Consider the following 458,310-nt stretch of genomic DNA (forward strand, 5'->3'; position numbering starts at 1 on the left):
ATCAATACCATGGTGGACCAGCTGCGAAGCTTCGCAGCCGAGGTGACGCGCGTGGCGCGAGAGGTGGGCACCGAAGGCAAGCTCGGCGGCCAGGCCGACGTGCAGGGCGTGGCCGGCACCTGGAAGGACCTGACCGAGTCGGTCAACTTCATGGCCGGTAACCTGACCTCGCAAGTGCGCAACATCGCCGAGGTGACGACCGCCGTGGCGGCGGGCGACCTGTCCAAGAAGATCACGGTGGACGTGAAGGGCGAAATCTCCGAGCTCAAGAACACCATCAACACCATGGTGGACCAGCTCTCTTCGTTCGCGGCCGAAGTGACCCGCGTGGCGCGAGAGGTGGGCACCGAGGGCAAGCTGGGTGGCCAGGCCGACGTGCAAGGCGTAGCCGGTACCTGGAAGGACCTGACCGAGTCGGTGAACTCAATGGCATCCAACCTCACCGGCCAGGTGCGCAACATCGCCGACGTGACGAAGGCCGTGGCGGCCGGTGACCTGTCCAAGAAGATCACGGTGGACGGCAAGGGCGAAATTCTTGAACTGAAGAGCACCGTCAACACGCTGGTGGACCAGCTGCGAAGCTTTGCTGCCGAAGTGACCCGCGTGGCCCGCGAAGTGGGCACCGAAGGCATCCTGGGTGGCCAGGCCGACGTGCAAGGCGTGGCCGGCACCTGGAAGGACCTGACCGAGTCGGTGAACTTCATGGCCGGCAATCTGACTTCTCAAGTGCGCAACATCGCCGACGTGACGAAGGCCGTGGCGGCAGGCGACCTGTCCAAGAAGATCACGGTCGACGGCAAGGGCGAAATTCTCGAACTGAAGAGCACCGTCAACACGCTGGTGGACCAGCTGCGAAGCTTCGCGGCCGAAGTGACCCGCGTGGCGCGAGAGGTGGGCACTGAAGGCAAGCTCGGCGGCCAGGCCGAAGTGCAAGGCGTGGCCGGCACCTGGAAGGATTTGACCGACTCGGTGAACCTGATGGCGTCGAACCTCACGAGCCAGGTGCGCAACATCGCCGACGTGACGAAGGCCGTGGCGGCGGGCGACCTGTCCAAGAAGATCACGGTGGACGTGAAGGGTGAGATTCTCGAACTCAAGGCCACGATCAACACCATGGTGGACCAGCTCTCGTCATTCGCCGCCGAAGTGACGCGCGTGGCGCGCGAGGTGGGCACCGAAGGGCGGCTGGGCGGCCAAGCGCAAGTGCGCGATGTGTCCGGCACCTGGAAGGATTTGACCGACAACGTGAACTTCATGGCCGGCAACCTGACCGGCCAGGTACGCGGCATTGCGAAGGTGGTGACGGCTGTGGCCAACGGTGACCTGCAGCAGAAGCTGACCGTGGAAGCCAAGGGCGAGATCGCGGCGCTGGCCGAGACCATCAACAGCATGACCGACACGCTCGCCACCTTTGCCGACCAGGTGACCACTGTGGCGCGCGAGGTGGGCGTGGAAGGCAAGCTCGGCGGCCAGGCCAAGGTGCCCGGCGCAGCCGGCACCTGGAAGGGCCTCACCGAGAACGTGAACCAGCTCGCGGCCAACCTCACGACGCAGGTGCGCGCCATTGCGGAGGTGGCCACTGCAGTGACCCAGGGCGACCTGACGCGGTCCATCACGGTGAAGGCGCAAGGCGAGGTGGCCGCGCTCAAAGACACCATCAACGAGATGATCCGCAACCTGAAGGACACCACGCAGAAGAACACCGAGCAGGACTGGCTGAAAACCAACCTTGCGAAGTTCAGCCGCATGCTGCAGGGCCAGAAAGACCTGCTCACCGTGGGCCAGCTGATCCTCTCCGAGCTGGCGCCGGTGGTGGGCGCGCAGCAGGCCGAGTTCTACGTGCTGAGCCATGGGGCCGGCGTGCCCAAGCTCAGGCTCTTCGGCAGCTACGCCTCGGGCGGGCAGGCCACGCACGGCAAGGAAGTCGAGCTGGGGCAGGGCCTGGTCGGCCAGTGCGCCATCGAGAAGCAGAAGATCCTGCTGACCAACGTGCCGACCAGTGCCTTCCGCGTGGCGACCGGCCTCTCTGAAGGTGCAGCGCTCGACATCCTGGTGCTGCCCATCGTGTTCGAAGGCGAGGTGCGCGGCGTGCTGGAGCTGGCCTCGCTCGAGCGCTTCAACCCGGCGCACCAGGCCTTCCTCGATCAGCTGACCGAGTCAATCGGCATCGTGATCAACACCATCAGCGCCAACATGCGCACTGAAGACCTGCTGACGCAGTCGCAGTCGCTGGCCGAGGAGCTGCAGAGCCGCCAGCAGGAACTGCAGCAGACCAACGAAGAGCTGCAGGAGAAGGCGCGCCTGCTGGTGCACCAGAACCAGGAGGTCGAACGCAAGAACCAGGAAGTGGAGCAGGCCCGCCAAGCGCTGGAAGAAAAGGCCGAGCAGCTGGCGCTGACCTCCAAGTACAAGTCGGAGTTCCTGGCCAACATGTCGCACGAGTTGCGCACGCCGCTCAACAGCCTGCTGATCCTGTCCGACCAGTTGTGCAAGAACAGCGAAGGCAACCTGACGCCCAAGCAAGTCGAGTTCGCGAAGACCATTCACCTGTCCGGCAACGACCTGCTGATGCTGATCAACGACATTCTCGACTTGTCGAAGATCGAGTCGGGCACGGTGGCCGTCGACGTCAGCGAGCTGCGGCTCGAAGACCTGCAGCGCTCGGTGGACCGCAGCTTCCGCCACGTGGCCGAATCCAAGCACGTGGACTTCGAGATCACCGCCAAGAACTCGCGTGTGGCGCCGCTGCCCAAGACCATCGTCACCGACGTCAAGCGCCTGCAGCAGATCATCAAGAACCTGCTCTCCAACGCCTTCAAGTTCACGCACCAGGGCTCGGTGTGCCTGGCGGTCGACGTGGTCGACGGCGGCTGGTCGCGTGACAACGAAGATCTCACCCGCGCCAGCCAGGTGATTGCGTTCTCGGTGTCCGACACCGGCATCGGCATCTCGCCCGACAAGCAGCAGATCATCTTCGAGGCCTTCCAGCAGGCCGACGGCTCGACCTCGCGCAAGTACGGCGGCACCGGCCTCGGCCTGGCCATCAGCCGCGAACTCGCGCGCCTGCTGGGCGGCGAAATCAAGCTGGTGAGCGCACCGGCGCGGGGGAGCACCTTCACGCTCTACCTGCCGCAAAGCTACAGCCCCATCCGCAGTGGCCGTCATGGCCGCGCCGCTGCTGCCACGGTGGACCTGGCGCCGCCGGCCGAGCGCTTGCGCATCGCGCCGCCCGAGCACGTGGAGCGGGTGCACATCGGCCCGCAGGAGGTGGCGTCCGACCTGCAGGAAATGGAAGGCCTGCTCGCTGCCAACGTGGCCGATGACGACCGGGGCGACATCCTGCTCGGCGACAAGGTGGTTCTGATCGTCGAGAACGACCTGGCCTTTGCCGGCGTGCTGCTGCAGGCGGCACGCCGTGTCGGCTTCAAGGGGCTGGTCAGCACGAGTGGCGCCGGCGCGTTGGCGATGACGCGCGACTTCCAGCCCGCGGTCATCACGCTCGACATCTTTTTGCCCGACATGGAAGGCTGGCGCATCCTCGATCGCCTCAAGTCCGACCTGGCGACGCGGCACATCCCGATCTGCGTGGTTTCGACCGACGACTCGCGCGAACGTGCCTTGCAGTCGGGCGCGGTGGGCTTCCTCACCAAACCGCTGCAGTCGGCCGACGTGGTCGAAGAGGCGCTGGGCCACCTGTATGAGTTCGCCGACCGCAGCAAGAAGCGGCTGCTGGTGATGATGTCGCCCACGCCGTTGCGAGACGGCCTGCTGGCCGCGTTCGACGCCAGTACCGAGATCGTGCTGGCTGAATCGGGCTCGGCCGCACGGGCGCAACTGAGCGGCGGCGGTGTCGACTGCCTGTTGACCGACGGCAGCGTGCCCGACTTCGGCCCCGAAGACGTGATCGAGGCGCTGGAATCGCGCCCGCTGGCGCGGCAGATGCCCATCGTGCTGGCTGCGGCAACCGCCAAGGCTGCCACGGCCTGGGAGCGTGGCCACAGCGCGTTTGCTCTGCGCCGGGCCGACACGCTGGAGCGCATGCTCGATGCCACCGCCTTCTTCCTGCACCGCGGTGAGGCGACGATGTCTGAGCAGGAACGCCGCTCGGCCATCGCGCTCTATGAAACCGACCGCTCGCTCGAAGGCAAGAAAGTGCTGATCGTCGACGACGACATGCGCAACATCTTCGCGCTGGCCACCGTGCTCGACGGCCATGGCATGGTGATCGTCTCGGCAGAGAACGGCCGCGATGCGATCCGCCTCGTCGAGACCGACCCTGCCATCGACATCGTGCTGATGGACATCATGATGCCGGAGATGGATGGCATGGAGACCATGCGGCAGATGCGCAAGCTGCCACGCGGCAAGGAGCTGCCGCTGATTGCGGTGACGGCCAAGGCCATGAAGGGTGACCGCGAGAAGTGCATCGACGCCGGGGCCTGGGACTATCTCTCCAAGCCCGTCGACACGGCATACCTGCTGGTGGTGATGCGCGGCTGGTTGTCCAAATGAACGACCTTTCGGGTCCAGGCTCGTTGGGGGACGCCCCCGCCAGACGGCTGGGCGACGCGTTGGCGCGCGACACCGAAGACCGCGTCAGCATCCTCATCGTCGACGACCTGCCGGAGAAGCTGCTCGTCTTCGGCACCGTGCTCGAAGAGCTGAACCAGGACCTGGTGTTTGTGCGGTCCGGCCGCGAGGCGCTGCGCGAGGTGCTGCACCGCGAGTTCGCGGTGATTCTGCTCGACGTCAACATGCCCGACATCGACGGCTTCGAGACGGCGGCAATGATCCGCCAGTACAAGCGGGCGGTCGACACGCCAATCATCTTCATCACCTCGTACGCCGACGAGATGCAGACCGAGCGCGGCTATGCGCTGGGCGCCGTCGACTACATCCAGTCGCCGGTGGTGCCGCACATCTTGCGCAGCAAGGTGCGGGTGTTCGTGCGGCTGTTTGCGCTGCAGCGCCAGATCAGGCGGCAGGCCGATGCCCGCGCCGCGATCGTCGCTGCCGAGGCGGCCCGCAAGGCGGCCGAAGACAGCGACCGCCGCTCCGCCTTTCTGGCCGGCGCGAGCCATGTGCTGAACAGCTCGCTGCAGGCCGGCGTGGCCATGCAGGAGCTTGCCAAGCTGTTGGTGCCCCAGCTGGCCTCTGTGGCGGTGGTGATGACCGACGAAGGCGCCTCGCGGGGCGACGTGCTGGTGGCCAGCTCAAACGGCTTGACGGGCATGCAGATCACGCGCTTGGGCGACGTGGTGCGCAACGCGCTGAGCAATGCATCCCTGGGCAGGGCGCGCGTCGACCTTGACGCGGCCACGCTGCCGGCGCTCGATGCCATGGCCTTCGGCTTGGCGCCCGAGCACTGGCCGAGCCCGATGCGCGCCGCGGCCGCCTTGCCACTGCTCAATGGCGACCGTCTGCTCGGTGCGATGTTCGTTGCCACCGACACGCTGAACCACCCGGTCGACTGGCGCGTGCTCGACGACCTGGCGGCTCGCGCCGCGTCGGCGCTCGAGAACGCGACGCTCTACGGCAGCTTGCAGAGCGAGATCGTCGAACGCCGCGCGGCCGAGACAGAGCTGCAGGAGGCCGGCCGCCGCAAGGACGAATTCCTCGCCATGCTCTCGCACGAGCTGCGCAACCCGCTCGCACCGATTCGCACCGCACTCGAAGTCATCCGCCGCATCGCGCCGCCCGACCCCAAGCTCGAGCGGGCGTCGGACATCATGGTGCGGCAGGTGCGGCAGATGACGCGGCTGATCGACGAGCTGCTCGACGTGGCGCGCATCAGCCAGGGCAAGATCGTGCTGGCGCGCGAAAAGGTCGACCTCAACGCGGTGATCAGCCAAAGCGTGGAAACGGCGCAGCCCCTCATGGACGCGCGCGACCAGACCTTGCGTGTGGTGCCGCTGTCGGAGCCGATGTACCTGCAAGGCGACTTCGCGCGGCTGGCACAGATCGTCTCCAACCTGCTGAACAACGCATCGAAGTACAGCGAGCGCGGCACCTCGATCGAGCTGCACGCAAGCTTCGACGGGCAGGGCGCGGTGATCCGCATACGCGACCACGGCATGGGCATCGATGCGCAACTGCTGCCGCGCATCTTCGACCTCTTCACCCAGGGCACGCGTGGGCTCGACCGCGCGCAAGGCGGCCTCGGTGTGGGCCTGACGCTCGCGCGTCGCCTGGCCGAGATGCACGGTGGCCGCCTCGAAGCCGCCAGCGAAGGCGTCGGCCGGGGCTCGGAGTTCACGCTGCGGCTGCCCTGCGTCGGCCTCGTGTCGAGCGGTGACTCGGCGCCGGCCGCACTCGATTCAGTGACGCTGCCGGCATGCCGCGTGCTGGTCGTCGACGACAACCGTGACGCGGCACAGAGCGTGGCGAGCTTTCTGGAGTTGGGCGGGCACGAGGTGCGCACTGCCGCCGATGGTGCCGAGGCGCTGGTGGCGTCGGAGCTGTTTGCGCCCCAGGTCTTCGTGCTCGACATCGGCCTGCCGGTGCTCGATGGCTACGAGGTGGCGCAGCGGCTTCGCCAGTCGCCGATCGGCCGCGATGCCTTGCTGGTCGCGCTGACGGGTTACGGCCAGCGGGAAGACCGGCTCAACGCCGAAGCGGCGGGCTTTGACCACCACTTCGTCAAACCGGCCGACCCCACGGCCTTGCTGTCGTGCATCGAGAAATGGTTGCGTGAGCGGCCTGTCGCAGCCGAGGCAAGAACCAGCGCCTGAGCGGCGCCGGGGCTGCGATCTTCGGATCAGTGCTGAAGCGCCGTGGCGCTTCGGCCACCGAGGTTCAGCGAGCGGGACAGCAGCGACGGCTGCGTGTTGCGCGGCGCCACATCGTTGATGAGCCCGCGCGACACATAGGCGTTGTAGTCGCGGATCGGAACGCCGGCGGACTGCCGCCCGGTTTCGCCGTTCCAGAACACCGTGACCCACGACATGCCTTCGAGGATCCAGCACGGACCCGCGGGAATCGTGGAATGAACGCCCTCGGGCGAGCGAGCGGCAAGGGGTTGGGCAAGGGTTGCTTGTTTGAGCATTGGAGGTCCTTTGCGATCGACAACCGATCACCATCTGGTGTCAAGTTTCCAGGGCACAGCATCGCTGGTCGAGGGGTCATCTGCGACCCCCGATGTAGGCGGAATAAGCGACCCTGCGTAGGACTTCGCTGACGTGTCAGGCCAATGCGATTTCGGCCAGTGAAACGCCTGCCAAAGGGGCGAGTTGTTCGATCACCATGAGGTGATCTTCACGCTGCGGCAGACCCGAGACCGTGACGGTGCCGAAGCGAGTGCCGTTCACGCGAAGCGGCACGCTGCCGCCGTGCGCCGCGTAGTCGCGTGTCGCCAGGCCCATCTTCTCCTCGAGGGTGCTGCCCTCGAGCGCGAGTTCTCGGCCGATGAGGTAGCTGCTCTGGTCGAGCAGCTCGCTGAGGTTGCGCTTGCGGCGAGCCCAGTCGGCGTTGGCCGGTGCGGTGCCGCGCATGGCGTGGAAGAAGACCGTCTCTGCACCGATGCGGATCTCGATCGTCACCGCGGCTTGGCGGGCCAGCGCCGCGTCGCGCAAGCGGCTGCCCAGCGCCCAGGCAATCTCGGCGTCGAGCATCGGCAGCTGCAATCGGCGGTCCTGTTCGATGAGCTTGGCGATGTCGGCCTGGAGTTTTGTGTGGTCGGTCATGGGCGTTCGGTTGCGGCAGTGTCGTAGTCGAGCACCAGCACATCGGCGAGATGAGGGTGGGCAAGGGCCGAGAAGGCCTGGTGGCGAGGATGCACGAGGTAGGTATCGCGTGCTGCCGCATCGGCAAAGCCCAGTGTGAAGCAATGGGTGAAGCCGTGGTCCAGGCCTTCGGGGCTCGAGTTGGTGCCCCATTCGAGGCTTTGCACTTCGGTGATCTGCGAGGCGAGGGCGGCGAAGGCGGATTCGACTTGCGCGATGTCGACCGCGCGCGCTTCGGGGCGGAATTTCAGCAAGACGATGTGGCGCATTGTCACGTGATGTCCTCAGTTTGTCGACGGGCCACCCCGAACGGGTCAGGCACCCAAGCCCCGCAGCACGTCGTAGCAAGCCCCCATGGTGTGGTAATCCGTCTTGCCCGCCGGGCTCTTCTCATCCGAGTACGCGCGGTTGTCGGGCGTGCGGATGCGGTACCAGGCGCCATGCTGGTGGTCGACCATGTGGGCCCAGCTGTAGGTCCACAGCTTGTCGTACCAGGTCCAATAGGCGTCGTCACCGGTGCGCAGCGCGAGCAGTGCGGCAGCGGCGAAGCTTTCGGCCTGGACCCAGAAGTACTTGTCGGCATCGCAGACCTGGCCGTCGGGCGCGAAGCCGTAGACCAGCCCGCCGTTCGCCGCATCCCAGCCAAAACGCATGGCGGTATCGAAGAAGCGCTGTGCCGTCGGCAGCAGCCACGCGGGCCGCTGGTCAGCCGGCAGATGCGCTTCGAGCTGCATCAGCAGCTTGGCCCATTCCGTCAGATGCCCGGTCTGGAAGCCCCACGGCCGAAAAATGTTCGTCTTGTCGTCGCGGTTGTAGTCCCAGTCCACCGACCAGTCGGCTCGGTAGTGTTCCCACACCAGGTCGCCGAGGTCGGTTCGGGCCAGTGCCGCCTGGCGCTGCGTGATGGATTCGGCGAGCGTCAAAGCGCGTTGCAGGTAGCGCGGCTCTTTGGTCGCGTCGAAGGCCGCGATCATGGCTTCGCAGCTGTGCATGTTGGCGTTCTGGCCGCGGTACGAGCCCACCTGCCAGTCGGGAGTGGCTTCGTCGGCATAGAGGCCGTGCGCGGGCTCCCAGAAGCGTTGCTCCATCAGCGCAAATGTCTCTGCAATTCCCGCTCTTGCTTCTTCAATACCGGCCATCAACGCGTGGGCATGCGCCAGCAGCACGAAGGCGAGGCCGTAGCAGTGGTTGGTACCGTCTTGCACAGCCGCGCGCTGGCCGTCCCAGGACACCTGCCACGCGTAGCCGCCTTGCGGTTGGGCGTGGGCTTGCTGAAGAAAGCGCAAGCCGTGGCGAGCACTCTCTTGATAGGCGGCGTCGCCAAAGCGCCGGTAGGCCATCGCATGGTTGAAGACGAAGCGGGTGCTGCTGACGAGGTGGCGTGTGCGCCTGTCGTAGACCGTGCCGCCGTCCTTGAAGAAATGGAAAAAGCCACCCGTCGGGTCGAGGCAACGCCCGTCATAGAAGGCCAGCGTGTGGCGTATGTGGCCGAGCAGAAACTCGGGGCTGCGGAAATCGGGCATGGTCGTTGGGGACGAGAAATGAATCAAGACCACGGGCGCAAGCCCATCTGCATCTGGCCGAGCGGCGTCAGGTCTTCGGGGTGGGCGCGGCCTTCGAATCCGACTTCGTAGTTTTCGGGGGCGAAGTCGGGGCTGCTGCGGCCATCCACGAAGGCTGCTGCCTGCTTCTCTGCGAAGGCGGCGTTCTTGTCGCACCACGGCGCGCCGCCGATGTAGATCACGTTGCTGTAGCCGCTGCCGCCGTGCTGGTCTTCCACCGCGTGGATCACGTCGGAGTGCCACCACACGGTGTCGCCCGGGCCAACCAGCGGAATGGGCACCAGGCCGGCCAGTAGCTCGGGGTGCCATTGCGGCGAGGCACCGAGTGCACGGCCCGGTTGCGCGCCGCAGAGGTCGCCCTCGGGCACGTCGGGTTGCAGTGCGCGCAGCAGCATCCACGGCGTGGTCTTCGCGATGGGAATGAGCCGGAGCGTGCCATCGCCCGGGCCTTGCTTGGTCAGGGCCGTCCAGCCCTGGAAGGTGCGGAAGGCCGAGCACACCGCCGGCGACGGGATCTCGCGCGTGGTGGTGCGGCCTTCGGCATCGAAGGGGTCGAAGGCCAGCGGGTCGCCCTTGAACACCTCGCGGTAAACGTGGCGGAAGGTCGGCTCGCACCAGCGCTCCACAGAGCCACCATCGGAGTGCGGTGAGAGCCCAAGCGTCGAATCGCCCGGCTGGCGGCGACGGATGCGGTCGGCGTAGTTGAACTGGCGGTCGGGGTCGAAGTAGCGCTTGCCGTTCTTCTCGAAGGTCCACAGGTGGTTGAGCCAGGCCCGCGTGGCGGCGAGGTTCGGGTGCTGCCGCGCCTCCATCTGCGCGCGCGACCAGTAGAGGCTGAAGATCTGCGGCTTGCTGGAGCCGAGTGCGCTGAAGTATTTGTCGAGCCCGGCTTTCTCGGGCATGCGCTCCAGGTAACGCACCTCGTCGATGTAGCGCACGATGGAGTCGTTCCATTCGTTCACCTGGGCCGGGTCGAACACGCCGCGGATCACCACGCAGCCGCGCCGCTTGATGCGGGCGCTCTGCGCGGGCGACACCATGCCGTTGATCACGTCGGCATAACGCAGCTCGGGCACCGCGCCGCCCTGCGCCTGCTCGGCGCGCACCGCGCTCACCTCGTCGTTCAGTGCTTCGCTGAGCAGCGCGTAGCGGCCGGCCAGGTCGGGCACCTCGGCCCTGAGTTGGCGTTGGGTGGCCCGCACGGCGGCGGGCACATCGTTCATCCAGGCTTCCATGGTTCTGTCCTCCAACATCGAGGTGGGTGGGTTGTCAGGTGATGGTTTCGCGGCACCCGCTGCGGGCACTGGCCAGGCCGGCCAATGCGGCGGCCATCGAACGTGCGCCGTCGGTGCCGGTGGCGAGCGGGGCGCCCTGGCCGGCACAGGCGCGGATGAAGGCGGCGAAGCCTTCGCCATACAGGTCGACGGTCTGCACCGGCAATTCGCGTTCGCCTTGCGCATCGCGAATCCATAGGCGGCCGGAGCCGGCCGAGGTCATCGAGGCTTCGGCGTACAGGTTGCCTTCGGTGCCCAGCACATGCAGCCTCGTGATGGCGTGCTTGGCGACGAAGGATTGGTGGGCTTGCGCGAGCAGGCCACCATCGAACTCGATCACGCTCATCGCGCTGTCTTCGACCTCGCCCTGGCCGAGGCCGATCTGCGACACGCTGGTGTGAATGCGACGCGGCTCGGCCTGCAGCAGGAAGCGCAGCACGTCGACGTCGTGCACCAGGATGTCGAGCACCACGCCGCCGCCGGCATCGGGTTTGTCGAGCCGCCAGCCTTGCAGGTGCGGCGGCAGGTAGACCGCGTGCGACACCTGCGCGCCGTGCACCCGGCCAATCGCACCATTGGCGATCAGCTCGCGCATCTGGCGGTGGCAGTCGGAGGCACGCAGGTGGTGGTTGGTGGCCAGCACGAGTTTGCGCGCGGCTGCTTCGGCCACCATGCGGTTCGCGTCGTCCACGCTCATCGCGAGCGGCTTTTCGCACATCACGTGGCAGCCGGCTTCGAGCGAGGCCAGTGTCTGCGCACAGTGCTGCTCATTGGTCGAGCTGATGTAGACGGCGTCGAAGCGGCCTTCACGTAAAAAGGTTGCGAGGTCGGTGTGCGCCTGCGCCAGGCCTTGCGCTGCCGCGAACTCCTTGGCGCGCTCGGCGCCGCGCGACACCACGCCGACCAGCTCCTGGCCCGGCAGCTTGCGCAGCGAGGCGATGACGCGCTCGGCGATGTTGCTGGCTCCGATGAATCCCCAACGCATGGCGGCTCCTTCAGTTCAGGCGCAGGCCGGTATCGGCCGCGAACACGTGGATGGAAGCCGGCGGCACGTGCACCCGCACGGCGGCGCCTAGCTCCACATTCGGCAGGCCGCTCATGCGCACCGTGATCTCGGTGTGGCCCAGGTCGATCAGCGCATAGGTTTCCGGCCCGGTGGGCTCGACGAGCGAGATGCGGCCCTGCAGCTGGCCGTCGTCGCGGATCGACAGGTCTTCAGGCCGCACGCCGACGGCCACCTTGCCCGTCGGCCCCTGCGCCAGCTCGCCGATCACCGCGCCATCGGGCAAGCGCATCGCACCGGAGGCGTCTCGCGTGGCCTCGAACATATTGATCGACGGCGAGCCGATGAATTCGGCCACGAAGCGGTTGGCCGGCCGGGTGTAGATCTCGAGCGGCGTGGCGAGCTGCTGGATGCGACCGCCGTTGAGCACGGCGATGCGCGAGCCGAGCGTCATGGCCTCGACCTGGTCGTGCGTCACGTAGATGGTCGTCACGCCGGTGCGCATGTGCAGGCGCTTGATCTCAGCGCGCATGTCGACGCGCAGCTTGGCGTCGAGGTTGGAAAGCGGCTCGTCGAACAGGAAGAGCTGCGGCTCGCGTGCCAGTGCGCGGCCGATTGCGACCCGCTGGCGCTGTCCACCTGAGAGCTGGCGCGGCCGGCGGTCGAGCAGGTGGCCGATCTGCAGCGTGGACGACACCGAGGCCACCGTCTTGTCGCGCTCGGCCTTGGGCACGCCGCGCATCTCGAGCGGGAAGGCGATGTTGGCCGCGACCGTCATGTTCGGGTAGAGCGCGTACGACTGGAACACCATCGAGATGTTGCGGTCGGCGGGGCCGACGTTGGTGATGTTCTTGCCACCGAGTTCGATGCTGCCGCCGCTGGGCTCTTCGAGCCCGGCGATCAAATTCATCAGCGTGCTCTTGCCGCAGCCGGACGGGCCAACCAGCACGAGGAACTCGCCGTCGGGCAGGTGAATGTCGATCTCGTGCAGCACGCGCACGGTGCCGAAGAGTTTGTGGATGCCGCGAAGGGCCAGGTCTGCCATGTTGTTTTAGCCTTTGACGGAGCCGGCCATGAGGCCACGAACGAAATATTTGCCGGAAAGGATGTAGACGGCCAACGTGGGCGCTCCGGCGATGAAGGCCGCTGCGAAGTGCACGTTGTATTCCTTGACCCCGGTGCTCGAATTCACGAGGTTGTTCAGCGCCACGGTGATCGGGAAGCTGCTGTAGTCGCTGAACGAAGCACCGAACAGGAAGTCGTTCCAGATGTTGGTGAACTGCCAGATGATCGACACGACGATGATCGGCCCGCTGTTGGGCAGCAGCAGCCGCCAGAACAGGCGCCAGAAGCCCGCACCGTCCATGCGTGCTGAGCGCACCAGCTCACCCGGGAAGGCGGCGTAGTAGTTGCGGAAGAAGAGGGTGGTGAAGCCGATGCCGTAGACCACGTGCACCAGGATCAGCCCGGGCACCGTGCCAGCCAGGTGCAGCATGCCGAGCGTGTGCGCCATCGGAATCAGCACGATCTGGAACGGAATGAACACCGAGAACATCAGCAGAGCAAACACCACGTGTGAACCGCGAAAGCGGAACTGCGTGAGCACGTAGCCGTTCAGCGCACCGATGGCGGTGGAGATGGCCACGCCCGGGATCGCCATCAGGAAGCTGTTGATGAAATATGGCTTGAGGCCGGTGGCCTGCACGCCTATCTGCGCCAAGCTCCAGGCGTCGTGCCAAGGCTGGAAGGTGAGTTCGTGCGGCCAGGCCATCATGTCGCCGGCACGAATCTCGTCGAGCGGCTTCACCGAGTTGACGAGCATCACGTACAGCGGCATCGCGAAGAGCAGTGCGAAGAAGACCAGCAGCGTGTAGAGCAGCACGCGTGGCCACACGGCGGAGAAGCTGCGTTCAGACATGGCGGCCCTCGCCGCGCGTTTCGCGCAGGATGTACGGGATCACGACGATCGCGATGGCGATCAGCATCAGCACGGCGCTGGCCGCACCGACTGCCATCTCGTTGCGGGTAAAGGTGTACTGGTACATGAAGAGAGACGGCAACCAGCTGGCCCGGCCCGGCCCACCGTTGGTGAGCGCGATGACGAGGTCGTAGGACTTGATCGACATGTGCGCCAGGATCACGAAGGCCGAGATGAAGCTCGCACCGAGCTGCGGAAAGATCACGCGCTGGTAGATGCGCCAGGGGCGTGCGCCATCGAGCCGCGCGGCGTTGACCACCTCGGCATCGACACCGCGCAGCCCGGCGAGAAAGAGCGCCATCACGAAGCCCGAGGTCTGCCACACCGCGGCGATCACCACGCAGTAGATGGCGAGGTCGCTGTCTTTCACCCAGCCGAAGGCGAAGCTGTCCCAGCCGATGGCATGCATGGAGCGCTCGAGGCCGATGCTTGGGTCCATCAGCCACTTCCAGGCGGTGCCGGTGACGATGAACGACAACGCCATCGGGTAGAGAAAGATCGAGCGGAAGCCGGACTCGGCGCGGATTTTCTGGTCGATCAGCACGGCGAGCAGCAGGCCAAGGATGCCGCAGCCCACGATGTAGAGCGTGGCGAAGATGCCGAGGTTCTTGACCGACAGGATCCAGTTGTTCAGCCCCATCAGGCGCACGTACGCTTCGGGGCCGGAATAGGTGAGCGTCGTCATCATGGTCGACGCGGTGAACGAGAGCCAGCCGGTAAAGGCGATGTAGCCGTAGACGCAGGCACCGATCAGCAGCACGCTGGGTGACAGCACGGCCTTGGCGATGAGGGGAGCTTTCATGCGGGAAGTTCAATCAGGACAGGCATGAGCCACGGGCCGTTCGGGCTGAGGAGTCGAAGCATTGGTGTGACGCATCAGGGCGAAGGAGCAGGGTGAACACGGGCTGGCCTTGTGAGCCGTCCCACGTCACCCCGCGCCCGATCCCGTTCGCACTGAGCTTGTCGAAGTGCCGGCACCGCAACATGCGCCGGCTTCGACGGGCTCAGCCCGAACGGAATCTGGGGGGGACGGTCTTTCAGTTGTCGACCGCAGCCACCATTTCCTTCACCGCCGCCTTGCTGTCGATCTGGCCATTGAAGTGGCGCGTGATCACGTCGTAGAAGGCGTTCTTGATGCCGGCTGGCACGGCATGGCCGTGGGCCATGGAGCCGACCAGGGTGCCCTTGCTGTTGGCTTCGGCGAGGTCCTTGATGCCCTTCTTGCCGCAGTCGTCGAAGGCGGTGTCGGGCACGTCGGTGCGTGCCGGCACGGAGCCCTTCACCACGTTGAAGGCCGACTGGAACGACGGGTCCATCACCGCGCTGGCCATCTTGACCTGGGCGGCCGACTTGTCGGCGCCGACCTTGAACATCGCGAACTGGTCGGAGTTGAAGCTGACCATGCCCTGCGTGCCGGGGAAGCGCATGCAGATGAAGTCCACACCCGGCTTCTTCTTGGCGTTGATGAACTCGCCCTTGGCCCAGTCGCCCATCATCTGGAAGCCCGCCTTGCCGCTGATGACCATCGCTGAGGCGAGGTTCCAGTCGCGGTTGGAGAAGTCCTTGTCGACCAGCTTGCGCAGCTGGCTCATGCGGTCGAACACCTTCAGCATGGTGGGCGAGCCCAGCGCCGCCTTGTCCTTCTGCACCATGGACTTCTTGTAGAAGTCGATGCCGCCGGTGGTGAGCACGATGCTGTCGAACAAGGTGGCGTCTTGCCACGGCTGGCCGCCGTGGGCCAGCGCGATGAAGCCGGCCTTCTGCACCTTCTCGGCCGCGGCGATGAACTCGTCGAAGCTGGTCGGCATGGTCGTCACGCCAGCCTTGGTCAGCACCTCTTTGTTGGCCCAGACCCAGTTGGTCGAGTGCACGTTCACCGGGGCGGCGATCCACTTGCCGTTGTACTTGGAGAAGGCCTGCAGGGCGGTCGGGACCGACTTGTCCCAGCCTTCCTTGGCGGCCACGGCGTTCAGGTCGGCCAGCACGCCTTGCTTGGCCCAGTCCTGGATGTCGAAGCCGAGCAGCTGCACGGCGGTGGGCGGGTTGCCCGAGGTCACACGCGCGCGCACCGCGGTCATCGCGGCTTCACCACCGCCACCGGCGACGGGCATGTCGTTCCAGGTCACGCCTTGCTTCTCGAGGTTGCCCTTCAGCACGTTCAGCGCAGCGGCTTCACCTCCCGATGTCCACCAGTGCAGCACCTCGACGCTCTGCTGTGCGGCGGCCATGCCGCTCAGGGCCAGTCCGCAGGCAGCGACGATCAGCGTTCTGCGCAACGGGCGGATGTACGAATGGGGGCTTGTCATTTGGTTTGTCTCCTACGGATTTGTTGGAGTGACGAACGGACGATCGTTGTCACAACGTTAAGAATAAATTCAGCCTCCGATAATCTTGACGGGACTATCCCGCTCTGGATCCATCGCAGTCAGCGAAACAAAACCACTGTTTAGTTCGCATTGCCGGCGCCGCCGGAGCTGTCTCGCACCACCAGTTCGACAGGCTGAACGATGTCCTGCGGCATGTCGTCGCCGTGCATCACCATCTCGACGCCGGTGCGGCCGAGCATCTCCTTGTCGACACGCAGGGTCGTCAGGCCCATGGAGCCATAGGCCGCGGCGGGGATGTCGTCGAAGCCGACGAAGGCGATGTCGTCGGGAACTCGCAGGCCGGCTGCCTCGCACACGCGCATGGCGACCAGCGCGGCCATGTCGTTGTAGGCGAACACGGCATCGGGCCGCGGGCGCAGCTTGAGCAGCGCGCGCATCGCGGCTTCGGCGCCGCTTTGCGTGTCCATGCCGGGCGGCGCGGTGACTTCGAGGTCGGGGTCGGCCAGCACGCCGGCTTCGAACAGCGCTCGGCGATAGCCCCGCTCGCGCTCGCGGATGCTGAAGTGCGCCAACGAGCCGGCCAGGAAGGCGACGCGCCGGTAGCCACGGTCGAGCAGGTGCTTGGTGGCGAGGTAGCCGCCTTGCAGGTTGTCGGGGTTCACGCTGCGGCAGCCGGGCATCCAGAAGTCGACCAGCGCGAGCGGCAGGTCCATGGCCCGCAGCAGGTCAATCACCTCGGTCTCGAAGAAGCCGGCGGCCATCAGCGCGTCAGGCTCGTGCATGCGCAGCAGGTTGCGTACCGGGTCGGCAGGGCCGGCGCTCAGCACGGTGGGCACCACGCCGAACTCGCGGCTGGCCTCTTCCACGCCGTGCATCACCTGCGAGAAGAACGGGTTGAGCGAAAAGCTGCTGTGGTGGCGGTGGATCATGAACACCAGCCGCCGCGCCTTGGCCGAGCGCAGCCGCGCGGGGTCGTAGCCGAGCTTGCGGGCCACTTCGCGCACCTCGCGGCGTGTTTCGTCGGAGAGACCGCGCTGGTTCTTCAGCGCGCGCGACACGGTGCCGATCGAGACGCCGGCCGCCTGGGCAATGTCGCGGATGGTCACGCCGCCGGGCAGGCGCAAGTCGTCGGGTTTGAGGCTCATGGCGATGCCTTCTCTGGCCGGGCCGACAGCCGCGACCGGATCACGCACGGTTTGCCGGGCGCGAGCTGCACGCCGACGCGCCCGGCGAGCGGGTTGTCGCTGGGCGGCTGCGCCACCCGGCCCAGGTCAAACGCGCCGTTCAGCGGCTCGATGCCGAGCGCACGGTGGCGTCCGTTCCACGGCGCATAAAGGCGCCCGCCATGGCTGACCCACAGCATCACGTCGGGCAGCAGTGAACGGTCCCAGTCGATCGTCAGTGACCAGCCGGCGTCGAGGTAGTGTGCGGTGACGGGGCCGCGGACGTTCATGAGCTGCATCAGGTCTTCGCTGTCGGCGGGCTGCGGGTAATGGCCGAAGTCACCCGTCGTTCCATCGGCGAGCGGAACGGCTTGGAGCGCGTCGAAGCGGACGTTCGGTTCGATGCGCGAGTGGCCGGGCTCGGCGGGCACCGGGTAGCTCAGCCCCGGGCCGTCGTGCGCCACGCTGAGCGTGACGCGACCCGCAGTCAGGCTCAGCGTGGGGTGCAGTGCAATCGGCAAGGTGCAATGACGCCCGGTGGTGATATGTAGCTCAATGTCCAACGAGGGCTCGTCATTCACGGCACGCACGATTCGCGTCAGCCGCTGCACAGGCTGCCCGGGCGGCATGTCGATCTGCATGCCGAGGGCGAGCGGGTCGGTCAAGTCGAGCCACTGCCAGCTGTGGTTTGATGAATAGCCGTGGCCCCAGGTGTCGCCCGGGTCCAGAGGCAGCCAGCCAGGGGCCAGATCGGCTGGCCGATCGCAACGGCCAAAGGGCACGCAAGGCCATTCGCCGCGCAGCCGCCCCAGCGCGCCGGGCCAGGCATCGGCGCCGGGTTCGTCGGCCCAGGGTGCGATTTGCAACGGTGAGAAGTCTGGCGAGCCCGGCGAGCGAAACACCACCGGCGCCAACATGCCGCCGAGCGCCTGCAACTCGGCCTCGCCATGCGGCCAGCGCAGGCGGCGAGAAAGGTTGGAAGAAGAGGGCGATGAAGTCACGGTGTCCACCCAGAGAGCGTGAAGAGAGTGCGGAGAACGCGAATGGCGCGGCGAGTGTAGGAAGCCGATCCTGTTTAGTAAACGCCAAAACTTCTACAGGGAAGAACCCGATGGGCCATGGCAGTCCGAACACCATTGCGCTGTGCAAGGTTCTCGAAAGCTCGAAGCCGTCTCGTCTGCATCTGGACGGGATACTCCGGCTTCTGGCAACACGCGGAGCTGCTCGACATGACATTCCGAAGGTGGCTTGATTGAATCCGCTTGGGCGCCTCCCATGCGACGCGGGCGTTGTCTTGCGCGGCAGCGAGGCGGCGGATTGCACGGCGTCCGCCAAGCGCTGGACGCTGGCGGCTGCGATCCTCGGCTCGAGCATGGCCTTCATCGACGGCTCGGTCGTCAACGTCGGCATCCCGGCCATCCAGCGTGACCTCGGTGCCAGCGCCTCCGAAGCGCAGTGGGTGATCGAGTCGTATGCGCTCTTCCTCGCGGCGTTGCTGCTGGTCGGTGGGGTGCTCGGCGATCGATTCGGTCGGCGACGGGTCTTCATGGTCGGCGCAGTGATCTTCTCGCTCACGTCGCTGGCGTGCGCCTTGTCACCCACGGCCACGAGCCTGATCGTGGCCCGCGCGGTGCAGGGCATCGGTGCGGCGCTGCTGGTGCCGGGCAGCCTCTCGCTGATCAGCGCCGTGTTCCCCGAAGGCGAACGCGGGCGCGCCATTGGCACCTGGTCGGCCTTCAGTGGCGTGACGGCCGCGCTCGGCCCGGTGATTGGCGGCTGGCTCATCGACCACTACTCGTGGGCCTGGGCCTTTCTGGTCAACCTGCCGTTCGGCGTGGCGCTGCTGGTGATGACCGCGCTCAAGGTGCCCGAGAGCCGCAGCCACCAGGCAGGCGGTGTGGACGTGCGCGGCGCGTCGCTCGTGACGGTGGGCCTGGCGGGCGTGGTCTATGCCTTCATCCAGGCACCGAACCTCGGCTGGTCGTCGATCGAGGTGCTGGGGGCGCTGCTGATCGGCGCGCTGGGTCTCGCGTTCTTCGTTCGCGAAGAAGCCCACGTGGCTGCACCGATGCTGCCGCTGGGCCTGTTTCGCAGCGCCGAATTTGCGGGGGCGAACCTGCTCACCTTGCTGCTGTACGCGGCGCTGGGCGGCGGGCTTTATTACCTGCCGCTCAACCTCATCCAGGTGCAGGGCTACGACGCGGCCGCGGCCGGCGCGGCCTTGCTGCCCTTCATCGCGATCATGTTCCTGCTCTCGCGCTGGTCGGGCAAGCTGGTCGACAAGGTGGGGCCGAAGCTGCCGCTCGTCGTGGGGCCGCTCATCGCCGCGCTGGGCTTTGCACTGTTCGCCTGGCCGTCGATCGGCGGCAGCTACTGGGTCACGTTCTTTCCCGCCGTCTTCGCACTCGGGCTCGGCATGGTCATCACGGTGACGCCGCTCACCACGACGGTGATGAATGCCGTCGCCACCGACCAGGCCGGCATCGCGTCGGGCATCAACAACGCCGCATCGCGCGTGGCTGGGCTGCTCGCGATTGCCGTGTTCGGCATCCTGATGGCGCATGCCTTCGACGAGACCCTGCGCTCGGGCCTGCGCGAGCTGCAGTTGCCGCCCAAGCTCTTCAACGCGATCGAGCAGCAGCGGCACCGGCTGGCCGCGATCGAGATTCCGCAGGGCGTCGACAAGGCGACCGCGGCGGCCATCAAGCACGCCATCGGCCTGGCCTTCGTCGATGGCTTTCGCTGGGTGATGGGGTGCTGCGCGGTGCTCGGCGTGCTGAGTGCCCTGAGTGCTGCCCTCATGATCGGTAGCAAGAAGAGCTGACCGCGCTACGGTCGCTGATGTACGAAGTAAGTTTCCGTGCGTTGGTACGACTCAGCCCCATGAAGTCCATCCTGATTCGCGTGCTGGCGTGCGCAGTTGTGACCTATTGGGCGTGGGTCACCCAGGGTCCGGAAGGGTTGGTCTACAGCTCGCTTGTTCTCTCGCTGGCTTTTGCGAGGCCGATCGTGGATCTGGCCATCGACGCATATCGCTCACTGCGAGCGCTTGCGTACCGCGACATCGAAGGGCGTCAGTTTTCTTACCGGGGAACGCTCATCGACGTCGCCGAGGACGATCATCGATACAGGTGGCTTCTTCTGCGCGATGTTCGCAAGGTCCTCCCCAGCCTTCCGCGGGACGACTCGATCCGCAGAATGCTCGCCCAGGACGTCAAAACCTTTGGCTCCGAAAGCTATCCGCGAATTCGTGAAGACGCATTGCTCGCCTATCTCGACAAGGCGACGAACCTGGAGTCGGTGAAGTTCAGGAGCTGGGTGGAGAAGAGCGTGGTCTTTCCCTCCCGCAGGGCAAGAGAGAGATCCATGCAGTGAGGCGCCAGCGCGAGCACGCGCTGAACATTCAGCCTTCGGCGATGATGGCGAACTCGTCCACTGCCACAGCCACCGAATGAGCTTCATTCCCGCCAGCCAGCCCGTGGAGCCGGGCTCGCCGCAGGCCTGGTGCTTTGCCTTCGTGCAGCGTGAGTTGCTGCTCCTGGACACCGAGGCGCCCACGCTCGCGCCGATGGACGCCACCGCGCTGATCGCGCAAGCCACAGTGCGCCATTACCTCGGCAGGTTGGCCGCGGTGGACTGCTGGGCGCTGACCTTGCCCGAGTCGCCACCCGGCTGGCGCCGCATGCCGCTGCGCGCCGCGATGATGTCGCTCGACCCGACGCTGGGCGCGTTGGCCGGGCGCGCAACACAGGTGCTCGAGTGGGACCGCACCCATCGGTACTGCGGCGTCTGCGCCACGCCCACCACGCTGCAACCCGGCGAGCGAGCGCGCATCTGCCCCGCCTGCGGCCACACCGCCTACCCACGCTTGAGCCCCGCGATGATGGCGCTGGTGTGGCGGCCCGGCGAGCTGCTGCTCGCACGTTCACCGCACTACACGGCGGGCATGTACAGCGCGTTGGCAGGCTTTGTCGAAGCCGGCGAGTCACTGGAAGAGTGCGTGCACCGCGAGGTCGCCGAAGAGGTGGCGGTGACCGTGGACGGCCTGCGCTACTACGGCAGCCAGAGCTGGCCCTTCCCGAACAGCCTGATGGTCGCTTTCACCGCACGCTGGACGGGCGGCGAGATCGTGCCGCAGCCCGGCGAGATCGAGCATGCGCAGTGGTTTACGCTGGATGCGCTGCCGAACATTCCGCCGCGCTTCTCGATCGCGGGGCATTTGATTCGCGACACTTTGGCGAGGATGCAGGCGGGGATTGGGGTTGAGGGCGGGTGATGTGGCTGGATGCTTCGTCTGTTTGACGTGCCGCACTGAGCCAGGAAATTTCACCTGAAAAGTGATTGCATCCGGGGGCATCTGCATCCATCCACAAAGGGGTGTATGCAGGCATTTGAAGCTCAACCTGGCGCGTAGTATCTATGCCTACGACACGTTAGGCATTACACAAGCAATTTGCACAAGAGGGAGGTTATCAATGGCTTCGCCACGAGTCTTTGTCAGTTCGACATGCTATGACCTAGCCGACGAACGGGATGGTTTACTCGGTTTTTGCAATGCGTTCGGCTTCGAGGTCGCCCTTAGCGAACGAGGAGATGTCTTCTACCACCCAGACCTCCACACACATGTCGCGTGCGTTCGCGAGACTTCGAGTTGCCAGCTTTTCGTCCTCGTCATCGGAGGAAGGTTCGGAGGCAAGTATGTGATAGACAAAACCAAGTCAATAACAAATGCCGAGTACATCTCAGCTAGAGAGCAAGGTCTCCCCATCTTCACTTTCGTAAAGCAGGATGTCCTAAACGACCATCACATCTGGCAACGAAACAAGGACAAGCCCTTTGCTAATGAAATCTTCTACCCCTCGATAGAAAAGCAGGAAAACGCGATCGACATCTTCAACTTCATCGACCACGTACGCCAAGCTCCGACGAACAATGGCTTCTTCGGGTTCAAGCTCACCAAGGAGATCTTCGAGTATCTGAAAAAGCAGTGGGCTGGGATGTTCTTCGAGTACCTTCAAAGTCGCACGCTGGCCCGGCAGCTAGCTACTACCAACGAAACGCTCGCAACGCTCACCGCCGCGTCCGAGAAGATTGAAGAGATCGTCCGAGGCATCTACAAGAATATCGATGCAGCTGGTGCCGGCTCTGCACTAGACACCATCGATCTGGAAGCACAGGCGCGAGAGCTCTTTGTCACCATGGCGGCAAGGACATCGGATCGCCTTTATCTGTATAGCCATACTCAGAAGCGCGCGCCTCAAAGCCCGCCACCCGACTGGTATGCATTCTTTGTCGACTACGGCTTTTTTGAGCTATCCGAGGGCAAAGAAGACGACGGCACACCGTCGTTGAGTCTCACGTATTCAGAACGAGTCGTCGCCAAGCTCACGGGTTCACTTACCAAGCTACAGCAAGTCGAGCTCGCATACTTTCAGCGACTCTATGAAGCGTATCTAAAACTCCCAGTGGATTCGAGAGCCAAGTTGGTCGAGAACCATCTCTTTGTTCCACCGCCGAAGCCTGCCGCCAAAGCTTCGTCCGCATAGGCGCGCGTAATGCCTAATCGGGTAGCCGGGGGTTTCTAGCCCCCAGCCCCACACCACCCACCATGCGGGTCCGCAGTGGGCGGTTCATCGCGGCAATACTCATGGCTGGTTACGCGCTCGCCGCTGGCAATACCTCACCCTGTCGGGTTCAACGGCATGCCAAGGTCCGCTTGGCTCCTCCATGTGGTTGCGATGTTCGGTCCTTCAGTCCTTGTGGACCTACTATGACCTCTGCTGACTTCTGCGTCGTCACGGCGCGCGTTACCGCGCGTCGCGCTGTGCTGTTGGGGATGGTTGCTGCCAGTTCATCGCATGCAGCGGGCAGCTCGCCGCAGCGCCTGGACCTTGACATCCCGGTGTGGTCCGTGCCGGGTCTGTCATCCGTCAACAAGCACCGCATGCCATGCAGATCTCCCCAGGTAAGAACGCGAACTGTCGGTGCACAAGCGCCGCATTTGCCGCAGGCTGCGTACCGGTGGGCTTCGCTGTCATGTGCCAGCTTGCCTGGCAGCCCTCGGCCTTGTCTATGCGGTTTCTGTCCGTCGCCTCGCACCTCTTGCGCTCCGGCTTCCTCCAGACAAGCCCTCGCGGCCTTGCCCTTGCCTTCGGCTCGTGGTTATCCTTGCTCATCATGATGAGCCCAAGTCGGTACTCCCACAGGGGACTTCCACTCCATAAGTTCGCGCCCATGCTGGGTGCACACCCTTCAATCGAGAGTATGTCGCCCGGCAAACCGGGTCACGCCTCTCATCTCGAACGTTGAGCCTCAAGCAGTTGCAGCGACCGGCCGCTGACCAGGCAATCGTCTTCAGGCTTTCATCTACCAAAATGGCACAGACGAGAACAATCCCAGGTCGTGGCTTCACTCGAGGCAATCAAGGGCGTCGCTGTGCTGCTCGCGGCCACGGGTTTGCTGTCTCTGATGCACAGAGATATCTGTGCCATCGCCACCATGCTTATCGAACATGCCCGCCTGAACCCGGCGTCACGCTACCCACAGATCTTTCTCGATGCGGCAAGCAACCTGGCGGACAGCAAGCTCCTGCTGCTGGCGCTCGGTGGCGCGGCGTATGCCTCGCTTCGCCTGGTCGAGGCTTACGGCTTGTTCTTCGAGCGGCCTTGGGCGAAGCTGCTTGCGGCCGCCAGCGGTGCCCTCTACGTTCCCATCGAGCTCATCGAACTGTTCCGCCGGCCCGGTTGGCAAGGGCTGGCCTTCCTTATGCTCAACCTCGTGATCGTGGCGATCATGGTGCGAGCCCTGTTCTCGAGGCGCCGAATGGCGGCAACCCTGCGGCGGCCTGAGCCTTCTCTCTTGCTCTTATCTTTTGCGTCTCGCTCAGCGCGTGCACAACGCTACATGGGCTCGACTGCAAAAGCGGCGAACAGCTCGCCATTCAAGACTCGCTGTACTTCGGAATGGGCAAACCGAATGGCGTCGTCACCACGGAGGAGTGGACGGACTTTCTCCGGACCGAGGTGACACCGCGTTTCCCGCACGGCTTGACCGTGCATGAAGCATCAGGCCAGTGGCTCGGCGCAGACGGCGTGATCGTTCGCGAGGCGACGCACGTGCTGCAGCTCGTGCATCCGGACGACGCACCCAGCGACAAGAAGGTGGCAGGGATCATCACCTCGTACAAGATGAAGTTTCAGCAGGAGGCCGTTCTTCGAGTGAGGACGGGTACCTGCGTGTCGTTCTGAAGCGAGGAAGAGCGCCGTTGATCTCGCTGTTCCTCAAATGCCTTCTCGGCGCTGCCGCCGTGCTGGTCATCGCGCTGCTGTCGCGCTCCAAGAGCTTCTTCATCGCCGGGTTGGTGCCGCTATTTCCGACCTTTGCGCTGATCGCGCACTACATCGTCGGTTCCGAGCGCTCGGCGGCCGATCTGCGGACCACGGCGTTGTTCGGTCTCTGGTCGCTGATCCCGTACGCGGTCTACCTGCTCGCGGTCTATTGGCTCAGCACGCGGTTCTCGCTGACGGGCACCTTGCTGGCGGCCACGGGAGCATGGATCGTTGCTGCAGCGGTGCTCCTGCTCGGGTGGTCGCACTTCTACCGATGAGGCGCGGTGCGGCGACCGCGCGTCGGCTCAATGCATCGCCTCGCCACGCAAGCGTCGCAGAACCACCTCGACTTGAAGCGCGAGTTGTTCGAGTGCAGCTTCGAGTTCTTCCGCCGTCGCGTTGAGTTGCTCGGCGCGTTCGCGAAGCGCCTGCACGGCCTCTGGCGAGCCGCCCTGGTTGTCTGCTGAACCGCCGCTGGAACCGAGATCGTCTGCCACGTCGTTCCCTTTCAGTTGCCTTCGCAGAAGTTTTGTCGAGACCGATGCTGCGGCCTATCGGCGTGGGTTACCCGTGGCTGTAGGAATAGTCCGTAGTAGCGGGGATCGTCGGCCAAAACTGAACCCTAGCTTGCATCCAGCGCGAGCCGATCGGCGCGGTGCGATGCGGCGTGCCAGGCCAGCGGCAGGGCCGCCAACGAGGCGATGAGCCCGAAGACCGCCGCTGCCGTCCAGCCACCGGCCTGCACGCAGGCGGCCATGATCGGCGGTCCGAGCAGGGAGCCCGAAGCGCCGCATTGCGCCAGCATGCCGTTGGCTCGCACCATCTGCCCCGGTTCGCTGGCCAGGCGAGGCAGCAGGGCGAAGGCGAGGCTGGCGAACACGCCACCCAGCATGTTGAGCAACACCGCCAGGCCGATGGCCACGTGGGCTTGCGGTGCCGTGGTGAAGACGCCGAACAGTAGCAGCGGCGGCAGCCCCAGCGATGCCATGACCGGCCAGCGCACGCCCGCACCATGGCGCAGCAGCCAGGCCGCCATGGCGCTGCCGGCGATGCCCGACACGGACGCGACCGCCGCCCACTGCCCAGCGGCTTTGGCGCTGAGGCCGACCTCGCGCACCAGCAGTGTCGGCAGCAGCGCGAGCGCGCCGATCTCGAACAGCGCGAAGGCACCGAAGCCGAGGGCCAGGCACCACATCGCCGGGGGGAGTTTGATGGTGGCACGCCGGGTGGCGACCGGCGCTTCCGCGTGGTCGGGCAGGTGCGCGCGCCACAACACGGCCCACAAGGCCACGACGACGATGCCGCCTGCCGTCATCGCGCCGCGCCAACCCCATGCGGCGGCCATGCGGGCGCTGGCCCAGGCGCCGAGTGCGAGGCCGGCCGGCACGAAGGTGCTCCACAAGGTCAAAGCCAGCCCTTGCACGCGCGCGCCGAAGGCCTCGGCATGGTGGGCGATCAACACGGGCGCGCTGACGATCACGCCGAGGTAGCCCGCAGCCTCCAGCAGCCGCCAGCCAAAGAGACCGGTGACACCTTGTGCCCAGGCGCCGCCGAGGCCCGCCAGCGCGAGGCAAGCCACGCCGCCGTACAAGGTGCGCCGCAGGCCGAGCCGGTGCGCCAACAGGCCGGCCACTGCACCGAGCGTGGCGCCGCCCACCTCGATCAGCGAGATCGCAATCGCCACCACCGGCAGGCTCAGGTCGAGCGAGCTTGCGATCAGCGGCGCCAACGCCGACAACTTGCCGAGCTGCGCCGCCGCCAGCAGGCCGCACAGGTACAGCAGCACGACCACCGGCCAGGGCGAGGGCGCTTTCGTCATGAGGCCGCCCGCGCGCGGCCGAGGGCCGGATTCACGGCGGTAACATCACCGCCAGCATGTCCACGCCTCTTCAGATCCGCAGTGGCGACGAACGTGCGTTGGGGCGCTCTCTGCGCACCTGGCGCACGTTGCGGCGCATCAAGCAGTTGCACGCGGCGCAGTTGCTGGGGGTGTCGCAGGCCACCGTCTCGCGCTGGGAAAACGGCCAGACTCCCCCGTCGCTCGAAGAAGCCGAGCGCCTGCGCTCCCTGATGGCCGCGCGTCTGGACAGTGACGCCGACCGCGTGCTGGCGAGGCTGGTGCAGCAATCTGCCGCACCGGTTCACCTGATCTGCGACCTGACGCACCGCCTGCTCGCGGCGTCGCGCGCGCGCGAGGCGCAGTTCAAGGTGCCGACGAGCCGGCTGATGGGCACCTCGCTGTGGCGCTACGCCAGCGAAGACATCGTCCGGGCCGAAGGCCAATTGGCCGACCACGGCTGGTTCGGCCCCACTCCGCCGGCGATCGAGTTCCACACCGGAGCCCGCGAGAGCGACGAGCTGGCGATCTTCGCCTGCGACATGCGCTGGGTGCGCTTTCAGCTGTCGGACGGGAGCTTCGTGCGGCTGGTGGAAAGCATCTCGAAGCAGGAGAGGCCGAACATCACTCACGCAGCGTCACCGGCCAGCCAGTCGGCCATCTCGGCCAGCGAGTCGCACTGGCGATAACGCGGGTGATCCGCCGGTGCCTGCGCCGCCTCGTGAGCCCAGACGAGCGGGTAGGGGATGAGCACCGCGGCGCAACCGGCGTCGAGGGCGGGCAGGATGTCGGAGCGCACCGAGTTGCCGGCCATCAACGCATCGTGCGGCGCCACTCCATGGCGTGAAAATGCTCGCCGGTAGGTGTCGGTGGTCTTTTCGCTCACCACTTCCACGCCAGAGAAAAAGGCGCCCAGGCCTGACGCGGCGAGCTTGCTTTCCTGGTGGAACATGTCGCCCTTGGTGATGAGCACCAGCGGTGCGACGGTGGCCAGCCTCTCCAGGGCCTCCGGCACGCCGGGCAACGGCTCGACCGGGTGGCGCATCAGCTCACGCCCCGAACTCAGGATTTCAGCCAGCACGGAGGCAGGCACCCGCGCATCGCTCAGCTCGAGCGCTGTCTCCAGCATCGACAGCGTGAAGCCCTTGGCACCGTAGCCGTAGGTGCCGAGGTTGCGCCGCTCGACAGCGGCCAGCGCGTCTTCCACCTGCGCCGCATCGGCCCAGGGCGCGAGCAGCGTGTTGAAGCGGTCGTGGGTGAGGCGAAACAGGGTTTCGTTGTGCCAGAGCGTGTCGTCCGCATCCAGCCCGATGATCTTGGGAGTGTTCATGTGGCGACAGCTTAAAGCGCCGCCGCCACCAAGGCGCTGAATGATTTATTCAGCGCTGGCAAGCAGGGCGTGCCTACCGGAGTGGCTCACCCGGCTCGCGCAGGTCGTACTCGCGAAGCATCACCGGCTCGATGGAGCCTTGCGCCACCCGGCGCGCCACCGCAGCGGCGATGTCGGCCGCGTTGGCGGTGTAAGTCTCGAGCGGGTCGTCGTCCTTGGCGGTCGGCCTGAAGCGGCGGTGCAGCGTCTCGCGGCTGATGCTCGCACCCATGATCTCGCCGTTGATCGGAATCCAGAATCGGACGGCGCCCGACTCGACGTGGAAAAACGGTTCTTGTGGCATTCGACTTCACCAGAGGGCGCAGAGCGCAATGGAGGATTGTGATCCCATTCCATCGATGCAGTGCCATGGTGGCGCGATGGCCTCTGGATTACAGCGTGCCGCCCTTGGCCTGGTCCTGCGCTTCGATGAAGGCCTTGCGGAACTCCATCGGCGACGAGATGCCGGTGATGGGCGCTTGTGGCTCGCCGGCACCGGCGATCACCAGCGTGCCGAAGTTGAACAGGCGGCCGAGGATCTCCTGGTCGACCTGGATGCTTTCGACCTTGTTGATGTTGATCTCGACCGTGCGCCGGCGAACGAAGCCGTGCTTGACGATGACGCGCCGCGTCGTGATAGCCAACTCGGTGGTCTTGTAGCGCACGTAGGCCATGATCAAGAAGATGAGCCCGAGGCCAAAGGCCGGTAGCAGCACGAGCCCCAACGCGATCAGGTGCCACAAGGACCAGAGGCTGATGTGCCCGAGGTGCACGATCTTCTCGTCCTTGACCAAGGCGCCTTCCACATAACTCGTCATGCGTTCTTCCGGTTGCTTGCGACGAGCGAGTGTAGTGGCGGGTGGCATTCCCCAACTCACTGGCGCGGCACGTAGCGCTCCATGTCCACCGCGGCGATGTGGTACCCGCTGACGCCCATGCGCGAATCCTGGCGCATCGTCTTCATGATGCCGCTGACCTGCGCCATGTCCATCGCTTCGAAGCCCTTCACGGCCTCGGGCAGGGTCACGTGCACGATCTGGTTGGCCGCAGGCGGTGGCGAATGGATGCAGGCGCCGAAGTACGGTACGAGCAGAAACTCGCGCAGTTCGGCAGTGGGCCCATCCAGCGGCACGATGTAGCCGACGAGCCGCACGGCCTCGCCGTTCAGTGCGCTGACGGTGGGTGCGTTGTCCCAGGTGGCGCGCATGTCCTGCAGAAAGCGCTGCGACCGTGGGTCGCCGTCTTTCATCGCGTTGAGGTCCAGCTCGCGCAAGCGCTTGGTCGGGTCCCACTCCTTGGGCGTCAGCTCCCACCAGCGGATGAGCCGGTAGCTGCGTGCTGCGTTGGCTTGCGCATGCCGATGCCGTAGATCACCGGGGAGCACGGCCAGCACCGCGAGCGCGGCCACTGCAGGCACCGCGCGCGTCAGCCAGAAGCGCCGGGTGGTGTTCATGCGCAATTCAGGGGCACCACGCCGGTCACCGGGTCAACGCTTGCCCTGGTAGAGCGACACGGCCTGCCCATCCATGCGGTAGCCCGAGGTGCCCATCGCCGTGTCGCTGATGCCGGTGTGCAGCTGGCCGCTGACCCAGATCGCGTCCATCATGCGAATGCCCTTGGCCGGCGTGGCCAAGGTCACGTGGATGACCTGGTTGGCGGGCGGCGGCGGGGTGTGGATGCAGGCGCCGAAATACGGCACAAGGAGAAACTCGTGGAGGGTCTCGCCTTCGGCGTCGAGCGGGACCACGAAGCCGGCGATGCGGATGCGCGTGTTGTCCATTGCCGGCTCGGTGGGCGCGGTGTCCCACGAGCGTTTCAGGCGTTCGAGTGCAGCAATGGCTTGCGGGTCGCCGTCCTGCATGCGGCCGAGGCTGAGCACGCTGACGCCTTTCATCGGGTCCCAGTCCTTGGGCATCAGCGAGTCCCATTCGGTGACCTTGAAGTCGCCCGCCTTGGCGTTGGCCTTGGCGGCCGGCGCGAGCTTGTCGCCGACGCGGTAGCCGGGTGACGAGGCCGCCTTGTCGGCCGCGAAGACCGGCGTCGGCAAAACGGTGTGAGCCGCGATCGCGGCGGCGAGCAGAAGGGTCCAGTGCTTCATCGTGCAACTCCTACAAGCGGGGAGACAGACCATCGGCGAGCGCCAACCGGCACGCACGCCACGCGGGGATCGCGCCGGCCAGCAGGCCGGCCAACAACACGCCGCCGAGCAGCGGCCATTCGCCGGACGATGCGACCCACGCGTGGATCGTCATGCCGAAATTCGACTCCAGCCAGGGGCCGGCAAACAGCGCGATCACGGCGAGCAGCGCCAGCCCGATCGCCGAGCCCGCCACGGTGGCGGCCACGCTCTCGGCCACCACCAGCGTGGCGATGTGCCGCGGCCCGGCACCCACCGAGCGAAGAATCGCCAGCTCGCGGCGGCGCTCGTTCAAGCTTGCGAGCACCACGGCCACCATGCCGGCCAACCCGATAACGACGATCATCGCGGACACCGCCAGCATCGTCCGCTCGGCCACGCCGACCACACGCCACAGCTGGTCGAGCGCCACACCGGGCAACACGGCCAGCAGCGGCTCGGCGGCAAACTGGTTGACGTCGCGCTGCACCTTGAACACGGCGCCGCGGCTCTTCAGGCCGACCAGCATCGCGGTGATGGTCTTGGGCTTGAGGTCGAACTTGCGCACGTACTCGGGCGGGATCACCAGGCCCGGGATCGGCGCACCGGCCTGCCAGTCGAGGTGGATCGCCTCGATCGCTTCGAGGCTGATGTGCACCGTGCGGTCCACCGGCGTGCCGGTGCGCGCAAGGATGCCGACCACCGTGAACGGCTTGTCTGCGTGCTCGGCCAAGCCTGGCCCGCCGGCGCCATGGCTGAGCGTGATGTGCTGGCCCAAGCCGTAGTGAAGCGAGTCGGCCACGTCGGCACCGATCACGGCTTCGAACACGCCGTCGAGCGTGCCGCTGAACGCGCGGCCGGCGCTCAGCGTCAGCGGCTTGCGGTAGCCGTATCGAAAGTGCTCGAAGTAGCCGGTGCTCGTGCCCAGCACGGCAAAGCCCTTGTGTGAATCGCCCAGCGACACCGGCACCGCCCAGGCCACGGCGGGGTTGGCGGCAATGGCTTCGAAGCTGCTCCAGCGCACGTTGTTCGTCGCCTCGCCGAGGCGGAACACGGCGTAGAGCATCAGCTGCACGGGGCTCGTGCGCGCGCCGATCACGAGGTCGGTGCCGGAGACGGACTGCTCGAAGCCTTCTCGCGCTGCAACGCGTGCGCGTTCCACGCCGAGCAGCATCGTCACCGACAGCGCGATCGCCATCACCGTGAGGCCGAGCGTGGCGCGGCGGTTCCAGGCACTGGCCAGCGCCAGCCGGAAGAGGTACCTCATGACGCCGCCTCCTCGACCACGCTGGCTGCGCGGTTGAGTTCATGCAGCGCCACCTCGCGCGTGAAGTGCGATGCCAGCCGCCGGTCGTGGCTGACGAAGAGCAGGCTGGCGTTGGAGGCCGCGCACTCCTGCAGCAGCAGGTCGAGAAACCGGTCTTGGCGCTGCGCGTCGAGCGCCGAGGTGGGCTCGTCGGCGATCACGATCTCGGGTCGGCCGATCAGCGCACGCGCCACGGCCACTCGCTGCTGCTGGCCGACGGACAGCTGCGTCACTGGCCGCTCCGTCAGCTCAGGCGCTAGGTCGAGCGCCCGCAGCAGGCGGCGTGCTTCGGCTTGCGGCGCTGGGCCGGCTTTCTGGTTGCGCCGTGCCGAGAACCGGCAGGGCAGCAACACGTTGTCGAGCACGCTGAGGTACGGGATCAGGTTGAACTGCTGGAAGACGAACCCAATGTGGTCGACGCGAAAGCGGTCTCGCGCGGCGCTGCCCAGGGCTTCGAGATCGGTGGGCTGGCCATCGATGGCGATGCTGACCTGGCCATGCTCTGCCACCAGCACGCCACCGAGCAGGCCCAGCAGCGTGCTCTTGCCGCTGCCGCTGGGCCCGTGCAGGAAGATGCGTTCGCCGGCGTGGACCTCGAAGTGCTCGATGTCCACGCACGGTGGCTGGTTGCGGTTCCAGCGGAACCGCAATTGGTCGACGCTCACCAGCGGCTGCGGCATCGCGGGGCCTACCACTTGACTGTGCGCTCGCTCGGCGACAGCACGGTGGACGACTGGCCTCTCGGCCCGACGACCTGCACGTTCAGCTTGCGAAAGCCCGGGAAGGCCTGCAGCAGGCGAACGTCCATGCCGGTCAGCTTCTCGGGGGCTGCGCAACGCCAACCGAAGCTGGCGTCGAGGTCGGCGTGGCCATCTTCATCCTTCCTGGCCTCGGGCTGAGCCGGCTTGGGTTCGCCGAGCAGCTCGGGCGCCAGCGCACCCGATTCGAGCTGGACCGACGACAAGCTGCACTGCGCTGCGGCCGTGGGCACGAAGAGGCTCTGCGCCTGGCGAAGCTTCGCGGCCATTGCCCGAACGGCGCCGCGTTCCTTGTCGGTTCGCGGCGCGTGTTCGAAGCCGAGCACGTTGTCGAGCGGGCTTTCCAGCGCGATGTCGAGCTGGTTGCCATCGACGGTGACACGCAGTTCGGCGGCGCCATGGACATGAGCGCCGGGCTCGGCGGCAGACGCCGCGAAGCACGCGGCGAGTGCCGCAGCCGCCCATGAGATTTGCAATGAACGATGCATGGCAATGGACTCCAGTCGATCGCGGGTCAGAACGAGAACGGTTTGCTCAGGGTGACGTACAGCGTGCGGCGCGGGCCGTACTGCGGTGCGCCAACGCCGATGCCGCTGCCGTCGCGCAGCTGGTAGCTGCGGTCGAACAGGTTGAGCACCGACACCCGCGTGTCGACCTTGCCGAACGAGCCGAGATCGAACGGCCGGGCCACCGAGGCGTTCACCTGCGTGTAGCTGGGCAGGTGCTCCGAGTTGGCGAAGCCGTTGCGCAGGCCGCTGCCGTAGAGCACGTCGCCGCCGACCACGGTGCTGTCGCCGAAGCGGTACGACACGCCGGTCGAGACGGCCACGGTCTGGTCGTGGTCGAGGTGGACCCAGTTGCTGGCGATGTAGTCGAGCTCGTCCTGTTCGAAGTTGAACTGACCCGTCTCGACGCCCTTGCCGAGCGCGCGCGAGACCGTGAGGTTGGCGTAGCCGGAAAGGCGTTCGTCCTTGTAGGAGGCCGACAACTCGACGCCGTAGACCTTGGCCTTCTCGAAGTTGAAGGCCGAGTAGATTAGGGCGTTGCCGAACTGGCCTTCGTCCTGCAGGTGGCGGACCTTGCGGTAATAGCCATCGAGACCCAGCGTCACGCGCGGCGTGAGCTGGTGCGAGATGCCGGCGTCCAGGTAGTCGGACCGTTCCGAGCGAACGGCAGTGTTCGCATCCGAGGGCAGGGCGTTGGTCGTGCCCTGGAATTTATCGATCGAGGTGATGTCGATCTTCTCGGTGGGCGGCGGCGTGAAGTAGCGGGCGTAGCCGGCGTGCACGCGGGTGTCGTCACCCAGCTGGTAGGTGAGGCCCATGCGCGGGCTGAGCTGTGATTCGTCGACCACGGTCGACACCTTGTCATAGCGCACGCCGTAGTTCACCGTGAGCGCCTTGCTCGGCTGCCATTCGTCTTGCAAGTAGATGCCGTAGAGGTTGCCGCTCAGCGAGCCGTTGTCGCTGATCGTGACCGGCGTGGTGCTGGTCTGGTTGCCGTCGGCATCGGCCGGGAACACCGTCGATTCGTTGGCGACCGTGCCGCGCTCGTGCTGCAGGAAGAGGCCCGCGCGCAGAGTGTGCTGCGCGTTGAGGCGGTCGCTCAAGTCGAACTGCATGCCGGTGGCGGTGTTCTTGCGAAGCACGTCGGCGGCCACGCCGTTGTAGGTGAGGTCGCCGACCGGGTCGGGCTGGTAGTGCACGTCGCTGTAGCGGCGGAACAGCGAGACCTGGTAGTCGACGTTCTTGTCGAAGCTGGACTGGAACGAAACCACCTGGAAGTCGTTGCGCTCACGCTGGTTGGCGTTCAGGTCTTCGGAGGCGACCGGTGCGGCCCCGGCCATCGTGAAGGTGGGCGACTCGCCGGTCACGTTCGGAATCTGGAACTTGCTCTGCGATTTGCCGAGCATGACGCTCACGCGGCTGTCGTTGTCGAGGAGGTAGCTCAGGTAGGCGAAGCCCTTGCCCTGCTTGGTTTCGTCGTGCAGTGCGTTTTTGGTCGACATCGGGTTCTCGATGCCGGTGTCGTTCTGCAGGTAGGAGCCGGTCACGAAGTACGACAGGTTGCCGCTCGTGCCACCCACGTTGGCGCTGGTTTCGCGGTGGCCACGGCTGCCGACGGTCACGTCGATGCTGCCGCCATTGGCCATGTCGGCACCCTTGCTGTGGATGTCGACGATGCCGGCCGTGCGGTAGCCGTATTGCGCGGGCAGGGCGCCGGTCAGCACGCTGATCTGGTTGGCGAAGCGCGTGTCGAGCACCTGGCCGAAGCCGCTGATCGACTCGGGGATCACGACGCCGTTCAGCCGGTACTGCAGGTTGGCGTGGTCGCCGCGCACATGCAGTTGACCGTACGAGTCGCCCACCACGCCGGGTGCGCGCAGGATCACCTGGTTCAGCGGCGTGGCGTTGCCGAGCGGCATGTTGGCGATGTCGGTGTCGCTGAAGCGGTAGATGGTGCTCCCCGTCTCGGGAGACAACGAGCTGCGCGCTGCATCGAGCTTCTGGCGGGTGCTGATCACTTCGACTCGGTCGAGTTGCTGGGCCGTGGCTGGGGTTGGGGCAGCAGCCGCGGCTGCATCGGCTGCGGGCGTTGCATCGTCGGCATACGCTCCGGTGGCGCCGAGCACGAGTGCGATGGCCGCAGCAATGGGCTGCAGCGCGTGGGGACGTGAGGGGAAGGTCATGTTGCGGGAATCTGTGAATGGCGGGCGGCCATGGCGCTGGGCGCCAAGCCTGGGGTCGAGCAACACATCGATGCAGCCGCCGTGAATGCGGACGGATTTGCGGCCTGGACGGCCGATGTGCTGTGCAGAGCCAGTCGGCGCTCAGGCCGGCGGGCGATGACTCAACCCAAGGTGGGCGGTGCGCGCGACAGATAGGCCACCGGGGAGGTGGCCAGGACAGGCTGCGTCAGCCGAATGACCGGCTGAACGTGCTCGAACCCGTCGAAAACAGTGAATGCGGGTGGCGGCGCTGGCAGTGCGGCACCAAAGGCCACCAGGCCATCGCAGGCTTCGCAATGTTCGGCGGCGGGCGCGCTCTGGTTCTTCGTGGCTTCGACGGCATGCGACAGCCAGTGCTGAACTGCGTGCTGCTGAGAGAACAGCAGCAGGAGGCCCAGCGCCACATGGGCGAGCAGCCTGCGCAGGTTCAGCGTGTTATTCATCAGGCGTGGCCGTGCGGCGCGCGTGCGCTGCGGGACCGCTTGGCCGGCTGCTGGCAGTCTGCGCAGCAGCCGTAGAGCGTGAGTTCGTGGCTTTCGACAGTGAAGCCCGCGGGTGCGAGCTTGGCCAGGTTGCCGGGGCACTGGTGCACGTCGAACACCCGGTCGCACACGCTGCACTGGAAGTGGTGGTGGTGCTCGTGCTGCGCCGATTCGTAGCGCGCGCTGTCGCCCGGCAGGTTCACCACCTGGATCTCGCCCGCTTCCAGCAGCAGCTTCAGGTTGCGGTAAACCGTGGCCTGCCCGAGCGCCGACACATCGGCCTGAGCAGCAGCCAGTACCTCTTGCGGTGACAAGGGTCGCTTCGCCGCGTCGATCACGGCGCGGATGGCTGCGCGTTGGCGGGTGGAGCGTTCCATGTCGGAGAGTGGAGGCGAGAAGGGCTTTGCGTCGCTGAAGTCGCGATCATCCCATGTTACGATAATGAGAAGCCGTTTTCATTAACGCCCTTTACATTTTTTAGCCGAACCGATGACGTCCGCCAACTTTCGCAGCCTGTTGATGTCGGGCGTCGTTCGCCGCCTGCTCGGGGCCGCCGTGCTGGTGGGCCTGCTCTGGCTGGCCGTGGTTTGGGCCATCGGTGAACCCACTTCGCTGATGTTGCAATGAGTGCCGCCATCCACATCGACGACCTCACATTGGCCTACGGCGGGCACCCGGCCGTGCACCATTTGTCGGGCACCTTCGAGGCCGGCTCGCTGACTGCCGTGGTCGGTCCGAACGGTGCCGGCAAGAGCAGCCTGCTGGCCGCGCTGATCGGGCGCCTCAAGTCGGCAGGCGGGCGCATCTCTCTGCCTGATGTCGCCGCCGGGCGCATCGCCTACCTGCCACAGCAAGCCGAGATCGATCGCGGCTTTCCGATCCGCGTGCTCGACGTCGTGATGCTCGGCCACTGGGGCCGGCTCGGCAGCTGGCGCGAAGCCACGCGCCAGCACCGGGCCGAGGCGCAGGCCGCGCTCGACGCGGTGGGCCTCGCTGGCTTCGAGCGGCGTTCGATCGGCGAGCTGTCGGTGGGCCAGTTTCAGCGGGTGTTGTTCGCGCGGGTGTTGTTGCAGGACGCCTCGGTGATCCTGCTCGATGAACCCTTCAACGCCATCGACGCCCGCACCACCGCAGACCTGCTGGGCGTGGTGCGGCGCTGGCACGGCGAAGCGCGCACCGTGGTGGCGGTGCTGCACGACCTCGAGCAGGTCCGGGCGCATTTCCCGCGCACCTTGCTGCTGGCGCGCGAGCCGGTGGCGTGGGGGCCGACTGCCGAGACGCTTTCGGCACAGAACCTGTTTCGCGCGCGGCAGATGGCCGAGGCCTGGAATGACGACGCCGCATGGTGCCGCGACACGCAAGACAAGGTTGCGGCATGACGCTCGCCGTGGAGCTTCACTCGGCGTTCATCCAGCCGTTCGCCGAGTTCGGCTTCATGCGCCGCGCGTTGGTGGCCTGCCTTGCTCTCGCGCTCAGCGGTGGCTCACTGGGCACCTTGCTGGTGGTGCGCCGCATGAGCCTGGTGGGTGATGCGATGGCGCATGCACTGCTGCCGGGCGCGGCGATCGGCTTCATCTTCGCGGGCCTGTCGTTGCCCGCGATGAGCCTGGGTGGCTTCATCGCCGCGCTGCTGGTGGCGGCGCTGGCCGCCGGCGTGACGCGCTGGACCTCGCAGAAGGAAGACGCGAGCTTCGCCGCCTTCTACCTGATCGCATTGGCCGCCGGCGTGATGCTGATCTCGCTGCGCGGCACCAGCGTCGACCTGATGCACGTGCTGTTCGGCAGCATCCTGGCGGTCGATGATGCATCTCTGTTCCTGATTGCCAGCGTTGCGAGCGTGTCGCTGCTGGCCCTGGCACTGGTGGCGCGGCCCTTGATCATCGAGTGCTTCGACCCGGGCTTTCTGCGCGCCGTCGGCGGGCGCGGTGGTTGGCATCACCAGATCTTTCTGGTGCTGCTGGTGGCCAACCTCGTCGGTGGTTTTCAGGCGCTGGGCACGCTGATGGCCGTCGGCCTCTTGATGCTGCCCGCCATTGCCGCGCGCTTCTGGGCGCATGACATCGGCAGGCTGTGCGCGATCGCAACCGCGTTCGCCATGGCCAGCAGCTACGCCGGCTTGCTGCTCTCGTACCACGCGCACCTGCCATCGGGCCCGGCCATCGTGTTGGTGGCTGGCGGCATCTACCTCGCGTCGCTGTGCCTGGGCTCGCGTGACAGCCTGCGCAGCCGCTGGTCCGGTGTGCGCAGGCATCGGGTGGCGTGATGAGTTCTCGTGTAATCACATCGCGTAGACGTTGGCTGCAGGGCGCTGCCGCTGTTGCCTCATCCGTTGCCTCTTTCCCGTGGCTCATGTCATCGGCGCACGCGCAAGCGCCGGCTCGCAAGCTCCGCGTGGTCGCCAGCTTCTCGATCCTCGCCGACATGGCACGCGAGGTCGGCGGTGACGCCGTCGACGTGACCGCGCTGGTGGGCCCGGACGGCGATGCCCATGTCTTCGAGCCGACCCCTGCCGACGTGAAGCGCCTGTCCAATGCCGATCTCGTGATCGTCAACGGACTGCGCTTCGAGGGCTGGATCGAACGGCTGATCCAAGTGTCGGGCTACCGCGGTCCGGTGGTCGTGGCGAGCAAGGGCATCACGACGCGCCTGCTCGGTCCCGCGCCCGATCCGCACGCTTGGCAGAGCCTCGCGAATGCACGGCGCTATGTCGACAACATTCGCGCGGCCTTCGTGGCGGCGCGGCCGTCTCACACGGCGCACATCGAACAGCGCAGTGCCAACTACCTCCGGCGTGTGGATGCGCTTGACGCGTCAGTGCGCAAGCGACTGGGCCAGGTCGCGCCTGCCGACCGGCGCGTGGTGACCTCGCACGATGCCTTCGGATACTTCGCCGAGGCGTACGGCGTGACCTTCATCTCGGCGGTTGGCTGGTCGACCGGCTCCGAGGCATCTGCCGCCGATGTGTCGCGCATCGTGCGGCAGCTCAGGGCGCAGAACGTGCGCGCGGTGTTCGTCGAGAACATCAGCGATCCGCGGCTGGTGCAGCGCATTGCCCACGAGGCCGGTGCGCGTGTCGGCGGCACGCTGTACTCGGATGCCTTGTCGCCACCCGGCACCGCCGGCGACACCTACCTGCGCATGTTCGATCACAACGCATCCACGCTGCTGGCCGCTTTGCAGGTGCGGGCGCCGTAGCCATGAAACGCCGCGTGGTCCTTGCGCTGCTTGCCGCGTCGTGCGTTGCAGCAGTGGCGCTCGGGGCCACGGTGGCGACTCACATGCTGAGGTCTCGGCAGCAAGCCGATTCAACACCGCGCGTCTATGCCGAGATTCGCTGGGAGGCCCTGATCCCGCCAGACTGGGACCCGATGAAGCGCTTTCTTGCCAGCAACAAAGGAGTGATGGACGACTCCGACGCCAACGGGCAACGCCTCATGCGCGCCATCTGGGACCACGCGCCCACGGTGGACGCGATGGACGAGCGCGACATTCGTCTCACCGGCTATGTCGTCCCGCTCGAAGAAAGCGAAGGCGAGCTGAAAGAGTTTCTGCTGGTGCCTTACTTCGGAGCCTGCATCCATTCGCCACCGCCGCCTGCAAACCAGATCGTCGAGGTCCGGGCTACGCGGTCACTGAGCGGCGTGCAGTCGATGGACATCGTCTCGGTCAGCGGCCGTTTGAGTGTGGCTAGAGGCGAATCGTCGATGGGCACGACGGGCTATCGCATCGATGCTTCGTTGGTCGAAGCGACTGCTGCGCATTGAGCAGCGCTCGGCACCGGTAAATCCTCTACATCGGTAAAGCAGTGAGCATGATCTCGTGTGAGATTTTCTCGATGACCATCAGCTCAGGTGCGGCACCCGAAGCGAACTGATGCGCGGAACCGGCAGGGAGCGCGAACCGTCGCGCTGCCCCACCTGAACCGTTTCAAGCGTCAGTTGCGGTCGGCGCGTGGAGCCAGAGCTGCCGCTGGTGCGGAATCACTGGAGGATGTACCGCTGCTCGTGCTGCTGTCATTGGCAGGGGCTGCAGTCGTGCTGCCGCTTGTGCTGCTGTCCATCGTTGCAGCAGGAGCCGCAGTAGTGCTGCTGTCAGGCGCTCCGCTGGTCGCAGGGGTGGTGCTCGTGCTTGAGCTGTCAGTGGTGCCGGGCGCGGTGGTCGCCGGTGCGGCCGCATCGCCCGAAGTGGTGCCACCCGACTGGGCATAGCTCAACCCGATGGCCACGGTGGCGGCCACGGCTCCTGCGGCCACGAGGGTCTGCTTGAGTAGCTTTTGCATGTGCGAATCTCCTTCAGTTTGATGTGAACAATTCGTCGCCCATCGATCAAGGTCTGATCGAGGCCGGCGCATCAAACTGGCAAGAGGTGTTCCGTTCGCGGGGGCAGAAGGGCGGGTTGCGTGATCGTCCTACACGATCGCGCGGTCAGCGGGAAGTGCAGGCCCCATACCGCGGCGAGGCCTGAAGCTGAGCTGAACGCGTGCTGCACCGCTCGCGGCGGCGATCGCACTTCAAGATATTGTCGCGAGGCGTTGCCGGCACACCTCGAGCACGACGCTGCGCAACCATCGGTGTGCTGAATCTCGATCCAGTCGCGGGTGCCACATCTGCGATATGGTGATGTGCTCCGTCGGTACCGGGAGCTCGAACGAGCGCATGGCGCTGCTTGCTCTCTGGTGTTCGAAGTACGACGCGGGTATCAGCGCCACCATGTCGGTGGCGGCCGCAGTCGACAGCGCGGTGCCGAAGCTGGGAACGACGACTGCGACATTGCGCGTCAATCCAGTGGCGGCGAGCGCGTCGTCCACCGGGCCTGTGATCCGTCCCCGGCGCGACGTGACCACATGGTCACAGGCGGCATATCGCTCGGGTGTTATCTCGCCGTCGGCCAGTAGCGGATGCCCCTGTCGCACGACGGCGATGAAGTGGTCCCGGTAGAGTGTTTGAACGCGCACCTCGGGGCCAGACTCGTCGAGAACGCCGACGTCGAGATCGATCAATCCCTCCCGCAGCGGGCGCACGTCCTTGTCGGGCTTGGGCGCGAATCGCAGGCGCACACCGGGCGCTTCGCGTGCGGTGCGTGCCGCGAGCAGATGCGCAAAGGCCTCGATGAAGCCGTCATTGGCCCGCACGGTGAACATGCGCTCGAGCGCGCTCAAGTTCAGGTTGGGGCCGGCGGGCCGAAGTACAGCACTTGCCTCCTCGACCAACTTCTTGACTCCCTCGCGCAGCGCCAGCGCACGCGGTGTGGGAACCATGGCCCGGCCTGCACGCACCAGGAGCTCGTCGCCCGTCGCTTCACGCAGTCTCGCCAGCGTGCGGCTTATGGCTGATTCGCTCAGACCCAAACGCTCGGCTGCTCTGGAGACGCTGCCCTCGGAGAGCAGGGCGTTCAACGCAATGAGAAGGTTGAGGTCTGCGTCAGTGGGCATGCGCTGAAGCTAGCACGGTTTGGTGAAGCAGGGCAGGCGTCGCATGCATGAACAAGATGCGCACCGCGCTCTGTCTGGGCCGATATCGTCGACCTATGCTGATGTGGCGCGATCGAGCGTGCCCTCTGGTCCACACCATGCTGTCACCTGTCCTCGAATCCAACTCTCCCATGGGCTCTCGCCGCACCGAGCCCGGCGCGGCGAACGAGCTTGATGGTCTGCCACTGCCGCGGCGCTACGCAGCCGTCGCCGCGATCCTCGGCGCGGGCGTGCTCGTGGTGCTCGACGGCGCCATCGCCAACGTCGCGCTGCCGAGCATTGCTCAGCAGTTGCAGGCCGCGCCGGCCGACGCTGTCTGGATCGTCACCGCTTATCAGCTTGCCGTCGTGATGTTCCTGCTGCCCGCGTCCGCTGTCGGCGAGAGATTGGGCTATCGCCGTGTGTTCGCCGGCGGCGTCGCACTGTTCACCGCGGCGTCGGTGCTGTGCGCGCTGGCGCCGTCGTTGCCTTGGCTGGTGGCGGCAAGATGCCTTCAGGGGCTGGGCGGCGCGGCGGTCATGCCGCTGGGTCTTGCGCTGTTGCGCTTCACCTATCCGCGTCGATTGCTGGGTCAGGCGATCGCATGGAACGCGCTGGCAGTCGCTGGCGCTACAGCGGCGGGGCCGGCCGTCGGCGCCGGCTTGCTGTCGGTCGCGAGCTGGCCGTGGCTCTTCGCGGTGAATCTGCCCGTCGGCGCTCTGGTACTGGCCGCCTGTGCCAGGTTGCCGAGCCCGCAAGGCACCGGGCTTCGCCTTGACCTCGGGAGCATCGCGCTCAACGCGATCATGTTCGCCGCCTTCGTGCTAGGCAGCGATTGGCTGCCGTCGTCACCGTGGTCCGGCGGTGTGTTGCTCGCCGTGTCGGCCGGCTCCATGGTTCTGCTGGTACGGCGCGAGAAACCGAAGGCGGCACCGCTGATCCCGCTGGATCTGCTGCGGGTGCGATCGTTTCGGTTGTCGATCGTCGCGTCGGTGTGCTGCTTCACCGGGCAGATGATCGGCTATTTGGCGCTGCCGTTCTACTTCCAGCACGAGCTGGGCCTGAGCACGATGGCCACCGGTGCCTTGATGACACCGTGGCCCCTGGCAGTGATGTTGGCTGCGCCGTTGTCGGCGCGCCTGGCCAAACGAGTGCCGACCGCGTGGCTTTGCGCCTTCGGAGGTGGGTGCCTCTCGATCGGCCTGGCGTTGTGCGCGGTCTGGCCTATCGAGGGGGACGCTCAGCTGCCGATGGCGATCTTCACAAGCCTGGCAGGTCTCGGCTTCGGATTCTTTCAGACACCGAACAACCAGAACATGCTGCTCGCCGCGCCGAAAGAACGCAGCGGAGCGGCCGGAGGTGCGCAGGGGACTGCGCGGCTGACCGGGTTGACGCTCGGCAGCCTGCTGATGGGACTTCTGTTCGCGCTGTGGGCACCACCGCACGCTGTGCACTGGGGTTTGGCGCTCGCGGCGTTGGCTGCATTGGCCGGCGGAGCCGTTAGCTTGCTAAGAAGCTCGGGTGGACGAACCGGGTGACGCGCCCCGAGCAGGGTTGACTGTGTGCGGCAGTGTCCGCTGCTCGGCTGCCTGACGAGGTACTCAGGCCGCGGCAACGAGTCGGCAGTTTCACGATAAGCCTAGCCATACAAAAATGCATGGACGCTCAGCACCTTTGAGCAATTCCATTGGAACTCAGCCACGCCCAGACTTCCTCCATCGCAACTTCTTTGGAGAGTCAACATGGGAAACAACAGCATGGTGGAAGGTTCGGGCCTCAATGGCTCGATGTGGGTCCGCTGGAGTCTGGCCGCACGCACCGCGGCCGGAGCTGTGCTCGCTGCGGCACTCAGCATATTTCTGCAGATCGGCGATGCGCGCGCGGCACAGGTCAGGGGGATCGACCCGGAGGCACCGGTCATCTCCCGTCAGGAGATCATGATCAATGCTCCGCTCGCGACGATCTGGAAGATTCAGACCGACATCTCGTCCTGGACCACGTGGCGGCCAACCGTCACGGCAGCTCGCTTCGACGGCGAACTGGCCGTCGGCTCGGCCTTCAAGTGGGAAGAAGGTGGCCTGCAGATCACCTCGACCGTGCAGGAACTCGCACCGCTGCGCCGCATCGTCTGGACAGGCCCCGCGCAAGGCATCGACGCCGTCCACGTCTGGCAGTTCACCGAGACTGCACAGGGCGTCAAGGTGAGCACCGAGGAATCATGGAGTGGCGAGGTCGTGCGGGCCAACGCGGCATCGCTCCAACCCCTCCTGGACGGTGCGCTTCAGGACTGGCTGACACGATTGAAGGCTACCAGCGAAGCCAGCGTGTCGAAAACAAGCCGTTAGACCCGCGTGAGCGGCGCCACCGTTCGTGGCGCCGTGACCCATTCGCTAGATTGGTGGAGCCCTTGATAATCAAGATCAGACCCCGCTTGTTCGAGATGCCTAACCTTTCATCATGGATAAATCATTGCTTCAGCAACAGGTGCTGGGACGGCTCGCCGAAGACCTGCTGCAAGCCGAACAGGCAGCCCGGGCGGCCCATGAAACGGCGACTCACGAAGAAAGCGTCGCCGAAAACAAATACGACACATTGGGTCTCGAAGCTGCCTACCTGGCCACCGGCCAAGCTCGTCGCGCCGACGCCATTCGCCAGGCGATGGCCAATTGGCGCCAATTCCGCCCGCGCCCCTACGACGCCAGCAAAGGTATACAGCTCGGCGCGCTGGTCTGCCTGGTCGATTCCGACGGCAAGCAGCAACAGCTCTTTCTCGGCCCGGATGGGGGCAGCATGAAGTTGATCAGCGGCGCCCAACTCGTTCAGGTCATCAGCAGCGAAGCCCCGTTGGGCAGGGCCATGCTGGGTAAATGCGAGGGTGATGAGGTGTCGATACAGGGCGCTCCAATCCGACAGCAGTTTGAGGTGCTGCGGGTTTATTAAGACGCCAGCAAGCTTGAGAGCGCGACCTCGAACGCGCAGTCCTGGCCACAACCGGTCGTTGGCGAATGACCGACTCTCGGGTTTCATTTGAGGCGATGAACTCGTCAAAAAATCGCGGGCTCTCCCGAAATCCAAGGGATGGAATGAGTGCGCAATCTCAAAACACGTCGAGCGCCGCATCGACCATTCCTTGCCGCACGACGGGAACTGACCATGCATCCCAAGGATCAGTCTCCCGCAGAACCTCATCGCAGCCAGACCAGACTCGTCATCGTTCTTGCCGAGTCGCTGCCAATGATTAACGCCCGGTCATCCCACAGCAAAACAAAGGCGGGCAGCCCGAACTGGTCGATATTGGTTAGGCCCCCACTCTCTGTGCTTAAGGACATTGCCGAAGTCGAAGCTGCGGCCATCGCAAAGGGACTACTGCCTGGCTGGACGAACGACGTGAGGATGAAGTCCCTGGTGAGGCCCGAATGCGGAGACGCTACCTGGTAGATGAAACTGCTCACAACGAGCCGGTCACCGATCGCCCGCGTCAGCACGGGCGTGTTGCTGCCGACCCAGGACGCAGGCAACAACTCGTTGTCGAGGCTGCCCGAGTTGCCACGCTGAGAATTCCATCCCGCGTCCAGCGTCACGCCTCGCGGCAGCGAATCCGGTAGCGGACCGTAGCCTGAGTACGTGAAGACGGGCCCGTTCCACCGCAGAGCGGCGACACCGCTGCCCAGCACGGGTTCGACGACCCGCGCAATCCCGGAGGCTGGCACTGTGCCCAACGTTCGCACGTCCGCTACCCCACCGCTTCCGAGCACGATCGCGTAGTGATAGCCGATCGTGTTGAACTCGACGTGGGTCCAACTTATCAGCAACCGACCTGCTGCCGCGCTCAGCCCTACGCCGCTGATCTGGCCGCCCATGCTCGGAGTATCCAGAACCTGCGCCGCGGCCAATGGCAGCCCGTCTGGATCAAAGGGTTGCAGCATCAGCTTGCCGTAGTCGCTGACTTGGCTACCCGCGCTGAGCCAGCTAAGCCAGAGCACCTGGCCATCCCAGGCCATCCCCACATTGACGTTGTTGGTGAGCAAGTTCACCGTGCTCGAGCTCCCCTGCAGAGTACCGCTGGCATCGACGCGTTGCAGTTTCAGTGCGCCCGGATTCGTGCTCACTGGCATCACAAGCAAGGCGGTGTTGCTGTCGACTCCGAACAAGTTCGGCGAGGCAAAGACAGAGCGCGAGTCGCCCAGGCCCGCCACCTGTCTAGTCGATTGCAGGATGCCGCGCTTGTCGAAGACGCCAAAGGTCAAAGCCCCTGGATCGCTGGCCTGCAGGCTCTCGGACAGCAGCAGCGCCCGATCACCCAGCGTCGTGGCCGCAAGGGGGCGTGGCAGTAGCAAGAGGGGCGAAGCGCCAGGCACTATCGCGGCCCTCGGCCCTATTGAGCCAATGCCCTGCGTGACACCGTCCCAACTGAAAAGCAGTTCGTCGTAAGCGACTGGACCGATGCCGCTGGTGGCGACAGCGCTCAGAGTGCGGCGAACGATGCCGACGCCGGCAACGTACCACTGAGTCTGCACCTGCGATATGACTGGCCTCGCCGCGCCGTTCGACGAGTTCTTCACACGCACAAGGAGGGTCGTTTCTACCTTCAACGCCGTCACCGTGCGGCCCAGCTCACTCAGGTCGACGCTTTCATCGCCCTGCACCCGAGAATAGATCGCCACATCTGCAACGTCAGCCCTGCCGTCACCATCGACATCGACGCCCGTCGGCAGATCGATGTGCTCGTACTGCGTGTATTGATCGTTGACCCGAACCGGCGAACGCAACTCCGTCATCGCCACGACATCGTCGCTGCCCACACCCAGTGGATCCCTGGCCCGGACGATGACGTTCCCCGCGCTCAGCGCAATTGCCGTCGTTTCGTCCCCATCTAGAAATACTTGGTTCTCGGCTTCTTGGACAGTGCCACTGGCCGAGTTCTGACTGACGGACGACGTGTAGCGAGTGAGCGTGCTGCCATCGACATCCTTCCGAACGCCACGGTACTGCCACCGGGCGCCGTCGATCAAAGGTCGCAGATCGGCTGCGTTAGCGTACAGCGTGACACCCGCCGCTGAGGCTATCGGTACGAGTCCAGTTGTGGCGCCATTGCCATTTCCATTCCCAACGTCAGCAGGTGCGCCGCCGCCCCCACCGCCGCAGGCCGTGAGTAGGCATGCCATAAGGGCTGCCACAAGTTTTGAATTCATGTTGTCCTCGATTGCCCCAGATGTGTCTCGGGAGTCCCTTGTCCTAGGAGATCATCTCATCGGAGTGATACGGACAGGCCCTGGCTAACCCCCCAATCCAGGTGGCAAGAGCCCGAGGCCGTTTCAGCTTTGCGACTAAGACGTCGTCCAACGACTGCTTGCCGACATTTTGCTGAAACAGGTGCCTGGCCGCTTAGGGTCCGAGAGCTCCAGTTGACTGCGAGGAACAGCAGTCATTCAAGAGGTAACCCGATCGACCTACTGGCGTTGAGGGTTCCAGAGACCGCTGTGCGTTCATTGCTGTCGCTCGGGCCAGCGAGGGAACGCAGGAGTGAAGGACAGCTTGTTGGCAGTCAGCGTGAGCTCGCCCGGCGCCGGCGACCGCCAGCATCCGATGTATGGCGGTAATACACCCGAGCGCATGGACGCCGCAGGGGACGAAGCGTCACTTGACTGCGGCAGAACGCAACCTCCCGCAGACGCTGCCATGAGACTCGACACGGCCGCACACAAACCCTTCAGCGCTGCACACCCCATCGCCGCACTGTCAGGCGCTCGAGTGTGTCGAAGCCCAGGCTCTCGACCAGCAGCCCGATCAGGATGACGCTGGCGAGGCCGGCGAACACCTTGTCGGTGTAGAGCTCGTTGCGGTTCTGGAAGATGTACCAGCCCAAACCACCCTTGCCGGACGATGCGCCGAAGAACAGCTCGGCCGCGATCAGCGTGCGCCAGGCGAATGCCCAGCCGATGCGCAGGCCAGACAGGATCGCCGGCAGCGCCGACGGCACGAGGATGGCGACCACGTAGCGCAACCCACGCAGGCCGTAGTTGCGCCCGGCCATGCGCAGCGTCTCCGGCACACCCTGGAAGCCGGCGTAGGTGGCCAGGGCGAGCGGCCACAGCACCGAATGCACGAGCACGAACAGCAGGCTCGCCTTGCCGAGGCCGAACCACAGCAGGGCCAGCGGCAGCAGAGCGATGGCCGGCAGCGGGTTGAACATGGATGTCAGCGTCGACAACAGGTCTCGCCCGATACGGGTGGATGCCGCCAGCGACGTCAATGCAAAGGCCGCCACGATGCCTAGCGCGTAACCCTGCAAAAGCATGGAGAGCGAGACAGCCGCCTTGTCGATCAGCTCGCCGCTCGCCACGCCCGCGATGAAGGCCTGTGCCGACTGGGTGAAGGTGGGCAACAGCAGTTCATTGTCTGCGAGACGCGCGGCCACTTCCCACAGCAGCGCGAGCAGCGCCACGATCACGGTCTTGCGCAAGGCGGCGTGTTGCCACAGGCGTTGCGGCCAAGGCAGCAGGCGTTCGGGCGGCGCGTCGGCCAGCGGTTCGAGCGTGCGCTCGTACTCGGGGCGAACGGGTGGGTTCGCGGCCGTCATGGCGCCGTCCCCTGCGCAGGCTCATCGAACAGCAGGCCGTGGATGCGCTGGGCTTGCGCCTGGAAGTCTGCACCGCCCAGGCTGTGCAGCCCGAAGTTGTGCGCGTTCAGTTCAGCCCGCACACGGCCAGGCCGCGGTGACAACACGAGGATGCGGTTGCCGACCACCAGCGCCTCTTCGATCGAGTGTGTGACGAAGAGCAGTGTGAAGCGCACGTCGTCCCACAGTGCGAGCAGCTCTTCCTGCATGCGCCGGCGCGTGAGCGCATCCAGCGCGGCAAACGGCTCGTCCATCAGCAGCACCTTGGGTTGCATGGCGAGTGCACGTGCGATGGCCACGCGCTGCTTCATGCCGCCCGACAATTCATGCGGATAAGCGTTCGCAAAGTCCGCCAGGCCGACCTTGGCAAGTGCATCGAAGGCCCGCTCGCGAGCCTCTTTCTTGCTGCAGCGGCGCGCGGCCAGCAGCGGGAAAGCCACGTTCGCGATCACCGTCTTCCATGGCGGCAATTGGTCGAACTCCTGGAACACGACGATGCGATCGGGCCCCGGTTCGCGCACGGCTTGGCCGTCGAGTCGGATCTCGCCTTCTCGCAGCGGCAGAAAGCCGGCGATGGCTTTCAGCAGAGACGACTTGCCGCAGCCCGAGGCGCCGAGCAGCACGAAGCGGTCGGCGCGGTGCACGTCGAAGCTCACGCGGTGCGTGGCGCGCACCACGCGGTCTTGCGTGGCGTACTCCAGCGTCACGCCGTCGACCTGCAGCAGCGCATGGCTGTGAAGTGCTGGTGCAATGGACGTGGCCGTGCCGCGCGGCGCGGGCGTGGCGCTGCCAGCGTCGGACTCGCGCAACAGAGCAGTGGCGGCGGCATTCATCTCAGTTGGCCGCGGTGTTCTGCGCGTCGTCGAAGAAGTAGTCGAGCGCACGTGTCGGCTTGTTCTTGATCGCGCCCACTCGGTGCATGAACTCGGCCAGTGCGAAGGTGTTCTGCGGTGCGAGCTTGAACTCGACCTCGGGGTTCTTGATGATCTTCAGCAGCAGCGCGCGGTCGATGCCCGACTTGTTGGTGCGGATGAAGATGTCGGCCGCCTTCTCGGGGTCGGCCTTCACAAGCTTCGCCGCTTCGGCCAGCGCATCGACGAAGGCCTTGTAGGTCTTCGGGTTGTCGCGGCGATACTTCTCGGTGGCGTAGAGCACGGTGGCCGAGGCCGGGCCGCCCAGCACCTGGTAGCTGCTGAGAACGATGTGCGCGTTGGGGTTGCCGGCGAGTCCTTGTTCCTGGAACGGCGGATTGCCGAAGTGCGCGGTGATCTCGGTGCCGCCCTTGACGATAGCCGCCGTGGCCTCGGGGTGCGGCACGGCCACCTGCAGCTTGTCGAGCTTGTTGTACTGCGCATCGCCCCACTGCCGCGCCGAGGCGAGCTGCAGGATGCGCGATTGCACCGACACACCTACCGCGGGCAGCGCAATGCGGTCCTTGTCGCTGAAGTCGGCAATCGTCTTGACGGCTGGGTTGATGCTGGTCAGGTAGTACGGGAAGTTGCCGAGCGACGCGATGCCGCGCACGTTCTGCTTGCCCACCGTGCGGTCCCACAGCGTGAGCAAGGGGCCGACGCCGGCGCCGCCCACGTCGATGGAACCCGACAGCAGCGCCTCGTTGACGGCAGCGCCGCCCGAGAGCTTGACGAACTCGACCTTGATGTCGATGCCCTGGGCCTTGCCCTGTTTCTCTATCAGGCCTTGGTCTTGTGCCACGTTGAGCAGCAGGTACACGATGCCGAACTGCTCGGCAATGCGCAGCTGGCCCTCGGCGCGGGCGGGCAGGGCCGTCAGGGAAATCAAGGCCATGCCCAGGGCAGCGAGGCCGCGGCACGGGCGGCCATTCAAACGGGGAAACATGCGGAACTCCGGGTTCAAGGATGAGGTGTCAGGGATCAGAAGGGCAGGTCGCCTTCGATCGTGGTGCGGTTCAGGCGGCGGCGCATGTGGTCGGGGCAGCCGGCGGCCAGGTGCATCAGCGAGCGGTTGTCCCAGAACACCATGTCGTGTGGTTGCCATTGGTGGCGGTACAGGTGCTCGGGTTTCACGCTGTGGGCAAACAGCTGGGCCAGCAGGTCGCGGCTTTCATCTTCGGGCAGGCCGACGATGCGGGTCGTGAAATGCTCGCTGACGAACAGGGCCTTGCGGCCGGTCTCGGGGTGCGTGCGCACGACCGGCTGCTCCACCGGCTTCACCTGCGCCACCTGTTCGTCGCTGAGCTTGGGCCGCCACGGGCTGCGCGCGCGCAGCTCTTCGTATTTGGCGAGGTACGAGTGCTCGGCGCGCAGGCCGCTCACCTGGCGCCTCAGCACGTCGGGCAGGGTGTCCCACGCGAGATGCATGTTGGCGAATAGGGTGTCGCCGCCCTCTTCAGGCAACTCTTGCGCGTGTAGCAGCGAACCGAGACTGGGCTTCTCCTTGTACGACAGGTCCGAGTGCCAGTAGTGGCCGGCATCGCCCAGGCCGATTGGCTTGCCGTTCTCGACGATGTTGGAGACGACCAGGATCTCCGGGTGACCCGCCAGCAAAAACTGGTGCAGCACGTGGATCTGCAGCGGCCCGAAGCGGCGGCTGAAGTCGATCTGCTGCTGCGGGGTGATGCGTTGGTCGCGGAACACCAGCACGTGGTGGTCGAGGTGGGCGCGGTGGATGCGCGAGAAATCGGCATCGGGCAGCGGCCGATGAAGGTCGAGGCCGATCACTTCGGCGCCGACGGGCGCGTCGAAGCGGCGGATTTCGATCGTCGACGCGGGCGCGGTGCGAGCCGCGGTGTCGTGCAGGGCAAGGCTCATGCTGTCATGCGAGGCAAAGCTGCAGTCTAGGCAGCCTGGCCACCGCATGGGAAGAACGAAAACCTGCTGTGCTTTCTCGCTCAGCGCCTATGGGCTTGTGTGTGGGCTTAAGCGCTGGGCCGATGGCGCCGTGCGCTCGCGAACACCAGGTGCCGCTGCAGGGGAATGGTGGCGCCCCGCCTCCGAAGTTCCAGCAGCTCGGCCAGCCGGTCGCGCACCCGCCCGCGTTGGTCGGGCTCGAAGTCGCTGAGCCAGTTGCCGAACGAGCTGCTGCGGCTCCAGGCAATCAGCTCGTCCACGTCTTGCAGCTGGTCGACGAAGGTGTGCGAGGCCACCTCGATGCCGCTGAAACCGGCCTGCGCCAGTAGCTCGGCCAGGCGGGCGGCATCCACGCGGTGATTGTGTGCGCCGGCTGGTTGGCCTACGCTGCGCAGGCCCACCTCGTCGAGTGCCTGGCGCAGCAGCACGTTCGAGTCGTGCGGCCGCAGCGCATCGGCGCTGTTGAGCGCAATGCGTCCACCGGGCCGCAACACGCGCAGCGCCTCGGCCAGTGCCTTGGGCTGGTCGGGCACCCAATGGAAGACGCTGTTGAGGTAAACCGCGTCGAAGCTCTCGTCGGCAAATTCGGACAGGTCTTCCGCGCGGCCGACCTTGGTGTGCAGGCGGGTGTGCTTGCGCGCGGCAATCACGACGCGCAGCGGCAGCGGGTCGATGCCGATCACCTCGCCGCGGTCGCCCACCTGATCGGCCACCCAGGCGCCGAGCAGGCCGGTTCCACAGCCGACGTCGAGCACACGGTCGCCTTTCTTCAGGTTGAGCAAGGCCACCAGCTGCTTGCCGTGCTCGAACTGTCGGAATCCAACGCGGTCGTAGGTGGCGGCCAGGGCGGCGGTGTCGTGGTCGAGCCGCACGTCGGGCGCGGCCACCGTGGCGAGGCCGGCTGTCATGCCGAGGTCCTAGGTTGGTCGACACGCACGCGGCTGCGCTGGCCGTCCACTGACACCGGCACGTCGCCAGCGACGGTGATGCGGCGCATCACGCGGTGCTCGTCGCCGTAGTCGTTGATGGCGTAGTGCTGCGTGGCGCGGTTGTCCCAGATCGCCACGTCGCCAGCGGCCCAGCGCCAGCGCACGGTGTTCTCGTGCCGCGTGATGTGGTTCTGGAAGATCGTCAGCAGGTGGTCGCTGTCTTGCGTGTTGTAGCCGATGAAGTTCTTGATGAAGTGGCCCGACACCAGCGTGCATTCACCGGTCTCGGGATGAACGCGCACCAGCGGGTGCTCGGCCTGGACGAGGCGCGAGGTGAAGACCTCCCGGTAGTGCTTGGCACCATGGTTGTCGGGCGTGACGCGGGTGGCGGCGTAGTCGTAGTCGTTACCGTGCACGGCCCACAGGTTCTCGGCCAAGGTCTTGAGTGCCGGCGTCAGCTCGTCGTAGGCGGCCGCGGTGTTGGCCCACACCGTGTCACCGCCGCGTGGTGGGATGGTCACCGCCCGCAAGATCGACACCTGCGGATAGTCGACCTCGAAGGTCACGTCGGTGTGCCACGAATTCGCTCGCCCGCCGTGGCGCGAATCGAGCTCGAGGATCTGCGTGCCGTCTTTCGATGGCACGGTCGGGTGCTCGACCAGCTCGCCCCAGAGTCGGCCGAAGGCCTGCTGCTCGGCATCGTCCAGGTGCTGCTGGCCGCGGAAGAAGAGCACCTTGTTCTGGTACAGCGCCTGCTTGATTGACGCGAAGGTCGACGCAGACAGCCGGCCCGAGAGGCGCAGGCCGTGCACCTCGGCGCCGATGCGGCCGGACAAGGGCACGAGATCAAGTTCGGCCGTGTCGGCCGGTTGGTTCAGGACAGCGCTCATCACAGACTCCTTCAAGGTGTTGATTGATGTTTGCGGCTTGCGCCGCCGCTCAGAACGGCCGGCTGCCAGACAGGCTGATGCGCTTGAGCACGCGCCGGTCTGCAGCATCGAACGCGCTGCGCGAATGCAGCGTGGCCTGGTTGTCCCAGTAAACGATGTCGCCCACCTGCCAGCGGTGCGTGTAGGCAAAGCGGGGTTGCAGCAGGTGCGCGCGCAGCCGCTCGACCAGGTCGGCGCCTTGCGATGGCGGCACGCCAACTACCTCGACTTCGGTGGACTCGTCGAGGTAGAGGATCTTGCGGCCCGAGTCGGGATGCGTGCGCACCAGCGGGTGCGCTTCGAACGGGGTCAGGGGCTCGATGTCAGGCGTGCGGTAGCGCGGGAAGACACCCGACGCCAGCGGCTTGAGCCGGCGCAGGAAGGGGTTGTAGGTGATGAGCTGAAGGCCGTCGATCAGAAGCTTGGTGGCGGCGTCGAGCGCGTTGTAGGCCGCGGCCAGGTTGATCCAGGTGGTGTCGCCCCCCGACTGCGGAACCTCCAATGCGTAAAGCAACGAGCCCGACGACGGCACCGGCGTCCAGTGGTGATCGGAATGTGCGCTCAGCTCGTGATTCCCCAGCACGCCGTTCTCGACGTTGGACACCTTCACGATGGCCGGTGTGTTGCCGCCGTACGGGTCGGAGGCCAGCACCGGCACATCTTGGGGCGGCTGGAACACATCGCCGAAGCTGCGGGCCAGGCGCAGGAACTGCGCGTCGTCGAGCTGCTGCCCGCGCAACAGCAGGATGTGGCGGTCGCGCAGCGCCTTCTTCAGCGCCAGGGCCTGGTCGGCGCGCAGCGGCTGGCGGGCGTCCAGGTCGGTGACCACGGCGCCGAGGGCTGCGTCGAGGTCGTGAACGGCCCAGTGCGGTGGCGATGTTCGGGCCGCTGGCGGTTCAGCAACCGTGCGGGTGGGTTCATCCAAGGTGGTGGTCATGGTGTTTCCCGTTGGGTGGTCAGGCGGCACGCGCGGCAGGCGCGCTTGCATAGCGGCTGGCGGGGCGCTCCAGGCCGAGGTTCTCGCGCAAGGTCTTGCCTTCGTAAGCAGTGCGGAACAGGCCGCGGCGTTGCAGCTCCGGCACCACCAGGTCGACGAACTCGTTGAGCGACTGCGGCAGCACCGGCGGCATCACGTTGAAGCCATCGGCCGCGCCGTTCTCGAACCACGACTGCATCTGGTCGGCGATGGTCTTCGGCGTGCCGATCACGACCCAGTGGCCGCGCGCACCGGCGAGGTACTCGTAGAGCTGGCGCACGGTGAGCTTCTCGCGGCGCGCGAGTTCGATCACCACATGGGCACGGCTGTTGATGCCTTTCGGCGGCTCGGGGTAGTAGGGCGGCGGCGCATCCAGGTCCCAGCGCCGCAGGTCGTCGTTCGGCCAGAACTGCGCGATGGTGTTGAGGCCCACCGAGGGGTGGATCAGCTTCTGCAACTCGGCCCACTTGGCCTTGGCCTCGGCCTCGGTGCGGCCGATCACCGGCGAGATGCCAGGCAGCACCAGCAGCTGCTCGGGGCGGCGGCCGTACTTCGCCATGCGGCCCTTCACGTCCGCGTAGAAGTTGCGGGCCTCGGCCTCGCTGGTCCAGGCGGTGAAGATGGCCTCGGCGGTGGCGGCAGCGAGCTCCTTGCCGTCTTCCGACGAGCCGGCCTGCACGATCACCGGGTGGCCTTGCGGCGAACGCTCGATGTTCAGCGGACCCTTCACCTTGAAGTGCTTGCCGACGTGGTTCAGCGCGTGCAGCTTCTTGGGGTCGAAGTAGACCCCCGAAGCGGCGTCGCGCGAGAACGCGTCGTCGTCATAGCTGTCCCACAGGCCCTTCACCACCTCCACGAATTCATGCGCGCGCTCGTAGCGCAGCGCGGGGTCAGGGTGGGCCTCCAGGCCGAAGTTGCCGAACACGTTCTCGGCGGCAGTCGTCACCACGTTCCACGCCGCACGGCCCTTGCTGAGGTGGTCGAGCGACGCGAACTTGCGCGCCAGCAGATACGGGTCTTCGTAAGTCGTCGACGCGGTGGCGACGAAGCCGATGTGCTTCGTCACCGCCGACAACGCGGCCCACAGCGTCACCGGCTCGAAATGCGAGACACGGCCTTGCCGGCTCAGCGACTCGTCGTCCCCGCGGTGCTGCACGCCCGGACTGTCGGCCACGAACACCTGGTCGAAGAGGCCGCGCTCGGCGGTTTGCGCCACCTCGATGTAGTGGTCGATGTTGACACCCGAGTCGACCTGCGAACCGGGGTGCCGCCAGGCGGCCACATGGTGGCCGGTGGCCATGATGAAGGCGCCGAGGCGCAGTTTCTTGTCGGACATGGTGGGCTCTTTCGTGGGGTGAGGTGCGTGTGTCAGGAGGGGCGTCAAAAAGGCGTCAAAGGGCGAAGCGCAGCCCGGCGGGCAAGGGGAACCGGATGCCCGCGCGTTCGTTGTCGAAATCGTCGCGGCTGGCGTGGCGGGCGTTCGCCGCGGCTTCGGCTTCACCGGCGAACTCGGCGAGCACGTCTTCCTTGATGCGCGAGAACGGCAGGCCGACGCGGTCGCGCGGGTGCGCCAGCTCCACCGGCACGATGCGGCGGATGCGGCCCGGCCTCGGCTCCATCACGACCACCTTGTCGCCGAGGTACACCGCTTCTTCGACGTCATGCGTCACGAGGATCATCGTGATGCCCTCGGCTTGCCAGATGCGGTGCAGCTCCTGCTGCAAGTGAGCGCGCGTCAGTGCGTCCAGCGCGCCGAAGGGTTCGTCGAGCAGTAGCACTTCAGGCCGGTTGACGAGCGCGCGGGCAATCGCCACGCGTTGCGACATGCCGCCCGAGAGCTGGTGCGGGTAGGCCGCTTCGAATCCACCCAGGCCGACCAGCTCGATGTGCTCGCGCACCGAGGCCGCCTTCTCGTCTTCGCCCAGCTTGGCATTCAGCAGGCCGAGTGCGATGTTCTGCGACACCGTGAGCCACGGGAAGAGCCGGTGCTCCTGGAACACGATGCCGCGGTTCAGGCTGGTGCCGACGATGCGCTGGCCATCGAGCCGCACCTCGCCCTGGTAGTTGTCTTCGAGCCCGACGATCAGGCGCAGCAGCGTCGACTTGCCGCAGCCGCTGCTGCCCACGATGCTGACGAACTCGCCCGGGTTGACGGTGAGCGTGATGTCGTTGAGCACGGGCAGGGCTTCGCCCTTCACCTCGTACTGCTTGCTCAGGTGGTCGATCTGCAATGTGCCGGCATGGGCCATGGGGTGTGTCCTCTTGATTCGCGTGAAAAGAGATTCAGAACTGCGCGACGGAGCGGCCGCGCCAGGCCAGCGCGCGCGCTTCGATGCGACTGGCGACCCAGTTGAGTGAAAAGCCGACGACGCCCACCACGATCACGCCGAACAGCACCAGGTCCATCAGGAAGTGCTCGCGGCCGTCGACCATGGTGTTGCCGATGCCTTCGCCCGAGACCAGCAGGTACTCCGCGCCCAGCGTGGCGAGCCACGCGTAGATGAGCCCGAGGTGAATGCCCGCGAAGATCGACGGCGAAGCGGCCGGCAGGATCACCTTGGCCCAGGTCTGCACGCGGTTGAACTTGAGCACACGTGCCACCTCGAGCAGGTCAGCCGGCACGCTGCGAATGCCTTCGAAGGTGTTGAGCACCACCGGGAAGAACGCAGCCAGCGACAGGAATGCCACCTTGGCTGCGTCGCCCAAGCCGAACCACACCGACAGCAGCGGAATCCACGCGAACAGCGAAATCTGCTTCAGCGTGTGAAAGCTCGGCCCGGCCAGCTTCTCGAACAGCCGGGAGGCACCGAGTGCGGCACCGAAGGCCAGCCCACCGAAGGCGCCGATCGCAAAGCCGATCAGGTCGCGCCGCAGGCTTGCTGCGAGCGCCCAGAACACATGGCCGCTCGTCACCTGCTCGACAGCCGTCAGCCAGACCTTGGCGGGCGCAACCAGCAGCGGTGAGCTCGACCAGCCGAAGCGCGCCGCCGCCCACCAGGTGACGACGATGAGCACCGGGATCACGAAGCCGCGCAGCGGCTTGGGTATGAATGTGCCGCGCAGCGGCTTGGGCACGAATGTGGTGGCCATCAGAAGGCCTCCTTGCGCCAGCCGAGCAGGCGCCGCTCGGCGAGTGCCAGCAGTTTGTCGAGCGCATAGCCGACGGCACCGACGACGACCACCGCGGCGAGCACCACGTCGAGCTGGAACAGCTGGCGGCCGTAGACGATCATGTAGCCCAGGCCCTCGCTGCTGGCGAGCAGCTCCACCACCACCAAGGCCAGCCATGCATGCGTGAGGCCATAGCGCACGCCGTTCCAGATGGGGGCCAGCGCGGCAGGGAACACCACCTTCGACAGCATCTGCCAGCGCGTGAACTCGAGCGCTCGCGCCACCTCGATGTAGCGCGTGGGCACGCCCTGGATGCCCTTGTAGGTGTTGAGCGTGATCGGCACCAGCGCGGCCTTGCTGATGAGGATGATCTTCAGCGCCTCGTCGATGCCCACCAGCAGCATCAGCAGCGGCAGCCAGCCGAGCACCGGCACCTGCGCGAAGGCCTTGAAGGTGGGGTAAACGTAGTCCTTGAACGTGGGCGACAAGCCCATCGCCACGCCCAGCGTGAGCCCGCCCACCAGGCCGACCGAGAAGCCGGCCAGCACGCGCAGCAGGCTGATCTGCAGGTTGGCCCAGAGCTCGCCGCTCAGCACTGAATCCTTGAAGGTGAGGGCGACCGCTTCAGGCGCGGGCAGCACCTGCGGTGCAACCCATTCGAAGTGCGCGGCCAGTGCCCACACGGCGAGTACCGTCAGCGGCAAGGGCCAGCCCAGCAGCCAGTCTCGGAGGTGTGGCCAAGGCGTCGCTTGAGTCGTGCGAAGAGTTGCCGCCTGGCTCGCTTGCGGGTGTGGCGCAAGCGAGGTTGTCCCAAGAGAAGGCGGTGCGATGCCGTCGGCAGTGATGAGCAGGTCTCGCTTCATCGTCAGGCTCCGAGGATCTTGCCGTTGGCCTGGTAGATCGGCCAGAAGTTCTCGAGCTTCTGCTCGCGCAAAGCGGCTTGCAGGTAGCGCGTATCGATCCAAGGCGTCGCGTCGAAGCGGGCGCGGCTGAGCTTGAAGCGCTGGGCCTGCTCGATCGCGTCCTTGTAGCGGCCGACGAGGAAGGGGTCGAAGTTCGGGTTAAGCCGCACGCGAAGCGGCTCGCCGGCGTAGTCTTCCTTCCAGTGCTCGAAGGGCGTGCCGGCACGCGCCCACAGGCGCAGCACCTCTTCGCGGTTGGCTTCGTCGGAGGCCCATTTCGCGGTGTGCACCGCCACGTTGACAACACGCTGCACCAGCTGCGGGTTGGCTTCGGCAAAGCGGTCGGTCACCAGAACGTGGCCTTGCCGCGTGAAGATCGGCGAGTCGTTCTTGCTCGAATACAGCACCCGCACCTGGCCCTTGTCGCGCAGCCGCAGGATGTCCATCGAGCCGATCGCAGCGTCGATGTCTTTGGTCGACAAGGCGGTGAGGTAGCCGGCGGTGTCGAGGTTGAGGATCTTGAGGTCCTTCTCGGTCAGGCCGTGTGCCTCCAGCAGGCGCAGCGCCGGCAGGTGCATGTTGGTGCCGCGGAACAGCGAGACGCGCTTGCCGCGCAGGTCGGCCACGGTCTTCAGCGGCGAATCGGGCGGCACGCCGATGTAGATGTTGGAGCGCACGCCGTTGGCCACCACCAGCCGCGTCTTCAGCCCGGCAGACCTGGCGATGATGGCTGGCAGGTCGCCCTGCACGGTGAAGTCGAGTTGGTTGTTGGTCAGCGCCTCGTTGACGGCAGGGCCGGCGCCCTTGAAGAAGAACCACTCGACCTGGATGCCGTCGGCCTTGAACTCCTCTTCGAACCAGCCCTTGGCGTGCGCGATGGCGATCGAGCTGCCGCCGAAGCCGGGTGGGCTGCCGATGGCCGGCTGCGCCACGCCGATGCGGATGGTGCGCGCGGCCGGGTCCGTCGCAGCGAACGCGGGCAGGCCCACGGCCGACCCGGTTGCGCCTGCGGCCACCAGCTGCAAGGCGCGGCGGCGGGTGAAGTGCCGTTCGCTCATCGTGCGGCCGCCACGTTGCTGCCGACCAGCTTGCCATCGGCCGCGTATTCGGGCCAGTAGCCTTCGAGCTTCTGCGACTTCAGCGCTGCGTTCACGAAGCGCGGGTCGAACCAGGTGTCGATCTCGGGCTTGCTGCGGATCAGCTTCAGGGTGAAGGCCTCGGCCGCCGCATCCTTGTAGCGTGCGACGAGGAAGGGGTCGAGCAGCGGCGACAGGCGCACGCGCAGCGGCTGGCCGACGAAGTCTTCACGCCAGAACCTCTCCGGATATTCGGCCTTGCCCCACTGCGCGAACAGCTCGCCGCGCTGTGACTCATCGGAATAGGCGCGCGCGGTCTTCACCACCGTGTCGACCACACGCTGCACGATCTGCGGCTGCCGCGTCGCGAACTCGTCGCTGACGAGCAGGGCCGTCTGGCGCGTGTAGCGGAACGAATCCTGAGCGGCCGACCAGCCGACCTTGGCCGACCCCTTCTCGCGCAGCATGAAGAGCTCGACGTAGCCGAAGGCCGCATCGATGTCCTTGGTGGTGAGCGCGGCCTGGGCCGCGGCGGTGTCGAGGTTGATCAGCTTGAGGTCGCTCTCCTTGATGCCTTTGTCGGCGAGTGCGCGCACCGCCGCGAGGTGCAGGTTGGTGCCCTTGAAGACCGCAACGCGCTTGCCTTTCAGGTCTTCGAGTTTCGTGATGGTGGAGTCGGGTGGCACGCCGAGGTACAGGCCATTGCGCACGCCGCTGCCGACGATGATGCGGGTCTTCACGCCACCGGCGCGGTGCACGATGGAGGGCAGGTCGCCTTGCCACGCGAAGTCGAGCTGCTTGTTGACGAGTGCTTCGTTGACGGCGGGGCCGGCGCCCTTGAAGTAGATCCACTCGACCTTGATGCCGTCCTTCGCGAACTCCTGCTCCAGCAAGCCCTGTGCATTGACGAGGCCGACGGTCGAGCTGCCGGTGCGAGGCGGTGTGCCGACACCGCCGGTGGCCACGCCGATGCGGATCGCCGCAGGTGTTTGTGCCAGCGCGAGCGTGGACGCGGTGAGCAGGGCGATGAGCGAGCCGAAGCGAAGCCAGTGTTTCAGGTTCATGGTGATCTCGACAAGAACTGCGCAAAAGTTGCGATGAGGTCGAGACCATAGAAGTGCGTGTCAACGCTGTGAACTGAGCATTTCGCGTTTGCTTATGTGATTGATCGCGAGCTTCACGACACGAGCGTCACGCGCACAAACCGGATATGCACATGCGATTCGGTTGCTTGGTTCGGCGACATCGGTGGGCTACGTTCGCGGTCCCGTTCCATGTCCATGAAAGCTTGTGATGTCTCGCGAAACGAATGAATCGCCTGTGGCCGAATCGCCCAACCCGCGCCGGCGCTTTCTGCGCTCGACGACTGCGCTGATCGGTGCGGCTGCAGGCAGCGCACCAGCACTCGCACAGACCGCGGTGCCGCAAGCCGAGAGCGCGCTGCCGGTGCCCGAGTCGATGAAGGCACCCGGTGCACCGGTGGGTGGCAAGCTGTATGGCGAGCCATCGCCGTTCGAGCGCAAGGCGATCCGCAACGTCAACCCGAACCTGCCGCAATACATCTCGGCGTCGAGCCGCACGCCACTGGGCGAGCTCGACGGCATCATCACGCCGAGCGGGCTGTTCTATGAGCGGCACCACGGTGGCGTGCCGGCCATCGACCCGGCGCAGCACCGGCTGATGCTGCACGGGCTGGTGAAGACACCGCTGCTCTTCACGGTGGACGAGTTGCGGCGCTTTCCATCGGAGTCGCGCATCCACTTTCTCGAATGCTCGGGCAACCCCAGCTACAAGAAGCCGTACGGCAAGACCGCCTCCGACCTGATGGGCTTGGTGAGCTGCGCCGAATGGACCGGCGTGGCGCTGAAAACGCTGCTCGATGAAGCCGGGCTGTTGCCCTCGGCGAAATGGGTGGTTGCCGAAGGTGCCGATGCGGCCGGCATGACGCGCAGCATCCCCATCGAGAAGTGCCTCGAGGATGCGCTAGTCGTCTACAGCCAGAACGGCGAGCGGCTGCGGCCCGAGCAAGGCTACCCGATCCGCCTGCTGCTGCCGGGTTATGAAGGCAACATGAGCGTGAAGTGGCTGCGCCGCCTGCATGTGCTCGACGCGCCAGTGCACTCGCGCGAAGAGACCTCGAAGTACACCGACCTCATGCCCGACGGTCGTGCGCGGCAGTTCACGTTCTACATGGAGGCCAAGTCGATCATCACCTCGCCTTCGGGCGGGCAACGCGTCCCGAGCCCCGGGTTCGTCGAAATCCGCGGGCTGGCCTGGAGCGGGCACGGCAAGATCGCGCGCGTCGATGTGTCGGTCGACGGCGGCAGGAACTGGGCGCCATCGAGCTTGCAAGAGCCGGTGCTGTCACGCGCGCTGACGCGCTTCCGGCACGCGTGGCGGTGGGATGGCCAGCCGGCCGTGATCCAGAGCCGCGCGGTCGACGAGACCGGTTATGTGCAGCCTGTGTTCAGCCAGCTGCTCGGCGAGCGAGGCGACAACTCGCTGTACCACAACAACTCGGTGCAGCCCTGGCGCATCGCGGCCGACGGCGAGGTGACCAATGGCAACGCGTGATCGCATGCAAGCCTGCTTGCGCGTGGGGAGCATCGCCTTCGCGCTGTCGATGGGCGCGCTCTGCGCACCTGCTTCGGCGCAGTCGCGTTACGGCATCGGCCATGGGGCCACGCCGGCGCAGGTGGCGGCGTGGAACCTCGATGTCTCGCCCGACGGACGCAACCTGCCCGCCGGTCAAGGCAGCGTGCTGCGTGGGCGCGAGGTCTTTGCCAACCAGTGCGCTGCCTGCCATGGCGCGCGCGGCGAAGGTGGCAGCCTGGGCGACAAGCTCGCAGGCGGGCAGGGCACGCTCGCCACGCCGACGCCGGTTCGCACCGTGGGCAGCTACTGGCCGTATGCGACGACGCTGTTCGACTATGTGCGGCGCGCCATGCCCTTGAACGCGCCACAGTCGCTGTCGAACGAAGACGTGTACGCGGTGTCGGGCTATGTGCTGCATCTCAACGGCCTGCTGCCCGAAGACGCGGTCGTCAGCGCGAAGACGCTCACCGAACTGAAGATGCCCAACCGCGATGGCTTTGTGTTCGACCCACGACCTGATGTGCGCAACACTGGTTGCTTGCGCGACTGCATCAAGTGAGGCTGTGGCGTTCGGCATTGCACCGCCCGTATCCATGACGGGACGAACTCCTACACACGCATCACCTGGGCGCTGACTCTTGCTTTGTGCACCGGCAGGGAAGAATCACGGCACGTCGCTTGCCGGTTCGAAATTCGCGCAAGGCATGCGGCAACTTCGAAACATATGGAGAGATGAGATGAAAAAACTGATTGCTGCTGTTGCCGCGCTGGTTCTTGCAAATGTTGCTTTTGCTCAGGCGGGCACCGCTGTCAAGGAGGCTGGCAAGGCTACGGCCGAGACGACCAAGCAGGGTGTGGAGAACACCAAGGCCATGGCGTCGTCCCAGCCAGAGAAGACGGTGCACAAGGCGAAGGCCAAGGTGCACAAGGCCAAGGCCAAGCACCATGGCGAGAACGCCAAGGAAGCCGCCAAGGAAACCGTCAAGTAAGCCTGTAGAGATATTGAACGCCGACCTGCGTGGTACGCGGGTCGGCGTGCTGGCCCGCCTGCATGGCCGGGCGCGAATCTGCCGATTCGCTTGAGCTCTGGGGTGTGATCCACGTCCCCCGTGTCACAAAACGAAGGCCTCAAACGTCTAGAGGGGTGAGGCGTCTCGCTCGCCTTTTTCGTCGTGTGGCGGCTCGTTGGGAGTTGCACTGAAGAAGAAGGTCGGGCGAGACGGTGCTTGCTGCACCATCGCAGACCTCATTCACTTTGCAGCCACCCGGCCAGCCACATGGACGATTCGACCCGCACCTTCAACCGCCTTCGCCCGCGCCTGCAGGGCATTGCCTATCGCATGCTCGCTTCGATGGCTGAAGCCGAAGAGCTGGTGCAAGACGTGTGGATGCGCTGGAACGAGGCTGCGAAGGACACGCTCGAGAGCGCCGAGGCCTGGCTCGTCACCACCACCACGCGCCTGTCGATCGACCGGCTTCGTGCGGCCAAGGTACAGCGCGAGCACTACGTCGGCATGTGGCTGCCCGAGCCCGTGCTGACGGACACACCAGCCTCGCCTGAACAGATGCTGGAGCGCGCCGACCAGCTGTCGCTCGCGTTCCTCTTGCTGCTGGAGCGACTGTCTCCGGAGGCGCGCGCGGCGTTCCTGCTGCGCGAGGTCTTCGACGCCGACTACGACGAGGTGGCGCGGACGATCGGCAAGAGCGAGGCGGCCTGCCGCCAGCTCGTGCATCGCGCCAAGGCTCAGTTGCGCGAAGAGCAGCCGCGCTACGTCGTGCCGCCCGAAACCCATCACCGCCTGCTGAGCAGCTTTGCGCAGGCCATGACGGGTGGTGACTTCGCTGCATTGAGATCGATGCTGGCCGACGGTGCGGAGCTGATCGGCGATGGCGGTGGCAAGGTCACGACCTTCCCGAAACCGCTGGTGGGCGGGCAGCGCATCGCGCAGCTGTTCTTCGCCGCGAACCGGCGCTACGGTGATGCAGTGCGCGTTCAGCTGGTCAACATCAACGGCCAGTGGGGTTTGCTGCGCTTCATCGAGGGTGCGCTGGAGTCGGCGCAATCGTTCGAGACGGACGGCGAGCGGATCGTGCGCATCCACGTGCAGCGCAACCCGGACAAGCTGGCTCGCCTGACGGAACTGTTCGGGAGCTGAAGTCAGTCAACGCTGTGCGGGCTCGGCTTTCTGCTCGCCGCGACGTCACAAACGAGTGTCGTCGAACGTCTTGTTTGCATGGGATCGGCTCGACAGTGTCATGAAGGCTACAGCGCAGCCACCTGCGCATGCCTAGGATGACCTGGCAGGTCCCGATTCGTTCCGACACGTCGATCGGCGTGTTCGTCAAAAACTCACGCAACAAGGAAACGCCATGACCCAGCGCCTCAACCCCCTGCAGCAATCACCGGTGCTGTTCAAGAAGTTCGTCGAGTTCAGCATGCTGTCGAAAGCCGGCTCGATCGAGGAGAAGACGCTCGACCTCGTCGACATCCGCGCCTCGCAGATCAACGGCTGCGGTTTCTGCCTCGACATGCACGTGAAGCAGGCCAAGATGCACGGCGAGCGGGAACTGCGCCTTCACCACGTGGCGGTGTGGCGCGAGTCGACCCTGTTCAGCCCGCGCGAGCGCGCTGCGCTGGCGTGGACCGAGGCGCTGACCAAGCTGCCGGAACACGGCGTGCCCGACGACGTCTACGACCGCGTGCGCACGCAGCTATCGGACAAAGAAATCTCGGACCTCACCTTCGCTGTGATGACGATCAACGCGTGGAACCGCCTCAACGTCGGCTTCAAGACCGTGCCGGGTTCCAGTGACGCTGCGTTCGGGCTCGACAAGGCCGGGCTGAGCTGATCCTTCTTGCGGGGGCTTCCTGGATACTGTATAAATGCACAGTATCCGATAAGGAAGCCCCATGAACAGCTACCGCCGCCAGAACTACCGTCCCGCCCCCCGTGTTCCCGCGTGGCTTGAGCGCGTGTGGCGGTGGCTCTGAGCAGGCGGCCTCATCGATGTGAGGCCGCCGCCCTGGTCGTCGTACGTCAGATCGTCGTGCCTCAGGCCTTGTGGATCCAGGTCGGCGCGATGGCCGTGCCCAGACCGGCACCGTAGCCGAAGTAGACGTTCAACCCACCCAGCGGCTCCAGGTAGCGCGCGTTCTTCAGGCCACCTGCATCGATGGTCTCGAAGCCCATGCTCGTGGCCAATGTGATGGCGGTTTGCTTGGCGTGTGCGCTGTCCGAAGCGACGAAGACGCTGACCTTGCGGCCGTTGCCGAAGTCGGCACCACCCGCCAGCACCTGTGCGAACACGGTGTTGAAGGCCTTCACCACCTCGGCACCCGGCACGGCCTTGGCCAGTTCTTCACTTGCCGACGTGCTGTGCCCGAGGGTCAGGCCCATGTAGTCGGCGGTGAGCGGGTTGGAGATATCGATCACCACCTTGCCGGTGAGCGCACCCACGGCCGTCAGTGCCGCAGCGGCATCCCCTGCCGCAGTCGCGACGACGATGGCCTCGGCGTCGTTCGCAGCGTTGGCGGCCGTGATGGCGCGCACGCCCTTGTATTGCTCGGCAAGTGCCGAAGCCTTGGCGCTGTCGCGCGCCGTGACGCTGACGTGGTGGCCGGCAGTGTGGAGTTGCTTGACGAATGCCGAGCCCATGTTGCCGGCGCCGATGACGAGAACCTTCATGTCGAATCCTTCTGGAGTGGGCCGCTGCGGAGTCGCTACGGCATGGAAGGAATTTAGAAGTTGTTCGCCACGAGATAAACATGCTTCAATGGGATCAACTGTTCCTTGAAGTGAAACAAATGGACAAGTTCCAGGAGATGCGGGTCTTCGCCGCGGTGGTCGACGCCGGCAGCTTCATCGGCGCGTCGAACGCGATCGAGATGTCCAAGGCGGCGGTGACGCGCTACGTGCAAGACCTCGAAGCGCGCCTCGGCGTGAGGCTGTTGCACCGCACGACGCGCAAGCTCTCGCTGACGGAGGAGGGCGCCACTTTTCATGCGCGCTGCAAGGAACTGCTCTCCAACGTCGACGAAGCCGAGGCCGAGATCACCTCACGCGCTGGCGAGGCCTCGGGGCTGCTGAAGGTCAGCGCTCCGCTGAGCTTTGGCATCCTGCACTTGGCGCCCCTGTGGGCCGAGTTCATGACGCGTCACCCGAAGGTGAGGCTCGAGGTCACGTTGTCTGACCGTGTTGTCGACCTGGTGGAAGAGGGCTTCGACATGGCGGTGCGCATCGCACGGCTGCCAAGTTCGTCGCTCATCAGCCGCAAGATCGCGCTGACACGCATCGTGGTGTGTGCGTCGCCGGCCTACCTCAAGAAGCACGGCACGCCGAAGCACCCGAGAGAGCTCGTCGACCACACCGTGCTGGGCTACACGCTCGCATCGTGGGGCGACACCTGGGAGTTCGACGGCCCGGAGGGCCCTGTCTCGGTCAAGGTCTCGCCCTCGCTTCACACGAACAGCGGCGACACCTGCCGAGCGGTGGCGCTGCAGCACCAGGGCATCATTCTTCAGCCCTCGTTCCTGGTCGGCGGCGATCTGAAATCAGGCGCGCTGGTGCAGGTGCTGCCGGAATACCTGTCGCTCGCACTGGGCATCTACGCCGTCTACCCGACGCGCAAACACCTGTCGCCGAAGGTGCGCCTGCTGATCGACTTTCTCATCGAGTCCGCACGCAAGCTGGACTGGCCGACCTGAGCAGACGGGCGAACCCGTCTGCTCACATCGCCGGTGGGATTACCGGTTGTGCGTGCTGCGCACCGGGTTCAGCCCGTCGGACAACACCAGCTCGAAGCTGCCGCCGGCCGGCAGGTCGGCCGTCGACAAGGTTGCGCTGCCGCCGCGCAGGTCTTGCGCCAGCGTGCGGCGCTGGCCGCTGCCGACCCAGGTGACCGTGAGGTAGGGGTGCCGCGTGGCATCCCAGCTCAAGCGCGCGCTGCCAGCAGCTTCTTGAATCTGCACCTGCGGCGTGGTGGCCGACTGCGCACGTTCGAGGCTTGCCGCCTTGGCCTGAGTGTTCAGCAAGGTCTTGCCGTTCTGCAGGATGGTGATGCTCTGGATCGCACCCGGGTTCGGGATCGTGAAGCCGAAGTGCTGCAGAGTGGCGTTGTGGTCCAGCACGCGTGGTGCGAATGGGTAGTCGATGGTGCTCGTTGCGGTCACGATGCGCAGCGTGTAGGCCCCGGCTTCCGGAATGTTGGCCGTGCCCAGAAGCGACTTCACCGGGTTCAGTTCGGCACTCGTCGCACCGATCTCGCCGCTGATCAGCAGCAGGTCTTGCGGCGTGGCCGGTGTTGCCGACGCGGCGCTCTCGGTCAGCACCAGCTTGTCGGCGGGCGTCAGGTAGATCTGCATCTGCCGGTAGTTGTAGTCGGAGAAGACCTGGCCGCCGCAGTAGCTCATGATGTCGTGGCGATCGGTCGGGCGCGGGTCGTAGAAGCTGTTCGAGTCCGCGAGGAACGGCCACACGTAGCGGCCCGGCTTACCGAGGTTGGCATCGGGGTACGGGTAGTTCGGGTCCGGGTTGCCTGCGCCACCGCAAGCCGCATGCGGCAGCGAGAAGTTGTGGCCCAGCTCATGCGCCACCACGTCGCGCACGGTGGTCGGCTGGTCGGGCATGTCGAAGCCGACGCCTGCGTTGCCGCGCAGGTAGGCCAGGCCGGCCAGCCCCCAGGTGCGCTTCGGGATGAAGCCGAAGTAGTGGTCGTGCTTGGCAGCGCCTTCCATCGTGTGCAGGTCGGCCAGCTCGCCCAGCACCTTGCCGAAGGCATCGCTCCACCCGGCATCGGTGGTGGGCAGTGTCGTGACGCGGCTCGACACGTAGGTGGCATGCGACTGCACGGCCACGCTCGAGACCGGGAACAGCGCCTGCACGTGGGCGCCTTGGCTCACGGGCAGCTTGCCTGCCACGCCGGCGATCTGGATCGAGATCGGAACCAGCTTCATCGGCACGCCGCCGCCCACGCGTGGGGTTATCGTCGTTGCTGGGTTGCTGCCGACCTGTGCGGTCAGGGTGAGCCCGGCCTTCACCAGTTCGGCCGGCACCATCACGGTGTACGAATCGGTGAAGCTCGGCACCTGGGGCACGGTGCTTGGCAGGCTGGCGGTCGGTGGTGTGAGCAACAGGTCGACCGTCGCGCCGCCGTTGCTGTTTGCAACGCGCAGCGTGGCGCTGGGCTTGGTGGCGCCTGCCGTCGAGCTGGTCACGTTGACTTTCACCAGCGCGGCCTTGCCGGCGACCAGCACCAGCGCGCTGTCGTCGCTGTTGAACAGCATCGACTGCGCCACCTGGATGCTGCCGATCGGCGATGTGCCGGCGGGCGGCGGTGGAGGCGGGGGCGCCACCGGCGCGGTGATCTTCAGCGATGAAGCAAAGTCATTGAAGCCCGACGGCACCAGGGTGGCCGTGTCGGCACTGAGGCTCAGCGAGCGGCCGCCGTAGTTGCTGTGCTGGAACAGCTGAACCTTGTAGCCGGTGGGCACCTTGACGGAGGAGACGCGGTCGTTCCACTGCGAGCCGATCCAGGCGGTGTCGGCGCTGGCGCAGAAGCTTTGCCCTTGGTAGTTGATGTGCTCGAAGAAGCACACGGTGGCGCCGGTTGTCGCCTGCGCTGTTTCGGCACCCGCCGCGCTGTCATCTCCCGCTTGCTGGCTGCCGCCGCATGCGGCCAGCGTTGTTGCAAGGCTGAGCGCCGCCACTCTGTTCATCGTCTGCTGCAAGTCCAGTTCCACCGTGGTCTCCCTTTGTTCGACATCGATTAATGGTTCATCGCAATGAACGGGCTGACGCGCAATCGGGGCTCATGACCGCCGAGCGCGACTTCTGGTTTTCAGAACCTGTTCAGAGCGGCGTCATCTTCGCGATGGAACGTGCCCGTCCGCGTAACCTTTCTGTGCAGATCGGTAAGGGAGTGCAGTGGATGTGTGTGTTCGACCGTGTGCGATCGTGATGCCACGCCCGTGGCACACCGCGTGGCTGCACGCCGGTGACGTGATTCAGCGCTCACGATGTGTTTCAGTTCCGCAGGCCAGCTCGCTGCGGCGCAATGCAGCCACTCCATCGGCATTCCCGATGCGTGTGGGGAGCGGGTCGCCGCAGGCGATCAGCGGCGGGGTTTGGGCGTGCTCGCTGCGCGCTTGCTCGGCGTGGCAGCCTCCGGCCTGATGCGTGTGAGGTGGCTGGTCAACATGCCCGCCACGGTTCGCGCCACGGCCTTCACGTCGAGCGGCTCGTCGAAGATCATCTCGACCGTCGCGTAGATCAGCTCCACCACGATGCGGCTCACGAGCTTCAGCTCGGCAGCGTTCGCCTCCGGCAGGGCCTTGGCCAGCAGCATGGCCTGCTCGTGCGTGACGGCCGCGTGCGAGGCCAGCCGCACCTGCTGCAGCGCGGGCACCGCACGCAGCGCACGCATGATCCACACGCCACCCACGGTGTCCACCGTGACCTTGTAGGTGTCGATGATCAACCCCTCGACCGCGCGCTCCACGCTCTCGACCCCGCCGCTGAAGACATCGAGCGTGATCCAGTGGTCCACACGTTCGTTCTGCCGCTGCATCAGGCGCTTGCCGAGCTCCGACAGCAACGCGTATTTGTTCGGGAAGTAGCGGTACAGCGCCGGTGGCGAGAGCCCCGCGCGTTCGCAGACCAAGTTGGTCGACAAGCGCTCGATACCGACGTCGGCCAGCGTCTGCGCCGTCACTTCGAGGATGCGCTCGAAAGTCTCGGTCGCGCGCTGCTGCGCGGGCTGCTTCTTGGTCGCCAGGGAAGGCTGGTGCTTGCGGGTCGAGGGCATCGGGGAAAGGGAGAGCGGCATTCGGGATTGTCCGGGGAAACTCGGCGTCGCAAGACGGTAGTCATGACTATATACTAGCCATGACTACTGAATCGATGACCCTTGTCACCGTCCTTGTCGCAACACAGAAAAGGCGCCGCACCATGAAGATTCAAACCGGCCTGATGTTGACTGCAGCCCTGTCTTGCGCCCCGGCCTTTGCCGCCGGGCCCGATGACGCCAAGGGCTTGTGGATGACCGCGCAGAGCGACGCGGTGATCGAGTTCAAGCCCTGCGGCGATGCACCGGGCGCGCTGTGCGGGCGCATCGTCTGGGACAAGGACGCCGGCACGCCGGCCGACACCTGCGGCGTGCAGATCGCCCGGCTCGAACGCTATGACAACGACGCGTGGCGCGACGGCTGGGCCTACGACCCGCGCGACAAGAAGAAATACAAGTCCGTCATCCGCGTGAAGTCGGGTGACCTGTACATCCGCGCCTTCGTTGGCGTGGAGGTGCTCGGCCAGACCGAACAACTCAAGCGTGTGGCTGCCGTTCCGGCGGCACCGGCCTGCAAACCCTGATCCCGTCCAACCACCCTTCACGGAGAGACTCATGCCTTTGCTACGCCCCATCTCGCTTGCCGTCTTCACGCTGCTGGCCGGCATCGCCGCACCGGCGCTCGCCGCCGAGACCGCGAGCTTCGCCATCGACACCGAAATCAAGGTCACGTCGGACCAGCGAACACGCGGCATCTCCGATTCGCTGAACAAGCCGGGCGTGAAGCTCAGCGTGCAGGCAGCGCACGAGACCGGCCTCATCGCGCTGGCCGAATTCGCGTCGGTGAGCAAGAAGCAGTTTCTCGATGGCGACGGGCTGGGCGTCTTGCTGGCGGGCGGCTACCGCTTCGGCGACCCGGAGGGCTGGCACTTCGGCGCGGGCATCGCGACCGAGTTGTTCCCGGGCGCCAAATTCGAAGCGCCGCACGGCTTCGACTTCAACACCTTCACGCCGACGGACTTCAAGACCACCAAGTACGACAGCACCTTCGCCGTGGCCGAGATCAGCTACGGCGCGCTCGAAGGCCGCATCCTCAACGTCATCTCCAAGACCTACCGCGGCGCAGACACTGGCGGCGTCTGCGGAACCATGCTGTTGCTGATGGCCGACCCGACGCAGGGGCTGGAGTGCTACTCACGCGGTGACCATGGCTCGCGCGGCAGCTGGCTCTTCGACCTCGACTACAAGTTCAACCTCACGCCGACGACCACACTGAACCTGCACGGCGGCTACCAGAAGATCGCGAACTTCCGCGAGGCGAACTTCTCCGACTTCCGCGTCGGCGTCACTCACAAGCGCTGGGGCTTCGACTGGAACGCCGACTGGGTGACCACGAACACGCGCGTCAAGGAGCTGTACATCGCACAGGACGGCGACAAGCAGCGCGCCACCGACGGCAACAAGTTCTTCGTATCGGTCTCGCGCCACTTCTGACCACTTCCGACATGACCGGTTCCTCTGCGAGCGCCACGCCTGCACGCGCGGCCGACGCGCGCCTGGTGCTCGCCGTCGACCTCGGCACCTCGGGCTGCAAGTGCGCCCTGGTGTCGCTCGACGGCACCGTGCACGCGTGGGCGTTCCGTGCGGTCAAGCTGCACGTGCAGGGCGCCATGGCCGAGCAGGACCCGCACGACTGGTGGACGGCCTTTCTCGCGAGCGCCAGCGAGATCCTGGCTGAAGACAGCGGGCTGCGCCAGCGCGTGGTCGCCGTGTGCTGCTCCACCCAAACCGAGGGCACGGTCTGCGTCGACGAGGGCGGCGAACCCATCGGCCGCGCGATGACCTGGCTCGACTCGCGCGGCGCAACCGCCATGGCGCGCCGCGTGCGTGGCCGCCTCTTCAACATCGAAGGCTACGGCCCGCTGAAGCTGTGGCGCTGGTTGCGCCTGACCGGTGGCGCACCTTCGCTGTCGGGGCGGGACTCGGCCGGGCACATGGCCTACATCCGCGACCAGGAACCCGAGCGCTACGAGCGCACCCACAAGTTCCTGAACGTGCTCGACTACCTGAACCTGCGCCTCGCCGGCCGCTTCTGCGCGACGCAGGATTCGATGCTCACCGCCTGGGTCACCAACAACCGCGACCTGCGGCAACTTCGCTACGACGCGGGCCTCATCCGCAGGCTCGGCATCGACGCAGCCAAGCTGCCGGAAATCGTGCGTTCCACCGAGACGCTCGGCCTTTTGCTGCCCGAGGTGGTGCAAGCCCTGGGGCTGAGTCCGAAGACGGTCGTCATCGCGGGCGCGGTCGACAACTCGGCCGTGGCGGTGGGCGCGGCCGTCGCCGATTTCGAGACGCATCTGTACCTCGGCACCTCGTCATGGCTCGGCGCGCACGTGCCGTTCATGAAGACCGACGTGCGCCACAAGATCGCCGCCGTGCCCTGTGCGGTGGACGAGCGCTACCTCGCGATGGCGCTGCAGTCGACGGCAGGCGCCAACCTCTCGTTCCTGCGTGACCGCATCCTCTACCACCCCGACGAGTTAGCCAGCGACGAAGAGCACCCCGCCGTCTACGAGATGCTGAACAAGATCGCAGCGCGCGTGCCGCCGGGTGCGCGCGGTCTCATCTACACGCCGTGGCTGCTCGGCGAGCGCACGCCGGTCGACGACCCGCGCCTGCGCGCCGGGCTGCTCAACATGTCGCTCGAGCATTCGCGCGAGGACATCTTCCGCGCCTTCCTCGAAGGCGTGGCGCTGAACACACGCTGGATGCTCGAACCCTTCGCACGTTTTCTGCGGCGCGACGTGGGCACCATCACCGCAGTCGGCGGCGGTGCGCAGTCGGATGTGTGGTGCCAGATCATGGCCGACATCACCGGCCAGCCGATCCGCCAGCTCGAGAACCCGATCCAGACCAACGCCGTCGGCGCGACTTTCATTGCGGCAGTGGGTGTCGGTGCGCTGAAGTTCAGCGACCTCGCCCAGCTGCGGCGTACACGCCAAACCTACGAGCCGTCGCGTGCTCTGCGCCGCCTGTACAGCGACAAGTTCGAGACCTTCAAGGAAGTGCGCACGCGGCTGGCGCCGCTGTACCACCGGATCAATGCGCCGCAGGGGGCTGCCGTATGAGCATGAACACCTTGGCCATCCGCCAGACCGTGGTCGACCTGTGCATCGAGCTGTCGACCCGTGGCCACTTCTCCGGCACCGGCGGCAACATCGCGCTGCGCGTGGATGCCACGCACATCGCCGTCACGCCCTCGGCGACCGACTACCTCACGATGACGGCGACCGACGTCTGCGTGCTGCGACTCTCCGACCTGGCACAGGTCGAAGGCGAGCGCGTGCCGTCGGTCGAAAGCGGCTTGCATGCGCGCGTGCTGCGCGCCCGGTCGGACGTGCAGGCGAGCATCCATACCCACCAGCCGGTCGCCAGCGCCTGCGCTTTGCTGGGTCGGGCGCTCGATGTTCCGGCCGGCCCGCTGCAGCAGTCGCTTGGCGTCCGCGTGCCGATGGTCGGCTACGCGCCTTCGGGCTCCAGCTGGCTCTCGTCCAAGCTGGCGCGCAAGTTGCGCAGCGACACCAACGCCTACCTGATGCTGAACCACGGGGCGCTGTGCTGCGGCACCAGCACCTCGGCCGCGTTGCAGGCAGTCGAGGACCTCGAAACCCTGGCACGCGCGCACCTGATGTGGTTGATCGCGGCTCGCGCCGAGAGAGAGCCTTTCATGCAAGCGGCCTTGCGACGCGTCACCGACGCGCTGGCCAGCTGATTCAAGCTTTGAACACACGCACCCCATGAGCAACCTCGCCCCCATCCACACCGCCGCGACGGCCCCGCAACCTGCCATCTCGGCCTGGCCCGACGTCGACAGCCTCTACCGCCGCTTCGACACATTGGTGAAGCAGCCGATGCGCCCGATCAAGCCCGAGAACATGGCGCGCGTGATGCGCTACTTCGACGAGCGCTGCAAAGGCTCCAAACAACTGGCCGAGCGCGCCAAGCAGGTGATTCCCGGCGGCGTGCAGCACAACCTCGCGTTCAACCACCCGTTCTCGCTGGCCATTGCCAAGGCCGAGGGCGCGTACCTGACCGACGTCGACGGCAACCGCTACACCGACTTCCTGCAAGCCGGTGGCCCGACGCTGCTCGGCTCCAGCCACCCGGCCGTGCGCCGCGCGGTCAACGAGGTGCTCGATGAATGCGGCCCCGTCACCGGGCTGCTGCACGAGTACGAGGTGAAGCTGGCGGAGCTGGTGTGCCAGTCCATGCCCTCGGTCGAGATGGTGCGGCTGCTCGGCTCGGGCAGCGAGGCGGTGATGGGCGCGGTGCGCCTGGCGCGGGCCTACACGAAGAAGCGCTGGATCATCAAGGTGGGTGGCGCGTACCACGGCTGGAGCGACCAGCTCGTCTACGGCATGCGCCTGCCCGGCACCGGCCGCATGGAGGCAGTGGGCATTCCGCGCGGGGCTACCGGCAACACGCAGGAGTGCAACCCGAACGACCTCGACGCATTGCGCCGCAAGCTGCAACTGAACCGCCTGCGCGGCGGCACGGCGGCGGTGCTGCTGGAGCCGCTCGGGCCCGAGAGCGGCACGCGGCCCGTGCATCCCGACTACAACCGGCAGGTGAGGGCGCTGTGCGACGAGTTCGGCGCGTTGATGATCTTCGACGAGGTGGTCACCGGGTTCCGCGTCGGCATGGGCGGCGCACAGGGTTACTTCGACGTGAAGCCCGATCTCACCGTGCTCGGCAAGTGCCTGACCGGCGGCTACCCGATGGCCGGTGCCATCGGCGGCCGCAGGGACGTGATGATGCTGCTCGTCGGCGGTATCGGCACCACCGCGCGGCGCGCCTTCGTCGGCGGCACGCTGTCGGCCAACCCGCTGTCGTGCGTGGCCGGCTACCACGCGCTGCTGGAAGCGCAGCGCACGGATGCGGCTGGCGTGGCAGGGCGCGCGGGAGACCGCTTGCGCAAGGGCCTCGAATCGATCATCGACCGGCTCGGCTTGCCCTACGTCACCTACAACATGGGCTCGATCGTGCACCTGCAGACCTCGGGCGTGCTGCTGCTCGACACGAGCAACATCTTCAAGCTGATCCGCGTGAAGAACGAAGCCAAGCAGCGCAAGCACATGATGGAGGAGATGGGTGCCGCCTACACCGCGCACGGCCTCATCACGCTGGCCGGCAGCCGCATCTACACGAGCCTGGCAGACACCGACGAGGTGATCGATGATGCGCTCAACCGATTCGAAGAAGTCTTCAAGCTGGTGTGACCCGATGACGACGGAAGAGACTCTGCGCGAGCAATGGCTGCAATTGCGCGAACGCCTGCAGGCCAAGCAGTTGCGGTCGGCCGATGGCGCGAGCCTGTCGCTGCGCATTCCGGGCAGCGAGGCGATGTGGTTCGGCCTCGCAACCGATGAGGTACCGCAACAGGTGCTGTTCGGCACGGCATCGGGCGACGGTGGGATCCATGCCACGGCCTACGCCGTACGCAGCGACGTGGGGGCCATCGCCGTCGGCGGCGCCGAGTTCGGCCGCTGCCTCGCGGAGTTCGGCGGCACGATGCCGCAGGCCTTCGACGAGCAGGCACGGCACCTCGGTGCCATGGGCCACGCCGCCGCGGAATTGCGCCAGCTGGCACCGTCATTGCATGAAGGCGGCAACGTGCTGCTGGTGCAAGGCCGCCCGGTGTGCCTGGGCATGACCGCGATGCGCCTGGCGCTGAATGCCGAGCTGTTCGAGAAATGCGCCAAGGCCTACGTGCTGGCCGTGGCCACCGGCGGCCGCGTGCGTGCCTTGCCGTGGATCGTGCGCCGCGTGGCCAACGGCAGGCTGCACAAGGACGAGCAGCGCGCCACCCAGCGCTTCGCACAAGGCCTGCTGCCCGAAGAAACCAAGGGCTACTGAACACCGACCCGCCTGCACAGGAGAGCATCACATGCCGACGAACCACGCTCCGGATACATCGCCTCGCCAGGTCGCCGCCGCGCTGGCCATCGGCAGCATCGCCGTGCTGATGGTCGGCGTGCAGCCCATCCTGCTCGGGGAGCTCGTCGAAGCGAAGCAGGTCGGCCTCGAAGGCGTGGGCATCGTCGCGATGGCCGAGATCGTGACCATCGGCCTCGGCGTGGTGCTCGGCGACACGCTGCTGCCCTTGTCGAAGCTGCGGCTGATCACCATCGCCGCGGCGCTGCTCGCAGCCTGCCTCGACATGCTCACGCTGACGGCCACTGGTGACGGCGCGATGACCGCCGTGCGCGCGGCCGCCGGCCTTGCCGAAGGGGTGCTGGTTTGGGGCACGACCGGCGTCGTCGTGCGCACCGCCAACCCGGCCCGTGTCGCCGGCATCTTCTTCGTCGTGCAGACGCTTGGGCAGGCGGCGTTCGGCGCGGTGCTCGCCAATGAGGTCATCCCGCAGTCGGGCTGGAAGGGCGGCTTTGCCGCGCTGAGCGCGCTCACGCTGCTGCCGTGCCTGCTGGCCTTCATGCAGCCGGGCAAGCTGACGCCCTTGGCGCCGCCAGCGGTGTCGGGCTTCCGCTGGTCGGCGGCCACGCTGCTGCCACTGGCAGTTGTGTTCCTGCAGCTGGCCACGCTCGGCTCGTTCTGGGCTTACCTCGAACCGCTGGGCAAGGCAGCCGGCTTCGATGCCCGTGCCGCGCAAACGCTAATCGCCGGCGTGCTGGCCATGCAGGTGGTGGGTGGCAGCGTGGCTTCGTTCGCGGTGCGGCGCCTCGCGGTCGTGCCCACGTTGGTGGCGTGCTCGGTGGCGCTCGCGGCTGTCACGACAACCGTGTACCAGCTGCCCTCTGGCAGCACGCTGAACTTCGCGCTCGGCTGTGCGCTGTTCGGCTTCGTGTGGCTGTTCATGCTGCCGTTCCACATCGGCCTCGCCTTCCGGGCCGACCCCAGCGGCCGCCTGGCCGGGTTGGTGCCGGCGGCTCAATTGCTGGGCAGCGCGTTCGGGCCGTTGACGGCCTCGTTCATCGTCGAGGGCGAGAACGCGGGCTCGGTGCCGCTGCTCAGCGCCGGCTTCGCGGTGGCCGCGGCGTTGTTGCTGCTGGCGACTCGCCGCCAGATGGGCGCTGCCCGTGCCATGACAAGCTGATCTGCGCAGGCATGCCACGCCTTCCGGCGCGGGGCTCATTCACGGGCTGAACAGGGACTGACATCGCAGGCCCTCATCCCACGGGTGTCCGTGGGATCATCGCGCCTCGCGCTCGGGCTCCTGCATGCAGAACAACAACGAATTCTTCCCTCGGCAAACGGTCGAGGCCGGTGTCAACCGGTGGGACTGGGCTTTGCTGCCCCTGGTGCTGGCTGCGCTCGTGCTGCTCGGGTTCGCTGCCTCGCAGATGGCCCGGCCCTTCCAGGTGGGCGATGCGCTGCCGCTGACGCTGGACCCCTGGCACCTGCCGTACTACCTGTTGCGCACGACGCTGCGCATGTTCATGGCGCTCGCCGCGTCGCTCGTCTTCAGCTGCGTGTTCGCGGTGCTGGCCGCCAAGTACCGTGCGGCCGAGCGCGTGCTGGTGCCGATGCTAGACATCCTCCAATCGATCCCCATCCTCGGCTTTCTGTCGATCACCGTCACCGGCTTCATCGCGCTATTCCCTGGCAACCTGATCGGCGTGGAGTGCGCGGCCATCTTCGCGATCTTCACCTCGCAGGCTTGGAACATGGCCTTCAGCCTCTACCAGTCGCTGCGCACGGTGCCGGCCGAGCTGCAGGAGGCAGCTCGCGTGTTCCAGCTCTCCGGCTGGCAGCGCTTCTGGCGCCTCGAGCTGCCGTTCGCCATGCCCGGGCTGCTGTGGAACATGATGATGTCGATGTCGGGCGGCTGGTTCTTCGTGGTCGCCTCCGAGGCCATCTCGGTGTCGAACCAGAGCATCAAGCTGCCGGGCGTGGGCTCGTACATCGCTGTCGCCATCGAGGCCAAGGACATGGGTGCCATCGGCTGGGCCATCGGCTGCATGCTGGTGGGCATCCTGCTGTACGACCAACTTCTGTTCCGGCCGCTGGTGGCCTGGGCCGACAAGTTCCGGTTCGAGGAAAGCGGCTCCGAGGCGGCGCCGCAATCGTGGCTGCTGTCATGGCTTCGCCGCACGCAGCGGGTGCAGAGCATGGGCCAGTGGGCGGTAGGGCAGCTCGAGCGCAGCCTGATCGTCTTTCGCCGCTCTTTCGATGGCACGTCGATCCGTGCGCGCCCGCGCGCGACGCCGCAATCGTTGCAGCGCGTCTGGGATGCAGTGCTGGCCGCTGCGGTGCTCTTCGCCATCTGGCGGCTGGTGAGCTTCGTGCACGCCGAGGTCGGTTGGCACGAGGCAGGGCACGTCTTCGTTCTCGGGCTCTACACGCTGGCCCGCGTGCTGGCGCTGATCGCACTGGCTGCGATCGTGTGGGTTCCCATCGGCGTGTGGATCGGCATGAACCCGCGCTGGGCCGGGCGGCTGCAAGCGGTGGCGCAGTTCGCGGCAGCATTCCCTGCGAACCTGCTGTTCCCGATCGTCGTGATCCTCATCGTGCACTGGCGCCTGAACCCAGACATCTGGCTGTCGCCGCTGATGGTGTTCGGCACACAGTGGTACATCCTCTTCAACGTGATCGCCGGTGCGTCGAGCGTGCCCACCGAGCTGCGCTATGCCGCGCAGAACCTGGGCCTCAGCGGCTGGCTGAAGTGGAAGCGCTACTTGCTGCCGGCCGTGTTCCCGAGTTTCGTGACGGGTGCCATCACTGCAAGCGGCGGCTCCTGGAACGCGAGCATCGTCGCCGAGTACGTGACCTGGGGCGACACGACCTTGCAGGCGCAGGGGCTCGGCAGCTACATCGCCCACATGACCGCCATCGGCGACTTCCCGCGCATCGCGCTGGGCATCGGCGTGATGTGCGTGTTCGTGATGGGACTCAACCACTTCGTCTGGCGCCGGCTGTACCGCCTGGCCGAAGACCGCATGCATTCCTGAAGGATCGATCGTGGGAACCGCCATCATCGAATTGCAAGAAGTCGGCAAGACCTTTCGGTCGGCCGACGGCCACGTCCGCCCGGTGCTCGACGCCGTCGACTTCACATTGCGCGAGGGCGAGATCGTCGCGCTGCTCGGGCAGTCGGGCTCGGGCAAGAGCACGCTGCTGCGCATCATGGCCGGGCTCATCAGTGCCGACAAAGGCCGGGTGCAGTACCGCGGCCAACCGCTGCACGGCCCGGCGCGGGCGATCAGCATGGTATTCCAGTCTTTCGCGCTCTTTCCGTGGCTCACGGTGCAGCAGAACGTCGAGCTGGGTCTCGAGGCGCGCGGCATGCCGGCGGTCGAGCGTGCTGCGAAAGCCGAATCGGCGATCGAGCTGATCGGCCTGGCCGGCTTCGAAGGCGCGCTGCCGCGCGAGCTGTCGGGCGGCATGCGGCAACGTGTGGGCATCGCGCGCGCGCTCGTCACCGAGCCCGAGGTGCTGTTGATGGACGAGGCCTTCTCGGCACTGGATGTGCTGACTGGCGAGCGTCTGCGCGAAGACATTCTCGACATGTGGGGCAGCGGCACGATGCCGACCAAGGCCATGCTCGTCGTGTCACACAACATCGAAGAAGCCGTGTTGATGGCCGACCGCGTGCTCGTCTTCGCCAGCGACCCGGGGCGCATCCGCTGCCAGCTGTCGGTGCAGCTGCCCAGGCCGCGCGATCCGGACAGCCCGGGCGTTCGCGCACTAATCGACGAGGTCTACGCCTTGATGACCGCAGGTGCCAGCCGGCGCGCCGGACCGCTGGCCGAGGAGCCGGTGCGGCCCTTGCTCGGCGAGCGCCTGCCCGAGGCCGACGTGGCCCGCATGGATGGTCTGCTGGAGCTGCTCACCAACGACCCGTTCAACGGCCGCGCCGACCTGCCGCAACTTGCAGAAGAAACCGAGCTCACCGACGCCGAGTTGCTGCCCGTGGCGCATGCCCTCGCGCTGCTGGGCCTGGCCCAGCTCGACAGCGGCGACCTGCAGCTCACGCCGCTCGGTCAGCGCTATGCAGACGGCGCGCGCAACCTGCGCCAGGAGATCTTCGGCCAGCAGCTGCTGGCGCACGTGCCCCTGGCCGCGCACATCCGCCACAGCCTCGAGCAGGAACCGACGGGTCAGCTGGCCGACAAGCCCTTCCTGCGCCTCTTGAACGAGCACCTCGAAAGCTCCGTCGCCGAGCGAGTGCTGGGCACCGTGATCGCCTGGGGCCGGCATGGCGAGGTCTTTGAATACGACTACACGACCGGTGTCATTCGCTTGCCAACCGGTGAAGATGATGGCGGTGATGCGACGGGGTGATGCTGTGCGCCATCGAACCTGTACGTGGGGTGATGCGCCCAGCGCCTGCGCCGCTTTGAGCTGATAGTGCGCCGCACGCATGGCTGATGCGGGTGAACTGAGCGGCCAACGTGATGGGACCAGCCCCCGGCAAGCCGGGTTACGCTTCTTTTATCAACGTCACGCGAACCGAAGAACTATTTTCGTCCCGCGTACTTTTGGTGCCCATGCGATGGAAACGCTAATGAACGCAGAACTCGGTACTGTCATCATCTACGCGAGAGACGTGAAGAAGACCGCTCTGTTCTACAGCAAGCACTTCGGGTTCAAAACTACAGGTGAGGTTGTGGATGGCTTGATCGAGTTGCTCGCTCCAGATGGCGGCGCTGGAATACTCATTCATCAGGCAGCAAAGTCGGTGAAGCTGGGCCAGGTCGGTGTGAAGCTGTCATTTCACGTTCAAGACGTGGAGACGTTCACCACTGAAGCACAAAGGAATGGGCTCAAGTTTGGCGTCGTTCATGAGGCCAACGGCTATCACTTCGCCAATGCAAAAGACCCAGACAAGAATTCCGTGAGCATTTCAAATCGGGCCTATCGGTTGAAACGCGGTCAGTGAGGCCTTCAATCAGTCGGGCAAGACGGTCATGCCGGCAATCTCAAAACGTAGATCTCACCATTCAGAACAAGGTCCACATATGCGTCCATCGAACTACTTCTTGGCTCTGCAAACGCTGGCTCTAGCAGGTTGCGCCACGACCAGCGTTCCCGCGAGCTACACGCCATCAGGAACTTCGGGGAAGGGCGTGGTTGTCACGTCTATTACCTATAGCGGAAGGTACGCGGGCTATAGCGTGATGTATGCAAGCAGCGACGGAAGGACAACTGGCAAGTTCATGGTTGGCAAAGGCATGGTTTTGATTCCGTACTTTCCCGACATGGATTTCGAGGAGAAGGAAATGAAAGGGGACGTAGTTGTCGCAGAGCTGCCGGCTGGGCAATACGAGATAAACGGCTGGCGTGTTTCGAGTGGCTACGCGAACATTGGTCCAGCGAGTCCCGTACAAGTCCGCTTCACAGTCGAGCCTGGCAAGAAGGTATATCTCGGAAGCTTCCACTTTGAACAAACACGCAGCATGGGACTCACTGTTACTGGAGTTAAGGTCAGCTTCACAGACCATGAAGTGAGAGACATGAACGTTGTTGCCAGAAAGTTTCCTGGCGTGGCGACTAGTCCGAGCGGCGGCGCGGCTCCTCACGGAATCACGATAGATGCCTTGGGCGGTGGTGGGAGCACGACGATGTCTGCGCCGTTCATCTCGCCAACGCCGGCAAGGTGAGGACTAACCCTTTTACCCCTCATATCAAACGCTAGACCGCACACCATGCGCTTCCGCGTAATTGCAATCCAGGATTCGGGCATTCCGCAAGGTTTTTCTGATGCGCAAGTGTGGCTGGAAGGCTGGTTGAATGGAGCAATCGGGGACGGCGACTTCGGGTGCACTAAGGGCTGCATCATGATTGTTGTGTTTGCGACCTCGTGCTTGCCACTGGCACCCGCTGTGAGCCGACTCGTCAGCAACGACCAAAGTGGTCCAACGCTCGCCTTGCATGTCGCGCTTGATCCTGGATCTCTTACAGAAGAAGCGTCGAACTATCTCGCGATTCTTTGTGAGGCCATCGTGCGAGAACTGCCAGAGAGACCACTGCGTAAACCGAAGGGACTTGACTATGGAAGTCTCCGGCATGCGCTTGTCGCTTGCATCGATCCGTATGCCACCGTGCCCCGGTCTCGCCCCATCGTCCCAGCGAGCTGACTTCCGCCCCGGCTGAACTGGAACAATCAAGTTCCTACACAGTCTCGTTAGAGCGCATGGCACTTCAGTCCAACAGTCGAGCCGCAGCCGCCATCAGAGCGAGTCTGCTTTTGCTCGGCGCATCGCTCATGTTTGTAGTGGCGCATTCCTTGTCGTGGCGGTTCGTACACGACGTAGTGCTCGCGCGGCAGAGTGCGCTGTGGCCGAGTGTTGCTGGATATGTCGGCACATCTCAGGCCACGCTTGGACCGCGGTCGCGAGGTACCGTTCCAAGGGTCGAGTACGTCTACGTCGTTGCGAATCACGCCTACAGCGGCAATAGAGTTCTCTTTGGCAATGTCAATGGATCAAGAGGGTGGGCTGAGGGCGTCGTAGCGCAGTTTCCAGTGGGTCCGGTCCGGGTTTTCTATTCACCGCAAGAGCCGAACGAATCTGTTCTTCTTCCAGAAGCCATTGGCTCTACCACGTACCTTGGCTTGCTGACCGGCCTCATCTTCTGCATGTTTGGTTCCTACCTTGTTTTTAGGGGTGTGCGTGCTGGCAGAAAAGCGCGCTCTAACTCGCTCTAGCTCTTCAAGCCGATAGGCGAGTTGTGCGAGGTTGACGCCGTGTGATCACGCGACGCCCATGTGTTCTCAGACTCGCTCCAGCATGTGTGGCCGGGCAACTTGAATGGTCCAGTTGACCACTGCTTCCACGCGCGGAGCGATGTGCCTGCGGTGAGGAAGGAGCAAGGAAAGCTGCAGCGGCGGTGGGCTGAAATCCGGCAGGAGCTCGATCAGCTCGCCGCTGTCGATCAGGCGCCGGCATACGGGGCGAGACATCTGCGCGATCCCCAGGCCTTGAAGACAGGCTGCCTGAAGGCAGGGGCCACTGTTGAGGGCGAGCGCACTCCGCATCGGAACCGACCGGACCTTGCCGTCGTCGGTAAAACGCAAGACGGCATCTTCGTTGCGCAGGCTGATCGTGTAGTGAACGAGGCGATGGCGGGCCAGGTCGTCGAGCAAAAGCGGCACGCCGTACTGCCGCAGATACGCCGGGCTGGCCAGGGTGCACATCTCCATCATTCCGATCGTTCGTGCCACCAGATCCGAGTCGGGCAGCGGGCCGATCCGGATGAGGAAGTCAACGCCCTCCCGCACCATGTCGACCCGGCGGTCGTTGATGCTGATGCCGAGGTCAAGCTGCGGATGAGCAGCGAGCAGTTCATGCAACTTGGGCAACACCAGTTCCTGCGCGAACAGGGCAGGCATGTCGATGCGCACACTGCCGACCAAGTCGCCGGTGATGGGCCGGAACATCCCCTGCAACTGGTCCGATTCAGCCAGCAAGCGCTTGCAGCGTTCGAGGAAGATTTCGCCGTCGGGCGTGAGCCGAACACTGCGCGTGGTGCGTTGCAGGAGCCGGGCACCCACTTCTGCTTCCAGCAACTGAACGATCGTCGATACCCGGCCTTTCGCCATGCTCAGCTGTTCAGCCGACTTGGTGAAGCTGGCCAGTTCGGCCACGCGGCAAAAGATTCTCAGATCGTTCAGTTCCATCGGTCTCTGTTCTTTTGGAAGGAACAGTCAGTTCGTCTGGGGCGACTTTATCTGCGATTTGCGGAACTATAAAGTTCTCGCATCCCATCACCGTTGGAAGAACTTCATGAACACGACCACAAGACCGAACCGCATCGCCCTTGTCACGGGAGGTAGCCGGGGGATCGGACGCAGTAGCGCCCTGAACCTTGCCGCGCATGGCGTTGACATCATCGTCACGTACCTGAGCAGTGCGGAGGAAGCGGCCACCGTTGTCACGCAGATCGAGGCCATGGGTCGCCGTGCCGTCGCACTGCGCCTCGATGTCGGCGCTGCCAACACGTTTGCCGACTTCGCCCGAGATCTCCGGACCACGCTGCAAAACACCTGGCAGCGCAGCCGCTTCGACTACCTCGTCAACAACGCCGGCACCGGTGTGTACGCGACCGTTGCCGACACGTCGGAGCAAGAGTTCGACCTGATGATCAACATCCATCTGAAGGGAACATTCTTCTTGACCCAGAAGATGCTGCCCTTCATCGAGGACGGCGGACGCATCCTCAACACCTCATCCGGCCTGACTCGATTCACCTCCAGCGGCTACGCCGCCTATGCCGCAGCCAAGGGTGGCGTCGAAGTGTTGACGCGCTACATGGCCGCGGAACTGGGTTCGCGCAACATCAGCGTCAACACGATTGCACCAGGCGCGACCGAAACCGACTTTGGCGGCGGTGCGCTGCGCGATGACCCCGGTATGAACGCCCAACTGGCCAGCATGACCGCGCTGCGTCGCAACGGACGCCCAGATGACATTGGTGGTGTCGTTGCCGCACTGCTTTCTGAAGGCGCCAGTTGGGTCAATGGCCAACGCATCGAAGCGTCTGGCGGTCTGCTGCTCTGACGCGCCGCACGGGCTCGTGATCAGCCCGACTGCGCTGCCTTGAGCCGATAGGCAAGCTGCGCGCGCGTGAGCCCGAGCAGGCGCGCTGCGGCGGCGAGGTTGCCGCCGGCGCGCGCCACCGCTTCATCCATCAGGCGATGTTCCAGTGCGGGCAGCGAGACGGTGCCCGACTCGGCCAGGCGGTCGAGCAGGCTCCCCGACGCGGCCGCCGTGCCTGCATGGTCGCCGGCCGGTTGCGCTGACTGTCCGGCCGGTTCGTGTTGCGTCGACAGCGTGCCGGCGGCATCGACGGAGTACATAGCCGCGTCGCGCAGCTGCTCGCGCCGCAGCATGTGTGGCACGTCGATCACGCCGCCTTCTTCGGCGCTGATCACGCCGCGCTCGACCAGGTTCTGCAGCTCGCGAATGTTGCCGGGGAAGTCGTAGTTGAGCAGTGCCTTCACCGCACGCGCGGTGTAGCCGTGCACCGTGCGGCCGTGCAGGCGCACGTAGCGGTGCAGGAAATAGTTCATCAGCAGCGGGATGTCTTCGCGCCGCTCGCGCAGCGGCGGCAGGTGGATCGGGAACACTTCGAGCCGGAAGTACAGGTCTTCTCGGAAGCGACCGGCGCGCACCTCGGCCTGCAGGTCGACGTTGGTGGCGGCAACCACGCGTACGTCGAGCTTGATGGTGCGCACGCCGCCCACGCGCTCGATCTCGCCTTCTTGCAGTGCGCGCAGCAGCTTGCCCTGGCCGACCAGGCTCAGGGTGCCGACCTCGTCGAGGAACAACGTGCCACCGTCAGCACGCTCGAAGCGGCCAGGTCGCGAGGTGCTCGCGCCGGTGTACGCGCCACGCTCCACACCGAACAGCTCCGACTCGATCAGGTTCTCGGGAATGGCGGCGCAGTTCAGCGCGATGAAGGGCTTGTCCTTGCGCGGGCTGATGCGGTGGAGCATGGCCGCGAAGAGCTCCTTGCCGACACCCGATTCGCCGGTGAAGAGCACCGTCGCACGCGTCGGCGCCACACGAGAGAGCATGTGGCAGGCCGACTTGAACGCCGACGACACACCGACCATCTCGCGCTCGCCCGTCGCATCGACCAGCGCACTGCCACCCAGCACCGGCCGCGGTGTGGTGGCCTGCGGCACGCCGAACGATTTGGCGCTGAGAAAGTCTTGCGCATTCAGGTAGCGCAGGTCGTCGCTGACGTCGCCCCATTGCTCGGCGGTCTTGCCGATCACGCGGCACACCGCGCTGCCCATCGAGCGGCACTCGACTTCTCTAAAGATCACCGGCCGGCCCAGCATGCCGGTCACGTAGCCCATCGCGTAGCCGAGCTGCGACCAGCACGCCGGCTCGGTGCCGATGCCGTAGGCGTCGATGTGCTCGTCGTCTTCGCTCGAGTGGTGCCACAGAAATTCGCCGCTGTAGGTCCCGCGTTCGAGGTCGAACTCGAACTCGATCGGCTCGACCTTGACCACGCCTTCGAGCGCATGCAGCCGTGTGCCGGCCATGAAGGTGGAGCGCAGCTCGCCGTCGGGCCAGCGCTGGCGCACCAGCTGCGCATCGCGCGCGCCTGACTCGTAGCCGGCGCGCGTGAGCAGGCCGCGTGCGCGCTCCAGCCCCAGGCTGTCGATCAGCTCGCGGCGCAGGTTGCCCAGCGATGAGCTGTGCAGCAACACCATGCGCTGGTCGTTGAGCCAGATGCGGCCATCGCCCGGCGAGAAGAACAGGCACTCGGCGATGTCTTCGAGCCGCGGCGAGTCGGCACCGTCGAGCGGCGATGGTTCGCCGCGGCGCATCAACGCGCCGGTGGTTCGCGAGGCTTCGGCCAGCGAGATGCGCGACGAGGGGGCGGTGGTCATGTGTCGATTTGATCAAGTGGCGAACCGCAGTGTGGTCAGCCAGTGATCATTTGAGCAAGCCCCTCCCCAGGTAAACACCGACGAAAGCTGTGCGCACAGCGAGCGTTCGGTACCCCGGGAAAGTCCCGAGATTTGCCTCGGTGGCAACGGCTCGTCGAGCTGTGCATCCGGCCGCCGCGAACTCGTTGCGGCACATGCGTTGCGATAACAGCCCCACAGCAAAAACGCTGAATGTTTTCGACACAGCCTTGAAGGAGACGGCATGGGTGCCCCCGAGACAACGAATCTGCTCAACCCCGCAGCCTGGGACGGCCGCATCCATGTGAACGGCCAGTGGCTGCAGCCGCAAGGCGGGTCGCGCGACGTGATGGAGCCGGCGACCGGCGAGCGCCTCACGACCACCGGCGTGGCCGATGCCGCCGACGTGACGGCCGCAATCGGCGGTGCGGTTGCGGCGCAGACCGCGTGGGCAGCGATGCCGCCGCGCGACCGCGCGGCCGTGTTCCACCGCGCCGCAGCCATCCTGCAGCAGCACTTCGACGAGCTGGCGATGGCGGTGACGCGCGAGACCGGCTCCATCCTGCCGAAGGGCCAGCACGAGATCCGCGAAGCCATCACGCTGTGCCAGATTGCCGCCGGCCTGCCGCTCGCGGCGCAAGGTCAGGTGCTGCCCAGCGTGCCGGGGCGGCTGAGCTTCGCGCGTCGTGTGCCGCACGGCGTGGTCGGCGTGATCTCGCCGTTCAACTTTCCGCTGATCCTCGGCTTGCGTTCGGTGGCACCGGCCCTGGCGCTCGGCAACGCCGTCGTGCTCAAGCCTGACACGCGCACGCCGGTCTCGGGCGGCTTCTTGATGACACGTGTGTTCGAAGCCGCGGGCCTGCCGGCGGGTCTGCTGCAAGTGCTGCCAGGTGATGCGCCAGCGGGTGAAGCGCTGGTGACCGACGTGCGCGTCCCGATGATCGCGTTCACTGGTTCGCCCGGCGTGGGCCGTCGCATCGGCGAGCTCGCGGGCCGGCATCTGAAGAAGGTTTCGCTGGAGCTCGGCGGCGCCAACTCGCTGATCATCCTGGACGACGCCGACCTCGACCTCGCGGCCAGCAACGCCGCCTGGGGCGCGTGGCTGCACCAGGGCCAGATCTGCATGGCCGCCAACCGCATCCTCGTGCACGAGGCGATCTACGGCGCGATCAAGGAGCGGCTGATCGGCAAAGCCACGCACATGCCGGTGGGCAACGGTGCGAGCGGCCAGGTGGCGCTCGGCCCGATGATCGATGCGAAGCAGCTGAACCATGTGCACGCGATGGTGCAGGACAGCGTGGCCGCGGGTGCCAAGCTCGAAGCCGGCGGCACGCACGAGGGCCTCTTCTACAAGCCGACCGTGCTGTCGAACGTGAAGCCCGGCATGCGCGTGTTCGACGAGGAGACCTTCGGCCCGGTCGCCAACCTGATCGTCTTCCGAACCGACGACGAGGCCGTGGCGCTGGCCAACAACAGCCAGGGTGGCCTTGCCGCCGCGGTGATCGGCAAGTCGGTCGGCCGTGCGATGGCGATCGGCCAGCGGCTCAAGGCCGGCATGGTCCACATCAACGACCAGACCGTCAACGACGAGTGCACCAACCCGTTTGGCGGCCCTGGCATCGGTGGCAACGGCGGCAGTGTCGGCGGCCCGGCCGACATGGACGAGTACACGCAGTGGCAGTGGATCACCGTGAAAGACACGCCGCCGCAATTCCCCTTCTGACACGGAGACATGCATGACTCTCTTGAATAAAACCATCGTCGTGACCGGCGCCTGTTCAGGCATCGGGGCCGACTTCGCCAAGCTCGCCCGCCTGCAAGGCGCCCGCGTGATCGGCGTCGACCGCAACGAGCCGACGCTGACGCTGGACGGCTTCGTGAAGGCAGACCTCGGCGACGTCGCGGCCATCGATGCCGCAGTCGCCCAACTGCCCGAGCGCATCGACGCGCTGGCTAACATCGCTGGCGTGCCGGGCACTTCGCCGGTCGACCTGGTGGCGCGCGTGAACTACCTCGGCCTGCGCCACTTCACCAGCCGCGTGCTCGATCGCATGCCGGCGGGCGGCAGCATCGTCAACATTTCGTCCATCCTCGGCGCCGAGTGGCCGCTGCGACTCGAACTGCACCGCGAACTCGCGGCGACGACGAGCTTCGCCGAAGGCGCGCAGTGGCTGCGCGACCACCCTGTGCCGCAAGAGACCTGCTACCAGTACTTCAAGGAAGCGCTGATCGCGTGGACGCTCACGCAGTCGCAGAAGATATTCCTCGAGCGTTCGGTGCGCATGAACTGCGTGGCGCCCGGCCCGGTGTTCACGCCCATCCTCGGCGACTTCGTGCAGATGCTCGGCGAGCAGCGCGTGCAGGCCGACGCGCACCGCATGAAGCGGCCCGCGTTCAGCGACGAAGTGGCACCGGTGATCGCCTTCCTGTGCAGCGATGCCTCGCGCTGGGTCAGCGGCGTCAACCTGCCGGTCGACGGAGGGCTCGCGTCCACCTACATCTGACCCAACTGACCAACTGACCCGTTCGACGCGCCCGCCAGAGGCGCTCCACAACCCGCCTCAATGAGGAGACAACCATGCAACACCACCGTACCTGGGTGGCGGTGGCGGCCGCGCTCGCGCTGCTGCCGGCTGCCCACGCCGTCGAAATCGACACGCCCAACCCCGACCTGAAAGTCCGGCTCGACCTGACGCCGAAGTACAGCCTCGGCTACCGATTGAAGAACCCGTCGGCCGCGCTGACGCAGTTCGACGTCGCCGCCGACCCCGGCACGCTCAACGAAGACGATGGCGACCACAACTTCAAGCGTGGGCTGATCTCCAACCGGCTCGACCTGCTGGCCGAATTCGACGTGTCGGCCAAGAACTTCGGCGCCCGCATCAGCGGCAACGGCTGGCACGACAGCGTCTACCTGCACAGCAACGACTACCAGGGCACCGAGATCCACGCAGGCGGTGTGCCCACCGGCACGGTGATCTCCACCGCCAACAACAACCCGGGGCAGGCCCCCAACGAGTTTCTGCCGTCGACCCGCCGCCAGCACGGCGAGGGCAGCGAACTGCTCGATGCCTTCGTCTACCTGAAAGGCGACGTGGGCGACATGAAGGGCACGCTGCGCCTGGGCAAGCACACGCTGCAATGGGGCGAGAGCCTGTTCTTCGGCCAGAACGGCATCGCCAATGCGCAAGGTCCGGTCGACGTGGCGAAGATCGTCTCGGTGCCGGGTTGGCAGTTCAAGGAAGTGCTGTTGCCGGTCGAGCAGGTCTCGGGTTCGCTGCAGGTGGCCGAAGGCGTGTCGCTCGGTGCGTACTACCAGCTCAAGTGGCGGCCGAGCAAGATCCCCGGCGTCGGCAGCTACTTCTCGAACCAGGACTACGTGGGCACCGGCATCGTCAACTTCGGCGCGGGCGGCAACCTCGCCTACGACGAGTCCAAGGACCTGAAGCCCAAGGACTCAGGGCAGGGCGGCGTGCAGCTGCGCTGGAGCCCCACCGGCAGCGACTTCGAGTTCGGCTTCTACGCCGCGCAGTACCACGACAAGACGCCGGAGGTGCCGGTGTTCGACTTCGTCAACGGCAACGTGCACCTGGCCTATGCGAGCAACATCCGCACCTTCGGCGCGAGCGTGACGTCGTCCGTCGGCCAGCTGAACTGGGCAATCGAAGGCTCGATGCGCACCAACGCACCGCTGACCAGCGACCCGGCCGTGCTCGGCCTCGGGCCGATCCTCACCTGCGGCAACTCCGACGACGACCCGTGTTATGCCGTGGGCCGCACCGCGCACCTGCAACTCTCCGGCATCTACGTGCTGCAGCCGAATGGCCTGTGGCAGGGCGGGGCGCTGGTGGGCGAGCTGGCCTACAACCGCACGCTCAAGGTGACGAAGGACATCTTCGCGCCCTACGCCGGATCGGGCCTCGGTGGCGCCGATCCGAACACGACGAAGGGCGCGTTCGCCTACCGCATGATCTTCGAGCCGCAGTACTTCCAGGTGCTGCCGGGTCTCGACCTGTCGGTGCCGGTGGGCGTGGGCTACAACTTCGGCGGCCGCTCCTCGGCGATCTTCAACTTTGCCGGTGGCGCCTCGAACGCCGGCGACTACAGCATCGGCCTGAAGGGCAAGTACCAGAACGCCTGGAACGTCGCGCTGACCTACACCGACTATTTCGGCAAAGAGAAGACCTTCACCGAAACGACGGTCGCAGGCGCCGGCACGCCGCGCCAGCTCACCTTTGCCCAATCGCTCAAGGACCGTGCGTACATGGCCTTCAGCGTTTCGCGCACCTTCTGAACCGGAGTCACACCATGCATCGCAAACACCTGCTCGCCGCGTTGATCGCCGGCCTGTTCACCGGCTTGTCCATGACCCCGCTGGCCCAGGCCGCGGTCTCGGCCGAAGAGGCCGCCAAGCTCAAGACCACGCTGACACCGCTGGGCGCCGAACGCGCCGGCAACAAGGACGCCAGCATCCCCGCCTGGGACGGCGGCATGACCAAGGCACCCGCCGGCTACAAGAACGGCGACCCGCGGCCCGACCCGTTCGCAAGCGAGAAGTCCGTGCTCTCGATCAACGCGAAGAACATGGACCAGCATGCCGCGCAATTGACCGACGGCGTCAAGGCGCTGATGAAGAAGTACCCCGACTTCCGCATCGACGTCTACCCGACTCACCGCACCGCCGCGGCGCCGCAATGGGTCTACGACAACACCTTCAAGAACGCGACGCGCGCCAAGCTCGTCGACAACGGGCAGGGCACCGAAGGCGCCTACGGCGGCACGCCGTTCCCGATCCCGAAGGACGGCTACGAGGTGTTCCAGAACCACCGCCTGGCCTGGACGGGCACGTACGTGCAGGCGCCGGTTCGCGTCTGGGTCGTCACGGCCGACGGCAAGCGCGCCATGGCCTCGGGCGGAACGCAGAGCTTCCGCAGGCAGTATTACGACCCCGAAGGCAGCCTCGAGAAGTTCGACGGCTACTACGCGCTCGGCAAGTTCGTGGTCAGCGAGCCGGGCTCGAAGGCGGGCGAGGCCATCCTCGCGCACGACAACATCAACGCGACCAACCCGCGCGGCCTGTGGCAGTACCTGGTGGGCCAGCGCCGCGTGCGCAAGGCGCCGTCGGTGGCCTATGACACGCCCGACTCGGTGACCTCCGGCATCGGCCTGTTCGACGAAGCCTTCAATCTGTTCGGCCCGATCGACAAGCACGAGCTCAAGCTGGTCGGCAAGAAGGAAATCTACATCCCGTACAACAACAACAAGGCCGCGAGCGCGAAGGTCGCCGACCTCGTGACACCGAACACGCTGAACCCGTCGCAGGTGCGCTGGGAGCTGCACCGCGTGTGGGAAGTCGAGGCCACGCTGGCGGCCGGCAAGCGCCACGTCGTGCCCAAGCGCAAGTACTACATCGACGAAGACAGCTGGCAGATCATCCTGTTCGACGGCTGGGACGCGAAGGGCGAACTCTGGCGCACCAACTACACGCTGACGCTGCTCGCACCCGACATCCCCGCGATCATCGGCAACATGGTGTGGGGCGGCTACGACCTGCAGACCGGCGCGTACTTCCTGAACATGGCGTCGAACGAACTGGCGACGCAGTACAAGCCGGTGCCGCCGATCCCTCGGTCGTTCTTCAGCCCTGAAGAGCTGGCCAACGAGGGCACGCGCTGATGAGCCAGACCGTCGTCCGGGCAGCGGCATGCGTGCTGCTCGCCGCTGCCGCGGCGGTGTCGGCACAGGGTGCGCCGGTGTTGCCGCCGGCGGCACTCGCCGAGCCGGCGCTGCACAGCCCGAAGGCGCTGAACGCGGCCATGCTCGCCATCACGCAGGCGGGGCCACGGCTGGTGGCGGTCGGCGAGCGCGGCACGGTGCTGCTGTCGGATGACGGCGCGAAGAGCTGGCGCCAGGCCAAGGTGCCGGTGCAGGTCACGCTGACTGCGGTGCGCTTCGTCGGTGATCGCACAGGCTGGGCTGTGGGCCACCTCGGCGTGATCCTGAAGAGCGACGACGGCGGCGAGAGCTGGGTCAAGCAGCTCGACGGCGTGCAAGCCGCGAAGCTCGTGGCCGCGGGCGGAGACGAACACGCGAAGCGCTTCGCGGAGGAGGGGCCGGACAAACCGTTCTTCGACCTCGACTTCATCGACGCACAGCGCGGCTTCGCCGTCGGCGCCTACAACCTCGCATTCGAGACCCGCGACGGCGGCCAGCACTGGACGCCGATGCTGAGCCGCTTGCCGAATCCAAAGAGCCTGCATCTGTACGGCGTGCGCGCGGCCGGCGGCCATGTCTACATCGCTGGCGAACAAGGGCTGCTGATGTCGTCGGCTGACGGCGGCACGAGTTTCAGCGCGCTGCCCGTCGCCTACAAAGGCAGCTACTTCGGATTGCTGGCGGCGCGCTCGGGTGCCTTGATCGCCTATGGCTTGCGCGGCAATGCCTGGCGCAGCGCCGACCAGGGCGCGAGCTGGACACGGCTCGACACCGGCCTGCAGACCTCCATCAGCGCCGCGCTCGAACTCGACGGCGGTGAATTTGCGCTGCTTGCCCAGACCGGCGAGCTGCTGCGCAGCCGTGACGACGGCCGCAGCTTCACGAAGACGCTGCCGACCGGCGGCCCACTACCGGCTGCAGGCCTTGCCTCAACCGATGGAGCCCTTGTGATCGCCAGCCTGCGCGGCATGCGCCGACTGGATGGAGCCCCTGGCCACGGGAATACCGCGGCCGCCCCCCAAGTGGGCGGGCCGGCCACTCCGGAGCGGCCGAGCGCTGGCCGACCCTCTGCTCCTTGAATTCTGGACTGCACAGCATGCACGCCGACACCTCCCTAGACGCCCAGCCGGTCGTCGCCCGCCTCGAAGACTTCGACACCGCCTCGGGCTCGAGCGTTGAGCGCGCCTTCTTCAACCACCGCGTGTGGGTGATGGTCGTCTGCCTGCTGCTTACGCTGCTGCTCGGCTGGCAGGCCACCAAGCTCAAGCTCAATGCGAGCTTCGAGAAGACCATTCCGACCGCGCACGCCTACATCGTCAACTACTTTGCCAACAAGCCGAACCTCGCGGGCCAGACGAACGCGATGCGCATCGCGGTCGAGACAACCGGGTCGTCGATCTTCGACAAGGCCTACCTCGAGACGCTGCAGAAGCTCAGCGACGAGATCTTCCTGTTGCCCGGTGTCGACCGGCCGTTCATGAAGTCGCTGTGGACCTCTAACACGCGCTGGGTCGCCGTCACCGAAGACGGCCTGGACGGCAACACCGTGATGGGCGACAGCTATGACGGCTCGCCCGCGGCGTTGGCCGAGGTGCGCACGAACGTCGAGCGCTCGGGCGAGATCGGCCAGCTGGTCGCGGGCGACTTCAAGTCCAGCATCATCTTCGTGCCGCTGCTCGACAAGAACCCCAAGACCGGAGAGGCGCTGGACTACGGCGAGCTCTCGCGCCAAGTCGAAGCGCTGCGCAACAAGTACCAGAACGACCACATCCGCATCCATGTCACCGGCTTCGCCAAAGTTGTCGGCGACCTCATCGAGGGCCTGCAACAGGTGCTGATGTTCTTCGGCCTGGCATTGGCCATCTGCGCCGCGGTGCTGTTCGGCTACACGCGCTGCTCGCGCAGCACCTCGCTGGTGGTGGCCTGCTCGGTGATCGCGGTGGTGTGGCAGTTCGGGCTGCTGGCGCTGCTGCACTACGAGCTCGACCCGTACTCGGTGCTGGTGCCGTTTCTCGTGTTCGCGATCGGCATGAGCCATGGCGCGCAGAAGATGAACGGCATCATGCAGGACATCGGCCGCGGCACGCACCGCGTGGTGGCCGCGCGCTACACCTTCCGGCGCCTGTTCGTCGCCGGCCTCACCGCGCTGCTGTGCGATGCGGTCGGCTTCGCGGTGCTGGCGCTGATCAAGATCCAGGTCATTCAAGACCTGGCCGCGGTGGCGAGCATCGGCGTTGCCGTGCTGATCTTCACGAACCTGGTGCTGCTGCCGATTCTGCTGTCGTACGTGGGCGTCAGCCCGGTGGCGGCGCAGCGCAGCTTGCGGCTGGAATCGGCCGACAACGGTGCGGCTCAGCGGCCCTGGTTGTGGACGCAGCTCGACCGCTTCACGCAACGCGGCCCGGCCATCACGGCGATCGCGGTGAGCGTTGTGCTGGCAGTGCTGGGCTATGCGATCAGCCTGCAGCTCAACATCGGCGACCTCGACCCTGGTGCACCCGAACTGCGCGCCGACTCGCGCTACAACCGCGACAACGACTTCATGGCGAGCCACTACGCAGCCAGCAGCGACATCCTGGTCGTGATGGTCGCGACGCCCGAAGACCAGTGCACCCGCTACGGCACGCTGGCCAAGGTCGACCAGCTGGCGTGGCGCCTGGAGCAATTGCCCGGCGTCGAGTCGACGAACTCGATGGCGGCGCTCTCGAAACTGGCGATGGTGGGCTACAACGAGGGCAACCTGAAGTGGTTCGAGCTGATCCCGAACGCCAGTGCGCTCGGCGGCGTGCAGACGCGCGCACCACGAGAGCTGTTCAACCAGGGCTGTTCGTTCCTGTCGCTCTACGTCTACCTGAAGGACCACAAGGCTGAGACGCTGACGCGGGTGATTGACACGGCCGAAGCCTTCATCAAGGCGAACAGCAACCCGGACGAGCGCTTCATGCTCGCCGCCGGCAGCGCCGGCATTGACGCGGCGACCAACATCGTCGTCAAGCAGGCGATGCGCGAGATGCTGCTGTGGGTCTACGGCGCGGTCGTGCTGCTGTGCTGGGTGACCTTCCGCTCATGGCGCGCCGTGGTCTGCGCGGTGCTGCCGCTGGTGCTGACATCCATCCTGTGCGAGGCGCTGATGGTCGGCCTGAACATGGGCGTGAAGGTCGCAACGCTGCCGGTGATCGCGCTCGGTGTCGGCATCGGCGTCGACTACGCGCTCTACGTGCTGAGCGTGATGCTGGCGCGCCTTCGTGCCGGTGACAGCCTCTCGGCCGCCTACCACCACGCGCTCCAGTTCACCGGCCGTGTCGTGATGCTGACCGGCATCACGCTCGCACTGGCCGTCGGCACCTGGGCCTTCTCGCCCATCAAGTTCCAGGCCGACATGGGCACCCTGCTCGCGTTCATGTTCGTCTGGAACATGGTCGGCGCACTGGTGTTGCTGCCCGCGCTCGCGCACTTCCTGCTGCGGCCTGCCGCGGCACAGACGGTGCCGAGCGTCCCGCGCGGGGTCACGGCATGAAACAGATGAAGCGCATTGAACAAGAAGAGGGAGAAGAGGTTTGACCGATTCATTCATTTCGGCAGATGGCGTCAAGGTGCGGTACCGCGATTCGGGCGGCACCGGCCCGGCGGTGCTGATGCTGCACGGCATCGGCGGCTCGCTGGAGCTCTGGTCGGCGCAGTTCGTTGCAGCCAACCACGGCATGCGTCTGATCGCGCTAGACCTTCCGGGGCACGGTCTGTCCGGCTTCGGCCAGCAGCCGTTCGAGCCGAAGACCTTTGCCGCCTTCGTGTGGAAGCTTGCTGACGCGCTCGGTCTGAACAAAGTTCATCTGGCCGGCAATTCGTTGGGCGGAGCCATTTGCGTGCAGATGCAGGCCCAGCAGCCGTCACGCGTGCAGAGCGTGCTGCTCGCGGCCGCGGCGACCCTCGGGCGCGACTGCCCCATGCCTTTCAGGCTGATGACGCTGCCTGTCCTGGGCACGCTGATGACGCGGGCCGGCCCGATGGCCGTTACGCAGCAGATCCAGGCGCTCTTCGGCTCATCGTTCGTCGTCACCGACGCGTTGCGCATGACGATCGAGCGCAACGTGATGCGACCCGGCGCCCAGGCCGCCTTCCTCGCCACCCTGCGGCTGATGACCGACCTGGGCGGGCAGCGCGCCGCGCTGGTGGCCGCATCGCATGCGGCACTCGCATCCGCCTCGGTGCCGGTGCTCATGTTGCACGGCCGACAAGACAGCGTGATCCCGTTCGTGCATTCGGAGCACGCACACAGGCTGGCCCCGGCGGGTCGGCTTCAGCTCGTCGATGACTGCGGCCACACGCCTCAGCTTGAGCAGCCCGCCGTCTTCAACGCCGCACTGCGGGCGCTGGTCGCCTCGGTTTGAACATCGCTCACCTCAAGGAGACCCTCCATGCTTGACCGGCAACTCGCCGCCATGATGAAACAGGCCCAGGCCGCCGGCATGCCGGACCTGGCCGACCTGCCGCCCGGCCCGTGCCGCGGGCTGTACCGAGAGATCCTTGCCGCGGCCGACATGCCATCGGCCGACGTGGCCGTGGAGAACCGCCGCATCGCCACGCCCGGCAGCAGCGCGACGATCGGCCTGCGCATCTACACGCCACGCACCGACGCGGGTGCGGGCCTGCGTGCGGTGGTCGTGTACTACCACGGCGGCGGCTTCGTGCTCGGCGACCTGGACGGCTACGACCGCGTCACGCGCCAGCTCTGTTTTGACAGCGATGCGATCGTCGTGTCGGTGGACTACCGGCTCGCACCCGAGCACCCGTTTCCGGCCGCCGTCGATGACGCGTGGACCGCGCTGCAATGGGTGGCCGAGCATGCGCGCGAGCTGGGCGCCGACCCGGCGCGGATGGGCGTTGCCGGCGACAGTGCTGGGGCCGTGCTCGCCACGGTGATGACCTTGATGGCGCGCGAGCAGGCGCGCCCGTACATCGGCTTCCAGGCCCTGGTGTACCCGGCCGCGGCGGGCGGGCACAACGGCGACTACCCATCACGCACCACCCACGCCGCCGGCCCGACGCTGACGCTGCGCTCGATGGATTACTTCGGCCGGCACTACTTCGGCGAAACGGGCAAGGCGGCCGACTACCGCGGCGCCCCCTTGCTCGCCACCAACCTGGCCGACTTGCCGCCGAGCCTGCTGATGCTGGCGCAACACGACCCGCTGCGCGACGAAGCCATGGCCTACGGCGAAGCACTGCTCGCCGCCGGCAATGCCGTGACCGTGGTGGAGTACCACGGCCTGGCGCACGGCTTCATCAGCATGGCCGGCGGCATCGGCGCTGCCCGGCTGGCGCAGCAGCAGTTCGCGCAGGCGCTGCGCAGCGGGCTTGCGGCGCGCTGAGCTTCCCCATCCGCGACCTCAAGGACAACGCATGAGATCCACACTTCGCGCTTCACTCGCTTTCGGGCTGCTGGCGCTCACGGGTGCCGCCTACGCCGACATCACCGTTGGCGTGAGCCTCTCGCTCACAGGCCCGCTCTCGTCGCTAGGGCTGCCGGTCAAGGCCTCGCTGCCGCTGTGGCCCGATCGCATCGGTGGCGAGAAGCTCAGGCTGATCGTGCTCGACGATGCCTCCGACCCCACCGGCGCGGTGAAGAACGCACGCCGCTTCGTCGCCGAGGACAAGGTCGACGTGATGCTCGGTTCGTCGGGCGTGCCGGCGGTGTTCGCGATGGCACCGGTGGCAGCCGAGACGAAGACCGTGCAGCTCGCGTTCGCGCCGGCGCCGCGGCCCGGTGGCGCGGACGACTGGACCTTCACGCTGCCGCAGCCAGTCTCGTTGATGTCCGACGTGGTGGCGCAGCGCATGGTCGCCAACAAGGTGAAGAAGGTGGCGTTCCTCGGCTGGAGCGAAGGCTACGGCGAGATGTGGCTCAAGGCCTTCGGTGTGTCGGCGAAGAAGGCGGGGCTCGAGATCGTCGCCACCGAGCGCTTTGCGCCGCCCGACACCGCCATCACGGCCCAGGCCCTGAAGGTGATCGCCGCCAAGCCCGATGCCGTGCTCATCGTTGCTGCGGGTTCGGCTGCGGCCATGCCGCAGATCAACCTGCGCGAACGCGGCTGGACCGGCCCGATCTACCAGACGCACGGTGCCGCGTCGCCTGACCTGATCCGCGTCGGCGGCAAGAGCATGGACGGCGCCATCCTGCCGGCCGGCCCGGTGCTGGTGGCTGAGCAACTGCCGGACGCAAGTCCGATCAAGGCTGTCGCACTCGACTACGTGATGGCCTTCGAGAAAGCCAACGGCCCGAACTCGCGTACCCAGTTCGGCGCTCACGGCCACGATGCCCTGAAGGTCTTGCAGCGCATCGTGCCGGTGGCCTTGAAGAAGGCCAAGCCCGGTACGCCCGAGTTCCGCCAGGCACTGCGCGATGCACTCGAGACCGAAAAGGAGATCGTTCTGTCGCACGGCATCGTCAACTTTACGCGCCAGGACCATGTCGGCTTCGATGAGCGCGGCGTGGTCATGCTGAAGATCGATGCGGGGCGCTTCCAGATGCTGGCTCCGCAGCCTTGATCTCGGCGTCGAGGCGGCCGAAGGGTAGGCCGGCACCTACGAAACAAGTTTCTGCCGTCTGACGAGCGTGTGCGCCGGTGGCCGATCTGAAGCTTTGCTGTTTCTGGTCAAGGTACGAGTTCGGAACACCCGCCAACCCACAGGAGACAGAGATGAAATTCCGTTCAACCGCTACCTTGTTTGCAGTGCCGGCGTTGCTGGCCGGGCTGGTCGCCTTGCCGATTGCTCATGCCCAGTCGATGTCGGCCTCGGCTGCTGCATCGAGCGCCAAGACCAACAACTCGAACAAGGCAGACAAGCCATCCGTGGACACCGCTGCGTCGCAGTCGAGCGTTGCCACCAAGAAGCCGGCCAAGGCGGGGGCCCAGTCTGGCCCGAAGCCGGCCTCAGCGCCCAAGCCCTGACCGCAGCGAGTTCAGGCCGTGGGCCGCAAGGGTCCACGGTCTTCTCTATCGAATCTGCGGCGAGCCACGCTCTCTGAGTTGCCACACCGCTTGCACGATGGCGGGAGGGTCCAGTGGCTTCGACAGGTGAACGGTGTAGCCGCTGGCCAAGGCCCGCTCGCGGTCTTCAACCCGCGCGAAGGCCGTGAGTGCAATGGCTGGCGTTGAGCCGCCCTGAGCCGGCGTGAGTTGACGGACGCTTCGCAGCAACGCGAATCCGTCCATGCCGGGCATGCCGATGTCGGACACGATGACGTCGAAGCGCCGCGTCTTCACCTGCTCCAGCGCCGAGTACGCGTTCTCGGCCGAAGAGACCTGCGCACCGGCTTCTTCGAGCACCCGTCGCAGTAACTCGCGAGAACTCAAGTCGTCATCCACCACCAGCACCGACGTTCCTGTGAGCCGCGAAGATGAATCGGCGAACCCCGGCATGCCTTCGTGCACCCCGGTGGCAAACCCCGCCAAATCGGGTGCCTCAGCCGAGGCGAGCGGAAGCGCAATGGAGAAGCTTGCTCCTCGGCCTTCACCTGCGCTGTCGGCCGTCACTTCGCCTCCATGTAGATCGACGACGCTTCGAACGATGGCGAGGCCCAGACCCAGCCCGCCGAAATGGCGGGTGGTGGAACTGTCGGCCTGACGAAACCGGTCGAACACGTGCGGCAAAAATTCGGGCTTGATGCCGACGCCGTCGTCCGAGACGCGGATGAGCGCGCGTGAATCCTCTTCATGCAGCTTCACCTGCACGGTTCCACCCTTGGCGGAGAACTTCACGCCGTTGCACAACAGGTTCCAGACGGCTTGCTGCAGCCGACTGGCGTCACCCAGAGCGGGCGCGGTGTCCTGCACATCCACGGCAAGCGTGACGCCCGCTGCCTCGGCCCTGGGACGCACCACGTCGACGGCTGCTTCGACAATCGCACGGGGCGACACGGGCTTCATTTCCATGGACAGCTTGCCCGAGGTGATGCGGCTCATGTCCAACAGGTCGTCGACAAGCTGCACCTGCATCTGTGCACTGCGGTGGATGACCTCGAGGCCTTTCAACACATCGGGGTGCGCGCCATCGAGCTTTCGCCTCAGGATGTGCACCCATCCCGTGATGGCACTCAGCGGGGTTCGCAGTTCATGCGAAAGCGTCGACAGGAATTCGTCCTTGATCACGCTCGAGCGTTCGGCTTCGTGCCGTGCCGCGCGTTCGCTCTCCAGCAGCAGGGCGCGTTCGTGGGCGGCCTGCTGGGCCTGCGTGTAGAGACGGGCGTTGTCGACTGCGATGGCAGCCTGGCTGGCGATCCCCAACGCCAGGCGTTCGCTCCGTTCGCTGAAGACACCGACCTCGGAATGGCCGAAAAACAGACCGCCGATCACTTCGCCGGTGCGCCCGACGACCGGCACCGCCAGGTAGCTGCGAACGGGCAGGTGCTTCAGCGGCATGCCGTGGTGAGGTGCCCATTGCCCATATCGCTCGTCGCTCAGCACGTCGTCCAGGCGAATCGGCGGTCCACCGCGAAAGGTGGGCCCGAACAGCGCGGTCGGGCGAGGGTGGCCGAGCGTCTCGAACAGGTGGCGAGGCGCGCCCGACAAGGTGTAGAGCATGTACGCCTCACCCGTGTCCGACACGCCGTTGTAGAAGAACGCGCCGTACTTTGCGCCCGTGAGTTCGGTGGCTGCATCGGTGACCCGCTGGAGAACAACGTCCAGGTTGAGTTCAGCCGCGAGCGACGTTCCCGTGCGGTTCAAGACCTCCAGCGATCGCGCCTCTTCTTGGAGTGCCGCTTGTGCACGCAGGCGGTCCAGTGCGTCCCAGCACCGGTCGACCACCGTTCTGACGAGCTCGATCTCATCGTCCTTCCAGCGGCGCGGTACCGATTGGTGCACCGCCATCGCGGCCACGAAGCGGCCCACCTTGTGCAGCGGTACGCAGATGACGGATTGGATCTGCGTGATGCGGTACGCAGCCAGGTCGGTCCCGGCCGTGACAGGGCTCGTGTCCACGTCGTGGTTGACGTAGGCCTCGTCTTCCAGCATCAGCCGCTGTACCTCGGCGCCGAAGTCGGTGAACTTGTAGCGGCCGACGATGCTGCTGACGCCCTGGTTGTAGTCGCCGATCAGATCGAAGGTGTCTTCATCGGCCAGCACGCGCGCGTACGCGCAGCGGTTCACGCCGAGGTGCTGCCCGAGCAGGGTGGCTGCGATGTTCATCACCTCGGACGGTTCGGACACGCCCCGCGTTGCCTGAGACAACTCGTCGAGGAAGCGCAGTCGGCGCTCGGCCAGCACGCGCTTGGTCGTCTCGGCGAAGGTGACGAGCACGCCCATCGCGCCACCTTGCTCGTTGCGAACAGCGCTGTACGAGAAATTGAAGTAGCAATCTTCGGCGTAGCCGAAGCGGTCGATGGTGAGCTTGAAGTCGTCGAACCCGACCGGCTTGCCAGCCAGCACCTCTTGCCACATCGGGCCGATCTTGGGCCAGATTTCCGACCAGGTGTCGCGAGCTGAGCCGCCCAACGCGCCGAGGTGCTTGTTGCCGAGGATGGGGCAGTAGGCGTCGTTGTAGATCTGCGTGAACTCATCGCCCCACGCGAGGTACATCGGGAGCTGGCACTCGAGCAACATCGAGACGGCCGTCGTCAGGCTTTGCGGCCAGGCCTCCATCGGCCCCAGCGGTGACGACTCCCAGGGATGGGCCCGCACCCGAGCCGCCATGTCGCCCGGAAACGCAGCGAGCTGATCCGCCAGGGAGTGCGGCGTTCTCATGCAGCGCAGAGATCACAGGCAGTGACGGTGTCCAGCAGTCTTGCCACGATGAGCCTCGTTTGTGAGTCGCGCCAATATAGCGAAGGACTCATCCAACCGAGAGAACCCACCAAGAAAACCTTGATCCGCATCGGCGGAGTGGGTCGCCGAACGGCATCAGCTCGGCTGGCCGGGAGGGAGGCCGCTTCGACGCCTGAGGCTCTTCAATTGCTCGACCACCTGAGCCGGCGAAGGCGGCCACCCGCCGTACGCTGCCGTGAAGCCTCCCTCCGGCACGTCGCGCCGATCACGTGGGGTTCCAACGGCTGCGAAGAATCTGGAGCGCTCAGTCGTGGTGACCTGAAGATCGAAGGCGACACAGTGCCCGTCTTCTCCAGCCTCGCGGGCAAGCCGGATGTTGTCGATGTGTGGCCATGGGACTTGCAGCCATTCCTCGGTCTCTCGTGGCTTGGACCAAACCATCAGCGGCGAGTGGGCAGGGAAATACATGCCGCCATCGTCGGCGATGAATTTCGTCACACGGCGCCATGGCCGCGGCCAGATTGACCACGCAACCGAGGCGGGTGCGAGAAACGCCACCAACAGGCGTGCCGCCCAAGGCATGCCGGGCCGGTGCAGGGAAGACAGGGCTGCGACAACGCAACCCATGACTGCCAGGACGCAGCGAAGCCCCATCACAAGCCAACTGGGAGCGCCGAAGACGACGGTGGTCGGCGAGAAATCCGGACGTTTCGACAGTGTGTGATTCATGCTGAGTTCATCGGTGGCCCGCCTAACTGGTGCGTGTCGCGGGCGGAAAGCTGATGCGTACGTGAAGGCCGCGGCCTTGCTCGCCACTAGCCAGCGTGGCGCTTGCGCCGTGCAGCTGGGCAATGTCCTTGACGATGGCCAGACCCAGCCCGCTGCCGGTTCCCCTGGCGCCGCGGGCGCGCCGGAAGCGTTGCCACACCGAGGCCTGCTCGTCTGCTGCGATGCCACAACCGTCGTCTTCGACGATCAGCTGGGCGTTGTCGTTCTGCATGCCCGTCCGGATGGTGATGCACGACTTGGCACCCGCATGCTCGATCGCGTTGTGGATCAGGTTGCCGAGCAGCTCTGCCAGCAACAGCGGGTTGCCCTCGACCCAGGCGGGCGCGAGCTCGAACCCGAGGTCTTGATCGGCTTGGATGGACGGCTGCAGCCAGCGGTCAGCGGCTTCCGTCACCAGCTGGCTCAAGTCGACCAACTGCTGTGGCTGTGTCGGGTCGATCGCCGTGGCTTCGGCGCGCGCCAGCAGCAGCAATTGCTGGGCGAGGCGGGCACCCCGTTCGGCGGCGGAATGCAGGCGCTCCAAGGTCGGCCGAAGCGCTGGTGGGTGGGGGGAGTCGAGTGCTTGTGCCGCCTCGACCCGCAGTACGGCAAGCGGTGTCCGCAGCTGGTGGGCGGCATCGGCGACGAAGGCTCTTTGCGCGGCAGCCACGTCGCGCAGCCGCCCGAACAGGTCGTTCAAGGCATCGACGAAGGTGACCACTTCGTGCGGTACGGCACGGGTGTCGATGGCTTCGAGCTGGCTCGGCGTGCGCAAGGCGAGCTCGGTGGCGGCGAGCCGAAGCGGCCGCATCCCACGGCTCACCGCGACCATCGCCATCAGGGCCATCGGCAGTGCCAGCGCCACCGCGCCGAGCAGTGAGGCAAGTAGCAAGGCACGTTGGGCGGCGTGGTGTTTGCCGAGCGTCTCTGCGACCAGGATGGAGCAGACCTGCGATGGAGCCGACCCGCAGCGGATGGCGTGCGCTGCCACGCGAACCGGCGTGCCGTCGAGCACCGAATCGAAGAATCGCCACTGCGCCGCCTGCAAAGAGGTGGACAAGGTGAGCAGTGCCGCGTTGCCGCCAAGCAGCCGGCCGCTGCCGTCGCCGACGGCGAAGAAGGTTTCATCGACGAGGTCGGCCTGCAGCGCACGTGCGGTCTGCTCGCTGAGCGGCAGCGTGGCCTGGCCGTCTTTCACGTCGACGATCTGGGCGAGGGCGACCGCCGTGTCGGTCAGCGCGCGGTCGAGGCCATCGAGGGCAGGGCGCAGGGCCAGACCATAGATGAGCGCCGCCGTGAGCGGCACCAGCAACAGCAAGGGCAGCAGGAGCCAGAGCAGCAGATCACGCCGCAGGCTGGGCCGCAGGCTGCGCCGTGTCAGCCAGCTCACGTGCGCACCCCGGCGAAGTGGCGTTTCATTCCGGAACGGCCGGTTCCAGCAGGTAGCCCAGGCCCCGCACGGTGCGCAGCCGCACGCCGCCGGGTTCGATCTTCGCGCGCAGGCGAGAGATCAGCAGCTCGAGTGCGTTCTCGGACGTCCCGGCCGCCCAGCCGGGCACGAGGCCCGCGAGCTGGTCGCGGGTCACGATGTGGCTGGTCTTCAGCATCAGGTACTGCAACACGATGCACTCGCGTGCCGAGAGCGTGATCGGCTGCTCGTTGACATGCGCACGCCGTGCAGCAGCATCGAAGCGCAGGGCCGAAAGAATCAGCGTCTCGCTGCGCCGTTGGTCCTGGCGGCGGACGAGCGCACTCAGGCGCGCGAGCAGTTCACGGATTGCGAAGGGCTTGACCAGGTAGTCGTCGGCACCGCACTCGAGGCCACGCACGCGGTCGTCGATCTCGTCGCGCGCGGTGAGCATCAGCACCGGCAGCAACGAGCCTTGCTCGCGTACGCGGCGCAGGGTTTCGAGACCATCGATGCCGGGCAGGCCGATGTCCAGCACCAGAGCGTCGTACGCGTCCTGCAGCAGCGAGGCCGGCACCGGCTCGCCACGATCGCTCACGTCTGCACGCCAGCCGCGCGCTTGCATGGCGGTGGCGAGCGACGCGGCCAGCGGTGAGTCGTCTTCGACGATGAGAACGTGCATGGATGGAGACGCGAGGGAGAGCGCACCAATGTTACGTCGCGGGTTGCGCGAGAGCGCCGGGGGTGCCGCGAAGCTGTCGTGTAGCTGTCGTACGTGGAAACCGACGGGGTGCTGAAAGACGGCGTTCCTAGACTGGTTTCACCACACCGCGGTGCCCGGCAAGACCTTCGATCGGGCACTCAGCGTGGTGGCGTCTCCACCCCTCCGAAGGCAACGCATGAACAACCGAAACCTGGTCAGAGGACTGTTCCTCTTGACGATCTCTCTGGCCTTCGGCCTGGCGGCGGTGCGCTATCCGCTGGGTGACATCAGTCGCCCCGGGCCCGGCTTTTTTCCGCTGACGGTGAGTTCGCTGCTCTTCCTGATCGGGCTGATCACGGTGGTGCGGTCGCGCTTTCTCGAGCCGGTGCACCTGGAGTTCAACGGCAAGAACATCGCCATCATCCTGGCGAGCCTCTGCGGCTTCGCATTGATTTCTCACTATCTCAACATGATCGTCGGCATCGTGTTCATGGTGTTCTGCGCCTCGTTTGCCGGTACATCGAAGTACTCGGTGGTGCGCAACCTCAAGATATCGGCCGGCCTGATCGCCGTGGCCTTCGCATTCCAGAAACTGCTCGGCTTCAACCTGCCGCTCTACTGAAATGATGGACGTCCTGCACAACCTCGCGTTCGGTTTTGAGCACGCACTGACCTGGCAGAACCTCTTGTTCTGCGCCATCGGTTGCACGGTGGGCACGCTGGTGGGCCTGTTGCCCGGGCTCGGCCCGCTGGCCACCATCAGCATCCTGCTGCCGCTGACTTATTCCATTCCCACCAATGGCGCGCTCATCATGCTGGCCGGCATCTACTACGGGGCGCAGTACGGCGACAGCGTGAGTGCCATCACGATGAAGATCCCGCATGCGAGCAGCATCGTGGCCTGCATCGACGGCTACCAGATGACGCTCAAGGGCCAGACCGGCCTGGCACTCTTCACCGCGGGCGTCTCGAGCTTCATCGGCGGCACCGTGGCCATCCTCGTGCTGTCGTTCCTGGCGCCGAGCCTTGGCGAGGTGGCGTTCCTGTTCGGGCCGGCCGATTACTGCGCGCTGATGCTGGTCGGCTTCGTCTGTGTGAGTTTTGTCACGACGGGCAGCCTGCTCAACGGCCTGGCGATGTGCCTCATCGGCGTGCTGCTCGGGCAGATCGGCACCGACGTCAACAGCGGCCTGCCGCGCTTCACGATGGACTTCTCGTTCCTCGCCGATGGCGTCGGTTTGGTGAGCATTGCGCTGGGGTGCTTCGGCATTGCCGAGATCACCAAGAACCTGGACAACCGCGACGAGCGGACTCCCTTCAACGGCAAGATCAATCTCATGCCGACGTGGCCGGAGTTCAAACGCATCATCCCGAGTRCCCTGCGTGGCAGCGTGATCGGTTCGTTCCTGGGGATCCTGCCGGGTGGCGGCCCGGTCATCGCCCAGTTCGCCGCCTACGCGATCGACAAGAAGGTCAGCAAGTACAAGCATGAGATCGGCAGCGGCGCCATCGAGGGCGTGGCCGGCCAGGCAGCGGCCGACGAAGCCGCGGCGCGCACCAGCTTCATCCCGCTGATGAGCATCGGCATCCCGGAGAACGCCGTCATGGCGCTGATGATGGCCGCCTTCATCATCAAGGGCATCCAGCCCGGGCCCAACATGATCGCCGGCCACCCCGACCTGTTCTGGGGCCTGGTCGCCAGCATGTGGGTGGGCAACTGTTTCCTGATCACCCTCAATGTGCCCCTGGTGCGCTATTGGCTGTCGGTGTTCAAGATTCCCTATGCGGTGCTGTTCCCGTCGATTCTTTTCTTCTGCTGCATCGGGACGTACAGCGTCAACAACAACCTGGACGACATCTTCATCACCGCGGCATTCGGCTTCCTCGGCTACATCTTCATGCGCCTGGAGTTCGACGCAGCGCCGCTGATGCTGGGCTTCATCCTCGGCCCGATGCTGGAAGAGAACCTGCGGCGTGCGCTGCTGCTGAGCCGCGGCAACTTCGGTTCGTTCTTCACCCGGCCCATCAGCGGCACGCTGCTGACGCTGATCGGTGTCTTCATCGTTTGGCAGGTCATTACGCCCTTGTTCAAGCCACGCAACGCCGTGTTGGACCCTGCCCGGACGTAAATCCTCCGAACGCACGGCGATCTCATCGCCGTGCGTTGTCTGTGTATCTGGTGCAGTGATTCCGACAGCCATCCTTTCGTCAGGTTGAAGAAAGGTCTGTTAGCGGGTTGGTGGGGCGGGGCAGGGCCTCGACTTGCGCAGCCCATCGGTACTGATGGGCCACCGCCGAGTCGCCCCAGGGCGCGAAATTGATCGTCGGCACCTATCAATTTAGATCTATAAGCCGCTCATGTTCTTCGTTAGCTTTGTCAACCGAGTGCCGGACTTTTTTGGCATTTCAGTGGCAATCTGTCGAGCTTGAGCCGCCGCTCAGCGCCGGAATTACTTGCAATCTGTTGCACCGTGTCGCAATGCACCCACGCAATGCGCCGGTCGTTTCTGCGTCAAGGTTCCGTCAAGTCTTTGTATGTCGCGGTCGACACAATTGCGACAAGCTCGAGTGCACCGCACATCGAACGTGAGCTATGCCAGCCGACCTGGTCGCAAGAGGCAAGACTCGAACTTCGACATTGACACCACAGGACTTCTCCATGAGCACGCAGCAGCAACCCAAATCACGCACCACGGCAGCGAGCGCGCTGCTTTGCTCGCTGATCATGTCCGCCTGTGGCGGCGGCGGTGACTCTGGCGCCACATCGACGCCGATCTCGTCAACGGGGTCGCCCGCGCCTACTCCTGCACCATCGCCGTCTCCCGCACCGGCGCCATCGCCGTCTCCTGCACCGGCGCCTTCGCCGTCACCTGCACCAGCGCCTTCGCCGTCACCTGCACCGGCTGGAGCGGACAACACGCGTGACGTGGCGCCGACGACCGGTTGGGCCAGCGAAGCGGGCGGCACCAGCGGCGGCACGACGGCTGCGGACTCTGCCGTCTACAAGGTGACGAATGCAACCGAACTGCTGGCGGCGTTGAAGGCCGGCGGCAGCGCGGCCACGATCGTCAAGGTGATCGGCACGATCGACATGGCCGCGGCCGACAACGGCGGTGCGTTCAAGAGCACAAGCGACCAGAAGGCCCGTGCCAGGCTGACGGTGAAGAGCAACACCACCCTCATCGGTGCCGGTAGCAACGCGGGCCTGGTCAACGCGTACATGCAGGTCAGCAGTGCGCAGAACGTCATCATCCGCAACCTGCACATCGTCAACCCATGCGACGTCGGCCCGGTGTGGGACCCGAACGACGGCGACTCCGGCAACTGGAACTCCGAGTACGACGGCATCACGGTCGACGGATCGAACCATGTCTGGATCGACCACAACACCTTCACCGACGCACCGCAGACCGACGACCTGTCACCGGTCGAGAACGGAAAGATCAAGCAGTGCCACGACGGCGCGCTCGACGTGAAGAATGGTTCCGACTACGTGACTGTGTCGAACAACGTGTTCGACCAGCACGACAAGAACAACCTGATCGGCTCGTCCGACAGCACGACCAGCGACGACACGCACCTGACGGTCACTTTCCACGGCAACTTGTTCAGCCAGGTGACCGAGCGTGCCCCGCGCGTGCGCTTCGGCAGCGTGCACGTCTACAACAACTACTACGAAGGCAGCAAGTCGCACCCGGTGTATGCGCACCAGTACAGCATCGGCGTGGCCTACAAGGCGAAGATCATCTCGGAGAACAACGCGTTCGACATCCAGGGCGCGAACAGCTGTACCAGCGTGCTGAAGAACCCGGGTTCGTCGAGCAAGACAGGCGCCATCAAGGAGAGCGGTTCGCTGATCAACGGCGCGGCGCTCGACATCAGCCAATGCAGCTTCAGTGCTGCCGTGGGCTGGACGGTGCCGTACGCCTACAGCTCGGCATTGCTGCCAGCGGCCAGCGTCAAGGCGGCGGTCAAGGCGTCTGCAGGGTCCGGCAAGCTGACGGTCTCTCAGTAGGTTTTTACTCCGGGCCGCTTGGACGCTTGCGTCCGCGTCGCCGCGCACACCGCCGTGCGGCGGCGTGCAAGCTGCCCGCACGACGAAACACACGACACGGGCGCAGCCGGTCGACATCCACCACAAGACGCAGAAGACACGATTCTCATGAACATGCACCATCGCCTTACCCGCACATCGCAAACGACGATGTCTCCGCAGTTGCGGCGGCAGTTTGCGTTGATCCTCACCTTGAGCAGTGCCGCCGTCCTGGCAGCCTGCGGCGGCGGCGGCAACGGATCGAGTGAAGGCGGTAGCCCTGTCGCTTCATCGCCAGCGCCAGCGCCAGCGCCAGCGCCAGCGCCAGCGCCAGCGCCAGCGCCAGCGCCAGCGCCAGCGCCAGCGCCAGCACCAGCACCAGCACCAGCACCAGCACCAGCACCAGCACCAGCACCAGCACCAGCACCAGCACCAGCGCCAGCACCAGCACCAGCGCCAGCGCCGTCTCCCTCGCCAGCACCAGCACCGTCTCCAGCACCAGCACCGTCTCCTGCACCTGCACCGTCTCCTTCGCCAGCACCTGCACCGGCGACCAGCGGCGGCTTCGCCGGATCGGTGACTGGAGGCGGCAGTGTCAAAGCCGTGACGGTCTCCAACGCGGCTGACATGCAGGCCGCCATCGATGCCTACACCGGCACCGGCGGCCTCGTGATCCGCTACACCGGCACCTTCGACTTCGCCGCGATCACCGATGCGTGCACGCAATGGCAAAAGCCCGCCGGCGCGATCGTCGAGATCAAGAACAAGAGCGACGTCACCATCGAAGGTGCCGACGGCTCAGGAGCGAACTTCGGCTTGGCCGTCAAGGGTGGTGCCACGAACATCATCATCCGCAACATGACGATCGGCCTGCTGCCGGGCTCGATCGACGCCATCGGCATCGAAGGCCAGGGCGGCAAGTTCCCCGGCTACGTGTGGGTCGACCACAACACACTGTTCAGCAGCCTGAAGGAGTGCTCAGGCGCCGGCGACCTGGAGTTCGACGGCCTGCTGGACAACAAGGCCGGCGCCCACAACCTGACCTACTCGTACAACTACATCCACGATCATCACAAGGTGGGTTTGATCGGATCGAGCGACAGCGACTCCAGCGACCGATTCATCACCTTCCACCACAACTTCTATCAGAACGTCGGCTCCCGCCTGCCGCTGCAGCGCGGTGGCTACACGCACCTCTACAACAACCTGTACAGCGCCATCATCACCTCGGGTGCCAACATCCGCATGGGCGGCTATTCGCTGATCGAAGCCAACTACTTCGAGAACGCGCAGAACCCGGTCACCTCGCGCGACAGCGACACCATCGGCTACTGGGAACTGCGCAACAACAACATCAAGGTCCCTGCCGACTTCAAGACCTATGGCATCAACTGGGTAGCCAGCCCGTCAACGCCATCGCGTGATGCCACCGACTGGGTCAGCACCGCCACGTTCCCCGTCCCCATCTCGTACACCTACACCCCGCAGGACCCGGCTTGCATCAAGCAGAAGCTGCCGGCCGTGGCAGGTGCAGGCAAAGCGCTGGCCCAGGTGAGCTGCAACTGATGAGCCAAGCACGCACGCCACATCAACAGGTTTTCCCGATGAAAAGACAAGGGCAACATGCAACGCGCGTTCCGGCCGTGAGCGCGCTGCTTTGCTCGCTGGTGATGTCGGCTTGCGGCGGCGGCAACGATTCGGGGGCCACCCCGGCGCCGGGGCCTTCCTCGACGGCACCGGCTCCCAGCCCTGCACCGGCGCCATCGCCGAGTCCTGCACCGGCACCATCGCCGAGTCCCGCACCGGCACCATCGCCGAGTCCCGCACCGGCACCATCGCCGAGCCCCGCACCGGCACCATCGCCGAGCCCCGCACCGGCACCATCGCCGAGCCCCGCACCGGCGCCATCGCCGAGTCCCGCACCGGCGCCATCGCCGAGTCCTACACCGGCGCCATCGCCGAGTCCGGCGCCATCGCCGAGCCCCGCACCGGCGCCATCCGCTGAGGTGTTGTCGCAGGCAGGCAACCCGATCTACCGCGAGGTGACGGGCTACACGGCCTGGTTGAGTGACGCCTCCACGGATGCAGCGAAACTGGCCGCCGACAAGGCGCGAGCCGACACGATGATCACGTGGCAGATGCCCCATGGCGGCTTCTACAAGAACGCCGTCAAGGTCTACGACACCGCCTGGGATGGCAAGGCCGAACGCTCCGGCTGGACCGGCGCCGACGGCGTGGAACTCGGCACCATCGACAACGACGCCACCGTGACCGAACTGCTTTTCCTGGCCGACGTGTACCGCCGCTCGGGTGGCGCCACCTACCGCGACGCAGCACGCAAGGCGCTCGATTTCCTGCTGACCATGCAGTACCCGTCGGGCGGCTGGCCGCAGGTCTACCCGGCCCGCACGGGCACGGTCTACTCGAACTACGTCACCTTCAACGATGACGCGATGGCCCGTGTGCTGGCGCTGCTCGACCATGCCGCCCAGCGCAAGGCGCCGCTGGACGGTGACGTCTTCACCACCGTGCAGCGCGACAATCTCGCCACCGCGATCGAAAAGGGCGTGGACTTCATCCTGAAGGCGCAGATCGTGCAAAACGGCGTCAAGACGGTGTGGTGTGCCCAGCACGATCCGGTCACCTATGTGCCGCGCGGCGCGCGTGCCTTCGAGTTGGCTTCCAAGAGCGGCAAGGAGTCCGTGCTCATCGTGACGTTCCTGATGACACGCCCGCAGACGCCAGCCATCAAGGCTGCCGTGAAGGCGGCCATCGCCTGGTACCGCAGCAGTGCAGTCAAGGTCGACAACACGGCCTATGTGAACCGCTCGTCGAGCAGCAGTGACGACACGTACAACCCGATCGTCGCCAAGTCGGGCAGCACGATGTGGTACCGCTTCTACGACCTCGATGCCGACACCGGCTTCTTCAGCGGCCGCCTGCCCACCGACAACCCACCGGGAATGGGCAAGCGCTACAACATCATGGAGATCGAGCCTGAGCGGCGCTATGGCTACCAGTGGGGAGGCGCCTATGGCACCCAGCTGTTCACCTACACGGACAGCGTCGGGTACTGACGCCGGCTGAACTGGGCGATGYGGGTTCGCTCCCTCTTCAGCCTCGTTGCTCAAAACTGCCATCCCGATCGGGATGGCAGTTTGCATTTCACCTGACCGCCATCCAGACTGTCTTGGATACTCGCTCGAGCGCAAAGAATCCTTCGGCACGACGTCGGTGCGTGTCATGCTCTGCGTGCCCGGCACGGGTGTTCAGAGCCGATCCGGGTTCCATAGAACGAGGAGCGAATCATGTCCATGGTGTCTCGTCTGTTCGCCTGCCTGCTGCTTGTCTGGCAGGTCGCGGCCACCGGTGCTGAAGTCGTCCGCTTCCCGAAGCCCGAGTTCGAGGGTGATCGCCGCTACGACTACGTCCTCCAGGTGCTGCAACTGGTGCTGTCGAAGACCGGTACCGATTACCGGATCGAACTGGCTGGGGCCCCGATGAACCAGGAGCGCCAGGTGCAGGAGCTCGAGGCCGGGCGCACGATCGACGTCGGCCCGATTCCCAGCTCCGCCGAACGCGAGGCGCGCCTGTTGCCCATTCGCATCCCGTTGAACAAGGGCCTGCTCGGTTGGCGGCTGGGCCTGATCCGCAAAGGCGACAAAGGCATGTTCGCGGGCGTCAACACTCTGGACGATCTCAAACGTGTACGCCTTGCGCAGGGACAGGAATGGCCGGACACGCAGATCCTCCAGGCCAACGGCATCCCTGTGATCACCGCGCCGAAGTACGAGGGCCTGTTCAAGATGCTCACCGGCAAGCGCTTCGATTATTTTCCGCGCAGCACCATGGAAATCTGGGACGAGCAAGAGAACAACGCCGATTCACTGGAGGTGGAACCTCACCTCGCGCTGCACTATTTCTACGACTCCTATTTCATGGTGAACCGCAACAACACGAAGCTGGCCAACGCCCTTCGTGACGGGTTTGAGAAGGCCATCGCCGACGGCTCGTTCGACAAGATATTCCAGCAGTACTTCGGTGAGCGGCTGCGCAAGGCGCGCCTGGAAACACGCACGGTGATCGAGTTGCGAAACCCGCTGCTCACACCCGGTACGCCATCGGATCGACCGGAACTCTGGTACGACGCCAAACGAGGGCGGTGACGGCCACCCAACCGTTTCACCCAGTCAAGGGGTGGGGCGAGGCCCAAGCGTTCGCAGTTCGGTGACGACCGGACCCAGCAATTGAGCCACCTTGCGGACCAGGGTCTCCGCACCCGCATCGTCGATGCCGTTGTTGCAAGCCCGTTCGAGCTCCGCAGCCGCGTCGTGCACCGCATGCACGGCGAGGGTGCCGGTGACGTTCTTCAGATCGTGCGCCATGCGCATCGCCGTGGCCTTCTGGCCCGTCACCCGCGCGACGCGGAAGCGCTCCGGGAAATCCGCCTCCCGATCGCGAAACATCTGCAGCAGGCGCAGGTACAGCGCTTCGTTGCCCATCGTGGCGGTGAGGCCCGCCTCGCGGTCGATGCTTGCCAGGCCCAGCAGTGCATCGGCGCGTGATCCGTCGCTTGCTGCAGGCTCGGGCTTCACCACGGCCGGGTGGACCCAGCGGGCAAGCGTGGCGAAGAGTTCTTCGACCTTGATCGGCTTGGCGACGTGGTCATTCATGCCGGCGGCGATGACCTTCTCGCGGTCGCCGACCATCGCGTTGGCCGTCATCGCGATCACCGGCAGATCACGCCACTGCGGCTGCAGGCGCAGTGCCCGGGTCGCGGCGTAGCCGTCCAACACGGGCATCTGGCAATCCATCAGGACGCCGTCGAAACGCTGGCGACCCAGCATGTCCAAGGCCTCCTGGCCGTCGCAGGCCACGCTGACGACGATGTCGGCGCGGCGCAGCACGGTCAGTGCGATCTCTCGGTTGATGGCGTTGTCTTCCACCAGAAGGATCTGCGCGCCCCTCAGCTGTGCCTGGTGCCCGAGCATCGTTTCTTCTCGCTTCGTCGTGCGCGGCGCCTGAGGCACAGAAAGCCCCAGCGCCTGGGTGCAGGCGTCGAACAGAGCCGAGGGGGTGATCGGCTTCACGAGCAGCGCATCCACGCTGACCTGTCGTTCCGCCAGGCGTTTCTGCGCCTCATCGCGGGCGAAGGCCGTCACCATCAACACCGTCGGTGTCGGGCGGCTCCGGCCGCCACGCAAGCCCAAGAGGCTTGCACATTCCACGCCGTCGAGGCCGGGCATCTTCCAGTCGATCATAAGCAGGTCGTACGGCATGCCGCTCGTGTCGGCGAGGTGTGCCCTGCGCAGTGCCTCCTGGCCGTCGGCCGCTGCCTCGGCCTGGAGTCCGAGTGCGGCTCCCATGCCGACCAGCACCTCGCGAGCGCGGGCGTTGTCGTCCACGACCAGTGCGCGTTTGCCATGCAAGCGCCCTTCGTGCGGCAAAAGCGCCGTCGCGTGCTCGGTCTGCACGTCGAAGCGCAAGGCAAAGTGAAACCGGCTGCCTTGTCCCGGCGTGCTCTCCACATCGATATCGCCGCCCATCATGCGCACCAGGTGGCGGCTGATTGAAAGCCCGAGCCCGGTACCGCCGTATCGCCGGCTGGTCGACGAATCGACCTGCGTGAAGGGCTGGAACAGGCGCTGCAGGTCATCGGGCGTCATGCCGATGCCGGTGTCGCGCACGTCGAAGCGAAGCTGAATCGACTGGGCTTGGCGCTCGACGACCTCGATGGCGATGACGACCTCGCCGCGTTGCGTGAACTTGACAGCGTTGTAGCCGAGGTTCAGCAGCACCTGGCGCAAACGCGAGGGGTCGCCCACCAGGACCGGGGGCAACTGCGGCGGCATGGTGAACAGCAGCTCGAGCCCTTTTTCCTCGGCGTTCATGCCGATCAGGTTGCCCAGGCCGTCCATCACGTCGTTGAGGCTGAACGGGATGGTCTCGATGTCGAGCTTGCCGGCCTCGATCTTGGAGAAGTCGAGGATGTCGTTGAGGATCCCCAGCAGCGCTTCGGCAGCGCCGTGGATCTTCTGCACGTAATGCAGCTGTTGCGGCGTCAGCCCGCTTTGCAGGGCCAGGTACGCCATGCCAAGAATGGCATTCATCGGCGTCCGGATCTCATGACTCATGTGGGCAAGGAAGTCGCTCTTGGCCTGGTTCGCTTCTTCGGCCGCTTGCCGGGCAACCCGGTCCGTCTCGGCCTGCCGTCGCTCCGTGATGTCACGGGCGATGCCGACGGTGCCCGCCAAGCGACCATCACGGTCGTGCAGCGCCGTCTTGATGGTCTCGACCAGCGAGTGGCTTCCGTCAGCATCGACGTGGGTCTCCTCGATCCGCTTGGATCCGGTCGATGCCATCACTTCGGCGTCGTCGAGACGGTACTTCTTCGCGAGGTCGGGCGGGTGAAGTTCGAAGTCGGTCATGCCGATCATCTGGCTCGGCTGCGCAAACCCCTTGGTGGTGGCGAGCGCCCGGTTGACGGCGACGTAGCGGCCATTGGCGTCCTTCACCCACGCAAGGTCCGGGATGTTGTCCAGGATGGCCGCCATGCGTGTATTGGCGTTCCCGAGTTCCGCCGCATGCTGCCGCAGCCTCTCGCGCATGGCGTTGAGCGCATTCACCAGCTGGTCAAGCTCGTCGCCCTCCGCGCGAGTGCGCCGCAATTGCAGCGGCGGGACCGAGGCCTCCGCCGTGACGCTGCCGATCGACGAGGCGATGTCCACCAGGTGGCGGGTCGCCAACCGGTGCACAACGAACAGGATGAACAGCGCAACCAGAAAGGTCTTGGCCGCGTTGCTGAGCAGGATGACGATGGCCTGCGCCGCCAGGTCGCGGTAGATGTCGGTGAGGGTCGCCTCGATGTGGAGCACTCCGATGACCTGTGGCTGGTCGCCGCAGCAGGCCAGCGGAAATTCCTTCACGACGACCCTGTCACGTTGCCGCTCACCACGGAAGACCGTCAAGGCATGGGCCGTGGAGGCGGTTTCCCGCACCTCCGCCGCGCGGATGGACGGCAGGCGCAAGATGCCTTCAAGCTGCTCCTGCAGTTGCTTCGAGTCCAGCGCCCACAGGCTTTCGCTCAGGCTGCGCGAGGTGGCCTGGTCGATCTCGCCGAACCGGCTTTCGAGGCGGGCCCGCTCGCTGCGGTAGCTCAAGGTCAGCTGAAGGATGGTCAGGACCAGCGTGACCACGGTGCTGAACAGCAGCACCCGGATCAACAACGCAATCGCAATCCCGCCTTTCGGGACCTGTGAAATCGATGCCAACCAGCCGCTGCGCAGCGACGGCGGGGTCAACTCACGTGCTTTGAAGGTCATCGGTGAACTGGTCCGGCGCGAGAGATCTGATGGTGTGCCCAGGGCGTTGCCAGCATAGTCGAATGGTCGTGCATGAGCGGCGAAGGTATGTGCTCCTTATCCCCAGTTCGCCCGGGTGTGCTGCCCATTCTTTCTCGGTATTGCGCGGCTCGACATCCACCTGTCCGACCCCTTAAGTGCGGCGAAGTGGCCGATGCCTCATCGGGCGTCCCAGCACTCTGGACAGCGCAACGACAGTTTGGAAGCGGCGCGATGACAGCGCATTGACAGCCTCGCGGCCGGCCTTCGGGTTCTCTCTTAATCGCGAGCGTCGGCCGCGCCGCCACCATTCGGGCCACCTCAACACGACAAGGAGACTGGCTTGAATCACTATCTCGAGAACTCGAAGGGCCCCTGGCTGGCTGGCCTTCTGTTTGCCGCAGCGACGCCGCTTGCCCACGCGCAGTCGAGCGTCACCATCTATGGCGTGATGGACGTCTTCGCCGAACACCGCTCGAACATGGTTGCCAACGGTGACGGCCGCTGGCTGCTGAACTCCGGCGGCATGAACACCTCGCGCCTGGGCTTTCGCGGGTCCGAAGACCTGGGTGGCGGCCTGAAGGCGATCTTCCAGCTCGAGAGCGAAGTCAACATGGACAGCGGGCAGGCCGCCGGCGGAGGCACCGCCTTTTGGGGCCGGCAGGCCAACGTCGGGCTGGAAAGCAGCAGCCTGGGCCGCCTGGTGGCCGGCCGTTCGTACAGCACCACCTATGACTTCGTCCTGCCGTTCGACCCGATGGGCTACGCGCCCAACTATTCGTGGGGCACGTCGGCCGGCGCGGCCGGCGGCGGCGCCACGGGCGGTGCCCGCAAGGACGGCATGGTCACCGGTGTCTCCAACATGTTGAAGTACCGCATTGCTTTCGGGCCCGTCAGCCTGGGTGCCACCTTCGGCGCAGGCGAGGGCACGGGCAACAAGGTCTATGCAGCGGCTGCCGCCTACAGCAGCGGCCCGCTCGGGTTCGTGCTGGCATGGGACAAGGTCGAGGCGCTTCCGGTGGCCGCAGGCCAGGACAAGACCCGCAGCGTTCACCTCGGCGCCAACTTCGCCGTGACCGACACCGTCAAGCTGTTTGCCGCCATTCGCGACTACGACAAGTCGTATGCCGTGGCCGGCGCCGGTGGTTCGCACGACAAGAGCCGCACGTGGTGGGTGGGTGCCAGTGTCGTCGCCATTCCGGCGCTGACCTTGACGGCGGCCTACTACAAGCAGGACATCCGCAGCGGCAAGACGCTGGGCGGCATCGATGACCCGGCACTGCTGGCACTGCGTGCAAAGTACGCTTTGTCCAAGCGGACGGACCTGTACACCGCGGTGGGCTACGGCAAGGCCGACACCGGCCCGGTGAGCGTGTCGCGCGACGACGCAGCCTTCGGAACCAAGCAGACCGGCATCACCGCCGGCATCCAGCACCGGTTCTAAGCAAGGCGAGGGCGCCGCTGCTGCATCGGTAGCGCGGCGCCTTTTACACGCGGGGCAGCAGGACGATCGCGTCCAGGCCCGCAACCTGCCCAGCTTCCATGCGGTTGAGCAGCTCGATGCTGCCGCCCGTGCGCTCGCACACCTCGCGGCAGATCGCGAGGCCCAGGCCGCTGCCGCTCGTGGGGTGGCCGGTGTGGAATGGTTCGAACAGGTGGTCCCGCATCGATTCCGCGATGCCCGGGCCACTGTCTCGCAGCAGCAGGCGCACCGCCTGCTCGGTGGCATTCACCGTGAGCGCCAAGGGCCGCCCCGGCGGCGTTTCGCGCACTGCGTTGTGCAAAAGGTTGCGCACCAGCTCGCGCAGCATCCACGCGTGCCCGTGTGTCCACACCGGCATCTCGGCGTGCAATTCGAAGTCGAGGTTCTTGTCGGCGATCAGCGGTGACATGTCGAGCGCCACTTCGCGGGCCACCTCGCTCAGGTCGACCGGGCCGGCTGCATCCTGCTCGTGCACCTGTTCGACCTTGGCCATTGCGAGCATCTGGTTCGCCAGGCGAATGGCGCGGTCGATCGTGCCGTGGATCTGCCCGAGCGTGACCTGCGGATCGGCGTGGCCGGACAGCCCGTTCTGCGCCTGTGTCTTGAGTACCGCGAGCGGCGTGCGCAGCTGGTGCGATGCATCGCGGACAAACTGCTTCTGCAGGCGAACCATGCGCGTGATCCGCTGCAGCAGGTCGTTCGTGGCCGCCACCACCGGCTGGAGTTCGAGCGGAAGCCCTTCGGTTCGAACGGGCGATAGATCGCGTTCACCCCGAGCAAGCACCTCGCGCCGGAGCACGTTCACCGGTCGCAGCGCGCGGCCGACAACCACCCAGGCGACGACCGCTACCACGGCGATCAGCAGCGCCTCGCGCAGCAGCGTGTCGATGAGCAGCCCCCGCGCCAACCGTTCTCGCACTTCGAGGGTTTCGGCGACCTGGATCAAGGCCACGCCCCGCTGGCTGGTGCTGGACATCGGCTCGTAGAGCGCTGCCATGCGGACGCGACGGCCGCGGTACTCGGTCTCGTAGAAATCGACCAGCGCCGCATAGGTGCTGCGCTTGGGCGGCGGCCCCTTGTACGCCGGCAGATCGCTGTGGCCCGACAGGAACTCGCCGTTGAAGCCCGAGATGCGGTAGTACATGCCGCCCTCGGTGCTCGCCTCGAAGATCTCCATGGCCGCAAAAGGGATCTCGACCTTCAGACCGTTCTCGTCCAGCTGCAGCAGCTCGCCGATGTAGCGCGCCGAGGCAAGCAGCGAGCGGTCATAGGCCGTGTTGATCGCATCGAGCGCACGCCGGTAACCGTCGACCGCGTCGATGCTCACGAACAGCGCGATCGGCAAGACGATGCCTGCCAGCAGATAGCGCCGCAGCGAGTGTTGTCGGCCCGGCTTCACGCAGCGGGTTTCAGGTCATCGTCGCGGAGCAGGTAGCCCAGGCCCCGCAGGGTGATGAGCGAGACACCGCTGCCGGCGAGTTTCTTGCGCAGCCGGTAGGCAACCACCTCGATGGCCTCGAACTGGATGTCCTGCTCCATCGGAAAGACCACCCGAAACAGCTTCTCCTTGGCCACCGCATGGCCCGGCCGCGCAATCAGCGCCTTGAGCAGCGCCTGTTCGCGCGGCGTGACTTCGAGCGGCTTGCCGGCGAGGTAGAACGCGCCGGAATCCACCTCCATCGTCAGCGGGCCGCACGAGAGCAGGGCGTCTTTCTTCGCATGGCGGCGGAGCAGCACGCGCACGCGCGCTTCGAGCTCGTCGAGGTCAAATGGCTTGGCCAGGTAGTCCTCGGCGCCGGCGTTCAGGCCGAGCACCCGGTCGCCCACCGCGCCACGCGCCGTCAGCACGAGGATCGGGACGTCGATGCCTTCGGTGTGAGCCTTGTGAAGCACCTGCAAGCCATCCATGCCGGGAAGCGTGAGGTCCAGCAAGGCGGCATCGGGCGGGTCATGGCGCAGGCACTGCAGGGCTTCGCTGCCGTTAGCGACATGCGACACCTCAAAGCCACGTCGCTCGAGGGCGAGTTGCAGTGCCTGTGCCATGGCGGCATCATCTTCGACCAAAAGCAATTTCATGGGCGGCAAGTGTGCCTCGTGCGAAGAGGACTTGTGACAAGGGTTGGCCCGCGTCACGGGCATGGCGGACAGCTCGATGACAGGCAGGCTTGCGGCGATTGATAGCCAATCGACAGCTTCGGCCGCCCGGCTAGGGTCGCCCCGGAGGGCGTGCAAATGTGCTGGTGGCAGCATGACATCTCAGTTTGAACAAAGGAGACACCATGCGCCGACTCGCGCTCAAAACCCTCGCCGCTTCGCTCGTCCTCGTGTTGGCAATGCCCTCACAAGCCGCTGACAACTTCAAGATCATGATTGGCGCCAACCCTGGCGGCGGCTACGACCAGGTCGGCCGCGGGCTCGGCAAGGCCATGCAGGAAGCCGGCGTGGCAGGCAGCGTGACCTACGAGAACAAGGGCGGTGCCGGCGGCACCATCGGGCTCGCCCAGTTCGCCAACTCCAGCAAGGGCGATCCCCACGCGATGATCGTGGTCGGCGCCATCATGGTCGGCGCCATCGTGCAGAACAACCCGCCGATCAAGCTGTCGGACGCGACACCGATCGCCCGCCTGATGGCCGAATACAACGTGTTCGTCGTGCCGGCCAACTCGCCCATCAAGTCGATGAAGGACGCGGTCGAGCAGATGAAGAAAGACCCGGCAAGCGTCAAATGGGGCGGCGGCTCGAAGGGCTCGATCGACCACCTGAGCGTGGCGATGATCGCCCGCGATGCCGGTGTCGACGTGAACAAGGTCAACTACGTGCCGTTCAAGGGCGGCGGCGAAGCCACTGCGGCCGTGCTCGGCGGCCACGTGACCGTGGGCACGAGCGGCTGGGGCGAGCTGCAGGAGTTCGTCAGCAGCGGAAAGATGCGCGCCATTGGCATCACCGCACCTGCGCGCGTCAAGGGCGTCGACGTCGCCACGCTGAAAGAGCAGGGCGTCAACGTGGAAATCGCCAACTGGCGCGGCGTCTACGGCGCCCCCGGCATCAGCGCCGAGCAGCGCAAGGCCCTGGCCGACAGCGTGATGAAGGCGACCAAGGCCAAATCGTGGGCGGACACCCTGGCCAAGAACAGCTGGGCACCGCTGCCGCTGATCGGCCCGGAGTTCGACAAGTACGTGGATGACGAGCACGCTCGCCTTCGCGCCCTGATGTCGAAGCTCGGCATGCTCTGAAAGGCGTGAACGCCTTCTGAGCATGCGTGCTCACCCGCTGCAACAGTCGTTGCGCCCTGGCGCGCAGCCACTGTTGCGGCTTTTGTCCTGTTGATGTTTTGTCTTTGAGTCGATCATGAAAAATCGGAGTTTCGTGTGGATCGGTGGCGGCGCGCTGCTGCTTGCCGCGCTGCTGGCCGTGGGTGCCGCGCAGATCAAGGGAAGCGCGGGCTATGCCGGCGCAGGGCCTGACTTCCTGCCGTGGACGGTTTCGGCGGCAATGGCCATTCTCGGCGTCTGCCTCATCGCGGGCGCACTCCGTTCGCACGCTGAATGGGTCAGCGCACCGGACTTTCCTCCACGCTGGCGAGCGGTCGCCTGGATCGGTGCCGGCCTGGTGCTCAACGCCTTGCTGATCGAGCACCTGGGCTTCATCCTGTCGTGCGCCGTGCTCTTTGCCTTTGCTGCGCGCGGCTTCCGCGTGGGCTCCGATGCCCGTCCGACCCTGCGCATGTTCGTGCAGGACCTGTTCATCGGCGCTGCCATCAGCGCCCCGGTGTTCTGGCTGTTCACCAAGGTGCTGGGCGTGACGCTGCCAGCGCTGGTGAAGGCCGGCGCCTGGATCTAAGGAGCGGTCATGGACGTCTGGACTTCGCTTCTCAACGGCTTCGCCACCGCCGGCACGCCGATCAACTTGATGTGGGCCTTCCTCGGCTGCCTGGTCGGCACCGCCGTGGGCGTGCTTCCCGGCATTGGCCCCGCGCTGGCAGTGGCCATGCTGCTGCCGCTGACCGCGCAGGTCGAACCGACCGCCTCGATGATCATGTTCGCCGGCATCTACTACGGCGCGATGTACGGTGGTTCCACCACCTCGATCCTGCTTAACACGCCGGGCGAGACTGCGTCGATGGTGACGGCCATGGAAGGCAACCTCATGGCGAAGAACGGCCGGGCTGGCGCGGCGCTGGCCACCGCGGCCATCGGCTCCTTCTTCGCAGGCACGATCGCCACCGTGCTGCTCACGCTCTTCGCGCCATGGCTCGCGGAGGTGGCCTTGCGGTTCGGCCCGCCGGAGAACTTCGCGCTGATGGTGCTGGCCTTCATCACTGTCTCGGCGGTGCTCGGTGCCAGTGTGCTGCGCGGCATGTGCTCATTGGCGCTGGGGCTCGCCGTCGGGCTGATCGGCATCGACGAGATCTCCGGCACCGCCCGCTACACGCTGGGTGTTCCGGAGCTGGTCGACCGCGTCGAGGTCACCTTGATGGCGGTGGGACTGTTCGCCGTCGGCGAGGCGCTGTATTACGGCCTGTACGAAGGCCGCGTCGTCGAGACGCAGCACAAGATGACGTCGCTGTACATGACGCGAGACGACTGGAAGCGCTCATGGCCGGCCTGGCTGCGCGGCACCTTTCTCGGCTTCCCGTTCGGCACCGTGCCGGCCGGCGGCACCGAGATCCCGACCTTTCTCTCCTACGCCACGGAGAAGAAGCTGTCCAAGCACAAGGAAGAGTTCGGTACCGTCGGCGCGATCGAAGGCGTGGCCGGCCCGGAGGCGGCCAACAATGCCACCGCCGCCGGCGTGCTGGTGCCGCTGCTGACGCTCGGCATCCCGACCTCGACCACCGCCGCCGTGCTGCTGTCGGCGTTCCAGAACTACGGCATCACGACCGGCCCGCAGCTCTTCACCAGCTCCAGCGCGCTGGTCTGGGCGCTGATCGCCTCGCTCTACATCGGCAACATCATGCTGCTGGTGCTGAACCTGCCGCTGGTCGGGCTGTGGGTCAAGCTGCTGAAGATTCCGCGCCACTGGCTTTATGCCGGCATCCTCGTCTTCGCGACGGTGGGCGTCTACGGCATGCGGCAATCGGCCTTCGACCTCTACCTGCTGTTCGGCATCGGCCTGCTCGGCATGCTGATGCGGCGCTTTGACTTCCCGACCGCACCAGTGATCGTCGGCATGATTCTCGGGCCGATGGCGGAGGCGCACTTCCGCAACGCCATGTCGATCGGCGAAGGCAAGCTCAGCGTCTTCATCGAACGGCCTCTGTCGCTGGCCGTGCTCGCGCTGTGCGTGGTGGTGATTGTTCTGCCGATCGTGATGCGATATCGCCGGCGCCAGGTCGAAGGGGCGGTCAAGCCAGCTTGATGGCGCTGACAGGCGCCTTTGCACGCGCATGAGCAGCGCGTGCATGAGATAGGCTTGAGGCCATGGACGCGCGCTCGATGATGCACAGAACTGCCCGGAGAGCGTTGCGCTCGTGCGCTGCAGTCATCGTCGCCGCCTTGCTCGGCCCGCTGTGCGAGCCGGCGCTTGCCGGCCCGCCCGATGGTTACCCAGCCGCCTACGGCAAGATCATTTCGGCGGCTCGCGATGAAGGCAAGGTGGTGGTGTATTCATCCACCGACGCCTCGGCCGTGGCCGCGCTGATTCGCGACTTCGAGCAGCTCTATCCAGGCGTGAAGGTCGACTACAACGACCTCAACACCGCCGAGTTGCACAACCGCTACCTCGCAGAGACGGCTGCCAAGCGCCCGTCCGCCGACGTGTTGTGGAGCTCGGCGATGGACCTGCAGATGAAGCTCGCGAACGACAACTATGCCGAGCGCTACAAGTCGCCCGAAGTGGGCTCGCTGCCCGACTGGGCGGTGTGGCGGGATTCCGCCTTCGGCACCACCTTCGAGCCGGCGGTGTTCGTCTACAACAAGCGCTTCGTCACCGGCAACGACATCCCGCAGACGCACGCCGACTTTGCCAGGCTGATCTCGACCCAGCGCGAGAAATACGGCGGCAACGTCATTACCTACGACGTCGAAAAATCGGCCATCGGCTTTCTATTCGCCACGCAGGACCTTCGGCTGCAGACCGGCTTCTGGGACCTGATCAAGGAGCTCGGCACGAATGGCGTCGAGCTCGAGACCAACACCTCGGTGATGGTCCAACGCATCGCCTCGGGGAAGGACTACCTCGGCTACAACCTGATCGGCTCGTACGCCTTGACCCGCGCACGGCGAGACCCCTTGATCGGCGTGGTGCTTCCGAAGGACTACACCTTGGTGATGTCGCGCATTGCGGTGCTGTCCCGGACGGCAGCACACCCCAATGCCGGCAAGCTGTGGCTCGACTACCTGCTGTCCAAACGAGGGCAGGCGCTGCTGTCTGCACGCTCCGAGTTGTTTTCGATTCGCAGCGACGTGCCGGGCGAATTCACCGCGGCCACGCTCCGAGAGACCCTGGGCGGCGCGCTGAAGGCCATCACGGTGGGGCCGGCCTTGCTGGTCTTTCTCGATCAGTCCAAGAAGCAGGACTTTCTGCGGCACTGGCGGCGCGAGACCAGCGCCGTCAAGTAGCGGCGGCCGCTGCTGAGCCGGCGGCTTGCTCCATGGCCGGGAAGACGATGCGAACGTGCAGCCCCGAGCCTGCCGCCGAGGTGCCAAGCTCGATGCGCGCGTGGTGGGCCGCGCTGATGTCGCGCACGATCGACAGCCCCAGGCCTGACCCGGCCTGCGCCGCCGTTGTCCCCCGGTAGAACCGCTCGAACACCATCTCACGCTCGTCCAGCGCGATGCCGGGACCGTCGTCTTCGACCTCCAGCACCGCCGGCGGCCCGTGCGCCACGCGAACCGTCACCGTGCCATGTGCGCGGCCATGCAGGATGGCGTTGTCGATCAGGTTCGCGACGAGTTCACGCAGCAGCAGCCCATGCCCCATGACGACCGCGGCTTCGGCCGATTCGTCGAAGCTCAGGTCGATCGACCGCTTGCGCGCCGCCGGCACGTAGTCGAGCGCGGTGGCGCGAACCAGCTGGCTCAGGTCGACGACTTCGTTGCGCTGGTTCTGCAGCACCTCGGGGTCCGTGCGCGCCTGAAGCAGCAGCTGCGAGATCAGGCGCGCCAGGCGGTCGATGTCTGAATGCACGTCGACCAGGGTTTCGCGCAGCAGATCGTCACGGTCTTGGCGAAGGCTGTATTCGATCTGCGTGCGCATTTCGGACAACGGTGTGCGCATCTGGTGCGAAGCGTCGGCAATCAATTGCTGGCGGCTCGCCAGCAACCGCTGGATGCGGGCGGTGTGCTGGTTCAGCGCGCCGATCAGCGGGCGCACTTCTTTCTGGACGCTCGATGCATCGATGGGAGCGAGGTCAGACGGGTCGCGCGCGACGATGCTGTCGCGCAGGCGTGACAGGGGCCGAAAGCCGCGCATCAGGCCGAACCAGACGAGCAGGCCCGCCGCCACGATCAGGGCCGCCTGCCGCATCAGACCTTCGACCAGTATCTGGTTCGACAGCGCGGCGCGTGCTTCGCCGGTCTCGGCCACGATCACGACGACGGGCGCTTCCATCGCCGAGCCGTAGAGCGGCTTGTTCATCGCCACCAGGTGAACCTGCTCGCCGCGGTATTGCTCGGCATAGGTGACCGATCCCTCGCCGGAAGGCGACAGCTTGCCGGGCAAGGGCAGGTCGTCGTAGCCGGTCAGTGTCTTGCCGCCCGGCGCAACGACGCGGTAGAAGATGCGTTCCTGGATGTTCGATTCCAGCAGCTGCAGCGCGGCGTACGGCAGGTCGACCACGATCTCGCCGTCTTTCACGTCGACGTTTTCGGCGATCGCGTCGGCTGACGCCATCAGCAAGCGATCGAAGGCGAGGTTGGCCGTCGAGACTGCAGCCAGGTTGCTGAGCCACGCGTTGACGAGCAACAGCAGCAGCAGCGGAACCAGCAACCAACGCAGCAGCTGAAGGCGAAGGCTGTCAGCCGGCTTCGAGAACATAGCCCAGGCCGCGCAAGGTCACGATGGCCACACCGGAGTCGTGAAGCTGCTTTCGCAGGCGATGGATGTAGATCTCGACCACGTCTTGCCCGGTCGTGGCGTCCATCGAGAAGACGTGTTCGTACAGCGCGGACTTGCTGACGGCTTTTCCGGCGCGCATGAGCAGCACCTCGAGCACTGCATGCTCCTTCGGCCGCAGCAGCAGCCTGCGGCCTTGCAGCGTGAACACGCGGCCGCTGCTGTCGTATTCCAGGGGACCGACGGCCAGCTTCGGTGCACTCGCGCCGTGTGCACGGCGTATCACCGCGTGCAGGCGCGCTTCGAGTTCGGTCAGGTCGAAGGGCTTGGGCATGTAGTCATCGGCGCCGAGGTTCAGGCCCTTGACGCGGTCTTCGAGTTCGCCACGCGCGGTCAGCACGATCACGGGTGTCGACTTGCCTCGCTCGCGCAGCCGCTGCAGCACGACCAGACCGTCCATGCTCGGCAATGAGAGATCGAGGATGACGGCGTCGTAGTTCTCGGTGAGCAGCAGCGAGTCGGCCTGCGCGCCATCGTGTGTCTGGTCGACCGCGAAACCGTGCTGTTCAAGGGCCTTGCTCAGCCAGGAGGCCAACTTGAGACTGTCTTCGACTAGCAGCAAACGCATGGTGAGAGAGATTCGATTTYGGCGGCGGGGGAGGGCCCGTCATTGGGCCGGGGCGACAAGGGCAACACGTCGGGGTTTTCCATAGGGGCTCGCAAAGTAAAGCGGCACGAAAGGTTCGCAAAAACAGAATGCGCCCGTGCGGTGTGAAGCGCCTCGCTGCAGACCGCACAACCGATCACGTCGCGCTCATCGCTGCGTGATCGTCAATCAAAAAAAGAGCCATCAGCCAACTCGAGACGAACGTATGAACAAGACCGCGATCTGCATGGCGATTCTCGCCACTTCTTCACCTGCCACGCCACGTTCTCGCATGAACGCTTCGATCTGAAGACCGGGACGACCGCGCCGATGCAAACCACCGAATTCCACCCGCAAAAGATTGCTTGAACATGAAAAAACTCTTCGCAACATCGACCTTGCTCGCCACATTGGTCGCCACCGCGTGGCCGTCGCTCGGCATGGCAGCCGACAAGGTTGTCTTGGCCGTTGGCGGCATGGAAAAACAGATCTACCTGCCTGCCCGCCTGACCGAGCAACTCGGCTTCTTCAAGGAGCAGGGCCTCGAAGTGGAGATGATCAACACGCGCGCCGGCGTGGAGGCCGAGAACGAATTGATCTCGGGTGACGTGCAGGCCGTGGTCGGTTTCTACGACCACACCATCGACATCCAGAGCAAGGGCAAGTCGATCACCTCCATCGTGCAACTCAGCCGCACGCCGGGCGAAGTGGAGCTGGTGGCGACCAAGCTGGCGAATGAAATCAAGTCGCCGGCCGACTTCAAGGGCCGCACGCTCGGCATCACCGGTGTCGGCTCGTCGACCGATTTTCTGACCCAGGCCCTCGCATCCAAGGCCGGACTGAAGGCCGGCGACTACTCGACCATCGCCGTCGGTGCGGGCGGTACGTTCATCGCGGCCATCAAGCAGAGCAAGATCGACGCAGGCATGAGTACCGAGCCCACGATCGGGCAGCTGCTGAGTACCGGTGAAGCCAAGGTGCTGGTCGACCTGCGTTCGGTGGAAACGACGCAGGCCGCGCTGGGCGGCCCGTACCCGGGCGCATCGCTGTACGTGTCGTCGAGCTGGCTGGAGAAGAACAAGCCGGTGGCGCAAAAGCTCGCCACCGCGATGGTCAAGACCATGCGCTGGATGGCCTCGCACTCGGCCGCCGAGATCGCCGACAAGATGCCCAAGGAGTACATGGTGGGCAACCGCGATCTGTACGTGCAGGGCTTGGCTGCAGGCAAGTCGCAGTTCACCGTGGATGGCCGCATGCCTGCCAATGGCCCCGAGACGGTGCTGAAGGTGATGTCTTCGTTCTCGAAGAACGTGATGGGAAAGCAGATCGACCTCAGCAAGACCTACTCGGTTGAGTTTGTCGACGCTGCCAACAAGGGACTCAAATGAAAGCGACGCCCGAAATGATGGTGCCCTCGATGAACGCCTCTTCGCCCCCAGCCATTCAGATCACCGGCGTGACGCGCCGCTTCCTGACACCGGAAGGCACCTTCCACACCGCCATGCACGACTTCAGCCTCACGGTGAAACGAGGCGAGTTCGTGTGCGTGGTCGGGCCGACAGGTTGCGGCAAGTCGACCACGCTGAACCTCGTCACCGGCCTGATCACGCCGAGTGCCGGGCAGGTGCGGGTGATGGGCCAGCCGGTCAACGGCATCGATCAACGCGTCGGCTTCGTCTTCCAGAGCGATGCGTTGTTCCCGTGGCGCAATGTGCTCGACAACGTGGCCGCCGGCCCGCGCTATCGCGGCGTATCGAAGGCCGAGGCCAACGACAAGGCCCGGCACTGGATCGCCCGCGTGGGGTTGGGCAAGTTCGAGACGCTCTATCCACACCAGTTGTCGGGTGGCATGCGCAAGCGCGTCGCCTTGGCCCAGACCTTCATCAACGAGCCGGAGATCCTGCTGCTCGACGAGCCCTTCAGCGCGCTCGACATGCAGACCCGTACCGTGATGCAGGACGAACTGCTCAAGCTGTGGTCCGGCACACAGGCTTCGGTGGTGTTCGTGACCCACGACCTCGAAGAAGCGGTGGCCCTCGCCGACCAGGTGGTGGTGCTGACCGCCAGCCCTGCGACGGTGAAGAAAGTGCACACCATCGACCTGCCGCGCCCGCGCGTCATGTCTGACATCCGCTACGAGCAGAAATTCATCGACATCGCCCGGCACATCTGGGACGACCTGCGAGAAGAAGTCCAGATCGGCCAACGGCTCCTGCCGTCCGCCACACATTGAACACGAGGTGCGCATGAACACGAATACAAGCATGACCGCAACAGCCACGACAACCCCATTGGCCGCTGCTACCCCGGCGGCACCCGCCGACTTTTCACTCGGCACGCTGGAACGGCAGGCACTCGCCCGCCACAAGCGGCGCCACGCCGTCGTCATCTCGCTGCGCATCGCGATCTTCGTCGCGGTGGTCGGGCTTTGGGAGGCTGCCACGGCGTTCGGCTGGATCGATCCTTTCTTCTTCGGCAGACCCTCCGGCGTCGCACGGCAGATCTATGAGTGGTTCACCGAGGGCACGTCGCAAGGCTCGCTGTGGGCACAGATGGCCGTCACGCTCGAAGAGACGGTGCTGGGCTTTCTGATCGGCTCGGTTGCAGGCATCGTCTGCGGCATCGCGCTCGGCCGCAACCGCTTCCTGGCCGACGTCTTCAGCCTGTACATCAAGATCGCCAACTCGATTCCGCGCGTGGTGCTCGGCTCGATCTTCATCATCTCGCTCGGCCTAGGCATGGCCTCCAAGGTGGCGCTGGCCGTCGTGATGGTGTTCTTCGTGGTCTTCGCCAACGCCTTTCAAGGTGTTCGCGAGGCAGACCGCGCGATGATCGCGAACGCACAGATTCTGGGTGCTTCGCAATGGCAGCTGACGACCACCGTCGTCATCCCGTCAGCGATGAGCTGGATTCTGGCCAGCCTGCATGTCAGCTTCGGCTTTGCGCTGGTGGGCGCGGTGGTGGGTGAGTTCCTCGGCTCCAAGCAGGGCATCGGCCTGCTGATCTCGACGGCGCAGGGCGCCTTCAATGCCAATGGCGTGTTCGCGGCGATGATCATCCTGGCGGTGCTCGCGCTCGGTGCGGAATACCTCATCACCTTGATCGAGAACCGTCTCGTTCGCTGGAAGCCGGCACAGCTGAGCGATCTCGGCGCTTGATCTCCTGGCGGTACCCCGGCGACGCGCGGGGTACCTTACCGGTTTAAGCTTGGCGCAGCTTTAAACCGTCGACCTGCCTGGAGACTCAGTGAACGTCTTGTATGTACACGGCATGGGTCGCTCCCCGTTATCGGGTTGGCTCATGCTGCGACGCCTGCGGAAAGTCGGGATGTCGACAAGCACCTTCGGATACATGGTTTCCTTGGAGACCTTCGATTCGATAGTGACGCGCCTGATCGCCCGCCTGGTTGAAACGGCCGAGACACATCCCTATGTGCTGGTCGGCCACTCACTCGGTGGCGTGCTGATTCGCGCTGCGCTGAATGGCCTGCCGGCAGGCGTCACCCATCCCAGGCATGTTTTCCTCCTGGGGTCGCCAATCAAGACATCGCGTCTGGCTGTTCGACTCAAGGCCAACGCTCTCTTTCGGTTTGCCACACGCGACTGCGGTCAACTTCTGAGCTCTGCCCATCGCCTCCAAGCAATCGGCAACATCTCGGCTCCGACGACTGCCATCATCGGTACTCGCGGAATCTCGATGAACCGCGGCCCGTTCGCAGGTGAGTTGAACGACGGCGTCGTTTCTGTATCCGAGGTCTCGGCACCATGGATCGGAACGCAGCTACAAATTCCCGTCATTCACGCTTGGCTTCCCGCCAGTGCGCTCACCACAGACATCATTTTGCGCACGGCGAATGCAGGCTAGCCCGTGAGACCGCTGGAATGCTTAAGCAATATCCTCGGCCCAAGAGGTTCGCTCCAGTGCCTATCACGTCGGAGCCCCTGGTTCAGGAACCGTAAAGACTGAAGGTGCAATATCGAGCAGACCCGTCCCGATCCGCAAAATGAAGAAGTTCGAGTGCATGAAAACTATCGTCACCTTGCTGCGAACACTGCTCTTCTTCACCCTCATGCTACTTTGGGCTTGCAATTTTCCGCATCACCAGGTCTCGGACTACATCGGCTCCATCTTCCCGTGGCCGAGTGAGAAATCGTGGAAGTGGAGCGCATTGCTGCTTGAGGGCGCGCTGATCCAACTTGCGATCGGTCTACCGATGGCGTTCCTGCTGAGCTTGACGTTCAGCAACTTGGCAATTCGCGTTGCCTGCGCGCTAGCGGCCGTTTTCGCGGTCCGTGCACTCTTCGAACTGCCAAGTACGCTGTCTCCACCGTTCGGCACGGCCTTAATCGTCTACCTGGCGGCCTGCCACTTTCTATCTCTCTTAGGTTTGACGGTAGTCGTTCGTCGTCGACTATTGCGCTTCAATCCTTCCTTCAAGCGTGCGCCCTTAAGAGCTGCCGCATAAGCCAAGCGTCGGCAACTGCTAGCGTGTTGAGTTGGCCTGATTCAAGGTAAAGAAGAGTCCTGCAAGCCCTCACCAAGCTCTTGCGACTTCATCACTGCTGTGAACGCTAAGGCTGGCTGGTGACAACCACAAGGTCACGAACAACTGCAGCGGCTTGGGACGCGCGCCGTGATTGATCAACTTCACCGCCACGGAGGGTCACCCGAACGTCCATGTCCGGCAGCAGCTTCAAGTGTGGGTTCGGGAACTCCGCCATCAGCGGCTTTTGCTCCATGTACCCCTCGACGATCACGGAGGAAAAGCGCAGCTTGCCTTCAATCGGATAAGCCGTCCCATCCTTCAGAAACAAGCGCACGCGCAGTGCGCCTCCATCGTTGACTTGCTGGGAGAGCCCCTCGTTCACCAACTGATGAACGGCGCCCGATGACGCAAGCTCGACCATCATCGGATCAAGAGGTTGGATCGTCACGAGCGGATCCAACCCATCCACGGAAACCAGCGTGCCCACGTCCACCGACGAGGCTCCGATGCGGCCCGCTGCAGGCGCCACGATGCGGGTTGCCAACATGCTCGCCTGAGCATTGCGAAGCGCCAACTGCGCCGCAGCCAGTTTCGACTTCGCATCAATCAATGACGCGGTGGTGTTGTCGGGCTCGCCTACACCGATGCCTGCCAGCTCTTGTTGCCAGCGCGCCTTGCGTTTTGCCGAAGCGAGCGCAGCCTCGGCTTTGGCGACCGCAGCAATGGCAGTCGCGACATTCGCACGGTGGGGCGCCGGATTGATCTGATACAGAAGCGCGCCGGCCTTGACCTCGCTGTGGTCCTTGAAGTTTCGAGACAGCACGGCCCCGCCAACGCGGGGCCGAATCTCGACGCTTCCTGGTGGCACCGTGCGCCCCGTCAACTCGATGGCGTCGGACTGCGCCGTGGCTTGATCCACGATGTTGGCTTCGCGCGCCGGCGACGGCCGGCCCGGTCCTGCCCACGCGTTCAGCAAACAGAGAAGCGGAAGAAGGGCGCAGAGTTGGCGCCGATTGGCAAAGCGTGCTGGCATGGCAGGTCTCAGATCAAATTCACTGAAGCGACTTGTGTGAGCCGGGATGTAGAAAGAATGATGGGGGAAAGGGCAAGAAGACACATGCCAATGCGCTGACCAATTCGTGATCATGCGATTGCGCGGCGTGCAAAGTGCTCAAGTCCGACGTCGATGGAAGCGCGGAGAAGAAGCCGGACACAGGTGCAGATGCGGCGTCGTCCTTCACGTCTCTCACGCGGGCTGACGGCTGCGGCGAGGCGTGATGACCGGGATCAGGTCATCGTCGTGCATGGGCTGGGTTTCTGCGAAAGCAGAGGGGATGTCATCGCTTTCCTGACCCAGAAACGATGACATCAGCACGTTGATGCGCACGCCTTCTGCACGAACTTCTGGAGGCTTCGGCTGGCTGGGCGGTGTGGGTGGGGCAGGGGGTGCAAGCGGGGCCGCCGATGGAGCCTGGTCGATTGCCGCCTTCACCAGCCGGCCGAGCGAGGTGCGGGCTGCCTGGAGCTGCAGCTCCGAGTTGACACGCTCGGCCCGGTGCCGCGCCACCACGGCTGACCACTGCTGGTCGACCTCATTGATCGCCTGCCGCATGCGTTTGTTGCCGTGCGAACGCGCAATTTGAATGGCCACAGCGAAGCCGACTGTCGCGCCACCCAGCGCGGCCGCTGCCATCAAGGGCCAGGATTCCTGAAATGTCGTCATGTGTTGCGAGCCCTTTGCGCGGGTGCCACGCACGCCCAGGCACAGGCCAGGCTTACGACACATTCACGTTCTATCGTCACGACCATCTGTGGTTTCCGTTGTGATGGAGTTTCATGCCGGGCCCGCGTAGAGGGTGTTGATCCGCCTGGTGTCCAGGCGCAAGCGTACCTTCGTGCCCATGCCGGGCGCACTCTGTATGTGCAGGTCGCCCCCGAGCAAACGCGAGCGCTCATCCATCGAGAGCAGGCCGTGCCCCCGATGCTTTTGCGAGGTGTCGAAGCCGATGCCGTCGTCCGCGATCGTCAATGACCAGCCATCGGCGTCCGGTTTCAGACTCAGTGCAACGTGCGTCGACATGGCATGCCGGCGCACGTTGGTGAGCGACTCCTGGACGATGCGGAACACCATCGTGGCCGCATCGGAAGGCAGGCCGTGGGCCGACGCTGCCAGCTCCAGCCGGCAAGGCACGCCGGTGTCGCGGGTGAACTCGGAGGCCTGCCATTCGATCGCTGCGATCAGGCCGCCATCGAGCGCCGGCGGGCGCAGCTGCGAGACCAGCGCACGCAAGCTGGCGACGAGGCGGTCCACCCGGTTGAGCAGCATGTCGTGCGGGCTGACGCCTGCCGACTGCTCGGTGCCTTCGCGCACGCGCAGCACCGAGACCTCCATGCGCAGTGCGGCGAGCTGCTGGCCCATCTCGTCGTGCAGCTCGCGCGAGATGCGCTTGCGTTCCTCTTCGAGGGCCATGGCGTTGTGCTCGCCGAGTTTGCGCAGTGCCTGCTGCGAGGCCTCGAGCTCGGCGGTGCGCGCACGGACCTTGTGCTCGAGCTCTTCGCACGCGTCCTGCACGCGGCTGGCCATGGCGGCGAACTCGCGCGCAACGTCGCCGATCTCGTCCTGCGCTTGCGTGGGCAGCATGCTGTGGTCCACCGGTTGCTGGGCGAGCCCGAGACGTTTCATGGCATCGGTGAGCTGCAGCAGCGGCCGCGCCACCTGCTGCAGCAGGATCGAGCGGATGATGAGAATCTCCACCGCCAGCATCACCAGCCCGAGGCCGACGACGATGCCCAGGTTGAGCAGGGTGGCCGGCCGCATCAAGGCCTTGGGGTAGCGAACGGCCAGGGCCCATTGCGTCTCCGGGATCACGCCGAGCGCGACGATCTCGTGCGGCGTGTCGATCAACTGCACCTCGCCTGGCTTCGCCGAATGGCTGGCCTTGAGCAACGGGAGGTCGTCTTTCAATTCCAGTGAGTGAATCGAGGCCTGGCCTTCGCTGAGCTTGATGGCCTCGGCGTGGTCTGCATGAAAGATCAGCGTGCCCTTGTCGTCGACCTGGAAGATGGTGCTCTGCGATCCAGCGAGCAGCGGCGCGGCGGTGCGTTGCATCAACTGATCGAGCAGCACATCCACGCAGGCAAGGATCTTGTGCCGGCCCGACGCATCGGCGGCGTCGGCTGTCGCAACGGTGGTCATCCAGGCGTTGTTCGAGAAGTCCCAGTACATGCGGGTGAAGAGCGTGTCGCTCTTCGCCGACCCGAACCCGCGCTCGTAGAACTCGTAGGTCTCGAGCTTCAGCGCCTCAGGCCCTGAGTAGGTGAAGATCTTCGCGATGTCGGCCGCTTGGTAGATCGGGAAACCTTTCTCGGGCACCACGCCATAGAAGTTGAAGAGCCGCCCCTTCGTGCTCGAACCGTACTTGTTCGACAGCAGGTACGACAGCATGAACCGTGCCTTGATGTCGTCGTCGGGCGGTGTCTGCGGCGCGTAGGTGGCCGACATCAGCGGGAAGCGCCGGCCATCGGGCAGCGCCTGGCCTTCGAACAGGCCCGGCCGCTGGGTGTACGAACCGTCGTCGTGGCGGTAGAAGACGAGGTCGAAGTCGTGTGCCAGCGTCACGCGTTCGCGCGGGTCGGCGTAGGCCGATTTGAATTCGTCGAGGAAGTTCTTCTGCAGGGCTTTGATCTCCCTGAACTCGAGCGATTCGCGCTGCAGCTTCTGCTCGGTCGACGTCACCAGCTGCCGCTGTATGGCCTGCTTGATCGATGCGTCATTCACCCAGTAGGAGACCACGCCGCCGAGGGCCGAGACGAGCGCGATGCGCATCGCCGTACGGTAAAGGGCTCGCGCGACGATGGACTGCTTCATTGAGGCGCGGAGCTGGACAACGGTGTAACGGAAGCGACGAGTCTAGAAAGAACCCAGGCACCTCACATGACGGAACTCTTATCAATCCATGACGACCTGAGGAGAGAAGCCCCGCGGTGCCAAAGATTCCCGTCGACGGCGCGCGGCGCAAATCGTGACCTGTTCAGCGTCGAGCGTCACCAGGCGCCCTCGTACAAATCGTTGCCAAAGCCCGCCAGTGGCCGAAGCCTTTTGGATCGGTCCGAAAAAAGCGCGTCGATATACTTTGCCGATGCGCCGCTTCGTTGCGATCCTCCTGCTGATGGTTCTGTCGGTCCAGTTCTCTTGGGCGGCTGCGGCGAGCTATTGCGAGCATGAGCAAGACGCAACACCCCAGCACATCGGCCACCACGAACACCAGCACCCCCAGGCTGAACCGGAGGTCGACAAGTCCCTGGCCGATACCCCGGATGAAGACGGCTCGAAGAAGGCCGCAGGCGGCCACGCCGACTGCGCCTACTGCCATCTGAGCGCAGCCAAGAACTTCTCCACGCTGACGATGACGCTGCCTCGCAGCGCCGCATCTTCACCCGCACTCGCAGCCACCGTGGCGGTCGAGTCGCATCTGCTCGAGCGCATCGAACGCCCGAAATGGCACCGCGCCTGATCCGGCGCGGTCGCTCGTCCTTCTCAGCTCACCTCTGACTGCCGACTGATTCCGCGCCGGATTCTTCCCTCGTTGCCTTTTCAACGTTCTGGAGAATTCGATGCGCAGGCTGTTGCCGGCCCTGGTATGGGCCGCCCTTGTTCCTATCTTTGTTCCTATTTCGTCCGTGGCCCAACAGGCCGCGCCTCCGCCTTCCACCGCGGCGACCACACTCACGCTGCAGCAGGCTCAAGCTGCCGCACTGACCCATCACCCCGCGCTGCTCGCTGCGCAACGAGAGGTCGAGATCAGCGAGGCCGGTCAGATCCAGGCTGGCGCTCGCCCCAATCCGACCCTGAGCGCCGAGGTGGAAGACACCCGGCGCGCCACGCGAACGACGACCATCCTCCTCGCGCAGCCGATCGAGCTGGGCGGCAAGCGATCCTCTCGACTTCAGGCGGCTGATCGCACACGCGACCTGGCGCTGGCCAGCCTGAAAGACCGGCGTGCGGAGATCCGCGCCGCAGTCACTGCCGCTTTCTTCGATGCGCTGATTGCGCAGGAGCGCGAACAGCTGGCCGATGCTTCGCTGAAGCTCACCCAGCGCGGCACCCTGGCCGTGGGCAACCGCGTGACGGCCGGCAAGGTCTCACCTGTCGAAGAGACACGTGCCAAGCTGGCCGAGGCCAATGTCCGCATGGAAGAGATGAAGGCGCGCAGCGAGCTCGCCACCGCACGACAACGCCTCGCGTCGGCCATGGGCTCGCCCGCGGGCACGGCAACGCTGCAAGGCATGGCCGCAGACATACCTTCGGAGCCAGAGGCTGGCCAGAGCGACGCGCGTGGCAGGCAATCTCCGGCCACTCAACGAGCGCGTGCCGAAGTGGAACACGCCGCAGCGCTGGTCGACGTGGAGCGCGGCCGGCAAACGCCGGACGTGACGGTCAGCGTGGGCGCCAAGCGCGACGCCGAAGCGCAGCGCCAGGTGGCAGTGATCGGCCTGTCGATTCCGCTGCCGTTTTTCGACACCAACCGCGGTGCGGTGCTGGCATCGCATCGGCGCCTGGACCAAGCACGCGATGAGCTGGCGATGACGGAACTGCGTGTCCAGACCGAGCTGCACGCCGCCGTCGAGCAGCTGCGCACGGCACGCGCCGAAGCACGGTCCTTGCAGGACGAGGTTCTCCCCGCGGCGCGGAGCGCTCACGACGCCACGGTGGCCGGCTACGAACTCGGGAAGTTTGGCTTGCTGGAAGTGCTGGATGCGCAACGCAGCCTGCTGCAGGCCAGAACGCAACACCTGCAGGCCTTGTCCAGCGCGCACCGCGCGGCGGTCGACGTCGAGCGCCTGCTTGGCGAGCCCGCTGCAGCCTCCCAAAACACTCCGACCACGAGATAGGACCCTCATGAAACTGAATCGAGACGCCGTGGTTGCACGCCTCGGCAAAAAGCAGGCGATGGCCATCGTGGCAATCGTCCTCATTGGCATCGTCATGGGGGCGGCCATCCTCAGAAGCGCGCCAGCCAAGCCGGCCGGCGATGAGCACGGCCACAGCGAAGCCAAGGAACATGACCATGGCGACCATGGTGGCCACGACGAGCACGAGGACAGCGCTTCCGCCAAGAAAGGCCCGCACGGCGGCGACCTGTTCATCGAGGGCGACTTCGGCCTGGAAGCTCAGCTGGCAGAGGAGGGCGGTGACCCGCGCCTGAAGGTGTGGTTGTTCCGGGCTGGCAAGCCGCTGCCGCCCACCGCGGCCAAGCTCAGCGTCAAGCTGGTTCGCCCCGGCGGCGAGGAAGAAGAACACAGCTTCGCCGTCGACAAGGACGCGCTCAAGAGCGTCAAGCCCATCGCCGAGCCGCACATCTTCGAGGCGACAGTCAGTGCCCAGACGCCGACCGAGCCCTACCTCTTCACCTTCTCACGCCAGGAAGGCCGGGTGGCGATGGGCGACGCGCAGGTCAAGGCAGCCGGCATTACGCTGGACACGACATCGGCCTCGGCCATCCGATCCAGCCTGCAGCTGCCCGGCGAGATCCGCTTCAACGAAGACCGAACCGCGCACGTCGTGCCACGGGTTGCCGGTGTCGTCGAAAGCGTGTCCGCCGATCTTGGCCAGCAGGTCAAGCGAGGCCAGGTGCTCGCGGTGATCTCCAGCGCCACGGTCTCCGAGCAGCGCAGCGAGCTGCGCACCGCCCAGCAGCGCCTGGCACTGGCACGCACGACCCACGACCGAGAAAAGAAGCTCTGGGAGCAGAAGATCTCGCCGGAGCAGGACGTGCTGCAAGCGCAGCAGGCACTGCACGAGGCCGAGATCGCGGTGGCCAATGCCACGCAGAAGCTGAGTGCTGTAGGGGCAGGCGCTTCCGCCGGCACGCTGGGTCGCTACGAGCTGCGCGCGCCATTCAACGGCATGGTGGTCGAGAAGCACCTGGCGCTGGGCGAGTCGGTCAAGGAAGACGCCAACGTCTTCACCATCTCTGATCTCTCTACCGTCTGGGCAGAGATGAGCATCGGCGCCAAGGACTTGCCGCAAGTGCGGGTCGGCGAGAAGGTCACCGTTCGATCGACGGCCTTCGACGCGGCAGTGGCCGGCACGGTCTCGTACGTCGGCGCGCTGATCGGCGAGCAGACCCGAACGGCCAAGGCCCGCGTGACGCTCGCCAACCCCAAGTTGACCTGGCGGCCTGGCCTGTTCGTGAACGTCGAGGTGCTGGGCTCGGAGGCCAGTGCCGCGGTCACTGTGTCGGCCGATGGCGTCCAGTCGCTCAACGACAAGCCGGTGGTGTTCTTGAAGGTGCCTGGCGGCTTCATTCCCCAGCCGGTGCAGCTCGGGCGCGCCGACGGCAAACGCGTCGAGATCCTGAGCGGCCTGCGCCCCGGCGCGCAGTACGCCGCGGCCGGCAGCTTCGTCGTCAAGTCCGAGCATGGCAAGGGTTCTGCCACGCACACCCATTGATGGCCGAGGACACGACCCATGTTTGAACGCCTCATTCGTTTTGCCATCGAGCAACGCTGGCTCGTATTGCTGGCCGTGCTCGGCATGGCCGGCCTCGGCATCTACAGCTACCAGAAGCTGCCGATCGATGCCGTGCCCGACATCACCAATGTCCAGGTGCAGATCAACACCGCGGCCACCGGCTACTCGCCGCTGGAGACGGAGCAACGCATCTCCTATCCCATCGAGACCGTGATGGCCGGCTTGCCGGGGCTGGAGCAGACGCGATCGCTGTCTCGCTACGGCCTCTCGCAGGTGACGGTGATCTTCAAGGACGGCACCGACATCTACTTCGCCCGCCAGCTGGTCAACGAGCGCATCCAGTCGGCAAGAGACCAGTTGCCTGCCGGCATCAGCCCGGTGATCGGGCCCATCTCCACCGGTCTGGGCGAGATCTACCTCTGGACGGTGGAGGCGCAGGACGGTGCGCGCAAGCCCGACGGCACGCCGTACACACCCACCGACCTGCGCGAGATCCAGGACTGGATCATCAAGCCGCAGCTGCGCAACGTGCCCGGCGTCACGGAGATCAACTCCATCGGCGGATACGCGAAGGAGTACCAGGTTGCCCCTCGCCCCGAGAAGCTCTCGGCCTACGGGCTCACCATGGCCGATGTGGTCACTGCCCTGGAGCGCAACAACGCCAACGTCGGTGCCGGCTACATCGAGAAGCGCGGCGAGCAGTACCTGATCCGTGCGCCCGGCCAGGTGCGCAACACCGATGACCTGGGCAACGTGATCCTGGGCAACGCCGATGGCGTGCCGATCCGCGTGCGCGACGTCGCCGAGGTCGGCCTCGGGCAGGAGCTTCGCACCGGCGCCGCCACCGACAACGGCCGTGAGGTGGTGCTGGGCACGGTGTTCATGCTGATCGGCGAGAACAGCCGCACCGTCTCGCGTGCGGTCGACAAGAAGATGCTGGAGATCAACCGCACGCTGCCGGCCGGCGTGCATGCGGTCACCGTGTACGACCGTACCGTGCTGGTCGACAAAGCCATCGCCACGGTCAAGAAAAACCTGCTCGAAGGCGCGGTGCTGGTGATCGCGGTGCTGTTCCTGTTTCTTGGAAACATCCGCGCGGCACTGATCACCGCGCTCGCGATCCCGCTGTCGATGCTGTTCACCTTCACCGGCATGGTGAACCAGAAAATCAGCGCCAACCTGATGAGCCTGGGCGCGCTCGACTTCGGAATCATCATCGACGGCGCGGTCGTGATCGTCGAGAACTGCGTGCGGCGCCTGGCGCATGCGCAGGCACACCACGGTCGGCCGCTCACGCGCAGCGAACGCTTCCATGAAGTGTTTGCCGCCTCGCAGGAGGCGCGCCGGCCGCTGCTCTTCGGCCAGCTGATCATCATGATCGTGTACCTGCCGATCTTTGCGCTCACCGGCGTCGAAGGGAAGCTCTTCCACCCAATGGCGTTCACGGTGGTGATCGCCTTGCTCGGCGCGATGATCCTGTCGGTCACCTTCATCCCGACTGCAGTGGCGCTCTTCATCGGCCGGCGCGTGGCCGAGAAAGAGAACCGCGTGATGGGCTGGGCACGGCAGGCCTACGCGCCGATGCTGAGCCGCGTGATGTCGATGCGCCCGCTGGTCGTGGTGGTTGCCGTGGTGGCGGTGGTGCTGTCGGGCCTGCTGGCCACGCGCCTGGGAACGGAGTTCGTGCCCAACCTCAACGAAGGCGACTTCGCGATCCAGGCGCTGCGCATCCCCGGCACCAGCCTCAGCCAGTCGGTGCAGATGCAGCAACAGCTGGAAAGCACCTTGAAGGCCAGGTTCCCGGAGATTGAGCGCATCTTCGCGCGCACCGGCACGGCAGAGATCGCCTCCGACCCGATGCCACCCAACATCTCCGACGGCTACGTGATGCTCAAGCCGATGGACCAGTGGCCGCAACCGCGCAAGACGCGAGAGCAATTGCTCGCGGCGGTGCAGGAAGAGGTCGCCAAGCTGCCCGGCAACAACTACGAGTTCTCGCAACCCATCCAGCTTCGATTCAACGAGCTGATCTCGGGCGTGCGCAGCGACGTGGCGGTCAAGGTGTTCGGCGATGACATGGATGTGCTGAACAAGACCGCCGCCGAGATCTCCGAGGTGCTCAACAAGGTGCCGGGTGCTGCCGAAGTGAAGGTCGAACAGACCACCGGGCTGCCGATGCTCACGGTCCACATCGACCGCGACAAGGCGTCGCGCTACGGGCTGAACACGGTGGACGTGCAGGAGGCGATCGCCACCGCCGTCGGTGGCCGTGAGGCCGGCACGATGTTCGAGGGCGATCGACGCTTCGCGATCCGGGTGCGGCTGCCGGAGAGCCTGCGCACCGACTTGGAGGCGATCAAGCGGCTGCCCATCGCGTTGCCCTCGAATGGCAGCGGCCGCGTCAGCTTCATCCCGCTGGGAGAAGTGGCCGCGATGGAGCTGGCGCCTGGCCCGAACCAGGTGAGCCGTGAGGATGGCAAGCGGCGCATCGTCGTCAGCGCCAACGTGCGCGGCCGCGACCTGGGCTCGTTCGTCGCCGAGGCCGAGCAAGCTCTGGCGGCCGTCAAGGTGCCGTCGGGCTACTGGACGACCTGGGGTGGGCAGTTCGAGAACCTGCAGTCAGCAGCCCAGCGACTTCAGGTCGTCGTGCCTGTGTCGCTGCTGCTGGTCTTCGCCTTGCTGTTCGCGATGTTCGGGAACCTGAAAGACGGCTTGCTGGTCTTCACCGGCATCCCGTTCGCGCTGACCGGCGGCATCCTGGCGCTGTGGCTGCGCGACATCCCGCTGTCGATATCGGCCGCTGTGGGGTTCATCGCCTTGTCGGGCGTCGCGGTGTTGAACGGCCTGGTGATGATCTCGTTCATACGCAACCTTCGAGATCAGGGCTGGCACCTCGACGATGCGATCCGCGAAGGCGCGCTGACCCGCTTGCGGCCGGTGCTGATGACGGCCCTGGTGGCCTCGCTCGGCTTCGTGCCGATGGCCATTGCCACCGGCACGGGCGCTGAGGTGCAACGGCCGCTCGCCACCGTGGTGATCGGCGGCATCTTGTCGTCCACCGCGCTGACCTTGCTCGTGCTGCCCGTGCTGTACCGCCTGGTGCATCGGCGCGACGAGGAAGAAGACTTTGCCGAGGCGCCAGGCGGTGCACCGCTCGAAGCGCCAACCCATTCATGACCCACCACCCAACCTTTTTCAACCAAGGAGCCACCGTGAAAATCGCATCCCTCTTGTTCTGCCTCACCACCGCTGTCGCGCTGCCTGCCCATGCGGCCGATGACCACAAGGGCCATGACCACGACAAGCCCACTGGCACCCACGCCGGCCACGACGACAAGGCCCAGCACGGCGGCGTGGTCAGCGTAGTGAGTGACGTCAACTACGAGCTGGTCGCGAAGGCAGACGGTGCCGCCCTCTACGTGGCCGACCACGGCAAGGCCGTCGACCTCAAAGGCGCGACGGCCAAGCTCACGCTGCTGTCAGCCTCGGCCAAATCGGAATTGGCGCTTCAGCCCTCGGGCGACAAGCTGGAGGGGAAAGGCAGTTTGAGCGTCTCGCCTGGAACCAAGGCTATCGCCGTCGTCAGTCAATCGGGCAGGGCGCCTGTGACGGTGAAGTTCACGCTTCGTTGAGGGGACGCTCTTGTGGGTGGTTTGAAGTCGGGCGCCAACTCATAAAGCTCCAGACTTCACTTTCGCTTCACAGACTTCACGTCGCCCTCACCATCACTGKCTAGCCTCGCATCTCTCAATAAAGGGAGGCGATGTGAAGTCAATTATTTTTGGAAAACTCGGTGGTCTGTTGCTGGTGGCGGTCTTGTTGCTGCTGGGCCTGCAGCAGATCACCGGCCTGGTCCGCGAACGCAAGTCCCTGCATCAGGACGTCGCCACCAGCGTGGCGCAAAGCCTGGCTGGCAGCCAGACTTTGCTCGGGCCGCTGGTCCAGGTCAGCTGCACTGAAAAATGGACCGCAAAAGGCGAAAAAGGTCCGGTCCTGCAGCGACGTGATTTCAATATGGCAATCGCTCCAAGCGTGCTGAACGTGGGCGGCACCAGCCAGGTCGAAGCGCGGGCGCGCGGTCTGCACGCAACGCAGGTCTTCACCTTCAAGTCACACATCACGGCGCAATGGGTCGATCTGAAAGCACTGGAAGGCGCACGGCAGTTCGCTGGCTCCACAGTGCAGTGCCGCTCCGCTGTGCTGATGCTGGCGGTATCCGACGCACGCGGCATCCGGCAGGCCGACGTGCGGATCAACGGTGCGGCGCAGGTGGTACAGGCCGGCACCCACCATGCGGCCTACCCGCGCGGCGTGCAGGTCGATCTGCCGGCGGGCATCAACCTCGGCGCGCCATTCAAAGCCGAGATCGACTTCGAACTCGTCGGCACCGAGAGCCTGAGCATCGTGCCTCTGGGCGACACCACGCAAGTCAGCCTCACATCCAACTGGCCGCACCCGAGCTTCTACGGGCAGTTTTTGCCCTCGGAGCGCAAGGTCAGCGACCAGGGCTTTGAAGCCAGCTGGCGCATATCGGCGCTGGCCAGTTCGGCGCAGCAATCGGTTATGAATGAAGGCAGGCTGTGCAATGGCAGCAGAACCCAGGAAGACCCGCCACCGCTCGTGGCAACGATGGACGCGGTGACAGCCACAGCCCCCAACACCGCCTGCGTGGAAACTCTGGACGTCAGCTTCATCGACCCGATCAACACCTATTCGCTGTCCGACCGGGCAACGAAGTACGGCCTGCTGTTCATCGCACTGACTTTCGTGGCCGTCGGCCTGTTCGAATTCATGCAAGGGCTGCGGGTGCACCCGGTTCAGTACTTCCTGGTCGGTGCCGCCATCAGCATCTTCTTTCTGCTGCTCGTGAGCCTGTCAGAACATCTCGCCTTCCATCTCGCCTACGCCATTGCCGCTGGCGCCTGCGTGCTGCTGCTCAGCTGCTATACGAGCCACATGCTGCACAGCTGGAAGCGCGGCTTGCCATTCGGCGCGGGCATCGCCGCGTTGTACGGCCTGCTCTACATGCTGCTGCAACTGGAGCAGACGGCGTTGGTGGTCGGTGCGTTGGCCCTGTTCGCCGTGCTGGCCGCCGTGATGATGCTGACGCGCAAGGTGGACTGGTACGGCCGGCTGCGGGCCGATCCCGCCCCTCAGCCTGAAACACCATGACCTCGTCGTTCATCTTCCGGCCCCAATGGCTGCTCGCCGCCGTGGTGCTGCTGGCGATCGAAGTGAGCATCGCGCGTTATGCACCACCAGGGGCATTGCGCGGCTTCGGCGGCGACGTGCTGGTCGTGGTGCTGGTGTACGCGTTGCTGCGGGCCTGCGTGGCACAGCCCGCCGCACGGCTGGCGCTGTGGGCACTGTTATTCGCGTGTGCGATCGAATGCCTGCAAGGCCTGGGCATGGTCGACGCGCTGGGCCTGCACGGGCAGACAGCGCTGCACCGCGTCTTGCGCATCGCGCTCGGCACCACCTTCGATCTGTGGGACTTGGCGGCCTACGGATGCGGCTGGCTGGTGTGCCGCGCGCTCGAACTTCCCAGGCTTGCTTTTCGATCGACTCGGTGAGCTTCAGTGGGCGGCTGCAGGCCAGCTAGAGCATGCGCGCTCACGTTTACTTCATGCCCGTACGCGGTCATCACCTGCTCGCCACCCGTGGGGCAATTCGATGGGAGCTGCTATGCCGTCTTTTCAGAACGAAGCTTCGCACGCCGAGCCGACGATGGCCGCTCAAGGGCGGGCGACTTCAGGACAGATCGTGCAAGTCCTTGCCGAGTGGGGGTCCGAGCTTCCACTCTGAAAAGAGCACCCTCAATCCTCGTCCTTTAGGGCTGCATGCCATGGGGCCGACGAGGCAACTTGACGTGGCGGGAAATGGGCAAAGCCGAGCGAGAGGCCAACGGCGTCCATCGGACGAGACCTGCAGACGAAGCACACCATCTTTAAGCGTAGCGCGTATCCAAAAGTCAGTCGGGTCTGCGTCGTACGGGGCGGTAGCCCAGTCTGAATTTCCGTCTGTGCGGACACTACTGAGCATGGCGCGTCCGTCGCTCAGTTCAATCCCCGCTTTGACCCACTGCCGCTCGTTGACCCGAACCATGATGCCGGCTTGATCGTACAAGGCCTCGAACATGCCACGAATACGGAACTGGCATGTAAATCCGGATGGGGTTTCGACCCCGAGGAAGTGGCCGCTGTCACGAGTGAAACCGTAGTGAGTTTCACGCCAGAAGTCCGTTTCCTGGTCGGTGACTACCTCGAGCGTTCCTTCAGTCAGCGCGCTATGGACCTTAGGTTCGTTCAACCACGCCCCTCGAAGCCAACTGCTGTCCTGCGCACTCTCGATACCTGTGATCGGCACGCGGCTGGAGACCGATCCGCCCAGCGCTCGTTCCTGTCCGGCACCCTGACCACTCTCATCAAACACTGTCATGACTTCTCCATTCCAACCGAGGCCACGCTAGTCAAGTTCGTACCTCCGCACCCTCTGCGGCTCATCCGATGAAACAACGGCCTCTTGCAACGGCCGCTGAGCAGAACATGCAGTATGAACAGTACCGCAAGCCGGCGCGGCAGGACATGTTCTTGACTACGATCGAGCACATGGTCGCAAATTGCCGGTCACATTCAAGCGACCCGTGTTGGTTCGGGCTTACGTAGTCCATTTCCAGTTATCCCCGCGTGGGCGTCCTCGGGCTGACCGTCCGGCCGTAGTTCACAGGTGAACGGGCACGCTGTGAAGCGCCGCCCGCCATCCAAGGCAGTCCAACTCAGCCATCCACTTGGTTCGACGACGCGGGCCCGGGATTTCCGTGAAAAGCCTCGCAGCATCCTCCGCCGTTGAGGTTGGAGGCGCGATACCCTCCTACTGATGGGTTTGGTGGACCGGAGGATGTTGATGCGTGGCTCAGACAGAGGTGCGAAAAACGATGACGCCCTTCGATGCAGCATCCTGGAACGGTTGCAGCTGCTGAACGCGGAGCCCGATCTCGCCTTTGATCGGCTGACCCGTGTTGCCGCACGCGCGACTGGCGCATCGGTCGCGCTCATCACCTTTGTCGGAGCTGACACGCAGTGGATTCCCTCGAGGGTGGGGTGGGGCTGGGACACAACCTCGTTGCCCGAGGCCTTTTGTGTTTGCACTTTGGAACACGGCCAACCGCTGGAGGTGAGCGATGCAAGCGTCGACGCTCGCTTTCGGAACAACCCCTTGGTGACAGGCCCTGACGAAATCCGTTTTTATGCTGGGTACCCTTTGTTCTTCGAAGGAGTCGCACTTGGCACTCTCTGCGTTTTGGACCGTCACGTGCGCGTCTTGAGCGCGAAGGAAAGGGAAACTCTCGCGGACCTCGCGGCTATGACCTCGGATCTCATCGCGCAGCGGAACGAGCATCTGCTGCGCACCGAGCATGAGAGGAGAGTTGCTGCCTTGGGTGAGGCGCTTCAGGGTTCAGAGGCGCGGTTGGCCGAAGCTCAACGCGTGGCCAACATGGGCAGCTGGGAACTGCGGCCCGCGACCGGTGAAGCACTCTTCTCCGCAGGAATCTCTCGACTCATCGGTCAAGACACCTCGGCGATGCGGTTCCGAGACTTCCAGGCACTCTTTCGCACCCCCGAGTGGTGGCTCAAGGTCGACCTCGATCAACACGTTGAATTTGCACTCGATCTTGTCGGGAACGATGGAAAAACAAGCTGGTTCAGTTGGGTGAGCAAACCGATGCCTCTGGCTGCCGGCGGCGGCACTCGCATCATTGGCACATTGCAGGACATCACAGCCGCGACGCTTGCACATCGACAGCTGCGAGCCGTAGAACAACGCTTTCGCCTGCTGTGGGAGACCACGCCGGATGTGGTCGTGATGCTCGACGAAAACAGCCAGATCCAATTCGTCAATCCTGCCGTGCACAAGATGTTCGGTCACAGCCCTGAGTCGGTCGTGGGGCAGCCGTTGTCGATGCTGCAACCCGCGCGGCTGCGGGATGCACACCGACAGGGCTTCAAGCGATACCTGGACACCGGCGTGCGGCGGCTGGACTGGCGTGCGGTGGAGGCCGTGGGGTTGCACGCCGACGGACATGAAATTCCGATCGAAATCAGCTTCAGTGACATGGAGTGGGATGGCCACCGGATATTTGCAGCTTGCATGCGAGACATCTCGGCTCGCAAGGCCGGCGAGCTCCGGCAGAACGAGCTTGCCTTGCAGTTGCGCAACGCCCAGAAGATGGAGGCCATCGGGGCGCTCGCTGGTGGTATCGCGCATGACTTCAACAACGTGCTGGCTGGCATCTTGGGCAACAGCGCGCTTGCGCTGGAAGAACTCGGACCGGGCCACGAGGCTCACCCATACCTGGCGCAGATTCAAAGTGGCGGCCGACGCGGCCGCAACCTGGTCAAGCAGATCATGAGTTTTGCGCGGCGCCAGCCACAGGTGTTGGAGCTCTGCGATTTGAATGGCTTGATCAAGGACAACGTGGCTTTGCTCCGGTCGACCCTGCCAGCGAACGCCAATCTCGTGCTCAAGCTCTCGACGACAGATTGCCGCATCGGTGCAGACCCCACACAGCTCGGGCAAGTCATCTCGAACCTTGTCACCAATGCATGGCAGGCACTGCCTGGCGGATGTGGCGTTGTGGAGATCGGGGCGGAGGCGCTGACACTCGATGCCCAGGCGGCAACGCCCTTGCGCCTGAAAGTCGGACCTGTCGCCCATTTGTGGGTCCGCGATGAGGGCCACGGCATGGACGAGGCGACGGTGGCCCGGGTGTTCGAACCGTTCTTCACGACCAAGCCTCAGGGCGAAGGCACCGGGCTGGGCCTCGCTGTCGTGCACGGCATCGTCGGCGCCCACGGTGGCAACATCGTCGTGGAAAGCAAGCCGGAGCAGGGAAGTGCGTTTCACCTCTATCTGCCGATATCGGCTGCTGGGACAGAAGTCGGTCCTACAGAGACCACCAACGGGCCGAGGCGGCAAGGTGCGGGCCAGCACGTGCTCTACGTCGACGACGATGAAACGATGATCGTCCTGGTGGAACGCCTGCTGCAGAAACTTGGCTACCGCGCCACCGTTCTGGGATGTTCTCGCACGGCGTGGGACGCCGTCGCTCGCGATCCCGCTGCGTTCGACCTGGTCCTGTCGGATTTCGACATGCCTGGATTGACGGGCCTGCAGTTGGCCGAGCGCCTACTGGCCATTCGACCAGACCTGCCCATCGTTATCAGTTCTGGGCATGTGACGGATGAGCTGCGACATCGCGCCCATCACCTTGGCATCAAGGCCCTGATGCAGAAGCAGAACACGTTTGAAGAGATTGCGGATGTCCTCGCCGCCACGTTCTCTGAATTCGCAAATCAGCGCTTCACGAACCGGTAGGCGAAGCGATCGGTCTCGCCCTTGATCGACGGATCGAACACCTTGATCGAGTGCGGATCGTCCTTGTTCGCGAGCAGGTTGCTTTCCGCGTCCAGTACGAAGCCGGCTGCCTCCACCTCCTCGCGGACGGATGCGGGCTCGATCCGATGCAGCGACTGGGCTTCGCTCGTGCCCGTTCCGACAGCGGCGGCGTGGTCCACGATGACGTACGACCCCCCGGGCTTCAGCCGCTCGTAGACGGCTCGATTGAAGTGGGCCGCCGTCGCACCTTTGGCCTGGATCAGCGCGGTGTGGAGGTCGTGGTAGAACAAATGCAGCCAGAGCACATCCGCTGCTTGCATGGCCTCCGGCATCGCCACGACGTCCGCCGAGACAACCTCGACGTTCTCTCGGCCCGGCTCCTTTGCAAGCGTCCGCATGCCCCCGACCGGATCGTTCTTGAAGTGGGCGACTTCGGCCGGCACGAAGCTGTAAACCCGTCCTTCGGGTCCCACAGCTTCGGAGAAGAGACGGGTCCAGTCGCCATCGCCTGGGTAGACGTCGATGACGGTAGAGCCCGCATCGACTCGTGCGAACTGGATCAACTCGGATAGCTTGGATGGGCACGTACATCAGTGCCTCCTTTGCAGTTGGACATTCGACGAGCGGACGGCGTGCGAGGGAGCGATCATCAGTCGAACTTGACCAGGTCCTTGAAGATCAGGTGACCCCAGCTGTTTCCGCGCGCTTGCACGAGCAGTCCACCTTCCGAAAGTCCGCCAAGTTTTATCGGTGCAAAACCGAGTTTTTCCGCAAGCGCACCAATCTCTGCTGCTGCACCGTCATCGTCGCTCGCCAGGAACACGACTCTCCGGCCACCGTGCACGGCCGGATCCTTGTCAAGGACGGAAGCGACGAGATGGTTGAAGCCCTTCACCACTCTTCCGCCAGTGAAGGCTTGTGCGACGACCTTGGCCGAAGGTTGTCCTCCCAGTTTCTCGGGAGGCACGCCGTAGGCATTGGTGACATCGACGATGGTCTTCCCTTTCCAGGTGGGCAGCGCCTTCGCGACATCGGGGTGCGACTCGAAACGGACAGCCAAAAAGATGATGTCCGCCTTGAGCGCGTCCGCCAGCTTTTTGGGAATGATCTTAGGTCCGATTGCGGCCGCGTCGGATGCAAAGCTTTCCGGGTCGCGCGTGGTTGCAACGGACACTTCGATGCCGCTGCGGGCAAACGCCTTGGCCAGAGCGTGACCGATCTTGCCGAAGCCAATGATTGCGTAGCTCATATCTTCTCCTTGGGTTTGAACACGCCCGACTGCCTCCGAATATCGAATGGAGCGATGGGCCGGGCGCAGTGCGTCAGAGTTGCGCCAGGCCGCCGTCGACGGCGACCTCGCTGGCGGTCATGAAGCTGCTGTCGGACGACGCGAGAAAGGCAGCCGCCGCTCCGATCTCTGCCGGATCGGCCATGCGCTGCAACGGCGTCATCGCGGCGTAGACCTTCTGGCCCGCTTCGCCGAGCGCTTGCTTCGCGAGTTCGGTGGCAGTCGCTCCTGGCGACAGCACATTGACCCGGATGCCGGTGCCTTTGAGGTCCTCCGCCCAGGTTCGCGCGAGGTTGCGCACTGCTGCCTTGCTCGCGCTGTAGGCGCTCATCCCGGGGGCGCCGGTGGTGCCGGCGCTCGATCCGGTCAGGATGATCGAACCACCCTTGCCCATCAGCGGCAGCGCCTTCTGGACCGTGAAGATCGTGCCCTTCACATTGGTGTCGAAGATTTCGTCGATGTGCTTGGCGGTGATCTCGCCGAGGCGAGCCTGGCTTCCCGCGCCGGCATTGGCGACGACGATATCGAGGGTTCCGCGCTCGGCCTTCACCGCCGCGTAGAGCCGGTCGAGGTCGGCCAGATCGGAGACCGAGCCTTTCACCCCGCGGGCATTGGGCCCGAGCTTCGCTACAGCGGCGTCGAGCGATTCCTGTCGGCGGGCGTAGATGAAGACGAAGGCGCCTTCCTCGATGAAGCGCTTTGCTGCGGCGAAGCCGATGCCGGTCGCCCCGCCGGTGATCACGGCGGTCTTTCCATTCAGTCTGGTCATGTCAGGGATCCTTGGTTGTCCTTGCAGGGTCGTGAATCAGGAAGATAGTTGCTTCATTGCTGTTCGATAAGTGGCTAATATCTTGTTTTAATTTCAAGCAATGCTTGAAGACCAACAGCAATGGAAACACTGGCAAATCTCGAAGCGTTCGTGAGATCCGCCCAGACGGGGAGCTTTTCCGAGGCAGGCCGCAGGCTCGGGCTGACCGCCGCCGCAGTGAGCCGGAACGTCGCAGTGCTGGAGCGCAACCTCGGCGTCAGGTTGTTTCACCGCTCGACCCGCAAGCTGACGCTTACCGAGGCGGGCGAGCGATTCCTGGTCTCGATCGACAGCAATCTCGAGGCGCTCCAGGCCGCCATTTCGGTCGCCTCGACCGACAGCAACGAACCAGCCGGCGTCCTGAAGCTCAGCATGAGCCCGACGCTCGGAGTCCGCTATGTGCTGCCGCTGCTCCCCGAGTTCCTGGCAAGGTACCCGCACATCCGCCCGGAATGGCACTTTGAAAATCGCCCCGTCGATCTCATCGCCGAGGGTTACGACGCTGCCATCGGCGGCGGCTTCGACCTGACCCCAGGCTTCGTGTCGCGCACACTCGCTCCGCTCCACCTGGTCGTGGTCACGACGCCCGAGTACATGAAGGGACGCAAGCCCCTGGCTGATCCCTCGCAACTCGCCGCGCTGGACGCCGTCGTCATCCGTTCGGCGGGAACAGGGCGAATTCGCTCCTGGATGCTTCGCAATCGAAAGACAGGAATAGAAGTGCCGGCGGTGTTGAAGGAGACGGTCGTCCTGAACGATCCGGACGCGATGGCCGAAGCCGTCCGCCTTGGTTTTGGCGTGGCGCTGGTCGGTATGCTGGCCGTGCTGCCCGCGCTCGAGCGCGGAGAGCTCATCCGACTGTTGCCAGACTGGTACGCCGATGGCGGCTCGATATCGATCTACTACGCGTCACGTTCGCTGATGTCTGCCAAGACACGCGTGTTCGTCGATCTGGTTGTCAACACGTTCAAGAGCGAGCGACTCGATGTGGCGCTGAGTGCCGATCGTCCACAACGAAGCGGCGGAAGGTGAACGTCTGCTATCGGTTGCGCCGGATCGCCATGGAGAACTCGATGAACTTTGAAGGTTTACCTTACGCTGCTCGCAGCGACGACCCTCCGTCCGCCCACGCCGCCGTCCCGGCGCTTGTCGCGGCCCTGAAGGATGACCCCTTTTACGTAGCCATCCGGTCAGATGTGGCAGGTGATTGGCAGGCCGAATCAGCGATGCTCGCGAGGTATTTCTCGATGTCGCTTTCAGAAGCGGGTCGGATCGGCATTTGCTCCTCCCTTGATGACCCGGTCTGCGGTGCAGCAGCGTGGTTGGTCCCGCGGACTCCCAGCCAAGCGGCCGCAGACGCTGTGGCCAAGGCGCAGGCGCTCGAGACGATCCTCGGGCCAAATGGTCTTGCGTCCTACCACCGCATCGTGGAGTTCATGGCCCCCTTGGCCGCCGCTGTCATCCCGCCGGGCGCCTGGTACTTGTCCATCGTGGGGATCGACCCGCAACTGCAAGGGCAGGGTCTGGGCGAAGCACTCTTGCGGCCGACACTTGACGAGATGGACGCCACCGGCACCGTTGGATATTTGGAAACCTTCACGCCCCGCAATTCAGCTTTTTATCGAAGACTCGGCTTCGTGGAAGTGCGTCGGCACTTTGAGCCGTGCACCGCGGCTTGGTACGCCTTGATGCGGCGCGATCCGAAGAAGAGGTGACTCGCTCGCAGCTCGACACGAGGCGGAGGTGTTGAAAGCATGCATGGAAAGGTGAGGGCAGCCTCGATCGGTGACGCTGTGCGGCCCCAATCCGCACGCGCATGCGCATGCGCATGACTGTCGCGCCTGATCACAGAGGCGACTTCATGGCCTTGAGCTTGGCGGTGAGCAGCATGTTCTCCGCGTAGTCCACCGGGCAATCGATGATCGCGACCGTGTCGTCGGCGAGCGCCTTCTTCAACGTCGGGACGAGGTCTTCCGCCCGCTCGATGCGATAGCCCTTGGCGCCGAAGCTTTCGGCGTATTTGACGAAGTCGGGGTTCTGGAACGCGATGTGGCTGGGTCGTCCGAAGTGGCGAAGCTGATGCCAGGTGATGAGGCCGTATTCCGAGTCGTTCCAGATCAACACGACGAAGGGCGTCTTCATCCGGATCGCCGTTTCGATTTCCTGCGAGTTCATCATGAAGCCGGCATCGCCGGTCACCGCGACGACCTTTCGATCCGGGTAGGCCAGCTTGGCGGCGAGGGCGCCCGGCAAGGCGATTCCCATCGCTGCAAACCCGTTGGAGATGATGCAGGTGTTGGGCCGCTCGGCCCGGTACATGCGAGACATCCACATCTTGTGGGCTCCGACATCCGAGATGACGATGTCGTCTGCAGCGAGTACCTCGCGCAGGTCCCAGACGATCTTTTGCGGCTTGATCGGAAAGGCCGTGTCCTCGGAGAACTCCGCTCGATCGGCGACGATCGCCTTGCGCACCGCCTTGAACGAACTCTCCGTCTGCCGTGCCGCGCGCAGCGCGATGGCCCCCAGCGAGCTGCGGATGTCGCCCAGCACGCCAACGGCGACGATGTAGCGCTCGTCGACTTCAGCAGGCAGCGCATCGATGTGGATGATGGTCTTGTTGCCATCGGGGTTCCACATGTCCGGGTGGTACTCGACCATGTCATAGCCGACGCAGATCACCACGTCCGCCTTTTCGAACGCGAACCAGGGCAGGTCGCGCGCCTTCATCCCTATCGTTCCGAGGGAGAGCTCGTTGGTGAAGGGCACTACGCCCTTGGCCATGAAGGTGTTCGCCACGGGAATGCGCAGCATTTCCGCGAAGGTGACGAGCGCATCCGCCGCGCCTTGGCGGATCACGCCGTTGCCCGCCAGGATGATCGGGGCCTTTGATGCGCCGATGAGGGCCGCCGCCTGATCGAGCTTGCGGTCGGGGGCCTCGGCCGTGTAGGCCGTCTGGACCCGGATCGGGGTCTTGTCGACCGGCATCTCTGCCACGTTTTCCGGGAAGTCGATGAACGCACCGCCCGGCTTTTCGGTTTGCGATACCTTGAACGCCTTGCGCACGATCTCGGGAACGGTTCCCGGGTCGAGGATCTGCGCCGCGTACTTCGTGATCGGCTTGAACATCGACACGAGGTCGAGGATCTGATGGCTTTCCTTGTGCAGCCGCGTCGTGGGCCCTTGACCGGCGATGGCAACGATGGGAGCGCGGTCCATGTTGGCGTCGGCGACACCCGTGATGAGATTGGTCGCGCCAGGCCCGAGCGTCGACATGCAGACTCCTGCCCGGCCCGTCAGACGGCCGTAGACGTCGGCCATGAATGCAGCGCCCTGTTCGTGGTGCGTCGTGACGAAGCGGATCGGGCTGTCGAGAAGCGCGTCCATGACATCGATGTTTTCTTCGCCGGGTATTCCGAAGATGTATTCGACGCCTTCGTTCTCAAGGCACTTGACGAAGAGTTCAGCAGCTTTCATGGGTCTTAGTCCTGTGGTTGTGCGCGCTGGGCGAAGACGGAGAGACAGTGGGCGCGCAGCTTGCGGATGCCGGTGTCTTCAACATGGCTCACTTGTGCGCATCGAGTCGCAGCCTACACCTGCGATCGGATCCGCACGACGATGAGGGCTGTGACCGACTCGTGCTGGGTTGCGCAGCAAACAACGCCTGCGCCTTTCGCCGAGCGAAGACTGCTTCCTAACGCGACCAGACCGCCCCGGCGGCTGACGAGACACTTGTGCGGGGTTGTTGGTGGCATGACACGCGACAATCACCGGCAGAATTGCTGCAAGCTCATCAAGAGCCGGTAACGTCCCGCTTCCTGACCGCGAGGGTATGAAGACGCGGCGGGAGCTTCTCTTTACACATGCAAAAACTCTTCTTGCCGTCCATGCCCCATCTTGTCAAAGCACTCGTCGCAGCTTTCGCTGTGGTCCTTCTTTCGATTCTCGGTGCCTGCGGGGGAGGAGGCGGCAGCGCAACGTCTCCATCTCAGCCCGACACCACGGCTCCCACCGTCAGTGCCACTGCAGCCGTGGGAACTGAAGCGGTCGTCTTGTCGGCCGCCGTCAGCGACAACGTGGCTGTGACACAGGTCGAATTCCTGGTCGACGGCGGGGCCACCAAAGCAACGGTGACCGACTCTCAAGGCCGCAGTGCCTACTCCACCAGCCTGCCCATCGGCGGTTTCAGTGCAGGCAGCCACAGCGTGGTCGCGCGAGCTCGTGATGCAGCGGGCAACACCACCGATGCGGCGCCTGTCAGTTTCTCTGTGGGGCAGGGCACCGTTCCGTCCTCTGCCATCAAGGTAATCGCCAGCAGCACGAAGGACGGCGGCAACGTCACGTTCACCGTCGACATCCAGTCGGACAAGCAGATCACTCTCACCAATTTTTTCATCGACGGCGAGTTCGTGGGTGGGCGGGCGGACGATCAGAGGCACTACTCGTTTTCTCGAACGCTGTCGTCGGGCACACATCGCCTGGTTGTGGATGTGACGGATGCGAACGGCAACAATGCACAAGCCCAGGTGATCGTTGTTCTCTAAGCTCAATGTCGTTCCGAGACGCACCGACCGCTATCCCGGCAGAAAGCATCCTGATTGAAGGTAGACCAACCTTAAACGCGTGCTCGCTCTCGGCTACGTTGAGCTTCTTGGCAACCGGCCGCGCCTACGAGACCCCAACCGTAAAGGCACGACGGAGAACGCCATCGGCGAGGCGCTGGAGGGGGTACCCTCCCCGGTACTCCCGCACCATGTGCACTGCGCGCTCACCCAGGCTGACGAGGGCCTATTTGCGTTGTGCGTTGACGCGGACTTCGTGCCATATCGGCACTGTTGCACCGTTGGCTGCTACGTGATTCGGTTCACGCGCGTCATCGACGTCGATCACTTCAAATCCTGCTTCTTCAAGCATGCGCTGCACCGTCGCTACATCGTGAAAAGCGAGGCGCGGTTTCTCCTCGGCCCACGTGTGCTGCGGTCCGAAGAACGACGCTACGAGAAATCCTCCCGGTCGCAAGAGATCACGGGCGCGACCCAGCGTCATGGTCAAGTCCTCTCCGAGGAAGGGAAGTACCCGCTGTGCATTCACAATATCTGCCGAGCCCGGTGGAATATCGGCATCGTGCAGGGTACTGGTATGCACGGTTGCAGACTGGCCCTCGGTAACGTCTCGCAATGCGTCGACGGTGTGTGGATCCTTATCGACGGCGTGAACGTTCGGCCAACCGGCGTTGATCAGCGCGCGCGTGTCTCTTCCGCCGCCTGCGCCAAGGTCAACCGCGATGCCGGTGCTTAGGGCAGTTTGCGCATAGGGGCGATCCAGGAACGCCCGGAGCCCAGGTGCTGGCCGAGAAGTACCTGCCGTCAGCTGCGCCACCGTCAAAGTGGCCTGCGTGGGTGTCAGACTCTGGACCGAAGAACTGCTTGCCGCTCGGGCTCCTGGCAGCGAGGAGCGCGGCGGGAGATCTGCAGAAGACGGTGCTGTGGTCGGCCTGGCGCGTGAGGCCAAACCGCCCGTATCGTGCCTCGAGGTCTCAGCACGCTCATCCGCTTGCCGCTGCTCTTGAGTGCGGGGCGAGTGGACAAGCCCCTTGAGAAAACCAACATTCCTGAGGAATTCCGGCCGATGCCAAGTCATAGAAGTACCGAATTGCGTATTAGGCGATCGTCAGGTCCTTCTGCGGTTGGGCTTAGCTGCGGGCGAATCGAAGGCGCGTTGGACGAAGAACTATTGAAGTCAAGGAGCCGTTGAATCCCGCCATCCAGCGGACCGCGCCTATGAGGGCCTACCTCTGGAGCTACTGCACGACCGGCTTCAACGCGATGCGCGCCGTCGTCTTCGACTTCGCCGAGCCGCGCGGGTCAGCATGCCAGGGACTTCCTTGACGTCGAAGCTGATCGATGGCGAGGCACCTTGGTCTGCGGTCATCACGACCAACCGCTTCTGGAAGCGATCGCCATACGTCGGGTGTTGTGCACGATGGACGCCCCGGCTCTTTCTTCAGCCGATCCCAACTTGTCTTGCCGCCTTCGGCCACCAGCAAGCCATCGAAGCAGCCGTGTACCCCAGGCTTCAAGGCCAGGAACGTGCGCTCGAGGGCAGCACCATCACCGCCATGCGCACCAGATGGGACAGTGAACTGGCCTGCATCTTCTCGATGATGTGGGCGCGGTGCGACTCCACGGTGCGGGTCGAAAGACCCAGCTCGTCGGCGATCAGCTTGTTGGGTCGACCGTCGACCACGTGCTTCAGGATTTCGCGCTCCCGTTCGCTCAAGCTGTTGTAGCGGCTTTGCACCTGGGCGCGCTCGCCGTCGGCATCGTGCGATTGCATGGAGCGCGCCACGCCTTCATGCACCCGGTCGAGCAGTGTCTGGTCGTTGAAGGGCTTTTCGACAAAGTCGAGCGCACCGGCACGCATGGCGCGCACCGCCATTTGGATGTCGCCATGCCCGGTCATCACGATGACCGGCAAGGTGATGCCCAACTGCTGCAAGCGCTCTTGCAGTTCCAGCCCGCTCATGCCCGGCAGGCGCACGTCGAGCACGATGCAGCCTGGCGTGCCCGGCCGGTAACCTTCGAGAAAAGCTTGCGCGCTGCCGTAGGTGCGCGACTGCAGGCCGACGGAGCGCAGCAGCATGGCCACGGCGTTGCACACCTCGGCTTCATCGTCGACCACGTGCACGATGGCGTCGGTCATGGTTGTCTCTCCTGTTCAAAGGGCAGTGCGAGCTTGAAGCACGCGCCGCCCGTGGTCCCGTCTTCCAGCCACAGCCGCCCGCGGTGTGCCTCGGCGATCGAGCGGCTGATGGCCAACCCAACACCCATGCCGCCGTGCTTGGTTGAGAAAAACGCGTCGAACACGCTGGCCGCCAGCTCGGGCGGCACGCCGGGCCCGCTGTCTTGCACGCAGATCACCACGTCGTCGCCTTCACGCCGGGTCGACACCGTGAGTTCGCGTGCAGAGGTTGGCGGCGGCTGCTGCATCGCTTCGATGGCGTTGCGCACCAGGTTAAGCACGATCTGCTCGATCTGAATGCAGTCGACCTCCACGCGCGGCAGGCCTTCCGCGAGGTCGAGCTGCATCTGCACGCCGTTTTGTTGGGCCTCGTGGCGGCACAGGTCGGCCACTTCGCGCACGATGAAGTTGGGCGCGACGGGCGCAGCGCGCACCTCTTCCTTGGCCATGAAGCCGCGCAGGCGGCGGATGATTTCCGCCGCACGGTCGGCCTGCGCAGCTACGCGCTCCAGCGTGTTGCTCAGATCTTCAGGTTGCGCACCGCGGGCCAGCAAGCGCTGGCTGGCCTGGGCATAGGTGCGAACCGCAGTGAGCGGCTGGTTGATCTCGTGGGCGATAGCCGAGGCCATCTCACCCATCGCGCTGATGCGGCCCACATGGGCCAGTTGCTGCAAGTGCTGGCGGCCCTGTTCCTCGGCGCGCAGCCGGTCGGTCACATCGCGGCCCACGGCCACCACGGCTTCAATACGGCCTTCGGCGTCGAGCATGGCCTTTTGGGACCAGGCGATGCAGCGCCAGCCCAAGGCTGTGAGCACGCGTTCCTCGAAGCGGGTTTCGTGTGGCGGCGCTTCGAGCGCCTCCCAGGCCACCAGAAAACGCCCGTTGTCTTCATCGGCCACAGTCGGCCGGAACGCCTGCTCGATCAAGGTACTTTCTTCCCGACCGAACAAGCGGCAGAACGAGGGGCTGACGAAGTGCAGCCGCCGAGCACTGTCGTACTTGACCACCACGTCGGTCTGGTGCTCCACCAGCAGCCGGTATTTCTCTTCACTCGCACGCAACACGTCTTCGGCACGCTTGCGGCGCAGCTCGGCCGAGGCCCGAGAGACGAAGATCTGGAACAGGGGGTTGTCGAGGATGCCGGGGTCGAGCCGGCCTTCGGTTTCGAACACCACATGGCCGATCAGTCGCTTGCCAGCGGTGTCGTGAATCGGAGCGCCGATGTACCCGTCCAACTTCATGCGGGCGGCACCGGGGAAATCTTTGCTCAGGCCTTCGGGGATGCACACGAGGTGCCCGTCGCGCAGTGTCTTTTCGCAAGGCGTGCCGGCCACCGCGAACTCGAAGTTGGGCCGCATGGCCGCATCGAACCAGTAGGCCAGGGTGCGCACGCGCGTGACCGGAATGTCGGTGCACTCGCCGATGAAGCCGCGTCTCAGCCCGAAGGCCTCGGCCAGGTGACGCATCAGCGTTTCGAAGAAGTCGCCGCCGGTGAGCGGTGCCGTGGCACGCGCGATCCAGCGCAGCATGTCGTCGTCTTCGCGGCGCCGTAAGGGTTGCGACACCGACAAGGCGAAACCCTGGATCGATCCTGACGGCCCGGCAATGGGGCGCAGTGCCAATTCGACCGCCAGGCTGCGGCCATCCAGGCTTTGCAGGCTGCACGCGCAGGAGATGGTTTCACCTCGGCTTGCAGCGCCAAAGGCGGCATCCCAGCTCGCCAGACCATCGACCGAAATGAATTCGCGCAAAGCCAGGCCCAGCAGGCGGTCGGCTGGGCCGGCCAAGAGGTTCGCCAAAGCGGGGTTGACAGTGCACAGCCGGCCGCTCAAATCGAGCCAGGCCACCGCATGCTCCAGCGATTGAAGCAGCAAGGCGTGCGGGTTCGGCGGGGGAGGCTCGATGGCGGGCTCGATGCGCATCCGGTCTTCCAGGGCGAGGGCTTTCATTCTCTACGAGGCCGCACCCCGGCGGCATCCGTAGCGGCCGCAAAAGCGCTGCGGCGGGCACGGATAGTCGCCGCAGCGCGTGCCGCCTACAGTGAACTTCATGGATGAACTTGTCCATCGCGACGACAGACAACCGCTGCCCGCCACAGGTGCGGGCATTGGATTGCGCTCGGCCCACTACGCCGAGTTCCTGGCCACACGGCCCCGATTGCCGTTTGTCGAGGTGCACAGCGAAAACTTCTTCGCAGGCGGCCGCCATCTGGAAGTACTGCTCGATGTGCGGCGGGACACCGCCGTCAGCCTGCACGGTGTGGGGCTGTCTTTGGGCTCGGCCGACCGCCTGAGCGAGCAGCAACTCGCGGCGCTCAAGTCGTTGGTAGATCGCGTCGAGCCCGCGCTGGTGTCTGACCACCTGTGCTGGAGTTCCGTCGGCGGCGTCTACGCCAACGACCTGCTGCCGCTGCCGTACACCCGCGAAGCCCTGGACCATGTGGCCGATCGGATCGACAAGGTGCAGCAGCACCTCGGCCGGCGCATCTTGGTTGAGAACGTGTCGAGCTACCTGGAGTTCACCTCATCCGAGATGAGCGAATGGGACTTTCTGGCCGCGCTGGCGCTGCGCGCAGGCTGCGGCGTGCTGCTCGACATCAACAACATTCACGTGAGCGCCACCAACCATGGCTTCGATCCGCTGGCCTATTTGCGGGCGATGCGTGCCGACACGGTGGGCGAGATGCACTTGGCCGGCTACAGCGTGAACCGCGTTCAGGGCGAAGACGGATCTGAGACCGAGATCTTGATCGACACTCACAGCCGTCCGGTCAGCGCGCCGGTGTGGGCCCTGTACGAAACGGCGCTGCAGTACCTCGGCCCCAAGCCCACGCTGGTGGAATGGGACGCCGACCTGCCCCCGCTTGCCGGCCTGCTCGATGAAGCCGGCCGCGCCCAACACCGGCTGCTGAGCGCTGCGACCAGCCTGAGCGTGGCTCATGCTGCATGAGCTGCAAACCGATGTGATGGACGCGTTGTTCGAGCGCTCCGAGCGCGCGATGACGCACGTCCACGGCGGCAAGCTCACGCCACGGCAGCGGCTGGACATCTACCGCCATAACGTGTTCGACAGCCTCAGCTCGGCGCTGGCCGCTGTCTACCCCACCGTCGTGCACCTCGTGGGCGAAGGCTTCTTCCGCTTTGCAGCGCATGAGTACATTGCAGCGCATCCCTCGCGCAGCGGCAACCTGCATGACTTCGGCGGTCAGCTGCCCGAGTTCCTCGCCCAGTTCCCGCCAGCGCGTGGCCTGGCGTACCTGCCCGACAGTGCGCGCCTTGACTGGGCCTGGCACAAGGTGTTCCACACCGATGCGCTGCCCGCCGCCAATGCGGCCGAGCTGCTGGGCCACATTGCAGCGCTGCCCGACGAAGACCGCTTGCAAGTGGGCCTTCGATGGCAGCCGGCTGCGCAGTTGGTGACTTCTCCTTACCCGGTGCTGCGCATCTGGCAGATCAACCAGCCGGGTGCCGCCGAGGAAGGTGTCGATCTCGATATCGGCGGGGAGTCGGTACTCGTCGCCGCCCGCCATGGCGAGGTGGTGTTGGAACGCCTGGGCAGGGCCGAATGCGCCTTGCTGCAAGCACTGGCGAGTGGTGCCGGCTTGGGTGATGCCGTGGCCGCTGCGCTGGGCCACGAGGCCGGCTTCGACGTGGCCGGCGCCATCCTGCACCACGTCACCGAGGGCACTTTGGTGGGCCTTGCAAGGGCGTCATGATTGCCACGCCATCGACCCGTGCGGCGGCGCGCTTCGCCGAGGCCGCCATGCAGGTGCTGGCCACACGCGCGGAGTTTCGCGCCGCGCTGTGCGGCGGGCCGCCGCTCACCGGCATGCTGGTCGCGTTGCATGCACTGCCGGCCTTCCACCGCATTGACTGGCGCAGCGTGCAACTGTTTGCTGTGGACGCCGGCTGGGACGAGCCTTCGTCACAGGCGCTGATCAGCTTGCCCATTCCCCGCAGTCACCTGCACCGGCCGCGCAGCGCCGACATCTCCGCCGTGGACGCGGCCCGCCTCTACGAGGGCACGCTGCGCACCCAGTTCGGCTTGCAGGCTGGAGAGCTGCCCGTGTTTGATTGGGTACTGCTGGCGACCGACTGTGCGGCCCACGACGGAGCGGCCGCTGATGCGGCGCGCCTGGTAGTTGCGCAACCGCGGGTCATGCTCAGCCGGGCTGTCTTGCAGGCGGCCACTCAGGTGTTGTCGCCCAGCACCGCCAGATCCACCGGCACAGCCACGCCACCCACCGTGCGCCCGCTGCGAAGCTGCTTGTCGCCGCGGTAACCCTGCGACTGCGCCAGCGTGTAGGTGGCCCGCGTGGTGAGGGCGCGGGTGTGCTCGGCCTTGTTGTGCTTCTCCAGCTTGGCCGCCAGGTTCACCGCGTCACCGATCACGGTGTATTCGAGCCGCTGGCCGTCGCCGATGATGCCGAACACAACCGCGCCATGCGCCAGCCCGGCACCCACGTCAGGTGCGGCCAGCCCGCTGGCCTGGCGCTGGGCACGCCACGCATCGACAGCGTGCAGGATGTCATCGACAGCGCGCAGCGCATTGGCGGCGTAGTCGGCGGCTGGCGTCACCGCACCGAAGCTTGCCAGGATGCCGTCGCCCATGAACTTGTCGATGCTGCCGTGATGGCGCTTGATGATGGGAACCGCCAGATGCTGGTATTCGCCCAGCAGCGCGATCAACTCGGTGGGTGACAAGCTCATCGACGCTGCGGTGAAGCCGCGCAGGTCGAGAAAGACGATGGCCGCGTCGCGCAGCTCGCCCTGGCCGGCCATCACCTCTGCCTCGGACCCGGTGATGCGCTGTGCGACCGACGCATCGAAGAAGAGCGAGAGATCGGCCACCGCGCGCTGTTGCGCGACGGCGCGCTCGAGCAGATGCCGCGCCCGTGCCAGCGCCAGGGCCAGTACGCCCGTCACCACCAGGATCGCCAGCACCTTGTCGAATTCGCCGCCAGGGTGGATCTGTGTCGAGCGCAGCGAAGTCACGTAGTCCCAGGTGATGGGGCTTTCGGGCGCTTGTTGAACCGCCAGCACGGCCAGCACGAGCCAGCCGATGGCGGCGGTGAGCCCCGACAGCACCACCCACAGCGGCTCGAAGCGCAGAGCCCGCAGGCCGATCAGCACGAACACATAGACGAACTGCGTGCTCTTCAACGAGAACTGCGGCGGCTGCTCGTACTGCAAGTGGTAGGCCCAGATCACGAACAAGAGCACCACCATCTCGGCCACCACGCCGGCGGCCAGCACGGGCCTGCTCAGCTGGCCGGTCCAAGCGGTGTAGAGGCGCACCAGCGCCAGCAGGGTGAAGAAAACCAGGCCCAGCGGGGCGGCCTCGATGGGGGCGTCCGGCGCAAAGCCGGCCGGCGTCGAGGCATACAGTGCGGCCAGCAACACGACCAGGATCAGCTGCACGGCCGTGACGAGCAGCTCAGCGCGAAACTGCTCGTGTTCCAGCTCGCGCTGCACACGCTGTGGCAGCGTGGCCGGTGCAGCGGCTGGCGCACCGGTGAAAAGCCATGAGCGCAGGGTCGCCAGCATCTCAAGCGCCTCCGCTCTTGAGGTGACCGCCCACGATGCGAGCGCAAGTGCCCGCCGGCAGGCTCAGCCATTCGTCGGCCGATCTGTCGTAGGTGGCCCGCCCGGCGCAGGCGTGTTGCGAGGTGCCGCAGTCGTTCTGGCCAATGCGTGCCACGCCATAACAGCGCTCACGCTGCAAGGCGAACTCGGCGTCCGAGCCGGGCAGCGCATGGGTGAAGCGCTGCACAGCGGCCAGTGCGACCAGCACGGCGCCACCGAGCACCAGGGCATTGCCCACGCGGTGCGACTTGGGCTCGCTCACGTGGCGCTCCCGCGCCAATGCATTTGCGCCAGCGAGCGTTGCGCGAGCATGGCGGCGGCGATGGTCAGGCACATCGTCGCGAAGCCGATCCAGGCATAAGGCCGCAGCAGCGGCATGCCGATCAGGATCAGACCGTCGTTGCTGCCGGGAATCAGCAAGCTGCCCCAACCCATCAGCAAGCCTCCGCCGAAGCAACGCAGCACACTGCGGATCGTCGCTGGCGTGCTGCCCAATCGACCGGCAGTCCAGCCGCCCAGCACCGCGCCAAGGTAGAGCGCCATCAGGAAGGCGACGCCCAGCGCCAGCCGCGCCGTCATGCCGTGCGCCAACTGGGCGAGCACGTCGGTATAGGCCCACACGCCCACCAGCAGCAGGATCAGCACAAAGGTCACGCCGATCACGCCGGTGGCCGCATGTGGCGCCCACACGCGGGCTGCCAGATGTTGCCGCGCGTTGGCTTGATAACGCGCCGACCACAGCGGCGGCAGCAGGCGCCACGCAGCAAACAGAATGAAGATGCACGCCACGATGGTTGCGGCCTCCAGCACGGGGGAGGCCTCGGCCAGCTTCTGGGCGGCCGGTGGCGCGAAGACGCGCGACACGCTCAGGCAGCCCACGTAGAAACCCACCGGCGTCGCTGCATAGCTCCAGTCGCCGGAGCCAAAACGCGCGACGGCACCGAACACGCAGGCCTTCTCGACCCAGGCGCCCAGGCCCAGCAGTGCACCGCCGATCACCACCCAGGCGCTCACCGGGTAGGCGGCCGGCATCACCGCATGCCAGCCGGCGAAGCTCGCCAAGGCCAGCCCGCCAGCCACCCACAGCGAGGCTTCGCCCATGGCCAAAAGCCGGTTGGCGCGACGCTTGTTCAAGACCTCATCCACAGCTGCCACCGTGCAGGTGGCGCCCCGTTGGATGGCAAAACCCATCACACCGGCACACAGGGCCGAGGCCAGCACGGCGGCGCTGAACCACATCAGTTCCATGTCATGCCGCCTTGGCCTGCGCCGGCCGACCGACGATGCCGTTATGGAACTTGCAGACTTCCTGGATCGATTGGTTGTTGTTGATCATCGAGGTTTGCGGGTGGATCAAGCCGCTGCCCAGATCAAACACCCAGCCGTGGATGAAGGGCCGCTGCCCACGCGCCCAGGCGCTCTGGATGATGTGGGTCTTGCCCAGGTTGTAGACCTGCTCGATCACGTTCAGCTCCACGAGGCGCTTGAAGCGCGCGGCTTCGTCCATCGGCGCGAGCTGCGGCCAGAAGTAGTCTTGCGTGTCTTTCAGCTGGCGCAGCCAGTTGTCGATCAAGCCGTGGTGTTCGTGGCCCATGGCCGCCTTCACGCCGCCGCAGCCATAGTGGCCGCAGACGATGACGTGCTGCACATTCAGCACCTCCACCGCGTACTGCAGTACCGACAGCATGTTCATGTCGGTCTGCACCACCAGGTTGGCGATGTTGCGGTGAACGAACATGTCACCCTCGCGGGTACCGGTGATGCGGTCGGGCGGCACACGGCTGTCGGAGCAGCCGATCCAAAGAAATTCCGGGTGCTGCCCCTCGGCCAGCTTGTCGAAGTAGGCGGGATCGAGCCGCAACTGCTCGGTCACGAAGGCCCTGTTGTTGGCCAGCAGCGCTTCAATGCGTTCGATCATGTCGGCTCTCCTTCGGCCCTGTCCGCCGTTCACAAGAATTCGTCGCGGATGTCCACGCTCGATTCGTTTCCGATCGAGTCGAAGTGCTTGAGCAGCCATTGCTCGGCATGAGCGCGGCCCTTGGTGTGCAGGTGACTGAGGAAGGTCCAGTCGCAGTTGAGCTTGCTCGACACCCCGTGCTGCACCATCTCTTCGTCGGCGCGGATGGAATGGATCAGCATCTGCTTGGCTTCGCCCGGTGAGAGCTTGCCGCGCTCGACCAGCGAAGTGACGAAGGCGATGGCGCGCATCTCGCGCATCAGCGAGGAGTTGAAGCTCACCTCGTTGAGACGGTTCATGATCTCGGCCGCGGTGCGCGGGCAGCCGCGCCGCACGATCGGGTTCAGGTGCACGATCACCACGTCGCGCGAGTCGCAGTTGTAGATCAGCGGGTAGATGGCAGGGTTGCCGACGTAGCCTCCGTCCCAATAGAACTCGCCGTCGATCTCGACCGCCTGGAAGAGGTTGGGCAGGCAGGCGGAGGCCAGCACTGCGTCGGCGGTGATGTTGCTGCACTGGAAGACGCGCACTTTGCAGGTCTCCACATTCGTCGCTGCCAGAAAGAGCTTGATCGCTGAATGCTCGCGCAGCGCCGCGAAGTCCACGTGCTTTTCCAACACGTCGCGCAGCGGGTTGAAGTTCCACGGGTTGAGCTCGTAAGGCGACATCAGGCGCGTGGCCATGTCCATCATCAGGTAGCCGGGTGACTTGTCGAGCGAGAAGTCACCGAACTGCGAGCTGCCCGGGAAGGTCTTGTAGGGGCTGTACCGAGTGCCGGCGTCCGACACGGCCTTCCAGAAATTGCGCAAGGCTTCGCGAGCACCGTCGCGGCCGCCCTGCGTCCAACCGTAGGCCAGCACGGCGGCATTCATCGCACCGGCGCTGGTTGCGCTGATGCCTTCGAAGCTGATGCGCTCATCTTCGATCAGGCGGTCGAGCACGCCCCAGGCGAAGGCGCCGTGAGCACCACCGCCTTGCAGGGCCAGGTTGATGGGCTTGACTTGGCTGGCCGCGGCTTTGCTGCGGGAAGGGCGGGCTTTGACGCGCATGTCCATGATGGGCTTTCGTGAGGGGTGAGAGGTCAGTGCTGTGTCCAGCCACCGTCCATGGGGATCGCCGTGGCGGTCATCGAGGCCGCCATGTCGGACGACAAGAAGACTGCGAGCGCAGCCAGCTCTTCCACCCGCACGAACTCCTTGCGTGCCTGGTGCACCAGCAGCACGTCGCGCACCACGTTCTCGGGCGAGATTCCGTGCGCCTTGGCCTGGTCGACGATCTGCTTGTCGACCAGCGGCGTCTTCACATAGCCGGGGCAAATGGTGTTGCAGGTGATGCCGAATTCGGCCAGCTCGATGCCTACCGTCTTGCCCAGGCCGACCATGCCGTGTTTGGCCGCCACGTAAGCCGACTTGAAGGGCGAGGCGGTCAGCCCGTGCGCCGAGGCCACGTTGATGATGCGGCCGAACTTTCGGGCCTTCATGCCGGGCACCACCGCCTTGATCAGGTGAAACGCCGACGACAGGTTGATGGCCAGGATGGCGGCCCATTTCTCGTCGGGGAAGTCCTCCACAGGAGCCACATGCTGGATGCCGGCGTTGTTGACGATGATGTCGACCTTGCCGAGCTGTGCAGCGGCCTGCATGGCCATGGCGCGGATCTGTTCCGGCTGGCTCATGTCGGCGCCCGAGTACAGCACCTTGACGCCGAACTCGCGCTGCAGCTCGCTGCGGGTGAATTCAATCTCGTCTGCATGGCCGAAGCCGTTGAGCATGACGTCGGCACCGGCCTCTGCAAAGGCTCGGGCGATGCCCAGGCCGATGCCGCTGGTGGAGCCGGTGACGATGGCGGATTTCCGGGTGAGTTGCATGATGAATTTCTCCTAAGGGGTGGTGAGCGTTTGTGCAGGCGTTTGTGTGATGGACTGGGCCGATGGCGCATCGGCCTCCGCCGTGCGCGTGAAGCGCAGGTGGGTGATGTCGGCGGCGAAGAACATGCTCCACGTCCACTCGACGAAGATGCGCACCTTGCGGCCGAGCGTGGGCATCAGCAGCAGGTAATAAGCGCGCCACAGCATCCAGGCGGGCAGGCCGCTCAGGCGCAGGCCGAAGACCTGGGCCACGCCCTTCAGGTGGCCTGTGGTGGCCATCATTCCGCGCGAGCGGTGGCTGAAGGCCGTGGTGGCGCGACCGGCGATGGTCGCCGTGATGTTGTCGGCCAGGGCGCGTGCCTCGGCCACGGCGAATTGCGCGGTGGGTGGCGCGAAGGCTTCGCCATTGCGGACCAGCGCGCAATCGCCGAGTGCCCAGACGCCCGGCAAGCCCGCCACCGACATGTCGGGCAGGGTTTCGATGCGGCCACGCTGCGTGGCGCAAGGCAATTGAGTCACCAGGGGGTTGGGCTGCGTGCCGATGGTGCAGATGACGGTGGCACCGGTGATGAACTCGTCGCCGCTGAGCGTGACCCCGGAGACGGCGACACTTTCGGCGCGCGCCTTGAGCCGCACCTCGACACCACGCGATTGCAGAGAGCGCGCAGCAGCCAGCCCCAGGGATTCGGGCAATTCGAGCAGCAGGCGATCGGCGTCTTGCAGCACGGTGACCTTCAGCTCGTCGGCGCGCACCCGCGGGTAGTAGCGGCGTGCGTCACGCAGGAAGTCACTCAGTCCGCCGGCCACCTCGACGCCCGAGAAGCCGCCGCCGATGACGATGAAGTGGCCCAACTCGCGGCGCTTGGCGGGGTCGCTCTCGAGCTCGATGCGAGCCACCCGCTGCAGCACGCGGTTGCGGATGTGCATCGCATCGCCCACCAGCTTGAGCGGCAAGGCATGCTCGGCCAGGCCCGGCACCAGCGTCAGGTTGGCGCGTGTTCCGAAGGCGAGCACCAGGTGCTCGTAGCTGATGCGCTGCGGGCCGGCCAGCGTGTGCACGCTGAGCTGGCGCTGTGCCACATCGACCCCGGTGGCGCGGCCCATCACGAACTGGCTGCGATCGGCCGAAGCCGTGCCCAGCATCTGGCGGATGGGCGCCACCACGTGCTCGGGGAACACCGCCGCGCCCACCACCTCGGCCAGCATGGGGTTGAACGTGGTGTAGCTCTCTTCGCTCACCAGCACCACATGGTGGTCGGCCGGCAAGTTGCGCAGCAGCCGCTTGGCGAGCGTGGTGCCCGCGAAGCCGCCTCCCACGATGACGATGTTCTTCATGGTGGCACCCCTCAGCGCAGGGCCTTGAAGCGCCGTGCAATCAGGTGGTCGAGCGACAAGGCACCCGGGCCGTGCAGCAGCGTTACCACGAGCAGCAAGCCCCACATCTGGTGATCGCGCAGGCCCACCTCGCCGATGTCGGGATAGGAGATCACCGCAATGATGTTGAAGACGAAGAGCACGAAGGCCGCAAAGCGCGAGCCCAGGCCCAGCACCAGCAACACCGGGAAAATAAGTTCGACGCCAGTGCCCATGAAGGCGGCCAGTTCGGGCGGCAGCAGCGGCACGGCGTATTCGTTCTCGAACAGCGCGACGGTGCTGCTCCAGCTGGCGATCTTGGTGAGGCCGGCCTTGAAGAACACGCTCGCGACAAAGACACGGATCACCAGGTCGACGACCGGTGACAGGCGATCGAGCAAGCGAATGGCCACCGTGCCCAGCCCCAGTGCGCGAGCGCGCAGGCCGGTGGTTGCAACGGTGGGGATGAGAGAGGGGGAAGCTGTTTGCACGGTGGTCTCCTGCAGAGGTAGAGGAGGCCGCAACGTTGGCGCGCTGCGGCCTGATGCCGCCTTACTTCTTCATCGCGGCTGCGCCGCCGTGCTGGTTCTCGGCCTTGTCGGTCACCATGCCGCCAGCGATCTTGGCGCAGGTGCCCTTGGGCACCGACACCCAGGCTTCCGGTTCGCGGTCGACCTTGGAGGTGCCAGCGCAAGCGCTCTTGCTGGTGCCGCAGTCGTTCTGCCCGGCCTTCACGATGCCCGCGCACTTTTCGGTGTCGCCCTTGGCCGCGAAGGCCGTGGCGGCGGTGGATGAAAGGCCCAGGGCAACAAGGCCGGCCAGGGCGTTGTGGATCATGGATTTGGTGGTGGTTTGCATGTCAGTACTCCTTTGAAGCGACAGTGGGTTGAGGGAAGTTGGAAACTGAACTTTCGTCGTTGGGGTTCACGCAGTGCTCAACGAAGGTTCACGTTTTGATCACATCGATGCGATCGATCGGCACGAGCGCTTGAACGAGGACAAGATGAAGTGAGAGGCTTCGGCGTGATCCGTCCACAGCGAGGGGATTCCACAGCCGCAGACAACGTACGGGCGCACACAGTGAACGGTGCAGTGCAGGCATGCGTGCTTACCTCGCAGCTTCAAGGGCCAGAGGAACCAGGCTGCCCAGCAGCGTGGGGATCAGCTCGCTCACGGTCGGGTGGATGTGCACCGTGCGCTGGATCACGGTGTACGGCACGTCGGCGGCCATGATGTCGAGCAGCGAATGGATGATCTCGTCGCCCTCGATGCACAGCAGGGCGGCGCCGAGGATGCGTTGGGTCTCGGCATCCACCAGCACTTTCATGAAGCCCTGCGTTTCGCCGCGTTCCTTGGCGCGCCCCACCCGCGTCATCGGCATCACGCCCACCAGGGCAGGGCGGCCGCTGGCGCGCACCTGCGTTTCAGTCATGCCGATGCGGCCCAGAGGTGGGTCGGTGAAGAGAGCGTAGGCAGGAATGCGGTCGCTGACGCGGCGCCCACCGCGGTCGAGCAGGTTGGCAGCCACGATTTCGAAGTCGTTGTACGAGGTGTGGGTGAAGGCGCCCATGCCGTTCGCATCGCCCAGCGCCCACACGCCCGGCACGTTGGTGCGCAACTGGTCGTCCACGCGGATGAAGCCGCGGGCATCGGTGGCGATGCCGGCTGCCGCAAGACCCAGGTCACCGGTGTTGGGCAGGCGGCCGGTGGCTACCAGCAAATGGCTGCCTTCGAGCTCGTGCGCGGCGCCACCGGCTTGCAGCGAAACGCGGATGCCACGCCCGGCCGGTGCTACACGAGCCGCGCTCACACCGGTGATGAACTCGATGCCTTCGCGCTCCAGGATCATCTGTACCTCGCGCGAGACCTCGGGGTCTTCACGGCCGATCAGGCGCGGCGCGGCTTCCATCACCGTGACCCGGGCGCCGAAGCGGCGGTAGATCTGCGCGAACTCCAAACCGATGTAGCTGCCGCCTGCGATCAGCAGGTGCTCGGGCACCGCTTCGAGATCCATGACGGAAGTGCTGTCGAGAAACGGCACCGTGTCGAGGCCAGGCCACTCCGGGGCAGCAGGCCGGCCGCCCACGTTGATGAAGATGTGCGGGGCGGTGAGCAGCTGCTCGTCGACTTGCACCTCATGCGGTGCGACGAAGCGCGCATGGCCCCACACGAGGCTGAGGTTCGGCATGCCCTGCAACCAGCCGGTGAGGTTGCTCACCGCCTGCTGCACGACGCGGTCTTTGCGGGCCTTGACGGCCTTCATGTCCACGCCTACCGGCCCGGGGATCAGCACTCCGAAGTCGGCGGCGCGGCGCGCAATGTGCGCGGCCCGCGCGCTGGCCACCAGCGTCTTGGTCGGCATGCAGCCATCGTTGACGCAGGTGCCGCCCCAATGTGCGCGCTCGACCAGCGCCGTCGTCTTGCCAGCGGCGGCGAGGCGGGCGGCCAAAAAAGGGCCGGCTTGGCCGCTGCCGATGACGATCGCATCAAAGCTCTGTTTCTTCATTGTTGTCTCCGTGGTGGCGTGGCGCGGGCGAGGGCAGGTCACATCGCGTGTTCGTCCATGTGCAAGGCGTTGGGGAACAGGTCCACCGAGATCAACACGGCCGTGCTGTCGCCCACGTTTTTCCACCAGTGCGAGGTGCCGTTCTTCTCGGGCGCCACGTCGCCGGCCTTGTGCGTGATCGGCACTGCGCAGCTGCTGGCGTACTCGACGACCTCACCGGAGACGATGTAGATCATGGCGGGCCGCTCGTTGTGGCTGTGCCAAGGCACGATGCCGCCCGGCTGCATCTGAAGCTCGCGCAGGCGGAACAAGCGACCCTTGATGTTGGCCGGCTCCTTGGACAGGTCGGTGCTACTGCGCACCACGTCGGTCACGCCGACCGGGGCGCCGGGGCCGGGCTTCTGGCCTTGGCCATCGGGCACGCGCTTGTCAGCAGGGCACTCGCCGGCGAATGCGCTGACGGAGAGCGCGGCAACGGCAGCGGCGATGAAGGCGTGAATGGCAGTCTTGCGATTGAAGGGCATGGGGTTCTCCTGGCAGTTGGGGGTGTTCGGCGGCTGCTGGGAATCAGCGCCGCCTTGCAATCAACTGTCGGCGCCGGGGTTCACGCCGACGTCAAACGAGGCTCACGTTTCGATCACATTCCAGCCGGGCTCTGCGTAGTCCCCGCAATCGCTTGCGCATCTGCACGCATAGGAAGCAGGCCGCGTGCTGCCTATGCTTCGCACTCAGGAGGACGCCCCATGAACCGACGCGTTTTGGTGATCGAGGACAACGCCGACATCGGCCGGTTGATCGAGCTGCAGTTGGCGGCCATCAACTGCGATGTGCACTGGGTCGCCGACGGTCTGGCCGGCTTGGCCGAGGCCGAGCGGGGCAGCTACGAGCTCGTGGTGCTCGACCTGATGCTGCCGGGCATGGACGGCCTGGAAATTTGCCGCCGCCTGAGTGCGCGCGAGACGCGCGTTCCCATCCTGATGCTCACGGCCAAGTCATCCGAGCTCGACCGCGTGCTCGGGCTGGAGCTGGGCGCCGACGACTACCTGACCAAGCCCTTCTCGGTGGCCGAATTCGTGGCGCGGGTCAAGGCGCTGCTGCGGCGCACGGCTGCCGCCAAGCCCGCCGTCGCACAGACCGAGCAGCCGATCCGCCTCGGTGCCCTGCGCATCGACGTGCCGCGCCGCGAAGTGCGGGTGGGTGGCGAGGTGGTAGAGCTGACCGCCAAGGAATTCGACCTTCTGCTGCACTTTGCGCGCGCTCCGGGCCGTGTGTCATCGCGAGCGCAGCTGCTGCAGCAAGTCTGGGGCTACGGCCACAGCGGCTACGAGCACACGGTCAACACCCACATCAACCGCTTGCGCGCCAAGATCGAGCGCGACCCCGACCGGCCCGAGTTCATCCAGACCGTGTGGGGCGTGGGTTATCGCTGCTGCGAGCTCAGCCCCGAGATTCAGTGAAGGTGCAGACCATGCCTGGCACGCTGTCGAGCCGCTTGTCGCTGATGTTGATGGGGATGTTCCTCGTCATCGGTGCCCTGCTGGTCGGCATTTCGCAGCGCATGCCGCAATTGCAGCAACTCGTTGAACTGGGCGCAGAGCTGGTCGCTGCAGCCATCGCCTTCGCCTTGCTGGCCGCGTTGTTGGTGTTCAACTTGCTGACACGCCGGCTTCGAGTGTTGGCCGAAGAGATGGAATCGTTTCGCGCCAGCAACTTCACACAGCCTCGGCGCATCGAGTGGTCTTGCCCCAAAGGCGACGAGATCGACCGCCTGGCTTATTCGTTCAGCGAGCTGTCGGACCACATCGCCCGCCAGATCGGCCAATTGGAACGTCTGGACAGCCAGCGCCGTGAGTTGCTGGCCAATGTGTCGCATGACCTGCGCACGCCGCTCACGCTGATGCAGGGCTACCTGGAGACCATGCTGTTGCGGCGCGGCGAGATGACACCGGCCGAGGAACGAAGTTGCCTCGAGGTGGCCGCGCGGCATGCCGAACGCCTGGGCCGATTGGTGGCCGACTTGTTCGAGCTGACCAAGCTCGACGGTCAGGCGGGGCGCGTTCAAGGCGAGGCTTTTTCCGTATCGGAACTTGCGCAGGACATTGCGCAGAAGTTCCAGCAGACAGCCGGCGCCCGAGGGGTCAGCGTTCAACTGGGCATCGACGCCGCAGCGCCCGCGGTCGTGGGAGACATCGGTCTGGTCGAGCGAGCCCTCGAGAACCTGGTGGAGAACGCCTTGCGCCACACGCCGGCGGGCGGCCAGGTGGCCATCGAAGTCGAAGGCACAGCGCAGCGCGTGCAGGTGCGAGTGCGTGACAACGGCTGTGGCATTGCACACGCCAACCTTGCACATGTGTTCGACCGCTACTTTCAGGCACCACGCATCGAGTTCTCGCAAGGCGTTGCCACACCTCAAAGTGAATCACCTGACGCGCCGCATCACCATGCCGGTCTGGGCCTGGCGATCACGCAGCGCATCGTCGCGCTGCACGGCGGAGAGATCCAGGTTCAAAGCGCCGTTGGTGTCGGCACGGTGTTCAGTTTCGATCTGCCCGTTGCTGACCCAGACACGAGGGAGGCTGCATGAACATTCGCCTGCTGCTGTTGCTTCCGAGTTTTGCCATGCTGCTGGCGGCCGCGTGCTTGGCTCTCGTGCCGGGAATGCTGCCAACCGTGCCGGCGCTCGCCTTGACCGTCGTAGCGCTCGGCTGGGTGAGCTTGCAGGCGCTGGCGAACGAACGATGGGTGCTGACAGGGATCCGCGCCCTGCGGGCGGCGCTGGATGGGAAAGCTTCTGCTGCCACGTCGACCCGTGAGTGGTGCGACATGGCTACACGCGTTTCGGACTTGCAGCACGCGTCAACACGGCAGAGCAGGGCGCTGGAGCAAGTGGCGTCGCACTCGCGCCAGATGGAAGATGCACTGCGCCTGAGCGAAGAGCGCTACGTGGCAGCGGTGCGCGGGGCCAACGATGGCCTGTGGGAGTGGGACCTGGCCAGTCGGCGCATGCTGTGCTCACCGCGATGGAAACACATGCTGGGTTTTGACGATTGCGGCGACAGCCTGCCCATCGAACAGTGGCAGCAGCGGTTGCACCCGGAAGACCGTGATGCAGCCATTGGTGCGCTCAAGGCCCACGTGTGCGGTGAGGCGGAACGCTACGAGCACCCCCACCGCTTGCTGCACGCCGACGGCCGCTACCGCTGGGTGTTGTCGCGCGGCACCGCGCTGCGGCGCGCCAGCGGGCGGGCGTACCGCATGGTTGGCCTGGACACCGACATCACCCAGCTCAAGCGTGTGGAAAGCATCGTCGAGGCCATTGCCAACGGCACAGCGGGCCACTCCGGAGAGGCTTTCTTCAAGTCGCTTGTCGAGAACTTTGCTCACGCATTGCGTGTCGATTGCGCCTTCATCACCGAATGTGTCAACCGCCCGGCGACAGAGGCGCGCACGCTCGCGTTCTGGCGCTCAGGGGAGTTCGTCCACAACTTCGAGTACGAACTCGCAGGCACGCCCTGCGAACGAGTCATCCAGGACGACACGCTCGTCTTCCACAACGACTGCCTGGCACAGCTCTTTCCGCGTGAGGCCGAATATGAGAGTTACCTTGGTTTGCCCATCCATGCGCGCGACGGGAACGTGATCGGCCATCTGGCATTCGTTCATGCGGCACCCATGGGCGAGGACATGTTGGTCGAATCGGTCTATCGCATCTTTGCGGCCCGGGCGGGTGTAGAGATCGAGTTGAGCCGCGCGTTGTCCCGGCTGCAAGGCCTGGGGGTGGCGAGCGGTTGTTGAAACCCGGATTCGCTGTTCCAGGGGTGCAAGAATGTGGTTGCCTCAAAGACAAAACAATGGAGAGGTCATGTCCAAGGCTGCGTTCAGTGTCAAGGCGTTTGGCATCTATCTGCTGGCTCTCGGCGTCGGGCTCGCTTTCATCCCAAACTTACTGCTCTCGGTCTTTGGCATGCCTCGTACCGAAGAGGTTTGGATCCGCGTCGTCGGAGTCCTCGTCATCAACATTGGCGTGTACTACTGGTTTGCAGCGAGGGCTGAAGCGACCGAAGTCTTCCAAGCATCGGTATACACACGAGTCCTTGTTCTCGCTTCATTCGCGGCATTCGCTGTCCTCGGCATTGCGAGTCCAGTCTTGGTCCTCTTTGGCGCCGCCGACTTCGCCGGCGCAATTTGGACTTACGTCGCACTGAGGCAGTCCAAGGCGACGAGGTGAGCGATGGCGTGCTACCGACAGATCGAGCGAGGTGGCATGTTGATCCCGCGAGGCCAGAGAGAGACGATCCGGTGCAGTTTACATAATATACATTGTCGCGCATATGTAGCTACCGGCGCGGCAGCTGCCCAGACATGCCGGGACCGTGGATTCGGTCTCCGGTCCTAATGGTCTGGAGAGCTGCACGCCAGCCGCTTTCGACAACGTCCCCGAGCTCCAGAGCCGATCGTGTTTGCGCATGACTTGATCAACTCCCTGGCGTGATCTTCCACAGCTCGCCGTCTTCCTCATCGGTCACGATGAACAGCGCCCCGGCTGCGTCCTGCCTGACGTCGCGAATGCGCTTTCCTCGCTCTGTCAACAACCATTCTTCGCCAACCACCCGCTGGCCCTCGACGACGAGGCGCACCAGTTTCCTGTCCTTCATCCCGCCGACGAACAGATTGCCTTTCCAGGCGGGAAACGCGTCACCGGTGTACCACTGCGCGCCTGAGGGAGCGATGACAGGGTCCCAGTAGTACACGGGTTGCGTGAGGCCCTCGCGCGCCGTGGCGCCTTCACCGATCGCCAGGCCGGAATATTCCTCGCCATATGCGATGAGAGGCCAGCCGTAGTTCTTGCCTTTCTCGATGTAGTTCAGTTCGTCGCCGCCTCGAGTGCCCATCTCGACCACCCAGAGTCCGCCGCGCTGGTCAAACGCCGCAGCCTGGATGTTGCGCTGCCCGAGGGTCCAGATCTCCGGGCGGAAGCCTGCCCGCCCGACAAACGGGTTGTCCGGCGGCACGCTGCCGTCGGGCCGGATGCGCAGAATCTTTCCGAGATGGCTGTCCGCTTGCTGCGCCTGCGGCCGTGTGACCCGGTCCGACCTTTCACCGGTGGTGACGTAGAGCATGCCGTCCGGGCCGAATGCGAGACGGGAGCCGAAGTGCTTGTCACCGTCATAGGTGGGCGACGCACGCAGGATCACGTTGACCTGTTCCAGCCGTGTGCGGTCTGCCGACAGCACGCCCTTCGCCACACTGGTGCCGTTGCCACCCGAGCGAGGTTCCGAATAGCTCCAGTAGACCGTGCGATCAGACGCGAAACTGGGGCTGAGCGCCACGTCGAGAAGACCGCCCTGCCCGCGTGCATCGACGGCCGGTAGACCAGCGAGCGGTGCGCCCACTTGGCCGCTGGCGGATACGAGGCGCATGCGCCCAGGCTTTTCGGTGACCAGCAAGGTGCCGTCCGGCAGCGGTTCCACCGCCCACGGCTTGACCAGACCGGTGGCCAGCACTGTCACCTTTACCGCTGCACTGCGCGGAGCAGCACAGGCGCGCGTTTGGCCCGCGAAGGCGGGTCGCTGGGACGGCGCATTGGCTGCCCTGGCCTCCAGCGGCTGGCAATTCGAAGGTGAGGTCTGCGACGAGGCTGCCGCGCAAGCCATAAGAAGCGACGGTGCAAGCACGAGGCGGAAGGCATTTGTCTTCATGGGGACTCCGAACAGTTGCTGTGCCAGCAAGGAGCAAATCTGGCTCCCGATAGCGCAGTTCATGCGCTCGAACCTGTTCGTCGTTCTTGTTGCCGTCCAGAAGCTGTGCGACAGCCGACCGAGATGTGTCTACTTCGTCTCCGACGGCGACGGAAGTTGGCTCTCTGCCCTGTATGCGACCAGAAACTCGTCAGAAGCCACCTGATCGGCCAATGCCCTCAAGCTCGCAGCCGAGGCCGGGCCGAGAACAGCCTCCACCTGGTCGTTTGCTGCGGCCCAGCGCACCACGGCTTCCGAAAGCCGGGCCTTGCCAAGCGGCGTGAGAACGCCGTGTTTGGTTCGCCGGTCTTGGGCGTCTTGGCGCAACTCGACGAGTCCGTCACGCACCAGCGGCCTGAGCGCATGGGTTAGCGCCGATAGCTGGATGGCGAGCCGGGCGGCCAAGTCCTGCAGCGCCGGTCCTTGGTGATCGGTGCCCGTGAGCTTGGCAATTTCAGCGATGAGCGCGAGTTGCGTGGCCTTCAGGTCCAACGGCGCCAGTGCTTCGTCGTATAGCTGGCCAAGCCGGCGCGCCGCGAGGCGCAGTGCGGTGTTCGTGCAGACCCGTCCGCCCAAAAGGTCCTGCTCCTCGGCGAGCGTGGCGAGGCTGTCTTCCGCGTCAACAGGCTTTTTGGAAGTTCCCATACTTTGAAAAAGGTTGAGTACCGCACCATCGGCAAGAGCCGATCGATCAACACTACATTTGAGCCCTCAATCTTTTTAGTTGAGTGCTCAATTTTATTCGAAAGCCATCAATGACCAACACCAACCCTAAAAAAGTCGCCCTTGTCACGGGGGCTTCCTCCGGCATCGGAGCTGTCTATGCGGATCGCCTCGCTGCGCGCGGATATGACCTGATCCTTGTCGCGCGACGCGCTGACCGGCTGGAAGCACTCTGCGCGCAGGTCTCGAAGGCGCACGGTATCAAAGCCGAGGCGATCGTGGCTGATCTGACCAAGGATCAAGACCTGACGCGGATCGAAACGATCCTGTCCACCAACAAAGACCTGCGCGTCCTGGTGAACAACGCCGGTCTTGCACGTCTGGCACCGGCTGCCCAGATGCCTGCAGACGACGTGGCTGCCCAGATCGCCCTCAACATCACAGCACTGACGCGCCTGACTCAAGCCGTCGTGCCCGCATTCGTCGCGAGGAAACAGGGCCTGGTCATCAACGTCTCGTCCGCCTTGGGCATCCACTCGCTGCCGATCAGCGCCGTGTACAGCGGCACCAAGGCCTTCGTGATGCAGTACAGCAGAGGCCTGCAGCAAGAACTGGCTGAAACCGGGGTGAAGGTTCAGCTGGTCCTGCCGGCATCGACAGCCACCGAGATCTGGGATCTGTCGGGCGTCCCGCTGGCGGCCCTGAACAAGGACACGTTGATGACGACCGAGAACATGGTCGATGCGGCGCTCGCGGGGTTCGACCAAGGCGAAACGATCACGTGGCCCTCAGTCGCCGATGCAAGCCTGTGGGACAAGTACGAGGTAGCTCGCTCCGCACTGTTCGCCAACACCCAGGCTGGAAAGCCGGCCCCGCGCTACAGGGTCGCTTGAATCCGGCCAACCGAACGTTGGCGCCATTCGCCTTCTTCTTTCTCAGTTCGATTTCCCCAAGGACAGCCCATGCTCTTCGAAGCCTTCTCCCTGCGTGCCACTCAGCTCAGCAATCGCACCGTGATGTCGCCGCTCACGCGCAGCCGCGCGGCCGACAACAACACGCCCAACAGCCTGATGGCCACCTACTACGCCCAGCGCGCAAGTGCCGGCCTCATCATCACGGAAGGCACGTCACCGTCGCCCAACGGCCTTGGCTATGCCCGCATTCCGGGCCTGTTCAATGACGCCCATGTGCAAGGTTGGAAGCTGGTGACGGATGCCGTCCATGCCAAGGGCGGCAAGATCGTCGTGCAGCTGATGCACACCGGCCGCGTGAGCCACCAGGCCAACCTGCCGGCCGGCGCCGAAGTGCTTGGGCCTTCAGCAGAGACCTGCCCCGGCGAGATGTGGACCGATACGCAGGGCAGCCAGCCGCATACGCCGCCGCGCGCCATGACCGAGGCCGACATCCAGGCGGCCATCGGCGAGTACGCAACGGCTGCGCGCCTCGCCATCCAAGCCGGCTTCGATGGCGTCGAACTGCACTCGGCCAACGGCTACCTTCTTGAGCAGTTTCTGAATGCCAACGTCAACCGTCGCACCGATGGCTACGGCGGCACGGCCGAAGGACGCAACCGGCTGGTGCTCGAGGTCGCACGTGCGGCCGTGAAAGAGATCGGCGCTGAGCGCGTCGGCATCCGTTTGTCGCCTTACGGCGTTTTCAACGGAACCGGTGCATTCGAAGGCGTGGATGAACAGTACCTGTCGCTGGTGAAAAAACTCTCTGCCCTCGGCCTCATGTACGTTCACGTTCTGGATCATTCAGCCATGGGCGCCCCACCCGTCCCGCCCAAGCTGAAAACCGATCTGAGGGCTGCGTTCAACGGCCCCTTCATCCTCGCTGGCGGACTCGATAAAGCCAGCGCACAGCAAGCGCTGAGTGAAGGTCGCGCTGACTTGGCCGCCATGGGCAGGGCTTTCCTCGCTAACCCGGACCTGGTCGACCGCATGCGCAAAGATGCGCCCTTGAACGCGCCTGTCCCGGAGACGTTCTACACGCCGGGTGCAAAGGGCTACACGGACTACCCTGCCCTCGCGGGTTGAGCATCACCGCCCGGACCACACACTGGAGCCGTCAGGTCCGGGCTGAATCGCTGAGGAATGGCGCCGTCGTTCGAGGCGCCGCAGCGCGTAATTCGCAAACTCTGTATGATGAGCGTCATGCAAACATCGAAGCGCAACGTCAGAGCGGCGAGCAAGGCAGCATCACACGAGCGCATCGTGTCAGCCGCTGCACGGGCGATCCGTCGCAGCGGCTTCAACGGGACCGGCGTCGCCGACATCATGAAGGAGGCAGGCCTGACCCATGGCGCCTTCTACGCTCACTTCGAGTCACGCGAAGCCATGTTGGCCGAGGCTGCGAATCTGGCGTGCACCCAATTGCTCGCTACCGCGGCCGATACTGTCGCGAGCGCACCCCCCGAGCAGGCTCTGGCAACCTTGCTCCGCGTGTATCTCTCCCCTGAACATCGGGCGCAGATTGAACTGGGATGCCCCCTGGCCGCGCTGGGCTCCGAGACGCCGCGCCAAGCACCTGAAGTGCGACGAGTGACCACGCGGTACATCAAGGAAATAACCGATCTGATCGGCCGTCAGCTGCCTGACTGGGGGCAGCCTGGTGCGCATGAGCGGGCGCTCGTAGCCGTTGCCACCATGACGGGCACGTTGATGCTCGCTCGTGCAGTGGACGAGCCAGCGCTGTCGGACGCCTTGTGCCAAGCTGCAATGAAGCACCTCGCGCCGACCTGAAACTATCGCGTCGCGCCGCCTATTTTTTTGCCTTCTTGTATGACAAACATCATGCAATGAAAGTCCGGCACGCTGGCGGCCCACTGGCGTACCCGCCCCCGCCACTTCACACCGGCCGCCACAGGCCTCATCAAGGAGACATCCATGACATTCCAGGCGCTGCTCGCAACCAAGACAGGCGACAAAGTCTCAACCAGTGTCGTCAAGCTGAACGAACAAGATCTGATGCCCGGCGACGTCACGGTGGCGGTCGACTACTCGACCGTCAACTACAAGGACGCCCTGGCCGTCACCGGGCGTGGCAGCGTGATCCGCCAGTTTCCCTTGATCCCCGGCATCGACTTCGCCGGCACCGTTGAGGCGTCTTCCTATTCGGGCATCGCTGTCGGAGATCGCGTTGTCTTGAATGGCTGGGCCTTGAGCCAAAGCCATCACGGTGGATACGCGCAGAAAGCCCGTGTCAAAGGCGAGTGGCTGGTGAAGCTTCCGGACGTGTTCTCGACCAAGGACGCGATGGCCATCGGCACGGCGGGCTACACGGCCATGCTGTGCGTGCTGGCGCTCGAACACGGCGGTCTCACGCCGCAGCGCGGTGAGATCCTCGTCACGGGCGCCAATGGCGGCGTGGGCTCCATCGCGATCGCGCTGCTGTCGGGCCTCGGTTACCGAGTCGTCGCGTCCACTGGGCGCCCTGAAGAAAGCGACTATCTGCGCAGTCTCGGCGCGGCAGACATCATCGATCGCAAAGCGCTGTCAGAGCCAGGCACGGCGCCTATCGGTAGTGAGACATGGGCCGGCGCGATCGACTCGGTCGGCAGTACCACGCTGGCCAATGTGCTGGCGAAGACGCGATATCGCGGCGTGGTCGCGGCCTGCGGCTTGGCTCAGGGCATGGATCTTCCAGCCTCGGTGCTGCCCTTCATCTTGCGCAACGTGACGCTTGCCGGAATCGACTCCGTCAATGCACCTCAAGAGGTTCGGATCGAGGCCTGGTCGCGCCTGGCACGAGATCTGGACCTCGGCAAGCTCGCACGCGCAACCCATGTCGTCGGCCTGGCCGACGTGCCTGCCATCGCCAGCCGGATGCTCGAAGGGACAGTCCAGGGCCGCGCAGTTGTCGATGTCAACGCGTGATCCTCGGTCCGTCCCGTACAGGTGAGATGACGACCGAGCTAACCGAGAGCGGCCGCGTGGCAAGATTCGCGGCGGCATGCTCAGAAACACTCCATCTCCGCTGCAACGAGCTGTTGCGTTCGTCGCCCTTGCCAACCTCGCCTACTTCTTTGTCGAGTTTGCCGTTGCACGACGCATCGGATCGGTATCGCTGTTCGCCGACAGCGTCGACTTCCTCGAAGACACCGCCGTCAACTTGCTGATCCTTCTGGCCATTGGCTGGTCAGTGAAATGGCGCTCCTACGTCGGAATGGTTTTAGCGGGGCTGCTCTTGGTTCCTGCCGCAGCCACGTTGTGGACCGCCTGGCAAAAGTTTGCCTCGCCCGTCCCGCCTGAACCGTGGCTGTTGTCGCTGACGGGCCTCGGTGCCCTGGCGGTGAATCTGACTTGCGCACTGGTGCTCGCCAAGTTTCGCAAGCACAGCGGCAGCTTGACCCGTGCCGCGTTCCTCTCCGCCCGCAACGACGCGTTCGCCAACGTCGCCATCATTGCCACGGGCTTGCTGACAACCTATTGGGTCTCCGGCTGGCCCGATCTGGTGGTGGGTTTGGCGATCGCCGCAGTCAATGCTGATGCAGCCAAGGAAGTCTGGGAGGCGGCCAGGGAAGAGCGACGCCAAGCTGACCTGTAGTTGCGTTGGGTTCAGCTCGAGCATCGCGCTCAGTCAATTTCAAACGCGGGCACGTGCCGCCCGTCGATGTCCGTGAAGCCGTATTCGCTTGCGAGGTCTGCCACACGGTGCACGGCACCGCTCTTGTCGAGTACCGCCGAGTCAGCGGCGAGCGCGGCCACCGCACGGCCGAGATAACGCGGCGATTCGGTGCGCGCAATCTCGCGCCGCTCGCGCCAGTGTGTTTCATCGGTCTTGTGCCCGCTGAGAACGAACTCGGTACGCATCCAACCAGGCGATACCGCAAGCGACGCCACGCCGTGCGGGCGAAGCTCTTGCGCCATGCCGAACGCGAGTCGGCACATGGCCGCCTTGGCCAGGTCGTAGAACAGGTTGCCGGCCAGATAGCGGTCGCGGTCCCAGAAAGTCGTCGTCACGATGAGGCCCCGCCTCTGTTGCACCATGAGCGGCGCGCCGAAGCGGCTGGCGAGAAGGTGGTTGCGCACGCCATGGTCGAACATCGAATCCCAATGCACCATGGGGTGCTCCCAGAAGGATGCGTTGAAGACGCCGTCGAAGCTCTCGTGGCCGCCCCAGGCGTTGTTCACGAGCAGGTCGAGCCTGCCGCGCTCGCGCTGCACGCGCTCGAACAGCGCCTTCACCTCGTCGTCGCGCGTGTGGTCGCATGGGACCGCGATGCCGCGGCCGCCGGCACGCGTGACCTCTTCGGCGGTGTCATCGATGCTGCCGGGCACGGCCTCGAGGTCCGACAACGCGAGCAGCTTGTCGTAGGTCTGCGGGCGCTGCGCCCGCGTGCTCCGGCCAGTGACGATGACCGTGGCTCCCGCCGCACCCAACTCCACCGCGATGCCGCGGCCTGCGCCACGGCTCGCGCCTGTCACGACGGCGATGCAACTCTTCAACTTGTGCATGGTCTTCCTTCCTTGTTCGTTCGACTTGACGGCGATGAAGATAAGCCGCGCGTCAAGCTTGCGTATTGGAAGAACCCGAAACAGCCCGCGCGACAAACTGCCCGGGTGTGAGACCACACAGCGAGCGAAACTCATTCACGAGGTGCGACTGGTCGTAGAAGCCCGCGTCCAACGCCAGCCCAGCCCAATGCGGTGCCTCGAGCCGCCGCAGCGCACGCAGGCAGGCGTGCAAGCGCGAGAGCCGGCTCCATACCCCAGGCGACAAGCCCACCTCGGCGCGGAAGATCTGCTGCAAGCGGCGCTCGCCGACACCGACGGCATCGGCCACGTCGCGCAACGCGCGTTGCCCGCCCGCTTCGGCAATCAGTTTCACGGCATGCGCTGCCTGTCGCTGCGCCGCGCTGGGCTCGTGGATGCGCAGGCGCTGTTGCAGCGCGCGCTGCAGCAAGTCCGCGCGCGACGACTCGTTCCGCGCTTGCGCGATCTGCTCCAGCACGTCGTCGCCCCACAGGTCGCCCAACGGCACCGCACTGCCGGCGATTTCGGCGGGCGGCACGCCGAGCACGGCTGCGGCCGCGCCCGGGCGCAAGGTGACTGACAAACCATCCATGCGCCCACGAAACTTCAGCATGACGGGCGCCGCCACAGGGCCGGCGGCGCGCGCTACGGCACCCTGCTCGAAGATGAGATGGACCGCGCCGTCCGGCAGCACGCGCTCCACCACTTCCTGGCCCGCCGGAATGGTCTCGCGATATACGGTCAGGTTCGACACGTGGCCGCGCAGCGCCGAATGGATTGCGAACTCGCGCATCGTTCCGCCGGGCACGGTGGTTTCCGGTGCGTAGAGAGGGTCGCCGTCCAGGCGCAGGAAGAGTCGCTCGGCCATGGTGGAATGATCCTATCCCGTGCCCCCTAGTTGCGACTGCTTGCCGCGGGTGGAGTCGGAGCACTGTGAACGTGTAAAACCAAGGCTTTGGAAGCGCCGCCTCCAAGTGCCTTCCCGCAAAGGAGCTGATGATGATCAAGATGTGGATTGCGATGAGCGTGGCCACGCTGCCGGCGACATGAAGCCGTGCATGTTGAAGTCCCTTGCCACGATGGCGCTGTGCGCGGCCGGATCGATCCACGCCGCCGAAACGGCCGTGATGTCACCAATCCCTTGGGATGCCCAAGGGCAGTTTCTCGAGGAACTGCAGGTGCCCGATCAAGGCGTCGTCGAGGCCTGTGAGAAGTTGACAGCCGGCGCGAAAGTGCATTGGCGCTACGAGGCCGATGCACCGCTGGACTTCAACGTGCACTATCACAAGGGCAAGAAGGTGACGATGCCGGTGCGCAAAGATCGCACCGCCAAAGCCGAAGCCCTGTTCAAGGCCGCGACGGCTCAGGAATATTGCTGGATGTGGAGCAACAAGTCGGGAGCACCCGTGTGGCTCACACTTCAATTGCAGCGGCAATGACGCGGTGCTGAATCGCTCGGCCGTTCACGACGTCGGCGTTGCTGTACGTGGCCACGCTGCTTAGATGCTCCCTCTTCGACTCACTAAAAGCCTGATCCCATCCCTCATGGAAATTGCCATATTGCTTGCCCTGATCGTCCTCAACGGACTGTTCGCGATGTCGGAGATCGCCCTCGTCACCGCGCGCAAGGCCCGGCTGCAGAAGCTGATCGATGACGGCGACGCCGGTGCCAGGAAGGCCGTCAAGCTGGGTGAAGATCCCACGCGGTTTCTTTCGACCATCCAGATCGGCATCACCTCCATCGGCGTGCTGAACGGCATCGTCGGCGAGGCGGCCTTGGCTGCGCCGCTGGCGCGGTGGCTCGCCACCCTGGGGGTGCCAGCGCCGTACACCGAATATGGCGCGACGGGTGTGGTGGTGCTGCTCATCACCTACTTCTCGATCGTCGTGGGTGAGCTCGTGCCGAAGCGCATCGGGCAATCGCATCCGGAGACACTCGCCCGTCTGGTGGCCAGGCCCATCAACTGGTTGGCGATTGCGACCAAGCCGTTCGTGAAGCTGCTGTCGTTTTCGACACATGGGCTGCTGCGGCTTTTGGGCGTGAAGCAAGACAGCGGCAATGCCGTCACCGAGGACGAGATCCACGCGATGCTGGCCGAGGGCACGAGCGCTGGTGTGATCGAGTCACACGAACACGACATGGTGCGCAACGTGTTCCGGCTGGACGACCGCCGGATCGGGTCGCTCATGGTGCCGCGCGGTGACGTGATCGCGCTGGAGGCCGCCCTGCCCTTCGAAGAGAACCTCTCACGCATCGAACAGTCGGACCACACGCGCTTCCCGGTCATCCAGGCCAGCTTGAACAACGTGATGGGCGTGGTGAACGCGCGCCGTTGGCTGTCGAGCGTGGTGCGCGAAGACGATCGAGACCTTGCGAAGCAGCCACTCGAGGCGCCGCTTTATGTTCCTGAAACCTTGACGGGCATGGAGTTGCTCGAGAACTTCCGCTCATCGAACGTGCAGATGGCGTTCGTCGTGGACGAGTACGGCGAGGTGCTGGGCATCGTCACGCTGCAAGACCTGATCGAGGCCATCACCGGCGAGTTCAGGCCGCGTGACGCCGCCACGGCGTGGGCCGTGCAACGCGACGACGGGAGCTGGCTGCTGGACGGCCACATTCCGGTGGAGGAACTCAAGGACCGCCTCGAACTGCATGGCGTGCCCGAAGAAGAGCGAGGTCGGTACCACACGCTCAGTGGCATGTTGATGCTGTTGACCGGGCGCTTGCCGAAGGAGGCCGACTCCGTGCAGTGGGAACGCTGGCGCCTGGAGATCCTGGACATGGATGGCAAGACCATCGACAAGGTGCTCGCCACCCGGCTGCCGGAACCGCTCCCGGAGCACGGCGACAACGAGACGGGTTGATTCAGGGCGCGGTGCGCTGCTCGAGAAATGCCTCCACATACAAGCGCTGGACCATCACCACGGTGACGACCATCAGCGGCGTCGCAAAGAGCACCCCGACGAATCCGAACAGCATGCCAAACACGACCGCCGCGGCAATGGCGAGCGCCGGTGGAAGTTGGACTGCCCACTTTTGCGCGAGCGGCATCAGCACGTGGCCTTCGATCTGCTGAATTGCAACGCACAGCAACGCGACATGCAGGGCCGCCCGAGGCCCCTCGGTGAACGCGAGCAGCACGGCAAGCAGGCCACCGGCGATGGCGCCAAAGAACGGAACGAACGCAATGAGGCCGGAGATGAGGCCGATGGCTAGCGCGAGGGGGATGCCGAGCAACCAAAGCCCGAGGGCCGTAGAAAAGCCCACGAATGCCATCGACAGGGCCTGACCCAGGAGCCAGTGGTGCAAGGCCTGCCCTGATGCCTGCAAAGCCGAGGCCACCCGCTCCCGATACGGCACCGGCACCAAGCGCACCAGCCCATTGCGATATGTCGCTGGCGCAGCGGCAAGGTAGATGCCCAGAATGACGATGAGCGCTGCGTCGCCCAGCATTCCAAGGGTGGTGGTGGCGATGCCCGCAACGTTGGACCAGGGCACGCCGTTGCCGCTCGCGTCGTTCCAGACGTCCAAGACCAGTTGACCCACTCGGTGCCCATGAAGCCAGCGCAGAACCGCCTCGCCCGCTGCGGGCAGTCGTTCGCGCAGTTTTGCCAATTGCTCTGCCAGGGGCGCGCCCAGCCACCATGCGCCCAGAGCAAGAGCGACAACGATCAGGGTCACCGTCAACAGCAACGACCAGCGCTGCGGGACCCCGAGCCGTTCCAACTGCTGCGTCACCAATCGCAGCGCTACGGCCAAGACCGTTGCGCCGAAGACGATGACAAGAAGATCGGCCAGCCGCCAGGCAACGAAGGCCATCAGGAGCAGAGCCGCAATCGCCAGCAAGCGCTTGGAAAAAGGCGTGGCGCCGGGGCGTGGTGAACCAGCGGGAGTCATGTCGGCGTTGTCACCTCGTGCGTTGCAGAGGCACGCAAGAACGCATGCGCGAGAAATTCTAGGTCATGGCAACAGCACGTTTCTGCGAGCTGGCCGGGGGCGCCGCGTCGTTCGTCCTCTGCACTGGCACTACTTGGCCGACAGGACCGCGGATGCGTATGCAACCGCGGTTGCACGCCAAGCGGCACCGCACCGGCTTCATCGGCAACACAATGCGCATCCACGCACCACTTCTTCGGTCGACCGCACTGTGCCTGTCTTGAACCCGTACCCAACGCCTGTGCAAGCACATGACGGCGTCACCGAACGCTTCTTTCGGCGAGCGCCTGCGAGACGGCTGCGCTTGGCGCTTCTCCTGCTCGTGGCTCTGATCTGCGCGCCCTTCCCTGGCCTGGCGCAGCAGTACCCGATCCAGTACCACAACCAGTCCGAAGGCCTCGCCAACCTCTCGGTCAACGCGCTGGCCCAGGACCGCGACGGCTACATCTGGGTCGGCACGCCGAACGGCTTGTACCGCTACGACGGGCTGACTTTCGTGCGCTGGGAGGCCGCCGAAGATTCACCTTTGCGGGAGGTGCTCGCGCTCCACGTCAGCCCGGACGGAGGCCTGTGGATTGGCTCCGAGACGGGCGTGTCTCGCATGCACAAGGGCAAGTTGGTGCCCGTGCTCATGGGTAGTGCCGCCATCGCCATGGAAGCACGGAACAACCTGGCTTCCGACGGAAGCGGCCGCGCGTTCGCCGTCTCCCGACGACGCTTGCTGGAGATGCGGCGAACGGAGACCGGCAACTGGTCGGTGCGGCCATTCTTCGACGAAGCGCAGATGGCAAAGCACCGGCTGTTGCGCGACATCAACCGCGTTCACGTTGCAAAGGACGGAACGCTGTGGCTGGCCTGCGCGCGGTCCCTTTGCCGATGGCGCGACGGGCAGCTCGACGTGTCGAGCGTTCCGGAGCCCGACCCTGATGGATGGAGCAACATCTACGAAGACAGCCGCGGCGACCTGTGGCTGCGAAGTTCGACCCGCATCCTGCAACGGCCCAAGGGCTCGGCAGACTTCATGGATCGCACGCCGCCGCGTCCTGAGCTCAGCCGCGGCGATGGGCTGTCTGACACGCCGATCGTCGAGGATGCCGCAGGAAGCATCGTCACGAGCTCAAGCACGGGCATCGTTCGTTGGGCCGGCGCCGCATGGGAGCCGGTGGATGCCCGCCATGGCCTGACCGCGCCCAGCGGCGTCACCTCGTTGCTGGTCGACCGCGATGGCAATCTGTGGATGGGCACCGCCGGCTATGGCCTTGCGCAATGGTCCGGCTACCGGCACCTGACTGCCTGGACCTCGAAAGACGGCCTGCTCGACGATGACGTGTGGTCGATCCTGCGCGACCGGCAAGACCGCCTGCACATCGGAACAACGACCGGCATCTCTCTGATGCAGCCGGAGAAGCGGCGCCTCGTCGCCGAGCACCCGAACCGCTCGTTGCAACCCGCCAGTTCCATTGCACAAGATCGCGACGGCAACGTGTGGATAGGCGACTTCTCCGGTCAACTCGACAAGGTGGCAGCGAAGACCGGCAAGCGGGCGCAGGTGGCGACATTGCCGCGGATCTTTCGCTTGCTCGCAGACTCATCCGGACGAATCTGGATCTCCACACAACAAGGTCTCTTCGTGGTCGACCCTGAAGACGGGCCGGCGCGTCCGCGCAGGGTCGACACCGAGATCAATCCGAATCCGGCCCACGGCCCGCGCACCTTTGCAGGCTGCGAGACCAGCTCCCACATTCTCTGGTTCACGACCGACGCTGGCCTGACTCGGTGGGACGGTGAGCGCCTGACGCGTGTCGCGGTGCGTGGCAGCGACGGCAAGCCGCTGCCCAGCGCGTCAAGCTTCACCACGATCGCCTGCACAAGCGCCGGAGATGCCCTCCTCGCCGGTGGGCCCTACGACGGCATTTGGCAAACGCACGGGACAAGTGGCTCGGTGACGCTGCAACAGATCTTGCCGCCGCGCCTCATGGGACGGGCGATCGTGGGCATGCATGAAGACCGCAGGGGTTGGCTGTGGATCACCACGGACGCCGGCGTGGCTGTTCGCAACAAGGACAGCTGGCGGTTCATCAACCAAGACAGCGGCCTGGTGTGGAACGACTGCAACGAGCACGCGTTCTACGAAGACACCGACGGCTCGATCTGGGTCGGTACCAGCAGAGGGGTACAGCACATTGAGAGGGTGGACGCGATGTTCCCTGTGCCGCAGCGAAACGCGCCCATCGTCTCGCTCGTCCGGGGCGAGCAGGCTCTGGATGTCGCCTCACGAATCGAACTGCCCTGGGCGCAATCGCCGTTGAAGGCGGCGTTTGGGAACCTGGTGTTCGAAGGCCGGCGATCGCAGCGGTTCCACTACCGCCTGGTCGGGCTCGATGACGCATGGTCCGCGAGCGCCGGGCCGGAGGTCACGTTCTCGACACTTCCGCCTGGGCGCTATCGGCTGGAGGTCATGACGATCGACGAAGACGCGCAGACACGTTCACCTGTCACATCCGTCGGGTTCGACGTGATGCCTCCGTGGTGGCGGACGTCGGCTTTCTATGCGGCAGCCACTCTGGCGGCCATCGCTCTCGCCTGGTCGCTGTACGCATGGCGCATTCGTGCCCTGGCGCAGAGGCAGCGTTACCTGGAAGGGCTGGTGTCCGAGCGCACGTCCGAGCTGGAGCGCTCGCGCGAAGCGGTGCGCATGCTGGGCGTCCACAACGCACGGTCGCTGGAGGAGGAGCGCATGCGCGTGTCGCGCGAACTGCACGACGAGATGGGCCAGCAGCTCGCCGCTCTCCGCATGGAGGTGTCGGTATTGCGCAAGCGCTCGGCTGTTGCGGGGGCGACCGAACCGGGCCCTCTCGACATGCTCGTCGATCGGGTCGATGGTCTGGTGGCCAGCATCCGTGGGCTCGTCACGCAGCTGCGCCCACCCGCGCTGGACGCAGGGCTGCCTGCGGCCATCGACTGGCTGGCGGCTGAATTCACGCGGCACACCGACGTACCGTGCCGAGCCGAGCTCGACGCGAGCGCACATCTGTTGCCGCCTGATGCGGCGACCATGGTGTTCCGCATCGTTCAGGAGTCACTGAGCAACGTGCGTCGCCACGCCGGCGCCACGCAGGTCTCCGTGACACTGCACCAGGACGGCCCCGCCTGCGAGCTGGTGGTCAGTGACGATGGCGTGGGCTTCAACGTCGATCAGCAGCGCAACGGCTACGGGCTGCTTGGAATGGAAGAGCGCGCGCGTGCCCTCCATGGGACGCTTTCCATCGAAAGCGCGCCCGGTGCCGGCACCACGGTGCGACTGAGGATCGACCCGGCGGCGCCTCGGCCGAAATAACGTCAACGGCACGCGTCGCGCTGCGTGCCACGGCAACGGCAACCGCAACCGCAACGCGCGAAAGTTTCAGGTCCGAAAGCCGGATGGAACAAACGATACGAAACGCCGTCGCCGCGATGCGCGCTTGAAACATGCCGATCCGACACTGTCTTCACTCACAAACCAATCGGAGATCAAGGTGTCAAAGTTTCAAGTCAAGACCTTCGCTGCACTCTGCACACTGGCTATTGCCTGCGCCATGTCGCCAGCCCATGCCCAGGACGAGCAGGCCATTGCCAAGGACTACGACGTCTACGTCGATCTGCCGACGGCGTTTGCCTTCATCAAGCTGCCAGCCGGCTGGAAGTTCATCGGCAAGCTGGATTCGTCCCAGCTGAAGAACCTGCCTGCCGAGACGCTGACCTCGCTGTTGCCTGCCGAAGCCGCCCCGGTCCAGCTGGCTGCCGCATCCCAGAAGCAGCCTGCCCGCAAGCGCAAAGGCTGAGAACCTGAGCAGACGGCGAGCAGCCTGCCAGTCGCAGGCTGCATCTCGTCCCGGCAAATCGACAGTTTGTCCGCACCGCATTGCCAGCTCGCCTGGCCGCCCGTAGAGTCCGCCGGCCGCCCTGGCGACCCACCTACGGAGAAGAACAATGTTGTCGATTTCCCATCTCTCGCATACCTATCCCAACGGAACGCGCGCGCTCGACGACGTGACGCTCGAGGTGCCGCGCGGCATGTTCGGCCTGCTCGGGCCCAACGGTGCGGGCAAGTCGTCGCTGATGCGTTGCCTGGCGACGCTGCAGATTCCCACCGCCGGCCGCATCACCTTCGACGGGGCAGACATCCTTGCCGAGCCGGCCCGCCTGCGCGCGATGCTGGGCTACCTGCCGCAAGACTTTGGCGTGTACCCACGCGTCTCGGCCTACGACATGCTCGACCACCTGGCCGTGCTCAAAGGCGTGGCCGCGCGTGGTGAACGCAAGGAGACGGTCGAAGCCCTGCTGCACCAGGTCAACCTCTGGGACGTGCGCAAGAAAGCCATCGCCGGCTTTTCAGGCGGCATGCGGCAGCGCTTCGGCATTGCACAGACGCTGATCGGTAACCCGCGGCTCATCATCGTGGATGAACCCACCGCCGGGCTCGACCCCGAGGAGCGCAACCGCTTCAACAACCTGCTGGCCGAGATCGGCGAGAACGTGGTCGTGATCCTGTCGACTCACATCGTCGACGACGTGACCGACCTGTGCTCGCGCATGGCCATCCTCGTCGGTGGCCGCATCGTCAGCAGTGGCGCACCGCAGACGCTGATCGACGGCCTGGCCGGGCGTGTGTGGCAGCGGTCGATCGACAAGGCTCAGCTCGCCGCCTACCGCGAACGCATGGCCGTGATTTCGACACGCCTGCAGGCGGGCCGCCCGGTGATCCACGTGCTGGCCGACCAGGCACCCGAGCCCGGCTTCGCGCCAGTAGAGGCCGGCCTCGAAGACGTGTACTTCGCCACCTTGCACGGCGATCGCAAGGCCGACGCCACCCGCGCTGCCGGGCTGCCTGAGGAGTACCGGCCATGATGCGACACATCGCCGCCTTCGAATGGCGGTACCAGGTCAAGAGCCCCGTCCTCTGGGTCGGCTGCCTGATGTTCTTCCTGCTCACCTTCGGCTCGGTGACGGTCGACCAGATCCAGATCGGCGCCAAGGGCAACGTCAACATCAACTCGCCCTTCGCCATCGTGCAGACGCTGGCGACCATGAGCATCTTCGCGATCTTCGTGGTGGTGGCGATGGTGGCCAACGTCGTGATCCGCGACGACGAAACAGGCTTCGCGCCCATTCTGCGCTCCACCTCCGTCGGCAAGGCGAGCTACCTGATCGGCCGCTTCGGCGGCGCCACCGCAGCGGCGCTGCTGGTGCTGGCCTCGGTGCCGTTCGCCGTGGCCGTCGGGTCCGTGATGCCCTGGCTGGACAGCGAGAAAGTGGGCGCCTTCCACCTGAGCCACTACCTCTACGCGCTGTTTGCCATCGGCCTGCCCACGCTGCTGATCGTCTCGGCCAGCTTCTTCGCGCTGGCCACCGCCACGCGCTCGATGATGTGGACGTATGTCGGTGCCGCGGTCGCGCTGGTGCTGTACCTGGTGATGCGCGGGCTGCTGCGTGACCCGCAGTACGACCGCATCGTGGCGCTGGCCGATCCGTTCGGCATGTCGGCCTTCACGATTACCACCAAGTACTGGACGGCTGCCGAGCGCAACACGCTGCTGCCGCCGCTCAGCGGCTTGTTGCTGGCCAACCGCCTGATCTGGGCGGGTGTCGGGCTGGCGATGTTCGCGTGGGCGTATCGGATGTTCCGCTTCGAGCTGACCGGCAAACCGGGCAGTGCTGCGGCCGCCGTGGCCGAAGAAGCGCGCCCTGTCGCGCGCCAAGGCGCCCTGCCCGCTCCGCGCAGCGATGCCGCCACCCGCCGCGCGCAGCTGTGGCGCATGGCCCGCTTCGACATGGCGTTTGTCTTTCGCAGCCCGGCGTTCTTTGTGCTGTTGTTCATCGGCATCATCAACTCCGGCGCCTCGCTCTGGTTCAGCGGCGAGTACTACGGCAGCGGCTCCTGGCCGGTGACGCGGCTGATGGTGCAGACCTTGAACGGCGCCTTCAGCCTGATGCCGATCATCATCGCCATCTTCTACGCCGGTGAACTGGTGTGGCGTGACCGCGAGCGCCGCATGCACGAGATCGTCGACGCGAGCGCCGCGCCCGACTGGGTCCACGTGCTGCCCAAGATCGTGGCCATTGCCCTCGTGCTGGCCGCATCGGCGTTGGCCGCGGTGACCACCGGCATGGTGGTGCAGGTGCTCAAGGGCTACACCGGCTTCGACCTGCCGGGCTACCTGGTGTGGTTCGCGTTGCCGATGACCATCAGCGCGCTGCAGCTAGCCGTGCTAGCGGTGTTCGTGCAGGCGATCGTGCCGCAGAAGTTCATCGGCTGGGCGGTGATGCTGGTCTATATCGTCGCGACCATTGCGTTGACGACGGCCGGCTTTGAGCACGTGCTCTACAACTATGGCAGCAGCACCTCGGTGCCGCTGTCTGACATGAACCGCTCGGGCCGCTTCTGGATCGGCCAGACCTGGCTGCAGGTGTACTGGGGCGGCTTCGGCGCAATGCTGTCGGTGCTGGCGTACGCACTTTGGCGGCGCGGAACGACCACGGCCTTGATGCCGCGGCTGCGCCAGTTGCCGCGGCGCCTGCGTGGTGGTGCGTTGGCGCTGTTCGGTGCCGGTGCGCTGGTCTGGCTGGGAGCGGGTGCATTCATCTTCTACAACACGAACATCCTGAACCGCTACGTCACCCAGCCTGAGCGTGATGACCGTCTCGCCGACCTCGAGAAGGCGCTGCTGCCGTTCGAAAAGGTGCCGCAGCCAACGATCACCGACGTGAAGCTCGACGTGCAGATCTACCCCCGCGAAGTACGCGCCGTCACGATCGGCAGCTACGTGCTGCAGAACAAGACCGACAAGCCGCTCACCTCGCTTCACGTGAGTGCCTTCAACGACTTCCTGACGCTCGACAAGATCGAGTTTCCGGGCGCCACGCTGCAGAAGGACTACCCGGAGTTCCGCTACCGCATCTATGCGCTGGAGCCAGCGCTGCAGCCCAGCGAGAAACGCACGCTGAGCTTCACCACGACGATTCAGGAGCGCGGCTTCGGGAACGGCCAGCCGCTCACGCGCATCGTCGAGAACGGCAGCTTTCTCGACAACACCGAATTCACGCCGGCGATCGGCATGTCACGCGGGGTGCTGCTCACCGACCGCGCCAAGCGCCGCAAGCACGGCTTGCCCGCCGACCTGCGGCCGCCGAAGCTGGAAGACGAATGGGGTCGCGCAAAAGGCGGCCTGCGATCAGACAGTGACTGGGTCACGACCGACATCACCCTCACGACCGATGCCGACCAGACACCCATCGCGCCCGGCTACACGCTGAGCGACACCACGGCCAACGGCCGCCGCACCGCACACTTCAAGCCCGATGCGCCGGTCAACAACTTCTTTTCCATTCAGTCAGCGCGCTACGCGGTGCAGCGCGACAAGTGGAAAGACGTCGACCTGGCCGTGTACTACCACCCGGAGCATGCCTACAACGTCGAACGCATGCTGAAGGCGATGAAGCTGTCGCTCGAGATGTTCAGCGAACGCTTCTCGCCCTACCAGTTCCACCAGGCGCGGATTCTCGAGTTCCCGGCCTATGCGGACTTTGCGCAGTCGTTCGCCAACACGATCCCCTATTCCGAAAACCTGGGCTTCCTGTTCCACCACACCGACCCCGACAAGATCGACATGGTCACCTACGTCACGGCGCATGAGATCGCGCACCAGTGGTGGGGGCACCAGCTGGTGCCGAGCGAGCAACAAGGCAGCTCGATGCTGGTCGAGAGCTTTGCCCAGTACTCGGCGCTGCTGGTGATGGAGAAGATGTACGGCCGTGATCAGGTGCGCCGCTTCCTGAAGTACGAGCTCGACCGCTATCTGCGCGACCGCGGCGGCGAGGTGGTGGAAGAACTTCCACTCGCGCGCGTGGAGAACCAGGGCTACATCCATTACCGCAAAGGCACGCCAACGATGTTCTGGCTGCGTGAGGCGCTGGGTGAAGACGTGGTGAACCGTGCCATGGCCAAGATGCTGCAGCGCTACGCCTTCAAAGGCGCGCCGTATTCGAACACCCGCGATTTCATCGAGATACTGCGCGCCGAGGCCGGGCCGCAGCACGACGGGCTGATCACCGACCTGCTGGAGAAGATCACCCTCTTCGACGTGAAGGTCACGTCGGCACAGGCGAGCAAGCGCGCCGATGGCCGCTATGAGGTGAAGATCGAGGTCGAGGCGCGCAAGCTGTATGCGGACGGTACCGGCAAGGAAACCGAGGCGCCGCTCGACGAGCCGTTCGAGGTGGGTGTGTTCACGGTCGAGCCTGGCAAGTCAGGCTTCAACGCAGCGTCGGTGCTGCGTTTCGAGCGCCAGCCGCTGAAAAGCGGCAAGCAGACGCTGACGGCGGTTGTTGACAGCGAACCCAAGTTCGCCGGGGCCGACCCGTACAACAAGCGAATCGACCGCAACAGCGACGACAACGTGAGCCGTGTCGAGCTGAAGTGACGGCCGGGTCAGGCGAACCTGGTGCCCGGCTGTGCGGAAATCAGGTTTCGTCGGACTCGGCTTCGGCGTCGATCGCGCTGTCGTAGTCGTTCATGTCCAGGCCTTTGCGAGCGATCAGCGGCTTGTCCAAGGGGCGGCAGACACGGCGCTGCAGGCGGTCCAGGGGGCGCGAGCGCTCCAGTGCCTCGAAGATTTCGGCCGGGTTCATCATCAGGGAGAACGGGTTCGCAAGGATCTCGGCGGTTTGCATGTCAGCTCCATAGAACTGTGGTGGGGTGCAAACAATGTAGGTCGCCACGTCTTTCTGCAGCAGTGGGCGTGGCACCAAAGCGAGGGTCGGTGTTTCCCTGACAAGCAGGTCAATGGCGGCACCCTCAAGATCGCATCGGTTTCCGAAGAAATCTCTTTCCCGACAAAGCTTTAGACCACATTCCTCATATGTTACATGAGGAACGAAATCACGCTTCTACAGGTGCTTTGTTGACCAGAAAAAGCCGCTCGAAGTTGCGGCTGGTGTGCTCGCCGATGAGTTCGGCGCTGCAGCCCTTCAACTCCGCCACCTGCCTCGCCACGTAGGGCACGTAGGACGGGTTGTTGGTCTTGCCGCGGTAGGGCATGGGCGCGAGGTACGGGCTGTCGGTCTCGATCAGGCAGCGGTCGAGCGGCACGAAGCGCGCCACTTCCCGCAGGTCGGCCGCGTTCTTGAAAGTCAGGATGCCGGAGAACGAGATGTAGAAGCCGAGGTCAAGCGCGGCACGCGCCACCTCCATGGTCTCGGTGAAGCAGTGGAAGACGCCGTTCGACGCGCCCTCTTCCTTCAGGATGCCGATCGTGTCGTCAGACGCGCTGCGCGTGTGGATGACCATTGGCAGGCCCGTGGCCTGCGAGGCATGGATGTGCACGCGAAATCGATCGCGCTGCCAGGCCATGTCGGTGATGGAGCGGCCGTTGAGTCGGTAGTAGTCGAGTCCGGTCTCGCCAATGCCGACGACCCGCGGGCGCTGGGACAGCGCCACCAGATCGGCCACGCTGGGTTCGCGCACGTCTTCGTTGTCGGGGTGCACACCCACCGTCGACCAGAAGTTGTCGTAGCTTGTAGCGAGCGAATGAACGTCGTCGAACTCTTCGAGCGTGGTGCAGATGCACAGCGCCCGGTCGACATCGGCAGCGGCCATGGCTGCGCGAATGTCGTCGAGCTTCTCGCGCAGCTCAGGGAAGCTCAGGTGGCAGTGGGAATCGACGTACATGCGGGCAGATGCCCCAGCTTCAGATGGTCTGAGTGGGCTTGGCAGACTGGATCGAGGTGCCAAGGATCTCTTCGATCTTCAGCTTGAGCAGCCGCGTCTTGTCGTCAGACGGGAACTTGACGCCGACGCCTTGCGTGCGGCCGCCAGAGGCGTTGATGGGCGTGATCCACGACACCTTGCCGGCGACCGGGTAGCGCTGCGGATCGTCGGGCAGCGAGAGCAGCAGGTAGATGTCTTCGTTCAGCTTGTATTCGCGTGTCGTGGGAACGAACAGCCCGCCGTCTGCAAAGAGTGGAATGTAGGCCGCGTACAGCGCGCCCTTTTCGCGAAAGACCAGCTGGATCACGCTGGGACGCGTAGCCCCGCCAGCTGACACGTTGCCTGCAGTTCGGACGGGGGGGACGGGGGCTTCGCTCATCGGCTGGAGTGTACCGAATGCACTTTCGCTGAGGCGGGTGCCGACAGCGCTTGCTGCGCTTGAAGTACCAAAGATTCCACCATGACGGGCAGATTCCACGGGTGCTCGTCATGGCGGATCGTCTGACGCAGCGCACGCGACCAGGACACCAGCGCCGGCAGCGCGGCGCCCGAGGGCAAGGCCGCCAGCGGGAAGTAGCGCGGCGGCGCACCGCAGGCCAGGCACATTGCGTCGTGGCAAAGCTTGTGCAGCGCGTCGACCAGGCGCGGCAGCGGCCAGGTGGCCAAGGCGCCCACCTCACCCGCAGCCAGTTGCTTGGGCAGGCGTGCCCAGGTGACGGCGTCGACGCCTTCGCGCACCCACTCCAGCGCCTCCAGCGGCTGGCCACCGGCAGCAGCCAACAGCACATCGGGCTGGGCGACCTGTTGCTGCGCGAGCCAAGCACTGGCCACATCGGCCGGCGGCAGTGCGAGCGGCACGGCCTGGCAGCGGCTGCGAATGGTCGGCAACAGAGCGTCCGGCGCGCCGCAGCTCAGTACGAATCGGGCATCGCCAGGCGGCTCTTCGAGTGTCTTGAGCAAGGTGTTTGCGGCAATGGCATTCATGCGCTCGGCCGGGTGGACCAGCACGACCTTTCTCTGCCCACGGGCCGAGGTGCTCTGCGCGAACGAGACCGCCGCGCGCACAGCCTCGACCTTGATCTCCTTGCTGGGCTTGGCCTTGGATGCCTTTCCCTCACCGTCGTCGCCGTCCTCTGCACTGCCCCACCCGAGCGACTCGCGCAGCGCTTCGGGCAAAAGCACCAACAAGTCAGGATGCGAATGCGCCTGCACGAGGCGGCAACTGGTGCACACGCCGCAAGGCTGTTGGATCGGATTGGTTTCGCACAGCCAGGCCTGGGCCAATGTCAGGGCCAGCTCGAATTGGCCGATGCCTTGTGGGCCATGGATCAGCAGCGCATGTCCGCGCTGGGTTCGCAAGGCTTCCTGTAGCGGCGTGCCGAGCCAGGGCAGCGGCAATTTTCCGTCCTGCCCTACCACCCGCGTTGCTCCATGTGCACCACCACCTGCGCCCAGACTTGCTCGCGTGACTGGGCTGCGTCGATCTTGGCGAAACGTTGCGGCGCTTTGAGCAGCCTGGCCTCGTAGCCTTGCCGCACGCGGTCGAAGAATTCGATGTCGAGCTTCTCGAAACGGTCAGGCGAACGGGCCGCCATGCGGCGCTCAGCGGCCACTTCCGCGGACACGTCGAAGAGAAAGGTCAGGTCCGGCTGCAGCCCTTGCTGGACCCAACCCTCAAGCGTGTTCAGCATGCCAATATCGAAACCACGGCCTGCGCCTTGGTACGCAAAGCTGGCGTCCGTGAACCGATCGCACAGCACCGTGCGGCCCTGGGCCAGTGCCGGCGCAATCACCTGCTGAATGTGGTCGCGCCGGGCGGCGAACACCAGCAAGGCTTCGGTCAATGCATCCATCGGCGAATGAAGCACCATCTCGCGGAGCTGCTCGGCGAGCGCCGTGCCTCCTGGCTCGCGGGTGCAGACGACATCGTGCCCCGCTTGGCGCAGGCGCTCGACCAGCGCATCGATGTGTGTCGATTTGCCGGCACCGTCGATGCCTTCGAATGTGATGAAACGGCCGGTCATTCTGGAAAGTGTGCCAAGGGCGTCAGCGCTGGTATTGATTGACCGCCCGATTGTGATCGGTCAACGACTCGCTGAACTGGCTGCTGCCGTCGCCGCGGGCCACGAAGTACAGCGCCTTGGTGGCATCGGGCTTCACGGCGGCCAGCAGAGAAGCACGGCCCGGCATCGAGATCGGTGTGGGCGGCAAGCCGGCACGGGTGTAAGTGTTGTAGGGCGTGTCGGCCAGCAAGTCTTTCTTGCGCAGGTTGCCGTCAAATCGATCGCCGAGGCCATAGATCACGGTCGGGTCGGTCTGCAGCGGCATGCCGATGCGCAGGCGGTTGTTGAACACGCCAGCCACCAGGCCGCGGTCTTTCGCCGCACCGGTCTCCTTCTCGACGATGGAGGCCAGCGTCAGTGCCTCGTCGGCACTGCGGAGCGGCGTGTTGGGCGGGCGCTCGGCCCACGCCAGATCGATCTGCTGCTTCATCGCACGGTAGGCGCGCTTCAGCACCGCCAGGTCGCTGGCACCCTTGCTGAAGGCATAGGTGTCTGGGTAAAAGCGCCCTTCGGCCGCAATGCCGGGCGCGCCGATGGCCGCCATGACGTCGGTCTCGCTCATCGCTGCCGTGGTCTGCTTCAGGTCGGGCGCGCGGGCCAGCTCGGCGCGAAACTGCTTGAAGGTCCAGCCTTCGATCAGGCGCACCGTGGCCATCACCTCATCGCCGCGCACCATCTTGTTCAACAGCGTGCGTGGCGTGACACCGCGCTCCACCTCATAGCTGCCTGCGCGGATCTTGCGCGCTTGGCCCGACCATCGAAACCATTCGTACAAGAGGATCGGGTTCGCCTTCACGCCCGCCTGCACCCAGGCATAGGCCACGTCGCGTGGCGTGGTCTTGGGCTCGATCGACACCTCGACCGAATCGGCGGCCAGCTCCAGTGGCTGTTCCAGCCACCACACGACCGCCGCGCCGGCCCCTGCCGCGGCCAGCACAGCCAGCAGCAGCAGGCGGCGCAGAAACTTCACGAGTGGTATGGGTCAGCGGCGAAGCGCATCAACCCTGAAGGCAGTTGGATCATGGGGTCTGATGATAATCGGCGCATGACGACTCCCTACTCTCTCGACGGCGCCGCGCCTCTGGCTCACTGGGGTGTGATCCGCGCCCAAGGCGCCGATGCCGCGGGGTTCCTCCATGGCCAATTGACCAACGACTTCGCATTGCTCGACACCTCGCACGCGCGCTTGGCAGGTTATTGCTCGGCCAAGGGCCGGTTGCTGGCCAGCTTTATCGGCTGGAAGCGCTCCGACGACGAGGTGCTGCTGATGTGCAGCGCCGATCTGCTGGCTCCCACGCTGAAACGTTTGTCGATGTTCGTTCTGCGTGCCAAGTGCAAGCTCAGCGATGCCTCCGCGCAGTGGCGCTTGCTCGGTTTGGCGGGTCCTTCTGCTACGGCGCTTTTGGGCCAGGCCGCACCGGCCGCTGTTTGGAGCAAGACTGAACATGAAGGCGCGGATGTGATCCGCCTGCCTGATGCCGCAGGCACCACGCGCTATCTGTGGACGGCCCCGATCGAGGCGCCACTGCCCGCCCTTCCCGCGCTTGATGCGGACGCATGGCGCTGGGGCGAAGTGGCGAGCGGCGTGGTGACGATCGAGGCGGCGACGGTCGACCAGTTCGTGCCACAGATGCTCAACTACGAGCTGCTCGGTGGCGTCGACTTCAAGAAAGGCTGCTACCCCGGGCAAGAGGTGGTGGCGCGCAGCCAGTACCGCGGCACGATCAAGCGGCGCACGTTTCTGTTCGAGAGCGATGGCGCTGCCGTCGCTGGCCAGGAAGTTTTCCACAGCGCAGACCCGGGCCAGCCCGCTGGCAAGGTGGCCAACGCCGCTCCGCGCGCCAACAGTGCCGGAGGCAGCGGCCTGCTCGCGGAGATCAAGTTGGCGGCCATGAACCAGGGAACGCTGCATCTCGGCAGTGCCGAGGGCCCGCTATTGCAGCAGATCGAGATGCCTTACCAGGTCACACTGGAAGCAGTGGATTGAACGAAAGGTTCCAAAAAATTGCCGCAAGCGCGGTTGACTGACATAAAAACGGGCATTTGTCCTACAAAAACCTTCTTTAAAAAATTTGAATCAAGCGACATTTCAGGCTGGCTTCAGCAACCAGCACGGAGTGCTTGCTTTGACAACCAAAAAAACATGTTTCGCTGACGACATCCAAAGCGAACTCCTCGATCGCCAATCCTTCCGTTTTCACCACCAACTGCTCGGCCACCCCGCGCTCTCGCTCGAGAACCTGGGCCGCATGATTCCGGCGCTGCCGGAATGGCAGGTGCACTACTCCAGCGGAAAGCTTCATGCCAGTGACGACTTCGGCCGCACGAACGTCACGCATGCCAATGGCCTGAGCATCGAAGAAACCATCGAGACGATCCGCACGTCTGACTCGTACATCATGATCCGCGAGCCGAACACGGATGCCTCGTTCCACCCGCTGCACAAGGAGCTGATCCGCGACGTTCAGGGTGTGATGCAAGACTGCGGTGCCGGCCGCGAAGCCCATGACGCGAAGCTCTACCTCTTCATCTCGTCACCGAACAGCGTGACCCCGTTCCACATCGACCGGTATTCGAACTTCCTGATGCAGATCCAGGGCAGCAAGGAAGTCAGCGTCTTCCCCCAGTGGGACGCGCGCTCGGTGCCATGCAACGTGCGCGAAAGCGTTGTGGCCTATTCCGGCGAACGGGCCACTTGGCACCCCGATGCGGAGAAGCTGTGCACGCCGTACCAGATCCTCCCGGGCGATGCGCTGCACATCCCGTTCGTTGCGGGGCACCACGTGCGCAACGGGCCCGAGGTGTCGATCACGCTGTCGCTCTTCTTCCATACCGACCGGACCCGCTCGCTCACTCGCGCGATGCACCTCAACGAAAAACTCCGCCGCCGGCTTGGGCTGACACCCCATCCGGTGGGCATGGCGCCTGTGCGCGACGCCGTCAAATCGGGTGTCTGGCTGCTCGGCAAAACAGTCGCCCAGGCCCTGCGTCGAAGCAGTTAAGCGGCATCCTGCCTAGCCCGCGGGATGCAGGCGGGCGGCAAACGGTGGAAAATTACCGCGCCTTTCACAAAGGCGTGGCACCCCGTTGATAGTTCACACCTCCTCGTTCCGCATGGCTTCAGCACGTGAGTTGTTCATCTACTATCGAGCGACGATTGAGAACGCCAGCGTCCTGCAAGCCGCGGTGTTGAGTCTGCAAGCTGATTTGCAGGCGCGGCACCCTGAACTGCAGGCCCGGCTGCTGCGCCGCCCCGAAGCGGCGGATGGACTGCACACCTGGATGGAAACTTACGCCGCCCCTTCGAGTGCCCACGGCATCTCTGCATCACTGCAAGGTGAGATCGAGAGCGCCGCGCATGCCCGGCTGGTCACACTCATCAGCGGCTCCCGCCACACTGAAAGCTTCATCGCATGTGCCTCGTAGCGCTTGCCCTTGATCAATCGCGGCGGTTTCCACTGGTTCTTGCAACCAACCGCGATGAGTTCTTCAAGCGCCCTGCTGCCCGCCTTGCGTGGTGGTCGCCGGGCGCCGGCCTACCCGACATCCTGGGTGGACGCGATCTGGAAGCCGGCGGCACTTGGCTCGGCCTGACGACGCAAGGCCGCTTGGCGCTGATCACCAATGTGCGCGACCCCGGTCAGAAAGACCCGGCAGCGCCCTCGCGCGGCGCCATCGTGCCTCGCTGGCTGGCAGGGGACCTGTCACCCGACCGGTTCTGGATGCACACCGCGCTGTCGGGGCACAACGGCTTCAACCTGATCGCGGCCGATTTTCAGCGTGGCGAATGCTTCTGGGCCTCCAATCTCGATGCCAGTCCGATGCGCCTGGAGCGTGGCCTGTACGGTCTTTCGAACGCTTCGCTCGACACACCCTGGCCCAAGGTCACCGCACTGAAGGAGCAGGTAGGCGATGCCATCGAGACCAGCGATTCGCTCGACGTGCTGACCAGCCGCTTGTTCGAGGCACTGGCCGACCGCACACCTGCCGCCGATGAGCAATTGCCGTCCACCGGCGTTCCGCTCGAGCTGGAAAAGGCTTTGTCACCGGCCTTCATCCGCACCGGAGACCAGAGCTACGGCACGCGCTGCAGCACCCTGATCGTCACCGAGCGTGTCAACAAACGCCTGGTCACCCACGTGCTGGAGCGCACCTTCAGCCCGACCGGTGGCATGGCGCTGCTGCGCCGCTCGCTGCTGAAGGACTGGCCGCCGCGGTACTCCGAAGACACGCCACTGGTGGACGTGACACAAGCTGCAGTCACCGAAAGCGAAGAGAACCCGACAGAGCCCGGGCTGGTGCGCAAGACACGCGTGCGCAGCCTGCTCAAACCCGAAGGGCCGCGCCGTCGGCGGCCTGCAGCCAGCGCCGCCTAGCCCACCGCGACCACCGACCGGTGGTTCAGAGCGACCGCACCATCTCGATGTGCGGGATGCCGACCTCTTCAAACGTCACCCCTCGCGACACGAAGCCGACCCGGCTGTAGAAGGCCGCAGCCGATGTCTGAGCGTGCAGCACGGCTTCCCGATAGCCCAACTCGCGCGCCCTCTTCATCAACGCATCGAGCACCGCGCGGCCCACTCCGCTGCCGCGCATAGCCTGGGTAACCGCCATGCGGCCGATCTTCGCGACACCTGGCACGTGCTCGAGCAGACGCCCGGTGGCGAGCGGCTTGCCGAAGCGGTTGTAGGCCACGGCGTGGATGCACGCCGGGTCGGGATCGGCCTCGTCCCACTCCATTTGCATCGGGATGCCCTGCTCTTCGATGAAGACCGAGGTGCGGATGCTGCTCGCGTCGCGCCCCAAGTCGTCCCAGTTGCCCACGCGCACCTCGACCATCGGCTTGCCGGACTCGAAGCCCTGGAGCACGTCGCGCAATTCCTGCGGCACCGGCTTCGACTTCTGCGTCGCTGGATCGGCGAACACGTAGACCAGCTCGCCGCTCACCAGGGGTTGGTCGTTCCGAAAGACGGCGCAGCCGAACACCAGCGACGAATTGCCGATGCGGCCGCAGCGCACGCCGATGTCGAGCACGTCGTCATATTGCGCCGAGCCTTCGTACTCGACCGTCGCCTTGCGCACGAACAAGTCCCCTTCGAGATAGGCCATGGTCTCGTGGTACGGCATGGCCAGCGCACGCCAATAACCGCCGACCGCGGTGTCGAAGTACATCAGGTAATGGCCGTTGAACACGATCTTCTGCATATCGACCTCGGCCCAACGCACGCGCAGGCGTTCAACGAACCGGAACTCACTTCTCTTCATGACTCGAATGCTTTCTTCAGGGCTGCTGCGGCGGCGTCCATCGCCATACCGGCTTCGGGCAGAGAACGGGCCATCTTGATGAAATCGTGCGTGACGCCGCGGTAGAGCTCCAGGTCGACAGGCACGCCGGCGGCACGCAGCTTGTCGGCGTAGGCCACACCCTCGTCGACCAGCGGGTCGCATTCCGCGAGGATCACGCAGGCCGGCGCCACGCCTTCGACCTCATCGGCGTTGAGAGGGGCGAAACGCCAATCGGTGCGGTCTTCGTGAGCGATGTAGTGGTCGAAGAACCAGGCGATGCCCTCGGCATCCAGCAGGAAGCCCTCGGCGAACTGGCGGTGCGATGGTGTGTCCTGGTGCGCCGTGGTGCCGGGGGTGATCAACAACTGAAGTGCCAGGCGAAGCCCAATGTCGCGAGCGTGCAGTGCCGCTACGGCAGCCAGCGTGCCACCGGCACTGTCACCACCGACGGCAAGGCGCGTGCTATCGAGCCCCAGCTCGCCCCCCTGCGCGGCCAGCCATTGCATCGCCGCCCAGCTGTCGTCTACGGCGACTGGAAAGCGGTGCTCGGGAGCCAAACGGTAGTCGAGCGCGACGACCGCCGCACCGCTGCGCACTGCTAGCTGCCGGCACAGGCTGTCGTGTGTTTCGAGGTTGCCGATGGTGAAGCCGCCGCCATGCAGGTACAGCAGCACGGGCAGGCGTTCCCGGCTGGGCGCGTACAGGCGCGCCGGCAAGGCAGCGCCATCGGGCGTGGGCACGCGCAGGTCTTCGACGCGTTCGAGCCGCGCGCGTGGCAACTCCAGCACTTCGGCGCGCAGTGTGTAAGCCTCACGTGCTTCCGGCACTGGCAGGCGATACAGAGGGGGCACGCCGGCGCGCCGGATTCGGTTGAGCACGCTGCGCATGGCAGGCGTCAGAAGGGCTTGGCTCACAGGGGACCGATGGGATGTACCGATGGAACGCGGCAGTGTGCCAGAGCATACTGATTGCCCCACTCGCACGGCCTTTGCACCATGGCTTTCATCAACTACCTGACGCAGATCCAGCTCGAATTCGGAACCATTGCGCTGCTGCCGCAAGAATGCGAGCGCATCGGCATGAAGAAGCCCTTGGTCGTGAGCGACGCGGGCGTCAAGGCGGCCGGCGTGTTGGACAGGGCCTTGGCGGCCCTGGGCAAGGTGCCCCATGCGGTATTCGACCAGACGCCGTTCAACCCGACCGAAGCGGCGGTGCGCGCGGCCGTCGCCGTTTACCAAGCCAATGGCTGCGATGGCTTGATCGCCGTGGGCGGCGGCTCCAGCATCGACCTCGCCAAGGGCGTGGCCATTGCCGCGACCCACCCCGGCCCGATGAAGACCTACGCCACCATCGAAGGCGGCAGCCCCAAGATCACGGACGCCGTGGCACCGGTGATCGCCGTGCCGACGACGGCCGGCACCGGCAGCGAAGTGGCGCGTGGCGCCATCGTCATCGTCGACGACGGGCGCAAGCTCGGATTCCACAGCTGGCACCTGATGCCGCGGGCTGCCATCTGCGACCCGGAACTGACGCTGGGCTTGCCCTCCTTGCTGACAGCCGCCACCGGCATGGACGCCATCGCCCACTGCATGGAAACCTTCATGGCGCCGGCCGTGAATCCGCCGGCAGACGGCATCGCCCTGGACGGCCTGGAACGCGGCTGGGCGCACATCGAACGCGCCACCCGCAACGGCCAGGACCGAGAGGCGCGCTGGCAGATGATGAGCGCCAGCATGCAAGGCGCGATGGCGTTCCAGAAGGGGCTGGGCTGCGTTCATTCGCTGAGCCACAGCCTGGGCGGCGTCAATCACAAACTGCACCACGGAACGCTGAACGCGATGTTCCTGCCGGCGGTCGTGATGTTCAACGCCAGTGCCGAGTCGATGGTGAAAGACCGTCGCCTGCAGCGCATGGCCTACGCCATGGGCATCGGCAGCAGCGACAGCAAAGGCACCGAAGTGGCTGAAGCCCTGCGCAGCATGAACGCCCGACTCGGCCTGGCCTCCGGATTGGCCGCGATGGGCGTCACGCGCGACCTGTTCGAGAAAGTGATCGACGGCGCCATGGCCGATCACTGCCACAAGACCAACCCCCGCATTGCCACGCGCGAGGAATACCGCGAAATGCTCGAAGCGTCGATGTAGCCAGCGACGGCAACCCAAGAAAAGAAAGCCCGGGAGACTTGTGGTCTCCCGGGCTTGCTTCTTTACAAGGCTGCGAATCAGCCGTGTTTCTGGTCGAAGAACTGTTCGTCTTCGGTGGAACCCTTCAGTGCAGCGGTCGAGGCGTCCGCTTCGATGGTCGTGGTGACGGCATCGAAGTACCCGGTGCCCACTTCGCGCTGGTGCTTCACGGCGGTGAAGCCCTTCTCGGCGGCTGCGAATTCCTTCTCTTGCAGTTCGACGAAGGCGCTCATGTTGTTGCGCGCATAGCCGTGAGCCAGCTCGAACATCGAGTAGTTCAGGCTGTGGAAGCCGGCCAGCGTGATGAATTGGTACTTGTAGCCCATGGCGCCCAGTTCGCGCTGGAACTTGGCAATCGTTGCGTCGTCGAGGTTCTTCTTCCAGTTGAACGACGGCGAGCAGTTGTACGACAGCAGCTTGCCCGGGAACTTGGCATGGATGGCGTCGGCGAACTGCTTGGCGAAAGCCAGGTCAGGCTTGCCGGTTTCGCACCAGATCAAGTCGGCGTACTCGGCATAGGCCAGGCCGCGGCTGACAGCTTGCTCGAGGCCGTTGCGGGTGCGGTAGAAACCTTCGACCGTGCGTTCGCCGGTCAGGAAGGGCTTGTCGTTGGCATCGACATCGGTGGTCACAAGATCGCCGGCTTCGGCATCGGTACGCGCCAGCAGGATGGTCGGCACGCCCATCACGTCGGCAGCCAGGCGCGCAGCGACCAGCTTGTTGACGGCTTCGCGGGTAGGAACCAGCACCTTGCCACCCATGTGGCCGCACTTCTTGGCCGAGGCGAGCTGGTCTTCGAAGTGCACGCCGGCGGCGCCCGCTTCGATCATGGCCTTCATCAGCTCGAATGCGTTCAGCACGCCGCCGAAGCCGGCTTCTGCGTCAGCCACGATCGGGGCGAAGTAGTCGATGTCGTTCTTGCCTTCGCTCCACTGAATCTGGTCGGCGCGGGCGAAGGTGGCGTTGATCTTCTTCACACACTTCGGCACCGAGTCCACCGAGTACAGCGACTGGTCGGGGTACATCTCGCCGTTGCTGTTGGCGTCGCCCGCCACTTGCCAGCCCGACAGGTAGATGGCCTTCAAGCCGGCCTTCACCTGCTGCATGGCCTGGTTGCCCGTCAGCGCGCCCAGCGAGTTCACGAAGGGCTCGGTGTTGATCAGGTTCCACAGCTTTTCGGCGCCGCGCTTGGCCAGCGTGTGCTCGACCTGCAGTGAACCCCGCAGCCGCACCACATCGGCGGCGCTGTAGCCGCGCTTGATGCCCTTCCAGCGGGGGTTTTCAGCCCAGTCTTTCTCAAGGGCGGCGATCTGTTGTTCACGGGTCAGCTGGGTCATGATGAACTCCTAGGATGGTGAAGAAGGTAGGCAGAAGGACTAAATCTGTGCCTCAAGAATAGTCCCAGCCGTTCTTCTGGCGAAGACTTATGTCTTATATAAGACTATAAATATTCACCAATGAAATCAATGAGTTAAGACATCAATTTCATGATGCGAACTCGTTTCCTTTCAGATGATACGGAATGCGGCACCGCAGCATCCACCAATATCACATTGCGAAAACGCCTTTCCTGCATGCGAAAGGCAGCGTCCATGGCAAGCTCATCGCCATGAGTTCCTTCGCATTCCTCTCCAACAACGCCTTCCTGAAGGCGCCGCCCGCCAACGCAGACCTGCCGTACGCCGTGGCCGGCATCGCGTGGGATGGCAGCGTGACCAACCGTCCAGGCGCCCGCTTCGGCCCCCGTGCGATTCGCGAAGCCAGCCACATGCTGTGCGACGGCACACATCCGCACTTCAACCTCACGCCGGAAGGCCAGCTCGGCGACGCCGGTGACCTGCCCTTGCCCAACACCAGCCTCCAGTCGATGCGTGCTGCACTCGCTCCGCTGGCCGAGCGTTTGATACGCAGCCATCACATGGCCTGGATCGGAGGCGATCACTCGGTCACCCTGCCCTTGCTGCGCGCCTACAAGGCCTGGCTGGGAAAGCCTCTTGCCGTCATCCACTTCGATGCGCACTGCGACACCTGGGACAACCATTTCGGCGAGCCGAGTGGCCATGGCACCTGGGTATATGAGGCGATGCAAGAAGGCCTGGTCATTAAGGAGTGCTTCACCCAACTGGGCATTCGATCCTCTGGGGAGCGCGAAGCCCGCGAGTACGTCAGCAACCAGGGCGGCCAGATCTTCACGGCGCGGTCACTCCGCGGACTGGAGAGCCCATCGCAACTCGCCCCGGTGATTGCCGCCATTCGCGACCGCTTGGCGCGGCACGGCAATCCGCCCGTCTACCTGAGTCTCGACATCGACTGCTTGGACCCTGCGTTCGCCCCCGGCACCGGGACGCCTGAGCCCGGTGGCATGACGACCAACCAGGTGCTGACGCTGCTGGAAGAGCTGGCGGACCTGCCCTTCGTCGGCATGGACTGCGTCGAAGTGGCGCCGCCCTACGACCACTCCGAACTGACCAGCTACGCCGCGGCCTGCTTCGTGTGGACCTATCTCTGCGGCCGCATCGCCAACGCAAAGCACTGATTCAGAGCTTCAGAGACTCAGCGCGTCAGAGCGGCAGCGCGGTGGTCTTCTTGACGGTGCGCAGCACCAGCATCGAGTTCGAACGCACGACGCCCGGCAGGCGCTCCAACACGTCGACGTGAAAGCGCTCGAGGTCAGACGCGTCGCTGTAGGTGAAGCGCAGCAGATAGTCGTTCGAGCCGGCCACGTAGAAGCAGTCAAGGATTTCCGGCACATCGCGCACGGCCTGCTCGAAAGCCGCCAAGTCGGCGGGCCTCAGCTTCTCCAGGTTGACGATGGTGAAGCTCGTGCCGGCCTGCCCCACAGCCTGGGCGTTGAGCAGTGCCACGTAGCCGCCGATGACGCCCTTGTCCTCCATCGCCTTCACGCGCCGCAGGCAGGCCGAGGGAGACAGGTGAACTCGCTGGGCCAACTCGACGTTCGACAGTTTTCCTTCCTCCTGCAAAACGGTCAGGATGGCGCGATCCGTCGCATCGAGTTGCACGATCGGGCGTGTCTTTGGCATATTGTTCGAAGAGAGGTAGCTGTGGCGGCATGATATTGCTTTGAGGTGCAATGCTCCTCAGCATTGCGCACGCAAATTTCGTGGCGAAGAAACTAGACTGGATCCTTCAGCGCCATTTCATGTGAGAAAAGACCATGACCGACAAGCTCGACGCCTACTGGATGCCCTTCACCGCCAACCGGCAGTTCAAGCAGTCCCCGCGGCTGTTCTCTCGCGCCGAAGGCATGTATTACTGGACGCCCGAGGGGCGCCAGGTGCTCGACGGCATCGCCGGCTTGTGGTGCGTGAACGCTGGCCACCAGCGGCCGAAGATCGTGGAAGCCATCCGTCAGCAGGCGTCCGAGATGGATTTCGCACCGCCCTTCAACATGGGCCACCCGAAGCAGTTCGAACTGGCCGAGCGCCTGGTGAAGCTCACGCCGGCCGCGCTGAACAAGGTGTTCTATACGAACTCGGGTTCCGAATCGGTCGAGACGGCGCTGAAGATGGCCATCGCGTACCACCGAGCCCGCGGCGAAGGCTCGCGCACCCGCCTCATCGGCCGGGAGCGCGGCTACCACGGCGTCAACTTCGGCGGCATTTCGGTTGGCGGCATGGTGGCCAATCGCAAGATGTTCGGCACGCTGCTCAGCGGCGTCGACCACATCCGCCACACCCATGACCCGCGCAACGTCTTCAGCAAGGGCCAGCCTGAGCACGGCGCCGAGTTTGCCGATGACCTCGAGCGCATGGTCGCGTTGCATGATGCCTCGACCATCGCGGCCGTCATCGTCGAGCCGGTGGCCGGCTCCACCGGCGTGCTGCTTCCGCCCAAGGGGTACTTGGAGCGCTTGCGCAGCATCTGCGACAAGCACGGCATCCTGTTGATCTTCGACGAGGTCATCACCGGTTTCGGCCGCCTGGGCTCGCCTTTCGCTGCCACGCACTTCGGCGTCACACCCGACCTGATGACCGTGGCCAAGGGCCTGACGAACGGCAGCGTGCCCATGGGGGCTGTGTTCGCCACGCAGAAAATTCACGACACCTTCATGACCGGCCCGGAGCACGTGATCGAGTTCTTCCACGGCTACACGTATTCAGGCCACCCGCTGGCGTGCGCCGCGGCGCTGGGCACGCTCGACACCTATGCCGACGAAGACCTGCTGACCCGCGGCGCTCAGATGGCGCCCACCTTTCAGAACGCCGTCCACTCGCTGAAGGACATGCCGAACGTCATCGACGTGCGCAACATCGGCCTGGTCGGCGGCATCGAGCTCGCACCGATCCCCGGTGAGCCGGGCAAGCGCGCGTTCTCGGTCTTCCTCGACTGCTGGGAAAAGGGCCTGCTGATCCGCACGACGGGCGACACCATCGCGCTGTCGCCGCCGCTCATCATCGAGAACAAGCACATCGACCAGATCGTCGGCACCCTGTCCGATGCGATCAAGCGCGCAGCTTGACCTTCGGGCACACAACCGCATTTCGACAAGGACGATGCCTGGCGCATAAGGTATGAGCTTTCTGAGCGCCGACAGCGACCTCGCCCGCAATTCCTATTACGCTGCCACGGTGCAGCGCACGCAGCACTACCCGGCGCTGCAATCGCAGGTCGACTGCGACGTGGCCGTCGTCGGCGGTGGGCTTGCCGGCCTCTCGGCAGCCATCGAACTTGCCGATCGGGGCTATCGCGTCGTGCTGCTCGAAGCCCGGCAGGTCGGGTCGGGTGCTTCGGGCCGCAACGGAGGGCAGGCCATCGTCGGGCTTGCCTGCGAGCAAGGCACGATCGAAGAACAGCTCGGGCTCGACGAGGCCCGGCGCGTATGGGGCATGACGCTCGAGGCGCTCGATCTCATCCGCCAACGTTGCGATCGCTTCGACATTGACTGCGAATGGCGCAGCGGATACCTCAGCCTTGCTGTCAACGAACGCAAGGCACGCGACCTTCGCACCTGGTTCGAGCACATGCAGGCGACCTACGGCTTTGAGGCCGAATGGATCGAACCGAAAGACATGCCGAAGTGGATCGCCAGCCCGCGCTTTCACAGCGGCACTCACGAATCGCGCTCTGGCCACCTGCACCCTCTGAAATACAGCCTCGGCCTTGCTCGCGCTGCCGCCAGCCTCGGTGTGCAGGTATTCGAAAACTCGGCGGTCACGCAGTTGATTCCAGGCGACACCGCCCGGTTGCGCACGGCCACCGGCGAAGTCCGCGCCTCGCACGTGCTGCTGGCGGGCAATGTGTACCTGCAGGGTCTTGCACCGCAAATCGAGAGCCGGATCATGCCGGTCGGCACCTACATCGTTGCTTCGGCCCCCTTGGATGCGGCGCTCGCGCAGTCGCTCGTGCCCTCGGGCTCGGCGGTGTGCGACACCAACTTCGTGCTCGACTACTTCAGGCCGACCGCTGATCACCGCATGCTGTACGGCGGCCGCGTGAGCTACAGCGCCACCACGCCGCCCAATCTCGAGGCCAGTATGCAACGCCGCATGGCGACCACCTTTCCGCAGCTGGCCAACACACCGGTGGAGTTTTCATGGGGCGGCTTTGTCGACATCTCGATGAACCGCGCCCCTGATTTCGGGCGGCTTGCCGACGTGATGGATGGCTCCGTGCCCTCCGCAGGTGCAGCGCGCGACTACCGCAACGTGTATTACCTGCAAGGCTTCTCGGGCCACGGGCTCGCGTTGACGGGGCTCGCCGGCAAGCTGGTGGCCGAAGCCATCGATGGAGATGCGCGCCGCTTCGATACCTTCGCCCGCATCCGCCATCGCCGCTTTCCGGGTGGACGCCTGCTGCGAACACCGGCACTCGTGCTGGGCATGGCGTACTACCGCCTGAAGGACATGTTGTGAAAGCCTTGCTGCACAACCCGGGCTGGTTGACTTCGCCGGTGTTGCGGGCACACTCATTGCTCACTCTTCGTCCACAGAAAGCCCAGTGCGTCAGCGGCCAACAACCGCTGCGCAGCAAGCCCAATGAGCGCCTCTCCTCGAACATCACCGGTGCGTAAGCCGGTTGTCCTGATCCCCGCCTGCAACCGCATGATCGGGTTGCACCCCTTCCACGTCGCAGGCAAAAAATACATCGACGCGGTTCGCCTGGCCGGTTGCCTGCCACTGGTCGTGCCATTCGTGCATGCCTCTGAAGTCGACGAGCTGCTCGACCACGCCGATGGTGTGCTGCTCACCGGCTCGCCGTCCAACGTGCACCCCAGCCATTTCGGCGAAGAAGTGCATGACACCAGCCTGCCGCTGGACCGTGACCGCGACGCGTGGGTGCTGCCGCTCGTACCGCGGGCCCTTACGCGCGGCATTCCGCTCTTCGCGATCTGCCGCGGTTTCCAGGAAGCCAACGTCGCGCTCGGTGGCAGCCTCTACCAGGCGGTGCAAGAGATCCCCGGCCAACGCGATCACCGCGGCGTGACCGACAAGACGCCCGATGAGCAATACGCTTTCGCGCATGAAGTTCATGTCGAACCGGGCGGCGCGCTCGAGCCCATCGTCGACACGCGCGAGTTCATGGTGAACACTGCGCACGGCCAAGGCGTCAGGCAGCTGGCACCCGGCCTGCGCATCGAAGCGCGCGCGCCTGATGGTCTGGTCGAAGCCTTTTCCATGCCCACAGCGCCCTCGTTCAACCTCTGCGTGCAGTGGCACCCCGAGTGGAAGGCAGCAGAGAACCCGATCTCCCTGCGCCTTTTCAAAGCCTTCGGTGCCGCCTGCCAATCGTTCAGAGACCGCCGCCCAGAGCCCGACCGATAGCGCCCACCACGTGCGGTTGCTCCGGCCGGCAAGCACACCGGCCTACAACTCAAACAGGTGACTCTCATGGTGGACAAGAACAACTTCAACTTCAGCGATCTCGAGCAGTGGCTCAACGACAGGCGCGTGACCGAGATCGAATGCCTGGTGCCTGACCTCACCGGCGTGGCCCGAGGCAAGATTCTTCCGCGCGAAAAATTCACCGAAGACCGCGGCATGCGGTTGCCCGAGGCCATCGTGGCCATCGGCGTGACCGGCGAATTCCCGGAAGAAGGCCCGTACTACGACGTGATCCACGCGACCGATCGCGACATGCACCTGCGCCCCGACCCGAGCACCGTGCGCATCGTGCCCTGGGCCGTCGACCCGACCGCGCAGGTGATCCACGACTGTTTCGACCGCGACGGCAAGATGATTCCCTACGCGCCGCGCTCGGTGCTGCGCAACATCTGCGACCTGTATGCAGCCGAAGGCTGGGAGCCGGTGGTCGCGCCTGAGCTCGAGTTCTACCTGATCGAGCGCAACTCCGACCCGAACACGCCGCTGCGCCCGCCCAAGGGCCGCAGCGGCCGCGCCGAGACCTCGCGCCAGGCGTATTCGATTGACGCGGTGAACGAGTTCGACCCGCTGTTCGAAGACATCTACGCCTACTGCGAGCAGATGGAGCTCAACGTGGACACGCTGATCCACGAGGTCGGCGCCGGGCAGATGGAGATCAATTTCTTCCACGACCACCCGCTCGGTCTGGCCGACGAAGTCTTCTTCTTCAAGCGCACGATTCGCGAAGCAGCGCTGCGCCACGAGATGTACGCCACCTTCATGGCCAAGCCCATGGCCAACGAGCCGGGCAGCGCGATGCACGTGCACCAGAGCATCCTCAACAAGGCCACCGGCAAGAACATCTTCAGCAACCCCGACGGCTCGCCCAGCAAGGAGTTCTACTGGTACATCGGCGGCCTGCAGAAGTACACGCCGGCCGCGATGGCGCTCTTCGCCCCCTACGTCAACTCGTATCGGCGCCTGGCGCGCTCGACGGCTGCGCCGATCAACATCCAATGGGGCACCGACAACCGCACCGTTGGCATTCGCTCGCCGGTGGCCACACCGGCCGCTCGGCGCATCGAGAACCGCGTGATCGGCGCCGATGCCAACCCGTACGTGGCCATGGCTGCCACGCTGGCCTGCGGCTACCTCGGCATGAAGAACCACATCGAGCCGGCCGCCGAGTGCAAGGGCGACGCCTACCTGTCCGAGTACCAGCTGCCGCGATCGCTGAGCGAAGCGCTCGGGTGGCTGGCCGACGAAAAAGACCTGCACGACGTGCTTGGTAAGTCTTTCATCACGGTTTACTCAGAAGTCAAAGAGATCGAGCATGAAGAATTCATGAAAGTCATCTCTCCGTGGGAGCGGGAGCACCTCCTGCTGCACGTTTGAGGTGTTATGTTCGCGTCTTGAGGTAGGGACCAAAAACCAATCTCGGAGCTGTGCAGGCTGATGCCGACCTTGTGTCGTGACATCCGCTTCGATGAGAGTCGCTGAGCGACCGGGCTTCGACGATCTGCCGAGACAACAGGCGGCTTGAGGGCGTACCAGTCGATCTGGTTTGGGAGGGAATTTTTAAATGAACGTCTGCACTCGCGCAGGCATGCCCGCTGGCTGCCTGACCCTGATGGCTTTGCTCGTCGTTTCCGCTTGCGGAGGTGGTGGGTCTTCGGGCGGAGCGACGGAAGGCTCAACCACTGAGCCGGCCGCCACATCGGTCTACGTCGACACCAGCCTGATTCCGGATGTCACCAAGCATCAGAACCCGGTGGGCGGCTGGGCGGTAGACATGCTGAAGGCCACCGACGAGGTTGCGCCTGCGTCCGACATTGGTGCCTTTCGCACCGGTTGCCAGCTGACCAAGTTCGCCTTCGACGATCCCATCGTGTACCCGAATCAGCCGGGCAAGAGCCATCTGCACACCTTCTTCGGCAACACCGGCATCGACGCCTATTCGACGCCGACCAGCTTGTCGACCGCGGGCAACAGCACCTGCCGCGGCGGCACGATCAACCGCAGCTCGTACTGGGTGCCGTCGATGATCGACACCCGCACCGGTGCCCCGCTGGCGCCGATGTTCGAGTCGAACTTCTATTACAAGACCGGCTACGCCTTGCCGCCGAACGTCATCAGCGAAGTGCCTCTGGGCTTGCGCATGATCTCCGGCGACGCCAAAGGCAACCCGAGCGCACCCAGCAGCGCGGCGATGTACTCCTGCGTATGGAGTGGCGGCAATTCAGAATGGAGCGCCAGCATCCCGACCAACTGCCCCGGTGGCGATGGGAGCTGGCTCATCATGGGCGTCGACTTCCCGCAGTGCTGGGACGGCGTGAACCTCGATTCACCCGACCACAAGAGCCACATGACCAACCCGGTCAACGTGAAGGCCAACAACACCGGCAACTGCCCGACGACGCACCCCGTTGCGTTGCCCCAGATCGCGTACCAGATCCTCTACCAGGTGAAGGTCACGGGCGAGACGAAGTACTGGCGCCTGTCGAGCGACAACTACGACGTGTCCAAGCCGGCCGGCTACAGCGGCCACGGTGACTACTTCATGGCCTGGAAGCCCGAGATCGTCAAGGTCTGGACGCAGAAGTGCGACCGCGAGCAGAAAGACTGCCACTCTCATCTGCTCGGCGACGGCCGCATGATGATCATCCCCTGACCTTCAGGCGTTTGACCGGCTCACACCATTTGTGTTGTGAGCGGTTTCGAGGTTGACTTCGCCTGCCAGCCGGGCACACTCTTCGCGGAGGGCCCGGCGGCTGGCTCGTAGACTTCACGGCTGATACTCACGCCGTGAAAACGTGACAACGCAGGGCAAGCGGGTGGCCAGAGGCCTGCCGCTCCAGGTCTGAATCGCACACGAGCCACCATGACAAGAACCACCCAAGAATGGCAAGCCGCCGACGCGGCACATTACCTCCACCCTTTCACCGATTTCAAATCGCTCGCCGGCAAGGGCTCACGCGTCATCACGCGCGCCGAGAACATCTACCTGTGGGACAGCGACGGCCACAAGATCCTCGACGCGATGTCAGGCCTGTGGTGCGTCAACGTGGGCTATGGCCGGCAGGAGCTGATCGACGCCGCCACCCAGCAGCTGAAGACGCTGCCGTTCTACAACTCCTTCTTCCAGACCGCCACGCCGCCCGCCATCGAGCTGGCCGAGCTGCTGGCTCAGGTGACGCCGCCGCAGTTCAAGCACGTGTTCTTCGCCGGCTCGGGCTCGGAGGCCAACGACACCAACGTGCGCATGGTGCGCCGCTACTGGGACATCAAGGGCCAGCCGCAGCGCAGCGTGATCATCAGCCGCCACAACGCGTACCACGGCTCCACGATGGCCGGCGCATCGCTCGGCGGCATGAGCGGCATGCACGAGCAAGGCGGGTTGCCGATCCCCGGCATCGTGCACATCGAACAGCCTTTCTGGTTCGAGAGCGACCGCCACCTGAGCCGCGACGATTTCGGCCTCAAGGCTGCGCGAGCACTCGAGACCAAGATTCTGGAGATCGGTGCCGACAAGGTGGCCGCCTTCATCGGCGAACCCGTGCAAGGCGCCGGCGGCGTGATCGTGCCGCCAGCCACCTACTGGCCGGAGATCCAGCGCATCTGCGACAAGTACGAGATCCTGCTGATCGCCGACGAGGTCATCACCGGCTTCGGCCGCACCGGCAATTGGTTCGGCTGCGAAACGCTCGGCTTCAAGCCTGACCTGATGACCTTCGCCAAGGGCGTGACCTCGGGGTACATCCCGCTGGGCGGCGTGATGGTGGGCGATCGCGTGGCACGCGTCCTTATCGACCAGGGCGGCGAGTTCGCGCACGGCTACACCTACTCGGGCCACCCTGTCGCGTGCGCCGTGGCGCTGGCCAACATCCGCCTGGTCCAGCGCGAAGGCCTGGTCGATCGTGTGCGCGAAGACCTCGGGCCCCATCTCGCGATGCACTTCGAGGCGCTGGCTGACCACCCGCTGATCGGTGAAGCGCAGACGTGCGGCCTCATGGGCGCCCTGCAGATCGTCAAGGACAAAGGCACCGGCGAGGTCTTCGACAGCGCGCTCGAAGTGGGCATGCTGTGCCGGGCCCACTGCTTCGGCAACGGCCTGATCATGCGCGCCGTGGGCGACCGCATGATCATTGCGCCGCCGCTGGTGATGACCCTGGCTCAGATCGACGAGATGGTCGTGCTGATCCGCCAGTGTCTCGATTTGACCCACGCCGAACTGAAGCAGCGCGGCTGGCTCTGATGCAGCGGTGCTTTGGCACGGGGTTTGCGAGCAAGCTGCCCCATGGGCGCGCTGCCTAGACTGATACCTCAACACGAAGGAGAAGGTGATGAAGCAGATGTTCGGTGCTCTGAGTTTGGCCGTGTCCGTATCGGCGCTCCTGTTCGCGGCCGCACCCGCTGGCGCACAGGAAGAAGAGAAGGTACTGAACATCTACAACTGGTCGGACTACATCGCCGACGACACGCTGAAGAACTTCGAAAAAGAAACCGGCATCAAGGTGCGCTACGACACCTTCGACAACAACGAGATCGTCCACGCCAAGTTGGTGGCGGGCAAGACGGGCTATGACATCGTCGTGCCGTCCAGCCACTGGGCCAAGTTGCAGGCCGACGGCGGCTTGCTGCGCAAGCTCGACAAGTCGCAGTTGCCCAACCTGAAGAACCTCGATCCCGCACTGCAAGCCGCGCTGGCGAGGCTCGACCCAGGCAACCAGTACATGGTCAACTGGCTGTGGGGTTACACCACGGTTGGCATCAATGTCGAGAAGGTCAAGGCCGCGCTCGGCAGCACGCCGATGCCCGACAACATCTGGGACCTGGTGTTCAAGCCCGAGTACATCTCGAAGATGAAGTCATGCGGCGTGTCCTTCCTCGACTCGCCGACCGAGGTGGTCCCGGCAGCGCTGTGGTACCTCGGCAAACCGGCCTACAGCAAGAACCCAGGCGACTACGCCGCTGCCGCAGCGCTGCTGAAAACCGTGCGCCCGTCCGTCACGCTGTTCAGTGCCTCGGGCTACATCAACGACATGGCCAGCGGGTCCATCTGCCTGGCATTGGGCTGGTCGGGTGACATCAACATCGCCCGCCAGCGCGCCATCGACGGCAAGACAGGCCAGAACATCCAGGCCTTCGTCCCCAAGACCGGCGGCTTGCTGTTCTTCGATGTGATGGTGATCCCCGCCGATGCCGCACATCCCGGCAATGCGCACAAGTTCATCGACTACATCATGCGCCCCGAGGTCGACGCGGCGCTTACCAACAAGGTGTTCTACGCCAACCCCAACAAGGAATCGCGCAAGTTCATCAAGCCCGAGATTGCCAACAACCCGACGGTGTTCCCGACCGATGCCGAAATGGCAAAGATGTCGGCACCGGACGCGATCTCCAACGACATGCGGCGCCTGATGACGCGCACCTACACCTCTTTCAAGACCGGCTTGTAATCGAATCGACCTTCCCCTCATGGGCGCATCTTCATTCCTGCAAATACAAAACGTAGTCAAGGACTTTGACGGCTACAAGGCCGTCAACAACGTCAGCATCGACATCGAAAAGGGCGAGATCTTTGCCTTGCTCGGGCCTTCGGGCTGTGGCAAGTCGACGCTGCTGCGCATGTTGGGAGGTTTCGAGACACTCACGTCGGGGCGCATCCTGCTCAATGGCAAGGACATGGCAGACATGCCACCCTACGACTGCCCGATCAACATGATGTTCCAGAGCTACGCGCTCTTTCCACACCTCACGGTGTGGGACAACATCGCCTTCGGCTTGCGGCGCGAAAAGATGCCCAAGGACAAGATCGCCGAGCAGGTCGAGGCCATGCTCAAGCTGACGCAGCTGGGCAAGTTCGCCAAGCGCAAGCCGCACCAGCTGTCAGGCGGCCAGCAGCAGCGCGTGGCGCTGGCGCGCAGCCTGGCCAAGAAGCCTCAGCTGCTGCTGCTGGACGAGCCGCTGGGCGCGCTCGACAAAAAGCTGCGCGAAGAGACCCAGATCGAACTGGTCAACATCATCGAAAACGTGGGCGTGACCTGCGTGATGGTGACGCACGACCAGGAAGAAGCGATGACGATGTCCACCCGCATCGGCGTCATGAACGCGGGCCAGATCCTGCAGATCGGCACGCCGAGCGAGATGTACGAAACGCCGGCCAACCGTTTCGTCGCAGGCTTCGTCGGCAACGTCAATCTGATGGATGGCGTGTTGTCCCACGACGCACCCGACCACGTGATCATCGATTGCGCCGACTGCAAGCATTACGTCGGCCACGGCATCACCGGTACCGAGGGAATGAACGTGACCGTGGCGTTGCGGCCCGAGAAAATTCGCATCAGCGCCACCAAGCCCGAAGGCGAGCACAACATGGCCTCGGGCAAGGTCAAGGAGAAGGCCTATTTCGGCGCATGGACGGTCTACCGCATCGAGCTGCCAAGCGGAATGATCCTGAAGGTCAACGAGAGCAACACCGAGCGGCATGCTGAAGACGCGCTGACCTGGGGTGACACGGCTTGGGCGAGCTGGTCGCCTTCTGCGCAGGTGGTGCTGACGTCATGATCAGAGGAAAGTCGTCTCGCGTAGGCCGCTTCGCCGTCATCGGCGTGCCCTACCTGTGGCTGATCGTCTTCTTCCTGCTGCCCTTCCTGGTGATCCTGAAGATCAGCTTGTCCGAGATGGAGGGCGTGGCTTTCGGCAACCTGCTGACCTGGAAAGAAGGGGTAATGCAGCTGACGCTGAAGTTCAGCAACTACCTCTACATCGTCCAGGACGATCTCTACTTCAAGACCTATCTCTCCAGCCTGCGCTACGCCGCGGTCACCACGGTGATCTGCCTGGCCATCGGCTACCCCTTCGCCTATTTCATGGCGCGCGCCGAAAAGCGTTTCCAGCCGGTGCTGCTGATGCTTGTGATGCTGCCCTTCTGGACATCGTTCCTGTTGCGCGTCTACGCCTGGAAGGGCCTGCTCTCCGAACACGGCTGGGTCTACGAGATCATCGTCTTCCTGCGGCTCGACCACGTGCTGGCCGCTGGCGGGCTGATTGCAGCGCCCGGGCAGCTGATGAACACCTCGTTCTCGCTGTCGGTCGGCATGGTCTACACCTACCTGCCGTTCATGATCCTGCCGCTCTACGCCAACCTCTCGAAGATGGACCTGCGCCTGCTCGAAGCCGCAGCCGACCTGGGCGCCAACCCGTGGGTGGCGTTCTGGACGGTCACCGTGCCGCTCTCGAAGGCCGGCATCATCGCCGGCTCGATGCTCGTGTTCATTCCCTGCATCGGCGAATACGTCATCCCCGAGCTGCTGGGCGGCCCCGAGACACTGATGATCGGCCGTGTGATGTGGGATGAGTTCTTCAGCAACAACGACTGGCCGGTCGCATCGACTGTGGCCGTCGTGATGGTGCTGCTGATCATCGTGCCCATCGCCATCTTCAACAAATACGAAGCCGAAGCGCAGGAGGGCTCGCGATGATGATGACGCGACTCGTCAGCCGCAGCTGGCTGACTGCGGGCTTCGTCTTCCTGTACCTGCCGATCGTGGCGCTGGTGCTGTATTCGTTCAATGATTCGCCCATTCCCAACGTGTGGCGCAGCTTCACCTTCAACTGGTATGTGCGCCTCGCCTCTGACGACGATCTGCTCGGTGCGCTGCGTCTGTCGTTGAAGATCGCGTTCTTCAGCGCCACCGCCGCGGTGTTGCTCGGCACCATGGCCGCGTTTTCTCTGGTCAAGTACAAGCGCTTTTTCGGGCGCACCATGTTCTCGGGCATGGTCAACGCGCCGCTGGTGATGCCCGACGTGATCGTGGGCATCTCGTTGCTGCTGATGCTCGTGGCCGTCGAGCGCGCGCTGGGCTTCCCGGACCGCGGTGCGTTCACCATCTGGCTCGCTCACGCACTGGCCGGCATGGCCTATGCCACCGTGGTGATCCAGTCACGGCTGCTCGATTTGAACCCGCAGCTCGAAGAAGCCGCCATGGACCTCGGTGCACGCCCCTGGGAGGTGTTCTACCTGGTCACGCTGCCGATGATTTCGCAATCATTGCTGTCGGCTTGGCTTCTCACCTTCACGATCTCGCTCGACGACGTCGTGTTGTCGTCATTCCTGAACGCCCCGGGCTCCACCACGATGCCTGTGGTCATCTTCTCGCGTGCCAGGCTGGGGCTCAACCCCAGCGTCAACGCCGTGGCCACCATCATCGTGCTGGTGGTCTCCATCGGCGTGATCCTGGCCAGCCTGATGATCGTGCGCAATGAGCGCAAGCGCGCGCGCGACATGGCCGAAGCCGCGCGCAACTGAATCCCACCCCAAGACAACCAACCGCAGCCAAGAGGAGAAAAACCATGACGAAGTTCTGGCACCCCACCGCCCTCACCCTGGCCTTGCTGGCCGCCTTCCCGCTGGCCGCCAGCGCGCAGTCCGTAGCGCAGTCCCTGGACGATCTGCGCAAGGAGCAAAAAGCCCTCAAGGACAAGATCGACGCCCTCGAAAAGAAGCTCAAGGACGCAGAAGCCAAGTCAGCCGAAGGCGGCATGACGCCGCAACAGCAGCAAGACCTCAACCGCATCGTCGTCAAGACTGAAGCGCTCGAAGACAACCAGGAGTCCATGGGCTTCCGCGGCCTGAAGATCAGCGGGCAGATGGACCCTTCGTTCATCTACAACAAGGCGCAGGACCGGGCTGGCTTTCAGTTCCTGAACAAGATCGATGACGACGGCTACAACTACGACAACTCCTACTTCGGCATGGCGATGATCGACTTCCAGAAGGAAATGGAAGGGGGCACCAAGTGGCGTCTGACACTGGCACCCAATCGCGGCGTGGGCGCGGTGTTCGACGGCAGCTCGATCGTGCATGAGGCCAGCGTTTCGATTCCGCTGGGTGACTTGCAGACCCGGCTGATCGCCGGGCAGATCCCCGACTGGTCAGGCTACGAGTATCTGCAGCCCACGCTCAACAAGTTGATCACCCACAACCTGCTGTTCGACTTCACGCTGCCCACCGCCTACACCGGTGCCGGCATGGAGATCACGCGCGGCAAGTGGATCGTCAAGGGCGTGCTGGCCAACATGAATGCCTCCAAGCGGTCCTCTGGCGAAAAGACGCCGGTCTTTGCTTACCGCGTGGACTATTCCAAGGGCGAGTACCAGGGTTTCGGTTTCGCTGGTGTGCACGGCAAAGCCGCCAACCTCCGTGCCCTGGACGACACCACCTCATCGGGCTTGGCAGCCAACCCGATCACCGGCCTTGACTACTCAGGCAAGGACACCGCTCTCCACCTGTTCGAGGCCGACGCCTATTTCATTCGCGGCGACTGGACGGTCCAAGGCCAGGTGAGCTATGGCCAGCAGAAAGACGCCGCCATCACCGCCGATGCCGAGACCGGCAATCTGCGCAAGGCAAGCTGGTACGGCCTGTCGACCCTGGCCGCGTACAAGTTCAATCCGCGCTTGGAAGGCATTGCCCGGTTCGACTACATCAACAACAAGAAGAACGGCGGCGGTCTGCTGGGTTACGGCTCGGACGACCGCAACGGCATCGGCCCCGGATTCACCGACGATGGAACCGGCGTCTGGACGCAGAACGACCCCGAGACCGGTGCCAACCGCTACGCCTTGTCGCTCGGCATGGGCTATCTTTTCAACCTGAACACCACCTTCAAGGTCGAGTACCGGCTTGACCGCGCCAGCCAGGCCGTTTTCAACTATGTGAAGGACGGTAGCTACAAGAAGACGAACCACTTGCTGGGGGCCGGCATGGTGGTCAGTTTCTGACCGAGACTCATCTGCTGGAGGCGACATGAATCTGCCTGCACCCGACTGGCATGCGCGCGCTGCCAAGCTGAAACTCGACGGCCGCGCCGTGATCGGCGGCAAGCGCGTGGATGCCGGCGCCGGTGAGACCTTTGCCTGCGTCTCACCGATCGACGGCAGCACCATCGCCCAGGTGGCGCGGGGCCAGTCGGCCGACATCAACGYCGCAGTCGCTTCGTCTCGCCAGGCGTTCGACGAGGGGCGTTGGGCGCGACAAGCCCCGGCTGCGCGCAAGAAAACGCTGCTGCGCTTTGCGGAGAAGATCCTCGCGGCCAAAGAGGAACTGGCCCTGCTCGAGACGCTCGACATGGGCAAGCCCATCAAGTACAGCCAGTCGGTCGACGTACCTTCGACCGCGCGCTGCATCGCCTGGTATGCCGAGGCGGTCGACAAGATCTACGACGAGATCGCGCCCACCCCGCACACGGCCCTGGCCTTGATCACGCGAGAACCCATGGGTGTGATCGGTGCGGTGGTGCCGTGGAACTACCCGATGATCATGGCCGCTTGGAAGCTTGGGCCCGCGCTCGCGGCCGGCAACTCGGTGGTGCTCAAGCCCAGCGAAAAGTCTCCGCTCACCGCGCTTCGTCTCGCTGAGCTGGCGCTCGAGGCTGGCTTGCCCGAAGGCGTGTTCAACGTCGTGCCGGGTTACGGCCACGAAGCCGGCGAGGCGCTGGCCTTGCACATGGAGGTCGACGCGATCGGCTTCACTGGCTCCACCCGCGTGGGCCGCAAGATGTTGGAATACGCCGGCCGAAGCAACCTGAAGCGCGTTTACAACGAACTCGGCGGCAAATCGGCATTTGTGGTCTTCCCTGATTTCGACGACATGCCTCGTGCGGCCAAGACCGTTGCCGGCAGCATGTTCTTCAACCAGGGCGAATCGTGCAATGCACCCTCGCGCGTGTTTGTGCACGAGAGCATCGCGGATGAGTTCGTGAAGGTCGTTTCCGCCGAGGCGCCGGGCTACCAGCCGGGCGACCCACTGGATGCCGCCACCGAAATGGGCGCGCTGGTAGACGACACGCAGCTCAAGACCGTGCTCGGCTATATCGACACCGGCCGCAATGAAGGCGCGCGCGTCGCTGCCGGCGGCAAACAGGTGCGTGCGGAAACCGGTGGCTATTTCGTCGAGCCCACGGTGTTCGATGGCGTGAACAACGGCATGAAGATTGCCCGCGAAGAGATCTTCGGCCCGGTGATGTCGGTGATCCGCTTCAAGACCGAAGAAGAAGCCATTCGGCTGGCCAACGATTCCAGCTATGGCCTGCAGGCCAGCGTGTGGAGCAGCAACATCAACCGTGCTCACCGTGTGGCACGTGCATTGCGCGCAGGCACCGTGCACGTCAACCAGTACGATGAAGACGACATCACCGTGCCCTTCGGTGGCTTCAAGCAAAGCGGCAACGGACGTGACAAGTCCCTGCACGCATTCGACAAATACACGGAACTGAAGACCACCTGGATAAGGCTGGATTAACCGCCCCGGTCGCTGCGCTCCTGCCCCGAGGGGCATGCCCTCGACCTGGCAAAGCCGGTCCTTAGGCGTGGCTTGATAAGGCATCTTGCCTCGTTGGTGCGTGTGATGCGACCATCCAAGCTTCGGGCATCACAAGCGAGAAGGAGCCACCCATGAACCATTCCCTCAACGAACAACTGATGGCCCGCAAGGCGGCCGCGACACCGCGCGGCGTGGGCGTGATGGGCACCTTCTTTGCCGACCGCGCCGAGAACGGCGAGCTGTGGGATGTGGAAGGCAATCGCTATCTCGATTTCGCCGGTGGCATCGCGGTGCTGAACACCGGCCATCGCCACCCGAAGGTCGTGGCGGCGCTGGAGGCACAGATCAAGCGATTCACCCACACCTGCTACCAGGTGGTGCCCTACGAGAGCTACATCGCGCTCGCCGAGAAGCTCAACTCTCTGACGCCTGGCAACCACGCCAAGAAGACGGCGCTCTTCAGCACCGGTGCCGAGGCGGTCGAGAACTCGGTGAAGATCGCGCGGGCCTACACCAAGCGTTCGGGCGTCATCGCCTTTGGCGGTGCCTTCCATGGTCGCAGCATGTTCGCCGTGGCGCTCACCGGCAAGGTGCAGCCCTACAAGGCGGGCTTCGGCCCCTTCCCGCCCGAGATTTACCACGCGCCCTTCCCTTGCGAACGCACCTCGCTCGAAGAGGTGAAGAAGGCCGTGTACCACCTCTTCAAAGCCGACATCGAGCCCAGCCGAGTGGCGGCCATCGTGTTCGAGCCGGTGCAGGGCGAAGGCGGCTTCAACGTCATCCGCGCCGAGGCTGTGCAATGGCTGCGCGAGCTTTGCGACCAGCACGGCATCGTGATGATTGCCGACGAGGTGCAGACCGGCTTCGGCCGCACCGGTAGGCTGTTTGCGATGGAGCACTACGACGTGCTGCCCGACATCCTGATCAGCGCCAAGTCCCTCGCCGCCGGCCTGCCGCTCTCGGCCGTCACAGGCCGCGCCGAGATCATGGATGCACCTGCGCCCGGCGGCCTGGGCGGCACCTATGCCGGCAACCCGCTCGCCATTGCCGCGGCGCATGCAGTCGTCGACGTGATGCGCGACGAAGGCCTGCCCGAGCGCGGCCAGCAGCTGGGTGACGCGCTCAAGGTCGCACTGAACAGCATGTGCGCCGAGGTGCCGCAGATCAGCGACATCCGCGGTCTGGGCGCCATGGTGGCCGTGGAGTTCAGCCAGCGCGAAAGCGGCGAGCCGCATGCCGACTTCGCCAGGCGCGTGCAGGCCGAGGCGCTGAAGCGCCGTTTGATCCTGCTGACCTGCGGCGTCGATGGCAACGTGATCCGATTCCTGTTCCCGCTCACCATCGCGTCGGCTCATTTCGACGAAGCGGTCGAGATCCTGAAGGTCTCGTTGCGCAGCGCCGTGTCCGCATGAAGGAGTTGCGCGACACGCTGTCTTCGCATGGCGTTCACACGCTGATCGCGCAATTCACCGACATCCACGGGGTGGCCAAGGGCAAGTTCGTGCCGCTGGCCCATCTCGATGGTTTGCTGCAGGAGGGTGTGGGTTTCGCCGGTCCGTCGATCTGGGGCACTGGCCTGCCACGCACCGGGCCGCGGTCGGAGTACTACGGCCGCGGCGATGCAGAGACAGCCCGCGCCCTGCCCTGGATGCCAGGCTACGCGCGCATCGTGTGCGACGGCTTCGTGGCCGGCGAACCGTTCGATGCCTGCCCACGCCAGGTGCTGCGCCGCCAGGTTGCGCGTCTCGCGGAGCTGGGCTGGACGATGCGCACCGGCATCGAACCCGAGTTCTTCCTGCTGCGCCGCACGGCGAGCGGCATGGCCGCAGCCGATGCCGACGACGCGCTCGACAAACCTTCCTACGACCTCAAGGCGCTGCCGCGCCAGCGCGACTTCCTCAAGCAGCTGAGCGACGGCCTCACCGCCTGTGGGCTCGACGTCTTTCAGATCGACCACGAAGACGCGCACGGCCAGTACGAGCTCAACTTCCACCACGCCGATGCGCTGGCGAGCGCCGATCACCTGATGCTGTTCAAGATGGCCGCGCACGCGCTGGCCGAGCAGCACGGCAGCGTGTTCTCGATGATGCCCAAACCGTTTGCCAACCAGCCCGGCAGCGGCATGCACTTTCATGTCTCGATGTGGAAGGACCAGGGCGGCTCCGGCGAGAAGGCTAGCTGCGTCTTCGACGAACGCGGCCGCAATCTGTCCACGACAGCCATGCACTTCATCGCCGGCGTGCTGCATCACTCCGCGGCCCTGTGCGCCTTGGCCGCGCCCACGGTCAACAGCTACAAACGCCTGGTCGTCGGTGAATCGCTGTCGGGCACGTCGTGGGCGCCGGCCTATGTCGCGCACGGGCCCAACAACCGCACGGCGCTCGTTCGCACGCTGGGCGGCCGCTTCGAATGGCGTTTGCCGGATGCGTCTGCCAACCCCTATCTCGCGACGGCTGGCCTCATTGCCGCAGGCCTGGACGGCATCCAGCGCCAGCTCGATCCCGCGCCCGCCTGCACCGATGACTTGTTCAAGCTCACGCTGGCCGAAATCCGTGCGCGAGGCATCGCTGTGCTGCCGCAAAGCCTGGGCGAGGCCGTCGACGCTTTGGCCGGCGACGAAGTGATCTGCACTGCGCTGGGCGACACACTGTCCGGCGAATTCGTTCGACTGAAACGTGACGAGTGGACCGAATACGCCCGMCACGTGAGCGATTGGGAGATGACGCGCTACGCCGCAGCGTTCTGATTCCTGATGCAGTCTCGTTCTCCCTGGATCTCTTACCTCTGCCTCGGCAGCAGCATGGCGCTGGTCGGCAGCTACGTCGGTTTCTCGAAGCTGCTGGTGCTGGTGTTCCCCGTGTTCTTGCTCGCCTGGCTTCGTTTCGGCATTGCCGCGGTCGCCATGACCGGCTGGGTGAAGCGCACGCCGGGCGAGGTGCCCTTGAGCCCACACGATCGCAAGCTGCTGTTCCTCGAATCCTTCTTCGGCAACTTCCTCTTCTCGATCTGCATGCTGTTCGGCGTGTCGCTCACGTCGGCGTTGGCTGCGGGCGTGATCATGGCGGCCATCCCCGCGGTCGTGGCGGTGATGTCGTGGGTGCTGCTGCGCGAACGCATCGCACCGCGGGTGGCGGCGGGCATCGCCTGCGCGGTGGGCGGCATCGCGCTGGTGTCGTTCACCAAGCATGCCGATGGCGCTGCCCCCAACTCGCTGCTGGGCAACGTGCTGCTGTTCTGCGCGGTGGTGTGCGAGTCGAGCTATGTGGTGATCGGCAAGAAGCTCACCGGCCAGGTCTCGGCCAAGCGCATCAGTGCGCTGGTCAACCTGTGGGGCCTGTTGCTCGTGACGCCGCTCGGCGTATGGCAGGCACTGAGCTTCGACTTCTCGGCCGTCAACATGCCGTCGTGGTGGATGCTGCTCTTCTATTCGCTGGCCGCCAGCATGGTCACCGTGTGGTTGTGGATGACGGGGCTCAAGCACGTCGCAGCCTCGTCGGCCGGCGTGTTCACCGTGCTGCTGCCGGTGAGTGCCGCGCTGGTCGGCGTGGTGTTTCTCGGCGAGCGCTTCAGCCCGATGCAGGCAGCGGCGTTTGCGCTCGCGCTGGCGGGCGTGGTGCTGGCAACCTGGCCGTCAAGCGGCGAGCGCAGGCTCGCGCCGCTGGGCGAGCCGCGAGACCTCCCGCGGTGAAACGCCCTTGAGCTTGTGGTCCGACCACACCTGGCGCCACTTGCGTGCGCCCGGTGTGCCGTTCCACAGGCCCAGCATGTGGCGCGAGACATGTGACCACGGCTCGCCGGTTGCAACCTGCCGCTCCATGTAATCCACCATCAGCGCTTCGGCGCCGGCGCGGTCCAGCGCTGACGGCTCGCCGCCGAAGAAGCGCTCGTCCCAATCGGCCATGCGCCAGGGGTTGTGATACGCCTCGCGGCCAAGCATCACCCCGTCGATGTGGGCCTGGTGTTCTGCGACTTGGTCGTTGGTCGTCACGCCACCGTTCAACACGATCGTGAGTTCAGGGAAGTCGCGCTTCAATTGGTAGACCGTCTCGTATCGCAGTGGCGGCACTTCGCGGTTCTCTTTCGGGCTCAGGCCTTTCAGCCACGCATTGCGGGCATGCACGATGAACACCTCGCAACCCGCAGCGGCCACGGTGCCGACGAAGTCGCGCACGAACGCATAGCTCTCGGTGTGGTCGATGCCGATGCGGTGCTTCACCGTCACCGGGATGCTCACCGCGTCGCGCATCGCCTTCACGCCATCAGCCACCAGTTGCGGCTCGGCCATCAGGCAGGCGCCGAAAGCACCGCGCTGCACGCGCTCGCTCGGGCAGCCACAGTTCAGGTTGATCTCGTCGTAACCCCATTTTTCACCCAGCTTGGCGCAGGCGGCCAAGTCGTCGGGTTCGCTGCCACCCAGTTGGAGCGCTACCGGATGTTCCTGGCCGTTGAAGTCGAGGTGGCGGGGCACGTCACCATGCAGCAGCGCGCCCGTCGTCACCATCTCGGTGTACAGGCGCGTGTGCTGCGTGAGAAGGCGGTGGAAGTAGCGGCAGTGCCGATCGGTCCAGTCCATCATCGGGGCGACGGACAGCCTCCAGGGGTTCAAGTCTTGATTCAAGGCCACGTTCCAGTGCACATCGGGTTTTCGGCAAGGTGCCGAAGCATGCGCACCTTGGGCGGCATTATCCCAAGCAGCATCGGCCGGGTTCACTGACCGGCCATTCCGAAGGCACGGCTCCAAGACAGTTCGATCAGCGGCGAGTTCAGCCCGCCCTGCAACCCGCGCACGGAGCCGATGCCTGCCCTCCACTCGCTTTGAGGCGATTGCTGCCAGCCCGCCCAGAGAAGGCCCTGCGCGATGGCTCCGCCGCTGGTCCGGACACCGCCTCCGCCTGCTGCCCCGGCAAGTACTTCGACGCCGGCACGGAGCGGGGCTTTCGCGCTGGTGACGAGCCCGGCTCCGACCAAGCCGACCGAATAGGCCCCAGCGCCTCCCGCGTACGCGCTGTGCGCCTGGCCGCTGAGGTAGACCGAGTCGCTCAGGTAGCGGTTGAGCTTGAGGCCGATGGTGTCGAGTGATCGACTGGTCCCGTCGCGTCGCTCGGCACGAACGTAGTGCTGGAGCACGCCGACCCATTCCGTGCGCACGACACTGCCTGCGGGAACTCTTTGCCCATGGAGACGCGGCTCGAGGTCGATGCCCAGCCAGACCTGGGCTTGCTGCGCTTGAAACGCGCCGCTGGCCGAACGCACCCAGCCATAGTCCCCGCCCAAGGTCCACCCGGGGGCGAGGCTCCATTCCATCGTGCCGGCGAGCTTGCCGATCGCGCCGCCGGCGGTGGGCACAGCTCCGCCGCCCGCGAGTCCTGCCCCGACACGTGCACCGACGCGCAAAGAAGGCAGAAGCGCCGTGCTGATCGCGCCCGTGGCGAGAATCTCCATGTAGCCGGCTGCGTCGCCCTTTACCGCACCGGCTGTTTCGACACCCCAGGCCAATCCATCACTTGTTGAGCGATGTTCGGCGCGCGCCCCTGCCAGACCGATGTGGCGCCCGCTGCCGTCCGTGAATCGGTAACTCGTCCCGGTCATTGCCATGCGGTCGAAGCCCAACCCCGTCGACGAGTCCTGCGAAGTGGCAGGACCGCCATCCGCCTCGGTGAGATGCACGAAGCGATCACGCCATGCGACAACAAGCCCCAGCTGGTTGCTGGTGATCTGCCCGCTCGGGAACCGCACGGACGACAGAGACAGACCCCATTGCATGGGCCCCAGATCTTTCAGCAGGGTGACGGCAGGCCGCAGCATCAAGCCTCCACCAACCGGGGCATCTGCCCCGCCACCGCCGCCCGCATAAAGCCCGGTACCCACCGACCATCCCGGTGCCAGACTCCAGCGCCGCTGCAGTTCGACACCGCCAACGAATAGACCGCCACGCTCTCCCCTCGCAGCACCATAGACCGCAGGGCCGGCGTACCAATCACGGCCGATGTCGAACAGCACCGAGCCGCCCACCAGTCCCATGCGCTCGCCATGCGGTAGACGCACGCTCTCGTAGCCGAACATCACGGACGTCGGCAATGATTCGGTGTATGGCTTGCCGGTGGTGCCAACCTGGGCCAGCGCAACGCATGGGACGAAGAGAACCACGGCCAACGCTACGCGCTGGCACGGGTGAGAGATGCTTGTCATGGACGGTGATGGATCAGAAGGCAACCCCATCACAGGTTGCTTTGGTTTAAGCGCCGACGTCTCAAGGAGCAACGAGCCCCTTGAGACGTGGCGGCGTTTCAGCTGCCGTGGCCGGTCAGCTTCTCTGGATCGAGCAACTCGGCCAGGCGCTCGCGGCCCAGGTCAGTCTGCTCATCGGCCACATCGAGAATCGGCCGCCCTTCGCGGTACGCCTGCTTGGCAATCTCGGCGGCCTTGGCATAGCCGATCAGTGGGTTCAGCGCCGTCACCAGGATCGGGTTGCGCGCCAAGGCTTCCTGAATCCGGGCCTCGTTGACGGTGAAGGTGGCGATGGCCTTGTCGGCCAGGAGCCGGCTCACGTTGCCGAGCAACTGCAGGCTGCCGAGCAGGTTGTGCGCGACCAGCGGCAGCATCACATTGAGTTCGAAGTTGCCCGACTGGCCGGCGATGGTGATGGCGGCGTCGTTGCCGATCACCTGCGCGGCCACCATCGCCGCGGCTTCGGGGATCACCGGGTTCACCTTGCCCGGCATGATGGACGAACCGGGCTGCAACGCCTCGAGTTCGATCTCGCCCAGGCCGGCGAGCGGACCGGAGTTCATCCAACGCAGGTCGTTCGCGATTTTCATCAGCGACACCGCCACGGTCTTCAACTGGCCCGACACCGCCACGGCCGTGTCTTGCGAGCCCATGGCGGCGAAGAAGTTGTCGGCAGGCCTGAACTCCAGTTGGGTCAGTGCGCTGAGCTCGGTGGCAAAGCTGTGGGCAAATTGCGGATGGGCGTTGACGCCCGTTCCGACTGCCGTGCCGCCTTGTGCCAAGCCTTGCAAGGCCGGCATCAACAGGCGCACGTGCTTGGCACCCGCTTCGATCTGGTGGGCCCAGCCTTCGAGCACCTGGCTCATGCGCACGGGCATCGCATCCATCAGGTGCGTGCGGCCGGTCTTGACGTAGCGGTGAACGCTGTCGGCCTTGTGGCGCGTGACCAGCACCAGGTGGTCGAGCGCAGGCAGCAGGTGCTCATGCAGCTCGAGTGCGGCGCTGACGTGCAGAGCCGTCGGAATGGCGTCGTTGCTGCTCTGGCCCGCGTTGACGTGGTCATTGGCACTCACCGGTTCGCCAAGCGCCTTGCTGGCCATCGTGGCGATGACCTCGTTGGCGTTCATGTTGCTGCTGGTGCCTGAGCCGGTCTGGAAGATGTCCAGCGGGAAATGAACCATGCGCTCGGCATCGCTCTGCGCCAGCAACTCGCGGCAGGCTTCGACGATGGCTTCACCGACCGGTTGAGGCAACTGCTTCAGACGCAAGTTCGCCAACGCAGCGGCTTGCTTCACGAGCAGCAGCGAACGGATGAACGCGACCGGCATGCGCTGCCCACTGACGGGAAAGTTCTCGACGGCGCGCTGCGTTTGCGCGCCATACAGGGCGTCGGCCGGCACGGCCAGCTGGCCCATGCTGTCGCGCTCCATGCGCGTCTTGCTCGAACTCGAATTCACAGCTTGCTCCTCATGCGCTCGAGGTGTGAGGCACTGCGGACGAGTATCGGGCCTGGGCCTTTGTGCTGCGGTCTACGTGGTCTTGAAGAACCACTTGCGCTTGCCGTCGATGCTGAAGCGCTGCCAGTGCGCCGGGTCTTGCGCCAGCCGATCGGCCAGCACATAAAGCGCGAGCGGGTTCATGCCCATGCCGAAGTGGCTGGCGTGCACCTGCACGTTCTCGGTGTGCGGAGAGGCTTCGTTGAGGCTGCATTGCCACGAGACCACGCCATCGGTTCGCGAGTACACCGATGTGGTCGGTACCGGTGGCGCCTGGCGCACCTGCTGAATCATCGCGGCCTCGTCGGCCAGCTTCTGGCCGCTGACCATCTCGTAGAGCCACCACGCATTGTTGGCACGTGGGTTGCCGCCAAAGGGTGTGCCGAGGGTCACGACGCAGCGCGTCTGTTGAGGTAATGCCTTCGCAACTTCTCGGGCATAGATGCCACCGAGGCTCCAGCCGACGAGGCTGACCGGCCGCTGGTACTTCTTGTAGAGCGCATCGGCACGCGCATTGCAGCGGTCCAGCACGCCTTCGCGCGGGCCCAGGTTGAAGCCTTGGTCCCATGTGTGCGGTTCGTAGCCCTTGGCACGCAGAAAGTTGCGCAGCGGCAGCGTGGTCACGTCCGGCACACCGAGGCCGGGAAACACCAGCACGGGGTGGCCATCACCCACAGGCAGCTTGTTGAGCAATGGGGTTGCGGCCAGCATGGCGGCCAGTTCCCAGGGCGCCCGGCCTTCCAGCAGCATCAGCAATGCGCTCGGGGCCTTGGCCTGGCTGTTCTGGTTGTCGTGTCGCGCGAGTTGTCCGGGCATGGTCACGGGCCTCAACTGCAGGCCATCGGTGGCAATGCCCCATGGTACTCAGCAGGTGTGACGATTTGCTGGAGGTGCGGGTCTAGAGTGCGCCGCCTCGGCCCGTTCAGCGCGGCACCGGCCGCGGCTCGCGCAGAGCTGCCAGTTCGTTGGCCACCAAGGCACCGATGACCAACGCGCCGCCCGTGAGTGCAGTCGGCCCCGGAGGCTCGCCTGCACCGACCCATGCCCACAGCACACCGAAAATGACTTCCAGCAGTCCGAGCAGGGACAACTCTGGCGCCGAGAGCACCCGGCTCAACCGCACGGCCAGCAGGCAGGGAAACGCGAGTTGCACAAAGCCCAGCATCGCGAGCAACCCGATGTCGTGCACCGACGCCTGGAACGGGTAGGCCAAAGGCAAGGCCAGCAAGGCCGAGATGATGGCCCCGATCAGCACGGCGGGCAGCATGTCGTGCGCATCGGCATCGCCATGGTTCACATGCTGCAGCACCGTCCAGTTGATCGCTGCGGCAATCGGCACGGCAAGCGCCACGGCCGTGCCCAGCACCGAATTCGCATCGCCACCGCCCGCACCGTTGCCGAACATCCAGGTGATGCCGGCCCCGGCGACGGCGATGGCCAACCAGGTGCGTGCGGTAAGGCGGTGCCGCAGAAACAGGCGCGAGAACAAGGCCGTGATCAGCGGCCCCAGCGCCATGGTGATCAGCACGTTGGCGACGCTCGTGAGCGTCAGCGCGACCATGAAGGCGGTGAACATCACCGACCAGCAGACGCCCGACACCCACACCGGCCAAGGCGAACGCAGCAAGCCGCGCCACAGCGCCGGGCCGCGCATCCAATGCAGTGCAAGGCCGAGGCCCAGCACGTTGAAGGCGCCGCGCCAGAAGGTCACTTCGAAGCTGCGCGCCGAGTCGAGGTGGCGCGTGACGACGCCGGCGATGCTCCACATCAGCGTGACGAGCACCATGAGCGCGACTGCGCGCCCATGGGTCAGAGACGCAGGCGACGACTGCCCGGCCATGCCCGGCAGGTCAGGCCGCGTCGCGTGCGGCCTTCTTGCGATCGTGCTCCGACAGGTGGCGCTTGCGCACGCGGATGCTCTTCGGCGTGATCTCGACCAGCTCGTCGTCGTCGATGAACTCGACGCCGTATTCCAGCGTGAGGTCGATCGGCGGTGTGATCTTGATCGCGTCTTCCTTGCCGGAGACGCGGAAGTTCGTCAGCTGCTTGGTGCGCGTCGCGTTGACCACGAGGTCGTTGTCGCGGCTGTGGATGCCGACGATCATGCCTTCGTAGACCGGGTCGTTCGGCTTCACGAACATGCGACCACGGTCATCCAGCTTGCCCAGGGCATAGGTGAAGATTTCACCCGCGTCCATCGAGATCAGCACGCCGTTCTTGCGGCCGGCGATCTCACCCTTGTGCGCCTCGTAACCGTCGAAGATGTTGCTGATGAGGCCCGAACCGCGCGTCAGGTTCATGAACTCGTTGGCAAAGCCGATCAGGCCACGCGCCGGAATGCGGTACTCGAGGCGCACGCGGCCTCGGCCGTCCGGCTCCATGTTCACCAGCTCGCCCTTGCGCTCGCCGAGGGCCTGCATCACGCCACCCTGGTGAGCTTCTTCGATGTCGGCCGTCACCAGCTCGATCGGCTCGTGCTTCACGCCGTCCACGTCGTGGAACACGACGCGCGGCTTGCTGACGGCCAGCTCGTAGCCTTCGCGGCGCATGTTTTCCAGCAGGATGGTCAGGTGAAGTTCACCGCGACCCATCACTTCAAAAATGCCGTCTTCGCTGGTCTCACTGACACGCAGCGCGACGTTGCTTTGCAGTTCCTTCTGCAGACGGTCCCAGATCTGGCGGCTGGTGACGTACTTGCCTTCGCGACCGGCCAGCGGGCTGGTGTTAACGCAGAAGTTCATCGTCAGCGTCGGCTCGTCGACCTTCAGCATCGGCAGCGGCGCCGGGTTGGCGGGGCTGGTGACGGTGACGCCGATACCGATGTCTTCAAGGCCGTTGATCAGCACGATGTCGCCCGGGCCGGCTTCGGTGACCTGCACGCGGTCCAGACCCTGGAAGGTCAGCACCTGGTTAACGCGACCCTTGACGGACTTGCCATCGGGGCCTTCCATCACCAGCACCTCCATCGAGGGCTTCACCGTGCCTTGGCTGATGCGGCCCACACCGATGCGGCCAACGAAGGTCGAGAAATCGAGTGCCGAAATCTGCAGTTGCAGCGATGCGGCCGGGTCGCCAGTGTTCGGCGGCACGTGCTTCAGGATGGTGTTGAACAGGGCCGACATGTCGGGGCCCCACTGTTCGCCCGGAGCGCCTTCGGTCAGCGAGGTCCAGCCGTTGATGCCGGAGGCGTAGACCACCGGGAAGTCGAGTTGCTCGTCGTTGGCGCCGAGCTTGTCGAACAAGTCGAACGCGGCGTTGATGACGGCGTCGGGCTTGGCGCCGGGCTTGTCGACCTTGTTGACCACGACGATGGGCTTGAGGCCCAGGGCCAGCGCCTTCTTGGTCACGAAGCGCGTCTGCGGCATCGGGCCTTCTTGCGCATCGATCAGCAGCACCACGCCGTCGACCATCGACAGCGCACGTTCCACTTCGCCGCCGAAGTCCGCGTGCCCGGGGGTGTCGACGATGTTGATGTGCGTGCCTTCCCAGCTCACCGCGCAGTTCTTGGCCAGGATCGTGATGCCCCGTTCACGCTCGATGGCGTTGTTGTCCATCACCGTATCGACGACCTTCTCGTGCTCGGCGAAGGTGCCGCTCTGGCGCAGCAGTTGGTCCACCATGGTGGTCTTGCCATGGTCGACGTGGGCGATGATGGCGATGTTGCGGATCTGTCGGGTCATACGTTGCTCTCTGCGGTTTCTGTATTCAGGAGGCCTTGCACCTCCAGCGGGCTCAAGAGCCTGGTTGAAATCAGTTCGCCGGCCGCGATGTGGCCGCTCCCCAAGAATGCTTTCGGCTGCGGGCCATAGACGCGCACACGCGGTGCGTCGGCAAGCGGCAGGCGGCGGCGCACGCCGCTCAGGAACCGGCCGGCGCCTTCGTCGTCCAGGCGCACCACCGGCCAATCGGCCAGCAAGGTGTCGGCCTGCAGCAGCTTGTTGTCGCGCTCGGCTTCGCTCATGGCGGTCAACTGCTCCAGCGTGAACGTCGCATCGAGGGTCAGTGGGCCGCTGGCGGTGCGGCGCAATGCGCTCAGGTGCGCACCGCAAGCGAGCGCCTCGCCGATGTCTTCGGCCAGCGTACGGATGTAGGTGCCCTTGCTGCAGCGAACATCGATGGTCAATTCATCATGTTGCCAGCCGATGATGGCAATGTCATGAATCGTGATGCGGCGGACTTCACGTTCGACCTCGATCCCGGCGCGGGCGTATTCATACAACGCCTTGCCGTCGCGCTTGAGGGCGGAATGCATGGGCGGCAGCTGGTCGATGGTGCCGGTGAACTGCCGACAAGCCGCTTCGATCTGCTCGCGCGTGACGTTTACGTCCCGCTGCTGCACGACATCGCCTTCGGCGTCGGCGGTGCTCGTCTTCACGCCCAGCTTCAGCGTGGCGCGGTAGGTCTTGTCGGCGTCCAGGCTGATCTGGGAAAACTTGGTGGCCGCGCCAAAGCACAGCGGCAGCAGCCCCGTGGCCAGCGGATCGAGTGTGCCGGTGTGGCCGGCCTTCTCCGCGCGGAACAGGCGCTTCGCCTTCTGCAACGCATCATTGCTCGACAGGCCGAGCGGCTTGTCGAGCAAGAGCACGCCGTGAACGGCGCGCCGGGGGATGCGAGGACGAACGGTGTTCATCAATCTTCTTTGGCGCGAGTTGAGTTCGCTTGCTGAATCAGCGCACTGAGTTCGGCCGCGCGCTCGGTGGTGCGGTCGAACTCGAAATGCAGCGTCGGCACGGTGTGGATCTGCAGGCGCTTGAACAAGCCGTTGCGCAAGAAGCCTGCGGCTTCGTTCAACGCTGTGGTGCACTCTTGCACGTCGCCGACCAGCAGAGAGAAGAACACCTTGGCATGGGCGTAGTCGGGCGTGACTTCCACCGCCTGCAGCGTGATCAACCCGATGCGCGGATCCTTCAGATCGCGGATCAGCTCGGCCAAGTCACGCTGGATCTGGTCGGCGATGCGGAAACCGCGGTTGGGGATGGAGCGTTTGTGTCGCATGGTTGTTCCAGGGCCCTGCAAACAACAAACCCCGCCTTCTTTGAGAGGGCGGGGTTTGCATGCGAGGGCAAATCCGCCTTACAGCGTTCGGGCCACTTCCTTCAATTCGAAGAATTCCAACTGATCACCTTCCTTGATGTCGTTGTAGTTCTTCAGCTTGATACCGCACTCGAAGCCGGCAGCGACTTCACGAACGTCGTCTTTCAGGCGGCGAACCGATTCGACTTCACCGGTGTACACGACCACGTTCTCGCGCAGCAGGCGGAAGCGCGCGTTGCGACGGACGATGCCGGCGGTGACCATGGAGCCTGCCACCGTACCGATCTTGGAGGCCACGAACACCGTGCGGATCTCGGCCGTGCCGATGACCTCTTCGCGCTGCTCGGGTGCCAGCATGCCGGTCATCGCTGCCTTCACTTCATCCACGGCGTCATAGATGATGTTGTAGTAGCGCAGATCGACGCCGTTGTTCTCAGCCAGCTTGCGCGCGCCGGCATCGGCCCGCGTGTTGAAGCCGATGATGACGGCCTTGGAGGCAATCGCAAGGTTGATGTCGGATTCGCTGATGCCACCGACGGCAGCATGAACGACCTGCACCTTGACTTCGTCGGTGCTGAGCTTCAGCAGCGACTGGACCAAGGCTTCCTGCGAGCCTTGCACGTCGGCCTTGATGATCAGCGCCAGCGTCTGCGCCTGGCCTTCGCCCATGTTCTCGAACATGTTCTCCAGCTTGGCGGCCTGCTGCTTGGCCAGCTTCACATCGCGGTACTTGCCTTGGCGGAAGGTGGCGATTTCACGGGCGCGGCGTTCGTCGCTCAGCACCATGAATTCGTCGCCAGCTTGCGGCACGTCGGTCAGGCCCTGGATCTCGACCGGCAACGATGGTCCGGCTTCGGTACACGGCTTGCCGTTTTCATCCAGCATGGCGCGTACGCGGCCGTAGCTAGAACCGGCCAGCACCACGTCACCACGCTTGAGCGTGCCTGACTGCACCAGCACGGTGGCGACTGGTCCGCGGCCCTTGTCGAGCTGAGCCTCGATCACCAGGCCCTTGGCCGGTGCGTCCTTGGCCGCCTTGAGTTCCAGCACTTCGGCTTGCAGCAGCACCTGCTCGAGCAACGCATCAACGCCCTGCCCGGTTTTGGCCGACACCGGCACGAAGGGGGAATCACCACCGAACTCTTCAGGCACGACCTGCTCGGCCACCAGCTCGCTCTTCACGCGCTCGGCATTGGCTTCGGGCTTGTCGATCTTGTTCATGGCCACGACGATGGGCACGCCCGCCGCCTTGGCATGGTGGATCGCTTCCTTGGTCTGCGGCATCACGCCGTCGTCGGCAGCCACCACCAGGATGACGATGTCGGTGGCCTTGGCACCACGGGCACGCATGGCGGTAAACGCCGCGTGGCCCGGGGTGTCGAGGAAGGTGATCATGCCGCGCGGCGTGTCAACGTGATAAGCGCCGATGTGCTGCGTGATACCACCCGCCTCACCAGCAGCCACACGGGCCCGGCGGATGTAGTCGAGCAGCGAGGTCTTTCCGTGGTCGACGTGGCCCATGACGGTCACGACCGGCGCGCGCGGCAGCACTTCGTACTGCGCTTCGGCGGCGTTGTCTTCTTCCAGGAAGGCATCGGGGTCGTCGAGCTTGGCCGCGAACGCCTTGTGGCCCATTTCCTCGACCAGGATCATCGCGGTCTCTTGGTCGAGCTGCTGGTTGATGGTGACCATCTGGCCCAGCTTCATCAATTGCTTGATGACCTCGGAGGCCTTCACCGACATCTTGTGGGCCAGGTCGGCCACACTGATGGTCTCGGGCACGTGCACTTCTTGCACCTGCTGCTCGACCGGCGCCACGAAGGTGGAGGTGTTGCTGTCGTTGCGGTCGCCACGGCGGCCACCGCGAGGTGCACGCCAGCCCGGGCGCGCGCTCGCACCGCCGGGGGCGTCGGTGCGGCCCTTGACGGCGCGCTTCTTCGCGGCGTCGTCGGCCCAGCTCGATGAGAGCTTCTCGGACTTGATCGACTTCTTGTCGCCGGGTTTGGCAACCGTGCCCGGTGCAGCCGGAGCGCCAGGAGCCGCGGTCGGCTTGTGGATCGTGCCTTTGATGCCTTCCTTGCCAGCCTCGGCCGCCTTGGGCGCTTCTTCGGGCTTCTTGGCCTGGAGCACGCGCTTGGGCGCATTCATCATCGCGCGGATGGCTTGCGCTTCGTCTTCAGCCGCCTTGCGGCGCTTGGCCAGATCGGCGGCGCGCTGCTTCTCTTCGTCGACCACATCGGCCGCCTTGATCACGCGCAACGCGGGCTTGGCGGGTTCGACGGGTGCAGCAGCGGGCGTAGCGGCAGGCGCTGCAACTTGAGCGGCAGCTGCGGCTTCGGCCTTCTTGGCGGCGCTGCCCGAAGCAGCTTCCGCAGCAGCGGCGTCGGCAATCGCCTTCGCAGCCGCTTCGGCGGCTTCACGCTGGCGGGCTTCCGCAGCTTCGCGGTCGCGCTGTTCCTGCTCTTCGCGCAGGCGGCGCTTCTCGGCCAGTTCAGCTTCTTGCTGGCGCAGAAGTTCGGCCTGAGCCTGGGCTTCGGCCTGACGCTGTTGCAGAGCGGCTTCGTCCACGGCGGGTTCAGCTGGCTCTTCAGGGGCAGTCTCGTCGCGCTTGACGAAGGTGCGCTTCTTGCGCACTTCCACCTGGATGGTGCGCGCCTTGCCGCTGGAGTCAGCCTGCTTGATCTCGCTGGTCGACTTGCGGGTGAGCGTGATCTTCTTGCGCTCGCCGCCGGCAGCCGTGCCGTGCGCGGTACGCAGAAAGTCGAGCAGCCGCTCCTTGTCGGACTCGGTCAGCGCGTCGTCGGTCGACTTCTTGGCGACGCCGGCCGACTGGAGCTGCTCGAGCAGCGCCGCGGCAGAGCGGTTGAGCTCGGCGGCTAACTGGGCGACGGTGGTCACAGCCATTGTGGATGTCCTTGCTTGGTACTTACGGTGCTGCTGCGGTACTGAATTTTGGGCAATCTCAAGTCGTGAACCAATGTTCCCGAGCCTTCATGATCAAAGCCTTGGCTTCTTCTTCGCCAACGCCGGTGATTTCGGTGAGCTCGTCGACGGCGAGGTCGGCCAGGTCATCGCGGGTGTTGACGCCGCCATCGGTCAGCTTGGCGATCAGCGCAGGGCTCAGGCCTTCGAGATCACGCAGGTTTTGCGAGACGTCGTCGACCTTCTCTTCGCGCACGATTTCCATCGTGAGCAGCGCGTCCTTGGCGCGGGTGCGCAGCTCGTTGACGGTGTCCTCGTCGAAGCCTTCGATCTCGAGCATTTCCTGCATCGGGACGTAGGCCACTTCTTCGAGGCTGCTGAAGCCTTCGGCAATCAGGATGTCGGCCACTTCAGCATCGACGTCGAGCTTCTCGACGAACAGCTTGCGCACGCTGTCGGACTCTTCGCTCTGCTTGGCGCTCGACTCTTCGGCCGTCATGATGTTGATGCGCCAGCCGGTCATCTCGGACGCAAGGCGAACGTTCTGGCCGCCGCGGCCGATGGCGATGGCGAGGTTTTCCTCGTCGACCACCACGTCCATGGCATGGCGCTCTTCATCGACCACGATCGACTGCACGTTGGCCGGGGCCAGCGCACCAATCACAAATTGGGCCGGATCTTCAGACCACAAGACGATGTCGACACGCTCGCCTGCCAATTCGTTGGTCACGGCGTTGACGCGCGAACCTCGCACGCCGACGCAGGTACCGATGGGGTCGACGCGCTTGTCGTGCGAGACCACGGCGATCTTGGCGCGCGAACCCGGGTCACGGGCACACGACTTGATCTCGAGCAGGCCTTGCTCGATCTCGGGCACTTCTTGAGCGAAGAGTTCGATCATGAACCCCGGGGCGCTGCGCGACAGCACGATCTGCGGGCCGCGCAGTGTGGGGTCGACTTCGGCGATGAAGGCGCGAACGCGGTCACCGGAGCGCAGGTTTTCCTTCGGGATCATCTCGCTGCGCTTGAGGCGACCTTCGACACGGCCGGACTCGACGATCACGTCGCCCTTGTCCAGGCGCTTGACGGTGCCAACAAAGATCTTGTCGCCACGCGAGAGGAAATCGGTCAACAGCTGTTCACGCTCGGCGTCGCGAATCTTCTGCAGGATGACCTGCTTGGCGGCTTGCGCACCGATGCGGCCGATCGTCACGGACTCGACCGGCTCTTCGATGTAATCGTCGACTTCGATGTCGGGAATCTGCTCCTGCGCTTCGAACAGCAGGATCTCCGAATCGGGCAACTGCAACCCGGCCTCGTTCGGCACCACGTGCCAGCGGCGGAAAGTCTCGTATTCGCCGCTCTCTCGGTCGATGGTCACGCGGATGTCGACCTCACCGCCATGCAGCTTCTTGCTGGCCGAAGCCAGGGCTGCCTCGACGGCGTTGAACACGACTTCGCGATCCACGCTCTTTTCGCGCGAGATGGCGTCTACCAGCATCAGCAGTTCACGATTCATTGCTTGCGATCTCCGTCAACATCATCAGCCGTCGCGGTGTCACCTTGGGGTTGCTCAGCCGGCAAGAAGCGCCGGCCTTTGAAATCCACCACGGGCACCAAGCGGGCCTCCTTTACTTCTTCGAGCGAAAAATCCAGCGCCTGGTCAGCCTTGCCTTTGGTGTCACTTTTCAGCACCAGGCGCCAACCTTCAGGCTGCGCCTCCAGAACGCCGCGGTAGTGCTTGCGACCCTGGAAAGCCAGCTTCAAACTCAGTTCGATCTCCTGCCCCGCAAAGCGCTGGTAGTCAGCCGGCTTCTTCAACGGCCGGTCCAGCCCGGGCGACGACACTTCCAGTCGCTCGTACGCGCAACCCTCGACTTCGAGCACGTGCTGAAGCTGCCGCGTCACCTTCTCGCAGTCTTCGACAACGATGTACTCACCCGACGGATCGTTGGCCACGCGGTCGATGTACACGCGCAACAGACCCTTGGGGCTGCGCTCGCACTCCACCAGGTCGTAACCGAGACCGGTCACGGTGTTTTCAACGACGTTTTGCCAGTTCACGCTTTGCTGTTGTCCACTTTGCACTTGGCCTAAGCATCAGGCCCTGATCAGCTTGCTCAGGCCTGCTTGCTCCCCCGTCAGATCGTCACGAAAGCTCATGACAGGGGCACCACCGCAAAGTCGATCAAGCAAAAAAAAAGGGCTGGAAGAATCCGCCCATGCAGTTTTCTTGCGAAAAACGCATTGTAGCGCGCTGAGTTAGCCCAAGCAATACAAGCACTCGGCCTTTCTCATGTGGCGCCTTGTCCCGCAGCGATAGGTGCCCTTCCTTTATGGCGGGTATCCCCCGACGTGCGACTTGTATGTGCCGCGGCGTTCACTAACATGTCGCCTCGGCCACCGGCCAGCTTGCGAAAAGCCAGCTCGATATCAACGACCCAGTCATGGGGAAGCCGCATGAGAGTCCTGATCGTCGATGACCACCCCATCATGAGACTGGGCGTTCGCCAATTGATCAAAGGCGCATGGCCCGACTCCGAGGTCGAGGAAGCGCAGACCCTCGAAGAGGGATGCCAGAAGTTCGTGGCTTTCCAGCCCAAGATCGTGATCCTCGACCTGGGCCTGCCCGACTCCTCAGGGACCGAAGGTGTGGCCCGGATGCAGCAGGTGTCGAACGGCGTCCCCATCCTGGTGCTGAGCTTCAATGTGGAGTCGGCCTTCGCGGCTCGCCTTCTGAAAATGGGGGTTTCCGGCTACCTGCCAAAGAACCGGGCGGGCGATGAACTGGTCACGGCACTGCAGCGCATCAGCGAGGGCCAGCGCTACGTCACCGAGTCCACGGCGGACCACCTGGTCGACCTTCTCGGCGGCCGCTCATCGACAAACGCCCCGCACGACGCGCTGTCGACCCAGGAGCACCGGGTCATGGTGCTGATCGCCGCCGGCAAGACGCCAGCCATGATGGCCAACATGATGAACCTCTCGGTCAAGACCATCGGCACCTACCGGTCGCGCATCTTCGAGAAGACAGGCTGGAAGAACAACGTCGAGTTGACCAAGTACTGCGTGCAGCACGGCTTGACCGACGCCGGTTGAACCATCTGCCAGCAGTGCTTTGCCGGGCACTTCGGCGGCGTCACCGTGCCAGAATCGCGGCTCACTTCAACAGCTCGGAGACAGCATGGGATTCCTGGCCGGTAAACGCTTCCTCATCACCGGCGTTCTGAACAATCGCTCGATCGCCTACGGCATCGCCCGCGCCTGCCACCGTGAAGGCGCCGAGCTCGCCTTCAGCTACGTCGGCGAACGCTTCCGTGAACGCATCATCGATTTCGCCGCCGAGTTCGGCTCCAAGCTGGTGCTCGATTGCGATGTCGGCAGCGACGAGCAGATCGACGCCGCCTTCAAACAGCTCGGCGAAGCTTGGCCGCAGTTCGACGGCTTCGTGCACTCCATCGGCTTTGCCCCGCGCGAAGCCATCGCGGGCGATTTTCTCGATGGCATGACGCGCGAGAACTTCCGCATTGCGCACGACATATCGGCCTATAGCTTCCCGGCCATGGCCAAGGCCGCCCTGCCCCACCTGCGCCCGGGCGCTGCACTGCTGACGCTGACCTACCTCGGCGCCATGCGCTTCGTGCCCAACTACAACACCATGGGCCTGGCCAAGGCCTCGCTCGAAGCCAGCGTGCGTTACCTGGCGCAAAGCCTGGGCGCCAAGGGCATTCGGGTGAACGGCATCTCCGCCGGGCCGATCAAGACGCTGGCAGCCTCAGGCATCAAGGACTTCGGCAAGCTGCAAGCCGCGTTCGCCGCCACCGCCCCGATCCGCCGCAACGTGACGATCGACGACGTGGGCAACGCCGCCGCCTTCTTGCTGTCCGACTTGGCGGCCGGCATCAGCGCCGAGATCACCTATGTCGACGGCGGCTTCAGCCAGGTGATGGGCTCGTCGGACGCCTGATCACAGCTCGTCGAGCGCCCGTGTGGCGCCGACGAGCGCCGGCGGCACTTTTGCATTGACCACGAAGATCGGAATCGATGCCAGGTAAGCGCGAAAGCGCCCCTTGGCCTCGAAGCGCTCGCGAAAGCTGGAATCGAAGATGCGCCGGCCCATCTTCGGCACGATGCCCCCGCCGATGTAGACGCCGCCCCGCGCGCCCAGCGACAAGGCCAGGTTGCCCGCCAGCGTGCCGAGAAAGCTGAAGAACAGCGCTTCCGCCTGAACGCATTGCGGGTCGGTGCCGGCTTCGGCGAGCGAGGCCACCTCGGCCGCGGTACGCGGCTTCACCGCCACCCCGGCGACTGCACACGACGCTTCGTACAGATTCACGAGCCCCGGCCCTGACAGCGCCCGCTCTGCAGAGGCGTGGCCAAAGCGCAGGCGCAACGCCCGGACGATGGCATCTTCCAGGTCGTCCACGCCCGACAGTGTCACGTGCCCGCCTTCACCGCCCAAAGGCACTTTGCCCTTCAACAGTCCTGATACGCCGAGTCCGGTCCCGGCGCCTAGCAACGCGAGCGGCGCACCAGCCACCGGCGCTCCGCCGCCCACTTGCATCAGGTCCGCCTCGGTCAGCACCGGCAAGGCCATCGCCAGCGCGGTGAAGTCGTTGATCACGAGAAAACGGTCGGCGCCCAGGCCCTTTTGAACCTCGGCGATCGAGAACGACCAATCGTGGTTCGTCATCTTGATGCGATCGCCGTCCACCGGGTTGGCGATGCCGATGGCGCACCAGCGCGGCGCCGGTTTGGCATGCACGCGCAGGTAGTGCTGCATCGCCAGCAGCAGCGATTCGTAATCGGCGCAGGGGTAGGTTGCGATGTCGGCCAGCGCAGCGCCGGCCTCTTGCTGCCAGGCAAAGCGCGCGTTGGTGCCGCCAATGTCGCCCAGCAGGCGGGGATAGGTGTGGGTCACTGTCAAAACCGATCCTGTATGCAAACTACAAACCAAAACTGTACGACGCCCAGGCAATTACGTCCACTGAGGTGATCAGAGAAGCACCGGAACATGGATCGACGACAGGGGAAACCCGCTGATTCCTGAAGCGACTCGGCCACTAAAGTGCCGTCTGCCTCGCCAGAAGCGTACGGAATTTGTAGTCAAGCTACTTCATGAACAAACGAACCCTCCCAGCCTCCACCACCGACTGGTCGCGCGGTGGCGTGATCTACCAGATCTACCCGCGCAGTTTTGCCGATAGCAATGGCGATGGCGTCGGCGACCTGCCCGGCATCCTGGACAAGCTGCCCTACGTGGCCAGCCTGGGTGTCGATGCGATCTGGATCTCGCCCTTCTTCAAGTCGCCGATGCGGGATTTCGGCTACGACATCGCCGACTACCGTGACGTCGACCCGCTGTTCGGCAACCTGGCCGACTTCGACCGCCTCATCGCCCGCGCCCACGAGCTGGGCCTGAAGGTGGTGATCGACCAAGTGCTCTCGCATACATCCGACCAGCACGACTGGTTCAAGCAAAGCCGCGGCAGCCGCGACAACCCGCTGGCCGACTGGTACGTCTGGGCGGAGCCCAAGCCGGATGGCACACCGCCGAACAACTGGCTCAGCGTGTTCGGCGGCTCGGCATGGCAGTGGGATTCGCGCCGCCGCCAGTACTACCTGCACAACTTTCTCGCCAGCCAGCCCGACCTGAACTTCCACAACACGCAGGTGCAGCAGCAGCTCCTCGACGACATCCGCTTCTGGCTCGAGCGTGGCGTCGATGGCTTCCGTTTCGATGCCTGCATCTTCCACTTCCACGACCAGCAGCTGCGCGACAACCCGCCAGCCGCCCAGCGCGACACCACCACGGTCTCGGCCGGCAACCCTTACGGCTACCAGCGCCACCTGTACGACAAGACCCAGCCGGAGAACATTCCATACCTGGAGCGCATTCGCAGCCTGCTCGATGAATACGGTGCCAAGAGCGTCGGCGAGATCGGCGACGACGAATCGATCAAGGCCATGGCCGCGTACACCAGCGGCGGCAACAAGCTGCACATGGCCTACAGCTTCAACCTGCTCACCGCCGAGCACAGCGCGGCCTACATCCGCCAGCAGGTCGAAGAGCTCGAAGAACAGATCGCCGACGGCTGGGGTTGCTGGTCGTTCGGCAACCACGATGTGGCGCGCGTCCAGTCGCGCTGGGGCGGCCCAGGTGCGTCGCCGAATTACGCGAAGGTGATTCTGGCGATGCTCCTGAGCCTGCGCGGCAGCGCCTGCATCTACCAGGGCGATGAACTTGCGCTGACCGAGGCCGACATTCCCTTCGACAAGCTGCAAGACCCCTATGGCATCACCTTCTGGCCCGAATYCAAGGGCCGCGACGGTTGCCGCACCCCCATGCCGTGGATCAGCACGCAGCCGCACGCCGGTTTCAGCAACGGGGGCAAGGTGGAACCGTGGCTGCCGGTGCCGCCCGAGCATGCCGCCAACGCCGTCGACGTGAACGAAGCGCAGGCCGATTCGGTGCTGCACTTCTATCGCCGATTCATGCCCTGGCGCAAGACGCAGCGTGCGCTCGTCACCGGCGACATCCGCTTCTTCAACGCGCCCGAGCCGGTGCTGGCCCTGCTGCGCACGCCGATCGCCGGCGATGCCGGGCCAACGGTGCTGGCAGTGTTCAACCTGGGCAGCAAGCCGGTGTCGTTCAACCTGGCCTCGGCACCGCCCAGCGTCGCGCTGCATGGCCACGGCTTCGACGGTGCGCTCGAGGGCACACGCCATGGCAACCGCATCGAGCTGCCGGCCCACGGTGCGTATTTCGGCGAAGCCAACGTCGCCTGAGCGCGGGGCACGATGGCGCACCTCAAACTCAAGGGCCTGCGCAAGGCGTATGGCGACGTCGAGATCCTGCACGGCATCGACCTGGAGATCGCCGACGGCGAGTTCATCGTCTTCGTCGGCCCCTCGGGTTGCGGCAAGTCGACCATGCTGCGTTGCATTGCGGGGCTGGAAGACATCAGCTCCGGGCAGCTCTTCATCGGCGACGAACTCGTCAATGAGGCGCCGCCCGCCAAGCGCGGCATCGCAATGGTGTTCCAGAGCTACGCCCTCTACCCCCACATGACGGTGGCCGAGAACATGGCCTTCGGCCTGCGGCTGGCGGGCTTCAGCAAGGCCGAGATGAAGGCCGCCGTCGAGCGCGGCGCGCAGATCCTGCAGATCGAGCACTTGCTGGACCGCAAGCCCAAGGCGCTGTCGGGTGGCCAGCGGCAGCGCGTGGCCATTGGCCGCGCCATCGTGCGCAAGCCGGGCGTCTTCCTGTTCGACGAACCGCTGTCGAACCTGGACACCTCGCTGCGCGTGCAGATGCGAGTCGAGCTCGCGCGCCTGCACAAGGAACTGAAGACCACCATGGTCTACGTGACGCACGACCAGGTCGAGGCGATGACGCTGGCGCATCGCATCGCGGTGTTCAACGCCGGCCGCATCGAGCAGGTGGGCCGGCCGCTCGACCTGTACCACCGGCCGGCAAACCTGTTCGTCGCCGGCTTCATCGGCTCGCCGAAGATGAACTTCATCGCCACCACGCTGGTGTCGGCGACCGACCGCGGCACGCGAGTCCACCTGCCCGACGGCACGGCCATCAACGCCGCCATCGACGCTCGCCGCCTCAAGCCCGGTGACACCGTGACGCTGGGCGTGCGCCCCGAGCACCTCGAAGCCGTGCGCACTGCCGATGCCAACGGCCTGCACGGCACAGTGCAGCTCGCCGAACACCTGGGCGACACCACCCACCTCTACCTTGACGTGGCCGGAGCCACCGGCCCGCTGGTTGCCCGCACCACGCCCGACAACCCGCTCGTGAGCGGCGAAACCGCCTACCTGGTCGTGCCGGCCACGCGCTGCCATCTGTTCGACGCTGAGGGCCTCGCTCTGCCGCCGCTCGCCTGACAACAAGCATCCGATTCCTCGTCACACACAGCCCACAAGGCACCCACCGAAGGAGACAACGATGATCAACTCACGCAACAAACTCAAGCTGCTCGCCGCTACCGCGGTACTGGCCCTGGGTGCCCCCTGGGCACACGCTGCCGAAGCCGGCAAGCTGCTGATCTGGATCAACGGCGACAAGGGCTACAACGGCATCGCCAAGATCGGCGAAGAGTTCGCCAAGAAAACCGGGGTGCAGGTCACCGTCGAGCACCCGGAAGACGCGCCCAACAAGTTCGCGCAGGCGGCAGCCGCCGGCAAGGGCCCCGACATCTGGATCTGGCCGCACGACCGCATCGGCGAATGGATTGCCGGCGGCCTGCTGCAGACGGTGACTCCCGGCAAGAAAGTTCAGGCCGACATCGACCCGCTGGCCTGGAAGGCCTTCACCGTGGGCGGCAAGACCTGGGGCTACCCGCTCTCGGTCGAAGCCGTCTCGTTGGTCTACAACAAGAAGCTGGTGAGCACGCCGCCCAAGACCTTCGAGGAAGTGATCGCGCTCGACAAGAAGCTCTCGGCCGAGGGCAAGAAGGCCATCCTCTGGGACTACAACAACACCTACTTCACCTGGCCGCTGCTGGCCGCCAACGGCGGCTATGCCTTCAAGCCCAAGGCCGACGGCAGCTATGACGCAGCCGACACCGGTGTCAACAACGCCGGCGCATTGAAAGGCGCCGAGCTGCTGGCCAAGATGGTGAAGGACGGCGTCATGACCAAGGGCGCCGGCTACGCCGAGATGGAAGCCGGCATGGCACAGGGCAAGGTCGCGATGATGATCAACGGCCCGTGGTCGTGGGACAACCTGAAGAAGGCCAACATCGACTTCGGTGTCGCCAAGATCCCGACCGTGGGCGGCAAGAAGGCAGCGCCTTTCGTCGGCGTGCTCGGGGCGATGATCTCCAAGGCCTCGCCGAACCGCGACGTGGCAGTCGAGTTCATCGAGAACCACCTGCTCAGCATCGATGGCCTGAAGACCGTCAACAACGACGTGCCGCTGGGAACGCCCGCGAGCAAGGCGCTGTTCGCCGAGCTCAAGAGCAATCCCAACATCCAGGCCACCATGGCCAGCGCGCAAGACGGTTCGCCCATGCCCAACAACCCGGAGATGGGCCGCTTCTGGTCGTCGATGGAATCGGCGCTGAAGAACATGACCGAAGGCCGCCAGTCGCCCAAGGAAGCGCTCGACGCCGCGGCCAAGCGCATCTCGGCGAAGTGATCTGAGATCTGCCACCGGAGACGCTTACGGCGTCCCGGTGGTCTTCTTGTTCCGCCCTGCCCTCATGAACCCTGCGCCATCGGCCCTGAAACGCTGGTCCCCATCGGTCTTGCTGGCCGTGGTGCTGCTGGCCGCGCTCTACATGGTGACGCTGGTGCACGCCGCCGGCGAAACGCTGCTGGCCGGCACGATGCTCATCATCTCGGCGCTGGCGCTGTGGGTCTACACCTCACCGCGCACCTACGCGTATCGCTACCTGTTCCCCGGCATCGCGGCGGCGCTGATCTTCGTGGTGTTCCCGATGATCTACACCATGAGCATCGGCTTCACGAACTACAGCTCGAAGAACCTGCTGAAGTTCCCGCGGGCCACCCAGTACTTTCTCGACGAGACCTACCAGGCCGAAGGCGAGCCGCTGGCGTTCACGCTGCATGCCGACGGCCGCGAGTTCCGGGTTCGGCTAGCAGACGCGGACGCAGGCCATGCCTACGTGTCGCTGCCCATCGCACTCAAGAACACTGATCCGCAAGACCTGAAGGTCGAACCCGCCGAGCAGCTGAAGGCGGCCCTCGGCGACCCGGTCCAACTCAAGGATGTGATCGCCAGGCAGCCGCAACTCAAGGCGCTCACAGCCATCCTTCCCGACGGCCGCAAGCTGCGCATGACCGGCCTGCGCCAGTTCGGCCCGGTGCAACCGCTGTACGAAAAACAGGCCGACGGCGGTCTGCTCAACAAGCAAGACGGCTCGATCCTGCGGCCCAACTTCGACACCGGCTTCTACGAGACGGCGAATGGCGAGCGCGTGCAGCCGGGCTTCCAGGTCGGCGTGGGCTGGGCCAACTTCCAGCGCATCTTCACCGACCAGGCCTTCCGGCAGCCCTTCATCCGCATCTTCGTGTGGACGGTGGTGTTCTCGGCGCTCACGGTGTTCTTCGGCGCGGCGCTCGGCATGTTCCTCGCCGTACTGTTCAACTGGGACGCACTGCGCTTCACGGGCCTGTACCGCACGATGCTGTTCCTGCCCTACGCCGTGCCGGGCTTCATCTCGATCCTGGTGTTCAAGGGCTTGTTCAACAACAACTTCGGTGAGATCAACCTGATCCTCGAGGCCTTGTTCGGCATCCGGCCGGCGTGGTTCTCGGACCCGCTGCTGGCGAAAGTGATGCTGCTGATCGTCAACGTGTGGCTCGGCTACCCGTACATGATGGTCGTGTGCATGGGGCTCATCAAAGCCATCCCGGCCGACCTGTACGAAGCTTCGGCCGTGGCCGGCGCGGGGCCGCTGACCAACGTCTTGCGCATCACGCTGCCGTTGATCATGAAGCCGCTGACGCCGCTGCTCATCTCGGCCTTCGCCTTCAACTTCAACAACTTCGTGCTGGTGAGCCTGCTGACCGGCGGGCGGCCCGACTTCCTCGACACCAGCGTGCCGGCCGGCACCACCGACCTGCTGGTGTCGTACACCTACCGCATCGCCTTCCAGGATTCGGGTGCGCAATACGGCCTCGCCGCGGCCATCTCGACGGTGATCTTCGTGATGGTGGCCGGCATCTCGCTGCTGCAGATGCGTTTCACCCGCATCGCACACGACGACAAGCGCTAAGGCAACACGCAACATGGCCATCGTCCTCGACAAATCCCACCGCTGGCGCGTGCTGGCTGCGCACGCGTTTTTGATCGGCTTGATCCTGCTGGTGATCTTCCCGTTCCTGATGATCCTGTCGATCTCGCTGCGGCCGGGCAACTTTGCGGCCGGCAGCCTGATCCCGGAGCACATCAGCTTCGAGCACTGGAAGCTCGCGCTCGGCATCTCGTACACCGCGCCCGACGGGCGGGTCGTGCGGCCCGAATTTCCGGTGCTGCTGTGGTTGTGGAACTCGGTCAAGGTCGCCGCGCTCACGGCCTTGGTCACGCTCAGTCTGTCGACCACAGCGGCCTACGCCTTCTCTCGCATGAAGTTCCGCGGCAAGCAGGCGTCGCTCGCCGGGCTGATGCTGATGCAAATGTTCCCGTCGGTGCTGGCGCTGGTAGCGATCTACGCCATCTTCGACCGGTTGGGCAGCGTGTTCCCCTCTGTCGGCATCGACAGCCATGCCTCGCTGCTGCTCGCGTACTCCGGCGGCATCGCGTTGCACGTGTGGACGATCAAGGGCTACCTCGACACCGTGCCCATCGAGATCGAAGAGGCGGCCAAGGTCGACGGCGCGACGCCGTGGCAAGCTTTCCGCCTGGTGCTGCTGCCGATGGCGGTGCCCATCCTGATGGTGGTGTTCCTGCTCGCGTTCATCGGCGCGATCATCGAGTACCCGGTCGCGTCGATCCTGTTGCATGAAGAGGCCAAGCTCACGCTGGCGGTCGGCTCCAAGCTGTTCCTCTACGAACAGAAATACCTGTGGGGCGACTTCGCGGCCGCGGCCATCCTGTCGGGCCTGCCGATCACGGTGGTGTTCATCCTCGCCCAGAAATGGATGATTTCGGGCTTGACGGCAGGAGGACTGAAGGGATGACCTTCTTCGGCCACCGCCTGCGGCACGTTCTTGCACTGTGCTTGCTGGTGTGCCTTGGTGGGTGCGCGAGCGTGCCGCCAGCATCGGCACCTCTTGCTTCGGCCCCCGTCAGCGGCCCCGCCACCGTCCCCGGCCGCTTCGCCGACAACCCCATCGTCTACTTCGTCATCACCGACCGCTTCGCCAACGGCAACCCGGCCAATGACCACAGCTACGGTCGCCAGCGCGAAGCGAATCTGCAAGACGACGTGGGTACCTTCCACGGCGGCGACCTCAAAGGCCTCACCGACAAACTGCGTGAAGGCTGGTTCAAGGAACTCGGCGTCAACGCGATCTGGATCACCGCGCCGTACGAGCAGATCCACGGTTGGGTGATCGGCGGCAACAAGGCGTTCAAGCACTATGCCTACCATGGCTACTACGCGCTCGACTACACGCTGCTCGACAAGAACATGGGCACGCCCGACGAGTTGCGCGAGATGGTCGACACCGCGCACGCACAAGGCATCCGCATCCTGTTCGACGTGGTGATGAATCACCCCGGTTACCTCGACATCCAGACCGCGCGAGACGTCGGCCTCAAGGTGCTGTGGCCGGGGGCCGAGCGCGCCACGCTGCGCGATTACCACGACTACATCGACTACAACAATTTCGCCTTTGCCGACTGGTGGGGGCGGCCTTGGGTACGCGCAGGCCTTCCCGGCTACCTTGATGGCGGCCGGGACGACCTCACGATGCAACTCGCCTTCCTGCCGGACTTCCGCACAGAAAGCACCGAGAAGGTCCAGCTGCCGAGTTTCCTGCGGCGCAAGCCCGACACGCGTACGCGAGACCGGCCAGACACCACTGTGCGTGGCTACCTGGTCAGCTGGCTCAGCGACTGGGTGCGCGAATACGGCATCGACGGGTTTCGCGCCGACACGGTGAAGCACGTCGAACCGGCCGCCTGGGCCGAGCTGAAGACATCTGCGACGCGCGCACTCGCCGATTGGAAGGCGCGAAACCCCGGCAAGAAGATCGACGACGAACCGTTCTGGATGGTCGGTGAGTACTGGGGGCAAGGCCCCGAACGCTCGCCGCTGCACGACTCCGGCTTCGAAGCGCTGCTGAACTTCGACTTGCAGAAACAAGGCAGCACCTTCGCCCGACCCGAGGCTCTGTTCGCGAGCTACAGCCGCCTGCTCGCCGGCCAGCCGGGCTACAACACGCTGAGCTACATCTCGTCGCACGACACCGAGCTGTTCGATCGACAGCGGCTCGACATGGCCGGTGCCGCGCTGCTGCTCGCGCCCGGCGGCGTGCAGATCTTCTACGGCGACGAAAGCGCTCGCGCCCCCGGGCCGGCACCGGCGTCCGACCTGCAGCAGGCCACGCGTTCGGACATGAACTGGAACAGCATCGACACCGCGCTGCTGGCGCACTGGCGCAAGCTCGGCAACTTTCGCGCGCGGCATGTGGCCCTCGCGCGTGGTGTGCACGAGATGTTGGCCGACACGCCCTATGTCTTCAGCCGCGTCGACGCCGCCAGCGGCGACCGCGTCGTCATCGCATGGAACGTAAGCGGGTCACAACAGCTGCCTGTCGGCAGCGTCTTCGCCGAAGGCGAGCGCCTGCGCGACGCCTATTCCGGCCAGACGGCCGCGGTGCGAAACGGCCGTGTCACCATCGATGCCCACCGCTGGGTGCTTCTCGAGCGCCAGCCGCCCTGACTTTCCAGGCTCCCTCATGCCACCGCCCGACGACACGCCCGACACACCACCCCGCCTGCTGGCTGACATCGGCGCCACCTACGCCCGCTTTTGCATCGAGCGGGAACGCGGCCAGTTCGAACGCATCGCCGTGCTGCCGTGTGCCGACTACGGTGACTTCATCTCGGTGGTGCGGGCCTACCTCGACAGCGTGCCCGACGTGACGCCCCACCACGGCGCGATGGCCATCGCCTACCCGATCGACGGCGACGCGGTGCGCATGACCAACCGCGACTGGGCCTTCTCCATTCAAGAGGTGCAGCAGCAGCTCGGGCTCCACACACTCCTGGTGGTCAACAACTACACGGCACTCGCGATGTCGCTGCCCGGCGTCGGCATTGAGGGCCGCGTGCAAGTCGGCGGCGGCGAGCCGGCACCCGACGGCGTGATCGGGCTGATCGGCCCAGGCACCGGCCTCGGCGTGTCGGCACTGATCCCCACCAACGACCGCTGGGTCACGCTCGCCACCGAAGGCGGCCACACGAGCTTTGCGCCGAACGACGAGCGCGAGATGCGCGTGCTGCGCCACCTGTGGAAGACGATGCCGCACGTGTCGGCCGAACGACTGGTGTCGGGCCCCGGCATCGAGCTGATCTACGAAGCGCTGCGCGATGGCCATGCGTCGTCGCCCCCCGGACTGGGTACCGCCGAGATCGTGCAGCACGCGCAGCAAGGCACTGACGCGGCATGTGTCGACACCATCGACTGCTTCTGCGCGATGCTCGGCACGGTGGCCTCGAACCTGGCGCTCACGCTCGGCGCCACCGGCGGCATCTACGTGGGCGGCGGCATGCTGCCGCGGCTGGGCGAGCTGTTCTACCGCTCTCCGTTTCGCCAGCGCTTCGAGGCCAAGGGACGCTTTGCGGCCTACCTCGGGCGCATCCCGACCTATGTGCTGACAGCAGAGAATCTGGCGTTCCACGGCGTGTCGACGCTACTGGCGGAGCATGCCCCTGAGCACGCTCCCGAACGCGATGGCGGCAACCCGCTGCTGGAGCGCATTCGCAGCGCGCGCGACACCTTGTCTCCCGCGGAGCGCCGCGTGGCCAACGTGGTGCTCGAGAACCCGCGCACCGCGCTCAACGACCCCATCGGCGCCATCGCCAAGCTGGCTGGCGTCAGCCAGCCGACCGTCATCCGCTTCTGCCGCTCGCTGGGCTTTGAAGGGCTGGCCGATTTCAAGCTGAAGCTGGGCTCGGGGCTCACCGGCACCATCCCGCTGCAGCGCACCCAGGTGCGCCGGCAAGACGCCACGCCCGATCTCTGCGCCAAGGTGCTGGACAACACGATCTCGTCGATCGTGCAGTTTCGCGAGTCGCTGAACGTCGAGTCGATCGACCGCGCGATCGGCCTGCTGCGCGAGGCGCAGCGCGTGGAGCTCTACGCCATCGGCAACTCGTCGGTGGTGGCGCTCGATGCGCAGCACAAGCTGTTCCGCTTTCGCATCCCCGTCATGACGCACACCGACCCGGTGATGCTGGCCATGGCCGCCCAGGCGCTGGGGCCGAAGGACGTTGCCGTGCTCATCTCCAGCTCGGGCCAGACGGCCGAGCTGGTGCGCGCCGCCCAGGTGGCCCACGATTGCGGCGCCAAGGTCATCGCGATCACGTCCAAGCAGTCGCCGCTGGCCAAGAAGGCCGACGTGTGCATCGCGGTGGAACACACCGAAGACAGCTCGATCTTCGTGTCGATGATCTCGCGCATTCTTCACCTGCTCGTGGTGGACATGGTGGCGGTCGGCCTGGCAGTGCGGCGTGCACCGACAATTGCCGAAGCCCCCGGGCCGCACGGCAAGCAGCAGACGCCGGCGCCCGGCGTGCTGATCTCCCACATCGACTGAATTTCGCATGACTGACGCAGAGTTGTTGCCGCTGGAGCCGATCCAGCAGCTGTCCTTGTCTGGGGGCGGTTTTCGTGCCGCCTTCTTCCATCTGGGTGCCCTGCACGCGCTGGCGGCGCAGGGCCGGCTGCGCGAGCTGAAGCTCCTGGTGACGATCTCGGGCGGCTCGATCGCGGCCGGCTTCTTCTTCCAGGAGTGGATGCGGGCGTTGAAGCGAGGCACGGTCGACGACCAGGAACTCGCGCGCTGCGCCCTGCGCGCACAGCAGACGCTGTTCCGCAAGACGCGGCACAACCCGCGGCTGCGGGTGCTGGCGTCGGTGCGGGCGCTGAGCAGCGGGCTGGTGCGCAATGAGTTCGGCTTTTCGCTGGCCATGGCGCGCATCACCCGCCGCTGGCTGAGCACCCTGCACCGCGCCACGTCAAAGGAAGCCTGGCCGGCTGCGCTGCCCGAGTGGCGCATCGCGTGCTCCGACTACGCCCAGGGCAACCGCTGCGTGGTCGTCATCGGCCAGAAGGGCTTGCCGTTTCAGCCCGATGCCAACTACCTGTCGATGAAGGACCTGCCGGTGGCCAAGGCCGTGGCCTCATCCAGCGCAGTGCCGGGCGTGTTCGAGCCGATCCGCTGCGGGGCGTACCACCTGGGCGACGGTGGCGTGCTCGACAACCACGGCCTGCGTGAGCTCGACCCGGCCATCGGCACGGCTGTCTGCATCGACGCCTCGGCGCCGGTCTTGCCGATGAACCCCATCGACGGCTGGGCCACGCCCATGCGGGCCATGGACCTGATGATGGAGCAGACCCGTGGCGACGTGCTGCGCATGCGCAACTGCACGCTGATCTCGTTGCGCGACCCGGTGGCGCAACCGAGCGGGCTTGACTGGTGGTCGCACCTGCGCGCCTTGAGAACCGACCTCGACGACTTTGCCGCCACCGAAGCGCACCTGTTGTTCCTGGCCGGCTACCAGAGCACCACCGGCCAGCCCGACATCCCGCTCAACTGCTCGCACGACGACATGCTGGCGCTGTGGGAAACGATGAGCCGGGCCGAGCCCGAACAGCTGTCGCCTGACATGAAGCTGCAGCTGGCCGACAGCCGCGAGGCGTGCCTCGACGACCTGGAGCGCGGCCAGCATCTGCTCTTTGCCGGCATGCAGAAGCGCTCGCCGGTGTCCATCGCGGTCAGCCTGACCTCGCTCCTGATGCTGGCGCTGACCGTGCTGGTGCTGGTGCTGATCTCGAAGCTGGCCTGGGTGTCGGGCATCGCGTTGATTCCGCGGGCTTCTCGTGCACTGTCCAGCAATGGCCTGCTGGCGCTGGCGTGGCTGGGTGGTGCTCTTTGGCTGTGGCAGTTCCACGCGCCCCGGCGCGGAGCGATGTTCTACAACATGCGGCAGTGGATCGGCGTGCTCGCCGGCCCCATCGTGCTGCCGGTCGTGGTGCTGCTGTCGATCACACTGCGACTGAAGGTCATCGCGTTCTCGACGCGCGACCTGACGGCCTGGGCCCGCACGGCGCTCACGAAATATCAGCGCCGGCGTGCGGCCGGTGTTGTCGCCACGCCAAGTCAGTCGTCCTTGACGCAATCCACGAAGTAGTTGTGCGTCTCGGGGTTGATGTCGACCTCTTCCACCAGGCCGTGAACGTCGGTGTCGAAGCCCGGGAACTGAGCGTTGAACGAGCGCGTGAAGCGCAGGTAGTCGACGATCTTCTTGTTGAAGCGCTCGCCCGGGATCAAGAGCGGAATGCCCGGCGGGTACGGCGTCACCAGTGAGGCGGTGATGCGGCCTTCGAGGGCATCGATCGGCACCCGCTCGGTCTGGCGGTGGGCGATGCGCGCGAAGGCGTCGCTCGGCTTCATCGCCGGCTGCAGGTCCGACAGGTACATCTCGGTCACGAGGCGCGCGATGTCGCTCTTGGCATAGGCCTCGTGGATGGCCTGGCTCAGGTCGCGCAGGCCCATGCGCTCGTAGCGCGGGTGCGAAGCCACGAACTCCGGCAGCACACGCCACAGCGGCGCGTTTCGGTCGTAGTCGTCCTTGAACTGCTGCAGCGCCGTGAGCAGCGTGTTCCAGCGGCCCTTGGTGATGCCGATGGTGAACATGATGAAGAAGGAATACAGCCCTGTCTTCTCGACCACCACGCCGTGCTCTGCGAGGAACTTGGTGACGATGCTCGCCGGGATGCCGGTCTTGGCGAACTTGCCGGACATGTCGAGCCCCGGCGTGATGATGGTGCTCTTGATCGGGTCGAGCAGGTTGAAGCCTTCAGCCAGGTCGCCGAAGCCGTGCCACTTCTCGCCAGCCTTCAGCACCCAGTCGCTGCTCTTGCCGATGCCGTCGGAGGCCAGCTTCTCGGGGCCCCAGACCTTGAACCACCAGTCCTTGCCGTATTCCTTGTCGACCTTGCGCATGGCGCGGCGGAAGTCGAGCGCTTCAAGAATGCTCTCTTCCACCAGCGCCTTGCCGCCGGGCGCTTCCATCATCGCGGCGGCCACGTCGCAGCTCGCGATGATCGCGTACTGCGGGCTCGTGGAGCTGTGCATCAGGTAGGCCTCGTTGAAGAGGTGGCGGTCGAGCTTGCGGGTCTGCGAGTCTTGCACCAGCACCTGTGAAGCCTGGCTGATGCCAGCCAGCAGCTTGTGCGTCGATTGGGTGGCGAACACGAGCTGGTCCTTCGGGCGCGGGCGCTTGCGGCCCATCGCGTGGTAGGTGCCGTAGAACTCGTGGAAGGCGGCGTGCGGCAGCCAGGCTTCGTCGAAGTGCAGCGTGTCGATGTAGCCGTCGAGCGAGTGCTTGATGGTCTCTGTGTTGTAGAGCACGCCGTCGTAGGTGCTCTGCGTCAGCGTGAGGATGCGCGGCTTCACCTTCTTCGCGTCCACGCCCTTCAGCAGCGGGTTGGCGGCGATCTTCTTCCTGATGGCCTCCGGCGAGAACTCGCTCTCGGGGATGGGGCCGATGATGCCGTAGTGGTTGCGCGTGGGCCGCAGGAACACCGGCACCGCGCCGGTCATGATGATCGCGTGTAGGATGCTCTTGTGGCAGTTGCGGTCGACCACCACCACGTCGCCCGGCGCCACGGCGTGGTGCCACACCATCTTGTTGCTGGTGCTGGTGCCGTTGGTGACGAAGAAGCAGTGGTCGGCGTTGAAGATGCGCGCCGCGTTGCGCTCCGAGGCCGCGATGGGGCCGGTGTGGTCGAGCAGCTGGCCGAGCTCGTCGACGCTGTTGCACACGTCGGCGCGCAGCATGTTCTCGCCGAAGAACTGGTGGAACATGCGGCCGACGGGGCTCTTCAGGAAGGCTACGCCGCCCGAGTGACCCGGGCAGTGCCACGAGTAGGAGCCGTCTTGCGCGTAGTCGACCAGCGCGCGGAAGAACGGTGGCGCCAGGCCATCGAGGTAGCTCTTGGCCTCGCGGATGATGTGGCGCGCCACGAACTCGGGCGTGTCCTCGAACATGTGGATGAAGCCGTGCAGCTCGCGCAGCACGTCGTTCGGCAGGTGCTGCGAGGTGCGCGTTTCGCCGTAAAGGTAGATCGGAATCTCGGCGTTCTTGAAGCGGATTTCCTGAATGAACTTGCGCAGGCTGAGCACGGCGGGGTCGAGATCCGGGCCGTCGGCAAACTCGTTGTCGTCAATCGACAGGATGAACGCGCTGGCCCGGCTTTGCTGCTGCGCGAACTGCGACAGGTCGCCGTAGCTGGTGGCGCCAAGCACCTCGAAGCCCTCTTTTTCGATGGCTTCTGCCAAGGCGCGAATGCCCAGCCCCGAGGTGTTTTCGGAGCGGTAATCCTCGTCGATGATCACGATGGGAAAACGAAAGCGCAGCATGGCAATCCCGGGGCTGAAAGCGAAAGAGCGCGAAGTGTAGAGCCACTGGGTTACACCTGCGTGGCGTCATACACTGCGGCCACTTGAACCTGAGGAGAAGCCATGGAGCTGTCGATGTCGACTGCCTGGTGGGTACTGGCCGGCGCGGCCATTGCAGCCGAGTTGGCCACCGGCACCTTCTATCTGCTGATGGTGGCGCTGGGCCTCGCGGCCGGTGCCATCGCTGCGCACCTGGGCTTGCCCACCAGCCTGCAGATCACCACCGCCGCCATCGTCGGTGGCGGTGCCACGGCGGTATGGCACTGGCGGCGCATGCAGCAACCGCGGTCCGGGCCCGTGGCCGAGAACCGCGACGTGAACCTCGACATCGGCGAACGGGTCAACGTGACAGCCTGGGCGGCCGACCGCACCGCGAAGGTCTCTTACCGTGGCTCGACCTGGACGGCCAGGCTGCAGGCCGGGGCTCCCATGACATCCGGCGAGCACGTAGTCAAGGCCGTGGAAGGCAATTGGCTCGTTCTCGCGCCGCTCTCATCCCACTGATCCCACAGAAGGTATCCCATGGAAATCGCACTCGTTCTCGCGGTCATCGCCGCCATCTTCATCTTTCAGACCTTCAAGATCGTGCCGCAGCAAAACGCCTGGGTGGTCGAGCGTCTCGGCAAGTACGACCGCACGCTGACGCCGGGCCTCAAGTTCGTCGTGCCCTTCGTCGAGCGCGTGGCCTACAAGCATTCGCTGAAAGAAGTGCCGCTCGACGTGCCCAGCCAGGTCTGCATCACCAAGGACAACACCCAGCTGCAGGTCGACGGCATCATCTACTTCCAGGTGACCGACCCAATGCGCGCGAGCTACGGATCGTCGAACTACATCTCGGCCATCACGCAACTTGCGCAGACGCTGCTGCGCTCGGTGATTGGCAAGATGGAGCTCGACAAGACTTTCGAGGAGCGCGACCACATCAACATGTCGGTCGTCGCCGCGCTCGACGAAGCCGCCACCAACTGGGGCGTGAAGGTGCTGCGCTACGAGATCAAGGACCTGACCCCGCCGGCGGCGATCCTGCACTCGATGCAGGCACAGATCACCGCCGAGCGCGAGAAGCGCGCGCTGATCGCGGCCTCTGAAGGCCGCAAGCAGGAGCAGATCAACATCGCCACCGGCGAGCGCGAGGCGTTCATCGCCCGCTCCGAGGGGCAACGCCAAGCCGAGATCAACAAGGCGCAAGGTGAAGCCGCGGCAATCGTCGCGGTGGCAGAAGCCACGGCCGAGGCCATCCGCAAGGTGGCTGAATCCATCCGCTCACCCGGCGGCGAACAGGCCGTGCAGCTGAAGGTGGCCGAGAAAGCCGTCGAGGCGTTTGCGCAGCTCGCCCAGAAGAACAACACGATGATCGTGCCCGGCAACATGAGCGAAGTCGCCGGCCTGATCGCCACCTCGATGGCCTTAATCAAGCAGAAGACGCCGAGCTGAATCAAGCCGGTTGCATCTGTCGGCTAGAATCCGCGGCTTCCGGAGAGGTGGATGAGCGGTTTAAGTCGCACGCCTGGAAAGCGTGTGGGGGCTAATAACCCCCCGCGGGTTCGAATCCCGCCCTCTCCGCCAGAACGCTAGAAAACACGGGCCTCTCAGGCCCGTTTGTTTTTTGTGCCTGCGTTCAGGCTCGCGAACCCATCACCGCTTCTTCTTCCGCCGACTGGGCGCCACGGGCTTGGTCAACGACTGGCCGGTCCAGAAGTCCATCATCTGGCGGACGGCTGTCGCCTGCATCTTGGCGATTTCGCGGTTTGCAGCGGCACTCGCGTGACCGCGAGCAGCCCCGGTGGCCCGGTTGGCCGCACTCAACCAGGCACTCATGAAAGGATTCTTGGTCAGCCAGGGATTGCGCATCGTCACCTCCGTCGATGGTGCATTGAGTGCCATCCTTCACCGAGGGACCGACGCTGTCAGTCGCGCAACTTGCCATCCGGACGTAGTCTGCGTCCTACCAAACCGGAGATGATGTTTTCCTCTGTCACGCCGCAGCGAATGTGAGCGTAGAAACCTCAGCGAAAATGCAGAAAACGCGGGCCTCGTCGGCCCGTTTTATTTCTGCTCGCAGGAGACCGTCGATGGCGTCCGTTGCATCCGCCCCCTTGACCACCATGCCCGGCTGGTGGGAGCCGGGCAGCGTGAGTTTCGCGATGCTGAGCGGGGTGCCCGCTGCCTTCGTCGCATTCACGATCGGCAGCATTGCCGCGTACATCGCGTACCAGCAATGGAAGGTCGCGAGGGCGAGGCTCGATCTCGATCTGTTCGAACAGCGCTATGCACTGTTCGAGTCGCTGTGGGCATTTGTCTCGGCGGATGCCGATGACGCCGAGGATGCGGCCCGGGAGCTGAAGCGTGCCGTGCCCAAGTTCTACTTTCTCTTCGGGCCGGAGATCGGCATCTATGTCGAAGAGGTGTTGGCCAAGGGCATCCCGCAGCAAGACCCGGCAAAGCCTCTTTCGAAGCGCCCGGCGCCAACGGTCAGCGAGGCGAACGACGTTCGCAAGCGTTTCGGGCGCTATCTCGACTTCAAAGAGTGGGCCTGAAGGCACTGGCGCACGATGGCCAGTTGCCAACGGCGCGCTGCCGGTTACCGCAATGAAAAAGGGCGCCTTGCGGCGCCCTTTTCTTTTAACAGATGACTGAAGCTCAGCGAACCACAGCGATCTGTTCGCGCTTTTCACCCTTGTAGGTGTACAGCGTCAGGGCACCGTTCTTCACGTCGCCCTTTTCGTCGAACGCGATCGTGCCGGTCACGCCCTTGTAGCCTTCGGTCTTGGCCAGCTCAGGCAGGTACTTGGCAGGGTCGGCCGAGTCGGCCTTGACCATGGCAGCAACCATCACGTTCACGGCGTCGTACACGTACGGTGCGTAGATCTGCACGTCGGCGTTGAACTTGGCCTTGAACTTGGTCTTGAACTCTTCCAGGCCAGCCTTGGCTTCGCCTTCGACGCCACCGGCTTCAGCGCAGACCACTTGGCCGTCGGCCATTGCGCCACCCGCCAGCTTGGGCAGTTCGCCCGAGCAGATGCCGTCACCGCCCATGAACTTGGCCTTGATGCCGAGTTGCTTGGCTTGGCGGATCATCGGGCCGGCCACAGCGTCCATGCCGCCGAAGAACACGACGTCAGGCTTCGACGCCTTGATGGCAGTCAGGATGGCGGTGAAGTCGGTTGCCTTGTCGGTGGTGAACTGAGCAGGCGTGTTGACCTTGCCACCAGCCGCGACGACGCCCTTGGCGAACTCTTCGGCAACGCCTTGGCCATAAGCCGTGCGGTCGTCGACGACAGAGATCGACTTGCCCTTGAGTTCGGTGATGGCGTACTTGCCCAGCGTGCCGCCCAGGTGCACGTCATCGGCCACCACGCGGAACGTGGTCTTGAAGCCTTGACGGGTGTACTTCGGGTTGGTAGCGGACGGCGAGATTTGCGGGATGCCGGCGTCGCTGTAGATCTTGGAGGCAGGGATCGAGGTGCCCGAGTTCAGGTGGCCGACGACGCCGTTGACCTTGGAGTCAACCAGCTTCTGAGCGGCTGCGGTACCTTGCTTGGGATCGCCTGCGTCGTCTTCGGCGACGAGTTCGAAGGTAACCTTCTTGCCGCCGATGGTCAGGCCCTTGGCATTGAGTTCGTCAATGGCCATGCGCGCGCCATTTTCGTTGTCCTTGCCCAGGTGAGCGATGGCACCACTGGTGGGGGCGACGTGGCCGATCTTGATGACGGAGGAATCAGCCGATGCAGCAGAAGCTGCAGGAGCGGACGCCGCGGGTGCAGCCGCAGCAGGCTCTTCTTTCTTGCCGCATGCCGACAGCATCATCAACGCAACGGTAGCCGTCGCGGAGAGTGCGTAGATCGATCTCTTCATATCGTTTCCTTAAAGGTTGGAAAGTCTGATTAGCAAAGCTTGTGCCGATGCCCAATTTCAGACAGGCCGCCATGATCCCGAATGCGGAGCGAGAAAGCAATAAGAGGTGTTGCTCAATTGCTCAGCGACGCTGCAGCCGGTCGAGTTCGAGCGCCACGGCCCGAGCGACCATCTCGCGCAGGCTCGCAGCCACCTGGTTGCGCATCTCGCGTACCAGCGTGTCGGTCATTCGAGCCAGCACGGGGGACAGGGTTTCCCGCAGTCGGTGCTCGAACATCAGGTCGAGCTGCTTGTCGAGGTCGGCCAGCACGCGCTGGGTCAACATGGCCTCATCGATCAGCGGAGGCGCGATGAAGGCGGCATCGGCCTGCGCCCGGGCGGGCGGCTGCGGCGGCGGGTTGCCCGGCCAATCGCCCAACGGAGCCGGCGCGGTTTCGGCGTAAGCGGGGTCGGGTGAGAACGGCGGGTAGTCGTTATGGACCACTTCTGGTGTGGCCTTCTTGGGCATCACCACCACTTCGGTCAGCACCGGAACGCTTTGCGGCGGCTGGCTGTTGACCTTCATGCCGTGGCCTCTTGGGCAACGTCGTGCTTGGCGATCACATAGCCGCGGTCGCTGTAGTGCTTCCAGCGCGCCCGGCCGGCCATGCGATCGGGCCCGTCAACCGAGACCAGTTCGATGACACGTGCAAAAGTTTCGAAGCCGTCAACCAGTTCGTCACCCATGTTGAGCAGCACGTCGTGATGCGGCGCTTCCAGCACCTGCTCGGTCAGCCAGATCGGCGTGGCTTGCAGGCGCGCAGCGGGCGGCTGCCCCGGCCGGGCGTGGACATGCGGTACGAAATCGAGCGGCTCGAACACCCACAACTGGCGATCGAGTGCCGTCAAGACCTGGGTTGGTGCAGCCACCACCACACGTGCACCGCGACGCACCGCCTTGCGCAGCAGGCGGCAGGCGTAGCCCATGCGGTCGGGCACGTTGAAGTGGAAACTGACCTCGGTCATGGCTGGTCCGACTGAGCCGCTGCCAAGCGACCCCAAGGCGGCTGGTGCCCTCTCAGGGGGCAGAAGCGAAGCGGCGTGGGGGCCACAACAATCACTAGCGAACTTGCGACAGCACGAAGTGAGTCAACAGCGGCACCGGGCGGCCGGTTGAACCCTTCGCGCTGCCTGACTTCCAGGCGGTACCGGCCACGTCGAGGTGGGCCCAGCGGTACTTGCCGGTGAAGCGCTTGAGGAACAGCGCCGCTGTGATGGCACCACCGGCGCGCGAACCGACATTCGCCACATCGGCGAAGTTGCTCTTGATGCCGTCGGCGTACTCGTCATCGAGCGGCATGCGCCAGGCCGGGTCGAGCGACGCCTGGCTGGCAGCCAGCAGCTCGGCGGCCAATGCATCGTCTGGGCTGAACAAGCCGGAGTTGTGATGGCCCAGAGCAACCACGCAGGCGCCGGTGAGCGTGGCGATGTCGACCACCACCGCCGGCTTGAAGCGCTCGGCGTAGGTGAGCGCGTCGCAGAGGATGAGCCGGCCTTCGGCGTCGGTGTTCAGGATCTCGATGGTCTGGCCCGACATGCTGGTGACCACGTCGCCAGGCTTCACGGCCTTCCCGTCGGGCATGTTCTCGCACGAAGGGATGATGCCGATCAGGTTGATCTTGGGCTTGAGCTCGGCAATGGCGCGCAAGGTGCCGAGCACGCTGGCTGCGCCACCCATGTCGTACTTCATCTCGTCCATCTCGGCCGCGGGTTTGATCGAGATGCCACCGGTGTCGAAGGTGATGCCCTTGCCGACCAGCACGACAGGCGCCTGGCTCTTGGACGCGCCGTCGTAGCGCGCGACGATGAAGCGCAGCGGTTCGCTAGAGCCTTGAGCCACCGCGAGGAACGATCCCATGCCGAGCTTCTCGACGGCGTTGCGGTCGAGCACCTCGACCTTGAGTTGATGCGACTTGCCGAGCTTCTTGGCCTGGTCTGCCAGATACGTTGGCGTGCAGTGGTTGCCGGGCCGGTTGGCGCATTCGCGGGCGAGCGTTACGCCGGCGCTGATGGCTTGTCCGCGGACCAGGCCAGCCTGCACCGCTTTCGCTTCGGCCTTGCTGCAGACCAGTGTCAGCTTGTTGAGACTGGAGGCCGGTGGTGCGCTGGGCTTGGTGTGACGATAGAGATAGACGGCATCAGCCGCTGCGGTGGCTGCGGCTTCGGCATACCGGTCGTCGAGTTCGCCGCCGACGAAGGCCACTGCCACATGCTGAGCACCCAGGCCCTTCAGCTGGTTGAGCCCTTGCAGCACGGCCGATTTGAAGGCCTTGACGTCGTTGCCGCCTGAAGCGGCAGCCAGCACGCGCGGCGCTTTCACGCCGGCCAGCCGATGCAGATAGAGGCTGCGGCCGGACTTGAGCTTGAAGTCGCCCTGGGCCAGCGCGTCGCTCAGCGGAGACGCGAGCTTGCTGTCGAGCGATGCATCTACGGCTTCACCTGCGAGTACCAGCAACAGTGCATCTGCAGCGAGTGAGGACAAGTTGCCGGGCAAAGAAATCTGGTGTCGGAAGTCCATAATGCGGCCCATTCAAGAATCCAACGATGTTATTCGATTCCTCTCTGAGACGAGACCTGTCGCGCACATTCGGCGCCACGCTGGTGGTGATCCTGACGATCGTGCTGACGATGATGCTGATCCGCACGCTGGGCCAGGCTGCCGTCGGCCGCATTTCGCCGCAAGACGTGGTACTGCTGCTGGGCTACTTCGCGCTCGGCCACCTGCCCACGATGTTGAGCCTGTCTCTCTTCATCTCGGTCGTTGCCACACTCGGCCGCATGTATCGAGACAGCGAGATGGCCATCTGGTTTGCCAGCGGCGTGGGCTTGTCGCGCTTTGTGCGGCCGGTGCTGCGGGTGAGCTGGCCGGTGCTGCTGGTGGTGGCGCTGCTGGCGCTCTTCGTGTGGCCATGGGTCAACCAGCGCAGCACCGAGATGCGTGACCGCTTCGAGCAGCGCTCTGACCTGTCACGCGTGGCGCCGGGCCAGTTCCAGACCTCGCGCGATGGCCAGCGTGTCTTCTTCATCGAGCGCGCAAGCGAAGACGGTCGCGACGGGCGCAACGTCTTCATCCTCTCGAAGAACGGCGATTCCGAATCGGTGACGTCTGCGCGCAGCGGCCACATCGAGAACACGCCCGATGCGAACTTCCTGGTGCTCGACAAGGGACAGCAGAACGAACAGAACCTCAAGACGAACGAAAAGACGGTGGCCCGCTTCGAGAGCTACCGCGTGCAGGCCGGTGAGCGCGCGATGAGCAATGTCGACAAGCTGCCGCCCAAGGCGCGCCGCACCATCGAGCTGCTGCGTGGCCCCGATGCGCGCGCTCAGGGCGAGATCACCTGGCGGCTCGGGCTCACGCTCGGTGCTGCGAACCTGCTGCTGCTGGCCATCGGCCTCTCGGCCACGCAGCCGCGCCGTGCGAGCAACTGGAACCTGCTGTTCGCCCTGCTCGCCTTCGTCATCTACTACAACCTCATCAATCTCTCGCAAGCCTGGGTGGCGAACGGCAAGATGAGCATGGGCTTCGCGCTGATCATGACGCACGGCAGCGCGCTGGCGTTGGCGCTGGGACTCTTGTGGTGGCGCGATAACGGCACCAACCTGTCGCTGCTGCCGCGCTTGCGAGGCATGCAGAAGGCGGCAGCATGAAGACCGTTCGCCGCCTGCTGTATGCCGACATCGTGTCGGCCGTGTTCTTCGTCGCACTGGCCTTCCTGTCGCTCTTCTTCTTCATCGACTTCGTCGACGAACTGGCCGACATCGGCAAGGGCTACACCGCGCTGCACGCCGCGCTGCACTCCGCACTCGAGCTGCCCGGGCATCTGTACGAGCTGTCACCCATCGCGGTGCTGATCGGCACCATCTACGCGCTGTCTCGGCTGGCGCAGTCGTCTGAATTCACCATCTTGCGCACCGGCGGCCTCGCACCCGGCCGCGCCTTGACGCTGCTGGCAGCGTTGGGCGTGGTGTTCGGCATGGTCACCTTCGTGGTCGGCGACTACGTGGCGCCGTTGAGCGAGCGCGCCGCAGCGGGGCTGCAGGCGAGCTTCAAAGGGGGCTTCAACCTGGGCGCTTCGGGTGCCTGGTTGAAGGACCACACCGTCACCCCGCAGGGTGAGCGTTCCTACTCCATCAATGTGGAGCGCGCGGCCGCGGGCGGCGAGCTGCAGAATATCCGGGTCTTTGAATTCAATGGCGACGGCCAACTCCTGCGTCGCATCGGCGCGGCCAGCGGGCGCGTCGGCGCCAAAGATGTATGGACCCTGTCGAACGTGAGCATCACCGACTGGAGCGGCGCCGGTCAATCGGGCGACCGCTTGAACGTGGTCGAGGAGAAACTCGCCACCTATCAGTGGCCCAGCACGCTCTCGGCCAACGTGGTCGCTGCCGCCGTGCTGCCCGAGAACTCGATGTCGACGCTGGAGCTGTTCCGCTACATCACCCACCTGTCGGACAACGAACAGGCTGCGCAGCGCTACGAAATCAAGTTCTGGAAGCGGGCGCTCTACCCGCTGGCCTGCCTGGTGATGGTCGGCCTGGCCCTTCCCTTTGCCTACCTGCACGCCAGGGCTGGCGGCGTGAGCCTGAAGGTGTTCGGCGGCATCATGCTGGGCATCAGCTTCGTGCTGCTCAACAATGTCTCTGCGCACCTGGGCTTGCTCAAGGGCTGGACGCCATGGATGGTGGCGGCCACGCCGAGCCTCATCTACCTCCTCATGTCGTTTGCGGCGTTTAGTTGGCTGGTCCGATACAGATGAGCCCCCCAGTCGCTTTGCTCCTGCCCCCGAGGGGCCGAGCCCGGACGCATCTCGTCCTGAGGACGAGATGTGCCTGGCGAGGAGCCGGGCGTCCTCGCCCGGCGCGGCCTGCAAGGCCCGCCCGTCGGGCCGGGAGACCCGTCCTTTGGGCGTGGCTTGATGTGCGCTTCGCTTTGCCATGAAGCGCGGCTTGCTGTTGTTTGCGCATGGCGCGCGTGACCCGAATTGGGCGCTGCCCTTCGAAGCAGTGGCTGGCATCGTTCGCAAGGAGCGTCCGGAGATGCCGGTGCGGCTGGCGTTTCTCGAGTTCATGAGCCCTTCCCTGCGCGACGCGGGTCACGAACTCGCCGCGCTGGGCTGCACGCAAGTCGATGTGGTGCCGTTGTTTCTCGGCGCGGGCGGCCATGTGCGCAAGGACCTGCCGGCGCTGCTGTCGGAGCTGGCTCAGGCCCACCCGAGCGTGTCATGGAAGCTGCAGCCTGCCATCGGCGAAATCGACAGCGTGGCGCTCGCCATGGCGCAGGCTGCATTGGTTTTGTCCGACGCCTCTTCCTCATCAGACGCGAAGTGAAATAATCCGGGCCGTCCACATACTGCTCTGGAATATGAACCTGCATCAGTTTCGGTTTGTGCAAGAAGCGGTTCGGCGCGATCTGAACCTGACCGAGACCGCCAAGGCCTTGTTCACCTCGCAACCCGGCATCTCCAAGGCCATCCTCGAACTGGAAGCCGAACTCGGCGTCGACATCTTTGCGCGTCATGGCAAGCGCTTGCGCCGCGTCACCGAGCCCGGCGAGCATGTGCTGAAGTCGATCGAAGTCATCATGCGCGAGGTGGGCAACCTCAAGCGCATCGGCGAAGAGTTCTCCAAACAAGACAGCGGCACGCTCTCGATCGCCACCACCCACAGCCAGGCCCGCTACTTCCTGCCCGAGCCGCTGGCCCAGCTGCGCAAACGCTTCCCCAAGGTCAACATCAGCCTGCACCAGGGTTCGCCGGCGCAGGTGGCCCAGATGCTGATGGAAGAGGTGGCCGAGATCGGGATCGCCACTGAGGCGATCGGCGACGTCGACGAACTCGTGTCCCTGCCCTGCTATGAATGGCAGCACGCGCTGGTGATGCCGGCGAATCACCCGCTGGCCCAGGTCGAGCGCATCTCGCTCGAAGACCTCGCAGCGCAGCCGCTGGTGTCGTACCACCCTTCCTTCAGCGGACGGACCCGCGTGGACCAGGCCTTTGCCGCACGCCGGCTCAAGCCCAACATCGTGCTCGAAGCCATCGACGCCGACGTCATCAAGACCTATGTGCGCCTTGGGCTGGGCGTCGGCATCGTGGCCGAACTCGCAGTGCGCGACGACCCGCCGGGCGGCGACCTCGTGTCGCGGCCGGTGGGTCATTTGTTCGGCCAGAGCATCACGCGCGTGGCCTTCAAACGCGGCGCTTACCTGCGCAACTTCGTCTATTCATTCGCCGAGATGCTCTCCGACCGCCTGACGCGCGCCCTGATCGCACGCGCCATGAGTGGCGACGCGCACGACTACCAGCTATGAACACACGCTTCACAACCCCCGCACTTGCCAGCCGACTGCCGCAGGTCGGCACCACCATCTTCACCGTGATGTCGGCGCTGGCGCAGCAGCACAACGCGGTGAACCTGGGCCAGGGTTTTCCGGATTTCGATTGCGACCCGCGGCTGCTCGATGCAGTCAACAACGCGATGCGCAGCGGCTTCAATCAGTACCCGCCGATGACCGGCGTGCCGGCGCTGCGCGAAGCCGTCGCCACCAAGATCGCGAACATCTACGGATACCAGTACGACCCGGGCACCGAGATCACCATCACGGCCGGTGCTACGCAGGCCATCCTCACGACCATCCTCGCCATCGTGCACCCGGGCGACGAGGTGATCGTGCTCGACCCGAGCTACGACAGCTACGAACCCAACATCGTGCTGGCTGGCGGCACGGCCGTTCATGTGCCGCTGACGCCCCGCACCTTCAGGCCTGATTTCGATCGCATCGCCGCCGCGATCACGCCGCGCACCCGTGCCATCCTGGTCAACACGCCGCACAACCCGTCGGCCACCATCTGGACAGCCGATGACATGCAGCGCCTCACCGAGTTGCTGCGGCCGACCAACGTGATCGTCATTGCCGACGAGGTGTACGAGCACATGACGTACGACGGCCTGCAGCACGAAAGCGTCTCGCGCATCCCCGAACTGGCCGCACGCAGCTTCGTCGTGTCGAGCTTCGGCAAGACCTATCACGTGACCGGCTGGAAGGTCGGTTATGTGGCCGCGCCGGCGCCATTGATGGCCGAGTTCCGCAAGGTGCATCAGTTCAACGTCTTCACGGTCAACACCCCGGTGCAACATGGGCTGGCGGCCTACATGGCCGACCCCGAGCCGTACCTTGGGCTGAGTGCGTTCTACCAACGCAAGCGCGACCTCTTTCGTGCCGGCCTCGCGTCGACCCAGCTGAAGCTGCTGCCCACCACGGGAAGCTACTTCCAGACGGTCGACTACTCGGCGGTGAGCGACTTGTCTGAAGAAGCGTTCTGCCGCTGGTGCGCCACCGAGATCGGCGTTGCGGCGATTCCGATCTCGGCGTTCTACCCCGGCGGTTTCGAGCAGAAGCTGGCGCGCTTCTGCTTTGCCAAGAAAGATGAAACGCTGGAGCTGGCCCTCGGCCGGCTCAACGCACGTTTCGCTTGAAGTCGGGGCCTTCGACAAAGTCGAGCGACAGCGGGGGCTGATCGGTCGACACGTCAAGGTCGAGCGAAAAAGCTTGCTGCACCGGAACCGCAGCGGTTTCGACCGGAGTCGCCGGCACGTTGGTGAACGTGGCGGTGACGCCTTCGTCGTCGCCCAGAGGCAGCAGCAGATCGACGCCATCTTGAGGGGTATCGCGCTCGGCCAGGTCGCGCGACAAGCTGTAGAGGAACAGCAGTTCCCGGTACGCCGGCACATCGAAGGTCGGCCCGGCGTCGCGGCGGAACAGCGCCACGTCGAGCAGGTCCATGGCCTGCGATGGTGAGGCCCACGCCTTCTGCAAGCGCCCCATCACCTCCGGATAACCCTCGAGGCTGAGGCCGAGTTCGGGGTCGACATCCCACTCCGGGGCATAGGCGTTGAAGCGACGGTTGAAGCGCTCGCGAATGCGGTCGTAAGGCTCGCGCTCGCCACGACGGCGATAGATCTCGAGCAACTTCAGGTAAGGCAGCGGGCTCACGCCGCCGGTGCTGCGCACATGGCCCATGAGCAGGTCGATCGCGGCATCGTCTTGCCCCAGCACGACGAAGAACTCGGCCTGTTGTTCGAGGTCGATCAACTCTTCGGCTGACATGGGCCGACGAGGCTCCGCTTCGATGGTGCCACCACCTGAATCGAACTCGGCAGGGCGCGACGGCGCAGCCAACGGGGGCGGCATGAACATCGGCATCGGCGCGGGTTTTGGCTCCAACCTCTGTGTCGGCGGTGCTGCGGTGATCTCGACCTGAGGCATCGGAGCAGAAGCTGGGTCAGCGGGCTCAGCGAGAGGTGGATTGACCGCCTCCACTGGCGGCTTCCACCAGGCCGCTGCCCGTCGATCGCGACGCCGCAGCCACCACATTGCGGCCAGGCCCGCGGCAAGCACAGCGCACAGAACCACCGGCAGATAGACGAGAGGGTTGGCGTAACGGTCCGCCTCGGCAGCACGCACGCGCATCTGCATGTCGCTCAGCACCTTCGCGGTGGCCTCGCTGTCGCTGCGCAGCTTGAGCAGCGTGGCCTCCATCGCCTTGAGGCGCTCCTGGTCGCGAACGCGTTGCTCCTGATCCGGGTCCATGAATCGCGGCGCCGCACCTGACGCCGCGGGTTCCGGCGATGGGCTGGTTTGGCCGAGCGACGTGGCCATCTGCAACGACGGAGAGATGAGTGCATCGACCTCGACGGGATCGAGCCTCAACACGGGGCCGCGAGATGCTGGCTTAGCCGCTGCCTGCGGCTTGCTGCGCGAGCGAGCTGCAGTAGGTACACCGGGCGCGGTTGCCTTGGCTGATGCCGCGATCGAGCTGCGGCTCGGCATGTCGGGAACAGCCGGCGCCGCGCGGCTCTTGCGTGGCCGCGCTGCTTGTCTCTCAGCAGGTGCAGAGGCCGGTGGAACAGCCGACAGGACCGACTCCACCGGCGATCCGGCGCGGTCAGGTACCCAGGTCTCTTGCGTTTGGCCGCTGCCGGAAGCGACAGCACCCTGCCCCGGTGGATCTGCGAACACAGTGAAGCTGCGTGACAGGCTGGCCGTGCAACCCGCATGCAGTTCGATGCTCAGAACCGGTTCGTCCACAGGGATCGTGGTGGACACGCGGATCTGGCGCTCGCCGGTGCTCGATGAAGTCTCGACACGCGCACGGACCATCGACGAGGGAAGAAGGCGATCGCCGAAGCTGACATCGGCGCGCACGCAAGACGATTCGATGCTCTCGTTGGCGTCGAGACGCAATGCTATTGCAAAGCTCAGCGGCTGGCCCAGCATGGGAGCAGCCGTCACCTTCCCGAAGCCCAGCGCCGTCGCCCTTCCCGCACTCAACCCAAGAGCAAGAATCAGCGTGATCGACGTCAGGAATCTCTGCATTCGAAAGGGCATGCCGGATAGCGTTTGACTCTAGCATGAAGCACCCTGTTTTCAGAGGTAGAACGCCCCCTGGATGACCCTAGCCATGTCGCATGACACAATGATTCGTGCGACTTGCGCGCGCCCTCTCTACACCGCCATGTCCTCCGAACTACACGCTGAACGACGCGAAGGCACGATGGTGCTGACGATCAGTGACCCGCCGTCGCGCAACGCGCTGTCGGAGCAGGTGTTCGCTGCGGGCATCGAGGCCATCGATACTGTCGAAAGCGATCCCACGGTGCGCTGCATCGTGCTGCGCGGCGACGGCGAGCACTTCAGCGCGGGCGGCAACCTGCACAAGCTCAAGGCCAACCGCAAGGCCGAGCCCGAGGTGCAGGGCAGCATGCTGCAAGGTTTTCATGATTTCGTCGAAGCGCTTCGTACCTGTACCAAGCCGGTGATCGCGGCCGTGGAAGGCGCAGCGGCCGGCGGTGGCTTCTCGCTCGCACTCGCCTGCGATCTCATTGTGGCCGCGGACGATGCGAAGTTCATCATGGCCTATGGGCGCATCGGCCTGTCACCGGATGGCGGAGCCACCTGGCAATTGATGCAGCGCCTGCCGCGCAATCTGGCGCTGCAGATGCTGTGGCTGTCTGAGCCTTTTACCTCGCAGCAATTGCATGCGCACGGCATCGTGAACTGGGTCACCGCTCACGGTGGCGCGTTGAAGCAAGCCTTGGAGATTGGCGATCGCCTTGCTCTGTGTGCGCCGAACGCCATCGCGAGCGCAAAAGATCTCATCAACCAGTGGCCTGAACGCAGCCTCGCGCAGCAACTCGACGCCGAGCGCACGCACTTTCTCGACAACCTTTTTCAAGCCAATGGCGCGGAGGGTCTGCAGTCCTTTCTGGACAAGCGGCCACCGCGCTTCGAATGACTGCAGCGCCGCTTCAGTCTGTCGCGTCAGAGACAAAACATGCAGCCCCCCATTCTTACAATCGAAGAGCAGTCCAACATCGAGTCAGGCTCGTGGTTCTCCAAACTCTCACAGCCCTTGCGCGAAGCCATTCTGTCGCGCGCGCATGTGCGTCGGCTGGCCGATGGCGCCATGCTCTCGTCACGCGGTGCGCCGGCGGAGTCGTGGTGCGGCGTGGCGAAGGGCGCCGTGCGCGTGAGTTCGGTGTCGCTTTCGGGCAAGGAGATCACGCTCACCTACGTCGAGCCTGGTGTGTGGTTCGGCGACATCTCGCTGTTCGACAACTTCCCGCGCACGCACGACTCCAACGCGCATGGCGAGACCACGCTGCTGGTGGTACTCAAGCCCGACTTTCAAGACCTGCTCTCGCATCATGTGGAACTCTACGAAGCACTGCTTCGATTGAACTGCCGCCGCCTGCGCTTGATGTTCGACATGATCGAAGACCTGAACACACGCCCGCTGTCGGCACGGCTGGCCAAGCAGATCCTGCTGCTGGCGCGTGGCTACGGCGTCAAGCAAGGCGACGAAACGCGCATCGGCTTGCAGCTTGCGCAAGAAGACCTGGCGCAACTTCTCGGCGCTTCGCGCCAACGCGTCAACCAGGAGCTCAAGGGCTTCGAACGCGACGGTGCCGTGCGCATCGAACCGACGCGCTTGGTGGTGCTGTCCAAAGAAAAACTGCTGGCGCTCGCCGAGCGCTAGGCACATCGCAAGACCTTTGCACCGGCCCGCGCAACGCAGGCCGGTGATTGAGCGCGCGCCCCTCACCTCAAGGAGACAGACATGGACTTCGGTTTCTCACCTCGCACGCAAGAGTTGCAAGCCAAGCTGCAGCGCTTCATGGACGACTACGTCTACCCTGCTGAAGGGCGCTACACCGCCGAGATCGCGGCCAACACCGCGGCCGGCAAACGCTGGACACCGCTGCAGACGATCGAAGAACTGAAGGTCAAGGCGCGCGAGCAGGGCTTGTGGAATCTGTTCTTGCCGCCCAGTGCCGATGGGTCGAGCCGCGAGGCCGAGTACGGCCCGGGCCTGAGCAACCAGGAGTACGCGCCGCTGGCGGAAATCATGGGCCGCGTGATGTGGTCGAGCGAGGTGTTCAACTGCTCGGCGCCCGACACCGGCAACATGGAAACCATCGTTCGCTATGGCAACGCCGAGCACAAGAAGCGCTGGGCCGAGCCGCTGCTGGACGGCAAGATCCGCAGCGCCTTCGCGATGACCGAACCAGCCGTCGCCTCATCGGACGCCACCAACATCTCGGCCAGCATCCAGCGCGATGGCGACGACTATGTCATCAACGGCCGCAAGTGGTGGATCTCGGGCGCCGGCGATCCGCGCTGCGCGATCTACATCTTCATGGGCAAGACCGACCCGGAAGCCCCGCGCCACAGCCAGCAGTCGATGATCCTGGTGCCAGCCGACACGCCGGGGGTGAAGGTGATCCGCCCGCTGCCGGTGTTCGGCTACGACGACGCCCCACATGGCCACTGCGAGATCCTGTTCGAGAACGTGCGCGTGCCTGCCAGCAACATTCTGCTCGGCGAAGGCCGCGGCTTCGAGATCGCGCAAGGCCGCCTCGGCCCGGGCCGCATTCACCACTGCATGCGGTTGATCGGCCTCGCCGAGCGTGCCCTTGAGCTGATGTGCAGGCGCGCCTCGTCGCGCGTGGCATTCGGCCGCACGGTGGCCGAGCAAGGCGTCACGCGCGAGCGCATTGCCGAGGCGCGCTGCATGATCGAGCAGGCACGCCTGCTCACGCTGAAGTCGGCCTGGATGATGGACGTGGCCGGCAACAAGACGGCCAAGGCCGAGATCGCGATGATCAAAGTGGTGGCACCCTCCATGGCCTGCCAGGTCATCGACTGGGCCATGCAGGTACACGGCGGCGGTGGCGTATCGGATGACTTCCCGCTCGCGTACTTCTATGCCATGGCCCGCACGCTGCGTTATGCCGACGGCCCTGACGAAGTGCACCGCAACGCCATCGCCAAGCTGGAGCTCGGGCGCTACGCCTGAGCCGTAGACCCCACCGGGCCTGGCCTGACGGTCAGCGCCCCTTGGGCGGCTTGGGCTCTTCGGGGTCGAGCTGGGTTTGCCAAGCCGTGGAACCCGTGCTTTGCCAGTCGGCCGAACCTTCGGCCATGACACCGGCCACGCGCAGAGCCTGGCGCACGGCCACCTCAAACACGGACACCGCCTGAGCGATGAGCTCTACCTTCGGCTCAGGCATTTGCATGCGCAGATAGACGCGACCGCGCAGAAGCATCAGCACGAAAGGCGGCTCGTTCTTCAGGAAGCCGAGCGCGGCTTCGTCCATCTGCCGAGCCAACGGGCCTTCGACCCAATGGCTTGCTTCGATCGGCACGTTGCCCACCAGGCCGAAACGCATGCGCACGTCTTTTGACGCCTTGTAAGGCACCTTGGGGAACATCGCCAGCCAGCGCATCTCTTCGGGCGTTGCGCCGTCGATCACCGTTTGCGTGCTTTCGGTGAATCGCTCGAAGGTCTGCCGCTCCAGGGTCTCAAGCAAGGGCTGCGACAGCAACAGCATCTGCAGATTGGGCGACAGGCCCAGCTCCATGCGCAGACGCAGCTCGTGTCCTTCGATGTAGAGGCGCTGTGGCGGCCCCCATTCAAGCCGCCAGGGCTTGCTTTCCATGCCACCATCGATGACGAAACCAACGCCTTCGTGTTCGCGCTTGAAGCCCAGCTTATTGGCCTTGGCCCAGTCGGACACCTCGCGCCAATCCGGCCCGGGGGGCTGGCGAGAGATCAGCTTCTTGAAGGCGTCAAGCATGATGGGATGGCATCAACACGCGGCATCTGCCGAGCTAAAAGAGGACATACCGATGATCGAAGTGTATTCGTGGCCTACGCCCAACGGGCACAAGATTCATATCATGCTCGAAGAATGCGGGTTGGCTTATCGAGCCCACCCCATCAACATAGGGACAGGCGAACAGTTCAAGCCGGAGTTCCTGGCCATCAGCCCCAACAACAAGATTCCGGCGATCGTCGATCCCGATGGGCCTGAAGGAAAGCCGATCTCGCTGTTCGAGTCCGGCGCGATCCTGCTGTACCTCGCAAGCAAGACCGGCAAGCTGCTGCCCGAGTCCGTCTCGGGGCGCTTTGAAGTGCTGGAATGGTTGATGTTCCAGATGGGCGGCGTGGGGCCGATGCTGGGCCAGGCGCATCACTTCCGCATCCACGCACCAGAGAAGATCGAGTACGCCGTCAACCGCTACACCAACGAAGCGAAGCGGCTCTACGGCGTGATGGACAAACGTCTGGCTAAGAGCAAGTACATCGGCGGTGCCGAATACAGCATCGCAGACATCGCCATCTTCCCTTGGTTGCGCTCCTGGAAGAACCAAGGCATCGACTGGGCCGACTACCCTCACCTCAAGGGCTGGTTCGACGAGATCGCTGCCCGCCCGGCCGTTCAGCGAGGTGTCGCGGTGCTGGCCGATCTGCGCAAGCCTCTGGTCGACAGACAAGCGCGAGATGTTCTCTTCGGCGCGCAGCAATACCAGAAACGTTGACCCCCTTGCTTAGGGGTGTTCCTGGGGTCCCACCTAGAACCACAGCGCCGCTGTGGGGCTTGTGGCGTGCAAAGCACGGCAGAATGCCAACTCCTGCCCATTCGGGCCACGCAGCTCCCCGCTGCATCACCTTGCAATGAACCTGTTCGAACCTCTCCAGCCGCCTGGTCACCTGCCCGTGGGTGCAGGGCATGCGCTCGCGCCCGGCGCGATGCTGGAAGATTTCGAAATCACCCAGGTTCTTGGCCTGACGAGTTTCGGGGCGCTTTATCTTGCTAACCAGGCGACCGACGGCACGCCCGTGGCGCTCAAGGAGTACCTGCCTGCGGCCATTGCAACGCGCAATGCCGACGACGTCATCGAGCTGAGCGATCCGTCGCATGAAGAAGCCTTTCATCGTGGACTTCAATCGTTCATCGGTGAGGCGCTTGCACTCTCGCAGTTCAACCATCCCAATCTGCTGCACGTGAGTTGTGTCTGGGAAGGCAACGGCACCGCCTATCGGGCAATGCCCTACCTGCTGGGAACCAGCCTGCTGGCGAAGCGCTCAACCAGCCGCGAACCTGCCAGCCAGGCGCAGCTGCAGCTCCTGCTGGACGGTCTGCTCGGCGCGCTAGAAACCTTGAACGCTGCCGGTTTGGGGCACGGCCGGATCGAGCCCGTCAACGTCTTCATGATCGAAGGCGATCAGCCGGTGTTGATGGACTTCGATTCGGTGCACCACGCGGTGCAGAGCGATATCCTCACGCCTTATGCCGACGCCTACTCAGACCCAGCCCGGGCGGCACAGACGCTCGTTGGCGACTTGCACGCCATTGCCGCAGTGCTGCACTTTGCGATCAGTGGCCAGTGGTCGCCGCTCAACGCCAAAGAGCCGGTTCGCCACGAGCCTCTGGCGGATGTGCTCATGCGGCTCAAGGACAGCGCCTCGGCTCTGGGATATGCCCCCGAGTTCCTCAGTGCCATCGACACCGCACTCGCCGCCGCCCCAGCCGACCGGCCGTGCAGCGTGGCGGAGTTCCGGGCCCTCTTCTCCCCTCAAGCCGTCAAGCTGCCCCGACCGCACAAGATCAAGCGGCCGATTCCCGCGCGCCCGCCCACTGAATATCCGCTGAATTCATCCGAGAGCGTGCTCGCCCTGCTGGCCAACTTCGATCGTTCCCCGAGTGCTGCCGAAGATGTCGAGCCCTTTGAAAGCCCGGCGGTTCCGACGCTGACGGAAGAGGCCGAGCCCGCACTGCCCCCGATGCGCACAAGCCTCTTCGACGCCATGGACGCTGGGGATGCGCTGCCGCAAGACGGCGTGGGTTACGGACGTGCGGCGGGCTCCAAGCCCTCGCCAATCGTGCCGGCCAACCGCGGGCGGCAGCGAGCGCTGCTGGTGACGAGCGTCCTCACGCTGGTGCTGGTGTGCGTCGGGCTAGTTGGGTGGCTTCTGTTCGGCTGAGCGTTCAGTTCGGAGAGTGTTCCGCGTAGAAGGTCTTCAAGCCGGCATCCCGTTTGCCGCTTGCTGCCATGGCTTCCTCGCAGACCCGGACCCGGTTCGACGGACACATCAGGATGCTCGCTTCGGCAGCATCGGCCAAGCCGTCCTTCCCTTGTTGCTGCGCCACATCGACATAAGGGCCGATCAGATGGAGACATTAAACCCTCCGGCTTGACGCCGCCGCACACCGCCATCAAGGTTGACCGTCACAACTACAAGACCGTGCTCGGGAGCCGGCTGCAACCGGGTGACTTTCTTCTGAACGTTTCGGTGGACGTCAGCAGCAAGGCCTTGATCGAGCTGTGCCTGGAGCGCCAGGCCTGTACCTCGACACGTCGACCGAGCCATAGCCGGGTACCTATACCGACCGATCCGCGCCGCCCGCGCAACGCACCAACTACCAGCTCCGCGAAGAGGTGCCGGCCCTTCGGCGCTCAGGCAACCCCAAGCAGGCGACGGTACTTATGATGCTGGGGGCGAACCCGGGCCTGGTGCCGCCTTATCCGGTCGCAGCCCACACCGACCCGTCGGCATCCATCCGCAGAGCGGTGACATGGCCCTGACCCGGTCTTTTGTCGAACGTATAGGTCGCTCCGACCTTGCCGTCATTGAAGTACGACACACCGCTGTCGTCCTAGAACGACAGCCACAGCCCGCCTCGGTCGGCCATGACGAACTAGGCTTGCTGCCGGCGACCGAACGTAGCCCACGGAAGGTTGTCGACGAACGTACCCCGGGACAGGCCGCCAGGCCCTTGTTGCCCGCCAGCCAGAGATTGCCGGCCGCATCGCCCGTCATGGAGTAGATCTCGGTGCTGGGGCCCGCGTTGACCGCGACGAAGCGGTCGTTCGCGAACGTAGGCGAGCCCCGCGAGGGTACTCGCCCAGAGGCGCCCGTCGGCGTCCTCGTACAGCGAATGCACTTGCGAACGGGGCAGTCCGTCGCGGCCCTTATAGACGAAGAGCTTGCCGTCGTTCCAGCGTGCCAGCCCATCGTTCGTGGCCACCCAGATACTGCCATCCCTGGTGGAGAAAACGGACTTCACGACATCGTCGGGCAGGCCCTGTTGCATCGAGAAGGTGATCACAGCCAACTTGCGGAAGCGGTCCACTCCTCTCTCGCTGCCGAACCAGACGTTGCCCTCGCGACCCTCGAAAAGGCTGCAGGCGATGTTGCCCGACAGACCCTGCGGCCGTGTGAACACGTCCGCTTGGCCATCCTTCACGTGAATGAGCCCGCGGCCGTCGGTTCCGATCCACAGCCCGCCGTCGCGATCTTGCAGCAGCTTGTTGGCCTTGATGTCGCGGTCGGCGAACCATTCGTCGGCCTTGGCGACTCGTTGAAAGCGGTGGGGCACGAGCTGGTCGCCAGCCACCTCCCTGAGGCCCCCTCCGATGCTGCCGACCAGAACCTAGCCCTCGGCAGTCGTCGTTAGATCGTCCACGCGCACGCCGGACATGGAATAGCGTCGCGGCGTCCCGGGGCTCCCGACCTGTGCGCGCGGACCGTCTCGACTTCGGCCAAGCGGCGCTGGGTATGGCTCAGTGTTGGCTCTTGCCATGGACGAACAAATCCACCATGGTCATTCGATCTACTTCATCGAAACGCCGTGAGAGGCAAGCGCCTGTCTTGGCCTCGAGGGTTGGCCGCCATCATTCTGTCCGCCTCCGGAGGAACGTGGTGACGATCGGATGCCACGCCGGCCAATGGCCGGGTCAGCCGATAGCGGACGAGGGCCGCCGCGCCGATGGCGATGGAATCGGCTCCGAAGCGCGATGTCCGAACCGAGGGCGGCGCCAAGCCGGCCGCGTTGGCGTACGCGTTGAGGGTGCTCCGCGCAGCGTTGAGGTAGGTCTCGCCCACGTCGACAACCGACCTGCTCAGCACGATGCAGCCTGGATCGTAGGCAGCCGTCAGATTCTGCAGCAAAACACCGAGGTAGCTGCCCGCCTTCTTGACCGCGCGAATCGTGTCGGCGTCACCTTCAGCCAAGCGGCGCTGGACATCGTCCAGCGTTGGTTCTTGTCGCTCCTGCCAACGGAGCATCACGCGCGGGCCGATCAGCGCCTCAGCACAACCGCGGCGACCGCACGAGCACTGCGGGCCGTCGATCTGCAGCACGATGTGACCCACTTCACCGGCAAAGCCGCGGTTGCCCGTGAGAAGCCGCTGGCCAACGATCACTCCAGCGCCCACGCCCTGGCCGAGTTTGACGTAAAGCAACGGGTCCGCGGCGTCCGACGAGCTGAACTCCATTTCCCCCAGCGCTCCGACGTCGGCGTCGTTCTGAACGAACAGCGGCACGCCGGCCAGCGCCGTTCCCTTGAGTTTCTTGGTTAGCAGCGTTCCGAAGGGAACGTCGCGCCATCCAAGATTCGGCGCGAAGTGCAGGAAGCCGCTCGCCTCTTCGACGCCACCCGGCAGGCCAACGCCGATTCCGATGATCTTGTGATGGCCCTTTGCCAGTTGCTTGCGCACGGCCAAGAGCGCTGCCGCGAGGCCCGCGATGCTGGCCTTGTCCGTCTTCGTGGCGTCGTGGTTCGCCGCAGCGGTCGCCAGTACGTCACCTGTCAGCGAGGTGGCGACGACTCGGATCGAGTCAATGCCGACCTCGGCACCCAGCAGCAGCAGGCGCGTGGGGTCGATGAACAGCGGTGTCGGCCGCCGGCCGAGGTCCCCCGTGGCAACGACTTCGCGCTCCATCAGCCAGCCCTCCTCGAGGAGTTCGCGTACCAGCGAGCTCACCGTGGACTTCTGCAGCCCCACGGCCATGGCCAGGTCTACACGCGACAAACCTGCGTTAGAACACAGGTGACGCACCAACGCCATGCGGTTGATGTTCTTGAGTAATTGTTGATTCCTGGCGACCTGAACTGTCAAAAGATGCACCTCTGTGGGTTTCGCACCATTTTAGTTATTTCAATGAATTAACTAATCAAGTAAACACCCTGAGATGAATTCACCAGCGAAGTAAACAAGCGAAAACGGTGAACCACCCTGTGATGTCACGACGTGGGCGGCAGGCGCGACACGGCGGCGGAGATCCCTTAGGGTCCGTGCACGGCTTCGAGCGCCTCGTCGCAAGCCTGCCTCGAGAGCGCCCGCGCGTTCCGACCAGTGCCCCATGCCAGCCATGGCGAACCTGCTAGAGGCGTCGAAGCTGTCCTCGTCCAGCGTGATCCGGGCACCGTCCGGCCAGGTTCGTCATGTCCGACCATCCTCGGTCAAGGCGCGGTTGCAAGAGCACGGTAGACGATGCCTTTGGGTCGAGCTCACGGGCGTCCGGCCAGCAGCGTCTGCAGCGTGGGTGCCATCGCGCGCTGCCAGATCGCGTAGCCCTTCTCGTTGGGGTGCAGCAGGTCGGGCATGACGTCTCTGCTCAGCGAACCGTCGGGATTGAGCAGGGCGGCGTTGATGTCCAGGTACTGCACGCTGCGGCCGTCGGCGTAACCGGCGATGAGCTTGTTGACGCGCTCGTTGACGCTGCGCAGGTAGTCATCGGGCTTCTCGCCCCGAGGGAAGATGGCGAGCAGCAGCACCTTGGTCGATGGCAGGCGCTGGCGGATCTGATCGAGCAGGTGCTTGACGCCGGCGGCGGTGCTCTCGGGACCGCGCAGGCCGGCATTGTTGGTGCCAATCATCAGCACCGCGACTTTTGGCGAGATGCCGTCGACCTCGCCCTGCTCCAGCCGCCACAACACGTTCTCGGTGCGGTCTCCGCCGAAACCCAGCGCCAGCGCGTGGCGGGCGAAGTGGCGCTGCCATACCGCGCGCCCTTCGTTCTCCCAGCCCTGGGTGATCGAATCTCCGATGAAGACCACATCTGGCGGCGTGCCGGCGGCGACGAGCCGGTTCTTCTCCAGCAGCTTCTGCTCGTGCAGCTGCAGCCACCAGTCGTTCGAGAACGACTCGGTCTGCTTGGCCGGCGTGAACGACTCCGTGCGGTAGTCGGGACATGGCAGGCCGGCCTTGGCCTCGCGCGTGATCCGCACGTTGGCCACGCTGACGCGGCCACTGCCGGCGCCTTCCAGCGCGAATGGCAGCCTCACCCTGGAGAAATCGGCGCCCTCGCGGACGAAGCAGCTCATCGCCAGCGCCACGTGCTGCCGGCCCTTGCCGGCCCAGGCGCGCGCCGGCTCGATGAGGTTGACCGAGCGTTCGCACCATTCGCCACAGCCCACGATCGCGCGCACGCCACCCTTGGCCAACTCGTCGACCTCAACGTCGAACTCCAGCGTGCCGCCGACGTAGGGGCGCAGGTCCAGCGGCTCGCGGCTCTCGAAGCGCAGCATGGTCGCCCAGTGGTCCTTCCACTCAAAGCGCACGGCCTCACGGCGGTCGCTATTGCCAAGCGCGGTGGCGCCGACAGGCTTCGGTCCCGGCGCGAGGATGCTGTCGCCGGTGAGTTCGGCCTGGTTGCCCCCGGAACCGACGACGGTGCGCCACGCTGCGGCAGGCGCGGGAAGGATCACGAGATCTGGGCCTGCCGGCGCGCGCGGGCCTGACATGCAGGCGGCGAGCGAGATGCTGAGAAGGACGGTGCTGAGGGTGGTCTTCATGAAGTGGTGCTTTTGTTGCATGGGATTGCCAGTTGCCGCCGTCGAGCGAACGCAGGTACTCGACCAGCGCGCCGCGGTCTGCCGCGGACTTGTCGCCCGTCGCTCGGCGGCTCTGTTCAGTAGGTGTCGATGTCCAGGGTGCCCAGGTCCAGGCCGTCGCTGGTGGCCCGCAACGTGGCGCGGCCTGTCTTGCCGGTGGACTGAAGGATCACCTGCGCCTGGCCGTTGAACACGCTGCGCTGCCACGGCGCGGCCGGTGTGGTGGTGCGCAGCGTCGCCCAGCGGCGGCCGCTCTGGGCGGCGTCGAACAGCGCGCGCGTGCCGCCGGCCGGCGTCGGGAAGACAGCGGTCAGCGTGGCCTCGGCCCCCGCGGTCGTGTCGAGGTCGATGGCCAACATGCCGGCTTCCTGCCGCGGCGAGACTGGGCGGCCGTCGAGATAGAACTGCACGCCCGGCGTGATCTCGCCGAGCAGCAGCGCTTGGCGTTCGCTGGCCGGCGCGGTACGCGCGATGGTGGCCTGCACCATGTTCCAGGCGGTGTCGGCGGGCCGATGCTCGGGTGCAACCCACGCGAAGGGGTCACGCCAGCCGGAGCCTGCGGCCTGCGCAGGCCCGGCCATCAACGCCGTCACCTCCTCGGGCCGGGCGATGCTGCGGTGGCGCCAGCGCGTGGCGGCCGCGTAGCGATGCAGTTCGGCCGGCCGGTCGGCCTCGTGCGAACCGGGATCACCATTGCCCATGCCAATGAGCCGCACCGGACCGCTGGCCTCGAACGCGACGGGGTGGCCGGCGGTCGGGACGACGCGGCCCTCGCGGTCGACGACATTCACCGTGACCAGCGCCACCTCGTCGCTGCCGGCGCGCAGCCGCGCGCGGTCCACGGTCAGCCGCACCGCCGTGCCGTCGCCGGTGGTGGCGACGGTCTGCGTGGTGACGAGCTGGCCGCCTTGGTAGCCCCGCGCGGTCAGGCTGCCCGGCGCATAGGGCACGGCCCATTGCAGGTGGCCGTAGCGCTCCAGCGCCTTGCGGCCCAGCGAACGGCCGTTCAGCAGCAACTCGACCTCATCGGTGTTGGCGTAGACGCGCACGTCGATGGGCTGCCCTTCGCGACCCGGCCAGTTCCAGTGCGGCAGCACGTGCACCATGGGCTCGGCGGTCCATGCGGCTTTCAGGTACTGCCCGCTGTCCTTCAGCGCGCCGGTCGTGTCCAGCATGCCGAACTGCGACGAGACGGCCGGCCAGCCGAAGGGCGTGGTCTCACCGCGGTAGTCGAAGCCGGTCCAGACGAACATGCCGGCCAGGAAGGGGCGCTCCGCGACGAAGCGCCAGCCTTCCTCGATGGAAGAGGTGTAGCTGGCGCCCGTGCGCTTGTCGTAGGCGGCGACGTGTGCGTGCGCCGGATCGTCGGCATAGACGCCGCGTGTCGCATGCGTCGCGCCTTCCTCGGTGACGAGCATGGGCCGGTCGGGGAAGCGCCGGTGCATGGCGTCGATGTCGTGCTGGCCCTTGTAGTTGAAACCGATGACCTCTGCGCCCACCGACGTGCCTTGCGGCTGGCCCGAGCTGGAGGCGGCCAGCGTCACCGGCCGCGTCGGGTCCAGGCGGCGCACGATGGCCGTCATCTGCTGTGTCAGGCGCGTGCCGATCTCGCTGTTCTCGATCGCCCATTCCTCGTTGCCGACCGACCACAGGATGATGGACGGATGGTTTCGGCCACCGCGCACCATGCGCTCGAGTTCGTCACGGATCTGCGGCGCCGTGCCCATCATGCGGTGCTCGTCGATGACGAGCATGCCCAGCCGATCGCAGGCCTCCAGCAGCTCGGGCGTGGCCGGGTTGTGCGCCGAGCGGATGGCATTGACACCCATCGCCTTGAGCTTCTTCAGCCGCGCCTCGTGCATGCCGTCCGGCAGCGCGACGCCGACGCCGGCATGGTCCTGGTGGTTGTCGACGCCGTGCAGCTTGACGTGGCGGCCGTTGAGGAAGAAGCCCTCGTTGGCAGCGAAGCGGAGGGTGCGGATGCCGAAGGGGGTGTCGACACGGTCGACGACCTCGGTGCCGCGCTTGACGAGCGTCGTCAGCGTGTAGCGCTGTGGCGTCTCCAGCGACCACAGCTGTGGCGCCTTGACGCTCACTTGGGCCGTCAGGTCCAGGCTAGCATCGGCGCCCACCTGCCGGGCCGGCACGCTGACGCGGGCGACGATGCGGCCAGCCGGGTCGCGCAGCTCGTGCTCCAGGCTGAAGGACTCAGCCGCATGGCCGACGTTGCGCACCGTGGTGTCGACGGCCACATCAGCGCGGTCGCGGGTGACGGTGGCGCGCACGAAGCTGCCCTGAGGCGCAACATGCAGCGGCGCCGTCTGCGTCAGCCACACGTGGCGGTAGATGCCCGCGCCTTCGTACCACCACCCTTCCGGGGTGGTCGCATCCACGCGCACGGCGACGACGTTGCGGCCGCCGAAGTTCACGTAGTCGCTGATGTCGACCTGAAAGCCGGAATAGCCGCTGGCCTCGCGGTGCAGATAGTGCCCGTTGACCCAGACCACGCTGTCGCGGAACACGCCGTCGAACTCCAGCGCGATGCGCTGGCCGCGCGCCGACGCAGGAATGGCCAGCTCACGGCGGTACCAGCCGACGCTGTTCTCCGGGAAGCCGCGGCCGATGGCCTTGGAGCCGTGGGCGGAACTGCCGCGCGCGTCGAATGGCAGCTCCACGGCCCAGTCGTGTGGCAGGTCGACGCGGCGCCATGGCCGGTCCTCAAAGTCGGCTGCGGCGGGACCGTCGCCGTAGCCGGCCTTGCCGAAGAAGAACGGCCGCACGCCGTGATCGAAGTCCTGCGCGGGATCCGACGCGTGGCCCAGCGCGAAGCGCCAGCCATCGTCGATGCGGGTGCGCTGGCGCGAGCTGTCCGCCGCGCCGGCGCTGCCGAAGGAAAGGGTCAGCGCAAGGCCCCAGGAGACCCAGGAGGCCAAAGAGAAGAAGGAAGCGTGTCTCATCTGTATTCCCCAGAAGGGTTGTCAGTTCGCCGGCACGGCGGAATGCTGGCGTGCCCACATGCGTGCAGCGGCCGGTCGCGCTGCAGCACCATGTGGTCGCCGAAGACTTCGGACAGGCGCACTTCCGCCTGCGTGGTGGCGGCCATCAGGCACTGCAGGATTGGGAGGGCAACTTCATTCATGGTGAGAGTCGCAGCGTCATCGCGCGGCCTTGGTACTGAACGGTTCTTGTTGTTTCGGCCTGGCCTGACGCTGCCATCAGACGAACGCGCAGTTCTCGCCGCGCGACCATGCCGGGAAAGCGGCCCTGCCGCGCGCTGATGTGCAGGCGGCGGGTGGTGTCGTCCCAGCGCAGCGCGATGGTTGAGCGTTCTCCGCGTTCGTAGCGGTAGGTCTCACCGTCATCCTCGTAGAGGGTGAAGCTTGCGTTGGCGCCGGGGTAGATGCGGATCTCCCAGGGCGCGTCGGGGCTCTGGCCGGTGTACTCCACCACGGGTCCAAGCGGCACGATGGCCCCGGCGCGCACGAACAGCGGGAACTCGTCCAGCGCGTAGTCGCGCTCGACGCTGCGGCCGCCGGCATGGCGCTGGCCGGTCCAGAAGTCGAACCAGTCGCAGCCGACGGGCAGCAGCGTGGCCTGGCGCTTGCCCATCCGGCTCGCCTGCTCTGCCAGCGCACGCAGCTGGCTGGGCGTGTGCCAGGCCAGGCGCATGACGCGGTCACCGCCGGCCTGGAAGTAATCGATGCGCAGCTTGACCACCTGACCCTGGCGCAGCGTCATGCGATGGCCCTTGAAGCGCGTCGCGCCCACGGCCCAGTCGTCAACAACGAGCTTGTCGTCCAGCCACAGACGAAAGCCGTCATCGCCCTCGACGCCGATCTCGTGCTCGCCGTTCTCGGCGGCGATGAGCTCGCCCGTCCAGCGTGCCGAGAAGTTGTTCAGGCTCGACAGGCCGTCCGGCACATTCGCCAGGGGCGGACCCGGCCAGTGGTGGGCCATCGCCGCGTCGATGGTGCGGCTGGCGGCCTTGTCGAAACTGACGCCCTCGAAGTATTCGAGCACCAGGCCGGGCTGGCCATCGGGCGTTCGCACCTGGGCCACCGGCACCGTGGCTGGCGGTGGCTTCACCGGGTGGAACATGGGCCGCGTGATCGGCTGCACCAGGAAGGCGGGGCCGAACATGTAGGTGTCGTCCACCTTGCGCAGCGCGGTCTGATCAGGGAAGTCCATCGCCAGCCCCCGCATCATGATGTAGCCCTCCTGGCTGCTGCGCCAGGCCAGGCTGTAGAGATAGGGCAGCAGCTGGTACCGCAGCCGGGCGGCGCGCAAAAGTGAACCGTAGGCCGCCGGGTCCAAGCTCTTGAACAGATAGGGTTCGCGTTCAACAGATGTGCCGTGGATGCGGTAGACCGGATTGAAAATGCCGAACTGGTTCCAGCGTGCATAGAGCTCCCTATAGGCCGGGTTGCGCTCCCCTTCCGGGAAGTTGACGAAGAAGCCGCCGGTGTCTTGGGTCCAGTACGGCAGCCCGGCCATCGAGACGTTCAGGCCACCAGCGATCTGTGCGCGCAGCGTCGCCCACGAGGCCGTGGTGTCCCCGGACCAAGGCATCGCGGCATAGCGTTGCTGCCCCGCCCAGGCCGAGCGGGTGAGCGTGAACACGCGCTTGCCGCCCACATCGGCAGCGGCACGTTGGCCTTCGTACACGCCGCGCGTGGTGAGGAGGCTGTAGACGTTGAGGTAGTGCGTGGAGTCACCCATGGCGGTACGACCCAGGCGTTTGATGTCGGCCTCCACTTCGCCCGGGTCGTGGGCAGCGCCGCCCACTTCGACCTCGGTGCCGTCCATCCACAGCGCGTCCACGCCCACATCGAGCAGTCCCTTCTTGACGTGCTTGAAGTAGATGCGGCGGCCTTCGGGGCTGAATGCGTCGTAGATGCGCGCGCGCTTGGAGATCCAGTGCAGCGGCTCGAAACGCAGTCCCTGGGCATCGAGCTCGCGCGCCAACGCGGTGTCGTTGCCCACGGAGGGCCAGATCGACACCATCAGCTGGGTGTGGAGCGGTCCGTGCAGTTCGCGTGTCATCGCGGCAGGGTCGGGGAAGCGATCGGCGTCCCAGACCATGCCGCTCCATTTGCCGTCCCACACGCCATCCTTCTCGCCGCCCCAGTACTGCCAGTCCTGCACGATGTAGTCGAGCGGAAAGCGATCGGAGCGGAAACGCTGCACCACGTCCAGCAGCTGCTGCTGCGTGGTGTAGCGCTCCTTGCTCATGAACAGGCCGAAGGCGGCCTTGGGGAACATCGGCGCAGCGCCGGTCAGCCGGCGGTAGCCGGCGATCACGCCGTCCATGGTGCCGCCCGCCACCAGGTAATAGTCGGCACCCGCCGGCGCGCTCTCGGCGCGGAAGGTGGCGCCTTCGGGCCGGTCGCTGAAGCTCATCTTCGAGTACACGTCCCACAGCAGGCCCCAGCGCCGGGTGGAAACCATGAACGGCACCACGATGCCGATGTTGGTCTGCACCATCAGCACGTCGCGACCGCGGTAGTCCATGTAGGGCTCGTTGTACTGGCCCAGGCCGTACAACGATTCGTCGGGCGTGAGAGTAAAGGTCTGCGTGAGGGTGTAGCTGGGGCTGCCGGCGATCTCCACGCGCTGCAGCTCTGTCGGCGCCTTTTCGCGCTCGCGGGTCAGCAGTCGGCCGTCCGCGCCGAAGAAGGCGAGCGCGCCGCTGTGCTTGTCCACCGTGATGCGCAAGCCCGCGCCGATGAGGGTAAGAACGTCAGCGCTTTCACTGACCTCCAAGGCGACCGGCTGCGGTCGGGCCGTCACCACCAAGCTAGGCAGGGTGGTGTAGGCCTCGCCCAGGTGGGCGACGACGCGCACCAGACCGGAGCCGTAGAACAGCACACTCTTGGTCATCCCAGCGAGCTGGAACTGCAGGCCCTCGGCCACGCGGCGCCAGGCGAAGCCGCTCAAGCTCGTCTCCATGCCCACAGCGCGCAACTGCCCAGCGGCGTTCAAGGCAGAGGAGGATTGCCCGGCTCGGGCGTCAAGCCGCGCCAGCGCGCCCGCCGAGGTGCAGGCCACGAGGCCGAAGAAGTCACGGCGTTTCATATTCAAATTCTTTGGGGACTCATCAAATCCCCTTCTTGCCGGTCAGGGAAGCCGCGGCGCACCGGCGCGCACCGTGGGGCTCGTCAGGCGCGTTGCCGGTAGAGGGCGTACGGTTCATGGTGATGTTGGAGTTCGCCGGCGCCTGGCGCTTCGGCGCGGACACCTTGCGGGCCGTTGAAGACGAAGCGATGGCCGTGGGCCAGTGCGAGGGCCCCATGGAAAGAGGCGAGCATGTCTCATGGGCAGTCCCGTGAGAGGTTGCGGGTGTTCGCATGCCATGGCTCCGAGTTCATCGTGCCCGCGGCTCGATGTGCAGGATCACGCGTTGGTAGCGGGTCAGTGCGGGCGTGCCCTTGTCGGTGACCTGAACGATGACGTGGGCGGTGGCAGGCGCGTCCACCGCGGGTGTCCGCAGGCCGATGCGGGCCTGCACCTCGGTACCCAGCGGCAGTGGGGCTTTCAGCGTGCCGGCCTCGGGGTAGGCGATCCACAGGAAGCTCAGGCTGTCGCCATCGGGGTCGGCCGTAGGGCTGGCGTCGAGGGTGACCCAGTCGCCGCCGCGCACATGCAGGTCGGTGGCGTGTGCCAGGCGCACGACGGGCGCGTGGTTGGCTTCGGTGGGCGCGCGCGTCGTCCACAGCATGCGGGCGGCGAAGTCGTTCTGGATGGCTTCGCGCCAGCGCCACAGCGTCACGGCCGCGTCGTTGTACTCGCGCTCCCCGGGCTTGAGCGGGCGGCCGTAGGCTGAGGCAACTGCGGGCCGGTAGCGGTCCACGGCATTGGTCCAGATCGGGCGCGTCTCGGTCTCGACGGGCACGCCGCCGGTGAAGCCGTCCGGGTCGGTGTCCTCGCGGCGCGGCGTGTAAAGCTCGTAGCGCCCTCCCCAGCCGCCCCAGTTCGGGTGCTCGGGCGCGTTCAAACCGTTGGGAATGAGACCGAGGAAGGACGGCGTGTCGCCTTCCATGCCGTAGGCGATGTCAGGGTAGGCGGCGCCCAGCGGTCCGTGGCCCTGCTGGATGTGGCGCGCGATCCAGGCGGTGCTGACGTGCTGGTTGTCGATGCCCTCGACCTCGCGGTGTATCGCGGTCCATGTGGGGCGCGCATAGCTGCCGGGGCTGACGATGTAGAAGAGGCCCGGAAACTCGCGGCGCAGCCACGCACCGCTGTCGTCCTGGTCGGAAATGGCGTAGACACGCAGGCGGCTGACTGCCGCGTCGACGGCTTCTTTCGGGTGCGTGCGCCGCAGGCTGTGCAGGGCCTGCGCCAGCGTGTTGGCCCCGCCCCAGACGCTGACCCACAGCGGGCGCGGGTCGGCACGCTCAAGCTCGCGCAGCAGCAGCTCGGAGCCGGGCGTGTCGCGCCCTGCCCCGATGGCTTGCAGGCCGTAGCCGGGCTGGCCTGGGACCACGCGGGCCAGCAATTGCGCGGCATTGGGGTAGGCGCGGTCGTGCTGGCGCAGCCGGGGCAGCACCTGGGCATAGCGCTGGATCAACCGTTTGATCGACTCGGGATGCACGCCCTGCTTCATGTGCACCGAGGTCGTGGCCACGAGGCCGCGCAGCTCGATGTCGTTGGCGTAGAGCAGCAGTCGCACGAGGGACTGCGTGTCGTCGGGCTCGTTCTCGATGTCGGTGAGGACGACGAGCCGAGGCTTGACGGCCGGCGCTTCAGGCGCGGCCGAAGCGCCGGCCGACAGCATGAGCGTGCCGAGCAGCGCGGTGAATGAGAGTCTGAGCAAGGACGGAGCGTTCATGGTGAGCAGCACGAAGTCCCAGGACCATTTTTGCGGAACGTTGAGGTAACCGTCACCAGTCAGCGGGACTTCTTCGTGGTGTCCGCGGCAGCCACCCCACAGCGCACGAGGCGCGCACCGTGCGGCGGCACGGTTAGCACGCGGGTGCCCGAGGGCAGCTCGGCGCGCGCCCAGCAGTCGCGGCTGGCGTCGGGCAGCCACCCCGGCAGCGGTGCCTGCCACGGCTCGTCGCTGGTGTTCAACCACGCCACCCAATTGCCTTGCGGGCCCGTGCAGACGAAGCGATGACCCTGTGCAACCGAGTGCCACTCGCGTGCCCCCGGTACGCGCAGCAGCGCCAGCACCTCGGGGTTGGTGACGAGGCGCAGCGTCCAGTCGTCGAGCTTGCGCAGGTCGTTTCCCAGGATGAGTGGGCTGCGCGCGCAGGTCCAGGCGGTGAGCATCAGCAGCTGCTCGTCACGCGTGAAACCGGTATCGCGCTCGCCGCGGCCTTTCTCGTCGTAGTTGCGCAAGCCGATCTTGCCGACGGGCAGCATGTCGGCATCGGGCCAGGCGCCCGCGCGGGCGTGCGGCGCCCACTTCACCAGATTCACGAGGTTGTCGCGCAGCTGCGGCCAGGTGTCCCAGAAGTCGTTGCACACGCGCCATTGATTGGCGTGCGCCTGCAGGTGCGCCGCGTGCTCCAGCTGGGACGGGCCGGGCGACAGGCTCAACACCATGGGCCGACCGGTGGCGTCGATGGCGCGGCGGATCAGCTCCACTTCCTTGGCGTGGTAGTTGGGTGCGGCGATATCGTCGACCTTGACGAAGTCCACGCCCCATTCGGCCAGCTGGGCGAACCAGGCGCGGTACCACTCGAAGGCGCCGGGATGCTCGGGCTTGACGCCGCACATGTCGGTGTTCCATGAGCAAGTGGAATGGGTGTTGGCGACTTCGTTGCAGCGGTACTTGCTGCCGGCGATGGGCAGCTCCAGCCCGACCGCCTGGCGCGGAATGCCGCGCATGATGTGCACGCCGAAGCGCAGGCCCATGGCGTGCACCTGGGCGGCGAGCGGCGCGAAGCCGCGGCCGCCAGCGGCGCTGGGGAAGCGGTTGGGCGCGGGCTGCGGGCGGCCGTGGGCGTCGAGCACCAGCGGCGCGAAGTCCCGGTACCACCCCGACGTGGCGCCCGCCTCGTACCACTGGATGTCGACGGTGGCGGTGTCGTAGCCGAAGGGCAAAAAGCGCTCGGCGAGGATGCGCGCGTTGGCCAGATACTCGGCTTCGGTGACGCTGGCACCGAAGGCGTCCCAGCTGTTCCAGCCCATCGGCGGCGTCGGCGCCCAGGCGTGAAAAGGCAGGCCGGGCTCGGGGGTACCGGCGGCGGAGACTTTGGCAGAGGGGCCTGCGGCAGCGGCCGCTGACCCGCCGGCCACGGCAGCCAGTCCGGCACCCGCCACGGCTCGCACGAAGCCGCGGCGTGCCGGTTCATCGGGCAAGGTGCCCATCGAAGTTGTCTTGGTCATGAGCTGAGTTATGCAGGATGAAGAAGATGGGGTTCAGTTGCTGTACAGCAGCCCCCGCCCGGTACCACTGACGTAGATCCGGCCATAAACGTTCTGGTCGGCCGCCAACGCGCCGATGCCGCCGAACTGATGCGCGTCGTCGTTGAAGCGCGACCAGGTGGCGCCGCCGTCGTCCGAGCGGTAGACGCCCCACACGCCGCCCACCACGCCCACCACATAGACCGCCGCCGAGTACGCAGCGCCGGACTTGGCCTTGCCCAGTGCCACCGCCGTCGCGCCCTGCACGTCGGGCCAAGCGTTGCTGCCCGTGATCGATGCAAACTGGCTCAGCTTCGTCCAGCTCGCCCCCGAATCCACCGAGTGGTACACGGCGTTGCCGTCGGCCAGCCAGAGGTCGCCCTCGGCGTTGGGGTTGACCGCCAGCGAGGTGTTCGCGAAGTAGTTGGGCGCCAGCCCCGCGCTCACCGAGCCCTGGCTCAGCGTGAACGTGTGGCCGCCATCCGTCGACACRTAGGCCTTGCCCGGCGTGCCCCACCAATTGGCSCCTGAATCGTAGGCATAGACCTTGTTCGGGTTCTTGCGATCGGCAACCAGGTGGTAGCCGCGGGGGTAGATGGTGTTGATCGCCGGCAGATTGGTCGGCACCCAGGTCGCGCCGTTGTCCGTGGTGTACGACGGCACSGAGTARGCGGGCGCCCAGACCGCCTTGTTGCGCGCGGTGACCGCGATGCTCGCTTCGCCGCTCGTGTTGGCCGCGGCGCCGGGAGCGAGGGTGGCGAACTTYGCCCAGGTCTTGCCGCCGTCGCCAGACCAGGTGCCGAAGGCGGTACCGGTGCCGAGGACGACGCCGATGCTGGCGATGTAGAGCGGGTCGGACCACGCCATGTCGGCGGCGAAGCCGTTGCTCCAACTSGTGCCCGGCGTCAGGGTCGGCTTGGTCGCGAGGTTGGTGTGCACCCAGGGGCCGACGTCGCCCGAACTGTTGATCACGGTGTACGTTGCGCCRGCCGGCGGCGTGGCGAGGCCCAGCACGGCGGTCTCCTCCAGGCCGTCGATCGCCTCGTTCCAGCTCGGCGTGGAYGAGGACGCGTTGCGGGTTTCCCAGACGCCGCCGCCATGGACGTGCAGCACGCGGTCGGGGTTGAGCGGATCGATCTCGACGTCGTCGGGCCAGCCCCAGAAGGCMCCATCGGCCGGCGTACGCGACATGGTGGCCGCGATCTCGCGCCAGGTCTTGCCGCCGTCGCCGGACCACTGAATGACCTGCTGGCCGCTGTAGTTGCCCCAGGTGTTGGTCACRCCCAGTGCAATGCGGGTGCTCGYGCCGCTGCCGGAGACGGACACGCCGCCGAGGCCCAGGCCGGTCCCTGTCCCGCCGTTGTTCGGGTCCTTCAGCAAGGTCCAGGTGTTGCCGTCGAATTTGTAGAGCTGGGCGGGACCCGCGGAGCCCGGCCCGGTCTCCTTGGTGAAGACGACGTAGAACATGCCGTCGGCAGCGCGCACCATGTGCGGAATGTGAGAGCCGGAGACCGGGGTCGACACCGCGGTCCACGAAGCGCCGCCGTTGCTCGACTTGTACAGGTTGGATCCCAGGCCCGCCGCGCTGACGTAGTCGGGGGCGATGGCCGCGTAGATCGTCTGCGTGGCCGAGCCGCTGCCCTTGGTGCCGGTGTCGAGCACCACCAGCTCGACGCCCATCGCGCTGGCGATGCTCAAGGTGTTGACCTGGTCCTGGGTCAACTTGAGGGGGGACAGCGCCGTGACCTGGGCCCAGCTGAGGCCCGAGTCGGTGCTCTTCCACAGGCCGGCCGTGCGCGAGCCGTAGAACAGCGTCGAGGGCTTGTTGGGGTCGACCGTCAGGCGTTCGCCGATGGCCCGGCCGGGGTTGTTGCCCCCCAGGGGGAACGGCAGGCCGACGTGGGTCCAGTGGTCGCCACGGTCGCTGGAGATGTACAGGCGGCCGTTGCCTTCAGACGTGTACATGCCGGCGGCGAGGTAGACGAGCTGGTCGTTGTTCGGATCGACAGCGATGCTTTCGATGCCGTGGTACCGGCTCTCGGCTGCACCGAAGCCCAGACCGTCGGTGATGGGCGTCCAGGACGCCCCCATCTGGTTCCAGCGGTAGGCGCCACCGATGTCGGTGCGTGCGTACAGCAGGTTGGCGGTGGTCGGATGGAAGACGAGGCCGGTGACGTAGCCGCCACCGCCCCACTTCACGCTCTTCCAGGTGGTGGCCTGGGCTGGTGCCGGAGCAGGAGCAGGAGCAGGAGCAGGAGCAGGAGCAGGAGCAGGAGCAGGAGCTGGAGCTGGAGCTGGAGCTGGAGCTGGAGCTGGAGCTGGAGCTGGAGCTGGAGCTGGAGCTGGAGCTGGAGCAGGAGCAGGAGCTGGAGCTGGAGCAGGTGCCGGAGCAGGAGCAGGAGCAGGAGCTGGAGCAGGTGCAGGAGCAGGTGCAGGTGCTGGTGCTGGTGCTGGTGCTGGTGCTGGTGCTGGTGCTGGTGCTGGTGCTGGTGCTGGTGCTGAGCCCACTGGCGGCGCTGGGGTGCCCGAGTCATTACCTCCGCCGCAGGCTGACAGCATGAGTGCGCACAGCAGCGCGCTTGTTGCAGTGGTGCGGGTCGGGCGTTGGCTGGGCATGCTCATCGTGAAGTTCCTAATGCGTCAAAGTGCGGCGCGTGCATGCCGTTCGACATGCCACGCTCTCGTTTCCCGGCGCGATTTTGTGGGGCGCCACATCGGGCGAAATTGATCAAACTGTGACGAACCGACGAATGACACGAGCAGCGTTGGCGCTGCGAGACGCCATGCAACAGGATGCAAATTCAGACCGATTCGATTTACATCGAGCAGCGAGTTGTCCGGCTCTCCGCAAACGTCTCGAACACGTTCCGTTCCTTCGACGCGTCTACGGCCACGCAAGGAATGCCCCTCAGCTTCAGGATCATCCAAGGGTTGCTGTTTCGAACTGCTGTGTTTCGAGGAAGTCGGTAACTCCGTAAGGACCACCGATCATCGAATCTCGGGCGAGAGACGCGCTGAAACTGACGCCACTGCCTTCAATCTGCCATTTCCGATCTTCGACCGCGAGCATCGCTGAGACATGAGCTCTATGGCTTTGCAGATGTCGTTCGAGTTGCAGGCGAAGCACGCGCAACGCAGGATGCTGCGGCAACACCGTATCGAGCTGACGGACGGCGATCTCAGCCGCCCGAGGCGGCAGGCGCGCAAAGGGATCATCGGGCGACGACAGGCGGCACGAAGACTCGACAAGAGCGAGGTGGCGCAGTCGCGAGCGCGCAGTTGCGTCCATGTCCAGCAACTGCGTCAGCGCGCCGACTGGCACCGGCACCGCGCGGGGCAGTGGAGTCTCTACCAACGGTGGCGGTGTAGTGGGCAACGTCGACTCGATCGGACGTTCCGAGGTCTGCACCGAAGACGTTGCAATGGTTTGGACGGATCGCTGGTGAGCCGGCCGCCGTCGCAAACGAAACGACAGGCGGGCCCACCATGATGGTTTCGTCGCTATGAGCGGCATTACTACTGCCTTGGGTTCGGTGTTCATGTTGACGGCGCCGTTGACCAGCGGCGCCCTACAAACTATTCGAGCATCGCGAAGGCAGTCGAAGGTCCATGTGCGGCCGGCCCTATTCGCTCACTGGGGAAACGGAGCCGGGTTTGCCAAGTAGGCCTTGAACAGGTTCGCGAACTGGCCGCCGTCCGTGGCGATGGAAGTCTGCAGAGCTCCCCCGGGACTGAAGACGATCCCGAATACGCCGTTGCCCGTGTACTGCGTTGGATGCGTCAGCATGTAGTGGACGCGGTTGTCCCGATACTGGCCTGAGGTTCCGCCGGGAGTCGTCGAGGGCACGCCCATGGGGGTCTGCCAGAACAGGATCGGCAGGTTGCCCAGGTGGCTCCGCACGGTGCTCCAATCGTTGAGGCTCTGGTTGAAATTCGGTGTGGTGACGTTGTTCTCGTCCCAGTAGAACGGGCCGTTGCCGCGACCCGCACATTCGTCCACGGGCGTCGGGACTTCAAAGCAACCTGCATCACGATCGCTCGTTTGCGCCACGATGAAGTCGGCCTTGTCTGCACCGAGTTTTGCCATGAAGGTGCCGGTGGCGTTTGGATTCCCCGACCACAACGACGGGGGGAAGCCCATCCTCGCCTTGGGCGCATACGTCCGCCCGAGCGTCAACAGGCAACCGACGACGCCAACAGCCGTATTCGGTTGGCTGGCGCATTCCGGCACCGTGCTCACGCGCGCGGGCAACTTCGCCGGGTCACCGCCGGGTGCACTGCCCTCGGCGAAGCCCCAGAAGTCAGGCTCGAGGTTGACCAGGGCCGGCTGGCCGGTCGCGCCGATCTTCTGGTACATCAACTTGACTTGCGCCCAGTAGGCGGCCATGAACGGTGCGTCGTTGATGACCGTGACGTCGCCAGCCCGTAGGGAAGGCATCTGGAACAGAGTGAACATCGGCACGGCGCCCATGGCCGCGACGTCGCCGGAGAAGACCGTCACGAAGCCGCCATCCGGAGTGCCATATTGCCATTGCGGCCACCCGTTATAGCCGGAGTTGAAACCTGTGACCCCAACGAGATAGTGCTCGATGACGTCCGGAGCGATCTGCTGGGCCTTCATGTCCGTGAAAGGACTGGACCCGCCGAGGCCCACGAGCAGCCGACCGGGCTTGCCGAGGGCTGTAGTGATCGAAGGAGCGGGCGCTGGGACAGGAGCGGGTGCAGGAGCGGGTGCCGGAGCAGGTGCCGGAGCAGGAGCAGGAGCAGGAGCAGGAGCAGGAGCTGGTGCTGGTGCTGGTGCTGGTGCTGGTGCTGGTGCTGGTGCTGGTGCTGGTGCTGGTGCTGGTGCTGGTGCTGGTGCTGGTGCTGGTGCTGGTGCTGGTGCGGGCGTCGCGGGAGGCCCGCTGGGAGCTGTCCCCACAGGGTTACCTGACCCTCCGTTCGACCCCCCACCGCACGCGGCAAGCACGGCAGCAAACAGGGTGGTAGCAAGAGGGCTGATAAGGGTACGAGTCAAAGTCGACATATGGCTTGTGTCCAGATTGGAGTAACTGATCTCGGGCAGCGTGCGTACAACCACGCGACCGCAAAACTTGAAGCCCAACTTGGGCACGAAACGAACGAGCGACTTTTCTCGGGCTAGCCGCTCTCATGTTGAGTTGCTGTACAGCATGCCCGCGGCGTAGCGCCGTCCATAGGCGAGGCCGCCGCAGTGTCAGCGAGCGTCGGCGGGCATTCTTGATGAACTTGTGACGAACCGCGGGCGCGAGGTCCACCGACGCGCTTTTGCGCAACAATTCACGCTTGAGCGCCATCTGCCGAAGCCCAAGTCGGCGCCGCGCCGGTGCGCCGAGAGTCCATCGCGCGGAAGCGCAAAGATCGCAAGCCGACGATGCAACGCCTGTCCCCTACCACCTCCCCATATGCCGCGCTGCGGTCGACTGCGGCGCGATGCCGCGACCGCTGCGCGCCGACGCCATGAGCGAGCTTCTCATCACACTGCCCGGCGGGTCGCTCGACCTGCTCGGACGGCGCATGCTCCGCCACGGAGAACCGGTGAAGCTGGAACCGCGGGCGTGGCGGGTGCTGGAGAAACTGGCCCGCTTCCGCCATCGAGTGGTGACGAAGGAGGAACTGCTGGCCGCGCTGAGTCCGGAGGGCGCGGTATCCGAAGCCGCGCTGCGCCAGGCGATCCGCGCGGCACGGCTGGCCATCGGAGACGACGGGCCGCAGCCCATCATCCGCTCGATCCCGCGTGTCGGCTACATGTTCGACGTGCCATCGGCACCGGCATCGGTATCGCTCCCAGAGCGGTCCGCGCCTGGCTTGTTGCGCGACGGTATGCCGTCGTTGATCATCGGCCCGTTGCGCAATCACACCGGGCGCCCGAGCCTGCAATGGGCATCGCACGGTCTGGTGGCTTGCATCGCGCACGGCCTGTCCATCGACGGAGGCATCCAGGTTCAGGACGCGCAGTCACTGGAGAAGTCGTGGCCGCAGGAAGACCGGCGGATGCTGCAGATGTTGCGTGCGGCCGGTGCGCGCTATGCCGTGGTCGGTTCACTGACGCTTGCAGGACCTGAGCTCGCGCTCGATCTCCACCTCCATGACGGCGACAAGAAGACCGTCATTTCGATCCGCGCCGCCGCTCCCGCAGGGCTCGTGCTTCCCGCCATTGAGGCGCTGCGGCACGCACTGCTGGGCGTCGGCGAGCGCCACGGCCACGAGTTGCAGGGCTGCTCGATGCTGTCTATCGAGTTGTTCGCACGGGCCAAGCACTCTGCTGCGATGAACCAACAGCCTGCCGCGCTGCGGGCACTTGCCCTGCTGCAGCACCTCGACCCGGGCTTTCCGCGCCTCGATCTGGAATTGCTGCGCGCACAAGCCGTCTGCGGCAGCGACGATGGGCTGGTCAGCGGCGCACGCCTGCTGGAGACCGCCAGGCGCAACCAAGACCAGCGCCTCGAAGCGCAAGTGCAGCAGTGCTACGGGACGCTGTATCACGTGAAAGGCCGGTTGCGCGATGCGGCGCAGAGTTTGGAACACGGCCTCGTGTTGGGCCGCGCCTGCATGCCGCCGCACTGGCAGGGCTACACCCTGACGTCGCTGGCATCCGTCGAGTGCCGCCTCGGCGAGCTCCATTCCGTAGCGACACGTCTGAACGAGGCCCAGACGATCTTCACGGGCATCGGCAGCCACTGGGGACTGCTGAACGTGCTATGGCTGCGGGCGATCATGAGCTCGCTGTCTGGCCATGCTGAGAAGTCCATCCGATGGAACAGGAAGCTCGCCAACATTGCCCGCAGGCTCAATGCCACCACCGCGCTTGCAAGCGTGTGCCTCAATCTCGCGGGAGAACTGCTTTACGCGGACCGGCTGGAAGAGGCGCGAGAGTGCGCGGAAGAGGCGACCGCGACGGTGCTAGCGATCGAGGCCAACATGAGCCTGTCGACCACCGTCGTCAACATCCACTGCCTGCTCCATCGCCAGCAAGGCCGCCCAGACGCCGCCGCCGAGCTGCTGTCCCTGCTGCCCCAGCCGGACCGGGTGGAGGACGACGGCTACCTCTGGCAGGCCCATGGTCATGCCGCCATGGCGGCAGGGCGCGTCGACGAGGCGGCCGACTGTTTCTTGCGGGCGGCGGCCGAGTGCCGTCGCCGCGGAGACCGCGCGGCCGAGGCGCCCCTGTTCCCCTGGCTCGTGGAGGCCCTCGTGCGCAGCGGGCGCCTTCCACTTGCAGAGGCCGAACTGGACCGCGCAGACGCGCAGGCCCATCTGCAGGACGAGAACACCACCGCGAACCTGCTGTACCCGCGCGCGCTGCTGGCACGGCGGCGTCAACAGGAACCGGAGACCCAGTCGCTGCTTGCGCGGCTCGCATCCGCGCCGGCTGCGCTGCCCCTCTTCCGGCGGCTGGGGCAGGAGCTGTCGGCGGCATCACCCGGCGAGGCGCAGCGCGAAGCCCCTGTGCCACTGGCGCCGCCCAATGACGCGATGCTTCGGGAGTACCGCTTCGCCAACTGCATGCTCGATGTGGAACGCCGGGAATTGTGGGTCGATGGGCGGCGCCAGAGACTCGCGCCAAAGCCGTTCGACGTGCTCTTGCACCTGTACCGCAATCGTCACCGCCTGGTGACGCAGGACGAACTCCTCGACACCGTGTGGCGCCAGGCAGCCGAGTCACCCGAAGTGGTTGCGCAAGCGATCGCCAGGATTCGCCGGGTGATGCAACGGAGCAAGACGCACGCGGTGCGGGTCAAGACCGTCTATGGCAAAGGCTACGGGCTGGTGGCCGATGCTCGCGCAGTGCCCGAGGAAGACACCGCCGCGGCGCTCCTGTCGGCCCTGCACGGGACTCAGGAGCATCCGCTGGCTGTCGTGCCGCTGGCGAGCGGAGACCTGGGCGCCGGAGCCGCAGATGGAGATCTCGCTTATCCCCTGGAAGTTCTCGGCTACACCCTGGCGGTGCACGCGATGCTGAAGCGCCTGTCCGCCGCAGAAGTGCAGGCGGGCGTCGATGCGGCCACGGCCCCGACGCCAGAGGCCATTGCGGCCGCGATTGGCACCCGCAGTCCTGGCGCGCACGTCCTGTTCGCCCGACTGGCGCGCCGCAAGGAAACATTGACGCTGGAGTACGTGTTGGTGTCGCCCGCGTCCCGCACCGAAGGGAGCATGCACGACCGGTCACCGGCCGCACTCGGCCGGCGGCTGGCCGCACGGCTGCTTCGGCAGCATGCCGGCATCGCAGAGGAGAACGCCCAAGCTGTGGACGAGAGTGACTGGATGACGCAGATGTTTGACCTCGCATCGCGCGCCGCCGAGCAACACCGCCGGAGCGAAGCACTGCATCTGCTGGATGTGGTCCTCGACCAGGATCCCGACCACGATTTGGCGGCGGACCTGAAGGCGCGCATCGAGGCCGGTCTCGGCGAGCTGGAAGGCACGAGCACCTCCACGCCTTGATCGGCTGTCCTAAGCAATCCTTGGGTCATGGCTGTTGCTTCGAAACTTTTTCTGCGAGATGCCTGAATCCTTTCGAACCTCGCACCCCTCCTTGCCTGCGATGCCCGCTGTGCTCGGGCAGCACGAGGTGAAGACATGCTGTATCGCAAGAACGTGGGATCGAAGGAAGGCTGGGGCCGTGTGCTGCTCGGTGCGCTGATCGTGGCCGGCTCGCTCATGCAGTTGGGCACAACACCGCTGGGTCTTGCATTGGCTGCCAGCGGCGTGTTCACCGCGCTGACCGGGCTCTTCGGCTACTGCCCGGCCTGTGCGATGGTGGGCCGCAAGCTGCCGCCGGGCGGCCCCCGGTGACTCGCGTCGACGGCGTGATGTTCGCCGCCGCCCACGCCGGCGACCCGGTGGCGCTGGAGCAGGTGCTGCGTGAGCTGCAGCCCGATATCCGCCGTTATGCGCGCCGGCAATGCCACCGCACCTCGTCGATCGAAGACGTGGTGCAGGAAGCGCTCATCGTGCTGTACCGGCGCATGGGGAGCGTGCGTGACCCGCTGGCGGTGGCGGGCTGGGTCTTTCGCGTCGTCACGCGCTTGTGCATGCTGCCGGTGCTGGGGCTGATTCGCGGTGCCGAGGAGCTGACCGATCGGCACGAGGCCGCGCACTTCGCGCAGGTGCCGCAAGACGAGCTGCGCATCGACCTGGTTCGTGCGCTCGAATCGCTGCCTGCGATCTACCGCGAAGTGATCTTGCTGCGCGACATGGAGCAGCTCACCATCAGCGAGGTGGCCGACCATCTAGGCATCACACGCGAGGCGTGCAAGAGCCGCATTCACCGCGGGCGCGCACTGATGCGCGAGTACCTGCAGGCCGACGCGCCGCGAGGCGTCCGTGCCTGAACAAAGTGCTTGGCCATCAGCTTGGCGAGACCGTTGCCAACGCAGAGAATGTTCACGACTTCCAAGGGAGAACCGAACATGCTCAAAGGCTCATGTCTCTGCGAATCCGTTCAATGGCAGTTCGATGGCATGCCCGAGTCGGCGACGGCGTGCAACTGCACGGCCTGCCGCCGGTATGGCGTGCTGTGGGCCTATGACTACGAGCGCGAAGGCATCAACGTCTCCGGCGCCACCAAGGAGTACGTTCGCGGAACGGCGCTCGGCTTTCACTTCTGCCCGGAGTGCGGCTGCGTCGCCTACTGGCGCGCGCTGGAGGCCGATGAAAAAGGCCGCCGCCGGATGGCGGTGAACCTGCGGTTGACGGAGCCGGGGCCTATTGCTCACCTCCCGATCGACCACTTCGACGGCTTGGACTCATGGGACGACTTGCCGCGGGATGGGCGCTGCATCCGAGACCTGTGGTTCTGATTCCCTCCGCCAGTCATCGCAGACCGTGACCTGGGTCACGGCGCTGCGGAGAACCCGGGCTTGACGGCCCTGGCGAGACAACCGACAAACGATTCAGTCGTGCCCACGGCTCGGGCTCAGGGCGTCGCCTTCGGCCCGCAACGCATCGAGATCGATCCATTCGCCTGTTCATGCCTGGTTTCACACTGCATCTGCGTGACCAGCGCGGCCCCTGCCGATGGTTCGTGGCGTGGGTGAGGGCTTGGGTGCTCGCTGTGTGTTGCCTGGCAAGCGGGGTCGTCGCTGCGCAGGCTTTGCCGCTGCGCTATCACCTGCAGTCCGACGGGCTCTCGAACCTGGCGGTCACGGCACTCGTGCAGCACCCCGACGGTCGGCTGTGGATCGGAACCGAGAACGGCCTCTATCGCCACGACGGGATGCGGATCGAACGCGTGGACGACGTGGAAGCCGCCATGGGCACCCGGCACATCACGGCCTTGTTGGGTGACGAGCAAGGCGGCCTGTGGGTGGGCACCGAAGAAGCCTTGTTTCATTGGAGCGAAGACCGGCTGGTGCCGGTGAGGGCTGGCTCTGTGGGCATCTCAGTGAGGCAGGGCCAGGCCATGGCGATGACGCCCGATGGCGTGGCGCTGGTCGTGTCCGAAGGCGGCCTACTGGCGGTGCAGCGCGATGCTGCGGCTGGCGTGTGGCGCGCAAGACCTGCGCTGCCCGAGGCGGCGTTGCGCAGCGAGCCTGCGCTGGCGTCGATCCATTCGGTGCTGGTCGATGCCGACGGCGCGTGGTGGCTGGGCTGCGACCACAAGCTCTGCCGCTGGAAAGACGGTGCGCTGGAATCTTGGGGCGAGGGGCAGGGCCTGGGCTTTTCACGCTGGGCCGGCCTGCTGCGGGCCAGCGACGGCGCCCTGTGGGTGCGCAGCCAGGAGCAGGTGCTTCGCCGCCCGGCTGGCGCCCAGGCGTTCGAAGACGTGACGCCGCGCGACCTCAGCCAGGGCACGGTCCACAGGCAGCAGCCGTTGGTTGAAGACAGCGACGGCCGCGTCATGACGGAGAGCGACTCGGGGCTGTTGCGATGGTCTGCGGGCCACTGGACGCACTTCGGCGCCGCGCATGGGTTGACGGTCGGTGGCGGCGTGCATGCCATCCTCGTGGACCGGGACCGCGACGTGTGGTTGGGCACCGCAGGGCACGGGCTGGCCCATTGGCGCGGCTACCGCCACTGGAGCAACTGGACGAGCGCGCAAGGCCTGCCCAGCGACGACGTCTGGAGCTTCGTGGACGAAGCGCCCGGCGCGCTGTGGATCGGCACCGGCAGCGGCGCCGTGATGCTGGAGCAGGGCCGCGACGATGCCGCGCGCTTCAGCAAGCCGAGCGGCACCACGCATCAGGTGGGCAGCATCGTGCGAGACGCTGCAGGGATGCGCTGGATGGGCACGTATTCGGGCGAGTTGTTCTACCGCAGGGATGGCTCGCCGTGGCAGCGCGCGGCCACGGGCATGCCGCTCATCTTCAAGCTGCTGCCGGCCACCGACGGCGGCTTGTGGATCAGCACCTACGCCGGCCTGTACCGCATGGAACCAGGCAGCACGCGGCAGGCCGGGGCTGCGCCGCACAAGGTGGACCTGAAGATGAAGGCGCCTCCGGCCATCTACACCGCGTGCACGTCACCCGACGGGCAGGCGTGGTTCGGCACCTCCAAGGGCCTGCTCATGCACGACGCGGCGCGTGGCCTCACGCGGCCTGCCATTCAAGGGCTGCCGAAGGAGCTGTCCATCGAGAAAATCGTCTGCGGAGCGGACGGCACGCTGTGGATTGCCGGTGCGCAGAGCAACCGCATGTGGCGGCTGCGCGGCACGCCGGAGGGCTGGCAGGCCCAGGCCTTGAACCCGAGCATCCTCGGGCGGCGCAACGTGATGGGCTTGCTGGTCGATCGCCGCGCGTGGCTGTGGGTCACCACCGACGATGGCGTGGCGGTCTGGAACGGCCGTCAGTGGCGCCGCTTCGACGAGAGCAATGGCCTCGTGTGGAGCGACTGCAACCAGAACGCGCTGCATGAAGACGCCGCGGGCAACATCTGGATCGGCACCAGCCGCGGGGTCAGCCAGGTGCTGCGGCCCGAGCTGCTGTTCGTGCCGGCCCGGCTGGAGCTGCACATCACGAGGGTGCACCATCAGGGCCGTGCCCAGCCCATCGACCAGCCGTGGACGGCCGAGCGCTCGACGGCGCCGCTGGAGATCGAGTGGACCGTGCCGGCCTTCGCCAATCGGTCGGCCCAGCGGGTGCTCTACCGCTTGCTCGGCCTTGGCGAACAGTGGAACGCCGCGCAGCACGACAACATCAGCTTTGCGGCGCTGCCGGCCGGCCGCTACACCTTCGAAGCTGTCGCGGAGAACCTGGACACGGGGCAGAAGTCGGCGCCGGTCTCCATCGGCTTCGAGATCCTGCCGCCGTGGTGGCTCAACCCATGGCTTCTGGCGGCCTACATGCTGATGGCCGCAGCGCTCCTCGCGCTCGCGTACCGCTGGCGGGTGCGCCTGCTGATGAGGCGACAGCGTGAGTTGGAGAGCCTGGTCAGCTCGCGCACCGCGGAGCTGGAGATCTCCTACGAACGCATGCGCACGCTCGCGCTGACCGACGGTCTCACCGGCGCGATGAATCGCCGAGCCATCATGGAGCTGGCCGCCCGCGAGCTGGCGCGCGCCGCGCGCGGCGAGGTGCCGGTGGCCTTCGTGCTGCTGGACGTAGACCACTTCAAGCGCATCAACGACACGCATGGGCACCTGGCAGGCGATGCCGTGCTCAAGCAACTGGCGGAGCGCCTGCACGGCGTGATGCGTGCCTACGATGCATTCGGGCGCTACGGCGGTGAAGAGTTCTTGCTGGTGCTGCCCGGGTTGTCGCTGGCTGCCGAAGAGGGTATGCGCCGCGTCGAAGCGATCCAGCGCAGCATTGCTCAACAACCCTTCGACCTTGGGAACGGCCAGGAGATGACGGTGACCTGCAGCGCCGGTGCGGTGGGAGCGCTCGCCGGCGAGACGAGCGCGCTTGAAGCGCTGATCGACCGGGCCGACGCTGCGCTCTACAACGCCAAGCGCGACGGGCGAAACCGCGTGGCGATGGCCGAGAAGAGCTGACGCTTACGGTGCCAGCTGGGCGCGGATCTCGCCGCCCTTGTTGGTTTCGCTGTGGACGTTGACGTACAGCTCGCCCGCCTTGAAGCTCTTCAGCTGATCGGCGGTGAGCTTGATGCCGGCCGGCACCGACCAAGTGGCACCGTCGTCGCCCTTCGTCAGCGGGATGGCGACGGGACCGTTCTTGCCAGCTGGGGCCACGTGGATGTGCGCCATGGTGCCCTGGACGCCGGTGGTCTTGATGCTGCCGCTCATCGTGCCATCGTCGGACACGGTGATGCTGCCGCTGCCGGTGGCCGCGGTGGTGACGGCGGGGACTTCATTCGCGCCCGAGAGCTTGAGGTCGGCAGCTTGCGCGAGGCTGGTCAGCAGGCCGAATGACAGCGTGGCGACCATGGCCAGTGCGGGGCGCGAAATGTGGTGGATGTTTTTCATGCGTCTCTCCGTTGAGTGGTGGATGCTTGCGGGCCGAAGCCGCCGCGATGATGCGCGCGGCCGAGCTGCCATCTGCAATAGGCGCTTCGGTGGCAGGGGAATGCCGCGCGAAGCGCCGAATCCATCAAGGTCGGGAGAAGAGCGGGCTTGCAGGAGCGGCAGCGGTGCGTCAAACGTCCAGCACGACCTCGAAGCCGCCATAGATCATCCGCTTGCCGTCGAAGGGCATCTCCATGCTTGCGAAGCGCTTGTCTTCCATCACCTTCTTCATGCCGACGTCGCGCGCCTGTTTGTCGCGCCAGGCCACCCACGAGAAGACGACTGTTTCATCGCTCTTGCGTTGCACGGCCAGGGGGAAGGAGGTCAGCTTGCCGTCGGGCACGTCATCGCCCCAGGCTTCGACGACGGAGAGTGCGCCATGCTCCTTGAAGACCGCGGCGGCAGTCCGGGCATGCTGCACGTACATCTCCTTGTTGGCGGTGGGTACGGCGACGACGAATCCATCGATGTAGCTCATGTGGTTTCCTTTCAGTGGTTGGCGGCACTGCAAGTGAACGTGCCGTGTCTGTATGACGAACGAGCGGCGTCGAGATCGACGTGCGCTCGCAAAAATATTGTCCCGCTCAGGGGTGCGCGCGAGACGGGTATACCCGGATGTGTCGGGTGACACGCCGCGATGTTCAGGACTCCTACAAGCGGTGAAGAACCTGTCCGATTGGCGCTGCGCACCGATCGGCGGATAACTGAACCAGGGCCTCAGTCGGGGCTCGTTTCACTTGAAAGGAGACCGTCATGAATACTGCCACCGCAGACCACACCGTCATCTCGTCGGAGCGCGTCGAAGGCACCTCGGTGTACAACGCCGACGGTGAAAAGCTGGGCTCGATCGACGACCTGATGATCGACAAGGTATCGGGCCAGGTCCGTTATGCCGTTCTCGAATTCGGCGGCTTCCTGGGCATGGGAACCGACCGCTATCCGCTGCCCTGGAACATGCTGAAGTACGACACCGACCTCGAAGGCTATGTGGTTCCGCTCGACAAGTCGCGCCTCGAAAAGGCGCCTCGCTACGGGCAGAACGACACGCCCGACTACACGAGCGAGTACGCACGCAGCGTGAACGACTTCTACGGCGTGCGCTGGTAATCGGCGCCATGGCTTGCGCGGAACAACCATGACCATACCCAGCCAAGCCTCGGGCGACATCGGGGCGCCCTCGCCGGCGCCCGATGTCGTGCCGCTCCCCGTAGGGCCGAACGTCGAGCCGACGAAAGGGCCGGACGTGGCGCCGCTGCCCGACGGCCCGGAGATCACGCAGCCTTCTGAACCCGAAGTCGCGCCGGGGCCCGACGTGCCCGAGATCACACCACCCACGGGAGGGTTGTGACTGTTGCTTAACTGAAGGCGGGCGGATGATCGTTTCCCGCCTACTGACAGGAGATGACGATGGAACGCAGGCTGCATCTGCTCGAGTCGTTCGACGCCAAGGGATCGGACGGCAACACCTACCACGTGCGCGGCTACGAACAGCTGGTTCGTGACCCGACGGCACCTGACGTCGTGGAACGTTGGGAGCCGACCGGGGTCGCGGAATACCGGCTCGACGACGGCCGGCCCGTGGCCGAAACGCGCGACGGGACGATGCGAATCATCGATTCGGGAGTGGAACTCTCGAAGTAAGCGCGGCGTCGTTGTTGACGCATCGCCCCATGCCCTTGGCCGCGCGTAGCATCAATGCCACTTTGGCAATGATGCAGGCGCATGGATGGCGAGCTTCGACGAACGGATCGTGAATGGCATCAGTGTGCTGTCGGCCATCATCGACAGCGGCACGTTTGCGGCTGCGGGCGAAGTGCTCAACATGTCGCAATCGGGTGTCAGCCGCGCGATTGCAAGGCTGGAGGGGCGGCTCGGCATTCGCCTGCTCGAACGCACGACCCGCTCGGTCGGACTGACCGAAGAAGGCCGGCGCTTCTACGAACAGGTGGCGCCCTTGCTGGCGGGCCTGGAAGAGGCCGCCGCTTCGGCTGCCCAGAGCACGACGGCCGTGCGTGGCCGGCTGCGCGTGAACATCGACCCGTACTTCTCGCGCTTGATCCTGGGGCCACTGCTCGGCACCTTTCTCGAGGCCTATCCACAGCTGTCGCTCGAACTCATCACCCGAGACCAGGTGGGCGACCTGGTGGCCGATGGCTTCGACCTCGCCGTGCGCTTCGGCCACCCCCGCCCGTCGACGCTGATCGCGCGCAAGCTGATCGACACCCGCATGCTGACGGTCGCGTCGCCGGCCTACCTGAAGCGGCACGGCCACCCGCAAGACCCACGCGAATTGGAAAGCGGGGGGCATGTCTGCATCCAGTTCCGCGACCCGGAAACCGGCCGCCCTTATCCGTGGGAGTTCCACAAGAAGCGCAAGAAGCTGGTGTTCGACCTGAGCGGGCAGCTCACGGTCAACGACGCCGGCACGCTCTACAGCGTGTGCCTCGCCGGCCATGGCATGGCGCAGGTGATGGACCTGGGCGTGGAGCCGATGCTGGCCGACGGCCGGCTGGTCGACGTGTTTCCCGACTGGCCCGACGAGCGATTCCCGCTCTATGCCCTGCATCCATCGCGTTATCACCTGCCGGCCAAGACGCGCGCTTTCATCGAATTCATCACCTTGCTGCTGCGATAGGTCAGCACATTGGTTGATGACGTCGRAGCATGGGTGAAATGACACCCATGCTATTGAGAAATGAGGGGCCGGCGCCCAGACTTCTTGCACCGCGGCAGTGGTCGCTCAAGTCAAGGAATCTGGAATGTTCGCCATCACAGGAATCACGGGGCAGGTGGGCGGTGCGGTTGCACGCGCACTCATCGCTGCCGGCAAGAGCGTTCGCGCGGTTGTGCGCGACGCCGACAAAGGGCAGGCGTGGGCGCAGCAAGGTTGCGAAGTCGCCCTCGCCGCGCTGGATGACACCGAGGCGCTGAAGAAGGCGTTCGCAGGCGCCGAGGGCGTGTTCTTCCTGCTGCCACCGGTGTTCGACCCGTCACCCGACTTCGATGAGGCACGCCGTGTCATCGCCGCCGTGCGCGAGGCGCTGATGGCTGCGCAGCCGGGCAAGGTCGTCTCGCTGTCGACCATCGGCGCGCAGTCGACGCGGCCCAATCTCTTGCAGCAGCACACCCTGCAAGAGCAGGCCTTGGGCGCGCTGCCGCTGCCGATCACCTTCCTGCGTGCAGCGTGGTTCATGGAGAACTCGGCATGGGACGTTGCCTCGGCCCGCACGACCGGTGTGGTCCCGAGCTTCCTCTATCCGCTGGACAAGCCGCTGCCGATGGTCGCCACAGCAGACGTCGGCGAGGTGGCGGCCGATCTGCTGCAGGAGAACTGGCAAGGCAAGCGTGTGGTCGAACTCGAAGGCGCGCGGGTGACACCGAACGACGTGGCGGCCGGCTTGGCCCGCGTGCTGGGACGCGAGGTGCGCATGCAGGTCGTGCCCCGCGCCACCTGGGAGGGCCTGTTCAAGGCCCAGGGCATGAAGAACCCGATGCCGCGTATCCAGATGCTTAACGGCTTCAACGAGGGCTGGATCGATTTCGAAAGCGACGCACGCGCCACGCGCAAGGGCATCGTGCCGCTGGACTCGGTGCTGCGCGAGCTGGTCGCCCGCGCAGGGTGAGTGCGCGTCAGGCGATGCCGGCGCGCTCCAGCATGGCGTGCAGCAACACGTTGCAGCCGGCGGTGATGTGCTCGGGCTTCGCGTCTTCGATCTCGTTGTGGCTGATGCCGTCCTTGCAGGGAATGAAGATCATCCCGGCAGGTGCGAGCTTCGCCATGTAGACCGCGTCGTGACCCGCGCCTGACACGGCACGCATGTTGGAGTAGCCGAGCTTCTCAGCTGCCTTGGCGACCGCCTGCACGCAGTCCGGATGAAACGGCTGCGCGCTGTAGGCCGAGACGGGCGTGATCTCGATCGGCAGGCCGCTGTCGGCACTGAGCTTCGCTGCGATGGCGCGGATGTCGGCGTCCATCGCGTCGCACAGCGCGTCGGTGGCGTTGCGCATGTCGATCGAGAACTTCACGCGGCCGGGGATCACGTTGCGGCTGTTCGGGAACACCTGCACCATGCCCACCGTGCCGCGGCCATGTGGCGGGTGGCGATGGGCGCAGGCCACCACCTCTTGCATGAGGTGGGTGGCGACCTGCAGCGCGTCCTTGCGCAGCGCCATGGGCGTCGGGCCGGCGTGGGCTTCCATGCCGGTGACGACGCAGTCGTACCAGCGAATGCCGAGCACGCCGGTCACCACGCCGATGGTCTTGTCGTTGTCTTCGAGGACGGGGCCTTGCTCGATGTGCGTTTCGAAGTAGCAGCCGATCGGGTGCGCGCCCGGTTCTTCTGGGCCGATGTAGCCGATGCGTTCGAGCTCACCCTTCACCGTCTTGCCTTCGGTGTCGGTGGCGGCATAGGCGTGTTCGAGCGTGAAGGCCTTGGCGAAGACGCCCGAGCCCATCATCACCGGCACGAAGCGCGAGCCTTCTTCGTTGGTCCAGAACGCGACCTCGATCGGTGCTTCGGTTTCGATGCCGTGGTCGTTCAGCGTGCGCACGACCTCGATGCCGGCGAGCACGCCGTAGTTGCCATCGAACTTGCCGCCGGTGGGCTGGGTGTCGATGTGGCTGCCCGTCATGATCGGCGGCAGGCTGTTGTTGCGGCCGGGGCGGCGCATGAAGCCATTGCCGATCTTGTCGATGGTGACCGTCATGCCGGCCTCGCGCGCCCAGCCGGTGACGAGGTCACGGCCTTGCTTGTCGAGGTCGGTGAGCGTGAGTCGGCACACGCCGCCCTTGGGCGTGGCACCGATCTTCGCGAGCTCCATCAGCGAGCCCCAGAGGCGGCTGCCGTCGATGCGCAGGTCGTCGAGCTTTGTCTTGGTCTTCATGTCCATGTCTTGCTCCTATCGCGCCACGGCAGTCGGCGCCAAGTCTTGCGTGCGTTTGGTGACGGCTTGGAAGTTCGGCCCGAACGGCGGGCGCTTCAGGTAGCGGCCGGCACCTGCCACCGCGCGCAGGTCACCATCGGCCCACACCAGCTTGCCCTGGCTCAGCGTGTGCGTGGCGAGGCCCCGCACCTTGCGGCCCTCGAAGATGTTGAAGTCGCCCTTGGAGAACTGCGTCTTCACCGAGACGGTCTTGGTTGCGGCCGGGTCCCAGAGCACGAGGTCGGCGTCGGCACCTTCGACCACGCAGCCCTTCTTCGGGTACAGGTTGAAGAGTTTGGCGCAATTGGCCGAGGTGATCGCGACGAACTCGCTCGGTGTGAGCCGGCCGGTGTTGACGCCGGCATCCCAGATCACCTGCATGCGGTCTTCGATGCCGCCACAGCCGTTGGGGATCTTCGCGAAGTTGTCTTTGCCAGCCGCCTTTTGCGGGGCGCAGAACACGCAGTGGTCGGTGGCCGTGGTGTGCAACTGGCCCGACTGCAAACCGCGCCACAGCGCCTCCGAGTGGCCCTTGGGCCGGAACGGCGGGCTCATCACGTAGGCCGCGGCAGTGGCGAAATCAGGATGGCGATACACGCTGTCGTCGAGCACCAGGTGCCCGGCCAACACCTCGCCATAAACGCGCTGGCCACGCGCACGCGCACGGGCGATGGCCTCGGCCGACTCGATGCAGCTCACGTGCACGATGTAGATCGGCACGCCCAGCACGTCGGCAATCGCGATCGCGCGGTTGGCGGCTTCGCCTTCGACCATCGGCGGGCGGCTCAGCGGGTGGCCTTCGGGGCCGGTGATGCCCATCTTCGCCACCTCTTGCTGCAGCAGGTAGACGAGCTCGCCGTTCTCGGCGTGCACCGTGGGCATGGCGCCGAGTTCGAGCGAGCGCTTGAAGCTGTTCACCAGCGTCTCGTCGTCGCACATGATGGCGTTCTTGTACGCCATGAAGTGCTTGAAGCTGTTGATGCCTTCTTCATGCACCAGTGTGCCCATGTCCTTGTGAACGCTGTCGCTCCACCAGGTGACGGCCACGTGGAAGCCGTAGTCGCCTGCCGACTTCTCGGCCCAGCCGCGCCAGTTCCGGTAGGCGTCCATCAGCGGCTGCTGCGGGTCGGGAATCACGAAGTCGATGATGCTGGTGGTGCCGCCGGTGAAGCCAGCTGCGGTGCCGGTGAAGAAATCATCGGCCGCCACCGTGCCCATGAAGGGCAGCTGCATGTGGGTGTGCGGGTCGATGCCGCCGGGCATCACATAGCGGCCGCCGGCATCGAGCACTTGCGCGCCGGTGGGCGCTTCGAGCGCGGTGCCGACTTGCGCGATGTGGCCATCGCTCACCAGCACATCGGCTCGGAATTCGCGGTCGGCGTTGACGACGGTGCCGCCGCGGATCAGCAGGGTGGACATGATCGGTTCTCCTGTGGCGAAACTGCGTTGTACTCCAAGCAGGGACTGCTTGTGTAGTTCAGGCCGGCTGAGCCACGCGCATGGGGTTGTTCGGGTGCGCCGTCCAGTTGGCCGGCTGCGCGACGACGGCCTGGCCGGTGCGGGCATCGACCTCGCCCGGCACCAGCGTGCGCAGCGTGATGCACTCGGGTACCGGGCACACCGTGACGCACAGGTTGCAGCCCACGCACTCGTCTTCCTTCACCTCGAAGTGGCGCTTGCCGTCTTTCGTGGCGGTGATGGCCTGGTGCGAGGTGTCTTCGCACGCGATGTGGCAGCGGCCGCACTCGATGCACTTGTCCTGGTCGATCACGGCCTTGCTGATCGAGTTGAGGTTGAGGTACTGCCAGTCGGTGATGGTGGGCAGCGCGCGGCCCTGGAAGTCGGCGGTGGTCTTGAAGCCCATGCTGTCCATGTATTCGGACAAGCCGTCGGCCATCTCCTGCACGATCTTGAAGCCGAAGGTCATGGCCGCGGTGCAGACCTGCACGTTGGTGGCGCCGAGCGCGATGAAGTCGAGCGCGTCGCGCCAGCTGCCCACGCCACCGATGCCCGACACCGGCAGGCCGGCCATCTCAGGCGAGCGGCCGATCTCAGCCGTCATGTGCAGCGAGATCGGCTTGACCGCCGGGCCGCAGTAGCCGCCGTGCGAGCCCATGCCACCGGTGGACGGGCTCATCGCGAGCGTCATCGGGTCGACGCCCATGATGGAGTTGATGGTGTTGATGAGGCTCACCGCGTCGGCACCACCGCGCTTCGCGGCCAGCGCCGGCGGCAGGATGTTGGCCACGTTGGGCGTGAGCTTCACGATAACCGGAAGCTTGCTGTAGTGCTTGCACCATTCGGTGACCATCTGGATGTACTCCGGCACCTGGCCCACCGCAGCGCCCATACCGCGCTCGCTCATGCCGTGCGGGCAGCCGAAGTTGAGCTCGACGCCGTCGCAGCCGGTGTCTTCCACACGGGCGAGGATGGCTTTCCATGCGCTCTCGTTGCACGGCACCATCAGCGAGGCGACCAGTGCGCGGTCGGGCCACAGGCGCTTGACCTCGCGCATCTCGTCGAGGTTGGTCTGCAGCGGCCGGTCGGTGATCAGCTCGATGTTGTTGAAGCCGAGCAGCTTGCGGTCGGGCGTGAGCAGCGCGCCATAGCGCGGCCCGTTCACGTTGACGACGGGCGGTCCCTCTTCGCCGAGCGTCTTCCAGACCACTCCCCCCCAGCCGGCCTCGAAGGCACGGTTGACGTTGTAGGCCTTGTCGGTGGGCGGCGCGCTGGCGAGCCAGAACGGGTTGGGGCTGGTGATGCCGGCGAAGGTGTTGCGCAGATCGGCCATGGGTTTGATCTCCTCAGATGGGTTCAGCAGCGAGCGTGACGTGGATGGCCGCGTGAATGGCTTTAGCGGCGCGCTTGCCGTCTTCCACCGCCTCGACGGTCAGGTCACGTCCACCGGCACGGCAGTCGCCGCCAACGTAGAGCTTGGCCACGCCGGTGCGGCCGTCGATGTCTGCGACCACGCGGCCGCCTTGCAGCGTGAGGCCGCTGTCGGCGAGAACGCCGTCGTCGAGCTTCTGGCCGATGGCCTTGAGCACCACGTCGGCGGCAAAGGTCTCGCCAGTGCCGTCGGCGCGCACGAAGCGCACGCCGCTGACAGCGTCGCAGCCGGTGATCTCGGATGGTGCCAGCCCGTAGTGCAGCGTGACGCCGTTCTTCTGCGCCCACTCGCGCTCTTCGAGCGAGGCCGACATGGACTCGGGCCCGCGGCGGTAGACCATGTGCACGTCATCGGCGCCGAGCAGCTTGCTCTGCACGGCAGCGTCGACGGCCGTCATGCCGCCACCGATCACGACGACGCGGCGGCCGACGGGCAGGGCAGCCACGTCAGCGCTCTGGCGCAGTTCGGCGATGAAGGCCACGGCGTCGCGCACGCCGGAAAGGTGCTCGCCGGGGATGCCGAGTTGCGGCGTGCGGCCCAGGCCGATGGCGAGGTAGACGGCGTCGAAGCTGTCGTTCAACGTCTTGAGCTGTGTCGCCTGTTCGAGTCGCCAATTCAGCCGCAGCGAGATGCCGCCGATCTGCATCAGCCAGTCGAGCTCGGCTTGCGCGAAACCGCCTGCCATCTTGTAGCTGGCAAGGCCGTATTCGTTGAGACCACCGCCGGCGGCCTGCGCGTCGTGGATGACGACGTCGTGCCCCAGCCGCGCGAGCGTGAAAGCGCACGCGAGGCCAGCCGGCCCGGCGCCGACGACGGCGATGCGGCGGCCAGTGGGTGCCGCGCGGGTGAAGAGGGCGGTGACCGGCTTGTCCATCACCGCGTCGACCGCGTAGCGCTGCAGGCGGCCGATCTCGACTGGCTTGCCTTGCTGCGTGGTGCGCACGCAGACCTGCTCGCACAGCACCTCGGTCGGGCAGGCGCGGGCGCAGGTGCCGCCCAGCGGGTTGGCTTCGAGGATGGTGCGCGCCGCGCCGCGCAGGTTGTCGTCGGCGATGCGCTTGATGAAGCTGGGCACGTCGATGCCGGTGGGGCAAGCATCCATGCAGGGCGCGTCGTAGCAATACAGGCAGCGCTCGGCCTCGACCAGCGCCTGCGTGCGCGTCAACCGCGGCGTCGCGTCGGCGAAGGCGGCTTCGTACTGTGCCGGTGTGCGCCGGCCGGCGCGGATGTCGGATGACTCGAGCATGGGTTGTGCACTCCTCAGGGGCCGTGCGCACTGGATGCGCACAAAATCTGACCGTTTGGTCAGGATTACGGCGATCGTACGCAACCGCCGTGCCATGGTGTTCGAGGGTTTTGCCGGCTGGCGAAGGCCACAGCCGCACGAAGTGGGTGCGACCCGAGGGTTTGCGAGCGCATCGTCGTCTGGCATGGAACTGGCTTCGATGGTCGAGAATAAGCTGACCATTCGGTTAGGTTCCCTTCATCCCGTGACCACTCCTCCTGAACTCGCCGTGTCGGCGCGCCGCGCAAGCGTCGTCTATCCCTCGGCCGATGCGCCGGTGCATGCTCTGCAAGAGGTCGACCTTGACATCGCTCCCGGCGAATTCGTCTCGTTGATCGGCCCGTCGGGCTGCGGCAAGACCACGCTGTTGCGCGTGATCGCCGACCTCGAGCCCATCAGCGCCGGCACCGTGCTCGTCAACGGCCTGAGCCCGCACGATGCACGGCTGGCGCGTGCCTATGGGTATGTGTTCCAGGCACCCGCGCTCTTCCCGTGGCGCAACGTGCTCGCCAATGTGATGCTGCCGCTGCAGATACAGGGCCGCAGCGCTGACGAATGCAAGTCGGTGGCGATGGAACAGCTCAACCGCGTGGGCCTTGCCGGCTTCGAGCGCAAGTACCCGTGGCAGTTGTCGGGCGGCATGCAGCAGCGTGTGTCGATCGCGCGTGCACTCGGCTTCGAGCCGCGCCTCCTGATGATGGACGAGCCTTTCGGCGCGCTCGACGAGATCACGCGCGACCGGCTCAACGAGCAGCTGCAGCAGCTGTGGCAGCGCGAGAAGCGCACGGTGGTCTTCGTCACGCATTCCATCGCCGAGGCGGTGTACCTGTCCACACGCATCGTGGTGATGTCGCCGCGGCCGGGGCGCATCGTGAAAGACATCCGCTCGCCGCTGCCCGAGACGCGCCACCTCGGCCTGCGCGACACCGCTGAGTTCATCGCCGTGGCCCACGAGGTGCGTGAGGCACTGGGAGACGGCCACCATGAATAGGTTCGGCCCGGTTGCCGCGGTGCTGGGCTTCGTGCTCGTGCTCTGGTATGGCGGCGCAGTCGCGCTGAATGCCAACGGCGTGATCGAGCGCGTGCTGAACGACAAACCGGGCTGGACGGCGAGCGATCTCGTCGCCGAAACCCTCTCGATGGAGCGCCCGGTGCTGCCCGCGCCGCACCAGGTGGCGATCGATCTCTACAGCAGCATCGTCGACTGGCCGCTCGATTCACCGCGCAACCTGCTGTACCACACGGCGGTGACGGCGCAGTCGACCTTGATCGGCTTCGTGCTGGGCACGCTGCTCGGCGTGCTGCTGGCGGCGGCCATCGTTCACTCGCGCACGCTCGACCGCGCCTTGCTGCCGTGGATCGTGGCCTCGCAGACGGTGCCGGTGCTGGCCATCGCGCCCATCGTGCTGGTGATCCTGGGCAGTCTGGGCATGTCGGGCGTGGCGCCCAAGGCAGCGATCGCGATGTACCTCTGCTTCTTCCCGGTGACGGTGGCGATGGTGCAGGGCCTGCGCTCGCCGCAGCGCATCGACACCGAGCTCATGTACACCTACGCCGCCACGCGGCTGCAAGCCTTCTGGATGCTGCGCATGCCGGCGGCGCTGCCGTTCCTGTTTCCGTCGCTGCGCGTGGCCATTGCGGCCGGCCTGGTCGGTGCGATGGTGGCCGAGTTGCCGACCGGCGCGCAGGCCGGCCTTGGTGCGCGGCTGCTCACCGGCTCTTACTACGGCAACACCATCGGCATCTGGTCGGCGCTGGTCTTGTCGGCACTGCTCGGCCTGCTGTTGACGGCGGCGGTGGCCGGTGTGCAGAAGCTCGTGATGCGGGGGCGGCTGGCATGACGGCCATGAACGCGCTCTGGCTGGTGCTGATGCTGGCAGCGGCCGTGTTCAGCGTGCGGCGTTGCGCGGCGATCGAAGGGCCGCGTTGGGCTGGCCCGTTGACGGCGGGTTTGTTCGGCGTGTGGCTGCTCGTGTTCTGGCAGTTCGGTGTCACCGTGTTCGAGGTGCCGCGTGTGTTGCTGCCGGCGCCTTCGGCCATCGCGCAATCGCTTTACGAGCATGCCGGCACGCTGGGGCGCGACTTCGTTCAGACGGTGTTGAAGGCCGTGGTCTCCGGCTGGTTGCTGGGGTCGGCGCTCGGGTTCGCCGTTGGCGTTGCCATCGACCGGCTGCCCTTCCTGCAGCGCGGGCTGCTGCCGGTGGCCTCGCTCACCAGCACCATTCCGCTGGTGGCGGTGGCGCCGATCATGGTGATGTGGTTCGGCTTCGAGTGGCAATCGAAAGCGGCCGTCGTGGTGCTGATGACGTTCTTCCCGATGCTGGTCGCCACGCTGGCCGGGCTGCAGGCTGCTGGGCGGCAGGAGCGTGAGCTGATGCACAGCTATGCCGCGAGCTACCTGCGCACGCTGATCGACCTGCGCTTGCCGTGCGCGGTGCCCTTCATCGTGGGTGCGCTGAAGGTCAACGCCACGCTCGCGCTGATCGGCGCCATCGTTGCCGAATTCTTCGGCTCGCCGACGGTGGGGCTGGGCTTTCGCATCAGCACCGAAGCGGCCCGCATGAACATGTCGCTGGTGTGGGGCGCGATCGTCGTCGCCTCGGTCACCGGCTCGCTGGCCTACGCCTTGCTCGTTCAGCTGGAGCGCCGATGGGCGTTCTGGCACCCTTCGGTGCGCTCGAAGTGAGCGGCACCGGTTTTCATCTCGCGTTTCGTCCCGTTCTTCATATTCCAACCCCGAGGAGTTTCACGATGGTCCGTTCTTCTCTCAAGTTCGCCGTTGCTGCGCTGGCGTTTGCCTGCGCAGCCGGAGCGCACGCCGCTGACAAGTTCACCGTGCAGATGAAGTGGGTGCCGCAGGCGCAGTTCGCGGGCTATTACGTCGCCGCTGCCAAGGGCTACTACAAGGACGAAGGACTCGACGTCACCATCAAGCCGGGCGGCCCCGACGTCTCGCCGGTGCAGGTGCTCGCTGGCAACGGTGCAGACGCCATCGTCAACTGGATGCCTGACGCGCTCGCCGCGCGCGAAGCCGGCGTGCCGCTGGTCAACATCGCGCAGGTCTTCAACCGCTCGGGCCTGATGCTCACCTGCAAGAAGGCCAGCGGCGTGACCAAGCCGGCCGACTTCAAGGGCAAGACGCTCGGCGTCTGGTTCGGCGGCAACGAGTACCCCTTCCTCAACTGGATGGCGAAGCTCGGCCTCAAGCCCGACACCGACATCAAGATCCTGAAGCAGGGCTTCAACGTTGACCCGCTGCTGCAGAACCAGGCCGCCTGCATCTCGACCATGATCTACAACGAGTACTGGCAGGTCGTCGATGCCGGCGTGAAGGAAGCCGATCTCGTGACCTTCTTCTACGAAGACCAGGGCGTGGCTTCGCTCGAAGACGGCCTCTACGTGCTCGACAGCAAGCTGAAGGACCCGGCCTTCGTCGCGCGTGCTGCCAAGTTCCTGCGCGCTACGCTGAAGGGCTGGAACGACGCGGTGAAAGACCCGGCCGGCGCGGCCAAGATCGTCGTGGCCGCCGACCCATCGGGCAGCGCCACGGTGAAGGTGCAGCAACGCCAGATGGAAAACGTGGCCAAGCTGATCACGACCGCCGGCACGCCGAAGATCGGCTACCTGGAGCCGGCCGCCTATGAGCGCACGGTGAAGGTGCTGCTGGCTGCCGGCAGCTCACCCGTCATCAAGAAGGACCCGGGCCCCGCCGGCTACAGCCACGCGGTGTGGGAAGCAGCCACGAAGAAATGACGAGCCCCAGGCCACCGTTGCGCGGTGTCCGCTCCCCGAAGGGAGCAAAAGAACCCGGGGCGACCCGGCGTTCTCTGGTGGCACCCGACAAGGTGGAGCCCGCCGGCCAGATCCGGCAGGCGAATCGTGAACGCATCCTCGGCGCGGCGGAGAAGGTCTTCGCCCGCGCCGGGTTCAACGGCGCCACCATGGCCGCCATTGCCGAGGGCGCCGAGCTGCCCAAGGCCAATCTGCACTACTACTTCGGCAGCAAGCACGATCTCTACCGAGAGGTGCTTGCCGGCACGCTGCGCGACTGGCTGGTGCCGATGGACGTGATGACGGCCGAGGCCGAGCCGGCCGAAGCGCTGGCCAGCTACATCCGCGCCAAGATGGCGATGTCGGCCGAGCGGCCCGACGCCTCGCGCGTGTTCGCCAACGAGCTGCTGCACGGCGCGCCGGTGCTGGGCGACCTGATGCGCAGCGAACTGCGCAAGCATGTGGAGCGGCAGGCCAAGGTGATCCGCGGCTGGATTGCCGCCGGCCGCATGGCCGAGGTCGACGTGGAGCATCTCTTCTTCACGATCTGGGCCGCCACCCAGACCTATGCCGATTTCGACGTGCAGGTGCGCGCCGTGCTCGGCCGCAGCAAACTGACCCGCCGCGACCACGAGCGCGCCACGGCGCATGTGGTGTCGCTGGTGCTGCGAGGGTGCGGCTTGTCGCCAGCGACAGGCGTCGAGCCGAGCCGCTGAGGTCCCGCGGGCGGCGTGCCTGCGTGCACGCCGTGACAACTGTGTCGGAGCCGACACATGGCGATATCTGCTGAACACACACTGAGGCGACGATCTAGGCTCCCGCAGGTGCGGGCCGCGCGCGGCCCGCACTCGATGACGTTGGAGCCGCAATGGACGGCCATCACCGATGCGCTGTCACCGATCGAGGAGTCGCCTCAACAATGAACACAAGAGCAAACGCCGCAAGATCCGACGCAGCGATGGAGCTGGAGCACCTGCAAGCGCTGGTGTGCGAAATCGAGAGCCTCGCGCAGCGCTCGCTGGCAGAGCGAGGCGAGGTGGTCACGCTCGCCTGGTTGCGCGGGATCGTCCACCGGGTTGAGCATCTGGAGACGGCCTGGCGTAACACGCTGCCGTCGACGCCCAAGACGACCCCGGAGCAGCAACGGCGCGGCTACGACACCGCCAATTCGGCGCGGCCGCGCCAAAGTTCCAGGATGGGCATGGCCTAGCCATGCCCGGCATTTCTCACTTCACGATGGACGAGTGCGAACGGCCCTGCAGCATGTTGCCAACCTCAGCAGCCCCCGGCTCACACCGCCGCTTCGGCGCGGGAGACGGGCGGCATGAACATGTAGCCCTCGCTGCGCACGGTGCGGATCAGCTCGGTGCGGTCCTTGCCGAACACGAGCTTGCGGCGCAGGCGGCTGATCTGTACGTCGATGACGCGATCGCAGGCTTCGCTGTCCGAGCCGAGCACGTAGTCGAGCAGCTGATTGCGCGTCAGCACGCGCCGCGGGTGTTGAAGAAACGCACGCAGCAAGCGGAACTCGCCGTCCGAGAGGGTGACTTCGTTGCTCGATGGATCGTGCAGCAGGCGCGACATCAGATCGAGGCGCCAGCCGGCGAAATGCAACGTGTGGCCGTCGTCCGACGACGCGGGAGCGCCGGCCTGCGGTGCTGCAGTGGTGGCCGCAGGGGCAGACGTTCGCCGCAGAACCGTGCGGATGCGCGCCAGCAGTTCTCTCGGGTTGCAAGGCTTGGCGAGATAGTCTTCTGCGCCGACTTCCAGGCCGACGATGCGGTCGATGTCGGTGCCAACGGCCGACAGCATGATGACCGGAGGCCCGCCGCTCTTCTGCAGCCCCTTGAGTGCGGTGAGCCCGTCTTCGCCGGGCATCATCACGTCGAGCACGATCAGCGCAAACTGGCTTTGCGCGAGCTTGCGGCGCATCTCCATCGGGTCGCCAGCGGTGTCGACCTGGAACCCGTGCTTCTCGAGGAAGGAAGAAACAAGGCTGCGGATGCCCTCGTCGTCATCGACAATGAGAATTCGCGTGGCACTGCTCGAGACCGGAAGGATGGCGTTCATGCCGCGAAAATACCAGACCTCGCCGACCCTGCGTGACCACGAGCCCGCACACAGCGGCAACAAAGGTGTGGAAGTGACATCTGCTTCACGTCGGTGGCCCGGGCCGCCGCTCGCGTTGCAGATCATGGGCCTGCTGCTCGGCGGGCTGGTCGTGGCGCAGCTGGTGACGCTTGCGCTCACGCTGTTGCTGCCGCCCGAGCCACAGCCGCAATACAACCTGAACGACATCGCCCGCGCGCTGTCGGGCTCGGTGATCGAAGCGCGTGGCGCGAGGCCGCTGCAGCGCGTGATCCAGGCAGAGCCTCCCGAGCTGACCGGTCCCGGCTGGCTGACCTCGGAGCGTTCGCGACGCGATCTTGCCGGGCTGCTCGGTCGCGGCGAGCCCGACGTGCAGCTCTACTTCTTCACGCCGCTGCCGTTCGCGGGCACGGCCCGGCCCGCGTTGCAGGTGGAAGCCGAGCAAGAGCTTGCGCCGCAACGGCGCAGCGCGGAGTGGCTCTATGACGACGCCGCTGCGCCGCGCATCATGCGCGCGGACTACCAGATCGCGCAGGCCCGCCCCATGCCGTCGCCGGGGAGCCCGCCGGCTGCTCCGACGCCTGCGCCATCGCCCGGAACGCCGCCGGGTACGCCAGGCACCCCGGGCGTACGGCCGGGCTTCAACCCGCCTTTGTTTCCTGGGCCACTGTTCCCGTCCCCCTCGTTCCCGAGGCCGAGCTTCCCTGCGCCGGGCCTGCCTTCTCGCGCGGCCGCTCCCGGCGACGCGAAGCCGGGAGCGACGGCGCCTGATGCAACGCAGCCGCCAGTGGCAACTGATGCCGCCGGTGGAGCAGCGCCGGCCCCTGCACCGACGGATTCACTCCCGGGCACGGCCCCAACCACGGAGCAGCCAGCCAATTTGCAGCCACCTCCGGACTCGGTGGCTCCGGGGACCGCGCCCTCCAAGGCAGCCGCCCCGGACGCCACAGCACCCACGATGACCAAAGAGCCATTGGCCCAGGATCGCGTCGCGCCCGGCTCACTCCCTCCGCAGAATTCGCCGCCGCCGATGGGTTCGACTTCCGACGTCAAGCCCGCGCCCACCGAGCGCGCGTTGGCGGCGCCTTCAACCCCGCCACCCATTCCGCAAACCGGCGCTGTCGCACCTCGGCGAACCGACGCGGCGCGCGAACCCCTGCCTGAAGCGACGAACGGGACGGCTCAAGTTCCACCACCAAGCAGTGCGCCGCCGACCCAGTCAACAGGTGCGGCGGATGCTGCCGCACCGGCTGCGGCCACGGTGCCGCCAGCGAGCCCGCCTGAGCAGGGCAGCATGCCCGCCCCGGCCACCTCAACGCTGCCTGGCATCGAGCGCAGCCCTCGCCCGATTGCCATCAGCTCGCCCCTGCGAACGCTGTTCGGCTTCGGGCCCGCGCCGTTCATCGAAGGCGACTTCGTCGCGACCATGCGGATCGCGAACGTGGGCTGGGCCGTGGTGCAGCCGGTACCCGAGCCCTTCCCGAACGCCTGGCAGCGCCGCGTTCTGCTTTGGTTTGTCATTGCGGCCGCGGTGGTGGTGCCGGTGGGCTGGTTGTTCTCGCGCCGCCTGGTCCGCCCCATCGCCGGCTTTGCCGCAGCCGCCGAGCAACTCGGCCGCGACCCGACCGCGCCGATCCTGGCGCTCGATGGGCCGGCAGAAGTCGGCCGCGCGTCCCAGGCCTTCAACCGCATGCAGAGCCGGCTGCACAGCTTCGTCGCTGACCGCACCGCGATGATTGGTGCCATCAGCCACGACCTGCGCACGCCGCTCACGCGCATGCGCTTTCGCATCGAGGACATCCCCGACGAGTTGCGCGAGAACATGCTGAACGAGGTCGAGGAGATGGAGCAGATGATCAGCTCGGTGCTGGCTTTCAGCCGCGACGCGTCGGAGCCGGGCTCGCGCGAGGTGTTGGATCTGTCGAGCCTCGTCGAAGACGTGGTCGAGAACGCGGTGTTCGTCGGCAAGGACGTCACGCTCGAAGCGAGCGAGAAAGCGTCGGTCGAGGTCGACGCGATCGGCATGCGCAGGGTGCTGGGCAACCTGGTGGAGAACGCCGTGAAGTACGGCGGGCAGGCTCGCGTGCGGTTGTTCACCGACCGCCAGGACGCGGTGGCCGAAATCTCCGACAACGGACCGGGCCTGCCGGACGAAGAGATGGAACGTGTGTTCCAGCCTTTCTACCGCGCACCCGACGCGCGCGCGTCCGACAAGCAGGGCACGGGGCTCGGGCTCGCGGTGTGCCGGTCTATTGCGCGGGCGCATGGTGGTGATGTGCAGTTGAGGCGAGGCACCCAGGGGCTCATCGCGCAAGTGCGGTTGCCGCTGGCTTTCGGGGCGGCGAGAGCCTGAATCGGTGCACCGCATCGGGTCGAAGCGGTTTTGATCACGAGGCGGCTTTACCGACGGAGCAGTGCTCGCCGCAGCGGTTCGCGCCACAGAAGTCAGCAGCGGCCATCGCAGTGCTTCGGCACTTCACGAGAGTGGCTGAACATGAAGGCCATGCACGCGGAGCAGATCGGAACAGTGGGCGGCTCGCAACTCGACGACGAAAGCCGGGTGCTAGAACCCTTTGGCTACTCGATTACGTTGCTTATTGCACACGCACTGTCCGTAGTTGAATCAGACTGCGCGGCTACCCTGAACTGCCGGTTTGGCGTGCGAACAAATGCTGCCGTCAGCGCATCGCGCCGGGTAGATCATTTCAAGGTCACTGGGGCCCAGAGCGGATTCTTTGGCTTTAATGGCTTGCTCGCGTAGTCTGTCGTTCTCTGCATCAGCATGCTTCCCGATCTTCATCGCGACCCAGATCCAGATGAGGCATATCGCCCCTGCGCCCACTCCTGGTCCATTCAATCTATCGAGCATTACCCATGAACATAGACCGAGCATGATCACGAAGCTGGCGCCGATTTCACAGAGCGCCCTCTTGTTGGGACTCATAGCCATGCGAGAAGTAGCTCGAACCATACGCTGCTCTTTGCGATTGCCATGGCGAAGTTCCACAGGTGAGAAAGAACGAATACCGTTTATCTGATGTCGAAGCAAGGCAGACCGAGAGCCTTTTGGCGCATGGCCATCGGATGCACCTCGTTGGAGAGCCGCGTGCTGGCGGTGGAGTGGGGCAGTGTAAGTTTCAGCGGCGGTAGCGGGCAATGCCGCCGCCGAAGATCATCGCGGCACGGGCCCTCAGATCATCGACAAGGGGGTCTTCTTCTTCGGCGGTGCGAACCGCTTGTCGATGCGTCGCAACTCGTCTTCGCTCAGGTGCACGCTTGCGGCCGCAAGGTTCTCCTGCAGGTGGCTGGCCGACGACGCCTTGGGGATGGCCGCCACGCCCGGCCGGCTCACGACCCAGGCGAGAGCGACCTGCGCTGCCGTGAGGCTGCGCTCTCGGCCGATTTGCGCCAGCGTGTCGTCGCCGGCGAGCGTGCCCTGGTCGATCGGGCTGTAGGCCATCAGGGGCATGGCACGTTCGCGCATCCATGGCAGGAGGCTGAACTCGGGGCCGCGCTCGCTGAGCGAGAAGTACACCTGGTTGGTCGCGCAGGCGCTGGCGCCCAGGCGGGTGATCACGGCACCCAGCTCCTGCATGTCGTCGACATCGAAGTTGCTGACACCCCAGCTGCCGATGTGGCCGGCCTGCACCAGCGACTCCATCGCCTCGACCGTCTCGGCCAGCGGGTGCGAGCCGCGCCAGTGCAGCAGGTACACGTCGATGCGATCGAGGCCCAGGCGCTTGCGGCTGCGTTCGCACGCCGACACCGTGCCGCGGCGGCTGGCGTTGTGCGGGTAGACCTTGCTGACGACGAGCAGCTCCTCGCGCTTCACGGCGCCGGCGCGCAATGCTTCGGCGAGTGCGAGGCCGACGACCGTCTCGGCACCGCCTTCGCCATACATCTCCGCTGTGTCGATCAGGCGGTAGCCCATGTCGATGGCGGCCCGCACTGCTGCGACCTCGGCGTTGCGCGAGGCACTGACTTCGCCCATGCGCCAGGTGCCGAGGCCGAGCACGGGCATGGCGGCGGGGCCGCCGGGCAGTGGAAGTTGACGCATGGGTTCTCCTTTCCTGAAAGGCGATTGGTGCTGCTGACCCTATGGTGGCCGATCGCGGCCAACCCTACTTGACTTGTTGCTTGCCCAGCTTGCGCGCGAGCGTGCGCCGGTGCATGCCGAGGCGGCGGGCGGTTTCCGAGATATTGAAGCCGGTCTCGGCCAGCGTCTCGTGGATGCGCTCCCACTCCAGCGTCTTGATCGACGACGAGCGGTTGGTCAGCTCCACGTCGGTGGTGCCGGCAGCGCGGCCGAAGGCGGCCTCGATGTCGTCGGTATTCGACGGCTTGGCGAGGTAGTGGCAGGCGCCGAGCTTGATCGCCTCGACGGCGGTGGCGATGCTCGCGAAGCCGGTGAGCACCACGATCAGCATGGCCGGGTCGTGTGCGTGCAGCGCCTGCACGCAGGCCAGGCCCGAGACATCGCCATGCAGCTTCAAGTCGACGATGGCGTAGCCCGGCGATTCGGTCTGCAGCACCTTCGTCACGTCATCGAAGCTCGCGGCCAGCGTGACCTGGTAGTCGCGCCGCTCGAACGAGCGGCCAAGCGTGCGCGCGAACGCAGCGTCGTCCTCGACGATCAACAGGCGGCGTTCAGTGGCCATGGGTGGGTTCTTCCTCCAATGCGATGGCGGCGAGCGGCAGCGTGATCTTCACGATCGCGCCGCCCTCGGGCCGGTTGTGCGCCTCCACCGTGCCGCCGATGGTGCGTGCGACGTTGACCACCAGGAACAGGCCGAGCCCCGCACCGGGGCGGCCCTTGGTGGACTGGTAGGGCTTGCCGAACTGCGACAGCATGCCCGGCGCGAAGCCGGGGCCGGCGTCGGTGACGGTGAGCGTCAGCGCATCGCCTTCGCGCGCCGCGTCGAGCCGCAGCCAGCGGGGCGAGGCTTCGAGCGCGTTGTCGAGCACGTTGCAGATCATCTGCTCGATGGCCGAGTCGTCGACCATCAGCACGTCGTCGCCGAAGCGGTTCTCGTAGGTGAATGCCGAGACCGGCCGGGTGGCGCGCCATTCGTCCACCAGCTCCTGCAGGAACTCGCTCACGGTGGTCTTGGCCGACGAATCGCCACGTGCCTCGCCGGCCGACAAGAGGATGCCGCTGACGATGGACTTGCAGCGCTCGATCTGCACCTGCATCTCGCTCACCTCGGCCAGCAGCTCGGGGTCGGAGCTGAAGTGCGGCAGGTGCTGCCAGTCGCCGAGGATCACGGACAGCGTGGCCAGCGGCGTGCCGAGCTCGTGCGCCGCACCCGAGGCCAGCAGGCCCATGCGCACGATGTGTTCTTCTTCGGCGGCGCGCTGCCGCAGGTCGGCCAGGCGGGCATCGCGTGCGCGCAGGTTGCGGGTGATGCGCTTGATGAAGACGGCGAGCAGCGCGGCGTTGAGCGCAAAGCAGATCAGCGTGCCCTGGATGTAGGGGCTCGCGAGGCCGCGGGCCAGGTCGAGCGGCAAGGGCAGCGGAATCGACAACAGCGCCAGCCCGGCGAAGCAGAGGCTGGTGGCGCCGACCATCGTCCACGTCGACCAGGGTTCGAGCAGCACCGCGCCCAGGATCACCTGCAGCAAATAGAGAAAGACGAAGGGGTTGGTGGCGCCGCCGCTCAGGTACAGCTGCATGGTGAGCACGGCCACGTCGACCAGCAGCGCGATGAACAGCTCGGTGTTGCTGACCTCGCGGTCCATGCGACAGCGCAGCATGCTGGCGAGGTTGAATGCGACCAGGCAACCCAGCGCCCACATCATGTGCTCGAGCGGCAGGTGGATGTCGAAGCCGAAGTGCACGATGAGGATGGTGATCACCTGGCCGACCACCGCGATCCAGCGCAATTGCACCAGCTGCTGCATGTTCCTCAAGCCGGCCGCTGTGGCGTTGAGCCGCTCGGGCAGCGTCGTCGCCGAAGCGCCGGCGGCTCGCGACGGCATGGCCGCTGGCAGCGAAGGCGGCACGGAGTGCGGAGGCATCTCTTGCGGGATCATCGTTCGCTGCGGTCTTCGCGCATCACGCGCCAGGCGGCCCAGGCTGTCATCAGCGCGAGCGTATACCAGGTCATCGCGTAGACGAGGTGGTTGTTGTGGAACGAGATGACCGTGAGGCCACCGACCGGTGCGGTGTCGGTGCGCGGGCCAGCGTCTGCATCGATGAAGTAGGGCGCCGCCTTGGGCAACCCGCGTGCCGTGGCGATGGCCTGCACGTCACGCGAGTACCAGCGGTTCGCTCCGGGGTCGTTGCTGCGCAGGAAGCCGCCGCCCGGCTCGGTGATGCGCAACAGCCCGGTGACGGTGGCGGGAGTAGCGCCGCCGGCACTGTGCGCGGCGGGGTCGCGGCGCTCGGGCGGCACGAAGCCGCGGTTGATCAGCACCACACTGCCGTCGGCCTGCCGAAGCGGCGTGAGCACCCAGAAGCCTGCGCCGAGCGTCGTTGAAGCCTGGACTGTTGTCTCGGCTTCGTCTAGCCAGTGGCCGGTGAGCTGCACATGGCGGTATTCGTCATCGGCGGCGTTCACGTGCGGCCAGCGTTCGGGCCCCGGTGCCGGGGTGGCGGGTGCGCTCACACGCTGTTCGACGCGCTCGATCAGCGCCAGCTTCCAGCGCAGGCGCTGCACTTGCCAGGTGCCCAGGGCGGCGAACAGGGCGAAGAGCAGCAGTGCCGCGATCGCGATGATCGGCCGGGCCGCATGGGGCGGCCGGCGCGAAGGTTCGTCTGCGCTGTGAGCCGGCCCGGTCAAGGCATGTTGCGCATGTCGTGCGTGGTGGTCGGCATCATGTTGTGGTTGAGGTGGTACATCACCCACAGAGAGCCGCTCAAGGTGATCACCACCAGCACCAGCGTGAAGATCAGGGCCAGCATGGTCCAGCCGCCCTCGCTCTTGGTGTTCATGTGCAGGAAATAGATCATGTGCACCACGATCTGCACCGCGGCAAACGCGAGGATCACGATGGCGGTGGTGCTCGACTTGTCGAACACCTTGCCCATCACGAGGTAGAACGGAATCGCGGTGAGGATGACGGCGAGCACGAAGCCCGTCATGTAGCCTTTGAAGGTGCTGTGGCTGATGGCCTCTTCGCCGTGGTCGTGTCCGTGTCCGTCGCCACCCAGCGGCGAGTGGTCGAGCGCTTCCATGCGCGGCGTGGTGTGGGCTTGGTCTTGTGGTGTCATTTCAGCGTCCCCATGAGGTAGACGAAGGTGAAGACGCCGATCCACACCACGTCGAGGAAGTGCCAGAACATCGACAGGCACATCAGCCGCCGGCGGTTCTCGGTGATCAAGCCCTTCTGGGCCACCTGGACCATCAGCACGACGAGCCAGATGATGCCGAAGGTAACGTGCAGGCCGTGCGTGCCGACCAGCGTGAAGAACGACGACAGGAAGGCGCTGCGCTGCGGCCCGGCGCCTTCGTGGATGAGGTGCATGAACTCGTAGAGCTCCAGGCTGATGAAGCCCGCCCCCAGCACGCCGGTGATGGCCAGCCACACCAGCACGGCGCTGGCCTTCTTGTGCTGCATCTCGAGCACGGCAAAGCCGTAGGTGATCGATGACACCAGCAGCAGCGAGGTGTTGATGGCCACGAGCGGCAGGTCGAACAGGTCGGCGCCCGTCGGCCCGGCGGCGTAGCTGCGGCCCAGCACGCCGTACGCGGCGAAGAGGCAGGCGAAGACCAGGCAGTCGCTCATCAGGTAGAGCCAGAACCCGAGCAGCGTGCCGTTCTCGGCGTGGTGCTCTTCGGTCGAGTAGAAGCGCGGCGCCTCGACGGCGGGCTGCACCGGCGCTCTGCCGGAAGGGAAGGGAACGGTGAGGTCAGCAGTCATGTCAGGTCGGGCTGGCTGCGAGGAGTCGGGTGCGATCGCTTTCGATGCGGACGACCTCGTCCGCAGGGATGTAGAAGTCGCGCTTGTAGTTGAAGGTGTGGACGATGGTGGCGCCGATCATCGCGACGAAGCCGATGCCCGCGAGCAGCCACATGTGCCAGATCAGCGCGAAGCCGCAGACGGCGCTGAGCGCGGCGATCACGAAGCCCGCCCAGGTGTTGCTCGGCATGTGGATGGGGATGAAGCCTTCCTTCGGCCGCGCGTACTGGTTGGCCTTCATGTCGTGCCAGGCGTCGCTGTCGCGGATGATGGGCGTGAACGCGAAGTTGTAGGCCGGCGGCGGTGAGGCGGTCGACCATTCCAGCGTGCGGCCGTTCCACGGGTCGCCGGTGGTGTCGCGCAGCGACTCGCGGCGGATGAAGCTCACGATCAGCTGAATGATGAAGCAGGCGATGCCGAGAGCGATCAGCGCTGCGCCGAAGGCCGCGATCACGAACCAGATCTGCAGCGAGGGGTCTTCGAAGTGGCTCACGCGGCGCGTCACACCCATCAGGCCGAGCACGTACAGCGGCATGAAGGCGAAGTAGAAGCCGATGACCCAGAACCAGAACGAGCACTTGCCCCAGAACGGGTCGAGCTTGTAGCCGAAGGCCTTGGGGAACCAGTAGGTGATGCCGGCGAGCAGGCCGAACAGCACGCCGCCGATGATCACGTTGTGGAAGTGCGCGATCAGGAACAGGCTGTTGTGCAGCACGAAGTCTGCCGGCGGCACCGCGAGCAGCACGCCCGTCATGCCGCCGATCACGAAGGTGATCATGAAGCCGATGGTCCACATCATCGGCAGCTCGAAGCGGATGCGGCCGCGGTACATCGTGAACAGCCAGTTGAAGATCTTCGCGCCCGTGGGGATCGAGATGATCATCGTCGTGATGCCGAAGAACGAGTTGACGCTTGCGCCCGAGCCCATCGTGAAGAAGTGGTGCAGCCACACCAGGTACGACAGGATGGTGATCACGACCGTGGCGTAGACCATCGACGCATAGCCGAAGAGCTTCTTGCCGCAGAAGGTGGACACCACTTCCGAGAAGATGCCGAAGGCCGGCAGGATCAGGATGTAGACCTCGGGGTGACCCCAGATCCAGATCAGGTTCACGTACATCATGGCGTTGCCGCCGAGGTCGTTGGTGAAGAAATTGGTGCCGACGTAGCGGTCGAGGGTCAGCATGCCGAGCACCGCGGTCAGCACCGGGAAGGCGGCGACGATCAGCACGTTGGTGCACAGCGCCGTCCAGGTGAAGATAGGCATCTTCATCAGCGTCATGCCGGGTGCGCGCATCTTGACGATGGTGGCGATGAGGTTCACGCCAGAGAGCAGCGTGCCCACCCCCGCGATCTGCAATGACCAGATGTAGTAATCGACCCCCACATCGGGACTGAACGCGATGCCTGATAGCGGCGGGTAGGCCAGCCAGCCGGTGCGTGCGAATTCGCCAACGAAGAGCGAGGCCATGGTCAGGCCGGCGCCGAAGGTCGTCATCCAGAAGCTGAAGTTGTTCAGGAAGGGGAAGGACACGTCGCGTGCGCCGATTTGCAGCGGCACCACGAAGTTCATCAGCCCGGTGACCAGCGGCATCGCGACGAAGAAGATCATGATCACGCCGTGCGCCGTGAAGATCTGGTCGTAGTGGTGCGGCGGCAGGTAGCCCGCGTTGCTACCGAAGGCCACGGCCTGCTGGGCGCGCATCATGATCGCGTCGGAGAAGCCGCGCAGCAGCATCACCAGCCCGAGGATGATGTACATGATGCCGATCTTCTTGTGGTCGATGCTGGTGATCCAGTCGCGCCACAAGGTACCCCACAGGCCGAAGCGCGTGATGGCGCCGAGGATGGCCACGCCACCGATCGCGACGGCAATGAAGGTCACCAGCAGGATGGGCTCGTGCAGCGGGAGCGCGTCCCAGGAAAGACGGCCGAAGATCAGCTTCGTCAGGTCGTCGGAGGCAAGCATCGGGGTTCTCTGGGTTCAGTTCGCGGTGGGAACGGCGGCGACGGCGATCGGCCGGCCCTCGGGGTTGTCGGTGGTGCAGGCGAGCGCCTCGACATAACTGCGCATGCCCTGGCCGGTCGGCGAGGTACCAGACGCAGCGACCGGGTAAGCCGCCACCGAGCCGGTGCCGCTGGCGTCGATGGCCATCATCTGCGCCATGCACATCTTGCTGGTGTCGACGCAGCGGTTGAGGATGCGTTCGTACAGGTCGGGCGCCACGCTGGCAAAGCGCTGCACCGGCTCGCGCTCGCTCGGCTTCTCGAGCTGCAAATAGGCTTCGCGGCTCAGCGTTGTGCTGCCGGCCTTGGCCGCCTGCACCCACTTGTCGAAATCGGGCTTCGCGAGGCCATGGAACTTGAAGCGCATGTGGGAGAAACCGGCACCGCTGTAGTTGGCCGAGAAACCCTCGTACTCACCGGGTTTGTTCATCACGGCGTGGAGCTTGGTTTCCATGCCCGGCATGGCGTAGATCTGGCCGGCGAGCGCGGGAATGTAGAAGGAGTTCATCACCGTCGAGCCGGTGATCTTGAAGCTGATGGGCACGTCGACCGGCGCGGCCAGCTCGTTGACGGTGGCGATGCCCTGCTCGGGGTAGATGAAGAGCCACTTCCAGTCGAGCGCGACGACTTCGACCACCAGCGGCTTGGTGCCCTGCGGCACGGGGCGGGTGTCGTCGATGCGGCGCAGCGCGCGGTACGGGTCCAGCGTGTGGGTGCTGATCCAGGTGACGGCACCGAGCGCAATGATGATCAGCAGCGGTGCAGACCAGATCACCAGCTCGAGCGCGGTGGAGTGGTCCCAGTCGGGCTCGTAGGTCGCTTCCTTGTTCGACTGGCGGTAGCGCCAGGCAAAGAACACCGTCAGCGCGATCACTGGCACGATGATCAGCAGCATCAGCACCGTGGACACGACGATGAGCCGCCCTTGCTGCACCGCGATGTCGCCAGGGGCATTCAGCACCAGCGTGTTGCAGCCCGCCAGCCAGGCCATCGGGAAGACACACAGGCTGCGCCAGGGCGCGCGAAGGTTCTTGAAGAGGGTCATGCCGGGTGAGAAATGAGCCAGACGAAAGAAGGCGTGGAAAAACGGGATTGAACAGCCCACAATCTACGTTCAAAGGCGCGCGCCGGGGATTGGACGTTTTGTCCTATGGCGGTGATTTCTGTCCGGTGCGACGCTACGCCCTGTCTCTTCGACAGTCAATTTCTATCCACATGATGACGCCCAGCCTCGATCACACGTCCGACACCGAGATTGCCCGCGACGCGCGCTGGATCAGCGCCGACCACACGAACATCGCGCCGGGCGAGATCGCGATCGGAGTGGTCATCGGCCGCGTCTCCGAATACTTCGACTACTTCGTCTACGGCATCGCGTCGGCGCTGGTGTTCCCCTCGGTCTTCTTCCCGTTCGAGAAAGGGCTGGAGGGCACGCTGTTTGCCTTCGTCGTGTTCTCGTTTGCGTTCATCGCGCGCCCCATCGGCACCGTGGTGTTCATGAAGCTGCAGCGGCGCTTCGGGCGTGAGGCCAAGCTGACAATCGCGTTGTTCCTGCTCGGCATCTCCACAGCCGGCATTGCCTTCCTGCCGGGCTATGCGAGCCTCGGCTTTGCGTCAATCGTGTTGCTGTCCGTCTTCCGTGTCGGCCAGGGCATCGCGCTCGGCGGCTCGTGGGACGGGCTGCCTTCGCTGCTGGCCATCAACGCACCGCCGGAACGCCGTGGCTGGTACGCTGCGCTCGGCCAGCTGGGTGCGCCCATCGGTTTCATGCTGGCGAGCGGCTTGTTCGCGTTTTTGTATTCCAGCCTCGCGCCCGACGACTTCTTCGACTGGGGCTGGCGCTACACCTTCTACGTGGCCTTCGCCATCAACGTGGTGGCGCTCTTTGCGCGCCTGCGGCTGGTGGCCACGCATGAATACGCCCAGCTGCTCGATGCCAACGAGCTCGAACCGACCAACGTGGGCGAGCTGGTGCAGTCGCAGTGGTTCACGCTGATCGTCGGTGCGTTCGCTGCGCTGGCGAGCTATGCGCTGTTCCACCTGATCACCGTGTTCCCGCTGTCGTGGATCACGCTGTACTCCAACCAGTCGATCAGCGAGTTCCTGGTCGTGCAGGTGATCGGCGCGGCACTCGGTGCCGGCGGCGTGGTGATCTCGGGCTACATCGCCGACCGCATCGGCCGGCGACGCACGTTGGCCACCTTCGCCACGATGATCGCGGTCTTCAGCGGCTTCGCCCCCACGCTGCTCGACGGCGGCCGCCTGGGGCAAGACGTGTTCATCCTGCTCGGCTTCGTGCTGCTGGGCTTGTCTTACGGGCAGGCCGCCGGCGCGGTCAGCTCGAACTTCCAGCCGAAGTACCGCTACACCGGGGCCGCACTCACGTCCGACCTGGCCTGGCTGATCGGCGCGGCCTTTGCGCCGCTGGTGGCGTTGGGCCTGTCAGCCCACTTCGGCCTGGCCTACGTCAGCGTCTACCTGCTTTCGGGTGCCGCGGCCACGCTGGCAGCGTTGAGTGTCAACCGTGCTCTTGAGGCACGGGACTAGCCGCAATTCACTGGGTCGCTGCAGGGTTCGGCGGCTGCCGTTCTCAGCGACCGGTCTGGTGGCCGTCTGAAGATGAGGCTCGGCGTCCACCGCGCGTTGCGAGGCTTTGCTGCCTGCCTTGGCGCCGCGGCGCTACTCGCTGGCTGTGGCCTGTGGCGGCCCACCGTCGTGCCGCTGAGAACCATCGCGCAGCCGGCTGCCTGCGCCACGCGGCCCGATATCTTGCTGGTACTGCTGCCGGGCTCGTACTCGTTGCCGGAAGACTTCGTGCGCGAGGGCTTTGTGAAGACGGTTCGCGACCAGCGAATTGCTGTGGATGTGCTGCTGGTCGATGCGCACGTCGGCTACTACGACAAGCGCTCCATCGTCACGCGCTTGCAGGTCGACGTCATTCAACCGGCACGTGCGCAAGGCTACAAGCACATCTGGCTTGCAGGCATCTCGATCGGTGCCGTGGGTTCGATGTTGTATGCCGACGCGCGCCCTGACGACGTGGAGGGCCTGCTGCTCATCGCGCCATATCTTGGGTCGCGCCTCTCGGCCAAGGAGATCGAAGTCGCGGGCGGCCTCGCCACATGGCAGTCGCCGAATCTGCCGAGCGAAGGCGATATCGACCTCACGCTTTGGCGCTGGCTTCAGGTGCAGACCAGCCCTACGACCGCGGGCAAGAAACTGCCGCTCTTCCTCGGCTACGGCGACGACGATCGCTTTGTCTACAACGACAAGGTGCTGAGCCGGGCCTTGCCGCCGACCCGGGTGTTCACCGCCAGGGGAGGCCACGACTGGCCGGCATGGAAGGCGCTGTGGCCGCGCATGCTCGACGCGACTCCATTGCCGCGGGATGCTGGCTGCGTGCCGGCGCAGTAGCACCAGCAGCCCAACTTCAGCCAAGGCTCGTTGCCGGCCAGAGAACTTCGTGATGCTTCTGGCGCCCCGGTGACGAGCGAGTCCCGCAACGTCGTAGTGAAACCGCAGTTCCGATAGCATCGGCGGAGGCAATCAAATGTGCTCATGGAGGCCTGTGATGTCTGCTCAACCAAGGTATTGGTTTCCGGTGAAGCGCTACGGCTGGGGATGGGGGCTGCCGACGGCGTGGCAAGGCTGGGCCGTTTTGGCGGTGTTCGCCGGTCTCATGGTCGCCGGCTCGCTGGTCGTGTTGCCAGGGCAGGGGGTCGAGATATTCCTTGCGTACTCGGTGCTGCTGTGCGCTCTGCTGTTGGCGGTGTGCTGGTTGAAGGGAGAGCCACCCACCTGGCGCTGGGGCGGCCGTTGATGAAAGTTCTCGTCACCGGGAGTTCGGGTCACTTGGGCGAAGTGCTGGTTCGCAGCCTGAAGGCCACCGAGCACGAGGTGATCGGCATCGACATCGCACCGTCTCCGTTCACCGATGCCGTCGGCTCGATCGCGGACCGGCAGTTCGTGAGCCGCAGCATGCAAGGGGTGGATGCGGTCTTGCATACCGCCACACTGCACAAGCCGCATGTCGCGACACACAGCCGCCAGGACTTCGTCGACACCAACATCACCGGTGCGCTGAATTTGCTGGAAGAAGCCGTGCTCGCCGGCGCACGCCGCTTCGTCTTCACCAGCACGACGAGCGTGTTCGGCGATGCGCTGCGCCCACCGGTCGGGCAGCCCGCCGCCTGGATCACCGAAGACGTGGTGCCACAGCCGAAGAACATCTACGGCGTGACCAAGACGGCCGCCGAAGACCTGTGCCGGCTGTTCCACCGCAACCATGGCCTGTCATGCCTGGTGCTCAGAACCTCACGTTTCTTCCCTGAAGAGGACGACCAGAAAGAAGTGCGCGACCGTTATTCGCATGGCAACGTCAACGCCAATGAGTTTCTCTATCGGCGCGTGGACATCGAAGACGTGGTCAGCGCGCACCTGCTGGCGCTCGACAAGGCCGAGGCCATCGGCTTCGACAAGTACATCATCAGCGCGACAACACCGTTCACGAAAGACGACCTGGCCGACCTGCGCGCCGATGCGCCGGCCGTGCTGAAGCGCAAGGCCCCCGAGTTCGAGGCGCTGTATGCGGCCCGTAGCTGGCGCATGTTTCCAGAGATCGAGCGGGTGTACGTCAACGAGCGGGCGAGAACACATCTCGGCTGGCGGCCGAAGTACGACTTCGATCATGTGCTCAGAAGCCTGTGGGAAAACACCGACGTACGCAGCCCTCTGGCACAGCAGATTGGCTCGAAGGCCTACCATTCCCGCTCATTCGCGGAGGGCCCGTATCCGGTCGAATGATTYAGACTCCGATTTGGGCTCTTTTTGCTGAAATTGAAAACAAGACTTCGTGACCTGCTGGGGTTCGTGTTGGTGACACTGTCCGGTGTCGCCGCTGCAGACGACGCCACCGACCAGATGGTGGGCGGCATCGATGCCGTGATTTCCGCTTGCAACACCGCCGAACCGAAGACCGCCAAGGCCGCGCAGGACATGCTGGCGACCGCCGTGGCCCAGCGCAAGCTGGACCTCGTCTCCATCCGCAAGAGCGACGCCTACAAGGCCATCTACAACTCCGAGGCGAACCGGCTGCTCTCGATTCCTGCGAAGGAACGCGTGGCGGCCTGCAAGGGCGCGCTGTAGCGCCGGGCTTGAAGGAATGGCTCGCAAGTTCACGGTTTTTGTCACCGGCGGCTTGATGGGCCTGGCGAGCCTCGCAGCCCAGAATTGCCTTGCGCAGGATGAGGCCTCCGCCAGCGCACCGAAGAGCCTTCGCGAACGATGGGCCGAACGCCGCGCCGGCAAACAGGACAGCCTCGCGGTCGCCAATGTGCAGATCACCGGCCCGGGCGACTATGCACTGTCGCTCGTTCATGCAGGCCAAACGCGCCTGTACCATGTTCACGTGCCTGCAAGCTACTCGGTGGCCACGCCAATGCCCCTCGTGTTCTCCTTGCACGGCGGCGGCGGCGGCATGGACTACCAAGCCAATGACAGCTACTACGGCCAAATCTCCAAGTCGGACCAGGCAGGCTTCATCGCCGTCTTTCCGAACGGGTTCAGCAGGCTCAAGTCGGGCAAGCTTGCGACCTGGAACGCGGGCAACTGCTGCGGTTCGGCACGCGACGAAGGCAGCGACGATGTGGGTTTCATTCGCGACATCGTCAAAAGCCTGAGCACACAGCTCAATGTGGACCCGCGCCGGATCTTCGCCAACGGCATGTCCAACGGCGGGATGATGGCCTATCGCCTCGCCTGCGAGATGCCCGACGTGTTCCGCGGGATCGCGTCCGTCGCCGGCACCGACAACACCCAGTCGTGCACGCCCACGGCACCGATCTCGGTGCTGCACATCCACGCCAAGGACGACGAGCTGGAGCTGTTCGACGGCGGCGCAGGCCGCAAGTCGTCGAAGGTCACTTCATTCGTCTCGGTGCCCGTGTCGATCGCGAAGTGGGTTCGCTTGAACAGCTGCAACCCCACGCCGAAACGCGTGTTCGAGAACGCCGGTGCGTACTGCGATGCCTATACGTCCTGCCGCGGTGGCGTCGAAGTGAAGCTGTGCGTCACGCCGACGGGCGGGCATTCATGGCCCGGCGGCAAGAAGCCGCGCGGTGACACGCCAGGGTCGACTGCGCTGTCGGCCACCGACGTCATTGCGGACTTCTTCGTCAGTCGCTGAGCTTGCCTTTCGGCCCGTTCAGGGCCGAACCTGATCGATTACTACGTCAACCTTGCTCGCGCCCGGCTTCACCACCGGCCCTGCGCCGATCAGGTCACCCGGTCCAGGCGTGGCGCTGCCATTCTTCGAGATGCGCGCCTCGATGCGCACTTCCGCGGCTCCGGAAATCTTCGACTCGGGGCTCATGGCCATCGAATCGTCGAGCTTGAAGTCGAAGGGCAGGTCGGACACGTGCACGCGCTGCACGGCCAAGGGCATGCGCGAGCCTTGCGGCGCGCGCGCGAACACGAACACCGTGTCGGTCGGCTGCACCTTGGCGGCCAATGCCGGGCTCAAGCTCACTCGGCCGCTGATGGCGGCGCCGGGTACGGCTGGCGTTGCCGCTGCGGCCGTCTTCTTGTCGGCGGGGCCGCTCGCGGCCTGGGCCGTGGCGGCCGGTGCGCCGATCTGGGCACGGGTCTTGGAGACCGCTTCGCCCAGCCATTTGGCGTCGTCCGAATCGGGCGGCACGATGGTCAGCAGACGTTCCCACAGCGCCACGGCACCGGCGAAGTCATTGCGGTTGTAGGCGGCAGTGGCGGCGAGTGAAAGCGCCATCGGGTTCTGCGGATCGATCTCCAGCGCGCGCTTCACGATCTCCATCGGCTTGCCGTCGAAGTTGCCCATGGCCCGGGTGGCCAGCACGTCGGCGTATTCAGCCAGCAAGGTGGCGTTCTGATAGAGCGATTCGCCAATGTGGTTGAACGCGTCTTCGGCCTCCGGCAGGCGGTTCATCACGCGGTACGAACGGGCCAGCACGATCCAGCCTTTGGGATCGGACGGGTCTTTGGCCATGCGCGCGGCAAGATCGGACACCATCTTCTCGACGTCTTGCTGGGTGGCGATGCGAGTTGCTCGGGGGTCGAGCGCGGCCGGTGAGCCGAGCCAGGTGTAGAGGCCCGCGGCGGCGAGTGGCAACAACACGGCGAGCGCCAGCGAGGTGCGGCGCGAGCCGAAAGGTGCAGCAGTGGAAGCCGTTTCGCCGACGTTGACGTCGTCGAGCAGGCGGCGCTGCAGTTCTGCGCGCGCTTGCTCGTGGTCCGGCGCTGAAATCAGGCCCGCGGCGAGGTCGCGATCGAGCTCTTGCAACTGGTCGCGGTAAACGCCGGCGTTGATCTCGCGCGTGGAGGCCATCTCGGCCTTGGGCGCCTTGCGCCACGGGCGCAGCAACAACAACAGGGTGACCGCGACGAGCACCGCCGCGGCCAGCACGAAAACGCCCATCACGACTCTCCGTTGAGCAAGGCTTCAGCCTTGCGTTGGTCTTCGGGCGACAAGGCCGCATCCGCCGGCTTGCGCTTGCGCAAGAACGCCACCAGGCCGATCAGCCCGCCGACCAGTAGCACGAACGGCCCACCCCAGAGCAGCCAGGTGGTGGGCTTGACGGGCGGGCGGTACAGCACGAAGTCGCCATAGCGGCTGACGAGGAAGTCGCGCACCTCCTGATCGGTCTTGCCTTGCTTGATGAGGCCGCGAATCTCGCGGCGCAGGTCCATCGCCAGGTCGGAGCGCGAACCGGCGAGCGACTCGTTCTGGCAGACGAGGCAGCGCAACTCTTCAGCAATGACGACCAGACGCTGCTCGACGACCGGGTCTTCGGCCAGCGGTGCGGCCTCGTTGGCGTGGACGGAAACAGCGGCGAGCACCAGCGCCGCAGCGGCCCAAAGCTTCTTCATTTCTGCAGCTCTTTGATCAGGGGCACGATCTTCTTCTGCAGGACTTCGGGCGTCACCGGGCCGATCTGCTTGAAGCGAATGGTGCCCGTCTTGTCGATCACGTAAGTCTCGGGCACGCCGTAGACGCCGTAGTCGATGCCGACCCGGCCATCGGCATCGACCACCGTCAAGTCATACGGGTTGCCGAAGCGCGCCAGCCAGTTCTTGGCCTCGGGGGTCTGGTCCTTGTAGTTGAGGCCGACCAGCGGTGCGAGCTTCTGTTTGGCGAAATCGACGAGAACGGGGTGTTCTTCGCGGCAGGGCCCACACCAGGTGGCCCACACATTGAAGAGCCAGACTTTGCCGGCCATTTCCTTGGGGCTGAAGCGGCCGTCGGCTTCGAGCTGCGGTAGCGAGAACGCCGGGGCGGCCTTGCCGACCAGCGGGGAGGGCACTTCGTGTGGATCGCGGTTGAGGCCAATGCCCAGGAACACCGCCAACACCACGAAGAGTGCCAGCGGAATCAGGAAGCGTTTCATGCAGGCGCTCCCTGCACCACGGTGCTGCGCGCCTTCAGGCGGTAGCGCCTGTCGCTCGCGGCCAGCCCGCCGCCGAGCGCCATCAACAGGCAGCCGCCCCAGATCCAGACGATGAAGGGCTTGTAGTAGACACGCACGCTCCAGGCCGAGCCTTGGGCGTCGAGCGGTTCGCCGAGCGAGACATAGAGGTCGCGCGTCAAGCCGCTGTCGATGGCGGTTTCGGTCATCGGCATCTGCGATGAGAAGTAGCTGCGCTTCTCGGGGTTCAGCGTGCGCAGCACTTCGCCGTTCTTCGAGAGCTCGATGTCGCCACGTTGCGCCATGTAGTTCGGGCCGGGCACTTGCGCCACGCCCTTCAGGCGAACGGTGTAGCCGCCGAGTGTCACGGTGTCGCCGACAGCCATGCGAACGTCGCGCTCGACTTCATAGCCCTTGACCAGGGTGACGCCGACCACGAACACCGCAATGCCGATGTGCGCCAAGTGCATGCCCCAGTACGCCCGGGGCGGCCAACCCGACTTGAGACGTGCGCGAATCTGGAACGCGGAGCTCGCCACGATCCACACCGCCAGCAGCAGGCCGAGCGCGATCAGCGGCGTCCATTCGCCGACGAGAAAGGGCAGGCCGACGCCGGCGACCACCGCCAGCACGGCGGCCAGACGCAGGCGTTGGGTCATGTCGCGCGGGTCGGCGTGCTTCCAGTTCGCGAGCGGGCCGACGGCGATCAGGAACAGCAGCGGCAGCATGATCGGCACGAACACCGAATTGAAGTAGGGTGGCCCGACCGACAGCTTGCCCATGCCCAGAGCGTCGATTAGCAGCGGGTACAGCGTGCCGAGCAGCACCGAACCGGCGGCCACCACCAGCAGCACGTTGTTGATCAGCAGCAGCGTTTCGCGCGAGAACAGCGCGAACGCCCCGCCCATGCTGACCTTGGGCGCGCGCCAGGCAAACAGCGTCAGAGAGCCGCCGATCACGGCGGTCAGGAAGGCCAGGATGAAGATGCCGCGCTTCGGGTCGGTGGCAAAGGCATGCACGGAGGTCAGCACGCCGGAGCGGACGAGGAAGGTGCCGAGCAGCGACAGCGAGAATGCGGCGATGGCCAGGAGCACGGTCCAGTTCTTGAAGCTGCCGCGCTTCTCGGTGACGGCCAGCGAGTGGATCAGCGCCGTGCCCACCAGCCAGGGCATGAACGAGGCGTTTTCGACCGGGTCCCAGAACCACCAGCCGCCCCAGCCCAGCTCGTAATAAGCCCAATACGAGCCGAGCGCGATGCCGATGGTGAGGAAGACCCAGGCCACGTTGGTCCACGGCCGCGACCAGCGTGCCCAGGCCGCGTCGAGCCGGCCTGCCAGCAAGGCGGCGATGGCAAACGCAAATGCCACCGAGAAACCGACGTAGCCCATGTAGAGCATGGGCGGGTGCACCACCAGCCCGGGGTCTTGCAGCAGAGGGTTCAGGTCTTGCCCTTCCGCTGCGGGCGGAAGCATGCGCTCGAAGGGGTTGGAGGTGAGCAGCATGAACAGCAGAAAGCCCATGCCGACCAGCCCCAACACCCCAAGAACCCGGGCCACCATGGCCTGCGGCAGCTGGCGAGACAGCAGGCTGACGGCGAAGGCCCAGCCGTTGAGCATCAGCAGCCAGAGCAGCAGCGAACCCTCGTGGCCGCCCCAGACGGCGGCGGCGCGGTAGGCGGTCGGGAGCTTGGAGTTGGAGTGCTGGGCGACGTAGGTGACCGAGAAGTCGTTCGCCAGAAAAGCCTGCATCAGGCAGGCGAAGGCGAAGGCGACGAGCACGAACTGGGTTTGCGCGGCCGGGCGGGCGAGGGCGATCCAGCCTGCATGCCCCTTGTGGGCACCGATCAATGGCAAAACGCCCTGCGTTATCGAAATCAGCAGAGCGAGGATGAGGGCGAGGTGGCCGAGTTCAGGGGTCACTTGAGTGTCTTTCCCATCTTGGCGGCTTCATCGACCGCGTGCTTGGCTTCAGGGGGCATGTAGTTCTCGTCGTGCTTGGCCAGCACTTCGGTGGCGACGAACTGGCCGTCGGCGCCGAGCTTGCCCTGCACGACCGCGCCCTTGCCCTCCTTGAACAGGTCGGGAAGGATGCCGGTGTAGCTGACTGCGACGTCCTTGGCGGTGTCGGTGATGACGAAGTGCACTGTCATCTGGTCGCGTTGCAGGCTCCCCTGGCGCACCATGCCGCCAACCCGGAAGGTGCGGTTCTGGGGCGCTTCGCCGGTGGTGACCTGCGTGGGCGTGAAGAAGAAGGCGACGTTGCTCTGCAGGGCGTTGAGCACCAAGCCGGCGGCGATGCCCAAGCCGGCCAGTGCGCCCACGATGATCCCGATGCGTTTGTGGCGTGGCTTCATGGCTGTGGCACCGGGGCGTGGCCGGGCGGGGTGATGCTGGGCATGTGAGCGGGGGCTCTCGTTGTTCTGGAGGCTGGCTGCATGAGGCGCGCAAATGTCGCGACGCGCCGAACGCCAGATTATCTGCGCACCCGTTAGTCGCTCGCACAGCTGGCGAGTTCCGTACTTGTAGCACCTGCCTCGATACCAGAACAGCGGTCTCCGTATCTTGTGCGACCGTATGTAAGGTCGTCGCCGATTGCCAACTATTGACGTTATTTTCCGGGGCGCGAGCCCGATGATGCGGCCGGAGATAACAAGCCCCCGGTGCGTGCTCGTTCAGCACAAGCCAGGCCCTAGAAGGCGGAGCGGAGAGAACCTTGAACCCAGTGCGTGAACAGTCGGAGTGCCTGGTACAGCCATGATGGTCGGCCTGTCCAAGCCCAGCCTGCGCGCGGTCGAGCCAGACCGCGGGCAGGGCCGTGCCTTGGCGCAGGGAGGCTGGTTCAGCCGCGAAGAAGCCATCATGGGGACCGCGATTCGCGTCGAGCTGTGGAGCCGCAGCGCTGCGGCCGGAGAGGCCGCGATCGACGCCGTCATGCAGGAGATGCACCGCATCGACCGGACGATGAGCCCGCACAAGCCCGACTCCGAGCTGTCGATCATCAACCGCGAAGCCGCCCACCATGCCGTGCCGCTGAGCGCCGAGATGGTCCGCCTCATTGCTCGCGCCGTCGACTTCTCTGAACTGTCAGGCGGAGCGTTCGACATCACCTACGCCGGCGTCGGGCAGCTCTACGACTACCGGCTCGCCATCAAGCCGAGCGACGAAGAACTAGCCCGTGCCCGCACCACCGTCGGCTACCGCAACCTCATTCTCGACCGCGAGGCACGCACCCTGCGCTTCGCCCGCGAAGGCACCCGCATCGACCTCGGCGGCTTCGCCAAGGGCCATGCGGTGGACAACAGCGTCGCCATCCTCAAGCGCCACGGCATTGCCAACGCGACCGTGGCGGCTGGCGGCGACAGCCATGTGATGGGCGACCGCGGCGGCCGGCCCTGGAGCATCGGCATCCGCGACCCGCGCCGGCCCGGCGAGGTGGTGGCGGTGCTGCCGCTCGAGGACGTGTCGATATCGACGTCCGGCGACTACGAGCGCTTCTTCGAGCAGGACGGTGTGCGTTGCCACCACCTGATCGACCCGAAGACCGGCAAGTCGCCGAACGGCGTGCGCAGCGTGACCATCCTGGCGGATGACGGGCTCACGAGCGAAGGCCTGTCGAAATGCGTTTTCGTGATGGGGTTGGAAAAAGGCATGCGGCTCATCGAGTCGCAGCCGGGAGTCGATGCAGTGGTGGTGGACGCGTCCGGTGTCCTGCACTACTCGTCGGGTTTGTTGTCGGGTGCTTCGCAGCCCCGCCAGTGACCCAGGTGTCGTTTGTGATTGATCGGACTCGTTTGGAGGCGAATATGAAGAAAGTCCTGACAAGAATGTGCGCACTGGCCTGCGCATCGGCGGCAGCGAGCATCGTGCTCGTGGGTTGCGGAAGCGGCAGCAGCGACAACGTGACGGTGCAGGGTGACACACCCGTCGCCTACGTCAAGCGAAGCAGCGCACTCAACATGAATCCCACCACCGGCGCCGATTTCCGGGCAGGTGGTGACCTGATCATCCGCGAGAAGTCGTCGATCAGCGCTGACGAAACCAACGTGACGCAGGGCTACACCAAGGGCAAGGGCGATGTCTCCGACCCCGAGGTGTCGTACGACGGCAAGAAAATCGTGTTCTCGATGAACTGCCCGACCACGAGCAACGTGCTGTGCACGGGCCACTGGAACATCTGGGAATACGACATGACGAACGGCGGTCTCGCCGGCGGCACGCTGAAGCGGCTGACCAGCTCGACTGACGACGACGTCGACCCGGCCTACCTGCCGGCTGGCGCGGGCTTCGTCTTCGCATCCAACCGCCAGCGCGTGACGGTCGACCTGCCCAGCGGCACCGACACCTACGCCGCACTCGACGAATACGAGCGCGAGCGGGTGCTCAACCTCTACACGATGGACGCCACAGGCGGCACCATCACGCAGATCTCGGTCAACCAGAGCCACGACAGAAACCCGGTGGTGCTGGCCAATGGCGACATCATGTTCTCGCGCTGGGACCACGTCGGCGGCCGCAATCACTTCAAGGTGTTCACCGTCAAACCCGACGGCACCAACATGTTCGTTCGCTACGGTGCGCACAGCGACGGCAACAGCTTCCTGCACCCCCGCGAAATGGACCCGAGCGGCAAGTACAAGGGCTTCATCTCGTCGGACCTGATGCCGCTGTCGCGCACCCATGAAGGCGGCGCGCTGGTGTTCATCGACGCGACCAACTATTCCGAGCAGAACACGCCGGCCAACAAGACCGTTCCGACCCAGGGCGGGCAAACGCAAGTCACCGAGCACACCCTCAACTACGGTGGCGGCTTGTCGCGCTTCGGCCGCGTCACCAGCCCGTATCCGCTGTGGGACGGAACCAACCGCGTGCTGGTGTCGTTCGCTCCCTGCCAGGTCACCAAGACCACGAACGGCGTCGACCGCATCACCGCCTGTGCCGACCTGACCGATGCCGAGTTGGCCAGCGTCGCCGACATGGACAGCAAGACCGACGCCGAGCTGGCTGCCCAGCCGATCAAGGACAACGTGCCGCCGGTCTATGCCGTCTACATGTTCGACCCGGTCAAGCAAAGCTGGCTGATCGTGGCAGCTCCGCCCGTTGGCTCCATCTACACCGACCCTGTCGCACTTCAGGCTCGTGCCGAACCCAACCCGTTCACCCCGGCGCCGACCGAAGCAGCCGCTGCCGTCAACTCGATCCCTGCCGGCATGGGCGTGCTGTCCGTGCGCAGCGTCTATGACACCGACGGCCTCGGCCGCATGGGTGCCGCGGTGCTGAGCGACGCCGACAAGGCCAATGGTTGCGCAACCCCCATCCCGACCATCACGCCGACCGACCCGGACGACACCCGTGCTCAGGTGGCCGATCTCGTGAGCCTGAAGGACCCAGCCAAGCCTGCGTACGGCTGCTCACCGGCGCGCTTCATCCGCGTGGTTCGCGCCGTCGCGCCGAAGCAAGGCATGGGTGCCCGTGAAGCCATCGGCGAGACCGACTTCGAACCGCAGCAGATCCTGGGCTACGCGGCTGTCGAACCCGATGGTTCGTTCCAGATCAACGTGCCTGCGGACACCCCGCTCGGCATCGCCGTGATCGACTCGCAAGGCCGTGCCTTCCAGACCCACACCAACTGGATCCAGGTGCGCCCGGGTGAGCGCCGCACCTGCGACGGCTGCCACAGCCCGCGCCGCGGCGCTGCGCTGAACTCCACTGTCATCAAGGACACCGTGCCCGCTGCCCTCAAGGCCACCTTGGCTCACGCATCCGGCGAGACGATGGCCCAGACCCGCACCCGCATCAACCCGGCGCTGCAGAACCTGTTGGCCGACATGACCTACACCGACGAGTGGGCCGACACTACCAAGACAGGCGTGGTGGCGCGTGCACCGATCTCGCTGAAGTACAAAGGCAACGTCGATGCCACCGGCGCGGCCGATCCGGCCAACGACCTGAACACCCCGGTGCCGACCAAGGGCATCATCAACTACCCCGATCACATCCAACCGCTGTGGTCGGTGAACCGCGGTGCCAACACCTGCACGACCTGCCACGCCGACCCCGTCAAGCTTGACCTGACCGGGACCATCGCTGGCACCGGCCGCGTGGCGTCTTACGAGCGCCTGATGATCGGTGACCCGGTGCTCGACGCCAACGGCCTGCCCAAGACGCACATCGAAGACGGCGTGCCGGTCATCGAGCGTCAGCCCGCGCTGGTGGAAGCCATGGCCAGCGAAGGCGATGCCCTGGGCCTGTCGCGCAAGAGCCGGTTGATGGAAATCCTGTCGGGCCAGTCGCTCAAGGCCGACAGCACCGCGCAGACGATCTACCCGACACCGGCGCTCGATCACTCGCACATGCTCAACAACGCCGAGAAGCGCCTGGTTGCCGAGTTCATCGACCTGGGTGGCAAATACTTCAACGACCTGAAGGCGGGTGGTGTGGCGACCGTCGGCAAGCTGACCCAGGCTTCGTTCGAAACCGAGGTTTACCCGATCCTGCAGTCGACTTGTGCGGCAAGTTGCCACCAGGCCATCGGCAGCAAGGCAGTCCCTGCGGGCACTGACTTCCGTCAGAATCGCTTCGTGCTGACGGGCGCGGCAGAAGGTGATTTCAACGTCACGCTGACGATGATTTCCGATGTCTGCAGCAACCCCAAGAGCAACTACCTGCTGGTACGACCCTCAACCGTGCCGCACCCGGCTGGCGCCTCGGCGTCTGCTCCGGCGGTGCTGCCGGAGGGAAGCGCAAACTACAACAAGATCCTGGCCTGGATCGCTGGAGGTTGCTAGAAGTCATGACGAATGAGTACCGCCAGAGTTCATGCTTGCGAGCGCCGAAGGCCGTGCCTTCTGTGCTCGGCCCCGACCGCGCAGAGGTGGGGCAGCAGCCTTTCGGGTTGACCTGGCGGTCGACCACCCGCCGCCTGGCGGGCGTCATGACGGGCCTGGCCTTGCTGAGCCTGGCGAGTTGCGGCGGCGATGTCACCAACGAGGAGGTCGTGGGAGGGCAGAAGCTCTCCTTCGCCTACTACCAGAAGTGCATCAACCCGATCCTGACGGCGCAATTGCCGATCCCCGGGACGTCGCTCACCAACACCTGTGCCGCCGGTGGTTGCCACGACTCGGTGTCGGGCAGTGGCGGCGCGCTTCGCATCGTGCAGGGCGCTACCAACGCTGATCTCACGGCCCCGATCAATACCGATGCGATCCACAAGACGGACATGTACAAGAACTTCGTCTCGGCCCAGGGCCAGGTGGTGTTTGCCGACCCCGCTGAAAGCCGCCTTGTCACCAAGCCGTTGGTGAAGGGCGTACTGCACGGAGGCGGCCGAATTTTCGCCGACGACCAGGATGCCGACGTTAAACTGATCCTCTACTGGATGTCTCATCCGGCCGCGCAGGGACAAAACGAATTCAGCTTGCCGGAGCCGACAACATGTACATCCTGAACGATCCAACCACCGGGTCTCACTGCATTCAATGAAGCGCCTGGTCGTGGGGCTGATCGCATGGGGCGAGGAATTCGCCCGCAATGCCGTACGGATGGCGCTGCTCGCCGCTTCGCTCGCGTGCACGCTGTGGTTCGCTCCGGCACACGCCGCCGACGTGGCGGTCGAGAAGGTGCAGATCACCGATCCCTACATCGAGATCCGTACTGGTCCTGGCCGGGGCTACCCGATCTTCTTCGTGGTGCCTCGCGAAGAATGGATCGAGATCCTGTCGCGCCACACCGACTGGTTCAAGGTGCGCACCTCGAACGGCAAACTCGGCTGGGTTGTTCGCCAGCAACTCGAAACCACACTCACGGGTGCCGGTAGCCAGAAGACGTTCAGAGACGTTGCGCTCGACGACTACCTGCACCGCCGGCTTGAGATCGGCGCCGGCTGGGGGCGCTTCAAGTCGGAGCCGATGCTCAAGGCCTGGACGGGGTTCCGCGTGTCCGACACGCTGTCGATCGAAGGAACGATCGGCCAAGTGCAAGGCACCTTCTCCGGCACTGATTTCTGGCATGTCAACATCAATGCCGAGCCGTGGTCGCACCGGCGGCTGTCTCCCTTCTTCGGCATCGGCCTGGGCCGGTTCAAGAACGTGCCGAACGCCAGCCTGGTCGGCGATGCCACCACCAACGTCGGCATGGCCGATGCCGTCGTCGGCCTTCGCTACTACGTGACCGAACGGTTCGTGGCCCGCACCGACTATTCGTTCTACACCGCCTACATCGGCGACAACCGTACGACGGAGTACCGGGCGATCACGATCGGTCTTTCGTTCTTCTTCTGACGGGCGACTCATGCACACCCAAACCCTTGCCACTTCGCTGCTGACCATGGCCTTGCTCGCGCTGACCGCGACGGCCCATGCGGCAGACGACAAAGACCAGAAGCCTGCCAACGAACAGGTGATCGTCCCGGAAGTCGACCGCCGTGACGTGAAGCTGCCGCGCATCCCTTCGAACGACATCGAGGTCGGCCTTTTCGTCGGCTCGTACGCCACGCAGAACTTCGGCTCGAGCACCGTCAAAGGCGTGCGCCTCGGTTATCACATCACCGAAGACTTCTTCGTCGAAGGCGCCTACGGCCAGACCAAAGTGTCCGACGAGGCATTTCGCCAGATCCTGCCGGGCGGCGTGTTCGCGAGCGAAGAAGAGAAGCTCGCGTACTACAACCTCTCCGTGGGCATCAACGTGCTGCCGGGCGAGGTGTTCCTCGGCCGCAACGTCGCCAAGGCGTCGGCGCTGTACATCATCGGCGGCATCGGCAGCACCCGCTTCAACGACCGCCGCCGTCAGACCATCAACTTCGGCTTCGGCTCGCGTGTGTTCTTTGCCGATTGGGCTGCGCTGCAGCTCGACGTGCGCGACCACATGTTCGATCTCGACCTTCTCGGTAAGCGTGACCGCACGCAGAACATCGAGATGACCATCGGCCTGACCTTCTTCTTCTGACGAGCGACATTGCCATGACGACCCCCTCGAGACCGGCGTTTTTTCGGTCGACACGAACTCTGCTGGCATGCATGTCGGCTCTGCTGCTCGGCACCGCTGCGAGCACCGCGACGGCCGCAACGGCGGTGGGTTCACCTGCGCCTGACTTCACGCTGCGCGTGCTCGACGGCCCCAACCTGCGTCTGCAAGAGCAGCGCGGCAAGGTCGTGCTGGTGAACTTCTGGGCCACATGGTGTGGCCCGTGCCGCAAGGAGATGCCGCACCTGAACCGCATCGCCGACAAGTACCGTTCATCAGGCCTGGTGCTGCTCGGCATCAACGTGGACGACGACGCGCGCAACGCGGCCGACTTGGCGGCCAAGCTCGGCGTGAAGTTCCCCGTGCTATTCGACACCGACAAGAAGGTCAGCAAGCTGTACGACCTGAACAGCATGCCGTCGACGCTGGTGATCGACCGCAACGGTCGCGTGCGCTACCTGCACCGCGGCTACCAAGACGGCTACGAAGACCTGTACGACAAGCAGATCCGCGACCTGCTGAAGGAATGACGAACATGCTGCACCTTCTCCCGGCTCAGGTTCGCGTTGTGGCGCTGACGGGCTGTGCGTTGCTGCTCTCGGCCTGCGGCTCAATCGAGCCCTGGGTGAAGCCGTATGAACGCGAGCGCCTGGCCTCGCCGATCATGCAGTTCTCCCGCGATGGCCTGGCCGACAAGCACCTGGAACACGTGCGCGAAGTGCGTGAAGGTGCGCGTGGCGCCACCGGCGTGCAAGGAGGCGGCTGTGGCTGCAATTAAGCGCTGGCGCCCGGCTGTCCATGCCTGGCGCGGGCTGCTGCGGCTGCTGGCGCGGCTGCGCCGCAATCGCTCGCACGCGGTGCGCGCTGCCGGCATGTTGGGCGGTGCATTGGCGGGCGGCGTGGCGCATGCGGCCACCTTGCCCGACGACCGGGCCGACGTCATGTACCACGCCTACGACGGCGGTGGCCTCAAGGCGACCGGCCCAGCCATTCTGGTTCGCAAGAAACTGGGCGAGAGTTTGTCGCTGTCGGGCTCGTACTACGTCGACATGGTGAGCAACGCGTCGATCGACGTCGTGACCACCGCCAGCCCGTACAAGGAAACGCGCAACGAGTACAACCTCGGTGCCGACTACATGGTGCGCGATGCCACCGTCAGCGTGAGCACCTCGCACAGCAAGGAACCCGATTACATCGCCGCCAGCACCAGTGTCGACGTGGCACAGGAAGTCTTCGGTGGCATGACCACGCTGAGCCTGGGCTTCACCCGCGGTCACGACCAGGTGGGCCGCAAGGACATCGGCTTCTTCGACACCGCCACCCACTGGCGCTACCGGCTGGGCATGACGCAGATCCTGACGCCCAGCTGGCTCGCAAGCGTCAATTTCGAGGCCGTGTCGGACGACGGTTTCCTCGGCAGCCCCTATCGCGTGGCGCGCATCTTCGGGTCCACCGTCCCCGAGAGCAACCCACGCACGCGCACGAGCCGCGCCTTGCAGCTTCGCACCGTAAACGAAGTGGCGCCCGGCAATGCAGTGCGTGTCGACTACCGCTATTTCCAGGACACCTGGGGCATCAAGGCCCACACCGGCGAGCTCGGCTACAGCCGTGGCTTCACCGACCGATGGCTGGTTGACTGGTATGCGCGCTACTACACGCAGTCAAAGGCGCTCTTCTACAGCGACGACGCCCAGGTCGAGACGACCTACCTGTCGCGCAACCGCCAGCTCAGCACCTACAAGACCGTGACGCTGGGCGCCAAGGCCGCCTACACGGTGAAGAGCGTTCCAGGTCGCTACGAAGTCAAGCTCAACGGCGCCTATGAGTTGATTCGCTACAAGTTCGCCGATTTCACCGATGTGCGCAACGGCAAGGCATACCAGTTCGATGCTCGGGTGCTGCAACTGTTCATGACGGTCATATTTTGAGAGAAGGTCGCCGTATGTATTCCATCAACCAGTGCTGCAAATGGATGGCCGCCGGCTTGCTGCTCGCAGCCGCTGCCGCGTGGGCCGCCGACGCCCAACCGGCTGCAGCTGCGGCCGCCAGTGCGCCCACCGCTGCCGTGCCCATGGCCGTGTCTTCCAGCGGCCCGGCTGCGGCCGATGCGTCGGCAAGCGCACCGGCCGCTGCTGCCTCGGCAGCCGGCCTCGACAGCCGCATTCAAGACGCCAAGGGCGATGTGATCCGCCTCAACCGCGATCTGCTGGTGCTTGAAGAGGAGCTGCTGTTCCCGGCCAACACCCAGGTGGCGGTGTTCCTGTCGATGGACGTGGGCAAGCTGTTCGAACTGGGCTCGGTGCAGGTACGGCTCGACGACAAGATCGTTGCCAACTACCTGTACACGCCGCTTGAGGTGACGGCGCTCCACCGCGGTGGTGTGCAGCGCATGTACCTCGGCAACCTGAAGACCGGCACGCACGAACTGGTGGCGCTGTTCACCGGCGGGGGGCCGCATTTCAGAGACTACAAGCGCGGTGCCAACATCAAGTTCGACAAGACCACCGAGCCCAAGTACATCGAGCTGCAGATCAAGGACTCCACCGGCAAGCTCCAGCCCGAGTTCGAAGTCAAAGTCTGGCAATAACCGTTCATGCGCCTGCGGATTTCCTTGACGAACGCGGTGCTGCGGCTGGCCTTGGCGGCAGCGCTCGCCATGGCCTCGCACGGCGCTGCCGTCGCGGCCGAGAAGGTCACCCACGTGATCAAGGACCCGCACTACGGCGACACCTTGTTCCATTTCTACCAGGACCACTACTTCACCTCGGTGACGAGCCTGATGGTGTCGCAGCACTTCAATCGCGTATCAAACCACGCCGACGAAGCCGAGGTGCTGCGCGGCGGGCTGTTGCTCTCGTACGGCATGCACCGCGAGGCGGGCGAGATCTTCGCGCAGCTGATCGAGAAGGGCGCATTGCCCGCAGTGCGTGATCGCGCCTGGTTCTTCCTGGCGAAGATCCGCTACCAGCGTGGCCTCTATGCCGAGGCCGACGAGGCGCTGGGGCGCATCGAGAAGAACCTGCCGCCCAATCTCGAAGAAGAGCGTGTGCTGCTCAAGTCCAACGTGCTGATGGCGCTTGGCGACTATGCCGGCGCCGTCACCGTGCTGAACGGCGTGGCCGACGCAAGCAAGGAAATCTCAACCGGCGCCACCAGTGCAAGCCTGTTCGCGCGCTACAACCTGGGCGTCGCGCTCGTCCGCAGCGGCGAACCGGTGCGCGGCAGTGCCTTGCTCGACCAGCTCGGCAAGGCCCCGACACCACCGCAGGCGACCGAAGAATTCCGCAGCCTGCGCGACAAGGCCAACGTGGCGCTGGGTTTCACCGCGCTGCAAGAAAACCGACCCGAGAACGCCTACACCTACCTCGAGCGCGTGCGCCTGAACGGCTCGCAGTCGAACAAGGCCTTGCTCGGCTTCGGCTGGGCCTCCGCGACGATGAAAGACCACAAGGGCGCTCTGGTGCCCTGGACGGAGCTGAGCCAACGCGACGTCAGCGATTCGGCCGTGCTCGAAGCGAGCATTGCCTTGCCCTATGCCTTCAGCCAACTGGGCGCGTATGGCCAGGCGCTCGACCGCTACAACGAAGCCATCAACGTCTTCGAGCGCGAGAAGACCGGCCTCGATGAATCCATTGCCGCCATTCGTGCCGGCAAGCTGGTGGACGGCTTGCTAGAGGCCAACCCCGGCGAAGAAATGGGCTGGTTCTGGAATATCCGCGAGCTGCCGCAGATGCCGCATGCTGGCCACCTGAACCAGGTGCTGGCACAGCACGAGTTCCAGGAAGCCTTCAAGAACTACCGCGACCTGCAGTTCCTCACGCGCAATCTCCAGCAGTGGAAAGACACCCTCGGCACATTCAATGACGTGCTCGACAACCGCCGCAAGGCCTACGCCGAGCGCCTCCCTGGCGTGCTGGCCAAGGCGCGCGACACCGGCCTGGGTGTGCTCGCCCAGCGCGGCGCTGCGCTGACCGCCGAGATGACCGAAGCCGAGCGCGCCGCCGATGGCGTGGCCTTCGCTGACACCCGAGAACGCGAATTGCGTGAGGTGTTGCGCGGCGTGCAGGCCAACCTGCAAGCCCTGGGCGATGACCCTGACCAGGCGACCGCACGCGAGCGGTATCGCCTGAGCGCGGGTGCCATGACCTGGCGCCTGGCCCAGTCGTATTCAGCGCGCTTGTGGGATGCAAAGCAGGCCTTGCAGGCACTCGACGCCGGCCTCGCCGAAGCGCGCCAGCACGAGGCCGCACTGGCGCAGGCTCAGCGCGACGAGCCTGCCCGCTTCGACCGGTTTGCCGAGCGCATTGCCGAACTCGACAAGCGCATCCAGGCACTCATTCCGCGTGTGGCCGATCTCGGCAAGGAGCAGCAGGGCGCGCTGCAGGAGCTGGCCGTTGCCGAACTCACGCGCCAGAAGGATCGTCTCGCGGCTTACACGACGCAGGCACGTTTCGCCGTGGCGCAGTTGTACGACCGCGCCAACAAGGCCAAGGATGCAGACAATGCGCCCAAGTAACGCGGCCTATGTTCTGCTGGCGTGCGGGCTGCTGAGCGCCTGCGCGAGCAAGCGCAGCAACACGCCCGAGCCGCCCACGCTCAAGAGCCTCGCCGGCCGTCAGATCGACGTGCAGGCCGACCAAGGTGTTGCCGGTGTGGGCAGTGAAGAGAAGGCGATTGCGGCCTACCGCAAGTTCCTCGAGGTGGCTCCGAATGCGCCGCAGCGCTCTGAAGCGATGCGCCGCCTGGGTGACCTGGAGATGGACACCGCCGACAACAAGCTCGCCACCGGCGAAGGCTCCGGCACGCCCGACTACAAGGCCGCGATCGCGCGCTACCAGGACTACCTCAAGGCCTTCCCCAACGACCCGGGTAACGACCGCGTCCACTACCAGATCGCACGCGCATACGAGCAGGGCGGGGACCTCGAGACTGCGCTGAAAACGCTCGACGGCCTGGTTGCCAAGTACCCCAAGACGGCCTACCTCGACGAAGCCCAGTTCCGCCGCGGCGAATTGCTGTTCACCATCCGCGACTACTCAAAGGCCGAGCAGGCCTATGCCACCGTGCTGCGTGGCGACGCGCATGGCGCGTACCACGACCGTGCGCTCTACATGCATGGGTGGGCGCTGTTCAAGCAGGGCAAGGTAGAAGAGGCGCTGCAATCGTTCTTCGGCGTGCTCGACGTCAAGGTGGCCGGCCGTGCGGGCGGCGCTGAGCTCGACAGCCTCGAAGGCCTGACGCGCGCCGACCGCGAGCTGGTCGAAGACACCTTCCGCGTAGCCAGCCTGTCACTTGCCAACCTGCAGGGCGCCGAGTCGATCCCGGCCTACATGACGACCGACGCGCGCCGCTCGTACGAGTTCCGCGTCTACCAGCAGCTCGGCGAGCTCTACATCAAGCAAGAGCGCACGAAAGACGCTGCCGACGCATTCGGTGCATTCGCCAAGCGCGAGCCGCTGCATGCACAGGCCCCGCAGCTGCAGGCCCGCGTGATCGACATCTACCAGGGTGCCGGCTTCTCGGCGCTGGCGCTCGACGCCAAGAAAGACTACGTGTCGCGCTACGGCGTGAACAGCGAGTTCCGCAAGGCCAACCCCGAGGGCTGGGAGGCGGCGCAACCGCTGGTCAAGACGCACATGGCCGAGCTGGCGCGCTTCCACCATGCCGCCGCGCAGAAGAGCAAGGCCAGCGCCGACTACCAGGAAGCGGTGAAGTGGTATCGCGCCTACCTGAGCGCCTTCCCCAACGACGCCGAGGCCGCGCAAAACAACTTCTTGCTGGCCGAACTGCTGTACGAAGACAGCCGGTTCAACGAAGCCTCGGTCGAGTACGAGAAAGCGGCCTACGGCTACCCGGTTCATGCGAAGAGCGCCGACGCGGGCTACTCCGCGCTGCTGAGTTATGCCGCGATGGAAAAGCGTGCCCAGCCGGCCGAAGCGCCTGCTTTGCAGCGCACGGGTGTCGACAGCGCATTGCGCTTCGCCAAGGCCTTCCCGACCGACCCTCGGGCGGGCACGGTGCTGACCAACGCCGCCGAGAAGCTGTTCGCCTTGCGTGACGCGCGAGCGTCAGCGGTGGCGCAGCAAGTCCTGGCATTGGAGCCGCCGGCACCCGCTGCGCAACGCCGCGTGGCCTGGACGGTGGTCGCGCACACGGCCTTCGAGGCCGGTGCCTTCGATCGGGCGGAGCGGGGCTATACCGAAGTGCTTGCGCTGACACCCGAGAAGGAAGCCGGCCGCAACGAACTGGTCGAACGCCTGGCGGCTTCTGTCTACAAGCAAGGTGAGCAGGCCCGCGCGGCCGGCCAGCTGCGTGAGGCCGTGGGGCACTTCAACCGCGTGGCCACGGTGGCACCGCAGTCAAGCGTGCGTGCGAACGCGCAGTTCGATGCGGCCGCTGCGCTCATCGGCCTGAAGGACTGGGACGGTGCCGCCCGCTCGCTCGAAGACTTCCGCCAGCGCTACCCCAACCACCCGCTGCAAGCGGAAGTGGGCGGCAAGCTGGCTGTGGCCTACATGGAGAAGGGCAACTGGAGCCAGGCGGCCGGCGAGTTCGAGCGCCAATCCGCCGCGAGCAAGGATCCGAAGGTCGCTCGAGCTGCCTTGTGGCAAGCCGCCGAGCTGCATGAAAAGGGTGGGGCGAGCGCGCTGGCCGCCAAGACCTACGAGCGCTACCTGAAGCAGTACCCCGATCCGCTGGAGACCAACCTCGAAGCGCGCTACCGCTTGGCGCAGATCGCCAAGAAAGACGGCAATGCCACGCGTGAAGCCGCGCTGATGCGCGAGATCTTCGCCGCCGACCAGGCAGGCGGCGGGGCGCGTACCAACCGCACGCGTTACCTCGGTGCGATGGGCGCGCTGGTGATGGCAGAGCCGACCTACGACGCCTACCGCAAGGTGGCGCTGGTCGAGCCGCTGGCCAAGAACCTCAAGCTCAAGAAGGCCAAGATGGAAGAGGTGCTCAAAGCCTACAGCGTTGCCGCCAACTACGGCGTGGCCGACGTGACGACGGCAGCCACGTACCACATCGCCGTGGTCTACCAAGATTTCGGTAAGGCCCTCATGGCCTCGCAGCGGCCCAAGAAGCTGTCGAAGCTTGAACTCGAGCAATACAACGTGATGCTCGAAGAACAGGCGTATCCGTTCGAAGAGAAGTCGATGGAGCTGCACGAGGTGAATGCAAAGCGCGCCTCCGAAGGCATCTACGACCAGTGGGTCAAGAGCAGCTTCACCGCGCTCAAGGAACTGCGGCCAGTGCGCTATGGCAAGGCCGAGCGTGGCGAGGGAGTGGTCGATGCGATTCGCTGAAGTTGACCACCCCCGTAGCGCCGTTGGCGCACCCCCTCAAGGGGGCCGAGCCCGGACACGAAAGATCCAATGGATCTTTCGTGCCTGGCGAGGAGCCGGGGCGCAAGACCCGGCGCGGCCTGCAAGGCACGCCAGCGGCCCGGCAAAGCCGATTCCACGGCGTCCGCGCGATCCGCTGGCGATGGGCTTGTCGCTTTTCATGGTGCTGTGCTGTGCCGGGGTGATGGGCTGTTCGTTGCTGCCGGGATCTTCGGCCGGAGCGCAAGCTCCTGCGGCTGCCCCACAAGCCAAGTCCGCTGCCAGCGCGCCGGCATCTGCGGCATCTGTACCAACTAACGTCGTTTCCGAGCGTAAGGCCGAACCCGAGGCTCCGATTTCGCCCACCGTGCAACGGGCCTTCGACGATGCTCGCCGCGCGATGCGTGCCGGCCGCATGGACGAAGCCGAGCGCGGCTTCAAGGCTGTCGTGCAGGCTCAGCCCGAACTCGGTGGCCCGCATGCGAACCTGGGTGTCATCTACCGCCAGGCGAACAAGCTGCCCGAGGCGGTGACCGAACTGGAGCGAGCGGTGAAGGCCAGCCCGCAGCAGCCGGTCTACTTCAACCAGCTCGGCATCACCTACCGCCAGCAAGGCCAGTTCACCAAGGCGCGCGAAGCGTACGAACGCGCGATCGATCTCGACGCCAACTACGCCGCGGCTACGCTCAATCTGGGCATCTTGAACGACCTGTATTTATGGGACGGCAAGCGTGCCCTGGAGCTATACGATCGCTACCTGGCGCTGACGCCGGGCGGCGATGCCACGGTCACCAAATGGGTGGCCGATCTGAAGAACCGCAAGGCGGCTCCGGCTGCAGCCGCTGCGGCTGCTTCGGCCCCTCGGAAGGAGAAGGAATGAAGCACGTCTTGCCTGCACTGCTGGCCACGCTGGCCTGCACCGCGCCCGCTTTTGCGCAAGACCGCGCCAACATCGACGGCACCAAGATCATCGGCAATCGCGAGTTGCCCAAGGTGCTCTACATCGTGCCGTGGAAGAAGCCGCTGCCGAGCGAACTGTCGGGCAGGCCGCCGGCCAGCGTGCTCGACGAAGCACTGGCACCGGTCGACCGCGATGTCTTCCGCCGCCAGGTGTCTTACGACGCCCAGTTGCAGGCGACGAAGGCCGCCACCACCACCCCCGCAGCGGCGCCAGCGCGCCCCTGAACCCCCGCATCACCCCAAACAGGTCTCACAGGAGAAACCATGAGCGTCATCGACTTTGCCGTCAAGTTCTTTCAGGACAGCGGCGTCGCCATCTACTTCAGCATTGCCATCGGGGCCGTCGGCTTTGCGATCGCCATCGAGCGCTACGTCTTCCTGCGTCGCGCCCGCAGCGAGAACCGCAAGCTCTGGGCAAAGGTGCTGCCGATGCTGCAGAACGGCAAGTTCAAGGAAGTGCACAACGCGGCCTCCGGCTCTGATGCAGCCATCGGCAAGATCGTCGCCAACGGCATCGAGCGCATGCAGAGCCCGGCCCGCCGCGAAGACATCGACGCTGCGATGGAAGAGGGCATGATGGAAATCGTGCCGCGCTTGGAGAAGCGCACCCACTACATCGCCACGCTCGCGAACGTGATCACGCTGGTCGGTCTGTTGGGCACCATCATCGGCCTGATCAAGGGCTTCACGGCGGTGGCGGCAGTCAACCCGGCCGAGAAGGCTGAGCTGCTGTCGGCCTCGATCTCGATCGCGATGAACAACACTGCGTTCGCACTGTCGGTGGCCATCCCGTTCCTGCTCATCCACGCCTTTTTGCAGGCCCGCACCAGCGAGATCGTCGACGGTCTCGAAGCCGCGAAGATCAGCTTCCTGAACCTGACCGGACGCCTGAAGGCCGAGCAGCAAGCCGGGGCGCGCTGATCATGGCCGGTGTTCACCTTCAAACGCTGGAGGCCTGACCATGGCAGTTCGACGCCCGCGCAAGCATGCGGTGCATCTGGAGGTCACCGCGTTCATCAACGTGATCGTGGTGCTGGTGCCTTTCCTCCTGTCCACGGCCGTGTTCTCGCACTTGGCGACGATCGATCTCTCCCTGCCGGCGCAGAACTCGGGTGTCGAGCAGCTCAAGGTCAATGACCTTAAGCTCGAAATCGTCATCCGGCCCGACGCACTGGAGGTCGGCGACCGCATCGGCGGGCTGATTCAGCGCATCGCCAGCACGCCGCAAGGCTACGACCTGCCTGCGCTGTCGGTGCTCGTGATGCAGATCAAAGGCAAGTTCCCTGACTCCAAGGCGGCCAGCGTGCTCGCGCAGCCCGACACCTCCTACGACACGCTGGTGCAGGTGATGGACGCGGTGCGCGAGGCCAAGCCGCCCGGTGCCAAGGCGAAGACGCCCAACGTCGAGCTGTTCCCCGACATCTCCATCGGCGACGCGCCGACCAGCGTCGCCAAGAAATAGGGCATGCCATGAAACTCACGCCGATCCAGAAGCGCGCCGCCCGCAAGGCGCGCAACCAGTCCGGGCTCGACATGAACCTCGTGGCCCTGATCGACATCTTCACGATCCTGATCTTCTTCCTGATGTCGAGCACCGGCATCGAGGTGCTGACCAACGCACGCGCCGTGAAGCTGCCGATCTCGTCAGCCGAGAAAGCGCCGCGCCAGACCATCGTCGTCGCGGTGAGCGACACCGACATCGTGGTCGACGGCCGCAGGGTGGCGTCGACCGCCGAGGCGAATGCACAGCAAGGCGATGTGATCGCGGGCCTCAAGACCGAACTCGACCTCTTGGCGAGCCGCCAGGTGATCGGCGCCGACAAGGACGCGGCCACCAAGGCCATCACCATCATGGGCGACAAGAACATCCCGTACAGCCTGCTGCGCAAGGTGATGTACACCAGCGCGCGTGCGAACTTCAGCGAGATCGTGTTCGCCGTGCAGAGGAAGAGCTGAGATGAATCAACCCCAAGCTCACTTCGTTCGCGGCCTTCAAGGGGCGCGTCAGTCCCTTCGGGCGGCCGGGGTTAACTGACATGGCCGCCCTCGCGATCTCGTTCCGCGCCCCGGTACTGGCCTGGGCCAATGTGCCGGAGGATGACAGGCGCTTCAAGCGCATCCTTAACGGTGTGCTGATCGTTGTCACGATCATCTGCCTGCTCTTGCTGCTGATGCCCAAGCCGAAGGTCGATCGCGCGGCGCCGGCCGAGCTGCCGCCGCGCCTGGCCAAGCTGATGATCGAGCAGCGCACGCCACCTCCGCCGCCCAAGCCGGTGATCAAGCCCGATGCGGCCAAGGAGCTGGAAGCCAAGCCGGGCACGCCCGAACCGGTGAAGCCCGAGCCGTTGAAGAAAGCGGCACCCGTGCCTGAGGCCCGCGTCCCGCAGCCCAACAAGCCGGCGGGTGAGATCGAAGGCGCACGCCGCAAGGCCGCTGGCGTCGGTCTGCTGGCCATGAAGGACACGTTGGCCGAGCTGCACAGCGCGCCGACCGCCGTGCAACTCGCGCAGAACATCAAGCAAGGCCCCGGCGTGGGTGCCGGGGTGGGTGTGGGCGTCGGCGCGGGCACGGATCAGGGCACGCCTGATCGCGCCATGATCACTTCGAACGCTGCCGGCGGCAGCGGCGGCATCAACACGGCCGGCTACAGCCGCAACACCGGTGGCGGTGGATTGGCGGGCCGCGCAACCACGCTGGTCGAAGGCGTGGCTGGAGGCGGCGGTGGCGGTGGTGCAGGCGGCGGTGGCCGTGGCGGCACCGGAGCCGGCTCAGGCCAAGGCGGTGGAGGCGGAGCTGGCGGTACTTTGCAGAAGAGTGGCAGCGGCAAGGCCTCTCGTTCGATCGAAGACATCCGACTCGTCTTCGAGCGCAACAAGGGCTCGATCTACGCCATCTACAACCGTGCACTGCGCGAAGACCCGACGCTGCAAGGCAAGATCGTGCTCAAGCTGACCATTGCACCTTCGGGTGAAGTGACCGACGCGCGCATCGAGTCGAGCGAACTCAAGTCACCGGACCTCGAACGCAAGCTGCTCGCACGGATCAAGCAGTTCGACTTCGGAGCGAAGTCCGTCGAACCGATGGTTGCGACCTACCCGGTGGACTTCCTGCCTTCCTGATCCAGGCCTCATCGACGCAGCAGCCTTCAACGGCTGCTGCGCGCGACCTCCCTCCGACACCTCCTGTCGAGGTGCCTCAGTTCGAAGTCGAGCGCAGGCCCATTCGGCCCGTGAGGGTTCGCAGTGCTACGGTTCGCAAGGCCGATATCTCGCTGTAGCGCGCCGGCGGCGGCTCTTGGGGTGGCATCCGAGCCAGGATCTCTGACCACGCTGAGCTCACCTTGTAGCTCAGCTGCTCATCGACCGCGCTGGCCGATGACGCGGACAGCGCCGTTTCCGAGAGCATCTCGGCGGCTTTGGCCAGCACGTCGTTGAGCAGGTGGAAGAGGTCGCTCGCGCCCAGCGCAAAGACCTCGGGCTCAGGGCCGCCGGTGGTGCCAAGCAGCAGGTAGGGTGCGTTCTCGGCATTCAACCAGCTCCCCACGGCACGTGTGAAGCGAGGTTGACGTTCCACGACGTGAATCAGCGCCTCCATGCTGGTCGCGTTCTTGTCGAAGACGACCAGGCTTCCTTCGTTGCGCACCCGGGAGCCCCTCTGTGGTGAAGCGTCGGATCGTAGCGCCGGGATTTGCCCATCCGGCAGCGGCTTGGAGTCTGGGTTTGAACTCAGTGGAAAAGTGCACACCGTTCATGCCATTTCGTGTTGCAGCGCCTGCGCAACGCCTCGTACAACAAATGAGATTCATTCGCGTTAATATCGCCGCCTCCCAAAAATACTCGGAGGCTTCATGCCCTTTTCCCTGCGCGATGGCTTGATTGCCGCTGCATTGCTGGCCAGTTCCGCGGCCGCCCTCGCCGACGAAAACCTGTTTGGCTACGTTCGCGGCGCCGAAGTGCTGCCCAAGGGCGCCAGCGAGTTCTACCAATGGTTCACCCAGCGCTCTGACAAGGGCACCGGCACCTACCGTGCGCTCGACACCAAGACCGAGTTCGAATACGGCGTGACGGACCGCTTCCAGGTGTCGGCCGAGCTGAACGGGATGGCCCTCAACACCTCCGGCCTGGTAATCGACGGCTACCTGCCGAGCGACAAGAAATTCGGCCTGCGTTTTCGCGGCGTGGAGGTGGCGATGAAGTACAACTTCCTGAGCCCTGCCAAGGACGATTTCGGCCTGTCGGGCACCACGTCCTTCGAATACGGCGTGCTGGACCCGCACTCGGGCCAGAAGAAGAAGGAATACGAAGTCGAAACCCAGCTCCAGGCGCAGAAGTACTTCATGGAAGGCCAGCTCACCTGGGTCGGCAACCTCGGGCTTCGGGCGGCGTACGAAAAGCGCAAAGCCATCAGCAACCTGCCGGCCGACTTCGACTGGCCCACCGATCCTGAGATGGAAATCTCCACCAGCATCGGCACGGGTCTGTCGTACCGCTTTGCGCCCAACTGGTATGCCGGCGTCGAGATGCTGCGTGAATCTGAATTCGAGACCGAGGTCGGACTCGAGCGCTGGTCGCTGTTTGCCGGTCCGTCGATCCACTATGGCGGCAACCAGTGGTGGGCCACGTTGACACTGTTCAAGCAGGTCCGCGGCGGTGGCGAACGCTATGAAGGCCAGCCCGACGACCATCTGCACCTGATCGAGAAGACCAAGAACGAAGTGCGCCTGAAGGTGGGCTACAACTTCTGAGGAGGTCTGCGATGAAAGCTGCTCGCGACTGGGGATTGTTCCTGCTGCCGGCGGCCGCGCTGAGCTGGCCGGCCCACGCGGCCGACTACCTGTCGGTGCAGCAGGCTCAGGTGCTGTTGTTTCCGGCGGCCAAGGGCTTTGCCGAAAAGCCGTTGAAGCTCAACGACGAACAGCGTGACCGCATCAAGGCCGAGTCGGGTGTGCGGCAGCGGTGGGACGAGCAGAAGGTCTGGCGCGCCGAGCGCGACGGCCAGCTGCAAGGCTGGTTTGTCGTCGACGATGTGATCGGCAAGCACGAGTTCATCACCTACGCGACGGCCATCTCGCCCGAAGGCAAGGTGCTGGGTGTCGAGATCATGAGCTACCGGGAAACGCATGGCGGTCAGATCCGCGAAGCGAGTTGGCGCAAGGCCTTCACCGGCAAGACCCTCGCCGATCACTTCAAGCTCGACGATGACGTGCCCAACATCACCGGCGCCACGCTCTCGTGCCGCAACGTGATGGACGGCGTGAAGCGCCTGCTCGTCATCCACAAGCTCTATCTCAGCCATGGCTGAACTGCGGCGCATGCGGCCGCTGCTCGGCACCTATGTCGAGGTGGCAGCCTCGGGTGACCAAGCCGAGAGCGGCATTCACGCCGCCTTCGACAGCCTCGCCGCCTCGCATGCGAAGTGGAGTTTTCAGGACCCGGACAGCGAACTCTCGCAGCTGAATGCGCGGCCGGGCAGCTGGGTGCTGCTGAGCGGCGCGACCTTGCGCCTGCTGCGTCTGGCGCGCGGCATGACGGCGGCCAGCGGTGGCCTTTTCAATTGCACCGTCGGTGGCACGCTGGTGCGTCGCGGTGTGCTGCCCGACCACGGAAGCCTGCCGTTGGTGGATCGCGGTGACGCGAGCGACATCGAGCTGACTGCCGACGCAGCGCGCCTGCGCCGCGCCGTACGTGTCACGCTCGACGGCATCGCCAAGGGCTACGCCGTCGACCTCGCCGTGCAGGCCTTGCGGCGCGCAGGCGTGAGTTCGGGCTGGGTCAATGCCGGCGGCGACCTGCGGGTGTTCGGCGACGCCGATCTCCCTGTGCATCGCCGTGAAGCCGACGGCCGCATGACGCCGCTCGGCCACGTGCGCAATGCAGCGCTGGCCACGTCGCAGGGCGGGCGGCCCACCGAGGCGTTCCCCGCAAGCATCGTCGGTGCCGTCGCTGACACCGAGACCGCACCCACAGCGCTGTGGACGGTGCTGGCGCGCACCGGCTGGCGTGCCGATGCACTCACCAAGGTGGCAGCAACAGCAAGCCACGGCACGCGCAAGCAGTGGGTGGCCCGCCTGGGTGGTCACCTCGTCGAGCCGGCACGCGAAAGACAGGCCGCGTGAAGGGCTACCCGCGCTGGTTCGAGACCGTGCTCGTGGTGAGCAGCGTGCTCGTCTATGCAAGCGGCTGCCTGCTCGTGCCGAACACGCTGGAGGTGCGTGCTGCGTGGAGCACTGGCTTGCGCATGCTGTCGGGTTCACGCGTGCTGCTGGCCGCACTGCACACCAGCCTGGCCTTCCTGATGATGATCCTCATCGGCTCCCTGTGGAGCGTGCACATGCGCGCCGGTTGGCGCCGGCATCGCCAGCGCTGGAGCGGCCTGCTGCTGGCGCTGACATATCTGCTGCTCATGGCAACGGCCGTGGGCATCTACTACCTCTCCGACGAGACCTGGGCCAACGTTGCGGGCCTCGGCCACATGCTGCTCGGTGTGGCGCTGCTCGCGCCCTTCGCGTGGCATGCCGTGGTCGGCTGGCGCCATCGCCGCCAAGTGCGCCTGGACCGGCACTGACGCGATTCCGTTCGCCATCGCGCTCACACATGGCGCGAGCCAAAGAACGGCGTCCTCGAAGCTTCATCACGCTCACTGCCGCAGCCAGGCGTCCGTCTCGCGCGCCGCTTTGGCTTGCGTGAAGTCCAGCAGCGCGGCCACCACCTGCTCCGGAGCCTCTTCGGCCATGTGGTGCCCGCTCGACAACGCGTGTCCGCGCACGTCTTTCGCCCATGAGCGCCACACCTCGACCGGGTCGCCGTAGAGCAAGCCCATGTCGTCTTGCAGCGCCCACAACACCAGCAGCGGGCATTCGACGCGCTTGCCCGCCGCGCGATCGGCTTCATCGTGCTGGCGGTCCACGCCCAGGCCGGCGCGGTAGTCCTCGATCATGGCGTGGACGGTCGCCGGGTTGCGTATGGCCGCAAGGTAGTCGGCAAACGCTTCATTGCCCATCGCTTCACGCTTGCGCGATGAAATGCCGTACCAGGCCTCCGGGTCGGCGTTGATGGCCTGCTCGGGCTTGGTGGGCTGGGCGAAGAAGAACCAGTGCCACCACAGGCGCGCAAAGCGCTCGTCGCACCGCTCCAGCGCCTCGACGATCGGCACCGAATCCATCACGACCAAGCGTTCCACGGCAGTGGGGTGGTCCATCGCCAGCCTGAAGGCGACGTAGGCACCGCGGTCATGGCCGACGGCCGTGAACCGAGTGTGCCCGAGCCGCTTCATCAGTTCGATGCAATCGCGCGCCATCGCCCGCTTCGACTGGTTCGAATGATCGGGGAGCGTCTCTGGTTTGTACGACTCACCATAACCACGCAGATCCGGGCAGACCACCGTGTGCCTGCTGGCCAGGCGCGCCGCCACCTTGTGCCAGGTGGCATGCGTTCGCGGGTGACCATGCAGCAGCAGGACAGGTGGACCCGAGCCGCCGTGGCGCACACGCAAGGTGGCCTCGCTGAGTGGCACACGCTCCAGATGAAAGCCGTCGAAGAATGCAGACATTTCTGCTCCACGTTGTGAGCCGTGCAAGCACCGGCAATCGACGCTCCGCTGGGCGCTGCATCAGGCGTGCGCTGACAGCGTGTTCGTGTGCGGTCCTACAGACTGCGCGCCGGCATCGCCCGTAGTCTGTGGTCCCCAAAATAGCGCGAGGTGATCATGGCCAGCTACGGTAAGAAGGCGTCCACCAAAGTCGAAGCGGCGATGCACGAGCGCAAGCAGGGCACGCTGAAGAGCGGCACGTCAGGCAAGAAGGTCACGAGCCGCAAGCAGGCGATTGCCATCGGCCTGTCTGAAGCCCGCAAGGAAGGCGGCAAGGTGCCGGCGAAGAAGACGGCTGCCAAGAAGGCGCCGTCCAAGAAGACTGCGGCCAAGAAAGCTCCGGCGAAGAAGGCTCCGACCAGGAAGGCCGCAGCAAAGAAGACTGCAGCAAAGAAGGCGCCAGCAAAGAAGGCCGCAGCAAAGAAAGCATCGGCAAAGCGCACGACCTCGCGCAAGCCGGCTGCGAAGGCTGCGGCTCCGCGCAAGACTGCTGCCAAGAAATCCGCTTCGCGACGGAAGACCTAGTTGCCATCGGCCTGACAGCGAATGATCGAGGCGCGCGATGACCGAGCACATCATGATCATTCGCCACGCCGAGAAGCCTTCTGCTGCCGACGGCATCGGCGGTGTCGACGCCGACGGGCATGCGTCCGAACGCGGTCTCTCTGTACGTGGATGGCAGCGCGCCGGTGCCCTGGTGGCTTACTTCTCGAGGCGTGGCACGCATGCCTCGCACATCGCCACGCCGGTCGTCATCATTGCGGCCGCTTCTCATGCCAAGAGCCAACGACCGGTGTTGACCGTTCAGCCGCTGGCCGAATCGCTGGGTGTGCCCTTGCTGTCCCACTATCGCTCGGGTGCGGACGAAGCGCAGGTGCTGACGCATGCGATGCACACGTCAGGGCCGGTGCTCGTCTGCTGGCGGCACGAATCGATCTCGATGTTTGCCCATCTGCTTGGGCATCCCGAAGCCGGGGAGTGGGGTCAGGACTGCTTCGACGCGGTGTGGGTCTTCCGCCGTGAAGGTGAGCAATGGCGCTGGACCATCACGCCGCAAGCGCTGCTCGCCGGCGACGAGCGCTCGCCGCGCTCTACAGCGTAGCCAGCTTTTCAGCCGCTTGCTTCTTGCTCATGCTCCGCAGCGCGGCAATTGCCGGCATGTGCTTGGCCCGGGGGCGAGCCTTGCCGGCTTCCCAGTGGTAGATCGACAGGCCCGACACACCGATCAAGATGCCGCATTCGCGAGCCGACAGGTTCAGCCGTTGGCGCAGGGCCTTCAAGGCGCTGCCGCTGAACCGCATTTGCCGCGACGGGGTGGCCTCTTCATCGGCGGCCGCCGCGGCCGGTTTGCCGCTGGCCCGGGTCAGGCGCCGCACCTGGGTCTCGGCGGCTTGGGCACGGCGCTTCAACGCGGCGATCTCGGCACGGTGCGTGGCAACGGCCTTCTTCAGCGCCGTCAGGTGGCTGCGCAGCTCTTTGCGGGCCACGCGCGAGATCTCAGCTTTGAGGAGGGTGGCTAGATTTGTCATGGGCCGTATTGTGGATGGGCACGGCTTAGCTCCTCACGGCAGATTCCTGGAGTTTTCCCCCGTGCCGCCTGTGGTATGGCGGCGCGGCATCAGGCCGCGGTGGCTCAGGTGTCGTTCTTCACCGCGCCACGCACGTTCATCGCCGCCAGCCCGACCTGCAGCGCAACGAGGGCCCAGGACTGAGTGTGCCAACCCCAGATGACCCACAGCACGTTGCTCGCCAGAAAGACCCAGAAGCCCCAGGCGCGGAAGGACTCTCGCCGCGACGCCACCAGCCATGACGCCACGAGCGTGACCACCATGGCCGGCCATTGAATCGCATCAAGCCAGTTCATGCGCAGACCGGTGGCAAGCGGCATGCCGTTTCGAGACGTGAATATCGAGACTGCGCAACAAGACCGAAAACGGGTCGAAGCTGAGTCTGCAACCAGCGCGCAAACACCCGAGAAGCGGCCGCAATGCGGTGTGATCTGCAAGAATGCTTTCGTACAGGACGATCGGTACGCGTGGCCTGTGCCACGCAAGTACCTCGTGACATTCACGTTGTGGCCGAGCCCGTGTGGGCGGGGCGTTTGCGAGGGCACCCGATGCGGGTCAGAGGCCTACTTTTGCTGGTTGCTGCGGTGGTGTTCGTGCCGGGCTTCCTGGCGGCCATGGTGGCCGTGGGGAAGGTGAGAGACAGCGAACGCGAGGCGTCGTTGCGAGGTCTGCGCGAGACGGTGAGGGCGTCAGCCCTGCTGGTGGATCGAGAGGTCCAGCGGTCGCTCGGTGCCATGACGGCGCTCGCGCAATCGGAACACCTGCTGACCGGCAACCTCAAGGGCTTCTACGACCAGGCCCAGGCCATCAACCAGCCGTACGTGTGGACGCTGCTGTTCGACGAGTCCGGCACGCAGGTGATCAACACCGCGGTGCCGTTCGGCACGCCGCCACCACCGCCTTCGGGGGCACAGCGTGTTGCGCAGGTGCTGGCCTCGAATCGCCTGCTGGTGTCCGACGTGATGCGGGGCCCCGTCTCCGGCAAGCTGCTGACCACCCTGTACCTGCCGACCAAGGAATGGAACGGTAAACGCTACGTCATCGCGCAAGCCTTTTCGATCGAGCACTGGAAGACCTCTGCCTTGCAGCTGAAGAACGGCTCATCGATGACCGTTGGCGTGATCGACCGCAACGGGGTGTTTGTCTCCCGCAACGTGAACGCTGATGCGCTGCTGGGAAAGCCCGCCCGGGCCGAGCTGGTGGCCGCCGCAGCCTCTGCCAGCGAAGGTCTCATCCGGCACCCGACCCTGGAAGGGCTGGACTCATACGACGCCTTCACCCACTCGGAACTCACCGGCTGGACCGTGGCCGTCGCGGTGCCTGTCAAGACGATCGAAGCCTCCGCCACGCATGCGGTTCTTTGGCTGGCGGCCGCGGGTGCCTTGGCGCTGGCCGCGGGCTTGGCAGCAGCGGTATTGCTGGGCCGCCTGTTCATCCGCGTGGTCGACGACACCTCGCGAGCAGCTCAGCAGATCGGCGACGGCGTAGCGCCAGTGCTCCCGCGCAGTTCACTGCAAGAGGTGAATGCGCTCTACGAAGCGCTGACACGCGCCGGCGAGCAGGTCGTCGTCGAGCGCCGTTCGCGCGAAGCGGCCGAAGCCGAGCGCAGCCTGCTGCTGGAGCGTGAGACGGCTCTGCGCGAGGAAGCACAGCAGCAGAACGCCGCTAAGGACCAGTTCCTCGCACTGCTCGGGCACGAGCTGAGGAACCCGCTCGCCGCCATCTCCGGCGCCACGGCCGTGCTGAGCCACCCGCGCACCAACCCCGACGCGAAGGAAAACTTCCTCGCGATCATTCAGCGGCAGAACCGCCACCTCAGGCACATCGTTGATGACCTGCTCGACGTGAGCCGGCTCGCCTCGGGCCGGATCGTGTTGGACAAGAGCCCGCTGAACGTGGCCGATTGCGTGCGCAGCTGCGTCGATGCGCTGCGTGCCAGCGAGCGCGCGGCGAAACACACGATCACCGTGCAGGCCGAAGACGTGTGGGTCGACGGCGACTCGGTACGGCTCGAGCAGATCGTCAACAACCTCGTCTCCAACTCGCTGAAGTGCTCGCCGCCGGGCACCGAGATCCGGGTCGAAGTGCGAGATGCCGGCAACGAAGCGGTGATCCGCGTCGTCGACTCCGGCGTGGGCATTTCAGCCGAGCTGATGCCGCACATCTTCAAGCTCTTCGTTCAAGGCCCCGCGTTGACGGGCAGCATGTCCAGCGGGCTGGGGATCGGCCTCGCGCTGGTGAAGCAGCTGGTCGAACTGCATGGCGGTCGGGTGCATGCCGAAAGCCAGGGCGGCGGGACCGGTGCCACCTTCATCGTCACGCTGCCCAAGATGACCCAGCCGGAGGCGCGGGCCGAGGCGCCGCGCGCGACGGAGCACGTGGGCCGTCGCGTCCTGCTGGTCGAAGACGATGCCGACGCGATGGCCGCGACCGCAGAGGTATTGCGTCTGATGAACCACCGTGTGGTGCAGGCGAAGAACCGCGAAGAGGTGCTGCGCATGGTCGCCACGGAGCCGATCGACATCATCGTGATGGACATCGGCATGCCCGGCCAGGACGGGTACGAGATCGCCAAGGAGCTAAGGCGGCTGCCCGCCACGCGCAGCATGCCGATGGTGGCGTTGACCGGCTTCGGGCAGGAGGTCGACCGGTCGCGTGCGCTGGTGGCCGGGTTCAACGAGCACCTCGTCAAGCCGGTGGACCCCGACCGGCTGGCACGGGTCATCGACACGCTGTCGCCGCGTGGCGAACTCGCCGGTGTGAGGTCGTAGAACCCGTGCTGGGTGGGACAGCCGGGTGGCTGCCTTCCTCGCGAAGCCGACAACGAAGCGGCGCAGAGGTATCCTCAGACTCTTTACTTCAAAGGATCAACATGGCACTGTCAAAGAAGAAGCGCGTAGGCAAGAGAACCATTTCTGCCAAACAAGTCAGAAAGACGGCGAGCGGCAGAAAGCGCCGCAAGGCCGACGGCACCCAGCCCCCGAAGGTGACGTTTCCGACTTCGACGCCAGCGGCATCCTGACCACTCGGGCAAGCTGACTGCGCCAAGCCGCTTCGGCTTGGTAGCAGCGCCAACTCGCGGAGCGGGCGTGGTTCAGATCATCCGAGGAGGTCTCATGGCTGAGAGCGACAAGGTGTTCGCGGGCTCGATCCCGAAGGCGTACGACACGCTGATGGTCCCGCTGATCTTCGAGGCCTACGCGGGAGATCTGGCCGAGCTTGTCGCGGGCTTCTCCCCCGGCTCGGTGCTCGAGACGGCGGCCGGCAGTGGCGTGGTCACGCGGGCGCTTGCGCCGAAGCTTGGCGCCAACGCGCGCTATGTGGTGACCGACCTCAACCAGCCCATGCTGGACTACGCAGCCGCTCGGCAGGCACCCGATCCCCGCATCGAATGGCGGCAGGCGGACGCGCTCGCCCTGCCATTCAGCGATGCCTCGTTCGAGGTCGTTTGCTGCCAGTTCGGCGCGATGTTCTTCCCTAATCGCGTCGCTGGCTATGCCGAGGCGCGTCGCGTGCTGAGGCCGGGCGGTCGCTTCGTCTTCAGTGTCTGGGACCGCATCGAACAGAACGCTTTTGCCGACGACGTCACCAACGCCGTCGCCACGGTGTTTCCGCACGACCCGCCGCGTTTCCTCGCCCGCACGCCGCACGGTTATCACGACATCGCACTGATCCGTGAGGACTTGACTCGCGCAGGGTTTGCTGACATCGATATCCAGACCCGCGAGAAGGTGAGTCGCGCACCCTCCGCACGCGACGCCGCAACGGCCTATTGCCAGGGAACACCGCTGCGCAACGAGATCGAGGCGCGTGACGCCGGCCTGCTTCAGCTCGCGACCGACCGTGCAGCGGAGGCAATCGCCAGCCGCCATGGCACAGGCGCGGTGGCCGGCAAGATCCAGGCACACGTGATCGTGGCGGCGGGATAGGTATCGGCCATTGGGCCGCGTCGGACGCAAGCTGCGTCTAACAGACGAAGCGTGCGGTCCGGCGATGCCTTCGTCACATCAGCCCAGTTCGGCGGCGGAAATCTCGCTCAGGCCTTTTGCGTGCCCTTGATGAAGGCCGCGATCTGCGCGGCTGCCAGCTCAGGCAGCTGGTGGTGCGGGGCGTGGCCGGCGCGCGGGTAGGTGATCAGGTTCAGCGTGGGCAACTGGCCGCCCAGCGCGTACCAGTTCTCGACGGGAACCGAGAGGTCGTGGTCGCCAGCCAGATGCAGGATGGGCACGTCGGTGTTCTTCAGGGCTTGCAGCACCTCGTCCGAAGGGAACATCGGGTTGGGCGGGGAATGGGGAACCTGCGTCAATGCCCATTCCACTGGCACATCAGGGCTGCGATCGTTCTTGCGGGCAAAGATGCGCTCGAATGAACGCTGCGATGCGGCGCGGCTCGCGGCATCCTTCGGCTCGAAGAACATGGTGGTGTACTGCTCCAGGGTGGCCGGCCCTTGCGCGGCCATGTCATAGAAAAGCTGGTCGCCCGGCTTCACCAGCTTGCCAGGCGGCGTCGTCGAGATCAGCACGGCGTGGCTGACACTGCTCCCGAACATGGCCACGTAGATTTGCGCCACGATGCCGCCGAAAGACCAGCCGCCGATCACGACGTCTTTCAGGCCCAGTGCGTCGATCAGTTCCTTGGCGTCTTTCACCAGCGACGCGGGGTTGTAAGACCGTTCCCCGGTCGAAAAGCCCATCCCCGAATGATCGAAGGTCACGACCTGAAAGCCCTGCGCCGCCAAGGCGTCGATGAAGAGCGGGTCCCACAGGTCGAGCACACCGCGGAAGCGATGAGCCAGCACGATGGGCTTGCCCTTTCCTACGGTTCGGTAAGCCAGCTTGCGGCCTCCGACTTCAACGAAGCGGGTGGGCGCCGAAGCCGCGCCTGCGACGTGCGGCAAAGCGGATGCTGGCGTGGAGAGGGCCAGCATGGACAGCGCTGCCGCGCCGGTGACGAGGGTCTGCCGGCGCGTCGCTTGACGGGGCGCGTCCTTCGGCATCGAAGACGTGGCAATGCTGGAATTGAAGAGGCTCATCGGAGTGTTCCTGAAGTGAAGGGGAGTGCATGGCACTGTGCCGACACTGCCAATGGGTCGCACTCGCGGAGCGCGCCAAACAGCTTGCGAAACGCGCCTACATCGAAGGCCCGGTTGCGCGATCTCACTCTCAGACGGTGATGGCCAAGGCGTCACCACAGGCCAGCGGCCTCGCGGCGAGCGCGGGCTCTGTCAATGGGCGGCTTTTGTGGATGCCGAACGCACCGCGTGCGGGGTCGTGCCCGTCCAGGCCTGAAACGCGCGAAAGAACGAGTTGGGATCTTCGAAGCCGAGCAGGAACGAAATCTCTGCACCCGACATCGCCGAGTTGTGCAGGTAGTGGTGCGCCAGTGAATTGCGCAATGCGTCGAGCGTCTGCTGAAAGCTGCTCCCTTCCTCCTTCAACTTGCGTTGGAGGGTGCGGGTGCTGACGCCGAGTTTGCGACACACCGCGAGCATCGACAGTTCGCCGGCGGGCAGGGCCTCGAGCAACGCGCTGCGCACCCGTTCGACCGTGCTTGCGTGACGGTCCAGATCTGCGAGTCGTTGCCGCAGGGCGGGCTCGAAGAACGACCACATGCCGTGGTTCGCCGTGAGGAAGGGGCGCCGCGTGTCGTCAGCCCTGAAGACCACCGTGGGCATTGGCGTGCTGTCGACCGACACGCCGAAGTAGTCGGCATAGGCGCGTGCGTCGGGCGCTGACATCGCAGGCGATGGCCAGCCCACTTGCAGCGGGTACACAGGGCTGCGCGTCGCGAGCCGCACCAATTGCACGAAGAACACCAGCTTGAAGGCCACCAGCACGGGCGGTGGCGTCAACGCTCTATCCAGGAATTTCAAGGTCGCCGTGGTGCGTGCATCTGTGTGCTCGACCTTCAGCGCCATCGGCCCGCTCAAACGCTTGTACTTGGCCAGGCGGCTCAGCGCGCCGTTCATGTCTGCGCTGCACAGGGCAGAGAAGAGTTCGGGGTCGAACCAGTCGGCCGACATCTTCTGAGCGAAGCGCAAAGGCGCCGGGCCATGCGCCGTGCCGGCCTCGGCCTCGATGGCTTCCCACAGTCGGAAGTACGTTGCCGAGTCAAGGCGCGCGTTCTGTCGTGCGAGCATGTCGCCGGGCAGCTGCGCCCGGCGCAAGGCGCTGGCTCCGTCCACGCCGGCGTCTTGCATCAGCACCTGCCAGCCCGGCCACACGGAAAAGCTGCCGGCATGGGCAAGGCGGCCGCTGGGTGTCGCGAGGTCTTCCGTGGGTTCCGATTGCATCGCTTGAGTCTATGCCGCACGTGATGCCAATGCACTGGTTCTTGCGGCGTTGGGGATGGTGTTGAAAGCACTGGCTTTCAGCTGCGCGCCTTCAAATGAGGCATGGTGTAGTGCTCGTAATGCCCAACCCCGCTCTTGATCATGGGATCTTGTGCGGTGACAGCCGAGATGTCTTCATCGTCGGACAGTTGGTAGAGCGAAACGCCATAACCACCGGTTTCGTCGATGACAGGGCCATGGGCAACGATCGAGCCTTGGGCGAGACGGTCGTTCAAGAAGTCGCCATGCTGTTTCATGAGCTTCTGTTCGTCCGCCGACATCGTGGCCAGAAAATCCGCGCGCGGCGGGATGAATTTGCACAGGTAGTACTTCATGGCTGAGGACCTCGATGAGTTATTTCGCTGTTTGCACGCTTTTCAGAATGGAGCCTTCAAACATCTTCGGCGCGTAGCTCTGCAGAAAGAGAATCATCCCGGTCATCTTGCCAACAGGGTTGCTGAACCTGGGTTCCTTGGTGCCAATCAACTTGGTGATGGTTTGCACCACGGCGTCGGGTGCTTCGGCTTCGTCGAGGCCTTTTTGCGTTGCGGCGTTCGCCTGTTTGCGATATTCGTTGTAGTCCGCAATGCGTGCGTTGCCGCCAGAGACCGCGTGCTGGCCGAGCTTCGTCTTGAACCAGACCGGCTCCACCATGCTGACCTTGATATTGAATTGATTCAGCTCGAAGCGCAGTGACTTGAAGAAGCCCTGAACGGCATGTTTTGACGCGGTGTAGTAAGAGAGGTTCGGTGGGCCGATCAAACCCACGATCGAACTCACCGTGATGATCTGCCCCTGCTTTTGCAGCCTGAAAATCGGCAGCAGCGCGTTGGTCACCTTCACCGTGCCCCAGAAGTTCGTTTCAAACTGCTGCCTGCCCATGTCCATCGGGGTTTCTTCGGCCAGGCCGGTGACCATGTAGCCTGCGTTGTTGACCAACACGTCGAGCTGCTTGGTGTGCCGAAACAATTCATCGGTGAAAGACTTGATGGATCGGTCGTCGTCTATGTCCAGCCGCAGCAGTTTGAATGGCACAGCATATTTTTCAGGCTCGCGACTGGTGCCGATGACATTGAAACCTTGCTGATGAAGGTGGTTGGCGAGCATCAGGCCGAAGCCCGAGGACGCGCCCGTGATCAGAACTGTCTTTTTCATACCGTAACCTCGATTGATTAGGTTTGGACTTTGCCTACGAGGGCTGCGTCAGGCGCTCGCAGAACGCGCCAACATGACGGCGGAACGCGCCAAGGTTGAGGTGACCGACCCGTTCGAGCCGGGCCAACGCCAGCAGCTGAAAGTGCAGACATGGAAAGTTCTGCGGCAAGCTCGCGCAGGAGGCAATCGGCAGCTTGGTGCGAGATCGGCGGTGGACGAATGATTCGCAGCGCCTGACGCATCGGTACGCAGTTTGCTGCGTCGGGCTTGACCTTGCGCGTAGCAGCAAGCTGACGCCACGTCGCCTTTGTCGACGTGCTCCCATCAGGAACTCACTGTGCCGTCCGACAAAGAAGACTCCTTGGGCTTCGCCTATCCCAGGCCGCAACTGCGGCGCCGCAACTGGACCTCACTCAATGGCACTTGGCGCTTTCGCCAAGACGACGAGCGCCTGTTTTCACGGCCTCCGGAGGACGACGAGTGGCCGCAGACGATCAACGTGCCGTTTGCGCCCGAGACCGAAGCCAGCGGCATAGCCGACCAGGGCTTCCACTATGCATGCTGGTACCAGCGCGACTTTGAATGTCCGGTGGGCGATGACCGCGTCATCCTGCGATTTGGCGCCGTCGACTACGTGGCGCACGTCTGGGTGAACGGCCGCCTTGCCACGACTCACGAGGGCGGCCACACGCCGTTCTCGGTCGACATCACCAAGCTGCTCGATCCCTCGGGCACACAAACGGTGACGGTGCTGGCCGAAGATGACCCGCACGACCTCACCAAGCCCCGGGGCAAGCAAGACTGGCACGAGAAGCCGCACTCGATCTGGTATCCCCGCACCACCGGCATCTGGCAGACCGTGTGGTTCGAGCGCGTGTCGCGCACGTACATCGAGAAGATTCGCTGGACGCCCCGGGTCGAAGGTTTCTCGATCGGCTTCGAAGCTCGCCTCGCCGGCGATCGCACCGACGACCTGTCGATCGAGGTCAGCCTTCGCCACGGCGAGCGCACGCTGGCCTCGGACCGGTACCTGGTCGTTCAGCGGGAGGTCGACCGAGTCGTCGCCTTGTCCGATCCGGGCATCGACGATTTCCGCAACGAACTGCTCTGGACACCGGAGCGTCCGACCCTGATCGACGCGACGGTGCGCTTGATCCGTGGTGGGCAGGTGATCGACGAGTTCGAGTCGTACACCGCCCTTCGTGCGGTGAACGTGCTCCGCGACCGCTTCATGTTGAACGGCCGGCCCTACATGCTCCGTCTCGTGCTGGACCAGGGCTACTGGCCGCAGAGCTTCATGACACCGCCCGGCGACGCAGCGATCAGGCGCGACGTCGAACTCGTCAAGGCCATGGGCTTCAACGGCGTGCGCAAACACCAGAAGATCGAAGACCCGCGCTACCTCTACTGGGCCGACCGGCTCGGCCTCGTCGTCTGGGAAGAGATGCCGTCTGCCTACCGATTCACGCGCACCGCAATCAGGCGGACGGTGCGTGAATGGACGGAGGCGATCGAGCGCGACTACAGCCATCCCTGCGTCATCGTCTGGGTGACCTTCAACGAGAGTTGGGGTGTTCCGGACCTCACCGCCGTGGGCCAGCACCGGCACGCTGTCGAAGCCCTCTATCACCTGACCAAGACGCTCGACCCGACGCGACCGGTCATCGGCAACGACGGCTGGGAGAGCAGCGCCACCGACATCATCGGCATCCACGACTACGACGCGAATGTGGAGCACATCCGCCAGCGGTATGGCCCCGAGATCAAGGCCGACCAGTTGTTCGACCGGCGCCGCCCGGGCGGGCGCATCCTCACGCTCGATGGATACCCGCACTGCGGGCAGCCCATCATGTTGACGGAGTTCGGCGGCATCGCTTTCGCGAAGGGCACGCAGCCCACGGCCGCGCCCGATCAGCTGGCTTTGGTGGCGGCCGGCAATTCGTCGGTGGTCACATGGGGGTACTCGACGGCGAACGACGAGCAAACCTTCCAGCAGCGGTACCAGGAGCTGATGGGCGCCGTGATCTACACCGCCATGTTTGCCGGCTTTTGCTACACCCAGTTCGCGGACACGTTCCAGGAGGTCAATGGCCTGCTGACGGCGGACCGCAAGCCGAAGATTCCGATCGAAGAAATCGCACGAGCGACGCGCGTTTCACGCCTGCACATTGCGGCGGGTGTGTAGCCCGCCCCGTTGCAGCGACACGCAGCTTGGCGAATGCAAACTGCGTCGAATCGTTCGCCTACAGGATCGGCTTTCCACCCGTGACGGCAATGCGTGCACCGGAGATGTAGCTTCCCTGGTCAGAAGCCAGCAGCACGTAGACAGGTGCCACTTCCGCGGGCTGGCCGGGGCGCTTCAGCGGCACGTCTTTTCCAAACGATTCGACCTGTTCGCTGGGCATGGTCGAGGGGATGAGCGGTGTCCAGATGGGCCCCGGCGCGACCGAGTTGACCCGAATGCCGCGCTCCGCCAGCAGTTGCGCCAGGCCGGCCGAGAAGTTGGCGATGGCACCTTTGGTCGCGGCGTAGGCCAGCAACGTGGGCCGGGGCGTGTCCGAATTCACCGAGCTCGTGTTGATGATCGACGAGCCCGCCTTCATGTGCTTCACCGCGGCCTTGCACAAGTGAAACATCGCGGTGATGTTGACTTGAAAGGTGTGGTCCCATTCCTCGTCCGGAATTTCTTCCAGTGACTCGCGCGTCATCTGGAAGGCGGCGTTGTTGACGAGGATGTCGATCTTGCCGAAGGTGCCGGCCGCCTGTTCGATGATCGCCCGGCAGTGTGAGGGCTCGGCCAGATCGCCCGCAACCGTGACGGCTTTGCGGCCCGCCGCCTCGACCAGCCGAGCCGTCTCGCGCGCGTCCTCATGTTCGTTCAGGTACGAGATCAGCACGTCGGCGCCTTCGCGGGCGAATGCGATCGCCACGGCGCGGCCGATGCCGCTGTCGGCGCCGGTGATGATGGCGGCACGCCCTTGCAGGCGGCCGCTTCCGACGTAGCTTTGCTCGCCGTGATCGGCTTTCGGATTCAGGTCCTTTTCGGAACCGGGTGGTTGCTGTTGCAGGTCCATGGCGTCGTTCTCCGTCGCAGGCAGTTGGGGCGCCGCTGAGGGCGCAACAGCACATGCCGGCAACGCGCGTGCCGCCGTATCTGCTTGCGCGCCATGGGTTCGCCCGAGTACCGGCGACGCTTTCTAGGACCGAGAGCTGCCGTCCTTCTGCGCCATGGCTTCGTCGATCGCCGAGTTGAGCAGCGCGACGTTGATCGGCTTGGTGACGTGCTGGAAGAAGCCCGCCGCCATGCTCTGCGCGCGATCACGCGGCATCGCGTTGGCTGTCACCGCGATCACCGGTATCTCTTCGGTGATCGGGTCTGCGCGCAAGATGGCCCGTGCATCGGTGCCGCTCAAGCCGGGCAGGTTGATGTCCATGAGGATGACCTCGGGCCGGTGCGCCCGCGCCAGCTCGATGCCGAGCTGGGCATCGGGTGCCGACAGCATGCGCAGGTCGCCGCGAAAGGCCACGATCTCTTCGACCAGGCGCAGATTCGCCGGGTTGTCTTCCACGTACAGCAGCAGCGGTGCCTTCTTCAGCGCAGGCGAGGTCGTGGGCACCGGGTCAGCGCGCTCCGCTTCATTTGCCTCCGGCACCGCATGCGCGTGCGCCTGCTTCAGTTCGATCCAGAACTCGCACCCGTTGCCGACCGCGGTGACGACCCCGATCTGGCCACCCATCAGCTCCACCAGGCGCTTGGTCACCACCAGCCCGATGCCCGAGCCTTCCACGTTGCCGGTTTCCTGCCCCAGGCGATTGAAGGGCTGGAACAGGGACGCTACCTGTTCAGGCCGCAGCCCGGCACCGGTGTCGCGCACCGACACGCGCACGCCGTCGTGCTCCGCGAGGGTGCAATCGACGATGACGACGCCGTTCTCTCGGTTGTACTTGATGGCGTTCGACAGCAGGTTCAGCAGCACCTGCTTGAGCCGCGTGCGGTCGGCGATCACGCTCGGCCCATGCGGCGGCGGGAACAGCATCTGCAGGCCACGCTGGCGAGCCGCGGGCTCGAGCATGGTGCGGCACTCTTCCAGCACGTCGGCCATCACCACCGGTTCGAGCGAGAGCATCAGGTTGGCGGACTCGATCTTGGCCAGGTCGAGGATCTCGTTGATCAGATTCAGCAAATGGGTGCCGGCCTTGAGGATGTGCTGTGTGAACTCGGCCTTCTTGGCCTGTGGCAGCGAGACGCCTTCGACGGAGAGCAACTGGCCGAAACCCAGAATGGCATTCAGCGGCGTACGCAGCTCGTGGCTCATGCTGGAGAGGAACTCAGACTTCGCGCGGTTCGCCTTCTCGGCCGTCTCGGTGGCGTGCGCGAGCTCCCGGTTCGAGGCTTCGAGCTGGGCCGTGCGGTCGTGCACGCGCAGCTCGAGCTGCTCGTTCAGTCGCATGATTTCCTGCTGGGCCACGCGCCGTTCATTGACCTCGCGGGCCACGTCGGCCAGCGCGGTTTCGTTCTCGATCGCGCGGCGTTCGATCTCGGCCATCATGCCGTTGAACGATTCGACCAGCGCGCCGACCTCGTCGTCACTCATCTTCACGGCGCGGCGCGAGTAGTCGCGTTGCTCTACCACTTCGCGCGCGACGCTCGCGATCGACAGGATCGGCCGCGTGACGAGCCGCTGCAGCCGCATCGACGTGAGGTACGCCACGATCATGGCCACAGCCAGCACCGCCAACGCAATCACTGCATAGCTGCCGATGCGGTCGTACAGCTCGTAGTCGGCTCGCAGGTAGACGGTGCCCACGAGTTCGCCGCTTTCGAACACGCGGGTGAACACCGCGAGTTCCCGCTGCTCGATGCGCACGCCTTCGGGTCCGGGCGCGGCGGGGAACATGGCGAAGCCGCTGCCGGAGGTGTAGCTGGCGAACAGCTTGCCGTGGGCGTCGTACAGCGCGGCAGCGCGAACCTGCGGCCGCGAGCGCAGCACCGCCAGGTTGTTGGTGGCCACCTTGCTGTCATCGAAAGCCAGCGCCGTGGCGGTCGTCTGGCCGAGCAGCTGCGCCTGCGCGCCCATGTCGTTGACCCAGCTCTGGTGGTAGGCGCGCAGGTCGTAGGCGATCATGGCGCCGAGCGCCACGATCAGCGCGACAAGCGTGGTAATCAGCACCACGCCGACCAGCCTGGCTTGCAGCGACCCGCTGTGGCGCCGGCTCACAGGGTGGCCCCTTGCACGCGCCGCGCCACACCGAGCAGGCGCGAGCTGATCTTCAGGCCGCTGGCTTCGTGGGTGCGCAGGTTGACGTCGAACCGCACCTTGTTGTCCACCAGGACGAAGTTGATCGCACCGCCGACCGCGAACACGTCGTCCGAATCGGTGACGACCAGGATCGGCAACTCCTTGGCCGCCGCGACGAGCGAGGCCGCGCGTGCCGCGGCCTGGCGCCCGATGAACAGCACGTGCACGCCGGCGAGCGAGGTGCCTGGAGAAATCTTGCGCGTGACGATAGAGCGACCGTTGGTCGACCGGTTGGCCACCATCGGCATCAGTTCGTCGGCCAGGCTTTCGGCGCCGCTGATGCCGATCACGAACGGGCTCTGGTCTCCTTCGAAGGAGCTCGGCGGCCAATCCACAAGCCCGAGAAACTTGTAGAGGTAGGCCGCCTTGACCTGGTCTTCCTGCGCCACGCGTTCAGTCTGCGCGCTGCACACGGCCATTGGCCACAGGAACCAGATGCACACGGCACGCCACCAGAGGGTGGTGGCTGCATGGCGGCGGTTCGTCACAGCGTGAACCTCAACCACAGCGCGATGCTGCGGTCGATCTCGCTGCGCGCAGGGACACTGCCGAACTCGGCGTGTTCCTTACCGAAGAGGTTCTGCCCCACGAGAGAGAGCTCGATGCTCGGCGTGATGCGCCACCCGTAGCGTGCGTCGACGGCGGTATAGGCCGGCACCGCGTCCTTCGGCAAGGCGGCAACGCGGCGCAGGGAGACGTCGAATTCATGCCCCTCGGCGGGCGTGAAGGCTGAGCGCAATGACCATTGGTAGTCCGGGTCGTCGCCCAGGTTGGCGGGGCCATCGGGGTCGGTGCTGCCGGCCTGGAGCTTCAAATTTTTCTTCAGCGTGCTCAAACCCGCGCTGAGCCGCCACGTGGGCAGGGCCTGCCAGGAGGCCCAGGCTTCGACGCCGTGGGTCCGTCCATCGATCATGTTCTGCACCTGGGCATTGGGTGGTGGCTGGCCGCTGCGCAAGCCCTGCCAGTCGTGCAGAAAGGCGGTGGCGGAATAACTCCAGTCGGGCGTCGGCTGCGCGCGGTAGCCCAGCTCGAACACGTTCGCCACTTCGGAGACGAAATCTGGCCCGCCCGCAATGATGTAAGGCGGGCCAGCGGGCGGCAGCCGGAGCTCGCGGTCCAGCCGGGCCGGCGCTCGCACGGCACGCGAGATGGCGCCCCACAGCAGTTGGCCGGCGGCAGGCTGCCAGGCCAGGCGCAGGTTGGGCAAGGTCTCGGTGCCGGTGTAGTCGTTGCGTTCGAACTTGAGGCCGAGCGTGAGATCGAGCCCGCTGGCCAGCTTCACGTCGTCCTGCACGAACAGGTTGGTCCAGGTCAGCGTGCGGCTGGGCGGCACGAAGCCGAAGAACAAGCCCGGGGCGATGTGGTCTTGTGCTCGCCGGTAGCCGGCACCCCACACCAGCCGGTGGTTCTCGAGCGTCAGGCCGTGCTGGAACTCGGCGTCGCCGAGGTCGGTGCGCGGGCGGTACAGCAGCGCATCGTCGCGCTCGCTGTGGTCGAAGTAGGCCTGCACCCGCAAGTCGGCACCGCCGCCCAGCCGGCGCGTCCAGCGGCCGAGCACGTTGCTGCCCGAAGAGGTGATCGGCGTCAGCTGGAAGGTGCCGATGTTGCCCCGGTACTCAGCACGCGTGCGGTAGGTGTCGCCTTGCAGCGTGAAGTCGTCTGCGTCGTTATTCCAGTCAGCGCGAAAGCCCAGCTGGTGGCGCTCGGTGCCATCGGCCACCGCGGTATCGGCGGCGTTGTCGGTGTGGCGCGCGTTCGTCGTCTTGGCGTAGAAACGCACGCTGCCGCTGTCTCCCAGGGCCGTGCCGTAGCGCAAGGACAGGCCGCGCTCGCGGTTGCCACCGCCCGCCACCGCCAGGAGGCCCTGCGTGTCGGAGCTGGAGCGCGTGATGATGTTGATGACGCCGTTCACCGCGTTGGCACCCCACAGCGTGGCACCCGGGCCGCTGATGACTTCGATGCGTTCCACGTCGCCGAGCATCACGTCCTGCTGGTCCCACAGCACGCCCGAGAAGAAGGGCGCATAGACGGTGCGTCCGTCGATCAGCACAAGCAGCTTGTTGCCGATGGCGTTGTTGAAGCCGCGTGCGCTGATGGCGTACTGGGTGGCATCGATGCGTGCCACCTGCAGGTTGGGCGCGAGGCGCAAAGCCTCGGGCAGGGAGCTGACGCCGGCACGGCGAATGGCATCGGAGGTGATGACGTAGATGGAGGCTGGCGCCGCACTGAGCGGCTCGGCGCGCCGCGACACGGAGGTCACCTCGATGCCGGAGAGTTCTTCCAGCGAGAGGTCAGCAATCTCCTTGGTACTCGACACCGCGGCCTGGGCAGCCGCAGACACCAGCCACATCGACACTGCGAACAAACTAGCGGCTCTGGCCACTGGATCTCCAAGTCATCGGCGGGACTGCTGTGTCTGTATTCGAGCAGTGCCAGGCCTCCCTCGCCACTGTCAAACCTTACACGCTGATCGGGGGCGGGTAATCCCCAGGCCTCAAGGCAAGGTGTGACTTCCGACACGCGTCTCCGCACAAATGCCCCATGACGGGGCCATGCGGCCCGACGTCTCCGGTCGAAGTTCTCAGATTGAGCATGTGCTGCACCACCGGCGATCAAGAAGCCGTGCCCCACGTCGATATGAAGACGTGCCCCTCTCTCGACAGGCCGTGTGCGCACGGGCCGGAGGCGCATGCCGTTTGGAGACGATCTCGTGACGAAATTTGCAAGACGCCGATGGATGGAGCCAACGCGTCGGCAGTTGGCTGGGCCTTTGTGCCGCGCCCTGGTGCTGGCTGCCTCGCTGGCGGGTGCCGGCCACCCCTTGGCCGCACACGCCGCTGACGACCTCGCATCCTCTCCGCTGGATGCCTTGCTCGACCTCGAGGTGTCGGGCGCCTCGAAGTTCGCGTTGCGCGTCAGCGAATCGCCGTCATCGGCGACGGTGATCGGCGCCGACGAGATCCGCGCGCTCGGCTACCGCACGCTGGCCGACGTGCTGCAGTCCGTGCGCGGCCTGCTCGTGTCGTCCGACCGCACCTATGCTTACCTGGGGGTGCGCGGGTTCGCCACGGCTGGCGACTACAACACCCGCATCCTGCTGCTGATCGACGGCAACCGTGTCAACGACACGGTGTTCGACCAGGCCTTCCTCAGCACGGACTTCCCGCTCGACTTGGCGCTCGTCGAGCGCGTCGAGTTCATCCCAGGCCAAGGGTCTGCGGTGCACGGCGGCAATGCGCTGTTCGGCACCATCAACGTCGTGACGCGGCGCCCGGGCACCGAGGCGACCAGCCAGGCGGCCGTCACCGTGGGCCGGGGCAACTTGAGAAAGCTGCAGGCCGCCACCACGCGCTCGTTCGCCGGCGGCGGGAGGTTGCTTATCTCCGGCGCTACCCAGCGCCTGTCTGGAACCGACGTGCGCTACCCCGGCCTGATAGCCGCCGATGGCAGCGACATCAGCCACCGCACCGACCACGACCGTGGCGACCAGTTTTACCTGAAGTACGAATGGGACGAGTGGGTCGCGACGATGCTGCACGGCGACCGCCTCAAAGGCCTGTCGGCCGCACCGGGCACGGTGTTCGGAGACAGGGGCAGCCAGTACCGCGACATGCTGACCCTGGGCGACGCCACCTTGTCGCACCCGATCGACGTGGCCAACCTGTTGAAGCTGCGCGTGTTCGCCGGTCGCTACGCATACCGTGGTGACTTCGTCGTCGACTACCCGCCGGTCACCGTCAACCAGGACGGAGCCGAATCCCAGTGGTGGGGCGTCGAAGGCCACTTGTTCTCGCAGCAGTTCGAGCGGCACAAGCTCGTCGCCGGCGTGGAGTTGCAGTCGTCGCCGCACCGCGACCAGACCAACATCGACGTGTCGCCAGCAGCCACCTACCTGGACGACCACCGCAAGAGCACGCGCCAGGCGCTGTTCGGTGAAGACCAGTGGGAATGGTCGCCTTACTTCACGGTGACCATGGGCCTGCGCTGGGACCGCATAAGCGGTGCATCGACGGCAACGCAGTTCAGCCCGCGCCTGTCGTTGATCGCGCGCCCCACCGACAAGCTGGTGCTCAAGTTCATTCATGGCACGGGCTTCCGGCCACCGAACGCGTTCGAGTCCTACTACACCGTTGAAGGGACGCCCAGCTACAAGGGCAACCCCGAGCTGAAGAACGAACGTGTGCGCGGTGACGAAATCGTGCTGGAGCTGCGGCCCTCGGCGGCCACGCGTTTCACCGCGTCTGCCTACGTCAACGAGGCCCGTGGCCTGCTGGTTCAGGACCTGGACCCCGTGGACAATCAGCTCGTGTACAACAACGCAGGATCGATGCGCACGCACGGCTTCGAGCTGGAGTTCGAACGGGTGTGGACGCAGGGAGCCCATCTGCGTACCAGCTACAGCAACCAGCGAGTGCACGACCTGTCTGGCCAAGGCATGGGCGACCGCAACGCCGCGCAGCTCGGCAAGGTCGCGCTGATCCTCCCGCTCGGCGGCGAGTTCACGCTGGGCAGCCAGGCGGTGCTCGTCAGCCGCCGCGGAGACCTCCCGGGCTACGGCGTCACGAATTTCACGTTGACCCGTCTGTGCCAGTTGCTGCATGCCGAGCTCTCGCTCGGCCTGTACGACGCCTTCGATCGGCGGCCGGTCGACCCGGGCAGCGATTCGGTGCTGCACCCGATCTCGCCGCAAGACGGGCGCACCTGGCAGTTCCGCATCAACATCAAGTTGTGACCTGCTGACCGTGCGCGCCTACCTGTCTGCCTGCCGCTGGCCTGCATTGCTGATGCTGGCCGTGCTGGCGTGCCCGCAGACAGCCCGGGCGGTCGACGAAGACGAACTGAAGGCCGCCATCATCCTGAACATCATGACCTTCGTCGACTGGCCGGCCGACGTCGCACCGCCGGCGGGTGAACCCTGGGTGCTGTGCACCGATTCGCACTCGCCTTTGGCGCCGGCATTGAAAGCCCTCGAAGGGCGCCCGGTACACAGCGGCCGGCTCTTGGTTCGCGACATCCAGCCGGGCGCTGTCACGCCGCCTTGCCACGCCCTTTACGTCGAGGCTCGAAACGGACTGCACGCCGCCAACCCGGCTCAACCCGGCACCTTGGCGAGCATGCTCGTCATCAGCGACGACGCAGTGCTGCCATCGCCCGTGGCCTCGGTGATCCTGCGTGCCGTGGGCACTCGGCTGGCGTTCGAGATCAACCTGCATGCAGCACGCGAGGCGCGCCTGCAGCTGAGTTCCAAGCTCGTGCGCCTGGCCAAGGTGGTGAAGCAATGACACCCGAACGCCGCCAGGACCGGTTTCGCGTGTCGCCGGGCCCGGGCCTCGGCGGGCGGGTGAGCCGTGCGGTTGCGCTCGGTGCCGGCTTCGCCCTGCTCGCCAGCGGGCTGATCCTCGATGCCTTCGTCTATGTCTCGCTGCGCGCCACGTTGGTGGACGACTTCACCATCCAGGCCCGCATCACGGCCGAGAGCAGTTCCGCGGCCATCGTCTTCCGCGACGCTCCTGCGGCCACGCAGATCCTGGCGGCCATGCAGGTGTCGCCATCGGTCGAGCATGCCGAGCTGCGCGACCTCGACGGCGGGCTGGTGGCGCAGTACACGCGTGCGGGTGCGGCGCAGCGCCCCGAGGGCAACCTGCTCGTGTTGCCCGTGGAAGGCCACCGCTTTGCCGATGGCCGTTTGCACCTGAGCCAGGCAGTGCGAGAAGCCGGCCGTGGCGTCGGCTCGCTGCGGCTGGTGGTCACCCTCGACCAGTTTTACCTGCGCATGCTGACCTACATCGGCATCACGCTGGTGGCAAGCGGGCTCGCGCTGGGCCTTGGCTTTATGCTGGTCGGCCGCATCCGCCGCGAGATCAAGGCCACCGAGCGCCGGCTGGATTACCTCGCCTATTACGACCCCGTCACCGGTCTGCCGAACCGCCACGCCGCCAACGAGCGCATCCAGCGGCTGATCGAGACGGTGGGAAAAACCAGCGAAGGGTTCGCGCTGCTGCTGATCGACCTCGACGACTTCAAGGTCGTCAACGACACCCTCGGGCACGTGGCCGGCGACGAACTGCTGCGGGCCCTCGCCGGGCAGCTCACCGCCTTCATGCGGCCCAACGACATGGCCTTCCGCTTCGGCGGCGACGAGTTCGTGATCCTCGCGCCGCGGGTGACGGGTGATATGCACCTGCACCAGCTCGGGCAGGCGGCGATGCTCGCGTTCCAGGGCGCCTTGAAGGTCGGCACCCACGAACTGCGAGCGCGAGGCAGTGTCGGCATTGCGCAGTTCCCGCGCGATGCCGCGAATGCCGAGATGTTGGTTCGCGCCGCGGACACGGCGATGTACGAAGCCAAGCGGCAGGGCAAGAACACCTTCGCTCTGTTCAACGCCGAGATGCACCGCGGCGCAGCGCGCCGCATGCAGCTTGAGACGGACCTGCGCGACGCGGTGGCACGCAAAGAGCTGCATCTCGTCTACCAACCGATCATGGACTTCCGCACCCGGCGCCTGTGCGGCGCCGAAGCCCTGCTGCGCTGGGATCACCCGGAGCTGGGCATGGTGTCGCCGGTCGAGTTCATTCCCCTGGCCGAGGCGAGCGGGCTGATCGTCGACGTCGGCCAATGGGTGCTGCAGGCAGCCTGCCGGCAGATGAAGGTCTGGACGGACCAAGGCCACACGGGCCTGTTCGTCGCGGTCAACGTGTCGGCCCGCCAGATCCTGCGCGGCCTGCAGGCGCAGGTGAATGCCGCCTTGGCCGAGACCGGGCTGGACCCGCATTGCCTGGAGATCGAGATCACCGAGCACTCGATGGTCGAAGACATCGACAGCAACGTCGAGCAGCTCCGCACGCTCCGCGAGTTAGGTGTGCAGGTGGCGGTCGACGACTTCGGCACCGGGCTGTCGTCCCTCGCGTACCTGAAGCGCCTGCCCATCGGCAAGCTCAAGATCGACCGGGCGTTCGTGAAGGACTTGCCCGGCAACCAAGACGATGCCGCCATCGCGTCGGCCATCATCTCGATGGCGCACCGGCTCGGGCTCACGGTCGTGGCCGAAGGGGTCGAGACCGAGGCGCAGCGCGACTTTCTCGCGGCCCAGGGCTGCGACTGCCTGCAGGGCTACCTCTACAGCCGCCCGCTGTCGGTGGAAGCGTTCGACGAGATGCTGGCCGCTCAGGTCGAGCTGTCGAGAGCGTAAGGCCGCAAGGCCGACGGGGTCTGCATGTCGGGCGCCACCTGCAGGCTGCTGCGCGCCGTGCCGCGCATCTCTTCGGGCGAGAGCGCCATGCCCACGCGGTCGCTGTAGTCGCGCGGCGGCTCCTGTGGTGCCTGCGCCTGGTCGTGGGCCGCCTTGGCGCACAGCGCGTCGATCACGGTCACGCCCAGCACCGCCGCGATCGCGATGGCTGTGTTGCGCGTCTTCGCATGCGGGCTGCGCAGGTCGGTGACCAGCGTGGCGAGATCGAGGGCGTCGCCGCTGACGCGCGCCCACAGCCAGGGCTCGGGGTCGCGCGCGGTGAGCAGGCCGATGCCGGTGGTCAGCTCCCGCAGGCCGTAGGCCTTGATCAGGGTGCTGCTGCTTTTCGAGCCGGTTGCGTCCGCAGTGCTGCGTGACCGAAGCAGCTCCCATGCGCCGAGCGCAATGCTGAACCAGCCCAGGCCTCGCGCCACGTTCTCGACGGTCAGCGCCGCCTTGGCCTTGGCTCCGAGGTTCGATTCGGCATCGTTTGTGCAGGGGCTCGACGCGCCGGAGCGTGGCGAGCCGGCCAGCGACGGGTCATCCTGCTCGGCAGAAGAAGAGGCCAACGAAACGTCGGCGAATGCTGTATCGGTAGAGGGTTCGGACATCTCGGTCTCCTCAAGGTTTGAGAACCACCTTGATGCAGCCGTCTTCCTTTTCGCGGAAGGTCTTGTACATCTCGGGGCCCTGCGCCAGATCGACGGTGTGGGTGATGACGAAGGACGGGTCGACCTGTCCGTCCGCAATGCGCTTGAGCAGGTCGTCCGTCCATCGGTTGACGTGTGTCTGCCCGGTGCGCACCGTGAGCCCCTTGTTCATCAAGGCGCCCATCGGAATCTTGTCGACCAGCCCGCCGTACACGCCGGGGATCGACAGCGTGCCGGCGGGCCGGCACACGTAGATCATTTCGCGCAGCACATGCGGTCGGTCGGTTTCCAGCATCACCGCCTGCTTGGCGCGGTCGTACAGGCCGTCGATCGCCCGAGTGGCATGGCTTTCCATGCCGACAGCATCGATGCATTTCTCCGGGCCCTTGCCCTGCGTCAGCTCGGCCAGCCGGTCGAGCACGCTTTCCTTCTCGAAGTTGATCGTGAGCGCGCCGCCCGCCTTGGCCATGCTCAGGCGCTCGGGCACGCGGTCGATGACCACCACCTGCCGCGCACCCAGCATCACCGCGCTGCGGATCGCGAACTGGCCGACGGGTCCCGCACCCCATACCGCCACCGTGTCGGTCGGCTGGATGTCGCATTGCACCGCCGCCTGCCAGCCTGTCGGGAAGATGTCGCCGAGGAACAGCACCTGCTCGTCGCTCAGGCCATTGGGGATCTTCACCGGCGCCACATCGGCATACGGCACGCGCACGAACTCGGCCTGACCGCCCGCGTAGCCGCCGGTGAGATGCGTGTAGCCGAACAAGCCGGCCGTTGTGTGGCCGAACACCTTGTCGGCCATCGCCTTGTTGCGGTTGGTGCGTTCGCATACCGAGAAGTTGCCGCGCCGGCATTGCTCGCACTCGCCGCAGCAGATGGTGAAGGGCACGACCACGCGGTCACCGAGCTTGAGCTTCTTGTTCTCGGGGCCGACCTCGACCACCTCGCCCATGAACTCGTGGCCCATCACATCGCCTTTCTCCATGCCGGGCATGAAGCCGTCGAACAGGTGCAGGTCGGAGCCGCAGATGGCGCAGCTCGTCACCTTCACGATGGCGTCGCGCGGGTGTTCGATCTTCGGGTCGTCTACCGTGTCGTAGCGAATGTCCTTCTTTCCGTGCCAGCAAAGTGCTTTCATGGTGGCCTTTCAAAAAGTGTTGAACGGTTGCATATCTCGCTGGGTACTCAGCGAGTGGCCGGAATCGACCATGGCGCAAAGCCGCCTTCCAGCAGCGGCAGCGGCGCACCTTCTTCCGCGCTCGGCACGGCGCCGGCCCGGCCGATCTGGATCAGTTGAAGCCCGAAGCCGCGCCAGGCTGCGGGCAGCACGTTGCGGCCGTCGAACACGACGTTGTCGGCCAGCTCCCTGGCCACGGTGGCTGCGTCGAACGCAGCGAACTCGCTCCACTCGGTGACGAGCGCGAGCGCGTCGGCGCCTTCGATCGCACCCTGCGCGCTGTGGCACCACCGCACGCGCGGCAGATTGCCGAAGAGCCGCGCAGCGTTGGGCACCGCGATCGGGTCGTATGCTGCGACGTCGGCGCCGGCGCCCAGCAGCTGCCGCATCAGCTCGAGGCTGGGTGCCTCGCGCAAATCGTCGGTGCCGGGCTTGAAGGCCAGGCCCCAGAGCGCGATGCGTTTGCCGCGCAGCCCGTCGGGGCCGCCGTAGAACGCGCACATCTTGTCGAACAGCATCCGCTTCTGCTGTTCGTTGGTCTGCTCGACGGCACGCAGCATGTGCCCCGCGAGCCCATGGCGTTGGGCGATGTGGGCCAGCGAGCGCACGTCTTTCGGGAAGCACGAGCCGCCGTAGCCCACGCCGACACGCAGGAACTCGGGCCCGATGCGCGGGTCGGTTCCCACGCCGGCGCGCACGTCTTCGATGTCGGCCCCGGTGGCATCGGCGATCTGCGCCATTTCGTTCATGAAACTGATGCGTGCGGCCAGCATGCCGTTGGCGGCGTACTTGGTGAGCTCGGCGCTGCGCGGGCTCATGCGCAGCAGCTTCGCGCCGGCGTCGACGAGCGGCGTGTACGCGCGCAGCAGCGGCGCAGCATCGTCATCGCTCAGCGCGCCGACGATGATGCGGTCAGGCTTCAGGCAATCGCGCACTGCCATGCCTTCGCGCAGGAACTCGGGGTTGCTCACCAGCGGCAGGCGCAGCGAGACGCGCCGGTGTCGCAGCACACCGGCAACGGCCTTGTGCAGCTCTTCATTCGTGCCCATGGGCACGGTCGACTTGATCACCAGCGTGGCCGGTGCGGCGAGCACCGCAGCCACCCGCAGCACCGCCGACTCCACCGCACGCAGGTCGGCCGAGCCGTTGTCGCCGGAGGGCGTACCGACCGCGATGAACACCAGCTCGGCACCGCGCAGCGCACGGCCGAGATCGCGCGTGAAGCTCAGCCGCTTGCTCGCACTGTGCGCCTGCACCAGTGCCTGCAAATCGGGCTCGAAGAAGGGAATGCCACCGCGCGACAGCGAGTCGATCTTGGCCGCATCGTTGTCGACCGCCGCCACCACGTGGCCGAGTTCGGCCAGGCAGGTCGCCGTGACCAGGCCGACATAGCCCACGCCGATGACGGTGATGCGCATCGCGTGCTTCGATGTTTGCTGAAGAGCTTGTTGTTCGTCGTTCATGGCGCGGCGGTTGAGGGTGTCACGGTGTTGGAGTTGGCAAGCCACATGCCGGGCACGTGCGGTTCGGCAAGAGCTTGGGGCGCAGGCCTGCGCGGTTCGATCGCGTCGAGCACGGCTGATGCGACCTCGTCGACGCCGAGTTCGGTGGCGCACGGGTGGCCGTACGGGCAGACCGCGTGGCTGCAGGGCCTGCACGACACGTTGCGCCACAGCACGCGGTGCAGCGTGTGGTCGAGCGGCGCCCAGCGCGCCACATCGGCGCCGAGACTCACGACAACGCTCGGCGTGCCGAGTGCCGCGGCGATGTGCGACACGCCGGTGTCGTTGCACACCAGCAGCCGTGCACCTTCGATCAATGCGCCCAGCGTCCAGAGATTGGTTTGGCCGACCAGCGAGGTCGATGGCTGACGCATCGCACGCGAGACCGCGTCGGCCAACGGATGCTCGCCCGCCGTGCCGGTGATCACCACCGTGTACCCACGCGCGGCGAGCAGGTCGCCGATGGCGGCAAAGCGCTCCGGTGCCCAGCGCCGAGAAGGCAGTTGCGCACCGGGGTGAATGCAGACGTAGGGCCGGGTCTTCACACCGGGCCACAGTTGCATCAACGACTGCCGATCGTCGTCGCGCAGCGGAACCTCCAGCTGCATCCCATCGCGCGGCAGGCCGAGGTAATCGGTCAGCGTCAGCAGGCGTTCGATCTCATGGCCCCGTGTTGGCCAGGGCGCATGCAAGGCTGGCTCGGCGCTGAAACTCTCGGTGGTCTCCGCGCTGTGGGCCTCCACGAAGCCGGCGGTGTGCCGCGCACCGCATGCCGCCATCAGCGGATTGACGATGCGGCCACTGCCGTGGAGCTGCACCAAAAGATCGAAGGGGCGTTGCTGCAATTCTTTCAAAAAAGCCGGCAGCGCGGCAAGTTGAGGGACGCGCTCGGGCAGCCCCGGGTAGCCGGGGAACTCGATGAAGCGGTCGACCTGCGGCAGCCGCTCTGCGAGCGCAGCTGCCCAGGGCAATCCGATCAAGGTGAGCTCGGCACCGGGCCATGCCTTGCGCAGCGCACGCAGGGCCGGCACGGCGCACAGCATGTCGCCCAGCACCAGCGCGCGGAAGACGGCAATGCGCGGCGAGTCGCCGAGGTCGTTGAGTTGCATGCGGCGAGCCATCACGCGATGTTCATCAACGCTGTACCACGAGCAGCTGCGGGCACGCCGCGCTGCAACTGAAGCAGCTCGAGTGCCGCGACCGCCACGTCCTCGGGCTCAACCTTCAGCAGACAGTCGTGGTGCAGCTGTGGACAACTGCTCTTGAGGCAGTTGCGGCAGGGCACGTCGTGGTTCAGCACCCGCGCTTTTACCTTCCACGGCGTGTGCTGCGGATTGGTCAAGGCATACAGCACCACCACCGGCGTGCCCAATGCCGCCGAGATGTGCGATGGCCCGCTGTTGTTGCACACGGTGACCTGCGCACCAGCAATGAGTGCCGCCAGTTCGCCCAGCGTCAGCTCGCCTGCCATCGACAAAGGCGCCTGCTGCATGTGACGCTCGGCTGCAGCCACCAGGGCACGCTCGTCGCGGCCGCCGCTGAATACGATCTGGCAGCCGCTCTCGCGGACGATGAGGTCGGCAGCCATGCCGAAGCGCTCGGCTGGGTAGCGGCGGGAAGAGGCCGTCGCGCCGGGGTGCATGACGATGTAGGGCCGGGCGAGGTCGCCGCCGGTCGCAGTGAACTTGCGCCGCATGTTCAGCACGTCGTCGGCCGAGGGGTGGAATACCAGCGACTCGCTCGCGGCGCGGTAGCCGACCGACCGAACGAGGTCGAGCTGGCGTGCCGCCTCGTGCCGCATGCCGTCTTCGCAGACGTCGCCGTCGGGCACCCAGTCGGTCAGCAGGTCGTACGGGTTCTCGCGCGAGTGGGCCAGCCGCAAGGGGATGCCGGCCAGCCGCATCATCACCGCAGCGGGCAGGGCGCTCTGCGTGCACACGGTGAAGATCACCGCAGCGTCGAACTGATGCCGGCGCAGGTTCGCAAGCAGGCGGCGGTCGATGGCTTCGCTGCCGACAACTCCTTTGACCCACGGCGCGTCGTAGGTGATCACCTCGTCGATCGCCGGCACGTGCTTCGCGGCGGCGGCACCGGCGCGCGAACCGAGCAGTGTGACGCGCATCTCAGGCGCACTGTGCTTGATGGCAGCGATGGCTGGCGTGGTCATCAGCACGTCGCCCAGGTTGTCGAGCCGCACCACGAGCACGTTGCGGGCATTGCGCCAGCGCATGCGGGTGCTTGAGTTGTCTGTCCACACGATGGTTGAGGCCGCGGGGTTCATGAAGGGTCCTCGATGCGAGTCGATTTAGAAGCGTGTTGAATCAGTGAGGGCTGTTCGCCGCGACGACGATGAGTTCGGCCGCCTGCAGCAGGTCGCCGGCCTTGTGGTGCGGCACGCGCAGCGGCGATTCGAGCCATTCGGTCTCGTTGCCGACGTCGAGCAGCACGGTGCGGCAACCGGCGCGCCGGCCAGCCTCCACGTCGTTGAGGATGTCGCCCACCATCCACGAGTGCGAGAGGTCGAGGCGCAGTTCGTAAGCCGCCTGCAGCAGCAGGCCCGGTGCGGGCTTGCGGCACACGCAACCGAACTCGCCGGCCTCGGGCGGGGCATGCGGGCAGACGTAGAAGCCATCGAGCTGAACGTCGTGCTGGAACAGCATCTCGACCAACGCCTGGCGGAGCGTCTCGAGTGCAGCGCGATCGAACAGGTTCATCGCGAGGCCCGGCTGGTTGGTCACTACCACCAGGCGGTAGCCCTGGCGCGCCAACAGGCGCAGCCCTTGCACCGCATCGCGCGTCAGCCGCAGCTGCGCGGGATCGACGTTGTACGGCACGTCTTCGACCAAGGTGCCGTCCTTGTCGATGAACACGGCGGGCCTCTTCGCCGTGCCCGCGCGCAATGCATTCATGAAGCCACTGCCGAACCGGGGTGCACCAGCCGCAGCCGCTGCCACGGCCGTGAGGGCTCGACCTGCGTCTCGCACAGCGACTGGTACACGTCGATCAGTTGATCGGTGATGCGCTCCCAGGTGAACATCGAGCGTGCGCGGCGAACGCCGGCCCGGCCGAGCGCGCGCGCCAGTGCAGGGTTTGCGTGCAGCTGCGCGAGGCGCTCTGCCAGTGCCTTCGGGTCGTGCGGCGGAACGAGGTAGCCGGTGACCCCATCGCTCACCGAATACGGAATGCCACCAACGTTGCTGCCGACCACCGGCGTGCCGCAGGCCATCGCCTCGAGCGGTGTGATGCCGAACGGTTCGTACCACGGTGTGGTGGCGAACACATCGGCCGCAGCGTAGTAATGGCGCAGCTCATTGCGCTGGCGGTGGCCGATGAAGGTGACCTGGTCGGACACGCCGCTCTCGCGGGCGATCCCGCGCAGGCGGCCGATCTCCGGCGTCCTTGTTTCATCGGGCTCGCGCGTGTCGCCGCCGACCACCAGCACCCGTGCCGGCACGCCTGGGGGCAGGTACTGCAGCGAACGGATCACGTCGTCGACACCCTTGCGCGGTACCAGCCGGCCGAGTTGCAGCACGATGAATTCGTTCGGGTCCAGCCCGAGGCGGGCGCGCGCGGCGGCCTTGTCGAGGGGGCCGAATTCTTCGGGGTCGAAGCCGCACGGCACCATCGTCATCGCACCCGGGGCGGCGCCATAGAGCCGCATCAGGTCGATGCGGTCCTGCGGGCATTCGGCGACGATGGCGTCGGCGTAGCGCACCAGCTCACGTTCCAGTTCTATGCGCTGCGGCGGAAAGGCGTCGGTTTCCTTCTGATGTTCTTGCCGCACCAGACCGAGCGCATGGAAGGTGATCGCGAACGGAATGCCGAGCGCATCTTTCAGTCGCATCGCGACCAGCCCCGACATGAAGAAATGCGCATGGACGACGTCGTACGGAACGCTGTGCCTCAGCAGCCTCTCGCAGGCGCGCGCAAACACGGGCATGTGCCCGAGCAGCTTTTCCTTGGGCACGAATTTCGGGGGTCCCGCGTTGATGTGAATCACGCGCGCACCGGGCCTCAGGTCGACCACGTTGGGCAGGCTCGGGTCGTCGCGCCGCGTCAGCACATCGACGTGGTGGCCGGCCCGGGCCAGGCACTGCGCGACATGGGCCACGTAGATGTTCTGGCCCCCCGCGTCGATACCGCCGAGCGTGGCCAGAGGCGACGCGTGCTCACTGATCAGCGCAATGCGCATCGGGTTCTTCATGTCAGCTCCTCTTGAGGACGATTGAAGTACCGATGGCAAGCAGCGTTCCTCTTTTTCCCCACGCGCCGCGGAACACCGGTTGCCGAAGCCCGAGCCGACCAGCGCGAAACAAGCGTGAACCAGGCTGTGGCCGCTGTCAGCTTCTTCAATTTGGTTCAACAACAGGAGAACCCCATGCCGACCGTGAGTGAAGTGATGACCCGCGACGTTGAAGTGATCGCACCCCAGGAGACGCTTCAGCGGGCGGCTCAGTTGATGGATGAACTCAACGTGGGCGCCTTGCCGGTGTGCGAGGGCAGCCGGTTGCTGGGCATGATCACCGACCGCGACATCACGGTGCGCGCCGTGGCCGCCGGCAACGTGCCGGCCGAAACCCGTGTGTCGGATGTGATGAGCGAAGGTGTGCGCTGGGTCCGCGAAGACGACAGCACCGACGCCGTGACGAAGAGCATGAGTGGCATGCAGGTGCGCCGGGTGCCGGTGCTGAACTCACGCGACGAGCTGGTGGGCATCGTGTCGCTCGGTGACCTCTCGACGCAAGGGATCGACGAGGCCGACACGGCCTTGCGTGAAATATCGCAGCCGTCCGAACCCGACCGTTGAATTTCGGTTCAGCGTGTCGAGAAGCGCTTTCCCGAGACGCGCAAAGTTTGCAGAACATCGGGTGGACAGGTCTTCTGCCGCAGTCATCGGTGCGCAGCCGGTTCAGCAAGGTGAACTGCACCCGACAGCTGAAAAACGGGAACGGAGTTTGCCCAACTGAGGCACGAACCGACGGCGTTTTCGCCACCGCTGAAGGTTCGATCCACACAAGGCTTCTTGAAAGGAACCAACATGACTCAACGCGACTATGAAGGCCGCCGCGAAGGCGGATATGGAGACGAGAATCGTTACGGCGAAGGCCAAGGCCGCCAGCAAGGATCAAGCGGCGGTCAGCGCAGCGAGGCCGGCAGCAACTATGGAGACTGGAGCCGGGAAGGGCGTGGCGGCAATCAATATGAACAGTCGTCGGGCCGCGGCCAGCAGTTCGGCGATTCGTCGTCCAGCGGCTGGCGCAACCAGGAAGCGCGCAGCTTCGGCGGCGGACAGCAGGGCGGTGGCTTCGGTGGCCAGGGCGGCTCGCAAGGCGGCTACGGTGGCCAGATGGGCGGTGGAGGCTCGGGCTATGACGTTGGCTCGAGCAGCAGCTACGCAGGCCAGGGCGGCTATGGTGCCTATGGTGGCTCGCGAAGCGACTTCGGCCAAGGCAATGTCGGCGGCTCGCCGCAGAGTTACGGCTCGCAAGGCTATGGCTCCCAAGGCGGTGGCGGTTCGCAGGGCTACGGCTCGCAAGGCGGGTACGGTGGCGGCCAGCAGGGCTACGGCTCGCAAGGCGGCTACGGTGGCGGCCAGCAAGGCTACGGTTCGCAAGGTGGCTATGGCGGCGGCCAGCAAGGCTACGGCTCGCAAGGCGGCTACGGCGGCGGCTCGCAAGGCTACGGCTCACAAGGCGGCTATGGTGGCGGCCAGCAGGGCTATGGCTCGCAAGGTAGGCAAGGCGGCCAGAGCATGCAGGGTGGCTACGGCGGCTACAGCCCGCAGGTTTCGTCCGGCATGTACGGCGGACAGGGTGGCCAGGGCTACGGCGGCTCGCAAGGCTACGGTTCACAAGGTGGACAAGGCATGCAAGGCCACGAGCATTTCGACCCTGACTACCACCAGTGGCGCACGGAGCAACTGCGCAACCTCGATGAGGACTATCGCAACTGGCGCCAGGACAGGTTCAAGAAGTTCTCCGACGAGTTCTCGAGCTGGCGCAGCAACCGCAGCGGCTCCCAGTCGGGCCAGGGCGGCAGCCAAGGCTCCGGCGGCAGCGGGTCCTACGGGGCAGGATCGTCCGGCAGCAGCTCGGGAATGAGCAGCGGTACTGGATCAGGCGGCAGCAGCTCGGGCCTGAGTGGCACCGGGTCAAGCGGCAGCAGCTCTGGGATGAGCGGCAGCGCCGGATCGAGCGGCAGCAGCCTCACCGGCGGTGACGGCAGCAGCAGCTCGAGCTCGCCGTCGTCTTCCGGCACTGGCAGCAGCGGCTCGTCGTCTTCGTCCAAGACCAAGTAAGGCGGATTGCCCCTGCACAGAACGCCCCGGCTTCCGGGGCGTTTTTGTTTGCGCCCGAAGCTGCGTTGCACATCCTCCGCGGACTTGTCGAAGGCCGCCGGCAGCGTGCCTGAAGCGACGCTTGTTGCAGCAACAAGTTCTCTGAAGTACGCGATGACGGCACGTGCCTCGCAAAGATGCGCCGCAAACAAAACGGCACATGGCTTGCCTTTGAACGGCAACTCCGGTACTTCAAAAATGCAGATGCTTTCCCTCAACGACATGCGGATGTTTCGCCGGCCGACATGAATCCGCCGTCGCCATCCTCCGCCGCTGCATCGCCTTTCGCTGCATCGCCTTACCGCTCGTTCTGGATGGGCGGGTTCGAAGGCGCCGACCATGTGAACAGCCACGGGCACGCGCTCGACATGGCGCTGGCCACAGGCCACATCGCTCAGCTCGATGCCGACTACGCTCTCGCGAGCAGCTTCGGGCTCAACACCGTGCGCGAAAGCATCGGCTGGCGCCTCGCCGAGCCACAGCCCGGCCACTTCGATCTCACCCGCGCCGTTCGCATTGCGCAGGCCGCACAGCAGCAGGGCCTGCAGGTCGTCTGGACCTTCACGCACTACGGTACGCCGGCCGACGTGAGCCTGCTCGATGACGCGTTCGTCGACCGCTTTGCCAGCTACTGCGCGGCGGTGGCCGAAAGGCTCGCACCGCTGACAGCCGCCGCACCCGTCTACAACCTGATCAACGAAATCAGCTTTCTCTCATGGGCGGTGTCGGCCACCAACATGATCCACCCGTATCACGGCGATCCCGACAGCCGCGGAGAACACACGGCGATATCGGGTTATGCAGTGAAGCGACGGTTGGTGCGCGCCACGCTGGCGGCCATGGAGGCCGTGCGCCGCGTCGACCCGCGAGCGAGGTTTCTCCACATCGAGCCGGTGGTACACGTGGTGGCGCCTGCCGATCGCCCCGATCTCGCCGGGCTTGCCGATCAGATACGCGGTTATCAATGGCAGGTGTGGGACATGCTCGCCGGCCGGCTCGACCCCGACCTCGGCGGCAACGATCAGGCGCTCGACCTGATCGGCGTGAACCACTATCACAGCGGCCAGTGGGAGGTGTCCACCGAGCGCCGCCTGCAGTGGCACACCCGCGACCCGCGAAGGCGGCCGCTGTCGGCCTTGCTCGGTGACACCTGGGCCCGCTATGGGCGCCCGTTGATCGTGGCCGAGACCAGCCATGTGGGCGTCGGCCGCGCCGACTGGCTGGACGAAGTGGCCGCCGAGGTCGAGATCGCGCTCGACGCCGGCGTGCCGGTGCAGGGTGTGTGCCTCTACCCGCTGATCGACCGCTTCGACTGGAACGACCCGACGCACTGGCACCGCAGTGGCTTGTGGGATGCCGGCGACAGCCGCACCGACGGCGAGTCTGCCGCCTTGCAACGAAACCTGAAGACCGACTACGCCGCTGTCTTGCAGCGCTGGCAGAAGCGGCTTCCGCGACCCCTACAACCAGGAGCCAACATGCCTCACCTGATCGTCTTCTGCCATCTGCGCTGGGGCTTCGTGTATCAGCGTCCGCAGCATTTGCTGTCGCGGCTGAGCCGGCACTTCCACGTCGTGTTCATCGAAGAGCCTCTGCGCGGCAGCGGCGAGCCGCGCTTCGAGACCATTGCGCAAGGTCCTGGCCTCGACGTGGTCGTGCCGCGCACGCCCATCGATTCGCCGGGCTTCCACGACGATCAGCTGTCCTTGCTCAAGCCCTTGCTCGCGAACTACCTGCGCGAGAACGGCATCGTCGACTACCTGGTGTGGTTCTACACGCCGATGGCGCTGCCGCTGATCAGCGAGATGAAGCCGCGTGCCGTGGTGTACGACTGCATGGACGAGCTCGCGGCTTTCAAGGACGCACCGCGCCAGCTTCGCCAGCGCGAGACGGCACTGCTCAAGATGGCGCAGATCGTCTTCACCGGTGGACCCGCGTTGTACGACGCCAAGCGCAGCCTGCATGCCAACGTGCATTGCCTGCCGAGCTCCGTTGACGTGGCGCATTTCTCGCCGGGGCGGCTGCATGTCGACGACGAAGAGGCGCAAGAGGCCATACGCTTGCAGGGCATGGTGCCGCACCCGCGTCTCGGTTTCTTCGGCGTGATCGACGAGCGCTTGGACTTGTCGCTTTTGACTTATCTGGCCGACGCCCGCCCGGGCTGGCAGTTCGTGATGGTCGGCCCGGTGGCCAAGATCGACGCGGATTCCCTGCCGCAGCGGCCCAACATCCACTGGCTCGGCATGCAGCCCTATGCGCGCCTGCCTTACGTGATGGCGGGGTGGGACGTCTGCCTGATGCCGTTCGCGCTGAACGAATCCACCCGCTTCATCAGCCCGACCAAGACGCTGGAATACATGGCCGGCGAGAAGCCGGTGGTCAGCACGCCGGTGCACGATGTGGTGGCGTTGTATGGCGAGGTGGTGCGCATCGCGGCCGAGCCGGAAGACTTTCTGACGGCCTGCGAAGCTGCCATCGCCGAGCAGGGCCACCGCCGCGCAGAGCGCGTGGGCAAGATGCTGACGACGGTGTTCCAGTCTTCGTGGGACCGCACCGCCGAGGTGGTGAACGAGCTCATCACCCAGACCCTGAGCAAGGCGCCGTTGCCGGCGTCTGCGCCACGCGAATTCGCCGGCATGGCACCGGCTGAGCCGGCCCCGCCGGTTGCCGCGCCGCTTACGCCGGCCAGCCACCGCGCCACCCGGCGCGTGCGCCACCTCGTGGTGGGCGCAGGGCCCAGCGGGCTGGCAGCCGCCTACGAACTGGGCCAGCACGCGGCACGCGGCGACGTCTTGCTGGTCGAGCGTGAGAAGCAGGTGGGTGGTGGTTGCCGCTCCGTCGAGCAAGACGGCTTCACCTTCGACCGCGGCGGCGACATCATGCTGCCGGACGACGATGCCTACGTGCTCGACCTCTGCAAACGCCTGCTGGGCGACAACCTGCACTGGCAGGACGGCGAAGCCTGGGTCTACAGCCACGGCACCTACACGCGCCACCCGTTCCAGAACTCGCTTCACGGGCTGCCACCGAAGGTGGTGAAGGACTGCCTGGTCGGTGCGATCGAGGCCCGCTTCGGGCCGCTCAAGGGGGGCGCCACCCGCGCGAAGACCAACGACGCGCCGCGCAACTTCGAGGAGTTGATCCACCGCTTCTGCGGTGATGGCATCGCCCGGCATTTCGCCGTCCCGTATTACCGCAAGCTGTGGGCCCGGCCGCTGACCGAGATGGAGGCTGCGTGGCCCGGCACCCAGGTGCCGTTGCCCGACGTCGCACAGATGATCGAAGGCGCGCTCGAACCCAGCCCCGCATCTTCGAGCCCGCGTGCGCGCTTCGGCTATCCACTGCGAGGAGGCCTGCAGGCGCTGATGGACGGCTTCGTGCCGCTGCACAACTGCGAGACGGCATTGAAGACAGCGGTGCTGCATGTATCGCCCACGCAGCGCACCGTGCGGCTCGACGATGGTCGCCTGATCGGCTTCGAGTCGCTGATCAGCACCATGCCGCTGCCCAGGCTGGTTGCCACCTGTGGCGACGAAGCACCGGCAGAGGTGCGCGCCGCCGCGGCCGCCTTGCGCCATGTGTCGCTTCGCCGCGTGAACCTCGGCATCGCCGTGGCACCGGGCTATGACCGGCTGACCGACAAGCACTGGATCCACTACCCCGAGGGCAGCCTCTTCCACCGCATCGTCGTGCAGGGCAATGCCAGCCCGCACTGCAGTCCGCCCGGCCACTGCGGCATCACCTGCGAGATCAGCTACAGCGCCGACAAACCGTTGCCGTGCGACGGGGCCGCCTTGATCTACCGCGTGATCTCCGAGTGCCGGGAGGCCGGTCTGCTCAACGAGCAGGATCAGGTGGTTTCGTCCGGTCAGGTCGACGTGCCCTGCGCCTACGTGGTCCACGACCATGCACGAGCCGACAGCGTGGCCTGCATCCGCGACTGGCTGGCCGGCTTCGACATCGTGCTGGCCGGCCGCTACGCCGAATGGGTGCACGACAACGCCGAGCACCCATTCGTCGCCGGCCGCAAGGCGGCCGAGCAGTCGCGGGCACAGCTGCAGCGTTCGCTCCTGGCACGCGCCAGCTGACCGATGGTCATCGACGCCCACCTGCATTGCACCGGGCGCGAGAACGGCGCCGAGGTGCTGCGCTCGCTCGACGAGGCGCAGGTCGACATCGGCGTGCTGCTCGCGCCATTCCTCAACGACGGCTACTCGCTCGACGACGCCGCCTCGCTGCGGCGCGCCAACGAGCACCTTGCGCAGCTGGTGCGCGGCCATGCCGACCGCATGGTGGGCTTTGCCGTCGTCGACCCGCGCGACCCGCATGCCGCCGACGACCTGCGCCATGCCGTCGAGACCCTGGGCTTGCGCGGCGTGAAGATGGTGCCCACCGGCTGGTACCCGTACGACGAGAAAGTGCAGCCGGTGTTCGCGGTGGCCAGCGAGCTGCGCCTGCCGGTGCTGTTCCACAGCGGCATCTTCATCGACGGGCGCTCGGGGCGCTTTTGCCGGCCGGCGTTCTTCGAGGTGATGCGCGACCACCCGGGCGCACGCGTCGCGCTCGCGCACGTCGGCTGGCCCTGGACCGACGAAGCCATTGCCGTCGGCCTGATCGACCGCATCCACGGTGTGCCGCCAGACGACGCGCAGTTCCGGCTCGACATCTCGTTCGGCCCGCCGCCGCCGTACCGGCTCGAGGTGCTGTCGCGTGCGCTCGAGGTGCTGGGGCCTGAATCGCTGCAGTTCGGCAGCGACTGTTTCCTGCCATGCCCGGGCCATCAGATCGCCGGCCGCATGCGCTGGGTGCACGAGCTGTTCGACGAACTGCAGCTCGATGCCGCCGCCCGCGAGCGCATCTGGTCGGGCACGGCGGCGGCGTGGCTTCGTTTGCCCGGCGCCTCGCCGGCCGCAGACACGCCTGGCCGGCGCGAACGCATCGCCGAAGAGGCGACGCGGGGCACCGGCCCGCCGGGCACCGCTGACATCGCTCTTTCTACCTCGTTCACCTCACCCGACACACCGCAGGCTGCTGCTCGTGCCTGCCGCCGTGCTGTGGTGCGCCCTGCCTTGCGAGCAGGCTGGTTGAACGGCCCGCGCCGCATGGCGCCGCTTTGCTGCTGACCCGCATGAACCCTATCTTTCCGATTGCGCCACCGGCCCCTGGACGAACCCGCGTGCTTGAAGTCGTCGGCAACGCGATCGTCGGAGGCATGGAGGCCTGTGTCGTCCGCCTCGTCGAGCGCCTGCCGCGCGACCGCTTCACTATCACCGTGATGTGCCCGTTCGAGAGCCGGGTGACCGACCAGTTGCGCTCACTCGATGTCGAAGTGCTCATCACGCCGATGCCCGAAGACCCGCCGTGGTCGTCCATCCTGATGGCGTGCGCGCTGGTCAAGGCCGGCGCCATCGATGTGTTGCATGCCCACATGGCGAATGCGCACCTGCTCGCCGGGCTGGCAGGGCGGCTGTGCAACAAGCCGGTGGTGACGACCATCCACAGCCGCAGCGTCTCGCCGCTGGACGTGGAGGTGCACCGCGCCGCAGGCACGCATGTGAGCGTGGTCTGCAAGCACAGCTACTTTCATGCGCTGAGCATGGGCGTGAACGCGGCGCAACTCAGCTGTGTCCCCAACGGTGTGGACACCGAGGTCTTCAAGCCGGCGCAGGGCGGTGACGCCGACTTGCGCCGGCATTTCGGCATGGCCGACGGCGCGCCGCTGATCGGCTTCGTCGGCCGCCTGTCGATCGAGAAGGGGCCGGAAGTTTTCTTGCGCTCGGTGCTGCTGATGCGCGGCGCGATGCCGTCGGCGCGATTCGTGGTGGTCGGCGATGGGCCCATGCGCCACCAGCTGGTGCAGTTCATCGAGCGCTTCGGGCTGGCCGACTGCACTTACCTGGCCGGGCTGCGCGAAGACATGCCGGCGGTCTATCGCCAGCTCGACGCGGTGGTCTCGACCTCGAACACCGAGGGCCTGCCGCTCGCGCTGATGGAGGCGATGGCGAGCGGCTTGCCAATCATCGCCACCCGCGTCGGCGGCGTGCCCGACCTGGTGGAGCAGGGCAGCACCGGCTGGCTGGTCGGCCCGCGCGATTTCGAGGCGGTGGCAAGCCAGGTCACGCGGCTGTTCGAGGTGCCGGGCGTGGCGCAGCAGATGGGTCGCCAGGCGCGCATGCGAGCGCTCGAGCGCTTCAGCATCGGCGACAGCGTGGAGCGCACGGCCGACCTGCTGGAGCGGCTCGCCGCCACCGCGAGCGGCATGGGGCAGGCGCCGCGCAGCAGCATTGGTGCCTTGGTCACCGGCACTTCACGCAAACCTGGCAACGGCGTGGCCCGCGCACAAACAAAGAACGGTGCTTGAGTGAGTCTGCGAACCGGAACGCGGTTTGCCAAGACGAAGCCATCACGGATTCGATGGAAAGGTGCAGTCTCATGTCGCAACTGGTGGTGGTGACCGGCGGCGCCGGCTTTGTGGGCAGCCATTTGTGCGACCGGCTCATTGCCGCCGGTCAGCGCGTGATTGCACTCGACGATTTCTCGACGGGCCACCCCTCGCACGTCGCGCACCTCGAGATGCAGCCCCGCTTCGAGCTGCGCGAGCACGATGTGGCCGGCCCGTGGCCGCTGGGGCTGAACGGCGTGAGCCGCATCTTCAACCTCGCGTGCCCGGCCAGCCCGGCCTATTACCAGCACCACCCGGTGCAGACCACACTCACGAGTGCCGTCGGCACGTGGCAGGTGCTGGAGGCCGCGCATGAAAGCGGCGCGCGCGTGCTGCAGGCGTCAACCAGCGAGGTCTATGGCGACCCCCAAGTGCACCCGCAGGCCGAGAGCTACCACGGCCACGTGAACCCGATCGGCCCGCGAGCCTGCTACGACGAAGGCAAGCGCGTGGCCGAGACGCTCTGCTTCGGCTACCACCTGGAGCGCGGCGTCGAAGTGCGCGTTGCGCGCCTGTTCAACAGCTACGGGCCGCGGCTGCGCTCGGGCGACGGCCGCGTGGTCAGCAACTTCATCGTGCAGGCCCTGCGCGGCGAGCCGCTGACCATCTATGGCAACGGCGAACAGACGCGCAGCTTCTGCTACGTCGACGACACGGTCGATGGCCTGCTGCGCATGATGGAGAGTGACATCGAAGGGCCCATCAACATCGGCAACCCGATCGAACACACCGTGCTCGACCTGGCCGAACGCGTGTTGCGCCTGACCGGCAGTCGTTCGCGCCTGGAGCGGCGGCCGCTGCCGCCGGACGACCCGAAGCGGCGCTGCCCCGACATCTCGCGTGCGAAGCGGCACCTGCAGTGGGAGCCGAAGGTGTCGCTCGACGACGGGCTGCGCGAGACCATCAGCTACTTCCGGCGCGAGCTGGGCATGTCGTCGCGCATGGCGGCTTAGGGCTTGTGAGCGTTCAGCGCTTCACCTGGCAGAGGCCCAGAATCGTTTCCTGTTGCGAGCACACACGCACAGGCGTGGCTTGCTTGGCTTGCGGAAGCTTTGCGATGCAACTGCGAAGCGTGCGCTCGGTGGTGGGGTAATACAGCCACCCCTGCCCGAGCTCGGGCAGGCGAAGTTCGACGTCGCGCCACTTCGGGTGGCCCTGGGTCTGCAGCTGCGCGAAGTTCTGGCACAGCGACCCGGCGAAACGCCTCAGCTGGTTGGCGACTTCCCTCACCTTGTAGTCGTAGGTCACCAGATAGGCCCGAACCGCCACGCTCGGCACGTCTTCGGTCAGCAGGTTAGGGTAGCTCGCAGCGCGCACGTTGGTGGCGAAATAGGTTTGCAGCGCAGACTTGCTCTCCGGCCGATTGGCGTCGAACTTCAGCAGCTTGATGAGCGCGCGCGCCTCGGGCTTCATATCGACCAGCAGCTTGGTCGGCTGGCCGCCCACGATCACCACCACGTCGAGCGTCTTGTCGACCGTCAGCCGGACCAGCGCATCTTCGTTGCTCAGGTAGCTCGCCTGGCCCTCGCCAATCGGCGCGCCGAACATCTGCCGGAAGATGGTGGTCGCCGACATTGCGGTGCCGCTTCGCAGCGGTCCGACATTGATCTTCGCGTCCTTGATCTCGTGGACGAAGTTGAGTGGCGAATCGGACCGCGCGATGAAGTAGATCTCCTCGTTGTACAGCGGCATGACCACGCGCAGCGGCCCGATCATCGTGCCCGCGTCGGCGTTTCCGTTCGCGGCGAGGTCGAGAAAGGCCTGGTACACGTCGGATTGCACCAACGCCAGCTTGACGCCCGGTTCGTAGCGCAAGCGCTCCACGTTCTCGGACGAGCCGACCGAGGGCAAGGCCTGCAGTTGAATGCCGGCGTCCGGCGCGACCAGCTTGGCGAGGTCTTTCCCGATCTGGATGTAGGTGCCGCGTTCCGACGCGGTGACGATCTTGTACTGCGGGTCGGCCGCCACGGCCGCGGTGGAAAACAACGCCGGAAACGACGCCAGCACGGCCTCGACCGCGAAGGAGCAGGTCGCGGCGAGTGTCATCCGCATCGGGGTGCTCCTCAGCGTGAGCTGGCGCCGCACAGGCCCAGCGCAACAACCTGCGGTGCGCACGACACTGGCTCGGATGGAACCGGCTCCGACGGAACCGGTGCCTCGACGGCGGCCGGTGTGGCGGCGCGGCGCCTGGCCTTCACCGGCTCGGCCGCTGCAGGCTCAGGCCAAGCTTGCGCAGCCGGCACGTCGACCTGGCGTGGTACTGCGATCTTGGGCAAGGGCGCGGCAGCGGCCGGTTCGATCATCGGCCGCACGGCAGGCGGCGCTACGTACGCCGTGGGCACCAGCGTGGCCTCGGGCGCGGTTGCAGATGTGGGTGCGGGTGCCGTGCTCGCGAAGGCGGGCAGTTCTGCTTCCTCGTTGCCCGTCATGCTGCGCACGATCAGGTAGGTGCCGAGCACCATCACGACCGACGCGGCGCACGCAGCAACCGTCGTGAGCCGCCGCGACGCATCGCGCCGCCGCATGAACTGCAATGCAAGTTCGCTTTCCGGGTGGTCGTTGGCGGCCGTCCGGAAGTCCGTGGCTTCGTCATGCAGGATGGGAAAGAAGCTCGGCTCCGGGTCGGCTCGGCGCTGCAGCTCGGGTTGCGGCTGGAATTGGGGCTCGTCTGGTGGCTCAAGCTGTGGATCGAGCTCATCCAGGGGTACGGTGAGCTCAGGAGCAGGCCCTGCAGCCGCTGGCTCTGCAACCGGAGGCTGCTGCTGCAGCTCGAAGTCGGATGGCCGCGGGGGGGTATTCAGCAGCGGCGCTTCGCAACTCCAACAGACACGCGCCGTCACGCCGTTGTCGGCGGCGCAGTTCGGGCAGGGCAACAAGTGATACAGGCGCGTGGCTCCCGCTGCAGCAGTTGTTCCCATGTCAGTTCCCTTCGATCAACTGCGCGGCAGCCCAACTCACGCGTCGCGCACAGGGTCGATCAAGCTCCCACGCAGGGGCCTTGTCAATCCAAGGTTGTCCGGAAGGCGATCCCTCAATCAGGTGCTTCTCGGGAATCGTTTGCCGACCATCGTTTGCCGGCGTGTCCCCTATCCCGCCACCTCGCGCAGCGCCGACATCCAGTCGCCAACGAAGCGCTCGATGCCGAATCGCTCTTCGGCCATCTGTCGCCCCGCCTCACCCAGCCGACGCGCCTCGGCCGGGTCGGCGATCAGCCCGCGCATCGCGTCGACCAGCGTGCCGATGCGCGTGTCGACGATGCCGTTGACGCCGCTGTGGATCACCGAGGCGAGCTCGGTGGTCGCCAGGCCGACGACGGGCGCGCCGACGCGCATCGCCTCGATCACTGCCAGGCCGAGGCTGGTGTAGCGGATCGGGTTGAAGAAAAAGCGATGCGCAGCCATGCGCTCGGGCAGCTCGTGGTGGGTCACTTCGCCGGCGCCGCCGCACGACTCGCTGCCCATGCCGACCAGCGACAGCGGCACCTGGCGCGCGGCTTCACGGTACACATCGAGGCCCAGGCGGCGGCCGCGGCGTTCGATGTTGTTCACCACCACCAGGCCGCTTTCGACGCGGCCGTGCCAGCGCACGTCGGCCAGCGGCTTCACGCCGTGTTCGATCACGCGAGTGGGCGTGACGCCGCTGTCCCACATCAGCGCATTGAAGTGCGTCACATGGACCAGCAGCATCTGCGCGTCCTGCGCCCAGTGGATGGTGTTGGTCGGGTGCTGCTGGGGCGGGTCGTGCTCCAGGTAGATGCGCGGCGATGCGCGTTGTGCGGGCGTCAGCAACTGGTGCTGCTCTTCTTCCCAGGCAGAGCGCGACTGGAACAGGATCACGTCGAACGCCATGCGCTGGATCTCTTCGACGCGCGCTTCGTGCACGTTGTCACCCCACGGCAACGTGCCGCTGCGGCCGCTGTGGTGGGTGGAACGCGCCGCATCGGTCACGAGGTAGAAATCGTGCGGAACCTGGGTCAGGTAGTAGAGGTAGTTGCCATGCACATGCCAGGTCAGGATGCGCAGGCGGCGCTTCGGCAAGGCGGCGTTCACAGGAAGAACACCCTGAAATGCAGCGCGCCACGCAGCCGCCAGTAGACCGAGAGGAAGGGAATGAGCGCCGAGGTGGCGAGCATCTCCAGCACGTGGTCCACCTGGTGGCTGGTGTGGCGCAGGCGCTTGCCGGCCAACTGCAGCACCAGGCTCAGTGCCAGCAAGGCGGCCACCACGGCCATCGGCATCTCGCCCAGCACCAGCAGAACGAGGGTGGCCACTCCCAGCGCCACGATGGCGTAGTAGTTCCACGGCGGCGTTCGCCGGATGCGTTCACGGTACAGGCGCGGGTGCTTCTTGTAGAGCAGCGCGTCGAAGAAGGTGTTGCGCTGCTGTGAGAGGCTCAGGCCCCAGGGTGCTTTGCGCACCGGGTGCGTCACCTCCGCTTCGGCGCAGCGGCCGACCGGGCCGGCCTGGGCCATCAAGCGGAACTGCAGGTCCGAGTCTTCGCGCCATGCGCGGGTAAAGCGCTCGTCGAAGCCGTCGACCTTCTCCAGCGCCCAGCGCCACACGAAGGCATTGGCGGTCACGAACTCGGCCGAGCTCAGGCCTTCGGTCATGCGCGCGTGGTCGGTCGGCGATTCGGGCATCGGCACGCTGACGCGCCCGCACACTGCCACCAGCTCGGGCTGCGCACGCAGCGCGCGCTCGCCGGCCGGCAGCCAGAACGGCGCGGGCACCGTGTCATCGTCGGTGAAAGCGATCAGCTCGCCACGCGCCGCGCGCCACCCCGCGTTGCGCGCCACCGCCGGGCCGCGGCCGGTGCTCGGGCGCAGGTAGCGCAAGCTGCTCAGCGGGCCGAGGTCGCGGGCGATCTCCGTCACCACGCGCTGCGTCTCGTCGTCGTGCCCGTCGTCGACGACGATGATCTCGTAGCTGTCGGGCGACAAGCGCTGGTCGAGCACCGCGTTCAGGCAGCGCAACAGCAGGTCGGGCCGGCGATAGGTCGGTATGACGACCGAGATCCGAGGTGTCATGTCAAAAGGGTCTCCGTTCTTTTCTCGACGATGAAGTTGCCGATGGCCAGTGCGTCCAGCGGCGTGCTGTAGAAGGCTTCAATCGCGGCGCGTGGCGCGCAGACGATGGGCTCGCCGCGCACGTTGAACGAGGTGTTCACCAGCACCGGCACGCCGGTGAGCTGGCCGAAGGCGCGCAGCAGCGCGTGGAAACGCGGGTTGGTGTCGTGCTCGACGGTCTGCACGCGGGCGGTGTGGTCGGTGTGGCAGGCCGATGGAATGCGCTCGCCCTTGCCCGGCATCACCTCGTAGACGAAGAGCATGAACGGCGACTTGCCGCCGTTGGCTTCCGCCGGGATGAACCATTCGCCGAGGTTCTCTTCGGGAATGGCCGGCGCGACGGGGCGGAAGTCCTCGCGGTCCTTCAGCTCGTTGAGGCGCGCCTGCATCATCGGGTCGATCGGTGAGGCGAGGATGGAGCGGGCGCCGAGCGCACGCGGGCCGTACTCCATGCGGCCCTGGAACCAACCGATGATCTTGTTGTTGGCAAGCAGCTTGGCGGTCTCCTGCGCGAGGTCGTCCACGCGCCGGTACGGCAGCTTGGCCCATTTCAGCAAGGTCTCGATCTCGTCGTCGCTGTAGCCTGGGCCGAGGTAGGGGTGCTCCATTTGCCAGCGGCGCGGCGCAAAGGTGTTGACGGCGCTGGCGGAGCTGACGGCCGTGTTGCCCGGCTCCATGCCGCGGCGTTCACGTGCGTCGGTCCACAGGGCGGCGCCGAGCGCGGTGCCTGCGTCGCCAGCGGCCGGCTGCACCCACACCGCGTCGAAGATGCCGCTGTCGCGCAGGCGCGAGTTCATCACGCAGTTCAGCGCCACGCCGCCGGCCATGGCCAGCTGGCGTTCGCCGCTGCTCTCGCGCAGCCACGCGGCGATCTCGAGCACCACGCTCTCCAGCACGTCTTGCAGCGAGGCGGCGAGGTCGAGGTGCTGCTCTTCCAGCGTGGTGCCCGGCACGCGCGCCGGGCCGGCCAGGGCCACGAGGTCGAGCGGTGCGATCGTGTAGATGCCACGGTCGCCGATGCGGATGAGCTCGCGCAAGGCCTTCGCGTAGTGCGGCGTGCCGAGGGCGGCCAGCGCCATCACCTTGTATTCGTCGCTCGAATGCAGAAAGCCCAGGTGCGTGGTGATGCGCTCGTAGAGCATGCCCAGCGAGTGCGGCATCAGCACCTCGCCCATCGGCTCGTAGCGGCTGTCGCGGTAGCGGCCGTAGGTGGTGGTGGCGTGTTCGCCGCGGCCGTCCAGCGTCATCACGGCGCAGCGCGTGAACGGTGCGGCGAGAAAGGCGCTCGCCTGGTGGCAGGTGTGGTGGTTGACGAAGTGCCAGCGATAGGGCGCATCGTCGGCGCGCACGCCGGCCAGGCGCTTGCGCAAGTGGTGCGGGTAGCCATCGGCCAGCTGCCGCGGCGCGTTCACGATGTAGGCGGCGAAGAGCGGGTCCCATGGGTTTTCCCACTGCGTCTGGGGCTGGGCCGAGGGCTCCATCGGCAGGCTCAGCGTCGGCGCCGCGCGGTCGCCGAGAAAGTGCTGTGGGTCGTAGCTGTAGGCCACGTGGTCGACCTGCCGCAGCGTGATGTTGGCCTGGCGCAGGCAGTAGTCGATGGCGTTGAAGGGCAGCTCCCACGCCGAGAAGGGCAGCGGCCGCTTGCCGTGCTTGATGCGCGTGAAGCGCTCTTCTTCAGCGGCGGCGATGGTCACGCCATCGACCACCAGCGCTGCGGCCGAATCGTGAAAGGCTGCATTGATTCCGAGTGTGATCATGCCGGGTGATCCTTGAGAAGTGTTGGGGGGTGCTGCTTCCGTTTGGCAAGCCGCATGCCGGTGGGACCGGCATGCCGCCGCTCACGCGGGTGGCCTCCTTGTCGACGATTTGCGGACGTCGGCCTTCATCACGCGCGCCATGTGCGCCAGCGCGGCTTTCTTGTAGTCCGGCGATTCGGCGGCCGTGCAGTCGCTCGGTACCCACAGCTTGTAGCCGTGCAGGGTGGCGTCCATGGCGGTGAGCTGCACGCAGATGTCGGTAGCCAGGCCGGCCAGCACCAGCGTGTGCGCATGCATCTGCGTCAGCACGAGGTCCAGCGGCGTGCTGAAAAAGGCCGAGTGCCGCGGCTTCAGCAGCACCAGGTCTTCGGGCGCGGGCGAGAGCCGGCGCGCGATGTAGCCGGTCGGGCCGGGCTGCGCTTCGCAGTAGGCGAGCAGCTCGCGAAAGTCCGAGCGCCAGACGCCGTAGTTGTCGTTCGCGTAGATGGTCGCCACCCCTTCGCGCGCCAGCCGGCGCTTGAGCCGGGCGGTGGCGTGCGCCGCTTCCATCGCCGGCTCGGCCAGTTTCTCGGCACCCGGAAACTGCAGCGGGTTGATCACGTCGACCAGCAGCAGCACCGTGCTGCTTCGCGGCAGCGTGGCCTGCGCGCCGACCGCGAGCGAGGGCCGTTTCGGCGGTTCTGCCGTCAGCGGTTGGTCGCCGCGCTTCATCAAGGCCAGGAGGTTTCGCGCATCGGCAGCACGGTGATCTCGGGCACCACGGTTTCGTCCGGCTGGGTGAGCACGAAGCGCACGGCGCGCGCCACGTTGAGCGGGTCTTGCAGCACGCCGGGGTCGATGTCGGGAAAGCGGTCCAGCAGGAACGGCGTGCGCATGCCGCCGGCCACCACGGCCGTCACCTTGATGCCTTGCGGGCGCAGCTCGGCATGCAACGCATGCGACAGCCCGAGCAGCCCCCACTTGGTGGCGTGGTACGCAGCCGCGTTGGGCCAGGCGCGCTTGGAGGCCGTCGACGCGATGTTGACGATGTGCCCGCCGCCGCCCGCGGCCGTCTTCGGCCCCATGATCGCGGCCGCGTGCTTGGCCACGTAGAACGGCCCGGTGAGGTTGGTTCGCACCACGCGTTCCCAGTCTTCGCCGCTCAGCTCGGCAATGGGCACGGTGATGTCGATGGCGGCGTTGTTGATCACCGCATCCAGCCGACCGAAGCGCTCCCGCACCGACGAAAGCGCCTTCGCCACCTGGCCCTCGTCGCCAACGTCCAGCGGCAGCGCGAGCGCCTGGATGCCGCTTTCGTTCAGGACGGCGGCACGGTCCTGCGCCCGCTCGATCGCCATGTCGGCGATGACGAGCTGCGCGCCTTCTTCGCCGAGCACCTGCGCGATGGCGGCACCCAGCCCACGCGATCCGCCGGTGATGACGACGACGCGACCGCGCAGCGATTCATGGGCAGAGGATGCGGAGGAAACGGACATGGAAGCTCCTTGGGATGTGAACGAGTTCTTCCCATAGGGCACATGGCGTTCCCGCTTTCCCAAGCGGAGCTGCAGCAGCGTGCGTGAAACCGTTTTACTGGTTTCTGTAATCGCTTCAGGCTGGCGGCGATCAGGCGGCTGCCAGAGCCGCGATCTGACGGGAGGTCAGCGCACCGCGGTAGACGCGGAAGTCCTGCATGCGGCCCTTGAAGAACGGGTCGACGGCATATTGGGAGCGGCCGAGCCAGTTCTGGGTCGTCTTGCCCATCTGGAAGGGAGCGAAGTCGATGTCGTTGTTGGTCGCCATCGCGAACCCATCGACGTAGAGCGTGCCGACGGTGCCGAAGAGCGTGACAGCCACATGAACCCACGTGTTGGGTGCAATCCGGGCGGGTGCCTGGATGTTCTGTTCACCCCAGTAGCGCGTGCCGGTTGTCGAGAAGCGGATGTTGCCCGACGCGTTGAGGATGAGGGCGGCGTAGGCGATGTCGCTGGTGCCGAAGTCGAAGATGCGCAGGTTGCCCGAGCCGCCGTCCCAATTGATCCAGACGCCGACCGTGAAGTCGCTCACGTCGGACACGATGCCCTCGGCCAGTTCGAGGTGGCCGTCGGTGCCGTCGAGTTGGAGCGCCTTGCCGGAGACGCGGCCATCGCCCCAACCGGCACCGCCCTTGAAGGTGCCATGTTGGCGCGCGGAGCTGGTGTCCTGGGCCGTGGTGCCGCTGCCTTCATTCAATGCCAGCAGCAGGCGTGGCTCGAAGGGCAGCGCAATGCGAGCGGCGTTGGAGACGTCGGTCTCGCCATGAGGCGTGATGGCGCTGACGGCGTAGTGCCAGATGCCGTCGAAGGCTGCGTCGGTGTAAGTGCGCGGCTCGGTGACGCTCGCGATGGTGCTGAAGGGGCCATTCGCCGAGGTGCCGCGCTTCACGCTGTAGCTCGTTGCGTCGTGCACGCCCCACCACGAGAGCTGCACCTTGCCGGCGTGGAGCACGGCGGTCAGCCCGCTGGGTGTCAAGGCGCCGCTGTACGGACTCTGGGCGTGCGTGAGGGTGCCGAAGCTGGGCTCGTCACCACGCCTGTCGAGGCCTTCGGGGCGGATCTTGGCCACCATGGCCGCCATGTACGGAGCCGACAGGCCCTTGCGGTTGACGTAGTGGTTAAAGAGGATTTCCCAACCGGCGCGAATGCTGGGTCGACCCCCGCCCGAGATCACGGTCGAGGTGCCCTGCTTGTTTCGGTAGGTCGAATACGGCAGGTCCGGGAAATTGCCATTCGCATCGGCCAGGTTGCTCGCGGCAACGTACTCCGCGCCGGCCAGGACTCTGTTGTTCCAGTAGCCATACAGGTCGATGCCCTGGTTCCATGCCATCTCGCAAAGCGAAGCGATCAGCGAGATACCCAGCGACGCGTGCCCCTGGTCACGACCGCTCTCTTGCCACTGACCGAGGTAGCCGGGGTGCAGCACATACACCACATGGGCGACTGCGCCATTGCCCCGCCCGCTGAGGAAATAGCCGACCGATTCGTTGCAGAGGGCCGGCTTGTCACAGAACACGCCGATGGCGAACACGGCGCAAATGCAGCACAGGTCCCAGTTGGCCCAGTAGTTGGTGATGTCCGGGCTTTGCATCCGGGTGCCGGTGCCGTTGTGGTCGACCAGGAAGTGGCTCGCCATCGGATAGAAAACCGAATAAAGCAGATCCTGGAAGGCGGTGACGTCGGCGCTCTCCCAACCGGGATAGGTGCGCATGATCTCGGCGGCACAGGCCCACTGGTATCCGTAGATGCCGGCGGCGAGAAAACGGTCGGCATTGCCGCTGAGCCGTTTCATCGTCGACGACCAAGCGTTGAGGAACACCACCGCGCGGTCGGCGTACTTCTTGTCGCCGGACACCTTCCAGCGGACCGCCAACTGGTAGGTGCGCAGCATGTCGCCATACATCACCCCAAAGTTCGATCCGTCGCCGCCACGGACGATTTCCTCCGACGGCCGGGGCCCCGCGCCCGCTGAGGCATAAGGGCTGGAGGCGAGCGCGCCCCATCCTTCGACCCAGGGCGCTTCGTTGGAGCGAACCATCTTTGCCATGCGCTCGAAGTCGGCTTCGGTGTTGAGCAGGCCGGGGTGGGCGATCCGGCTGACCGTCAGTGTGGGCGGCGTAGCGACTGCAGTGGGCGACTCCAGCAGGGTGGACCCGTCGAACGAGCCCGGGTTCTCGCCGCTGCAGCCCATCAGCCAGGGCGCGGTGGTGCTTGCGACCAAGCCCTGCATCAGGTGTCGCCGGGTGAGCTGGTGGGGTGTTGCAGAGCTGCGCTGCGCCGTCATGTCGAAATCCTTTCGTTGAACCCGCACCATGGGCATCGGGGACGCGAAAGGTAGGCGACTGCTCCGGCAGAGTCATGACGGCAGGCTGATCAATCGAAACCGATTGCGTCTCGGATGGAGGGCCGTTGCAGCGGTCTGCGGCGAGCGTGAAATTCGCCACGGTCGTGCGCTGAAGTGCGAAGTCGCGACACGCTTGACCGACTCATGAGCGAAGCTCGTCCACGAAAAGCGAAGCGGTGGCCTGGCCCTTCGACAGGCTCAGGGCGAACGGTGAGTTGCCTAACCCGCGTGAAGCTGCTTCGCGCGCAAGGCCTCCGCATGCCGCGCCTTGGCAATGGCCCGCAGGTTGGCCGCCACGGCGGTGGCGAAGGCCTCGTCCCACCAGGCCTCGGCACCGCTCACACCGACCACGATGCCGTCGAGGCAGACGCTGCCCCACAGCAGGCTGTCGCCTTGGCGCAGCGCATGCGGCCGCGTGCTCTGCACGGTGCAGCTGTCGACCCCATGCGTCCACGCTAGCCTGGCCTTGGCACGGGCGAAGCCGGCGTAGTCGGCGTCCCATCGACTGCGTTCGCCGATGCGGTGCTCGATCAACACGGCGTCGTCGAACGAGGCGTGGCCCGGTGCGATACCGGGGTCGAGCACCACGATCACCAGGAAGCCGCTGCCGCAGACCTTCGGGTCACTCATGGCGGGGCGGATCATTGGCAGGGCCATGTCGATGGCCTCGCGAGCGGCGGCGGTGTCGGCGAAATGGCTTCCGATCTTCATACAGAGCTTTCGTGGGTTGCGGTGGGGGGCGAAGGGGTGCCCGGCGGCCCGGCACGGCCCGCCAGCGTGTAGAGCGTGAACACGAGTTCGCGCGATTCGATGGGCTTGACGAGGTGCACCTGAAAGCCGGCCATCAGCGCACGCACGCGGTCGTCGGGCTGGGCCAGGCCGGTGAGGGCCACCGCCGGCATGCGGTGATCGGCCGGCACGCCGCGCTCGGCTTCGAGCTGTCGCACGCGCTGCATCACCGAGTAGCCGTCTTCGTCGCCGAGCATGATGTCGCACAGCAAGAGGTCGGGCCATTGGCTGCTCGGGTGGCTGGCCAGCCAGCCCATGGCGCTCTGGCCGTTGTCGAACGACAGCACCTCCGCGCCTTCGACCGACAGCACCATGCCGAGCGCTTGCCGCGCGTCGTTCTGGTCGTCGATCACCATCAGGCGCAGGTCGCGCAGGGGCCGGTCGACCTGCGGAGCCGGCGTGGCATGCGCCGCGGGGCGCACGTCGGCCGCGACGGCACGCAGTGGCAGCTCGACGACGAATCGCATGCCGCTGACGGCCGAAGGTGGAACGATGTTGAAGCTGCCGCCCTGGCGCTCGACGGTCGAGCGCAGCGCCATCGGGTCGAGCGGCGTGCCGTCGCCATGCAACTGCATCCACTCGCCGTTCGGTTCGCCGACCGCGCGTGACTCGTGCCGGCCGTCGGTCACGCTCAGGCAGGCGTTGCCGTCGTGCCGTTCGAGCTTGAGCTCCACGCGGCCGCCGACCGGCGTGGTCTGCAGCGCGGCCGTGCACAGTTCTCCCAGCACCTGGGCCAGCGTGCTGGGGTCGCCGGTCACGCTCGCGTTGTCGATGTTGATGTCGGTGTGCAGCCGCACGTGGCGCGCGTCGATCGCGCCGCGCAGGCCGTCGATCGCATTGGCCACCAGCGCGATCAGGTTGACCGGCTGCCGCGCCATCTGCCGCTCCAGGCGCTCGAACTGCTGCTGTTGCCGCTGCAGGTTCCACAGCTGCGCGTAGAGGCCGTCGCGTTCGAGCAGCGCTTCGTGCTGGCCGCGTTCGACGATGCGGCCCTTGTCCATCACGATGATTTCGTTGGCGTTCACCACCGTCGACAGCCGGTGTGCGATGACGAGCGCGGTGCGGCCTTCGGCAATGCGGTCGAGCTCGCTCTGGATCGCACGTTCGGCGCGCGTGTCGAGCGCCGAGGTTGCCTCGTCGAAGATCATGATCGGTGGGTTCTTCAAGAAGGCGCGTGCGATCGCGATGCGCTGCTTCTCGCCGCCTGAGAGCTTCATCCCGCGCTCGCCTACCACCGTGTCGTATTGCTGCGGCAGCGAGAGGATGAACTCATGCACCTGCGCCGCCTTGGCGGCCTCGACCACCTCGGCAATGCGCGCGCCCTGGCGGCCATAGGCGATGTTGTAGGCAATGGTGTCGTTGAAGAGCACCGTGTCTTGCGGCACCACGCCGATCGACTCGCGCAGCGACTTCAGCGTCACCGCCCGCAGGTCTTGTGCGTCGACGGTCACGCGGCCGCCGTTCACGTCGTACAGCCGCAGCAGCAGCCGCGCGAGCGTCGATTTGCCCGAGCCGCTTCCGCCCACCACCGCCACCGTGTGGCCGGCGGGCACGCTGAGGCTCACGTCGAACAGCACCTGGCGGCCCGCTTCGTAAGAGAAGTCGACGTGCTCGAAGGACACCGCGCCGCCGCGCACCTGCAGCGAGGTGGTGCCGGGGCGGTCTTCGATGTCGGGCTTCTGGTCCAGCAGCGCGAAGAGCTTCTCGGTGTTGACGAGCGCGTCGCTCGCTTCGCGAAACACGAAGCCGAGCGAGTTCAGCGGCAGGCAGATCTGGATCACGTAGGCGTTGAGCAGCACCAGGTCACCGACCGTCATGAAGCCGCGCACCGTCTGCTCGGCGGCCAGCAGCATCACCGCCGCCACCCCCGTTGCGATCACCGCGCTCTGGCCGATGTGCAGCGCCGACAGCGAGCGCTGGTTGACGATGGTGCCTTGCACCCATTGCTCGCAGATGGCAGCGTAGCGCTGGCGCTCGTAGTCTTCGCGCGCGTAGGTCTTCACGGTCTCGTAGTTCAGCAGGCTGTCGACCAGCCGGCCGCTGGCGCGCGAGTCCATCTCGTTGACGCGGCGCTGGCGCAGCTCGCGCTTCTGCGTGAGCCAGGTGGTCAGCGCGGCGTAGACGCAGAAGGTGCAGATGATGACCAGCGTGAACCACGCGCTGTAGGCGCTCGCAAGCACCACCAGCACCGCGGTGAACTCCACCAGCGTGGGCACCACGGTGAAGAGGCCGGCGCCGAGCAGGAAGCCCACGCCCGCGGTGCCGCGTTCCACATCACGGATCAGCGAGCCGGTGTTGCGCTGCACGTGGAAGCGCGGGCTGAGCGACATCAAATGCGCAAAGCTGCGCTCCGACACCGCCGTCACCGTGCGCTGCGTGACGGGTGCGAAGGCCAGGTCGCGCAGCTCGGTGAACACCGTGCCCAGAAAGCGCATCAGGGCATAGCTGATCAGCAGGAAGACCGGCAGCACCAGGATCATCTGGCGCACTGCAGGCTCCGTGCCGGCAGTCAGGCTTTCGGTCATGACGTCGGGCCGGCTGAAGCGGTCGACGATGGCCTTCAGCAGCAAGGGCACCGTCACACCCGCGGCCTTGGCCAGAACGAGGAACGCCATGGCCAGCAGCGTGCGGCGCCGATGCGCCCACGCGGCGTCCCAGAGGCCGGCGAAGACGCGGCGCTTGTCGACAACGGCAGTCATGCCGGCGAGGTGCAATCGACGTGCCGTATGGCGTAACGGACGGGTGCCCGCTCAGGTCTCAGGCGTGGCCACCCGGCGCCGCCCGACCGACTCCACCTGCAGCTGGTGGCGGTACTTGGTGACCGTGCGGCGCGCCAGAGAAAACCCCTGCTGCGCGAGCTGGCGGGTGATCTCTGCGTCAGACAGCGGGCGGCCCGGCCGCTCGTGGTCGAGCATCTCCTTGATCAGCCCACGCATCGCGGTGCCCGAGAACGCGTCGCCGCTGGTCGCCGTCATGGCGCGCGAGAAAAAGTACTTCAGCTCGAACACCCCCATCGGCGTCGACATGTACTTGTTGTTGGTCACGCGGGAGACGGTCGACTCGTGCACGCCGACCTCGTCGGCAATCTCCTTCAGGCCCATCGGCTTCATGGCCAGCGGCCCATAGTCGAAGAAGTGCTGCTGGCGCTTCACGATGGCCTGCGACACCCCGAGGATGGTCGCGAAGCGCTGTTCCACGTTGCGCAATGTCCAGCGCGCCTCGCGCAGCTGTTCGGCCAGTTCCGGGTGCATGGCCCGCTGGCGCTGGAACATCTCGGCGTACACCTTGTGCAGCCGCACCTTGGGCACGATGGCCGGGTTGAGCGACACCGTCCACACCTTGCGCACTTTTTTCACCATCACGTCGGGCACCACGTAACGGATACCGACGTCGCCGAAGCGCCAGCCCGGCTTCGGGTCCAGGCGGCGGATGCTGGCGCAGGCGGCTGCCACCACGTCGGCCGGGCGGCCCAAAACCCGGGCCAGTGCGGACACGTCCTTGGCGGCCAGGTTTTCCAGCCGCTCGGTGATGATGGTGCGGGCCAGCTCCCGCTGCTCCGGGCAGGCAATGGAGCCCAGCTGCAGCAGCAGGCATTCGACGACGTTGCGCGCGCCCACGCCAGCCGGCTCCAGCGACTGCACGCGCCGCAGGGCAATCTGCAGCTCGTCGACCGTGGCCGGCGGGTCGAGCTGCGTCACGGCGATCAGTTCCTCGAGGTTGCCCAGGCGCAGGTAGCCGTCATCGTCGAGCGAGTCGACCACCGCCTTGGCCAGCACCAGGTCGCGCGGCGACAACGGCAACACGTTCAGCTGCCCGTGCAGGTTGTCTGCCAGCGATATCTCCAGCGGCACCCGGTTCATCGGCGAGCCGTCGCCGTCTTCGGCGTGCGAGCCGTTCGCCGAGCCATCGGCGATCCAGTTGTCGCGTTCGTCGTCGTCGTCACCGGCGTCGGCCGGTGCCGTGCTCTGGATTTCGGGCGTGTCGGCCGACAAGGGGCTGAGCGGCAGGGCCGCGTTGGCTTCCGCTGGCGTGCCCTCGTCGTCTTCCACCGCGTCGAGGAACGGGTTCGTCCCGAGTGCACCTTCGACCGTTTGCGCGAATTCTGTTGAAGACAGTTGAAGCAGGCGTACCGCTTGCTGCAAGCGAGGTGAGAGGGTTTGCTGCTGCCGTTGTTCGGCATGCATCTTCATGGAAGGCATTGACGTGGGGTCTCCGAGGTTCAGCGGTGTGATGAGCGTGGCGTCGACACTCAATAAGGCAATGCCCATACCGGGCCGCTGGAGACGGGTGTCAACTACCGCCAAGGAGTGCCGACCATGTGCCGGGTTATGACGGGTTCACCGAGAAAGATGCGACGTGCGCCGGGCAGCACCCCGGGGCAAACATGGCATGAAGAGCACGCCGCGAGCGCCCCCATCTTTTTTCCGGTTTTGGCACCCTTTACGGCAATCGGCATGCCAGAGCCCAGGGTTAACGCTTTGACCGAGCCGGCGCTTGCGGCCGGTGTCTGTTGGTGATCGACGAGCGCAGCGATGGCGATCAACTTCAAACTGATTGAACGGACGAGGCCAGCGAAAAAATCGTGGCTGCAGCCGAGCCTGCGCACTTACCTCGTCTTCCTGTTGCTGCTGTCGACGGCGCCGGTGGCCGCGCTGATGTCTTACCAGCTCTTCCACCACATGCAAGGCGAAGAGTCGCGGCGCCAGGAGATGCTCTCCAGCGCGTCGTCTTCGCTGGCGCTGGCCATCGAGCGCGAGCTCAATGCGTCGGTGGACGCTTTGAACACGCTCGGGCTGTCTGAAAGCCTGCGCGACGGCGATCTGCGCCAGTTCGAACGCTCGCTGCGCTCACCCGGCAGGCTGCGCACCGGCTGGCGCAGCGCCTTCCTGATCGATCTCGACGGCAGGGTGGTGTTCGACACCGCGCAGCCGCCGGGCCGGGGCGCCGGGCGCGATGTGCTGAGCCAGTTGCCCGAGCTGCGCCGAATGGGGGCCGAGCCCTTCCCGCTGATCTCCAACCTGGTGGTCGATCGTTCGACCAACCAGTACTCGTCGTTGATTGCCGTGCCGGTCAGCATCAACGGCATCCCTCGCTACGCGCTGGGCGCCTGGGTACCGGTGGGCGTGTGGCAGGTGCTCATCCAGCGGGGCGTCGCGCTGACCACCGGCGTGGGCACGCTGTACGACCGCGATCGCCGGGTGATCGCGCGAACGGTGGCGCCGGGGCGCTTCGTCGGCCGCACGCTGTCCGATGCCAAAGGGGCCGATGAACTGGTGGGCGTTGGCCGAATCGCGTTGCCCGAGGGCGGCGAAAGCTATGGCGCCTGGCACCGCGTGCCGGCCTCCGGCTGGGGCGTGAGCGTGGTCGTGCCGGCCGAGCCGGTCGAGAGTGCCCAGCGGCGCACGGTGCTGGTGGCGATCGTCACTGCGGCCAGCTGCCTGCTTGGAGGCGTCTCGCTCGCGCTCTTTGCGGCCCGCCGCATGACCGCCGCCTTGAAGCAGCTGGCCGGCCGCGGCGACATCGACCCGCGCCTGCCGGTGGCGGTGCACGAGGTGGCGCTGCTGCGAGATGCCCTGCGCACAGCGCAGCAACGCGACGCCTCGGCCCGCGACGAGCTGCAGCGCAAGGCCGACGAGTTCGAGGCCTTGTTCTACAGCACGCCCATCGGCCTGGCCTTTGCTCACGACACCTCTTGCAACCAGGTCACCCACAACCAGGCGATGAACGACCTGATGGGTCCGTTTGCCGATGCGTCGAACAACGGGTGGGTGCTTCGCGACGGCAAGGTGGTGGGGGCGGATGACTGGCCGGTGTGCATGGCGGCCCGGCACGGCAAGGCGGTGCCCACGACACAGCTCGATCTGGTCCGCCCTGGCCAGCCCACGCGGCGTGTGATTGCCAGTGCCGTGCCGGTGCGCGACGCCTCCGGTCGGCCGCGCGGCGCGGTGGCTGCCATGGTCGACATCACCGAGCAGATGCAGGCCGAGGCGCGCCTGCAGCGCAGCGACACCCGCTTGCGCCAGAGCGAGCGGCTGGTCGAGCTGGCCCAGGAGGCCGGTGCGGTCGGCTTCTTCCAGTACCAGTTCGAACGCGACCTGCTGACCTGGACGCCCGGCCAGGCCAAGCTCTTCGGCCTCGACACCACGCGCCTCGAAAGCAGCCTGGCCGACCTGCTAGGGCAGATGGACAGCGAAGACCGCGGCGACATCGAGATGAGCCTGCGGCACGCCTTTGCTGCCCGCCGGGACAGAGAGACGCTCGACTACCGCGTGAGCCCGCCGGGCGGAATCGAACGCTGGCTGTCCACCCGTCTGTCGATCAGCTACTCGGCAGACGGGAACCCCGAGCAGATGGTGGGTGTGACCGTCGACGTGACCGACCGCAAGCGGGCCGAGCACGCCAAGCAGGCGCTGATCGAACAGGAGCAGCTGGCGCGCGAGAAGGCCGAGGCCGCCAACCGCGCCAAGGACGAATTCCTGGCGATGCTCGGCCACGAGCTGCGCAACCCCTTGAGTGCGATCTCGTTCGCGGTGGGCGTGCTGAGCCGCAACCCGACGCCCGAGATGTCGGCCAGCGCGTGCGAGATCGTCGAGCGGCAGACACGCCACCTCTCGCAGAAGGTGGCCGAGATGCTGTCGATGACACGTGCGATGTCGGGCCAGGCGCCGCCGGTCCAGCAGAAGCTCGACCTTGCAGCACTCGTCGAGCGCGTGGTCACCCGCCTGCAGCAGGGCAGCGAGGCGTCAGTCCACCGCTTCGTGCTGGACTTTGCGGAGGTGCGGGTCGAAGTGGACCCGGATCACATCGAACAGGCGGTGAACCATCTGGTCGGCAACGCGCTGAAGCACACGCCGCCCGGCAGTGAGGTGGCCATCGTGGTCAGGCCCGACGGTGACGAAGCCGTGTTACAGGTGCGAGACAACGGCCCCGGCATCGAGCCCGAGCTGTTGCCGCATGTGTTCGAGCTCTTCGTGCAGGGCGAACAGCCGCTCGACCGCCAGGCCGGTGGCATGGGCATTGGCCTGGCGCTGGTCAAGCGCCTGGTCGAGAAGCACGGCGGGATGGTGTCGGTGCAAAGCTCGACGGCGGGCAGCGTGTTCGAAGTGCGCCTGCCGGCAGCGCCTGCCACGCAGGAGCGGCCGCCTCAGGAATGGGCACGCAGCGCAACCAGGCACACCGTGCTGCTGATCGAAGACAACCCGGATGCGCTGAAGTCGCTGTGCGACCTGCTGTCTCTTGAAGGCCACGAAGTGTCGTCAGCCACCGATGGCGAAGCAGGCCTGCAGGCCCTGCTGACGCAACGCCCCGACGTGGCCATCGTCGACATCGGCTTACCGCGGCTCGATGGCCTGCAGGTGGCCAAGCGCGCGCGTGCAGGCGGCTACGCGGGCCGCATGATCGCACTGACCGGCTACGGGCAGGAGCATGACGTCAAGCGCTCGCTGAAAGCCGGCTTCGATGCACACCTGGTCAAGCCCTTGCGGCCCGAACAACTGCGAAGCGAAATCAACCATGCGTGAGGCATGGAGACCGCCGCGGTGCCCCCCGCCCTCTCATCTATAACCATGAGCGCGTCCCTCTCCTCCATGTGAAAGTGCATTGAAGGCCCATCGCACTTTGTCTAGAGTTCGCAGCTTGGCTCCAACATGAAAGAGGTTCCGATGAGCCGTGTCTTGATCGTCGAGGATGATGTTGATTCGGCCCGCATGATGGCCGCGTTGGTCGAGGCGGCGGGCTTTACGGTGGCGGTGGTGCACACGCTGCGCGACGCCCGGCGGCAGCTGGCCCTCGATCAGCCCGAGCTCCTCTTGCTCGATCTGCAGTTGCCCGACGGACAGGGCCTCGAACTCTTCGAGCCGGCAGCGGCGCTCGCCAATGTGCACGTGGTGCTGATCACAGGCCACGCCACGCTAGAAACTTCCATCCAGGCCTTGCGGCTCGGTGCTGGCGACTACCTCGTCAAGCCTGTGAGCCCCAAGCAGCTCGATGGCATGCTCTCGCGCATCATGCGGCCCTCGGCCCTGAGCGCCGAGCTGAGCAGCGTCACCGAAGAATGGAAGCGCAGCGGCCGCTTCGGCCACCTGTGGGGCCGCTCCGAGCCCATGCAGCGTATCTACGACCAGATCGCGCGCGTGACCGGCACCTCGGTCAGCGTGCTGCTCACCGGCGAAAGCGGCACCGGCAAGGAACTGGTGGCACGCACGCTGCACGACCTGAGCCGCCGCCGCAATTCGCCTTTCCTGGCCATCAACTGCGGCGCCATTTCGCCGCACCTCATCGAGAGCGAAATCTTCGGCCACGAGAAGGGCAGCTTCACTGGGGCCGACCGGCAGCACCTGGGCTTCTTCGAGCGCGCCAACGGCGGCACGCTCTTCCTCGACGAGATCACCGAGATGCCGCTCGAGCTGCAGGTGAAGCTGCTTCGCGTGCTCGAGACCGGCACCTTTTTGCGGGTGGGCTCCACGGTGCAGCAAGATGCCGACGTGCGCATCGTCGCGGCCACCAACCGCTCGCCCGAAGCCGCGGTGGCGGCAGGGCGCCTGCGCGAAGACCTGTTCTACCGCCTCAACGTCTTCCCGATGGAGCTGCCTGCGCTGCGCGATCGCCGTGACGACATCAGCCTGCTGGCCGAGCACTTCGTGGCGGGCCTGAGCCAGAAGGAAGGGGCGGTGAAGCGCTTTTCACCAGCCGCCTTGCTCAAGCTTTCTCTCTACCGCTGGCCGGGCAACGTGCGCGAGCTGCGCAACGTGGTGCAGCGCAGCTACGTGATGACCGACGGCGCCGAGATCAGCGACGAGTGGCTACCGATCAACCCGCCGGCGGCCGCGGTCGCCAGTGAAATGACCGACGGCGAGATCCGCATCCAGCTCGGGGTGTCGCTGGCCGAGGCCGAGCGCCATCTCATCCTGAGCACGCTACGTCATTTCAAGCAGCACAAGGAACTGACCGCCGCGGCGCTGGGCGTGAGCCTGAAGACGCTCTACAACCGCCTGAAGGAATACGCGGCCGACACCGAGGAGAAGTGAGCGGCGAGGCGGCGTAGCGCGAGCTTGCGGTGCTATCGCGTGCGCCGTTGAATGCTCACGAGTCGCCGTCGATCTCTTTGATGATGTCGAGCAGCAGCCGTTCGAGCTGGTCAATGTCCATCGGCTTGATGAGGTGGTGGCGATAGCCGGCGGCGCGGCTTTTCTCGAGGTCGCTGCCCATGCCGTAGCCGCTCATCGCGATGGCGTAGCCGATGTTGCCCAGCGTCCCCAACTCCCGCAGCTTGTCCATCATCTGCCAGCCGTTGCCGTCGGGCAGGCCGATGTCGGAGATCAGCACGTCGTAGCGCTGGCCGGGCAGGTGCGCGAGCGCTTCACCCATGGTCGAGGCCGAATCAACGGCGTGCCCCCAGCTTCGCAGCAGCATCGTCAGCATGTTCCGGCTGTCGGTGTCGTTCTCGAGCACGTAGATCCGCAGGAAATGGGGGAGAGCGCTGGCTTTGATCATGGCTGGCTCGATGTCAGGTCATGGGGGGCAATGGCAGTTCGACGGTGAACTTGGCACCGCAATCGCGGCCTTCGCTTTCTGCCCGCAGCTGGCCCCCGTGCGCCGTGGCCGTGGCCTTGGAGATGGACAAGCCCAGGCCCAGGCCGCCGAACTGCTGGGTCACCCAGGTACCGCCCTGCGTGAATGCCTCGAAGATGCGGGGCAGCGCCTCGGGGTCGATGCCTGCGCCGTCGTCGGTCACGGTGGCGACGAAGTTGCCGCCCTCCACCCGTGTCTCGATGGCGATGTGGCCGTGCGACGGTGTGAACTTCGAAGAGTTCTTCAGCAGGTTCCAGAACAGCTGCTGCAGGCGATGGGTGTCGCCGATGAGCTGGTGGACCGGAGCCTCCAGGGCCAGCGTGAGTTCCTGTTGCTTGCCCGAGATGTCGGGCATCGAGATCTCGACCGCGTTGCGGATGATCTCGTGCATGTCGACCGGCTCGTGCTGGATCTCGAGCGTGCCGCGCGAGATGCGCGTCAGGTCGAGCAGGTCGTCGATGAGGTGCGCCTCGACGCGAATGTTGCGGTGAATCACCTCCAGGGCTTCACGCATGCCCGGCAGCAGGTCCCCGCGGCGTGACAGCATGTGGACCGCCATCACCACCGGCGTCAGCGGCGTGCGCAGCTCGTGCGAGAGCACCGCCAGGAACCGGTCCTTCGCGGCGTTGGCGCTTTCCAGAGCCTCCCGCGCGCTCTCGTTCTGCGCCAGCGCCGCCAGCAGCTGATGCTGGCTTTTCTCCAGCGCCTCTTGCGCTTGGCGGGCCTCGGTCTGGTCGCGCAAGATCTTCACGTAGCCGACCACCGGGCCGCCGGCGCCGTGCATGGCCATCAGCACGCCGCTGGCCCAGAAGCGGCTGCCGTCCTTGCGCTGGTGAAAGCGGTCGTCGGAGGCGCGGCCTTCCCGCCGGGCGGTCTCCAGTTCCAGCTGGGGCACGGCGGCGGCACGGTCTTCCTCGGTGAAGATGATCTCGGCCGAACCGCCCAGCACCTCGCCCTCGCTGTAGCCGAGCAGGCGCTCGGCACCGGTGTTCCACGCGGTGATGCAGCCGGTGAGGTCGGTGGAGAAGATCGCGTAATCGCGTGCGTTCTCGATCACCATGCGCATCAGTTCGGCACTGCGCCGCAAGGCGGCTTCAGCTTGCTTGCGTTCGCTGATGTCGACGAAGGTCAGCACCACGCCGGCGATGCGGTCTTCTATGGTGCGATAGGGCCGCGAGCGGGCCAGGAACCAGCTGCCTTGGCCCTCGACCTCGCGCTCGATGGGAATGAGGTTTTCCAGCACCCGCTTCGCATCGGAAACCAGCGTCGGGTAGTCGAGCTGGGTCGACAGGTCCATCAACGGCCGGCCCAGGTCGCCGGGAATCAGGTTGAACAACGTCACCGCCGGCGGCGTGTAGCGCGTGATCAGCAGCTCGCGGTCGAGGAAGATGGTGGCGATGGCCGTCGCGTCCATCAGGCTGTGCATGTCGCTGTTGGCGTGGCCGAGTTCGTCGACCTTGATCTTCAGCTCATGGTTGACGGTGGTCAGCTCCTCGTTGATCGACTGCAGTTCTTCGCGGCTGGTCTCGAGCTCTTCGGTGGCCGAGCGCAGCTCTTCGTTCATGGCCTGCAGCTCTTCGTTGCTGGCCTGAAGTTCTTCGGTCGAGGCTTCGTACTGCTCTATCGTCTCGCGCAGGTGCGCCTTGAGCCTCTCAAGCTCCCGGTCGAGGTGCAGTGCCACGGCATCGGGCTCGGGGCGAAGCGTTACGCGGCCGCTGTCGACCCTCTGCCCCATCGCCTCGGGTTGCAGCACCACCAGATACAGGCCGGTGCCGACGTCGGGTGCCGGCGAGACACGAAGCGTTGCGATCGACGGCTGGCCGTGAAGTTCCAGAGGCACGCGGGCCGCTTCGGCCGAGTGGCCGCTCTGCGCCGCCTGCGACAGCAGCGCGCGCAGCTCGATGCGCAGGCCGGGGTTCACCGCATCCAGCAGGTTCCTGCTCGGCTCGCCACCGCTGAACTGCAGGAACCGGCCGGCATTGGCCGACAGGTGAAGGATGTCGTAGTCGCCATTGACCAGCACCGAGGGGGGCGCGAAGTGCTCCAGCAGGCGCAGGTGCATGTCGCCCCAGGAGCGGTTGCGCGGTTCGGTGTTTCTGTTCGAGGCGAGACGGGTCGTGGCGGTTTCCAGATCAAAAGCCTGGCCGGCCAGTTCCGCGCCGTTGATCTGGTGGCGCTGCTGGGCCTCGAAGGTCAGCGCCAGCGTGCTGGAGCCTGAAGCGATGGGCGGTGGCATGCGCGGCGTCGGCTGCTGTACGTACAGGCCGTGCTTCTTGTCGAGCAGACCGAACATCGGGCTGTCCTCGTCTACCGACTCCGACGTACCGAGGAAAAGACGGCCGCCCGGCCTGAGCGCGAAGTGAAAGATGTCGAAAGCGTGCGCCTGAGCGTCGCGCGTCAGGTAGATCAGCAGGTTGCGGCAGGTGACGAGGTCGAGCCGCGAGAAGGGCGAGTCCTTCAGCAGGTCGTGCACGGCGAACAACACCGTTTCGCGCAGCTCGCGGCGCACACGGTAGCCGTGCGCATCGCGGGTGAAGAACCGGCGCAGGCGGTCTTCCGACACGTCGGCCTCGATGGTGTGGGGGTACACGCCTTCACGTGCGGCCTGCACGGCACCTCCATCGAGGTCGGTCGCGAACACCTGGATCAAGGGCGGTGACTCCAGGGTGCGGGCGTATTCGCTCAGCAGCATGGCCACCGAGTAGGCCTCTTCGCCGGTGGCGCAGGCCGCCACCCAGACCCGCACCGAATCGCTCAGCCCCTTGCCGCGGAACAGCGCGGCCACCTGGCTTTGCAGCGCGTCGAAGCAGTCGCTATCGCGGAAGAAATTGGTGACGCTGATCAGCAGGTCTTGCAGCAGCGCACCGGCCTCGCCGGGCCGTGTGCGCAGGCAGTCGAGGTAGGCTGTCATGTCTTCCACGCCGTTGACCTGCATGCGCCGGCCGATGCGCCGGACGATGGTGGCGCGTTTGTAGTACGAGAAGTCGCGCCCGGTGCGGGCCCGCAGGAAGGCGAGGATCTCGCGCAGCAGGCTCTCATCGGCCTCTGGCGGCGTGGGCATCGGCTTCGCGGGCTGCGGGCCTTCCTCTTGTGGCAACCGGAGTTTGGTTTCGAGTTCGTGGTACTTGAGGAGCCGGGCCGGAATATCGGCCACGGGCAGCACCCAATCGATCATGCCCGTCGCAAAGGCAGAGCGGGGCATGCCGCCTTGCTCGGCCTCCTCGGGCTCCTGGATGATGGTCAGCCCGCCACGCTCCTTGATGCGCTTGATGCCGATGGCGCCGTCGCCATCGCCACCCGACAGCACGATGGCCGAAGCGTGCGGGCCGTGCGTGTCGGCCAGCGTGCGGAAGAACAGGTCCACGGCGACGTGCTTGCCGCGCTCGACCGGCAGCTCGCTCAGGCGCAGCGTGCCGTCCTTCATGGTGGTGAGGGACTTGCGAGGCGGGATCACGTAGACCGTGTTCGGCTCGAGGCGCTCGGTCTCCCGCACCTGCACCACACGCATCAAGGTGCTGCGCTGCAGTATCTCGGCGAGCAGGCTCTCGTGCTCGGTCGACAGGTGCACGATGACCACGAAGGCCATGCCCGAATCCGCAGGCATGGCTTCGAAAAACTGCCGCAAGGCGGTGATGGCGCCAGCCGAACCCCCCAGCCCCACCACCGGCAGCATCTGGTAGCCATGGGTGGGGACGACGTTGTCGAGCTCGTCGGCCAGGGCTTCTTCAGCCCTGTCTGGATTCAGTTGACTCATGCGAGCGGAATCTCCTCGTGACCGTTGTTCTCGGCTCTCGATGCCGGGCGGCCCTCGCGTTGATTATGAATCGCGAAGCGGCGGAAATTTGCGTTGACGACCTCAGTTATTCATACGTGGAAACGACTTGAAAGCGACCTTGAAAGTGGCATCTCGCTTGCTCTTGCCGCGTGCCTGCTGCTCGACTTGCCGCCATGCCGCGTTCATCCCTCGGAACATGCCTTGCTCCGTTGCTGCTGAGAAGCAAGGGACAACCCCATGACCCAGCTCTTGTTCCGCGATGACTTGGCGACTTGGAGGCCACGGCAATGAAGCACCGTGGCCCGCATGAGCGGTCATTGCGCAAGCGCCTGCTGGTGGTGGTTGCCGTCGTGGTGTTGGCACTCGTTGCCTGGGCCGTGGTGACCTTGATGTGGCATGCGCCCATTGCGCCCGCGCCGCCCTTGTCTCGGGCTTCCTTTTCGGTTGAGCGGGTTGTGTGGGGCGAGCAGCTCGCCGTCATCGGCAACTGCAGCGGCTGCCACACCACGCGCGACGGTGCGCCCTATGCCGGTGGTGTGCCGATGGAAACGCCCTTCGGCACCGTGATCGGCAGCAACCTGACGCCGGATGCCGAGACCGGTATCGGCCTGTGGTCCGAAGCGGCCTTCGTGCGGGCCATGCGCGAAGGCATTGGCCGCAACGGGCAGCAGCTGTATCCCGTCTTCCCGTATGACCACTTCACCCAGCTGACCGACGCCGATCTCGGGGCCCTGTATGCCTTCCTGATGACGCGAACGCCGGTGCACGCCGAAGAACCGCCCAACCACATGAAGTTTCCGTTCGGCTGGCGCCGCCTGGTGGCCGGCTGGAACCTGCTGTTCCTGGACCCCGACCCGTTCGAGGCGGATGCCATTCAGGGCGAACGGTTCAACCGCGGCGCCTACCTGGTGGAGGCGCTGGCCCACTGCGGCTCGTGTCACACGCCTCGCAATGTGTTGGGCGCCCCGCGGCGCGGCAAGGAGTTCGCCGGCGGCGAGGCCGAGGGCTGGTACGCCCCGCCGCTCAACGAGGCCAACCCCTCACCGGTGCCGTGGACCGTTGAGCAGCTGACGCAGTACCTGCGCACCGGCATTGCACGCGACCACGCGATTGCCGGTGGGCCGATGCAGAGCGTGGTCGCCTCGCTCGCACAGGCGCGAGAGGCCGACGTGGCGGCCATCGCGCTCTACGTGGTGACGAAGATGGGCTCCTACTCCGAGCCGCGCCTGCTGAACGCGCTGGCCAGCCTGCGGCGCGCAGCGCGGCCGCTGGCGGGCACGCCGGCTCCGGCCGATGACAAGCAGTTGGCGCTGGGCGCTTCGGTCTATGCCAGCGCCTGCGCGAGTTGCCATGACCTGGGCCGCATGCAGTCGTCGAACGGTGCGCTGCGATTGCCGCTGGCCGTGGCGCTGTACGACGCCGACCCGCGGAGCCTGCTGCGCATCGTGCGCGAAGGCGTCATCCCCGAAGAGGGCAGCGCCAGCCGGTGGATGCCGGCTTTTGGCACCACGCTCACCGACGAGCAGCTCGCCGCGCTTGCGGCCTACCTGCGCCGCGCGGCGGCCGAGCTGCCGCCGTGGCCCGAGCTGGCAAAGGCCGTCAAGGAGAGTCGCTCGCCATGACCCTGTCACAACAAGAAAGGCCAGACCATGACCGCACCCATCACGCTTCAGTTGAACGGCCGTTCGCGGCAAGTGAACAGCGACCCGGCCACGCCCTTGCTCTATGTGCTGCGAGATGAACTGGCCCTGAACGGTGCCAAGTTCGGTTGCGGCCTCGGCCAGTGCGGTGCCTGCACGGTGATGATCGGCACCGAGGCGGCGTTCTCCTGCCTGGTGCCGGTCGGCGTGGTGGGTGAGCGGCCGGTCAAGACCGTCGAAGGGCTGGGCAGCAAGCACGAGCCCGGGCCCATGCAGCGCGCCTTCATCGACGAGCAGGCCGCGCAGTGCGGCTACTGCATCGCCGGCATGATCATGCGGGCCCAGGCGCTGCTGGAGCGCAACCCCTCGCCGACGGACGCCGAGATCCGCCGCCACATGGCGGTGAACCTGTGCCGCTGCGGCACCCACATGCGCATCCTGCGGGCGGTACGGCGTGCCGCCGACGGCCTGCGCAGCCGCACATGAAACGGCGCCGCTTCCTCTCGGCCACCGGCGCGCTGGTGGTGTCGTTTCGCTGGCCGCTGAACGCGGCGGCACAGGGGCCGCGGCCCGGCAGTCTGGCCAAGCAGCCAATGATCGACGGCTGGGTGCGCGTCGGCACCGACGGGCGTGTGACGGTGTTCACCGGCAAGGCCGAGCTGGGGCAGGGCATCAAGACGGCGCTGCTGCAGCTGGCGGCCGAAGAGCTCGTCGTCGCGCCGGAGCGTGTCTCGCTCGTCACGGCCGACACCGAGCGCACGGCCGACGAGGGCTACACCGCGGGCAGCCATTCCATGCAGGACAGCGGCACTGCGATCCGCCACGCAGCAGCACAGGCGCGCAGCATCTTGCTGGGTCTGGCCGCCACGCGACTCGCGCTGCCGGTGGCGCAGCTGAGCGTGGAGAACGGCGTGGTCCGCGGTGGTGGGCAGAGCGTGCGCTACGAAGAGCTTCTGACGGCGGGCCAGGTGCTGCACGTGAAGGCTGCGCCGCAGGCGAGCCTGCGCGACCCGGCCACGCACACCGTCGCCGGCAAGCCGTTGCCGCGCATCGACATACCTGCCAAGCTGAGCGGAGGCGCGGCCTATGTGCAAGACATCCGCCTCGACGGCATGGTGCATGGGCGCGTGGTGCGGCCGCCGAGCCCGGGTGCTTCGTTGACGCAGGTTGATGCAGCGGCGGTGGCGCGCATGCCCGGTGTGCTGAAGGTCGTGCGCGACGGTCGCTTTCTGGCCGTGATCGCGCAGCGCGAGTACCAGGCTGTCACCGCGATGCGGGCCCTGGAGAAAGCCGCGCAGTGGAGCGAGCAGGCGACGCTGGAGGACGTGGAGCCGGTGTATGACGCGGTGCGCCGCTCGCCCTCGCAAGACTTCGTGATCCGCAACCAGGGCCGCGCGCCGGCGGCCGCAGCGGGTGTCGGCACCAGGGGCCTCAGCGCAACCTACCGTCGGCCCTACATGCTGCACGGGTCGATCGGGCCGTCATGCGCGGTGGCGCATCTGGTCGACGGCAAGACCACGGTGTGGACGCACTCGCAGGGCGTGTTCCCGCTGCGCAAGGCACTGGCCGAGATGCTGGGCGTGCCCGAGGCAAGCGTGCATTGCATTCACACCGAGGGTTCGGGCTGCTATGGCCACAACGGCGCCGACGACGTGGCGGCCGATGCCGCCTTGCTGGCGCGTGCCTGGCCCGGCAAGCCGGTGCGCGTGCAGTGGATGCGCGAGGACGAGCACGCGTGGGAGCCCTTCGGCCCACCGATGATCGCAAGCGCCCGCGCCACGCTCGATGCCACAGGCGGCATCGCCAGCTGGAACTACGAGGTCTGGAGCAGCACGCATTCGTCGCGGCCCGGTGGTGCCGGCGACCTGCTCGCGGCCACGCACCTGGCCAAGCCCTTCACGCCCACGCCGCCCAAGCCGCTGCCGCAACCCGAAGGGGGTGGCGACCGCAATGCGGTTCCGCTCTACGCATTGCCGCAGGTGCACGTGGTGCATCACTTCTTGCCGCAGATGCCGCTGCGTGTGTCGGCCTTGCGCTCACTCGGCGCCTACCTCAACGTGTTCGCGATCGAGAGCTTCATGGACGAGCTGGCGCGCGCTGCGCACATCGACCCGGTGGTGTTTCGCATTGGCCACATGCCCGATGCGCGCGCGCAAGAGGTGATGCGGCTGGCCGCCGACCGCTTTGGCTGGGCGCGGTTCAAGCGCAGCCCGATGCGCGGCCGCGGCTTTGCGTTTGCGCGCTACAGGAACCTCGCGGCTTACGCGGCGATCGCCTGCGAGGTGGAGGTGCGGCGCGACAGCGGCGAGCTGCGTGTGCTGCGCGTGGTGGCCGCGGTCGACAGCGGCGAGGTGGTCAACCCCGACGGCATTCGCAACCAGATGGAAGGCGGCATCGTGCAGTCGCTCAGCTGGACCACGCTGGAGGCCGTGACCTTCGACAGCTGGCGCGTGACCAGCCTCGATTGGGGCGCCTACCCGATCTTGCGGTTTCCGCAGGTGCCCGAGCAGCTCGACGTGCACATCATCGACCGGCCGGGCCAGCCGTTTCTCGGTACCGGCGAGGCCGCGCAAGGCCCTGCTGCGGCTGCCATTGCGAACGCCGTGGCCGACGCCACCGGCGTGCGCATTCGCGATCTGCCGCTGTCGCGAAGCCGCCTGCGCGCTGCGGTGGGGCCGTGAGCATGGCGCATGTGCGCGACGCGCGACTCATCGGTTGATGTACCTCAGTTGCTCAGCTCCGTTCGCCCTGAGGTATCGAAGGGCAGCGATGGAGCACTGCGCTGCCCTTCGATACCTCAGGGCGAACGGATTTTGGCTGAGGTACGGCATTAATCAGGTCAGTTTTTCGCCGTGCCTGGCTGAGCCATGTGCCGATGCTGCTCGGCCAGCACGGCCGATGGCGTCACGTTGGCAATGGCCGCCTGCAGCTTGTTCTTGAGGCCAGCGATCACATCACCTTCGCCGTTCATCATGGCGTCGAAGCCGGCCTGAGCCACGCTCGCCGGGTTGTCCTTTTCTTGTGTGCCGAGCTTGGTGTCCAGCATGCCGGCGCGGGCGAAGAAGTTGGTGTCGGTCGGGCCCGGCATCAGGCAGGTGACCGTGACGCCGCTGTCCTTCAGCTCGTTGCGCAGCGCGAACGAGAACGAGTCGATGAAGGCCTTGGTGGCGTTGTAGACGGCCTGGTACGCCCCTGGCATGAAGCCGGCGATCGAGCCGGTGATCAGGATGCGGCCCTCGCGGCGCGCTTGCATGCGCAAGCCGATGCGGTGGATCAGGTCGACGGTGCCGGTGATGTTGGTGTCGATCACATGCCGCACCTTGACGAAATCCTGTTCCATGAAGGAGTCGCCGAGCCCGTGCCCGGCGTTGGCCAGCAGCGCGCTCACGTCGCGGCCCGAGGCGGCGCGAACCACCTGGTCGACGCCTTGCGCCGTGCCCAGGTCGACCTGCAGCGCCTCGACCTGGGCGCCGAGCAACCGCAGCTGGTTGGCGGCCTCTTCAATCTGTGGCTCGTCGGAGGCGATCAGCAGGTCGAAGCCATTCTGAGCACAGCACCGGGCCAGTTCGTATCCGATGCCGGACGACGCTCCGGTGACGACCGCCAAGGGGCGGCTTTCTGCGTTGTTGTCTGTCATGGCGATCTCCTTGGCGTGCTTGCGCACCGAGCGTCGGGAGCAGCAGCGAAGTCGCTCAGGGCTTCGCCGGCGTGCCGGCTTTGCCTCCGCTTTCGCCCTGCATGCTGCTGTGGTTGGACGATTTGCCCGCGGCCGCATTGCCGCTGCCGCTCTTGCCGGCGAGCTTGCGTGCCATCTCGAGGTGGCCCTGCAGCGAGGGCAGGGTCTTCTGCGCGAAAGCCTTCACGTCGGCGTCTTTCGCTTCCTTGGCCGCAGTCTGGAAGAGCTTGATCGTGTCTTCGTGGGCCTTGACGCCGAATTCCCTGGCGTAGCGGTCGTCGAACTTGTCGTCGCTGCCGGTGTTGATCATCTTCAGCTTGCCCTTCTGCATCACCGACGGCTCGGTGGGCAGATCGACCTTCTTGCTCGCTGCAAGCTGCTTCAGTTCATCGCCAACCTTGGTGTGGTCGGTGACCATCTGGTCGGCGAAGGCCTTCACCTCAGGGCGCTTGGCCTTGGTTTGCGCCAGCTTGCTGGCCTCGACCTCGGCGTTGCCGTTCTCGGCCGCCTGCTTCATGAAGCTGGCGTCGCTGCGCGCAAAGGCCTGCGTGCAGACGAAGAGCGAGAGGGCGGCCCCGAAGGCCAGCAGCGTGGATGACTTGGATTTCATGGTGTTCTCCTGGCAGTTGAGAGGTGTCGACGCGGGCGAAGCCACGCGTCGGTCGGCTTGCCCATGTCGCAGGCAACCGCCATTCCCGAGTGCTCAGGGCTTGCACACAGTGCGGCGACCGCGTGCTCCCCCGCGTTTCCCGCGAGTTGCCGCAATTGCTTCTAAAGCAGGAGGATCAAAGCAGCGTGACCCGGCGCAGCTCGGCGCGCAGTTGGGGTAGCCGCAGCGGCTTGGCGAGGTAGCCGTCCATGCCCGAGGCGAAGCAGAGGTCGGCCTGAGCGCGCGAGTTGGCGGCGGTGGCCGCAACGATGGCGCAGGGAGGGATCTCGCCCGCGCGTTGCAGGCGCCGCAGCTCACGCGTGGCGTCCAGTCCGTCGAGCACCGGCATGTCGATGTCCATCAGCACTGCATGCGGGGAGACGCGGCGGCACTGGTCGATGGCGTCCTGCCCGTGCTGGGCCGTGGTCGCCTCGTAGCCCAGGGCCTCGAGCAGGCCGCAGGCCACCACACGGTTGAGCTCGTTGTCGTCGACCACCAGAACCAGCGGGCGGTCGGTGAACAGCAGCGGCGACAGCGTGGTGTCGCCCGAGCGGGGTGCGCGGAAGCTGCTGCTGGCGTGCGTGTAGGCCAGCAGCTCCGCCGGGCTGAACGGGTGGATGTGCACATCGCACCCCAACAGCGACTCGGGGTTGCGCAGCAGCTCGGAGCCGGGGGGCACGGAGTAGGCGATCTTGGTCGTGCCTGGCAGCATGTCGCGCAGACGCGTGGCGGCATCTGGCGTGGCCCCGTCGAACTCGAACAACACCAGCAGCTCGGGCTTGCGCGAGCGGCTGCTGGCCTGGCCGAGGTGCACCTGCACATGGGTGCACGAGTCGAAGCGCGTGACGGCCCAGCCCAGGCGCTGCAGGCGGCGCGTGAGCGAGTCGGCAGCGGCGTCTTCGGAGCTGACCAACCACGCGCGAGACGGGCCCCACGGCCCGGGGGCTTCGCTGTCGTCTTCGAGCACCTCGATGTCGATGGGCCGGAAGGTGGCACGGAACAGCAGGCCTTCGCCAGGGAGGTACGAGAACTCGAGCTCGGCCCCGGTGATCGGGCAGCGGCCCGACGCGGTGCGGGCATTGCGCGCGAGCAAGGGAGGCGGCGCTGACTTCATCTCGAGCCGGTAGAGAACGGCATCGATCGCGTCGTCGCTCGCCGGTTGTCCGCTGCCGGCGGCGGTGACGACGAGCCGGCAGTCGGTGCCCAGCACCTCGGCTTCGGCGATGAACATCACGAAACCGCTCTGCAGGCAGTCGATGGCGCCGCACAGCACGCGGTGCAGCGTGCGCCGCAGCCGCGAAACATTGATCGGGAAGGTGACGCGCGGGCCGCGGTAGTCGAAAGAAAACGACTGTGACTTGCCCAGCACCGCAGGTACCACTTGCCGGGCCGCCAAGGTGAACACCTCGGAAAAGTCGACACGTTCCACGCTCATTTGCCACCCCCACCAGCCAGCTTTGCTAGCCGGCTGGAGCAAACGGCGGGCCAGCCTCTGACAACGTGTTTCGATCGGGGACGGAGTCGGAGGTGAGCCCGCTTGGGCGGGCCCCTGCCTGCCGTGTTTCGACGAGATCGATATCCAGCGTGCCACCGGACGCGGCATCCACCGCTGCCCGCAGCAAATCGAGGTCGGGCAGGCTCTGCTTCAGCAGCCCGTAGCAGTGGCGATAGGTTTCTTCGGTCGGGTGCACCTGGTCCGACGCGATGTAGCGCTCCGGGTCGGCCGAGAAGAAGGCCTTGTCGCGCGGCTCGCAGAAGTCGACGAAACGCACGCCGAAGCGGTCGGCGCACTGCTTGAACAGCGCGCAGGCCAGCACGCTGCGCCGCGAGAGCAGCCACGAGAACGGCGGCACGAACGCCGGCAGCAAGCCGATGTTGGGAGGTCCGAGCCAGACGACGTGGCGTGCCAGCGAAACCAGCTTCGACAGCAGCACCTCGGCGTCGCGCCGCATGCGCGCGGGCGAAGTGCCGCGGAAGATGTCGTTGCCGCCGGCGTGCAGCAGCACGAGGTCCCAGCGCTCCTTCTCCTTGTCCCTGGAACGCGGCAGCTGCCGCAGCTGGTGGGTGATGTCGCCCAGGCGGGCGCCACTGCGGCTGACGTTCAGCACCTCGGCATCGGGGCGGTCGGCGGCCAGCAAGGCGGCGAGCGACTGCCCGGCCTGGGCGCCCACGCCCAGGCCGGTGCTGTCGCCCATGATCAACACCCGCAACGACGGCTCGGCGGGCCGCTGCTCGAAGGGCGAAGCGGCCGAGACGATGTCACGGCCGAGCCGCAGAGCCCGCACGACCTTGACCGTCTGCAGCACCAGCGACGCGGCCAGCGGCAGCCCCGCGCCCACGAGCAAGGTCGGCTTCCATCCAGGCAATTTCATGGTCGGAGCGCACGCTCAGAACTTGAGGCGCACACCGACGGTGGTGGCGCTGACGTAGTCCTTGCCGGTGGGGAACTCGAAGCGGTGCTGGTCCCAGTCGAGCACGATGGCCCATTGCGGCGTGAGGTTGAAGCCGGCACCGAAGCCCCATGAACCGTTCCAGCCGGTGCCCGTGCCGCTGAACGCGCCAACGGGCGAGGTGTTGCGGGTGCGGCCGTAGGTCGTGCCCAGCTTGCCGTAGACCATGAACTGCTCGCCGATCGGGAAGTTGCCCACCAGGCTCAGGTTGATGCCATGGGCGCGTGTGCTGCCGCCGTTGCGGTCGACCGTGCCAAAGTGGTGGTAGCCGAGTTCGGCGCCTATCCACTGGTTGAACATGCCGCCGGTATAGATCTTGAAGGCCCGGTCGCTGTCGTCGCAACCGAAGCCCGCGGCGCAACCGCCCCGGTAGTCGGACAGGCCGCCGTTGGCGCCGATGTAGCCCGACGAGGTGTACGGAATCATCGAGTTGCGCCCCATGAAGCCCGCGCTCTGGGCCTGTGCCGGCAGCGCGCTCAGCAATGCGATGCACGCTGCCGCGCCGCCCAGGGCGAAGCGCATGCGGGTGCCGGAGCGACGTTCGCTACGGCGAATTTTCTTCGTGGCGTTCATTCGCATCTCCTTGATTGAGGAACCACCGCATCGCTGCCGGTACAGCCCCTGTGCCGGTTGTGCGGGGTGATCTGTTTCGTGGAGGCAACCCGCATACCTGCGAGCGGCGCTGCGGGCACTCGCCAGCCAAACGCCCTGACGAGAAAAGTGCGGCACGCCGGCTGCCTTGACCCCTTGCTTCTCGTCCGCCTCAAAGGAGTTTTCCCATGGCTCTGTCTCACCCCTCGACTGCCTCGACCCATGACTACCGCGTGCCCGCCATGCACCTCAACGCGCTCGACTGGATCGCGCTCGTTCTGATGATCGTGGGCAGCATCAACTGGGGCCTCGTCGGCGTACTCAATTTGGACCTAGTTGCTGCAATTTTTGGAACCATGACACCTGCCGCACGCGTGGTGTACGCGCTGGTCGGCCTGGCGGGGATCTACGGAATCCTGCTTGCGGCCAAGTGCGTGCGAAAGCCCTGAGCCCCGCAACCGGGCCCGGTTGCCTCCGCACCTCGCTGACTCCACGCCATCGCCAGGAGAAATGTCATGACGACGCGACGCCGCTTTCTTCGGCTTTCCACCTCATCGGGCCTGGCGCTCGCCTGCGGTTCCTCGCTGGCGCAAACGCCGGCACCGGTGCTGAACGAAGCGGAGCCGCAGGCCCAGGCGCTCGGCTACGTGGCCGACGCAGCGCGCGTCGACAAGGCCAAGTTTCCGAAGTACGTGCCGGGTCAGCGCTGTGCGGCGTGTCAGCTCTACCAGGCCCCACCCGCGGCGCCGATGGCGCCTTGCGCCATCTTTGCGGGCAAGCAGGTCGCCGGCCCCGGCTGGTGCAGTGCCTTCGTGCCTCGGGCGGCTTGAACAGGCTGAGGAGGTTCTGAACGGAGGCTGATGCGAGAGCCGTTCGCACGGAACGTGCATTGCTCTTGGGCTGCACAGCTTCCTGCCGAGGTTCCCATGGCCGTTCTGTTCGACACCGTTCGTGACGACGCCGCACTGCAGGCGCAGCCCGAAGCGCCGCCCGCGAAGCACCTGATCCAACTGACGATCAACGGCCGCGAGCATGCGCTGCGGGTCGAGCCGTGGGTCACTTTGCTCGACCTGTTGCGTGAGCAGCTCGACCTCACCGGCACGAAGAAGGGCTGCGACCACGGCCAGTGCGGCGCCTGCACGGTGCTGGTCGACGGTCGGCGCATCAACTCCTGCCTCACGCTCGCCGTGATGCGCGACGGCGCCAGCATCACCACCATCGAGGGCCTGGCCGCAGGCGACGAGCTGCACCCGATGCAGCAGGCCTTCATCGAGTGCGATGCCTTCCAGTGCGGCTACTGCACGCCGGGGCAGATCTGTTCGGCGGTCGGGCTCGTCAACGAAGGCAAGGCGCGCACCACCGCCGACGTGCGCGAGCTGATGAGCGGCAACCTGTGCCGCTGCGGCGCCTACCCGCAGATCGTGCAGGCGGTGGGCAGCGTGTTGTTCGGCCCCGGCTTCCGGCCTGCCGCTGAAGAGGCCACGCAACGCAACGTGCCCGGCACGGCACCCACGTGAACCGCTTCGAATACGCCCGAAGCGGCAGCGTCCACGACGCCTTGCGGGCGATCCGCCAGGTGCCCGTGATGGTCGACGCACTGGGGCCGGAGCCGCTGGGCACCGACCCGCCGATGAAGTTCATCGCCGGTGGCACCAACCTGCTCGACCTGGTCAAGGAAAACGTGATGCACCCGCGCCTGCTGGTGGACATCAACGGCCTGCCGCTCGACCGCATCCAACCCACCGCCGAGGGCGGCCTGCTGCTCGGCGCACTGGCGCGCAATGCAGACACCGCCTACCACCCGCTGGTGCAGGAGCGCTACCCGCTGCTGTCGGCCGCCATCCTGGCCGGTGCCTCGCCCCAGCTGCGCAACATGGCCACCAACGGCGGCAACCTGCTGCAGCGAACGCGCTGCTACTACTTCTACGACGCGGGCGTGCCCTGCAACAAGCGGCAGCCCGGCAGCGGCTGCCCGGCGCGCGGCGGGCTGAACCGGATTCACGCGGTGCTGGGCGCGAGCCCGCAGTGCATCGCGACGCACCCGTCGGACATGTGTGTCGCGCTCGCGGCGCTCGAGGCGGTGGTGCTCGTCAGCGGGCCGCAGGGCGACCGGCGCATTGACTTCGCAGACTTCCATCGCCTGCCCGGCGACCGGCCTGACATCGACACCACACTGGCCGCAGACGAGCTCATCACCGGCATCGCCTTGCCGCCCGAGGGCTTCGCCCGTCACTCCGCCTACCTCAAGCTGCGCGACCGTCAGTCGTACGCGTTCGCGCTGGTCTCGGTGGCGGCAGCGCTGGAGATCGACGAGGCCAGCGGAGAGATCCGCGAGGCCCGCGTCGCGCTCGGTGGCGTGGCGCACAAGCCCTGGCGCGACCGCGAAGCCGAGCGCAGCCTCATCGGCAGGCGGCCGGTGCCTGCGGCCTTCGAGGCCATGGCGGCGATGGTGCTGGCCGACGCGCAGGGGTACGGGCACAACGATTTCAAGATTCCGATGGCGCACCGGGCCATCGTGCGTGCGCTCGAGCGTGCATGCGGTGTGGAGGGGGTGTGACATGAGCGCTTCATGGCAGGAATCTGTCTTTGCGCGGCTGAATGAACAGCCCGCCACCCCCGTCTCGCCCTCTGCGCCGGTGCCCGGATCGGGCCGGGTCGACGGCGTGTACGTCACCTCGCAGCCGCAAAGCACGGTAGCGATCGGTTCGCCGATCTCGCGCGTCGACGGGCGCGCCAAGGTGATGGGGCAGGCGCGCTACGTGGCCGAGCACACGGCACCCGACATCTGCTACGGCGTGGCGGTGTGCAGCACCATCGCGCGTGGCCGCATCACCGCCATCGACAGCAGCGCGGCCATGCGGGTGCCGGGCGTGCTGGCGGTCATGACGCACGAGAACCGGCCGCGCATGCGCTCGATGCGCATCTTCCACAAGGACATGGACGCACCCGGCGGCAAGCCGTTCCGCCCGCTGCATGACGACCGCGTCTACTGCAGCGGTCAGCCGGTGGCGCTGGTGATCGCAGAGACCTTCGAGCAGGCGCGCTATGCGTCGTCGCTGGTGCGTGTGCACTACGCGGTCGAAGATCACGACACCGACCTGATGGCGAACTTCAAGCGGGCCCACACGCCCAAGGGCATCAAGGCCGGCTTCTCGCCGCCGCCCAAGGCGCGTGGCGATGCCGACGCGGCGTTTGCTGCCGCCCCGGTGCAGATCGATGCGCAGTACCACGCCGGCGTGGAGCACCACAACCCGCTCGAGATGCACGCCACCGTGACGATCCGTGGCGACGACGGCCACCTCACGGTGTACGACAAGACGCAGAGCTCGGAGAACAGCGCCTTCGTGATCCGCCATGCGCTCGGCTTGTCGTCGAACGAGGTGACGGTGCGCAACGCCTTCATCGGCGGCGCCTTCGGCTCGGGCCTGCGCCCGCAGTACCAGACGCTGATGGGCGTGATGGGTGCGCAGCTGGTGAAGCGCTCGCTGAAGGTGGCGCTGACGCGGCAGCAGATGTTCAGCATCGGCCACCGGCCCGAGACCTGGCAGCGCGTGCGGCTCGGTGCAGACACCGATGGCACACTGCGCGCGCTGGTGCACGAGGCCGTTGCGGAGACCTCTCGCATCGAAGACTACGTCGAGGTGACGGTGAACTGGTCGAGCCAGCTCTACGCCTGCGAGAACGTGCGCCACGGCTACAAGCTGGTCGACCTGGACCAGTACACGCCGCTCGACATGCGCGCACCCGGCGCGGCGCACGGCGTTCACGCCATCGAGGTGGCGATGGACGAACTGTCGTACGCGTTGAAGATGGACCCGCTCGCATTGCGCCTGAAGAACTACGCCGAGCGCGACCTCAACAGCGACAAGCCTTTCTCCAGCAAGGAGCTGCGCGCCTGCTATGCGCAGGGCGCGGCGCTCTTCGGCTGGGAGAAGCGGCCGCTGGCGCCGCGCTCGATGCGCGAAGGCCGCGAGTGGGTCGGCTGGGGCATGGCCACCGGCATCTGGGACGCGATGCAGGCCTATGCCAAGGTGCGCGCGGTGYTGCGTGCCGAYGGCTCGCTGACCGTCAGCACCGCCACCTCGGACATCGGCACCGGCACCTACACCGCGATGACGCTCATCGCCGCCACCTCGCTCGGCCTGCCGCTTGAAGCGGTGACCTTCGAACTCGGCGACTCGACGCTGCCGACCGCGCCGCTCGAAGGCGGCTCGTGCACGGTGGCCTCGGTCGGCTCCGCGGTCGACGTGGTGTGCGAGAAGCTGAAGCGGCGGCTGCTCAAGATCGCGAAGGGCGTGATCGGTTCACCGTTCGAGAAGGCCACGCTCAGCCGCGTGTCGTTTGTCGACGGCGAGCTGCGCTACCGCGCGGCCAGCGGCGAGACGCATGCCGTGGGCCTGGGCGAGCTGATACGCGCCGCGGGCCTGGATCGCATCGAAGAGAAGCACCTGCTGCTGCCCAACGTGCTCAAGCAGCGCAAGTACGTGCGCGCCACCCACTCGGCGGTGTTCGCCGAGGTGAAGGTCGACGAAGACTTTGGCACCGTGCGTGTCACGCGCGTCGTCAGCGCCGTGGCGGCCGGCCGCATCATCAGCGCCAAGACCGCGCGCAGCCAGATCACCGGCGCGGTGGTCTGGGGCATCAGCCAGGCGCTGCACGAAGACACCAAGATCGACCATGCGCTCGGCCGCTTCATGAACCACAACCTGTCGGAATATCACATCGCCGTGAATGCCGACATCCATGCGATCGACGTGCTCTTCGTCGAAGAAGACGACCGCATCGTGAGCCGGCTCGGCGCCAAGGGCGTTGGAGAGATCGGCATCGTCGGCGTGGCGGCGGCCGTGTGCAACGCGATCTACCACGCCACCGGAACGCGCGTGCGCAGCACGCCCATCACGCCGGACAAGGTGATGCGCTGGGGGCATTGACAGCCGCGTTGGAACTCGGTGTGCACCTCGGCGTAGAAAAGACATCCTTGGTGCCGACGCAGATGCACCGCATTTGCTCGTCCGCAGTTGACGATGCCGCCGACGCGACGCGAAATGCTGTCACTGCTTGACGTCCGTACGCGCAAAGATTCTCTTGATCTCTTCTGCCGATGCGATCGTTTGTCTCTTCACATCATCTCTCAGCAGGAATTCGGCAAATATCGCTCTTCCGTCCGGCAAGAGTCGCACAGAAACGAAGCAGGTGCCGCTTGCTCTCGCGATCGGACCTCCAGAGGTGTCGCAGTCTCGCTCCCCCTCTGCACCATTGCCTAGGGCCGGACGCGCCATCGGAAACGTGCTGTTGGCAGAGAGTGCAACCCATTCCGTTTCGGGAGGCATTCCCGCCAGCTCGGCCTGCGGCAATGTCGCCGCGAGGACAACCCCAACCGATTCCAGTGCTGGGTTATTCGGGAACTCGCACATGCTGCCCACGCTGTCGCGCCGGTTGGAACGGAAGAACATGACGCACGCAGTGGCGTTCAGCCGCTTTGCAAGTGTGTTTTCAGACGACTGTCTGACCACTAAACCTTCCGGAAGGTCCAACGAGACATTCGTCGTTCCGATCTTGATGGCTTTCGGCGTGGCGACACAGGCCGCCGAGATCAAGGCCAGAAATGCCAGCAGAGCTGGTGATAGACGGATAGATTTCATGCGAGGCAGCTTCACTGGCGATCAGGCCGCCGAGTTGAGATTGCACACTCGTGACGGCGTCGCTCAAGCGATCGTTCATGTTGTTGTGTCGCTGGAGGTCGAGGCAGGCGGTAATTTTGCCGGCCCCTATGTCCTCCAGCCACCTTCGTACAGCTTCTTACACGCGTTCACCCATCAGGGGGATCTGCCCGGGGGGCCGTCGACGGCCGCGGTCGCCAGGCAGTCTCGGTAGAGCTGCACGTAAGCCTCGGCGCTGGCTGACCACTCGAAGCGCTGTGCCATAGCGCGGCGCTGCAGTGCCTGCCATGCCGCGCGCTTGCGGTACAGCGCCTGTGCGCTGTCGAGCGCGGCCTGCAGCGCGGCTACGGTCGGCTCGGGCATCACGAAGCCGGTGCCTTCGGAGTCGCGCGTCACGTCGCGCACGGAGTCGGCCAGCCCGCCGGTCGCGTGCACCAGCGGCGGTGTGCCATAGGCGAGGCTGTACATCTGGTTCAGGCCGCAGGGCTCGAATCGCGAGGGCATCAGGAAGCAATCAGCACCGGCTTCGATCTGATGCGCGAGCACTTCGTCGAAGCCGATCTTCACGGCGACCTGCTTGGGGTGTGCGGCCGCCGCAGCGGTCAGCGCCTGCTCGAAGACGCGGTCGCCGGCGCCCAGCACGACGAGTTGGCAGCCCGAGGCCACGAGCCGGTCGAGGCACGCGAGCACCAGGTCCACGCCTTTTTGCTCCGTCAGGCGGCTGACCATGCCGAACAGCGGCTGGCCGCTGTCGAGGCGCAGGCCCATGCGAGCCTGCAGCGCGTTCTTGTTGGCGGCCTTGGGCGCGAGGTCACCGGCACCGTAGCGCTGGGCGATGAGCTTGTCGGTCTGTGGGTCCCACTGCTCGCGGTCGACGCCGTTGAGGATGCCGTGCAGCTGGTCTGCGCGCAGCCGCAGCATGCCGTCCATGCCGAAGCCCAGCGCCTCAGACTGGATCTCGCGCGCATAGGTGGGGCTCACGGTGGTGATGGCATCGGCATGGCGCAGCCCGGCCTTCAGCGTGGAGATCTGGCCCCAGTGCAGCAGGCCGGGGTGTTCGATCTGCAACCAGTCAGCGGGCAGCGCGAGCGTCTGCGCGAGTTCCACCGGGAACAGACCCTGAAACGCGAGGTTGTGGATCGTGAGCACGCTGGCCGTGCGTGGCCCGACCACCCGCGGCGTCATGACGGACAGGTAGGCGGGTGCAAGGCCCGTCGGCCAGTCGTTCGCGTGCAGCACGTCGACGCTCCAGTCCGACCAGGTGGTGTCGGCGGTGCAGAGGCTCGCGGCCACGTGGCTCAGGAAGCCGAAGCGCAGCGCGTTGTCGGCATGGTCGCGGCCGTTCTCGTCGACGTACGGGCCGCCCGGCCGGTCATAGAGCGAGGGGCAATCGAGCAGCCACAGCTCGAAGCCGGGCTGCGCCACGCGAGCGAGCCGTGCGGCAGGCCAGACGCCGAAAGCAGGCAGCGCGATGGTGGCCGACGGGCCGGGCATCATGCTGCGCAGTGGGCCGTAGGCAGGCATCAGCACGCGGACCTCGTGGCCGAGTTGCGCCAGCGCGGCGGGCAGTGCGGCACCCACGTCGCCGAGCCCGCCGGTCTTGACCCACGGCGCGCATTCGGGCGTGACGAAAAGAATGCGCAACGGCGCGCGTGGTGCAGCACGCATCGCCGCGGCAGCGGCGCCCGTCTCGGCAAGCTTGTTCACGACGCGCTGTTGGGTCGGAAGTAGCGGCGCGGTACGACGACGACGCCTTGTTCGCTCACGTGAAAACGCTGGCGGTCGCGCTCCAGATCGTACCCGATCATTTCGCCGGGCGGGATGATGTTGTCCTGGTCGACGATGGTCCGGCGCAGCTTGGCGCCGCGGCCGATGACGGTGCGGTCCATCACGATGCAGTGATCGATCACCACGTCTTCGTGCACGTTCACCGCACGCCGCAGCATGGCGTGGTCGAGCAGTGCGTTGTTGACCACGCAGCCCGAGCCGACCACCGAGCGCTTGATGACGCCGCTCTCGATCTGGGCCGACTCCGATGGGTCGGGGCTCGCGTAGATGGGCCAGCGCGGGTTGGTCATGCGAAAGCGCGGCCTGGCGCCCAAGGTGTCGAGGTGGGCGGCGAAGTAGGCGTCGATGGTGCCCACGTCGCGCCAGTAGGCCGGCTCTTCGAAGTCGGCCACGCCCGGGATCACGTTGGTGGTGAAGTCGTAGGCAAGCAGTTTGTGGCTCTTCACCATGCGCGGCAGGATGTGTGTGCCGAAGTCGCTCTCGCCCAGCTCGTTGGCGCGGTCCAGCTCGGCGGCCAGCACGTCGGACGAGAAGATGTAGTTGCCCATCGAGGCCAGCGCGTAACCTGGCCGGCCCGGCATCGGGCGCGTGCTCTCGGGTTTCTCGACGAAGTTGGTGATGCGCAGGTTGTCGTCGGTCTCGACGATGCCAAACGAGCGCGTCTGCGAAAGCGGCACGGGCAGGGTGGCCACTGTCACGTCGGCCTGCTGGTCGAGGTGAGCGCGGATCATCTGCCGCACGTCCATTCGGTAAATGTGGTCGGCACCGAATACCGCCACCAGATCGGGCAGGTGTGTGTCCAGCAGGTGGATGTTCTGGTACACGGCGTCGGCCGTGCCCTGGAACCACTCGGGGCCGTTGCGCATCTGCGGCGGCACCACGGTGACGAAATGGTCGGGGATGAAGCGCGCCAGCGTCCACGACTGGCGCACGTGCTCGATCAGCGCCTGCGACTTGTACTGCACCAAAAGGTAAACCGAGTAAATCTCGGAGTTGATGAGGTTGCTCAGCACGAAGTCGACCACGCGGTGCTTGCCGTTGAACGGCACGGCCGGTTTGCAGCGGTCGGCGGTGAGGGAGTAGAGGCGGGTGCCTTCGCCCCCGGCCATGACAAAGGCGAGCACGCTGGCGGCGCGGCTCATGATCGGTCTCGATTCGTGGTGGCGAAAAGCGGAATAAGGAAGCTCATGCCGCCAGTGGGCAAACGGCGTGCCGCTTGTTGGGCCTCACCATCAGTGAAGCTCAGCCCGCTGAGTACCCTCCGTTCGCCCTGAGCTTGTCGAAGGGTGCGCAGTGCACTGGCGCCGGCTTCGACAAGCTCAGCCCGAACGGAGAGTGAGCTCAGGCCGAACGGAGATTGAGCGCGGGCCGAACCAAGACAGCGCCCCCGCTCAGAGCCTCAGCTCACCACTCTCCACCGCCCGCTGCGCCAGCAGAAACGCCGCTGCGTTCCATGTTTGCCCCGCCATGCCCATCGGCTTGAGCGTGCGGCCGTGGAACCACTCGGTGAAACGCCAGTCGTCGAGCGAATTCACGCGGGCGAGCTTGGCCAGCTCGGTGCGCGCCATATCGCGTTTGCCGGAGCACGCCAGCGCCATCACCCAGTAGCCGCCGATGAACGGCCAGATGCCGCCGTTGTGGTACTGGTGTGGCTGGTTCTGCTGGTGCCGGTCCATGTAGCTGCGCCAGAGGTCGTGCTCGCGCTCCATCGGCGTGGTCACCACGCGGATCGGGTAGGGGTCGCTGACGCGCGTGGCCATCAGCGTCTGCAGGATTTCTTCGGCGCGCGAGTCGCCGGCCAGCCCGTTCAGGATGGCGAGCACGTTGCCGAACACGTCGCCCTCGTCGCCGGCGAACGAGAGGTTCACGAAGCTCAGGTACAGCACGCCGTTCTGCATGCCGCGGCGAGCGTAGTGGCGCAGCAGGCGGCCGCGCCGGTATTCGGGCAGGTCGTGCTGGTAGGGGTGGAACAGGTGGTTGAAGTGGTGATGCGTCTCTTCAAGATGGGGCAGGTCGAAGAGGCGCTTCACGCGGTACCACAGCGCGTTGGTGTAGAGCACGAAACCCGAGCGCGGCATGATGTCGGCCCAGTCACTGGCCTCGTTCTGCTGCAGTAGGAAGAAGCGCTGGTGCTCCTGCGCCAGCAGCCAGTCGACGGCGCGCGCGGCGGGCCCTTCCCAGCGCGCCTGCACCTCGGGGCCGAGGCCGTGGCGTCGCAGGTGCTCCACCGCAATCAACCACCAGAGCGTCGCATCGATGCAGCCGAGGTACCAGAAGTCGGCGTCCTGGCCGGCCGGGTCCACGTACTTCGGAATCTGCCCGTTCGGCGCCTGCAGCTTGGCCAGCGAATCGAGGCTCGCGATGGCGCCTTGCTCCAGTGCCTCGACGCCGCTGCCGCCCATGGCCATCACGCAGATGGCGGCATCGCGCCCGAAGATGCGGGTGTAGCTGCGGGCCTCGGCAGCGGCCGTGCGGCGCGCGGCCAGCACACCCTGCGGCGTGAGGTTCTCTTCCAACAGGCGCAGCGACTGCTCGGCGCATTGCGCAATGGCCTCGGCGTCGGGGCGGGTGTCGACGTGGATGGGTATCTCGTGCGGCAGGTTCACGGGAGGTGGGCGCAGCGGATGGGAGGGTGGAGTGGCGTTGCAGTTTACGAACGCAAGCCGGCGCCAGCGCGGCGATTCCCTACTGCCGGGAAGGAGAGCGCGCCCAGAAGGCCGCCACGGGCAGGTGGGCGAACGCGCGCGCCAGCGGCAGCCGGCCCTGTTCGATGCGCAGGGTCTCGCCGGTGATGACGTTTTCCAGTTCGCAGCCTTCGGGCAGGCGGTCCAGTTCGAGGGTGGTGTCTTGCCACACCAGCTCGTTCAGCGGCAACACCTCGGCGCCGTCGAGCAGGCGCATGAACAGGCGACCGGCCACCACGACCAGCGTGGCCTCGCCGGCGCTGCGCGCATAGGCCAGCACGTGCTCGCACTTCGCACCGTTCACCACGAGCGGCGTGTAGCTAGCGGTCTGGAAGAAGGCCGGCTCGCGCGCACGCAGGCCGAGCAGCCGCCAGGTGAGCCAGAGCTTGATGCGGCCATCGTGCAGGTCGCTCGCGAGTGCCTCCAGCAGCGTCGGCAGGCCGGCTTGCCCAGCCAGGTCGGACAGCTCGTCCAGCAGGCGGATGCGCAGCTCGTAGTCGACCGGGCGGCGGTTGTCGGGGTCGACCAGGCTCAGGTCCATCAGCTCGTTGCCCTGGTAGAGATCGGGCACGCCGGGCGCGGTGTACTTGAGCAGCACCATCGAGAGGCTGTTGAGCGCACCGAACCAGGCCAGTGTCTTGCCCATGGCCTGGAGGTCGGTCAGCAGCGGGTTCGGGCGCACACGTGCCAGCGCGCCGTTGACGAAGGCGCTCAAGGCGTTCTCGTAGGTTTCGTCGGGGCGCGTCCAGCTCGTGTGCTGCTTGCTCTCGCGCGCGGCCTTGAGCATGTAGGCGGCGATGCGTTCGCGGTACGCAGGCAGCGTCTCGTCGTCGAGCCCGCTGGCCGGCAGGCTGCCGAGCAGCGTCTGGTATAGCAGGTATTCGTCGGCTGCCGAGGGCATGGCAGCGGTTTCGCCGGGGCTGCGCAGGTTGGCGGCCAGCGCGTGCCACCGTTCGAGCGCGGCTTCCCAGGCTTGCGGCATTTCGGACAGCACGTCGATGCGCGTGCGCACGTCTTCCGAGCGTTTGTTGTCGTGCGTGGAGGTTGCGACGATGGTGTGCGGCCAGCGCGCCGCGCGGTCGGCGCTCGCGCCATGGAACGCGCGCGGGGTGATGCCGAAAACCGACGGGTCGCCGCCCACCTCGTTCAGCGACACGAGCCGGTGGTAGCGGTAGAAGGCAGTGTCTTCCACGCCTTTTGCGGCCACCGGCGCGCAGAACTGCTGGAAGCGCAGCGCGAACTGGCGCACCGAGTCGACCCGCTCGGCGTCGGAGCCCGCAGGCGCCTGGTTGCGCAGGCAGGCTTTCACGAAGTCGAAGATCGACAGGTCGGGCAGGGTGCTGCGCTTGCGTGCGTGGGCGATGGCCCAGTCGATGTAGCGCTCGTCCTGCACCGAGGGCTTGTCGACCACGTAGGTGCGGTAGACCGGCATGCACGCGGCCACGCCGGCGAGTGCGATGCGCAGGCTGTTGAAGGTGTAGTCGCGTGTGCTGCGGTCGGCGCGTGCGATGCGCAGCAGCACGGTGGCCAGCACCGTGAGTTCCGAGGCCAAGGCGCCGCGGATGACGGCGAGCTTGCCCTGGTAAGCCAGCTCGCTGAAATCGTCACGCTCGCCGCTGAAGCGCTGCCAGATGCCGGTGAAGGCCTCTGCCGCTTCGTAGTCGACCAGCACGCCGTTGGCGACCATCGCGAAGCGGTAGCCGGTGGTGCCGTGGATGGCCCAGTCTTCCGGCACGTCTTCGTGCGGCGCGGCGATCTTCTCGGCCACCACGTAGAGCGCGTTGGTCGGCCGGCCCTGCACGTGCAGCCCGGCCCGGCGTGCATAGCCTTGCTGCAGCCGCGCGAAATACTGGGCGGGGTCCTGCAGGCCATCGGAGTGGTCGATGCGCAGGCCGTCGACCTTGCCGGCCGCGGCCAGTTCGAGCGAGAAGTGTTGCGTGGCTTCGAACACCGCCGGGTCTTCCATGCGCAGCGCGGCCAGTTCGTTGATGTCGAAGAAGCGGCGGTAGTTGATCTCGTCCGCTGCGACGCGCCAGAACGCGAGGCGATAGGGCTGCCGCTCGTGCAGCGCATGCAAGGCATCACGCTGTGCCGGCGAGTTGAGTATCTCGACGGTCGATTCGAGCGCGAGGCCGGCGGCCGGCTGTTCGGCCACCAGCGCGCACAGCCGCGCCTTCAGCAGCTCCTTGTCGCGCCTTCGCTCGGCCAGTGCCTCGGCCTCGCGGCGTTCGGTGCCCGGCAGGTGAGCGAAGGCCGCAGCCAGGCTTTGCAGCTGGATGCGCACCGCATCGTCTGTCGCCTGTTCGGCCGCCTGCACCAGCAGGCCTTCGTAGCTGCACGGGTCGATCGGAAAGCGGTGCTCGTGGTAGCGCAGCACCAGGTTGCAGCCCTCGGGTTCGAAGCTCAGCCGCAGCTCGCCGCGGTCGAGCAGGGCGCCGTAGTGGTCGCCCAGCACGGGCACCAGCACCTTGCCTTCGAGCTCGCGGTTGACGGGGTGCCAGTCGATGTCGAAGTGGCGCGAATAGGCCGAGGCCGGGCCGTTTTCCAGCACGTCCATCCACCAGGCGTTGTCGGCGCCTAGCACCCCCATGTGGTTGGGCACCATGTCGAGCAGCTGGCCCATGCCATGAGCACGCAGCGCCTCGCAGAAGCGCTCGAACCCTTCGGGCCCGCCGAGCTCGGGGTTGATCTCGTCGTGCGCCACCACGTCGTAGCCGTGGGTGCTGCCGGCGCGTGCACGCAGCACCGGTGAGCAGTAGACGTGGCTCACGCCCAGGCGCTGCAGGTAGGGCAGGATGCGCACCGCGTCGTCGAAGCCGAAGTTGCGGTGGAACTGCAGCCGGTAGGTGGCGCGCGGGATCACCGCTTCGCTGCGCGGTGCAGCACCAATGGCAGGTGCCGGGCGCGGGCGCAGCTCGGCCACGCGCCGGCACAGCGATTCGAGCGTTGCGTCGCCGGGCTGCGCCTCCAGGCTCAGCGGCAGCTTGCGGCGCCAGTTGGGGTGCTCGTCGACCGTGCCGGGCAGGTTGGCCTGGTCTTCGATGCGCAGCGCGTCTTCCATCTGCACCAGCATCACCTGCGACGCGGTGCCGGCCGCGTAGGCGTGGATCGCCTCGCACAGCTCGGGCGTGAGGCGCGGTGTGCTGTCGAGATCGACGCGGGTGCCTTCGGGCAGCAGGCCGGCGCCTTGCAGCGCCTGCAGCAGGCGGATGCGGTCTTGCGCGCGGGTCGCGAACTGCTGTTCGTACACGGCATCCTTAGGGAACAGCCCGAGCTTCTGCCGCACCGCCAGGTCGTGCCCCGTCCACCAGCCGGCGAGCGTGGGCAGGTCGTGCGTGCTGACGGCCATCAGCGCGCGGCGCGGGTAGTCGGCGCCGCCTTTGAATGCGCCTTCTTGCGTGCGCTCGAAGTACAGCAGCCGGTACGACAGCATCTCGTAGCGCACCATGGCCTGGCGCATCTCGTCGGCCACGGTGCCGAGGTCTTCGCCGATCACGATGCAGCGGTGGCGCTCGCTCTCCAGCGCGACGATGGCCATCAGCTCTTCGAGCGGGTAGAGCACGTAGCCGCCTTCGCGTGGCGACTGATTGGGCGGTATCCAGAACAGGCGCATCAGGCCCATCACGTGGTCGATGCGCAGGGCGCTTGCGTGGCGCATGCTGGCGCGCAGCGTCTCGATGAAGAGCGCATGGCCGCTGGCTCGCGAGCGGTCGGGGCGCAGCGGCGGCAGGCCCCAGCCCTGGCCGTTGGGGTTGACCTCGTCGGGCGGCGCCCCCACGCTTGCCGCGGCGGCGTAGGTGTCGGCGTGGCCCCAGGCATCAGAGCCGGCGCGGTCGACCGACACCGCCAGGTCGAGGTACAGGCCGGCGCCCATGCGCAGCGCCTGGCAGCGGTCGCGCGCGGCCGACAACTGCAGGTCCGCCTGCCATTGCAGGTAGGCGAAGAACTGCACTTCGGCGCGGTGCTCGGCCACGAACTGCTTCACTGCCGGTGCATCGGGCAGCAGATACGCCTGTGGCCACACCGGCCAGCCCCAGACGCTGGGGTCGGCGGCATGGAAGTGCGCCTGCAGCGCCTCGAAGACGGCGTGGTGCCGCAAGGCTTCGCCACGCTCGGCCTGGAAGGCGAGGAAGGCGCGCGCCCGCGGCGTGCGGTGCTCCAGGTGGCGCTCGATGAAGTTCGCGTGCAGCAGGTGCAGCACCTCGTTCTTCACCTCGGCCACGCCGACGTAGTCGACCTCGTCGGTGGCGCGCAGCTTTGCCAGCCGCTGCTGGAACTCGGCCGACGCGACTCGGCGCTGCGCGGCCTGGCACTCGCGGAAGTCGTCGATGGCTTCCACGTCGAGGTACACGGTGTTGAGCATCAGCCGCGACGAGGGGCTGTACGGGCTGATGTGCCGCGGGTTGTGCGAGAAGAGTGCGTGCAGCGGATTGAGCCCCACGAGGCTCGCGCCGCGTGCGGCCCATTGGTCGATGGCGACGCGCAGGTCGCCGAAATCGCCGACGCCCCAGTTGCGCTCGGAGCGCAGCGCATAGAGCTGGATCGCCGGGCCCCAGATGCGGCCTTCGCCTTCGAGCGCCGCGGCCCGGTAGCAGTGCGCCGGTGCCGCGATCACGAGCGTCTGCACCGGGTGGCCGTCGATGCCGAAGCGGTGGTAGCCGGCCGGCAGCGCCACCGGCATCTTCAGGCGGAAGTCGCTGCGTGCCAGGTCAGTGGCATAGCCGTGGTGGCGCGTGCCGTTCTCTTCGACCAGCGTCCAGCGGACCCGGGCTTCGAGCGGCTTGAGCCGGATCGACCAGCCGGCGTCACCGGCGCGAATGGCCAACACCGGCGGCAACACCTCGTCGGCCGCGGCCTGTTCGAGGCGGCGCTCGGACTCGCGTGCTGCCTCATCGCTGCTCGCGTCGACACCCAGTTCGGCGAGCAGGGCGACGATGCTGTCGCGCTGGATCTTGTGCTCGTGGCCCCAGATGTCGTGGAAGCTCTGCAGCACCCCGACGCGGGCGCACAGCCGCGTGAGGGCGTCGTTCTCGTCAGCCATGTCCATTCACCCGGGTCACTTGCACGCCTCCGGGCTTGAGCAGCAGGCCGGTCTCTGCCGCGTCGACGTTGTGCGTGAAGATGGTCTCGCCGGCCGGTGCGGGGCCGTGCGTGACGGCGGTGTCGCCAAGGTTGGCAACCAGGTGCCACGGCGACCCATCGCCGAGGAACCACTCGACGCGGATCAGCCCGCCATCGCAGCGGTGGCTGCCGCCGCGTTGCAGGCCGGCCAGGCGTGGCTGCAGGTGCTGCTTGCGCAGCGCCAGCAGCTGGGCGATCAGTGCGAGGCGCTCGCTGTGCGGCGCCACGTCGCACTCTTCCCAGCGCAGCTTGGAAGCCTGGAAGGTCGTGGTCGCGTTGGGGTCGGGAATGCGCTCGCGCGAGTTTTCATCGCGGAAGGCGGCGAAGCGCGCGAACTCGGCGCGCCGGCCGTTCGACACAGCCTGCGCCAACTCAGGCCCGAAGTCGCAGAAGAAGAGGAAGGGCGTGGAGGCCGCGAACTCCTCGCCGCAGAACAGCATGGGCACGTGGGGCGACAGCAGCAGGCACGCGTACACCGCGTCGAGCCGCGGGGCCTTGCACAGGGCCGACAGGCGCTCGCCCATGGCGCGGTTGCCGATCTGGTCGTGGTTCTGCACGAATGACACGAAGGCGGTGGTCGGCAGCTGTGCGCTGCGCTCGCCGTGCGGCGCGCCGCCGCGGTAGGCGGAAGGCTGGCCCTGGTAGGCGAAGCCCTCGGCCAGCGCGCGTGCGAAGAGCTCGATGGGGTTGCCGGCAAAGTCGCTGTAGTACGCGTCGGTCTCGCCGGTCAGCGCCACGTGGGCCGCGTGGTGCAGGTCGTCGTTCCACTGCGCGGTGGCGCAGAGCGGGGTGCCGCGGTCGTTGCGGGTCAGCCGGTGCGCTTCGTTGCGCTCGTTCTCGAGCACGAGGTGCACTTCGCGCGTGCGGCCGGGCCCTTCGCGCAGCGCCTCGGCGATCTCGCAGGTGATGTGGTTCGCCGAGTCGTCGTGGATGGCGTGCACGGCGTCGAGCCGCAGGCCGTCGAAGTGGTATTCCTCGACCCAGTAGAGAGCGTTGTGGCGGAAGAAATCGCGCACCGGGCCGCTGTGCTCGCCGTCGAAATTGATGGCGGCGCCCCAGGGCGTCGGATGGGCCGGGTTGAAGAACTGCGGGCAGTAGGCGTGCAGGTAGTTGCCTTCGGGGCCGAAGTGGTTGTAGACCACGTCGAGCAGCACCATCAGCCCGAGCGCATGCGCTTCGTCGACGAAGGCCTTCAGGTCGTCGGGCGTGCCGTACGACGCATCAGGCGCGAAGGGCAGCACGCCGTCGTAACCCCAGCTGCGGTGGCCGGGAAAGTCGGCCACCGGCATCAGCTCGATCGCGGTGATGCCCAGCCGCGCCAGGTCGTGCAGCCGCCGCCGCGCCGCGCTGAAGCTGCCTTCGGGCGTGAAGATGCCCACGTGCAGCTCGTAGACCACCGCCTCGTGCCAGGGCCGGCCGCGCCAGTTGCCGTCTCGCCAGCGGTAGCTGCGCGGGTCGACGACCTGGCTCGGGCCGTGCACGTCGTCGGGGTTGAAGCGCGACGCCGGGTCGGGCACGGCCAGGCCATCCGGCAGCACGTAGCGGTAGCGCGTGCCTGCATGCGCATCGGGGGCCAGCAGCTCGTGCCAGCCGCCTTCGAGCGCGCGCATGGGCTGCCGTGCGGCGCCTTCGATGTCGAGATGGACCTGGGCCGCGCTGGGCGCCCAGAAACGGAAAAGGGTGCCGCCTTCAGGGCGCAACTGCGCGCCGAACGGCAGCTCATGCTGGTTCGTCATGGCTCGGCCGCCTTTCGAATGAACACTGCCAGCGAGCGGCAGTGCAAGGGGTAGATGTCTCCCGGCTCCAGGACCTGGGGCTCGACCGACCCCGACGGATGCGTCGTGTCGATGAGCGTCTGCCAGGCCTCGCCGCCGAGTTCGGGCATGCGGAATTCCACGTCTTCGTGGTGGGCGTTGAAGAGCACGAGGAAGTCGTCGTCGAAGATCGGCCGCCCGTGCCGGCTGACGGCGTGCAGTGCCGCACCCGAGAGGTACATGCCAAGGCAACGCGCGAAGTCTTGTTCCCATTCGGTCTGGGTCATCTCGCCGCCATCGGGCTTGAGCCACACCAGGTCCTTCAGACCGTTGCCTTGCGTGGCCGCGCCGGCAAAGAAGTCGCGGCGGCGGAAGGTCGGGTGGCTGCGCCGCAAGGCGATGAGCTTGCGCACGAAGCCGAGCAGCTGAGTCTTCTCGGGCGTCATCGCCCAGTCGACCCAGCTGATCTCGTTGTCCTGGCAGTAGGCGTTGTTGTTGCCGTGCTGCGTGCGGCCGATCTCGTCGCCAGCGACCATCATCGGCACACCCTGCGAGAGCATCAGCGAGGCCAGCAGGTTGCGCTTCTGCCGCTCGCGCAGGTCGTTGACGTCGGGGTCGTCGGTGGGCCCTTCGACGCCGCAGTTCCAGGAGCGGTTGTGGCTGTTGCCGTCGCGGTTGTCTTCGCCGTTGGCTTCGTTGTGCTTGTCGTTGTAGGAGACCAGGTCGTGCAGCGTGAAGCCGTCGTGCGCGGTGACGAAGTTGATGCTGGCGATCGGCCGCTTGCCGGAGCCGGCGTACAGGTCGGACGAGCCGCTGAGCCGCCGCGCGAATTCGCCGATCACACCGCCATCGCCCTTCCAGTAGGAGCGCAGTCCGTCGCGGTAGCGGTCGTTCCACTCGGCCCAGCCGGGCGGGAAGTTGCCGACCTGGTAGCCGCCGTCGCCCAGGTCCCAGGGTTCGGCGATCAGCTTCACGCGGTTGAGCACCGGGTCCTGGCGGATCACGTCGAAGAAGCCGCCGAGGTGCTGCACCTGGCCGCCTTCGCGCGCGAGCGCCGAGGCCAGGTCGAAGCGAAAACCGTCGACGTGCATCTCTTCGACCCAGTAGCGCAGCGAGTCCATCACCAGCTGGAGTACGCGAGGGTGCTCGAGGTTCAATGTGTTGCCGCAGCCGGTGAAGTCGGCGTAGAAGCGCCGGTCTTCAGCGAGGATGTAGTACGACGCGTTGTCGAGGCCGCGGAACGACAGCGTCGGCCCCATCTGGTTGCCTTCGCAGGTGTGGTTGTAGACCACGTCGAGCAGCACCTCGATGCCGGCCGAGTGCAAGGCCTTGACCATGGTCTTGAACTCCTTCACCTTGCCCGAGGCCGAATAGCGCATCTCGGGTGCGAAGAAGCCCAGCGTGTTGTAGCCCCAGAAGTTCTGCAGGCCTTTCTCGGCCAGGTAGCGGTCGTTGATGAACGAGTGCACCGGCATCAGCTCGACGGTGGTGACGCCCAGGCGCTTGAGGTGGCTGATGGCCGGTGCCGAGCCGAGCGCGGCGTAGCTGCCGCGCAGCGATTCGGGGATCTCAGGGTGGCGCATCGTGAAACCGCGCACCTGCAGTTCGTAGATCACCATGTCCTGCCACGGAATCTGGGGAGGGCGGTCGTCGCCCCAGGTGAAGGCGGGTTCGAGCACGCGGCACTTGGGCAGGTAGCCGGCGCTCTCGCGGCGGTCGAACGAGAGGTCGCCTTTCTTGTGGCCGACGGTGTAGCCGTAGAGCGCGTCGTTCCAGCGCAGCTTGCCGACGAAGTCTTTGGCGTAGGGGTCGAGCAGCAGCTTGTGGCCGTTGAAGCGGTGCCCTTCTTCCGGCTTGTAGGGTCCGTACACGTAGTAGCCGTAGGCCATGCCCGGCCGGGCTTCGGGCAGGTAGCAGTGCCACACGTGGTCGGTGCGCTCGCGCATCGTGATGCGCTGGCGCTCGCGCCGGCCGCGGTCGTCGAAGAGAGCGAGTTCGACCCTCTCGGCGTGCTGCGAGAAGAGCGCGAAGTTCACGCCTTCACCGTCCCAGGTGGCGCCTCGCGGATAGGGTTGCCCCGGCCACACGGCCGTGATCGGCGTCTCTCGGGTCATGACAACCCCTCGTCCGCGGCGTACCGCGGACGATCCCCCGAGGGGAACGACGGCCGCGGCTCCATGCCCGCCTGCGCGGGCATGGACGGCCGGAGTGCAGGCCGCGTCTCGCGGCCTGCGGGGGCCGGCTTGGGAGCGGCCCGGCGCTCGGCCCGTAGCGGCCGGCGTGCAACGTGTTGGGTCATGGGAGCTCGTCTTCCTCAGGCGGCAACTTCGGTGCCGGCCACCAGTGCTGCAAATGCGCGGCCGCCCAGTCCTTGCCGCCGATGCCAAAGGCCAGCGCGATGGCCAGCATCACGCCGCCGAGGATGATGAGAAAGGTCTGGCGCACGATCACGCCGCCGATCTCGAGGTGGTCGAGCGCGATCATCACCACGAAGGCCATGATGGCGTAGCGGGCGAGCTTGGCGATGGTGTCGCCGTCGCGTATGCCGGCGCTGTGGCAGTAGGTCGAGACCGCGTTGGCGAGGAAGCGCGAGAAGTAGGCGCCGAAGGTCAGGATCAGGAGCGCGACGAAGATGCGCGGCACGAAGATCATCACGCGGCCGAGCAGCTCGGTCACGTAGGCCAGGCCCATGCTGTTGAACGCGATGATCAGCGCCGCCAGGATCACGATCCAGTAGACGAGCACGCCCAGCAGATCGGTGGTGTCGGCCGAGGTGCCGCCTTTCTGCAGAAAGCCGTCCATCCCCGAGCGGCCGGTGAGGATGTGGAAGTTGATCGCCCGCAGGCCCTTGCGCACCGCGAAGCTGGCGGCCTTGGCGACGATGAAACCGGCCGCCAGGATGAGCACACCCAGCAGCACGCGCGGCAGGAAGATGCCCACCTCGGCGAGAAACGCCCGCAGCGGTTCGATCATCACGTCGACTCTTTCCATGACGGTTCTCCTGTTCTTGTGCTTGAGGTCAACGCTCGGCCAAGCCTCGGGTTTCTGAATGCGGGCGGCCAAGCAGGTCGAGGATCCCGCGCAGCGGAATCTGGACCCAGTCGGGCCGGTTGCCCAGCTCGTAGCGCAGCTCGTAGAGGGCCTTCTCCAGCATCAACAGGCCCAGCATGCCGGCGCTCGGGTCGAGCGATTCGTGCAGGTGCGTGCCTTCGGCGGCCCGCTCGGTGGTGTCGCCGTAGCCCTGCAGGAAGGTGCGGCGCGTCTCGGCTTCCCACGCATCCGCGAGCGGCGCAAACAGCAAGCCTTCTTCGGCGTTGGTCGCTGCGGCACGCAGGCCGCTTTCGCGTGCGTAGCTGAACGAGCGCAGCATGCCGGCCACGTCGCGCAGCGCCGACTGCTTGGCGCGCCGCTCGTCGAAGCTGCGGCCGGGCTCGCCTTCGAAATCGATGATGACGAAGTCGTTGCGGGCGATCAGCACCTGCGCAAGGTGGTAGTCGCCGTGGATGCGGATCTTCTGCGTGCCGCGTGCGGTGCCGGCCGCTTGCCCGATGCGCTGCTCGATCAGCGCACGCGAGGCCAGCACGCCGCGGGCATCGTCGAGCGCGGGCGATGTGAGCTGCGGCAGGCTCGACTCGAGCGTGGCCAGCGTGCTGTGCAGCTCGCCGAGCGCGCGGTCGCGGTAGGCGGCCACGTCGGCGGCTGTCAGCGGCTCGGGGTCGAACTGCGGGTTGCCGCTGCGGGTGGCGAGCGCGAGGTGCAGCTCGGCCGTGCGGCGCCCCAGCGTGTAGGCCAGCTCGAGGAAGCCGCCGTGAACGTCGGCGGGCATCTCTTCGGGCTTGCTGCGCACCAGCTCGAAATAGCGGCTCAGGTAGCCGAGCGCGTAGCCCCAGCCATCGCCCTGATTCGACACATGGGCCTGCACCAGCGCCAGCGTGGAGATGACACCGTCGGGCGCCACATGCTCGAGCACGCCGGCCACCGGCACGGCGTTCTTGAAGCGCGCCACGTCGGTGAGGAAGGAGCCGACCTCGAACTCCGGGTTGGCACCCGGGCGCAGGCGGCGGTAGCCCTTCAGGAACAAGCGGTCGCCGAGCGTCACGATGGTGTTGCTGCTCTGCGCCTGCGGCCGCGCCACCGGCAGCGAGGCCAAGTCGCCGCCCGCCACGTCGGCGAACGCACGCGTGGGCTTGAAGCGGAAGGTGCCGCTCGCGCCCGGCAGCTCCTGGCCCTTGCCGATGGCGCCGATCAGCGCGCGGCAGAACTTCTCGTCGGCAAAGCCGTCGGCCATGACGCCGACTTCGGCCTGCTGCCGCACGCGGGCCACGGTGCCGACGGACATCGAGCGCATGCGCTCTTCGTCGCGGTCTTCCCAGCCGAGTGCCAGCGGAACGAAGTAGCGCACCGCTTCGCCGTCGGCCTTGCCGAGGCCATCGAGCTCGACGATCTGCAGCAGCCAGCTGTTGCTGGTGTCGTCGGAGTTGGGCGGCCAGATGGCGTGCTGAACCAGGCGTGCGCGTTCGATCGGCTTGCCCTTGAAGGAGAACCAGCGCTGGCTGGCGATGTAGCCGGGCAGGGTGTCGGTCTCGAACTGGGCCCGCGTCTTGACGGCCATGCCGATGCGCCAAGGCACCACCTGGTCGCGGAAGAGGCTGTTCCAGCCGTCGAAGAGAACCACCACCGGGCGCTCTTCGGCCGGCATGTGCTGGGCGTGCCAGCTCGGCACGGCCACGTCGGTCGCCAGGCGGAACCAGTAGAAGCCGTGCGCCGCGATCGTGAGCAGGTAAGGCAGCTCGCCGATCGGCGGGAAGGCCGTGCGGCCCATCAGCTCGACTGGCACGCGCCCCTTGAAGGCCGAGAGGTCGAGCTCGACCGGTTGCGCCGAGCGCGCGAGGTTGACCACGCACAGCAGCGTGTCGCCCTCGAACTCGCGCAGGTAGGCGAGGATCTTGCGGTTGCCGGGCTTCAGGAAGCGCAGCGTGCCGCGCCCGAAGGCCTTGCTCGATGCGCGCATGGCCAGCATGCGGCGCATCCAGTTCAGCAGCGAAGAAGGGTCGCGCAGCTGCGCTTCGACGTTGACCGCCTCGTAGCCGTAGTTGGCGTCCATGATGGGCGGCAGGTACAGGCGCTGCGGGTCGGCACGCGAGAAGCCGGCGTTGCGGTCGGGCGTCCACTGCATCGGCGTGCGCACGCCGTTGCGGTCGCCGACGAACACGTTGTCGCCCATGCCGATCTCGTCGCCGTAATAAATGATGGGCGAGCCCGGCATCGACAGCAGCAGGCTGTTCATCAGCTTGATGCGGTCCATGTCGTTGTCCATCAGCGGCGCGAGCCGCCGGCGGATGCCGAGGTTGATGCGCGCCCGCGGGTCGGCCGCGTAGGTGCTGTACATGTAGTCGCGTTCCTTGCTCGTCACCATCTCGAGCGTGAGCTCGTCGTGGTTGCGCAGGAAGATGGCCCACTGGCAGCCGGGTGGAATCTCCGGTGTCTGCGCCATGATCTCGGTGAGCGGGAAGCGGTCTTCCTGCGCGATGGCCATGTACATGCGCGGCATGAGCGGGAAGTGATAGGCCGCGTGGCACTCGTCGCCGTCGCCGAAGTACTCGCGCACGTCCTCGGGCCACTGGTTGGCCTCAGCCAGCAAGAAGCGGTTCGGGTAGTTGGCGTCGATCGCGGCGCGCAGCTGCTTGATGACGGCGTGCGTCTCGGGCAGGTTCTCGTTGTTGGTGCCTTCGCGCTCCACCAGGTACGGAATGGCGTCGAGCCGGAAGCCGTCGACCCCCATGTCGAGCCAGAAGCGCATGGTCTTGAACACCGCTTCCAGCACCGCCGGGTTGTCGAAATTGAGGTCGGGCTGGTGGCTGAAGAAGCGGTGCCAGAAGTAGGCCTTGGCCACCGGGTCCCAGGTCCAGTTGGAGGTCTCGGTGTCGGTGAAGATGATGCGCGTGCCGCGGTACTTGGTGTCGCTGTCGCTCCAGACATAGAAGTCGCGTTCCGGGCTGCCGGGCGGCGCTTTGCGCGCGGCCTGGAACCACGGGTGCGCATCCGAGGTGTGGTTGATGACCAGCTCGGTGATCACCTTCAGGTCGCGGCGGTGCGCCTCGTCGAGCATCAGCTTGAAGTCGTCCAGCGTGCCGTACTGCGGGTGGATGTCGTCGTAGCCTGCGATGTCATAACCGTCGTCGCGCAGCGGCGAGGGGTAGAAGGGCATCAGCCAGACGGTGTTGACACCCAGGTCCTTCACGTAGTCGAGCTTGCTCGCCACGCCCTTGAAGTCGCCCATGCCGTCGTCGTTGGAGTCGAAGAAGGCCTTGACGTTGAGCTGGTAGATGACAGCGTCCTTGAACCACAGCGCGGCGTCGGTGACGGGCTTGGTGGCACCTTGTTCGGCTTCTTCGAGGTGGGGCGTGCGCGGGGCGTTCATGGCAGGGTCGTTCACACCTTCTTTTAGTGATCGGGGTCGAAATCGCGCTCGGTGTGCGCGTGTTGCTGCACCCGGAACACATGCCCCGGCGCTTGCTGGGGGTCGAGGATCACAAAGCCGCGTGGCCCCTGCCACATGAAGCGCTGGCCGCTCAGCAGGTCGTGCATCTGGTAGGGCAGCGTCACGTCGATGCCGAGCGCCTCGCGCGTCATGCCGCTCAGGTCGACCCAGCCCGACTGCCGGTTCACCGGGTCGAGGTTGATGAGCATCAGCAGCGTGTTGTCGCCGTTCGCCGAGCGCTTGACGTAGGCGATGAGCATCTCGTTGTCGCTGCTCACGAACTGCAGGCCGCTGAGCCGGTGCAAGGCCTCGTTGTCGCGGCGGATGCGGTTGAGCCTCGCGACCAGGCCGCGCAGGCTGTCGGGGCTGTTCAGGTCCCAGTGGCGCAGCTCGTACTTCTCGGAGTGAAGGTACTCCTCGCTGCCGGCGCTGCGCGGTTCGTTCTCCATCAGCTCGTAGGCCGGGCCGTAGATGCCGTAGTTCGATGCCAGCGTGGCGGCGAGCGCCAGGCGGCTGGCGAAGATGGCTCGGCCGCCGCCGTGCAGGTGCTCGTTCAGGATGTCTGGCGTGTTGGGCCAAGCGTTCGGGCGGTAGTAGTCCTTGCCGGGGCCCTGCGAGAGCTCGGTGAAATAGTCGCTCAGCTCCTGCCGCGTGTTGCGCCAGGTGAAGTAGGTGTACGACTGCGAGAAGCCGAGCTTGGCGAGCCGGTGCATCACCTTGGGCCGCGTGAAGGCTTCGGCGAGAAATAGCACGTCGGGGTGCTCGCGCTTGATCTCTCCGATCGCCCATTCCCAGAACGCGAACGCCTTGGTGTGCGGGTTGTCCACGCGGAAGATGCGCACGCCTTGCGCGATCCAGTGGTCGAAGATGCTCTTCAGCTCTTGCCACAGCGCGGCCCAGTCCTCGGTCTCGAAGTCGAAGGGGTAGATGTCCTGGTATTTCTTGGGCGGGTTCTCGGCGTACTGGATGCTGCCGTCGGGCCGCGCCCGGAACCACTGCGGGTGGTCCTTCACGTAGGGGTGGTCGGGCGCGCACTGGAAGGCGATGTCGAGTGCGATCTCGATGCCTTGCTTGTTGGCCGCGGCCACCAGGCGGCGAAACTCCTGCAGCGTGCCGAGCTTCGAAAGGATCTCCTTGTGCCCGCCTTCGGCCGCGCCGATGGCCCAGGGGCTGCCCACGTCGTCGGGTTGCGCCACGAGTGCGTTGTCCTTGCCCTTGCGGTTGAGCTTGCCGATCGGGTGGATGGGCGGAAAGTACAGCACGTCGAAACCCAGCTCGGCGACATAGGGCAGCCGCGCCTCCACGTCGGCAAAGGTGCCGTGGCGCCCCGGCGCGGGCGAGGCCGAGCGCGGAAAGAGCTCGTACCAGCTGCTGAAGGCGGCGCGCTCGCGGTCGACCACCAGCGGCAGCTCCTTGTACGTGCTGGCGTTGCGGCGGTCGGGGTAGCGGGCCATCAGCTGCGCGCTGGTTTCGTCCAGCGCCAGGGCTTGCAACTCGATCACGTCGTCCAGCGGCAGCGTGGCCTGCTTGCGCAGCGTGGCGGACCACGCCTTCAGCAGCTTGCGGTCGATGCTGCCGGCGCGCTCGGCCGCGTCGGACACGAGCGCCGCGCCGACCAGCGAGGCGATGCGGATGTCTTCGGGTTCCACGCGCCGCAAGAAGTCTTCGCGCCACGACAGGAAGTGGTCGACCCAGGCGACCACGGTGTAGAGGTAGCGGCCCGGTGTGGGTGCCTTGAAGCTTGCGAACCACTCGTCGTTGCTGCGGTGCTTCATCTCCACTTCGTGCACCGTGGCATCGCCTTCGGCATGCCAGGCGAGCATCACGCGCACCTTGTCGTGGCCGTCGGTGAAGCAGTGGGCCTCGACCTGGAGCAGCTCGCCGACGACGCGCTTGACGGCAAAGCGGCCACCGTCGACCAACGGCAGCACCGCGTCGATCACGGCACGTGATGGTGCCGGTTCGGTGCGCCGCGGTGCCAGGGGCTCCTGCGCTGCAGGGCTTGGCTTCGCAGCGCTCGACGACTTGGAAGACCGGCTCTTGGCCGGCGATGCCGGTTCTGCACGCGCGGAAGGCGAAGCCTCGTTTTCGGCGCGCGGGGAAGCGGTGCTGCGGTCAGCTTTGGCCATGCGCTTCGTGCCTCAGAAAAATGGTGGACAGCGGTGGCAGCGTCAGGCTGACCGAATGCGGGCGGCCGTGCGAGCCGCGGGCTTGCGTCTCGACGCCACCCAGGTTGCCCCAGCCCGAGCCGCCGTAGTCGCGTGCGTCGGTGTTGAGCGCCTCACGCCAGAACCCGGCCTGCGGAACGCCGACGATGTAGTGCTCGCGCGGCAGCGGCGTGAGGTTGCACACCACGAGCAGCAAGTCGCCGCGGCGCGACTTGCGCAGGAAGGCCAGCACCGTGTGGTTGGCGTCGCGCGCTTCGATCCACTCGAAGCCTTCGCCCGAGAAATCGAGCTCATGCAGCGCCGGTTCATGGCGATACAGGCGGTTCAGGTCGGCGACCAGGCGGCGCACGCCTTCATGGGCCGGCGTTTCGGTGAGCTGCCATTCCAACTGCCCTTCGTGCGCCCATTCGCGCCGCTGCGCCAGCTCGCCGCCCATGAAGAGCAGCTTCTTGCCGGGGTGGGCCCACATCCAGCCGAACAGGGTT

At 65.7% G+C, this 458,310-nt stretch carries 404 protein-coding genes, 1 tRNA gene and 2 pseudogenes (2 of these 407 running past the window's edge); 213 read left to right on the top strand and 194 right to left on the bottom strand.

What is annotated here, in order from left to right:
- Nucleotides 1–4,512: the 3' portion of a HAMP domain-containing protein gene (locus AC1DYS_RS13420; RefSeq protein ID WP_477899847.1), read on the top strand. It extends 1,821 nt beyond the left edge of the window; only the last 4,512 of its 6,333 coding nucleotides appear in the window; the start codon falls outside the window, past its left edge; the stop codon is at nt 4,510–4,512.
- The gene (locus AC1DYS_RS13425) at nt 4,509–6,731 is read left to right on the top strand and encodes an ATP-binding response regulator (RefSeq protein ID WP_477899849.1); all 2,223 of its coding nucleotides are present in this window, start codon (nt 4,509–4,511) and stop codon (nt 6,729–6,731) included. Before AC1DYS_RS13420 ends, AC1DYS_RS13425 begins: the two co-directional genes overlap by 4 nt.
- Nucleotides 6,732–6,757: 26 nt before the next feature.
- Here the strand turns inward: AC1DYS_RS13425 and AC1DYS_RS13430 are convergent, their stop codons facing one another.
- From AC1DYS_RS13430 to AC1DYS_RS13485, 12 genes are all read right to left on the bottom strand, one after another.
- Nucleotides 6,758–7,045 (bottom strand): hypothetical protein, encoded by a 288-nt coding sequence (locus tag AC1DYS_RS13430; protein ID WP_477899851.1) that lies wholly within the window; start codon nt 7,043–7,045, stop codon nt 6,758–6,760.
- A 136-nt stretch (nt 7,046–7,181) separates the two neighbouring features.
- Entirely contained in the window at nt 7,182–7,682 is a 501-nt protein-coding gene (locus tag AC1DYS_RS13435) for a heme-degrading domain-containing protein (RefSeq protein ID WP_477899852.1), read from the bottom strand.
- Nucleotides 7,679–7,990, bottom strand: coding sequence for a Dabb family protein (locus AC1DYS_RS13440; protein ID WP_477900823.1), 312 nt, complete (start codon nt 7,988–7,990; stop codon nt 7,679–7,681). Before AC1DYS_RS13440 ends, AC1DYS_RS13435 begins: the two co-directional genes overlap by 4 nt.
- A 45-nt stretch (nt 7,991–8,035) precedes the next feature.
- Nucleotides 8,036–9,244 carry an AGE family epimerase/isomerase gene (locus AC1DYS_RS13445; protein WP_477899853.1) on the bottom strand — a complete coding sequence of 403 codons (1,209 nt, stop codon included), beginning with the start codon at nt 9,242–9,244 and terminating at the stop codon, nt 8,036–8,038.
- Between the two features lie 23 nt (nt 9,245–9,267).
- Nucleotides 9,268–10,518, bottom strand: coding sequence for a YbiU family protein (locus AC1DYS_RS13450; RefSeq protein ID WP_477899854.1), 1,251 nt, complete (start codon nt 10,516–10,518; stop codon nt 9,268–9,270).
- Between the two features lie 34 nt (nt 10,519–10,552).
- Nucleotides 10,553–11,542, bottom strand: a complete 990-nt coding sequence (locus AC1DYS_RS13455) for a Gfo/Idh/MocA family protein (RefSeq protein WP_477899855.1) — start codon at nt 11,540–11,542, stop codon at nt 10,553–10,555.
- 10 nt (nt 11,543–11,552) lie between these two features.
- On the bottom strand, nt 11,553–12,605 hold the full coding sequence (locus AC1DYS_RS13460) for an ABC transporter ATP-binding protein (RefSeq protein ID WP_477899857.1): 1,053 nt from the start codon (nt 12,603–12,605) through the stop codon (nt 11,553–11,555).
- A 6-nt stretch (nt 12,606–12,611) separates the two neighbouring features.
- A complete protein-coding gene (locus tag AC1DYS_RS13465) occupies nt 12,612–13,478 on the bottom strand; it encodes a carbohydrate ABC transporter permease (protein WP_477899859.1) in 867 nt (288 codons plus the stop codon).
- The gene (locus tag AC1DYS_RS13470; protein WP_477899861.1) at nt 13,471–14,340 is read right to left on the bottom strand and encodes a carbohydrate ABC transporter permease; all 870 of its coding nucleotides are present in this window, start codon (nt 14,338–14,340) and stop codon (nt 13,471–13,473) included. Before AC1DYS_RS13470 ends, AC1DYS_RS13465 begins: the two co-directional genes overlap by 8 nt.
- Before the next feature lie 235 nt (nt 14,341–14,575).
- Nucleotides 14,576–15,844 carry an ABC transporter substrate-binding protein gene (locus AC1DYS_RS13475; protein WP_477899863.1) on the bottom strand — a complete coding sequence of 423 codons (1,269 nt, stop codon included), beginning with the start codon at nt 15,842–15,844 and terminating at the stop codon, nt 14,576–14,578.
- Nucleotides 15,845–15,984: 140 nt separating this feature from the next.
- Complete coding sequence (locus AC1DYS_RS13480) at nt 15,985–17,010, bottom strand: LacI family DNA-binding transcriptional regulator (protein ID WP_477899865.1); 1,026 nt, start codon at nt 17,008–17,010, stop codon at nt 15,985–15,987.
- On the bottom strand, nt 17,007–18,029 hold the full coding sequence (locus AC1DYS_RS13485; RefSeq protein ID WP_477899867.1) for a hypothetical protein: 1,023 nt from the start codon (nt 18,027–18,029) through the stop codon (nt 17,007–17,009). The genes AC1DYS_RS13480 and AC1DYS_RS13485 overlap by 4 nt, the downstream gene beginning before the upstream one ends.
- Nucleotides 18,030–18,280: 251 nt before the next feature.
- Here AC1DYS_RS13485 and AC1DYS_RS13490 point away from each other — a divergent pair, with 251 nt between their 5' ends.
- The 7 genes from AC1DYS_RS13490 to AC1DYS_RS13520 all read left to right on the top strand — a co-directional run bounded on the left by AC1DYS_RS13490 (nt 18,281) and on the right by AC1DYS_RS13520 (nt 24,634).
- Nucleotides 18,281–19,852, top strand: coding sequence for an MFS transporter (locus tag AC1DYS_RS13490; RefSeq protein ID WP_477899869.1), 1,572 nt, complete (start codon nt 18,281–18,283; stop codon nt 19,850–19,852).
- A 59-nt stretch (nt 19,853–19,911) separates the two neighbouring features.
- Entirely contained in the window at nt 19,912–20,403 is a 492-nt protein-coding gene (locus tag AC1DYS_RS13495) for a hypothetical protein (RefSeq protein WP_477899871.1), read from the top strand.
- 76 nt (nt 20,404–20,479) lie between these two features.
- Nucleotides 20,480–21,304, top strand: a complete 825-nt coding sequence (gene nudC / locus AC1DYS_RS13500; RefSeq protein WP_477899873.1) for an NAD(+) diphosphatase — start codon at nt 20,480–20,482, stop codon at nt 21,302–21,304.
- A 199-nt stretch (nt 21,305–21,503) separates the two neighbouring features.
- The gene (locus AC1DYS_RS13505) at nt 21,504–22,574 is read left to right on the top strand and encodes a DUF4062 domain-containing protein (RefSeq protein ID WP_477899875.1); all 1,071 of its coding nucleotides are present in this window, start codon (nt 21,504–21,506) and stop codon (nt 22,572–22,574) included.
- 856 nt (nt 22,575–23,430) lie between these two features.
- Nucleotides 23,431–24,054: a DUF2127 domain-containing protein gene (locus AC1DYS_RS13510; protein WP_477899877.1), complete on the top strand. Its 624-nt coding sequence runs from the start codon at nt 23,431–23,433 to the stop codon at nt 24,052–24,054.
- Nucleotides 23,991–24,275 (top strand): DUF3574 domain-containing protein, encoded by a 285-nt coding sequence (locus tag AC1DYS_RS13515; RefSeq protein ID WP_477899879.1) that lies wholly within the window; start codon nt 23,991–23,993, stop codon nt 24,273–24,275. The genes AC1DYS_RS13510 and AC1DYS_RS13515 overlap by 64 nt, the downstream gene beginning before the upstream one ends.
- A gap of 17 nt (nt 24,276–24,292) precedes the next feature.
- The gene (locus AC1DYS_RS13520; RefSeq protein ID WP_477899881.1) at nt 24,293–24,634 is read left to right on the top strand and encodes a GlpM family protein; all 342 of its coding nucleotides are present in this window, start codon (nt 24,293–24,295) and stop codon (nt 24,632–24,634) included.
- A 27-nt stretch (nt 24,635–24,661) separates the two neighbouring features.
- Here AC1DYS_RS13520 and AC1DYS_RS13525 read toward each other — a convergent pair whose 3' ends face one another.
- Both AC1DYS_RS13525 and AC1DYS_RS13530 read right to left on the bottom strand, forming a co-directional pair.
- Nucleotides 24,662–24,853 carry a hypothetical protein gene (locus AC1DYS_RS13525; RefSeq protein ID WP_477899883.1) on the bottom strand — a complete coding sequence of 64 codons (192 nt, stop codon included), beginning with the start codon at nt 24,851–24,853 and terminating at the stop codon, nt 24,662–24,664.
- Between the two features lie 125 nt (nt 24,854–24,978).
- Nucleotides 24,979–26,175 (bottom strand): MFS transporter, encoded by a 1,197-nt coding sequence (locus tag AC1DYS_RS13530; protein ID WP_477899885.1) that lies wholly within the window; start codon nt 26,173–26,175, stop codon nt 24,979–24,981.
- Between the two features lie 56 nt (nt 26,176–26,231).
- Between AC1DYS_RS13530 and AC1DYS_RS13535 the strand changes: the two genes are divergently transcribed.
- Nucleotides 26,232–26,882: a helix-turn-helix transcriptional regulator gene (locus AC1DYS_RS13535; protein ID WP_477899887.1), complete on the top strand. Its 651-nt coding sequence runs from the start codon at nt 26,232–26,234 to the stop codon at nt 26,880–26,882.
- Here AC1DYS_RS13535 and AC1DYS_RS13540 read toward each other — a convergent pair.
- The 11 genes from AC1DYS_RS13540 to AC1DYS_RS13590 all read right to left on the bottom strand — a co-directional run bounded on the left by AC1DYS_RS13540 (nt 26,822) and on the right by AC1DYS_RS13590 (nt 35,329).
- Entirely contained in the window at nt 26,822–27,523 is a 702-nt protein-coding gene (locus AC1DYS_RS13540) for an HAD family hydrolase (protein WP_477899889.1), read from the bottom strand. The two genes, AC1DYS_RS13535 and AC1DYS_RS13540, sit on opposite strands and share 61 nt — an antisense overlap.
- 73 nt (nt 27,524–27,596) lie before the next feature.
- Nucleotides 27,597–27,866 carry a DUF1488 family protein gene (locus AC1DYS_RS13545; RefSeq protein ID WP_477899891.1) on the bottom strand — a complete coding sequence of 90 codons (270 nt, stop codon included), beginning with the start codon at nt 27,864–27,866 and terminating at the stop codon, nt 27,597–27,599.
- Between the two features lie 88 nt (nt 27,867–27,954).
- Entirely contained in the window at nt 27,955–28,380 is a 426-nt protein-coding gene (locus AC1DYS_RS13550) for a PH domain-containing protein (protein ID WP_477899893.1), read from the bottom strand.
- Between the two features lie 56 nt (nt 28,381–28,436).
- Complete coding sequence (locus AC1DYS_RS13555) at nt 28,437–29,015, bottom strand: DUF3299 domain-containing protein (RefSeq protein WP_477899895.1); 579 nt, start codon at nt 29,013–29,015, stop codon at nt 28,437–28,439.
- 33 nt (nt 29,016–29,048) lie between these two features.
- Nucleotides 29,049–29,660 carry a DUF3299 domain-containing protein gene (locus AC1DYS_RS13560; RefSeq protein ID WP_477899897.1) on the bottom strand — a complete coding sequence of 204 codons (612 nt, stop codon included), beginning with the start codon at nt 29,658–29,660 and terminating at the stop codon, nt 29,049–29,051.
- A gap of 10 nt (nt 29,661–29,670) precedes the next feature.
- Nucleotides 29,671–30,945, bottom strand: a complete 1,275-nt coding sequence (locus AC1DYS_RS13565) for an ABC transporter permease (RefSeq protein WP_477899899.1) — start codon at nt 30,943–30,945, stop codon at nt 29,671–29,673.
- The gene (locus tag AC1DYS_RS13570) at nt 30,942–31,664 is read right to left on the bottom strand and encodes an ATP-binding cassette domain-containing protein (RefSeq protein ID WP_477899901.1); all 723 of its coding nucleotides are present in this window, start codon (nt 31,662–31,664) and stop codon (nt 30,942–30,944) included. The genes AC1DYS_RS13565 and AC1DYS_RS13570 overlap by 4 nt, the downstream gene beginning before the upstream one ends.
- 8 nt (nt 31,665–31,672) lie before the next feature.
- On the bottom strand, nt 31,673–32,230 hold the full coding sequence (locus AC1DYS_RS13575; protein WP_477899903.1) for a DUF2796 domain-containing protein: 558 nt from the start codon (nt 32,228–32,230) through the stop codon (nt 31,673–31,675).
- A gap of 26 nt (nt 32,231–32,256) precedes the next feature.
- Nucleotides 32,257–34,431 (bottom strand): TonB-dependent receptor, encoded by a 2,175-nt coding sequence (locus tag AC1DYS_RS13580; protein WP_477899905.1) that lies wholly within the window; start codon nt 34,429–34,431, stop codon nt 32,257–32,259.
- A gap of 161 nt (nt 34,432–34,592) precedes the next feature.
- The gene (locus AC1DYS_RS13585; protein ID WP_477899907.1) at nt 34,593–34,913 is read right to left on the bottom strand and encodes a hypothetical protein; all 321 of its coding nucleotides are present in this window, start codon (nt 34,911–34,913) and stop codon (nt 34,593–34,595) included.
- Entirely contained in the window at nt 34,913–35,329 is a 417-nt protein-coding gene (locus tag AC1DYS_RS13590; RefSeq protein WP_477899909.1) for a Fur family transcriptional regulator, read from the bottom strand. The genes AC1DYS_RS13585 and AC1DYS_RS13590 overlap by 1 nt, the downstream gene beginning before the upstream one ends.
- Before the next feature lie 112 nt (nt 35,330–35,441).
- On the opposite strand from AC1DYS_RS13590, the gene AC1DYS_RS13595 reads away from it, so the two are divergent.
- The 5 genes from AC1DYS_RS13595 (at nt 35,442) to AC1DYS_RS13615 (ending at nt 38,716) form a co-directional block, all read left to right on the top strand.
- The gene (locus tag AC1DYS_RS13595) at nt 35,442–35,579 is read left to right on the top strand and encodes a hypothetical protein (RefSeq protein WP_477899911.1); all 138 of its coding nucleotides are present in this window, start codon (nt 35,442–35,444) and stop codon (nt 35,577–35,579) included.
- Nucleotides 35,576–36,331 carry a zinc ABC transporter ATP-binding protein AztA gene (gene aztA, locus AC1DYS_RS13600; protein ID WP_477899913.1) on the top strand — a complete coding sequence of 252 codons (756 nt, stop codon included), beginning with the start codon at nt 35,576–35,578 and terminating at the stop codon, nt 36,329–36,331. Before AC1DYS_RS13595 ends, aztA begins: the two co-directional genes overlap by 4 nt.
- Nucleotides 36,328–37,215, top strand: a complete 888-nt coding sequence (locus tag AC1DYS_RS13605; RefSeq protein ID WP_477899915.1) for a metal ABC transporter permease — start codon at nt 36,328–36,330, stop codon at nt 37,213–37,215. The genes aztA and AC1DYS_RS13605 overlap by 4 nt, the downstream gene beginning before the upstream one ends.
- Before the next feature lie 86 nt (nt 37,216–37,301).
- A complete protein-coding gene (locus AC1DYS_RS13610; protein ID WP_477899917.1) occupies nt 37,302–38,147 on the top strand; it encodes a metal ABC transporter substrate-binding protein in 846 nt (281 codons plus the stop codon).
- Between the two features lie 2 nt (nt 38,148–38,149).
- Complete coding sequence (locus AC1DYS_RS13615) at nt 38,150–38,716, top strand: DUF3299 domain-containing protein (RefSeq protein ID WP_477899919.1); 567 nt, start codon at nt 38,150–38,152, stop codon at nt 38,714–38,716.
- Nucleotides 38,717–38,886: 170 nt separating this feature from the next.
- On the opposite strand, the gene AC1DYS_RS13620 is transcribed toward AC1DYS_RS13615, so the two are convergent.
- Nucleotides 38,887–39,231, bottom strand: a complete 345-nt coding sequence (locus AC1DYS_RS13620) for a hypothetical protein (protein WP_477899921.1) — start codon at nt 39,229–39,231, stop codon at nt 38,887–38,889.
- A gap of 231 nt (nt 39,232–39,462) precedes the next feature.
- Complete coding sequence (locus tag AC1DYS_RS13625; RefSeq protein WP_477899923.1) at nt 39,463–40,383, bottom strand: LysR family transcriptional regulator; 921 nt, start codon at nt 40,381–40,383, stop codon at nt 39,463–39,465.
- 47 nt (nt 40,384–40,430) lie between these two features.
- Here AC1DYS_RS13625 and AC1DYS_RS13630 point away from each other — a divergent pair, with 47 nt between their 5' ends.
- The 3 genes from AC1DYS_RS13630 to AC1DYS_RS13640 all read left to right on the top strand — a co-directional run bounded on the left by AC1DYS_RS13630 (nt 40,431) and on the right by AC1DYS_RS13640 (nt 43,341).
- Nucleotides 40,431–41,939, top strand: a complete 1,509-nt coding sequence (locus tag AC1DYS_RS13630; RefSeq protein ID WP_477899925.1) for an MFS transporter — start codon at nt 40,431–40,433, stop codon at nt 41,937–41,939.
- A 204-nt stretch (nt 41,940–42,143) separates the two neighbouring features.
- On the top strand, nt 42,144–42,746 hold the full coding sequence (locus AC1DYS_RS13635; protein ID WP_477899927.1) for an SRPBCC family protein: 603 nt from the start codon (nt 42,144–42,146) through the stop codon (nt 42,744–42,746).
- 112 nt (nt 42,747–42,858) lie between these two features.
- Complete coding sequence (locus AC1DYS_RS13640; protein ID WP_477899929.1) at nt 42,859–43,341, top strand: GreA/GreB family elongation factor; 483 nt, start codon at nt 42,859–42,861, stop codon at nt 43,339–43,341.
- Nucleotides 43,342–43,586: 245 nt separating this feature from the next.
- On the opposite strand, the gene AC1DYS_RS13645 is transcribed toward AC1DYS_RS13640, so the two are convergent.
- The 14 genes from AC1DYS_RS13645 to AC1DYS_RS13710 all read right to left on the bottom strand — a co-directional run bounded on the left by AC1DYS_RS13645 (nt 43,587) and on the right by AC1DYS_RS13710 (nt 58,835).
- Nucleotides 43,587–45,593, bottom strand: a complete 2,007-nt coding sequence (locus tag AC1DYS_RS13645) for a hypothetical protein (protein ID WP_477899931.1) — start codon at nt 45,591–45,593, stop codon at nt 43,587–43,589.
- 518 nt (nt 45,594–46,111) lie between these two features.
- The gene (locus AC1DYS_RS13650) at nt 46,112–46,981 is read right to left on the bottom strand and encodes an ABC transporter permease (protein WP_477899933.1); all 870 of its coding nucleotides are present in this window, start codon (nt 46,979–46,981) and stop codon (nt 46,112–46,114) included.
- Nucleotides 46,978–47,853, bottom strand: a complete 876-nt coding sequence (locus AC1DYS_RS13655; protein ID WP_477899935.1) for an ABC transporter ATP-binding protein — start codon at nt 47,851–47,853, stop codon at nt 46,978–46,980. Before AC1DYS_RS13655 ends, AC1DYS_RS13650 begins: the two co-directional genes overlap by 4 nt.
- 1 nt (nt 47,854) lies before the next feature.
- Nucleotides 47,855–48,826 carry an ABC transporter substrate-binding protein gene (locus tag AC1DYS_RS13660; RefSeq protein ID WP_477900825.1) on the bottom strand — a complete coding sequence of 324 codons (972 nt, stop codon included), beginning with the start codon at nt 48,824–48,826 and terminating at the stop codon, nt 47,855–47,857.
- An 86-nt stretch (nt 48,827–48,912) separates the two neighbouring features.
- Nucleotides 48,913–49,809, bottom strand: coding sequence for a TauD/TfdA dioxygenase family protein (locus AC1DYS_RS13665; RefSeq protein WP_477899937.1), 897 nt, complete (start codon nt 49,807–49,809; stop codon nt 48,913–48,915).
- Nucleotides 49,810–49,916: 107 nt separating this feature from the next.
- A complete protein-coding gene (locus AC1DYS_RS13670) occupies nt 49,917–50,756 on the bottom strand; it encodes a class I SAM-dependent methyltransferase (protein ID WP_477899939.1) in 840 nt (279 codons plus the stop codon).
- On the bottom strand, nt 50,753–51,667 hold the full coding sequence (locus tag AC1DYS_RS13675; RefSeq protein ID WP_477899941.1) for a TauD/TfdA dioxygenase family protein: 915 nt from the start codon (nt 51,665–51,667) through the stop codon (nt 50,753–50,755). Before AC1DYS_RS13675 ends, AC1DYS_RS13670 begins: the two co-directional genes overlap by 4 nt.
- 49 nt (nt 51,668–51,716) lie before the next feature.
- Nucleotides 51,717–52,643: a TauD/TfdA dioxygenase family protein gene (locus tag AC1DYS_RS13680; RefSeq protein WP_477899943.1), complete on the bottom strand. Its 927-nt coding sequence runs from the start codon at nt 52,641–52,643 to the stop codon at nt 51,717–51,719.
- Nucleotides 52,644–52,662: 19 nt separating this feature from the next.
- Nucleotides 52,663–54,018, bottom strand: coding sequence for an LLM class flavin-dependent oxidoreductase (locus AC1DYS_RS13685; RefSeq protein WP_477899945.1), 1,356 nt, complete (start codon nt 54,016–54,018; stop codon nt 52,663–52,665).
- A 55-nt stretch (nt 54,019–54,073) separates the two neighbouring features.
- The gene (locus tag AC1DYS_RS13690; protein WP_477899947.1) at nt 54,074–54,931 is read right to left on the bottom strand and encodes an ABC transporter ATP-binding protein; all 858 of its coding nucleotides are present in this window, start codon (nt 54,929–54,931) and stop codon (nt 54,074–54,076) included.
- Between the two features lie 34 nt (nt 54,932–54,965).
- On the bottom strand, nt 54,966–55,772 hold the full coding sequence (locus tag AC1DYS_RS13695) for an ABC transporter permease (RefSeq protein ID WP_477899949.1): 807 nt from the start codon (nt 55,770–55,772) through the stop codon (nt 54,966–54,968).
- Nucleotides 55,772–56,656 (bottom strand): ABC transporter permease, encoded by an 885-nt coding sequence (locus tag AC1DYS_RS13700; protein ID WP_477899951.1) that lies wholly within the window; start codon nt 56,654–56,656, stop codon nt 55,772–55,774. The genes AC1DYS_RS13695 and AC1DYS_RS13700 overlap by 1 nt, the downstream gene beginning before the upstream one ends.
- A 2-nt stretch (nt 56,657–56,658) precedes the next feature.
- Entirely contained in the window at nt 56,659–57,753 is a 1,095-nt protein-coding gene (locus AC1DYS_RS13705; protein WP_477899953.1) for an ABC transporter substrate-binding protein, read from the bottom strand.
- Entirely contained in the window at nt 57,750–58,835 is a 1,086-nt protein-coding gene (locus AC1DYS_RS13710) for an ABC transporter substrate-binding protein (protein WP_477899955.1), read from the bottom strand. The genes AC1DYS_RS13705 and AC1DYS_RS13710 overlap by 4 nt, the downstream gene beginning before the upstream one ends.
- A 229-nt stretch (nt 58,836–59,064) precedes the next feature.
- Between AC1DYS_RS13710 and soxC the strand changes: the two genes are divergently transcribed.
- From soxC to AC1DYS_RS13735, 5 genes are all read left to right on the top strand, one after another.
- Nucleotides 59,065–60,345, top strand: coding sequence for a sulfite dehydrogenase (gene soxC, locus AC1DYS_RS13715; RefSeq protein ID WP_477899957.1), 1,281 nt, complete (start codon nt 59,065–59,067; stop codon nt 60,343–60,345).
- Between the two features lie 4 nt (nt 60,346–60,349).
- Nucleotides 60,350–60,925 (top strand): c-type cytochrome, encoded by a 576-nt coding sequence (locus AC1DYS_RS13720; protein WP_477899959.1) that lies wholly within the window; start codon nt 60,350–60,352, stop codon nt 60,923–60,925.
- A gap of 178 nt (nt 60,926–61,103) precedes the next feature.
- A complete protein-coding gene (locus AC1DYS_RS13725) occupies nt 61,104–61,355 on the top strand; it encodes a hypothetical protein (RefSeq protein WP_047495779.1) in 252 nt (83 codons plus the stop codon).
- Nucleotides 61,356–61,643: 288 nt separating this feature from the next.
- Nucleotides 61,644–62,522 (top strand): RNA polymerase sigma-70 factor, encoded by an 879-nt coding sequence (locus tag AC1DYS_RS13730; protein WP_477899961.1) that lies wholly within the window; start codon nt 61,644–61,646, stop codon nt 62,520–62,522.
- A 214-nt stretch (nt 62,523–62,736) separates the two neighbouring features.
- Nucleotides 62,737–63,216: a carboxymuconolactone decarboxylase family protein gene (locus AC1DYS_RS13735; protein WP_477899963.1), complete on the top strand. Its 480-nt coding sequence runs from the start codon at nt 62,737–62,739 to the stop codon at nt 63,214–63,216.
- Between the two features lie 203 nt (nt 63,217–63,419).
- Here AC1DYS_RS13735 and AC1DYS_RS13740 read toward each other — a convergent pair whose 3' ends face one another.
- Nucleotides 63,420–64,052, bottom strand: a complete 633-nt coding sequence (locus tag AC1DYS_RS13740) for an NADPH-dependent F420 reductase (RefSeq protein WP_477899965.1) — start codon at nt 64,050–64,052, stop codon at nt 63,420–63,422.
- 119 nt (nt 64,053–64,171) lie between these two features.
- Between AC1DYS_RS13740 and AC1DYS_RS13745 the strand changes: the two genes are divergently transcribed.
- Nucleotides 64,172–65,071, top strand: coding sequence for a LysR family transcriptional regulator (locus AC1DYS_RS13745; protein ID WP_477899967.1), 900 nt, complete (start codon nt 64,172–64,174; stop codon nt 65,069–65,071).
- 39 nt (nt 65,072–65,110) lie between these two features.
- Here AC1DYS_RS13745 and AC1DYS_RS13750 read toward each other — a convergent pair whose 3' ends face one another.
- Nucleotides 65,111–67,105 (bottom strand): peptidase inhibitor family I36 protein, encoded by a 1,995-nt coding sequence (locus AC1DYS_RS13750; protein ID WP_477899969.1) that lies wholly within the window; start codon nt 67,103–67,105, stop codon nt 65,111–65,113.
- Between the two features lie 71 nt (nt 67,106–67,176).
- Between AC1DYS_RS13750 and AC1DYS_RS13755 the strand changes: the two genes are divergently transcribed.
- Nucleotides 67,177–67,323 (top strand): hypothetical protein, encoded by a 147-nt coding sequence (locus AC1DYS_RS13755; protein ID WP_477899971.1) that lies wholly within the window; start codon nt 67,177–67,179, stop codon nt 67,321–67,323.
- Nucleotides 67,324–67,476: 153 nt separating this feature from the next.
- Here AC1DYS_RS13755 and AC1DYS_RS13760 read toward each other — a convergent pair whose 3' ends face one another.
- The gene (locus AC1DYS_RS13760; RefSeq protein WP_477899973.1) at nt 67,477–68,169 is read right to left on the bottom strand and encodes a TetR/AcrR family transcriptional regulator; all 693 of its coding nucleotides are present in this window, start codon (nt 68,167–68,169) and stop codon (nt 67,477–67,479) included.
- A gap of 143 nt (nt 68,170–68,312) precedes the next feature.
- On the opposite strand from AC1DYS_RS13760, the gene AC1DYS_RS13765 reads away from it, so the two are divergent.
- The 13 genes from AC1DYS_RS13765 (at nt 68,313) to AC1DYS_RS13825 (ending at nt 80,818) form a co-directional block, all read left to right on the top strand.
- Nucleotides 68,313–68,732, top strand: coding sequence for a DUF2147 domain-containing protein (locus AC1DYS_RS13765; RefSeq protein WP_477899975.1), 420 nt, complete (start codon nt 68,313–68,315; stop codon nt 68,730–68,732).
- Nucleotides 68,733–68,763: 31 nt separating this feature from the next.
- On the top strand, nt 68,764–69,642 hold the full coding sequence (locus AC1DYS_RS13770) for a TorF family putative porin (protein ID WP_477899977.1): 879 nt from the start codon (nt 68,764–68,766) through the stop codon (nt 69,640–69,642).
- 11 nt (nt 69,643–69,653) lie between these two features.
- On the top strand, nt 69,654–71,279 hold the full coding sequence (locus AC1DYS_RS13775) for a xylulokinase (RefSeq protein ID WP_477899979.1): 1,626 nt from the start codon (nt 69,654–69,656) through the stop codon (nt 71,277–71,279).
- A complete protein-coding gene (locus AC1DYS_RS13780) occupies nt 71,276–71,923 on the top strand; it encodes a class II aldolase/adducin family protein (protein ID WP_477899981.1) in 648 nt (215 codons plus the stop codon). The genes AC1DYS_RS13775 and AC1DYS_RS13780 overlap by 4 nt, the downstream gene beginning before the upstream one ends.
- A 25-nt stretch (nt 71,924–71,948) precedes the next feature.
- A complete protein-coding gene (locus tag AC1DYS_RS13785; RefSeq protein WP_477899983.1) occupies nt 71,949–73,430 on the top strand; it encodes an aspartate aminotransferase family protein in 1,482 nt (493 codons plus the stop codon).
- 4 nt (nt 73,431–73,434) lie between these two features.
- Nucleotides 73,435–74,067: a hypothetical protein gene (locus AC1DYS_RS13790; RefSeq protein WP_477899985.1), complete on the top strand. Its 633-nt coding sequence runs from the start codon at nt 73,435–73,437 to the stop codon at nt 74,065–74,067.
- Nucleotides 74,068–74,098: 31 nt separating this feature from the next.
- On the top strand, nt 74,099–75,265 hold the full coding sequence (locus AC1DYS_RS13795; protein WP_477899987.1) for an MFS transporter: 1,167 nt from the start codon (nt 74,099–74,101) through the stop codon (nt 75,263–75,265).
- A 124-nt stretch (nt 75,266–75,389) separates the two neighbouring features.
- Nucleotides 75,390–77,120, top strand: coding sequence for an ABC transporter permease (locus AC1DYS_RS13800; RefSeq protein ID WP_477899989.1), 1,731 nt, complete (start codon nt 75,390–75,392; stop codon nt 77,118–77,120).
- Between the two features lie 10 nt (nt 77,121–77,130).
- Nucleotides 77,131–78,453: an ABC transporter ATP-binding protein gene (locus AC1DYS_RS13805; protein WP_477899991.1), complete on the top strand. Its 1,323-nt coding sequence runs from the start codon at nt 77,131–77,133 to the stop codon at nt 78,451–78,453.
- 223 nt (nt 78,454–78,676) lie between these two features.
- A complete protein-coding gene (locus AC1DYS_RS13810) occupies nt 78,677–79,051 on the top strand; it encodes a VOC family protein (protein WP_477899993.1) in 375 nt (124 codons plus the stop codon).
- Nucleotides 79,052–79,151: 100 nt separating this feature from the next.
- The gene (locus AC1DYS_RS13815; protein ID WP_477899995.1) at nt 79,152–79,772 is read left to right on the top strand and encodes a hypothetical protein; all 621 of its coding nucleotides are present in this window, start codon (nt 79,152–79,154) and stop codon (nt 79,770–79,772) included.
- Between the two features lie 45 nt (nt 79,773–79,817).
- A complete protein-coding gene (locus AC1DYS_RS13820) occupies nt 79,818–80,249 on the top strand; it encodes a hypothetical protein (protein ID WP_477899997.1) in 432 nt (143 codons plus the stop codon).
- 128 nt (nt 80,250–80,377) lie between these two features.
- The gene (locus AC1DYS_RS13825) at nt 80,378–80,818 is read left to right on the top strand and encodes a DUF3592 domain-containing protein (RefSeq protein ID WP_477900826.1); all 441 of its coding nucleotides are present in this window, start codon (nt 80,378–80,380) and stop codon (nt 80,816–80,818) included.
- A 66-nt stretch (nt 80,819–80,884) separates the two neighbouring features.
- Here AC1DYS_RS13825 and AC1DYS_RS13830 read toward each other — a convergent pair whose 3' ends face one another.
- Nucleotides 80,885–81,790: a LysR family transcriptional regulator gene (locus AC1DYS_RS13830; protein ID WP_477899999.1), complete on the bottom strand. Its 906-nt coding sequence runs from the start codon at nt 81,788–81,790 to the stop codon at nt 80,885–80,887.
- 106 nt (nt 81,791–81,896) lie between these two features.
- Between AC1DYS_RS13830 and AC1DYS_RS13835 the strand changes: the two genes are divergently transcribed.
- The gene (locus AC1DYS_RS13835; RefSeq protein ID WP_477900001.1) at nt 81,897–82,670 is read left to right on the top strand and encodes an SDR family NAD(P)-dependent oxidoreductase; all 774 of its coding nucleotides are present in this window, start codon (nt 81,897–81,899) and stop codon (nt 82,668–82,670) included.
- A 20-nt stretch (nt 82,671–82,690) separates the two neighbouring features.
- On the opposite strand, the gene AC1DYS_RS13840 is transcribed toward AC1DYS_RS13835, so the two are convergent.
- Complete coding sequence (locus tag AC1DYS_RS13840) at nt 82,691–84,517, bottom strand: sigma 54-interacting transcriptional regulator (RefSeq protein ID WP_477900003.1); 1,827 nt, start codon at nt 84,515–84,517, stop codon at nt 82,691–82,693.
- Nucleotides 84,518–84,779: 262 nt separating this feature from the next.
- Here AC1DYS_RS13840 and AC1DYS_RS13845 point away from each other — a divergent pair, with 262 nt between their 5' ends.
- The 10 genes from AC1DYS_RS13845 to AC1DYS_RS13890 all read left to right on the top strand — a co-directional run bounded on the left by AC1DYS_RS13845 (nt 84,780) and on the right by AC1DYS_RS13890 (nt 97,200).
- Nucleotides 84,780–86,258, top strand: a complete 1,479-nt coding sequence (locus AC1DYS_RS13845) for a benzaldehyde dehydrogenase (protein ID WP_477900005.1) — start codon at nt 84,780–84,782, stop codon at nt 86,256–86,258.
- A 13-nt stretch (nt 86,259–86,271) separates the two neighbouring features.
- Entirely contained in the window at nt 86,272–87,039 is a 768-nt protein-coding gene (locus tag AC1DYS_RS13850) for a coniferyl-alcohol dehydrogenase (RefSeq protein ID WP_477900007.1), read from the top strand.
- Between the two features lie 74 nt (nt 87,040–87,113).
- The gene (locus AC1DYS_RS13855; protein WP_477900009.1) at nt 87,114–88,829 is read left to right on the top strand and encodes a DUF1302 domain-containing protein; all 1,716 of its coding nucleotides are present in this window, start codon (nt 87,114–87,116) and stop codon (nt 88,827–88,829) included.
- A gap of 14 nt (nt 88,830–88,843) precedes the next feature.
- Entirely contained in the window at nt 88,844–90,211 is a 1,368-nt protein-coding gene (locus AC1DYS_RS13860; RefSeq protein ID WP_477900011.1) for a DUF1329 domain-containing protein, read from the top strand.
- On the top strand, nt 90,211–91,329 hold the full coding sequence (locus AC1DYS_RS13865) for a WD40/YVTN/BNR-like repeat-containing protein (RefSeq protein ID WP_477900013.1): 1,119 nt from the start codon (nt 90,211–90,213) through the stop codon (nt 91,327–91,329). The genes AC1DYS_RS13860 and AC1DYS_RS13865 overlap by 1 nt, the downstream gene beginning before the upstream one ends.
- Before the next feature lie 17 nt (nt 91,330–91,346).
- Nucleotides 91,347–93,767, top strand: a complete 2,421-nt coding sequence (locus tag AC1DYS_RS13870; protein WP_477900015.1) for an efflux RND transporter permease subunit — start codon at nt 91,347–91,349, stop codon at nt 93,765–93,767.
- A 40-nt stretch (nt 93,768–93,807) separates the two neighbouring features.
- Entirely contained in the window at nt 93,808–94,638 is an 831-nt protein-coding gene (locus AC1DYS_RS13875) for an alpha/beta fold hydrolase (RefSeq protein WP_477900017.1), read from the top strand.
- A 27-nt stretch (nt 94,639–94,665) separates the two neighbouring features.
- Nucleotides 94,666–95,619 (top strand): alpha/beta hydrolase, encoded by a 954-nt coding sequence (locus AC1DYS_RS13880; protein ID WP_477900019.1) that lies wholly within the window; start codon nt 94,666–94,668, stop codon nt 95,617–95,619.
- A gap of 31 nt (nt 95,620–95,650) precedes the next feature.
- Nucleotides 95,651–96,796, top strand: a complete 1,146-nt coding sequence (locus tag AC1DYS_RS13885; RefSeq protein WP_477900021.1) for an ABC transporter substrate-binding protein — start codon at nt 95,651–95,653, stop codon at nt 96,794–96,796.
- Between the two features lie 152 nt (nt 96,797–96,948).
- A complete protein-coding gene (locus AC1DYS_RS13890; RefSeq protein ID WP_477900023.1) occupies nt 96,949–97,200 on the top strand; it encodes a hypothetical protein in 252 nt (83 codons plus the stop codon).
- 45 nt (nt 97,201–97,245) lie between these two features.
- On the opposite strand, the gene AC1DYS_RS13895 is transcribed toward AC1DYS_RS13890, so the two are convergent.
- The 4 genes from AC1DYS_RS13895 to AC1DYS_RS13910 form a co-directional block, all read right to left on the bottom strand.
- On the bottom strand, nt 97,246–99,993 hold the full coding sequence (locus AC1DYS_RS13895) for an ATP-binding protein (RefSeq protein ID WP_477900025.1): 2,748 nt from the start codon (nt 99,991–99,993) through the stop codon (nt 97,246–97,248).
- Nucleotides 99,994–100,149: 156 nt separating this feature from the next.
- Nucleotides 100,150–100,743: a hypothetical protein gene (locus AC1DYS_RS13900; protein WP_477900027.1), complete on the bottom strand. Its 594-nt coding sequence runs from the start codon at nt 100,741–100,743 to the stop codon at nt 100,150–100,152.
- A 22-nt stretch (nt 100,744–100,765) separates the two neighbouring features.
- Nucleotides 100,766–102,172, bottom strand: coding sequence for a sensor histidine kinase (locus AC1DYS_RS13905; protein ID WP_477900029.1), 1,407 nt, complete (start codon nt 102,170–102,172; stop codon nt 100,766–100,768).
- A 25-nt stretch (nt 102,173–102,197) separates the two neighbouring features.
- Complete coding sequence (locus tag AC1DYS_RS13910) at nt 102,198–102,872, bottom strand: response regulator transcription factor (RefSeq protein WP_477900031.1); 675 nt, start codon at nt 102,870–102,872, stop codon at nt 102,198–102,200.
- 217 nt (nt 102,873–103,089) lie between these two features.
- Here AC1DYS_RS13910 and AC1DYS_RS13915 point away from each other — a divergent pair, with 217 nt between their 5' ends.
- From AC1DYS_RS13915 to AC1DYS_RS13925, 3 genes are all read left to right on the top strand, one after another.
- Nucleotides 103,090–103,515, top strand: coding sequence for a tripartite tricarboxylate transporter TctB family protein (locus AC1DYS_RS13915; RefSeq protein WP_047495890.1), 426 nt, complete (start codon nt 103,090–103,092; stop codon nt 103,513–103,515).
- Between the two features lie 4 nt (nt 103,516–103,519).
- Nucleotides 103,520–105,022, top strand: a complete 1,503-nt coding sequence (locus tag AC1DYS_RS13920; RefSeq protein ID WP_477900033.1) for a tripartite tricarboxylate transporter permease — start codon at nt 103,520–103,522, stop codon at nt 105,020–105,022.
- Nucleotides 105,023–105,552: 530 nt separating this feature from the next.
- Entirely contained in the window at nt 105,553–106,908 is a 1,356-nt protein-coding gene (locus tag AC1DYS_RS13925; RefSeq protein WP_477900035.1) for a pectate lyase family protein, read from the top strand.
- A 226-nt stretch (nt 106,909–107,134) separates the two neighbouring features.
- Here the strand turns inward: AC1DYS_RS13925 and AC1DYS_RS13930 are convergent, their stop codons facing one another.
- Complete coding sequence (locus AC1DYS_RS13930) at nt 107,135–107,473, bottom strand: hypothetical protein (RefSeq protein WP_477900037.1); 339 nt, start codon at nt 107,471–107,473, stop codon at nt 107,135–107,137.
- A gap of 56 nt (nt 107,474–107,529) precedes the next feature.
- Here AC1DYS_RS13930 and AC1DYS_RS13935 point away from each other — a divergent pair, with 56 nt between their 5' ends.
- The 4 genes from AC1DYS_RS13935 (at nt 107,530) to AC1DYS_RS13950 (ending at nt 111,092) form a co-directional block, all read left to right on the top strand.
- Complete coding sequence (locus AC1DYS_RS13935; protein WP_477900039.1) at nt 107,530–108,492, top strand: pectate lyase family protein; 963 nt, start codon at nt 107,530–107,532, stop codon at nt 108,490–108,492.
- A gap of 91 nt (nt 108,493–108,583) precedes the next feature.
- A complete protein-coding gene (locus AC1DYS_RS13940; RefSeq protein WP_477900041.1) occupies nt 108,584–108,931 on the top strand; it encodes a hypothetical protein in 348 nt (115 codons plus the stop codon).
- A gap of 1 nt (nt 108,932) precedes the next feature.
- On the top strand, nt 108,933–110,003 hold the full coding sequence (pelA, locus tag AC1DYS_RS13945; protein WP_477900043.1) for a pectate lyase: 1,071 nt from the start codon (nt 108,933–108,935) through the stop codon (nt 110,001–110,003).
- A 231-nt stretch (nt 110,004–110,234) separates the two neighbouring features.
- Nucleotides 110,235–111,092 (top strand): substrate-binding periplasmic protein, encoded by an 858-nt coding sequence (locus tag AC1DYS_RS13950; RefSeq protein WP_477900045.1) that lies wholly within the window; start codon nt 110,235–110,237, stop codon nt 111,090–111,092.
- A gap of 24 nt (nt 111,093–111,116) precedes the next feature.
- Here the strand turns inward: AC1DYS_RS13950 and AC1DYS_RS13955 are convergent, their stop codons facing one another.
- Nucleotides 111,117–114,248 (bottom strand): response regulator, encoded by a 3,132-nt coding sequence (locus AC1DYS_RS13955; protein ID WP_477900047.1) that lies wholly within the window; start codon nt 114,246–114,248, stop codon nt 111,117–111,119.
- Nucleotides 114,249–114,609: 361 nt separating this feature from the next.
- Here AC1DYS_RS13955 and AC1DYS_RS13960 point away from each other — a divergent pair, with 361 nt between their 5' ends.
- Nucleotides 114,610–115,710, top strand: coding sequence for a porin (locus AC1DYS_RS13960; RefSeq protein WP_477900049.1), 1,101 nt, complete (start codon nt 114,610–114,612; stop codon nt 115,708–115,710).
- 43 nt (nt 115,711–115,753) lie between these two features.
- On the opposite strand, the gene AC1DYS_RS13965 is transcribed toward AC1DYS_RS13960, so the two are convergent.
- Both AC1DYS_RS13965 and AC1DYS_RS13970 read right to left on the bottom strand, forming a co-directional pair.
- On the bottom strand, nt 115,754–117,148 hold the full coding sequence (locus AC1DYS_RS13965; RefSeq protein ID WP_477900051.1) for a sensor histidine kinase: 1,395 nt from the start codon (nt 117,146–117,148) through the stop codon (nt 115,754–115,756).
- Nucleotides 117,145–117,825, bottom strand: coding sequence for a response regulator (locus tag AC1DYS_RS13970; protein WP_477900053.1), 681 nt, complete (start codon nt 117,823–117,825; stop codon nt 117,145–117,147). Before AC1DYS_RS13970 ends, AC1DYS_RS13965 begins: the two co-directional genes overlap by 4 nt.
- A 203-nt stretch (nt 117,826–118,028) precedes the next feature.
- On the opposite strand from AC1DYS_RS13970, the gene AC1DYS_RS13975 reads away from it, so the two are divergent.
- From AC1DYS_RS13975 to AC1DYS_RS13990, 4 genes are all read left to right on the top strand, one after another.
- Entirely contained in the window at nt 118,029–118,982 is a 954-nt protein-coding gene (locus AC1DYS_RS13975) for a Bug family tripartite tricarboxylate transporter substrate binding protein (protein ID WP_047495910.1), read from the top strand.
- A 115-nt stretch (nt 118,983–119,097) separates the two neighbouring features.
- Complete coding sequence (locus AC1DYS_RS13980; RefSeq protein ID WP_477900055.1) at nt 119,098–119,589, top strand: tripartite tricarboxylate transporter TctB family protein; 492 nt, start codon at nt 119,098–119,100, stop codon at nt 119,587–119,589.
- Nucleotides 119,590–119,598: 9 nt separating this feature from the next.
- Nucleotides 119,599–121,107, top strand: a complete 1,509-nt coding sequence (locus AC1DYS_RS13985; RefSeq protein WP_477900057.1) for a tripartite tricarboxylate transporter permease — start codon at nt 119,599–119,601, stop codon at nt 121,105–121,107.
- A gap of 80 nt (nt 121,108–121,187) precedes the next feature.
- Nucleotides 121,188–122,309 carry an ABC transporter substrate-binding protein gene (locus AC1DYS_RS13990; RefSeq protein WP_477900828.1) on the top strand — a complete coding sequence of 374 codons (1,122 nt, stop codon included), beginning with the start codon at nt 121,188–121,190 and terminating at the stop codon, nt 122,307–122,309.
- Here the strand turns inward: AC1DYS_RS13990 and AC1DYS_RS13995 are convergent.
- Nucleotides 122,302–123,726 (bottom strand): sensor histidine kinase, encoded by a 1,425-nt coding sequence (locus tag AC1DYS_RS13995; RefSeq protein WP_477900059.1) that lies wholly within the window; start codon nt 123,724–123,726, stop codon nt 122,302–122,304. The genes AC1DYS_RS13990 and AC1DYS_RS13995 overlap by 8 nt on opposite strands.
- Nucleotides 123,707–124,372, bottom strand: coding sequence for a response regulator (locus AC1DYS_RS14000; protein WP_477900061.1), 666 nt, complete (start codon nt 124,370–124,372; stop codon nt 123,707–123,709). Before AC1DYS_RS14000 ends, AC1DYS_RS13995 begins: the two co-directional genes overlap by 20 nt.
- 389 nt (nt 124,373–124,761) lie before the next feature.
- Here AC1DYS_RS14000 and AC1DYS_RS14005 point away from each other — a divergent pair, with 389 nt between their 5' ends.
- The 5 genes from AC1DYS_RS14005 (at nt 124,762) to AC1DYS_RS14025 (ending at nt 128,855) form a co-directional block, all read left to right on the top strand.
- The gene (locus AC1DYS_RS14005) at nt 124,762–125,778 is read left to right on the top strand and encodes an ABC transporter substrate-binding protein (RefSeq protein WP_477900063.1); all 1,017 of its coding nucleotides are present in this window, start codon (nt 124,762–124,764) and stop codon (nt 125,776–125,778) included.
- A 17-nt stretch (nt 125,779–125,795) separates the two neighbouring features.
- Entirely contained in the window at nt 125,796–126,623 is an 828-nt protein-coding gene (locus tag AC1DYS_RS14010; protein WP_477900830.1) for an ABC transporter ATP-binding protein, read from the top strand.
- Between the two features lie 31 nt (nt 126,624–126,654).
- Nucleotides 126,655–127,548, top strand: a complete 894-nt coding sequence (locus tag AC1DYS_RS14015; protein WP_477900065.1) for an ABC transporter permease — start codon at nt 126,655–126,657, stop codon at nt 127,546–127,548.
- 169 nt (nt 127,549–127,717) lie between these two features.
- Complete coding sequence (locus tag AC1DYS_RS14020; RefSeq protein WP_477900067.1) at nt 127,718–128,254, top strand: alpha/beta fold hydrolase; 537 nt, start codon at nt 127,718–127,720, stop codon at nt 128,252–128,254.
- A 157-nt stretch (nt 128,255–128,411) separates the two neighbouring features.
- Entirely contained in the window at nt 128,412–128,855 is a 444-nt protein-coding gene (locus AC1DYS_RS14025) for a hypothetical protein (protein WP_477900069.1), read from the top strand.
- A gap of 106 nt (nt 128,856–128,961) precedes the next feature.
- On the opposite strand, the gene AC1DYS_RS14030 is transcribed toward AC1DYS_RS14025, so the two are convergent.
- From AC1DYS_RS14030 to AC1DYS_RS14040, 3 genes are all read right to left on the bottom strand, one after another.
- Nucleotides 128,962–129,909 carry an efflux RND transporter periplasmic adaptor subunit gene (locus AC1DYS_RS14030; RefSeq protein WP_477900071.1) on the bottom strand — a complete coding sequence of 316 codons (948 nt, stop codon included), beginning with the start codon at nt 129,907–129,909 and terminating at the stop codon, nt 128,962–128,964.
- 213 nt (nt 129,910–130,122) lie between these two features.
- Complete coding sequence (locus AC1DYS_RS14035) at nt 130,123–130,599, bottom strand: hypothetical protein (RefSeq protein WP_477900073.1); 477 nt, start codon at nt 130,597–130,599, stop codon at nt 130,123–130,125.
- A gap of 111 nt (nt 130,600–130,710) precedes the next feature.
- The gene (locus AC1DYS_RS14040) at nt 130,711–132,744 is read right to left on the bottom strand and encodes an ATP-binding protein (protein WP_477900075.1); all 2,034 of its coding nucleotides are present in this window, start codon (nt 132,742–132,744) and stop codon (nt 130,711–130,713) included.
- 271 nt (nt 132,745–133,015) lie between these two features.
- Between AC1DYS_RS14040 and AC1DYS_RS14045 the strand changes: the two genes are divergently transcribed.
- The 7 genes from AC1DYS_RS14045 to AC1DYS_RS14075 all read left to right on the top strand — a co-directional run bounded on the left by AC1DYS_RS14045 (nt 133,016) and on the right by AC1DYS_RS14075 (nt 141,923).
- Entirely contained in the window at nt 133,016–133,390 is a 375-nt protein-coding gene (locus AC1DYS_RS14045; RefSeq protein ID WP_477900077.1) for a DUF2946 family protein, read from the top strand.
- Nucleotides 133,391–133,556: 166 nt separating this feature from the next.
- Complete coding sequence (locus AC1DYS_RS14050; protein WP_477900079.1) at nt 133,557–134,768, top strand: TolC family protein; 1,212 nt, start codon at nt 133,557–133,559, stop codon at nt 134,766–134,768.
- Nucleotides 134,769–134,775: 7 nt separating this feature from the next.
- Nucleotides 134,776–136,329 (top strand): efflux RND transporter periplasmic adaptor subunit, encoded by a 1,554-nt coding sequence (locus tag AC1DYS_RS14055; RefSeq protein ID WP_477900081.1) that lies wholly within the window; start codon nt 134,776–134,778, stop codon nt 136,327–136,329.
- An 18-nt stretch (nt 136,330–136,347) separates the two neighbouring features.
- Nucleotides 136,348–139,527, top strand: a complete 3,180-nt coding sequence (locus AC1DYS_RS14060) for a CusA/CzcA family heavy metal efflux RND transporter (protein ID WP_477900083.1) — start codon at nt 136,348–136,350, stop codon at nt 139,525–139,527.
- Nucleotides 139,528–139,562: 35 nt separating this feature from the next.
- On the top strand, nt 139,563–139,982 hold the full coding sequence (locus tag AC1DYS_RS14065) for a hypothetical protein (RefSeq protein ID WP_477900085.1): 420 nt from the start codon (nt 139,563–139,565) through the stop codon (nt 139,980–139,982).
- Nucleotides 139,983–140,115: 133 nt separating this feature from the next.
- Nucleotides 140,116–141,522 (top strand): cell envelope integrity protein CreD, encoded by a 1,407-nt coding sequence (gene creD / locus AC1DYS_RS14070; RefSeq protein WP_477900087.1) that lies wholly within the window; start codon nt 140,116–140,118, stop codon nt 141,520–141,522.
- Nucleotides 141,519–141,923: a DUF2809 domain-containing protein gene (locus AC1DYS_RS14075; protein WP_477900089.1), complete on the top strand. Its 405-nt coding sequence runs from the start codon at nt 141,519–141,521 to the stop codon at nt 141,921–141,923. Before creD ends, AC1DYS_RS14075 begins: the two co-directional genes overlap by 4 nt.
- 178 nt (nt 141,924–142,101) lie before the next feature.
- On the opposite strand, the gene AC1DYS_RS14080 is transcribed toward AC1DYS_RS14075, so the two are convergent.
- Nucleotides 142,102–142,788 (bottom strand): DUF1349 domain-containing protein, encoded by a 687-nt coding sequence (locus tag AC1DYS_RS14080; RefSeq protein ID WP_477900091.1) that lies wholly within the window; start codon nt 142,786–142,788, stop codon nt 142,102–142,104.
- A 465-nt stretch (nt 142,789–143,253) separates the two neighbouring features.
- Between AC1DYS_RS14080 and AC1DYS_RS14085 the strand changes: the two genes are divergently transcribed.
- Entirely contained in the window at nt 143,254–145,725 is a 2,472-nt protein-coding gene (locus AC1DYS_RS14085; protein WP_477900093.1) for a hybrid sensor histidine kinase/response regulator, read from the top strand.
- Here AC1DYS_RS14085 and AC1DYS_RS14090 read toward each other — a convergent pair.
- The 3 genes from AC1DYS_RS14090 to AC1DYS_RS14100 form a co-directional block, all read right to left on the bottom strand.
- On the bottom strand, nt 145,704–146,309 hold the full coding sequence (locus AC1DYS_RS14090; RefSeq protein ID WP_477900095.1) for a class I SAM-dependent methyltransferase: 606 nt from the start codon (nt 146,307–146,309) through the stop codon (nt 145,704–145,706). The two genes, AC1DYS_RS14085 and AC1DYS_RS14090, sit on opposite strands and share 22 nt — an antisense overlap.
- 86 nt (nt 146,310–146,395) lie before the next feature.
- The gene (locus AC1DYS_RS14095) at nt 146,396–146,995 is read right to left on the bottom strand and encodes an NADPH-dependent F420 reductase (protein WP_477900097.1); all 600 of its coding nucleotides are present in this window, start codon (nt 146,993–146,995) and stop codon (nt 146,396–146,398) included.
- Nucleotides 146,996–147,068: 73 nt separating this feature from the next.
- The gene (locus AC1DYS_RS14100) at nt 147,069–147,803 is read right to left on the bottom strand and encodes an SDR family NAD(P)-dependent oxidoreductase (protein ID WP_477900099.1); all 735 of its coding nucleotides are present in this window, start codon (nt 147,801–147,803) and stop codon (nt 147,069–147,071) included.
- A 120-nt stretch (nt 147,804–147,923) separates the two neighbouring features.
- On the opposite strand from AC1DYS_RS14100, the gene AC1DYS_RS14105 reads away from it, so the two are divergent.
- Both AC1DYS_RS14105 and AC1DYS_RS14110 read left to right on the top strand, forming a co-directional pair.
- Nucleotides 147,924–148,874 (top strand): LysR family transcriptional regulator, encoded by a 951-nt coding sequence (locus AC1DYS_RS14105; RefSeq protein ID WP_477900101.1) that lies wholly within the window; start codon nt 147,924–147,926, stop codon nt 148,872–148,874.
- Nucleotides 148,875–148,915: 41 nt separating this feature from the next.
- On the top strand, nt 148,916–149,557 hold the full coding sequence (locus AC1DYS_RS14110) for a GNAT family N-acetyltransferase (RefSeq protein WP_477900103.1): 642 nt from the start codon (nt 148,916–148,918) through the stop codon (nt 149,555–149,557).
- A gap of 130 nt (nt 149,558–149,687) precedes the next feature.
- Here AC1DYS_RS14110 and AC1DYS_RS14115 read toward each other — a convergent pair whose 3' ends face one another.
- Complete coding sequence (locus tag AC1DYS_RS14115) at nt 149,688–151,319, bottom strand: acetolactate synthase large subunit (protein ID WP_477900105.1); 1,632 nt, start codon at nt 151,317–151,319, stop codon at nt 149,688–149,690.
- Nucleotides 151,320–151,705: 386 nt separating this feature from the next.
- Between AC1DYS_RS14115 and AC1DYS_RS14120 the strand changes: the two genes are divergently transcribed.
- Nucleotides 151,706–152,386, top strand: coding sequence for an Ig-like domain-containing protein (locus AC1DYS_RS14120; protein WP_477900107.1), 681 nt, complete (start codon nt 151,706–151,708; stop codon nt 152,384–152,386).
- A 244-nt stretch (nt 152,387–152,630) separates the two neighbouring features.
- Here the strand turns inward: AC1DYS_RS14120 and AC1DYS_RS14125 are convergent, their stop codons facing one another.
- On the bottom strand, nt 152,631–153,482 hold the full coding sequence (locus AC1DYS_RS14125) for a class I SAM-dependent methyltransferase (RefSeq protein WP_477900109.1): 852 nt from the start codon (nt 153,480–153,482) through the stop codon (nt 152,631–152,633).
- 143 nt (nt 153,483–153,625) lie between these two features.
- On the opposite strand from AC1DYS_RS14125, the pseudogene AC1DYS_RS14130 reads away from it, so the two are divergent.
- Nucleotides 153,626–153,767: pseudogene (locus AC1DYS_RS14130) on the top strand (IS66 family transposase); the annotation flags it as partial.
- A 150-nt stretch (nt 153,768–153,917) separates the two neighbouring features.
- Here AC1DYS_RS14130 and AC1DYS_RS14135 read toward each other — a convergent pair.
- Both AC1DYS_RS14135 and AC1DYS_RS14140 read right to left on the bottom strand, forming a co-directional pair.
- Nucleotides 153,918–154,544, bottom strand: coding sequence for a response regulator transcription factor (locus tag AC1DYS_RS14135; RefSeq protein ID WP_477900111.1), 627 nt, complete (start codon nt 154,542–154,544; stop codon nt 153,918–153,920).
- Nucleotides 154,541–156,532 carry a sensor histidine kinase gene (locus AC1DYS_RS14140; protein ID WP_477900113.1) on the bottom strand — a complete coding sequence of 664 codons (1,992 nt, stop codon included), beginning with the start codon at nt 156,530–156,532 and terminating at the stop codon, nt 154,541–154,543. The genes AC1DYS_RS14135 and AC1DYS_RS14140 overlap by 4 nt, the downstream gene beginning before the upstream one ends.
- 100 nt (nt 156,533–156,632) lie before the next feature.
- Between AC1DYS_RS14140 and bufB the strand changes: the two genes are divergently transcribed.
- Genes bufB through AC1DYS_RS14155 form a run of 3 tightly spaced genes read left to right on the top strand, consistent with a single transcriptional unit; the run spans nt 156,633 to nt 158,864 of the window.
- The gene (bufB, locus tag AC1DYS_RS14145; protein ID WP_477900115.1) at nt 156,633–157,532 is read left to right on the top strand and encodes an MNIO family bufferin maturase; all 900 of its coding nucleotides are present in this window, start codon (nt 156,633–156,635) and stop codon (nt 157,530–157,532) included.
- A complete protein-coding gene (locus AC1DYS_RS14150) occupies nt 157,522–158,298 on the top strand; it encodes an HvfC/BufC family peptide modification chaperone (protein ID WP_477900117.1) in 777 nt (258 codons plus the stop codon). The genes bufB and AC1DYS_RS14150 overlap by 11 nt, the downstream gene beginning before the upstream one ends.
- Nucleotides 158,295–158,864 carry a 6-phosphogluconolactonase gene (locus tag AC1DYS_RS14155; protein ID WP_477900119.1) on the top strand — a complete coding sequence of 190 codons (570 nt, stop codon included), beginning with the start codon at nt 158,295–158,297 and terminating at the stop codon, nt 158,862–158,864. Before AC1DYS_RS14150 ends, AC1DYS_RS14155 begins: the two co-directional genes overlap by 4 nt.
- On the opposite strand, the gene AC1DYS_RS14160 is transcribed toward AC1DYS_RS14155, so the two are convergent.
- From AC1DYS_RS14160 to AC1DYS_RS14210, 11 genes are all read right to left on the bottom strand, one after another.
- A complete protein-coding gene (locus AC1DYS_RS14160; protein ID WP_477900121.1) occupies nt 158,774–160,129 on the bottom strand; it encodes an adenylate/guanylate cyclase domain-containing protein in 1,356 nt (451 codons plus the stop codon). The genes AC1DYS_RS14155 and AC1DYS_RS14160 overlap by 91 nt on opposite strands.
- 1 nt (nt 160,130) lies before the next feature.
- Complete coding sequence (locus AC1DYS_RS14165; RefSeq protein WP_477900123.1) at nt 160,131–160,430, bottom strand: BufA1 family periplasmic bufferin-type metallophore; 300 nt, start codon at nt 160,428–160,430, stop codon at nt 160,131–160,133.
- A complete protein-coding gene (locus AC1DYS_RS14170; protein ID WP_477900125.1) occupies nt 160,427–161,416 on the bottom strand; it encodes a YeeE/YedE thiosulfate transporter family protein in 990 nt (329 codons plus the stop codon). The genes AC1DYS_RS14165 and AC1DYS_RS14170 overlap by 4 nt, the downstream gene beginning before the upstream one ends.
- 1 nt (nt 161,417) lies before the next feature.
- On the bottom strand, nt 161,418–162,086 hold the full coding sequence (locus tag AC1DYS_RS14175; protein WP_477900127.1) for a carbonic anhydrase: 669 nt from the start codon (nt 162,084–162,086) through the stop codon (nt 161,418–161,420).
- 29 nt (nt 162,087–162,115) lie between these two features.
- Nucleotides 162,116–163,180: a patatin-like phospholipase family protein gene (locus AC1DYS_RS14180; RefSeq protein WP_477900129.1), complete on the bottom strand. Its 1,065-nt coding sequence runs from the start codon at nt 163,178–163,180 to the stop codon at nt 162,116–162,118.
- A 26-nt stretch (nt 163,181–163,206) separates the two neighbouring features.
- Nucleotides 163,207–163,992 carry a 3-hydroxybutyrate dehydrogenase gene (locus AC1DYS_RS14185; RefSeq protein ID WP_477900131.1) on the bottom strand — a complete coding sequence of 262 codons (786 nt, stop codon included), beginning with the start codon at nt 163,990–163,992 and terminating at the stop codon, nt 163,207–163,209.
- A 12-nt stretch (nt 163,993–164,004) separates the two neighbouring features.
- Nucleotides 164,005–165,327 (bottom strand): NAD(P)/FAD-dependent oxidoreductase, encoded by a 1,323-nt coding sequence (locus AC1DYS_RS14190; RefSeq protein ID WP_477900133.1) that lies wholly within the window; start codon nt 165,325–165,327, stop codon nt 164,005–164,007.
- A gap of 11 nt (nt 165,328–165,338) precedes the next feature.
- On the bottom strand, nt 165,339–165,836 hold the full coding sequence (locus AC1DYS_RS14195; RefSeq protein ID WP_477900135.1) for a DoxX family protein: 498 nt from the start codon (nt 165,834–165,836) through the stop codon (nt 165,339–165,341).
- A 61-nt stretch (nt 165,837–165,897) separates the two neighbouring features.
- Complete coding sequence (locus AC1DYS_RS14200) at nt 165,898–166,203, bottom strand: BufA1 family periplasmic bufferin-type metallophore (RefSeq protein ID WP_477900137.1); 306 nt, start codon at nt 166,201–166,203, stop codon at nt 165,898–165,900.
- A gap of 250 nt (nt 166,204–166,453) precedes the next feature.
- A complete protein-coding gene (locus AC1DYS_RS14205) occupies nt 166,454–167,851 on the bottom strand; it encodes an FAD-containing oxidoreductase (protein WP_477900139.1) in 1,398 nt (465 codons plus the stop codon).
- Nucleotides 167,852–167,889: 38 nt separating this feature from the next.
- Entirely contained in the window at nt 167,890–168,375 is a 486-nt protein-coding gene (locus AC1DYS_RS14210) for a cupin domain-containing protein (protein ID WP_477900141.1), read from the bottom strand.
- Nucleotides 168,376–168,594: 219 nt separating this feature from the next.
- On the opposite strand from AC1DYS_RS14210, the gene AC1DYS_RS14215 reads away from it, so the two are divergent.
- The 4 genes from AC1DYS_RS14215 to AC1DYS_RS14230 all read left to right on the top strand — a co-directional run bounded on the left by AC1DYS_RS14215 (nt 168,595) and on the right by AC1DYS_RS14230 (nt 172,079).
- Nucleotides 168,595–169,308 carry a winged helix-turn-helix domain-containing protein gene (locus AC1DYS_RS14215; RefSeq protein WP_477900143.1) on the top strand — a complete coding sequence of 238 codons (714 nt, stop codon included), beginning with the start codon at nt 168,595–168,597 and terminating at the stop codon, nt 169,306–169,308.
- 11 nt (nt 169,309–169,319) lie between these two features.
- Nucleotides 169,320–170,435 (top strand): sensor histidine kinase, encoded by a 1,116-nt coding sequence (locus tag AC1DYS_RS14220; protein ID WP_477900145.1) that lies wholly within the window; start codon nt 169,320–169,322, stop codon nt 170,433–170,435.
- On the top strand, nt 170,432–171,646 hold the full coding sequence (locus tag AC1DYS_RS14225; RefSeq protein WP_477900147.1) for a PAS domain-containing protein: 1,215 nt from the start codon (nt 170,432–170,434) through the stop codon (nt 171,644–171,646). The genes AC1DYS_RS14220 and AC1DYS_RS14225 overlap by 4 nt, the downstream gene beginning before the upstream one ends.
- Before the next feature lie 67 nt (nt 171,647–171,713).
- Nucleotides 171,714–172,079: a hypothetical protein gene (locus tag AC1DYS_RS14230; protein ID WP_477900149.1), complete on the top strand. Its 366-nt coding sequence runs from the start codon at nt 171,714–171,716 to the stop codon at nt 172,077–172,079.
- A 247-nt stretch (nt 172,080–172,326) separates the two neighbouring features.
- Here AC1DYS_RS14230 and AC1DYS_RS14235 read toward each other — a convergent pair whose 3' ends face one another.
- Together AC1DYS_RS14235 and AC1DYS_RS14240 are read right to left on the bottom strand one after the other, a co-directional pair.
- A complete protein-coding gene (locus AC1DYS_RS14235; protein ID WP_477900151.1) occupies nt 172,327–173,550 on the bottom strand; it encodes a PQQ-dependent sugar dehydrogenase in 1,224 nt (407 codons plus the stop codon).
- A gap of 129 nt (nt 173,551–173,679) precedes the next feature.
- Nucleotides 173,680–174,234, bottom strand: coding sequence for a MarR family winged helix-turn-helix transcriptional regulator (locus AC1DYS_RS14240; RefSeq protein ID WP_477900153.1), 555 nt, complete (start codon nt 174,232–174,234; stop codon nt 173,680–173,682).
- Between the two features lie 110 nt (nt 174,235–174,344).
- Between AC1DYS_RS14240 and AC1DYS_RS14245 the strand changes: the two genes are divergently transcribed.
- The 5 genes from AC1DYS_RS14245 (at nt 174,345) to AC1DYS_RS14265 (ending at nt 178,800) form a co-directional block, all read left to right on the top strand.
- Nucleotides 174,345–175,145 (top strand): SDR family NAD(P)-dependent oxidoreductase, encoded by an 801-nt coding sequence (locus tag AC1DYS_RS14245; protein WP_477900155.1) that lies wholly within the window; start codon nt 174,345–174,347, stop codon nt 175,143–175,145.
- 69 nt (nt 175,146–175,214) lie between these two features.
- Nucleotides 175,215–176,291 carry an alkene reductase gene (locus AC1DYS_RS14250; protein WP_477900157.1) on the top strand — a complete coding sequence of 359 codons (1,077 nt, stop codon included), beginning with the start codon at nt 175,215–175,217 and terminating at the stop codon, nt 176,289–176,291.
- 105 nt (nt 176,292–176,396) lie between these two features.
- A complete protein-coding gene (locus AC1DYS_RS14255; RefSeq protein ID WP_477900832.1) occupies nt 176,397–176,996 on the top strand; it encodes a TetR/AcrR family transcriptional regulator in 600 nt (199 codons plus the stop codon).
- A 144-nt stretch (nt 176,997–177,140) separates the two neighbouring features.
- Nucleotides 177,141–178,130: an acrylyl-CoA reductase (NADPH) gene (gene acuI, locus AC1DYS_RS14260; protein WP_477900159.1), complete on the top strand. Its 990-nt coding sequence runs from the start codon at nt 177,141–177,143 to the stop codon at nt 178,128–178,130.
- Between the two features lie 76 nt (nt 178,131–178,206).
- Entirely contained in the window at nt 178,207–178,800 is a 594-nt protein-coding gene (locus AC1DYS_RS14265; RefSeq protein ID WP_477900161.1) for a cation efflux transmembrane domain-containing protein, read from the top strand.
- Between the two features lie 29 nt (nt 178,801–178,829).
- Here the strand turns inward: AC1DYS_RS14265 and AC1DYS_RS14270 are convergent, their stop codons facing one another.
- Both AC1DYS_RS14270 and AC1DYS_RS14275 read right to left on the bottom strand, forming a co-directional pair.
- Nucleotides 178,830–179,711 carry an SDR family NAD(P)-dependent oxidoreductase gene (locus AC1DYS_RS14270; protein ID WP_477900163.1) on the bottom strand — a complete coding sequence of 294 codons (882 nt, stop codon included), beginning with the start codon at nt 179,709–179,711 and terminating at the stop codon, nt 178,830–178,832.
- Nucleotides 179,712–179,763: 52 nt separating this feature from the next.
- Nucleotides 179,764–180,597 (bottom strand): helix-turn-helix domain-containing protein, encoded by an 834-nt coding sequence (locus tag AC1DYS_RS14275; protein ID WP_477900165.1) that lies wholly within the window; start codon nt 180,595–180,597, stop codon nt 179,764–179,766.
- A gap of 106 nt (nt 180,598–180,703) precedes the next feature.
- Between AC1DYS_RS14275 and AC1DYS_RS14280 the strand changes: the two genes are divergently transcribed.
- A complete protein-coding gene (locus AC1DYS_RS14280; protein WP_477900167.1) occupies nt 180,704–181,168 on the top strand; it encodes a hypothetical protein in 465 nt (154 codons plus the stop codon).
- Between the two features lie 106 nt (nt 181,169–181,274).
- Nucleotides 181,275–182,594 carry a hemolysin family protein gene (locus tag AC1DYS_RS14285; protein ID WP_477900169.1) on the top strand — a complete coding sequence of 440 codons (1,320 nt, stop codon included), beginning with the start codon at nt 181,275–181,277 and terminating at the stop codon, nt 182,592–182,594.
- Nucleotide 182,595: 1 nt separating this feature from the next.
- Here the strand turns inward: AC1DYS_RS14285 and AC1DYS_RS14290 are convergent, their stop codons facing one another.
- Nucleotides 182,596–183,627 (bottom strand): AI-2E family transporter, encoded by a 1,032-nt coding sequence (locus AC1DYS_RS14290; protein WP_477900171.1) that lies wholly within the window; start codon nt 183,625–183,627, stop codon nt 182,596–182,598.
- 343 nt (nt 183,628–183,970) lie between these two features.
- Here AC1DYS_RS14290 and AC1DYS_RS14295 point away from each other — a divergent pair, with 343 nt between their 5' ends.
- The 4 genes from AC1DYS_RS14295 to AC1DYS_RS14310 all read left to right on the top strand — a co-directional run bounded on the left by AC1DYS_RS14295 (nt 183,971) and on the right by AC1DYS_RS14310 (nt 192,125).
- Entirely contained in the window at nt 183,971–187,003 is a 3,033-nt protein-coding gene (locus AC1DYS_RS14295; protein WP_477900173.1) for a sensor histidine kinase, read from the top strand.
- A 178-nt stretch (nt 187,004–187,181) separates the two neighbouring features.
- Nucleotides 187,182–187,487, top strand: coding sequence for a hypothetical protein (locus AC1DYS_RS14300; RefSeq protein WP_477900175.1), 306 nt, complete (start codon nt 187,182–187,184; stop codon nt 187,485–187,487).
- Nucleotides 187,488–187,635: 148 nt separating this feature from the next.
- Nucleotides 187,636–188,553, top strand: a complete 918-nt coding sequence (locus AC1DYS_RS14305; protein WP_477900177.1) for an ABC transporter ATP-binding protein — start codon at nt 187,636–187,638, stop codon at nt 188,551–188,553.
- Nucleotides 188,550–192,125, top strand: coding sequence for an ABC transporter permease/M1 family aminopeptidase (locus AC1DYS_RS14310; protein WP_477900179.1), 3,576 nt, complete (start codon nt 188,550–188,552; stop codon nt 192,123–192,125). The genes AC1DYS_RS14305 and AC1DYS_RS14310 overlap by 4 nt, the downstream gene beginning before the upstream one ends.
- Before the next feature lie 40 nt (nt 192,126–192,165).
- Here AC1DYS_RS14310 and AC1DYS_RS14315 read toward each other — a convergent pair whose 3' ends face one another.
- From AC1DYS_RS14315 to mltG, 6 genes are all read right to left on the bottom strand, one after another.
- Nucleotides 192,166–192,375 (bottom strand): hypothetical protein, encoded by a 210-nt coding sequence (locus AC1DYS_RS14315; RefSeq protein ID WP_477900181.1) that lies wholly within the window; start codon nt 192,373–192,375, stop codon nt 192,166–192,168.
- Nucleotides 192,376–192,583: 208 nt separating this feature from the next.
- The gene (locus AC1DYS_RS14320) at nt 192,584–193,372 is read right to left on the bottom strand and encodes a TatD family hydrolase (RefSeq protein WP_477900183.1); all 789 of its coding nucleotides are present in this window, start codon (nt 193,370–193,372) and stop codon (nt 192,584–192,586) included.
- A gap of 19 nt (nt 193,373–193,391) precedes the next feature.
- A complete protein-coding gene (locus AC1DYS_RS14325) occupies nt 193,392–193,790 on the bottom strand; it encodes a PilZ domain-containing protein (protein WP_477900185.1) in 399 nt (132 codons plus the stop codon).
- Complete coding sequence (gene holB, locus AC1DYS_RS14330; RefSeq protein WP_477900187.1) at nt 193,787–194,809, bottom strand: DNA polymerase III subunit delta'; 1,023 nt, start codon at nt 194,807–194,809, stop codon at nt 193,787–193,789. The genes AC1DYS_RS14325 and holB overlap by 4 nt, the downstream gene beginning before the upstream one ends.
- Before the next feature lie 14 nt (nt 194,810–194,823).
- Nucleotides 194,824–195,435 carry a dTMP kinase gene (gene tmk / locus AC1DYS_RS14335; protein ID WP_477900189.1) on the bottom strand — a complete coding sequence of 204 codons (612 nt, stop codon included), beginning with the start codon at nt 195,433–195,435 and terminating at the stop codon, nt 194,824–194,826.
- Nucleotides 195,436–195,457: 22 nt separating this feature from the next.
- Nucleotides 195,458–196,444, bottom strand: coding sequence for an endolytic transglycosylase MltG (gene mltG / locus AC1DYS_RS14340; RefSeq protein ID WP_477900191.1), 987 nt, complete (start codon nt 196,442–196,444; stop codon nt 195,458–195,460).
- A gap of 75 nt (nt 196,445–196,519) precedes the next feature.
- Here mltG and ygfZ point away from each other — a divergent pair, with 75 nt between their 5' ends.
- The 4 genes from ygfZ to AC1DYS_RS14360 all read left to right on the top strand — a co-directional run bounded on the left by ygfZ (nt 196,520) and on the right by AC1DYS_RS14360 (nt 199,850).
- Nucleotides 196,520–197,461 (top strand): CAF17-like 4Fe-4S cluster assembly/insertion protein YgfZ, encoded by a 942-nt coding sequence (gene ygfZ, locus AC1DYS_RS14345; RefSeq protein ID WP_477900193.1) that lies wholly within the window; start codon nt 196,520–196,522, stop codon nt 197,459–197,461.
- A gap of 139 nt (nt 197,462–197,600) precedes the next feature.
- Entirely contained in the window at nt 197,601–198,476 is an 876-nt protein-coding gene (locus tag AC1DYS_RS14350) for a cupin-like domain-containing protein (RefSeq protein ID WP_477900195.1), read from the top strand.
- Nucleotides 198,477–198,606: 130 nt separating this feature from the next.
- Nucleotides 198,607–198,900 carry a DUF4936 family protein gene (locus tag AC1DYS_RS14355; protein ID WP_477900197.1) on the top strand — a complete coding sequence of 98 codons (294 nt, stop codon included), beginning with the start codon at nt 198,607–198,609 and terminating at the stop codon, nt 198,898–198,900.
- Complete coding sequence (locus AC1DYS_RS14360) at nt 198,888–199,850, top strand: NRDE family protein (RefSeq protein ID WP_477900199.1); 963 nt, start codon at nt 198,888–198,890, stop codon at nt 199,848–199,850. The genes AC1DYS_RS14355 and AC1DYS_RS14360 overlap by 13 nt, the downstream gene beginning before the upstream one ends.
- Before the next feature lie 25 nt (nt 199,851–199,875).
- Here the strand turns inward: AC1DYS_RS14360 and AC1DYS_RS14365 are convergent, their stop codons facing one another.
- A complete protein-coding gene (locus tag AC1DYS_RS14365) occupies nt 199,876–200,739 on the bottom strand; it encodes a YbgC/FadM family acyl-CoA thioesterase (RefSeq protein WP_477900201.1) in 864 nt (287 codons plus the stop codon).
- Nucleotides 200,736–201,647, bottom strand: a complete 912-nt coding sequence (locus AC1DYS_RS14370) for an alpha/beta hydrolase (RefSeq protein WP_477900834.1) — start codon at nt 201,645–201,647, stop codon at nt 200,736–200,738. The genes AC1DYS_RS14365 and AC1DYS_RS14370 overlap by 4 nt, the downstream gene beginning before the upstream one ends.
- Nucleotides 201,648–201,755: 108 nt before the next feature.
- On the opposite strand from AC1DYS_RS14370, the gene AC1DYS_RS14375 reads away from it, so the two are divergent.
- A complete protein-coding gene (locus AC1DYS_RS14375; RefSeq protein WP_477900203.1) occupies nt 201,756–202,904 on the top strand; it encodes an iron-containing alcohol dehydrogenase in 1,149 nt (382 codons plus the stop codon).
- A 77-nt stretch (nt 202,905–202,981) separates the two neighbouring features.
- Here AC1DYS_RS14375 and aceA read toward each other — a convergent pair whose 3' ends face one another.
- Nucleotides 202,982–204,280, bottom strand: coding sequence for an isocitrate lyase (aceA, locus tag AC1DYS_RS14380; RefSeq protein ID WP_477900205.1), 1,299 nt, complete (start codon nt 204,278–204,280; stop codon nt 202,982–202,984).
- A 272-nt stretch (nt 204,281–204,552) separates the two neighbouring features.
- Between aceA and speB the strand changes: the two genes are divergently transcribed.
- Complete coding sequence (gene speB, locus AC1DYS_RS14385; RefSeq protein ID WP_477900207.1) at nt 204,553–205,479, top strand: agmatinase; 927 nt, start codon at nt 204,553–204,555, stop codon at nt 205,477–205,479.
- A gap of 25 nt (nt 205,480–205,504) precedes the next feature.
- Here the strand turns inward: speB and AC1DYS_RS14390 are convergent, their stop codons facing one another.
- A complete protein-coding gene (locus AC1DYS_RS14390; protein ID WP_477900209.1) occupies nt 205,505–205,984 on the bottom strand; it encodes an Lrp/AsnC family transcriptional regulator in 480 nt (159 codons plus the stop codon).
- 134 nt (nt 205,985–206,118) lie between these two features.
- On the opposite strand from AC1DYS_RS14390, the gene aptA reads away from it, so the two are divergent.
- From aptA to AC1DYS_RS14465, 15 genes are all read left to right on the top strand, one after another.
- Nucleotides 206,119–207,423 (top strand): omega-aminotransferase AptA, encoded by a 1,305-nt coding sequence (gene aptA / locus AC1DYS_RS14395; RefSeq protein ID WP_477900210.1) that lies wholly within the window; start codon nt 206,119–206,121, stop codon nt 207,421–207,423.
- Between the two features lie 52 nt (nt 207,424–207,475).
- Entirely contained in the window at nt 207,476–208,816 is a 1,341-nt protein-coding gene (locus AC1DYS_RS14400) for an NAD(P)/FAD-dependent oxidoreductase (RefSeq protein WP_477900212.1), read from the top strand.
- Between the two features lie 123 nt (nt 208,817–208,939).
- Nucleotides 208,940–209,725 (top strand): gamma-glutamyl-gamma-aminobutyrate hydrolase family protein, encoded by a 786-nt coding sequence (locus AC1DYS_RS14405; RefSeq protein WP_477900214.1) that lies wholly within the window; start codon nt 208,940–208,942, stop codon nt 209,723–209,725.
- A gap of 66 nt (nt 209,726–209,791) precedes the next feature.
- The gene (locus AC1DYS_RS14410; protein WP_047496029.1) at nt 209,792–211,159 is read left to right on the top strand and encodes a glutamine synthetase family protein; all 1,368 of its coding nucleotides are present in this window, start codon (nt 209,792–209,794) and stop codon (nt 211,157–211,159) included.
- Nucleotides 211,160–211,346: 187 nt separating this feature from the next.
- Nucleotides 211,347–212,435 carry a DUF1996 domain-containing protein gene (locus AC1DYS_RS14415; protein WP_477900216.1) on the top strand — a complete coding sequence of 363 codons (1,089 nt, stop codon included), beginning with the start codon at nt 211,347–211,349 and terminating at the stop codon, nt 212,433–212,435.
- A 210-nt stretch (nt 212,436–212,645) separates the two neighbouring features.
- On the top strand, nt 212,646–214,019 hold the full coding sequence (locus tag AC1DYS_RS14420; protein WP_477900218.1) for an aspartate aminotransferase family protein: 1,374 nt from the start codon (nt 212,646–212,648) through the stop codon (nt 214,017–214,019).
- 97 nt (nt 214,020–214,116) lie between these two features.
- Nucleotides 214,117–215,223: a polyamine ABC transporter substrate-binding protein gene (locus AC1DYS_RS14425; protein WP_477900836.1), complete on the top strand. Its 1,107-nt coding sequence runs from the start codon at nt 214,117–214,119 to the stop codon at nt 215,221–215,223.
- A gap of 19 nt (nt 215,224–215,242) precedes the next feature.
- A complete protein-coding gene (locus AC1DYS_RS14430; protein WP_477900220.1) occupies nt 215,243–216,331 on the top strand; it encodes an ABC transporter ATP-binding protein in 1,089 nt (362 codons plus the stop codon).
- Complete coding sequence (locus tag AC1DYS_RS14435) at nt 216,328–217,248, top strand: ABC transporter permease subunit (RefSeq protein WP_477900222.1); 921 nt, start codon at nt 216,328–216,330, stop codon at nt 217,246–217,248. The genes AC1DYS_RS14430 and AC1DYS_RS14435 overlap by 4 nt, the downstream gene beginning before the upstream one ends.
- The gene (locus AC1DYS_RS14440; RefSeq protein ID WP_477900224.1) at nt 217,245–218,075 is read left to right on the top strand and encodes an ABC transporter permease subunit; all 831 of its coding nucleotides are present in this window, start codon (nt 217,245–217,247) and stop codon (nt 218,073–218,075) included. Before AC1DYS_RS14435 ends, AC1DYS_RS14440 begins: the two co-directional genes overlap by 4 nt.
- 44 nt (nt 218,076–218,119) lie before the next feature.
- Nucleotides 218,120–219,550 (top strand): DUF3138 family protein, encoded by a 1,431-nt coding sequence (locus AC1DYS_RS14445; protein ID WP_477900226.1) that lies wholly within the window; start codon nt 218,120–218,122, stop codon nt 219,548–219,550.
- A gap of 25 nt (nt 219,551–219,575) precedes the next feature.
- Entirely contained in the window at nt 219,576–221,069 is a 1,494-nt protein-coding gene (locus tag AC1DYS_RS14450) for an aldehyde dehydrogenase (RefSeq protein WP_477900228.1), read from the top strand.
- A 152-nt stretch (nt 221,070–221,221) separates the two neighbouring features.
- Nucleotides 221,222–222,502: a 4-aminobutyrate--2-oxoglutarate transaminase gene (gabT, locus tag AC1DYS_RS14455; RefSeq protein WP_477900230.1), complete on the top strand. Its 1,281-nt coding sequence runs from the start codon at nt 221,222–221,224 to the stop codon at nt 222,500–222,502.
- Entirely contained in the window at nt 222,499–223,836 is a 1,338-nt protein-coding gene (glnT, locus tag AC1DYS_RS14460; RefSeq protein ID WP_477900232.1) for a type III glutamate--ammonia ligase, read from the top strand. Before gabT ends, glnT begins: the two co-directional genes overlap by 4 nt.
- A gap of 6 nt (nt 223,837–223,842) precedes the next feature.
- The gene (locus tag AC1DYS_RS14465) at nt 223,843–224,778 is read left to right on the top strand and encodes a DMT family transporter (RefSeq protein WP_477900234.1); all 936 of its coding nucleotides are present in this window, start codon (nt 223,843–223,845) and stop codon (nt 224,776–224,778) included.
- Here AC1DYS_RS14465 and dusA read toward each other — a convergent pair.
- The 11 genes from dusA to rimP all read right to left on the bottom strand — a co-directional run bounded on the left by dusA (nt 224,722) and on the right by rimP (nt 238,834).
- Complete coding sequence (gene dusA / locus AC1DYS_RS14470; protein WP_477900838.1) at nt 224,722–225,666, bottom strand: tRNA dihydrouridine(20/20a) synthase DusA; 945 nt, start codon at nt 225,664–225,666, stop codon at nt 224,722–224,724. The two genes, AC1DYS_RS14465 and dusA, sit on opposite strands and share 57 nt — an antisense overlap.
- A 131-nt stretch (nt 225,667–225,797) precedes the next feature.
- Nucleotides 225,798–227,279 carry a hypothetical protein gene (locus AC1DYS_RS14475; protein ID WP_477900236.1) on the bottom strand — a complete coding sequence of 494 codons (1,482 nt, stop codon included), beginning with the start codon at nt 227,277–227,279 and terminating at the stop codon, nt 225,798–225,800.
- Between the two features lie 98 nt (nt 227,280–227,377).
- A complete protein-coding gene (locus tag AC1DYS_RS14480; RefSeq protein WP_477900840.1) occupies nt 227,378–228,748 on the bottom strand; it encodes a class II fumarate hydratase in 1,371 nt (456 codons plus the stop codon).
- A gap of 99 nt (nt 228,749–228,847) precedes the next feature.
- A complete protein-coding gene (locus AC1DYS_RS14485; RefSeq protein ID WP_477900238.1) occupies nt 228,848–229,630 on the bottom strand; it encodes an alpha/beta fold hydrolase in 783 nt (260 codons plus the stop codon).
- A gap of 106 nt (nt 229,631–229,736) precedes the next feature.
- Nucleotides 229,737–230,654 carry a DMT family transporter gene (locus AC1DYS_RS14490; protein WP_477900240.1) on the bottom strand — a complete coding sequence of 306 codons (918 nt, stop codon included), beginning with the start codon at nt 230,652–230,654 and terminating at the stop codon, nt 229,737–229,739.
- A gap of 10 nt (nt 230,655–230,664) precedes the next feature.
- A complete protein-coding gene (typA, locus tag AC1DYS_RS14495) occupies nt 230,665–232,494 on the bottom strand; it encodes a translational GTPase TypA (RefSeq protein WP_047496076.1) in 1,830 nt (609 codons plus the stop codon).
- Nucleotides 232,491–233,444 carry a tRNA pseudouridine(55) synthase TruB gene (truB, locus tag AC1DYS_RS14500; RefSeq protein WP_477900242.1) on the bottom strand — a complete coding sequence of 318 codons (954 nt, stop codon included), beginning with the start codon at nt 233,442–233,444 and terminating at the stop codon, nt 232,491–232,493. The genes typA and truB overlap by 4 nt, the downstream gene beginning before the upstream one ends.
- On the bottom strand, nt 233,444–233,809 hold the full coding sequence (rbfA, locus tag AC1DYS_RS14505) for a 30S ribosome-binding factor RbfA (RefSeq protein ID WP_047496082.1): 366 nt from the start codon (nt 233,807–233,809) through the stop codon (nt 233,444–233,446). The genes truB and rbfA overlap by 1 nt, the downstream gene beginning before the upstream one ends.
- A gap of 78 nt (nt 233,810–233,887) precedes the next feature.
- Nucleotides 233,888–236,752, bottom strand: coding sequence for a translation initiation factor IF-2 (infB, locus tag AC1DYS_RS14510; RefSeq protein WP_477900245.1), 2,865 nt, complete (start codon nt 236,750–236,752; stop codon nt 233,888–233,890).
- A 58-nt stretch (nt 236,753–236,810) separates the two neighbouring features.
- A complete protein-coding gene (gene nusA, locus AC1DYS_RS14515; RefSeq protein WP_047496088.1) occupies nt 236,811–238,289 on the bottom strand; it encodes a transcription termination factor NusA in 1,479 nt (492 codons plus the stop codon).
- Nucleotides 238,286–238,834: a ribosome maturation factor RimP gene (gene rimP / locus AC1DYS_RS14520; RefSeq protein ID WP_477900247.1), complete on the bottom strand. Its 549-nt coding sequence runs from the start codon at nt 238,832–238,834 to the stop codon at nt 238,286–238,288. The genes nusA and rimP overlap by 4 nt, the downstream gene beginning before the upstream one ends.
- 396 nt (nt 238,835–239,230) lie before the next feature.
- Between rimP and AC1DYS_RS14525 the strand changes: the two genes are divergently transcribed.
- Both AC1DYS_RS14525 and fabI read left to right on the top strand, forming a co-directional pair.
- Complete coding sequence (locus AC1DYS_RS14525; protein WP_477900249.1) at nt 239,231–239,869, top strand: response regulator; 639 nt, start codon at nt 239,231–239,233, stop codon at nt 239,867–239,869.
- Between the two features lie 85 nt (nt 239,870–239,954).
- A complete protein-coding gene (fabI, locus tag AC1DYS_RS14530; protein WP_477900251.1) occupies nt 239,955–240,737 on the top strand; it encodes an enoyl-ACP reductase FabI in 783 nt (260 codons plus the stop codon).
- Here fabI and glk (AC1DYS_RS14535) read toward each other — a convergent pair whose 3' ends face one another.
- Nucleotides 240,738–241,691 (bottom strand): glucokinase, encoded by a 954-nt coding sequence (glk, locus tag AC1DYS_RS14535; RefSeq protein WP_477900842.1) that lies wholly within the window; start codon nt 241,689–241,691, stop codon nt 240,738–240,740.
- Between the two features lie 197 nt (nt 241,692–241,888).
- Between glk (AC1DYS_RS14535) and AC1DYS_RS14540 the strand changes: the two genes are divergently transcribed.
- The 8 genes from AC1DYS_RS14540 to AC1DYS_RS14575 all read left to right on the top strand — a co-directional run bounded on the left by AC1DYS_RS14540 (nt 241,889) and on the right by AC1DYS_RS14575 (nt 253,616).
- Nucleotides 241,889–243,559 carry an alpha-glucosidase gene (locus AC1DYS_RS14540; RefSeq protein WP_477900253.1) on the top strand — a complete coding sequence of 557 codons (1,671 nt, stop codon included), beginning with the start codon at nt 241,889–241,891 and terminating at the stop codon, nt 243,557–243,559.
- Nucleotides 243,560–243,571: 12 nt separating this feature from the next.
- Nucleotides 243,572–244,669 (top strand): ABC transporter ATP-binding protein, encoded by a 1,098-nt coding sequence (locus tag AC1DYS_RS14545; protein WP_477900255.1) that lies wholly within the window; start codon nt 243,572–243,574, stop codon nt 244,667–244,669.
- Between the two features lie 61 nt (nt 244,670–244,730).
- Entirely contained in the window at nt 244,731–245,924 is a 1,194-nt protein-coding gene (malE, locus tag AC1DYS_RS14550) for a maltose/maltodextrin ABC transporter substrate-binding protein MalE (RefSeq protein WP_477900257.1), read from the top strand.
- Nucleotides 245,925–245,988: 64 nt separating this feature from the next.
- On the top strand, nt 245,989–247,527 hold the full coding sequence (gene malF, locus AC1DYS_RS14555) for a maltose ABC transporter permease MalF (protein ID WP_477900259.1): 1,539 nt from the start codon (nt 245,989–245,991) through the stop codon (nt 247,525–247,527).
- Nucleotides 247,528–247,540: 13 nt separating this feature from the next.
- A complete protein-coding gene (gene malG / locus AC1DYS_RS14560) occupies nt 247,541–248,431 on the top strand; it encodes a maltose ABC transporter permease MalG (protein ID WP_477900261.1) in 891 nt (296 codons plus the stop codon).
- Nucleotides 248,428–250,140, top strand: coding sequence for an alpha-amylase family glycosyl hydrolase (locus AC1DYS_RS14565; protein ID WP_477900263.1), 1,713 nt, complete (start codon nt 248,428–248,430; stop codon nt 250,138–250,140). Before malG ends, AC1DYS_RS14565 begins: the two co-directional genes overlap by 4 nt.
- A gap of 16 nt (nt 250,141–250,156) precedes the next feature.
- Nucleotides 250,157–252,019 carry a glucokinase gene (gene glk, locus AC1DYS_RS14570; protein WP_477900265.1) on the top strand — a complete coding sequence of 621 codons (1,863 nt, stop codon included), beginning with the start codon at nt 250,157–250,159 and terminating at the stop codon, nt 252,017–252,019.
- A gap of 7 nt (nt 252,020–252,026) precedes the next feature.
- Entirely contained in the window at nt 252,027–253,616 is a 1,590-nt protein-coding gene (locus AC1DYS_RS14575; protein WP_477900267.1) for a patatin-like phospholipase family protein, read from the top strand.
- Here AC1DYS_RS14575 and AC1DYS_RS14580 read toward each other — a convergent pair.
- The gene (locus tag AC1DYS_RS14580; protein ID WP_477900269.1) at nt 253,586–255,850 is read right to left on the bottom strand and encodes an Orn/Lys/Arg family decarboxylase; all 2,265 of its coding nucleotides are present in this window, start codon (nt 255,848–255,850) and stop codon (nt 253,586–253,588) included. The genes AC1DYS_RS14575 and AC1DYS_RS14580 overlap by 31 nt on opposite strands.
- A 114-nt stretch (nt 255,851–255,964) precedes the next feature.
- Here AC1DYS_RS14580 and AC1DYS_RS14585 point away from each other — a divergent pair, with 114 nt between their 5' ends.
- From AC1DYS_RS14585 to AC1DYS_RS14595, 3 genes are all read left to right on the top strand, one after another.
- Entirely contained in the window at nt 255,965–256,393 is a 429-nt protein-coding gene (locus AC1DYS_RS14585) for an NfeD family protein (protein ID WP_477900271.1), read from the top strand.
- An 18-nt stretch (nt 256,394–256,411) separates the two neighbouring features.
- Nucleotides 256,412–257,323: an SPFH domain-containing protein gene (locus tag AC1DYS_RS14590; RefSeq protein WP_477900273.1), complete on the top strand. Its 912-nt coding sequence runs from the start codon at nt 256,412–256,414 to the stop codon at nt 257,321–257,323.
- Nucleotides 257,324–257,364: 41 nt separating this feature from the next.
- A tRNA-Ser gene (locus tag AC1DYS_RS14595) sits at nt 257,365–257,455 on the top strand.
- A gap of 69 nt (nt 257,456–257,524) precedes the next feature.
- Here the strand turns inward: AC1DYS_RS14595 and AC1DYS_RS14600 are convergent.
- Nucleotides 257,525–257,740, bottom strand: coding sequence for a hypothetical protein (locus AC1DYS_RS14600; protein ID WP_477900275.1), 216 nt, complete (start codon nt 257,738–257,740; stop codon nt 257,525–257,527).
- Nucleotides 257,741–257,961: 221 nt separating this feature from the next.
- Here AC1DYS_RS14600 and AC1DYS_RS14605 point away from each other — a divergent pair, with 221 nt between their 5' ends.
- The gene (locus AC1DYS_RS14605) at nt 257,962–258,426 is read left to right on the top strand and encodes a hypothetical protein (RefSeq protein ID WP_477900277.1); all 465 of its coding nucleotides are present in this window, start codon (nt 257,962–257,964) and stop codon (nt 258,424–258,426) included.
- A 103-nt stretch (nt 258,427–258,529) separates the two neighbouring features.
- Here the strand turns inward: AC1DYS_RS14605 and AC1DYS_RS14610 are convergent, their stop codons facing one another.
- The 4 genes from AC1DYS_RS14610 to AC1DYS_RS14625 form a co-directional block, all read right to left on the bottom strand.
- The gene (locus AC1DYS_RS14610; RefSeq protein WP_477900279.1) at nt 258,530–259,744 is read right to left on the bottom strand and encodes a branched-chain amino acid ABC transporter substrate-binding protein; all 1,215 of its coding nucleotides are present in this window, start codon (nt 259,742–259,744) and stop codon (nt 258,530–258,532) included.
- 121 nt (nt 259,745–259,865) lie between these two features.
- Nucleotides 259,866–260,309 (bottom strand): hypothetical protein, encoded by a 444-nt coding sequence (locus tag AC1DYS_RS14615; RefSeq protein WP_477900281.1) that lies wholly within the window; start codon nt 260,307–260,309, stop codon nt 259,866–259,868.
- A complete protein-coding gene (locus AC1DYS_RS14620) occupies nt 260,306–260,749 on the bottom strand; it encodes a DNA polymerase III subunit chi (RefSeq protein ID WP_477900283.1) in 444 nt (147 codons plus the stop codon). The genes AC1DYS_RS14615 and AC1DYS_RS14620 overlap by 4 nt, the downstream gene beginning before the upstream one ends.
- A gap of 94 nt (nt 260,750–260,843) precedes the next feature.
- Complete coding sequence (locus AC1DYS_RS14625; protein WP_477900285.1) at nt 260,844–262,301, bottom strand: leucyl aminopeptidase; 1,458 nt, start codon at nt 262,299–262,301, stop codon at nt 260,844–260,846.
- Between the two features lie 26 nt (nt 262,302–262,327).
- On the opposite strand from AC1DYS_RS14625, the gene lptF reads away from it, so the two are divergent.
- The 5 genes from lptF (at nt 262,328) to AC1DYS_RS14650 (ending at nt 267,259) form a co-directional block, all read left to right on the top strand.
- Complete coding sequence (gene lptF / locus AC1DYS_RS14630) at nt 262,328–263,434, top strand: LPS export ABC transporter permease LptF (RefSeq protein WP_477900287.1); 1,107 nt, start codon at nt 262,328–262,330, stop codon at nt 263,432–263,434.
- Complete coding sequence (lptG, locus tag AC1DYS_RS14635) at nt 263,431–264,543, top strand: LPS export ABC transporter permease LptG (RefSeq protein ID WP_477900289.1); 1,113 nt, start codon at nt 263,431–263,433, stop codon at nt 264,541–264,543. Before lptF ends, lptG begins: the two co-directional genes overlap by 4 nt.
- A gap of 178 nt (nt 264,544–264,721) precedes the next feature.
- The gene (locus tag AC1DYS_RS14640; protein WP_477900291.1) at nt 264,722–265,114 is read left to right on the top strand and encodes a sirohydrochlorin chelatase; all 393 of its coding nucleotides are present in this window, start codon (nt 264,722–264,724) and stop codon (nt 265,112–265,114) included.
- Nucleotides 265,115–265,148: 34 nt separating this feature from the next.
- Nucleotides 265,149–266,093: a CysB family HTH-type transcriptional regulator gene (locus AC1DYS_RS14645; RefSeq protein WP_477900293.1), complete on the top strand. Its 945-nt coding sequence runs from the start codon at nt 265,149–265,151 to the stop codon at nt 266,091–266,093.
- Nucleotides 266,090–267,259: a pyridoxal phosphate-dependent aminotransferase gene (locus AC1DYS_RS14650; RefSeq protein WP_477900295.1), complete on the top strand. Its 1,170-nt coding sequence runs from the start codon at nt 266,090–266,092 to the stop codon at nt 267,257–267,259. The genes AC1DYS_RS14645 and AC1DYS_RS14650 overlap by 4 nt, the downstream gene beginning before the upstream one ends.
- Here AC1DYS_RS14650 and AC1DYS_RS14655 read toward each other — a convergent pair.
- Nucleotides 267,240–269,159 (bottom strand): type IV pilus assembly protein FimV, encoded by a 1,920-nt coding sequence (locus tag AC1DYS_RS14655; RefSeq protein ID WP_477900297.1) that lies wholly within the window; start codon nt 269,157–269,159, stop codon nt 267,240–267,242. The two genes, AC1DYS_RS14650 and AC1DYS_RS14655, sit on opposite strands and share 20 nt — an antisense overlap.
- A 139-nt stretch (nt 269,160–269,298) precedes the next feature.
- Between AC1DYS_RS14655 and AC1DYS_RS14660 the strand changes: the two genes are divergently transcribed.
- The 3 genes from AC1DYS_RS14660 (at nt 269,299) to AC1DYS_RS14670 (ending at nt 272,142) form a co-directional block, all read left to right on the top strand.
- Nucleotides 269,299–270,078 carry an oxepin-CoA hydrolase, alternative type gene (locus AC1DYS_RS14660; protein ID WP_477900299.1) on the top strand — a complete coding sequence of 260 codons (780 nt, stop codon included), beginning with the start codon at nt 269,299–269,301 and terminating at the stop codon, nt 270,076–270,078.
- A 39-nt stretch (nt 270,079–270,117) separates the two neighbouring features.
- A complete protein-coding gene (locus AC1DYS_RS14665; RefSeq protein WP_477900301.1) occupies nt 270,118–270,822 on the top strand; it encodes a Crp/Fnr family transcriptional regulator in 705 nt (234 codons plus the stop codon).
- An 81-nt stretch (nt 270,823–270,903) separates the two neighbouring features.
- Nucleotides 270,904–272,142 (top strand): acyl-CoA dehydrogenase family protein, encoded by a 1,239-nt coding sequence (locus AC1DYS_RS14670; protein WP_477900303.1) that lies wholly within the window; start codon nt 270,904–270,906, stop codon nt 272,140–272,142.
- Between the two features lie 31 nt (nt 272,143–272,173).
- Here the strand turns inward: AC1DYS_RS14670 and AC1DYS_RS14675 are convergent, their stop codons facing one another.
- Nucleotides 272,174–272,923 (bottom strand): hypothetical protein, encoded by a 750-nt coding sequence (locus AC1DYS_RS14675; protein WP_477900305.1) that lies wholly within the window; start codon nt 272,921–272,923, stop codon nt 272,174–272,176.
- A gap of 52 nt (nt 272,924–272,975) precedes the next feature.
- On the opposite strand from AC1DYS_RS14675, the gene AC1DYS_RS14680 reads away from it, so the two are divergent.
- Both AC1DYS_RS14680 and AC1DYS_RS14685 read left to right on the top strand, forming a co-directional pair.
- Nucleotides 272,976–273,668, top strand: coding sequence for a glutathione binding-like protein (locus AC1DYS_RS14680; protein WP_477900844.1), 693 nt, complete (start codon nt 272,976–272,978; stop codon nt 273,666–273,668).
- Nucleotides 273,669–273,804: 136 nt separating this feature from the next.
- The gene (locus AC1DYS_RS14685) at nt 273,805–275,115 is read left to right on the top strand and encodes a serine/threonine-protein kinase (RefSeq protein ID WP_477900307.1); all 1,311 of its coding nucleotides are present in this window, start codon (nt 273,805–273,807) and stop codon (nt 275,113–275,115) included.
- Between the two features lie 4 nt (nt 275,116–275,119).
- Here the strand turns inward: AC1DYS_RS14685 and AC1DYS_RS14690 are convergent, their stop codons facing one another.
- Nucleotides 275,120–275,254 carry a hypothetical protein gene (locus AC1DYS_RS14690; RefSeq protein ID WP_477900309.1) on the bottom strand — a complete coding sequence of 45 codons (135 nt, stop codon included), beginning with the start codon at nt 275,252–275,254 and terminating at the stop codon, nt 275,120–275,122.
- A 71-nt stretch (nt 275,255–275,325) separates the two neighbouring features.
- Here AC1DYS_RS14690 and AC1DYS_RS14695 point away from each other — a divergent pair, with 71 nt between their 5' ends.
- Nucleotides 275,326–275,622, top strand: coding sequence for a saccharopine dehydrogenase NADP-binding domain-containing protein (locus AC1DYS_RS14695; RefSeq protein WP_477900311.1), 297 nt, complete (start codon nt 275,326–275,328; stop codon nt 275,620–275,622).
- Nucleotides 275,623–275,830: 208 nt separating this feature from the next.
- On the opposite strand, the gene AC1DYS_RS14700 is transcribed toward AC1DYS_RS14695, so the two are convergent.
- The 10 genes from AC1DYS_RS14700 to AC1DYS_RS14745 all read right to left on the bottom strand — a co-directional run bounded on the left by AC1DYS_RS14700 (nt 275,831) and on the right by AC1DYS_RS14745 (nt 291,302).
- Nucleotides 275,831–276,511 carry a ligand-binding sensor domain-containing protein gene (locus AC1DYS_RS14700; protein WP_477900313.1) on the bottom strand — a complete coding sequence of 227 codons (681 nt, stop codon included), beginning with the start codon at nt 276,509–276,511 and terminating at the stop codon, nt 275,831–275,833.
- Between the two features lie 239 nt (nt 276,512–276,750).
- A complete protein-coding gene (locus tag AC1DYS_RS14705; protein ID WP_477900315.1) occupies nt 276,751–278,034 on the bottom strand; it encodes an ROK family protein in 1,284 nt (427 codons plus the stop codon).
- A gap of 392 nt (nt 278,035–278,426) precedes the next feature.
- Nucleotides 278,427–279,713: a GDSL-type esterase/lipase family protein gene (locus AC1DYS_RS14710; protein WP_477900316.1), complete on the bottom strand. Its 1,287-nt coding sequence runs from the start codon at nt 279,711–279,713 to the stop codon at nt 278,427–278,429.
- Nucleotides 279,714–279,829: 116 nt separating this feature from the next.
- Complete coding sequence (galA, locus tag AC1DYS_RS14715) at nt 279,830–282,709, bottom strand: beta-galactosidase GalA (protein ID WP_477900318.1); 2,880 nt, start codon at nt 282,707–282,709, stop codon at nt 279,830–279,832.
- Nucleotides 282,706–282,891 carry a hypothetical protein gene (locus tag AC1DYS_RS14720; RefSeq protein ID WP_477900320.1) on the bottom strand — a complete coding sequence of 62 codons (186 nt, stop codon included), beginning with the start codon at nt 282,889–282,891 and terminating at the stop codon, nt 282,706–282,708. Before AC1DYS_RS14720 ends, galA begins: the two co-directional genes overlap by 4 nt.
- Entirely contained in the window at nt 282,888–285,827 is a 2,940-nt protein-coding gene (locus AC1DYS_RS14725; protein WP_477900322.1) for a TIM-barrel domain-containing protein, read from the bottom strand. Before AC1DYS_RS14725 ends, AC1DYS_RS14720 begins: the two co-directional genes overlap by 4 nt.
- An 83-nt stretch (nt 285,828–285,910) precedes the next feature.
- Nucleotides 285,911–286,060 (bottom strand): hypothetical protein, encoded by a 150-nt coding sequence (locus AC1DYS_RS14730; RefSeq protein ID WP_477900324.1) that lies wholly within the window; start codon nt 286,058–286,060, stop codon nt 285,911–285,913.
- Between the two features lie 56 nt (nt 286,061–286,116).
- On the bottom strand, nt 286,117–287,565 hold the full coding sequence (locus AC1DYS_RS14735) for a DUF1593 domain-containing protein (protein ID WP_477900326.1): 1,449 nt from the start codon (nt 287,563–287,565) through the stop codon (nt 286,117–286,119).
- Nucleotides 287,566–287,639: 74 nt separating this feature from the next.
- A complete protein-coding gene (locus AC1DYS_RS14740; RefSeq protein ID WP_477900328.1) occupies nt 287,640–289,085 on the bottom strand; it encodes a hypothetical protein in 1,446 nt (481 codons plus the stop codon).
- Nucleotides 289,086–289,118: 33 nt separating this feature from the next.
- Nucleotides 289,119–291,302, bottom strand: coding sequence for a dockerin (locus AC1DYS_RS14745; RefSeq protein WP_477900330.1), 2,184 nt, complete (start codon nt 291,300–291,302; stop codon nt 289,119–289,121).
- 26 nt (nt 291,303–291,328) lie between these two features.
- On the opposite strand from AC1DYS_RS14745, the gene AC1DYS_RS14750 reads away from it, so the two are divergent.
- Nucleotides 291,329–291,664 (top strand): hypothetical protein, encoded by a 336-nt coding sequence (locus AC1DYS_RS14750; RefSeq protein ID WP_477900332.1) that lies wholly within the window; start codon nt 291,329–291,331, stop codon nt 291,662–291,664.
- 359 nt (nt 291,665–292,023) lie between these two features.
- On the opposite strand, the gene AC1DYS_RS14755 is transcribed toward AC1DYS_RS14750, so the two are convergent.
- Both AC1DYS_RS14755 and AC1DYS_RS14760 read right to left on the bottom strand, forming a co-directional pair.
- The gene (locus tag AC1DYS_RS14755; protein WP_477900334.1) at nt 292,024–292,644 is read right to left on the bottom strand and encodes a hypothetical protein; all 621 of its coding nucleotides are present in this window, start codon (nt 292,642–292,644) and stop codon (nt 292,024–292,026) included.
- Between the two features lie 90 nt (nt 292,645–292,734).
- Complete coding sequence (locus AC1DYS_RS14760; RefSeq protein WP_477900336.1) at nt 292,735–293,724, bottom strand: hypothetical protein; 990 nt, start codon at nt 293,722–293,724, stop codon at nt 292,735–292,737.
- Between the two features lie 98 nt (nt 293,725–293,822).
- Between AC1DYS_RS14760 and AC1DYS_RS14765 the strand changes: the two genes are divergently transcribed.
- From AC1DYS_RS14765 to AC1DYS_RS14790, 6 genes are all read left to right on the top strand, one after another.
- Nucleotides 293,823–294,092 carry a hypothetical protein gene (locus tag AC1DYS_RS14765; RefSeq protein ID WP_477900338.1) on the top strand — a complete coding sequence of 90 codons (270 nt, stop codon included), beginning with the start codon at nt 293,823–293,825 and terminating at the stop codon, nt 294,090–294,092.
- 489 nt (nt 294,093–294,581) lie between these two features.
- Nucleotides 294,582–297,566 carry a winged helix-turn-helix domain-containing protein gene (locus tag AC1DYS_RS14770; RefSeq protein WP_477900340.1) on the top strand — a complete coding sequence of 995 codons (2,985 nt, stop codon included), beginning with the start codon at nt 294,582–294,584 and terminating at the stop codon, nt 297,564–297,566.
- A 135-nt stretch (nt 297,567–297,701) separates the two neighbouring features.
- Complete coding sequence (locus tag AC1DYS_RS14775) at nt 297,702–297,917, top strand: YgaP family membrane protein (protein WP_477900342.1); 216 nt, start codon at nt 297,702–297,704, stop codon at nt 297,915–297,917.
- Complete coding sequence (locus AC1DYS_RS14780) at nt 297,914–298,456, top strand: RNA polymerase sigma factor (RefSeq protein WP_477900344.1); 543 nt, start codon at nt 297,914–297,916, stop codon at nt 298,454–298,456. Before AC1DYS_RS14775 ends, AC1DYS_RS14780 begins: the two co-directional genes overlap by 4 nt.
- A gap of 78 nt (nt 298,457–298,534) precedes the next feature.
- Nucleotides 298,535–298,924, top strand: a complete 390-nt coding sequence (locus AC1DYS_RS14785; protein ID WP_477900346.1) for a GFA family protein — start codon at nt 298,535–298,537, stop codon at nt 298,922–298,924.
- Between the two features lie 170 nt (nt 298,925–299,094).
- Nucleotides 299,095–302,055, top strand: a complete 2,961-nt coding sequence (locus tag AC1DYS_RS14790) for a ligand-binding sensor domain-containing diguanylate cyclase (protein WP_477900347.1) — start codon at nt 299,095–299,097, stop codon at nt 302,053–302,055.
- A 3-nt stretch (nt 302,056–302,058) separates the two neighbouring features.
- Here the strand turns inward: AC1DYS_RS14790 and AC1DYS_RS14795 are convergent, their stop codons facing one another.
- The gene (locus tag AC1DYS_RS14795) at nt 302,059–302,487 is read right to left on the bottom strand and encodes a CHRD domain-containing protein (RefSeq protein ID WP_477900349.1); all 429 of its coding nucleotides are present in this window, start codon (nt 302,485–302,487) and stop codon (nt 302,059–302,061) included.
- Between the two features lie 169 nt (nt 302,488–302,656).
- Nucleotides 302,657–303,004, bottom strand: coding sequence for a DUF1428 domain-containing protein (locus AC1DYS_RS14800; protein WP_477900351.1), 348 nt, complete (start codon nt 303,002–303,004; stop codon nt 302,657–302,659).
- Between the two features lie 275 nt (nt 303,005–303,279).
- On the opposite strand from AC1DYS_RS14800, the gene AC1DYS_RS14805 reads away from it, so the two are divergent.
- The 5 genes from AC1DYS_RS14805 (at nt 303,280) to AC1DYS_RS14825 (ending at nt 306,149) form a co-directional block, all read left to right on the top strand.
- Nucleotides 303,280–303,633 carry a PRC-barrel domain-containing protein gene (locus tag AC1DYS_RS14805; protein ID WP_477900353.1) on the top strand — a complete coding sequence of 118 codons (354 nt, stop codon included), beginning with the start codon at nt 303,280–303,282 and terminating at the stop codon, nt 303,631–303,633.
- A gap of 28 nt (nt 303,634–303,661) precedes the next feature.
- A complete protein-coding gene (locus AC1DYS_RS14810; protein WP_477900354.1) occupies nt 303,662–303,874 on the top strand; it encodes a hypothetical protein in 213 nt (70 codons plus the stop codon).
- Nucleotides 303,875–303,933: 59 nt separating this feature from the next.
- A complete protein-coding gene (locus tag AC1DYS_RS14815) occupies nt 303,934–304,167 on the top strand; it encodes a hypothetical protein (RefSeq protein ID WP_477900356.1) in 234 nt (77 codons plus the stop codon).
- Between the two features lie 85 nt (nt 304,168–304,252).
- On the top strand, nt 304,253–305,161 hold the full coding sequence (locus tag AC1DYS_RS14820; protein ID WP_477900358.1) for a LysR family transcriptional regulator: 909 nt from the start codon (nt 304,253–304,255) through the stop codon (nt 305,159–305,161).
- Between the two features lie 124 nt (nt 305,162–305,285).
- Nucleotides 305,286–306,149 carry an NmrA family NAD(P)-binding protein gene (locus tag AC1DYS_RS14825; RefSeq protein WP_477900360.1) on the top strand — a complete coding sequence of 288 codons (864 nt, stop codon included), beginning with the start codon at nt 305,286–305,288 and terminating at the stop codon, nt 306,147–306,149.
- 7 nt (nt 306,150–306,156) lie between these two features.
- Here AC1DYS_RS14825 and AC1DYS_RS14830 read toward each other — a convergent pair whose 3' ends face one another.
- Genes AC1DYS_RS14830 through AC1DYS_RS14845 form a run of 4 tightly spaced genes read right to left on the bottom strand, consistent with a single transcriptional unit; the run spans nt 306,157 to nt 311,585 of the window.
- Nucleotides 306,157–307,416: a Zn-dependent hydrolase gene (locus AC1DYS_RS14830; RefSeq protein WP_477900362.1), complete on the bottom strand. Its 1,260-nt coding sequence runs from the start codon at nt 307,414–307,416 to the stop codon at nt 306,157–306,159.
- A 9-nt stretch (nt 307,417–307,425) separates the two neighbouring features.
- Nucleotides 307,426–308,868, bottom strand: coding sequence for a dihydropyrimidinase (gene hydA / locus AC1DYS_RS14835; protein ID WP_477900364.1), 1,443 nt, complete (start codon nt 308,866–308,868; stop codon nt 307,426–307,428).
- 58 nt (nt 308,869–308,926) lie between these two features.
- Nucleotides 308,927–310,240 (bottom strand): NAD-dependent dihydropyrimidine dehydrogenase subunit PreA, encoded by a 1,314-nt coding sequence (gene preA / locus AC1DYS_RS14840; protein ID WP_477900366.1) that lies wholly within the window; start codon nt 310,238–310,240, stop codon nt 308,927–308,929.
- Between the two features lie 13 nt (nt 310,241–310,253).
- A complete protein-coding gene (locus tag AC1DYS_RS14845; RefSeq protein ID WP_477900368.1) occupies nt 310,254–311,585 on the bottom strand; it encodes an NAD(P)-dependent oxidoreductase in 1,332 nt (443 codons plus the stop codon).
- A gap of 244 nt (nt 311,586–311,829) precedes the next feature.
- Here AC1DYS_RS14845 and AC1DYS_RS14850 point away from each other — a divergent pair, with 244 nt between their 5' ends.
- From AC1DYS_RS14850 to AC1DYS_RS14875, 6 genes are all read left to right on the top strand, one after another.
- A complete protein-coding gene (locus tag AC1DYS_RS14850; protein WP_477900370.1) occupies nt 311,830–312,615 on the top strand; it encodes an ABC transporter ATP-binding protein in 786 nt (261 codons plus the stop codon).
- The gene (locus AC1DYS_RS14855; RefSeq protein WP_477900372.1) at nt 312,608–313,465 is read left to right on the top strand and encodes an ABC transporter permease; all 858 of its coding nucleotides are present in this window, start codon (nt 312,608–312,610) and stop codon (nt 313,463–313,465) included. The genes AC1DYS_RS14850 and AC1DYS_RS14855 overlap by 8 nt, the downstream gene beginning before the upstream one ends.
- A 5-nt stretch (nt 313,466–313,470) precedes the next feature.
- On the top strand, nt 313,471–314,310 hold the full coding sequence (locus tag AC1DYS_RS14860; RefSeq protein ID WP_477900374.1) for an ABC transporter permease: 840 nt from the start codon (nt 313,471–313,473) through the stop codon (nt 314,308–314,310).
- Between the two features lie 65 nt (nt 314,311–314,375).
- A complete protein-coding gene (locus AC1DYS_RS14865; RefSeq protein ID WP_477900376.1) occupies nt 314,376–315,377 on the top strand; it encodes an ABC transporter substrate-binding protein in 1,002 nt (333 codons plus the stop codon).
- 77 nt (nt 315,378–315,454) lie between these two features.
- Nucleotides 315,455–316,111, top strand: coding sequence for a TetR/AcrR family transcriptional regulator (locus AC1DYS_RS14870; RefSeq protein WP_477900378.1), 657 nt, complete (start codon nt 315,455–315,457; stop codon nt 316,109–316,111).
- A gap of 203 nt (nt 316,112–316,314) precedes the next feature.
- Nucleotides 316,315–316,605, top strand: a complete 291-nt coding sequence (locus AC1DYS_RS14875) for a hypothetical protein (protein ID WP_477900380.1) — start codon at nt 316,315–316,317, stop codon at nt 316,603–316,605.
- A gap of 80 nt (nt 316,606–316,685) precedes the next feature.
- Here AC1DYS_RS14875 and AC1DYS_RS14880 read toward each other — a convergent pair whose 3' ends face one another.
- Nucleotides 316,686–317,465 carry a response regulator gene (locus AC1DYS_RS14880; RefSeq protein ID WP_477900382.1) on the bottom strand — a complete coding sequence of 260 codons (780 nt, stop codon included), beginning with the start codon at nt 317,463–317,465 and terminating at the stop codon, nt 316,686–316,688.
- Between AC1DYS_RS14880 and AC1DYS_RS14885 the strand changes: the two genes are divergently transcribed.
- The gene (locus AC1DYS_RS14885; RefSeq protein ID WP_477900384.1) at nt 317,464–319,836 is read left to right on the top strand and encodes an ATP-binding protein; all 2,373 of its coding nucleotides are present in this window, start codon (nt 317,464–317,466) and stop codon (nt 319,834–319,836) included. The two genes, AC1DYS_RS14880 and AC1DYS_RS14885, sit on opposite strands and share 2 nt — an antisense overlap.
- A gap of 141 nt (nt 319,837–319,977) precedes the next feature.
- Nucleotides 319,978–320,244, top strand: coding sequence for a hypothetical protein (locus tag AC1DYS_RS14890; protein ID WP_477900386.1), 267 nt, complete (start codon nt 319,978–319,980; stop codon nt 320,242–320,244).
- Nucleotides 320,245–320,673: 429 nt separating this feature from the next.
- Here AC1DYS_RS14890 and AC1DYS_RS14895 read toward each other — a convergent pair whose 3' ends face one another.
- The 8 genes from AC1DYS_RS14895 to cyoA all read right to left on the bottom strand — a co-directional run bounded on the left by AC1DYS_RS14895 (nt 320,674) and on the right by cyoA (nt 328,437).
- Complete coding sequence (locus tag AC1DYS_RS14895) at nt 320,674–321,540, bottom strand: aldo/keto reductase (RefSeq protein ID WP_477900388.1); 867 nt, start codon at nt 321,538–321,540, stop codon at nt 320,674–320,676.
- A 64-nt stretch (nt 321,541–321,604) separates the two neighbouring features.
- Nucleotides 321,605–322,141 carry a response regulator transcription factor gene (locus AC1DYS_RS14900; RefSeq protein WP_477900390.1) on the bottom strand — a complete coding sequence of 179 codons (537 nt, stop codon included), beginning with the start codon at nt 322,139–322,141 and terminating at the stop codon, nt 321,605–321,607.
- The gene (locus tag AC1DYS_RS14905; protein ID WP_477900846.1) at nt 322,131–323,462 is read right to left on the bottom strand and encodes an ATP-binding protein; all 1,332 of its coding nucleotides are present in this window, start codon (nt 323,460–323,462) and stop codon (nt 322,131–322,133) included. The genes AC1DYS_RS14900 and AC1DYS_RS14905 overlap by 11 nt, the downstream gene beginning before the upstream one ends.
- A gap of 50 nt (nt 323,463–323,512) precedes the next feature.
- Nucleotides 323,513–324,265: an SURF1 family protein gene (locus AC1DYS_RS14910; RefSeq protein WP_477900392.1), complete on the bottom strand. Its 753-nt coding sequence runs from the start codon at nt 324,263–324,265 to the stop codon at nt 323,513–323,515.
- A complete protein-coding gene (gene cyoD, locus AC1DYS_RS14915; RefSeq protein ID WP_047491309.1) occupies nt 324,262–324,660 on the bottom strand; it encodes a cytochrome o ubiquinol oxidase subunit IV in 399 nt (132 codons plus the stop codon). The genes AC1DYS_RS14910 and cyoD overlap by 4 nt, the downstream gene beginning before the upstream one ends.
- A 32-nt stretch (nt 324,661–324,692) precedes the next feature.
- Complete coding sequence (gene cyoC / locus AC1DYS_RS14920) at nt 324,693–325,346, bottom strand: cytochrome o ubiquinol oxidase subunit III (protein WP_477900394.1); 654 nt, start codon at nt 325,344–325,346, stop codon at nt 324,693–324,695.
- A 1-nt stretch (nt 325,347) separates the two neighbouring features.
- Nucleotides 325,348–327,354, bottom strand: a complete 2,007-nt coding sequence (gene cyoB / locus AC1DYS_RS14925; RefSeq protein WP_477900396.1) for a cytochrome o ubiquinol oxidase subunit I — start codon at nt 327,352–327,354, stop codon at nt 325,348–325,350.
- 15 nt (nt 327,355–327,369) lie between these two features.
- A complete protein-coding gene (cyoA, locus tag AC1DYS_RS14930; protein ID WP_477900398.1) occupies nt 327,370–328,437 on the bottom strand; it encodes a ubiquinol oxidase subunit II in 1,068 nt (355 codons plus the stop codon).
- A 173-nt stretch (nt 328,438–328,610) separates the two neighbouring features.
- Here cyoA and AC1DYS_RS14935 point away from each other — a divergent pair, with 173 nt between their 5' ends.
- From AC1DYS_RS14935 to AC1DYS_RS14960, 6 genes are all read left to right on the top strand, one after another.
- Nucleotides 328,611–329,939: an MFS transporter gene (locus AC1DYS_RS14935; protein ID WP_477900848.1), complete on the top strand. Its 1,329-nt coding sequence runs from the start codon at nt 328,611–328,613 to the stop codon at nt 329,937–329,939.
- A gap of 168 nt (nt 329,940–330,107) precedes the next feature.
- Nucleotides 330,108–330,806, top strand: a complete 699-nt coding sequence (locus AC1DYS_RS14940) for an alpha/beta hydrolase (protein WP_477900400.1) — start codon at nt 330,108–330,110, stop codon at nt 330,804–330,806.
- Nucleotides 330,807–330,963: 157 nt separating this feature from the next.
- Nucleotides 330,964–331,212, top strand: a complete 249-nt coding sequence (locus tag AC1DYS_RS14945; protein ID WP_477900402.1) for a hypothetical protein — start codon at nt 330,964–330,966, stop codon at nt 331,210–331,212.
- Nucleotides 331,212–332,195, top strand: coding sequence for an NAD-dependent epimerase/dehydratase family protein (locus AC1DYS_RS14950; protein WP_477900404.1), 984 nt, complete (start codon nt 331,212–331,214; stop codon nt 332,193–332,195). Before AC1DYS_RS14945 ends, AC1DYS_RS14950 begins: the two co-directional genes overlap by 1 nt.
- 33 nt (nt 332,196–332,228) lie before the next feature.
- Complete coding sequence (locus AC1DYS_RS14955; RefSeq protein WP_477900406.1) at nt 332,229–332,537, top strand: hypothetical protein; 309 nt, start codon at nt 332,229–332,231, stop codon at nt 332,535–332,537.
- 16 nt (nt 332,538–332,553) lie between these two features.
- The gene (locus AC1DYS_RS14960) at nt 332,554–333,576 is read left to right on the top strand and encodes an extracellular catalytic domain type 1 short-chain-length polyhydroxyalkanoate depolymerase (RefSeq protein WP_477900408.1); all 1,023 of its coding nucleotides are present in this window, start codon (nt 332,554–332,556) and stop codon (nt 333,574–333,576) included.
- A gap of 18 nt (nt 333,577–333,594) precedes the next feature.
- On the opposite strand, the gene ccmI is transcribed toward AC1DYS_RS14960, so the two are convergent.
- The 5 genes from ccmI to ccmE are packed head-to-tail and all read right to left on the bottom strand — an operon-like array spanning nt 333,595 to nt 338,180.
- Nucleotides 333,595–334,839, bottom strand: a complete 1,245-nt coding sequence (gene ccmI / locus AC1DYS_RS14965) for a c-type cytochrome biogenesis protein CcmI (RefSeq protein ID WP_477900410.1) — start codon at nt 334,837–334,839, stop codon at nt 333,595–333,597.
- Nucleotides 334,839–335,291, bottom strand: a complete 453-nt coding sequence (locus AC1DYS_RS14970; RefSeq protein ID WP_047491173.1) for a cytochrome c-type biogenesis protein — start codon at nt 335,289–335,291, stop codon at nt 334,839–334,841. Before AC1DYS_RS14970 ends, ccmI begins: the two co-directional genes overlap by 1 nt.
- Nucleotides 335,288–335,809: a DsbE family thiol:disulfide interchange protein gene (locus tag AC1DYS_RS14975; RefSeq protein WP_477900413.1), complete on the bottom strand. Its 522-nt coding sequence runs from the start codon at nt 335,807–335,809 to the stop codon at nt 335,288–335,290. The genes AC1DYS_RS14970 and AC1DYS_RS14975 overlap by 4 nt, the downstream gene beginning before the upstream one ends.
- Entirely contained in the window at nt 335,806–337,746 is a 1,941-nt protein-coding gene (locus AC1DYS_RS14980; RefSeq protein ID WP_477900415.1) for a heme lyase CcmF/NrfE family subunit, read from the bottom strand. Before AC1DYS_RS14980 ends, AC1DYS_RS14975 begins: the two co-directional genes overlap by 4 nt.
- Nucleotides 337,743–338,180 (bottom strand): cytochrome c maturation protein CcmE, encoded by a 438-nt coding sequence (ccmE, locus tag AC1DYS_RS14985; RefSeq protein ID WP_477900417.1) that lies wholly within the window; start codon nt 338,178–338,180, stop codon nt 337,743–337,745. Before ccmE ends, AC1DYS_RS14980 begins: the two co-directional genes overlap by 4 nt.
- Nucleotides 338,181–338,565: 385 nt before the next feature.
- Here ccmE and AC1DYS_RS14990 point away from each other — a divergent pair, with 385 nt between their 5' ends.
- From AC1DYS_RS14990 to AC1DYS_RS15070, 17 genes are all read left to right on the top strand, one after another.
- Entirely contained in the window at nt 338,566–339,585 is a 1,020-nt protein-coding gene (locus AC1DYS_RS14990; RefSeq protein WP_477900419.1) for an FAD:protein FMN transferase, read from the top strand.
- A 44-nt stretch (nt 339,586–339,629) separates the two neighbouring features.
- Nucleotides 339,630–342,611 carry an HzsA-related protein gene (locus AC1DYS_RS14995; protein WP_477900421.1) on the top strand — a complete coding sequence of 994 codons (2,982 nt, stop codon included), beginning with the start codon at nt 339,630–339,632 and terminating at the stop codon, nt 342,609–342,611.
- A gap of 5 nt (nt 342,612–342,616) precedes the next feature.
- Complete coding sequence (locus AC1DYS_RS15000; RefSeq protein WP_477900423.1) at nt 342,617–343,270, top strand: hypothetical protein; 654 nt, start codon at nt 342,617–342,619, stop codon at nt 343,268–343,270.
- Nucleotides 343,271–343,301: 31 nt separating this feature from the next.
- Complete coding sequence (locus tag AC1DYS_RS15005; protein ID WP_477900425.1) at nt 343,302–344,102, top strand: SH3 domain-containing protein; 801 nt, start codon at nt 343,302–343,304, stop codon at nt 344,100–344,102.
- A gap of 10 nt (nt 344,103–344,112) precedes the next feature.
- Nucleotides 344,113–344,766, top strand: a complete 654-nt coding sequence (locus AC1DYS_RS15010) for an outer membrane beta-barrel domain-containing protein (RefSeq protein WP_477900427.1) — start codon at nt 344,113–344,115, stop codon at nt 344,764–344,766.
- Between the two features lie 71 nt (nt 344,767–344,837).
- Complete coding sequence (locus AC1DYS_RS15015; RefSeq protein WP_477900429.1) at nt 344,838–345,314, top strand: TlpA family protein disulfide reductase; 477 nt, start codon at nt 344,838–344,840, stop codon at nt 345,312–345,314.
- Nucleotides 345,315–345,319: 5 nt separating this feature from the next.
- Nucleotides 345,320–345,562, top strand: coding sequence for a DUF4266 domain-containing protein (locus tag AC1DYS_RS15020; protein WP_477900431.1), 243 nt, complete (start codon nt 345,320–345,322; stop codon nt 345,560–345,562).
- Nucleotides 345,549–346,712, top strand: a complete 1,164-nt coding sequence (locus AC1DYS_RS15025) for a DUF3570 domain-containing protein (protein ID WP_477900433.1) — start codon at nt 345,549–345,551, stop codon at nt 346,710–346,712. Before AC1DYS_RS15020 ends, AC1DYS_RS15025 begins: the two co-directional genes overlap by 14 nt.
- A 14-nt stretch (nt 346,713–346,726) precedes the next feature.
- Complete coding sequence (locus AC1DYS_RS15030) at nt 346,727–347,371, top strand: AraC family transcriptional regulator (protein ID WP_477900435.1); 645 nt, start codon at nt 346,727–346,729, stop codon at nt 347,369–347,371.
- Nucleotides 347,372–347,377: 6 nt separating this feature from the next.
- Nucleotides 347,378–349,300, top strand: a complete 1,923-nt coding sequence (locus AC1DYS_RS15035) for a tetratricopeptide repeat protein (protein WP_477900437.1) — start codon at nt 347,378–347,380, stop codon at nt 349,298–349,300.
- Complete coding sequence (locus AC1DYS_RS15040; RefSeq protein ID WP_477900439.1) at nt 349,287–352,091, top strand: tetratricopeptide repeat protein; 2,805 nt, start codon at nt 349,287–349,289, stop codon at nt 352,089–352,091. The genes AC1DYS_RS15035 and AC1DYS_RS15040 overlap by 14 nt, the downstream gene beginning before the upstream one ends.
- 181 nt (nt 352,092–352,272) lie before the next feature.
- The gene (locus AC1DYS_RS15045) at nt 352,273–352,989 is read left to right on the top strand and encodes a tetratricopeptide repeat protein (protein ID WP_477900440.1); all 717 of its coding nucleotides are present in this window, start codon (nt 352,273–352,275) and stop codon (nt 352,987–352,989) included.
- Nucleotides 352,986–353,294, top strand: coding sequence for a hypothetical protein (locus tag AC1DYS_RS15050; RefSeq protein WP_477900442.1), 309 nt, complete (start codon nt 352,986–352,988; stop codon nt 353,292–353,294). Before AC1DYS_RS15045 ends, AC1DYS_RS15050 begins: the two co-directional genes overlap by 4 nt.
- A gap of 39 nt (nt 353,295–353,333) precedes the next feature.
- Nucleotides 353,334–353,990 (top strand): MotA/TolQ/ExbB proton channel family protein, encoded by a 657-nt coding sequence (locus AC1DYS_RS15055; protein WP_047491208.1) that lies wholly within the window; start codon nt 353,334–353,336, stop codon nt 353,988–353,990.
- A gap of 40 nt (nt 353,991–354,030) precedes the next feature.
- Nucleotides 354,031–354,531, top strand: coding sequence for an ExbD/TolR family protein (locus tag AC1DYS_RS15060; protein WP_477900445.1), 501 nt, complete (start codon nt 354,031–354,033; stop codon nt 354,529–354,531).
- Nucleotides 354,532–354,539: 8 nt separating this feature from the next.
- A complete protein-coding gene (locus AC1DYS_RS15065) occupies nt 354,540–355,025 on the top strand; it encodes an ExbD/TolR family protein (RefSeq protein WP_047491214.1) in 486 nt (161 codons plus the stop codon).
- A gap of 80 nt (nt 355,026–355,105) precedes the next feature.
- Nucleotides 355,106–356,188, top strand: coding sequence for an AgmX/PglI C-terminal domain-containing protein (locus AC1DYS_RS15070; protein WP_052197665.1), 1,083 nt, complete (start codon nt 355,106–355,108; stop codon nt 356,186–356,188).
- Between the two features lie 76 nt (nt 356,189–356,264).
- Here AC1DYS_RS15070 and AC1DYS_RS15075 read toward each other — a convergent pair whose 3' ends face one another.
- On the bottom strand, nt 356,265–356,711 hold the full coding sequence (locus tag AC1DYS_RS15075) for a hypothetical protein (RefSeq protein ID WP_477900447.1): 447 nt from the start codon (nt 356,709–356,711) through the stop codon (nt 356,265–356,267).
- Nucleotides 356,712–356,916: 205 nt separating this feature from the next.
- Here AC1DYS_RS15075 and AC1DYS_RS15080 point away from each other — a divergent pair, with 205 nt between their 5' ends.
- Genes AC1DYS_RS15080 through AC1DYS_RS15095 form a run of 4 tightly spaced genes read left to right on the top strand, consistent with a single transcriptional unit; the run spans nt 356,917 to nt 359,633 of the window.
- Nucleotides 356,917–357,813, top strand: a complete 897-nt coding sequence (locus tag AC1DYS_RS15080; protein WP_477900449.1) for a DUF6662 family protein — start codon at nt 356,917–356,919, stop codon at nt 357,811–357,813.
- Between the two features lie 11 nt (nt 357,814–357,824).
- On the top strand, nt 357,825–358,370 hold the full coding sequence (locus AC1DYS_RS15085) for an FMN-binding protein (protein WP_477900451.1): 546 nt from the start codon (nt 357,825–357,827) through the stop codon (nt 358,368–358,370).
- On the top strand, nt 358,363–359,184 hold the full coding sequence (locus AC1DYS_RS15090; RefSeq protein ID WP_477900453.1) for an FAD:protein FMN transferase: 822 nt from the start codon (nt 358,363–358,365) through the stop codon (nt 359,182–359,184). Before AC1DYS_RS15085 ends, AC1DYS_RS15090 begins: the two co-directional genes overlap by 8 nt.
- The gene (locus AC1DYS_RS15095; protein WP_477900455.1) at nt 359,181–359,633 is read left to right on the top strand and encodes a hypothetical protein; all 453 of its coding nucleotides are present in this window, start codon (nt 359,181–359,183) and stop codon (nt 359,631–359,633) included. Before AC1DYS_RS15090 ends, AC1DYS_RS15095 begins: the two co-directional genes overlap by 4 nt.
- A 72-nt stretch (nt 359,634–359,705) precedes the next feature.
- Here AC1DYS_RS15095 and AC1DYS_RS15100 read toward each other — a convergent pair whose 3' ends face one another.
- Complete coding sequence (locus AC1DYS_RS15100; RefSeq protein WP_477900457.1) at nt 359,706–360,617, bottom strand: alpha/beta fold hydrolase; 912 nt, start codon at nt 360,615–360,617, stop codon at nt 359,706–359,708.
- Nucleotides 360,618–360,773: 156 nt separating this feature from the next.
- Here AC1DYS_RS15100 and AC1DYS_RS15105 point away from each other — a divergent pair, with 156 nt between their 5' ends.
- On the top strand, nt 360,774–361,181 hold the full coding sequence (locus AC1DYS_RS15105; RefSeq protein WP_477900459.1) for a DUF6496 domain-containing protein: 408 nt from the start codon (nt 360,774–360,776) through the stop codon (nt 361,179–361,181).
- Nucleotides 361,182–361,218: 37 nt separating this feature from the next.
- The gene (locus AC1DYS_RS15110; protein ID WP_477900461.1) at nt 361,219–361,758 is read left to right on the top strand and encodes a hypothetical protein; all 540 of its coding nucleotides are present in this window, start codon (nt 361,219–361,221) and stop codon (nt 361,756–361,758) included.
- Here AC1DYS_RS15110 and AC1DYS_RS15115 read toward each other — a convergent pair.
- Both AC1DYS_RS15115 and AC1DYS_RS15120 read right to left on the bottom strand, forming a co-directional pair.
- Nucleotides 361,748–362,185 carry a helix-turn-helix domain-containing protein gene (locus AC1DYS_RS15115; protein WP_477900463.1) on the bottom strand — a complete coding sequence of 146 codons (438 nt, stop codon included), beginning with the start codon at nt 362,183–362,185 and terminating at the stop codon, nt 361,748–361,750. The two genes, AC1DYS_RS15110 and AC1DYS_RS15115, sit on opposite strands and share 11 nt — an antisense overlap.
- 104 nt (nt 362,186–362,289) lie before the next feature.
- On the bottom strand, nt 362,290–362,544 hold the full coding sequence (locus tag AC1DYS_RS15120; RefSeq protein ID WP_477900465.1) for a hypothetical protein: 255 nt from the start codon (nt 362,542–362,544) through the stop codon (nt 362,290–362,292).
- 228 nt (nt 362,545–362,772) lie between these two features.
- Between AC1DYS_RS15120 and AC1DYS_RS15125 the strand changes: the two genes are divergently transcribed.
- The gene (locus AC1DYS_RS15125; RefSeq protein WP_477900467.1) at nt 362,773–364,995 is read left to right on the top strand and encodes an ATP-binding response regulator; all 2,223 of its coding nucleotides are present in this window, start codon (nt 362,773–362,775) and stop codon (nt 364,993–364,995) included.
- Nucleotides 364,996–365,340: 345 nt separating this feature from the next.
- On the top strand, nt 365,341–366,153 hold the full coding sequence (locus AC1DYS_RS15130) for a class I SAM-dependent methyltransferase (RefSeq protein ID WP_477900469.1): 813 nt from the start codon (nt 365,341–365,343) through the stop codon (nt 366,151–366,153).
- 107 nt (nt 366,154–366,260) lie between these two features.
- Here the strand turns inward: AC1DYS_RS15130 and AC1DYS_RS15135 are convergent, their stop codons facing one another.
- The 4 genes from AC1DYS_RS15135 to AC1DYS_RS15150 all read right to left on the bottom strand — a co-directional run bounded on the left by AC1DYS_RS15135 (nt 366,261) and on the right by AC1DYS_RS15150 (nt 369,710).
- The gene (locus AC1DYS_RS15135; protein WP_477900471.1) at nt 366,261–367,256 is read right to left on the bottom strand and encodes an alpha/beta fold hydrolase; all 996 of its coding nucleotides are present in this window, start codon (nt 367,254–367,256) and stop codon (nt 366,261–366,263) included.
- A gap of 192 nt (nt 367,257–367,448) precedes the next feature.
- Complete coding sequence (locus AC1DYS_RS15140) at nt 367,449–368,516, bottom strand: AraC family transcriptional regulator (protein WP_477900473.1); 1,068 nt, start codon at nt 368,514–368,516, stop codon at nt 367,449–367,451.
- Nucleotides 368,517–368,593: 77 nt separating this feature from the next.
- Nucleotides 368,594–368,890, bottom strand: coding sequence for a YciI family protein (locus AC1DYS_RS15145; RefSeq protein ID WP_477900475.1), 297 nt, complete (start codon nt 368,888–368,890; stop codon nt 368,594–368,596).
- A gap of 19 nt (nt 368,891–368,909) precedes the next feature.
- The gene (locus AC1DYS_RS15150; protein WP_477900477.1) at nt 368,910–369,710 is read right to left on the bottom strand and encodes an SDR family oxidoreductase; all 801 of its coding nucleotides are present in this window, start codon (nt 369,708–369,710) and stop codon (nt 368,910–368,912) included.
- A gap of 337 nt (nt 369,711–370,047) precedes the next feature.
- Here AC1DYS_RS15150 and AC1DYS_RS15155 point away from each other — a divergent pair, with 337 nt between their 5' ends.
- A complete protein-coding gene (locus tag AC1DYS_RS15155) occupies nt 370,048–371,895 on the top strand; it encodes a glycoside hydrolase family 2 protein (protein WP_477900479.1) in 1,848 nt (615 codons plus the stop codon).
- A 58-nt stretch (nt 371,896–371,953) separates the two neighbouring features.
- Here the strand turns inward: AC1DYS_RS15155 and AC1DYS_RS15160 are convergent, their stop codons facing one another.
- From AC1DYS_RS15160 to AC1DYS_RS15175, 4 genes are all read right to left on the bottom strand, one after another.
- On the bottom strand, nt 371,954–372,784 hold the full coding sequence (locus AC1DYS_RS15160; RefSeq protein ID WP_477900481.1) for a glucose 1-dehydrogenase: 831 nt from the start codon (nt 372,782–372,784) through the stop codon (nt 371,954–371,956).
- 123 nt (nt 372,785–372,907) lie between these two features.
- The gene (locus AC1DYS_RS15165; RefSeq protein WP_477900483.1) at nt 372,908–374,929 is read right to left on the bottom strand and encodes a sensor histidine kinase, YfiR-like protein-associated; all 2,022 of its coding nucleotides are present in this window, start codon (nt 374,927–374,929) and stop codon (nt 372,908–372,910) included.
- Nucleotides 374,926–375,498: a TOL_0243 family YfiR-like periplasmic protein gene (locus AC1DYS_RS15170; RefSeq protein WP_477900485.1), complete on the bottom strand. Its 573-nt coding sequence runs from the start codon at nt 375,496–375,498 to the stop codon at nt 374,926–374,928. The genes AC1DYS_RS15165 and AC1DYS_RS15170 overlap by 4 nt, the downstream gene beginning before the upstream one ends.
- A complete protein-coding gene (locus AC1DYS_RS15175; RefSeq protein ID WP_477900487.1) occupies nt 375,495–377,360 on the bottom strand; it encodes a TOL_0244 family TonB-dependent receptor in 1,866 nt (621 codons plus the stop codon). The genes AC1DYS_RS15170 and AC1DYS_RS15175 overlap by 4 nt, the downstream gene beginning before the upstream one ends.
- Nucleotides 377,361–377,747: 387 nt before the next feature.
- Between AC1DYS_RS15175 and AC1DYS_RS15180 the strand changes: the two genes are divergently transcribed.
- The 3 genes from AC1DYS_RS15180 to AC1DYS_RS15190 are packed head-to-tail and all read left to right on the top strand — an operon-like array spanning nt 377,748 to nt 382,199.
- Nucleotides 377,748–379,742, top strand: a complete 1,995-nt coding sequence (locus AC1DYS_RS15180) for a TonB-dependent receptor plug domain-containing protein (RefSeq protein ID WP_477900489.1) — start codon at nt 377,748–377,750, stop codon at nt 379,740–379,742.
- 10 nt (nt 379,743–379,752) lie between these two features.
- Complete coding sequence (locus AC1DYS_RS15185; RefSeq protein ID WP_477900491.1) at nt 379,753–380,292, top strand: YfiR family protein; 540 nt, start codon at nt 379,753–379,755, stop codon at nt 380,290–380,292.
- A complete protein-coding gene (locus AC1DYS_RS15190; protein ID WP_477900493.1) occupies nt 380,289–382,199 on the top strand; it encodes a putative bifunctional diguanylate cyclase/phosphodiesterase in 1,911 nt (636 codons plus the stop codon). Before AC1DYS_RS15185 ends, AC1DYS_RS15190 begins: the two co-directional genes overlap by 4 nt.
- Here AC1DYS_RS15190 and AC1DYS_RS15195 read toward each other — a convergent pair.
- Genes AC1DYS_RS15195 through AC1DYS_RS15225 form a run of 7 tightly spaced genes read right to left on the bottom strand, consistent with a single transcriptional unit; the run spans nt 382,175 to nt 389,774 of the window.
- Nucleotides 382,175–382,849: a hypothetical protein gene (locus tag AC1DYS_RS15195; RefSeq protein WP_477900495.1), complete on the bottom strand. Its 675-nt coding sequence runs from the start codon at nt 382,847–382,849 to the stop codon at nt 382,175–382,177. The two genes, AC1DYS_RS15190 and AC1DYS_RS15195, sit on opposite strands and share 25 nt — an antisense overlap.
- A 10-nt stretch (nt 382,850–382,859) precedes the next feature.
- Nucleotides 382,860–384,029 carry a zinc-dependent alcohol dehydrogenase gene (locus AC1DYS_RS15200; protein WP_477900497.1) on the bottom strand — a complete coding sequence of 390 codons (1,170 nt, stop codon included), beginning with the start codon at nt 384,027–384,029 and terminating at the stop codon, nt 382,860–382,862.
- A 47-nt stretch (nt 384,030–384,076) separates the two neighbouring features.
- Nucleotides 384,077–385,531, bottom strand: coding sequence for a UDP-glucose dehydrogenase family protein (locus AC1DYS_RS15205; RefSeq protein WP_477900499.1), 1,455 nt, complete (start codon nt 385,529–385,531; stop codon nt 384,077–384,079).
- Nucleotides 385,528–386,679 (bottom strand): glycosyltransferase family 9 protein, encoded by a 1,152-nt coding sequence (locus tag AC1DYS_RS15210; RefSeq protein WP_477900501.1) that lies wholly within the window; start codon nt 386,677–386,679, stop codon nt 385,528–385,530. Before AC1DYS_RS15210 ends, AC1DYS_RS15205 begins: the two co-directional genes overlap by 4 nt.
- 11 nt (nt 386,680–386,690) lie before the next feature.
- Nucleotides 386,691–387,851: a glycosyltransferase family 9 protein gene (locus AC1DYS_RS15215; RefSeq protein ID WP_477900503.1), complete on the bottom strand. Its 1,161-nt coding sequence runs from the start codon at nt 387,849–387,851 to the stop codon at nt 386,691–386,693.
- Between the two features lie 40 nt (nt 387,852–387,891).
- A complete protein-coding gene (locus AC1DYS_RS15220; RefSeq protein ID WP_477900505.1) occupies nt 387,892–388,479 on the bottom strand; it encodes a D-glycero-alpha-D-manno-heptose-1,7-bisphosphate 7-phosphatase in 588 nt (195 codons plus the stop codon).
- On the bottom strand, nt 388,476–389,774 hold the full coding sequence (locus AC1DYS_RS15225; protein WP_477900507.1) for a glycosyltransferase family 4 protein: 1,299 nt from the start codon (nt 389,772–389,774) through the stop codon (nt 388,476–388,478). Before AC1DYS_RS15225 ends, AC1DYS_RS15220 begins: the two co-directional genes overlap by 4 nt.
- Before the next feature lie 174 nt (nt 389,775–389,948).
- Between AC1DYS_RS15225 and AC1DYS_RS15230 the strand changes: the two genes are divergently transcribed.
- From AC1DYS_RS15230 to AC1DYS_RS15255, 6 genes are all read left to right on the top strand, one after another.
- Nucleotides 389,949–390,377 (top strand): CBS domain-containing protein, encoded by a 429-nt coding sequence (locus tag AC1DYS_RS15230; RefSeq protein WP_477900509.1) that lies wholly within the window; start codon nt 389,949–389,951, stop codon nt 390,375–390,377.
- Nucleotides 390,378–390,608: 231 nt separating this feature from the next.
- Nucleotides 390,609–391,868, top strand: coding sequence for a hypothetical protein (locus AC1DYS_RS15235; protein ID WP_477900511.1), 1,260 nt, complete (start codon nt 390,609–390,611; stop codon nt 391,866–391,868).
- Nucleotides 391,869–392,152: 284 nt separating this feature from the next.
- Nucleotides 392,153–395,995 (top strand): FAD-dependent oxidoreductase, encoded by a 3,843-nt coding sequence (locus AC1DYS_RS15240; RefSeq protein WP_477900513.1) that lies wholly within the window; start codon nt 392,153–392,155, stop codon nt 395,993–395,995.
- A gap of 3 nt (nt 395,996–395,998) precedes the next feature.
- The gene (locus AC1DYS_RS15245; protein ID WP_477900515.1) at nt 395,999–397,030 is read left to right on the top strand and encodes an amidohydrolase family protein; all 1,032 of its coding nucleotides are present in this window, start codon (nt 395,999–396,001) and stop codon (nt 397,028–397,030) included.
- Between the two features lie 5 nt (nt 397,031–397,035).
- Nucleotides 397,036–398,268 (top strand): glycosyltransferase, encoded by a 1,233-nt coding sequence (locus AC1DYS_RS15250; protein ID WP_477900517.1) that lies wholly within the window; start codon nt 397,036–397,038, stop codon nt 398,266–398,268.
- 71 nt (nt 398,269–398,339) lie between these two features.
- Nucleotides 398,340–399,302: a UDP-glucuronic acid decarboxylase family protein gene (locus tag AC1DYS_RS15255; RefSeq protein ID WP_477900519.1), complete on the top strand. Its 963-nt coding sequence runs from the start codon at nt 398,340–398,342 to the stop codon at nt 399,300–399,302.
- 13 nt (nt 399,303–399,315) lie between these two features.
- On the opposite strand, the gene AC1DYS_RS15260 is transcribed toward AC1DYS_RS15255, so the two are convergent.
- From AC1DYS_RS15260 to rpoN, 11 genes are all read right to left on the bottom strand, one after another.
- The gene (locus tag AC1DYS_RS15260; protein WP_477900521.1) at nt 399,316–400,401 is read right to left on the bottom strand and encodes a TAXI family TRAP transporter solute-binding subunit; all 1,086 of its coding nucleotides are present in this window, start codon (nt 400,399–400,401) and stop codon (nt 399,316–399,318) included.
- A gap of 11 nt (nt 400,402–400,412) precedes the next feature.
- On the bottom strand, nt 400,413–401,267 hold the full coding sequence (locus tag AC1DYS_RS15265) for a hypothetical protein (RefSeq protein ID WP_477900523.1): 855 nt from the start codon (nt 401,265–401,267) through the stop codon (nt 400,413–400,415).
- 168 nt (nt 401,268–401,435) lie between these two features.
- Entirely contained in the window at nt 401,436–402,386 is a 951-nt protein-coding gene (locus AC1DYS_RS15270) for a glycosyltransferase family 4 protein (protein ID WP_477900525.1), read from the bottom strand.
- Nucleotides 402,387–402,394: 8 nt separating this feature from the next.
- Complete coding sequence (locus tag AC1DYS_RS15275) at nt 402,395–403,375, bottom strand: glycosyltransferase family 2 protein (RefSeq protein WP_477900527.1); 981 nt, start codon at nt 403,373–403,375, stop codon at nt 402,395–402,397.
- Nucleotides 403,372–405,171 carry a carbamoyltransferase family protein gene (locus tag AC1DYS_RS15280; RefSeq protein ID WP_477900529.1) on the bottom strand — a complete coding sequence of 600 codons (1,800 nt, stop codon included), beginning with the start codon at nt 405,169–405,171 and terminating at the stop codon, nt 403,372–403,374. Before AC1DYS_RS15280 ends, AC1DYS_RS15275 begins: the two co-directional genes overlap by 4 nt.
- Before the next feature lie 81 nt (nt 405,172–405,252).
- Nucleotides 405,253–405,882, bottom strand: coding sequence for a cysteine hydrolase family protein (locus AC1DYS_RS15285; RefSeq protein ID WP_477900531.1), 630 nt, complete (start codon nt 405,880–405,882; stop codon nt 405,253–405,255).
- Nucleotides 405,882–406,646 (bottom strand): SDR family oxidoreductase, encoded by a 765-nt coding sequence (locus AC1DYS_RS15290; RefSeq protein WP_477900533.1) that lies wholly within the window; start codon nt 406,644–406,646, stop codon nt 405,882–405,884. The genes AC1DYS_RS15285 and AC1DYS_RS15290 overlap by 1 nt, the downstream gene beginning before the upstream one ends.
- Nucleotides 406,647–406,776: 130 nt before the next feature.
- Entirely contained in the window at nt 406,777–408,969 is a 2,193-nt protein-coding gene (locus AC1DYS_RS15295) for a LamG-like jellyroll fold domain-containing protein (protein WP_477900535.1), read from the bottom strand.
- A gap of 279 nt (nt 408,970–409,248) precedes the next feature.
- Entirely contained in the window at nt 409,249–409,740 is a 492-nt protein-coding gene (locus AC1DYS_RS15300) for a hypothetical protein (protein WP_477900537.1), read from the bottom strand.
- On the bottom strand, nt 409,737–412,517 hold the full coding sequence (locus AC1DYS_RS15305) for an ATP-binding cassette domain-containing protein (RefSeq protein ID WP_477900538.1): 2,781 nt from the start codon (nt 412,515–412,517) through the stop codon (nt 409,737–409,739). Before AC1DYS_RS15305 ends, AC1DYS_RS15300 begins: the two co-directional genes overlap by 4 nt.
- A gap of 51 nt (nt 412,518–412,568) precedes the next feature.
- Nucleotides 412,569–414,008, bottom strand: coding sequence for an RNA polymerase factor sigma-54 (gene rpoN, locus AC1DYS_RS15310; protein WP_477900539.1), 1,440 nt, complete (start codon nt 414,006–414,008; stop codon nt 412,569–412,571).
- 342 nt (nt 414,009–414,350) lie between these two features.
- Here rpoN and AC1DYS_RS15315 point away from each other — a divergent pair, with 342 nt between their 5' ends.
- Nucleotides 414,351–417,338 carry an ATP-binding protein gene (locus AC1DYS_RS15315; protein ID WP_477900540.1) on the top strand — a complete coding sequence of 996 codons (2,988 nt, stop codon included), beginning with the start codon at nt 414,351–414,353 and terminating at the stop codon, nt 417,336–417,338.
- Between the two features lie 141 nt (nt 417,339–417,479).
- Nucleotides 417,480–418,844, top strand: a complete 1,365-nt coding sequence (locus tag AC1DYS_RS15320) for a sigma-54-dependent transcriptional regulator (RefSeq protein ID WP_477900541.1) — start codon at nt 417,480–417,482, stop codon at nt 418,842–418,844.
- 55 nt (nt 418,845–418,899) lie between these two features.
- On the opposite strand, the gene AC1DYS_RS15325 is transcribed toward AC1DYS_RS15320, so the two are convergent.
- Both AC1DYS_RS15325 and AC1DYS_RS15330 read right to left on the bottom strand, forming a co-directional pair.
- Entirely contained in the window at nt 418,900–419,310 is a 411-nt protein-coding gene (locus tag AC1DYS_RS15325) for a response regulator (RefSeq protein WP_477900543.1), read from the bottom strand.
- A 13-nt stretch (nt 419,311–419,323) separates the two neighbouring features.
- Nucleotides 419,324–423,142: a CheR family methyltransferase gene (locus tag AC1DYS_RS15330; protein ID WP_477900545.1), complete on the bottom strand. Its 3,819-nt coding sequence runs from the start codon at nt 423,140–423,142 to the stop codon at nt 419,324–419,326.
- A gap of 308 nt (nt 423,143–423,450) precedes the next feature.
- Between AC1DYS_RS15330 and AC1DYS_RS15335 the strand changes: the two genes are divergently transcribed.
- Genes AC1DYS_RS15335 through AC1DYS_RS15345 form a run of 3 tightly spaced genes read left to right on the top strand, consistent with a single transcriptional unit; the run spans nt 423,451 to nt 427,484 of the window.
- Nucleotides 423,451–424,785 (top strand): cytochrome c, encoded by a 1,335-nt coding sequence (locus AC1DYS_RS15335; protein WP_477900547.1) that lies wholly within the window; start codon nt 423,451–423,453, stop codon nt 424,783–424,785.
- A 27-nt stretch (nt 424,786–424,812) separates the two neighbouring features.
- Nucleotides 424,813–425,289 carry a (2Fe-2S)-binding protein gene (locus AC1DYS_RS15340; RefSeq protein WP_477900549.1) on the top strand — a complete coding sequence of 159 codons (477 nt, stop codon included), beginning with the start codon at nt 424,813–424,815 and terminating at the stop codon, nt 425,287–425,289.
- The gene (locus tag AC1DYS_RS15345) at nt 425,286–427,484 is read left to right on the top strand and encodes a xanthine dehydrogenase family protein molybdopterin-binding subunit (protein WP_477900551.1); all 2,199 of its coding nucleotides are present in this window, start codon (nt 425,286–425,288) and stop codon (nt 427,482–427,484) included. The genes AC1DYS_RS15340 and AC1DYS_RS15345 overlap by 4 nt, the downstream gene beginning before the upstream one ends.
- A 158-nt stretch (nt 427,485–427,642) precedes the next feature.
- On the opposite strand, the gene AC1DYS_RS15350 is transcribed toward AC1DYS_RS15345, so the two are convergent.
- The 5 genes from AC1DYS_RS15350 to AC1DYS_RS15370 form a co-directional block, all read right to left on the bottom strand.
- Nucleotides 427,643–428,440 carry an SDR family NAD(P)-dependent oxidoreductase gene (locus AC1DYS_RS15350; protein WP_477900553.1) on the bottom strand — a complete coding sequence of 266 codons (798 nt, stop codon included), beginning with the start codon at nt 428,438–428,440 and terminating at the stop codon, nt 427,643–427,645.
- A 55-nt stretch (nt 428,441–428,495) separates the two neighbouring features.
- Nucleotides 428,496–429,089 (bottom strand): DUF4142 domain-containing protein, encoded by a 594-nt coding sequence (locus tag AC1DYS_RS15355; RefSeq protein ID WP_477900555.1) that lies wholly within the window; start codon nt 429,087–429,089, stop codon nt 428,496–428,498.
- A gap of 175 nt (nt 429,090–429,264) precedes the next feature.
- A complete protein-coding gene (locus tag AC1DYS_RS15360) occupies nt 429,265–430,563 on the bottom strand; it encodes a response regulator (protein WP_477900557.1) in 1,299 nt (432 codons plus the stop codon).
- A gap of 25 nt (nt 430,564–430,588) precedes the next feature.
- The gene (locus AC1DYS_RS15365; RefSeq protein WP_477900559.1) at nt 430,589–431,500 is read right to left on the bottom strand and encodes an SGNH/GDSL hydrolase family protein; all 912 of its coding nucleotides are present in this window, start codon (nt 431,498–431,500) and stop codon (nt 430,589–430,591) included.
- 15 nt (nt 431,501–431,515) lie between these two features.
- Nucleotides 431,516–432,151, bottom strand: a complete 636-nt coding sequence (locus tag AC1DYS_RS15370) for a porin family protein (protein WP_477900561.1) — start codon at nt 432,149–432,151, stop codon at nt 431,516–431,518.
- Between the two features lie 206 nt (nt 432,152–432,357).
- Here AC1DYS_RS15370 and AC1DYS_RS15375 point away from each other — a divergent pair, with 206 nt between their 5' ends.
- The 5 genes from AC1DYS_RS15375 (at nt 432,358) to AC1DYS_RS15395 (ending at nt 437,100) form a co-directional block, all read left to right on the top strand.
- Nucleotides 432,358–432,618: a DUF378 domain-containing protein gene (locus tag AC1DYS_RS15375; RefSeq protein ID WP_477900563.1), complete on the top strand. Its 261-nt coding sequence runs from the start codon at nt 432,358–432,360 to the stop codon at nt 432,616–432,618.
- A 66-nt stretch (nt 432,619–432,684) separates the two neighbouring features.
- Nucleotides 432,685–432,999: a high-potential iron-sulfur protein gene (locus AC1DYS_RS15380; RefSeq protein WP_477900565.1), complete on the top strand. Its 315-nt coding sequence runs from the start codon at nt 432,685–432,687 to the stop codon at nt 432,997–432,999.
- A 96-nt stretch (nt 433,000–433,095) separates the two neighbouring features.
- Complete coding sequence (locus tag AC1DYS_RS15385; RefSeq protein WP_477900567.1) at nt 433,096–433,686, top strand: (2Fe-2S)-binding protein; 591 nt, start codon at nt 433,096–433,098, stop codon at nt 433,684–433,686.
- Nucleotides 433,683–434,726, top strand: a complete 1,044-nt coding sequence (locus tag AC1DYS_RS15390; protein ID WP_477900569.1) for an FAD binding domain-containing protein — start codon at nt 433,683–433,685, stop codon at nt 434,724–434,726. Before AC1DYS_RS15385 ends, AC1DYS_RS15390 begins: the two co-directional genes overlap by 4 nt.
- A gap of 1 nt (nt 434,727) precedes the next feature.
- Nucleotides 434,728–437,100, top strand: a complete 2,373-nt coding sequence (locus AC1DYS_RS15395) for a xanthine dehydrogenase family protein molybdopterin-binding subunit (protein WP_477900571.1) — start codon at nt 434,728–434,730, stop codon at nt 437,098–437,100.
- Between the two features lie 120 nt (nt 437,101–437,220).
- Here the strand turns inward: AC1DYS_RS15395 and AC1DYS_RS15400 are convergent, their stop codons facing one another.
- The 11 genes and pseudogenes from AC1DYS_RS15400 to glgB form a co-directional block, all read right to left on the bottom strand.
- Nucleotides 437,221–437,811: a hypothetical protein gene (locus tag AC1DYS_RS15400; protein WP_477900573.1), complete on the bottom strand. Its 591-nt coding sequence runs from the start codon at nt 437,809–437,811 to the stop codon at nt 437,221–437,223.
- A gap of 174 nt (nt 437,812–437,985) precedes the next feature.
- Nucleotides 437,986–439,536 (bottom strand): glycogen synthase GlgA, encoded by a 1,551-nt coding sequence (glgA, locus tag AC1DYS_RS15405; protein WP_477900575.1) that lies wholly within the window; start codon nt 439,534–439,536, stop codon nt 437,986–437,988.
- 5 nt (nt 439,537–439,541) lie between these two features.
- Nucleotides 439,542–440,759 (bottom strand): annotated as a pseudogene (locus AC1DYS_RS15410) (glucose-1-phosphate adenylyltransferase); the annotation flags it as partial.
- A gap of 249 nt (nt 440,760–441,008) precedes the next feature.
- The gene (locus AC1DYS_RS15415) at nt 441,009–442,223 is read right to left on the bottom strand and encodes an amylo-alpha-1,6-glucosidase (protein ID WP_477900577.1); all 1,215 of its coding nucleotides are present in this window, start codon (nt 442,221–442,223) and stop codon (nt 441,009–441,011) included.
- A gap of 79 nt (nt 442,224–442,302) precedes the next feature.
- Nucleotides 442,303–447,342 (bottom strand): malto-oligosyltrehalose synthase, encoded by a 5,040-nt coding sequence (locus AC1DYS_RS15420; RefSeq protein ID WP_477900579.1) that lies wholly within the window; start codon nt 447,340–447,342, stop codon nt 442,303–442,305.
- Nucleotides 447,335–449,158, bottom strand: a complete 1,824-nt coding sequence (gene treZ, locus AC1DYS_RS15425; RefSeq protein WP_477900581.1) for a malto-oligosyltrehalose trehalohydrolase — start codon at nt 449,156–449,158, stop codon at nt 447,335–447,337. Before treZ ends, AC1DYS_RS15420 begins: the two co-directional genes overlap by 8 nt.
- Nucleotides 449,155–451,290, bottom strand: coding sequence for a glycogen debranching protein GlgX (gene glgX / locus AC1DYS_RS15430; RefSeq protein WP_477900583.1), 2,136 nt, complete (start codon nt 451,288–451,290; stop codon nt 449,155–449,157). Before glgX ends, treZ begins: the two co-directional genes overlap by 4 nt.
- Nucleotides 451,291–451,471: 181 nt before the next feature.
- Nucleotides 451,472–452,167, bottom strand: a complete 696-nt coding sequence (locus AC1DYS_RS15435) for a mechanosensitive ion channel family protein (RefSeq protein WP_477900585.1) — start codon at nt 452,165–452,167, stop codon at nt 451,472–451,474.
- A 28-nt stretch (nt 452,168–452,195) separates the two neighbouring features.
- Entirely contained in the window at nt 452,196–455,597 is a 3,402-nt protein-coding gene (gene treS / locus AC1DYS_RS15440; RefSeq protein ID WP_477900587.1) for a maltose alpha-D-glucosyltransferase, read from the bottom strand.
- A gap of 23 nt (nt 455,598–455,620) precedes the next feature.
- Entirely contained in the window at nt 455,621–457,786 is a 2,166-nt protein-coding gene (locus AC1DYS_RS15445; protein ID WP_477900589.1) for an alpha-1,4-glucan--maltose-1-phosphate maltosyltransferase, read from the bottom strand.
- Nucleotides 457,773–458,310 carry the 3' portion of a 1,4-alpha-glucan branching protein GlgB gene (gene glgB, locus AC1DYS_RS15450; protein WP_477900591.1) on the bottom strand. It continues 1,346 nt past the right edge of the window, so 538 of the gene's 1,884 nt are visible here — the last part of the coding sequence; the start codon falls outside the window, past its right edge — the gene reads right to left on this strand; the stop codon is at nt 457,773–457,775. Before glgB ends, AC1DYS_RS15445 begins: the two co-directional genes overlap by 14 nt.

The organism is Rhizobacter sp. P2_G4, from assembly GCF_056403575.1.

Bases quoted from the DNA above. Each gene is read 5' to 3' on its own strand.
- AC1DYS_RS13425 (WP_477899849.1), top strand. From the start codon at position 4,509: ATGAACGACCTTTCGGGTCCAGGCTCGTTGGGGGACGCCCCCGCCAGA.
- AC1DYS_RS13430 (WP_477899851.1), bottom strand. From the start codon at position 7,045: ATGCTCAAACAAGCAACCCTTGCCCAACCCCTTGCCGCTCGCTCGCCC.
- AC1DYS_RS13435 (WP_477899852.1), bottom strand. From the start codon at position 7,682: ATGACCGACCACACAAAACTCCAGGCCGACATCGCCAAGCTCATCGAA.
- AC1DYS_RS13440 (WP_477900823.1), bottom strand. From the start codon at position 7,990: ATGCGCCACATCGTCTTGCTGAAATTCCGCCCCGAAGCGCGCGCGGTC.
- AC1DYS_RS13445 (WP_477899853.1), bottom strand. From the start codon at position 9,244: ATGCCCGATTTCCGCAGCCCCGAGTTTCTGCTCGGCCACATACGCCAC.
- AC1DYS_RS13450 (WP_477899854.1), bottom strand. From the start codon at position 10,518: ATGGAAGCCTGGATGAACGATGTGCCCGCCGCCGTGCGGGCCACCCAA.
- AC1DYS_RS13455 (WP_477899855.1), bottom strand. From the start codon at position 11,542: ATGCGTTGGGGATTCATCGGAGCCAGCAACATCGCCGAGCGCGTCATC.
- AC1DYS_RS13460 (WP_477899857.1), bottom strand. From the start codon at position 12,605: ATGGCAGACCTGGCCCTTCGCGGCATCCACAAACTCTTCGGCACCGTG.
- AC1DYS_RS13465 (WP_477899859.1), bottom strand. From the start codon at position 13,478: ATGTCTGAACGCAGCTTCTCCGCCGTGTGGCCACGCGTGCTGCTCTAC.
- AC1DYS_RS13470 (WP_477899861.1), bottom strand. From the start codon at position 14,340: ATGAAAGCTCCCCTCATCGCCAAGGCCGTGCTGTCACCCAGCGTGCTG.
- AC1DYS_RS13475 (WP_477899863.1), bottom strand. From the start codon at position 15,844: ATGACAAGCCCCCATTCGTACATCCGCCCGTTGCGCAGAACGCTGATC.
- AC1DYS_RS13480 (WP_477899865.1), bottom strand. From the start codon at position 17,010: ATGAGCCTCAAACCCGACGACTTGCGCCTGCCCGGCGGCGTGACCATC.
- AC1DYS_RS13495 (WP_477899871.1), top strand. From the start codon at position 19,912: ATGAAGTCCATCCTGATTCGCGTGCTGGCGTGCGCAGTTGTGACCTAT.
- nudC (WP_477899873.1), top strand. From the start codon at position 20,480: ATGAGCTTCATTCCCGCCAGCCAGCCCGTGGAGCCGGGCTCGCCGCAG.
- AC1DYS_RS13505 (WP_477899875.1), top strand. From the start codon at position 21,504: ATGGCTTCGCCACGAGTCTTTGTCAGTTCGACATGCTATGACCTAGCC.
- AC1DYS_RS13515 (WP_477899879.1), top strand. From the start codon at position 23,991: ATGGGCAAACCGAATGGCGTCGTCACCACGGAGGAGTGGACGGACTTT.
- AC1DYS_RS13530 (WP_477899885.1), bottom strand. From the start codon at position 26,175: ATGACGAAAGCGCCCTCGCCCTGGCCGGTGGTCGTGCTGCTGTACCTG.
- AC1DYS_RS13535 (WP_477899887.1), top strand. From the start codon at position 26,232: ATGTCCACGCCTCTTCAGATCCGCAGTGGCGACGAACGTGCGTTGGGG.
- AC1DYS_RS13540 (WP_477899889.1), bottom strand. From the start codon at position 27,523: ATGAACACTCCCAAGATCATCGGGCTGGATGCGGACGACACGCTCTGG.
- AC1DYS_RS13545 (WP_477899891.1), bottom strand. From the start codon at position 27,866: ATGCCACAAGAACCGTTTTTCCACGTCGAGTCGGGCGCCGTCCGATTC.
- AC1DYS_RS13550 (WP_477899893.1), bottom strand. From the start codon at position 28,380: ATGACGAGTTATGTGGAAGGCGCCTTGGTCAAGGACGAGAAGATCGTG.
- AC1DYS_RS13555 (WP_477899895.1), bottom strand. From the start codon at position 29,015: ATGAACACCACCCGGCGCTTCTGGCTGACGCGCGCGGTGCCTGCAGTG.
- AC1DYS_RS13560 (WP_477899897.1), bottom strand. From the start codon at position 29,660: ATGAAGCACTGGACCCTTCTGCTCGCCGCCGCGATCGCGGCTCACACC.
- AC1DYS_RS13565 (WP_477899899.1), bottom strand. From the start codon at position 30,945: ATGAGGTACCTCTTCCGGCTGGCGCTGGCCAGTGCCTGGAACCGCCGC.
- AC1DYS_RS13570 (WP_477899901.1), bottom strand. From the start codon at position 31,664: ATGCCGCAGCCGCTGGTGAGCGTCGACCAATTGCGGTTCCGCTGGAAC.
- AC1DYS_RS13575 (WP_477899903.1), bottom strand. From the start codon at position 32,230: ATGCATCGTTCATTGCAAATCTCATGGGCGGCTGCGGCACTCGCCGCG.
- AC1DYS_RS13580 (WP_477899905.1), bottom strand. From the start codon at position 34,431: ATGACCTTCCCCTCACGTCCCCACGCGCTGCAGCCCATTGCTGCGGCC.
- AC1DYS_RS13585 (WP_477899907.1), bottom strand. From the start codon at position 34,913: ATGAATAACACGCTGAACCTGCGCAGGCTGCTCGCCCATGTGGCGCTG.
- AC1DYS_RS13590 (WP_477899909.1), bottom strand. From the start codon at position 35,329: ATGGAACGCTCCACCCGCCAACGCGCAGCCATCCGCGCCGTGATCGAC.
- AC1DYS_RS13595 (WP_477899911.1), top strand. From the start codon at position 35,442: ATGACGTCCGCCAACTTTCGCAGCCTGTTGATGTCGGGCGTCGTTCGC.
- aztA (WP_477899913.1), top strand. From the start codon at position 35,576: ATGAGTGCCGCCATCCACATCGACGACCTCACATTGGCCTACGGCGGG.
- AC1DYS_RS13605 (WP_477899915.1), top strand. From the start codon at position 36,328: ATGACGCTCGCCGTGGAGCTTCACTCGGCGTTCATCCAGCCGTTCGCC.
- AC1DYS_RS13610 (WP_477899917.1), top strand. From the start codon at position 37,302: ATGTCATCGGCGCACGCGCAAGCGCCGGCTCGCAAGCTCCGCGTGGTC.
- AC1DYS_RS13615 (WP_477899919.1), top strand. From the start codon at position 38,150: ATGAAACGCCGCGTGGTCCTTGCGCTGCTTGCCGCGTCGTGCGTTGCA.
- AC1DYS_RS13620 (WP_477899921.1), bottom strand. From the start codon at position 39,231: ATGCAAAAGCTACTCAAGCAGACCCTCGTGGCCGCAGGAGCCGTGGCC.
- AC1DYS_RS13625 (WP_477899923.1), bottom strand. From the start codon at position 40,383: ATGCCCACTGACGCAGACCTCAACCTTCTCATTGCGTTGAACGCCCTG.
- AC1DYS_RS13630 (WP_477899925.1), top strand. From the start codon at position 40,431: ATGAACAAGATGCGCACCGCGCTCTGTCTGGGCCGATATCGTCGACCT.
- AC1DYS_RS13635 (WP_477899927.1), top strand. From the start codon at position 42,144: ATGGGAAACAACAGCATGGTGGAAGGTTCGGGCCTCAATGGCTCGATG.
- AC1DYS_RS13640 (WP_477899929.1), top strand. From the start codon at position 42,859: ATGGATAAATCATTGCTTCAGCAACAGGTGCTGGGACGGCTCGCCGAA.
- AC1DYS_RS13645 (WP_477899931.1), bottom strand. From the start codon at position 45,593: ATGAATTCAAAACTTGTGGCAGCCCTTATGGCATGCCTACTCACGGCC.
- AC1DYS_RS13650 (WP_477899933.1), bottom strand. From the start codon at position 46,981: ATGACGGCCGCGAACCCACCCGTTCGCCCCGAGTACGAGCGCACGCTC.
- AC1DYS_RS13655 (WP_477899935.1), bottom strand. From the start codon at position 47,853: ATGAATGCCGCCGCCACTGCTCTGTTGCGCGAGTCCGACGCTGGCAGC.
- AC1DYS_RS13660 (WP_477900825.1), bottom strand. From the start codon at position 48,826: ATGGCCTTGATTTCCCTGACGGCCCTGCCCGCCCGCGCCGAGGGCCAG.
- AC1DYS_RS13665 (WP_477899937.1), bottom strand. From the start codon at position 49,809: ATGAGCCTTGCCCTGCACGACACCGCGGCTCGCACCGCGCCCGCGTCG.
- AC1DYS_RS13670 (WP_477899939.1), bottom strand. From the start codon at position 50,756: ATGACAGCCGGCCTCGCCACGGTGGCCGCGCCCGACGTGCGGCTCGAC.
- AC1DYS_RS13675 (WP_477899941.1), bottom strand. From the start codon at position 51,667: ATGAGCGCTGTCCTGAACCAACCGGCCGACACGGCCGAACTTGATCTC.
- AC1DYS_RS13680 (WP_477899943.1), bottom strand. From the start codon at position 52,643: ATGACCACCACCTTGGATGAACCCACCCGCACGGTTGCTGAACCGCCA.
- AC1DYS_RS13685 (WP_477899945.1), bottom strand. From the start codon at position 54,018: ATGTCCGACAAGAAACTGCGCCTCGGCGCCTTCATCATGGCCACCGGC.
- AC1DYS_RS13690 (WP_477899947.1), bottom strand. From the start codon at position 54,931: ATGGCCCATGCCGGCACATTGCAGATCGACCACCTGAGCAAGCAGTAC.
- AC1DYS_RS13695 (WP_477899949.1), bottom strand. From the start codon at position 55,772: ATGGCCACCACATTCGTGCCCAAGCCGCTGCGCGGCACATTCATACCC.
- AC1DYS_RS13700 (WP_477899951.1), bottom strand. From the start codon at position 56,656: ATGAAGCGAGACCTGCTCATCACTGCCGACGGCATCGCACCGCCTTCT.
- AC1DYS_RS13705 (WP_477899953.1), bottom strand. From the start codon at position 57,753: ATGAGCGAACGGCACTTCACCCGCCGCCGCGCCTTGCAGCTGGTGGCC.
- AC1DYS_RS13710 (WP_477899955.1), bottom strand. From the start codon at position 58,835: ATGAACCTGAAACACTGGCTTCGCTTCGGCTCGCTCATCGCCCTGCTC.
- soxC (WP_477899957.1), top strand. From the start codon at position 59,065: ATGTCTCGCGAAACGAATGAATCGCCTGTGGCCGAATCGCCCAACCCG.
- AC1DYS_RS13720 (WP_477899959.1), top strand. From the start codon at position 60,350: ATGCAAGCCTGCTTGCGCGTGGGGAGCATCGCCTTCGCGCTGTCGATG.
- AC1DYS_RS13725 (WP_047495779.1), top strand. From the start codon at position 61,104: ATGAAAAAACTGATTGCTGCTGTTGCCGCGCTGGTTCTTGCAAATGTT.
- AC1DYS_RS13730 (WP_477899961.1), top strand. From the start codon at position 61,644: ATGGACGATTCGACCCGCACCTTCAACCGCCTTCGCCCGCGCCTGCAG.
- AC1DYS_RS13735 (WP_477899963.1), top strand. From the start codon at position 62,737: ATGACCCAGCGCCTCAACCCCCTGCAGCAATCACCGGTGCTGTTCAAG.
- AC1DYS_RS13740 (WP_477899965.1), bottom strand. From the start codon at position 64,052: ATGAAGGTTCTCGTCATCGGCGCCGGCAACATGGGCTCGGCATTCGTC.
- AC1DYS_RS13745 (WP_477899967.1), top strand. From the start codon at position 64,172: ATGGACAAGTTCCAGGAGATGCGGGTCTTCGCCGCGGTGGTCGACGCC.
- AC1DYS_RS13755 (WP_477899971.1), top strand. From the start codon at position 67,177: ATGACCGCCGAGCGCGACTTCTGGTTTTCAGAACCTGTTCAGAGCGGC.
- AC1DYS_RS13760 (WP_477899973.1), bottom strand. From the start codon at position 68,169: ATGCCCTCGACCCGCAAGCACCAGCCTTCCCTGGCGACCAAGAAGCAG.
- AC1DYS_RS13765 (WP_477899975.1), top strand. From the start codon at position 68,313: ATGAAGATTCAAACCGGCCTGATGTTGACTGCAGCCCTGTCTTGCGCC.
- AC1DYS_RS13770 (WP_477899977.1), top strand. From the start codon at position 68,764: ATGCCTTTGCTACGCCCCATCTCGCTTGCCGTCTTCACGCTGCTGGCC.
- AC1DYS_RS13775 (WP_477899979.1), top strand. From the start codon at position 69,654: ATGACCGGTTCCTCTGCGAGCGCCACGCCTGCACGCGCGGCCGACGCG.
- AC1DYS_RS13780 (WP_477899981.1), top strand. From the start codon at position 71,276: ATGAGCATGAACACCTTGGCCATCCGCCAGACCGTGGTCGACCTGTGC.
- AC1DYS_RS13785 (WP_477899983.1), top strand. From the start codon at position 71,949: ATGAGCAACCTCGCCCCCATCCACACCGCCGCGACGGCCCCGCAACCT.
- AC1DYS_RS13790 (WP_477899985.1), top strand. From the start codon at position 73,435: ATGACGACGGAAGAGACTCTGCGCGAGCAATGGCTGCAATTGCGCGAA.
- AC1DYS_RS13795 (WP_477899987.1), top strand. From the start codon at position 74,099: ATGCCGACGAACCACGCTCCGGATACATCGCCTCGCCAGGTCGCCGCC.
- AC1DYS_RS13800 (WP_477899989.1), top strand. From the start codon at position 75,390: ATGCAGAACAACAACGAATTCTTCCCTCGGCAAACGGTCGAGGCCGGT.
- AC1DYS_RS13810 (WP_477899993.1), top strand. From the start codon at position 78,677: ATGAACGCAGAACTCGGTACTGTCATCATCTACGCGAGAGACGTGAAG.
- AC1DYS_RS13820 (WP_477899997.1), top strand. From the start codon at position 79,818: ATGCGCTTCCGCGTAATTGCAATCCAGGATTCGGGCATTCCGCAAGGT.
- AC1DYS_RS13825 (WP_477900826.1), top strand. From the start codon at position 80,378: ATGTTTGTAGTGGCGCATTCCTTGTCGTGGCGGTTCGTACACGACGTA.
- AC1DYS_RS13830 (WP_477899999.1), bottom strand. From the start codon at position 81,790: ATGGAACTGAACGATCTGAGAATCTTTTGCCGCGTGGCCGAACTGGCC.
- AC1DYS_RS13835 (WP_477900001.1), top strand. From the start codon at position 81,897: ATGAACACGACCACAAGACCGAACCGCATCGCCCTTGTCACGGGAGGT.
- AC1DYS_RS13840 (WP_477900003.1), bottom strand. From the start codon at position 84,517: ATGACCACCGCCCCCTCGTCGCGCATCTCGCTGGCCGAAGCCTCGCGA.
- AC1DYS_RS13845 (WP_477900005.1), top strand. From the start codon at position 84,780: ATGGGTGCCCCCGAGACAACGAATCTGCTCAACCCCGCAGCCTGGGAC.
- AC1DYS_RS13850 (WP_477900007.1), top strand. From the start codon at position 86,272: ATGACTCTCTTGAATAAAACCATCGTCGTGACCGGCGCCTGTTCAGGC.
- AC1DYS_RS13855 (WP_477900009.1), top strand. From the start codon at position 87,114: ATGCAACACCACCGTACCTGGGTGGCGGTGGCGGCCGCGCTCGCGCTG.
- AC1DYS_RS13860 (WP_477900011.1), top strand. From the start codon at position 88,844: ATGCATCGCAAACACCTGCTCGCCGCGTTGATCGCCGGCCTGTTCACC.
- AC1DYS_RS13865 (WP_477900013.1), top strand. From the start codon at position 90,211: ATGAGCCAGACCGTCGTCCGGGCAGCGGCATGCGTGCTGCTCGCCGCT.
- AC1DYS_RS13870 (WP_477900015.1), top strand. From the start codon at position 91,347: ATGCACGCCGACACCTCCCTAGACGCCCAGCCGGTCGTCGCCCGCCTC.
- AC1DYS_RS13880 (WP_477900019.1), top strand. From the start codon at position 94,666: ATGCTTGACCGGCAACTCGCCGCCATGATGAAACAGGCCCAGGCCGCC.
- AC1DYS_RS13885 (WP_477900021.1), top strand. From the start codon at position 95,651: ATGAGATCCACACTTCGCGCTTCACTCGCTTTCGGGCTGCTGGCGCTC.
- AC1DYS_RS13890 (WP_477900023.1), top strand. From the start codon at position 96,949: ATGAAATTCCGTTCAACCGCTACCTTGTTTGCAGTGCCGGCGTTGCTG.
- AC1DYS_RS13895 (WP_477900025.1), bottom strand. From the start codon at position 99,993: ATGAGAACGCCGCACTCCCTGGCGGATCAGCTCGCTGCGTTTCCGGGC.
- AC1DYS_RS13900 (WP_477900027.1), bottom strand. From the start codon at position 100,743: ATGAATCACACACTGTCGAAACGTCCGGATTTCTCGCCGACCACCGTC.
- AC1DYS_RS13910 (WP_477900031.1), bottom strand. From the start codon at position 102,872: ATGCACGTTCTCATCGTCGAAGACGACTCACCGCTGGCCGCGTCGCTC.
- AC1DYS_RS13915 (WP_047495890.1), top strand. From the start codon at position 103,090: ATGAACAACCGAAACCTGGTCAGAGGACTGTTCCTCTTGACGATCTCT.
- AC1DYS_RS13925 (WP_477900035.1), top strand. From the start codon at position 105,553: ATGAGCACGCAGCAGCAACCCAAATCACGCACCACGGCAGCGAGCGCG.
- AC1DYS_RS13950 (WP_477900045.1), top strand. From the start codon at position 110,235: ATGTCCATGGTGTCTCGTCTGTTCGCCTGCCTGCTGCTTGTCTGGCAG.
- AC1DYS_RS13955 (WP_477900047.1), bottom strand. From the start codon at position 114,248: ATGACCTTCAAAGCACGTGAGTTGACCCCGCCGTCGCTGCGCAGCGGC.
- AC1DYS_RS13970 (WP_477900053.1), bottom strand. From the start codon at position 117,825: ATGAAATTGCTTTTGGTCGAAGATGATGCCGCCATGGCACAGGCACTG.
- AC1DYS_RS13975 (WP_047495910.1), top strand. From the start codon at position 118,029: ATGCGCCGACTCGCGCTCAAAACCCTCGCCGCTTCGCTCGTCCTCGTG.
- AC1DYS_RS13980 (WP_477900055.1), top strand. From the start codon at position 119,098: ATGAAAAATCGGAGTTTCGTGTGGATCGGTGGCGGCGCGCTGCTGCTT.
- AC1DYS_RS13985 (WP_477900057.1), top strand. From the start codon at position 119,599: ATGGACGTCTGGACTTCGCTTCTCAACGGCTTCGCCACCGCCGGCACG.
- AC1DYS_RS13990 (WP_477900828.1), top strand. From the start codon at position 121,188: ATGCACAGAACTGCCCGGAGAGCGTTGCGCTCGTGCGCTGCAGTCATC.
- AC1DYS_RS13995 (WP_477900059.1), bottom strand. From the start codon at position 123,726: ATGTTCTCGAAGCCGGCTGACAGCCTTCGCCTTCAGCTGCTGCGTTGG.
- AC1DYS_RS14000 (WP_477900061.1), bottom strand. From the start codon at position 124,372: ATGCGTTTGCTGCTAGTCGAAGACAGTCTCAAGTTGGCCTCCTGGCTG.
- AC1DYS_RS14005 (WP_477900063.1), top strand. From the start codon at position 124,762: ATGAAAAAACTCTTCGCAACATCGACCTTGCTCGCCACATTGGTCGCC.
- AC1DYS_RS14010 (WP_477900830.1), top strand. From the start codon at position 125,796: ATGGTGCCCTCGATGAACGCCTCTTCGCCCCCAGCCATTCAGATCACC.
- AC1DYS_RS14015 (WP_477900065.1), top strand. From the start codon at position 126,655: ATGACCGCAACAGCCACGACAACCCCATTGGCCGCTGCTACCCCGGCG.
- AC1DYS_RS14020 (WP_477900067.1), top strand. From the start codon at position 127,718: ATGTCGACAAGCACCTTCGGATACATGGTTTCCTTGGAGACCTTCGAT.
- AC1DYS_RS14025 (WP_477900069.1), top strand. From the start codon at position 128,412: ATGAAAACTATCGTCACCTTGCTGCGAACACTGCTCTTCTTCACCCTC.
- AC1DYS_RS14030 (WP_477900071.1), bottom strand. From the start codon at position 129,909: ATGCCAGCACGCTTTGCCAATCGGCGCCAACTCTGCGCCCTTCTTCCG.
- AC1DYS_RS14035 (WP_477900073.1), bottom strand. From the start codon at position 130,599: ATGACGACATTTCAGGAATCCTGGCCCTTGATGGCAGCGGCCGCGCTG.
- AC1DYS_RS14040 (WP_477900075.1), bottom strand. From the start codon at position 132,744: ATGAAGCAGTCCATCGTCGCGCGAGCCCTTTACCGTACGGCGATGCGC.
- AC1DYS_RS14045 (WP_477900077.1), top strand. From the start codon at position 133,016: ATGCGCCGCTTCGTTGCGATCCTCCTGCTGATGGTTCTGTCGGTCCAG.
- AC1DYS_RS14055 (WP_477900081.1), top strand. From the start codon at position 134,776: ATGAAACTGAATCGAGACGCCGTGGTTGCACGCCTCGGCAAAAAGCAG.
- AC1DYS_RS14060 (WP_477900083.1), top strand. From the start codon at position 136,348: ATGTTTGAACGCCTCATTCGTTTTGCCATCGAGCAACGCTGGCTCGTA.
- AC1DYS_RS14075 (WP_477900089.1), top strand. From the start codon at position 141,519: ATGACCTCGTCGTTCATCTTCCGGCCCCAATGGCTGCTCGCCGCCGTG.
- AC1DYS_RS14080 (WP_477900091.1), bottom strand. From the start codon at position 142,788: ATGACAGTGTTTGATGAGAGTGGTCAGGGTGCCGGACAGGAACGAGCG.
- AC1DYS_RS14085 (WP_477900093.1), top strand. From the start codon at position 143,254: ATGCGTGGCTCAGACAGAGGTGCGAAAAACGATGACGCCCTTCGATGC.
- AC1DYS_RS14095 (WP_477900097.1), bottom strand. From the start codon at position 146,995: ATGAGCTACGCAATCATTGGCTTCGGCAAGATCGGTCACGCTCTGGCC.
- AC1DYS_RS14100 (WP_477900099.1), bottom strand. From the start codon at position 147,803: ATGACCAGACTGAATGGAAAGACCGCCGTGATCACCGGCGGGGCGACC.
- AC1DYS_RS14105 (WP_477900101.1), top strand. From the start codon at position 147,924: ATGGAAACACTGGCAAATCTCGAAGCGTTCGTGAGATCCGCCCAGACG.
- AC1DYS_RS14110 (WP_477900103.1), top strand. From the start codon at position 148,916: ATGAACTTTGAAGGTTTACCTTACGCTGCTCGCAGCGACGACCCTCCG.
- AC1DYS_RS14115 (WP_477900105.1), bottom strand. From the start codon at position 151,319: ATGAAAGCTGCTGAACTCTTCGTCAAGTGCCTTGAGAACGAAGGCGTC.
- AC1DYS_RS14120 (WP_477900107.1), top strand. From the start codon at position 151,706: ATGCAAAAACTCTTCTTGCCGTCCATGCCCCATCTTGTCAAAGCACTC.
- AC1DYS_RS14125 (WP_477900109.1), bottom strand. From the start codon at position 153,482: ATGACTTGGCATCGGCCGGAATTCCTCAGGAATGTTGGTTTTCTCAAG.
- AC1DYS_RS14135 (WP_477900111.1), bottom strand. From the start codon at position 154,544: ATGACCGACGCCATCGTGCACGTGGTCGACGATGAAGCCGAGGTGTGC.
- AC1DYS_RS14140 (WP_477900113.1), bottom strand. From the start codon at position 156,532: ATGAAAGCCCTCGCCCTGGAAGACCGGATGCGCATCGAGCCCGCCATC.
- bufB (WP_477900115.1), top strand. From the start codon at position 156,633: ATGGATGAACTTGTCCATCGCGACGACAGACAACCGCTGCCCGCCACA.
- AC1DYS_RS14150 (WP_477900117.1), top strand. From the start codon at position 157,522: ATGCTGCATGAGCTGCAAACCGATGTGATGGACGCGTTGTTCGAGCGC.
- AC1DYS_RS14155 (WP_477900119.1), top strand. From the start codon at position 158,295: ATGATTGCCACGCCATCGACCCGTGCGGCGGCGCGCTTCGCCGAGGCC.
- AC1DYS_RS14160 (WP_477900121.1), bottom strand. From the start codon at position 160,129: ATGCTGGCGACCCTGCGCTCATGGCTTTTCACCGGTGCGCCAGCCGCT.
- AC1DYS_RS14170 (WP_477900125.1), bottom strand. From the start codon at position 161,416: ATGGAACTGATGTGGTTCAGCGCCGCCGTGCTGGCCTCGGCCCTGTGT.
- AC1DYS_RS14175 (WP_477900127.1), bottom strand. From the start codon at position 162,086: ATGATCGAACGCATTGAAGCGCTGCTGGCCAACAACAGGGCCTTCGTG.
- AC1DYS_RS14180 (WP_477900129.1), bottom strand. From the start codon at position 163,180: ATGGACATGCGCGTCAAAGCCCGCCCTTCCCGCAGCAAAGCCGCGGCC.
- AC1DYS_RS14185 (WP_477900131.1), bottom strand. From the start codon at position 163,992: ATGCAACTCACCCGGAAATCCGCCATCGTCACCGGCTCCACCAGCGGC.
- AC1DYS_RS14190 (WP_477900133.1), bottom strand. From the start codon at position 165,327: ATGAAGAACATCGTCATCGTGGGAGGCGGCTTCGCGGGCACCACGCTC.
- AC1DYS_RS14200 (WP_477900137.1), bottom strand. From the start codon at position 166,203: ATGCAAACCACCACCAAATCCATGATCCACAACGCCCTGGCCGGCCTT.
- AC1DYS_RS14205 (WP_477900139.1), bottom strand. From the start codon at position 167,851: ATGAAGAAACAGAGCTTTGATGCGATCGTCATCGGCAGCGGCCAAGCC.
- AC1DYS_RS14210 (WP_477900141.1), bottom strand. From the start codon at position 168,375: ATGCCCTTCAATCGCAAGACTGCCATTCACGCCTTCATCGCCGCTGCC.
- AC1DYS_RS14215 (WP_477900143.1), top strand. From the start codon at position 168,595: ATGAACCGACGCGTTTTGGTGATCGAGGACAACGCCGACATCGGCCGG.
- AC1DYS_RS14220 (WP_477900145.1), top strand. From the start codon at position 169,320: ATGCCTGGCACGCTGTCGAGCCGCTTGTCGCTGATGTTGATGGGGATG.
- AC1DYS_RS14225 (WP_477900147.1), top strand. From the start codon at position 170,432: ATGAACATTCGCCTGCTGCTGTTGCTTCCGAGTTTTGCCATGCTGCTG.
- AC1DYS_RS14230 (WP_477900149.1), top strand. From the start codon at position 171,714: ATGTCCAAGGCTGCGTTCAGTGTCAAGGCGTTTGGCATCTATCTGCTG.
- AC1DYS_RS14235 (WP_477900151.1), bottom strand. From the start codon at position 173,550: ATGAAGACAAATGCCTTCCGCCTCGTGCTTGCACCGTCGCTTCTTATG.
- AC1DYS_RS14240 (WP_477900153.1), bottom strand. From the start codon at position 174,234: ATGGGAACTTCCAAAAAGCCTGTTGACGCGGAAGACAGCCTCGCCACG.
- AC1DYS_RS14245 (WP_477900155.1), top strand. From the start codon at position 174,345: ATGACCAACACCAACCCTAAAAAAGTCGCCCTTGTCACGGGGGCTTCC.
- AC1DYS_RS14250 (WP_477900157.1), top strand. From the start codon at position 175,215: ATGCTCTTCGAAGCCTTCTCCCTGCGTGCCACTCAGCTCAGCAATCGC.
- AC1DYS_RS14255 (WP_477900832.1), top strand. From the start codon at position 176,397: ATGATGAGCGTCATGCAAACATCGAAGCGCAACGTCAGAGCGGCGAGC.
- acuI (WP_477900159.1), top strand. From the start codon at position 177,141: ATGACATTCCAGGCGCTGCTCGCAACCAAGACAGGCGACAAAGTCTCA.
- AC1DYS_RS14265 (WP_477900161.1), top strand. From the start codon at position 178,207: ATGCTCAGAAACACTCCATCTCCGCTGCAACGAGCTGTTGCGTTCGTC.
- AC1DYS_RS14270 (WP_477900163.1), bottom strand. From the start codon at position 179,711: ATGCACAAGTTGAAGAGTTGCATCGCCGTCGTGACAGGCGCGAGCCGT.
- AC1DYS_RS14275 (WP_477900165.1), bottom strand. From the start codon at position 180,597: ATGGCCGAGCGACTCTTCCTGCGCCTGGACGGCGACCCTCTCTACGCA.
- AC1DYS_RS14285 (WP_477900169.1), top strand. From the start codon at position 181,275: ATGGAAATTGCCATATTGCTTGCCCTGATCGTCCTCAACGGACTGTTC.
- AC1DYS_RS14290 (WP_477900171.1), bottom strand. From the start codon at position 183,627: ATGACTCCCGCTGGTTCACCACGCCCCGGCGCCACGCCTTTTTCCAAG.
- AC1DYS_RS14305 (WP_477900177.1), top strand. From the start codon at position 187,636: ATGTTGTCGATTTCCCATCTCTCGCATACCTATCCCAACGGAACGCGC.
- AC1DYS_RS14310 (WP_477900179.1), top strand. From the start codon at position 188,550: ATGATGCGACACATCGCCGCCTTCGAATGGCGGTACCAGGTCAAGAGC.
- AC1DYS_RS14315 (WP_477900181.1), bottom strand. From the start codon at position 192,375: ATGCAAACCGCCGAGATCCTTGCGAACCCGTTCTCCCTGATGATGAAC.
- AC1DYS_RS14320 (WP_477900183.1), bottom strand. From the start codon at position 193,372: ATGTACGTCGATTCCCACTGCCACCTGAGCTTCCCTGAGCTGCGCGAG.
- AC1DYS_RS14325 (WP_477900185.1), bottom strand. From the start codon at position 193,790: ATGAGCGAAGCCCCCGTCCCCCCCGTCCGAACTGCAGGCAACGTGTCA.
- tmk (WP_477900189.1), bottom strand. From the start codon at position 195,435: ATGACCGGCCGTTTCATCACATTCGAAGGCATCGACGGTGCCGGCAAA.
- ygfZ (WP_477900193.1), top strand. From the start codon at position 196,520: ATGACGACTCCCTACTCTCTCGACGGCGCCGCGCCTCTGGCTCACTGG.
- AC1DYS_RS14360 (WP_477900199.1), top strand. From the start codon at position 198,888: ATGTGCCTCGTAGCGCTTGCCCTTGATCAATCGCGGCGGTTTCCACTG.
- AC1DYS_RS14365 (WP_477900201.1), bottom strand. From the start codon at position 200,739: ATGAAGAGAAGTGAGTTCCGGTTCGTTGAACGCCTGCGCGTGCGTTGG.
- AC1DYS_RS14370 (WP_477900834.1), bottom strand. From the start codon at position 201,647: ATGCGCAGCGTGCTCAACCGAATCCGGCGCGCCGGCGTGCCCCCTCTG.
- AC1DYS_RS14375 (WP_477900203.1), top strand. From the start codon at position 201,756: ATGGCTTTCATCAACTACCTGACGCAGATCCAGCTCGAATTCGGAACC.
- aceA (WP_477900205.1), bottom strand. From the start codon at position 204,280: ATGACCCAGCTGACCCGTGAACAACAGATCGCCGCCCTTGAGAAAGAC.
- speB (WP_477900207.1), top strand. From the start codon at position 204,553: ATGAGTTCCTTCGCATTCCTCTCCAACAACGCCTTCCTGAAGGCGCCG.
- AC1DYS_RS14390 (WP_477900209.1), bottom strand. From the start codon at position 205,984: ATGCCAAAGACACGCCCGATCGTGCAACTCGATGCGACGGATCGCGCC.
- aptA (WP_477900210.1), top strand. From the start codon at position 206,119: ATGACCGACAAGCTCGACGCCTACTGGATGCCCTTCACCGCCAACCGG.
- AC1DYS_RS14400 (WP_477900212.1), top strand. From the start codon at position 207,476: ATGAGCTTTCTGAGCGCCGACAGCGACCTCGCCCGCAATTCCTATTAC.
- AC1DYS_RS14405 (WP_477900214.1), top strand. From the start codon at position 208,940: ATGAGCGCCTCTCCTCGAACATCACCGGTGCGTAAGCCGGTTGTCCTG.
- AC1DYS_RS14410 (WP_047496029.1), top strand. From the start codon at position 209,792: ATGGTGGACAAGAACAACTTCAACTTCAGCGATCTCGAGCAGTGGCTC.
- AC1DYS_RS14415 (WP_477900216.1), top strand. From the start codon at position 211,347: ATGAACGTCTGCACTCGCGCAGGCATGCCCGCTGGCTGCCTGACCCTG.
- AC1DYS_RS14420 (WP_477900218.1), top strand. From the start codon at position 212,646: ATGACAAGAACCACCCAAGAATGGCAAGCCGCCGACGCGGCACATTAC.
- AC1DYS_RS14425 (WP_477900836.1), top strand. From the start codon at position 214,117: ATGTTCGGTGCTCTGAGTTTGGCCGTGTCCGTATCGGCGCTCCTGTTC.
- AC1DYS_RS14430 (WP_477900220.1), top strand. From the start codon at position 215,243: ATGGGCGCATCTTCATTCCTGCAAATACAAAACGTAGTCAAGGACTTT.
- AC1DYS_RS14435 (WP_477900222.1), top strand. From the start codon at position 216,328: ATGATCAGAGGAAAGTCGTCTCGCGTAGGCCGCTTCGCCGTCATCGGC.
- AC1DYS_RS14440 (WP_477900224.1), top strand. From the start codon at position 217,245: ATGATGATGACGCGACTCGTCAGCCGCAGCTGGCTGACTGCGGGCTTC.
- AC1DYS_RS14445 (WP_477900226.1), top strand. From the start codon at position 218,120: ATGACGAAGTTCTGGCACCCCACCGCCCTCACCCTGGCCTTGCTGGCC.
- gabT (WP_477900230.1), top strand. From the start codon at position 221,222: ATGAACCATTCCCTCAACGAACAACTGATGGCCCGCAAGGCGGCCGCG.
- AC1DYS_RS14465 (WP_477900234.1), top strand. From the start codon at position 223,843: ATGCAGTCTCGTTCTCCCTGGATCTCTTACCTCTGCCTCGGCAGCAGC.
- dusA (WP_477900838.1), bottom strand. From the start codon at position 225,666: ATGATGGACTGGACCGATCGGCACTGCCGCTACTTCCACCGCCTTCTC.
- AC1DYS_RS14475 (WP_477900236.1), bottom strand. From the start codon at position 227,279: ATGACAAGCATCTCTCACCCGTGCCAGCGCGTAGCGTTGGCCGTGGTT.
- AC1DYS_RS14480 (WP_477900840.1), bottom strand. From the start codon at position 228,748: ATGGAGCGCGACAGCATGGGCCAGCTGGCCGTGCCGGCCGACGCCCTG.
- AC1DYS_RS14485 (WP_477900238.1), bottom strand. From the start codon at position 229,630: ATGCCCGGACAACTCGCGCGACACGACAACCAGAACAGCCAGGCCAAG.
- AC1DYS_RS14490 (WP_477900240.1), bottom strand. From the start codon at position 230,654: ATGGCCGGGCAGTCGTCGCCTGCGTCTCTGACCCATGGGCGCGCAGTC.
- typA (WP_047496076.1), bottom strand. From the start codon at position 232,494: ATGACCCGACAGATCCGCAACATCGCCATCATCGCCCACGTCGACCAT.
- truB (WP_477900242.1), bottom strand. From the start codon at position 233,444: ATGAACACCGTTCGTCCTCGCATCCCCCGGCGCGCCGTTCACGGCGTG.
- rbfA (WP_047496082.1), bottom strand. From the start codon at position 233,809: ATGCGACACAAACGCTCCATCCCCAACCGCGGTTTCCGCATCGCCGAC.
- infB (WP_477900245.1), bottom strand. From the start codon at position 236,752: ATGGCTGTGACCACCGTCGCCCAGTTAGCCGCCGAGCTCAACCGCTCT.
- nusA (WP_047496088.1), bottom strand. From the start codon at position 238,289: ATGAATCGTGAACTGCTGATGCTGGTAGACGCCATCTCGCGCGAAAAG.
- AC1DYS_RS14525 (WP_477900249.1), top strand. From the start codon at position 239,231: ATGAGAGTCCTGATCGTCGATGACCACCCCATCATGAGACTGGGCGTT.
- fabI (WP_477900251.1), top strand. From the start codon at position 239,955: ATGGGATTCCTGGCCGGTAAACGCTTCCTCATCACCGGCGTTCTGAAC.
- AC1DYS_RS14545 (WP_477900255.1), top strand. From the start codon at position 243,572: ATGGCGCACCTCAAACTCAAGGGCCTGCGCAAGGCGTATGGCGACGTC.
- malE (WP_477900257.1), top strand. From the start codon at position 244,731: ATGATCAACTCACGCAACAAACTCAAGCTGCTCGCCGCTACCGCGGTA.
- malF (WP_477900259.1), top strand. From the start codon at position 245,989: ATGAACCCTGCGCCATCGGCCCTGAAACGCTGGTCCCCATCGGTCTTG.
- malG (WP_477900261.1), top strand. From the start codon at position 247,541: ATGGCCATCGTCCTCGACAAATCCCACCGCTGGCGCGTGCTGGCTGCG.
- AC1DYS_RS14565 (WP_477900263.1), top strand. From the start codon at position 248,428: ATGACCTTCTTCGGCCACCGCCTGCGGCACGTTCTTGCACTGTGCTTG.
- glk (WP_477900265.1), top strand. From the start codon at position 250,157: ATGCCACCGCCCGACGACACGCCCGACACACCACCCCGCCTGCTGGCT.
- AC1DYS_RS14575 (WP_477900267.1), top strand. From the start codon at position 252,027: ATGACTGACGCAGAGTTGTTGCCGCTGGAGCCGATCCAGCAGCTGTCC.
- AC1DYS_RS14580 (WP_477900269.1), bottom strand. From the start codon at position 255,850: ATGCTGCGCTTTCGTTTTCCCATCGTGATCATCGACGAGGATTACCGC.
- AC1DYS_RS14585 (WP_477900271.1), top strand. From the start codon at position 255,965: ATGTCGACTGCCTGGTGGGTACTGGCCGGCGCGGCCATTGCAGCCGAG.
- AC1DYS_RS14590 (WP_477900273.1), top strand. From the start codon at position 256,412: ATGGAAATCGCACTCGTTCTCGCGGTCATCGCCGCCATCTTCATCTTT.
- AC1DYS_RS14600 (WP_477900275.1), bottom strand. From the start codon at position 257,740: ATGCGCAATCCCTGGCTGACCAAGAATCCTTTCATGAGTGCCTGGTTG.
- AC1DYS_RS14605 (WP_477900277.1), top strand. From the start codon at position 257,962: ATGGCGTCCGTTGCATCCGCCCCCTTGACCACCATGCCCGGCTGGTGG.
- AC1DYS_RS14610 (WP_477900279.1), bottom strand. From the start codon at position 259,744: ATGAAGAGATCGATCTACGCACTCTCCGCGACGGCTACCGTTGCGTTG.
- AC1DYS_RS14615 (WP_477900281.1), bottom strand. From the start codon at position 260,309: ATGAAGGTCAACAGCCAGCCGCCGCAAAGCGTTCCGGTGCTGACCGAA.
- AC1DYS_RS14620 (WP_477900283.1), bottom strand. From the start codon at position 260,749: ATGACCGAGGTCAGTTTCCACTTCAACGTGCCCGACCGCATGGGCTAC.
- AC1DYS_RS14625 (WP_477900285.1), bottom strand. From the start codon at position 262,301: ATGGACTTCCGACACCAGATTTCTTTGCCCGGCAACTTGTCCTCACTC.
- lptF (WP_477900287.1), top strand. From the start codon at position 262,328: ATGTTATTCGATTCCTCTCTGAGACGAGACCTGTCGCGCACATTCGGC.
- lptG (WP_477900289.1), top strand. From the start codon at position 263,431: ATGAAGACCGTTCGCCGCCTGCTGTATGCCGACATCGTGTCGGCCGTG.
- AC1DYS_RS14640 (WP_477900291.1), top strand. From the start codon at position 264,722: ATGAAGCGCGGCTTGCTGTTGTTTGCGCATGGCGCGCGTGACCCGAAT.
- AC1DYS_RS14645 (WP_477900293.1), top strand. From the start codon at position 265,149: ATGAACCTGCATCAGTTTCGGTTTGTGCAAGAAGCGGTTCGGCGCGAT.
- AC1DYS_RS14650 (WP_477900295.1), top strand. From the start codon at position 266,090: ATGAACACACGCTTCACAACCCCCGCACTTGCCAGCCGACTGCCGCAG.
- AC1DYS_RS14655 (WP_477900297.1), bottom strand. From the start codon at position 269,159: ATGCAGAGATTCCTGACGTCGATCACGCTGATTCTTGCTCTTGGGTTG.
- AC1DYS_RS14660 (WP_477900299.1), top strand. From the start codon at position 269,299: ATGTCCTCCGAACTACACGCTGAACGACGCGAAGGCACGATGGTGCTG.
- AC1DYS_RS14665 (WP_477900301.1), top strand. From the start codon at position 270,118: ATGCAGCCCCCCATTCTTACAATCGAAGAGCAGTCCAACATCGAGTCA.
- AC1DYS_RS14670 (WP_477900303.1), top strand. From the start codon at position 270,904: ATGGACTTCGGTTTCTCACCTCGCACGCAAGAGTTGCAAGCCAAGCTG.
- AC1DYS_RS14675 (WP_477900305.1), bottom strand. From the start codon at position 272,923: ATGCTTGACGCCTTCAAGAAGCTGATCTCTCGCCAGCCCCCCGGGCCG.
- AC1DYS_RS14680 (WP_477900844.1), top strand. From the start codon at position 272,976: ATGATCGAAGTGTATTCGTGGCCTACGCCCAACGGGCACAAGATTCAT.
- AC1DYS_RS14685 (WP_477900307.1), top strand. From the start codon at position 273,805: ATGAACCTGTTCGAACCTCTCCAGCCGCCTGGTCACCTGCCCGTGGGT.
- AC1DYS_RS14710 (WP_477900316.1), bottom strand. From the start codon at position 279,713: ATGAAGACCACCCTCAGCACCGTCCTTCTCAGCATCTCGCTCGCCGCC.
- galA (WP_477900318.1), bottom strand. From the start codon at position 282,709: ATGAGACACGCTTCCTTCTTCTCTTTGGCCTCCTGGGTCTCCTGGGGC.
- AC1DYS_RS14720 (WP_477900320.1), bottom strand. From the start codon at position 282,891: ATGAATGAAGTTGCCCTCCCAATCCTGCAGTGCCTGATGGCCGCCACC.
- AC1DYS_RS14725 (WP_477900322.1), bottom strand. From the start codon at position 285,827: ATGAAACGCCGTGACTTCTTCGGCCTCGTGGCCTGCACCTCGGCGGGC.
- AC1DYS_RS14730 (WP_477900324.1), bottom strand. From the start codon at position 286,060: ATGCTCGCCTCTTTCCATGGGGCCCTCGCACTGGCCCACGGCCATCGC.
- AC1DYS_RS14740 (WP_477900328.1), bottom strand. From the start codon at position 289,085: ATGACCAAGACAACTTCGATGGGCACCTTGCCCGATGAACCGGCACGC.
- AC1DYS_RS14755 (WP_477900334.1), bottom strand. From the start codon at position 292,644: ATGAACACCGAACCCAAGGCAGTAGTAATGCCGCTCATAGCGACGAAA.
- AC1DYS_RS14760 (WP_477900336.1), bottom strand. From the start codon at position 293,724: ATGAAGGCCCAGCAGATCGCTCCGGACGTCATCGAGCACTATCTCGTT.
- AC1DYS_RS14770 (WP_477900340.1), top strand. From the start codon at position 294,582: ATGAGCGAGCTTCTCATCACACTGCCCGGCGGGTCGCTCGACCTGCTC.
- AC1DYS_RS14775 (WP_477900342.1), top strand. From the start codon at position 297,702: ATGCTGTATCGCAAGAACGTGGGATCGAAGGAAGGCTGGGGCCGTGTG.
- AC1DYS_RS14785 (WP_477900346.1), top strand. From the start codon at position 298,535: ATGCTCAAAGGCTCATGTCTCTGCGAATCCGTTCAATGGCAGTTCGAT.
- AC1DYS_RS14790 (WP_477900347.1), top strand. From the start codon at position 299,095: ATGCCTGGTTTCACACTGCATCTGCGTGACCAGCGCGGCCCCTGCCGA.
- AC1DYS_RS14795 (WP_477900349.1), bottom strand. From the start codon at position 302,487: ATGAAAAACATCCACCACATTTCGCGCCCCGCACTGGCCATGGTCGCC.
- AC1DYS_RS14800 (WP_477900351.1), bottom strand. From the start codon at position 303,004: ATGAGCTACATCGATGGATTCGTCGTCGCCGTACCCACCGCCAACAAG.
- AC1DYS_RS14805 (WP_477900353.1), top strand. From the start codon at position 303,280: ATGAATACTGCCACCGCAGACCACACCGTCATCTCGTCGGAGCGCGTC.
- AC1DYS_RS14810 (WP_477900354.1), top strand. From the start codon at position 303,662: ATGACCATACCCAGCCAAGCCTCGGGCGACATCGGGGCGCCCTCGCCG.
- AC1DYS_RS14815 (WP_477900356.1), top strand. From the start codon at position 303,934: ATGGAACGCAGGCTGCATCTGCTCGAGTCGTTCGACGCCAAGGGATCG.
- AC1DYS_RS14820 (WP_477900358.1), top strand. From the start codon at position 304,253: ATGGCGAGCTTCGACGAACGGATCGTGAATGGCATCAGTGTGCTGTCG.
- AC1DYS_RS14825 (WP_477900360.1), top strand. From the start codon at position 305,286: ATGTTCGCCATCACAGGAATCACGGGGCAGGTGGGCGGTGCGGTTGCA.
- AC1DYS_RS14830 (WP_477900362.1), bottom strand. From the start codon at position 307,416: ATGGACATGAAGACCAAGACAAAGCTCGACGACCTGCGCATCGACGGC.
- hydA (WP_477900364.1), bottom strand. From the start codon at position 308,868: ATGTCCACCCTGCTGATCCGCGGCGGCACCGTCGTCAACGCCGACCGC.
- preA (WP_477900366.1), bottom strand. From the start codon at position 310,240: ATGGCCGATCTGCGCAACACCTTCGCCGGCATCACCAGCCCCAACCCG.
- AC1DYS_RS14845 (WP_477900368.1), bottom strand. From the start codon at position 311,585: ATGCTCGAGTCATCCGACATCCGCGCCGGCCGGCGCACACCGGCACAG.
- AC1DYS_RS14855 (WP_477900372.1), top strand. From the start codon at position 312,608: ATGAATAGGTTCGGCCCGGTTGCCGCGGTGCTGGGCTTCGTGCTCGTG.
- AC1DYS_RS14860 (WP_477900374.1), top strand. From the start codon at position 313,471: ATGAACGCGCTCTGGCTGGTGCTGATGCTGGCAGCGGCCGTGTTCAGC.
- AC1DYS_RS14865 (WP_477900376.1), top strand. From the start codon at position 314,376: ATGGTCCGTTCTTCTCTCAAGTTCGCCGTTGCTGCGCTGGCGTTTGCC.
- AC1DYS_RS14875 (WP_477900380.1), top strand. From the start codon at position 316,315: ATGAACACAAGAGCAAACGCCGCAAGATCCGACGCAGCGATGGAGCTG.
- AC1DYS_RS14885 (WP_477900384.1), top strand. From the start codon at position 317,464: ATGCCGCGAAAATACCAGACCTCGCCGACCCTGCGTGACCACGAGCCC.
- AC1DYS_RS14880 (WP_477900382.1), bottom strand. From the start codon at position 317,465: ATGAACGCCATCCTTCCGGTCTCGAGCAGTGCCACGCGAATTCTCATT.
- AC1DYS_RS14890 (WP_477900386.1), top strand. From the start codon at position 319,978: ATGAAGGCCATGCACGCGGAGCAGATCGGAACAGTGGGCGGCTCGCAA.
- AC1DYS_RS14895 (WP_477900388.1), bottom strand. From the start codon at position 321,540: ATGCGTCAACTTCCACTGCCCGGCGGCCCCGCCGCCATGCCCGTGCTC.
- AC1DYS_RS14900 (WP_477900390.1), bottom strand. From the start codon at position 322,141: ATGGCCACTGAACGCCGCCTGTTGATCGTCGAGGACGACGCTGCGTTC.
- AC1DYS_RS14905 (WP_477900846.1), bottom strand. From the start codon at position 323,462: ATGCCGTCGCGAGCCGCCGGCGCTTCGGCGACGACGCTGCCCGAGCGG.
- cyoD (WP_047491309.1), bottom strand. From the start codon at position 324,660: ATGGAAGCGCTCGACCACTCGCCGCTGGGTGGCGACGGACACGGACAC.
- cyoC (WP_477900394.1), bottom strand. From the start codon at position 325,346: ATGACTGCTGACCTCACCGTTCCCTTCCCTTCCGGCAGAGCGCCGGTG.
- cyoB (WP_477900396.1), bottom strand. From the start codon at position 327,354: ATGCTTGCCTCCGACGACCTGACGAAGCTGATCTTCGGCCGTCTTTCC.
- cyoA (WP_477900398.1), bottom strand. From the start codon at position 328,437: ATGACCCTCTTCAAGAACCTTCGCGCGCCCTGGCGCAGCCTGTGTGTC.
- AC1DYS_RS14935 (WP_477900848.1), top strand. From the start codon at position 328,611: ATGACGCCCAGCCTCGATCACACGTCCGACACCGAGATTGCCCGCGAC.
- AC1DYS_RS14945 (WP_477900402.1), top strand. From the start codon at position 330,964: ATGTCTGCTCAACCAAGGTATTGGTTTCCGGTGAAGCGCTACGGCTGG.
- AC1DYS_RS14950 (WP_477900404.1), top strand. From the start codon at position 331,212: ATGAAAGTTCTCGTCACCGGGAGTTCGGGTCACTTGGGCGAAGTGCTG.
- AC1DYS_RS14960 (WP_477900408.1), top strand. From the start codon at position 332,554: ATGGCTCGCAAGTTCACGGTTTTTGTCACCGGCGGCTTGATGGGCCTG.
- ccmI (WP_477900410.1), bottom strand. From the start codon at position 334,839: ATGGGCGTTTTCGTGCTGGCCGCGGCGGTGCTCGTCGCGGTCACCCTG.
- AC1DYS_RS14970 (WP_047491173.1), bottom strand. From the start codon at position 335,291: ATGAAGAAGCTTTGGGCCGCTGCGGCGCTGGTGCTCGCCGCTGTTTCC.
- AC1DYS_RS14975 (WP_477900413.1), bottom strand. From the start codon at position 335,809: ATGAAACGCTTCCTGATTCCGCTGGCACTCTTCGTGGTGTTGGCGGTG.
- ccmE (WP_477900417.1), bottom strand. From the start codon at position 338,180: ATGAAGCCACGCCACAAACGCATCGGGATCATCGTGGGCGCACTGGCC.
- AC1DYS_RS14995 (WP_477900421.1), top strand. From the start codon at position 339,630: ATGAAGAAAGTCCTGACAAGAATGTGCGCACTGGCCTGCGCATCGGCG.
- AC1DYS_RS15000 (WP_477900423.1), top strand. From the start codon at position 342,617: ATGACGAATGAGTACCGCCAGAGTTCATGCTTGCGAGCGCCGAAGGCC.
- AC1DYS_RS15005 (WP_477900425.1), top strand. From the start codon at position 343,302: ATGAAGCGCCTGGTCGTGGGGCTGATCGCATGGGGCGAGGAATTCGCC.
- AC1DYS_RS15010 (WP_477900427.1), top strand. From the start codon at position 344,113: ATGCACACCCAAACCCTTGCCACTTCGCTGCTGACCATGGCCTTGCTC.
- AC1DYS_RS15015 (WP_477900429.1), top strand. From the start codon at position 344,838: ATGTCGGCTCTGCTGCTCGGCACCGCTGCGAGCACCGCGACGGCCGCA.
- AC1DYS_RS15020 (WP_477900431.1), top strand. From the start codon at position 345,320: ATGCTGCACCTTCTCCCGGCTCAGGTTCGCGTTGTGGCGCTGACGGGC.
- AC1DYS_RS15030 (WP_477900435.1), top strand. From the start codon at position 346,727: ATGTATTCCATCAACCAGTGCTGCAAATGGATGGCCGCCGGCTTGCTG.
- AC1DYS_RS15035 (WP_477900437.1), top strand. From the start codon at position 347,378: ATGCGCCTGCGGATTTCCTTGACGAACGCGGTGCTGCGGCTGGCCTTG.
- AC1DYS_RS15040 (WP_477900439.1), top strand. From the start codon at position 349,287: ATGCGCCCAAGTAACGCGGCCTATGTTCTGCTGGCGTGCGGGCTGCTG.
- AC1DYS_RS15045 (WP_477900440.1), top strand. From the start codon at position 352,273: ATGGGCTTGTCGCTTTTCATGGTGCTGTGCTGTGCCGGGGTGATGGGC.
- AC1DYS_RS15050 (WP_477900442.1), top strand. From the start codon at position 352,986: ATGAAGCACGTCTTGCCTGCACTGCTGGCCACGCTGGCCTGCACCGCG.
- AC1DYS_RS15055 (WP_047491208.1), top strand. From the start codon at position 353,334: ATGAGCGTCATCGACTTTGCCGTCAAGTTCTTTCAGGACAGCGGCGTC.
- AC1DYS_RS15060 (WP_477900445.1), top strand. From the start codon at position 354,031: ATGGCAGTTCGACGCCCGCGCAAGCATGCGGTGCATCTGGAGGTCACC.
- AC1DYS_RS15065 (WP_047491214.1), top strand. From the start codon at position 354,540: ATGAAACTCACGCCGATCCAGAAGCGCGCCGCCCGCAAGGCGCGCAAC.
- AC1DYS_RS15070 (WP_052197665.1), top strand. From the start codon at position 355,106: ATGGCCGCCCTCGCGATCTCGTTCCGCGCCCCGGTACTGGCCTGGGCC.
- AC1DYS_RS15080 (WP_477900449.1), top strand. From the start codon at position 356,917: ATGCCCTTTTCCCTGCGCGATGGCTTGATTGCCGCTGCATTGCTGGCC.
- AC1DYS_RS15085 (WP_477900451.1), top strand. From the start codon at position 357,825: ATGAAAGCTGCTCGCGACTGGGGATTGTTCCTGCTGCCGGCGGCCGCG.
- AC1DYS_RS15090 (WP_477900453.1), top strand. From the start codon at position 358,363: ATGGCTGAACTGCGGCGCATGCGGCCGCTGCTCGGCACCTATGTCGAG.
- AC1DYS_RS15100 (WP_477900457.1), bottom strand. From the start codon at position 360,617: ATGTCTGCATTCTTCGACGGCTTTCATCTGGAGCGTGTGCCACTCAGC.
- AC1DYS_RS15105 (WP_477900459.1), top strand. From the start codon at position 360,774: ATGGCCAGCTACGGTAAGAAGGCGTCCACCAAAGTCGAAGCGGCGATG.
- AC1DYS_RS15110 (WP_477900461.1), top strand. From the start codon at position 361,219: ATGACCGAGCACATCATGATCATTCGCCACGCCGAGAAGCCTTCTGCT.
- AC1DYS_RS15115 (WP_477900463.1), bottom strand. From the start codon at position 362,185: ATGACAAATCTAGCCACCCTCCTCAAAGCTGAGATCTCGCGCGTGGCC.
- AC1DYS_RS15120 (WP_477900465.1), bottom strand. From the start codon at position 362,544: ATGCCGCTTGCCACCGGTCTGCGCATGAACTGGCTTGATGCGATTCAA.
- AC1DYS_RS15125 (WP_477900467.1), top strand. From the start codon at position 362,773: ATGCGGGTCAGAGGCCTACTTTTGCTGGTTGCTGCGGTGGTGTTCGTG.
- AC1DYS_RS15130 (WP_477900469.1), top strand. From the start codon at position 365,341: ATGGCTGAGAGCGACAAGGTGTTCGCGGGCTCGATCCCGAAGGCGTAC.
- AC1DYS_RS15135 (WP_477900471.1), bottom strand. From the start codon at position 367,256: ATGAGCCTCTTCAATTCCAGCATTGCCACGTCTTCGATGCCGAAGGAC.
- AC1DYS_RS15140 (WP_477900473.1), bottom strand. From the start codon at position 368,516: ATGCAATCGGAACCCACGGAAGACCTCGCGACACCCAGCGGCCGCCTT.
- AC1DYS_RS15145 (WP_477900475.1), bottom strand. From the start codon at position 368,890: ATGAAGTACTACCTGTGCAAATTCATCCCGCCGCGCGCGGATTTTCTG.
- AC1DYS_RS15150 (WP_477900477.1), bottom strand. From the start codon at position 369,710: ATGAAAAAGACAGTTCTGATCACGGGCGCGTCCTCGGGCTTCGGCCTG.
- AC1DYS_RS15160 (WP_477900481.1), bottom strand. From the start codon at position 372,784: ATGGACCTGCAACAGCAACCACCCGGTTCCGAAAAGGACCTGAATCCG.
- AC1DYS_RS15175 (WP_477900487.1), bottom strand. From the start codon at position 377,360: ATGTGGCTGGTGTCTGCGGCTGCCCAGGCCGCGGTGTCGAGTACCAAG.
- AC1DYS_RS15180 (WP_477900489.1), top strand. From the start codon at position 377,748: ATGGAGCCAACGCGTCGGCAGTTGGCTGGGCCTTTGTGCCGCGCCCTG.
- AC1DYS_RS15190 (WP_477900493.1), top strand. From the start codon at position 380,289: ATGACACCCGAACGCCGCCAGGACCGGTTTCGCGTGTCGCCGGGCCCG.
- AC1DYS_RS15195 (WP_477900495.1), bottom strand. From the start codon at position 382,849: ATGTCCGAACCCTCTACCGATACAGCATTCGCCGACGTTTCGTTGGCC.
- AC1DYS_RS15200 (WP_477900497.1), bottom strand. From the start codon at position 384,029: ATGAAAGCACTTTGCTGGCACGGAAAGAAGGACATTCGCTACGACACG.
- AC1DYS_RS15205 (WP_477900499.1), bottom strand. From the start codon at position 385,531: ATGAACGACGAACAACAAGCTCTTCAGCAAACATCGAAGCACGCGATG.
- AC1DYS_RS15210 (WP_477900501.1), bottom strand. From the start codon at position 386,679: ATGCAACTCAACGACCTCGGCGACTCGCCGCGCATTGCCGTCTTCCGC.
- AC1DYS_RS15215 (WP_477900503.1), bottom strand. From the start codon at position 387,851: ATGAACCCCGCGGCCTCAACCATCGTGTGGACAGACAACTCAAGCACC.
- AC1DYS_RS15220 (WP_477900505.1), bottom strand. From the start codon at position 388,479: ATGAATGCATTGCGCGCGGGCACGGCGAAGAGGCCCGCCGTGTTCATC.
- AC1DYS_RS15225 (WP_477900507.1), bottom strand. From the start codon at position 389,774: ATGAAGAACCCGATGCGCATTGCGCTGATCAGTGAGCACGCGTCGCCT.
- AC1DYS_RS15230 (WP_477900509.1), top strand. From the start codon at position 389,949: ATGCCGACCGTGAGTGAAGTGATGACCCGCGACGTTGAAGTGATCGCA.
- AC1DYS_RS15235 (WP_477900511.1), top strand. From the start codon at position 390,609: ATGACTCAACGCGACTATGAAGGCCGCCGCGAAGGCGGATATGGAGAC.
- AC1DYS_RS15240 (WP_477900513.1), top strand. From the start codon at position 392,153: ATGAATCCGCCGTCGCCATCCTCCGCCGCTGCATCGCCTTTCGCTGCA.
- AC1DYS_RS15245 (WP_477900515.1), top strand. From the start codon at position 395,999: ATGGTCATCGACGCCCACCTGCATTGCACCGGGCGCGAGAACGGCGCC.
- AC1DYS_RS15250 (WP_477900517.1), top strand. From the start codon at position 397,036: ATGAACCCTATCTTTCCGATTGCGCCACCGGCCCCTGGACGAACCCGC.
- AC1DYS_RS15255 (WP_477900519.1), top strand. From the start codon at position 398,340: ATGTCGCAACTGGTGGTGGTGACCGGCGGCGCCGGCTTTGTGGGCAGC.
- AC1DYS_RS15260 (WP_477900521.1), bottom strand. From the start codon at position 400,401: ATGCGGATGACACTCGCCGCGACCTGCTCCTTCGCGGTCGAGGCCGTG.
- AC1DYS_RS15265 (WP_477900523.1), bottom strand. From the start codon at position 401,267: ATGGGAACAACTGCTGCAGCGGGAGCCACGCGCCTGTATCACTTGTTG.
- AC1DYS_RS15275 (WP_477900527.1), bottom strand. From the start codon at position 403,375: ATGACACCTCGGATCTCGGTCGTCATACCGACCTATCGCCGGCCCGAC.
- AC1DYS_RS15280 (WP_477900529.1), bottom strand. From the start codon at position 405,171: ATGATCACACTCGGAATCAATGCAGCCTTTCACGATTCGGCCGCAGCG.
- AC1DYS_RS15285 (WP_477900531.1), bottom strand. From the start codon at position 405,882: ATGAAGCGCGGCGACCAACCGCTGACGGCAGAACCGCCGAAACGGCCC.
- AC1DYS_RS15290 (WP_477900533.1), bottom strand. From the start codon at position 406,646: ATGTCCGTTTCCTCCGCATCCTCTGCCCATGAATCGCTGCGCGGTCGC.
- AC1DYS_RS15295 (WP_477900535.1), bottom strand. From the start codon at position 408,969: ATGACGGCGCAGCGCAGCTCTGCAACACCCCACCAGCTCACCCGGCGA.
- AC1DYS_RS15300 (WP_477900537.1), bottom strand. From the start codon at position 409,740: ATGAAGATCGGAAGCCATTTCGCCGACACCGCCGCCGCTCGCGAGGCC.
- AC1DYS_RS15305 (WP_477900538.1), bottom strand. From the start codon at position 412,517: ATGACTGCCGTTGTCGACAAGCGCCGCGTCTTCGCCGGCCTCTGGGAC.
- rpoN (WP_477900539.1), bottom strand. From the start codon at position 414,008: ATGAAGATGCATGCCGAACAACGGCAGCAGCAAACCCTCTCACCTCGC.
- AC1DYS_RS15315 (WP_477900540.1), top strand. From the start codon at position 414,351: ATGGCGATCAACTTCAAACTGATTGAACGGACGAGGCCAGCGAAAAAA.
- AC1DYS_RS15320 (WP_477900541.1), top strand. From the start codon at position 417,480: ATGAGCCGTGTCTTGATCGTCGAGGATGATGTTGATTCGGCCCGCATG.
- AC1DYS_RS15325 (WP_477900543.1), bottom strand. From the start codon at position 419,310: ATGATCAAAGCCAGCGCTCTCCCCCATTTCCTGCGGATCTACGTGCTC.
- AC1DYS_RS15330 (WP_477900545.1), bottom strand. From the start codon at position 423,142: ATGAGTCAACTGAATCCAGACAGGGCTGAAGAAGCCCTGGCCGACGAG.
- AC1DYS_RS15335 (WP_477900547.1), top strand. From the start codon at position 423,451: ATGAAGCACCGTGGCCCGCATGAGCGGTCATTGCGCAAGCGCCTGCTG.
- AC1DYS_RS15340 (WP_477900549.1), top strand. From the start codon at position 424,813: ATGACCGCACCCATCACGCTTCAGTTGAACGGCCGTTCGCGGCAAGTG.
- AC1DYS_RS15345 (WP_477900551.1), top strand. From the start codon at position 425,286: ATGAAACGGCGCCGCTTCCTCTCGGCCACCGGCGCGCTGGTGGTGTCG.
- AC1DYS_RS15350 (WP_477900553.1), bottom strand. From the start codon at position 428,440: ATGACAGACAACAACGCAGAAAGCCGCCCCTTGGCGGTCGTCACCGGA.
- AC1DYS_RS15355 (WP_477900555.1), bottom strand. From the start codon at position 429,089: ATGAAATCCAAGTCATCCACGCTGCTGGCCTTCGGGGCCGCCCTCTCG.
- AC1DYS_RS15360 (WP_477900557.1), bottom strand. From the start codon at position 430,563: ATGAGCGTGGAACGTGTCGACTTTTCCGAGGTGTTCACCTTGGCGGCC.
- AC1DYS_RS15365 (WP_477900559.1), bottom strand. From the start codon at position 431,500: ATGAAATTGCCTGGATGGAAGCCGACCTTGCTCGTGGGCGCGGGGCTG.
- AC1DYS_RS15370 (WP_477900561.1), bottom strand. From the start codon at position 432,151: ATGAACGCCACGAAGAAAATTCGCCGTAGCGAACGTCGCTCCGGCACC.
- AC1DYS_RS15375 (WP_477900563.1), top strand. From the start codon at position 432,358: ATGGCTCTGTCTCACCCCTCGACTGCCTCGACCCATGACTACCGCGTG.
- AC1DYS_RS15380 (WP_477900565.1), top strand. From the start codon at position 432,685: ATGACGACGCGACGCCGCTTTCTTCGGCTTTCCACCTCATCGGGCCTG.
- AC1DYS_RS15385 (WP_477900567.1), top strand. From the start codon at position 433,096: ATGGCCGTTCTGTTCGACACCGTTCGTGACGACGCCGCACTGCAGGCG.
- AC1DYS_RS15400 (WP_477900573.1), bottom strand. From the start codon at position 437,811: ATGAAATCTATCCGTCTATCACCAGCTCTGCTGGCATTTCTGGCCTTG.
- AC1DYS_RS15420 (WP_477900579.1), bottom strand. From the start codon at position 447,342: ATGGCTGACGAGAACGACGCCCTCACGCGGCTGTGCGCCCGCGTCGGG.
- treZ (WP_477900581.1), bottom strand. From the start codon at position 449,158: ATGACGAACCAGCATGAGCTGCCGTTCGGCGCGCAGTTGCGCCCTGAA.
- glgX (WP_477900583.1), bottom strand. From the start codon at position 451,290: ATGACCCGAGAGACGCCGATCACGGCCGTGTGGCCGGGGCAACCCTAT.
- AC1DYS_RS15435 (WP_477900585.1), bottom strand. From the start codon at position 452,167: ATGGAAAGAGTCGACGTGATGATCGAACCGCTGCGGGCGTTTCTCGCC.
- treS (WP_477900587.1), bottom strand. From the start codon at position 455,597: ATGAACGCCCCGCGCACGCCCCACCTCGAAGAAGCCGAACAAGGTGCC.
- AC1DYS_RS15445 (WP_477900589.1), bottom strand. From the start codon at position 457,786: ATGGCCAAAGCTGACCGCAGCACCGCTTCCCCGCGCGCCGAAAACGAG.